Source organism: Tolypothrix sp. PCC 7601 (genome assembly GCF_025677855.1).
GTDB lineage: Bacteria > Cyanobacteriota > Cyanobacteriia > Cyanobacteriales > Nostocaceae > Aulosira > Aulosira diplosiphon.
This window is the reverse complement of the sequence record NZ_CP064879.1, coordinates 2,306,860-2,768,232: the sequence shown is the minus strand read 5'-3', so window position 1 is coordinate 2,768,232 and position 461,373 is coordinate 2,306,860. Positions and strand designations below refer to the sequence as shown.

Sequence of the window (461,373 nt, the reverse complement as noted above, 5' to 3'; positions counted from 1 at the left end):
TGTTCCTGGCGTGGAATGCAGTAATTTTGGGCAGCGTCAGCCCGGAGATACTTCAGAAGACTGTCGATGGTAGAACTATATTTGACCCTTTGCAAATTCTGCGTTCAGGTAGTGCTGGAGAGTGGCTGGGCGTACTAGTTTCAATTTTTTCAGAATTTGCGATCGCTACATCATTCATTGGATTTGTCTATGGCTTGCTAGATTTCTTCCAAGAAATTTTCTTCGTTACCCAAGTGCAATTTTCTAGCAGGTTACCGCTTTATTCGGTGATTCTTTTACCTGCTATGAGTTTAGGGGCAATTAATCCCAAAATTTTCTTTACAGCCTTGGATTATGTTGGCACGTTCAATATCTCGGTTTTAGCAGGTATTATTCCCGCGCTGATGACTTGGAAACAGCGTCACAGTTTAGAACAGTCAAATAAAATTCATCAACCACTCGTCCCTGGGGGGAAAGTGACACTAATAGCGATGATTGGCATTGCATTAGTTATTATTGGTAAGGAAATTTGGGCGCTGTAAAGTTCTGAGTTGTAGATACGCGATTAATCGCGTCTGTACAAGAGTGCTGAGTAAAAATGCTAGATTCTAGTTCTTGATGCTACTAAGCTTGCTACCACATCAGCCAAGTGTGTTGGCTCTAGGGGTTTAGGGATATGCATTTGATAGCCGGAAGCGATCGCTTTAATTTTATCTTCTTCACGGGCAAAGGCTGTCACTGCTATAGCTGGAATATGCACAGCTACCTCACTTTCCCAGTCTCGGACTTTGCGAATAAAATCGTAGCCGTCTTCTAATGGCATCCCGATATCACAAAGAATGATAGCGGGTTTCCAAGTGGATACTTTGTTGAGGGCTTGTGCAGCAGAGGCGCAAGTGCATACTTCTGCCCCCTGTTGCATGAGTATTGCGGAGACTAAATCGCGTGCGTCAGGTTCGTCATCCACCACTAGCACCCGCACATCCTTAAGTTTGTCAGAGTTTTTGTAAGTGCCATTTGTCGATGCGATCGGTGGAATGCTAATGCTTTCCTGACGAGCCATCACAGGAAGTTGAATCATGAAAGTTGCCCCCTTCCCCTCTCCATCACTATCAGCTTGAACTGTTCCACCATGAAGCTCGACTAGATGACGGACAATCGCCAAACCCAGGCCTAAACCACCATACTCCCTGGTGGTTGAGCCGTCTGCTTGGCGAAAACGCTCAAAGACGTATGGCAGAAATTCTGCTTTGATACCTACACCAGTGTCACGTACTCTCACCTCAACCAGTGAGTCAACTTGCTGAAGCTGCACTTCCACCCATCCACCTTGAGGCGTGAATTTAACCGCATTGGCGAGCAGGTTCCATACTACCTGCTGAAGTCGATTTTGGTCTCCTAAAACAGGTTCGACATTGGTAAGTTGTACTTGTAAATCGATGTCTTTGACTTCTGCCGCGTGACGCACCGAATCGATAGCACTAATAATCACAGTGGCTAAATTTAACGGCTGTGTTTCCAGGCGGAGTTTTCCCAGAATAATTCGCGATGTGTCGAGGAGATCATTGACTAATTGTGCTTGAGCTTTGGCATTTCGCTCGATAGTAGCGATCGCATTTTTTGTCTTTTCTTGATCAAGCTTCCCCCCACGTAGCAACTGGGCCCAGCCGAAAATGGCGTTGAGAGGGGTTCTCAGTTCATGAGAGACGGTAATAGGACTAACGCATTGACAGAATGATAAAATAATGCGTTAAGAAAAAAGTGTTGTCTACAAATAGGTATCGGACAATCAGAGAAATCAGTAAACTCTCAACAGCACAATGCAATCTGGAACATTACACTCTATTTTTGTTATCGGAACCGAAGCATGGAGGATGCAGTAGGTTAGCAGAAATATTGGGGAATGTTTCACATGATAGTGTGAACCGTTTTTTGTTGAGGGAGAGATACGCTCCCTATGATTTGTTCAGTACGGTAAAGACTATTATTAACTTGACAGGAGGGATTTTAAGTGTAGACGACACAGTCATAGAAAAACTGTACAGTAATCCAAAATATGCAGAATTAATCGGTTATTTTTGGTCAGGTAAATATCATAAAAGTATCAAAGGGATAAATTTAATTACGCTGTATTACAGCGACATACATGGAAGCTCAGTACCAATAAATTACAGAATATACGATAAAAAGGAGGGGAAAACGAAGAACGATTATTTCCAAGAGATGCTAATTGAAGTAATTGATTGGGGTGTAAAACCAAGGCTAGTAACAGGAGATAGTTGGTACTCAGGAGTAGAAAACTTAAAATTTTTAAGAAACCAGAAATTGGGTTTTCTATTTGGGGTTGAGAAAAATAGAACTGTCTCTAATGAACCAGGAAAGTATTGCCAAGTAAGTGGTTTAGAGATTCCTGATGAAGGGTTGGTAACTCATCTGAGAGAATTTGGATTTATCAAATTGTTTAGGAAAGTCTTCAAAAAAGAAGACTCTAGACATTATATATTGTATCTACCAGATGCTGAAGCTCTTCAGCAAATAACTCGCAGTGAATTTGTGACAATTCATGATACTCATTGGGGAATAGAAAGTTTTCACAGAGCAATAAAACAAGTATGTGGAATTTGTCGATTTATGGTGAGCCAGTGCGTTGGGCGGGTCTCCCGACTTGAAGCAACTGGCGAACCCGTAAGGGTTAGAGATAGCCATGCAATTAAAACACACATATTTTGCTCACTTCAAGCATTTGTTCGTTTAGAGCTAATGCGGTCTGAAAACATCATTTCTAATTGGTATGAATTACAAAGAAACTTGTTTACTTTAGTTGTGCGTGATTATATTGTGGACAATCTCACCAATACTTGTGCTGCCTAGTACACATCAATAATATTTTTTGTCAATGCGTAAGTCCTAGGTAATTAAGAACTCATCTTTGAGACGGTTAGCCGCTTCTGCTTCAGCTCGTGCTGCTTCCACCTGCGTCAAATATTCGTTCCGCTCACGTTCACGTTGCAACAGCAGGTTAGCTGAAAATTCTAAGGCTTCGCCTAACAAGGCCACTTCCTGAATGCTGGAGGGATTGATGCGAGGATATTCACCTTTAGCAAGCGCTTCTGCGGCACCAGCCGCCTCAGTGATGCCTTGAGAAATCCTCTGCGAGAGAACCAAAGCACCTACACCACTGACTAAGAGCAGCGCCAAACCAGAGCCAATTACTAGCCACATTGCACGACGAGCCGGACTTTCAATTATTTCCACGGGAACGACAACGGCTGTCGTCCAGTTCGAGAAATTTGCTCGACTGAAGGCAACATACACAGGCACTCCTTCCAAAGTAGTCTCGCGGTAAACACCCTCATTTGTTGCTGCGATTCGCTGGCGAAAAGACGGGGTACCTGGCTTGCCCACAAAGCGTTCAGGGTGAAGAGTCCGAGCCACAACAATTCCATGACCATCAATGACAGTACGTGTCCATTCCCCATCCACAGTTGTTTGGGTCTTGATAGTGTGAGTGAGCGATTCTGAGGAGATGAGAGCAGTCAGCACATATCGTAGTTTGCCGTTCCGTACTACTGGAACACGCACAGGAAATGCCCATTGCTGCTTGAAAGGTGCAAAGGCGAGGTAGCCCACTTTTGGCTGCTGTGTTTCCACAACACGCTGTACACTTTCAGGCTCATTTGTAAAAGGTAGTGCGCTGCCATAGGGACGGAAAGTATTCAATATCTGGCGTTTGTTTGGCGTGAGCAGGATCACACCCAACCAAGTTGGCTGCGTCTCCAATGTACGCTGCGCCTCGTTATAAAAGACTTTTAAGTCATTGTTGTCAAGTCGGTCAGAGGCAGCCAGTGCTTGTAGTGTTCTGGTTGTGCTAGAAACCTCACGCTCTACATTTTGAGTAAGATTGCGTGCTGCTAGAAGCAAGCGGCGCTCTGATGACGCACGCTCATTCAACGTGAGTTTTTGTACAATCGCAACAGCAAATAGGACAACAGGGAGTAAGACCCCTGCCACAAGTAATACCAGGTGCCATTTGAGAGCAAGTGTACGTCCACCGCAAGCATTCAAGCTGTAATTTCTACTTGTTGTACGCAAACTGACTCCCTGATGTGAAGGAAGTTTGGTTCGATTTGTTCTTGTCACGCTCTTTTACTGACAGCACACCAAGTGATTTATGCGTTGTCATCATTGGAATTATAACTACCTATGAATTTTGTCATCTTGGCAATCATAAAATATTTTCTCTTCAGGCATTTATTGCCGCTTAAATGTATGCTTAAGCGGCAATAAAAGTATATTAAACTCCGTATTCAGCACTTTACTCTATCGCTCTAGCTATTACTTTATTTGCGGCACTTTTAGCTCAAATAAGTTGCCGAAAATGTTGGACTATTTTGCGATAGTTTCAGCCAGCAATTTTAGTAAGGTAAATTATTACCTAAATCAGCTTTTTCAGTCAAAAATACTGATATTTACCTTGAAAATACTGTTAGTTTACCTCAACAGAAATCTTATTTTCCCCTTCCCCATTCCCCAGTCCCCAGCCCCCAGTCCCCAGTCCCCAGTCCCCAACCTATACAAAAGTTAACGCTTGACCGCGAACTTCTGTATTTAACTTGCCTTTGTCATAGACAATTTCACCACCCACAATAGTGGTAACAGCCCATCCAGTCAGATCCCAGCCTTCAAAAGGACTCCAACCGCACTTAGTTAATAGTTCTTCGCGGCGGACTGGGCGGTAGGTATTTAAATCTACCAAAACTAAATCAGCATCATACCCAGGCGCGATCGCACCTTTGTTGGGAATACCATAAGCTGCAGCCACAGCTTTTGACATCCACTGGACAACTTGGGCCACGGTACATTTCCCTTCCATCGCTGCGGTTAACATCACAGCTAGGGAAGTTTCCACCCCAGGCATACCAGAGGGGGTGTTGGGATATTCCTGGGCTTTTTCTGCTAAGGTGTGGGGTGCGTGGTCTGTAGCGATAAAATCAATCACACCATCGCGTAAAGCTTGCCACAGAACTTCATTATCGTGGGGCGATCGCAAAGGTGGATTCATCTGTGCTAAAGTGCCAATCTTTGCATAAGCGCTGGTATTTAACACTAAATGCTGTGGTGTTACCTCTGCAGTCACCCAAGTTGGTTTTTCTTGACGCAGCAAATCGGCTTCTTCGGCAGTGGACATATGCAGAATATGCAGCCGCCGTTGGTATTTTTTAGAAAGTTTTAATGCCAGCTTCGTTGCTAATAATGCGGCTTCATTATCTTGAATTTGCGAGTGAATTGCTGGGTCGTGAATCCCCGCAAATTCTTGCCGTCGTTGGTTAATTCTAGCTTGGTCTTCAGCATGAACAGCAATTAAGCGAGCCTGCTTCGCAGGAGCTTCGCTAACGCCCTGAGCAAAAATTCCCTCTAGGGCAGCTTCTTGGTCAACTAATAACTGACCATGCATTGATCCCATAAAAATTTTAATTCCTGGTGTCGGCTTGGCAGTCAGTAAATCGGGCAAATTCTCTGCCGTTGCCCCAATAAAAAAGCCATAATTAACTAAGCACTTAGTGGAGGCACGTTGTAACTTATCGTCTAAAGCTGCTTGATTAGTTGTGAGAGGACGTGTGTTCGGCATTTCTAAAAAGGAAGTTACTCCCCCTTTAGCGCAAGCACAACTAGCGGTGAACAAGTCTTCCTTGTGTTCCAGTCCTGGTTCACGGAAATGTACTTGCGGATCTATGACTCCTGGCAACAAAGTTAACCCAGCTGCGTCAATTTCTGTAGTGGGTGTGGGTGTAGATATTTCTGGTGCAACTTCGACAATTTGGCGATCGCGCGTCAGCACATCCCCAACCATCAATTCACCATTAGGTAGAATGATACGGGCGCGGCGAATCAGTAAACTTTTGGGAGATGACATGGAGTTAACAATATTAAGACAGAGGACTATACATAACAGAGAACTATCTTTTTAGGTTAAACTTGGTTGCACTCTTAAGAGTCAATTTTTGCTGCGGGTGAGAAAAAAGTTTATTTTTACCTATGTATCTGATTGTAAATATGGCAACATAACTACAATATCAAAGTTCTCCTGTTAAGATTCAAAAATATAGTTCCCCTTGGCGAGTTAAGTAGCTGCATCTTTTTTAACTTCAGTAATTTCATGCAAAATCAAGTGTCTGATAAAAATTCTAGTCAACAACCCGATCATTCTTGGATTGCAGAGCTAGGTAGAACAGTAGTATTAAGTATAGTTCTAGCCTTAGGTATTCGTACTTTTGTTGCCGAAGCTCGCTGGATTCCTTCTGGTTCAATGGAACCCACGCTGCATGGGACTCCAAATCAGTGGGAAGCAGACAAGATCATTGTGGATAAATTGAAGTACAAGTTTTCCGAGCCGCAGCGAGGGGACATTGTGGTCTTTTCACCCACAGATGAGTTACAAAAAGAACAATACCACGATGCTTTTATTAAACGTGTAATTGGCTTGCCTGGAGAAAAAGTAGAACTGAAAAATGGCAAAGTCTTTATTAACAATAAACCCCTGCCAGAAGCAAATTACCTGAGTTCCCAACAACGCACCGTAATTGACGTTTGTACATCTGGACAGCAGCCACCATTTTTAGCACAGCCTCAGACAATACCCCAAAACTCATACTTAGTGCTGGGCGATAACCGTAACAGTAGCTACGATAGCCGTTGCTGGGGTGTGGTTCCTCGCCAAAATATCATCGGTCGTGCTGTGTTGCGTTTTTGGCCTTTAAATCACGTCGGCGGTATCGATAAATCACCACTATATCCATAATTGCCTAGTACCCTTATTTCCAAATTTATGTAACCTTAGTGCTAGCAAATCTGTGCTCAAAGCCCGATGATTAAGTTGCTAGCAGCGCCAACCTAGTACCACGAGACAAAATTCAAAATCTCAAATCAACACAGCATCAGCTTTTTTTGATTCAGAATAAATGATTTATTTACGCCTTGTTGTACTAGGTTTATTGAGAATGTTTTCGCATATTACAGCTTATTTCAGGTAAATAAAATACCTCCTGAGGGGCACAATCAATACAGTTCTGATAAAACAAATAAATTGACGTTTACATCTTGTAGAGACGCGATTAATCGCGTCTTTCCAACCTTCATCAAATCGTATTAGGGGCACAATATATTGTGCCCCTAAAATTTATATACCTTACAAGCTGTATCTGTCGCAAACATTATTTGAATTGCTATCACAAACCCTTATTACATCCGGCTGATTCCGCAACTAACCCAACACAACGCGAAACCCAACATTGATGTATTTATTATCTCTGGCGTTACAATTGCGGACTGCTGAACGACAATTCCAGGGATTGATATTCCATGAACCACCACGCAGCAGACGAGTATGATTATCGCTCATCCACACACTGCCATCTGCTGGTGCTCCTTTATAATTTTTATGCCAGCTATCTTGGCACCATTCCCATGTATTACCATGCATATCATATAAACCAAAGGGGTTGGCGGGAAATGTGCCCACATCAGTGGTTTGCCCACGGTATTCGCCCTTTGGCCCAGCACCATAACAGTATTTACCGTTGTAATTAGCTAAATCAGTTGTAATAGTTTCACCAAAACAAAACGGTGTAGTTGTTCCTGCACGACAGGCATATTCCCATTCTGCCTCAGTTGGTAAACGATAGGGTTTTCCGGTTTCTTGAGCAAGTCGGGCACAAAACTCCATCGCCTCATCCCAAGATACTTGCTCAACAGGTCGATTAGCCCCTTTAAAATGGGAAGCTTCGGGATTTAATTGAATATTTACCCTTTCCAGTGCAGCTACAGCTTTCCATTGGCTTTGGGTAACAGGATATTTCCCCATGAAAAAAGGTTGAATCGTCACTAAATGTTGGGGACTTTCAGAGTTATATCTTTCTATTTCATCCCTGGGGGAACCCATCATAAATTGACCCCCAGGAATGGCAACCATTTCTAAAACTAAGCCATTATTTAAGTTGTCTATAAAAAGCTTAGATACTCCACGAATACGGTTAATTTCCCAAGTTTTTGTAGTATCCAAAAATCCAGATTTGTAAGTTAAGGTAGCAAACTCAAACTCAAAAATCTCAGTTTGAATTTGCTCTTTTCTCTGCTGTGACTTTTGGGGAAATACCTTTAGTTCTATCGCTGCAATATCTTCTTGCCGTAATCCTAAATACTGCTGATAATCTTGTAAATCTTTTTGAGTAGTGGTGTTGAAGGGATATTGATGTTTAACGGCATCAATTAAAGCTTGTTCATACTCTTGTAATTTTTGCTGATATTCGCGATAGGGTTGGAGAACTTTTTCATGAATTTCTTCAGCTTCTTCCTGGGATAAACCCAACTCAATTTGCTTAGATTCTAATATTTTTAAAGCAAAAATTGAAAAAGTTCCTTGACCTTGTTGCGCGCGACTTCTAGCCTCTTGAAAATATATTTGCTTGGCTGAAGGATTCAGCAGAATTGTTGGTGGTAATCTTAAGGCTTCCAAAGCTTCTAATGCTTGGCTATAACGCAAACTGAAGTGACGGCGCACCATTTGAGTTAACACCTCAGCCAAATGGTCATTCACCTGTACTTTACTTCGCCAAATAATTTCACCTGTTAAAGGGTCTTCTTGCAATTGTGAAGGTACAACACCAGTTAAAGCTTGAATTACCGTCATCCCCACCGCATAGACATCGCTACCTAAGCAAGGTCTACCATTTTTTTGCTCCGACGGCATATACCCAGAAGTACCGATGACCACGCTGGTATATACTTCCCCTTGGGAATTCACTATCAAAGAACCAAGTTCTTTCACCGCCCCAAAATCAATGAGAAAAATCTGACCATCCCGATGTCGCCGCATCAAATTTTGGGGTTTAATATCGCGGTGAACCACTCCTTTACTATGTATAAAAGACAAAACTTCTAAAATATCTTGCAACAATTTAGTTGCATAATCTTCACTTAGTGGCTTCCCAGGAATGATTTCTTGGCTTAAGTCCTGTCCTTCGATAAATTCCTGAACTATGTAAAGATTTTCTCTTTCACTAAAATGTGCTAGTAATCGGGGTATTTGGGGATGTTGGCCCAGTTTTTCGAGAATAGCCGCTTCTTTTTCAAAAAATTCTACAACACGAGGATGGGTTTGGTTAGGGCGGAGTTGCTTAACTACACACAAAGGTCTGCTAGGTTGCAAATTGTCCCTAGCCAGAAATGTTACAGCGAAACCACCGCCGCCTAATTGCCGAATGATTTCGTAGCGTCCAGCCAGTGTGTTCAAGATTACTGCTAACCCCCAGAAACCTCATGAGTTTTAGTGTAATTGTTAATGATTGAATAGGACAAGTCAACTGAAATTATGGTAAATACAATTACTGCTATATAAGCACGGAGATAAAATTGTACCGATAGTTCAGACACACTGACCTTTTATTTTAAATTATGGTTCCGCAGTATTCAGGATTTGAGACTTAGCAGTAACGCGTCATCTATTTAGCGGTGTGTTGGGCGCAAGGATAGTTATTTCGTGAGAAATAATATTGAAAATAGTTGTAATTAATAAATAATCTTTGATTTATCTGTGCTGAGAAATCCGTTTTTTACATTTAGCTAAAATTAGGCATATTCAAACTAAATATGTAAATGTTGTTAGCAAAAAAGGAAAAGGTTTTTATCATTTATCCCTTTCCCTTTTTAATTAAGCTAAAGTTTCTGGTTCCACACCTAAAGCTCTTAATCTGTCTTCTAGTATTCGCGCTCTTTGTTCTGCTGCCAAACGCCTTTGTCCTTCAACATTCGCTCTTTCTTCCGCTTCTTCGATACATTCTTCTACTGTGAGCAACCTTTGCCCTTCTTCGTCATACCAATACAACCATTCCCGTGCAATTCCTTGATAAATTCCTCGATGTCTGCCAATTCCTAAACCAATTTCTGGTAACCAAACAGGACTTCCTGACATGAGTACATATTCGCCATCTACGAGGCGATAAACTTCTAAAGGAGATTTTTTCCGCCGCAGAGGATTATAGATAACGTAGTATAAAATCCCTAATTTTTTAGCATAAAGCTCTTTTTTAGTACTATATTCTCCCCGATGTATTTGCGAAACAACTTCTAATGCCAAAATTGGTAATTCTTTTTCTTCCCATAGCACATAACTCAAGCGTAAATATTCATCAACAAAGCGCTTCACTCCTAAACTCAGAAATCCATCAGGGACAAGGGCTGGATGATTTGGGTCATAATAAATACCCATATTCACACCAAAAAACCAATCCCAACGTTCTGACCAAATCATAGTCACGGTACTTTCAAGCAAGGCAGGGATGAGATGCTGTAATTGATTATCCACAGGGGTATCGTCAGAGTTGAGTAATTCTTCGGAAGATGGCAAACAATGCAACGGGTTGTAGTTTAACATGAGCGGTATGCTAAATACTGACTCTAGATAGATTGTAGGAAAAGAATGCCAGCCAGATGTCTAAATATTCCATCATCTTATTGCTGATATCCTCAGCAGAATTGAGGTTTTAGTTAAAATCAAGCTAGATAGTAGTAATATCTAAGTTTATAAAAATATTGTTAATCAGGAAAAACTTCCTGAGGTAGCAGGTGTCAATAGGATATATATAGGAATAGTAGAACGTGCTGAAAAAAACGTTAATAGTACTAACGGAATTGTTTGCACCCGTAAAAAATGCACAAATAACACTGATTGTAATTTTATTCCTAATTATCCTATTATTCAATTTCACCCTCAAACTGATAAACCTTGTCAACTTTGGTATGAAATTGAAGGTTGCCTTAATTTAGTTATATCTTTCCTAGAAAATATTTGATTTAATAACTTATCTAATTACTCACAAATTATGTTCTTCCTTACCTGTTATGCCAAATTATTAGTTAGATATCAAAATTTAGATTAAAATATCAACGTCCTATTCAATATCTAAAATGTTATTCAATAATGCCATTTTTCTTTGCTTAGTCATGGTTTCATGATTATTGTGAATGAGATTTAGCATAATTTGTAATGAAGAGCCACAAGTTATTACCTCAAGTATCTACTGCAAAACTATAGAATTTGTAGTATTGAATTATAATCTATATTTAGTTGTTCGTAATCTTCAATACTTTTAATATTGTAGTTTATAATAAATATTTCTTTACCTTTATATCTTGAACCTTTTTCTTTTTCTGTTTTTTTAGTTGTTTTTTTCTGGTCATCAGTTCTATTTATTGTATAATTCCATTCCATTTCATGGATACCTGTTGCCCAACTATAAAATTCTCTAATATCTTCTGTATTATCATAAGTAAGTAAAAACTTTATTCTTTTACTATTTTTCTTTAGTAAATTACAGAGTCTAACGTGGTCTTCTTTGCTAAAAGAATGAGTATAAAACTTATCTTGATCGGCATTATAATATGGTGGATCTATAAATATAAATGATCCATCATCTACTTCTGAAATTACTTTTTCAAAATCAGAGCAAGTAATATTAACACCTTGAAGTTTTTCAGAAGTGCGAAGTATATTACGAGACCAATTTTCAGGTCTCATACTATACTTTTCTCCATACCCCCAATAACAATTCACCATATTCATTATTCCTGAATATGAAGTTCTATTTAGGTAGTACCATCTAGTAGCCCTTTCTATATTGTTAGTTGCTTTATACTCTTTTTTATAATATGTGTGTCTTTCTTTAGTAGCTTTTTCATCTTTTAGACGCTCAATTAAAAGTTCGGGATTATCCCGAATTATCATATAACAATTAATTAATTCATCATCTATATCATTGAGCCAATTACCACTAACTTTATTTTTAGCAAAAAAGATTGAGCCCCCACCTGCAAAAGGTTCTACATAACTATTGTGGTTGGGTATAAAATCGAGTATTAACTTACGTGCATAAAATTTTCCACCTGCATACCTAAATGGTGAGTTGATTCCTTTATTCACTGTAATCACAAGCTCTTTTCGTGCCAAAGCTGACTATAGTATACAAAAACTGTAATTTCAATCTCTGTACCAACCTAATTTTTTATAAACATTGTTAATAGGGGTATATATTTCTACAATTAATGACAATCCGCAACTGACACAAGAAGCTCAATAAAAAAGAGCGAGTATATTACCCGCTCTAAAATTAATAGTCATATCAACTATCAATCTTGATTTTAGTTACCAATTTGTGGCGCAGCTAAAGAAACCTTTGGTAGTTCTTTTTGTTGTGCTAATGTTGGTACTGAATCGCGCAATCGTTCTGTTAGCTGCACTGTTGTAGAGTCATAAATTTGAGTTAGCAGCTTCGGATAAAAACCAATCCCAATTATTGGAACTAACAAACAAGCAATGATAAAGACTTCACGAGGTTCGGCATCAATCAATGCTTGGTGAGAAACTAACTCTTCGTTCTCTTGACCGTAGAAAATTTCGCGTAACATTGAGAGCAAATAAATTGGAGTTAAAATCACCCCAACTGCCATCAAGAATACCACGATGACTTTAAATGTGGAGCTATACGCATCGCTGGTAGCAAAGCCAACAAATATCATTAATTCTGCTACGAAACCGCTCATTCCTGGCAATGCTAAAGAAGCCATAGAACAGGTGGTAAACATGGCGAAAATCTTCCGCATTCTCTTACCTACACCACCCATTTCATCCAACATGAGGGTATGTGTGCGGTCATAAGTTGCACCGACGAGGAAGAATAAACTTGCCCCGATTAAACCATGAGAAACCATTTGCAATACTGCCCCACTCAATCCTAAATCTGTGAAAGAGGCAATACCAATGGTGACAAATCCCATATGCGAAATTGAAGAGTAGGCAATTTTTCGCTTCAGGTTACGTTGGGCAAATGATGTCAGGGCGGCGTAGATGATATTTACGACCCCCAAAATCACTAACACAGGTGCAAAATAAGCATGGGCATCAGGCAGCATTTGAGCATTCATGCGAATTAAGGCGTAACCACCCATTTTCAGCAGAATACCTGCCAGCAACATATGCACTGGCGCTGTCGCTTCACCGTGGGCATCTGGTAGCCAGGTGTGCAGAGGGATAATAGGCAATTTAACAGCGTAGGCAATTAAGAAGCCGCCATACAGTAAAAGTTGGAAATTGAGGGCGATGTCTTTTAAAGCGAGCGATCGCATGTCAAATGTGACTGTATCGCCATAAAAGGCCATTGTCAAAGCACCCAGTAAAATAAACAGCGAACCGCCGGCGGTATACAAAATAAATTTGGTCGCTGCATATTGCCGTTTTTTACCACCCCAAATCGCCAGCAGTAGGTAAACCGGAATCAATTCCAGTTCCCACACCAGGAAAAACAACAGCATATCCTGGACGGCGAACACGGCGATTTGACCGCCATACATCGCCAATAGCAAAAAGTAAAATAGCCTGGGTTTAAGTGTCACAGGCCAAGCTGCTAAGGTCGCCAGGGTGGTAATGAATCCAGTCAAAATAATCAGGGGCATAGATAAGCCATCAGCCCCGACTGACCATTTCAAATCCAATTGCGGTACCCAGGCGTAACTCTCCACCAACTGCAAATCGGGGTTGGAGAAGTCATAGCCTGTATAAAAAGCGTAAACAATCAGTGCAAAATCAATCAATCCCACAATTAAGGCATACCAGCGTATGGTTTTGCCGTCCTTATCTGGGATGATGGGAATCAGTAGCGACGCGGCTATCGGTAACAAGATAATCGTCGTCAGCCACGGGAAGTTAGCTGTATTCATCGCCGTTCGCCTGCAATCAAAATCATGTTTGGCAAAAAGTCACTAGCTATTAAGTAGCAGCTTTTTTGAGATTTAGTCTCCCTTGTTAGGTTGATTTAACAAAAATGAAGAAAGATGAAGGTAGGTCAATCGATTCACCCGCCTTCATCTCTATTAAACATACTATTTGGCTATTCACTAGAAACTCAGATAATGAATTGTCGAAGGAGTGCTGAATCTGAATTATTTTGTAACTTAAAACTCAGAAATCAGCACTCAGGATGGAACTTAGGTAATACCAAAGAAAATCACTAAACCCAATACTGCCCCAAAGATAATCAAGGCATAGAATTGTGCGCGTCCATTTTCCAAGTATTTCAACCCTTCACCACTGACAAGGGTGAAAAAGCCCGTAAGGTTAACAGCACCATCCACAACTCGGAAATCAACTTCCATGACTTGTCTAGCTACGCGACGCAAGCCCATAACGAAGACGCGATGGTAAATGTCATCAAAGTACCACTTGTTAAGGGAAAGCTCATACAGTGGTTTGATTTTCGCCGCGATCGCAGCTGGATCGATTTTACCGCGCAAATACATCAAGGAAGCCAAGGTAATCCCAATCAAGGAAATACCTACAGAGGCCCCTGCCATAATGTAAAATTCCGTCGGATTAAACTCGGCAGCTTTTTCCAAAACTTCGCTTAAAGTTTCGGTGGGTGGGAATATGAATTCCTCGAAGTAGTTGGCGTATGGTGTGCCTACCAAACCAATCAAAATCGAAGGTACGGCTAAAACTGCCAAAGGTAGGGTCATTGTCCAAGGCGACTCGTGGGGAGTATCACTGTGGTGACCGTGGGGGTCATGGTCGCCATGATGTCCACCAGTTGCAGCTAATTCACCTTTTTTCATTGCCCCAGGCCCAAAAGTCGGGGCTGGTTCGCCTGATTCTAATTCCAAGATAATGGTCGAAGCTTTTTTGAGCTTGTCTTTGATTTTCTCGTCAGTACCCCGGAATTTGCCTTCAAATGTCGAGAAATACATTCTAAACATATAAAAAGCGGTAATCCCAGCAGTTAGCCAGCCAATAAGCCATAAAAATGGGTTAGCTTCAAAAGCCTTGCCGAGAATTTCATCTTTTGACCAGAAACCAGCGAAGGGGGGAACACCAGAAATTGCCAAGCAACCAATTAAGAAGGTAATGCCGGTCACTGGCATATACTTACGCAATCCGCCCATTAAACGCATATCTTGAGCTAATGCGGGGTCATGACCTACGACTCCTTCCATACCGTGAATCACGGAACCGGAACCCAAGAACAGCATCGCCTTGAAATAAGCGTGGGTCATAAGGTGGAATAATCCGGCGCTGTAGGAACCTACTCCCATCGCCATCACCATATAACCCAACTGGGAGATGGTGGAGTAAGCTAAACCCTTTTTGATGTCATTTTGGGTAATAGCGATTGTCGCCCCTAAAAATGCCGTAAATGCCCCTGTAAAGGCAATGACGTTCATGGCTGCGGGCACATGTTCAAAAACGGGGTACATGCGCGCAACCAAGAACACCCCAGCCGCCACCATTGTGGCGGCATGGATTAAGGCGGAAATGGGGGTGGGGCCTTCCATCGCATCCGGTAGCCAGACATGGAGAGGAAATTGCGCTGATTTTGCCACCGGGCCGAGGAAAACTAAAATCGCAAACAGGACAGCCAGAAAATTGCTGATAGAACCTGATTGTACAAGTTCGCCTAGACGATCGCCCATGACACCAAAATCAAAGCTGCCTGTGGCCCAAAATAGCCCCAAAATACCAAGTAAGAGACCGAAGTCTCCCACACGGTTAGTTACAAATGCTTTTTGGGCTGCATCTGCTGCTGACTTGCGATCGTACCAAAAGCCGACCAACAAGTAAGAACACATCCCCACCAGTTCCCAGAATATATATACCTGTACAAGGTTGGAACTGACTACCAGTCCCAACATTGAGGAGCCAAATAAACTGAGATAGGAATAAAACCTGACATATCCTGGGTCATGAGCCATGTAGCCATCGGTATAAACCATGACTAAAAAAGCTACCGTGGTCACAATCACCAGCATCACAGCTGTTAGGTGGTCGATTGTGTAGCCCATACTCAGGTGAAAATTGCCTGCTGCTGCCCATTCTAGGGTACGGACATAAGTTGGATGTCCTTGAATTTGACTCCACAGCAAGGCAAACGACAGCCCCATAGCTGCTCCCATTAAGGAGATAATCACTACAGCGTTCAGCTGCCGCAGGCGGTTTGTCACCTGATTTAACGAAATTAATCCTAGACCGACCAGCATTGCCCCGAAAAGCGGCAATACAGGAATCAGCCAGGCATATTGATAGATTACTTCCATCACTGACGCGTACTTTTAGGATTCTTGACTAAGTTAAAACAGTGCTGCTGACGGTCTTCAGAGGACTAGAACAGAGAAAGAAGTTGAGAGACACTGCTGTGGCTTCCCCCAGGATGGGTCTGAACCGCAGGGACTTGTAGACATGATCCAGGGGGCTTCCCAAAGAGTAGCAAACAAGTTGCATTTTCCCAACCCAGGCAACTGCAGAGAGTGCTGGGTTTCTCGTAGTTTTCCGAATGGGTTGCTCTAGGTTAGGGTAAACATCTTAACTTTCAAGCAATCTCCGTTACGGTCAAATTTCCGTCCTCAGGTAACTGTCAGGTCGAACTGTTAATAATTGTGACATACACCCTTTAGCATAAAATACCCCACCGGTAGGGATTGCGGTGGGGTGTTAAGCTTGGTTTTAGATTTGCTCTATCAAATTAATCATTAAATAGTCAACAGTCAATTAACTTTGGATTTGGTATTTGGGATTTTCGATTGATTCCCGGAATTAATCCTGAGGCTTTTACCTCAGAAGTGAAAAATTTTGCATTAAAAAATTAGCGACTAGACTTAGCGACAACCTAAGTCTACAGTTGTGGGGCTATTGTAGTTTACAGAGCGATCGCTATAGCTCACTTTAATTTCTGCTAGCGCTCGACGTAAATCGTCTCTGCCACGAAAACCCTCAAGACGATGCTGGATGGTGCCATTTTCAATCAACAATAAAGTGGGCAGTGACTTTAAGCGATAAGTGGTAGAAAGTTTAAAATTTTGGTCAGCGTTCACACCAACTAATTTTATTTGCTCCTGGCATTCGTCTTGAAATTGCAATAACAAGGGGTGGATAATGCGGCACAAGCCACACCAGGGTGCTTCAAAATTTACTAAAACCGGAATTGGAGATTCTAAAACTTCTTGAGTAAATGTCCGCTCACTAACCGACAACACCATGATGCCTCTAGAATTATAGGGTTTTTAATCAAACTAATTATCAGCAGTAGTGGCATTGGCAAGCAAGTTACTGCCGATAGACGCTCTATTTGGATACAAAATAGTTAGACAGAATTGAGCGCGTTGATTGCGGCGCTGAGATCAAAGCCAGCGCGACATTCACGGTTACTTTTTTGGATTTTTAAGTCTTGATAGCCACTATTGTCTGGCAATTTAGACTAGAGATGCTATTCCTTTCCTAGCACAATTTATTTTTTAGCAACTACCAATTCCAAATCTCAAACCGACTCCATACACCCCCACTTGCAGCTATTTGAATTTATCGTACATTGATTTGGTAGCAATGGATAATTTGATATTCTCATCTATTTGAGCAGTATCTTCTGATATCGGGGATCATCTAAAGCTACCATGTTAACTTACTAGTTGCTGCCAATAACAGGGGGTGCGACCACCAAAGCAATGCGACAAAAATTGCTACTCCTAAATAGGCAGGACGGAGAAATTCTTGCAATTTCAGAGATTGGCGACCGTCAATAATTGCTAAAAAGGGAATAATTGAAGTCCGTTGTTTGACAATTTCAAAAGCTTCACCATAGCGGTGAGTGAGGCGGCGATCCCCGTGCCAAACACCAAATAAGTGATGCAGTACCAAACCAATTGAGGTAACTAGGGTAAATGTGGTACCTAACCAGAGGGTATGAGCAACACACCAAATTATTTGTCCTACCATTTGGGGATGACGGGAGATGCGAATAATTCCTGTTTCGTAAAGATGAACCTCAGGCTTTTGGATGGCGGCAATTTCTAGTAGATTGAAGGTAGCAGGATATAAAAATATAAAAGAAATCGCCGACAGCACCCAAACTAAAATTTGTACACCAGGTACATCTTGCACCTGCCAAAGTTGCAAACCATCATAACGGTGATTAAAAAAGTAAATAATTAATATTACAGCCAAAGGCAGGCTGACTAAGGCAAATAAAATCCGATAAAGCCTTGGCCCAATGTATTTTTCTGCCACAGGCCGTAAAGCAGCACCACCACTGTGCGCGATCGCAAAAACTAACTGTAACCCCAATATGACAAAATGACTGGGGGTTAACCAAGAAGTCAGCATCATAACTTATACGTAGGTGAAGTAAATTAAAGAAAACTTAGATCAGTACAACAAATACCACAAAGTATTCAAAAGGGGACTTTAGTCAAGATGTTGTGCTACTGTCTGTTTCGAGTCAATCTTCCCAGTTGAAGATGCAATTAATCACACTGACTTTGATCAGTGTGTAATGCTGATTTCTTGCTAAAGCCGCTCCTTTCTTGTTTGTAGGTTTAGCCTTATGTCTGACCTTCCTTTCACTTTAGATCAGTTACGTATTCTCAAAGCGATCGCCCTAGAAGGGAGCTTCAAGCGCGCCGCTGATAGTCTTTATGTCTCTCAACCTGCTGTCAGTTTACAAGTACAAAACTTAGAACGGCAGCTAGATGTACCTTTATTTGACCGTGGAGGACGACGTGCTCAATTAACAGAAGCTGGACATTTACTTCTCAGTTACGGGGAAAAAATCCTGAGCCTGTGTCAAGAAACCTGTCGCGCTATTGAAGATTTGCAAAATCTCCAGGGCGGTACTTTGATTGTCGGTGCTTCTCAAACCACTGGTACCTATCTGCTACCGAAGATGATTGGGATGTTTAGACAAAAATATCCTGATGTGGCGGTACAATTACACGTCCATTCAACGCGGCGCACGGCTTGGAGTGTCGCTAACGGACAGGTGGATTTAGCGATTATTGGCGGTGAAATTCCTGGAGAATTAGCCGAGTCTCTGGAAATTCTCCCTTACGCCGAAGATGAACTGGTGCTGATATTACCTGTGTTTCATCCCTTAACCAAACTGGAAACTATTCAAAAAGATGACCTTTATAAACTCCAATTCATTGCTCTAGATTCCCAATCCACTATCCGCAAAGTTATTGACCAAGTGCTAGCACGCTGTGAGATTGATACTAGGCGGTTTAAAATCGAAATGGAATTAAATTCCATAGAAGCCATTAAGAATGCCGTGCAATCGGGTTTAGGGGCTGCTTTTGTTTCTACCTCCGCCATTGCCAAAGAGTTACAAATGGGTGTATTGCACTGTGCCCCGATTGAAGGGGTGGTTGTCAAGCGCACACTTTGGCTGATTTTTAATCCCAATCGCTATCGCTCTAAGGCAGCAGAGGCATTTAGTCAAGAAATCTTGCCCCAGTTTGCTACCCCTGGATGGAACCACAATGTGTTAAAATTGACACAAAAAAATTTAATGGTCAATACATTGGATGCAGTAATACCAAACTCCACTGACGAAGACTAACCTCTGGTCATTAGTTATTAGTCATTAGTCATTAGTCATTAGTTAAAACGACTATTACCGCTGCCTAAGAAATCCAAAGAGCCAGTGCGTTAGCTCACTTGATGTGGAAAAACTGACACTCACAAAACTTTGATTCTAGGCTCTACCACTGTGTTGGAAATAACTTGATTTACGCACGCTGTACTATGGACTACTGACTATGGACTATTGACAAATAACTAAAATGGAAGTTTACTGCACTCGTCCACGCTGTCCACGTCCTCAAAACTATTTTGCGGATTTGGATGATCATACGACGCTCAAAACAGCACAACAAAAATACTGCACTGCTTGTGGAATGCCATTGATGCTAGATGGCCGCTATGTGCCCATCAAGTTGTTAGGCAGAGGCGGTTTCGGAGCAGCATTTTTGGCACTCGACCGCCGGATTCCTGGAATGCGTCAATGTGTAGTTAAGCAGTTTCAACCTACAGGGAATTTAACATCGACTCAACTGCATTTAGCACAACAGTTATTTGAAAGAGAAGCAGAAGTTTTAGCCCATATAGGCAACGAACACGACCAAATACCCGATTTATTTGCTTTTTTTCCAATTACAGTTCAAGGCTTGCAATCAGGACAGCAAGACCAGTTTTTTTATTTAGTACAAGAATATATTAATGGAGAGAATCTTGAAGAAGAATTAGTTAAAAAAGGTAGATTCTCTGAACAAGAAATTTTCGAGGTACTGCAAGAAATCCTCAAGGTACTGAAGTTTGTTCATGAACGAGGCATTATCCACAGAGATATTAAACCCTCTAACATTATGCGCCGTCGTGACGGCAAACTTTTTTTATTAGATTTTGGTGCAGTAAAGCAAGTAACTAATTCTCCAGCTGCTGCTTCCACAGGAATTTATTCTATGGGATTTGCACCACCTGAGCAGATGGCTGGAAATCAGGTTTTCCCCTCTACAGATTTATATGCTTTAGCTGTAACTGTTCTGACTTTGCTGACTGGTCAGGAAGCAACTAAGTTATTTGATGGCTATAGTAATCAGTGGATATGGCGCACGCTAGTCAATGTACAACCACGTCTAGCGGAGATTTTAGATAAGATGTTACTACCTGCTGCTAATCAACGCTTTCAGTCAGCGCAAGAAGTTTTAGATGCACTGGCTGGAATTAACACATCAAAGTTAACGCCACCAACACAAATTTCACCCAAATCGCGGACATTACCACCGCTCAAAAGTTCTCCTGCTGCTGTTTCACCATCGCTACCACCAGTAGCTACTTTTTCGACTTGGGAATTATTAGCAGGTGCAGCTTTTAGCGGATTTGAAGGTGCATTAATTGCGATCGCTGTTTTTAGTTTGTTAAATAACTTAATTACTACTCTCAGTATTTCTGCTTTGATTTTGGGGATACTAATTTTCGCCCAAACTAGAAGGTGGATTGAAAAATTAGATTTATTAATTATTCCCGGAATTACTTTTGCGATTATCTTTTTTCTGCCTTTATTACGCAGTGAACTTGGCATTCAGCAAGTAGTTGTATTAGCAGTTGCTGCTGCCTTAGTCAGTATTGCCTTAACAGCTTTATTTCGGTTGATTTACAAATTACTTTCCTTAATTCTGTAAACCATTAGCAGTCTGATGAAATTCATTTCAGAGGTTAGCTATTTTACAATTTATTACACTTTATTAAAGCAGCTTAATAAGCTGCAAATTATTGATTTTTTAATATTTACTGCAGCGAATAACAATCAAAGCTTAACCTTCTGTTAACCTCTAAATACCTTCAAAATGGGACATTGCCTGTATATGCACAAATCAAAACTACAACTATGTCGCCACGGAATGGAACAAATGAAACTGGTGTTTTGGTTTTAGCTTTGACCATCACACTAGGGTTAGTGGGTGTTGTATTTTGGTGGTTGGCTAATAACTCTGGTGTAATTGAGAGTTTTACTAATAATCCATCCCGCCAAGTTTTTCAGCCGCAGAATGACATTGCTCAAACAAAAAATCCTCTTCCTTCAGGATTATTTAGTTATGGAGGAAGTACTACTTGGGCCCCCATTCGCAAAGAAGTAGAACCAGAAATGCAAAAGCTATGGCCCAAGTTTCAATTACGTTACACAGATCCTACAACTGGTGCGCCTGGATCTGGTACGGGGATTAAAATGCTGTTGGATAACCAACTGGCTTTTTCTCAATCATCTCGCTCTTTAAAAGACGAGGAATATCAGAAGGCTCAACAAAGAGGGTTTAAACTCAAAGAAATTCCAGTAGCAATTGATGGGATTGCGATCGCAGTTCATCCGAGCCTCAAAATTCCTGGTTTAACTCTGGCACAGCTTAAGGATATATATACGGGCAAACTGACTAACTGGCGACAGGTGAATGGCCCTAATTTACCTATTACAGCTTACTCTCGCCGTTTAGAAGAGGGAGGCACTATCGAATTTTTCGATCAAAATATTATGGCAGGTGAAAAATTTGCTACCAATGTCAAGTTTATCGCCACTACAACTCAAGCTTTAAAAGAAGTCGCCAAGAATCCTGGCGCAATTTATTATGCTTCTGCTCCGGAAGTAGTTGGACAATGTAGCGTTCAACCTTTACCCCTGGGACGGACATCAGATCAACTCATTCCACCTTACAAAGAACCTTTTATTCCTCTAGAAAATTGTCCGCAAAAGCGTAACCAGATAAATGCAACTGGCTTTCAAAAAGCTGAATACCCGATTACTAGGCGGTTATTTGTAATTGTGAAACAAAATGGACAAAGCGATCAACAAGCTGGAGAAGCTTATGCTAATTGGCTGCTGACACCTCAAGGTCAAGAATTAATTGCTAAAGCCGGATTTGTCAGAATTCGCTAATAAAATATTTGTTATTGAAATTACACTCTCAAACAGCTAATCAATTTTGGGTATTATATTAACTCTCAGCTTTGTTCGAGCTTTTAAGCCCGAAATATTAAATTATATTTATGTGATTTCTCTAGTTAACACTGTAGTGGTTATCACTTTCGTGCCATAAAATCTGGCAAGCACAAGGAACTAGTACCTCTGCGCGGAATTCAAAATTCCAAATTCCAAACTAAGGCAAAGTAAGCGGTTCGTTGATTTTGTAGACATGGAGGGGCTTTCCGTCGCGTCTCCGTTAGGAGAAAGGTATTTTGAATTGGTATCACACTTGTATTTAATCGACATACAGGCTAATGTGCTATGTCTCAAAAAAATGAAACACCTATTCTGGTTTTATCTCTATTAATTACCGTTGGGTTAGTAGCTGGGGGTTTTTGGTGGTTTACCAGAAATAATAATTTTAAGCTTAATCAAAGTATTTCTAAAAATACAAATCAGCCCCAAGCGACAACAGAAAAACCTAGTGGCAAAACTTTTGCTACTGTTCAAGATGTCCCTACAGGATTATTTAACTATGGAGGCAGTACATCTTGGGCACCGATTCGGCTGACGGTTGACTCAGCAATTACAGCTACCAAACCTGAGTTTCGCTTGCGTTATGTAGAGCCTAGCAATGCAGCTCCTGGTTCTGGTACTGGTATACAGTCACTTATAGATGGTCAACTAGCTTTTGCTCAATCCTCTAGACCACTTCTAGATCAAGAGTTAAGCCGTGCCCAGCAACGTGGTTTTAGCCTCAATCAAATTCCCGTAGCTATTGATGGATTAGCTGTAGCAGTTAATGCCAACCTCAATATACCAGGTCTGACTTTAGACCAATTGAAATCTATTTACACAGGTAAGATTAACAATTGGAGCCAGGTTGGGGGGCCAAATCTTCCCATTAAGCCTTACTCTCGCCGCATCAATGATGGCGGGACAGTAGAGCTTTTTGTCCAAGACATCTTGGGTGGTCAATCTTTCGGATCGCAGGTGGAATTTATCTCCACAACCACCCAAGCCTTACAAAAATTGGCTGTTAGTCCTGGCGGTATCTATTACGCTTCTGCCCCAGAGGTGGTTACTCAATGCTCAATTAGACCCTTGCCGTTGGGGCGGACGCAAGGGGCATACGTTCCTCCTTACCAAGAACCATTTGTCCTCCCGACTGAATGTCCTGGTAAACGAAACAAATTGAACATTGAGGCTTTCCAATCCGGAAAATACCCGATTACACGCAATCTGTTTGTGGTGGTCAAACAGACTGGTCAAACCGAGCAGCAAGCAGGTGTTGCTTATGCCAACTTACTTCTAACTGAGCAGGGGCAGGAATTGATTACCCAAACGGGGTTTGTCAGAATTCGCTGACACCTGCTATTGATAGCAGATCTGAGCTTTAGCTAGCTCTGTTAATCGACTCTGCTGGTAAGCAAATCAAATTATCCCCTTGGGTCAGGATTAAGCCACGCTGACGTAATTTGCCCATCAACCGGGTAACGGTAACACGAGTTGAACCGATGGCACTACCAATTTGGGCATGGGTCAAGGGGAAAGGTAAACAATAGCCACGAATGACATCGGGGTCAGTTTCGCTCATTGCCGGCTCGCCGTATTCCTCAATTAACAAGGTGAGGAATCCTAAGAGTCGGTCAATTGTGCGGCGTTGTCCCAACGCACTCAGCCAGAGCAACTTACGTTGGTGCTGATAGCGGAAGGCATCCATAACTTCGCGACGGAAGTGGGGCCAGTTATCTAGGTCGTGCCAGTACATCCACAGCACCGCTGTTTGGTCTACATGAGCGTAAGCCTGGAGTGTGAATGGAGATTGAGCAACAATTTCAAACGGTTGTCCGGCTCCAACAAAACCCAAGAAAGCTTCTTCTGGGGTTCTGTTAATGCGTCGAGATGTTAACTGACTAGCAGTAGCACTGACTTGGGCGGTTCCTACCATGCGGATTGCACCCCTTTGCACCAAATATAGCAATCCAGGGCGAGCTGGAATGCGCTCATCTTTGCTGAAGGTGCGGCAGCGGTAGTGTTCTTGAGCCCAATCAAGAATTCGTTGCCAAGTCAAAAACGGACGTGAAGCCTCGGAAAAAGAGGATGGAGATTGCATAGGTAACAAAGAGCGTTCGGCTGAAGACAAAGACGACATAAAAAGGTGCAAGGAGTGTCTTTGTGTTGGCGAGTCCGGCTTAACGCCTAACAGCGCCAGCCATTCAAAGAATAGAAAGGAAATTACTCCCTACTCTTTTGTTATACTTCTTACTGTACAATGATGGTAGTAAAGTTTACCCTCTATTCATTGAATATTCATCAAATTTTATTCTACTCTCATTTTTCTTTATCTAGAAGAAACTTATAACTTTTGATAGATGACAGAAAATCGATACATTGGCGATAAAGCTGTCTTCATCGATAATTACGTGCATTTGAATTTACTAGTTAGCAAATACACAGCTATAAAACGGTTAATATACAGTCACCTACGGAAATCACTGAGTGTTTATACCTGTAACCCAGAATTAGAAAGCATAAGATATGCGAAATTTCCTCTATATAAAGGTAGAGATGATAAAAGAATTTTATATATTTCGGGTGTAGCACTCAAGTTAGAAAAATCTCAGAATCAAAAATCTTTAGATATAGCTCAGGCGATCGCTGCTAATTTATCAGAGTTGGATGGGGACGTTTTTCGTATCGAAATTGTTCCCCCTGGCTGGATTCATTTGGAATTGACTCACCCTGCTTTAGCGGCTTGGTTACAAAATATTGCTATAGGAATTTTTAGGGAACGGAAAATCGCCAGCAATGAAAATCCTCCCGTTAGCAATCCAAGACGCTTATTTGCTGTACAATATGCCCATGCACGCTGTTGTTCCCTGTTGCAACAGGCGCAGCGAGAAGGATTAATTAAACTGCAAGAAGTGCTTTTAGATACAGAAAAAAATATTGACCTGCAAAAAACATCACTCAGCAATTCAACATCAGCTGATTGGAGTGTTACCTTTCCCAGTCCTATACCTTGGCTAGATAGCGAAGAAAAACTTCGCCTCAATCACTCAGCTGAAGGTCGTCTGATTAATGAGTTAGTGCAAGTGGTAGATGATTTAGAGTGTCATGCTATTAACAGCACAGTTAACTGGGAACAAGCTGCACTGAATTTAAGCCAAGCCTGGGAAAACTTCTGGCGCGAGTGCCGCATTTGGGGCAAAGTCAAAACTACCTCACCAGAACTAGCTCAAGCCAGATTGGGATTATTGATGGTGACTCAATCTGTGTTCAAGTTATTACTAGAAGAAAAACTGGGGTTGTTTGCTCTCAGAGAATTATGAGAAAGTTTTCTTAATAAAATGTAAGGCAAAAATAAAGCTTAAAAAGCTCAAATACAAAGTTTTTCGTTGTTTATCAGGCACAAAGTTATTCAGAATAGGATTAAGATTTGAAAATGATCAATTGATGGATTTCTCAGTAAACCCACTAACGAAATCAATAAAAATTTACAAAGCAAATATTGACTCAATCAATGCCATCAGCTATATTATCTGGTGTGTGAGGAGCGAACCAGCAGGGGCACCGAGACGAAACACGGCCAGTCGTCGGTGTCCTTTCTGATTTTATATAGAGTTACGTTTTAAAGATTGGCTCTTAGGATAGTAAAAATTGTTCAATTGCTACAGCAGCGCCATCTTCCTCTACAGTAGGCGCTACCCATTGAGCGATCGCTTGCACTCCAGCAGGAGCATTGCCCATAGCCACACCAATACCCGCATACTCTAACATTTCCACATCATTGAAGTTATCTCCAATAGTCATAACGTTAGCAGCTTGTAATCCTAGTAATTCTTCAGCTAGGTAACGCACCGCAGTTCCCTTATTTACAGAGGCGTGAGCCGCCTCAAAGAAGGTTGCAACTGATGTTGTGAGATAAAGTTCAGCCGGGGTGTATTGGCTGCGTAAATTGCCTAATATGCTGTCTATGACATCGGTGTCATCACACAAAGCTAAGACCTTTGTTGGTTCATTTGTTAAAACTTGACGCAAATCACCTACAGGAATAGCGGTAATTCCAGAACGTTGAGCGTAGATTTTGGTTTCTCTAGTTAATTCACGGACATAAAGTTGGTCATTGATATAAAAATGCACAGACAACAGCGATCGCAACTCTGGCTGTTCAAAATAATCTAGTAGCTGGTGAGCAATTTCCCGAGAAACAGTTAAATGACGATGAATTTTTTGGGTAGCGGGGTCTTGAATCCAAGCACCCTGATAAGCTGCTAAGGGTAAGACAGAGCCAATAGTTTCGTGGAAGCGCAAAGCTGAACGATACATTCGACCAGTTGCGATCGCCACTTGAATTCCTTTTGCTTGTGCGGCGGCGATCGCTCGTTTTACAGGTTTACTGATAGTGTTAGACTTGCCAGAAATCGTACCATCGATATCTAAAACCAGTAGTTTAATTTCTGCTTGAGCTACAGCCTGATGATCACTAGACACAAAATTCTGAGCAGATGCTTTAGACATAAAAATCCCCAAGATTTGAAATTCTCGTCAGACATTTTGGCATTGTATTAAAATCTTCACCTAATTCTGCTCAATCTTTGGCATTTAATTTGTATGGAATTCTTCAAGATTAAATTTCTGGCAAGAATTTTTGATAACAAGAATTTAAAGCCTATCCCATACTACAAAGCCGAACTTGCACAGTAGATACAAAAATGTAAAAAGTCACAAACTGTTTAGTCAGCATAATCTGATGGAAGCAGGATCTCTATGACAGTTCAGTGTTTAATGACAGGCAATATTAATACTCTTACATCCTAAATAAGGAAATAAAAATATTTTACTTTGTAGTGATTTTGCTACGAAAACATAATTTTTTATATTCAAGATTATACTTTATGAAGTATTTGGAAAACCATAAAAATTAAGAATAATATTAACAATCCGTAATTAAGTTACAGATGGGGATTTAGACCTCACCTGTAACGGCACAACTTATAGAAGTCGGGGACTCTAACCCTCAGTTTAATTACGAATTACGAATTAGTAATTCGTAATTAGATTGAAAAGCTTAATGATAAAAACGGTAAAATTTATGAATTAGTCATATCAGAAGACGTTAAATTTTCAGTTTTTATAATTTTTGTTTTACTAGGAGCGCTGATACAATAATTGCTCCTGCTCAAAAAGAGCCATGTCTACGCCGCACTGTACTGAATTGTACAAGCAATCGTTTTGATGCTGAAGCTGCGTCGTCGGTACTTGGATGTGAGCTTCTAGCTAGAATAAGGCTATGTCTCAAACTTCTTCTACAACAACACGCCCCACATTTATCCTCGTAGATGGACACTCACTGGCGTTTCGTTCTTACTTTGCTTTTGCCAAAGGACGAGATGGCGGGTTACGTACAAAAACGGGGATTCCTACCAGTGTATGTTTTGGCTTTATCAAGTCCCTACTGGAAGTCATGACAACACAACAGCCACAAGCAATGGCGATCGCGTTTGATTTGGGCTTACCGACTTTCCGTCATGAAGCAGACGATACCTATAAAGCCGATCGCCCTGGGACACCAGAAGATTTTGTACCTGATTTGAAAAATTTACATGAGTTGCTTGCAGGCTTCAATCTGCCGATTTTCACGGCTCCTGGTTACGAAGCAGATGATGTGCTGGGAACTTTAGCACAGCTAGCCACTGCAGCTGGCTATAAAGTGAAAATTCTTACAGGCGATCGCGATTTATTTCAACTCATAGATTTAGAAAAACAAATTACCGTTTTAAATTTTAGTCCAGATGCCTGGAAGCGCTCTACAAATGGCATCACAGAATTTGGCCCAGAACAAGTTCAAGAAAAGCTGGGTGTTTTACCTACACAAATCGTTGATTTCAAAGCTCTTTGTGGTGATAAATCAGATAATATCCCTGGTGTAAAAGGAATTGGAGAAAAAACCGCAGTACAGCTACTTAGTACTTACGGTTCCTTAGAAAAAATTTATGCTGCATTGGATGAAATTAAAGGAGCAACTCATAAGAAACTCGTAGAAGGACAAGAAGATGCTCAAAAGTCTCACTATTTAGCCAAAATAGTTATAGATGTTCCTTTAGAAGTTAATTTAGAAGATTGCAAATTAACAGGATTTGATCAAAACGTCCTTGTGCCAATTTTAGAAAAATTAGAATTTAATCGCTTCCTAAAACAAATCAACGAACTTCAGCAAAAATTTGGCGGACAAGTTGTAAAAGTTGCAGAAATTTCAACACCAACAACACAAATCAAGAGTAATGATGAAGATGATAGTGATTTGTGGTTTTTTAGTGCTGCTGATACAGCAGCAGCTAAACAAAAGCCAGATTCCGCAATTCAAACACGCATTATTGATAGTGAAGCCAAACTTAGCGAATTAGTAAATCTCTTACAACAATTTACTAATCCAGAGACACCCGTTGCTTGGGATACTGAAACCACTGATTTAGAACCACGAGACGCTGCTTTAGTAGGAATTGGTTGTTGTTGGGGAAGCAACCAGGATGACATGGCGTATATTCCTGTTGGTCATAAAACAGGGAATAATTTAAATCTAGATAAAGTACTATCAGCACTACGTCCAATTCTCGAAAGTGTTGATTATCCGAAAGCTTTGCAAAATGCTAAATTTGACCGCTTAGTTATGCGGTGTCAAGGCATAAAATTGGCAGGAGTGGTTTTTGATACCATGTTAGCCAGTTACTTGCTAAATCCAGATGGTAGTCACAATTTGAGTGATTTAGCTTACAGATATTTAGGTTTAACTGCTAAAAGTTATGTAGATTTAGTTCCTAAAGGCAAAAATATTGCTGACTTAGATATTCCTACTGTGGCAGATTACTGCGGGATGGATGTCTATTCTACATTTGTATTAGTACCAAAATTACGTGAAGAACTCGAACAACTGCCAAATTTATATCAGTTATTACTAGAAGTAGAGCAGCCACTAGAAGCAGTTTTAGCGGAAATGGAATACACAGGTATTCGTATTGATTCTGCTTATCTCAAAGAACTTTCGCAGCAGTTAGAAACTGATTTGGCAAAGTTAGAAGCAACAGCAACAGAAATTGCTGGCGAAAAATTTAATTTAGGTTCACCTAAACAATTGAGTCATATATTGTTTGAAAAATTAGGATTAAGTACTAAGTATTCACGCAAAATTCAAACAGGTTACTCTACAGATGCAGCGACATTAGAGAAACTCCAAGAAATTGATAAAACTGGTTTTGTTGATGCCTTAATTGAGTATCGTACTTTATCTAAATTAAAGTCTACTTATGTAGATGCATTACCAGCATTGGTAAGCGAAAAGACTCAGAGAGTGCATACAGATTTTAACCAAGCAGCAACATCTACTGGTCGCTTATCTTCCTCTAACCCTAATTTACAAAATATTCCTATTCGGACAGCTTTTAGTCGGCGAATTCGCAAAGCATTTTTACCAGAGCCAGGCTGGTTAATGGTAGCTGCTGATTACTCGCAAATCGAATTAAGAATTTTGGCTCATTTAAGCCAAGAGCCAGTTTTAGTCCAAGCCTATCAGCAGAATGAAGATATTCATACTGTAACAGCGCGGTTAGTATTTGAAAAAGAAGATGTCACATCAGACGAACGCAGATTAGCAAAAACTATCAACTTCGGCGTAATTTATGGCATGGGTTCTTTAAAATTTGCGCGTTCAACTGGAGTAGATAAAGCCAACGCTAGCGAATTTATTAAGCGATTTAACGAACGCTATGCACAAGTATTTGCATATTTAGAGCGTGTCAAAAAAGAAGCGATCGCTCAAGGTTATGTAGAAACAATTCTTGGTCGTCGTCGTTATGTTGAGTTTACCAGCAATAATTTACGCAAATTAAAAGGTAGCAATCCAGAAGATATTGATTTGAGTAAATTAAAGAATTTGGGTGCTTATGATGCTGGGTTACTGCGCTCTGCTGCGAATGCGCCAATTCAAGGTTCTAGTGCCGATATTATCAAAATTGCTATGGTCAAACTCCATGAGATTTTAAGTAAATATCAAGCGCGATTGTTATTACAAGTTCATGATGAATTAGTGTTTGAAGTTCCACCCCAAGAATGGGCAGAATTACAACCACAAATTAAGTCAGCAATGGAAGGTGCAGTCAATTTGAGCGTGCCATTATTAGTAGATGTACGCGCAGGTGATAATTGGATGGAAACTAAATAGGAATATGGGAACTCAACACAATAAATTATTCCGCGAACCCTCAACTTTTTGATTTCATCAGAGTCATAAAAGAACAATAAAAAAGCTCTTGTTGAAAAACAAGAGCTTGAAATTATGTGATTGTCAGTGATGAAAGAAAGCTTGAGAACTAGTCAAGTTCTGTCATAGACATTGCTGGCTCATTCTCACGGTCAATACCTTTCTCAAAACCACCTGCTGCTGCTCTAGCGCGACCAGCGTGCCACAAGTGACCAATAAGGAAGAAGAAACCTAAAACGAAGTGAGAAGTTGCCAACCATGCACGAGGAGATACATAGTTGAAGGAGTTGATTTCTGTTGCTACACCACCTACAGAGTTCAAAGAACCCAGAGGAGCGTGGGTCATGTATTCAGCAGCACGACGAGCTTGCCAAGGCTGAATATCGTTCTTGATTTTGTTTAAGTCAAGACCGTTAGGGCCACGTAGAGGCTCTAACCAAGGGCCACGGAAATCCCAGAAGCGCATGGTTTCACCACCAAAGATGATTTCACCACTAGGAGAGCGCATCAGATATTTACCTAGACCAGTGGGGCCTTGAGCAGAACCGACGTTAGCACCTAAGCGTTGGTCACGAATCAAGAAGGTTAAAGCTTGAGCTTGTGAAGCTTCAGGGCCAGTAGGGCCGTAGAACTCGCTGGGGTACACGGTGTTGTTGTACCAAACCATACAGGAAGCAATGAAGCCCATCAAGGACAGAGCGCCCAAGCTGTAGGAGAGGTAAGCTTCACCAGACCAGATGGATGCACGACGTGACCAAGCGAAAGGCTTGGTGAAAATGTGCCAAATACCACCAGCAATACAGATGAAGGCAATCCAGATGTGACCACCAATAACATCTTCCATGTTATCGACGCTCACGATCCAGCCTTCACCACCAAAAGGAGACTTGATCAGATAACCAAAGATAATGGCTGGGTTCAGTGTAGGGTTAGTGATAACGCGAACATCACCACCACCAGGTGCCCAAGTGTCATAAACACCACCGAAGAACATTGCTTTCAGCACCAACAACAGCGCACCGCATCCTAAGATGATTAGGTGGAAGCCGATGATGTTGGTCATCTTGTTCTTATCTTTCCAGTCATAACCAAAGAAAGAAGAATATTCTTCTAAGGTTTCTGGGCCACGAACGGCGTGATAAATACCGCCAAAACCTAGTACTGCTGAGGAAATCAGGTGAAGTACACCAGCAACAAAGTATGGGAAGGTATCGATGACTTCGCCACCTGCACCAACGCCCCATCCTAAGGTAGCGAGGTGAGGTAACAAGATTAAGCCTTGCTCGTACATAGGCTTTTCAGGGATGAAGTGAGCGACTTCAAACAAAGTCATTGCTCCAGCCCAGAATACGATCAAACCAGCATGGGCAACGTGAGCACCAAGCAGTTTGCCAGATAGGTTAATTAAACGAGCGTTACCAGACCACCAGGCAAAACCTGTTGATTCTATGTCGCGTCCACCGCCCAGGACGGCCGATCTATTAGAGAGCGTTACCACGAGGTAATACCTCCTCAGGGAATACAAATTGTTCGTGGGGCTGATCTTGAGGAGCCATCCAAGCGCGGATACCCTCGTTCAGCAAAATGTTTTTGGTATAGAATGTTTCAAATTCTGGGTCTTCAGCCGCCCGCAATTCCTGTGATACGAAGTCGTAAGCCCGCAGGTTGAGAGCGATACCGACGATGCCCACTGCTGCCATCCACAGACCTGTGACTGGCACAAACAGCATGAAGAAGTGTAACCAGCGTTTGTTGGAGAAGGCAATCCCGAAAATCTGTGACCAGAAACGGTTTGCAGTCACCATTGAGTAGGTTTCTTCTGATTGGGTGGGGTTGAAAGCGCGGAAGGTGTTCGCAGCTTCACCGTCTTCAAACAGGGTATTTTCGACTGTCGCTCCGTGAATCGCACACAGCAATGCTCCACCCAACACACCTGCTACTCCCATCATGTGGAAGGGGTTGAGGGTGAAGTTATGGAATCCTTGTACAAACAGGATGAAGCGGAAAATTCCTGCTACTCCAAAGCTGGGTGCAAAGAACCAGCTTGATTGTCCCAAGGGGTACATCAAGAACACGCTGACAAACACTGCAATCGGTGCAGAGAATGCCAAGGCGTTATAGGGGCGGATTCCTACTAGACGGGCAATTTCAAACTGCCGTAACATGAAGCCAATTAAGCCAAAGGCTCCGTGTAGCGCCACGAATGTCCATAACCCCCCGAGTTGACACCAACGGGTGAAGTCTCCTTGTGCTTCTGGCCCCCACAGCAGTAACAGGGAATGTCCCAAACTATCGGCTGGGGTGGATACAGCTACTGTGATAAAGTTACAGCCTTCTAAATAAGAAGATGCTAAACCGTGGGTGTACCATGACGTGACAAAGGTTGTGCCTGTGAGCCAACCGCCTAATGCTAGGAAAGCGCAGGGGAATAACAATATCCCTGACCAACCTACGAATACAAAGCGATCGCGCTTCAACCAGTCGTCTAGAACGTCAAACCACCCTCTACTGGGGGCGCGCCCAACTGCGATGGTCATTGAACTAAAATCCTCTTTTTTACTAAAATTGCAACGTTTCTAAAGCAGTGCTGTAGGTGATTTTCCCTATTTAAAGCAACTACCGCGAGGAATTAACGTTTTTTTGACAAATTCTCGTAACTTGAAAGCTACTGAGATTCTGAGAAGTTACCGCCTAGTTCAGTCAGCGTTTCTCAGAGTTATGCCATTACCCGTACCATTGGCTAGTGTTCTAGTTGGTGGTAACTTAATGATTCTTAACTTATCACATCGGTTCGGGTTTGTGACCGATCCACGCAAGTGAATCAGGTGATTTAACACGAAGCTATATAAATATTATGAATATCAGAAATTTAACAATCTGACACAACTTTTCTCAGAAATCTACACAATTGGAAATGGGGAGTGGGGATTGGGGAACTCGGGGCCCCCTCTGGGGATAAGGGGTAATGGGGACTGGTGATTGGGGAGAAGAGGACAAGGGGAAATCATCAAACTGCGAAAAACTACAATACCGAACCCTACAGCAATTACCCCATTACCCATTCCCAATTTCCAATTACCCATTCCCTAAAATCAACTTGCAAGACATACTCCTCAAATGGCAGACTTTTAAAGAGAATATGTCACAGGCCAAGGTAGTTCCATGACGGCATCAACAATTAACAAAGGCAATTCGCCTAATGGCGATCGCTCGGCTACAAGTGTCCTGAAGCAAAACGTTCTCGGTTCTCGTCGGTTTAGCAACTACTGGTGGGCAACTATCGTTACCTTAGGAGCTACAGGCTTTGTATTAGCTGGAATATCCAGCTATCTAAAAGTTAATTTACTCATAGTTACCGATCCAACACAACTAGTTTTTGTGCCCCAAGGTTTAGTTATGGGGTTATACGGCGCTGCTGGTCTGCTTTTAGCCTTATACCTGTGGTTAGTAATTCTATGGGATGTAGGCGGTGGATATAACGAATTTAACCAGGAAACAGGCAAGATTAAAATTTTTCGCAATGGATTTCCTGGCAAAAACCGTCGTATTGAGCTTGAAAGCCCCTTACAAGACGCTCAATCTGTGCAAATATCCATCAAAGAAGGTTTGAATCCTCGTCGCGTCCTCTATCTACGTGTGAAAGGTCGCAGAGACATTCCTTTAACTAGAGTCGGTCAACCTTTATCTCTCACAGAGCTAGAAACTCAAGGCGCAGAGTTAGCCCGTTTCTTGGGTGTACCTCTAGAAGGTTTGTAAAGAATGTTGACAACGGTCAAGGGTCAAGGGTCAAAAGTCAAAAGTCAAATATTCCAGATATATTCCTTGTTCCCTTGTTCTCCTGACTGGAAGTGCTGAGTCACCGAAGTTCAGATCGGCGGAAGCCGCCGCTCCGACTTCTCTCTGAGTTCTGAGTAAAAATCTCCGCCTCGACTTTCATGTAAGACTGGTGAAATTTTTTATTGGGAGTGCTTACTCTGTCAACTCTCAAGCAGAAAAAACTGGGAAACTGAGTAGATAGCTCTCGATAAAATGTAAAAAATTGTAAATAAGAAATTTTGGATGAGTATTAAATCCCCACTCTAAAAGCTTGGGAAACGATAATATACTCTGGTTGAGTCAGTAATTAGTCATGCGGTTAAAATTTCCACAATTTTTGGTTGCTCTTTTGATTGTTGGGACGTTGATTTTGGGTGGATGTTCAACACAGCAAAATGCTTCTAATGCTTCTTCTACCTCAGCAGCTACCTCAACAGCAACTGAGACAAGCAGCAAGACAAGCACTGAAGCAACGTCTGTATCACAAACTACTAGCGAGAGTATTCCTGGAATGAATGATTTACCACGGCTCGAAGGTAAGGCTACTGTGGTGATGACGGTGAACGGCGCACCAATTACTATCGAAGTAGATGGCACTAATGCCCCAATTACAGCGGGTAACTTCGTAGATTTAGTGCAAAAGGGCGTGTATGATGGTTCAGTTTTCCATCGAGTGGTACGCGATCCCCAACCATTTGTCGTTCAAGGGGGCGATCCACAAAGTAAAGATCCAAGCGTTCCAGCAAATAGGCTAGGGACAGGTGGCTATATTGACCCCAAAACTAAGAATGAGCGCTATATACCCTTAGAAATTAAGCCCAAGGGTGCAGCAGAACCAATTTACGGTAAGACTATTACTCAGCCTCCTGCCTTGAATCATAAACAAGGTGCAGTGGCAATGGCCCGATCGCAGCAACCAAACTCTGCATCTTCCCAGTTTTACTTTGCCTTAGCAGATCTAGGCTTTTTAGATGGAAACTATGCTGTGTTTGGCAATGTAACCAGCGGCTTTGAGGTAGTAAATAAAATAAAGCAAGGCGATCGCATCGAATCTGCTAAAGTCACCCAAGGCGCAGAAAACTTAAAAACTCCTGGTTAAGATTGCAAAATTGGGTAATGGGTAATAGTTTTTCCTATTACCCATGACAAATTTCAAATCCCAAATCCCAAGTCCCAAATTGGTTAAGGTTGTTGTCACTGGTATTGGTCTAGTTTCTGCTTTAGGAGACAGCTTAGAGGCTAGTTGGCAGAATTTAATTGCAGGTAAATCTGGAATTAAATTACATCAACCTTTCCCAGAAATAGAAGCATTTCCTCTAGGGTTGATTGCTGAACAACCAGCACCATTAGAAAAGCTGACGCAGTCGGTTGTGGCTGCGGCTTTAAAAGATGCTGGGTTATCATCTCCTTTACCTGATTGTGCTGTCGTGATTGGTTCAAGTCGTGCTTATCAAGCGGCTTGGGAAAGACTGGCGCAGCAAATGTACGCAAGCGATCGCCTTTCATCTCCCTTACACACAAGGGAGATGGAAAATTGGTTAAATAGTTTACCGCACATGAATGCGATCGCCGCAGCTAGACAAATTGGTGCAACTGGGAGTGTTTTAGCACCAATGACTGCTTGTGCTACAGGAATCTGGGCGATCGCCCAAGCTACTATGCTATTGCAAACAGGACAATATCAAAGAGCGATCGCTGGAGCCGTGGAAGCACCGATTACACCTCTAACTTTGGCTGGGTTTCAGCAAATGGGCGCTTTAGCAAAAACTGGCGCTTATCCTTTTGATTTGCAACGTGAAGGCTTTGTTTTAGGAGAAGGCGCAGCGGTATTTGTGCTGGAATCAGCAGCATTAGCCAAGCAGCGACAAGCCAAAATTTATGGGGAAATCCTAGGTTTTAGCTTACTGAACGATGCATATCATGGTAATGCTCCAGAACCAGAAGCTAAAAGCGCGATCGCATCCATCAAGCAATGCTTAGAGCGTAGTTATCTCACACCAGCAGATATTGATTATATTCACGCTCATGGCACAGCAACACAGCTAAACGATCGCATGGAGAGCATCGCGATCGAGCGGGTGTTTCCCCAAAAAGTTGCGATGAGTTCAACTAAAGGAAGCACAGGCCACACTCTCGGCGCTTCTGGAGCCTTAGGTGTAGCTTTTTCACTCCTAGCTTTGCAAAACCAAATTTTGCCCCCTTGTGTCGGATTGCAGCAGCCAGAATTTAATTTAAATCTCGTAAAAACCGCTCGTCACCATCACATTCAGTCTGCCCTTTGTTTCAGTTTTGGCTTTGGCGGTCAAAATGCAGTAGTAGCTTTAGGGAAATAACTAAAAATTGGAGAGACGCGATTAATTGTGTCTGTAGTCAACAATCAAAAACTACTTACTCCGTTATTTCTCAATTACCTATTATCCATTACTTATATTATTTAATACCTGTAGTAATGTAGAGTGTAGTACTTTCTTCCGAAAATAAATTACTTTTAGTCAACTGCTCAATTACCTCCTATCAAAGGTTATTGAAGACTATATGAGGTAATGTTAAATTCTGCGTAGCTACCCCACCGAACGGGAACAATACTTCTGTGTTTTCGACTGTTGTCACAGTATAAAACCTATCACTAGGTCATACTATATTTTCACTTCCCAATGATGCAGTACTTGTAGAGTCTATTGATTACCCCTGTTGATTGCTGCCACAGTTTTGGTTTATCAACAACTAGGGGACTTTTATATTTACATAAATAGTTGAGAGGAAATTTAGGCATGAATTGGATCAAGCGGCCTCTACTTTTCGTAACCTGTTCCGTACCTTTTCTTTTGGAACTGGCTACTATTCCTAATTTAACCGCACAGGCACAAGCCCAAGTTAACCCAACTTTGCTAAGTCAGCAGCAAAAACAACCTTGGTTAATCAGTCAAGGTTTTAAATCACCTAAGCGGGGATTACCACCAGCTAGTGCGGGTGGTGCAACTCGGGGCCGATATTGTGTACAAAAAAATCAATCATTAACGCCCTTAATGCCAAAAGAGAATTTAGGGTTAACTTTTGCAGAACGTCCAACTTTTTTCTGGCATGTACCTGCATCTTCTGTCAAAACAGCCCAGTTTGTGATTTTAGCTGAGGCAAATCAGGATAATACTGATGATGATGATGTAGTATATGAAACTACTTTAAATGTACCGACTAAACCCGGCATTATGAAATTTACCCTACCTGCGAGTGCTACTCCTTTAAAAGTCGGTAAACGCTATCACTGGTATTTGACATTAGTTTGTGATGAGCAAAATCCTATCAGAAATCCGAATGTAGAAGGATGGGTTGAACGCGCACAACCCGAACCCACCCTGACGAAAGCTCTACAACAAGCAGATGCGCGTAAACGTCCAATACTTTATGCAGAAGCTGGTATTTGGCATGAAGCACTAAGCAGCTATGTTGATTTACGTTGTAGTGAACCGAACAATTTAAAGGTCAAATCTGATTGGGGGGTATTCTTACAATCAGTGGGTTTAAATGCATTTGCAGCAGACCCAATCATTGATTGTTGTACAAATAACAAATAGTTTTTGACAAAAACCTAACTGATTGTTGTTGTAGAGGCTGCTATCACTGCTATTCAGGGTGATGCCATGATTGTTTGCGATCGCTAATTTCCAACATTAGCATCAAAATTCGCCAGCGCTTTGGAAAGTCAACCTGACCTCGGCGACTGGCATTAGTTTGAATGTGTCTTAGATTTCTAAGGCTGTACTCAGCAACTCACGATGCATTAATGCCCGATCTACTAAAGACTGAATTTGCTCTGAGGATAATGGATTGCCATGAGCATAATGCTCTATCCAAACTTTACTAATAATATTGGGATCGTCCGGTAAATTCGCTAAATCCCATCCAGGCATAGATAAATCTTCCATCAGACGATTGACCTTCGGGTCGTAACTCAAAGCAAAACAGCGACAACCTTCAGCCGCAGCCATAATTAAACTGTGTAGGCGCATCCCGATTGTCATCTCTACATGGCGATACACACCTTTTAAAAGTTGTGGATCTTCTAAACACATAATCTGGCTAACATCTTTGAGGTGTGGTTGAATTACCTCAGCAATATTTAAATCTTCACTTTTTTGAAAAGGCAGTAACAAAATAAAAGTTTGTGTAGCTTTTTGAAACTCAACCAACGCCTGCGTTAAATTTGCCAAGCGAGTTTCGGTCAGTTGTGGATGCGATCGCAAAGTTACAGCAACTCTGTGAGCAGGTAAATCCGTAAGTCCAGGTACTGGTTTAGCTTCCAAAGCCCAAACTGGATCGGGAGCCAGGATACAAGGAATTTGCCACTCAGATAACAAAGCTGCGCTGGCGCGATCGCGTACACTCACTTTCGTACAAGCAGCAAAAGTTTTTCTTGCTAACCAACGAGTTTGGGGACGTTTCAGAGGCCCAATTCCCTGACCCCAAGCAACGGTTTTTAAGCCCATCATCTGAGCTAATGCCATCAATCCCCCATAATAAACAGGGCTAATGGTGCTGGTAACATCTTGGATTAGACTCCCACCACCCCAAATAAACGCATCACAAGAACGCAAAGCTTGCAGTACAGGTAAAAAAGCCATGCGATCGTAGCTCTCCACACCATAGCGATCGCGGGTTTCTTCAGGATTACCAGAAAGCACCACAGGCGTGACATGAGGCGGTAGCATCTGCAACAGCGTTGCTAATAAAGCTTCGTCACCACCATTCCCTTTTCCGTAATACCCAGATAATAAAGCCCGCATCGGTTTCATTTGAGATTTTTGATTTGAGATTTTAGCTGATCAAGTTTAATTGACCTTGATTATCTGCTACTTACCCAGATGTTAGGTGAAATGGCTGGCATACTTCGCGAAAAATCAGATTTTTCTTGTGGGAAGATGGGGGATGGGGCGATTGGGGACTGGGGGCTGGGAAAACAAGGAAGAAATACATTCTTGTGACCCTTGACTCTTGTACAGACGCGATTAATCGCGTCTCTCCAAATCTCGAACCCCACCCATTGACTTTTTAGCAACTTTATGCATGTGCTTTCAATTCCCACCTGGATTATTCATGTTTCTAGCGTCATTGAGTGGATTGCCGCTATTTGGTTAATCTGGACTTACGGCGAACTCACTGGTAACCGGACTTGGTGGGGATTGTCCTTCGCCATGTTACCCGCATTAGTTAGTGCTATGTGTGCTTGTACCTGGCACTATTTTGATAATCCCCAATCTTTGGAATGGCTGGTAACACTTCAAGCTACCATGACCTTAGTTGGTAATTTTACCCTTTGGGCAGCTGCGGTGTGGATTTGGCGTTCTGCCAAGCCTGCTCATCAGGGAATTAATTCTGTTGCAAACCAACCTATCAAATCAGAGCGATGATCTCTAAAGATGCCCTTTTTGCCCTTTCACTGTTTCCTTATTTGGGTTTCTTGTGGTTTATCAGCCGCAGTAAGCTAATGCCACGTTTAGCTTTGTATGGATTTTACGGCACTTTAGTTTTTGTGGGGATCACCATTCCGGCGGGAATTTATGCCAAAGTCCATTACAAAGAGGCTTTAGCAAATGTCGATTGGCTGCACGGTGGTGCAGAACTTTTCTTAACCCTTTCTAACATTTTGATTGTGCTAGGTTTCTGGAAAGCTGTAAAGCAGTTAAAAGCGAAAAATTCCCCAGAAAACACTCAAGCATAGGGTTTTTACTTTTAGTTAGTCAAGAGTTTAAAGTTTCTCCAGAGTAACTTTGACTCTTGACTTTTGACTGTTGACTATCTTGAAAAATAAATGTTTGGGATAGCCTAACATTTTTTTAATTACGAATTAGTAATTATTGATTGAGGATGAGGTAATGGATGTAATTCCAGCAATTGATTTATTAGCAGGCCGTTGTGTACGACTTTATCAGGGAGACTACGATCGCTCGCAAGTATTTAGTGAAAACCCAGCTGATGTAGCTCAACAGTGGGTTGATCAAGGTGCAGCTAGGCTCCATGTAGTAGATTTGGATGGTGCGAAAGCAGGTAAAGTTGTCAACTTGGAAGCTATCGAAGCGATCGCACAAGCGGTATCAGTACCAATTCAAGTCGGTGGGGGATTACGCGATCGCGCTAGCGTCCAGCAGTTATTTAATATTGGCGTACAACGAGCGATTCTGGGAACCGTTGCTGTTGAACAACCCCAACTAGTACAACAACTCTGTCAAGAATTTCCGGGACAAATTATTGTTGGGATTGATGCGCGGAACGGATTAGTAGCAACTCGCGGTTGGTTAGAAACTTCAGAAGTTTTGGCAACCCAATTAGCTGTACAAATGCAAGAATTGGGAGCAGCCGCAATTATTTACACTGATATTCACCGTGATGGTACTCTCTCAGGGCCAAACTTAGAAGCTTTGCGAGAACTCGCTGCTACAATTTCCATCCCCGTAATTGCTTCAGGTGGAGTGAGTTCTGTTACCGATTTGTTGAGCTTGTTGGTGTTGGAACCTCAAGGCGTAAATGGCGTAATTGTAGGGCGTGCCCTATATACTGGCGATATTGATTTAAAAGAAGCCTTGCGTGCGATCGGGCCTGGAAGGATTCAAGATATTCCCCCAAATCTGGATTTTACTAGCTTTGCTTAACATTAGCTCTCTTTTTGGAGAGTAAAAGTATCGGGATGAGAGCTAAAACACATCTAATTTGCAGATGATATTTTATCAGTCTTTTGTGGGCTGGGCATCTTGCCCGCCTAAATTCTGCAAATCAAATGTCAAATTAGCTGACAATTTTCCTCCCCATACTTTTATTACAACTGGGGATGATCTTTGAGCCGTAATATATATTTCGCTACCAGCTAGTAATTTTTTAGGATTTTCCGGATTCACAATTTATACGCTTGTAGTTCAATTTGTAGAGAGTTAACCAACAAGGATTGTATTGATTATGACTCGGAAAAAACCTCGCGATAATGGACATCCCCCAAAAACTGAAACTGGTGCTATCCAGTCTAATATCAATAAAAACAACCCTCAACAGCCAACTCAAAAACTGAATAAAACACGATAACGGCTGTTAGTAATTTGACTAGTATTTTAATTTCAAGTTTCAATCTTTAATTTTAATATCTAATTTTTATACATAATGGGTTTCCTCTTTTGTAGAGACGTAAAAATAACAACGTCTCTATTTTTTTATCTTGAAATATTTAAATTTTTAGGAAGATAAATAAATTTCTAGCCAAGATATAAAAAATCTGGACTCTAAGATGATCTGAACTAGATTGGAATATAAAGTATTTACCTATTTTCCGTAAATCCGGCTGCACATAATGTAAATTTAAAATATAGATAATTAATGTCTAGCAAGGTTTATCCTTATGTACAATCAAGAAGAAAATTCCAAGCAAGAATCAAACAAAAAAAATAAGTCCAACGAAACCAGCAGCCGGAAACAACCTCTAAATAAAGGTATTCCCAAAAAAAGAGAACATTAATTTTGCATGGAACCAGTAGAAATTTATAATTACACAATGTTATAGAGACGTAAATTTAATTACGCCTCTACATTAGTTATCAGGGTATAATCACTTTGCAGTCAGAAATTTAATTCTTAACTCTCAACATCCAAAGTAATTTTATTTATTTTTTACCTGACTTTTCGCCTGTTCTAAAGCTATTTCTTTAATTGCTTGATAGGAATTAACATTGGCGGTTCCTTCAATAGCTTTCACGGCTAAATCTTGCACTTGTTTGAGAGCCGATTCGAGTTGCTTAGTCAAGTTTTGTAAGCGCGTATCTTGATTATTAATAGTCTGTTCTAGAGATTGCAATCTCTGTTCATAAAAACGCTTCTGTCCTTCTACTTCCCTACTGTATAAATCTGACTTAATTTTAGCTTGGTAATGGGCAATACCTTTACCTTCTTCTGTAGCTTTTTTAATAGCAGCTTCCTTATCTTTAGGGAAGGCTTCTACTTTAATTTTTAACTCCTCAAACTGCTTTTCCCGTTCTGCGATCGCTTTCTCTTTTTCACTCCATTGTTTTTCTGTTTCTTGCTGAAATTCTTCTAGCTGTTGGTTTAATTCTTTTTGCTGCTGCTCATATTCATCTTTTTGCAATTTGCGCTGCAGTTCTAAACTATATTTGTATTCAGCTTCATCTCGTTGTCGAGTTTTTTTGAGATTTTCATCTCGTTCTTTAATTAATCTGTTACTGTCATCCTGTTCTTTTAACCAAGCTTTTCTCTGCTCATCTATTTCCTGTAATAAGACTTCTTTCCGTTCTGTAAACTCTTCTTGATAAGTCTTAGAATTATCCTCATAGCTCGTGATCAAAGTCTCTAAGATATCTTCCGAAATTTCTAAATTATGTAATTGCTTAAGTTCTGCTACTTCTTTTTCTACAGCTTCTCTAATTTCTGCCAATTTTGAAGCTTGCGTAGTTAGCTGTTCTGATAATTCATTCGCCGCACTACCAAAGCCTAACTGGATTTTAGCTAGGCTTTCAATTGTATAATTCATTCTTTGCTGAACAGTAGTTGGCGCATTCATAGCAGGTTTTGGCTCCACTTTTGGCTTTTCTTTAGTTACAGCTTGTGCTTCTTTTAAAGTTTGGGTAAGTTGTGATTTAACTGCTGCTGTCTCTTTGGCTAATTCTTCATAAGCTTGGAGAATTTCAGCTTTAGTATTTTTATCTGTTGGTTTTTTAGCTACCACAACAAACCTCCATCGAATCTAAAGATAATTTTCATGGCTAACACCCGAAGAGTGACTATTTACTATTGGAACTATCAAAAGCTCTCATCGCCAAATCTTGCGCTTGTTTTAATGCAGTTTGTAGTTGAGCCGAAATTCCTTCTATTTGCTCAGTTTGTTTCTTAATAGTCTCTTCTAAAGATTGGATTTTTAATTCATAACTTTGTTTGCTAGATTCCCAATCTTTTTCAAATAAATCTGCTTCTACTTTAGCCTTTTGGCTAGTTTCTTTAATTGCTTCTTCTCTAGCCTTTTTAATAGCTTCTTCCAACTCGTTAGGAAATGCTGCGGCTTTTTGCTGATATTCTGTAAATAAAGCCCGGCGTTCAGTCAGAATTTTTTCCCGTTCAGCCCAATTTTTATCTTTCTGTTGAGTAGTTTCTTGAATTTCTCGTTCTAGTTTGCGTTTATTTCCTTCATAAGCATCAGTAGTCAGTTTTCTGGTTGTTTCCAACTTATACTGATATTCTTCTGCTTCTGATGCACGTTGTTTAGCTACTAAATCATTGTATACTTGTACGGCTTCTTCGTATTCAGCTTGGTCTTTCTGCCATTCTTTACGTCTAATTGTAATTTCTTTTTCTAGCGCTTCTCGTTTACTAGCAATTTCTTGTTCAAGAACTCTTAATTTCTCTTGATGTTCTTGGGTTAAAATATCTAAAGCATCAGCAACCACTCTAATTTGCTGTAGGTCTTTTAACTGCTGAGTGGCAATTTCTATAGCTCTATTTAATTCATCTAATTTGGAATTTTCTTGCGCTAATTTATCTGATAGTGCAGTAACAATACTGCCAAACTCCAATTGTAAATCGGCTAAACCTTTAACAATACTATCAACAGTATATGTAGAAGCAGTTGCCAGAATTTCTTGGTTTTTAACCTTTTCAGCTTCTTCTTGTTTAGTAGCTATTTTTAAATCTAATTGTTTCCTTTCTGTGAGAATTTGCAGAAATGCTTGCACTATTTGTTGTTTGCTGTCTTTGACTGCAACTGTAGTCATTCTCCAACTCCTTAAACAAGCAATAATTTTTGTGTAGCAAGCCATACCCTGACTTACTCTATGCAGACATCAGAGTAGCCTAAAAATTAGGGTTTTTCACCCAGTGTAAATGCTGAAACAAGAATCAAAAGACACTTACAAATACCGGAGATCATCTTTAATTAGTGCCTTGATGATCTCAAGGTAAAATTTGGGAGTTTACAGTATATTTGTACTATAAACATAGTACTGAAAAAAAGCTGCTATTGTCAAGAAGTAAATGCAAGTATACAAAAATTTCAAGATATCAAGTTACTGCAAACACTCTTGCCAGCTTGTAGCCGCAGTGCTTTATAATATGTTGGTTTCTGTGATTTATATTACGTTTTACAAACTAGGGCGCAATGTCTAGGGTGTAAATTCACGGAAACTTAATAATTAATTGATTCAATCATCATCTTGATAGCTGCACAGACACAAAAATTTTGTGATATCTAATGTACACTAGCGAATCTACCAAGTTTCCTGCCAAGGCGGATATAGGGCAAACAAGCCGCATTCTAGTAGTAGAAGATGAAGAACTAATCCGAGAAATGCTGTTGGTAGCACTAGAGGGTGAAGGCTATGAAGTCGTAACTGCTACTGATGGGCGATCGGCTGTGGAATATATCAAGAATTTTGAACCGAATTCTGGGGAACTCTCCTTTGATTTGGTAATTTTAGATTTAATGCTACCGCAAATCAACGGATTAGATATCTGTCGCTTGCTACGTCATCAAGGTAACCCAGTGCCAATTTTGATGCTGAGTGCCAAAGGTAGTGAAACTGACCGCGTATTGGGTTTAGAAGTGGGAGCAGATGATTATCTGACCAAACCCTTTAGTATGCGGGAATTAGTAGCTCGTTGTCGCGCTTTACTTCGTCGTCAGCGCTTCAGTACTTTGCCGCAAATACCGATACTTAAGTACAAGGATGTGAGTTTAAATCCCCAAGAGTGTCGCGTACTGGTTCGTGGTCAAGAGGTGAGCCTATCACCAAAAGAGTTTCGTCTCTTAGAACTGTTTATGAGCTATGCTCGTCGAGTATGGTCGCGAGAACAGTTGCTAGATCAGGTTTGGGGGCCAGATTTTGTGGGCGATAGTAAGACTGTAGATGTCCACATTCGATGGTTACGGGAAAAATTAGAATTAGACCCCAGTCGTCCTGAATACATTGTGACTGTCAGAGGTTTTGGCTATAGATTTGGATAATTGCTCACGATAGTTGTTAGTTTTTAGTTGTGATCAAGCAACTAATGACTTAAATGTTTTTATTGGGATTTTCTCTGGGTTTAGCGGTAGGGATTGGATTTTGGATTTGGCAACAGGTTCAACTGAACCGCTATTTAGAGCGAGTAGTTAAACCTTTCAATTCTCCTTATTCCAAAGTATCGCTGCCTTTAATTCCTCGCTTACGCCAGGAAATTACAATGGTGAAGGAGGAACGGCAAGATTTACAGCAATCCCTAGAAAATTATCAAGAATTGCTGGATTTTGCACCATTGGGATATTTGCAGGTAGATGAAGAAAATCAACTACTGTGGTGCAATCAACAGGCTAGAGAAATATTATATTTGGAGCGTTGGCAACCAGGACAAATACGTTTGTTACTGGAGTTAGTGCGTTCTTATGAACTCGATCGCCTGATTGAGCAAACTCGCGATTGCCAGCAACCAAGGGTAAAAGAGTGGGTGTTTCACCCCCCTTGTGAGAACCCAGCAGCAATGTTAGAAATAAAATCTCTGGCTATACGGGCATCGAGTTTTCCCTTACCTAAGGGACAAGTGGGAGTATTTCTAGAAAATCGCCAACCTCTGTTGGATATGAATCAAGTAAGAGATCGTTCTTTTTCTGATTTAGCTCACGAACTCAGAACACCGCTGACTTCGATTCGTCTGGTTGTGGAAACTTTACAAAATCGTTTAGAACCACCTTTAGATCGTTGGATTACCCGCCTGATGCAAGAAGTTGATCGGTTGATTAACTTGGTACAAGGTTGGCTAGAACTGACTCAAATGGAAACAGATCCTAGTATTCAATTGCAGCCGGAAGCTGTAGAAGTGCGATCGCTCATTACATCTGTTTGGGAAACTTTAGAACCATTAGCACAAAAGCAGCATCTTCATCTTAAATATTCTGGAGCAGAGAACCTCTGGATTAAAGCAGATCGCTCGCGCATATACCAAGTTTTTCTCAACTTGCTAGATAACAGCATCAAATACAGTCCGCCTTGCACAACGATTGAAGTCCAAGCCGAAATCCTCTCAGCCAAAGATAGTCCCACCAAAAATTCTTCTTCCACAGCCTTAGCAATCAACATCATAGATTGCGGCGTTGGTTTTGCAGAAGTAGATTTACCCCATGTTTTTGAGCGTTTTTACCGGGGAGATCAATCACGAGCTCGCGATCCCATCCAAGAAAGTAATTCTAAAACAGCGATCGTTGGTAGTGGTTTGGGTTTAGCGATCGTACGACAAATTATCCTCGCTCACGGTGGTTCAATCAAAGCCATGAATCATCCAGACACAGGAGGTGCGTGGATACAACTACACTTCCCAGCGATGATGGCAAATACGCCAAGCCAAGACTATAGTTAAAAAAATATCTTCACGTTTGAAAATACAAGTGTGAAAGCTATCGTTTATCCTCCCAATCCCGATCCAACCCAGCTAGCACGCGCCATTAGGCGCTTAGAGCGTGATGTATTACGCATGGGTGCTTTGGTAGAACAATCGTTTCGCCTGAGCCACCAGGCGTTATTTGCGCGCAATTTAACAGCCGCAGAGGAACTTCCTCAATTAGATAAAAAAATTGATCGCTTTTATAGACAAATAGAGTCAGATTGTACAGCAATCATGACACTGCAAGCACCAACGGCACAGGATTTGCGCCACTTGAGTGCTTTTATGCAGCTAGTACGAGATTTAGAGCGGATTGGGGATTATGCTGAAGATTTAGCTGACATTGCCATTAAACTTTTTCCTTATCCGCCTCATCCTTCTATACCAGAGATTGCAGTCATGTCTCACCATGCTCAAGCTATGTTAGCAACTAGCTTGGTGGCTTTAGCCGATTTAGATGAAGCTGGTGGACGGAGTATCCAGCATTTAGATGATGCTGTTGATCATGCCTATGAACGTCTCTATAACACTTTAGCTTTCCAAAAGGATGTTCCTGGTGTAGTCGAACCTATAGTTCTTTTAGCTCTAGCAATTCGCTGTCTGGAACGCATGGCAGATCATGCCACTAACATTGGTCAACGAGTAGCATACATCGTTACGGGTCAACGTTATTAATCAAAACTACAAAATCATCACATTAGGGATTGGTTCTTCTCGTTGCTTACCAATCCCTAATTTTTTTGATGCAGCCTAGTAGTCTACCAACCCAAAAATTTTAGGTGGAGGTTGGGGAAAGGTTAAAGGGAAAAGGGTAAGGGACAAAAACCTTTCCCCTTTCCCCTTTCTCCTGCCAAGTTGCCTTGGTGTACTACTAGAATTTATAGGTTAAGAGGCCAATAAATCATCAAAATTAGCCAGCTAACATATATTTCACTAAAAGCTTACCTATTCTTAAACTTGTAACCTTAGAGTTAAGCAAAGATAGTAGTAAATAGTTACATAAATAACTCAGTAGTAATCTTGCTGTCATATATAAAACTGTTATAAAACACTAACTATAAAAACTCAAGCTCAATCTTCATGCATTAAAAATATGTATAAATTTTGATATAGCATAAATCCTGCTGCATCAAATGCAAGTCTTAATTTTTAGTTCTCTCTACAATGACTCTATTTACTTTTATCTATCTTCTGAATTGGCTAACCAAATAGATTACTTGCATGATGTGTAAATTTTGCTAACCAAAAAGCAGTAATATTAAATTTACTATGCTTTGAAAATATTTTAATAAAAATCGACTTATAACAATTATTTTTTATCGTAAAAATTTGATTTTATTAGCAACTTCTCATTTATACAATACTTTTTATGAGCAACCAATGATTCAGCTTACCAATAATTAAATTACTGCTTGTTTCCTAACTATCACAAGCAATTTTACTGTAGCAAAACCAACTTCTGAATGTATACCAAAAGTTCGATCCCACACTCTGCTGTTACATCCAATAATTCTGCTATCAATGAACAGTTACCCCAAAGGCTATTTGCACGTCGGCAAGTGATACCTCCACGCCACGAGGTCTTGTGGCGTATAGAGCGTGGAGCAGTTAGGACTTTAACTTGGAGTGAAGACGGAACATTTATCACTCTGGGTTATTGGGGGCCAGGTGATATAGTTGGTTATCCTTTGTCTAAAGTTAAACCTTACCAAATAGAATCTTTAACGAGTGTTGAAGTAAGTGTGGTGCCACCGCATATTTGGTATCAAGATATTGATGCGTTATTATCCCATATTCAACAAGCAGAAGAGCTATTAAGCATAGTGCATCGTAAACCAATGTCACTGCGCTTATGGCAATTTTTAGTATGGCTAAGTGAAAAATTTGGTTGTGATGTAGAAAAAGGCAAACTGCTTGATATTAATGTGACTCATCAAGAAATTGCAGAAGTTCTAAATACAACAAGAGTAACTGTAACACGACTTCTACAACAATTTGAAGAAGAAGGAAAACTTTTGCGTTCTAAACGTCAAATAATTCTGCGATTACCGAATCAATTTATGAGAAAATAAGGTAAAATAATTCTGCTTGGTTGGATAAAATCAATGCTGAATTAAGTAAGTAAATTCCCTAATATTAAAAATTTTAGGGAGCTTTACTAGGAGCTAAAGAGTTTTAGGTGTGAGTGCAAGTAAAACAATGACAAAAGCATTCTGGGGTCTTTTAAAGATTAGTCCATTGGTGATGGCGGCTACATTTGTGGCGGCTAATAGTACTTTGGCGGCTGAAGTTAATGAACCTGTAAATGGTGTTGCTCAACTGTCCCAAGATTCTATGGGTCAAGTTACATCAGTTTCACAGTTTTCTGATGTACAACCTACAGATTGGGCATTCCAAGCTTTACAATCTTTAGTTGAGCGCTATGGCTGTATTGCAGGTTATCCTAACGGTACTTATCGTGGTAACCGCGCGTTGACTCGTTATGAATTCGCCGCAGGTTTGAATGCTTGTTTAGATCGGGTGAATGAGTTGATTGCTACAGCTACTGCTGACTTGGTAACAAAACAAGACTTAGCTACATTACAGCGCTTACAAGAAGAATTTTCTGCGGAATTGGCTACTTTACGTGGTCGTGTAGATTCTTTAGAAGCACGCACTGCGGAACTAGAAGCAAATCAATTTTCCACAACAACTAAGCTAGTTGGAGAAGCTATTTTCAGCGTCTCTCAGCCTTTTGGGGATACAAGAGCTGATACTGACAATAATCCCAACAATAACCCAGATTTAGACAGCAACACTGCCTTCTCTGACCGGGTACGGTTGAATTTATACAGCAGCTTCACAGGCAAAGATCAGTTGCAAATCCGATTACAAGGTCGTAATACTGTACCTAATTCGGGTGTAACTGGTACCAACATGACCCGCTTGGGCTATGACGGTGGTACTAATAACAGTGTTGAAATTGATAAAGTTAACTACGCTTTCAACTTCAGCGATGCAGTACGTGTAAAGATTGATGCAACTGGTGCTGAGTTGAATGAAAACGTTTACAACTTCAACCCTGACTTTGCTAGTTCTGGGAAAGGTGCTTTATCCGCCTACGGACGATTTAGTCCCATCTATCGCCAAGCTGGTAATGGTGCGGGTATAACTGTTAATTTCAATCCTAAAGGCCCTTTGACCTTGAGTGCTGCTTACTTTGCTCAAGGAGTAAATACTCCGAATAATCCAGCCGATGGTAATGGGCTATTTAATGGTAGTAATACCTTCTTTGGGCAGATAGCTTTCAAACCAACCCAAGCTTTGAATGTTGGATTTAGCTATGCCCGTACATATCAAAGCAATCCCAGCCTCTTCCAAGGGATAGGAAGTGCTTTTGCGAATAATCCCTTTGCTGGTGCGCGGACTGAAGCTAACCACTATGGTGTACAAGCTACTTTCCAACTTAGCTCTCAATTAGCTTTGAGTGGTTGGGGCGGTTACACAACTGCTGATGCGGTAACTGGTGCTGCTAGAAGTGCAGATGCTTGGTATTGGGCTGGTTCACTAGCTGTCAGAGACTTTGGTCGTAAAGGTAACGTCTTGGGTGTGATTTTCGGTCAACCACCGAAAGTAACTGGTGGTGATAATATTGCTTCAGAATCTGGCACCTCTTATCATCTAGAGGGTCTATACAAGTTGAATGTATCTGACAATATTCAAGTTACCCCAGGTTTGTTGGTGATCTTTAATCCCGAAAACAACGACAATAACAACACCATTTACGTAGGTACTCTACGTACTACTTTCTCATTCTAAGATTGCCAATCTATTAGCAGTCAACTGTTGGGTGGGGATTTTTCCTACCCAATCAGAGATGGAAAAAATATTGTGGTCAAAATCAAAACGCTGCGGCTTATGGTTAAAACTGCCATTAACCTAATCCGCATCAAAATTATCCCGCCTTGAGGCGGGTTTTTATTGGAGCAAAATGACTATATAGGATTAATATCTTTTTGATTAGACAGATCTGTTGGTGGGCGATCGCTACTCCAAGCCCACCATGCATTACCACAATGACAATTGTAAAATTCCTGCCATTTGCGGCGATGGTCTTCTGTCATCACAGGCGATCGCCGATTCAACCAAACTTGTAATGCTTCTCGGCTACTAGACTTGCAGTTTGGACAGCAAAACTGATAAGCGTGAATTGCGTTATTCGTCCATTCAGGCGGGGTGGGGGCGAAAGCTTCCATGTAGTTAAAATTTAATTTTTCATGGTTATCCAAAACTTTCAAGTTTTGAACTTCTATGCCAACGGGTACCATAGAATCCCGCTACACTACACACTTACTTGATTGATGACTCTGATAACTGTGTTTGTTTGTTTAACAAATAACAATCTGCAGAGGGTCTCATGTGATTAACTATTACAAATCAAAGGTTAGCATGAAAAGTTAATTTTTTGCATAATTGAATACTATGCATATCATGGCTAATTATTAACTTTATGGAGCCAACCGCCGAAATTCGCCGCTTGTTAGATGTAATGCCTGCTTCTGCACGAATGCTGACCAAAATCGTCAGCAAGCCCCAACAAGCAAAGGTAATTGATGCGTCCTTTCCACTCCCTTGGAATCAAGAACGGCCAATCAATATTAATTTTGACTTATGGTTTCGTCTGGGGAAATCACAACGAGATTTGTTGTTGTTGCAGACGGTTAGCTGGTTAACAGGGGTGAAGTGGTTCAAACCCAATATTTATCAAGTTGTACTTGTCGCAGGGCTTATAGGTGGATTAGTCGAATCCACACAGTCTGATGTTGTAGGTGTTGTGATCGCAGTTGGCTTAAGTGCGATCGCAGGTTTTCGGATTTGGCGCACAAACCAATCTCCAGAGTTAGAGTTAGATGCTGATGCAGCAGCAATTCGCATTGCTGGGCGGCGAGGTTACTCAGAATCTGAAGCCGCAGAACATTTGTTATCTGCAATTGAAACAGTAGCTAAGATTGAGGGGCGTTCTGGCTTAAGTTTTAACGAATTGATTCGTTGTCAAAACTTACGGGCGATTGCAGGTTTATCTCCTGTGGGTTTACCAAAAAGTTATATGAAGTAGCACCAAGCTGAAAGTTGATGGCAATTAATTAGTCTTGTCATGCTCTGAAATTGAGCTATTTAACATCAGTGACTCGCCAGCTAAGTTTTAAGTTAACCCAGAAATTCCAAATTGTAGCAACTGCGATCGCAATTAAGTTGGCAATGTAGCGGTTAGGCAGGATGAAGTTAAATACTAGATTTAAAATCAGTACATTTAATACCAATCCCGCCAAGCAAATTACATTAAATTTCAAAAAGCGCTTCAACCGTTGTCGCCATTCTTGCTGCTGCATGGAAACATCAGCGAATGTCCAAGCATCATTCCACAAGAAGTTATTGAAAATGGCAATTTCTCCAGCAATGATTTTGCTCCGAGTTAGGGGTAAGGCTAAGGTTGTAGGATCACTGAGCAAATAAAGCACTGCCATATCGACAAACACGCCACTTAATCCTACCAATCCAAAGCGGAGAAATCGACCAATTGGGAAACCCATGTTTTGACTAAACTTGCTCACTTTTCCTAAATTTCCTGTGGAGAGACGCAATTTTAGCAGGTGGTGTAAGTAATCGACATATTGCTTCCATGTCACTTTGCTTTCGCCTTCTTTGCGTTCACAAAATACATAGCCTACTTCAGCAATTGCACCAACTCTTCCCCGCCCAATTACCTCTAAAAGAATTTTATATCCTACGGGGTTAAGTATTGCTCCTGCGATCGCATTCCGACGCACCATAAAATAACCACTCATGGGGTCGGAAACTCTTCCCAGTACACTTGGTAAAATAATCAATCCTAAAACTTGAGCGCCACGGGACAAGAAACGCCGGACAATACTCCAACTACTAACACCGCCTCCTTCTATATGACGGCTAGCTAGCGCTAAATCTGCTCCTTGCTCAATTTCAGTAACTAATTGCGTCAATACCTCTGGTGGATGTTGTAAATCTCCGTCAATTACCCCTAGAATCTTTCCTCTTGCTGCCTGCCAACCACGAATTACTGCTGAGGATAATCCTCGTTCTTGTTGTCGTCGCATGACTCGCAACTGTGGATAATCTCCCATGAGAGATTGTGCAACTTCCCAAGTGCGATCTGGACTATTGTCATCTACCACAATCAGTTCATAGCGTCCAGGAATGCACTCATCCAGTACTTGGCTCAAGATTTTGACAACATTTTTGATATTGTCACGTTCTTTATAAGTAGGAATGACTAAAGAAAGAAAAATATCTTCGCCATCTGTATCTGTAATCTTATCAGGTAATTCAGAGATTTGTAATTTACCAGTTGGTGCTGATAATAATGGATAATCTTGGCTTTGAGGCATGAGAGCAAAATCCAGTTAGTGCAAGAGAATATTAAAAACAGAGCATCTTGGCATTAATTCAATTTTATTCCTCATCTATAACACTGGGAATATTAATTCACCATATTTTCTAAAAAAAGTTGCATTCTTTACTAATTTAGGTAAATATCCCCAAGTTGGAGTTGATAGCAAATGTTATTTTTATAAAAAATAAACATAATAATATGCTTTTGCTTTTGCCTATAATATTTTGGCTAATTATTTTTAGTATTTCTATTAAATATTCTGAAAGTTGGCGTAAATCATTTATGTCAACTTCTATTGTTTGGGGCGTTGTGCTCACTTTTATTAGTGAAGTTTTAAGCCAATTTCATATACTTAATTTTTTAAGTATCCTAATAGCATGGTCATTATTGAACTGTTTAGCATTAATTTGCCAATATTTATTTTTAATTAAAAATGCCAAGCCGATAAATTTAAATACTGCAATCTCTGGCAAAATAAAAAAATATATTAAAATAGCACCTGCCATCAAAATATTATTGTTTGGTATATTTTTCGTGGTCGCTACTGTTGGTTTAATTGCTATTATAGCGCCACCAAATAATTGGGATTCAATGGACTATCACATGACTCGTGTTGTGCATTGGATGCAAAATAATAGTTTTGAACATTATCCCACAAGTTACACACCACAACTATATCAGAACCCTTGGTCAGAGTTTGTAATTCTGCATTTTCAAATTTTAAGCGGTACAGATTACTGTGCTAACTTAGTTCAATGGTTTAGTCTGCTTGGCTGCACGATAGGAGTCTCATTAATTGCACAACAACTAAGCGCAGACTTACGAGGTCAGGTTTTTGCTGCTGTGATTAGTGCTACGATTCCTATGGGGATATTGCAAGCATCAAGTACTCAAAATGATTATGTCTTGTCATTTTGGTTAGTCTGTCTCGCTTTTTATGTTCTGCTTTCGGTAAAAGAGCGAGCAAGAACTAGTTGGACTAATTTATGTCTAATTGGAAGTAGTGTAGGATTAGCAATTTTAACTAAAGGAACAGCTTACTTTTACGTACTGCCATTTTTAATTTGGCTAGGTATATCTGAAATAAAATATTTACGTTTTAAAGTATGGCAGTCTGGACTATTAGTAGGTAGTCTGGCTTTAAGTTTAAATTTTGCTCATTATTTACGTAATTACAATTTATTTGGCTCGCCATTAGGAGAACCTAGTACATATAAAAACGAAATATTTGGTATTAATATACTATTTTCCAACATATTAAGAAATTTAGCTTTGCACATAGGAACACCTATTGGTTTATGGAATGGTATAGCCAATAAATTAATTCAAATCATACATATATTTCTAGGGGTAGATGTTAACGATCCACGCATCACTTTTTCTAAAACATTTTTTGTCCCAGGAGGTTGGTCAACTCTAGGAGTTCCCGGAAACGAGAACAGTGCTGGCAATTTATTACATTTATGCATAATATTATTGTGTATAGTTATTTATATAGCTAAAAAAAGATATAAAAAAAGTGACTATATATTAAGTTATTTACTGAGTGCAATAAGTACATTTTTATTGTTTTGCTATTTAGTCAAATGGCAAGCATGGAATAGCCGTCTGCACCTACCATTTTTTGTATTATTAGCTCCTTTTTTGGGTGTGATATTATCCCAAATCAAAAAGCCAAAAATGGCGTTATCTTTAGTAATTATTTTATTAATATCATCATTTCCCTGGTTATTTTTTAATAAATATAGACCGATAATTGATAGTCATAATATTTTTCAGACTAACCGAATTGAGCAATATTTTAGCAATAGACCTTATCTCCAAGAACCTTATGTTGGAGCAGTGAATTTATTAAAGTCAAAAGACTGCTCAAACATTGGTTTGTCATTAGGTAACGATCCGTGGGAATATCCTTACTGGGAAATCTGGCGACAGACTAAGAAAGAAACAGTAACAATGCAACATGTAAATGTTACTAATATTTCTGCTAAACTCAGTAACCAATATCCCTATAAAGATTTTATACCTTGTGCAATTATTACTATGGAAACAAAAAGAAGCAAACAAGAAAAATCTCAAGAGATGACTGTCAATGACGCAACTTATATTCGAGCAGGTGATTTCCCTCCAGTAGGGGTTTTTCTTCCCAAGTAGGAGCATTGAAATAATTTCATCGCAAGTATTAAGATTTTACTGACAAAATTAATAAAGAAGTTTTTTAATACTTTCGAGATTGATTAATGTGGTAATCACTACTTTTGAAGCTATTCTTGACCGTGCTCTTAGCGGGGATGATATATCTCTTGCAGAGGGAGTGGTATTGTTAAAACAAACAGATCCAGAAGCGATCGCAGCTATTCACAACACAGCCGATCAACTCCGCAGTCTGCAAGCAGGTGATACAGTCACTTACGTAATTAACCGCAATATTAACTTTACTAACATTTGCGAACAGCACTGTAGTTTTTGTGCATTCCGGCGGGATGATGGTGATGATGGTGCTTACTGGTTAGATTGGGCACAAATTTTGGAAAAAGCTACAGATGGTGTGCGACGAGGTGCAACGGAAATCTGTATGCAGGGAGGGTTAAACCCCCAAGCTAAAATCAACGGTAAATCTCTGCCTTATTATCTCAAGTTGGTGTCAACTATCAAGCAGGAATTTCCCGATGTACATTTGCACGCTTTCTCGCCTCAAGAAGTGCAATTTATCGCCAGAGTGGATGGACTCAATTATGCTGATGTGATTGCGGCTTTGCGGGACGCTGGTGTAGGCTCAATGCCAGGAACTGCGGCTGAGGTGCTAGATGATGAAGTCCGGCGAGTACTTTGTCCAGAGAAGATTGATACAGCTACTTGGCTAGAAATTGTGAGTACAGCCCATCAATTAGGCTTGCACACTACCAGCACTATGCTTTCTGGACATATTGAAAGTGCAGAACAGCAAATAGGACACTTAGCAAAATTGCGATCGCTGCAAAAAACTGCGATTGATAATGGCTATCCTGCCAAAATCACAGAGTTTATTTTATTACCTTTTGTTGGGCAAGAAGCGCCCAAACCTTTACGCCGCCGTGTAGGACGCGATCAACCGATTTTACAGGATGCGTTGCTACTGGGTGCGGTGGCACGAATTTTCTTAGGAAATTGGATACCTAACCATCAACCTAGTTGGGTAAAACTGGGTTTAGCTGGCGCGATGTCAGCCTTAGTTGCTGGTTGCAACGATATCGGCGGTACATTGATGGAAGAACACATTACCACTATGGCAGGTGCTATGGGTGGTACATGTATGGAAGTAGAAACATTACAAAAAGCGATCGCTTCTTTAGGACGACCTTTTCAACAAAGAGATACTCTCTATCAGCCAGTATGCTGAATTCATGAGCAAAATTTCATCATTCATCCTTAAGCCTTCAGCCTTGCTCATGATCCCCAAGATACCAATCCAAGATAGTATTGACGTTGATTTATGAGTTGTTTTACTTAATGCTTATGAAGCGCTATTGGTCGCGTCTGCTTGCTCTGCTTTTGGTTGTAAGCATCAGCTTAATGGGCTGTTCTAGTCCTGATAGTTTAACAGGAGATTATCGTCAAGACACCTTAGCGGTAGTCGGGATTTTGAGAAATGTCCTAGAGTTATCAGAAGACTCACCAAATAAAGCAGCAGTTCAAACAGAAGCGCGTCAAAAAATAAACGATTTTTCAGCTCGTTACCAACGGTCTAACTCTGTTTCTACTTTGAGTTCTTTTACCACGATGCGAACAGCTTTAAACTCCTTAGCTGGACATTATAGCTCTTACCCAAATCGCCCCGTGCCACAAAAGCTCAAAGACCGTCTAGAACAAGAGTTTAATCAGGTAGAAGCAGCGCTGAAACGTGGTGCTTAACATCCTGACAAGCAGAGTCAAGAGTTTCTTATTAATTGAGACTCTTGGCAGCTTTGTTAAGTTTAGTTGAATCAGGTAAATCGCTTTTGCATTTTGCAAAAATTTGCTAACACAAAATTATTCTTAGCAGAGTTTTTCAAACAAATTTGATTTACTCGCATAACAAAATTCGGCAACTGAAATAGGGGTTTGGGAGTCTTTCACAATTAGGCTTCAAAACCCCTATTTTTTACCATAGATTTTTATCTATGTAAACCTAAGCTAGCCCCCAATACTACTCGGTTAAGAATTTTCAACTCGCAATTTGGTTTGGGTAAAAGGTGAAAGGGTAAGGGTTAAAGCTCACCATTCGCGTAATCCAAATCGGAAATAATTAATTCCCAAAAAACCATGAAATTCCTACTATATATAGCTTTGGTTTTGGTAATCAGAATAGAAAGCTTACACTTACCCGATTTCCCTCAAAGATTTCAGTAGGAATCTGAATGTATCGGTGCGATCGCACCGTCATCGCACTGTGAACTAACCACGCCTCTAAAGGGTATATGGATAAAAGTTTGATGCGATTAATCCTTTTGTTGTAAGCCTTTTAACCATTTTGATGAATTCTTTATTTTCAGAATCGATTACGCGAACGATGAGTTAAAGGTTTTTTCTTGTCCCTTTTCCCCTTAACCGACAACTATTGAGACAACCCCTGAGGGTTAATGATTATTTTGCTTGTACAAGTTGCTTTGCCAAGATTTAGAGAAACAATTATTAGAGAATGAATAATTTCATTTCTTTGATCAGTGACTTTACCTTTATCCTTGTCCAACTTATATAAGAAGTCTACCGTTTTGCTTTGCTACCTTGAAGTATGTCCAACCTTCCAGTGAAAGTCACCCAGTCAACCTTGTTTTTTCGCCGCCTGTTAGCTGCAGTTTTTAGTAGTAGTTTATTAATTCCTAACTTTGGTATTCAGCCAGCGCAGGCGCAACTGGGAGAATACTGCCATCTATCACCTACAGCAGCACAATCAAAAGAAAATTTACGTCTTTTAGCACTTAGAGGCAATCCAGATGCCCAAAAGCGCTACCAGCAGCTATTAAAACAACAGGCGAAGGAATTACAGGATTGCCGTAATCGTACCTGGCCGCAAATTCAAGCAGTTTGGTTGCGTTTGTATCCCTGTGATATGCAGCCGGGAATACTGGACAAAACTATGGATAGAATTGTCAACCTTGGCTATAACCAAGTTTATTTGGAAGTGTTTTATGATGGCCGGGTACTTTTACCAGCAGCTTCTAATCCTACAATTTGGCCTTCTGTGATCAACACTCCAGGTTCACAAAAAGTAGATCTACTAACAACTGCTATTAACAAAGCACGACAGCGAGGTTTAAAGGTTTACGCCTGGATGTATACCGTCAACTTTGGCTATAGCTATGCCCGTCGTCCAGACAGAGAAGGGGCGATCGCCCGTAATGGCAAAGGTCAAACTAGCTTATATGTTGTTGATAACGGCACTCAAGTATTTATTGACCCCTATAACCTACAGGCAAAACGCGACTATTACCAAATGGTGCAAGAAGTAGTGCGCCGTCGTCCAGATGGATTGCTATTTGATTATGTACGCTATCCCCGGCAAGCTGGTAGTGATTCTATCGCCACTAAAGTGACAGATTTATGGTTATTTACTACTGCTACCCAAGAAGCTTTATTTCGTCGTGCCCAAAATAATAAAGGTTTAGACTTAATTCGCCGCTTTTTAGGTAAAGGATATATTACGGCTGCAGATATTGCAGAGGTCGATCAACTATATCCTCAAGAACAAGAACCTTTATGGCAAGGTAGAACTTTATCCGCAACGCAAAAATCAATTATCAATCCCATCGATAAACAACCTCTGTTGCAATGGGATTTATGGCAGCTAGCTGTTGCCCACGCCATGCAAGGTATCTTAGATTTTGTTGCCTTAGCAAGTCATCCAGCACAGGAACAAGGTATTCCCTCGGGAGTGGTGTTTTTCCCTGAAGGTAACCAAACTTTAGGACAAGGCTATGATTCGCGGTTACAGCCTTGGGATCGCTTCCCTAGTACTATGCAATGGCATCCTATGGCTTATGCCAACTGTGGAGATGTCAGTTGTATTGTCTCCCAAGTACAACGGGTTGTGAGTATGGCAAAACCGGGTACACAAATCATTCCCGCCTTAGCAGGTAAATGGGGAGATTCGATTAGTAATCGTCCATCTTTGGAAGTACAGATGCAAGCACTCCGGCAATTTGCCCCCCAACTCAAGGGAGTGAGCCATTTCGCTTATTCTTGGCAGTACCCTGAACATGATGGCGATCGCAAATTCTGCCGCAATAATTAATGGCTGTTGGGATTTTTTTGTCATACCAAACTATGTCAAATTTTTTAGGGAAAAGGGGAAAGGTGAAAGGGTAAAGGTTGTCCTTTTTTCTCGTTACTTTTTCCCTTCTAAAAATATTTGGACATCATTCTTATTCTCAGCTAATTCTGAAATTCTTAACTTTGCCAATCACCTAGTTGAGTAGTCAAAAAATAACGGACATGGTCAACAAATGCTGGCCCCCATTGTCTAGTACCATGCCCCATTCCTGGGACAATATAACAAGCACCATCGGGGAATTTCTCAGCACAAGTACGAGTATCTCGAACCCGAACAATGGGATCGTTAGCACCAACTAAAAAGCGAACCCGACGCGGTAGCTTGACTTGCTCAACATAATTCATGGGGTTGCATTCCCAAGCATATTCATCATGATATTTAAGATTTTTGGCTAATTGTAAAAGCTTCACTACAGGTGTTAACTCAGGCTGTAATCTGGTTAACAGCCTTACGGCGAATCCACCCAAAGGTGAGGCGGCTAAATCAGGCAATAACCAATAGCCCCAACTGTTAGCAAAAGATTGCAGATCGGCATGACCAATAGCCCCCAATAGTCTGTCCCCCAAACCTTTTGCGGTAAACGCGTAGGCAGAAAGTAAAACTCCCATACTTACCCCAAACAAAGCCAGTCGGCGATCGCTGAGATGATAGCGATCGCCACAAAAGTTATGAATACTGGCAATGTTACTGGCAGTACTACGAAATATACTTAAAAGCAACGCCGTATCAAAGGAAATATTTTGAGCAATTAATGGCTGAATCTCATTTTGGATCGTAGCTGTGAAGGTGCGTACTAAGCTGCGTCCACCAGCAAAGGGGGTATCAAATAAAGCTACAGCAATACCCATTTGCGTTAGTGTAGGCACAATAAAAGCATTCCAACCATAAGGGGCACTCATACCCTGTAAACCAATCACCAGAGGTGTTTGCTGTAGCGGGCGATGTGGTGGTAAAAACACAGCTACGGGAAAGCTGCTTAAACGTTCATCGATATTAGCTATCCCAGTATAAGGATATGGCTCATAAAACCAATAGCGATCGCCATTCACACCTGCAAAATTAATTTGATCTGGCCCATAAATCGGCATACTAGAGGAGAGGAATTTAATAGTAGGAAAAAATATTTTTATGCTCTTGTTATAGGCGATCGCAATTGTCAAAAGTTCCAGCTGCAACCAGTTTATACTTAATACTTCAGCCTTCTCCTATCGAAGACGCTACACCAACAGCCTTTAGTTAAGATGTCGTTTAACTCAGTTAATGATATTTTAAGTGGTCTCGAACAACAAACTCAGTGGCAGGAACAACCTTTTCAACGCTTGCTGCAATGTTGGGCGGAGGTGGTTGGTACAGTGGTTGCTGCACATACTCGACCATTATCTATTCAACGCGATGTCCTGCGGGTGGCAACTTCTAGCGCGGCTTGGGCGCAAAATCTGACTTTTTCACGTCAAAAGCTAATTTTGAAGTTGAATGAAAAGTTGCCAACGCCTTTGGTAGATATCCGCTTTTCTACAGCTGGTTGGCAATCATCTCCAGAACCAGAGAAGCCGCAACTAACGGTTTCACCAAGCGAACATCCCAGTTATTTGGGTGATAAAAGTAATTCTGTTCAAGATACCAAGCCTCATACTACTAATCCCAATGCGGCTTTCGGGCATTGGGCAAAAGTTATGCAAATGCGATCGCATGGTTTACCGCTTTGTCCTCAATGTCAGTGTCCTACCCCACCTGGCGAACTTCAGCGTTGGCAGGTTTGTTCTCTGTGTGCGGCTAAACAGTTATGAACATTGTCTGAGTTGAGAACTAGAGCTACACACTTGTGAAATGATTGTAGTTAATCAGCTTGTTGATGGCTAAAAGAGCAGAATATTCCAAAGTCTTCCATCAAGCAGCACCCCTGTAGATGATGTTCAGCGAGGTATCGAGGTATTTATGAACTGGATTAAGGTTCTTCCCGAAAATGAACTGCCACTTAACGATCGCAAAGTGGTAAAAGTAGAACAACGCAATATCTTATTAGTTCACCACAATAACCAAATCTACGCCCTAGAAAATTCTTGCCCCCACATGAAGCTACCTTTGAAGAAGGGTAAAATCACAGATGATGGTGCGATCGTCTGTCCATTTCACCGTAGTGCTTTTGACCTTGCCACTGGCAACCCTACTGAATGGATTACCTTTCCGCCTGGTATTAACAAGTTGATGGGTATGGTTTCTAAAGAAAAATCAGTACCCGTATTTCCTACTCGTGTAGAAGAAGGAAATATTTGGGTAGGATTGTAATTAGGAAATATTAATTGGTAATTGGTAATTGGTAATTGGTAATTGGTAATTGTCGCTGTTGATTACGCCTTGTCTGCACGTAACTGCAAAAAAGCACTCTTTTTTTAGACAGAAAATTTTGACCACATCTATAACTGTGTTTAATTACGTAGACGCGTAGCAGCTACTCTCAATGAGACAGATTCAAGGCGAACCCACAGGATGCAATACTTGTTGGTTAAGGGCAAAAGGGGAAGGGGAAAAGTGGCACGAAAAAACCTTTAACCCTTACCCTTTAACCTTTTCCCCAAACCAAATTAAAAGTTGAAAATCCTTAACCGAGCAATATTGCCACAGGATGTTACGAATTATTAATTACGAATTACCTTATTCAAGATTTTTAATGTAGTTAATGTGTATAAATTCGTGCTGTTTCATGACCAATCAGTACAAAGTCCGCTAGGGGTGAAACCCGCAGGGGGGCTTGCCATACTAGCGTATCATCAACACATGGCATAAGATTATGCTTCCACAAATACCGATAACACCAGCGCCAGCTTTTACACCGTATTCACTGGCGCTTTTATTTTAGCTATTACGAGGGATGTTCAGCACGAGATGACGCTATCCAATGAACACGAGGGAGTGATTTTGAAGCTTTTATTCAGGCTACAGAAAAAAGTCTTCTGTGTTGGCTATATGTCAATACAGTTCAGATAAGTTCATTAGTGATTGATTTGTCAGTTGTGTAAAAAGCTAGCTCAATTGGGGGATTCTCCCCCAAACCCCCGATTGGGTGAAGTTTGTGGGGAAGGTTTCCTTCCACAAAACTTCGGACGGTTGCGTCCCCCAAACCCCCTCCAAAATTATTGTTGCGTTTTTTGTTGAGTAACTAGGGCTTGCAGAATAAACAAAAAACCTAGATAAATCAAGAGATTTGGGGGGACAAAAGAGAATAAAGTGCAAGGAAAAAGGATAAAGTAAGTAAAAACCCTTGTAGCAAGTTGCGTTGATATGTATCGAAAAGCGCAAAAGCAAGAAACAGCAGCAGAAGACTTTGAACTACCCTTTGGGGGAAACTAGCCTCAGATAACCGTTGGGTAATCATGGCGGAGATGATACCTTGGTCAGAATTTGAAGCAGAGTACGCAGCAATATTTTCAGCAGAAATGGGCGCGCCAGCCAAAACATTTAGGATGGCATTAGGGGCATTAATAATTAAAGAAAAACTAGGCATAAGTGATAGGGAGACAGTAGAGCAAATTAGGGAGAATCCCTATCTGCAATACTTTATAGGAATGTCTTGCTATAGCAATAATGCCCCATTTGATGCGTCAATGTTAGTTCACTTTAGAGAAAGAATAGATATAAAATTAGTTAACAAACTGAATCGAGAAATAGTCAAGCAAGTGTTAGAAAGTAAAGAGGAGGTAGAAGTAAAATCAAAAAAGTCAGAAACCGAGGATTTAAAAAATGAGCCGACCAATCGGGGAAAATTAATATTAGATGCGAGTTGTGCGCCAGCGGATATCAGTTATCCCACAGACTTAGGATTATTAAATCAAGCCAGAAAGCATACAGAAACAATTATAGATATTTTATATAACTCCCTCTTGTTAAAGAGTATCAAAAAACCGAGAACCTATAGAAATATAGCTAGAAAGAATTACTTATTGGTAGCCAAAAAAAGAAAACCGACCATTAAAGAAAGAAGGAAAGCCATTAAACGGCAACTACAATATATCAAAAGAAATTTAGTTCACATTCAGCAGCTAATGGAGTTAGGTGCGTCACTCTTCAACCTGAGTAATAGGCAATATAAGAAATTACTGGTAGTAGCAGAAATTTATCGTCAACAACTTTGGTTATATGAAAATAAAAAAATTAGTATAGAAGACCGTATTGTCAGTTTAAATCAACCACACATTCGTCCGATAGTCCGTGGTAAAGCTGGAAAAAAAGTAGAGTTTGGGGCAAAGCTTTCAGCTAGTTGCTATGATGGCTATGTATTTTTAGACCATATTAGTTGGGATAATTTTAACGAATCAGGCGACTTAAAATCACAAGTAGAAGCCTACAAAAACTACACCGGGTATTATCCTCAATCAGTTCATGTTGATAAAATTTATCGCACTAGAGACAACCGCTCTTGGTGTCAAGAAAGAGGAATTAGAATTAGTGGGCCACCTTTAGGGAGACCACCTAAAAATGTCAGTCCTGAAAAAAAGAAACAAGCACGAGAAGATGAGCTAATTCGTAACTCTATTGAGGGTAAATTCGGACAAGGTAAACGAAGATTTAGCTTGGGTAGAGTCATGGCTAAACTTCCTCATACCTCTGTCACTGCTATTGCTATTACTTTTTTAGTCATGAATCTTTCTACCCTTGTTTCACGGCTTTTTTGGGAATTTTTATGCCAATTTTTCAACATTACATCTTTTTTCACTTCTTTTATTAGCAAAAGTGATGTTCCGTTTGATTGCAGACAACAAAAACTTATATTTGCTCTTCCCTGACTACTGAGTCAATTTTTCTCTTGCCTTGGAATGACTTTTTCAGCAAGCCCTAACTAGTTTTTTGGTTTTGTTGTCAATTAATTTTCTTAAGAGTACTCCAAGTAAAAAAATGCTCAATTGTCATTGCGAATGGAGCGAAGCGGAATGTTCGCGTAGCGTTCCCGCAGGGTAGCAATCGCAAGGGCTGAGATTGCTTCTCTGCGAGACGCTACGCGAACGCTACACTCCGTTTCGCTCGCAATGACAGGTTTTGGATCGTTTATTTTTTGGAACACTCTAACTGAACTGTATTGGGCTATATGTTGAAGATTCAGTGCTTAGGTTGTCAAAAGTCAAGATTCAAAAACTGTTTGGACTCTTGACCCTGGACTATTATTTCTGCTTAAGATGCCTGTAGGCGATTTTGTCGGCGTTCGGGGCTACCTGTGGGAATTGCGGCGATTAAGTTTTGCGTATATTCTTCTTTGGGTTCGAGGTAGATACTTTGGGCTGTACCTTGTTCGACAATTTGACCGCGATTCATGACTAAAATGCGATCGCTCATAAATTTCACTACGCTTAAATCATGGGAAATGAAGATATAAGTTAGTTGAAAATCTTCTTGCAATTCTTTGAGGAGATTCAAGACTTGGGCTTGTACAGAGACATCCAGTGCAGATACCGATTCATCACAAATAATAAACTTGGGATTTAATGCCAAAGAACGGGCAATACAAATTCTCTGACGTTGACCTCCAGAAAACTGGTGAGGATAACGGTTGATTGCATCTGCACCCAATCCTACCCGTTCTAAAAGTTCAACTACACGTTCTTGGCGTTGTCGCTTTGTTTTCCCTACATAATGAATTACCAATGGTTCTGCGATCGCTTCTCCAACTTTCATTCTTGGATCAAGGGAACTAAAGGGATTTTGGAAGACTATTTGCATTTCCCGGCGGAGTTTTTGCAACGGTTCACCTTTGAGGGAGGTAATATCTTGTCCCTCGAACATGATTTGACCACTCATCGGTTCAATTAAGCGCAGTAATGTTCTGCCCAGAGTGGTTTTACCGCAACCAGATTCGCCTACTAATCCCACTGTTTCGCCTGGTTTTACTTCAAAGGAAACGTTATTTACGGCCATAGTGTAGCGTTTGATGCCGCCTAGCAAGCCTTTTACAGGGAAGCCAACTTTGAGGTTGCGAACTTCTAATAAGGGTTGCTTTTTATCGAGGTCTGCCAATCTTTTAACTATTTCTTCGCTGGTAACTTCTGGCGGTGGTGAAGGTGCTTTCGCTTGAATTACTAATTGACCTGTGGGACTATCTTCCACACTCATGTAGTCGGAAACAGTCAGGAGTTTTTGGGGATGGCGGGTGAGTGTAGGGCGGCAAGCGACTAAACCTTTAGTATATGGATGTTGAGGATTACTAAAAATTTCTGTGGCTGTATTATATTCAACAATTTTCCCTCTATACATTACCGCTACTTGATCAGCAATTTCCGCAATTAATCCCAAGTCATGGGTAATAAATATCATTGCCATGTCGCGACTTTGCTGCAATTCTCGCATCAATTCCAGAATTGTTGCTTGCACTGTGACATCTAGGGCTGTAGTTGGTTCGTCAGCAATCAATAACAATGGGTTACAAGAAATTGCCATTGCAATCATCACCCGTTGTAACTGACCCCCAGAAAGCTCGTGAGGGTAGCGTTCTAGCATCGATTCTTTATGCTGCTTCACCAAATCTGCCAGTTTTTGCCCTTCGGGTTTGGGTGATTTGGAGTTAGTTTGACTCCAAGTATCGAGATATTGCTGGGCTATTTGTTCATCGCTGGGGAGGAGTTTAACTTCTTGCAAACCCGCGATCGCAATTTGTCGCGCTTGTGATGGTGACACCTCTTGATGTCGCATAATCGCTTCTGTTAGCTGAAACCCAATGTTATAAACTGGGTTGAGCGAACTCATGGGTTCTTGGAAAATCATAGCTATGTCGCCGCCTCGGTATAGCTGCATTTGCTCAGGCGGTAACTCTGCTAAGTTGATGGGTGGGTTATTCTCTTGATGAGTAAACCAAATTTCCCCGCCAGTCACTCTACCGGGACTTTGCAACAAACCCATGACTGCAAGGGATGTGACTGATTTACCACTCCCGGACTCTCCCACTATTCCTAAAGTTTCGCCCCGATGGAGTTGAAATGAAATCCCATCAACGGCTTTGAGGGTATTGCCATCACTGGAAAATTCAACTTGGAGATTGCGAACCTCTAGGATAGTTTCTCTCATAGGAGTGTAGTTAAAAAGTTTTACTAATAGTTATTTGGAGTTTAACAGCGATTTTGAGTGCTGAGTTGGAGAGACGCGATTAATCGCGTCTGTACAAGAGTTCTGAGTTGGAGAGACGCGATTAATCGCGTCTGTACAAGAGTTCTGAGTTATGAATTTTAAGTGATAGCTTATGGCTAATAACAAAAGAGAATACATAAAATATAACGGATGTCGGGGATATTTGAGTTTTGTTTGTCACAAATCACTCATTCCTGACATCCGTTATTCATTAGACCTTTTGCAAGAGGTGGGGAAGGGAAAAAGACAAAACCTTTCCCCCTTCCCCCTTCTCCTTTTCCCAACTTCTATTGTGTGCGGTTGCTTAGAAGGGAATATCATCGATATTCGGTTCTTCGACTGCGGGATAAGTAGTCCGTTCAAAATTAGCAGGTTGGGGTATGGGTTCGGGATTCTTCACTCTGGGCGCAACGTTAGCTGTGCTAGTAGCTGGGGCTGGTGCTGGGCGAGGTGAATCATAACTAGCTGCTGGTTGAGGAGTCGGGGCGACAGGTGCTGCGGCTGGTGGTGAGTAAGTTTCTGTGACTACTGGCGGTGAACTGAGATTAAAACTACCGCCAACATTTTGGATTTGCTGTACAGTCAATTCCGCCCGTTTTTCCTTAAAACCTTCTGGGCGATCAATAGTATTCATCCCCAATCTTCCTACCAAAATGACGCGATCGCCTTGATGATAGTTTTGCTGAATTTCTGAGGCTAAATTCCCCCACCCTACAACTTTCAAAGTTGCTGGTGCATCTTCTGGACGCTGAGAATTAGGAAACTGCACCAGCATTTCCGTGACTGCTAAGTTATCTGATGTATAGCGTAGTTGCGGTTCCTGAATAATTTCCGCCATCAAAACACAGCTATTCATGAAAGTCCTCCTGATAATTAAACTTGCTAGTTAGAAAGTCGAGTTTTAGGGAACTCCAAAAAATAAATTATTTCGTTCAAGTTGTTGACTGTTGACTGTTGACTGTTGACTGTTGACGGTTCACAGTTAACAGTCAACGGTCAACAGTCAACAATAGCAATAAAATTTTTTTACTTGGAAGTTCTTTAATTATGTAGCTCTACTGATTAAGTAGATGATGACAAATAAACAGAACTATATCCGGAGGGGAAAAAGTTAATGGGAACAGGGAAATAACCCTTACCCCTTCACCCTTACCCTTTTTCCTCAAAAAATCTGACATATTTTGCTTTCAAGACACCAACCTACTCTATATATATTTTTAAGTTTTGCATTTTTGACAGACATTCTTCATTTTCAGTCAGTTTTAGCATAAAAGCCAAGCGATGGATGCTTTCGCAACCTTCGCCTGACTTAAGCAAGCATTGATTCTACAACTGAGTAGTATAATTGTACCATCATGTCTGTGGTTTCACACAGAAATTATCACGGGACAACAGAAGCAGGACGCAATTTTTGGTCAAAAGAGAATGTACTTTGAGCCATAAAGCCTAGTAGTTGAATCTTGAAGGCTGAAGTTTGAGCCTTTGAGCCTGAAAGTTGAGCCTTTGAGCTTGAAAGTTGCGCCTTTGAACCTGAAAGTTGAGCTTTTGAGCCTGGAAGTTGAGGCTTTGAACTTGGAAGTTGAGGCTTTGAGCCTGGAAGTTGAGCCTTTAAGCCTGGAAGTTGAGGCTTTAAGCCTGGAAGTTGAGGCTTTAAGCCTGGAAGTTGAGCCTTTGAGCTTGAAAGTTGAGGCTTTAAGCCTGGAAGTTGAGGCTTTAAGCCTGGAAGTTGAGCTTTTGAGCTTGAAAGTTGCACCTTTGAACCTGAAAGTTGAGGCTTTAGGGACTTCCAAATAAAAAAATATCCCAGTATGTATTGTGGGGTGGACATCTTGTCCGCCCAGTTTATGTGGCGGGCAAGATGCCCGCCCCACAAGATGGAATAATTTATTTCTTGGAAATCCCTTAAGCCTGAAAGCTGAACCTTTATGCCTGAAAGTTGCACCTTTGAAACCAAAATTTCCAGCCCATCTCTTAACTATTCTCTCTTCACCCATCCTCTATGCCCAATGCCCAATGCCCCATCCCCTATATATTTACATGAACAGGGAAAACGCCTAAGCCGATGAAACGTGCTGGAAAGTCACGCAAGATAGGTAAGCGCAGAAAAGCAGGCGGTTGGAAGGTTTGATCAGAGGTGAGAATGCGGGCAAATATCTGTTTTTGGATCAAGGTTTGAAATCCTTGAATGATTCTTGTGGGTAATTCTCGTTGACGCTGTACTTTTGCTAAGTCTTGAATGCTTAAATTCTGATTTTTTAGTGGTTTACTAATCGCATTGGCTGTGACGACAGCATCTTGAATAGCGTAGTTAATTCCAACGCCACCTACGGGAGACATAACATGAGCCGCATCACCTATCAGTAGCAATCCTTGACGATACCAGCGCTTGACGCGGCTGGATTCTACGGAAAGAAAAGCGACTTGTGACCAATCATGTAAATTAGAAATGCGATCGCTTAACTCTGGTACAACTTCCACAACAGATTTTTTTAATTCCTCTAAGCCAGCAGCACGTAGTTTTTGATAACCGTCTTTGGGAATTACATAAGCAATCTGCCATTCTTCACCCCGATCAAGCATGACGAGAATGTGTCCTTGGGAAATTCGCCCCATTCCGCCTTCTGCGTCTTCTGGCTGGCGGGGGAGGCGGAACCAGAGGACATCCATTGGTGGGGAAGTTTCTATTGATTCAAATTCACCCAGTTGTCTCAGTTTAGAATGGCGACCATCTGCACCAACAGTAAGTTTCGCGCGAATTTCATGCCAACCGCCGCCGCCGCGATAACGTACACCCTGAATTACCCCATCTTCTACAATTAATTCTTGGACATTTGCCCCCATTACTAACTGAAAATTAGGATATTTCTGCGCTTCTTGGGTGATAAATTCTAAGAATTTCACTTGGGGAAGCATTGTAATGTATGGGTAATTAGTTTTTAGGTGGCTAAAATCTGCCAAAGTGACACTATCTTGGGCAGTTTGAATCTGAAGTTGGCGAATTTTCGTATGGGGTAATTGCAGCAAGCGATCGCTTAACCCCAATTCCTCCATAATTTCCATGACTGAGGGGTGAATCGTATCACCCCGAAAGTCGCGATCAAAGTCTTTGTGTGCTTCTAATAGCATTACAGGAATGCCTTGACGTGCTAACAACAGTGCCAACACAGCCCCAGCCGGGCCACCACCAACAATGCAACAATCGGTGGTTTTTACGTCTACAATGTCATGAACAGGATTAACCGTTGGCTCTGGAGCAGGATTTTCGGATACAGAGTTTGTCATAATCTGACCTTCAGAAAGCCCTAAAATCAAGGTTAGTTTCCTTTGGATACGGAAAGCCAGTTTTTTAACTTTTCGTATTCAGGTGGAATGTGTAAAATCAGGGCTAACTGTCTTAGGACTTACGCAAGTGTCACATTTTTTTCGTTTAGGCTGTCCAGGGTCAAGGGTCAAAAAACCTAAATAAATTTTTGACACTTGACCCTTGACTATTGACTCTTAAACCAGAAGATGGGTGTACCAGTTGCGTCAGTTCTGTGTCTTTGTCTGTTGTCTTAGTCATTTGTTGTTTGTCTAGTGCCCAATGACTAATGACTGATAACCAATGAGAATCATTAATACTCGTGTCTCAAGTTATATTAGAAAACATTTATAAAAGTTTTCCCCCTCGCAAAGGGGAAGGTATCGCCTCGCCACCCCCATTGGCTTTAGATTCTGGCAAGAAAAGCGATGCACAGCCAGAACGTCCAGAAAATATCAGCGTTTTGCGGCGCATTAACCTGACGATCGCAGATGGGGAATTTATGGTGCTTGTGGGGCCTTCTGGTTGCGGTAAAAGTACCCTACTGCGGTTAATTGCTGGCTTAGAAACGATGACAGGCGGCAATATTTGGGTAGGCGATCGCTTAGTCAACGATCTACCACCCAAAGAACGAGACATTGCAATGGTGTTTCAAAATTACGCCCTTTATCCTCACATGTCGGTGTACGACAACATCGCCTTTGGACTCCGTCGCCGCTTTGAAACTCCACCAGACGAGCAAGTATTATCCCCCTCATCCCCCTCATCTTCCTCATCCCCCCACCTTCCCCCTTGGGTGGAACACCTGTTTGTAGGGATGACGCGCAATTTACCGAAAGGACTGCGTTACATTTCCGACAAAGAACGGGAAGTAGATCGTAAGGTGCGGAATGTGGCTCAATTATTGCAAATTGAAGCCTTGCTGAATCGCCTACCGAAACAGCTATCTGGGGGACAAAGACAGCGAGTTGCATTAGGAAGAGCGATCGCCCGCAATCCTCAAGTATTTTTAATGGATGAGCCGCTATCTAATTTAGATGCGAAACTGCGTGCAGAAACCCGCGCGCAAATTGTGAAATTACAGCGCCAGTTAGGGACAACCACAATTTACGTCACCCACGATCAAACAGAAGCGATGACGATGGGCGATCGCATTGCGATTATGAATCAAGGACAAATTCAGCAAGTGGCTTCTCCCTTGGAACTTTATAATCGCCCAGCTAATCGCTTTGTTGCCGAATTTATTGGTTCACCACCAATGAATTTTATTCCTGTAAAATTTCAGGCTCCCTTATTAATTACCCATTCCCAATTTCGTTTGACTTTACCAGAAATTTGGGGAGCAGCTTTGCAAAAATATGATGGACAAACTCTAATTTTAGGTGTGCGTCCCGAGCATTTTAACGTTAGCGTACCTGCTACAAAAAATCTCCCTGTGCAAGTAGATTTAGTAGAAAATCTCGGTAACGATAGTTTTCTCAGCGTCAGACTTACTGAATCTCCCACAGCTAACATAGGTGATTATCTACAAGTGCGAGTACCATCAGAAAGATTAGTCAGTATTGGCGATCAATTATGGTTATCGCTAATTCCAGATAAAATTCACTTTTTTGACCCTGAAACCGATTTAGCAGTGTTTGCATCACATTAATTACAACGCTGTTCACGCTGCTAAATACAATAACTTTGGTAGTAGCGTGACAAGGCTAAAATAGTGCATAAAAAACTCTTGTGGGATGGGTGTCTCACCCGTCCAGGGCGGACAAGATGTCCACCCCACAAGAAAAATTATTGCAACATTTTAGCTGTGTCAGTCCAGTAGGATGCGTTAGCGCTAGGGTAACGCATCTAAGATTTTTTCAGCAATCAAATCTGATTCCTATAGTGCCTATACAACGAAGTTATTTGTGGCAAACATTATTTGAATTGTTATAAGATTTCCACTTCTCCCATCCAATTGCGTTAATTGATGAAATATTAATTTGCTTTTATTAGTCAATTGAAACTTCATTCAATTTAAAAACTAGAGTTTTTTTTAAAATAAAAAGCTAATACTAATTTGAAAAAAGAATGCGACAGATTGTAGGGGCAAGGCAGTGCCCATTGGTGTCAACTTAAGGTGAAACCCGCTTGGCGACAACGTTCTGCCCTCACCCCCAGCCCCTCTCCCACCAGGAGAGGGGAGCAAGAGATTTAGTTCCCCTTCTCCAGGGGGAGAAGGGGTTAGGGGATGAGGGCAATATTATTGATGTGTCGCAAATATTATTTAATTTGGTATAGAGTATTGCAATTTTAAGTTCACGACTTAAGCCTAATATATTCGTAACTCTTGCAATGCTGTGACTGTAATATTTAGTTTTAAGTAATTTTATTTTTAATAATACAAATTTAAGCGTACTCATTATAAATAATAAACATATTTAATACGTTTAAATTAATTTAAAAACTTTTATTTGCGTTTTTGCACAACATTAAATGTCCGCGTAAAATCCAAAAATATTTATATAAATCTCTGATTTAAAATAAGGAATAGATTAACCTGGGAGTATAACAATTTAGTATTTCTTAACTCTTTACATAAATTTGTATAATCAAAAATTAGTAGGTGACGAAAATATCATAAAACTGCTATAAGAAGGATGTAATAAATATATTCACAGCAGCAATATATAGAAGTTAATTAATCATCCAACCTCGAAAATTCAATAATATGAGTGTTAGTGAACGTGTCTTAGAAATTCAAGAGTTTTTGCGAAAAACACAGATTTTTCAGAATGTTTTGGATGAGCAACTGCAAGCTTTAGCGAATATTGCGATCGTACAAACTTATAAAAGAGGAAAGACCATTTTTTTAGAAGGAGATGAATGTACAGGATTCTTTATCGTTAAATCTGGCAGAATTAAAGTCTTTAAAGTCGCAAAAGATGGCAAAGAGCAAATTCTGCATATATTTACAGCCGAAGAACATTTTGCCGAAGTACCTACCTTTGATGGCGGAAATTATCCAGCCTCAGCAGCAGCAATTGAGAATTCTGAGGTGGTATTTGTGCCACGAAAAGCATTCTTGATGGTAATCCAACAACATCCAGATTTAGCGATCGCAATTTTGGCAACCTTTGCACGCCACTTGCGAAAGTTAACCTATTTGGTTGATACCCTGTCGTTTCAGGAAGTCCCGGAACGCTTGGGAAACTATTTATTAAAATTAAGCGATCGCATCGGTAATGATGTCGTCGAACTCGATTTATCCAAACGACAACTCGCCGCACTTTTAGGAACGATTCCCGAAACCCTCTCCCGCGCCTTCTATAAACTCACTCAAGAAGGAATCATTGAGATGAACGGTTCCAGCATTCGATTGTGCGATCGCGATCGGCTGGTTCAGAAATGAGGGAGATGAGGGAGAAATTCCCATTACCCATTACCCATTACCCATTACCCATTACCCATTACCCATTACCAAACACCAATCCCCGCATAGCGTTTAATTATTCTCTTCCACTGGTTTCTCCGTTGACTTCTCCACCTTTGGCGAATTATCACTACTGGAATTTTGTTTCACTTCTTGAGTGGGAACCACCACAGCCGGAGGATCTGAACGTTTTGTGTCTGGTGCTGCGGGAGAAGGTGGTATAACTACAGGATTTGACTGCTTCTCTGTGCGAGGTGCAGCAGAATCTTTTTTAGTAGAAGGTGAATTATTAACTGCTGGTGCAGGGGAAGCTTTCCGAGATGATTGGTAAGCCCGTAATTTTTCTACTAAAGATGATGTAGCCGCAGGGCTAGGCGTAGGTGCGGGTTGTTCAGAACTACGGTTTGATGAAGTTTCTTCTTGAGATGTTTTATTAGTATTAGTTTGGGCAGATTCTTCTTGAGAAACGCGACGATAACGCCTGCGTCGTGAAGAGGTAGAAACTGGTCTGACCTCAGAGGATGTAGAGGTTTTAGTTTCTTCACTAGTAGGTGATGGCGTTGTATCTGCTACAGGCGTTTGCGGTGTTTGCTCTTGTGTGGGTTGCGAGAAAAGCGGCGGTGAAGATTCCTGCGGCTGGGGTTGAGATTTGGGCAACATACTAGTAATGCCAAACCCAGCAGTAGCGGCAATCACTGCTACACTAGTGCCAAGAAATACTTTAGATTTTGCTAGTTTTTGTGCTAGTTCTCTGGCATTTTTAAGGTTAGTTGGCACAGTAATTAGTTTTTTGCCAGTATTGCCAAATAAATTTTCTTGTTCTTGCAACGATAAATTAATAGTCGCCACTGTATGAGTCGGTGCGGAAGGTGTGGCTACGGTTCCCGTATTACCTGGGAGGAGTTTGATCCATTCCCCAACTGTGGCTGGACGGAAGCGAGATTCTACCGCCATTCCCCGCATCACCGCTTGATTAACAGCAGCACTCAGGTGTGGTTGTAGTTCCCGGGGAGATGGCATTTGTTCGCGATCGCGCAATAATGCCGGTATGGGTACTTGCCCAGTCAACAATGCATATAATGTCGCAGCCAAGCCATAAACATCTGTAGCGGGTGTGCGTGGCGCTTGGGTGAGATACTGTTCAATGGGAGAATAGCCTTCCGAAACCATGCCTGTGTGTGTTTGTTTGACACCACCGTTAAATTCTCTGGCGATGCCAAAATCAATCAGCACGACTTCTTGAGTGCCTTGGCGCAGGATGATATTATCTGGTTTGACATCGCGGTGCAGCAAACCATTGTTATGTACTACCTGTAAAGCGGCGGCAATTTGCCGGATGTAATGAATTGCGCTGGCTTCTGGTAACGGTATTCCTGGTAAGACAAATGCATCTCCTAAGGTGTCGCCGGGAATATATTCCATTACCATGTAAGGTAAACCAGCCTCGACAAAAAAGTCACTGACCCGCACAATATTAGGGTGGACACAAGTAGCTAATCTTCTGGCCTCATCTTGGAATTGGCGCTCGAACTTGGCAAAATCAGGATGTTGTCGCAGCCTTTCATTAATGGTTTTCATCACTACTTCCTGACCTAAGTAATGATGCGTAGCTTTAAACGTAATGCCAAAGCCACCACGTCCGATTTCTTGGTTAAGGGTATATTTTCCACCCTGTAAAGTTGTACCTGCTAACATAAAGATTTTTGATTCTGTGAGTTCTGAGTCCTAAGTCCTGAGTGAGCAGATAAGTACTGAATCCTGAGTCTTAAGGGATTTCTTGAGAAATCTTCTCTCCCCTCAGTGCTAAAACCTCCCTATTATCGCAACAGTTTTGTCTTTTTCATAATACATTGCTAAATGAAAGGATGAAGTATTCTGATCTCAAAGACTTCCAGATAAAAATATTCGATTTTGATTGTTGACTGTTGACTGTTGACTGTTGACTGTTGACTGTTGACTGTTGACTGTTGACTGTTGACTGTTGACTGTTGACTGTTGACTGTTGATTGTTGACTGTTGACTGTTGACTGTTGACTGTTGACTGTTGACTGTTGACTGTTAACCACTTTCATACTTTTTTTAAAAGCGTTGTCCGATACCGAAATGTACACGGCTTTCTCCTTGGTCGTTAATACCATAGTCAGCCCGAATTAAGCCCAAGGGCGAGTCGAAACGCACCCCTGCACCATAACCAAAACCAGTACCTGGCTTACCGCGTACACCGGCGGGATCTCCTATAACGCTACTACCAGAACCTAAATCGGAGGCAAAGTCAGCAAATAATACACCACCCACTGCTGAGACAAGCGGAAAGCGATATTCTGCGGAAGCTAGTACATAACTGCGACCATTTCCTACATCCCCAGTATTGTAACCGCGCACGGAATTAGAACCGCCTAAGTTAAAGCTTTCATAAGGTGGCAAATTCCCTAAAACTGTTCCAGCTTGCAGATTTACGGCAAATACTTGTGGTTGTTTGCTAGAAAATATCTGTAATGGTACATACTGGCTATAATTCGCTGTGACGCGATTCATCGATATATTCCCTTGACCGACGGGAATTGATTGTTCTGTGCTGAGTTTGAGAACAGAACCTTGAGTGGGATTGAGGGGGTTATTGCGTTGGTCTTTGGTGGCGGTAAAAGATACTGTTGTTAAGTCATCAATACCTGTACCACTGGCAGTTAAAGCATTTCCTTTGGCATCAGTTGGGGTGAGATTACCTTGGCGATCGCGGATACTAATTCGGTTATAGTTAAATCCTAAAGATGTATCCCAACCATCAATGGGGCGTTGCAGGCTCACACTACCACCAATTCGCCCTTCTCTAGCTCTGTCACCATTTGGTAATGGGACTTCATCATCAAATGTCGTTGAGAGTTCCCGACGGCGAAAGGCATTGATTGTATATCCTAGGGTATCAGGGCTAGTTTCGCGATAAGGACTTGTATATTTGGTATCAAATTGGAAGTCGCGCAACCCCACACCAACATTTAAACCCAAAGTATTATTCTTACCGCCAACATTCTGGTCTTGATAAGTTAATGTACCTAAAACTCCTTGGTCAGCGTTATAACTACCACCAACGTTAACTGCACGGGCCCCAGTTTCTTTGAGTTCGTAGACTAAATCTACCTTGTTGGCATCCCCTTCTAAAGCTACATTCACAGTTTCAAATAAGCCTGTGCGATATAGTTGTTGCACATCTTGCCTAACAGTATTTTCTTGGAAAATTTGACCAGGTTTGAGTTTGAGTTGTTGGCGAATAAAATCTGGTTTAGTACGCCCACTAACGGGATTACCTTTGCTATCAACGCTTTGACCATCATCGTTGAGAAAGCGAAACTTAATATCCCCTACCAAACCTTCGGCAACATTCACAGTCAGAATTCCTTCGCGGTTGGGTTTAATTGACATCACCCGCGCTAAGTTGTAACCGTTATCGGCATACCATTTATTAATTTGTTGTACTGCTTGCTGGAGTGCAGCCGGACTAATCACAGCACCAATTTGCGATTGGAATGGTGCTAAAGCAACTTGATAAGTCAGCACCTTCGCTCCAGAAAGCTGCAGCGATCGCACTACTATGGGTTGTACCTGATACACTACATTCAACCCGGCTGGTGTAGTGCGGCTACTGACATTAGCGCTAGTAAATAAACCTGTATTCAAAATTGCTGCTACATCTTTTTGCAGCTGGCTTTGACTAGTATCGCCGCCTTTTTGGGTCTTAATTACTTGGCGAACTATCTGTTGTAATTCCTGACTTGCACCTAATATCTGCACATCTGTGGCGGTGACAACTAAATTATTGTCAATTGCTGGGGGAGTCGCGGCTGGAGGCGTAACAACTGGCGTTACCTTTGGGGTGGAAGTGTTAGGAGTTGTTACTTTAGCATTCCCCTTTGTTCCTTGGTTAAGAGAAACAGGTGCAGCAGGCGTGCGAACAATCACAGGTGGAGTAGGAAGTACAACTGGTACATTCTTCTTATTACCCTGTTCCGGAGTTACCATAACTGCGGAGTTGTTATTCACCCCTCTTTGCACAACTACAGGATTTTGAGAAAATTGTTGGGCAACTACAGTCTCCGGTGCTGAAACCGCTTCTACCCGTGCTGGCGAGTCTTCAATCACCGGAACTATTAATTTAGTTGCTTTTTCAGTTTGAATAGAATTTTGGGCGGGTGCAGCCATTGCTTGTTGAGTGGCATTACTAGCTGCCAAGGTCGCTAAAGTAAAAATTGCTGCAGAAGAAACTCGCATAATATTTAGCTTAGTGTGTGGGGATTAGGGGTTGGGTGTTGGGGGTACAAGGAGGAGAAAGGAGGCAAATAAGGGAAGGCAGACAACAACAATCAGAGGACATCAGCAATGCCCAATGCCCAATGCCCCGTGCCCTCTTGCTAAACAAGACATTTATTAGTGAATTTTTGTTTCATATGAATGATGTATCGCCCTTATCTGTAGCGTCCCCAGCGCCATCTTCTAGTTCTCGTTTGCAGCTACTGGTATTAAGTAATGGACATGGCGAAGATGTAATTGCTATCCGGATTTTGCAAGCACTGCAACAACAATCAAACCCACCAGATATTTTTGCTTTACCTCTGGTGGGTGAAGGACACGCTTATCAACAGTTGAATGTTCCTGTGATTGGTTCGGTAAGGACTTTGCCTTCTGGCGGTTTTATTTATATGGATGGACGACAACTAGCCAAAGATGTCCGTGGTGGTTTAGTGCAATTAACCCTCAGCCAAATTAAAGCTGTGCGTCGTTGGGTGAAATCGCAAAAAAAACAAGGTAATAGAAAAGCAATTTTGGCTGTAGGCGATATTGTCCCACTTTTATTTGCTAAATTTAGCGGTGCTAACTATGCTTTTGTGGGCACGGCGAAATCAGAATATTATGTGCGCGATGAATCTGGTTTATTACCACGTAAAAATAAAGGCGCAAAATGGGAGAATTTTTCTGGTTCGATTTACCATCCTTGGGAACGCTGGTTGATGAGTCGTCGCCATTGTCGGGCGGTGTTCCCTAGAGATTCGCTAACCACAGAAATCTTAAAAAAATGGCCGATTCCCGCTTTTGATTTGGGTAATCCGATGATGGATGGATTGTCACCATCCTTTCCTACGCAAAGATTTTATAGCGGAGATATCCAGCAACAAGAAATCGCCCGCCCTCTGATTGTAACTCTGCTCCCTGGTTCTCGCGCACCAGAAGCATATAATAACTGGGAAACCATTACAGTTGCCGTGTCTGCATTACTTGCCAGTTTCCGGGAGCGCGATTCGGTTTTTCACACTTCTGGCACAATAATATTTTTAGGAGCGATCGCACCTAGTTTAGACTGTAACACTTTAACCAAAACTCTCACCATCCAAGGCTGGCGTTCTCAGCCAGAGTTACCCATCCAACTGAGCGACCCGAATGCATTGACATTTAAGCAAAAAAATGCTTATTTTATTCTGACGCAACAAGCCTATAACGATTGCTTGCATTTAGGAGATTTTGCGATCGCAATGGCAGGTACAGCCACAGAACAATTCGTAGGTTTAGGAAAACCTGCGATCGCCATTTCCGGTCAAGGGCCGCAATATAATCCTGGCTTTGCCGAAGCGCAAAGTCGCCTTCTGGGGCCATCTTTGATTTTAGTAGATCAGCCCAGCAAAGTTGCCAAAGAAGTGCAGTCTTTATTCCAGAATCCCGACAGGTTGCAAATAATTGCCGACAACGGTTTACTGCGGATGGGTCAACCAGGCGCAGCACAACGCATTGCTGAGTGTTTGCAATCAAGGTTGTGAGTACTGAATTACAAGTTACTCTTACTCATTACCCATTACTCATTACTCATTACCCCACCAACCCCGAACGCAAGGCGCGAACAGCAGCCTGTGTGCGATCATCAGCGCAGAGTTTGTTGAGGATGTTGCGAACGTGGGTTTTGACGGTACCAACTGTAATGTAGAGTTTTTCGGCAATTTGACCGTTGCTACAACCTGCAACAATCAATTCCAAAATTTCTAATTCCCGTTGTGTCAGGGGGTAGGTTTCTAAAACTTGTTCGTATTCTGATGCTAAAGCCTCAATTTTCACTGTTTTTGGCTTATCACTGGCTTGGGTATCTGCGGGTAAACCTTGCCGCATTTTCCGTAATACTACGTTAGCGATCGCGGGGTCAATCCATGAGTTACCAGTAAATGTGGCTTGAATGGCTTCAGTTAATCTGCTAATACTAGTTTCTTTCATGTAGTACGAGTCTGCACCGGCAGCAAATGCAGCTAGTACCGCATCCTCTGTATGATCCATTGTCAGGATGAGAATTTTGGTGGCTTGTCCGGTTTCTGCTTGCTGGCGTTTAAATTTACGGGTGAGTTCAATGCCATCCATGTCAGGTAAGCCAATATCTACCACTGCTACATCTGGCTTCGCTGTTTCTAAAAGTTTTAATCCTTGAGTGGCGTTGGCTGCTTCACCAATTACTTTCAGTCCACTCTGAGACTGTAATGCAGCTTTTAGACCCATCCGAGTTAAATCGTGATCCTCAATTAAAATAATGCTAATTTCACTCATTGCGACACTCACGTTCTGTGACTCCATCTGCTTAAATACTAAGTTTTGTAAGCTATTTATCTACTTTTACCAAACCAAAGATAGATGATTATTACACTTGCGTGCATCCACCGATAGAAATAAGAAATTTACGTTTTTTGGACTGGATAGATGTAAATATCTGGCCGCAGATGTATAGATATTTTACAAGAGAAAATGAAATATTTAGATAAACTGCCGCTTGCCCTATTCTTTCGTTTTTAGCTAGAGAGCGATCGCTCATAAAACTTCAGACTATAGTTGTGAGATTAAGATCTGGAAAATAAGCTAACAAAAATGCAAAGATATCAACAAACTAAAGCTGGCATAGAAGAAATTGAGCGACCAATGAGGGCAATATTTAACCAAAGTTTTGAATTTATTGCTCTGTTGGAGCCAGATGGCATTCTGATTGATATTAATCAGACAGCTTTAGATTTTGGCAGACTAACTAGTAATGATGTGCTTGGTTTGCCTTTATGGGAAGCTAGTTGGTGGCAGCTTACTAAGGCCAATCAGGTAAAAATCCGAGAAGCGATCGCCATTGCTGGTAGTGGCGAATTAGTACAAAATCGAGTTGAAATTCTGGGAACAGGTAATACAGTCGCTACTTTAGACTTTACGATTCGCCCAATTAAAAATCAAAGTGGGCGGATTATTTTGTTGATTTTCAAAGGTCGAGATTTAGGCGATCGCAAATTATTAACAGGCGAACACAGCGTTACAGCTAAGACAGAAAAGGCTAACAATCAATTGCCTTTTGATGCTGATATATTTCACAATATCCCCTTCGGTTTACAAATTTGGCATTTAGCCAAACCCAATAATATTAACTCTTTACAATTATTAGCAGCTAATCCGGTTGCCAGTGAGTTGATGGGGATAAATTTATCAGAATATGTCGGTAAATCAATTACAGAATTTTCTCCTGACCAATTGATATTAAATCAGGCAAATATCGAACTTTATGCCAAAGTAGCCCTTTCCGGTCAAGGCGAAGTTAAACAAATTGATTACTGCAATCAAAATACTCCCTATAGTTTTTTCAATGTCAGAGTATTTCCCTTACCAAATCGTTGTGTAGGTGTGGCTTTCGATCATATTGCTCATTGTCAGTTAACAGAACAAGCCTTACAAGAAAGCGAGCAAAGATTCCAAATCATGGCTAATAATGCACCGATAATGATTTGGATGTCGGGATTAGATAAACTGTGCAATTTCTTTAATCAAAACTGGCTGGAATTTACTGGCCGGACAATGGAACAAGAATTAGGTAATGGCTGGTCGCAGGGAGTGCATCCCGAGGATTTGCAATATTGTTTAGCAACTTATATTACAGCCTTTGACAATCGCCAAACATTTAGTATGGAGTTTCGCTTACGAAGGTTTGATGGCGAATATCGCTGGATATTAGATAACGGTACTCCCAGATTTACCACAGATGGTAATTTTGTGGGATATATCGGTTCATGTATTGATATTACCCATCACAAACAAACTGAACAGGCTTTACAACAACGAGCTGAAGAACTTTCACGCTCTAACCAAATTCTGGCGCAAACCACCACAATTTTGCAAAATCGCAATCAAGAACTCGACCAATTTGCTTATGTTGCTTCCCACGATTTAAAAGCACCTTTAAGGGCGATCGCTAGTCTTTCCGAATGGTTAGAAGAAGACCTCAAAGGACAACTTCCCCCAGAAAATCAACAGCAAATGCGTTTGCTACGTGGGAGAGTGCGGCGCATGGAATCACTAATTAACGGCTTGCTGGAATATTCCCGCATTGGACGCATTCAAACACCATCTTCTCAGGTAAATGTGGGTGTATTGCTCAAAGAAGTCATTGACTCTTTACAACCACCAGCAACTTTTCACATCGAAATTGCCCATAAAATGCCTACTTTGATTGCTAAACGCCTACCCCTGCAACAAGTATTTGCAAATTTAATAGGCAATGCTATTCAGCATCACTCCAGAATAGATGGTATGGTCAACATATCAGTTCAGGATAGAGGAAAATACTACGAATTCACCATTGCAGATGATGGGCCAGGCATCTCCTCTGAGTATCACGATAAAATATTTACGATCTTCCAAACTTTAGAATCACGCGATCGCAAAGAAAATACAGGTATTGGTTTGGCGATCGTCAAGAAAATTGTCGAAACAGAAGGAGGTACGATTAGCTTAGAATCTGCAGTCAATCAAGGAAGCATTTTTCGCTTTACCTGGCCCAAACAACCTGATGAGTAAAATTGCTCAGGCTTATGGTACATAATCTATTAGGAAGCAACTCAGACCAATGACTGAGGACGGGCCGGCACCTGCTCATTTACAATTGGGTTGAGCATGATAAGGTAATTTATTTTACTATTTATCAGCTACGTCTGCTTTCAGGGGCTAATAACCACCTGTTTGTTAATTGCTTGCTAATGATAACCACACTGAGGTGAATTAATTTAGCAGGAGAAATTTTTTTATGTTCTCCATTTCGGAATATATTAGCTCTGCTGTACTAGCTATTTTAAGCTCATACATTAGAGATTAACCAGATTGCTGAAAAAAAAGAATATATAAAAGCAGAAGATGACAGAAAGAGTAATTAACATTCTATTAGTGGAGGACGATGAAGTTGATATCATGAATGTCAAGCGGGCATTCAAGAAAGTTAATATCACTAACCCGATTTATTTAGCCAATAATGGGCTAGAAGCATTAAATATGCTTCGCGGTCATGATGACCAACCCCCTGTAATTCCTATAGAACGCCGCTTGATTCTCCTAGATTTAAATATGCCGAAAATGGGTGGCATAGAATTTCTGCAAGAATTACGTTCTGACCCAAGATTGAAGACAACTCCTGTGGTCGTCATGACGACATCAAATCAGGATCAAGACCGAGTAGAAGCCTATAACTTAAATGTTGCTGGCTATATCTTAAAGCCTGTCACATTCTCCAATTTTGTCGAGATGATGGCAACTCTTAACAGGTATTGGATACTGTGCGAAATGCCTTAATCAGCTCATACCTAGGGAGTAAAATACCGGATTTTTGATTGTACGTTGGGAATCAACAGCCCTAAAGATGAAGCATAGAAAGTAAGTATTACCCAATCTAATATCTAATATGATTAGTTAAATAGCTTGAAAATGGTAATGCTATAGATCAACCTGTATTTGACAGCGAAAATAAAAGCCGATGGAAGAGACGCTGAAAATTTTGGTTGTAGATGATGATGAAGTAGACCGAATGGCAGTACGACGTGCCCTGAAACAAGCAGGTGTGTCAATGGAACTGTCAGAAGTAGGTGTATGCAATGATGCGATCTCTACCCTCAAAACTACTACTTATGACTGCGTTTTTCTTGACTATCGCTTACCAGATGCTGATGGTTTGACCTTGATTCAAAAATTACGCGCTCTAGAAATTAAAGTACCTATCGTAGTGCTGACAGGTCAAGGAGATGACCAAATTGCTGTTGAGTTGATGAAAGCTGGTGCGACAGATTATTTATCCAAAGCTAAAGTTTCTGCAGAAATTTTGGCACAAGTTTTACGGAATGCTATTCGTGTTCATCGAGCAGAAATGCAAGCGGCTTTGGCTCATCAACAACTTAAAGAAAGTAACGAGCAACTGTTAAGAAAAAATCAAGAATTAGAAAGACAACGGCAACAAATTCATCTACAAAATTTAAGATTATTAGAAGCATCAAGATTAAAATCGCAGTTTTTGGCGACAATTTCCCATGAACTGCGAACTCCCATGAATGCCATTATTGGCTTTTCGCAAATCTTACTACGTCCTAAATTTGGGCAACTGACAAATCAGCAAAAGGATATGGTAGAACGTATCCTCAATAATGGTAAACATTTGCTGATGTTATTAAACGAAGTTCTCGATTTTTCTAAGTTAGAAGCTGGCAGGTTTGAGCTGAAGCCAGAATGGGTTGATTTGCCAAAAATAATTGATGCAACCGTCGCTGAAGTTAGTTCTTTAGCAGAAGTTAAGAATCTATCTTTATCTGTAAAAATAGATTTAGAAAATCCCTTAATATTTAATGACTCTAACCGTATCCAACAAATCTTAGTTAATTTACTTTCTAACGCCATTAAATTTACAGAGTCTGGGAATATTGGGGTTGAAGTCAGTGAACTCCCAACTGATAGTATTGCAATTACTGTGCGCGATACAGGAATTGGTATTGCATCTCGAGATTTTAAATTAATTTTTGAAGCCTTTCGGCAAGTCGATCAAAGTATTACTCGCAAATACCCAGGTACAGGTTTGGGTTTAGCAATTGTCGATTCCTTAGTCAAAATGATGAACGGCAAAATCATTCTCAAGAGCCTATTAGGTGTTGGCTCTATGTTTAGAATCGAATTGCCGCGTCAAATCGCATTATCAACTACAAAAGTTGATGCTAACGCGTTAAAATATGATAATGATTATATTATTTGCTCTGCTCAGAATCCCCATCAAAGTTATTCGGAATCGAGCCAGAATCCTCATAAATATCATTCAGAATCTCACAGAGTATCGATGGGTTCTCCTAACGTCAGATTCTAAAATTAATCCTCAAAAAGCTAAATTGATAGATCATGTCTGTTGCAGAAAATTCTAAAGTTTTTCGTATTCTGGCGGTTGATGATACTCAAGATAATCTCATATTAGTGCAAACAATTTTAGAAAGTGAAGGATATGAGATTGAACTAGTATCTGATGGTTTATCAGCTTTAAAAAAAGTTGAACAATCATCATTCGATTTAATTTTATTAGATGTGATGATGCCAGGGATGGATGGCTATGAAGTTACACGTCGCATCCGTGGAAACCCAGAGCTAAAGAAAATCTATATTCCCATTCTTCTCATTACCGCCTTTCATGAATCTAGCGTAGTGGAAGGTCTAGACGTTGGCGCTGACGACTTTATTCGCAAACCATTTGATACCGATGAACTACTAGCCAGAGTGCGATCGCTTTTACGCCTCAAAGAAAGTCTGGACGAACAAAGAAAAATGGCTCGTCAAAGAGAAGACTTTGTATCTCGCCTCACCCATGATTTGCGAACTCCATTAGTAGCAGCCGATCGGATGCTGTATTTATTTCAGGAAGAAGCTTTCTGTAAAATCTCCCCTGAAATGAAACAAGCAATCAGCGTCATGATTCGCAGTAACCAAAACTTGATGCAAATGGTCAATACCCTCTTAGAAGTTTCTCGCTTCGAGGCTGGTAAAAAAACCTTGAATTGGGAAAGTTGCGACCTCAAAGAAACAGCACAAGAAGTAGTTAGCGAACTGAACCCCCTAGCAATGGAGAAGCAGTTAACTCTAAAAGTAGACACTCATAAACTAGACTCACTAGGAGACAAAGCTGGTGTAGTTATGGGTGACAGCTTAGAACTAAGAAGAGTTTTGAGCAATTTAGTAGGAAACGCCATCAAGTTTACAGATACAGGCGGCGTAGAAATTCGCTTGCGTGAAGAACCTTACGGGCCGCAAAAACAAACTTATCTCACAATTGAAGTTGAAGATACAGGCTATGGGATTGCACCTGAAGACCAAGCAACAATTTTTGAGCGCTTTCGTCAAGGTAAAAATAAACGCTCCGGGAGTGGCTTAGGCTTGCACTTATCAAGCAGAATTGTAGAAGCACATGGCGGTAAAATTGAAGTTACCTCTGTGCTAGGTCAAGGAAGTAAATTTACAGTACACTTGCCAAAGAATACTGAGGAATAAGCAATTCAAAATTTCTCAATATCGCTTAAATTAAGTACATCTAATTTAAATTTGCTTGATGGTAAAGGAATAGCCTATAAATTTATCCTTTCCCAAACAGCAAATTATCAATAACAGGTTAATTACGAATTACGTAGCGCTTTGCGCTACTCTTCGAGAACGCTTTCAGCAAACCCGTAGGGTATTACGAATTACGAATTACGAACTACCAAAATTATTCTCTACATAACTCAAACCCTGATGTGGAATCAATTTTCCCACACAGCAGACGGCGGATCACACTTTCTAATTCCTCAATCATATAAGGTTTGCTGAGGTAGGCATTAAAACCAGCCTTCAGAATCCGTTCCTGATCTTCTCTGCTTGCTAAAGCTGTGACTGCTACTACAGGAATGTTGCAAGTGAGTGCATCTTGTTTTAAATAACGCACTACATCCATACCGCTAATAGTGGGTAATAAAATATCTAAAAGAATCAAATCTGGCTGGTACTCTTTAGCAACTAATACGGTATTAGTACTATCTTTTTGACAAATAAATCTACAACCAAGTGATTCAAGCGCATAACTCATCAACACGAGATTATCATCATGATCTTCTACTGCCAAAATTAAAGGCCGCGGAGAGTTTTGCTTCTTTTCATCACTCATGAATGAATGTGCTAACATTTCTTCTCCAGAATATTTAAATAAGACTAATTACCTATAGCGAAATCACAACTTTTGCACCATTAAGGATGAACTTGCATTTCGCTATCTGCAATTAAGAATCTTGATTCATGGTGTATGCGCTGAAGTTTATCAAGCTTAATCTGAAGCTATAGCAGTTACTCTTGTATTATATGCAAAATTAAAGAATGTTTTTAGGTTTATAACATAGAAACTTCAAATAGTCAGAAAAGTAGATATAACTTAATGACCAAACTATCATGCACTTTTATGTACATTATTGGCAGTTAAATATACAGGTATTTCTCAAATGAAAATACCAGTAATTACAGCAAATAACGCAAAAGTATAGCCTGCTAATTCAGGACTTTTCTCATCTCTCAAAGGTTATAAAACTAACTCATCCTATAAATGAATATAGCTTTCTGAAGCACTTATTGTAAGTGGTGATTACCCACAGCATCACAGCTAAAGTTTAAGCGTACATTAGGCAGGTAGTATCAATATAAACTTTACCAGTAGTCAAAAGAGAAATTAATAACATCTGCCAAGAGACATGATTTAATAATTAAATTTCTCTTGTCCTGTCTGATCTATATTTATTGACAATCATGCCAACCTCAGCAGAGTTGTCCGGACTTGACAGGTTGGGAATTTTTATACTACAATGTAATACAAAGGATACTCAACTATATAAATTTAGATGCCGTTCTATCTTCCTTCCATTTATACAGAAAGTAACCTGTCAAAAATTAACCACAGTTTTTTTGATTCTTGAAAATATAAAGTTTCGCCACCTTGAGATAAGTGTATATACTCTGGCTAGATAGCAATTTTTGTCAGGTGTGTACTGCCTCATCTTAGCTCAAATACTGATTTTTACGTTTTGGGTAGTACGCAGTGGATGGTTAATGTGTATTAGTAGCGGCAAATCGCCAGTAACTACTATCGCTACGCTAAATTAAAATTACCCTCAGATTTATCTATAAAAATTAAAATCGCAACTTCATGCATTACATAGCTTTGTGGAATGATATATTTCCTTCCAAGCTAAATGTACTAGATTATACTAGAAAAAACTTTTTGACCTTTTCTACGTCAACATCAATTAACTCCACTACCGCTACATCAGTAAAAATATGGTTTTTGATGATTTTAGAAATAACGATGGCAATTCCGCAAATAACAACCGTCAAAACCTTCTAAGTAGCGGTTGGCGGCCATTTCAGCGTGACTTTGATTTAGTGTATTTTGGGCAAGTTCTCTTTCATGATACCCAAGAGTTAACTCAAAAAACTATTAACTTAGCTAGTTATTATGCGGATGCGTTAGGTAGAAGAGATTACAGTTGGTGGGCAAATATATTAAATGTCGCTTCCGATTATACAAGGGGAGAACTCCAAAAATTTTGGAATTTCATTACCCCAGAGCCGCTAACACCAGATAACCGCTATAAGGAAGTTCTGAGTACAGAAACTCCCATTATGCAATTTGTCAGCCGCAATAGTATTCCTATTGATTATGTACTAAATCGGTTGCAAGAAATTACTGTATTGAGAGTATTAAAAATCTTAGAGCGACCGGATATTATTACTCAATATTATTCAGAACGTGATTTTTACTTTCCTGTTGAAAAATTTATCAATTGGGAAAGAATAGATGTAATTAATACTGTGTATGCGTACTGGTCTAAATACGATATTTGGCTGCAAATTGACCCTTACGATCGCGGACGGCGACAATATACTTTAATGGCCAAAGATATGGCTACCTTAATTAATAAAGCGACTTATGATTTAGCCGTGATGTTAAGCGGTTATCAAAGCCGTGTAGGTAAGGTGAACAGCCTATTTCCTATTCGTACATTTCCCGCAGATATTCAAAACTTCACAGACACAGTACAACAAGCAATTCTCAATCAAAATCAGTTAGCTGTGGTTGTACATGGCGAACCCGGTACAGGTAAAACTGCATGGACACAAGCAGTAGCCCAAGAAATTCTTGTACCTTTAGGCTTTGTGATTTTTATCTTAGATCATGATGCAATTACTAATTTTGTACCACCCACTTATCTAGAAAGAATTTGCATCATTATTAATGAAGCTGATAACTTAGCGCAAAATCGTGCTTATGAAGTAGCGCAATATAACAATAAAACCGAACATATTCTTAGTTTATTAGATGGTACTTTGTACCAAAGCGTAGTTGATGAATCTGGTATTCAGATGAAGCAGCGTTTAGTAGTATTGATGACTTGCAATACTACAGAAAGATTAGATCCAGCAATGTTACGCAAGGGAAGAGTAGATTTAATCTATGAATTTAATCAAAAATTTGTTTAATAATAAGTAGGGCGATGCAATTAAAGATAACTAGCAAAGGCTGTCATTTGTTATTTGTCATTTGTCATTTGTCCTTGGTCATTGGTAAGGGATTTCCAAGAAATAAATTATTCCATCTTGCCCGCCCCACAATAAATACTGGGATATTTTTTATTTGGAAGTCCCTAAGTCAGGCTTATTTATGTTGCGTGAACTACCTACACTGCCGCAAGCGGTCAGTGTAGGCTTCCCAAATCATTGGGAACTGCCTCAGACTTGGTGGATTTTTTACGTCCAGAAGTCTTTGGTCTTACATCCCCTCCTTGGGCAGAAGTGCTAGTTCCTAACACCAAAAGTCGCAAACCTTCATTTCTGATATTGACCGCAGCATTGATGTCCCTATCATGCTGCTTTTGGCAGTGTGGACAATCTACAAACCTAACTTTCAATGAATCATACCCATTCTGCAACATTGGGATTGGTAGTAGAGTCTCACTGCAAAGCTGAGATGAGGGGAAGAAACGATTAATTTCTTGATATTTATGCCCAAATTTCTCAGACTTATATTTCAACATAGTGAGAAACATTCCCCAACCTTGGTCGCTAATAGCTTTTGCTAAGTTAGGGTTTTTCACCATATTCTTAACTGCCAAATCTTCCACACAAATCACTTGATTTTCGTATGCTATTTTGCGAGATAGCTTGTGTAGAAAGTCTTCTCTTACTCTAGCTATTTTGCTAGAAACTTTAGCTACTAAGCGTTTAGCTTTTTGACGTTTTTTAGATGTCTTGTCTTTTTTCCTTGATAGTTGCTTCTGCTTACGCTTGCGATTCTTCTCTAACTTTGCTAACCGTTTTTTGGGTAGGTCATATTTTGAACCATCAGAAGTGGTTACAAAGTTTTTTAAGCCAAGGTCTACACCAATAGCTTCATTGATTGCAACTACTGGTATATCGTCTTGATTGAATAAAATAGAAGCGTAGTATCTACCATCTGCATTTTTAGATATGGTTACAGTTGTGAACTTAGCATTTGGTAGTTCTTTGTGAAACACGGCTTTAACCATCCCCAAATTACCAGGAAACTTAATCACAGAATCCTGTGGCATTAACTTCACATTTTGGGGATATTGAATTGATTGCTTGCCATGTTTAGATTTAAAGTTAGGGTATTTAGTACGTCCTTCAAAGAAATTGACAAACGCACTAGAAAGATTGAATGTTACCCTCTGCAATACTTGACTGTATGCGAGTCCCAACCATTCAAATTCTTTCTTTAATCCTGGCAGCAATTTATCCATTGCAACCTTAGAAAGACCAATCCGGGTTTCTTTGTACGCTGTAGTTGTGGCATTAAGCATATAATTCCACAACCATCTAGTATTACCAAAACATTGAGCCAGATAGGATTCTTGCTCATCAGTGGGATAAATTCTTAACTTGATTGCTCTATACATGGTTCGCCACTTGGCGGTGTCGGTTTCCGTCCCGCCAAAGTGGCGAACCCGTTCGCGAAGCGTTCCCGAAGGGTAGGGCATCGACCTTTACCGTGTTTCAAGGTTCATGATCATATAAAAACTCGTAGTGAGTCAATACATACAAAATGTTCGTTTCCTCCATGTCCTTCTCCCTGTTCTCCCTACGGGAGAATAGGGAGAAGGACTGTCGTCAACTCACGCGCAATTCATCTCACGCTCCCCTTCGGGTGAGACGTGAGCCTTCTTTCTGTTAAAGGTAATATAGTAGAGATGCGTTAGCGTAACGCATCTTACATGAATTTCAGCGGATTCCTAAATATATGCAAATTAGATGTGTTTTAGTAATTACGAATTACAAATTACGAATTACGAATTACTAAACATGTAAATATACTCACTTCTGCTATTTTTCTTGATAAGAATCAGATGTGAGTTATTTTTTATATGATTTTAGTATTTGTAGTTATTTCCTAATCAAGACTAATTAACATCAAGGTAGTTGCTAACCCTGCTAACTACTATATTTGGCTACTAACGCAATTCGTCGTATTCTGGTGTTTCTACACGTCTTGTTTCTGAACGAGGGGGTAAAAACTCCGCACGACGGACAGGAACTAAAGGAGGTGTAGGCCCTTGGTAGGGATGAATTACTTGTACAGTGCGGCCTGAACGCTGTTTTGGAGAAAATAAAGCCAATACCCCAGCGACGACAACACCACCACCAATGGTGAGAGTCATACCTCCCACAGCCCAAACTATAGGAGAAGACCACCAAGGAGTTTGTGGTTGTAAAGCGGCTCTTTGGTTATTTTGTTGAGCAAATAGCTGCTGCTGTTGCTGCTGCTGGTTGTAAGTTTGAAATTGCCACTGGAGTTGTTGATTTTGCGCTCTCAACTGCTCGTTGTCGCTTCTTAATTTCGCCATTTCCGACTTCACTGATTCCAATTCTGCTCGCTGATCGGAATTAGGGCCAGTTGGCGGTTGATTTGGATACATGGGCTGTCCAGAGTAATACTGTGGTGGCATTACCTGGGGTGGTTGTACTACAGTAGCTGGCATTTGCGGAGCTACAGCAGCAAAGTTAGGTTGTAGCGAATTACCACCTGCTCCTTTGAGCAATACGAGAGCTGCCAGCCCAGCTACAGCAACTCCGCCGATAAATGCCATACTTTCACTCATCGCCTCTGCCCCTTAACTGCGACTGAACTATATACATTTTTAATTTACTCACTCTCACACTCATACTTGCTCTTGTACTTCACATAATAATCACATATACAGCGATGATCTTAGCTGTTTATTCACAGCATGATATCTACTGAATAATATTCAAGATTATACCTGTTAAATTGTCTACCAGCTAAGGGCACAAAAAACTACACTGTTATATATTTTTAATCTACTTTTTCTGTCTGAGCAAGATGAGTATTTGTACTAATTGCTATTTGTCTTGATAGCTGCCTTGAGATTTTGGCAAAATTCTGCGATCGCACTCAATCCTTGGGTTGGTGTACCTTCTGCTAACCGTTTTACAAAAGCACTACCCACAATTACGGCATCGGCTCCCCAATCTTTTACCTGACGCGCTTGTTCTGCTTGGGAAATACCAAAGCCTACACCTATTGGTTTTTCAGTAACACTACGAATTTCCTTTAGCAAATCTGATACTCGTGATTCTATCTGGGAACGTATACCTGTAACACCAGTCACACTGACTAAATAGATAAATCCTTGGGAAGAACGAGCGATCGCTTCTATGCGTTCCGCAGAACTTGTTGGTGCTATTAACAAAGTTAAGTCAATTCCCATTTCACTGGCTGGTTGGAGTAACCCAGAAGCTTCTTCCATAGGTAAATCTGGTACTACCAAACCTGCTACTCCAGCCGCCGCAACTTGCTGGAGAAACTTGTCAATCCCTCTATGCAAAATGGGGTTGTAGTAAGAAAACAAAACAATTGGCGCTTTTAAATCGGGAGTCGTTGCTTGCAACATTTCCAGCACCCGATCCAATGTGGTTCCTTTTTCCAAAGCGCGGGTAGCAGCCGCTTGAATTACAGGCCCATCTGCTAAAGGATCAGAGTAGGGAACCCCTAGTTCAATGATATCCGCCCCACTGCGATCAAGAGTTCGCAATGCTGCCGCTGTTGTTTCTAAATCTGGATCGCCAGCCGTAATAAACGGAATCAAAGCAGTTTCTTTATTGCGTCCAAGAGTTTCAAAGCAGTGAGAAATGGCAGTCATTGGTCAAGATTCAAGAGTCAGTTGTCATATAGTATCAAACAACGGACAACGAACAAACGACCTATGAGAACTTTGAGCCAATCAGCAGCAATCAATGAATAACGATAAAAAGGCAAAGGGGAAAGAAAACCTTTCCCCTTTGCCCTACAAAGCTTGACATAGATGAGGTTAAAGCGCGCCTACTTACACCTGAGTTTGTTTTTCTTGTTCGATCTCAGCTTCTATTTTGGCTAATTCTTCGGGAGTTAATTCGTCCAGGCGCTTTTGGAAAAAGGCTTGTTCATAATCTTCCCGTTGTTGGTGGTAGGTCATTTTTTTACCCACCGCACGGAAAATATAGGTAGCTAACCAGCCCAGCAAGCCGCTGATTAGCAAGACTTGGCTCCATATACCAGCTTGTTGATTATCTAACCCTACTAGCTGCAAGCCGATATATGCTACACCTCCAGCAACAAAAAAGCCCAAGCCAATTCCTATAGCATCAATGCGTCGCATGAGATTTATGACCTACCAATATTGTTAAACTTCAATTTTGCGGGGCTGGGGTCGAATATTTACAAATGGTGATAGAACCAACAACCCTGGGAAGAAAAAGAACACCAAAAAGTACATAAAGGTGCGCTCTACAGAACTAGCCACGTACCAGCGCAGTTTTAAGTAAAATAAAACAGCTACTGGGAGCACTAACAAGTAAGCTCCAGCTAAAGTCAGATACAGCAGGGCTACAATCATAATTCTTTCTCTAAGATAGACAAGAACGTTCAGGACATCTATTTCTCATCATAGGCTGAATGGCGAAACTCAGGGAAGTGGGGATTGGGGATTGGGGATTGGGGATTGGGGATTGGGGATTGGGGATTGGGGACTGGGGATTGGGAAGATGAGGGAAAAATACCATACCTAAAAATAATTTAGGATTTTGGCTTGCAATTTTCTAGCAGAGAGTGTTAAACTAGGAAAGGCTTGTGGCAAAAGAATACTGAGTAACCCCAAATAAATAGGCGCTGCCTATTTAAAGAGAGGGTAACAAAAGTACTTCTCAAGCAAAAGAGCGATCGCATAATTTTATTGATGTTCATGCAATAAAATGTTTTGCGAAAGCAGCAAGCTGGTAAAATTGCTGATTGTGAACGAAATTTTTTGAAATTTTAGTTGCACAAAAACGCAATTAATGGTGGAATGTATGAGGAGGTTTTTTAATCCTCTGAAATACAAATAGCCCCTAGTAAAATAGGGGGGTGTGGCGGAATGGTAGACGCTACGGACTTAGCTAACTGAGCCTTGATAGAGAAATCTTTCAAGTGTCAGCTCTCAAACTCAGGGAAACCTACATCTTGTAAAAGACATGGCAATCCTGAGCCAAGCCCGAAAAATTGAGACATTTAAGTTTTGATTACACTTGAATCAAAATTTTAAAATCTCAAGTTACGGGAAGGTGCAGAGACTCGACGGGAGCTACCCTAACGTAAAGACGAGGGTAAAGGGAGAGTCCAATTCTCAAAACCAAGAGTTACAAAAACTCTTAGGCAGTAGCGAAAGCTGCGAGAGAATGAAAATCCGTTGATCGTAAAAGGTCGTGTGGGTTCAAGTCCCACCACCCCCATAAAAAATTTAAAATCTAAATTTGCTCTTGTTGTGACTCTACCTATACAGTTGTAGTAATTACTACTGACTAAGTAAACGAAGCAGCAGGAGCAAAACAAGTTTTATCAAAACTTAACAGTGTACCCTTAGGTATAGCCCGCCTTTAGCATCGCCTTGGTCGTTCACTTCAGATTCGGGCCAATGGCGGTTATCATGGTCAAGATTTCGCCCATTGGGTTTGAGATGAATTTGGAGAGTCTTTGCCAGTGAAGTTAGGACTGATAGTCATTTTGGTAGTGGTGATTGGGTTATCCCTAGTAATCGAGATAGGGTTGCGATCGCTGTTTGGTTTTGGTAATCCGCTGATTTATATTGGCGATCAAGAAATCGGTTATTTGTTAGCACCTAACCAACGCACCCGTCGTTTTGGAAATCGCATTGAGATTAACGAGTATTCCATGCGTAGCGGGCCGATTACACCAATACCTGCGCCTAAAACTCTGCGAGTCCTACTTCTGGGAGACTCCATCGCTAATGGCGGTTGGTGGACGGATCAAAAGAATACCATCTCTGAATTGATGATGCGTTCTTTAAGTGCCGCACACACTGAAAAATATCAACAAGTTGAAGTATTAAATGCATCAGCTAATTCCTGGGGGCCAAGAAATGAATTAGCTTATCTTCAAAAATTTGGTAATTTTCAAGCTCAGGTAGTCGTCTTATTAATAAATACCGATGACTTATTTGCTACTGCTCCTACATCCTTACCAGTGGGACGAGATCGCAACTATCCAGATCGTCAACCTCCCTTGGCTTTAGTGGAAGTTTGGCAACGCTATATCAGTAAGCAAAAGCCAATACCAGAAATTACAGCCTTGCAAAATGAACCAGGCGATCGCGTGGGGGTTAATTTAGATGCGATCGCTAAAATTAAAGCACTAACTCGCGAAAGAGACAGTCAATTTTTGCTGGTGATGACTCCCTTATTGCGAGAAATAGGCGATCCTGGCCCCCGCGATTACGAAATAGAAGCACGCCAGCGTTTAACTGACTTTACGCAAGCACAGCAGATTAAATATATAGACCTATTACCGATATTTAACTCAACTGCCAACGTCAAAGCGTTGTATCACGACCATATTCACCTTAATTTACAAGGTAATCAGTTAGTCAGCCAACTTATAGAGCGATCGCTGATTGAACTGATGAAAGAGAAGCTTCCTACTGTGCTTGATTAGTGTCTAACCAGTTAAACAAATCCTCAATAGCTGTGAAATCTAGCAACGCCTCACCCAGTTCTTCTAACTGATTGAGAGAAAGAGTTTGGATGCGTAAGCGAAGTGATTCGGGTAAATTTCCAAAGCGTTTTTGTAGTTGTCGGAGAACTAGAATTTGTTCACCTTCTTGTTTACCTTCTTCTCTTCCTCGCTCGTAGCCAATGCGCTCACCTGTGGTAATGTAGCTCATAACAAGCAAAATTCTTACTCTGATTGATGAGTATCTAACCAGTTAAACAAATCTTCAATAGCTGTGAAATCTAACAATGCCTCACCCAGTTCTTCTAACTGATTGAGAGAAAGGGTTTGGATACGTAAGCGAAGTTGTTCGGGTAAATTTCCAAACCGTTTTTGTAATAGTCGGAGAACCAGAATTTGTTCACCTTCTTGTCTACCTTCTTGCTTACCTTCTTGTTTGCCTTCTTGTTTACCTTCTTCTCTTCCTCGCTCGTAGCCAATGCGCTCACCTGTCGTAATGTAGCTCATAGTTCGCTCCTGTTCAAATTGTTTAAACTCTTCCCAAAACTCCACTTCTAATGCTTTTGGTAAAATCATAACCCAGTCAATGAAGCGATAAAGGTTACGAATATCTTTTTCTTGCCAACCTTGTTCATACAATCGTCGAATTAAACTAAATTTCCAAGTTTTGCGTTCTTGGAGTTTTTTAGTTGTTTGTTGTGTTTTTAAATGTGCCATTACTACCGTTGCAAAGGGATTATCGCTAGCTTCTAATTCTGTCCAGCGGGTTTGGTAATCCCAAAGCTTGATTGTTCCAAATTCAAAATTCAGCCTAGTATCAGGGTAATTATAACTATATTGGTTTGGTCGCCATGTTGAGTCCGAATCACACAAAATAGCCAGACTAATTGCTGGTTTGCCGAATCTGTCAAAAATTCGTAGATTGTATGAAAACATTCGTTCGGCAAAGTTTGATTCTGGTTTTGCCTGAATTTCTATATTTATCAATAGCCAAATTTCTTCGCCTTGGATTTGCCAAGCTTTGACTAATTTATCTGCATATCTTCTTCCCTGTTCAGCATCCCGCGCTATTTGTTGAAATTCCTTATCTAAAAATTCGTGGGGACGTTCCCAGTTAATTAATGCAGCTGTTTGCGGAAAGAAAAATTGCATTGCTTGTGGAAAGTAAGCTTCTAAAATTTCTTTCCAAGGGCTATCTTGATCGGCTCTTTCGCGTTCCTCTGTCATGAATTAATTGGTAGTATCAAAATTTGATATCGATGTATTACCGATACTCAACTCAAATGCAAATGTTAAAGCATTGTATCAAGACGACATTCATCTGAATTTACAAGTTAATCAGCTGGTATGGGAAACTCTGATGATCTAAAAATTAAGCGATCGCTCTTAATTTTATTAAAGCAATAAATTGGTTTCACTGTGAAGCTTAACGGAGGCAGGTCTATGAGTTGGGGTGCAGTGTTTGCCTGCTAGCAACTGCTACTATCTACGATTTTTCCAATATCCAGGTTCTCGGCTACAATGCATCACTGCCAGAATAAGAATGTAATCTTGCTCGATTGTATAGAGAATCCCATAAGGGAATTTGCGTGTCATACATCGCCGAACATCTTCATAAATAACTATGTAGCGAGTAGGGGATTCTCTAATTCGATAGACTGCATCTTCAATAGCATTAATGAACGCCTGCGCCACCTCAACCCGTTGTTGTAAATAGTATTGAACAGCCTCAGTATACTCTGTGAGAGCTTGAGGGTGAAAGACGTATCTCATTACTCAAGCAATCGCCTCACTTGAGCCAAAGCTTCTTCTCCTGGAATGGTCTGAACAGAACCGTTGCGAACTTGATCTCTTCGTTTTATCGCTTCAGTAGCCCAAGCAGCTTGAATGCTTGGATCGGTATCGAATTCCAAACTTTCAACTAGCTTGTCTGCTAAGAGTGCTCTAGATGCACTAGGGAGTGCTAAGAGTTCTTCTGTTAGTTGCTCAATTGAACGCATAGCGCCTCGCAAAATCTTACATTTTGCTTACATTTTAACTAGTAGCGGTAGGGTGCGTTATGGATATTCTAAAACCCCGATAAGTAGCTAAGAACTTTTTCCTGCCAAAAGTTGATCCGGTTTTCTCGTGTTGCTGGTTTACGCATTATTTTACGCCAAGTAGCATTTGCAGCACCACTTGGATGAGGAAACTCTAGGTGTTTGATATTTAAATTAATGTTTCTAACTGTACTGCTCGCTACATTGCCCCAAGTAACGACCGCAAGTGGCTCAAAAATTTCCAACTCTGTCTTCAGAATTTGAATGAATTGTGTGCGGTCTTTTTTACTCAAAGGAATACCGCGATCAGAATTAGCCTCACTGACCCAAATCTTGAAAATGTCCGTTAGGTAGACGCGATACCCTTCATCTAGTAGGACTTTTATCAAATCAAAATAACGTGACCTTTTACGACAATTCTGTAAGTGCAAAGCATAGGGTGTTGCAATCCCAATTTTTTCCAATCGTACTTTGCTTTTTCTTAAAGGATCTTGTCCGATAATAGCAATTGTTTTTTTGTTCAGAACGCTGTTGTTCTTTTCGAGGATGCTTGGAATATCTACTCCAATGACGAAAGATTCTTCATAGCGAGTTTTAAAACTTTCATCGAATGAATGAAAAATATTTCTAGTAAGTTTATGTTCGGGATAGCCTTCTACTTCAAACTCTTGCTGCATTACCGCATACAAATCTTGCAATTTAACTTGCGGAATATCAAAAACTTTAGATAATTCCCTGTGCAAAGCTTCAAACTCGTTATCTTTAAATTGAGAAAACAAATACTCTGGCATGGACTAAAAGCTCTTTATGACGCACTATCAATGTAGTTTGCCCATAACCATTAACAAGATCGCAAGTCAAAACAAAACTATCGATCCGGTTCTATTTATCAGATTGGACAGTTTCTAGGCGAAAACGCTTAAATGCTCTAGCTGCTTCTGGAATTAGTTCAATGTACCAATACCCATTTATCTCATCATTAAACCAACTAATTATTGCCAGTGCTGGTGGTCTAAATTCGTCATATTCTAGTCCCAAAAATTTGCAGAATTTTGCACCTAAAATACCAATTTGTCCAGAAGAGTCACCATCATATCCTGCAGATGCAGATAACTCCCAAGTACGTAATCTGTGATTGTCTATCATAAAGTAACTGTGCTGATACAGCTTATTCAAAATTGCTTTGTGTCCTGGTGTCAATCCTTCATAAATTGAGTGAAATGCTTCCAGATATTCTTCTTCTGAAGGAATATAACGTTCATCATCGTTCAGCACTCTATTCTTATCCTTGTGATTTAAGCTAATCGTCATTCATTTTTCCGGGATGAGTTGCTTGTGGTAAGCGGTTCAGCCTTGGGGTTATGCAACTTAAATGCTTATTAGCTTACTAGAATGTGATTATTAAGTAGTATTACTAGATAAAACCGTAATTAATACTACTTAAACACATAAAAATGAGATAGGCAAATTGCCTATCCCCATAAGAAATTAAGTTACTTTAGACAAACTTTTGACTGTACTTTTGTTTGTTAACTGGTGATTACCCAGCTAACGTTTTGCTAGAAGTTCTCGAAGTTAGCGATCGCAGTTTTCAATTTATCTAAAACCTCATCCACTGCAATAACACCCAATTCCCCAGAAGCGCGAGTACGAATACTCAGGCTGTTGGTTTCTACTTCCTTGGCTCCCACAACTGCCATTACGGGTATTTTTTCTTTCTCTGCATTACGGATTAATTTACCCAAGCGATCGCCACTTAGATCAACTTCGGCACGGATACCCAAAGCTTGCATCTTCGCGACGACTTCTTTTGTAAAATCAATTTGTGCTTCCCCAACTGGTAGCAATCTCACTTGTACTGGTGCTAACCACAAGGGGAAATCACCCGCATACTCTTCAATCAAAATCCCAATTAGCCGTTCCAGTGAACCAAAGGGCGCACGGTGAATCATTACCGGACGTTGACGGGAACCATCTTCAGCAACATACTCTAACTCAAAGCGTTCTGGTAAGTTGTAATCTACTTGTACAGTTCCTAATTGCCATTCTCTCTCTAGGGCATCACTAAAGATAAAGTCGAGTTTAGGGCCATAGAAAGCTGCTTCCCCAATTCCCTCAAAATGTTCCATCCCTAGCTGTTCTACAGCACGGCGAATTGCACCTTGGGCTTTTTCCCACGCTTCATCGGAACCAATATATTTATCACTAGCTGGATCGCGGAAACTCAGCCTGGCTTTAAAGTTCTTCAGTTGCAGTTTATTGAACACCGACAAAATCAAATCAACAACGTTCAAAAACTCACTGTCTAGCTGTTCGGGGGTGACAAAAAGGTGAGAATCATCCACAGTAAACCCGCGTACTCTCGTTAAACCGCCTAGTTCCCCTGATTGTTCGTAGCGGTAAACCGTACCAAATTCTGCCAAGCGCATTGGTAGTTCCCGATAGGAACGCAATTCACTCTTATATATTTGAATATGGAAAGGACAATTCATTGGCTTCATCACAAAGCCATTTTCTAAAGCCGCAGCTGCTTCATCCTCCGCCATTAAGGGGAACATATCTTCTTTATACTTCTGCCAATGTCCAGATATTTTAAATAAATCAACTTTGGCAATATGGGGAGTGACTACAGGTAAATAACCGCGTTTTAGCTGTTCCTTTTGCAAAAAGTCTTCTAACAGACTCCGCAACAAGGTACCTTTGGGAGTCCACAAAGGTAAACCCGGCCCCACAAGGTCAGAGAATATAAATAATCCGAGTTCTTTACCTAATTTGCGATGATCTCGGCGCTGTGCTTCTTCTTTGCGTCGCTTATATTCAGCTAATTGTTCGGGATTTTCCCAAGCAGTAGCGTAAATCCGTTGTAGTTGGGCTTTGGTTTCATCACCACGCCAATAAGCACCCGCAACGCTTTCTAATTCAATAGCTTTGGGGTTAATTTCACTGGTATTTTCTAAATGCGGCCCCGCACACAAATCCCACCATTCATTTCCCAAGTGGTAAATCGTGATAGGTTCTTCCTTAATATCTGCCAGAATTTCTAACTTGTAAGGTTCTTTAATTTCCTGAATCCGGCGTTCAGCTTCTTCCCGGCTGACTTCTTCCCGAACTACCGGAAGTTTGCGATTGATAATTTTCACCATCTCTTTTTGGATGGCTTTTAAATCCTTATCAGTGAATGGTTCTGGATTGTCAAAATCATAGTAAAAACCGTTATCAATCCAGGGGCCAATTGTTACTTGCGCCTTAGGAAACAGCTTTTGTACGGCCATAGCCATCACATGAGAAGCAGTGTGACGGATTTTTTTTAAGTTTTCCGATTCGCTGCTACGAGGTAAATACATTTTTGCAGGTTGTTCTGATTGATTGGGAACTTGATTAGGCGACATCGGCTGCTAAACCATTGGCGAAGTGATTGCTAAAGTGATTGATCAGTGAGTGTTCTGAAAAATCTACCCAAATATAACATGGGCAAATATGCCATCTTAACAGGCTTTTCCCTATGCTAGATCAACTCTTACAGCTTCAGCTGAAGTTGATGGAAATGGGGATTGGGGATTGGGGAAAGGAGATGAGGGAGATGAGGGAGATGAGGGAGATGAGGGAGATGAGGGAGATGAGGGAGATAAATACTTTTGTTTTGTACAGGCGCGATTAATCGCGTCTCTGCAACTCAGCACTCAGCACTCCCTACTCCTCGCATGGCTAAAAGCGCTGTCCCATAGGCTGCTTCTGTATTTTTGGATGAAACTACAGGGATTTTTAAATATCTTTCACGAATCGCAGTCCAAGTATGATTCGCTGCACCACCACCAGCAGTATAAACATGAGTTAGCTGGTCTGCGCCCATTTGCTGTAATAATTCATACCCACGCATTTCTATGCGGGCAATACTTTCTAATAATCCATGCAAAAATTCCACGGGATTATCTGGGCGGGGTTCTAAGCGTGGGGGTAAATTGGGGTCGTTAATTGGAAAGCGATCGCCTGGTTTCAATAAAGGATAATAATCTAATTGGCTGGCTGTGCTGGCATCAATCTCACTACTCAGGCTTTTTAACTCAGCATCAGTAAAAAATTGCCGCAATACTGCACCCCCAGTATTAGAAGCACCACCAGTCAGCCACAAGTCACCCAAGCGATGGCTGTAAATTCCACATCTTGCATCTTCAACGCGAGTCCGACTTAATAGTTTGAGTACTAATGTTGAACCTAAGGAAGTCACCGCTTCCCCAGGGGATTTAGCGCCACTCGCAAGAAAAGCTGCAATACTATCTGTAGTCCCAGCACATACGACGCAATCATGGCTTAGACCAAACTTAGCGGCAATTTCTGGGGTTAATTTGCCAATAGGTGTACCAGGAGGTAAAACTTCAGGTAGCTGGATAGGAATTTGCAAATTTTCTAGCCATTGGGGGTATTTTAACTCTTCAACGTCGTAACCCAGTTTTAAAGCGTTGTGGTAATCACTGATACCTAAGTGTCCATGCAGCAGAAATGCTAGCCAATCTGCTTGATGCAGGAAATATACAGCTTTGTTAAAGGTTGGTAACTGCGACATCCACAGCAGCTTTGCCAGGCTAGAAGTAGCGCTGACTACTGTATGATTTTCTGGGGCAATGCTTTTCAACTGTTCCAGCATCACCGCTCCCCGCGCATCGTTATAAAGTAGGGGCGCGTCTACAGGCTTCCCAGCCGCGTCTACCAGCAAGACAGTGGAAGAAGTCCCATTAATGGCGATCGCTTGAATTCCCTGCCTTAAAGCCTCTGGAATCGACGCTAAAAGCTTAAATAAAGCCTGCTGCCAAACATCTACCCAATCATCGCTAATTTCCCAAGGATACTTGATCTCTGTCTGGATGGTAGCTTCAGCGTCAATTACTATCGCCCTTGCGCCAGAGGTACCGAAGTCTATCCCCAGAAATAAATTCATAGATTTATATATTTTGTTTAAAAAGAATAAATAATAGATACTGATGGCAGACTGCTTTTGTTGCATCTTGTTACAAGATATTCCACAATTCTTGCAAAACAAGGAAAAGTAGTAAACGAACTATTCAAATAATCGATTGAGTTTAGGAGGTTTCCTATGTTCCTAGCCGTAACATCTCTCTCAGATTCTCAAGTTTACATCGCTTTAGTTGTAGCGCTGCTTCCAGGGCTTCTAGCTTGGCGTTTAGCTACAGAGCTTTACAAATAAAGCCAATCTGTGACACAGTTATTAGACTAAAATTCCTGGCATTAGTAAGTAAACTTGATCGACATTGATTGCTAAATGCAATCAACAGTTTGAGCAAGCATACGTACGTATGCCAGGTTTATTTTTTGGCATTGAATACACGTGTAGCATTTAGCGAAAAATGAAGTAATATGGCAGCTAACTCTGGCTGTAATCATTGGAAGTCAGCTTTTTAGGCTGTTCCCTGTCAATTTACAAGGTCTCTTTTCTCATCATGAACGCGATTCAACATTCTAGTCCTCCGCTACAACCGATACAAAAACGTCAAGTAATGCCTCGTCCCAAACGGCATCTTCGTCAAAGGTCTCATCAAGTTATGGCGATGGAAGTGACAGCCAAGATTGCAGTTAATATTGCAATCTCAACCGCAGCAGTTTCTGCCCTTGTGCAACTTTTGCCCTATCACTGGTTACAACAAGAGAAGTTACGAGAAATGCGGACTGAAGTTAAGCAGATGGAAAAACGTGTGGAGGTTTTGCAGGCTGAGTTTAGCCGCAACTTTGATCCGCATCAAGCAAAAAGCATTATGCAACAACAATCATACCGATTTGACCCTAACCAACGGCAAATCGTCCTGATGAATCCAGATGAAGCATCAGCATCGGGAAACTAGAGGCTAGGAGCTAGTATTTTTTACTCAGCACTCAGCACTCTTCCAAGGATATTGCTTGTTATAGTTATTGCCACTACGCTGCATTATCAATTATCTATTAGCTATTTAGTTATACAGGGTGACTATCTCCCAGAAAAATTTGAGATTTTTTCCTACTACAAGAATTCATCTAAGCACTAGGAGACTCAGGAGATAGCAGTTCGTTTAGCCAATTTTCTAGTTGGATACGCAAGCGCCAACCAATAACATTTTTTCTGCTATTGGGTAGTTGAGTCAGGGCCCGACGGTAGTCAGCGATCGCACAATTCCAATCTCCCCACAAATGATATGTTCTGCCTCTCTCTGCCCAGATATGACCTTCTAACCCTGTTTTGTCACTCTGGCAGTAGTATAATAAGGTAAAAATGCTAGAACCAAGACACAGAGCATGGTACAGCCCCGTCCAGCCGCACCAACAGTCAAATTTGTGGACGAATATTGCCAGTGGTATAAAAGTCTGTTTCCAGATGTTAGGAGTTTCGAGGCTTTTAAATATCTCCATGTAGGCTGCATTTCTGATCTAAAACGTAAAACATTGCCAGAAATAGCAAAAATCGTAGGATTAGATAACCAGCAAGGGTTGCATCATTTTCTAACTACATCACCTTGGGATATAGAAAAGTTAAGAACCTTAAGGTTAGAGTTAATTTTACAAGTGCTAAAAGGTAGACCAATCATTTTAATTATTGATGAGACAGGGGATAAAAAGAAAGGGAGCAAGACAGATTATGTGAAACGGCAGTATATAGGAAATTTGGGAAAAACAGATAATGGAATTGTGGCAGTGACAGTATATGGTGTTTTCTGTGGGATGACATTTCCATTACTGTTTGAAGTGTATAAACCCAGGGAAAGATTACAGGCAGGAGATAAGTACCGCACTAAACCAGAAATAGCAGCAATACTGATAAAAAAGCTACAATCAATGGGTTTTAAATTCAACTTAGTACTTGCAGATAGCTTATATGGAGAGAGTGGTAAGAATTTCATATCTGTATTAGATGAACTAAACTTGAACTATATAGTAGCGATTCGGTCAAATCATTATGTAGAAATACTTCCACGACAACATATTCAATATTTAAAGTGGCAGAAGTTTCAAAGGGTATTCTCTGACTTGAGTCGGGAAAATCGATTTATTAGAGAAATTATTCCGGGAAAACGTGGAGAACTTAGATATTGGCAAATTACTACAGATCCAGAAAATTTGCCTGATAACACTACTTGGTATGTGATGAGTAAATATCCAGACATTACGCCAAGAGAAGTTGGAAATTTTTACGGTTTAAGAACTTGGGTCGAGTACGGGTTAAAACAAAGTAAGAATGAATTAGGTTGGTCAGATTTTCGCCTGACTCACTACCCAGATATTGAGCGATGGTGGGAAATTATTTGCAGTGCTTATTTAATGGTTAGTCTGCATTCGGAGCAACTGTTTCAGTCTCCATCACAACGAGAGTCAAAATTTGTTTCACATCCTTGGTGGGATAATGGAAATGGCTGGAAGAACATTCTTAACAATCTTCGTTTGATTATTCAACCTTTTACTTTATTTAATCTGATATATCCCTGGTTAACGGTTTTTCCTATTCCTCAATTAGCTTTGGGTTTTTTTAAACTTCAATCTATTATTTATAGCCTCACCAGTTCAATTTTTATATCCCTGATTCACCCTGATTTCTACTTTTCCTCTGCCTAGAGTGACAAAAGAGGGCTAATTGCCCGAATAGTAGTGCAACATCAAAATTCTCAATTGCCTCCTCGTATTGCCCTAATTCGCGCCAGGTGATGCCACGATTAATTCTTGCCCGTACATGGCTAGGATTTAAATCGATGGCGCGATCGTAATCCGCGATCGCAGCTGCTAATTTGCCACAGGCGGCGTAATAATTGGCACGGTTATTATAGGCGCTAGCTAAACTCGGATTGATTTGGATTGCTGTGTTGTAGTCACAAAACGCTTTTTGCGCTTCTCCACTTTGAAAATAAACCAGTCCCCTGTTGTTATAATCAACTGCATTTTGGGGATGACGGCGAATGAGGTGGCTGAGTAATGCGATCGCCTTTGTGTAATCTCCTTGTTGAGCCGACTTTAAAGCACAAGAGCGTACATAACTATCTTCTATGACTAAATCTTGAGAATTAATTGTATTATTAGATACTAATTTATATAAGTTATTTTCCTTATCCCCAAAAGCTAAGTAGGAGTTATTAGTCATATTTTCCTGCCGCCTATACTCTTTTCGTGAATTAAAATATACTTTCTATGTTGTTGCTGGTTGATCCGATATGTCAGTTATTCAGGTGTCTATAATTACTCGACTATCCAAACCTTAATCAGTCGAAGACTTTACTTCACACAATGATCTAATCTGATCATGGATACCTCATCCTCAAGTTAAATTCCAGAAAAAGCAAATATCAATCTCAAAGACTAGTCAATCAATTTTGGATCTGAGATTTCAGATTGATCCTGGCTACGCTGGCTACTTAGACTCAAAAATTTCAAATTTTGCAACCACTGCATTGTGGAAATTTTGTCATTGTCACAAGGTATGTGATTTTGGATTTATCCCACCCTGACATGATGAAGCATTTAGCCTGCTGCTCTGTAGGATTACCAAAAAAATCTCAAATCGGCAATCTCAAATCGAAAATTTGTACGCTCAAATAGAGAGAGCAACAACTTGGTAGAATGCGAACAAGCCGTTCAAAATAGGGACGACGCAGAGAACACAGGAAAGTGGCGATGCAAAGAAGGCAAAAGCAACTTTTTAGCTTTGCCTTATACTACTCTGAAATTGCCCAACACGGATGAACTGTGCAAGGCATTAATGTTGCAGTGCTGTCTTAGTGTGTATACCTCTAGGCTCGCATCTTACGCTTCCTAGGTTCCAGTTTCTTAATCTGACTTTTAAGTTTTGAGAAAATTTTCTTATGACAATTGCAATTTCTTATCCCGACGCGCCGGATCTCACGGCTGATGATTACGTTGTTATCGGCTTGGCGACCTGCTTTGTCAAGGAAGATGGAGAAATTCATCAAATTGAAGTGATTGAACCTATTCCTTCTGCGGCTTTGGAAGCAGTGATGAAAGGTATTCCCACATCATACAAGTTGGCTTATGCGACAACTTTAGGTTCTGTATTCAACGGGGATCAACTTTTATTACCTACAGACTTCCCCGAATCATCTCAATTTGGGGATGAATTTGTACCTCGTTTATTTGCTGCATCTCGGACTTACAAGCGTCGTGAAAGTGCCAAGTCTCTGATTCCTTTAGGGACAACCTACACAGATTTGAAATATTCCACCGAACGCAAACGCATACTCAATGCTGCCAGAGTAGTTACTAAAGAAGATAACGTTAAGCAGCACTCCCATACACACAAGGTTTTGTAAGAAGAGGTTAAGGGTCAATCAATTTTGGATTTTGGATTTTAGATTAACCCAATGCACGCCACTTGCAAAAAGCGGGGTAACTCGTCCACCGCAGTGGCTTTAATTAAACATTTTGGATGCGTGGATTTATTCCACGAATTAATTTGCTTGATTGAGATCTGTTTAAATTTCAAATTTTGCATCTTCTCCTAGTGGAGAGGCTGCGCCAAAAATCCAAAATTTAAAATCTAAAATCTAAAATTCGTTCAAGGGTCAAATTGTCTGTTGTTTACCTTGTCCCCAATCCCCAATCCCCAATCCCCAATCCCTAACGCTATTCATCGGTAATTTGTAAATTGCAAAGCTACAGGTAAATCTTCTTGCTTTAAGCGTTGGATGACAGCTTGCAATTCATCTTTAGATTTTGCACTGACGCGAACTGCATCACCTTGAATCGAGGCTTGAATCTTTTTAAATTCGTCGCGAATTAGTTTAGAAATTTGTTTGGCAATGTCTTGGCTAATGCCTTTTTTGAGTTTAATTTCTTGACGTACACGATTACCGCTAGCTGATTCGACTTGGCCAAAATCAAAGATTTTCTGAGAGAGATTACGTTTAGCTGCTTTTTCCCGCAGAATGTTTTGCACTGCGTCTAAAGTAAACTCACTATCGGTATTCACATCAATACTTTGCTCACCTAACTCAACAGTAGTAGCAGTATCTTTAAGGTCATAACGGCCCTTAATTTCTCGTACAACTTGATCGACAGCGTTGACCAATTCTTGACGGTCAAAGTCACTCACAATGTCAAAAGAAAAAGTAGAAGCCATAAAAAATGTTGGGTTTAAGATGTTGAATTTGGGATAGATATTCGGGATGAGTCAATGGGGAATTGCTACCCCTTTCTTTACCCTTCCTCTGCGATCGCCACCTGAACGACAGCAGAAACAGGCGGTTGTCTGTCATCAACCCAATCAATAAGTAGCATTAATTTAAGGTTATGGGCAATAGAACCTATTACCCATTAACCATGAGTAGTTTCTTTTCTTGATAATTACGCCCACTGAAACTCTGCCTCACATTAGTCAAAGTAGAAAAGTGTTACCACTTTTCTCTGTTCTTCTGCATCTTTACAAGTTTGTAGCAGAGTGCGACTGTCGTGAAATGCAAAGCAAATGAGTTGCTGACAGCGGGAAATGATCTCCTTATTGCAAATGTAACTTGCTTCAGCAAGAGACAGATTATCGTTACTGGGATTTTCTACCAGGTGCATTACCTGCTCTAATTGCTGGCGTGATTCGTTGGGCTGGCGATCCAAGCTTTGGGGTAGAATCACCGTTAACAAGTTGGGGTCAGCGCGCATTGCGCCTTTAATGGCAGCTGAATTGGTACCTGTAGCCCCAGAAGTGATGACTCGATTGCCTGATAAAACCAAGGCATAAGTCATCATTTCAATGAGAGTTTGATGCGTAATGGGCACATGACGGGAACCCAGCAAAGCAATTCGTTTAGAACCTGTTTGCTGGATTGTCGCCAGTTCTTGCGCTAATGTATCGAGGTTAATGAGGTCTATTGACTGGCTCAAAGATGGACTAAATGAGATGAAACGACCCAGCTATTTTACCAAACAGAGGGTAAGTGCGAAGCCAACTTTAGTTAGATTTTGCTACAATTTCTGGATAATTTAAGGTCATTGGGTAATGGGTACTTCTCCCTCATCCCCCTTATCTTCCTCATCTCCCTAGTCCCCAGTCCCCAGTCCCCAGTCCCCAGTCCCCAGTCCCCAGTCCCCAGTCCCTAAGGTAAGGCTGCTGCTGGGCTTAACCCCAGTTTAGATAATAAGCGTTCTAAGTCAAAATGCTCGCTCATCAGTTGGCGGATGCAGTGAACTTTGAGCGGTTCGTGAACGCGTACTTGTCCAAAAGTGCGGTCAACAATTTCTACCGTGGTGAGTGTATCTAAGTCAACAGATAAAATGGGGATTTCTAGTTCTTCAGCACGACTGAGGATGAACGGGGGAGGAGGTAATTGTCCAGTGAGAATCAGACATTGGGTAGAAGTTTCCAATGCGGCTTGCTGAATTTCCACACGATCGCCGCCTGTAACTACTGCCATATTCCGACGTTTACGGAAATATTTCACTGCAGCGTTCACATTCATCGCGCCAATGGCTAGGCTTTCCACCATTAAATCTAGGCGATCGCTACCACAGAGAATGTCGGCCTTCAACTGCTTAACCAGTTCGCCAACGCTCACACTACGTAGCACATCATGTTTTGGTAGCATAGCCAATACAGGAATTCCCTGCTGTTCTAAAAACGGCCGCACAAGAGTAGTGACCGATTCTATTTGGTCGCTAGGGATATCATTGAGTACAACGCCAATTAAGCGATCGCCTATTCGCTGTTTTGCAGATAAAAGTGGCTCAACGGAAACCAGCGATTTATAGCGTGCTACCAATAACACAGCCGCATCTAAAACTTCCGCTACTTGCAGCAAAGATAAGTCAAATAACTTACCTTCTTCCAAATCACCAGGCCCCTCTAGCAACACCAAATCTCCTTTGGACATTTGCAAATATTGCTGTAATAGAGACTGCTGATAATTTGTTGTGTCTTCGCCACCTAAGCGTCTTTGCACGCTGGCTTCATCTAAAGCCAGTATTGGTGATGCAATACGATTTTCTGCCAAGTTAAGGCTATGAGCAATGAACTGGACATCTTCCTCAAATACATTACCAACAGATACATTCCAACAAGTACCTAATGGTTTGCCGTAGGAAATATCCAGTCCTGCTTGCTGTAGCTGATAAGACAAACCTAAAACTGTAGCAGATTTACCACTGTAAGTCTCAGTTGATCCAATCAGCAAATATTTCGCAGATTTTGGCACACATGCACTCCTATTTTCAAAAGGAAGTAGAAACCAGCTTGGTGTTTCCTAATTTTAGGTCGAACTTAGCCATCGCTGTTGTTACAAACCTTAGTTACAGAAGTGAATGCCTAAATGCTCAAAGGAATGAATTGTTCACAGAAAACCTTTTCCCTGTGATATTACTAGCAATATCTATTTATTAGATAATTTTTAGTGTTGATCCTAATTTATTCCTCAATCCGCAGCAGTTTGCGATAAAATGCTTGAGAAAAATCTGTGCTGCGATTGCGTTTATAGTTATCCATCAGTTCAATTAAATAAGTTATAAATTCCGAATTCACCATCATCACTTCATAACTCAGTTCAGCATCACCTTGAAACTGCATTCGACAACGCGTTAAGTCTGAAGGTAGGGTGACAACATTCCAGGTGGCAACAAAAGGAATTGCTTCACTAGCTTCGATTCTCCGGTTTCCTTCCAAAACGCCTTTTTGATAAAGACTGATGGCATAGGGTAAGAAAGTGCGCTTGTTACCTTGAATGTAGGGCAGATAAACACTTGCTTGTTGCGGGCTAGCTGGCTGGAGTTGCTCAATAGACATCGTTAAATGCTCCTCAAGTTATGTAAAAGTAACTAGGGATAAGAAATGGGGAAAAGAAGCTGAGTATCCAGATTTCTGCACCCCAGTCCCTAGTTATAGAGTGTCTGATAGGGCGGAAAACTCCGACCTTGGTGGATTTGCTAACTTCACAACTGTTGTTAGCTAGGGATATCAGTTGGTTTCAATACTCAGTATTCCCAAAAAAATTTCTTGATCGTGCAACTCTGTTTGCTATGCTCCTCGCATTGGCATATTTTTGCTGGAAAAATTCTTGATGTTGTCCTAGTTGAGCAGTCGGGATGGGATTATTTAAATTTATAAATACTTAAAAAAATTAATAAATACATTTCAAGCTGTTAATAGTTCCTTGACCTTCAGTTGTAGCTTGAATTTTGCCTAAATACTTAATTAAGAGCAAAGTTACTGTTAAGAAATGTATGAATGTCATGTACAATAGGGCCGCATTGGCTTTTATGGAAGCTGAGAGCAATAAGAGTCAAAAATCTCCTCTATCTAAAGGTAGATGCTGTGATTGCGATTGATCTCAACAACTAGCTGTTGCTACTTGGCGATCGCTGTGCCTAAACCAGATTTGCCATCAAGAGGCAATTCTCCTGGCTCATTTTGAGTGAGAAGCGGCGGAAAAGTCCTGCCAATCTTAGGCTAGCTCAACGTTGCTCAAGGTTGTACAGTTTGGTGTTATCTGATTCTCAGCTTCTTTATTGGCTTAGACAAATAGTGGTTTTGGAATCAAGTAACCTATGCCAGCGAATTTCTGGCCCGAAGACGATTCTAGCAACGAGCTGGCTCCGCTCAACTCTCTGTTGTCTGACCTCTCAGCAACCGAGGAGTCAATTGTAGAGACAGACCCTTTGTTTCTACCATTCCGGTTTCAAGGACGCAGACGCAAAGCAGCTCTAGTTTTGACTATAGTTTGGAGTAGCACGATCGCGCTGCATTTAGTTTCCTGGGGTTCTTTGTTCGTACTGGGACTGACCACTATTCTAGGTATTCACGCTCTGGAGGTGGTATTTACCAGACCCCGCCGTCACCCAAAAAAAATAGAAGGAGATTTACCTTCTGTATCTGTAATGGTGGCAGCGAAAAATGAGGAAGCAGTAATTAGTCGATTAGTCAAGAGTCTTTGCAGTCTTGACTATCCAGATGGCAAGTACGAACTCTGGGTCATTGACGATAACAGCAGCGATCGCACGCCCCAGTTATTAACAGAACTGGCAAAAGAATATAAACAACTGAAAACTTTCCGACGTTCAGCACAAGCAACTGGTGGTAAATCTGGGGCATTAAATCAAGTGCTACCACTAACTAAAGGCGAAATTATCGCCGTGTTTGATGCTGATGCTCAAGTCTCACCAGAGTTGTTACACCAAGTAGTACCTTTATTTCAAAAAGAACAGGTAGGGGCGGTGCAGGTACGAAAAGCGATCGCCAATGCCAAAGAGAATTTTTGGACTAAAGGTCAAATGGCAGAAATGGCTGTTGATACCTATTTTCAGCAACAGCGAACGGCGTTGGGTGGGATTGGTGAACTGCGCGGGAACGGTCAATTTGTCCGGCGCACAGCCTTAGAAAGTTGTGGTGGTTGGAATGAAGAAACCATCACTGATGATTTAGACTTGACGCTGCGCCTACATTTAGACAACTGGGATATTGATTGTGTCTTCTCGCCAGCCGTAGAGGAAGAAGGCGTGACCAATGCGATCGCACTTTGGCATCAGCGCAACCGTTGGGCAGAAGGTGGATATCAGCGCTATTTAGATTACTGGGATTTGCTGCTCAAGAATCGACTTGGAACCCGCAAAACCTGGGATTTATTGAGCTTTATGCTGATTATGTATATTTTACCGACAGCAGCGATACCAGATTTATTAATGGCGATCGCCCTTCATCGTCCCCCCATCTTCGGCCCAATTACTGGTTTGTCTGTATCTCTCTCAGTGATTGGTATGTTCACTGGTTTGCATCGGATACATCAAGGGCAAAAATTCCAGTTGTCTACATATTTAGTTTTACTGCTGCAAACCCTACGTGGCACCTTATATATGTTCCACTGGTTTGTTGTCATGAGCAGTACCACCGCCCGAATGTCATTCCGTCCCAAACGCCTAAAATGGGTGAAAACAGTACATACAGGGGTGGAATGAAAAATGGGCATGGGGCATTGGGCATGGGGCATTGGTAATTGGTATTTATTACCTTTTCCCCTTTTTTCCTTGTCCCTTTTCCCTGTATGCTTTCTTAATCATCAAAATCTGCTTCATCCATTAAGCCAGAATCAGTCATAGTACCGCCAAAATCTAAAGCATCATCTGACAAGCGGATTATTTGTCCTTGAAAAAATTCTGCTAATCGCTGTGCTGCGATCGCAACTTCATCCGTTTCCCATTCGCTAGGGGGTGGTGCTGGTGTAGGGGTTGGTGGTGGCAAAGTTTGTACACCACCTCTACCTGTAGAGGATGGCTCTGTTCTCGTTGGCGCAGGTATTGGTGGTGGTGCTGGTACAGGTGCTGCTTTCGGGGTTTCTGGTTGCGGTATCGGCGCTACTGTTGTGTTTTGGTTGTTGTACCTGGGAGTAGGTGGTTGTTGAACACGAGTAGAGTCTGCTGGTAAAGCGTTCCTTTTAACCGAAATCCTGGATGTAGAGGTTACTTGTTCCAGAGTTACTTCAACTTCACGCTGAAAAGTCTGCTGGAAAGCTCCCTTCATCATTGACAGATCAGATTTAAGTGTTTCATACCATTTTGCGCCTTTGACAGCAATACGGGCTACATTACCTTTAAACTCTACTAGTTGGCACATTTGCCCTAATAAAGCTTGCCTAGAAGGAGGAAAATTGGTACACACCTGTTGCCAAATTTTAGTTAAATCATATTGTGCTTCTTCAATAGCTTCTGCACTTACTGATTCAATTATTGCCGGTTCGACAGGAATAGATACAGGTTCTGGGCTACTTTGTGAAACTGAGTTAGCTGCTAAATTATGATTTGTTGTTGGTTCAGCAACTTGATGATTTTGGGCAACTGCTGGAGGGTTGTGATTTGTTTGTGAATAAACAGGAGATGGTGCAGAAACTTGCTGATTTTGCGGCGATGGGGCAGGAAGGCTAGGTGATATTTCTGTTTTTGGAACTCTGGGTGGTACACTGGCGGCTTGTACTGGAATGTTGGCAGTAGGTAATAATCCCAGCAATATCACCTCTAACCACAAACGTGGTTGGGTAGTGTTTTTGATTTGTACTTCTGCTTCGCGTAAATTTTTCTGTCCCGCTAAAATTGTGCTGGCTTCTAGCTTTTGAGCCAATGCAATTAAGGCTTGCCAGGTTTCCTGAGTACAAACAACTAAATCTTGACGGTTGGGTGCAGTCTTGGCAATTAGCAAATCACGGTAAGCAGCAGCGAGATTTTGCAGAATAGTTAATGGTTCTCGACCGCGATCCAAGATTTTGCGAGTGCAATCTAAAACTGCTTCGGCATTATCCTGAGCGATCGCACTTAACAATACTACTAAGTCCCGTTCGCTCACAGAACCAACTAAATCCCAGACTCTATCGGGCGTAACTTCACCAGATAATAGCGCTAATTGGTCGAGGAGACTTTCTGCATCTCGCAATCCCCCCTGAGCAATTTGGGCAACTAAAGTTACAGCATCTAGAGAAATATTAATATTTTCTTTTTGGGCGATCGCGCTTAAATGCTTGACCATCGCCTCTAAGTTAATACGTCTAAAATCAAACCTTTGACAGCGAGAGATAATTGTCGGCAATACTCGCTGGGGGTCGGTTGTTGCTAAGACGAATACTACATGTTTAGGTGGCTCTTCTAGTGTCTTTAATAACGCATTGAATGCCTGGGTACTCAGCATGTGGCAATTATGCACCAAAAGCCCATTAGCCACAAAGTTGTGATTATCTTCGACTTCAATGTCATAAACTGGCTCAACCCCAGCGAGGTGGACAGATTCTACCGTTGCCAAACTTGTATCCCATTGTCGGGATTGAGTTAGAGAGATTACCTTTAAATTGGTGTCCTGAGGCAAATCGACGGATGCGTCCATCCGTACCGAATTTGTAAATGAGGCTACCGCATCCACATTCACAGGCGATAGTATCTTCACTCCTTCTTTTACGTCCCTTGCTGCTATCCATCCCCGATCTGTCCTAATTAAATGATTGCCAGTACATCTAATTTCTCCATGAGTTGTCTTGATAACCAAGGTTTGACGTTTTCCTTGGTCTAACCACCGTACAACAGGCTTAAATTCCCAATTCCCTGATAATTCGTTGTAACTTAAAACTTTTTTGCCCTGAATAGTAGGGTCGTCAATTCTGACGAGTCCTTCATCAGTTAAGACTAAAGAGTCGCCAGTTAGACATTCGTCGATGACGTACACCTTGTAGCGACACTGCACAGGCGCAAACTGCGCTTTTTCAATAATTTCTCGGATATTATCGACACCAGTATTGCTGGCTGCGTCAATTTCAATCACATCCAAAGAGTAGCCTTGAGTAATTCCCTGACAGACATCACATTTGCCGCAAGGTTGAGCAGTGGGCTTACCACTCGCCAGACAATTGAGGGATTTGGCAAGAATACGCGCGCTGGAAGTTTTGCCTGTACCTCTAGGGCCAGTGAACAAATAGGCGGGGGCGATTTTAGCTGAGTTGATCGCATTTGTGAGGGTAGTAGCGATCGCCTCTTGTCCGACTAATTCCGCAAAACTCTTTGGGCGATACTTATGGTGCAGGGGTTCGTAAGACATAAGATGATAGCACCCAGTAGAGTTGAAGATTTTACTATTGTAGACTACCAGAACTGCACCATAGGTTGCTCTGGGATGGAACTTTGGCGTTTAACGATGAGTTCTAGAAAGTTTTGCAGATTAACGCTATAGTACAGTGCGATCGCCTAAACACTGAAGAAATCTGAACAAAAGATTAATTTACTCGATAGATACCCAGGTTTAGCCTAAATAGGGCTACTTTAAAAAAGTCATCACACCTAAAAGCACTTTATTGCTTTTAGCTCTGTGCATCAGTAGGGTGTTTAAAATGATGACGGATTCAGGCTAGGTAAGCCCAGTCCGCCACAATTACTGCAAATTAATTTACAAAGTGGATGGTTATAGTTATTTGCCATAGCCCCATTTTGCCCAGTCAACCAGTTACTAAATAAACACCGATCGCTAAAATTCTTAGGGTAATCAAACTCAAAAAAAGTCCAGAATCAAGCGGCGATGAATTCCGTCATCTAGGACTTTGCGGCACCAAGGGGAGGAGATACAATCATGCAGCAAATGCTCAGGAGGTTAGTTCAATGGCTGAAAAACTTGTTTCAGGGCTTGTTTGGGCGTAAAAAAACTCGCCCGCAAGTGCGTGCAGAGGTACCCAAACAACCACCACCAACACTCAGCGATACCGATTTAGAATTTCTGTTCAACGAATTGTTGGAAGGAGTCCACCAAGCACGCGGTCAAGCATGGGCACAAAAGTGGCTACATAATATTGAAAATCGCATACCCACAGAACGTTGGGTAGAGTGGTTGCGACGCTTGGGCGAAAGATTACTAGCAGCCCCTACACCTAATAATGAAATGGCAGCGCGGTTAGTGCAGTTGGGTGATTTAGGCGTTGGTGAGGTAGGAGATGTTGCCTATGATATCGGAATGCAATTGTTGACACGCAATCAAGGCGAACCAATTTGGGAATATGATGGGCCAGATGCTACCAACCCCTCACCACCTCCAGAAATTGACTCTGTAGCAACTGCAACAGCCACAGCCGAAAATAATTCAACAGAAGCCTACGAAACTGTTACTTTAGAACAGTTGTTTGTAATGATGCAGCAAGATGAAAATTTATGCCAGCAAGTTGCCCAACAACTGGGGCTGGAGACGACCGATCCACAAGTCATCATTCAAGAATTGATTAATCAATACCATGCTGCTAATCAAGCAGCTACAGAACAAGCAGCTACAGAACCAACAGAATCATGAATACTCAGATGAAAATATTGTTACCGCCGAGGATCATAAAGTTTTTGTAATTGTACTCATGAGTTTTTACGTAATTCATGATCTTTTTAACACAACGATGGCTACAATCTAGGTTAAATAAAAATCCAAGAGTGTGACAGATGCTCAGGCGTCTAATTGAATGGCTAAAAAACTTGTTCCAGCTTCCTTTTAGTAATCAAAAAGCTGGTTCTCGAAATACCGCAAGGGGATACGGGGTGGCAAAGTCACCACCGGAACTTACCAATGCGGATCTAGAACTGTTGTTTACCCAGCTGCTGGAAGGTGTGCATCAAGCCAGAGGACGTCAGTGGGCGCTGAAGTACCTGCAACGGATGGAACACCGGATTTCTGATGAACGCTGGATCGATTGGTTGCTGAATTTTGGTGAAAGATTGTTAAATTCCCCAGCACCTAACCAGCAAATAGCAGGGCGAATGATCCAACTGGGTGAACTTGGTGTTGGCAGAATCGGAGAACTTGCTTATGACATTGGTTTGACTTTGTTGAAGCGTAACTCCGCAAGTAGTTATGAAGCAATTGACGATTTTGATCGTCGTTTGGGCATGGAAAGCACTACCCCTGAAGATAATTTTCACAATACTCCAGGACAGGAATTGATCCGCAACTTGGGCGAAAGGTTATGGGATTATGAGGAGGAAGATACCGAATCCACAATTCCCATACCAGAGATGATGTCTGTGGAGGAAGCATGGACAGGCAATATTGGGGAAGTGTTATGGGAATATGACGGCGAAGATGCTGCCCCAAAAGCTGCTATCCTTAATCCTTCAGAAGATGATGCGATCGCCAATTTATTTGATTTGTTCTTAGAACCGCCTGATGATGAAGAAACAGACACAGAAATCATCACGCCGGTTACTGATTTAAATCCGCTTCCTGAAGAACCTCTGCACACTGCACCCCCAGCAGCAGAAGTAACTACTCCCACACCACCAGAGGTAGATACTAGCCTGGTTCCCCCAGCAGAAGAACAACCCACCGAAATTTCCCAAGCGCCGACATGGGATAAATCTTTAGCCAAATTAGAGCCTAACGTCGCTCAAGCTTTGGATGAGTTGTTAGTCAGGTTGGATCAAAGTACTTCCTTAGTCCAAGAACTGGCTTCGGAACTAGCCATTCAACGCCAAAGTTCGCAAATCATACCGCAACCCCAAATTGATCGGGCGCAAGCATGGTTTTATCAAGGGTTGCAACAAGCGAGAACAGGTGATTTATTAGGTGCGATCGCATCTTATGATGCAGCGATCGAACTGAAACCCCATGTTGATGAATACTGGTTTAATCGGGGTTTAACACTGTTTCATTTAGAACATTTTAATGAAGCGATCGCATCTTATGACAGAGCTATAGAACTACGTCCCGATTACTACAAAGCTTGGTATAACCGGGGGGGAATTCTCGGAGAATTAGGGCAATTTGATGATGCAATTGTCTCCTTTGAGCGAGTAATTGCCATCAAGCCCGATTTCTCGGAAGCTTGGGCTAGCAGAGGTTTAGCGTTGATGAAGTTAGGGCTGTTATGGGAAGCTATAGAAAGCTATGACCAAGCCTTAGCGTTGGAACCCCAAGACCCCGAAAACTGGTATTATCGCGGCATAGCACTGGGTATCAACGAACAACATGAAGAAGCGATCGCTTCTTACGATAAAGCGTTAGAAATTGACCCCGATTACTATGAAGTTTGGATTGATCGCGGCGTAGTCCTGTTTAATTTAAAACAATGGTCAGAAGCGATCGCCTCCTGGGACAAAGCCCTCTCGATTCACAACGATTTCTACTTAGCTTGGTATAACCGAGGTGTGGCTTTAGATAATTTAGGTAGACGCGAAGAAGCGATCAACTCCTACAAGAAAGCGATTGCCATCAACCCCGAATTCCATTTAGCCTGGTATAACCAAGCAGTCGCCTTGTTTTATTTAGGAAGCTATGCTGATGCGATCGCTTCCTATGATAGTGCTTTAGAAATCAAACAAGATTACTGGGAAGCTTGGATTGGGCGGGGAACGGCTGCGGGTAATTTAGTGAATGTTGATGCACTTTCCGGTTTATTCACGAAAATTACAGATACCAGTTCCGCCTTGAAGCAAACTGGCTATGAGGGTAAAGTAGCTAGCTACGAAGCCGGCTTAAAATATGTCCGCCCCGACACTCACCCCGAAGGTTGGGGTAGATTGCATTTAGCGATCGCCAATACTCATTACGATTACGGTAAGAAAAATGCAGCTAGCCGCACTCCTTGGCAAAAAGCGGTAGCAGAGTATAATCAGGCACTCTTAACTCTGACTAGCGAAGATTTTCCGCAGTTGCATTTGGAAGTGTTGCAATCTCTCATTAAAACCCTTGTCGGTTTGGGACAAACAGCACAAGCACAAGACTTACTGCAATACAGTACCGATTTATTAAGAGAATTACTCACTGATTCCACCCGTCCCGATGATAGTAAAAAGCAGTTAGCTTTAAGATTTGCTGGCTTGCGGCAATTAATTGTTGATTTAGCCGTAGAGTATGGTGATTTAGTAGAAGCTTGGGAAATTGCCGAACAAGCGAAAAATGCTTGTTTAACTTGGCAGCTTGATGGTTGGCAAGAAGAAATTGCATCCATCAGCTATTCTGAAGTTCAACTGCTATTAAATCCTCAAACAGCAATTATTTACTGGCATATTAGCCCAGCTTCTGTACACACCTTTGTACTCAAGGATCAAGCGCCTTCACCCATCCTCATATTTACACCTATGCAAGATACAGGTGTATTTAACTTAGGCAGAACCACATCACGTTTACAAGAATTACCTCTACCAGAAGGAGTCAGACGTTTAATTACCTTTGAAGATTGGTTAGAAGATTGGAATCAACAATATCAAGAATATAGTAGCCTTGCTGAAGATAAACAAAATCAAATCAACCATTCCTGGCGGATGGATATGGAGCAAAGGCTATCCGAGCTAAAAGATATTCTCAATATTCCTAGTATTATTCAGGAATTGGAAGGAATTACACATCTAATTTTAATTCCCCACCGTGATTTACAAAGATTGCCTCTCCATGCCCTATTTTCCGGCTCTAATCAACCAGAATATTTATCAAATTTAGAATCGAATTTCACAATTAGCTACTTACCCAGCGTCCAAATAGGTTTATCCATAAAACCAGAAACCATTGGTGATAAACATAATCAAGTACTACTTAGCGTTGAACATCCTCAAAGTACAGATTATCCGCCCTTAAAATTCGCTAAACTGCAATCTGAAATTGTTAATCATATATTCCCTAATTCCTATCGTATCCAAGGGTTACAAGCTGATAAACACATCGTTAAAAATGCCCTAACTGATGATTATCATATTCTACATTTTACAGGTCATATCATTAACAATTTCAGCGAACCGCAAAAATCAGAATTAGTTTTAGCGGGTGAAGATAAGTTGACTTTAGCAGAAATTAGTCAACCATCTTTAGTAAGTTACAACCTAGTTAACCTATCAGCTTGCGAAATTACAACTAATAATAATCATCCTATTACTAGTGAGTATGTAAGTTTAATTAATGCTTTCTTACATGTTGGAGTATCCCAGGTTTTAAGTACTTTATGGACTGTAGAATCAGTAGCTAATGATTTAGTAGTTTTAGAATTTTACCGACGGCTACAACCAGATCAACCAGCCGTCAATACATTAGCTGAAGTCACAGCTTGGTTGAGAGAACTAACTGCCAGAGACCTGACCAAATGGTATGAAGATTTACTCAATAATCTCCATCCTGAAGATTTAAGAATCAGGACTCATGTAGCAACACAAATGTACAGAAGCAGTAAACTTTCCCCAGAACAAAAACTATACAATCATCCCTATTATTGGGCAGCGTTTACAATCACGTATCGGGGGATTGGTGATTAGGGACTGGGGATTGGGAGATGAGGGAGATGAGGGAGATGAGGAAGGAGAAATACCAATTACCAATTACCCATTACCCATTACCCATTACCAATGACAAATGACAAATGACAAATGACAAATGACAAATGACAAATGACAAATGACAAATGACAAATGACAAATGACAAATGACAAATGACAAATGACAAATGACCAAATGAAAAATTATGGAAACTCAAGCAGAAAACTCTACCAGACTAACTTGTGAAGTAGAACTTACATTAGAGGTGATTGGTGGACGTTGGAAAGTTTTAATTATTAGAGAACTGATGTCAGGTGTAAAACGCTTTGGTGAGTTACAAAGGGCATTACATGGTATTACGCAAAAGATGCTTACCCAACAGCTAAGGGAAATGGAAGAGGATGGTATTATCCATCGTGAAGTTTATCCCCAAATTCCCCCGAAAGTAGAATATTCACTTACAGCTTTAGGTGAAAGCTTGCAACCCATTCTCAACGCCATGCATGAATGGGCTGTAAAACATTCTGCTCAAATCCGCCGCCAGCGAATCTGAATAAGGGCTGAAAATCAAAAGTCAAAGAGTCAACAGTCAACAGTCAACAGTCAACAGTCAACAGTCAACAGTCAACAGTCAACAGTCAACAGTTACTCTTCCTCATCTTCCCCAATCCCCAATCCCCATGTATAAACCTTTCATCACCTCTGCGAAAATTTGGGTATGTTTGGGGATTCTTATTTGGATATAAGTAGTACAATTGTTCTAGTAAGCAACTTTAATTCCCAACTTTCAGCAACTTGAGTGCGTAGCTGCATAGCAGCTTAACGTTAGACATCGCCTTCTAGTAATCACCCAAGGCGGTTGATTTGTTGTGCAATATTGGGGAGTTTTTAGGAGGTCAACATCATGATCGCACAAGTACAGCCTGTAATTCCCGCTCCGGTTGACTCTAAAGTAGTTAAAAAATCTGAGTTTGAGCAATACGCCCAAGAAAAAGCCAATGCTTTAAAAAATGCTAGTGGAGAAGGATTTTCGCTGCTTTCGCTAGCTGATGTTACTAAAACAATTTTACATCATGCCTTTTGGTTAGCGGAACAAAAACAACAGCTTTCATTGAGACAGTATAAACAGTTATTGGTTGAACAAGGCTGGAAAGGTGAAGAAAAAAAATATCTGAAGATTGCAGCTGTATTTGGTGAATTTTCGCCCCAGGATTTAGCACAAATTGAACCTTTGACTGTGTATCAGCTAGCAAATAACAATAATAAGTATAAGCCAGTAATAGATGCGCTTTTAGAATTGAGGGCGATTACTCAAGAAGCCGTACGTTCTCTAGTTAAAGAAAAACGTACCCCCAGAGAACCAAAACCAGAAAAACCTAGTATTTGGCGGCGTACAAAGAATGGTGGTAGATATTGCCAAATTCCAAGCATTCATGAGGAAGATGAGCACACAGGCGTGACTCTGCAAAACATGATTGACACAGAAGGTTTGAGCGCTCAACAAATAGTAGCAGAAGCGATCGCACTCCGAAAGGCATATAAGGAAGGACTGTTAGTTGTAGTAGAGGAAAACAAAAATTAACTCTGGCATAAATTTGAGCAAAATAACCATTATTTAGGGGGTGAAGGGACTAACAAGTATAGCCCTTTCACCCCCTTGGTAAATATCAAAAAATCAGAAATAAAAACTCCACCCACAAAGGCATGGAGCATGGGGAATAAGTTTCCAATGCCCCATGCCCATTGCCCAATGCCCTAAGCGGCGGGGCGGCTATTCTTATCCATACACAAAGTAATGAAGTTTCCCGCCGCTTTCTATTAAAAACAGCCAGCAATCATTCCACCCAATAAGATAAAACCAATCCAGACATTTTGACGGAACATCTTGCCATAAATAGGGTTGGGTAAATTTGGGTTACTTAACTTGATGGATTGCCAAACCCAGCCAATTGTGGCAATTACTAAGCTAATCCAAAATGCTAGGTGAAGGTGAATCACAACTCCTAAGTCAGCTAGTAAAGCTATTGTGCCGACAAAGAAAATCGCAATGGCTAAAGGTGCGTAATTCCCAAAAAATAGAGCGCTAGAATTAACACCAATTCGCCGATCATCTTCCTTGTCGCTCATCGCATATACAGTATCAAATCCTAATGTCCACAGTACAGTTGCACCCCAAAGTAACCAAGTCGGTTGGGAAATGTTTTGTGTAACTGCACTCCAGCTAATTAAGACAGCAAAACCCCAAGCAATTGACAGCACTAATTGCGGTACGGGAAACACTCGCTTCGCGCCTGGATATAGCAAAATGACGGGAACTGCTGCTGCTGATAACCAAAAAGTTAAAGGATTAAGATAAAACGCCAAAACTGCGGCACAAGCCAGCGCCACTAAGCCGACAACAATCCCAACTTTAATGGAAAGTGTACGGGCAGCTAGGGGGCGATCGCGAGTTCTTTCTACTTCCGGATCGATATCCCGATCCCACAAATCATTGACAACACATCCAGCTGCACTGGTGGCGAGAGTACCTAAAATAATTACGCCAACTAAAGGCAAAGGTGGTTTACCTGCGGCGGCTAAAAACACAGCCCACAGTGCAGGAATCATCAGGATTAATCGTCCTTCTGGTTTATGCCACCGCAAAAGCCGAATAATTATCAGCCACATCGGTTCGGAGTTGCTTTCTGGCGTTCTTAACATAGAAGTAAACAAAAAATCAAGTAATTACTTTAGCTAGATGAATTAACACATCTTTACATCTATAGAATATCTTTATTTGCTATTTGTAAAAACACAACCTAAACTTGCATCCTTAGATATATCTAAAAGGTCAATTTAGTTGTGAGCAGCAGAGTGAATATTTTTGATCAAGGTTGAGTCAATCTTCACTTAACCTTTATGACCCCGACACACCAGTTTTTACTATCCTTACTAACAGAGAGAAAACTAGATGCTAAGTTTAGTTTCGACTAACCACGTGAGCATTCCCACTCCGACATTTAAGCAAAATCGGATTATTGCTGCCATTGACCTAGGTACCAATTCTCTGCACATGGTAGTGGTAAAAATTGACGCTACCCTACCGGCTTTTAGCATTATTGCCAGAGAAAAAGAAACTGTGAGACTAGGCGATCGCGATCTGGCTACAGGTAATCTGAAACTAGAAGTAATGGACAGGGCGATCGCAGCTTTAGGACGCTTTCAAACAGTTGCCGAAACTTCCAATGCGGAAACTATCGTGGCTGTCGCAACTAGCGCTGTGCGCGAAGCACCCAATGGTAAAGATTTTTTACACAGAGTCTTCGTTGATTTAGGTTTAAGCGTTGACTTAATTTCTGGACAAGAGGAAGCGCGGCGTATCTATTTGGGTGTGCTGTCGGGGATGGAATTTCACAACCAACCGCACATGATTATTGATATTGGCGGTGGTTCTACAGAATTAATTTTGGGGGATAGTAATGAACCACGCACGCTCACAAGTACTAAAATTGGTGCAGTCCGCCTGACTGGTGAGTTAATCACCACAGATCCCATCAGCAACGCCGAGTTTCAATATCTCCAAGCCTATGCACGGGGGATGTTAGAACGTTCTGTAGAAGAGGTAATTGCAAACCTCAAATTTGGGGAATCGCCACGTTTAGTAGGTACCTCTGGCACGATTGAAACCTTAGCACTGATCGATGCCAGGGAAAAATTAGGTTATGAACCTTCCACACTCAATGGCTACCAATTAAGCTTAAAAGACTTAAGAGATTGGGTAAATCGCCTACGGAAACTGAGTAACGTTGAAAAAACTGCGATACCAGGTATGCCAGATAAGCGGTCGGAAGTTATACTGGCAGGCGCAGTAATATTACAGGAAGCTATGACCCTTTTGGGCGTTGAATCAATAACAACTTGTGAGCGTTCTTTGCGCGAAGGTGTAATCGTGGACTGGATGCTAGCCCACGGTTTAATCGAAGATAAACTGCGTTTCCAAAGCTCAATTCGGCAGCGTAGTGTACTCAAACAAGCTAATAAATACCAAATTAATTTAGAGCATAGCGATCGCGTCGCTGGATTTGCCCTTAGTATATTTGATCAAACTCAAAACAAATTACACTTTTGGGGTGAGGAAGAACGACAATTACTATGGGCTGCTGCGATATTACATAATTGCGGTCATCATGTCAGCCATTCATCTCACCACAAACATTCTTATTATCTAATTCGCAATAGTGAATTACTCGGTTATACCGAAAGCGAAATCGAAATCATTGCCAACATAGCGCGCTATCATCGCAAATCTGCGCCCAAGAAAAAGCATGAGAATTTTCGTAACTTGCTCACGAAACAACACCGCCAAATAGTTAGCCAATTAAGTACGCTTTTAAGATTAGCAGTGGCTTTAGATAGACGACAAATAGGCGCTATTGAAAAGGTACAGTGTGAATATCATCCACACACCATAAAATTTTACCTGCGAATTTTCCCATCCCATCCAGATGATGACTGTGCCTTAGAACTATGGAGTTTGGATTACAAAAAATCGGTATTTGAGGCAGAGTTTAACGTCCACTTAATCACAACTTTAGAACCTTATACGATGTCTATTAATTCATAGTTTACGCCGTTAATATTGCCACAGGCTAGCTATTTCTAATAACAATTGAAAGTATACAGCCCTTTTGGTGCGTGATTGCTTTAAACATCACGCACTACCAATGACATCAAAAACAACGCGTTAAGGAAAAGCCAAGCTATAAAATCTAAGGAAAATTGATCGCGTCATTACTTTGATTGCTATAGCAGATAACGTAATCAGAATTAATCCACCCTTCTTTATTTGCTAATTTTGGGTTTGATTCTGGGATAACGCGTACTTTAATCCAGGGTGTTGGAGTGGCATTTAAGGTTGATATGTCACGCATTAATAATGTGACGTTGTTACCATTATCTAAACCAGCTTCAACTTTTCCGCCTGGTGTACGTCGTAAACTTAACTGTCCTTTCACAAGTCCAGTTACTTCGCACATCGCTGGTTTGACTTCAGCGATTTTTGCGTTACATTTAAGGGCTGCTGAACTTACCCAACCTTCCAAAAATTTATCTTTCGGAGATTCAGAATCAATCACTTTTACATATAGCCAATTTTCAATACCTTTTGCAAGTACTTCCAACCTTGCATCTTCGTATAAATTGATGAATCCTGCACTCTCAAATTCTTGTTGTGGTTTTGCTAGGTAAAAAAATAAAGCTTCTTCATATCCCAGTTTCTTTGATTGACAAATAACTTTTTTTGTTTGTGCTTTGTTTGCTGTCGCTGCATTTGCAATCAGGCTAGGAGTAACATTAACTAACCCTAAGCTCAAAAACGCAAAAGCTATTTTTGATAACAATTTATACTTTTTAACAGGTGAGTTAAAAGCCGATAAATTGCGTTTAGACTTATCTGATAAAATATATAACGCCTTACTGTTATTCATAATTGCTAGATAAAGTATTCAAAAGCACTAAATATCTAACTTAGCTTTTTTACTTTTGAAACGCCTACCCAATGTCACTTAAATAATTTCTTGCAGTCAAAACCAGTATATTTACATATTTTGGCAAAATTTTAGTTGAGAATTTAAGCTTGTTAAGCCATCACACTTATACAATGCTGGAATTTAATTCTATTTCCACTATTTTTCAAGAGGATAGTAGGGATTAATAAGTGTCTAACGTCACAGCCAGATACTTTGACAAAAACTCTGAGGCTTCTGGAATTTATTAGTGCTACACTGTATTCAATATCAAACCTCTACAAATCGCTAGCGAGATAGCTGAAATGAAGTAGTAACAACCTCATGTTGCACTCCAGCAACAAATGTCAAAACATAATCACCACAAGCAGTTTGACAGGTTACTTCAAAAAATCATGTTCTAAAAATATTGTGATTTAGCCGTGAGCACATTCTCTGCGGCTTGGTTTGTTGTGTACCGAATCTACCCGGAATTGTTGTTAATCAACGGGTGGAAGTTGGGGAATTGAGGTTTGAGAAGAATGCAGAAAAAATCAATATTATTAGCTGAGAATTTAGCTTATCAACTTAGTTCAACCAGGACTTTATTTGAGAAAGTTCAGGTAAGTATTGCCCCAGGCGATCGCATCGCTTTAGTTGGTAGTAATGGTGTGGGTAAATCAACCCTTTTGAAGATACTTGCAGGAGAAATTACGCCTAGCAATGGTTCTGTATTGTGCAAACATAATATTTACTATTTGCCCCAAATCAGTACCATCAGGCAAGAAATTACTGCAGAAACAGTACTCGATTTCTTAAGTTCTAAATCTGATGAATGGTGGCAGATTGAGGAGATTTTACAGACACAATTCCACACCACCCTGGACTTATCATTATCCATGAGTAACTTGAGCGGTGGAGAACTCACAAAATTATTTCTCGCAATTGGCTTATCTCAAGCACCAAACATACTATTGCTAGACGAACCCACAAATCACATGGATCTGCTAGCGCTAGAAAATTTAAGGCAATTTCTAGTAAATTTCTCTGGTGCATATATCATTGTCTCTCACAAGCCTTTCTTCTTAGATCAGGTAACAGAAGTTACTTGGGAACTGACATCTGAAGGGGTGAAAGTATATGGAGGTAATTTTTCGGAATATCGCCAACAAAAAGAAATCGAGTTAGCAGCCGCAGTGCGATCGCATGAAGTCTCCAGAAAAGAACTCAAACGCGTCCAAACTACAGCTATGCAAGAACAGCAGCGCGCCGCGCAATCTCAGCGTCAAGGGCGTGCTAAGTTTCTCAATGGCAGTATTGATCGCGCCTCAGCCGGATTGATTAAAACCAAAGCCGAGGCTGCTTCTGGGAATGCCAAAAAGAAGCACGAGCTTGCAGTAGTAAAAGCTACGCTAAATGTGGCAGATACTAAAGTAAAAACCACAAAAGCAACCAGTATTCAATTAGCCGAAAAAGCTCAAAAACGCCGCAACTTGATTGATATTCAAGATGCCAATCTTTGGGTATCAGAGCGCTTATTGATACAAAACATCCAACTGCATATTACCTCAGGCGATCGCATAGCAATTGTCGGCGCAAATGGTTCAGGTAAATCGACTCTCGCCAAAGCCATTCTGCAAATGGAACAGCCAGCAGCAGTTTTGGCTGGGGGTGAAATTTTACTCGCACCAGCCATGAAAGCCGTATATCTCGATCAAACCTATGAACTAGTCAATCGCCAGCAGACGATTTTACAAAATATGCAAGCCGCGAACCCTAGCCTCAGCTATCAATTGCTACGTCAACAGCTAGGACACTTTTTATTTAAATATAATGACGTTCACAAAAGTACATCAGTATTGAGTGGAGGAGAATTAGCCAGATTAGCGATCGCAATGATCAGCATCTCAGAAATTGACCTGTTAATTCTCGATGAGCCGACTAATAACTTAGATATCGAAACCGTTGAGCAAATGATAGTAGGTATCAACGAGTATCAAGGCGCGCTGTGGGTAATTTCCCACGATTTAGATTTCCTCAACCGCATCAACATTACTCAAAGTTACAAGTTAAGTAACCAAGCCTTGCAATTCACCAGCTATTTACCCAGTACACCACAGCAGTATTATCAAGAACTGCTGGAATGTCATCAATTGGGTAATGGGTAATGGGTAATTGGTAATTGGTAATGGGTAATTGGTAATTGGTAACAATAATTTCCCTTTTTTCCTTTTCCCCTTTCCCCTTTTCCCCCTCATCCCCAGTCCCCAGTCCCCAATCCCCAGTCCCTAATCCCCAATCCCTAATCCAAAAGTAGAAGCCGCAAAGCGTGGGAGCAAGTTATAATTCTCTTGCGGAGAGACGTAACAAAAATTTATGAGTAACCCCCTTTTACAAGCTTTCTTTGTCGGGAGAGCAGTTGCTGAAGTAGTGAACGAACGCTTAGAAGTCGCTTTGACTGATGCTTTGAGCGAAATTGGCAAATTTGACGCTGAAGCGAGAGAACAGTTACGCCAGTTCACAGATGAGGTGCTAGAACGGGCAAATCGCGCAGCTGAGGCTGCTGGTACTGGTCAGTCTACTACAGTGCGTGGCCCCAGTGGCTCTGACCCTGTTGATTTGCAAGCGATGATTGATGAACTACGGGCAGAAATCGCTTTATTACGTACTGAATTACAAAAGTATCGTAGTAGTTCTGTGTAAAAGCTGCGAACAATCCACTAGGAAGCATATTTTAGTCATTGGTCATTAGTCATTAGTCATTAGTCATTAGTTATTAGTCACGAGACAAATGACACCTGACAACGGACAAATGACATTTGATCGCAAACATTTTAGGAATCAGAGTGTCTTTTCTTCCAAGTGATTCGGTGACAAACCAACGGTACGCAAACAATATGGAAAAAGGTTATTCGGATAAGGCATACCGTTGGAATCGTGAAAACTATTCTAGCCGACGGCGTTTTATTGATATTTGGTCGTTTGTTTTGACCTTAATGTTCAAGCTTTGGCGATACAACAAAGCTTGGAGTTATCCTGGTGGGATGACAGAGGCCAAGCAAGCTGCAAGGCGCAAAGCACAGGCAATTTGGATTCGTAACACCCTGCTAGATTTAGGGCCTACCTTTATTAAAGTAGGGCAATTATTTTCCACCCGTGCTGATATTTTCCCGGTCGAATATGTAGACGAACTAGCAAAGTTACAAGACAAAGTACCCGCCTTTAGTTATGAGCAAGTAGAGGCGATTATTGAGCGAGAACTAGGTAAGAAAATTCCGGAACTGTTCCAGAGTTTTGATCCGGTTCCGCTAGCGGCTGCTAGTTTGGGACAAGTACATAAAGCCATCTTATATACAGGCGAAGCAGTTGTTGTCAAAGTACAACGTCCAGGACTGAAAAAATTATTTGAAATAGATTTACAAATTCTTAAGGGAATTGCCCGTTATTTTCAAAACCATCCTAAATGGGGACGGGGGCGAGATTGGATTGGAATTTACGAAGAATGTTGTCGCATTCTTTGGGAAGAAATTGATTACCTCAATGAAGGGCGTAACGCTGATAGTTTTCGGCGTAACTTTCGCGGCTATGAGTGGGTGAAAGTACCGAGGGTACATTGGCGTTATACTTCGTCGCGAGTACTGACCTTGGAATATGTTCCTGGCATTAAAATTAGCCAATATGAAGCATTAGAAGCTGCGGGTTTAGACCGCAAGGTGATTGCCCGTCAAGGTGCCCAAGCATACCTAATTCAACTGCTCAATAATGGGTTTTTCCATGCCGATCCGCACCCAGGAAATATAGCTGTTGGCCCAAATGGCGACTTAATATTTTACGATTTCGGCATGATGGGGCGGATAAAATCTAACATCCGCGAAGGGCTAATGGAAACGCTGTTTGGGATTGCCCAAAAAGATGGCGATCGCGTTGTCCAATCCCTGATCGACTTAGGAGCGATCGCACCAACCGATGATATGGGGCCAGTGCGGCGTTCTGTCCAGTATATGCTGGATAATTTCATGGATAAGCCGTTTGAAAATCAATCAGTGGCGGCAATCAGTGACGACCTGTACGAAATAGCTTATAATCAACCATTTAGATTTCCAGCAACCTTCACTTTTGTGATGCGAGCTTTTTCTACTCTTGAGGGAGTCGGCAAGGGCTTAGATCCAGAATTTAATTTTATGGAAGTTGCTAAACCATATGCAATGCAGCTGATGACCGATATGAATGGTTCTGAGGGCAATAGCTTCCTCAATGAATTAAGCCGTCAAGCAGTTCAAGTTAGTACCACTGCTTTTGGGTTACCCCGGAGACTAGAAGATACACTAGAAAAGCTAGAGCGAGGTGACATGCGTATGCGAGTCCGTTCTCTAGAAACTGAACGCTTACTGAGGCGACAAAGTAATATTCAGATAGGTATTAGTTACGCTCTCCTCGTCAGTGGATTTACGCTTTCAGGTACGATTTTATTGGTGAATCATTATGTATTGTTAGCAGTATTAGCAGGCTTAATTGCAGCGGCGATCGCAGTACTACTTATCCGCTTACTTTTACGTCTCGAACGTTATGAACGTATGTATTAATGTTGCAGTAAAAATTTATGAAACTTAACTTCGCGGGTCTGAGCGATCCGGGACTGATTCGTTCTAATAACCAAGATTCCTACTATATCGACCCAGAGAAACGATTTTGTATCGTTGCTGATGGGATGGGTGGTCATGCAGGCGGAGAGGAAGCTAGTCGCATCGCTACGCAGGAAATTCAAGCTTATTTAGCAGAAAATTGGCAAACTTCTCAGTCGGCTCAAGAATTACTCGTACAAGCTTTGTGGCGCGCTAATGAGGCAATTTTGCAGGATCAGCAAAATGCTCCAGAACGCGCTGATATGGGGACAACGGCTGTAGTCGTGGTTTTCCGACAATCCGAGTCTCCTTGGTGCGCTCATGTTGGCGACTCCCGGCTTTATCGCTGGCGCGGCTCACATTTAGAACAAATTACAGAAGATCATACTTGGGTCGCCAGAGCAATTAAACTGGGCGATATTACTTTTGAAGAAGCACGGGTTCATCCCTTTCGCCATGTTTTATCAAGGTGTTTAGGGCGCGAGGACTTACATCAAATTGACGTGCAACCAGTAGACTTGATGGTAGGCGATCGCTTACTTTTATGCAGTGACGGTCTCACAGAAGAATTGGCAGATCAAAAAATTGCTGACTGTCTGCAAGACAACTCTGTCTTAGATAAGGCTGTTTACTCTCTAGTTGAGGCTGCTAAGGCTCACGGCGGACATGATAATATTACAGTCGCGCTCGTGGCAGTAGAGGAAAATTAACGAGATCAAAGTCAAACAATTTGGAATTTGAGGTGTGCGCTAGGGAAGCTTCAAAGGCTCTTGTCGCCAACAGAGATGCAAGCATCAGCTCGCTTAAAATTAGGATTGCTAGAGGCTACGCCAACGCCAAGAGTGAGTACTGAGCATTTTTGAGATTGGCTGTAATAGCCCAACAAAAAAATACAGCTTCGAGATTTTAGATTAGTTACCTCCACATTCCGGCTGAAACTAAAAATAATCTAAAATCTTCAATCGCTATGTTAAAATTCCGAATTTCCAATAGTAGGAGTTGTAGATGGGCAATAAGGGTGAATAGTTAAGGGTTAAAGGTTTTTCTTGTCCTCTTTCGCCTTTCCTATGTTCTCCTGACCATTTTTGGTAAATATACTCAGCAATTGTTCAGCCTGAGCATTTTTCCTATTTACTACTTGATAAAAATGTTTTTAAGCTTCCAACTGACCAGAAGGATGCTGAAGTTGCACAATTTGTCAAATTGACATCTTGCGCTTAATGCGGTATAGCGAATATAATTTACGCCAACTCCTTTCACTTCTCATTTAATCTTGTGTTAAGCGAGATAGTAGGAGAATTAAGGCGTTTAACCCAATAGGGTTTATCAACAGCCAAAACAGGCGAAAACTACCGAGGTAGACTTCGGTTCTATACCAGTAGACTTAGGTTGTATATCAGCCAACCAAAAACTAACCCATAAGTTAGTGGGCAAAATCAATCCATTAGGGGTGGGCAATTCGTCAAACAATTGTTATCTTTCTTAATATCAGAAGAACAAAAGTGTAACGAACTCCAGTCCCAAGGATTTTACTTTTACAGCTTCTGCAACCTAAACAAACATAACCTTTACGCGTTTCTTTTTGGAGTTAAATATGAGTAACCCAATCGAATTATCCTTAGAACAACAATTCAGCATCCGCTCTTTCGCTACTCAAGTACAGCACATGAGCCATGACCAAGCTAAAGACTTTTTAGTTAAGCTGTATGAGCAAATGGTAGTACGTGAAGCAACCTACCAAGAGTTACTTAAGCACCAATGGGGCTTAGATTCAGGCTCCACTTTGGCATAGATTCTTTTCTAATGTCGCAGTGGGCGACCTCCTTCTCTTGCTCGGTTCCAAGGAGGAAAGGAGCTGGGGATGCAGGGGCGTCAACTTCGATAGGCAATCTCTAAACTTGACAACACAAAGACAATTTATTGGAGCCTTGAGGCTAAATTCACTATGAACCTTAGCGCAGCTAATTTACTGTCAGCTACCAATAAGCATACTTATCTATACTTCTTGAGAATCCACTTCACTTTGTAAATACTACAATGTATTTTTTGTAGATATTCATACAAAATTCGATTCTCCAAGTCTTACCGTAGCCCATTATATTTTTTCTAAATACAACTTACAACTATATATAGATTTTTATTAACAAAAGTTAACATAATTATTTGCAGTACTTTTAATAATACATAAGTTATGTAAATTACAAATTATTTAGCTAGAAATGTCAAATCAGGAGCTAGTATTCATTCCTTCTAGCTTTGCCAGAATCATCGGCTTAATTTTTTCGTACTCGCGTTTAAGAAGCGTTTTACTCATTTGCGGTTCAGCCGAAGAAACCATAACTTGACTGCTGTTGACCCACTCCAGCAGCTTTTGGCATTGGGCTGGCGCTATAGTAGAAACTAGCATGTGAGAACAGCTACCTGGTAATTCCCTAGCAAAAAATAACAAGCGATAAGAACCTGTTTGCCCCATGAGATTGGCTATTTCTTGACCCAGATTAGTTTTGAGATCTAGGTAGTAAGGTAACCATTTAGCACCATGTTGACGATTGTAGAGTACTGTAATCCACAGAGCCATAGGATGGGGAACAGTAATAAATAAAAATTGATTGTAGCGTTTACAAACTAAGCGCTTTTGAATTTCCTCTTGCGGTAGCATCACCCATAGCGAAGGTACAACCCCAGCATTAGTGCGGATGGCTTGGGGGAACACAATATCGGCAATTGGTTTATTTTTAGGCCAAGAATAGATGGCAGGAATTTCACTAACTGCGCCAGATATTTGGGAATTACCTTTTGTTTGTAACTCAGACTCAGATTTAGCCGTCGTCACATCAGCCACCGCATCAGTTTGTGGTAAAGACAGACGCGTATGAAAATGGTGTTCAATATCTGATAAAATATTGAGGATTTCACTGATATTTTGCGGGCGATCGCTTGGTGCTTTAGCAAGGCAATTCTTGACTAAATCCTCCAGCACCTTCGGTAATTGTAAAGCTGGCGCTGCTTCTGCAAAAGCAATTGGCTCTTGATGACGATGCACTTTATACCATGCTCCAAATGAGGAAGTCGTTGGTACCAACGGCATTTTGCCTGTGAGCATTTCAAACATCATCACGCCCAAACTATAAATATCGGAGCGGTTGTCTAATTCTTTACCCTCCATTTGCTCTGGAGAAGAATAAGCCAAAGTACCTAAATAGTAGTTAGTAACATTACCATCTGATTGGAGTAACTTGGCAATCCCAAAATCGAGAACCTTCACCAATTCTCCAAAGCTAGCATCTTGAAGCACCAACATATTACTGGGCTTAATATCGCGATGGATAATTGGATAGATATGACCATCAACCAGAATGCCATCATGGGCGCATTGTAACCCCAAACAAATCTGACGCGCCATACTCAAAAATCTTGGTACAGACAGATTTTGTAGGCGAATAATATTGCTTAAACTTTCTCCTTGTAGATATTCCATGACATAGAACGGTGTGTTCTTGTCGTCTAAGCCATAATCCATCACTCGGACAATATGAATACTTTTTTGTCCTAGTAAGGCACAAGTTTTAGCTTCACGTTCAAAACGTTCTTGCAATCGCATTTTTTCATTTTGAATTGACAAAGCTAGGAACTTCACTGCTACAGGTACTCCTCCCAACAAAACATCCTTAGCACGATAAACTCGGCCCATTGCTCCAGTACCAATTAACTCTTGCAGCTGGTAGCGTTTGCTAAGTAGGCGACCAATGTTGGGATCTGGCATAGAAAATTTGGCTCCAATGTCCAAAAATCGTGGGTGATTACTGTTTAAGATACAGGTTGTAGGTTTTACGTTTTAAAATTTCAATTTATTCAACAAAATTGGTAGAGTTACCCTGATCTTTGTACGATTTTGCACTTTGCTGATGATTTAGTCTGCCCAATTTTGCTGGAACAAATAGCTGAAGATAAATATTGAATAAACCCTGGAAATTTACCACCTCAAAATGGAGGAAAGCAATAACCTACCTAGAGGTTATATAAATAGTGCAAATGTACTATATTAGAGCTTCCAGCTAGCTAGCGATCGCGCAAAGCTAGAAATTACTATTGAATACCCACCAAGAGCATTGTGGCTCCCTTTTCAAGGAGGGTTGGGGGAACCCATAAGTGCTTAAAATTACAGCCAATCACTTTTCAAACAACCTCTTAGCCTTAAAATGAGATAGTATAGCTTACCGTTAATATGAATTCAGCCAATAAACCCTTTGAAGTTGCTTGAGTTTTTCAACAAATAATTGTAGGCAAGTCTATAAATACTGATGGCAGAATAAGCTTTTTGAATTTAGCTCAAGGAAGACTTTCCATTCACAAACGATAGGCTAGCATAAGAATGCCCGATTCGGAAAGGAGAATCTCTCAATAAATACGGAGAAAAACAAACTTGGCAAAGGAGTTTTTCTCTTCCTGGCTGTGGACTATAACTATTATTGGGAGAATTACAGCAGATTAAAGTATAAGATTCTGCTTAGAGCTTTTGCTTCTAAGACTCGCAACAACATCTCATATTGGATTACATCTGTCATAGCAGGGTCTTTTCTCGATGAGTGTGCTATCTTGAACTTGACAAAATTTATTTATTTTTATTCTGATGATTTCTACATTGGTAATTATTGTTTGCCTTTGGGTAATCTTAAGTATTCCTCTAGCGCTATTTGTTGGTAGATTGCTATACGAAATTAATTTAAACTCGGAGAAACAAAGTAAAACTAATGAAGAAGAAAATCTTGCCAATCAACAAATTAAAGCCAAGATTAAGTGAAATTAAATAGTTATTTTGCTAATTTTATTATCAAGTTAGTCATACATAGAATGACTATCTATAAGAATCATATCTAAGATATAATTATTTTCGCCCGAGTAAAAGATAAGCGCTCATAAAACCTTTTCCTACAATTTCAATTTCACCCCGCTTTTCTAAAAAAAAGTCATTATATAAACGCTCATAAGTAATTTGTGATACTTGAATCTGCCCGGGTATTCCCTGTAATTCCATACAGCTAGAAAGCTGTACGGTTTCTCCCCAACGATGATAGTCGAATTTTTGTACCTGCATCATACTGACAATTAAGGGGCCGGTATGGATACCGATCCGGATGTTAAAGTTTTGGTGATGCTCGCTATTAAATAAGGCGATCGCAGTTTGCATATCCAAAGCCATATGTGCGATCGCTTGAGCATGATCTGTACGTTGCATTGGCAATCCAGCTATTACTATATAAGCATCATTAATCCCCTGAATCTTCTGAAGACTATAACGTTCACTCAGACTATCAAAAGCAGAAAAAATGGGATTGAGTAAGCTCACTAATTGCATTGCACTCATAGAAGTAGCAATTTCGCTTAAGCCAATGATATCTGCAAACAAAACTGTAACTTCAACAAAATCTTTTGAAATTACTCCTGTTTCTGGTCTGGGAATGGCAATGTCTACTGGTGATATATTACTTAATAAACGTTCAGTTTGTTCTTTTTGATTATAGAGTGCTTCTTGTGCTAATATCCTTTGAGTAATATTGCGGAAAATACCCCTAATTGCCACTGCCTTCCCTTCCACAAATTTACAGTTAATATTGCCTTCGAGAAATATTGTTTGACCATTCTTAGTAACAAATGCAGTTTGGACTTGTGCAAGCTTTTCTCCTGACATAACGCTATAAAATTTTTGACGGCTGCGTTGGTGGAAATCAGGATGAATAATATCAAACAAAGTCAGATTAGCAATTTCAGATTCGCTATAGCCTAGAGTTTTTTGCCAGGCTTTATTGACATACAAAAACCGACCATAGGCATTTACAGACTGAATTAAATCGGTAACATTTTCAAATAAATCTCGATATCTTTCTTCACTTTCTACTAAAGCGGCTTCAGTTTGTTTGCATTTAATAAAATGACCAATTTGGTTACCAATCGAAACCATCATTTGTAAGAAGTCTATATCTTTTTGCAGCACTTCTTTATTGAAAAAAACCATTACTCCTAAAATTTCATGGTCATCTACAATGGGAAAGCCAAACGCCGCATGCAATCCAGATTTAGCAGCTGGTTGCGATCGCAGCAAGTCATCATCATCTGCAATATCCTTAATCCAAATTGGAGAACGTCTGGCCCAAATTCGACCTGGTAAACCTACACCAGTTTTATAAGTAGTTTGCCAAGTAATCGCTTTAAATTCTCGTACAGAAACTACTCTACTTGACCAGATTTCTATACATCTCAGGACTATATCGTGATTACTATGCCGTTTGATAGATCTACTGATATATTGATTTGGTGTCCATAGTTCTCCTAAATCCCAGCCTATAGTTTGGCAAATAGCTTGCAATATTTTTGGCATTGCCTCCTTTATGCTTTGGGATTCTGAAAGTATCCTGGTAATAGCATACTGAGCGCATATCCGCTGCTCTCGACGCTGACGGGCAGTAATATCCCGACCAATATAGACAATATCTTCTAAGCTACTTATATGATTAGGAAAAACTGAACAAGAAAAGGCTATTAACAGCTTCTCTCTTTTTTTTGTTCTACAAACAACTTCGATATTTGAGGATTTATGGTGCGATAATGAATATTTTTTGATAACGTTTTGGAATAAAGCATAATCATCTATTATCAGAGAAATTGATTTTCCTATTAATTCTGCTTCAGTGAAACCAAATATTTTTTTTGTAGCTGTATTAATTTTTTTGATTTTACCCGAATTACTTGTTACTAGTAAGGCATCTGCCATTGAGCCAATAACTTGTTCCATGTAATTCTTGTATGCTATTAATGTACTTGATAGCAGACTCGCTTCATGATATTTCTGTGCTAACTTCTGTTCAAATGCTAATCTATCAGTAACTTCTTCAATCAGAATTAATAAACGATTTGCAGATTTAAAGTCGACTTGTTCGCTAATCACATATATATCTATATATATTTCATAATTATTATCCACGCAACGTCTAATTCCTGGTAATTCAAATAATTCTTGTTCTCCTTTAAGGATAGATACCAAAATATCTTCCATGCCTATAAATTCAGGGAAACTTAGCCGGATATCCTTTCCTTGAATCACCTCTTCTGGTCGCTCGGCAAACTTGTGTACTTGCTCAGAATTATCTAAAATCTGAAAATTATGATCGAGTTCCAAGCGTTCAAATTTACGTGGAAATGAAGGTTGATTAAAAATCCGCTCTAATACCTGGTATTTCATAGTGCTGTGGGAATAGGTATTCAAATTATGACTGCAGGATCAATCAGCAGAATTGAGGTAAATATAGAGAACAAACAAATTGGATCGTGATTACCATATAATCCCATTCCTCCATAAAAAACTCAGCACTGAACACTGAACATTTAGGTTTTACAATTTACAAATCAGCACCTCTAATTATTCTGTCAACTATTCTTCCCAAGATGTATCCAATATTTGTTATATATCAAAGTAATCGTGACATTATTTAGCACCTGATTTATCTTTTTTTTCAACATTTGTGATCGAGCAATCTGATTTGATTGTGAAAATTGGTATTGTCAGCATATGACTATTAATAGTATGAGAAAAATATCAAATCAGAGAATAAATACTTGTTGAAGTTGGCAAAAATCAAATTAAGAGTTGTAATATTTTGTATTTACCAGTATATGTATCAAACTTAATTGATACGTAAGAATAATGAAAGGCTGTAAGCTGTTAAGCATTTAAATTGTATATTTCGCACTCAGGTTGTCAAAATTCAAGAGTCTAAAGTCCAAACTAGCCTTTGACTCTGGACTCTTGACCCTTGACAGTCCTAACGCCAGAATATTTGATTTAGGTGCGTATCAGCTTAATACTTACTTGTAAAATAATGATTTTTCTCTCAGTATTTCTCACGAACAATTCAGGATTGCTATAGTTTAAGTAAATACATATAGCTAATGTTCAACTTACCATTCAGGTGTTTTAGCCCAGAACTCTGACTTTGACTGTAACTATGTAATTTTCAACCTAGATATATTAAACTAATTTTGAGTCGCTTTTTTCCTTCACAAATTATCTTTACCTGCCATCAGATGAATTTTACAAGCACAGCAAAGTAAGATAATTATGACTCCTTAAAAGTTCCTTATATTTTTAGACACGAGTATCAAGGATAAAGCATAAATAAGTATGAGGATGCAAATATGTTACAGAGCCATAGTAAATAAATATGTAATCTGCCGAAGTGAAATTTGAAAATCGCAAATCACGCAAATGAGCTTGGGGTATAAAAAGTCACTTGTTTGAAATTAGTTACCTTCTCAACATTTGCAGGCGATCACATCATAGTTTTTTATGATTGCTGAAGGCTGAAATTTGTCAGCTTCCCGACTTTACGTCGGGAATACGGCAATATTTTAAGATAATTCCATTTACCTTTACTTACTGCCTGCCAATTCATCTAGGAAAGAGACTTTGACGGCTAGGTTGATGATATCTTGATGAGTTCTGGTGTTTTTAATTTCAGCATTGTTGAGTGCCACAATATATGGTTGTCCATCAATCAAACCAATGATGGGCCCACCAGAGGAACCACCAGCTGTATCACAATCATGAAATAATACATCGTCCTCCTCCTTGACAATACTGCATCCGGCTTGAAATCCGGCAGTCCAGCCTTGACCAGCAGAGAGGAACTCATAACCTTTCTTCTGCGGGTTGGGAAAATCACCAGAGTAGCCGACAAAGAATAATTTTTCCTTATTTTTGATCAATGCGCTGGCTGGGAGAGATTTCCATCCTAAATAGCCGTACTTGCGGCCAAGAGGCTTATCAATTTTCATAATTGCCCAGTCATGAGTCTGATTTATCGTGCTATCACCAGTAAAGTCTGTGCCATAAATCACTTGCTCTACAGTGGCGATATCTCTTTCATTGCTGACTTCACCATTGATGACATTTGGTAGAAATAGAATTTTTTTACTGAGTTGATGAGTTTCTGGATCAATAACACAGTGGGAATTTGTCAACACTATGTCATCAGCAATTAAAGTACCCGTACAGTGGTAACTTTTGGCATCAGTGGTTGTTCCTTGTACCCGACCGATCGCAGACCAAGGATAATCTCGACTCAGCATCGGAATGCGATCGTCTACACCATCAGGAATTCCTCTTCTACCTCCAGTTGGTTTTTCTGACTGTCTCATTCTTGAAGGTTTGAATGGGTTGCCATTACCTTGTATTTTTAATTTGCCTGGTTGGAATTTTGTAAATTTAGGAGGAGAACTAGGCTGTGATTCTGTTTGCGCTTGCACAGATACCGAACCCCCTAAAGCCACTGCACTCAAAATTCCTGCAAAAAAAAGCGCGAAATATTGTTTGTAAATAGCTTTTGTAGTCATGAAATCATCTATCCTCACTTAAAAGTTAAAATTTTCTCCAAACAATATGCATTAAGCCTGAGTAGCCTCACCTGGAAGGGTGCAGCCAAATTAAATTTCCCATCTCAGACTGAAAATGCAGTAGTTATTGAGGCTGAACCTCGCGTTTATATGGGTGGGGGGTCTTGCCCCTAATTGACAGTATCCTACCAAGAGAGTAGACACTAAATGAGTTTTGTGTATAGATAACACCTAAATTTCTGAGGCTTTATGCATTGCAGGCTATTTTTGCTGGTAAATTTTCTGCCATCGCTTTTGAAATATGGAAGTTGACCAATAATTTTCAACTTGCTTGGTCATAAGTCGCAGTTAGTTTGTTGATTGAACGCTACAAGTTACTATATCTCTGGCGATTTGCAGCTTATGCAGGGGTGATAAGAAGACGCGATTCATCGCGTCTCTACAAGGGGGGAGATCGCCTCAATATCTACACCTAAATATTGGGGCTAAAGCTATGTACAGCAGCAATTAATACAAATGAACTAGGTGAAATTTGACGCAATCTTACTACCAAAGCACACAGATTGTGGCATAATAAGCCGACGCATACACTAGTCGGCTACAGTCGTGGAATATAACGAATCTATTAACGACATTGCTGCTGCTTTGCAACAGCCAGCGGATCTTGCCTTTGAACTACCCGATCCAGAAGACGAACAGATTCCAGAGTCAGATTTTCAACAGCAGCTAGATGTAGCTTGGCAGGTGTGCGATCGCTTTGATTTGCAAACCGAAATCTGGCGTGGGCGAATTTTGCGGGCGATTCGCGATCGCGAGAAAAAGGGCGGTGATGGTAGAGGGACTGGGTTCCTCAAATGGCTCAAAGAACGAGAAATTAGTAAAAGTCAAGCTTACGCCTGGATTCAGTTAGCCAATAGTGCTGATACACTCCTAGAAGAAGGCAAGCTTGACCCAGGTTCAGTAAATAATTTTAGTAAACGGGCATTTGTTGAAACCTCCAAAGCTTCGCCGGAAGTGCAACAAATGGTGAGTGAAGCCGCCCAAAAAGGCGATCGCATCACTCGGCGCGAAGTACGTCAACTCAGCGACGAATGGACAGCAATGTCCTCGGAATTGCTACCAGAACCAGTCAAGGTGAAAGCAGCCGATAACACTCTTCCCCCGCGCTACATCGCCCCCCTGGTGAAGGAATTAGAAAAACTGCCAGAACCGCATCAAAAATACTTACAAAAAGAAATTGCTGCCAACCCTGATGTTGATACCCTCAAACAGGTAACTACAGAAGCGCGTTATTTGGCAAAATACTTAAAATCTGCGGCTCAAGTGCAAGCTTTAACGCAAGCAGAAGTAGACATTGAAACAGCCTTAGAAGAAGCGCAACGTGTAGGCTGTTTAAGCATAGCGGCTGACTTAGTTAATCAAGCATCCCAAATGGAACAAACCATTGCCAAGTTATACATGACTTGGAAACGCATTAGCAACTTAGCAGATCGGTTGTATGTAGATACAGGTGCAAGTACACCAAATTTGCGATCGCTTCTCAGTAACTTAGAACCCCTTGGTGGCGAAATCATGGAATTGCAACTAAGTGGGACTGTTGAACATACTGTGCGTTTGCAAATTCAAGAAATCACTTAGCAACTGGGGAATGGGGCATTGGGGAGGCAGTGCGTTGCGCGGGTTCCCCGCGTTGTAGCAACTGCCGTCATTGGGCATTGGGTCATGGATAATTGGTAATTGGTAATAGAAATTTCTCCCTCATCCCCCTCATCACCCCTGCCCTCTGCCCCCTGCTTTTTCCCAATCCCTAGTCCCCAGTCCCCAGTCCCCTAATTCTTAATCCCCGTCGTCGCAATACCGCGAATAAACTGTCTTTGTCCGATGAGAAATATTACCATCACGGGTACAGTTGCAATTGTTACAGCCGCCATCATTAAGGGCCAATTATTGGTAAATTGCTCTTGAAATTCTGCTAAGGCTAGCTGCACTGTCCTTAATTCTGGTCTTGTGGTAAATACTAAGGGCTTGAATAAATCGTTCCATTCACCGATAAAGGTGAACAAAAACAACGTTACTAAAGCAGGGCGGGCTAAAGGCAACATTACTTGCCACAAAATTTGTAACCTGTTTGCCCCATCTATAGCCGCGGCTTCTTCCAACTCTACGGGTATTGTCTGGAAATACTGACGTAACAAGAAAATCCCAAAGCCGTTGACAGCCGTTGGCAAAATTAACGCGCCGTAGGTATTGATTAAATGTCCCCACTTCAATACCAAGAAGATGGGAATCACCAATAATTGAAAGGGTATTACCAAAGTTGCTAAGACAATCAATAACAGAGCTTGTCTGCCACGAAATTTCAAACGTGCTAGGGCATAACCTGCCAAAGCCGAAGTCACAATCTGAAATGCTGTGACTGCGATCGCTACTAAAGTAGAATTAGCAAAGGCCAACAAAAATTTACCACGCTGCCATGCATCGCGGTAATTAGCTACAGTCCAGCTATTTTTGGGTACAACTTCCGGTGTTGCTCCAGCAGGTGCAAAAGAGGTAAGGAAAACCACAAACAGGGGCAGCAAAACGATAAAAGCCCCCAGCAGTAATACTCCTAAGCTTAAAAAATCGGTAGACTTTAGATTCCAGCGTGGTTTGGACATGAGTTTTGCTCTGAAGCTTTTATGTTTCTATTTGTAGAGCATCGCCCCCAGTAACAGCTAATCTATAAACAAGTGACTTGTTAAGTTAAATTAAATCACAGTGACAGTTACCCTAAAATCATAGGGTAAATTTATTTTTGGTATCAAATGATTCACCTTTACAGAGGTAAAGATAACATGCAGCAGATAACAGAGCAACCTGAAATAGATTTTCAAAGCGAAAAATACAAAGATGCTTACAGCCGCATCAATGCGATCGTAATTGAAGGTGAACAAGAAGCCTATGAAAATTACATTCAACTGGCCCAACTGCTGCCGCAACATAAAGAAGACTTGATTCGTCTTTCCAAAATGGAAAGTCGCCATAAGAAAGGATTTGAAGCTTGTGGACGCAATTTACAGGTAGAGCCAGATCTACAATTTGCTAAGGAGTTTTTCTCGGGGCTACACGGTAATTTCCAAAAAGCAGCCGCAGAAGGAAAAGTAGTTACTTGCTTGCTAATTCAGTCTTTAATTATTGAATGTTTTGCTATAGCAGCATACAACATCTATATTCCTGTGGCAGATGATTTCGCACGTAAAATTACTGAGGGTGTAGTCAAAGATGAATACAGCCATCTCAATTTTGGCGAAGTTTGGTTAAAAGATAACTTTGAGGCATCTAAAACTGAGTTAGAAGAGGCAAATCGTCAAAACCTTCCTCTAGTTTGGAAAATGCTCAACCAAGTAGCAGATGATGCCCAAGTGTTAGCAATGGAAAAAGATGCCTTGGTTGAAGATTTCATGATTCAGTACGGTGAAGCATTAAGTAATATCGGCTTCACTACTCGTGACATCATGCGCTTATCAGCTTACGGACTTGTAGCCGCTTAAAAAGGATGGAAGGGTGAAGGATGAAGGATGAAATTCTCAACTTCATACTTCACACTTCATACTTTTAATGCTGCTTACGCTTTGTGTAGTATTTTTAAGAGTAAGTTATTCCCTCTTAACCCACCCATAACAATTTTGGATTTTAGATAGGAGATTTCACAGAAAAAGTCTTGGTAACAACGCTGTTCCAGAAATCTCGCATCATTCTATGTATCCAAAATTTGGTTATGATTCCACGTTTTCGACGCAGCACGCGCTTAAATATCAATACATGTTTGGTCTAATTGGACATCTGACTAGTTTGGAACACGCTCAAGCGGTAGCCAAAGAATTGGGATACCCAGAATATGCCGATCAAGGGCTAGATTTTTGGTGCAGTGCCCCACCGCAAATTGTTGATAAGATTACTGTCACTAGCGTCACGGGACAGAAAATAGAAGGGCAGTATGTAGAATCTTGCTTCTTGCCTGAGATGCTAGCAAATCGCCGGATTAAAGCCGCAACCCGCAAAGTACTTAATGCTATGGCCCATGCTCAAAAGCATGGCATTAATATCACAGCTTTAGGTGGGTTTTCTTCCATCATTTTTGAAAACTTTAACTTGGAGCAGTTTAGCCAAGTCCGGAATATTAAACTAGAGTTTGAACGCTTTACTACAGGCAATACGCATACTGCCTATATCATTTGTCGGCAGGTGGAACAGGCTTCAAAACAATTAGGAATTGAATTAAACAAAGCGACTGTAGCTGTCTGTGGCGCAACTGGTGATATTGGTAGCGCTGTTACTCGTTGGCTAGATGCGAAAACAGATGTCAAAGAACTACTGTTAATAGCCCGTAACCAAGAACGTCTCCATAATTTGCAAGGTGAACTGGGACGGGGAAAAATCTTGTCTTTAGAGGAAGCACTACCCCAAGCTGATATTGTGGTTTGGGTTGCTAGTATGCCTAAAGGCGTAGAAATAGACCCGACTGTATTGAAACAACCCTGTTTGTTGATTGATGGTGGTTATCCTAAAAATTTAGGGACAAAGATTCAGCATCCTGGCGTATATGTGCTAAATGGTGGGATTGTAGAGCATTCTCTCGACATTGACTGGAAAATTATGAAAATAGTCAATATGGAGGTGCCAGCACGTCAATTGTTTGCTTGTTTTGCGGAATCGATGCTGCTGGAATTTGAGAAGTTATACACGAACTTTTCTTGGGGGCGGAATCAGATTACCGTAGACAAAATGGAGCAGATTGGTCAGGTTTCAGTTAAGCATGGATTTAGACCACTGCTAGTTTAGTGATTGGGAACTGGGGGTTGGGGACTGGAAAGAGCATAACGAGGAGACAAGGGAAATTAGCCAGACCCCATCTCTCGTCTTGATGCCCCAATCTTCAGAACCTTGATATCAAAAATCCCCAATTTTCAATTCCCGATTTCTTATATCCATTATCCAGTTCCTAATCCCCAATTTTCAACCCCCCATATTCAATACCCTATACCCGATCCCTAATCCTAATCCCTAACTATGGCAACTACCGAGCGTAAACCGCTACTGTTAGATTTTGAAAAGCCGCTAGCAGAACTCGCAACCCGAATCGATCAAATTCGCCAACTCGCAGAAGAAAATGGTGTGGATGTTTCTGGTCAAATCCGCCAGCTAGAAGCACGCGCTATGCAACTGCGTGAGGAAATTTTTACTAGTCTATCGCCATCCCAGCGATTGCAAGTTGCTCGTCATCCCCGCCGCCCTAGTACTCTCGATTACATTCAAGCAATTAGTGATGAATGGATGGAGTTACATGGCGATCGCTGTGGCGGTGACGATCCGGCTTTGGTGGGTGGTGTTGGTCGTTTGGGCGGACAGCCTGTAGTGATGTTGGGCCATCAAAAAGGCCGGGATACCAAAGACAATATTGCTCGTAATTTTGGTATGCCCTACCCTGGCGGCTACCGCAAAGCACTGCGGTTGATGGAACACGCCAACAAATTTTCAATGCCGATTTTAACCTTCATCGATACACCGGGAGCTTGGTCTGGGGTAGAAGCCGAACATCAAGGGCAAGGAGAGGCGATCGCTTACAATTTACGCGAAATGTTCTGCTTGGACGTGCCTATTATCTGCACGGTAATTGGTGAGGGCGGTTCTGGCGGCGCACTTGGTATTGGTGTAGGCGATCGCTTAATGATGTTTGAACACTCTGTTTACACAGTTGCGACTCCGGAAGCCTGTGCTGCTATTTTGTGGAAAGATGCTACTAAAGCCCCACAAGCTGCTACTGCTCTCAAAATTATTTCCCATGACCTGAAAAACTTGGGTATTATTGACCAAATCTTGCCAGAACCAGTTGGTGGTGCTCACTCTGACCCCATAGAAGCCGCTACAACTCTCAAACAAGCTCTCTTGGAAAATCTCGACGAACTCAATCGTTTAACAGCTTCTGAACGCCGTCAATTGCGCTACGAAAAATTCCGCAAGATTGGCGTTTTCACTGAACTTGCCCAGTAACAACCTGAAGATGCTTGCCTAGCATAGCAGCAATGCTATAATTGCCTATGACGCTTAAAGATTTTTAACAATCTTCTCAGTCATAGGCGTTTGCTTTTGGGCAAATCAAATCTATTGGATGATTGGTTTGTCTAAAATTTAGTTATTTGGTAATAACATTGAGTGTGGAAATGGCAATTTCTAGATGAACATTTGCGGTCATCTAGGGACAAATATTTAACCAAAAAAACACCCATGTTGGCAACGAATATAACAGTTGTCACAAGCAATCATCGGCTTTTTTAGATTTTTTTAATCTATAAATTAGATTGCTTTAATCTATCCAAACCGAGAGATTTAAATAATGGGGTATGTAGAAGCTTGCAGAACCGCCAACAAATCTGGAGATAGCATGAGCGTTGAGCCGAAACGACGCGCCCTAATTACTGGGGCAAGTAGTGGAATTGGGAAAGCAACTGCTTTGGCATTTGCGAAGGCGGGAATAGATGTCGCCTTAGTCAGCCGTTCCCTAGAGAAATTGGAGGCGGTAGCATTAGCAGCAAAGCATACAGGCGTTGCCGCGAACAGTTATGCTGTCGATTTAGCTTGTGTTGGGCAAGTAAAAGAACAAATACAAGCGATCGCCCATGACTTTGGTGATATAGACATTTTGGTAAACAGTGCAGGGATAGCGTATACAGGAATGTTGAGCGAAACTTCCTTAGAAGACTGGCAGCAAGTGATTAATTTAAATCTCACCAGCATCTTCCAGTGTATTTTAGGGATTTTGCCAGGAATGCGCGATCGCCAAAGCGGCACAATTATCAACATTGTCTCGATTGCTGGCAAGCAAGCCTTTGCTAATTGGGGTGCATACAGCGTTAGTAAATTTGGTCTAATTGCCCTTTCTCAAGCTTTAGCACAAGAAGAACGCGCCCACGGAATTCGTGTCACAGCAATTTATCCTGGTGCTGTGAATACCGAACTTTGGGATACAGAAACAGTCAACGCCAACTTTGATCGCTCAAAAATGTTAACACCCGAAATTGTTGCCCAGTCGATTCTGCACACAGCTTTATTGCCACCACAAGCGGTCATTGATGAATTAACTCTCATGCCTAGTGCTGGCGTTCTCTAAATTAGTCCTTCGTTGATTTATCATTAGTCATTTGTTTTTGCTCATCACAAATGATTAATGACAAATGGCAAATGACAGACAATCAACCCTTACCAAACTTAAATCATGACTATCGCGAGTCCTAACGGTTCCAATCGCTCACAATCACCTTTAATTCCTGATTTAGCAGAAGCCATCACTCTCAGACCCGATCGCAATACCCACGACGGACATGAGCCTAATTTGCATTCTCCTCAAGAAGAAGAGATGGAGCAAATGACAGCAGCCGTGCGCCAAATACTATTAGGTGTGGGAGAAGACCCTGAACGTGAAGGTCTGCTGAAAACACCCAAACGGGTAGCAGAAGCAATGCGGTTTCTGACCAGTGGCTACAACCAATCGCTAGAAGAACTGGTTAATGGAGCCATCTTTAATGAAGGCCATAACGAAATGGTCTTAGTTCGGGATATTAATTTCTTTAGCTTGTGCGAACATCATATGTTACCTTTCATGGGAAAAGCGCACATTGCTTATATTCCTAACCAAAAAGTTGTGGGACTCAGCAAACTAGCGCGGATTGTTGAGATGTACTCCCGTCGTCTGCAAGTCCAAGAAAGACTTACTCGCCAAATTGCAGAAGCAGTTCAGACCATCCTCAACCCCCAAGGAGTTGCGGTAGTCATGGAAGCAACTCATATGTGCATGGTAATGCGCGGCGTGCAAAAACCAGGTTCTTGGACAGTCACCAGTGCGATGCTAGGTGTGTTCCAAGATGAACAAAAAACTCGCGAAGAATTCTTGAATTTGATTCGTCACCAAGCATCATTCTTTTAACGAATAAACTGTAAGGGATGAAGAATGAATAATTTCAATCTTCAGGCTTCATCCTTGAAAAATATGGCGCTTAGGGACTTCCAATTAAAAAATATTCCATCCCTGCGGGACGCTACGCGAACGCTATGTCGGCAGAGGAAGCAGAGGAGAAAGAATTTTTTCCTCTGAAAGTGGGATAATTTATTTTCTGGAAATCCCTTAGGCTAGATCCAGGATATTTTCAGGCGCGGATTGTGCGATCGCTCCCATAACTATTCAGCGTTAAAAATAATTTGGCGACTAAATCTAAATCTTTATCTCCCGGTTTTCTTTCCACACCGCTAGATAAATCTATACCATTGGGTTTTACTAGACTCAGGGCATCTAAAATATTATCTGGAGTTAATCCCCCAGCTAAAAACCACGGACAACCAGGGCTAAATTGTTGGAGCATAGTCCAGTCTAAGGTTTGACCTGTACCTCCAAGATGCTGCGGATGATAAGCATCTAGCAATAGCGTATCTATATAATTGGTATACTCAGTCACTTGCTGAAGATGCTCGTGGCTGCGAATTCTTAAGGCTTTGATAATTTCCACACCTGGCAAAGCTTGGCGTAACTGCTGGCAAAACTCTGGTGATTCGTTACCATGCAACTGCACGCTAGTTAAACCAGACTCGACAACTGTTTGAGTAATTTCTGGGATACTAGAGTTGGCAAACACTCCAATTTTGTCTATGTGGTGGGGTAGTGGCGCTACTGCTGCCTTGATTTGCTGTACATTAACATAGCGGGGTGAAGTTGGCACACAAATAAATCCTAGTGCCGTAGCACCAAGAGAAGCGATCGCGACAGACTGCTGAGGTTGAGTAATGCCACAAATTTTGATTCGCATAGATGTTTATCTATATTAGAAAAATACCTGTAAAAAGGTAGATATTTTTCCATTATTTTCTGGTTTTTTCCTAATCAATTTTATAATCTTGATGGTTTAAATTTATTTTCCTATTTTTAGGAGGCACAAAATTGATGTCATCCCTCTTATTAGCAGCAACATCCGTTCCTGAAACACCTGCATGGAATCCAACCGTGGCCATTATCATCAGTCTCAGCAGTGTCGTAGCACTTTTACTGTCTACCAGAATTGAATATCCTAATGTAGGGCCTAAATTACCCGGTCTTCCCGTTAGCGGTACAACCTTCCTTGCAGCAATGGCTTTTGGTCACATTATCGGTGTGGGTATTGTGTTGGGATTGACTAACATCGGTCGCCTGTAGTTTTGATTCATCAATGTTCTTAACTACATATCTCTTGTAAGTTCTGAGGCTGAAAATCTATTCAGCTTTATATTCACTTGAGTTAAACATCAATTTGTGTCTTTGTGCCTTTGTGTAAAAATCTTGCATCGCAAAGGTACGAAGACACAAGTCAGTAATTTGTCTTTCATCATTTTGTCCGCAGTTAATCCTGCTTACTTATTTAATTTTCTGAAAAAATTACAAATCAAATAAACTATTTGATATGAGAACCAGCGAATTGGCTTAATAATAAAAGTAAAGATAAAAACGTGAATTTTTTCTTTCCCTGGTTCGTAGCAGTAATATAAAATCATTAACAAGGGTAAAAAGAGCGCATATATTACAAAAGTCGGAATTAAGGAAATATTTTTGGCGATATTCCGCACTTGTATTTCACCGAGAGAAAGATTTGCCTTGTCTATCTCATCAATGCTTGCCATGTAAAAAACTGGTAAAAGCATACTGTTTATCCCAGGTAATCTAGTATTACTAACTCCAGTGTTAGACTCACCCTAACATAATCTAGGTTGTACAATAGTTCAGCTATGTACAAAGATAAATAATTTATATATAGCAATGCTTGCAGAAATTGTGAAATGACTCTTTAAGGTAGGGAATGGGAAATAAAAACAGACAACCTTTACTCTGGCTTTCAAAAATTAAATAATAACGGTATGTGCGCTTTTAATTTATTAGTGAGAGTAACAAACAACTAAAAAGCTATTAGATAAATACCGCATCCTAATTTAGGGTTTCCCTATTTGACACTAATTTATTTCACTTAATAAAATACTGCTTCAGTAATTTCAACATATTGTTTTAGAGACTTCCAGAAAATCAATTATGCAATGAATGAGAGGAAATATTATCATAAAATTATACCTCATCCACTCAAGGGAGCAATTGTATATTTTTTTCTAGTAGAAGTCCTTATCTTAGTTGTTTGTAAAACTGGCCACTACAAGGTTTATAGATAACTAATTTTGAAAACAGAAAAATACTCGCAGAAATAGACTTTTAAACTCTAATTTCGATTTAGAATAAATGCTTCTTTATGAACTTTATACAAGCGTTTAAAGAGCTTTCTTGCTTCATTTACACTAACTATTGCCATACAGGTATACTCAACGATTAAAGTTGCATTGCACCATATATATGATTAAGAAGCTTATAGATTGGAAATGAGAATTTTATTTTCTTTGCGTGATTAAATAAGATTAATTGTCTATTCTAGAAATTAGAGCATTGCCACAGTTATGGGGCACAAGGTTCGCCATAGGCACGCTTCATAGTATAAAAGAACACTTGAATTATTTATATCATCTACTACGGCAAAGATCTACTTTTAGGAAGATGTCATGCAAACAAATTGGAGAATTGGGTCTTTATTTGGGATTCCACTATTTTTAGATCCTCTGTGGTTCGTAATTTTAGGGTTAGCAACTCTCAACTTTGGGGTAGCTTACCAAGAATGGGGGAATACAGTAGCGTGGAGTGCGGGGATAGTCATGGCGCTGCTGTTATTTGGTTCGGTATTGTTACACGAATTAGGTCACAGCTTAGTAGCGCGATCGCAAGGGATTAAAGTAAATTCCATCACCTTATTTTTGTTTGGTGGGATTGCGGCGATTGAGGAAGAATCGAAAACCCCAGCTAAAGCATTTCAAGTTGCGATCGCAGGGCCTTTGGTAAGTATTGCTCTATTTTTTATCCTGCGTCTACTGGGTTCTGTGCTACCTGATACTACTCCTCTGGGTGAAATGGTCAATGATTTAGCCAGAATTAACTTAGTTGTGGCTTTATTTAACTTAATTCCCGGCTTACCCTTAGATGGAGGCCAAGTATTAAAAGCAGCACTATGGCAGTTTACAGGTAACCGCTTTCAAGCTGTACATTTAGCAGCTAGGGCGGGGCAGATTTTGGGTTATAGTGCGATCGCTCTGGGATTTGCTATAGACTTTTTTACCAGAGAACTGGCTTTAGGTTTGTGGATTGTATTGTTAGGTTGGTTTGGGATTCGCAACGCCAACAGCTATGACAGCGTCACCACATTACAAGAAACCTTGCTGAAACTCACAGCTGCTGATACGATGACGCGTGACTTCCGCGTAGTTGATGCTGATCAGACTTTACGTGCCTTTGCTGATGCATATTTATTAGATACTAATGCTCCAGAGGTTTATTTTGCTGCGGCTGATGGACGTTACCGGGGAATGGTTTCCATTGACGATTTACGCTTAGTAGAAAGAAGCCAATGGGAAACACAAACCCTACAAAGCATTGTGCTTCCATTAACAGAAATCCCGACTGTTGCAGAATCAACTCCTTTAGCGGAATTGATTAACAAAATGGAAACTGAAAAGTTACCTCGGATGACAGTCCTGTCTCCGGCTGGTGCTGTAGCTGGTGTAATTGATCGCGGAGATATTGTGCGAACTGTAGGACAAAAGTTAAACTTGCGAATTGGAGATGCTGAAATTCAACGCATTAAAGAAGATGGTAATTACCCATCAGGGATGCAATTGGGAGTAATTGCCAAATCAACTATCAGTTAATTGCTTACGCTGTAAAGACGCAGAGAATAACATCAAAATTCATTTTGCGTCTTTTCAGTGTTTTTAAATAGCTTAATTAAACAACTGTCTAATAAAAAATATATTTTTCTCGTATAGTTATATTCGCTATTAGGTATTTAGAGACCTCCACAAAAAGAAATGCCCAATTGTCATTGCGAATGTAGCGTTCGCGTAGCGTCCCGTTCGCGTAGCGTCTCCGTCAGGAGAAGGGAAGCGAAATGAAGCAACCGCAAAATATTGGGATTGCTTCACTACACTCCGTTTCGCTCGCAATGACAGCTTTTGGATCAATCATTCTGTGGAGTTCTCTTACAGTGTATTTTAGGTAAATCATATACACAGGTAGGGGCAAGGCACTACCCAGTGGTGTCAACTTAACGTGAAACCTGCTTGGTTGCAAGGTTTTTGCCCTCACCCCCAGCCCCTCTCCCACAGGGAGAAGGGAGCCAGAGATTTAGTTCCCCAACTCCAGGGGGAGAAGGGGTTAGGGGATGAGGGCGCGATTGTACAACGCCCGCCCTATAGAGCATTTAGCTTAAGTTGACACCAATGGGCAGTGCCCACCTGTGTCAACTTAACGTGAAACCTGCTTGGTTGCAAGGTTTTTGCCCTCACCCCCAGCCCCTCTCCCACAGGGAGAAGGGAGCCAGAGATTTAGTTCCCCAACTCCAGGGGGAGAAGGGGTTAGGGGATGAGGGCGCGATTGTACAACGCCCGCCCTATAGAGCATTTAGCTTAAGTTGACACCAATGGGCACTACCTTGCCCTCTAGGATATATTGATATATTGCAAACATGATTTGATTTAGTATAATTCTTTCTGCGCTTTTAAAAGTTGCTGGTTGATTAACTTTTTTGGTTGAATAGTTTGTCCTAAGGGTACATACGCGATCGCGAGATGGATGCTAATTTATGGTTGCACAAACTCCTCAATTCCAATCGCGACACAAACTATGACACTCAATTTATATTTACTGCGACATGGAGAAACTACTTTTAGTCAGAGTGGTAATTTCTGCGGTGAAACTGATGCGGAGTTGACTGCAGAAGGAATACAGATGGCGGAGAGTTTCGCCGATGTTTACCAAAAATTAAAGTGGGAAGCTGTTTATGCTAGCCCGATGAAGCGCACAATTGCAACTGCCAAGCCTTTTTGTAATGCTATTGGTATGGATATGCAGTTGCGTGACGGACTCAGAGAAGGTAGTTACGGTAAATGGGAAACTAATAGTAAATCTTTTGCTCAAGAGAAGTATGCTGAAAACTATGTCAAATGGTTGACAGAACCCGCTTGGAATGCACCCATAGGTGGAGAAACGGCGGTAGATATTGCTAACCGTGCTATGCCTGTAATTGCCGAGATTCAAGACAAACATCCCGAAGGTAATGTTTTAGTAGTTTCCCATAAAGCCACAATTCGGATTCTACTTTGCAGTTTACTCGGAATTGATTTAGGACGCTATCGCTACCGGGTGAATATTTTGGTTGCGTCGGTAAGTATGGTGAAATTTGATGTTAATGGGCCTTTGTTAGAAATATTAGGCGATCGCCATCATATACCCGATCATCTCCGCTCGCGCGCGGGAACATAAGGGAATTACTCAAAAATATACAATCCTAGATGTAGGGCAATACTTGTCGGTTAAGGGCAAAAGGCGAAGGGGAAAAGGGACAAGAAAAAACCTTTAACCCTTACCCTTTCACCTTTTCCCCAAACCAAATTAAGAGTTGAAAATCCTTAACCGAGCAGTATTGAGATGTAGGGTGTGTTACGGCGATATTGTCTATCGCCGTACGCTTGCCAGATTTTCAACTTTAATTTATTTGGGAGGTGGCGTACTACGTTTTTTCTTGTCCCTTTCCCTTTCGCCTTTTGCCCTTTAACCGACAAGTGGCCTTAGGATTGTATATTTTTGTGCAATTTCTGAGAAAACGAAGACAGTGCTTTAGTGATCGCTCGAGATTTAATAAACATTATCAATTTCACTCATTTTTACGGGACGGAGAATTGCGTAGAATCCGAATTGTGGTTTTATGGGAACTACCAAAACATTAGCCTTCGGGATGTTTAACTGGAATCTCGGTAATTGCGAGTCACGTATCGTTGTTTTCCTTTATGGGTATGAGCATATTTGCTTGAGCGTTCTCTTTCTTGAATTCGTCACGCACTGCATATCCATATTAATAGCATTACAAGCCAGGTTATCGGGCTATTTTCTCAATTTATTTTGTAACACCTGTTATCTGTAATTCACTGCAGAAGGGAATACAGATGGCGGAGAGTTTCGCCGATGTTTACCAAAAATTAAAGTGGGAAGCTGTTTATGCTAGCCCGATGAAGCGCACAATTGCAACTGCCAAGCCTTTTTGTAATGCTATTGGTATGGATATGCAGTTGCGTGACGGACTCAGAGAAGGTAGTTACGGTAAATGGGAAACTAATAGTAAATCTTTTGCTCAAGAGAAGTATGCTGAAAACTATGTCAAATGGTTGACAGAACCCGCTTGGAATGCACCCATAGGTGGAGAAACGGCGGTAGATATTGCTAACCGTGCTATGCCTGTAATTGCCGAGATTCAAGACAAACATCCCGAAGGTAATGTTTTAGTAGTTTCCCATAAAGCCACAATTCGGATTCTACTTTGCAGTTTACTCGGAATTGATTTAGGACGCTATCGCTACCGGGTGAATATTTTGGTTGCGTCGGTAAGTATGGTGAAATTTGATGTTAATGGGCCTTTGTTAGAAATATTAGGCGATCGCCATCATATACCCGATCATCTCCGCTCGCGCGCGGGAACATAAGGGAATTACTCAAAAAATATACAATCCTAGATGTAGGGCAATACTTGTCGGTTAAGGGCAAAAGGCGAAGGGGAAAAGGGACAAGAAAAAACCTTTAACCCTTACCCTTTCACCTTTTCCCCAAACCAAATTAAGAGTTGAAAATCCTTAACCGAGCAGTATTGAGATGTAGGGTGTGTTACGGCGATGGAAAGATTTGGGACTTAGAGACAATGAGATATCGCCGTAACGCACCATTGATGCTGTTCAATTACGAATTACGAATTACGAATTACGAATTCTTATTTATTAATAATCCTTTCCACTAAGATAGAAACATCTGGAAATGCTAGCGGTTGAATTATGCCAGCAGTTATTGTCAATTTTGTAGCATATTCTCCATCCAGAGGTTCTCTGAATACTACCAAATGTAGCTTTTTGAGATTGACAACCCAATACTCGATAATGCCAACTTCTGCGTAAACTTTGCTTTTAGTTTCTAAATCTTTTTCTAAACTGGAGTTAGAGTATTCAATCACCCAAAATATATTTTCTGGGTAGGGATGATGCTCTCGATATTCCCGTCCTAAACGTTGCACAATGGCAATATCCGGTTCTGGTTCCGAGTGGTTAGGTAGAGTAATGGGTTTGGCTTCACGAATTGTAGCGCGCTCTCCCAATAAATTTGCTAAATACTCAGCAGCTTCATCACTACAATAAGCGTGAGGTTCCCCTTCCGGCGACATTTCTACTATTTCTCCCTTGAGTAATTCCACCTTGCGATCGCTTAAAATGCCAGCGTCAATCATGCGATGATATTCGTCAATTGTCCACTTGGCAGTAATAACGCTCATGGCGATTGCTCTCTCCCAATTATTCTATTTATTTTGTCATATTCTTATACCAATTTAAATAATGGTTGCGGCCAATAAATTTCATGTAGGGGCACGGCACCAATAAGATAATTGAATATACCAAAATATTGTAGATGCCGTGCCCTTGCCATCTGCGACATTCTTTTTTAAAAAAATATCTGATGGTAAAGTATATGAATTTGTTGAAGGTGCGTTGCGCTACGCGACAACACACCCTACATTTCAATTATTATTCAATTACGAATGACAAATGATAAATGACAAATGACGAATTACTGTTGAAGGTGCGTTGCGCTACGCGACAACACACCCTACATTTCAATTATCATTCCATTCCCCATTCCCCCTTATTGCCAATTACCCACTAATACAAAAGGTGCCCAAAAATAGGGATGTTTAAACCGAGGATTTAATTCTCCTGAAAGTAGATATAATTGAGCATTACGCAACGCTTCGGCTTTTTTTTGATGGCGCGCTATCTCTTTATAAAATTGAATCATTAAAGCGGCTGTCGCTTCATCATTTACACTCCAAAGGGTTGCTAATGTACTGCGCGCTCCCGATTGCACTGCTATTCCAGCTATTCCTAAGGCGGCGCGGTTATCGCCAGCCGCAGTTTCACAAGCGCTGAGAATCAGTAAATCAATTACTCCTTGGTTGCTGTTTTCATGAGACTTCAACACAGAACTGAAATCTCTGACGTTGAGTCTGGTATTCCAAGTCAAAATGAAGGTATCTTCTACTTTGGAACTAAATTTACCATGAGTTGCTAGATGTAAAATGCCGCCAGAAAACGATTTAATTGCTTGTTCAATTGTTTGCGGGGTAAAATTTTGATCGATAAAGTTTCCTGAGGTGGAAAATATAGTTTTAATTTGCTCTAATTCATATTTCACACCTGGTAAGGCGGGAAATTCGTCACGCGCTTCACTCAGTCCCCCTACTAATGCTTGTAATTGTTTTTTGGCTAAAGGTTGGGGGGGTAATAGTTCTAAACCTGGTGTAATGGCAATGTTATATTGTTTCTGAATTAAATATTGCTTTTTCTGTCTATCGTAAAGTGCAGAGATGGGAATACTTTGTAAGGTTCCATCTAAGACAAATACGAGATTTTTCACACCACTATTTTGTAAATCTGTTTCGATAGGTCTAATCAACCAATCATATACCTGTTGGGATGTGCGGATAAATTCATGGAAGCTGACAGCAAAGATTTTTTTATGTAGTTCTTTAACTGTGGTTTCAAATGTATTTTTGGGGATGACAACGGTATGCAATTTCAGCGACTTGTTTTTTTGCTGATTTGGTAGGGAGACAATAATGGCGACGCGATCGCTTAAAATGACTGGGTAGATGACGGCTGTTTGGCGTTGCTGATCGATGTCATCTATCTGTACGGGTTTGCTGTCTAAACAAGCTTGGCGGAAAAAGTTATCTAGTTCTGCTAACTGTAAGGATTCGATGACTTTTCTGGCTTGATCGAGGTTATCGGCGCTGGGTTCTCCGGTTTTGGGCAAGAGCAAACTTACATACTCGCGGTACACTGGTTCTACTTCATCTCGGAAGGAAAATTGCGCGTCACGGTTGACGCTAACTAAATCACGCCGGATAGATTTTAAGTTCTTCACGGCTTGATCGTAAGCTGCGATCGCACCTGGTTGATTATTTTGAGGGTTACCAGTAGCGCTAAGAATTCTTCCTAATTGCCATTGCCAACGATAAGCAATATCTCTGGCTTGTATACCTAAAGCCAATTTTAGCGCTTGTTGGGTGAGGAGTTGCCCTTGGTGCCATTGCTGAGTATATTCGTATAAACTACCCAAAGTACCTAAAGCATAGGATTGCGATCGCACATCTGCTAAATTCTGCGCTTGCTGATATCCTGTAGCGACAATTTTGGCGGCGGTACAGAGGGAAGCTGCAGAGGTACAGTTATCTTGGCTAGTAATGTCACTCTTGGCTAATAATCCGCTTTTGGCTAGTTTTAGCAGGGTTTGAGCAAAGTTAATCCGCGCAAACACACTACTGCGGCTGGGGGGTAAAGTCTCCAGCTTTGCAGGTAAAGTATTTACCAAAGTGAGAATTTGCTGTTGAATTTCTGGTGTGGTTGGAGATTGGGTTAAGAGATTTAATTGATTTAATTGTGCTTGTAACTGGGTTGTTGGCTGCGGGGAAAGACTAGCAGCGCGTTGATAAAACTGTATGGCTTCTTGAGTGTTTTGCTGTGCTTGGGCTGTATTCCCCAAACTCAGGAGGATTTCTGCAAGCTTTTCTGATTCGGGGGTTGGCTGCGCTGGTGTAGGAGTTTGCGGAGTACAGAGATTTTCCGAGTGCGATCGCTTGGCTTGAATTTCACAACTTTGTGCTAATATCTGGCGAGATTGAGTCACATCTCCCACTACCCGCAGGGTATTACCCAGACTCAGCAAGCCTGTGACTTTTAACAGAGAATCTGGTTGTTTATTTAAACTCAGCTGAATTTCTTCTAAAGTAGTTGTAGCGCGACGGTAAAGCCCTAATGTTTGCAAAGCTTGGGCTTGATTAATCTTACTGCCAATTTTCCCTGGCTCATCGCCAATTTTATTGTAAGTAGCTGTGGCTATTTGCCAACTACTCAAGGCTTTTTCAGTTTCTCCCTTGGCTAATTGTAGTTGACCTTGAGTGTTGAGTGCTTGAGCCAGGATAGATAAATAATTTTGACTATCGCTTTTATTTTGTAATAATTGCAAACTCTCGGTGCTAGATTTCTCTGCAGCAGTTAAATTTCCCAACTGTTGATAAGTTAAAGACAGATAATTCAATACCAGCGCTTGATTAAGTTTCTCGCCCTTAGTTTGAAACGCCGCGTAAGCCTGTTGAAAAATCTGTAATGCTGGGGAATATTGCTCTTGTTGATATAAACTTAAACCTTGCTCTAATAATGATTGAGCAGTTGGCGGTTGATTGCTCAATACTGGGGAATTAATAATTGCGGCTATTGGTGTAACTTGCTGCAATAGATGAGGAGATTTATTCAGAGATAAAGCCGTTAACAATAAAAATATAGACATAATCAGGCTCTAAAATGGTTGCGTATAGATAATAGAAAAATAAAGTCCGTTTTCTTGCCAAGTATTTTTATTCGCAATATTAATTCCCAGAGGAATACCCCAATCTAAACGCGCAGTTAAATTACTTTGTTGCCATAATAACCCAATGCCAGTTGATGCTATAGTATCGGGATTTAGAGTAGTTCTCCCTGGTTGGTAAATATTCCAAGCTGTACCAAAATCTAAAAATGGCGTAACCTGTAATAATCCATTTACCTGTGGAACTCTCAGCACCGGATAGCGTAATTCCGCAGTGGCGACAAAGCCATTATCAGCTAATATTTGGTCTTGACGATAACCGCGCACAGTCGCAACCCCTCCCAAACCAATTTGTTCAGAAGCTAATAATGGCCTATCAGCTAATTGCAAATCTCCACGGATTAAAAATAGCGTTTCCGGTGCTAACAACCGCACCCATTGCGCCTGTCCTCTCCAGGTAAAAAATCGCCCATCTGGTGGATCTTCATTAATTGTCGTACCTAAAGCATCAATACCAAAACTAAATTGAGAACGCGCCGCAAATACTTGTTCACTACTACGCTGAGTCCAATCTTGAAATAATCTTAATATAGTTACTTTTGTCTGACCATTGGTATCAGCACCCGATGAGGGAAAAGGAAGCCTTTCGCCTAATTGTGACTCCAAAAAACCAACATCACTTTCTCGATGAGTTGCACTAATTCCAACTGCAAATTCAGTGCTGGGAGTTTGGATTAATGGTTGGCGGAAACTGATACCATACTCCTGGGAAGTTCCTTCAATATCTAAAAAATCAAAAGGGTCTTCAATGACATTACTAGATGCATAGCTATAATTAAACTGCAAAGTCCCATTGCGGGGATTAATCGGCAATTTATAACTCACATCTACACTATTACTACCATCAGTATTGGCATATCCAATACTTAACCCATCACCCAATCCCAAAAGATTGGCTTGATTAAGTTGAATTTGGCGCTGAAAACTCCCGATACCAGGAGTGCGGTTATTATCTAAACTAACTTGTGCGCTAAATGTTTTTGCTTCCGCGACTTTTACCGCTAACACCGAAGCACCAGGATTCACCCCATTCCCCAGTTCCGCAGAGACATTTTTAATTAGTGGATCTAACTGTAATAATTGCAAAGCTTGCAGCAACTTCTTTAAATTTAACGGCTTATTTGTTGCTAAAGCTAAACGACTGCTCACATAATTAGGATTCAGCCGTTTTGTCCCTTGAACATCAATACTTTCTAAACTACCTTCTACAACTTGAATTTTAACTACCCCACCCGCCGCTTTAAAAGTTTGGTCGGCGGGAATGTACGCACCAGAGTTAACATAACAAGGTAAATCGGTGTTTTTATATTCAGCTTGACAACCTTTAGTATAGAGTTGCGTAACTTTATCAGCTACCTCTAATAATTGAGCAAAGGTGATAGGTTTATTGATAAATTCTTGAGTAACTGCGTTTAATTCTTTTGGACTAAATACAGTACTCCCAACCACATCAAACCCCGTTACCAGAATTGTCCCCGCTAAATCTTGAGGAATCGTCTCCGGCGTGGTTATATTAGTAGATGGAGACTTTAATAATTCTTCAAAATTTGGTAGCTGTGGTAATGTTGGCGTTGTTGGCGTAGGTTGTTCTAATTGCCGGTCAATATCTTGTATAGGTGGTTCAGTAGCAGTTTGCGCTAATGATTTAGAAGCAAATAACCCGATAATTAAAAAGCTAAATATCAGCCAACCCCTACCCAAATTCCCAACTTTCTTTCTCTGTGGACTCTGCATCCTCCGTGGTGCGTTAATTTTTAAATCTCTTTTAATATTAGATAATCCATACATATAAATATTTAGCTTTTTAATTCATGCTTTTGACTAACTAGATAACACCAGAAATCATTTCACGCCGGGAACAAAGACTTAATTTGTGCTGGAAACAATTTGTTTTTAACAGCACATCTGGAGAAATGCAGACAGTACAGAGAAAACCCCAGTACATCAAAGACTAACAATACTTCGCTACTGACGCTAAATACCGCAGTAATTATAGAAATAATTAATACACCATGCCTTTTAAGCTTGGGTGAGATTGTAGTATAACTGCAACTCAGCTATTATGTCGTGTGAGGCAGTTGACAAATATCTTTACATAGTTAATTACTGCGTATAATTGCGTAATTTACCCACACCTACGCATAATAGAAAAGTCAATAATTAGTATTACTGGGTGCGATTTATACGGATATACTGCGTCTACACAGCCAATACAGTTCGGTTAAGGGGGAAAGGGAAAAGGGGAAAAGGAAAAGGGGAAAAGGATTGAATTCACCCTTACCCTTTTCCCATTACCCTTTTCCCAAATCACGAGGGAGATGCAAAATACTTATCCGAACCGTATTGGTTACACAGCTTGCGATCGCTCATCCATAGAGAACATTGGTTCCTTCACAACCAACCTGATCGGGTTGTCTATCAACGAGCGCTCATCCATAGAGAACATCGGTTCGTTCACAACCAACCTGATCGGGTTGTCTATCAACGAGCGCTCATCCATAGAGAACATCGGTTCGTTCACAACCAACCTGATCGGGTTGTCTATCAATGAGCGCTCCTTCGTTCACAACCAGATCTCCTTCACGCACAACCAGCTCTCCTTGGTAACCAACCTCGTCAATTTCTCCACTAACCAGCTCTCAATATATTGATGTTTGAGCCTTCCTAATGCATTAGCTGTGGTGCTAAGGTTGGATATATGGGCAGAAAATCAGCCCGCGACGATACTATTTTCTTGGCAGAATGCGCGGATGGGTAGGTGTCAAAAAGGCAATCTCACCAAAAACAGCTAAAACTATTTATACGTAAGGCTTCCACTGATTCATGGCTGTTCAATCACCCGCGCGCTTTACAGAGATTGACTTTCAGCCATTTTGCGTTTGCTGTTTCATTATTGCTTATGTTATTATGGCACTGTCCGCGAAACAGAACCTTGAAAACTATATATACATCGGCTTTGGGAGTTCCGCCGTTGAAATTTCTCTTAATCCCTATTAGGGATTGAAACATTATAAAATGAAACTTTACTGAAATTTCTAGCGGTTGAAATTTCTCTTAATCCCTATTAGGGATTGAAACGCAATGCAGATGTGCAATGAAATAATGAATGCTGTTGAAATTTCTCTTAATCCCTATTAGGGATTGAAACTAATTGCTGCTCAATTGGCTTTTTGCTATTTATCCAGGTTGAAATTTCTCTTAATCCCTATTAGGGATTGAAACCGTACTCATCACCAGGGAATGGGGCGGTATCGCCTGTTGAAATTTCTCTTAATCCCTATTAGGGATTGAAACAACATATCGCCCCCCATCAGCGGCCAATCTGCTAGTTGAAATTTCTCTTAATCCCTATTAGGGATTGAAACAGAACAATTTTATAAAATCTATGACCTCAAAGAAGTTGAAATTTCTCTTAATCCCTATTAGGGATTGAAACATTAATTCATGTCCATATCCCGACGACTCATAAAAGTTGAAATTTCTCTTAATCCCTATTACTCACCATTCGCGTAATCCAAATCGGAAATAATTAATTCCCAAAAAACCATGAAATTCCTACTATATATAGCTTTGGTTTTGGTAATCAGAATAGAAAGCTTACACTTACCCGATTTCCCTCAAAGATTTCAGTAGGAATCTGAATGTATCGGTGCGATCGCACCGTCATCGCACTGTGAACTAACCACGCCTCTAAAGGGTATATGGATAAAAGTTTGATGCGATTAATCCTTTTGTTGTAAGCCTTTTAACCATTTTGATGAATTCTTTATTTTCAGAATCGATTACGCGAACGATGAGCTATTAGGGATTGAAACGAACAAATGGAATTATCGCCAGTCAAACTGTATCGTTGAAATTTCTCTTAATCCCTATTAGGGATTGAAACCATCAGCCAAATAACTAAACTCGCTAGCATCCATGTTGAAATTTCTCTTAATCCCTATTAGGGATTGAAACAACCAGTCCGTCTACCAGGGAGGAATACTATAAAGAAGTTGAAATTTCTCTTAATCCCTATTAGGGATTGAAACTTATTGATAGCAGAAGGAGACCCCAATCTTCCATTTGTGGTTGAAATTTCTCTTAATCCCTATTAGGGATTGAAACAATAGTAATGCCGATAGGCAGGGGTTGACATTCTACAAGTTGAAATTTCTCTTAATCCCTATTAGGGATTGAAACATTACACCATCGGGAATGCTCCAGGTTCTCAGCAGTTGAAATTTCTCTTAATCCCTATTAGGGATTGAAACAAGCAATCGGGTAATGTACGGAGCGCCAACGGGAAGCGGCGTTGAAATTTCTCTTAATCCCTATTAGGGATTGAAACTTCAATACTCTAACTCTATCCCCCCAACAATTATGTTGAAATTTCTCTTAATCCCTATTAGGGATTGAAACAAGACTACGACGGATAAGCAGCAAGGTTAATACTGTTGAAATTTCTCTTAATCCCTATTAGGGATTGAAACAAGTATTAGCCGCATTAGCGGAAGTAGTAACGATAGTGGCAAGAGGTTGAAATTTCTCTTAATCCCTATTAGGGATTGAAACTGCCAAAATCGGAACGGGCATCAATAAAGTCTTTGTAGGGGCACGGCATCCACAATCTTTTGGTATATCAAATTATCTCTTACCCTTTCACCTTTTCCCCTAACTAAATTCCCAGTTGAAAATCCTTAACCGAGCAGTATTGCCTCGCGCCCTCATCCCCTAACCCCTTCTCCCGCAGGAGAAGGGGAACTAAATCTCTTGCTCCCATCTCCCCGTGGGAGAGGGGCTGGGGGTGAGGGCGAAACCTTGCACAAGAGCGGGTTTCACGTTAATTTGACACCACTGGGGCAATGCCTTGCCCCTACAATCTGTCGCCTTCTTTTGTCAAATTGGTATAAGATTTCTCTTCTCTATGCTTTGGCTTTGAGGGTAGATGATTTTATCAACTCATCTACTCACCCACTTTAAACCTTTGACTCAACTACTTGTTGCACTCCATTTAATTGCTGAGGCAAACTCCAGTCAGGACGCAAGTTAGCCGCATGACGTAAATATATGTGGTAAATTGGCGCGGAAGTTGGCAGGTAAACGTGGATTAAAAAGCGGATACAGCGCTGTAAACTGCCTTCAACGTGCATTTGTTGCACATCCAACATAGCGACACCATCCCAACCTGGACGTGTTCTTGCGATCGCAGCTGGAAAAATCGCATCCAAATCCCGCGTCACAGAAAACGTTACGCTAATCATATCCTTTGGCTGGAGATGATTCCGTTGTTCCAGTTCATCTAATAATTCTGTTACCGCTTCTCGAATCGCCTCAGTAGTATTTTCTGAAACCGTTATCGCTCCACGAATAGCCTTCATTTGCCACTCCACGCCCAATCCTCCTTAATTAGTCAGTTGTCAATTGTCATTGGGGAAGGGGGAAGGGGGAAGGGGTAATGAGTAATGAGTAATGAGTAATGAGTAATGAGTAATGGGGTGTTTGGTTTTGGTAATTTCTCCTCATCTCCCTCATCCTCCTCATCCCCCTCATCTCCCTCATCCCCCTCATCTCCCTCATCCCCCTCATCCCCCTCATCCTCCTCATCTCCCTCATCTCCCCAATCCCCAATCCCTACGGCCGATACAACCACAGGGGTAAACCACTGGTAGACATTTCAAATTCCAACCAGTCAATACCTGCGCCAATACTTGATGAAGCTTGGCGACTTCCTGGGAGTAAGCGACTCAGCAGGGGTTTACGTTCTTCTAGAGTGAAACATTGTGTTTTTTCTGGATCGAGTCCGACTAGTTCTGCTGTCCAACGACGTGCATCTTCCTCTGTTCCCAGACGATCTACTACACCTAACTCTAAGGCTTGCTGTCCGGTGAATATCCGCCCATCGGCAAAACTTCTCACAGTTTCTACCGCTAAAGAACGACCTTCAGCTACGGTTTGCACAAACTGCTGATAACTAACGTCAATCAATTCTTGTAGAATACCTTGTTCCGGTTCCGTCAGTTCCCGGTCAAATGCCAAAATATCTTTGTAAGGGCCGGATTTAATGACTTTAAAGGAAACACCGATTTTATCTAACAAGCGTTCTAAGTTATTGCCTCGCAAAATTACACCAATGCTACCCGTGATTGTACCCGGGTTAGCCATGATATACTCGGCTCCCATGCCAATGTAGACACCGCCAGAAGCCGAAATATTACCAAAACTGGCAACAATTTTTATCTTCTCCCGCAAACGTTTGAGGGCACTGTAAATTTCTTGAGAATCTCCCACAGTACCGCCAGGGCTATCAATCCGCAGCAGCAACGCCGGAAACTTTTTTTCCTCTACAGTTTTCAGTGCTTCCAGAACACGTTTACGAGTTCCACCAGAAATCGCACCATTAATTTCAATCCGCGCTATTTGTTTACTCAACCTGGGCTTAAAAGGCCAAACCATAATCAGTCATTAAATCTCGTAATACACCCAATATAGAATGCCCAGTGGTCAGACGACCCGCTTTTATCAGCATCAAACAATGCACAGGTACTATCCTTCACCAAACATTAAGGAAATTTTTAGATTGAAATAGCTATTTATCTGATATTTTCATCTTTATTCAGCTGGCAAAAACTAAGAATCTAAAAAATCAATAACCTAAATTGGGTGTGTAGCACAATTGCCACAAACACTTAACCTGGTTTTAACTTTAGTATAAATAAGAGTGCCTAAGTTGCAGAAACGTGATGATTCGCCCGGTTACAGAGACGCGATGAATCGCGTCTGTACAAGAGTCAAAAGTTATTCCCTCTGCCTCCTGCTTTTTGCCCCCTGCCTTCTGCCTTAATTAATAAAATTTCCAGAATGCCCATCCAGAGCTAGTTGAGGATAAGCATCCTCTAATTATGAAATATAAATACTTATAGATTGGTCAGCCAATCAAAACTTGAATATGCTGATGCACTCAACTTAGGAATCAATGCGGAGAATTTGACACCGATAATAAGCGTAGATGTCAAACAGCGCTCCCACAAAACTACAAGTTAAACTAATAACAAATAAGCCCCGCAGAGGAGTACCACTGCCAAAGGTAGCGAGAAAATGTATAATTTGTTGAGCGATCGCTTCATTGATGCCTTGTAACCCTGGGATATGACCCAACAGAGATACCACCAGCAAGAAGCCACCAACTAAAAGCATGGGTAGGGAAAAACTAAAGACAATCGTAAGTAGCAGGGAACGGAGAAAGTTAGTAAACACAGTCATTGAAACGACACTCCGCGGTTAGGGTAGACAATAGCGATAAAAGCTGCAATGTCATCTTCTACAATACGAGCGATCGCCCCTCAGCAACCAAGATGTCAAAAATCTTAAGTTTTCATTAAAAAAAAGTGCTATCTCACAGATGAGTTTGGTTCAGCGCAAATAGGCTATGAAGCGAGCAAAACCATTGTCATATATAGATTTTAGTTTATAGTTATCATCAAAACGCAATTCCAGCTTGCTCAAAAAGCCCTTAACTTTATGAGACGAGCTTTAAAGTAAGTTAATGTTTGGCATGGGGCATTGGGCATTGGGCATTGGGCATTGGGGAGATGAGGGAGATGAGGGAGATGAGGGAGATGAGGGAGATGAGGGAGATGAGGGAGATGAGGGAGATGAGGGAGATGAGGAGAAATTACCAACACCCAATTACTCATTACTCATTCCCCATGCCCCATGCCCCATGCCCCATGCCCCATCCCCAAACTTTTTCCATTTACCAATTCCCTCAAGGCGTTTAGTTTCGCTATTCTTAAGGCAGTTACCGAGTTAGCTACAAAACATTGAGTGAGACTACATCCAAATCCAGTCTAGGCGCGTGGGGTCAGCGGTTGCTGGCAGCGATTTTTTTGGGTGGACAAGTACTGGTTCACCTCCTACGAATCAGAATTCATTGGCGAAATACTAAAGAGCAAATGGCCTCAGTGGGGCCAGATTCGCTCTTTATTGCGCTGTTAACGGCGATTTTTGTGGGCGCGGTGTTTACCATTCAGGTAGCACGGGAGTTTATTAACTTTGGGGCGGGAAATTTTGTTGGCGGGGTGCTGGCGGTAGCCTTAACCAGAGAACTGTCGCCTGTATTGACAGCCGTAATTTTAGCGGGGCGAGTGGGTTCGGCTTTTGCGGCTGAAATTGGCACTATGCGAGTCACAGAGCAAATTGATGCTCTATTAATGCTCAGAACAGACCCTATTGATTATCTAGTTATTCCCCGTGTCTTAGCTTGTTGCATAATGTTGCCAATTTTAACTCTCTTGTCTTTGGTGACAGGGTTATTAGGGGGAATGTTAATTGCCACAAATTTATACAACATCGCTGATACCGTATTTCTCGACTCGGCGCGTAATCTGCTTGGTCTTTGGGATATTTTGAGCGCCATGATTAAGGCGTTTTGCTTTGGCATTTTAATTGCGGTAATTGGTTGTAGCTGGGGTTTAACAACAACCGGAGGCGCTAAGGGGGTAGGACAATCAACTACCACTGCTGTAGTCACAGCCTTGCTCATTATATTTGTCAGTAATTTCTTTCTTTCTTGGTTAATGTTTCAAGGCCCTGGTAGTGCATTGATCAAAGGGATGTAGCAAGACTTTTAGGCTAAGGGAGAAAGGTAAAAGGGAAAAGGTGTAAATTTAGCCATTACCCCTTTCCCTTTCACCTTTTACCAAACGACTGATCCAAAAAGTATTGGCAGATGTAGTTATACTCTCACTCTTAATCAGGGACTTCCTAATAAAAAAATATCCCAGTATTTATTGTGGGGTGGACATCTTGTCCGCCCAGTTTATGTGGCTGGCAAGATGCCCGCCCCACAAGATATAAGATAATTTATTTCGTGGAAGTCCCTAACGCGCCTCCTCAACCACGAAATTTTAAAATAGGAGAAGCAGATTTTGCATCTGTGGATCAAGGCTTACAGCCTCTAGTACAACACAAGCTAACATCTCAAACAATCACAAACCTTGATAGACAGCAGATTACAAGTTGATGAGGTACAGATAATTGTCAGGGCAAGGCACTGCCTAGTGGTGTCAAATTCAGCTAAAAGCGATCTAGGGTGGGCGGTACAAATACCTCGCGCCCTCATCCCCTAACCCCTTCTCCCGCAGGAGAAGGGGAACTAAATCTCTGGCTCCCTTCTCCCTGTGGGAGAGGGGCTGGGGGTGAGGGCGAAACCTTCCACAAGAGCGGGTTTCACGTTAAGTTGACACCAATGCCCCTACCTATGTACTTGATTTACCTGAAATATGCTGTATTGACCTTGCGGTGCTAGGCTTTTCTCTGAATATAAAATCACACCACTGGCGACAACGCTATTAACCCGCGCAACTCAGTGGCTCTAGAATCAAACATCTAATAATTAGTATGACTAGTTCATTTGCACCTAACTCTAACTCTACATCTACAGTTGAACTCAAACCTAGCTACAATATCCCTGTAGTTTTGCTAGTTGCTTCTATTCCACTGCTGCTAGTTCAACCCTTAGTAGGCGGTGTCATTGGCTTGCTGGGTTTGTTTCTCATGTTTCAAGCTGGTGTTATACGGTTGCAATTTACCGCCACTGACTTGGATTTGTACAGAGGCGACAAATTAATTAGGCGGTTTCCTTACCAAGAATGGCAAAATTGGCGGATATTTTGGCCCAGAGTTCCGATTCTGTTTTACTTTAAAGAAATTAACAGCATTCACTTTTTGCCCATTTTATTTGACCCAAACACCCTCAAAGCTTGTTTAGAACAACGCTGTCCGCGTATTTAGCGCTGAGTTCTGAGTATCAGCCTTTTCCCAATCCCCAGTCCCCAGTCCCCAGTCCCCAGTCCCCAGTCCCCAGTCCCCAGTCCCCAGTCCCCAGTCCCCAATCCCCAATCCCCAATCCCCAATCCCCAATCCCCAATCCCCAATCCCCAATCCCCAATCCCCAATCCCCAATCCCCAATCCCCAGTCCCCAATCCCCAGTCCCCAATCCCCAAGTAATATAAAATTCAGACTTAGGACTTTTAACACAGGTCAATTGTATATTTCTGAAAGCTATTTATTCGCGTCATAGGAATTACACTATTATTTATGAACCCAGAGGAATCTCAAACCCCAGAATCAATTGATGAGTGGTTGGCGCAAATAGAAGAGCCGAGCAAACCAGTTGCAGAGCCGGAAGACTCATCGGTTGACTCAGAGGCCCAAACAGAAACACAAAATTTATTGGTAGACTCACAGCCCGATGACGCAATGTCAGCACCAATTTCCCAAATAGAAGTAGAAGTTGCGACAGAGCCAACAGAGGATGCAGCTGAGTTACTTATACCATTATTACCAGTGGAAACTGTGGCAGTGCGATCGCCAAGAGAGTCAGAATCCGCAGATAATTCTCTATATGCACAAGCAGCACAACAAGTTGCTGAGTTAGAAACTACCAAAGAAGCTCTGAAAGCCGAAATAGCCAATCTGCAAGCGACTTACAAAACTCTGCAAGCACAAGTTGGGGAAACTCAACAGACACTAGGAAAAATTGTGCAAGAGTCGCTCTCGCAATTAGAACAACGCAAACAAACCCTGCAAATTTCTGTTGAACAGTTAGAACGCCGTCAAGAACGCATCCGTAATGAAATGCGTACTACATTTGCGGGCGCATCCCAAGACTTAGCAATTCGCGTCCAGGGTTTTAAAGATTACCTCACAGGCAGTTTACAAGATTTAGCCGCCGCCGCCGAGCAATTGCCCCTAGTACCGCCGCCAATAATTGAACGCGAAAAGCCTGTAGTTAAAGAGGTAAAGCCTGTTGAATCTCAGCCAGGTATCCCCCAATTTGCGCCCCAGCAGTTTCAAGATACTAGCAAGCAAATTCGCCGCCTGATTGACCAATATCGCAACAAACCAGATTATTATGGCCCAGCTTGGCAACTGCGCCGCACCTTTGAACCAGTCCACGCCGAGAGAGTTGCTAACTGGTTTTTCACCCAAGGCGGTAGAGGTGCTTTGCGGACAATGGGTAGTCGCTTGCAGAATATCTTGATTTCTTCAGCGGTGATTTCTATTCTCAACACCCTCTATGGCGATCGCCTCCGTGCCCTAATATTATCTAATACACCAGAACGTCTCGGTGAATGGCGGCGCGGCTTACAAGACTGTTTAGGCATCGGTCGTCCAGACTTTGGCCCAGATAGAGGAGTGGTATTATTTGAAACCCCCGAAGCTGTAGCACAGAAAGCAGAACGACTAGTTAAAGCCAATCAAATGCCTTTAATTATCATCGATGATTCCGAAGACCAAATTAGTCTGGGGTTACTGCAATTTCCTTTATGGTTAGCCTTTGCCCCAGACCCCAAAACAATGAGAAATTATGATGATGATTTTTAATTAGTCATTTGTCATTGGTCAAGTATTATGGCTTTGGACTCTTAACTTTTAAGTACAGACGCGATTAATCGCGTCTCTACAACTTTTGACTTTTGACTTTTGAATTGTTATGGCTATTTGGTTAACTTTGTGCGGAGCGGTTTTAGTTGTAGCCTACCTACTGGGTTCTTTCCCTACAGGCTACATTGCAGTGAAGCAGTTAAAAGGTATTGATATCCGGGAAGTTGGTTCTGGTTCCACTGGCGCAACTAATGTGCTGAGAACCTTGGGTAAAGGCCCTGGGGCATTTGTGTTATTAATTGATTGCTTGAAAGGTGTATTGGCGATCGCTTTAGTTTATCAGTTATTTCACCTGGCTCCAGTTTATAACTTCATTCCCACTACGGTAGATGCTAACCTTTGGCAACCCTGGTTAGTGACTTTAGCCGGATTATCAGTAGTTCTCGGACACAGTAAATCGATTTTTTTAGGCTTTAGCGGTGGTAAATCTGTCGCCACTGGTTTAGGGACTTTGTTAGCAATCAGCTGGCAAGTAGGTTTAGCCACAGCAGGTGTATTTGCCCTTGTCTTTGCCATATCGCGCATAGTCTCCTTGGGTTCCATTACAGGTGCGATCGCAGTGACAATTTTCATGGTAATTTTCCATCAACCCTTAGCTTGCATTCTCTATGCTTTTGTGGGTGGGTTGTATGTAATTATCCGCCACCGCAGCAATATAGAACGTCTGCTTGCAGGCACAGAACCAAAAATTGGGCAGGTAACGCCAGAACCTGAACAACCTGCTTAAAACAAATAAAACAACGAGGTTGACTATTCACCTATTCATAAATTAATTGCCTAATCCTAAATTTGACTTTCCTGAGCCTAGAAAAAGAAGATAAAAGCCCCACGGATGAATCCGTGGGGCTTTTAATTTTGAATTCCCTTAAGGGTAGCGGTAGCTTAATACTTGTCGGTTGAGGGGAAAAGGGGAAGGAGAAAAGGGGCAAGAACAAACCTGTAACCCTTACCCTTTCTCCTGCACAGACGCTACGCGTAGCTTGCTTAAGCGCAGGGGTATACCTTTTTCCCAAACCCAATTAAGAATTGAAAATCCTTAACCGAGCAGTATTGAGGGGTAGCTACTTTTTAGTTAAACTTTTCAAGTTGTTAAAATTTTGGAATTTTTCTATTGTGTAGTTTTCCTTCAGATTTTCCTCCATACCTTTAGAAGGTTTATATAAAAAAACATGATTAAATTTATCGGGGATGACAGGGATTTTAGCTTTTACTAAAAGTTGCATATTTACATCAGAATCAAGAATCCAAGCTAAGGGCATAATATTACCAATTTTACTATCACTAATAACTAGTGGATGGTCTACTGCATTAATGGTACGAGCTATCGGAGTCACTGAATAACTTTGGATTTTATTCCACCATCCTTCTGATTGCGAACTCCAAACACAAGAAATTATGCCGCTAGAAATTAATATAAATATGACTCCAGACCATAACCTTTGCCGCCAAATATATTGAGAAGCAAGCTTTTTACTAATCACATAAGCAATAGCAATTTCAATTCCTAGATATGAAGGAATTAAATATCTAGACATCCCGGAACGCTGCCATTTAAAAATTATATCGGGAATCATCAAAGACAAGGCTAATACTCCTATCAGTGTTAGCAGAAATAGCCATGTTTTAGCCGCAGACTGTTTACATAAGAAATAAAGGGAATAAATCATTAAAGCAGTCGCCAGGAGAATTACAACAATCTCCATATTTCCCAATTTATTATCTATATCTAAAAACAAGCGGCTGAGATTTAGACCCCATCTATATACCAAACTATCATGACCATTTGCGGGGAAAAATATCGGTAACCTCTGAGTTGACCAATCTGTAGTTTGATTAATTGTTTTATAATTAACAACTACAACTATTAACCAGGGTATAAAAGCTATAATAGCATTTATATATGAAAGCAGAGAATAAATCAATATTTTATTAATTCTAAATCCTGCCCTCACGACAACATATAGTAAATGACTAATCAAGATAAATACACTAAATAAAAAACTGTACAAACTTGTGATTAAAGATATGGTATATATAATCCAACTCAATCTAGTATTAAGACGAATTGCTCTTAATAAACTAGCACTTGCAAACAGAATTGTGGCAATCCATAAACTATACTCTCTCGCTTCTTGAGCATATAAAACATGAAAAGGAGAAATAGCAATGAGCGATGTTGCTATTTTAGCAGTCGCATGTGAATTAAAAATTTCTATACATAACCAATACATTAAAGGAAGTGTCAATAAGCTAAATAATACAGATAAACTTCTGAATACAGCAGTAGAACTGCCAAATAATTTTATCCATATATGCAAGATTAAAAAATATAGGGGAGGATGCTGTGAATCTTCTTTGGCAAGAGATGTAATCACATCAGTAAATCCTTTTGCCGCACTGGGTTTTAAATAATCCTTCACAGTATCAGAGCTAATCGCTTGCCCATTATAGAGCTGCTGAATTAATTCTGTTTCTGTATAACCAGCACTTCTAAATGATGTATATGTCTCATCAAACCAGTAAATTTTTTTGTCCAGATTATAAAATCTAAAAAATATCCCTAAAACTAATATAAAAACAAAAAATATCTGCACAAATGGCAAGTTTTTCTTTTTAATCATAACTAGTACAAACGGCTGGTATTACTCGATAAAGCGAATCAAAGAATATAACAATTTTTCTGCTTTGGGTGACTGCTAATCAAATAGGTTAGTCAATATGTTGATTACAAAGTTATTGCATCAATTCATCAGCTATTACGCCTTTAAATCATAGAATGGTTGCTAAAATTTATTGGCTGTTAACATTTAAAAATCAACAGCAACCCAACATAAATCTAATATTTCCCAGTGCATTGAAAAATGTTATAAAAACTGAAGCATCACAAATTTACTGGGTATTCTTTTTAAATAGCCTTAATAGCTAAACTTAATTGTTTATTCTTCCTAATAAAAAACAAACTAACTGTAGGTATAAAGAAAATTAGTATCGCTCTGGGCTTGAATTTGATAAATGGATGATTCTGTTAGTTGTGATGCTTCATTGTCTAATGAAAGTAGGTAAGTTAATCAGCATTTAAGATGCATCTATCCAAAGCTGAACCGCTTACTACAAGCGACTCATCCCGGAAAAATGAATGACGATTAGCTGATCTACCTGAGAGCGATCGCATAGCTTTTTAAGCTACTGAAATTATAAGTGTATAAAAATCATTAGGCAAGTCTCAGCTTAGTAGGATGCCTTAGTGCTGAGAGTATGGCACCCTTACCAAAACTTTTCCTGTGTTACAGCTTACGGCTAACGCAAAGCCCCTCAATAACAGCCTTCTAATATAAATCTGTGGAGAATTTGTAAAATATTACATCAAGCTTTGTTGACTATTGACAGTCAACAGTTAACAGCCACAACGTAGATTTTCACAACTGAAATAGGATTGCTATATCCTCTCTAGTAATACTTCTTGTCTACATGAAAAAGCTTATTTTCAATAAATTAATGCCATAGCTTTGCTATAAATTGTGATTTGAAAAACTAAATACAGTGTTTTATGACAAATTAACTAGAGGATTTTTGTCTCACACAGAGGCGCAAAGTCGCAAAGAAGAACGTGAGACTGGAATCTAAAAGTTGCTTGCTATGTTGACAAAATTTACTAAGGTAATCCCAGGTTTTCAAATAACTTAATTTCTAGAGAAAAGATATGTGTATAATAATGACTCATTGTTTGTTTTCCTAAGTGGAGAAACTAATGGGTCGCGCCAAAAAGGTTGTCCTGGCTTATTCTGGGGGAGTTGATACTTCAGTGTGCATTCCTTACCTCAAAGAAGAGTGGGGTGTGGAAGAGGTAATTACGTTAGCAGCAGATTTAGGTCAAGGAGATGAATTAGAACCAGTTCGAGAAAAAGCTTTAAAATCGGGTGCAAGTGAATCTCTAGTAGCGGATGTTAAAGACAGTTTCGTGAAAGATTACGCGTTTGCAGCGATTCAAGCTAACGCCCTCTATGAAAATCGTTATCCTCTAGGAACTGCGCTTGCCCGTCCACTCATTGCCAAAATATTAGTAGAAACAGCTGAAAAATATGGTGCAGATGCGATCGCTCACGGTTGCACTGGTAAAGGTAACGATCAGGTACGCTTTGATGTTTCCTGTGCGGCGCTGAATCCTAATCTCAAAATCCTTGCACCCGCACGGGAATGGGGGATGAGTCGGGAGCAAACCATCGCCTATGGTGAACGCTATGGTATTCCCGCACCTGTAAAAAAATCTTCTCCATACAGTATTGATAAAAATTTGCTCGGGCGCAGCATTGAAGCTGGGGTGCTGGAAGATCCAGCATTTGAACCACCAGAAGAAATTTATGAGATGACTAAAGCGATCGCAAATACTCCCGATCAGCCTGAATATATTGAAATTGGTTTCCAACATGGGATTCCTACAACTCTCAACGGAATTGCAAAAAACCCAGTTGCGTTGATTGAACAACTCAATCAACTAGCAGGAAATCACGGTATTGGGCGGATTGATATGATCGAAAACCGCTTGGTGGGTATTAAATCTCGAGAAATCTATGAATCCCCGGCAATGGTTGTGTTAATTCAGGCACACCGAGATTTAGAAAGCTTAACTTTAACAGCAGATGTCAGCCACTACAAGCGTGGTATTGAAGAGACTTATACGCAATTAGTCTACAACGGTCTGTGGTACAGTCCCTTAAAAGCAGCCCTAGATGGGTTTATTCAAAAGACACAAGAACGAGTTTCTGGTACTGTACGGGTGAAACTGTTCAAAGGTAATGCTACCTTAGTCGGGCGCTGGAGTGACAATTCTCTTTATACCCCTGACTTAGCAACCTACGGCGCTGACGACCAATTCGATCATAAAGCGGCTGAAGGCTTTATTTACGTTTGGGGCTTACCAACCCGGATTTGGGCACAGCAAAACAAGTAAATATTAAAGTAAAAGCAATACTACAAGGGATAGCGTTTTCAACTCAAAATTAGTTAAGGGTAAAAGGTTAAGGGTTAAAGGTTTTTTTCCCTTTTCCCATTCCCCTTTTTCCCCTTAACCGACAACTATTGAAAGCAAAAAGGCAAAAGCTCAAATAAATGAGAACTTTTGCCTTTTTACTTTTCACTTTTTACTTAAACTATTCTCCTGCTGCGCGCTTGACTTGGCGAGATTCTAACCACAGGGGTATAACAATCAAGGCTACTAAAATTAGTAAGGCCGCGATCGCAAAATGGCTTACCCAAGAAACTAATTGTTCTAGAGAAACCACTTTTCCTGCGAAGAAAGCTAATGTCACCATCACACCAGCCCACGCACTAGCCCCTGCTAAGTTATATACAAAGAATTTTCCGAAAGACATATCAGCTATCCCGGCTAGTGGAGCTGCAAAAATTCTTAGTAATGCAAAAAAGCGGCCAAAAAACACAGCTTTACCTGCATTTTCACTAAATTGCGCTTTAATATTTAGCAGTTTTTCTTCAGATATGCGGAATATCTTACCCATTTGAAGTAAGAAACTCCAACCTCCGAGCCTACCAATCCAATAGCCACAAGTGCCCCCCAGCACAGCACCGGCAACGGCGTTCCCAAGCACAAACCAGTAATTAAGTTCATTACTGCCAGCTAAAAACCCACCTACAAGAGTTAAGGTTTCGCCAGGAAGGGGAATGCCCAAATTTTCTAGCAAAATTCCCAAAAATATTGCCCAATAACCATAATGGTGGGCGAATTCCTGGATGTTTTCTAGTGAAATCAACTCAAGAGACATTCCGCACCGCCGTCTTTACAATTTTTTACTTGTATTATAATCTTGGCTCCTTTCTGGCTGGCCTGTCAATCAAGCCACTTATAGGGTTTTATAGTTTCTAGTCTATCTTAACTATTAACTAAAGGTGCTTGACTATTGGTAATTAATAGGTTATTAGCATAACCGTATAGTTACTGATGGTCAGTATAATCTTTTTATAAAAAATTTATTAAAGGGCTAGCAAATATAAAAATCTTGTAAAAGATATTTAGGATACTGCCATTCTTAGGGGTTTATGCCTATATTGATGAAAGTTAAGACAAATTATACGGCATGAATACTGAAAAAACTTGTCTCAACTGCTATGCTGTCATTAACCGCAGAGTTCGGTAATACTGTCATGGTTGTTGTCAAGCGAACACAGTGTTAATGCCCGTTTTTTGTTTTTGTTTGTTATAGTGTTGCAATTTATTCAGTGAAATTCATGACTCTAAAACAGAAACTTCAAGTGGTTTTGTTCAAACCTCAAGGCAGCATTGATTTAGAGGGTGGTATAGCTTTAAGTAATGAGATGCTTCAAGTGGTACCCCAACCTCATCAACTTTGGGTGATTGATTTAGCCGCAGTGGATTTTATGGATAGTTCTGGATTGGTCTCCCTAGTAAAAGTATTAACAGCTGCGCGCCAAAGTGGATGCCGCTTAGTTCTGTGTAATGTAAAAGCACCCGTGCGATTAGTGTTAGAACTTACTCAACTAGATTCAGTATTTGAAAGTTTTGATACCTATGAAGATGTTCTGTCTCTTGTCCACGATCGCAGACTGGCTCTAGCAAGTTGAATCTCCATTTCATCGGAAAATACATGGTGAGGTCAATTAATTTTATAAATTCTTAATAATTTCTCTGGTTACTATATCCTCACCATGATTAACCATCACAAACTAGTGCTCACACAAATTTATTTAAATTTTAACTATTCCAGAGAAAATCCCTAATTAAGCGTCGATAAAAAAACCTTAAGGGCAATTGCCCTTGGGGAATCTCAATAAACTTATATTTAAAAACTTGAAGCTTTGATTATAAAAAGTCAGGGAAAGCGCAGGGGCAAACAACTCAAAATTCAAAAGTCCATTTAACCTCCGACTTTTGACTTTTGATTCTTGACCCTTGACCCATGCTCAATAGCAAATCATTTATTGGCTATTAGTTACAGGCGAAATAGAAGTTTCTTCTGATGTTGGACGGGGAAAAGTTGGCAAATCAATGCCACTATGATTAGCATTACGGCTTTTTAGTGCTAATCGATAACTAACACTTTGTAATTCTGCTTGCAATTGCCGATTTTCGCGTTGGAGTATTGCTACTTTTTCTCTCACAGGAGCCATACGCTCCTCGAATTTGCGACGATAAATTTGGGGTAACTCTTGTACTACTTGCTCCAACATCCGACTGCGATCGGTCAATTCTTGCACATTTTGCCGTAACTGATAAATTTCGGTATCACGTGCCGTAATTTGCTCTTGGTAGAATGTCACCTGTTGTTCAATAGCTTGCAATTGTTCTTGCAAAGCCTGCAACTGCTTCGTATCTTGCTCTGGCTCTGGTGGCTTTGGGGGCATAAAGCTAGTATTGCCCTTCACCAGTCGGAAGAGTTCTTGCGATAGCTGTTGCACTAATTGATCGCGAAGCTGCAACTCTTGGCGCAGTTGCGATACTTCGGTAGAGAGAGCTTGGATATTGGATGTATCAGATTGGCTCACAGCGGCTTACAGCTCCCATTCAAAAAAATATGCGCTTTTAGGTAGAACTGCGGTCATACTTGCTCAAGCAAGTACTTGTTAATTTAGCATTACTAGCTAAGTTAGTCAGAAAAAAAAGCACATTTTTTTTGAGTTTTGTGTTACCCATTTTTAAGTGCTGAGAAGGTAAATCTCAGCACTTAACCTGCTTAAGCGCTTACAGCCACTTGAGCCGCTTTTTCCTCGTGAACATCCTGTTTAATAGTCAGGTAGCGAATTACTTCTTCGCTTAAGCGCATAGCCCTTTCTACAGGGGCGATCGCAGTTCCCGGGCCAGTATAGTTGAATTGAATGTAAATGCCATCCCGCTGCTTTTTAATTTCATAAGCTAGACGACGCTTGCCACGATTTTGAATTTGGATATCTTCTGCACCGTGTTCTTTGAGCAAGTTCTGATATTTAGTAATCGCTTGCTCTACTTGTTCGTCTCCTAAGTCAGGACGCAGGATGAACATTGTTTCATAAACTATGGACATGGTTTTTAGTCTCCTTATGGACAAAAAGGCTGCTACTGCTAATTTATACATGAACCTGCAGAAACAAGCTCAGTACTAATCAACATCTGAAGCAACAAGGAACTATAATCTTACCAGTTTTCAAATTGAATCTAGAGCCAAATTAGCCAAAGTTTTGAATCTCTTAGCTAACTAATGCTTGCTCTTGAGATCACAGCTTGTAATTGCATCCAAAAGGACATTAATCAAGGTTATGGCGCAACGCTATGTGCGAGTTCAAAATCAGGAAGGACAGATTTATTATGGGTTGTTACAACTCTCCCTAAATGTCCAGGTGCTAGACGCTCCGCCTTGGCTACAGGGACAACCTACGGATTTAATCTTGGAACCAGAAGAATATCAAATTCTGGCTCCTTGTGCTCCCTCAAAAATTGTTGCGGTGGGTAAGAATTATGCCGATCATGCTGCAGAAATGGGAACTCCTGTACCAAGTGAGCCACTCCTCTTTCTCAAGCCGCCCACATCAATTATTGCCTCTGAGACGGAAATCAAATATCCAGTGCTATCACAAAGAGTAGACTATGAAGGCGAATTGGCATTGATCATTGGCGATCGCACCAGTGAATGTACCCCAGAAGAGGCCCAAACTAAAATTTGGGGTTACACCATTGCCAATGATGTCACAGCCAGAGATTTGCAAAAAAAAGATGGACAATGGACGAGAGCCAAAGGTTTTGACACCTTTTGCCCCTTGGGCCCCTGGATTGTCCGAGAATTAAACCCAGGAGCGAGATTGCAGACTTTTTTAAACGACAATGTGAATCCAGTACAATCTAGCTGTATTGATCAAATGGTATTTCCACCAGATTTTTTAGTGTCTTATATCAGCCAAGTGATGACACTAATGCCCGGCGATGTAGTCCTTACAGGTACACCAGAGGGTGTGGGAGCTTTGCAACTAGGCGATCGCGTCCGTGTGGAAATTGAAGGCATTGGTCGCCTAGAAAACATCATTGTCTCTCGTTAATCGCTAACGTACTTGCATATAAACAGCATCCGAAACTGCGGGAATTTCTGCGTAGCGTCCCATCAAAGACTGGGCAACAGAATATACCACTGCTGCCACTAGACCAAGAAAGATTGTGCTAGCTACTGTTTGCACCGCAAAAGCTATCCCAGGGAGTGCAATCACCCGCAAAACTATACTGCCAAGAAACACAATAATGTCTAACAGAATTGCCTGCATAGTGTTGTAACGGATGAAATGATTTATTTTTTCATTTCTCACTACCAAAAAGAATAAGGCAAAGAAGACAATTAGTTGACCAAATTGTCCTAAACTACCATAAATGAGAACAACAGGCTGAAGAGGCACAAGTAGCACTTGCAGCGCCGGAAATTCTCTAAATAAAGACACATAACCAAACATTAGCCCATCAATTAAGGGCAGCAAATAAGGTAAGCAAGCAAAAATCCGGTCGGAAACCGTTGTAGACCCGCGCCAAGCCATTTTGCGTTCTCCTGTGCCAAAAAATCAACAGTTACTTGAGCCTAGGATAACGCAGTTACCTGCTCATGCTAGCAAATCTAATTATTCTATATTGGCAATGCGGAAACCCATCATACATTCATACTGTTCAGGCTGCTGTGCAGTGAGTTTGCTGACCTGGTGACCGCAACGCAGTTGACCTTGACTCCAACGGGGTTGACCACTCCTATCAGCTAATAAACAAGACTGGCAAACCTTCCCAGGAGCCAGGATTTGATCTTCCATTAAAATGACTAGCATCTCATCCCTCCTGTAAATCCTCACTGTGACCCAACATTTTACTGAGGAAAGGATCGGCCTTTCAGACGCTCAAGCCTTAGAATTACCAAATATTCCAGCTTTGCTCAGTCTAGACTGTGGGAAAAGTGGATTGTGATTCACATGGGCAATGAACGCCTAAAATTAACCTTTCAGGCTTTTCTGGGCAAAAATGTCAGCCAGAGCAACTCAAACACGATTGTCCAGTAGCCTCTAAATTTATTGTATGTTGTCTATATTTTGAGAGGGGCTTTTTTAGTTAAAAGTAATACAGGGGGTGGGGATTGGGTAATGGGTAATGGGTAATGGGAAAAAGCTGAAGAGTAGAGAACGAATAATCGATGCCCAATGCCCCATGCCCCATGCCCAATAATTTATTTTCAAAAGCCATTGAACTATAGCCTTTGAAATATGTAATCTTGACTGTGGACTGTTGCTAAAATGTGACACTCAGGCAAAATACACAGTTGGGCAAATCCCCTAAGGATAGCGGAAGTGACTAAGACAAACTCAGACATTCTTAACTCTAGCGATCCGGCGATCGCAGAGCTACTTAATCAAGAACTACAGCGTCAACGCGACCATTTAGAGTTGATTGCTAGTGAGAACTTTACCTCTGCAGCTGTACTAGCGGCTCAAGGTTCTGTACTAACAAATAAATATGCTGAAGGACTGCCTGGTAAACGCTACTATGGCGGTTGTGAATTTGTCGATAAAGTTGAGCAGCTAGCAATTGACCGTGCGAAAAAGCTTTTTGGTGCGGCTCATGCCAATGTTCAACCCCATTCCGGCGCACAAGCAAATTTTGCGGTGTTTTTAACACTGTTAGAACCAGGCGACACAATCATGGGCATGGATTTGTCTCATGGGGGACATCTGACCCACGGTTCACCCGTGAATGTGTCTGGTAAGTGGTTCAAAGTGAAGCACTACGGCGTTAGCCAGCAAACAGAACAACTCGACTATGACCAAATTCGTGAGCTGGCGCTGAGGGAGCGTCCTAAGCTACTAATTTGCGGTTATTCGGCTTATCCTCGCATTATTGATTTTGAAAGATTCCGCAGTATCGCCGATGAAGTTGGTGCTTACCTACTAGCTGATATTGCTCATATTGCTGGTTTAGTCGCCACTGGTCTGCATCCTAACCCAATTCCTCACTGCCATGTAGTGACTACAACCACCCATAAAACTCTACGCGGCCCTCGCGGTGGTTTGATTTTAACAGGCGACGCAGAATTGGGTAAAAAGCTGGATAAATCAGTTTTCCCCGGAACTCAAGGCGGGCCTTTAGAACATGTAATTGCGGCGAAAGCTGTGGCTTTTGGCGAAGCACTCAAGCCAGAATTTCAAACCTATTCTGCCCAAGTGATTGAGAATGCCCGTGCTTTGGCAAGTCAACTACAAAATCGTGGGTTAAAGATAGTATCCGATGGTACAGATAACCATCTCATGTTAGTAGATTTACGGTCTATTGGTATGACAGGTAAGCAAGCGGATCAGTTAGTGAGTGGTGTAAATATTACCGCTAACAAAAACACAGTTCCCTTCGATCCGCAATCACCATTTGTCACCAGTGGTCTGAGATTAGGTTCACCAGCCATGACCACCAGGGGCTTAGGTGTGGCAGAATTTACCGAGATAGGTAATATTATTGCCGATCGCCTATTATCTCCAGAATCAGAGGAAGTTGCAGCTGATTGTCGGCGCAGGGTAGCAGCATTATGCGATCGCTTCCCCCTCTACTCTCATCTAGAGATTCCTGTACCAGCTTTGGCATAGGGCATAGCGCATGGGGCATGGGGCATAGGGCATCGAGAATTTGTGATTTATTCTCCTCTCATCCTCCTCATCCCCATTACCAATTACCGATTACCCATTACCAATTCCTCAATCCCTAGACAATTTACTTATTGAAAATTACAGATGCCTCCTGAGATTTATCATCTGATTTCCTTCCTAGTTGCGGCTGTAGTCGTTCTTTGGACAACACCAGATATTAGGAAAATAGGTATAAAAAGTGGACGTGTAGATCAACCTGGTGAGCGAAAAGTTCATCAGCGCCCGATGGTACGCTTGGGAGGAGTTTCTATTTTCGCAGGGACTATTACCTCTCTACTCATTGTCTGGTGGTTAGGTGGATTTGGCAGCCTACCACCAGACAAAGAATGGCAAATTTGGGGTGTAACTTTAGGTGGTCTCGGCTTTTTCCTGATTGGGTTAGCTGACGATTTGCTGAACTTGTCACCCTTGTCGCGTCTGCTGATGCAAGTAATTGTGGCATCTGGTGCGTGGAAAGCAGGGGTAAGTATAGATTTCGTAACTATTCCCACAATGGGGATTGTCAATCTAGACTGGCTGAGTTTACCAATTACAGTGATTTGGCTAGTGGGTATGGTCAATGCCATTAATTGGATTGACGGTTTAGATGGATTAGCTGCGGGAGTCAGTGGAATTGCGGCTGTGGTGATGCTAGTTGTAGCACTATTTATGCACCAACCAGCCGCCGCCCTCATTGCCGCCGCCCTTGCAGGTGCAGCACTAGGATTTCTCCGCTACAATTTCAACCCCGCTCAAATCTTTATGGGAGATGGCGGGGCTTATTTTATGGGATTCACCCTAGCTTCTGTAGGTGTAATTGGTCTGGTCAAAATTCCTGCTTTCACAGCCGTATTATTGCCTTACTTGATTCTTGCTGTGCCGATTGTCGATATGTCAGCAGTAATTTTAGCGCGGCTAAGACGCGGTAAATCTCCGTTTACAGCCGATAAAAGCCATCTACACCATCGATTACTTAAAGCAGGTTTATCTCATCGCTGGACGGTTTTATTTATTTATTCTCTAACCCTATGGGTGGGCAGTTTAGCATTAGCTATTGCGGGGATACCCAGTGGTATTGCTTACGCCTGTGCTGGTACTTCGTTGCTGAGTTTTGCAGTTTGGCGAGTTTGGAAAATATCTCGATAAAATCAGGTATTTTAAATGTGTTAATTAAGTTTTTAGTAAGGAATTTAATTTTTACCTTGAAGCGTTAAAGCCCTGACTGAAAAAATATCAATAAACACTAACTAAATATTTACGAATAATCTAAATCTAAAATCCTATGAGTGCAGAAATTATTTGTGTTGGTACAGAAATGTTGCTGGGAGATATTCTCAACAGCAATGCCCAATTTCTAGCGAAACAATTAGCTCAACTAGGTATTCCCCATTATTATCAAACAGTAGTAGGAGATAACCCAGAACGGCTAAAACAAGTTATAGAAATTGCGATTTCTAGAGCGCAAATTTTGATTTTTACAGGTGGTCTTGGCCCCACACCAGATGACCTCACCTGTGAAACCATTGCTGATTTTTTTGGCGTTCCCTTGGTAGAACGTCCTGAAATCATTGAAGATATGGCTGAGAAATTTGCCCAGCGCGGTCGGGTGATGACTCCTAGTAACCGCAAACAAGCTTTGATTCCTGAAGGTGCAGACATTTTACCGAATCCTACGGGAACAGCACCAGGTATTATTTGGCAACCCCGACCCAATGTCACTATTTTGACTTTTCCTGGTGTACCCTCCGAAATGTATCGGATGTGGGAAGAAACCGCAGTACCCTATCTCAAAAGCCAAGGCTGGAGCAAAGAAATTATTTACAGCCGGAGTTTGAGGTTCTGGGGAATTGGTGAATCTGCTTTAGCGGAAAAAGTCCCTTCCTATTTTAATTTGCTGAACCCGACAGTTGCCCCTTATGCAGGTAACGGAGAAGTGCGGTTAAGAATTTCTGCTAAAGCCCCTTCTGAAGCAGCAGCAGAGGATTTAATCGTCCCGGTTGAGAAACAAATTAAAGAAATTGCTGGCTTAGATTTTTACGGTGTTGATCATGAAACTCTAGCTTCAGTAGTTGGTAAGTTGTTGCTACAGTCAGGTGAAACCTTATCGGTGGCAGAATCCTGCACAGGTGGCGGACTGGGGCAAATGCTGACGGAAATTTCTGGTAGTTCAGAATACTTTTGGGGTGGGGTAATTTCTTATGACAACTCTGTGAAAGTAGGACTACTGGGAGTTAACCCAGATGATTTAGCTAAAATGGGTGCTGTTAGTGCTACTGTTGCAGAGCAAATGGCAGTTGGGGTAAAAACTCGCCTTTCTACTACTTGGGGATTGAGTATCACTGGTATTGCAGGCCCTACTGGCGGGACAGATAACAAGCCTGTGGGTTTGGTTTACGTAGGTTTAGCAGGGCCTAAAGATGAAGTAGCTAGTTTTGAATATCGATTTGGACAAACGCGGACTCGTCCTTTTATTCGCCATGTCAGTGCTTGTACAGCGTTGGATGTACTGCGACGTAAGTTATTGACGAGGGAGTAGTAATAGTATTTCTGTATATTGATTTACTCTTGCTCAATAATAAATTTCATTGATAATTGCGGCAAACTCCATCTCTTTATAGATGGAGTGATTAATAAATCAGGCAGAAATAAGGAAAATTTAGTTTAACAGCTATTTTCTCTCAAATAATGCTATTAAAGGGTTATGAGATATTAAATATTGATTGAGATTATCGAGGGCTATTTGTTGATAAGAAACATGAGCATCAATGAATAAACCAATTGTTTCTGCTATCAAATTTCGCAGTTGCTCTTCAGGTTGAGTTGCTGGAAAATCTAACAAAGGTATAGCAGTGCTGGAATCAAAGGGATAGGCAATAGAAAAATGGTTGGCACCCTCTAAAAGAAGTAAATAATTATCTCCTCTATGACTAGAGATTGCTTCTTTGAAAGTTCTAACTATTGGAGTTGTTGGATCTTCCCAATTAACTCCATAACGATGGCTGCTTTGAAAAATTACGCCATCACAAGTGCCGCCAATTAACATTAGTGGTACAGCATTAGGCAAGGGTAAGATTGTGCCGGATGGATATCCTATCTGTACACCTGCTGCGGTATGAGCACCATAGGCAAAAGCCGCTACCACTTGGGGAAAAAACTGTGGATTTGCACTTTCGATTGCAACTCTACCCCCAGCAGAATGACCTCCTAAAATAATATGCTGTAAATCAAGTAATCCAGCTAGGACACCCTCTGATTGTAAACGCTCTAATTCGGCTAGTAATGTTGATAAAGCTGAGGCTGTTGGCCCTGAACCATAGGTGTTTGGAGTCAACATTTTAATATCAACACCTGGGGTTAAAGACACCATTCCCGGTAAATTTTGGGCAACCCATGAAAATGTCACAACTACAAGCCCACGTTCCGCCAATTTAACAGCAAGCCATTGATACATTTCAGGGACACAGTTGATGCCGTTAAAAAAAATCACTACTTTAAAGGGAGCCAGTTGAGAATCAGCAGGAACAATATCCATATCTTGTTCCTGATTACTACCTGACATTTGACCTGGATAGAAAACTTTCAAGTGAATGGTGTCATATGGGGGGAAAGCATCTTCAACTTTGGTAGCGTGGAAAAATGCTCGAACGCTCATACCCTAAAAATTTGAGTTATTTCGGTTTAGTTAATTTTAGCGAAATATGATCTCATGGTTTTTTAGCTTGAATTACTTGTAAACTTCCACCTGCATATAAAGTTGTTTTACTAACTTCAAAGCCAATTTCTGTTAACAATTTTGGTAAATCTGTCTTGATTAATTGCCAGGCTGTTTCTGTCTCAAACAATAGCAAAAACAGTGATACCCCAGGCCAAAATATGGGATTGGTGGGAGCGTGAAAATCTACCAATGTAAACACACCCCCTGGTTTCAAAACTCGATAAACCTCACTAATAATTTGTCGCAATTGCTGAGGTTCCATTTCGTGTAATGCCACACTTGTATGCACTACATCAAATTCACCATCTGCAAAGGGCATATTTTCTGCAAATGCTTCCACATAGGAGGCGCTAGGTACATTTTGCCTCGCCCGCTTCAAAGATAAGGGAGATGCATCCAGCCCCGTTACGTTTTGTGAAAGTTTCACTAAAAATTGTGTAGCTTGGCCACTACCGCAACATAAATCTAAACTCTTGCTGTCTGAGGAAATGGTTAAGCCTTGCAAAGCTAGTTGCCGAAACCGACTTTCACCGCCTACACTTAACGCCGCTAAACCAGATATGCCGTCATATAACCACTGATAACGATAACTCCAGTCTCTTAAAATTGTTGCCATGACATTATTGAGTCCTATTAACCTTTATATTTAATAAAGATATATTGTTAACATTAGTAAAAAAACTGAAAGGGTTAGGGGAAAGTAACTGCTATGGGTCGTGTAGGCGTTTTATTACTCAATCTCGGTGGGCCAGATAAGTTAGAAGATGTTGGGCCATTTTTGTTTAACCTGTTTTCTGATCCAGAAATTATTCGCCTACCATTTCGTTGGTTGCAAAAACCCCTAGCTTGGTTTATTGCTTCACGACGTACAAAAACATCACAAGAAAACTACAAGCACATTGGTGGTGGTTCGCCACTGCGACGCATTACAGAAGCGCAAGGAGAAGCGCTAAGAGAACAATTGAGAGAGTTAGGGCAAGAAGCCAAGATATATTTAGGAATGCGCTATTGGCATCCCTATACTGAAGAAGCGATCGCTCAACTAGCTCAAGATCAGATTGAACAGTTGGTTATCTTACCCCTATACCCACAATTTTCTATTAGTACCAGTGGTTCTAGCTTCCGACTCCTAGAAAAACTCTGGCAAGAAAATCCCAAAATTCAACCTCTGGAATACACTGTTATTCCTTCTTGGTATAAACGACAGGGCTATCTGCAAGCAATGGCAGAACTCATCGCCCAAGAACTCGATCAATATCCTAATCCTAATGATGTTCATATCTTCTTCAGCGCTCATGGCGTACCGAAAAGCTACGTTGAAGAAGCAGGTGATCCCTATCAGCAAGAAATTGAGGAATGTACTGTTCTGATTATGCGTACCCTCAATCGTCCTAATGCTCATACCTTAGCGTATCAAAGTCGTGTTGGCCCTGTAGAGTGGCTGCAACCCTACACTGAAGATGCGCTGAAAGAATTAGGAGAAAAAGGTGTTAAAGATTTAGTTGTCGTACCTATCAGTTTTGTCTCAGAACATATTGAGACATTGCAGGAAATTGATATTGAGTATCGCGAAATAGCTGAAGAGGCTGGAATTAACAACTTCCGGCGTGTACCTGCTCCTAATACCCATCCAGTTTTTATTAAAGCATTAGCAGATTTGGTGATTGATTCGCTAAAGCAGCCTAGCTTGAAGCTATCACAAGTCACCCAAATGAAGAAGAAGGTGAAAATGTATCCCCAAGAGCGTTGGGAATGGGGGATTACCACCAGCGCCGAAGTCTGGAATGGTCGAATTGCCATGCTTGGCTTTATTGCTCTGATTATTGAGCTAGTCACTGGTCGGGGATTGCTGCACATGATTGGCTTGTTGTAACTTCTACGCAGACTAACAACGGAACAGAGTGTTATTGAAAGAGTCGAGTCATTTATCAAGCTTGAGGTGCAAACCTAAAATGACTCTCAACCAAATTCCTGGGAAAGCACTCACAATATGGATTCTTATTTTAGTAACTACTGCTGTTTCCGGTTGCACTGCATTTAGTTCCAGAACTCAGGACTTAACTACCCAATCTGCGCCAAATAGTCAACCACTCCGCAAGCTCTCAACAGAGTCAGATTCGGGTTATTCGGTTGCTTATTCTCCAGAAGTATCTAGGGCGAAAAATCCTGTAGGTGCTGTTGTTGCTAGTGCTGGTGCTAAAACCGTTAAACTTTGGAATCCCAGCACGGGAAAACTCATCCGTACATTTAACGGACAGGCTTGGGCTGTTGAATTTAGCCCAGATGGTCAGATTCTTGCTAGTGGTAGTCAAAATGGAAATCTTAATCTCTGGAATGTTAGTACTGGGGAACTTACCCGTACTCTCAAGCATTCAGAACCTGTAATTGATGTAGCCTTTAGTCCCGATGGGCAGACACTAGCTAGTGGTCTTGACCAGGGCGCTAATATTAGGCTGTGGAACTGGCGCACTGGCAAAATTATTCCCATCCCTGAGGACTCGAACGCTTCTGCAAAGGGATTTGATAATTTCAAATCTGTACCTATAGCTTTTAGCCCAGATGGTCAGGAATTGTTTGCTCGAAGTGGTTCAGGTAGTACTAGTCAGTTGTGGAATATCAGTACTGGTAAAGTTATCCGCAGTTGTGATGCTAAATCATTGATTAATGATGTCGCTATCAGCCCAGATGGAAAAACCTTGGCTACTGGCGTTCGTGACAAAGCTATTAAGTTGTGGGATGTTAATTCTGGCAAACTCATCTACACTTTGACAGGTCATACAGCTGAAGTGAGATCCGTTGCTTTCAGTCCAGATGGAAAAAGTCTTGCTAGTGGTAGTCAAGACGGTACCATCAAGCTATGGAATATTAGCACAGGCAAACTGATCGGTACTTTAACTACCCAAAAAGAACAAGTTTGGTCTGTCGCTTTCAATCCTGATGGCAAAACTCTTGCTAGTGCCAGTCAGGATGGCATTATTAATATTTGGCAGTTATTACCAAAATAACCCTTAATACCTTGCTTCTGAACGTTGACGGCGATATTGCCAATACCAGTCATACCATTGCTTGGCGCTATGAATTGCAAACCAGAGCAGGGCAAAAGTAATTAATCCTCCAGGCCAAGGAGCATTAAAGGCAAATAGTACTAAAGCAACGCATAAAAAATCTTGTAGAAAGACTGCCCACAACGGTAAGCCACGCAAGCGATAAAACCAACCGACTTGCACCAGTTGAAATACCAAAGCCAACAAACCGCCAATACAAGCCATTAGCCAATTTGGGGCAGTTGTTGTGGAAGATACTGCTAACCCCATAATTGCGCCCACAATGGGGGACAATAATAACTCAAATATTTGTAGTACTCTCTGCCCCAAACGCTTTTTAGAAGCAAATAGCTCGAGCAAAGACCAAATGCTAAAGAAGCCTAGCAACACTGATGGCGAAATGTGAGCCAAAAGCGGAACTTTTGACCACAATTGACCTCCGTGCAACAATCCGATAATCAGTAAGGGTATACCAATTCTGATTCCTGCAGCCGCCGAAGCAGAAAGTGTGGCTAGGATATCAATCATTAGTGCATTCAAAGTACTACTAAATAGCTTGATAGTTATTAATTATACTTGTGAAAAAATTAATCAACAGTTAGAGATTAAATAATCTCAGTATACGGATTATATAATATTTTACAAAAAATTTATCCGTTTTGGGGACTGGGGGCAGGGGGCAGGGGAGATGAGGGAGATGAGGGAGATGAGGGAGACAATGCCAAATGAACAATAAACACCCAATTACCCATGCCCTATGCCCCATGCCCTATGCCCAATTCTTAAATCCCTAACCGTTGATAAACCTGTTCTAAATGACGCAGGTGTTGTTGGGGGTCAAAACAAAACTCAATTTCTGCTGGCGATAATTTTTGAGTTACACGTGGGTCTTTAGTAATTAAATCGTGGAAATTGCCTTCTGGTTTGTTCCAAGCTGTGTGGGCATTTTCTTGCACGATCGCATAGGCTTCTTCGCGGTTGGTTCCTTTTTCTACTAAAGCTAGTAGCACTTTTTGGCTAAATACTACACCTCCATAGCAGTTGAGATTGCGTTGCATATTCTCGGGATATACCAAGAGGTTAGTTACCAAATCGGTGATTTCTTTAATCATAAAGTGGGTCAAAATGCAAGCATCTGGCAAAATTACCCGTTCTACAGAACTGTGCGAAATATCTCGTTCATGCCAGAGGGCGATATCTTCTAAAGCAGCACCCGCATGACTTCTGACTAGTCTAGCCATCCCTGTTAGCCGTTCGGAACGGATGGGATTACGTTTGTGCGGCATAGCTGATGAACCTTTTTGCCCTTTGGCGAAAAATTCTTCAACTTCGAGAACATCTGTTTTTTGCAGATTACGAATTTCGACAGCAAAGCGTTCAATAGATGCGGCAACTAAAGCTAATTGCTGCACATAATCAGCGTGGATATCGCGGGAAATGACTTGTGTAGAAGCAGTATCAGGTTTCAGTCCCAGTTTTTGACAAGCGATCGCTTCTACACGTGGTTCAATATTGGCATAGGTTCCTACTGCACCAGAAATTTTACCCACAGCAATTGTTTTGCGGAGAGTTTGCAATCTTTCTTGGTGTCGCAATACTTCTGCTAACCACCCAGCTAACTTAAATCCAAAGGTGATGGGTTCAGCATGAATGCCATGAGAACGCCCAATCATCACAGTATTGCGATGTTCTTTTGCCTTTTTACGAATCGCCTGAATTAAATCTTCCAGGCGCTGTAAAATCACATCCAAACTTGCTATCAATTGCAATGCTAAAGCTGTATCTAGCACATCAGAACTAGTTAAACCCAGGTGAATATAACGCCCAGCATCACCAACATATTCATTGACATTTGTTAAAAAGGCGATGACATCGTGGCGGACTTCAGCTTCAATTTCTAGCACCCGCTTTGGGTCAAAATTCGCCTTTGCTTTAATCTCTTCAACTGCCTGAGATGGGATGTAACCAAGTTCAGCCTGTGCCTCACAAACAGCAATTTCTACTTGCAACCAAGTTTTTAGTTTATAGGCTTCACTCCAAATATTACCCATTTCGGGCAAAGTATAACGCTCAATCACAGTCCGCCACAGAATACAACCGTCATATTTTACATTTTTATTAGGGCAGATCGCTTTTTGTTTTAGATTCTTGGTTAGGAACAGAACTAATTTTAGATTCGGATGTAATGACACTAATGCTACCGTCGGCTTCCATATAAGCTAACTTGACATCAGTCAAAAATTCTACACTTTGTTGGCGTAACTTACTCATTAACTCGTCCTCTGTAATCAGTTCTCGTTCTAAATGCCGATGAATAATCCGACCATTTTTTACCAATAACAGTGGAGGGGGATTGAGAAAACGCTGAAACTCCGGAAGTTTGTAACCTAACCAGTTAAGTAAGTAGCTCCAAAAAATTACTGTTCCTACTAGGATAGCGCCCTCAGTAATAGACGTGTAATTACTGGCCATAGCATTTTGAGCAGCTTCCGCAAATAACACAACTACGAGTAAATCAGTAATTCCTAGAGTTCCCATTTGTCGGCTGGGAAGCAAGCGTAACACTGAGAATAATGCCAGGTAGACTAATGAGCCACGGATAATTAATTCCAAAATACTAATGCTTGGAACAAAGATTGCTTGCCAATCAACAAAAAAGAATTTTTCCATGATTGCTAATTTTCTTATAGTTTGATAGATGCAATACACTTGCGGGGCATTCAAAATTCAATATTAATTACCCTACAGGTTTGTATTAAAGCTGCGATTATGCTTGCCTCTAATAGGCGTGCCAACCTAAGTATTAAAGGATTTCACGTTTTTGCTAGTTACCTTATCTTTTGTAATATCAATAATAATTTTGAATATATTTATTAATGGTTTTACCAAAAATATCATTTACAAAATAAAAAATCTATCACTAGGTTTTAATAAGAAATACGATAAGAATCATATTTGATTTTTTTAAATTATTACAGTTTCGTTTCTTCTTCTCTGCTCGCTATTCCCTGTTATCTTACTACACAAATAATTTCATAAATCAAAGGGGATTCCTATATTATTATTGATAATTGATTGTCAGCGCTTGACTTAATATACAGTAATTCTAGATAGGTCATGAACCAAAAATTATAATAACGAAGTGTGTTAGAAGAGGCGATCGCAGGGAAGGATATTGCTGACACCTACACTAGCTAGACTTCAGCTAGCCATGCATAGGCTCTTGTAGACAGTAAACGCATGAGGTAGAGGGTAGTAGAAGTGTCAAGGTTTAGGAACACAAACATTCTCCTGAAAGCTTTTTATTTAATATCTTCGATGTAGTATATAAAAGCTTATCTATGCATAAACTGTAGCCTTTTAGTGAAAAGATAAGAATCTTTTTAATTGCAGATTACTTGTGTTAATAGAAGCCATTGGCGTGAGATTCTAGATAAAGTCAACACGTCACAGGAGTTTAAACAGACATGGAACAAAATCGGAAGTCAACGGTTGTGATTACGGGTGCTTCTTCCGGGGTTGGGTTATACACTGCAAAAGCGATGGCTAACAAAGGCTGGCACGTCGTGATGGCTTGTCGAAATTTAGCTAAGGCGGAAGAAGCTGCTCAATCGGTAGGAATACCTAGGGACAGCCACACCATTTTGCATCTCGACCTAGGTTCCTTGGACAGCGTCCGACAGTTTGTGAGCAACTTTAGGGCTACTGGCAAAACTCTAGACGCTTTGTTGTGCAATGCGGCAATTTATATGCCCCTCATCAAAGAACCGTTGTGGAGTCCCGAAGGTTATGAATTGACAATGACTACTAATCATCTTGGTCATTTTCTGCTGTGTAACCTCATGCTTGAGGATATGAAAAATTCACCATACCGCGATCGCAGATTGGTGATTTTGGGAACAGTAACACACAACCCTGACGAATTGGGTGGAAAAATTCCCCCACGTCCCGACTTAGGAAATCTGGAAGGCTTTTCAGCTGGGTTTAAAGCGCCAATCACAATGATTGACGGTAAGAAATTTGAACCCGTGAAAGCTTACAAAGACAGTAAAGTTTGCAACGTGTTAACCATGCGGGAACTGCATCGCCGTTATCACGAGTCAACTGGTATTACCTTCAGTTCTTTATATCCAGGATGTGTGGCAGAAACTCCACTGTTCCGTAACCATTACCCCTTGTTCCAAAAAATCTTCCCATTGTTCCAGAAGTACATTACTGGGGGATATGTATCTCAGGACTTGTCTGGGGAACGGGTAGCGGCGGTACTAGCCGATCCCGAATACAAGCAATCCGGTGCTTACTGGAGTTGGGGAAATCGTCAAAAGAAAGACGGTAAATCATTTGTACAAAGAGTTTCTCCCCAAGCCCGCGATGATGAAAAAGCAGAACGCCTGTGGGATTTAAGTGAGAAGTTAGTGGGATTAGCTTAATTACCCAGTCAGTAGTTCTGCAAAATTAAATTCATGCAGATAGGGAACAGGGGGGAGAAAAAAATAGCATTTAATAATTTTGTTTATTTACTTATTGGGCATGGGGCATAGGGCATAGGGCATGGTTGATTTAATAAGAATTTCTCTATTTGTATCCCTGCCCCCTGCTCCTTGTCCTCCTGCCCCTCTGCCTCACGAAAGGGGTTGTAGCAATTGAGCAACAGCTTGCACCAGTATCTCTGGTTGCACAGGTTTGGAGATATGCAGCTGAAATCCAGCGACTAGGGCTTGTTGTTGATTCATTTCTCCGGCGTAAGCAGTAAGCGCGATCGCGGGAATGGTTCCTCCTTGTTCTGGTGACCATTCTCTAATTTGCCGAATCAGGGAATAACCATCCATTTCTGGCATACCAATGTCGCACAGTAGTAAATCGGGGATAGACTGCTTTAACAGCGTCAAGGCTTGTAGTGCAGAAGCGGCGGTTGTTACTTGTGCCCCCGATTGTGTAAGGATAAATTCTGCTAAATCCCGCATATCTGCATCATCATCGACAACCAAGATGTTAATACCTGTGAGGTCGGTGAAACTTTCGGATGCACCATCATCATGAGATAGCTGCGGCTCGACAATATTTAACGGTAGTAGCACTGTGAATGTTGCGCCTAAATTCTGTCCGGGGCTGCTGGCTTGAACAGTACCACCATGCAGTTCGGTAAAATGGCGGACGATCGCTAATCCTAATCCTAGCCCACCAAATTGTCTTGTGGTTGTGCCATCTTCTTGGCGGAAATATTCAAATACAAAGGGTAAAAACTCGGTTTTGATGCCAATTCCTGTGTCTTTAACTTGAATTTGGGCATACATTCCCACTTGGTCTAGTTTTAATTCAATTTTTCCGCCGGCTGGGGTGAATTTCACCGCATTAGAAACCAAATTCCAGACAATTTGTTGTAGACGATTGGCATCGCCTGTAACGGTGTCTGCGACTGGGTTAATTGTGGTTTGAATTTCAATGCTTTTGGCTTGGGCTGCCAGTTGTACTGTTTCTAGGGCGGCTGTGATGGTGCTAGCTAAATTAACTGGCGCAACGTTTAAGGTCATTTTTCCTTGGAGGATGCGGGAGACATCCAACAAATCCTCAATTAATTGCGCTTGTAATTTAGCGTTGCGTTCGATGGTTTCTAAAGCTTGGTCAGCTTTTTTGCTATCTAGCCGCTGACTGCGGAGAATTCTTGTCCAGCCAAGAATGGGATTAAGGGGCGATCGCAATTCGTGGGAAAGTACAGCTAAAAATTCGTCTTTAATGCGGTTGGCGGCTTCGGCTTTGGCGCGATCGCTTTGCGCTAATTGATATAACTGAGCATTATCGATGGCTAGAGAAGCACGACGCGCTAATTCTTCTGCTAATTCTAAATCGCTTTGCGTATAGCGTCGCCCAGATTCGGCACTAACAAAAGAAATTACGCCTAAAATTCGAGCTTGGGTGCGTAATGGCACTGTCATTACCGATTTGAACCCGATCGAGCGCAGAATTTCTAAATGTTCTGAGTCATGGGCTGCTTGGACAATTAATTCATCGGGAATATTTGGCAAGATATCAGATTGTCCAGTTCGTAAAGTCAAGGCAGCACCACGAGGCCCATCTGAATCAAAAGGATATTTACTGCTAAGTTGCTGCGCCCATGCTAATTTTGCGGGGTCGCTGTGAGCTACGGCAATCTGCTCAATGGCACCATCTGCTGCAACGATGTGGACTGTACACCAATCTGCCAACTCGGGTGTTGCTAGCTGTGCTACTTGCTCTAAGGTGGTTTGATAATCGAGGGAAGAAGCTAAAACTGCACTGGCTTCTGCGAGAAATCTTTGGGCACGCTCTAAGCGGACTTGCTCTGTAACATCGATAACATAAGCTAGAACATCTTCTACCTGACCCTGTGAGTTGATTATGGGCAGATAGTAAAGATTGTAGTAACCGGGGGAGCGATCGCTACGGCTGGGAGCATTAACAGCAAAATTGTTGGCAACAAAGGGTTTGCCTGTTGTGTAAATTTCTGAGAAAAGTGTAACTATATTGGGATCTATTTCACCAAAAAGTTCAGTAACCGAACGCCCTAAGTGTTGTCCACGGGGTAAGCCGTTGATTTGGGCTAATGCTTCGTTGATGGCAACAAATCGTTGTTCAGCATCTAACAGTGCCATACCTACTGGAGCAGTATCAAAAATAGTTTCTAATTGGCGCTGAATCGCTTCAGCTTGAGTACGGGCAATGCGTTCTCGTGCTAGCAATTGTTCTCGTTCTTGTTCAGCTTGCTTGCGTTCTGTAATGTCAATGAGAACGCCAATCATCTGTATTGGTTGCCCTTGGGCGTTGTATAAAAATCTGCCCCTAGCTTCTGTCCAATGAATAGAGCCATTTTCCCACAGCGTGCGGTATTCATGATGATATTCAGTTTTATTGAGCATAGCTTGTTGCAGCGCTAATTCTGTGTGCCCTAAGTCCTCTGGGTGAACGCTGTTAGCCCAAAGTTCATAGCTGGGTGGGTACTCATTTGCTTGGAGTCCCATGATGTTGTAATGACTATCTGACCAGGTGAGGGTATTGATTTGCAAATCCCAGTCCCAGGTGCCCATACGTCCCACCATTAATGCTAATTGTAGGCGAGTTTTGCTATGTCGCAGTTCTTCTTCTGCCCGCGATCGCTCTACCGCTAGCCAGGTTTTTTGGGCAATTCGCTCCATGACTATGACATCGTCTTCTGTCCATTGGCGGGGGGTGACATGGTGTAAAACAAATAGGGCGACAAATCTTCCTTCCTTCACCAAGGGTACGCACAGAAAAGATTTGGTTTGGATGGCATCAAAAGCTGCATTCCCAGATCCAGCAGTCCGGGGATCTGTATCGACATTATTCACAAAGATGGTTTTGCCCTGTTTGAGTTCAGTAACAATTTCTACACCAAAGGAATTCATGTAGTGACTACCAGCGATGCTGATCACCCCATTGCAATAGTCGCGATCAATAATTACGTATTCTTGGGTAGCATCAATCTCACCGTAGGTACAACGGCTAACTTGGAAATGTTGCCCCGTAGTGCGAACTACTTCCCACATAATTTCTTTGGAGTCTTGAATGGCGCGAATCGTGTCATTCAATTCAATTAAGAATTGCTGCTGTTTTTCCTTGTGCTGCAACTCTTGTAGCAATTGTTCAATTTGTTGCCTTGCGCGTACTTGGGCTGTAACTTCAATTCCATGCAGCAACACCCCCTGAATTCTCCCTTCCGCATCCCGTAAAGCTGGAAAGACGCAGTTAAAGAATGCTTCTTCTAAGACACCATCACCGTTGTTATCCCAATAAACAGGTGACTCATCTTCAATGAAAGGTTCGCCAGTTTGGTAAACCCGATCAAGCTGTGCAAAATAAATCTGTCCTTCTGTTTCCGGCAAAACTTCCCGAACTGATTTACCGATAATATCCGGAGTGCGTCCAGTCAGTTGCAAATAGGTGGGATTAGCAAATTCAAATATATGTTCTGAACCACCCACGATCGCAATCATCGCTGGTAACTGCATGAGGATTTCATACAGACGTTTGCGCTCGGTTTCTGCTTCTAACCTGGAAGCTTGTTCTCTCTCAAACAAGCGATCGCGTTCGGCTTCAATTTGTTTGTGTTCTGTGATATCAACTGAAACACCAGTCATTCTGACTCTTTGCCCAGTTGCATTGAGATAAACTCGTCCTTGGCTTTTGAGCCAGTGCATCACACCATTGGGAGCAACTACTCGATAGTCTTGGTTATAGTCAAATTCTCCCGCGATCGCTCTTTGCACCGATTCTATTACCTGCTGGCGATCGTCTGGATGAATCAGATCAAAAAATTCGGCTGCTGTCCCTACTTGAATTCCCCAAACTGAGAGCGCATTAAAAGAACAAATGACTTGATTGGTGATTAAATCCATGTCCCAAGCCACCATTTGCGCTGAAGACAAAGCTAGCTGTAACCTTTCTTCCGTCTGCCACAAATTTTCTTCAATTTGCTTGCGTTGTGTGACATCTTGAAAGATCACAACAGCAGCAACTATTTGATTTTGCTGATTGAGAATAGGAGCAGAATTGACATTAATTAAAATTTGGCTGCCATCACTGTAATGCAAAGAGATTTCTTCATTAGCAATTACTTCACCCATGAGGAGCGATCGCATTAGTGGATAATCGTTAGCCCCGTAGCGTCTGCCATTACCGTTAAAGCCGATAAAAGGAGTAATAGATTCATATTGCTCAATTTCTAGCGATGGTTCGTAAGTATACCCAAGAATTTGCTTTGCTTGGTCGTTAGACAAAGCCAACTTCCCTGCAGCATCTGCTATGATTACCCCGGCTGGCATTTGCCGTAAAACTGCTTCCAATCGGCTGCGTTCAATTTCTAATTCGTTCAGCAACCTTTCACGCTCGGTTTCAGCTTGTTTGCGCTCTGTGATATCACGAAAATACACTGCCAAACCATGATCTGAAGGATAGGCATTCACTTCTATCCAACACTGAAGAGGCTCCCCAAATTCCTCCCATGAAATAGGGATTCGTTCTCTCATAGCTCTTTGTAGGTTTTGGTAAGCTATGCTACCTACAAGGCTAGGAAAGATTTCTGTCCAAACGTTCTTGCCAATCAATTCTGCTGGGGTTATGTGCAGAATTTTCACTGCTGCTCTATTTACGTAGCTATAGCACCAATTTTTATCAAATGCGACAAAGGCATCTGTAATACTTTCGAGGATGAGAGTCACTGAGCGCTCAGTAGCTTGGGGATCGGGAGCATTAGCTAGTTGATTTTCCAGCTCTTGCTGCTGACGTTGCAAAAGTGCGATCGCTTCTTGCTGCTCAACAATCTTGGCTTCCAACACAGCTTTCTCTGTAGAGCAGGGATTCTGCCCAAAACTGCGAGCCACTTGTTCAATTACTTCCGAGCGAGAAATTCCTTGCTTGTGAGCCTCTTCATCCAGCGATCGCCAAGCCGTACTGGTAAGAGATATGCTAAATCGTTGTTTCTTTTCTGAATCCCAATTACTAACAAACTTACCAGTAATATCGCGCTTCATGAATTATTAATCCGTATGCATACACGGTTTCTTATATTGAATCTGACTAATACCTTCATCAGGATCTCCCTTCAGACTGAGGTTTGATTGTCAAAAGTCAAGAGTCAAGAGTCAAGAGTCAAAAGTCAAAAGTCAAGAGTTAAAATTTAAAGCTGTTTCGATATTAGGCAATTGACGCTGAACAGCTTTTGATATGGTGAAGCTAGACAGTCAATGTGATAAATCGCACAAAAATGGCTTAACAATCTCTCTTCCCAGTCAACAGTCAACAGTCAGCAGTCAACACTCTTGAGAAGATGAACCAAGGAGAATATTGGAAAGTCCAGCATCGGTTTGTAGAAATGCGCTCAGATTGGCTAACTGTGATTGGCGAACATCTGCAAGACGATCGCGGACAAATTTTGGAATACTGGCGCGTAGAAAAAGCCGACTCTGTAGTCATTTTACCGATTCAATCCCATCAAATTATTCTGCCACCCCCAAGTTACAGACCAGGATTAGGTAAACTCACTTTCGATTTTCCTGGTGGACGTTTACCCCCTGGAAAATCCCCTGATGTTGCAGTATCAGCTATTCTGCAAAGAGAACTAGGAGTTGAAGCTACAGCCATCAGCCAACTCATAGCTTTAAATAGTGAAGGTTGGCCTGTGAATAGTTCTTTCTCTAATCAAAAACTTTACGGCTTTGTCGCCCATCTTGAACCTACTCCCCCAATTAAGGCTGATTATCTAGGCGCAACCTATCCCGCAACTTCCGCAGGTGTACATGATTTACTCCAAAGTCTCATCTGTCTTCAATGTCGTGCTGTGCTAATGCAGTGGTGGTTAGAGTTAGGGACTTCCAAGTAAATAACTATTCTATTACTTTTGAACTTTTGAGCTTTAAAGGTGCAACTTTCCAATTCAAAACCGCAATTTTCCGATTCAAAACCGCAATTTTCCGATTCAAAACCGCAACTTTCCGATTCAAAACCGCAACTTTCCGATTCAAAACCGCAACTTTCCGATTCAAAACCTCAACGTTCAGCTTCCAAACCTCAATCCCCAGCCTCAAAACCTCAACGTTCAGCTTCCAAACCTCAATCCCCAGCCTTAAAACCTCAACGTTCAGCTTCCAAACCTCAATCCCCAGCCTTAAAACCTCAACTTCCAGCTTCCAAACCTCAATCCCCAATCCCCATTACCCCTTATCCCCAGAGGGGGCCCCGAGTTCCCCAATCCCCAATCCTCAATCCCCAATCCCCAATCCCCAGTCCCCAATCCCCAGTCCCCAGTCCCCAGTCCCCAATCCCCAATCCCCAATCCCCAGTCCCCAATCCCCATCCCCAATCCCCAATCCCCAATACAATTTAAAATAAACGCGATCGCATCCACATCACAGACAATGCAAATTACCAACAGTCTTCATACCGCCATTCTCGTTACTGACTTAGAACGCTCGGAATTCTTTTATGGCAAAGTATTAGGACTAGCTAAAATTGATCGCTCTTTGAAATACCCTGGAGCATGGTATCAAGTCGGTAACTACCAAATTCACTTGATCGCCGCGCCATCTTCCCCCACAGATAACCAAAACGAAAAATGGGGACGCAACCCCCATGTGGCTTTTTCTGTCGCAGACTTAGAAATCGCCAAACAAGAATTACTCACTCACAATTACCCTATCCAAGCCAGCGCCTCTGGTCGTCCTGCTGTATTCACCCAAGATCCCGACGGAAATATTATCGAGTTGAGTCAGCAGTGAGGGAATGGGGAGATGAGGAGGATGAGGGAGATGAGGGAGATGAGGAGGATGAGGGAGATGAGGGAGATGAGGAGGATGAGGGAGATGAGGGAGATGAGGAAGCGGGGGACAAATGACAAATGACTAATGACTAATGACTAATGACTAATGACTAATGACTAATGACAAATGACTAATGACAAATGAAAATCATCGCCTACAGCTACACCGATCCTTTGTTAGAAAACCCTCCTGATATTGATAGTTGGGGATGGGAAGTGGATCGGGTTTATTATGATTTGGTAGGGCGAGATTCCTTTGGAAACGCTGCGCGAGCGCAATTACAAGAGTTAATCAAAGATTGTCAAACTCAACCTGGAAGTTATCTGCTGATTCGGCGTTTGGAAGAGTTGGGTGATACTGTTAAGGAAGTAAGCGATCGCCTCAATGAACTCGAAGCTATGGGGGTTGTGGTGATCGCTATTGAACAACCTTACACTTCCGAAAATGGTAATCTCCGCGCTCAATTGTTGACATTGTTACAGGAAATTCAACGTCAGCAACGTAGCCGTCGTATCCGCCAAGGACACGCTCGTAAGCGTTTGGATACTGCGCCTCCACCAGGAAAGCCTCCCTACGGTTACAAAAAAAGTAAGGATAAATACACGATTGATAGAAGCACTTCTCCAGTTGTTAAGGATTTTTTTGAACAATTTTTGCTCTATGGTTCTTTGCGGGGTGCAGTTCGCTATTTAGCTAAAAAATACGGTAAGAAAATCTCGGTAACTACAGGGAAACGCTGGTTAACTAATCCGGTTTATCGAGGGAATACAGCTTACCAAGATGGCGAAATTATCTCTAATACCCACGTTCCCGTTATTTCCCCAGAAGAAGCAGCTCAAATTGATCGGCTTTTACGTCGTAACAGTCGTTTACCATCTCGCACAGCTAGCGCGCCACGTTCTTTAGCAGGGTTGGTGATTTGCGGTGAATGTCAATCTCACATGACTGTGACTCGGGTTACCCAACGTCGCCAAAGTAAAGAGTATCTTTATTTACGTCCAATTAGCTGTCCTAAAAATCCTAAGTGTAAAGCTTTGGCTTATGATGCAGTTTTAGACAAGACGATTACCAAGGTTTGCCAAGAATTACCCCAAGCTGTAGCCGGGTTAAACTTTCCCCAGTTGGATGCCATTAAAAATAGTTTAGGAGATGCGATCGCTCGTCAACAAGAAATACTTACCCAGTTACCTGCTTTAGTAGAAACTGGAGTATTAGATACAGAAACAGCAAAGTTACGCGCCTACAAACTCCGCACCGAAATCTCTGCATTCCAAGCCAAACTAGCTACTCTTCCACCAGTAAACTTACGTTCAGTAGCTCAAGCTGTTTCCATTCCGCAATTTTGGTACGATTTATCGGAATCAGAACGCAGATTTTATTTACGAGAATTTATTAGCAGCATTGAACTGATTCGTCAAGAGTCAGAATGGACTTTGCAAATCATTCTGATTTTTTAAATATGAGATGTAAATTATGAATTATGAATTTAACTCTCAACGTAGTTTAAAACTTAATATACAGCATTATTCAGAGGTAGAAATTGGCTGGTTTTGAGGCAGGAGGCAGAGGACAGTAGGCAGGAGGTAAAAGAGGAATTTTGATATTTATACCAATTTAAATAATGTTTGCGACAAATAAAGTCTTTGTAGGGGCACGGCATCCACAATCTTTTGGTATCTCAAATTATCTTACTGGTGCCGTGCCCCTAACAACCCATCTGTCCCGTTCTTTTTTCAAAATGGTATTAATTCTCTGGTTGTGTACCTCACTAGTTTGCAAACTGCTGTATAAAATTCCTATTTAATTTGTGAAATATAAAGTACATTTGTACATCCTTCCTTCTTCCAAAGAGGATTTTTTTTACTTAACCCTTATTGGTTTAAAACCTTAAAAAATGCTGTTTTGGCGCTAGCATCTTCTCCAATTTAATAGAGTTGTAACCCTGACCAATTACCAATTACCAATTACCAACCTCGCCATTTACCTTTAATAGCAACAACCTACTTATCATGAATGACATTTTGACTTTGTAATTAACTTAGCTATTTGCGAGTCTTGGAAATTACAAGTCATCGGAGTTTAATTGACGCGCTTCCGTATCCAGTTACCTGATGAAACATTGTGGCTGGGATTAATTGAGAAATTACATCAATAAAAGGTGTAACCGCCATCAATATATATCACAGCTAAACAGGCTTTTAAGACAAAAATCCTTATATTTACTCAATGATATTAAAGGCAGTTAAGTCTGATATCACAGTATTAATTATATCTTTTAAGCAAAGAATATTTTAGAGAAATTCAACTTTCAAAAACTTAGGTGTTTTTGTCACAAAAAAAAATTCCGATTCTGATAAATTTGAGTTAATTTGGAATCTAGCAATTACCAAACACACAGTTGATTACCAGGTGGCAACATTAGAGATTCGCTCTAATCTCTATGTAATCAAACCAGCAAACAAGATGATTATCATAGAATATGCAAGAAAGAAGCTTTATTTGGGGTCATCTAGGACAACGGTACCGCACAGTTGAAACATTAATTGATGGGGTATGGATAATTGTCCTGCTGATAGCAGCAGTACTACTGTTTAGCATCAATCTTGGTGGCGCACCGCTACGAGATTGGGATGAAGGTACAGTGGCACAGATTGCGCGTGAAATAGTGCGTTCCCCAGCGGATTCTTTAAGTTGGCTTTACCCAAAGCTGGGAGGTGTACCTTATCCGCATAAGCCGCCTTTGATGCATTTGCTAGTTGCTTGGGCTTACCAACTAGGAGGCATTAATGAATGGACTACCCGCTTACCTGGAGCAATTTTAACAGCTTGTTCCGTACCTTTACTGTATTGTATTGGTCGAGAAGCCTTTCGCCAACGCTGGGCAGCAATTTATAGCGCCTTGATTTACCTGACAATGCTTCCTGTGGTGCGTCATGGTCGATTGGCAATGATTGATGGCGCGGTGGTAAGTTTTTTAATGGTGATGATCTGGTGCTTGTTGCGATCGCGCCGAGATTTGCGTTACTGTCTGGGTGTGGGTTTGGCTTTTGGCTTAATTTGCCTAACTCAAGGGATATATGGTGTATTGTTAGGTGCGATCGCCATTGTCTTTTTATATTGGGATACCCCCCGGTTACTCACTTGCTACTATCTGTGGATTGCCATTTTTTTAGGTATTTTACCTGTACTGGGTTGGTACGCTGCTCAACTATGGCACTATGGTCATACTTTCCTGCAAATGGCTTTTATCAATCCAGCCATTAACAAACTAGGAACAGGTGCGGCGGGTAATTCCAGAACATCTTGGTACTATCTTAAAGAAGTTTTGCTGTATGCTTGGCCTTGGCTGCTGTTTTTACCGCACAGTTTGCGTTTAGCCTGGGAAAATCGCAATCTTAGCTGGGCAAGACTTGTATTAGTGTGGAGTAGCGTTTATTTAGCAATTATTGCTTGCATGGGCAGTAAAATTCTCTGGTATTTATTCCCCATTTACCCCAGTTTAGCTTTAGCTTTGGGTGTACAACTCGCGGAAACTGAGAATTTACCATTGCTCTCATCCTATCCCCGTTCGTGGATAGCGGGCTTATCTATACTTGCATTAGCGGCTTCTGCAGGAAGCATTTTTTTTAGTTCTGGTGCAAACCCAAAAACAGATTTACAGGTAATTCTTGCCGCAGTTGCTTTAACAATGACTTTAGCAGCGATTTACGCAGAGCGTGGTGACGGACAATTTCTTAAAATTTTGTTTTGGGGAAGTTATGTTTCATTGCTGCTGTTGATGAAATCTAACTACTGGGTTTGGGAATTAAGCGATGCATATCCCGTCAAACCAGTAGCTAGCATGATAGTAAGAGCCAATCCAGCAGTCAAACAGATTTACACATCCTTTCCTTACAATCGTCCTTCCTTAGATTTTTATAGCGATCGCACAATTATTCCTGCAAGTATAGGGGAATTGCAATACTACTGGCGCTACAACGGACAACCCTATTTTTTGCTGAATGCATCTGCTTTTAAAAGTATCCACCTCGATTCCATAAAGCTGATTGATGAAGCTGAAGGCTGGAAACTGATTACTAAAGATACCAATCGCTTATAAGCATTCTCTGCGATCGCTCTCTAAAATCGTTAAAATATTAAGTAAGGTAAAGACATTTATGAGAAATCAACATCAAAATCAATGGGATTATTTGGATTTGGCAAGAAAACAGTAATACCTACCCGCGAGGAAGCTTTACCAGGAAGAGCAGCAACAATGCCGGTACCTGCTCATCATTATGTTAATGGTAATCCTCTCAAGCCACCTTTTGCCGATGGATTAGAAACAGCTTTATTTGGTTTAGGCTGTTTTTGGGGTGCAGAACGTAAATTCTGGCAGCTTAAAGGAGTTTACACCACAGCCGTTGGCTATGCGGCTGGATTCACACCCAACCCTACTTACCAAGAAGTATGTACCGGATTGACTGGTCATAACGAGGTAGTATTGGTTGTGTTTGACCCCAAAGTCATTAGTTATGGTGAACTGCTGAAAGTTTTTTGGGAAAGCCACAACCCTACCCAAGGGATGCGCCAAGGTAATGATGTTGGGACTCAATATCGTTCTGGAATTTACGTCTATTCGGAAACCCAAAAGCAGCTAGCAGAAGCATCACGCGACGCATATCAGCAAGCGCTCAAAGATGCAGGCTACGGCAAAATTACCACAGAAATTTTAGATGCGCCTGAATTCTACTACGCCGAAGAATACCATCAGCAGTACCTGGCTAAAAACCCCAATGGCTATTGCGGCTTAGGCGGGACAAATGTTTCTTGTCCTGTAGGAATTGCTGAATCACAACTGAGCAGTTAATTAGAGTGTTCCAAAAAATAAACGATCCAAAACCTGTCATTGCGAGCGAAACGGAGTGTAGCGTTCGCGTAGCGTCTCGCAGAGAAGCAATCTCAGCCCTTGCGATTGCTTCATTCCGCTTCGCTCCATTCGCAATGACAATTGAGCATTTTTTTACTTGGAGTACTCTTATTAAATCAGCGTAGTGGATTGACAAGACTAAAATAGTGCATGAAAAAAACTCTTGTGGGATGGGTGTCTCACCCGTCCGGGGCGGACAAGATGTCCACCCCACAATAAAAATTATTGCAACATTTTAGCCTTGCCACGCCAGTAGGATGCGTTACGCCAGCGTAACGCATCCTATTTAATCGGATAGATCATCAAAGTTTCCTGAAATTTGCCGGAAATTTAGGCTTTCAATTTTTATTTTTACAGATTAAATTCAGATAGAGTGTTGTAGGCGCACCAGGTTTTCACCAAAGTGTAGCGCTGAATAGCACACCCTACAGATTTAAGATTTAGTTTATAAATTAATTCGCAGAACTTAGGACTCAAGATGACTGAAGTCACAGCGCCTCGTTCCGACACCTTCATTCAAGAACGCTTACCGACCATACATTATCAGGTGGCAATGCCTCAACCAGAAACACATCTGTTTGAGGTAACTTTACATCTTGTTAACTATACATCACCAATTTTGGATCTCAAACTCCCAGTATGGACACCTGGCTCCTATTTGGTGCGAGAATACGCTAAAAATTTACAAGATTTTGCTGCTTTTGCTAACGATCAACCTTTACCTTGGTGGAAAAAAAGTAAAAATCATTGGCAAATAGATAAAAGTAATGTTTCTGAATTAACTATTCGTTACCGCATTTTTGCGAATGAGCTATCGGTAAGAACCAATCACTTAGATATCACTCACGGCTATTTTAATGGTGCTGCACTGTTTTTTAGATTACCAGGTTGGGATCAGCAACCAATCCGCGTCACCATTGTACCGCCATACCCAGAATGGCAGGTAACGAGTCCTTTACCTGCGGATGCTGAAGCCAGTAATACTTTTTATGCTGCTGATTTTGACACCTTAGTTGATAGTCCTTTTGAAATTGGTAGCCATCAAGTATATCAATTTATAGCCTTAGGAAAACCTCATGAATTAGCTATCTGGGGACAAGGAAATTTAGAACCAGAGCGAGCCATTGCTGATATCCAAAAAATCATTCAAGTAGAAGCAGATATATTTGGTGGTTTGCCATATCAAAGATATGTGTTTCTATTACATTTATTTCACCAAGCCTATGGAGGTTTAGAGCATAAAAATAGTTGCTCTTTAATCTATCAACGTTTTGGATTTCGCGCTCAAGACAAATATGAGCGGTTTATGCAATTGGTAGCACATGAATTTTTTCACTTGTGGAATGTCAAGCGCATTCGTCCCAAAGCTTTAGAGGTTTTTGATTACGATCAAGAAAACTATACGCCATCACTATGGTTCTGTGAAGGAACTACGAGTCATTATGATTTGCTAATTCCACTGTGGGCAGGAATTTATGATAGTAAATCATATTTAAACCATTTGAGTAAGGAAATTACTCGATTTCTGACTACTCCAGGAAGGAAAATACAACCGCTTTCGGAATCAAGTTTTGATGCTTGGATTAAACTTTATCGTCCAGATGCTAATAGTGGTAATTCACAAATCTCTTATTATTTGAAAGGGGCAATGGTTACCCTTTTATTAGATTTGTTAATTCGTGCTAAACATCGTAATCAACGTTCCCTTGATGATATAATGCGGCAAATGTGGCAACAATTTGGCCAAGCAGAAATTGGCTTTACTCCAGAACAGTTGCAAAGTGTAATTGAATCGGTAGCCGATATAGATTTAGGAGATTTCTTTAAACGGTATCTTGATGGGACAGAAGAGTTACCTTTTAACGAGTATTTAGAACCATTTGGTTTAAAATTAGCGGCAGAGCCAGAAGAAGAACCTTATTTAGGTATCAAGGTAAATAGTGAAAATGGCAAAGAGATAATTAAGTTTGTGGAGGCTGGTTCCCCAGCACAAAAAGCAGGAATCGATCCAGGTGATGAGCTACTAGCGATTAATGGTATTAAAGTAACAGCAAATAATTTAAGCGATCGCCTCAAAGATTTCCAAGCTCAAGATACCATTCAGGTGGCAGTTTTCCACCAAGACCTACTCCGTTCTGTTAATGTCACTTTAGCCGAGCCACGTCCTATCCGCTATCAGGTGATTTCCATACATAATCCCGATTCTGTTCAGCAAGAGAATTTGGCTGGATGGTTAGGGGTTAGGGTATAGGGATTGGGGAACTCGGGGCCCCCTCTGGGGATAAGGGGTAATGGGGACTGGGGACTGGGGATGAGGGAGAAATGTTTTCATAACTAGACTTCTTGCAAAAGTCGGGGAAAGAGGAAAGGGGGAAGGGGGAAGGGTTGTGTATTTTTTCTTTCCCCTTGAACCTTTTCTCTTGTTCCAACTCTTGACTCTTTTCATGGAAACTGGTGGACTCAAATTTTGACAAAGCAAATGGGGAACTCTAAATAAAGATCATTTTTAAAAAGAGTGCTATGAATTTGCAAACTAATGGTTCAGATTTACCACCAGTTTCCCATGATACAACTGCCCCAAAGGTAAGCCGCAAAGGGTGGTTGTCAGCGATAGTTAATGGTTTAAGTATTGGTAATAAAATTAAACTAGGTTATGCTCTGGCGCTGGGTGTGGGAATTTTCGGAACTACGGCTGGGTTAGTTTTGGGCGATCGCTATCAGCAACGAGCCTTGGAAAAACAAGAAAATGCCTTTAGGGAACTGAATATACTTTATCGCCTCCAGACAAGTGTTCTTCAAACTCGCACGCATCAACAACAACTAATCCCATTACTAGGAAATCCGGAATTATACAAAGAAGAATACAGCCATATTACTCATGTACATGGGCCACAGATTAAGCAGGTTTGGTCACAACTACAAACCTACACAAAAACATCGAATTATATAGACAACAATCATACCGAGCATATTCCTCACTTGCTCAAAACCTATGATGGTGTAGCACACACTTATTTACAGGAGCTTGATACACTAGTTCAGCAAATTAATTTATCGCCACTTACTCCAGAGAAAATTGTCATCGCGCAACAACAATTATTAAAATTTACTAATAGTGAATTAGCACTCAAATTGGATGGCATTTCTGATGAACTTGTCACCATTATTAATAATTCTTATGGAGAATTAAAAGCCGCAACTAGTGAATTTAATACAGCAGAAAAAATGCGGCTACACATCATAATTGGTAGTATTCTGTTATCAGTGGCGATCGCAGCGCTGTTAGCAGTGTTAACGAGTCGTACCATTACTCGCCCGGTTCAAGCCCTAACAAATATGGCACAGAGGGTTACCAAAGAATCCAACTTTGATTTGCAAATCCCTGTGACAGCAAACGATGAAATTGGAATATTGAGCGATAGTTTTAACCAAGTTTTACAAAAAGTCAAAAGCTTACTAGAAGAGCAACAAGCCGCAGCCCTCCGTCAGCAGCAACTACAAGAAGCCCAGTTAGTTCAAAGTGAGAAAATGTCTAGCTTAGGACGAATGGTAGCTGGTGTTGCTCACGAAATTAACAATCCAGTAAATTTTATCTATGGTAATTTAGAACCAGCTATTCATCATGTAGATGATTTATTAGAATTGTTGCGAATTTATGCCCAAGAAATTCCTCATCCGCCTCTAGCAGTGCAAGATTATGCTGATGAAATTGATGTGGAATTTGTGGAAGAAGATTTACCTAAAGTTTTGCAGTCAATGAAATTTGGTGCCGATCGCGTCCGTCAAATTGTATTGAGTTTGAAAAACTTTTCCCGTCTAGAAGAAGCACAAGCCCATACTGTAAATTTGCACGAATGTATTGATAGTACGCTACTTATTCTCAATAACCGCATCAAAAAAGGGATTACAGTTGAGCGTAACTATGGCGATATTCCTGAGATTGAAGGTTTTGCTGGTTCACTATATCAGGTATTCATGAATATCCTCAACAATGCGTTAGATGCATTAGACGAAAAAGATAATATTCAAGAACCACGAAAAATTGCGATCGCCACTGAACGCCAAGATAATAACTCTGTAGTTCTTCGCATTACAGATAATGCTTCTGGTATTCCCCTAGAAAATCAAGCAAAAATTTTTGAAACTTTCTTCACCACAAAACCCAGGGGTGTGGGTACGGGAATGGGACTTTCAATTAGTTATCAAATTGTCGTTGAGAAACACAGGGGACAATTAACCTGTCAATCAGAGGTAGGAAGCGGTACAGAATTTATGATTTGTCTTCCCATTCGCTTACAACCTCCTGAAGTATCATCTCTAAAGAGCAGTTCGAGTATATATCCCAGTTGTGAAATATCTCCTGTAAAAATTAGTTTTGGATAGATTACCAGGTTCAAAAAATTATGCGACCGATACATGAATTTCAGGCTCATATTTGCGCGCTTTGACGAATTATTCATGTGTTGCTGAGGGTGTAACTACTCAACTTTATTGATTTTTTCTATAATTATTCTTCTACTCAAATATAGTTTTGGTTGGTTATAACAGAACTGCAGGCTTTGGTAAGCAAGGCTACTGGCATGAATCAATAGCATAGAACAAATACTGAGATTAGATAGTTGCCAACAGCTTAATTAACCAATTCAGCCCTATTTTCTGTCAACAGGAGCATTTAGATGCCAACGGAAACGACATATCTAGAGCTTTCGGATGGTAAGTCACATAAGTTCTATGAAGTCACAATCAATGATGTAATTGTTTACCTACTACTTACACTTCCCTGCAGCAGTAGCACTTCCTGAAGCTGCTAAATCAACACCATCTATAAGGAATTCACAATTCAAAATTCAACTATTATGATGTTCGGATTTTTTCACTATCCCTCCCATGTAAACAGTTTCATTCCTCATGGGCATTGTTATCTCTGGAAAACAGGACTAGTGTGGCTCCACATTATTTCTGACGCGACAATTGCCTTGGCTTATTATTCTATTCCTCTGCTACTGCTTTACCTGATTTCTAAACGCAAAGATGTCCCTTTTAATGGAGTTTTTCTCTTATTTAGTGCTTTTATCCTTGCCTGTGGTACTGGACATTGGATGGAAATTTGGACGCTTTGGCATCCCGATTACTGGATTGCAGGGGTTCTAAAAGCTTTTACTGCCATTATTTCCATATATACAGCATTTACATTAATTCACCTCATCCCTCAAGCTCTCACACTACCGAGTCCGGCTCAGTTAAAAGCTATTAATAAAGACCTTTCACATGAAATTATTGAGCGCATCAAGACGGAACAAGCCTTATTACGCATTAGTAAGGCGGTGGAAAGCGTTAGTGATGCTATTGGAATAGCGGATGTTACAGGTAAGTCAATTTATCAAAATCCTGCCTTTATTAATTTGTTCGGTTATACAGTTGACGCACTGAATGCTGCTGGCGGGCCAGTCGCAGTTTACAACAACCCAGAGCAAGCACAAAGTGTCTTCACTGCTATTGGTAACGGTCAGTCTTGGCGCGGTGAAATTACTATGCAACAAGCTAGTGGTAAAACAATGCAAATCGATTTACGGGCAGATGCTATCAAAGACCGGACTGGTAAGATTATTGCTTTAGTTGGTGTTCATACAGATATTACTGAGCGTAAGCAAGCAGAAGCGCAACTACAAACTGCTCAACAATTTATGTGTTCTGTAATTCAAGCAATGCCTATAGCAGTCTTTGTTAAAGATGCTAGTGATCTGCGTTTTGTTTTATGCAATCGCGCCGCCCAAGAGTTGGTTGGTGCCAGCGCTGATGAAATATTAGGCAAGACTGATTATGATTTATTTCCTCAAGCAGAAGCTGATTTTTTTACCCAGCGAGATCAAGAAGCACTAACTAGCAAAAAAGTTATAGAAATTCCGGAAGAGATAGTTCACCCAAAAAGTGGCAATGGTAAAACCCGCATTTTGCATATTAGAAAAACTCCCATTATCGATTCTCAAGGTCAGCCCAAATATTTGCTAGTAATTCGAGAAGATATTACAGAGCAGAAACAAATTCAGGCTGCACTCACAGCCAGCGAAGCCAAGTTTCGTAGCTTGGTAGAAAATGCTAACGATGCAATTTATGCCATGACACTTGATGGCATATTTAGTTATCTTTCTCCTAACTTCACGCGTATGTTTGGATATGAAATATCAGAATTTCTGGGGCAATCTTTCATGCCGATGATTCATCCAGACGATGTGCCAAATTTTATGGAGTTTCTGCACAAAGTTGCCCAAACAAGCCAAAAACAAGCTGGACTTGAGGTAAGAGTTAAACGTAAAGATGGCACTTACGGCTGGATTACATCCAATACTTCCCCCGTAATTGATACTAATGAAGGGGTTGTCAGTTTTCAAGGTATCATTCGCGATATTACGGCTCGAAAACAAGCAGAAGCGCTACTCCAGCAGCAAGCAATAGAACTAGCGCAGACTCTCAAACAATTGCAAACTACTCAATCCCAACTCATCCAGAGTGAGAAAATGTCTTCTCTAGGTCAATTAGTAGCTGGAGTTGCCCACGAAATCAATAATCCAGTCAATTTTATTTATGGCAATCTAGCTCACGCTAACAGCTATACTCACCAACTGCTCAATCTAATTCAGCTTTACCAAAGCAACTACCCAAATCCTGTAGAAGAAATTCAACAAGAAATTGAAGCTCTTGACCTTGATTTTTTAATAGATGACTTACCAAAAATGTTTTCTTCTATGGAAGCAGGTGCCGGGCGTATCCGTCAAATTGTGGATTCTCTGCGGACTTTCTCGCGACTAGACGAAGCTGAATTGAAAGCAGTAGATATTCACAAAGGTATCGAAAGTACCTTGATGATTTTAGATCATCGCTTGAAACTAAAGCCCAACCAGCCACAAATTCAAGTAATTAAAGATTATGGCAATTTACCTTTAGTTGAGTGTTATGCTGGGCCGCTGAATCAAGTATTTTTAAATATTTTGGCAAATGCTTTAGATGCATTAGAAGATTCATTAATCCAAGGAAAACTTACACATAACCAGCCACAAATTAGCATTTGTACTCAACAGCTACCCAGCAAACAAATAGTTATCCGCATTATCGATAATGGCCCTGGTATTCCCGAGCAAGTTAGGCAAAAGTTATTTGACCCGTTTTTTACTACCAAAGCTGTAGGTAAAGGTACTGGTTTAGGTTTGTCTATTAGCTATCAAATTATTACTGAGCAACATGGTGGTTCGTTACAGTGTATTTCCTCACCCAACGAGGGAGCAGAATTTATCATTGAAATTCCAGTTGCACAGATGAATAAGTAATAAGTAGGGCGGTGCATTTAAAGATAATTAGTTAGGGCTGTCATTTGTCTTTCTCTGGATAAAAATATTACCTGCTATTCTCTTTGCTGAATTGAAAACCCATCTCTAGAGCGTTAAGCTATTAAAGCTCAATGCCTAACATGGTTATTAGTGTTTTTCTCATCATCAGGTGTTATGAATAATCCCCTTTTAGACTACAATCCCAGTGGCGTAGGTGAAATTAATGGTAACCTCTTAGGTTTACCCTTCGATTACGAATCGGCAAACCTGATTGTGTTTGCTGTACCTTGGGAAGTTACAGTTTCTTATGGCGCAGGAACCGCCAACGGCCCGCAGCAGATTTTGGATGCATCCATTCAATTAGATTTATTTGATTTTGATAACTCTGATGGTTGGAAACAAGGAATTTTCATGATGGAAATTCCCCAGGATATTTTAGAAAAAAATGAATATTATCGAGGTTTAGCTGCAAAAATTATCGAACGCCTCGCCCAAGGGAAAGCACTGACAGATGCGCCAGATTTAACACCTGTGCTTACGGAAATTAATCAGGCTTCGCAACAAGTAAATCAATGGTTGTTTGAGAATTGCCAAAAAGCAATTAATGATGGTAAGCGAGTCGCGGTGATTGGGGGCGATCACAGTTCGCCTTTAGGATATTTTCAAGCTTTAGCAGCTAAGTACCCTGATTATGGCATTTTACACTTAGATGCCCACGCAGATTTACGGGATGCATACGAGGGCTTTGAGTTTTCTCATGCGTCGATTATGTTTAACGCCATGAAAATACCGCAGATTAGCAAGTTAGTCCAGGTGGGTTTGCGGGATATTTGCCACGATGAAGTGCAAATAATTGACGAATCGGGCGATCGCATCATCGCTTATTACGACCCAGCTATCAAACAAAAACTCTATTCGGGAACAACTTGGATTAATTTGTGTCAAGAAATTGTCAGCCATTTACCGGAATGCGTTCACGTCAGCTTTGATGTTGATGGTTTAGATCCTAAACTCTGCCCAAGTACAGGGACTCCGGTTCCTGGTGGCTTGGAGTTAGAACAAGCGTTTTGCCTGTTCCGCGAATTAGTAAAGAGTGGCAGAAAAATTATTGGCTTTGATGTCTGCGAAGTCGGTGATGCTGAGTGGGATGGTAATGTCGGGGCGCGAATCGTTTACAAACTAGCGAATTTCATGGATTTATCGTGGCGATAAATCGGGCAATCGTGGGCTGAAAATCCCCGATTGCTTATCATGTGTACTGCTAAAAAACAACTGCCTTTAGACAGATGCATAAATATTCGTTGGTCTGTCAGATTAAAAACGTGAACTCAAATTACACTCACTGGAGATGAGTTTTTCGGTTCTACTCACCCAATTTGCCAAGTTCGCGGCAATGAAAGTGAAAGTCAATTGCAGATATCGAGGAAGAATTGTCTTCCCATATCTCAAATAAAGTCCAAGTGACAGGGGCTTTTGACTTCTGAACCCTATACAGCTATGAAAATCGCACAAATCGCACCCCTGTGGGAACAAGTTCCGCCTGTAACCTACGGTGGAACAGAGCTTGTAGTGAGCCGTTTGACCGATGAACTGGTACGCAGAGGTCATGAAGTGACACTATTTGCATCCGGTGATTCTCAAACTCTAGCTCGTTTAGAAGCTGGAAGTCCGCGTGCTTTGCGTTTGGATACTAGCATTAAAGAACCCATCATGTATGAACTCATGCATGTTGGGGAAGTGTTCCAACGCGCTGATGAGTTCGATATTATTCACTCCCATGTTGGCGTTTGGTCGTTACCTTTAGCGAGTGTTGTCTCCACCCCAACAGTGCATACCTTGCATGGTATTTTTACCAACGACAATACTAAAGTATTTCGACAATACAAAACGCAACCATTCATCAGCATTAGTGATGCTCAACGGTTGTTAAATCTTAATTATGCTGCCACTGTTTATAACGGTATCAGCGTCGAAAAATTCCCATTTTTTGCTGAACCCCAAGATCCACCATATTTAGCCTTCCTGGGACGCTTCTCACCGGAGAAAGGGCCACAACATGCGATCGCCATTGCCAAAAAGACAGGTTGGCGCTTGAAAATGGCTGGTAAGGTCGATGTAGTCGATAAAAAGTTTTTTGAAGAAGAAGTTGCTCCCCATATAGATGGTAAGCAAATAGAATTTTTAGGCGAAGTTAATCACGGACAAAAAGCTGAACTGTTGGGTAATGCAGCAATTACTCTGTTCCCTATCACCTGGTGCGAACCCTTTGGGTTGGTGATGGCTGAATCTATGGCGACTGGTACACCAGTGATCGCCATGAATATGGGTTCTGTGTCAGAAGTAATTGCTAATGGCGTGACTGGTTATGTTTGCCAAAGTTACGACGAAATGGCAGATATGATTCCTAAAGCGTTGAAACTCAGTCGCCAAAAATGCCGCGAACATGTCGAGACTAAATTTAGCGTCACCCAAATGGTTGATGGCTATGAAGCAGTCTACGAAAAAATCGTTGGCGATCGCAACTTCAGACATTGGTTCAATGCTGCGATCAGAAACTCTTTAGAATCTCTCACATCTTTAAAACGCTAGTCAGAAATTTCTGTCAGCAAATCTTCCTTAGCCTTCAAAAGCCTTCAAACTTGTACAAACTAAACAGTAAATAATCAATCTATATCTGCTCCCCTAATACGGGAGCTTTTATTTTTTCCGGAATAATCAACTACGTTATCTGTTAACAGTCAACAGTCAACAGTCAACAGTCAACAGTCAACAGTCAACAGTCAACAGTCAACAGTCAACAGTCAACAGTCAACAGTCAACAGTCAACAGTCAACAGTCAACAGTCAGCAGTCACCACACCCTCACAAGAGTATGGTTAAGCTAGATAAAGTCATATTAAGTATTAATAATGTCTAGTATTAAACAGCACGTAGGCACTTTCGCCAAAAAATTTGTTCCTTCTCATAGATTTCTGCGAACACAAGAATCTACGATTGACAGCATCCACGTTATTCAAACAGCGCTAGATGTGCAATCGATTAAAGTCCTGAACTGGAATATTGCCAAGAAAAATTATGACAAAACTTGGTTACAGGATTTTTTCAATATTCTTGAGGAATATCAACCAGACCTAATTTTCTTACAAGAATTCCGCCTAGATGTAGATGCAGAGAAAGTCGCAGAATTGATAAATATGAGTTGGAATTTTGCGCCTAACTTTATTGATGCTCATCATCAAACTTATGCGGGAATTTTCACGGCAGCTAAAATTAGTCCCTTAAAAAAGAGAGCTATCATCACAAAACATTATGAACCAATTATTAAGACTCCTAAAGTTTCTCTAATGACTGAATATCCTCTATCTCATCACCAAGATAGCCTTTTAACTATCAATAGCCATTTAATAAATTTTGTAAATATTAGTAAGTTTAAAACTCAACTACATGAATTAGAAACTGCCCTATCTACCCATCAAGGGCCAATAATCTTTGCCGGAGATTTTAACACTTGGAGTCGAAAACGAGCATTACTTTTATATAAAGTAGCTACTAGCTTGGGATTAATGCCAGTAGCTTTTGCGCCTCACCAAAGTAAAAAAATTAAACGCTTCTTGTTATCACCACCTTTAGACTATATATTTTACCGAGGACTCAATGAACAACAAGCCAGCGCCAAAGTACTAGAAAATATTAATTCATCAGATCACAAGCCATTATTGGCAGAATTTAGTTATATCAATAATTAAAATAATTAATATAAATTGGGAATGCTTATAGATACTGGTGCTATAACTTTTTTTAGTGCAGCTACAGTTGTGGTTCATGCTTTAGGAATCGCCCATGCAGCTCATGCCGTGATGAATGTTCGTTCTTCTCAAGGTGCGATCGCTTGGGGAATTTCTTTAGTTACCTTTCCTTGGCTAGCTATTCCCTTGTATTGGATTTTAGGTAGAACTAAATTTCATGGATATGGAGAAGCCTTGCGCTTAGTTTATGCACAGCACCATAAGCTAGCTCGTCAAACATACAATGATATTGCCAAATTTAAAGTCCCGCTATCAGACAAAATAGCGACTTTGCAGCCATTAGCCGAGACATTTACAGGGATTCCTTTTACATCAGGTAACGCAGCCGAATTGCTGATTGATGGTAAGAGAACTTATGAAGCTATGTTGAGTGCGATCGCCTTCGCCACCAATTATATTTTGCTGCAATCTTACATCGTTAATGATGACCAAGCCGGTCATAAGTTTAAAGAAGCATTAATTGCGAAAGCCCAGCAAGGAGTTAATATTTACTTTCTCTACGATGAAATAGGTTCTAACAAATTATCTCGTTCTTATCTTCAATCTCTCCGCAAATCTGGTATTCAAGTTAGTGCTTTTCACACCACCAAAGGTAAAGGTAATCGCTTCCAACTCAACTTTCGTAACCACCGTAAAATTTTAGTAGTAGATGGAGAAATAGCTTTTGTTGGTGGTTTAAATATTGGCGACGAATATTTAGGAAAAAATCCCCGCCTTAGCCCTTGGCGAGATACTCACATGAAACTTCAAGGGCCAACTGTCCAAAGCTTACAAGCATCTTTTCTGCAAGATTGGTATTGGGCGACTCGCCAATTACTTGATGTCAGTTGGCAGATTAAACCGAATCGCGAACTCAATCAAAGTGCATTTGTACTTCCCACAGGCCCCGCAGATCGTTTAAAAGCCTGTAATCTTTTCTTTGTCAATGCCATCAATGAAGCTCAAACTCGCCTATGGATTGCGACTCCTTATTTTGTCCCAGATGACGCTACTTTAACAGCATTGAAACTCGCTGCTATGCGCGGTGTAGATGTGCGAATCCTCTTACCAAATCGCCCCGATCATTTATTCGTTTATCTCTGTTCTTTTTCCTACTATAGCGAAATGGAAGCATTTGGAATCAAACTTTATCGCTACAAACATGGATTCATGCATCAAAAAATTATCCTTATTGATGATGATATGGCAGGGGTAGGAACGGTGAACTTAGATAATCGTTCATTCTTCCTCAACTTTGAAGTTATGGGTTTTGTGGCTGCACCCCAATTTGTAGCCAGTGTAGAGAAAATGTTAAAGGATGATTTAGCAGTTTCTGTTGCTGTTGATTTCTCAGAATATAAAAGAAAGCCTCTGTGGTTTAAGTTAGCTGTGCGAATATCTCGGTTACTGATGCCGTTGCTATGAAAGACAGAGCAAAACAGAATTAAAATAGTACAATTAAACTATATAAGGAAAGAAAATTTTTTATAGCCTTTTGTCTGAGAGAGTATCAAAGCTAGCTAATGATTTACCAGGTTGAAGGAGGTGCTTACAGTGCTGTCATGTTTTCAAGTAGCAGATTATTTTATCTGGTTAGCAAATGAAACAGGCGCTTTCATTAGTAATCTGAAGCTGCAAAAGCTTGTTTACTATGCTCAAGCTTGGCATCTTGCACTCCATGAAACTCCTCTATTCCCAGAAGATTTTCAAGCATGGGTACATGGCCCTGTGATTCCTTCTTTGTACCAAAAGTATAAGAATTAGGACTAACGCATTGACAAAAAATATTATTGATGTGTACTAGGCAGCACAAGTATTGGTGAGATTGTCCACAATATAATCACGCACAACTAAAGTAAACAAGTTTCTTTGTAATTCATACCAATTAGAAATGATGTTTTCAGACCGCATTAGCTCTAAACGAACAAATGCTTGAAGTGAGCAAAATATGTGTGTTTTAATTGCATGGCTATCTCTAACCCTTACGGGTTCGCCAGTTGCTTCAAGTCGGGAGACCCGCCCAACGCACTGGCTCACCATAAATCGACAAATTCCACATACTTGTTTTATTGCTCTGTGAAAACTTTCTATTCCCCAATGAGTATCATGAATTGTCACAAATTCACTGCGAGTTATTTGCTGAAGAGCTTCAGCATCTGGTAGATACAATATATAATGTCTAGAGTCTTCTTTTTTGAAGACTTTCCTAAACAATTTGATAAATCCAAATTCTCTCAGATGAGTTACCAACCCTTCATCAGGAATCTCTAAACCACTTACTTGGCAATACTTTCCTGGTTCATTAGAGACAGTTCTATTTTTCTCAACCCCAAATAGAAAACCCAATTTCTGGTTTCTTAAAAATTTTAAGTTTTCTACTCCTGAGTACCAACTATCTCCTGTTACTAGCCTTGGTTTTACACCCCAATCAATTACTTCAATTAGCATCTCTTGGAAATAATCGTTCTTCGTTTTCCCCTCCTTTTTTATCGTATATTCTGTAATTTATTGGTACTGAGCTTCCATGTATGTCGCTGTAATACAGCGTAATTAAATTTATCCCTTTGATACTTTTATGATATTTACCTGACCAAAAATAACCGATTAATTCTGCATATTTTGGATTACTGTACAGTTTTTCTATGACTGTGTCGTCTACACTTAAAATCCCTCCTGTCAAGTTAATAATAGTCTTTACCGTACTGAACAAATCATAGGGAGCGTATCTCTCCCTCAACAAAAAACGGTTCACACTATCATGTGAAACATTCCCCAATATTTCTGCTAACCTACTGCATCCTCCATGCTTCGGTTCCGATAACAAAAATAGAGTGTAATGTTCCAGATTGCATTGTGCTGTTGAGAGTTTACTGATTTCTCTGATTGTCCGATACCTATTTGTAGACAACACTTTTTTCTTAACGCATTATTTTATCATTCTGTCAATGCGTTAGTCCTAATAAATTAAAATTACATTAGCTGTAAACATTAATAAAAATCAATCCAAAATCTGTCTTCTCCCAAAGGGAGAGGCTACGCCAAGGAAAGTTTGCTCAACGGGGGGAACCCCCGCACGCAACTTTCCGCAAAATCCCAAATTAATTAACCCCCATTTCTCTCTACAGCTATGCGAGAGGATGGAGGTTAATTGATGTATTCAATAATGTCAAAATGCGACTTTAATAAAATATTAACTGTTTGTTTGAAAATAACAAACACAATAGCTTAAAATCTGAAAATTCCGACTTGCAAATGTCCTGAACACTTAATTAATAAATGACAGGTTAAATCAAAATAAAATTGAAAATCTAGAAACAGCGTACAAATTTGGTGTTGAGATTCATTTTTTACTTTTCATAATTCAGCCTTTTTGTACTAGTGCGTACATTTGAATTTTGAATTTTAAAGTTGAATCTTGCACTTCATCAGCCTGTTTGAACTTCCAGATTGCCGTTACGGATAGCCCATGCTAGGTCTAACAGTTGAGTCCAACGCTTTTGCAGTTGTTTGGGGGTACATTTAAGTGTTTTAGCGATCGCTTGGTCGCTATGTCTGGCTGTTTTTAACTGCAAAATTTGCTGTTGCTGTTCAGTCAGTAGACCTAAAAAGGTTTGCCACTGTTGAGCAGATAAGCCCAATCTATGCTCTAAACCAGCACCTAACCATTGATGTACCAATTGCCAATGATGTTGCTTGGCGAATTTTTCTACATGATATTTAAAGCGTTGTTGTAGATAATCGCGCTGACGGCTGGTGAGACCAAGAATTTGGTCAATTTCCGGTGCAGATAGGTCTTGTAATTTCAAGGTGAGGTAATCTACACAGTCAGATTGACCTTGAGATTCAAGATAATTAATTAACTCAGTAATAACGCGATCGCGTTCTGATTCTTCTGAGGGATCGAAGTTGGTTTGGGCGATCATCTGGGATCTCAGCTGTTGTACCGCCGAGTTACGCTGGTAGGCTTCGCCTTCTTCACTCTTAGCAGACTCTACCGCCATTTCAATATCTACGGTAGTTTCTTGGGGCTGGCGACGCGCAAAACCTTGGGCGCGTAAGATAATTAACTGCTGACTAGCGCTACCAGGTAAATTGATGCGGCGCTTGGCATACTGTTCTGTAAATGCCATGTATTCCGCTAATTGTAACTGAGTGCGTGGGGTGTAATCTTCAGCTAGTTCATTTTCCCGACGGAAAGCTTTGATAGCTTCGATATAAAAGGCTTGCAGAAAATCTTCAATCAGGTTGTAACGACCCTGAAATCCCATATCTGAGCCGGAAATAGTCACGTGACGGTAAACCATAGCACCGAGACTGCTATGTAATTCTACCCGACCTCTGCGCGATCCCAGTTGGTAGTAACGCAGACATTTTTGCAAACGATGTCTCGCTAAAGTTAGCTGCCAAGCTTGGATTTCTCCCGAGGTTTGGATGCGGGCGCTTTTATCACAAATGCGTTCCACTTCCTTTGCTATGCGTTTTGCTACCGCTTGCACACACCCAGGTGCAGCTTTTACTTGGGCTTGAATTTCTTCAACTAGCAGTTGCATCAAAGTATTAATATTACTGGCTATTACTTCGTCAGTTGCAGCTTGGAAGTCAAAAGCGGATGTAGAAGTTGGTAGATTAGCAAGGTTAGCTTTCATAACTTTTTCCAGGAAATGGTATTGCACCTTATAACAATGTCGTTTCAGCACCTGAGTTGTTTCTTGATTGGTGAACATTTTTGTATTCATCATCAAGACTCCCTGTGAGCACCGCTCACATATATGACTGTAGGCAATCTGAAAAGGTTACAGGGAAGGTATTGTGTCGGTTTTTTCAAAAGCAACCTCATGACTAGTAGCACAGGGGATTTATCATGATCTAAAATCAGCCAAAACTCTTGCTGCGCCGAACTTTGCCGTCAGCTGCTTCTAGCCGTTCTTCACCCTGTATTTAGGACAATTGTTAAACTGGAGCTTTTTTAATTAGATTTTCCGAAATCGACGAATTAGGTTGTGAATTATACTCTCTAAACCCATGCTGCTGCTGCTTCCCAACCTAAACCTTGTCGTGTAATCATTGGCTGATCTCCAGTTAGATCTAATATTGTTGACACTTCATATGTGGGTTCTTCGCCAGTGTCAACAATAATATCTACCAAGCTATCCAAACGGTCAAACAGTTCTACCTGAGACATATTAGAGTTGGCGCTAGCTTCAAATATCTCATCATCTTCCTCATCCTCATCTGGCGGCAAATGAGCGGAAGTAGAAATAATGGGATTGCCCAGTGCTGTCAGTAATGCTAAACATACAGTATGGTCTGGTACTCGTATGCCAGTAGTTTTGCGCTTGGGATTTTGCGCTAGACGTGGTACTAACTTTGTTGCAGGTAACAAAAATGTGTAGGGCCCTGGAATCAGGCGCTTCATAATTCGATAGCCTGTATCACTTACGAATGCATAAGTTGCCACATTTGACAGCGAAGGACATAAAAATGTCAGTGGTTTATCATTCGCTAGCTGCTTAATTTGCCGTACTCGTTCCACCGCCGATTTAGCATTTAAATCACAACCAATTGCATAGACTGTATCAGTAGGGTAGAGCATTACTGCGCCGCTAGAGAGTGCCGATTTTATTTCCTCTATTCGGCGGATTTGAGGATTATCAGGATGGACTGTGAAAATTTTTGCCATAAAAAGTTTAGGAAGGAAAATTGAGGGTTGTACATTGCCAGGAAAATATAAAATTGAATACTAGGATAGGCAGTAAAGATAACTATATTTAAAACTGCGAAAACATCCTCAAAAGTTATTCAGTTGTCAGTTGTGAGTTATCAGCTTTTGCAATTTGTACTGTTAACTGATTACTATGTACTGATGAGTAATTTTATATATGACCACACTTGTTTATCTTCAATGTCCATCGGGAATTTCCGGTGATATGTGTTTGGGGGCCTTGGTAAGTCTGGGTGTTCCCTTGGAGTATTTAAGTGAAAAACTCAACAAATTGGGAATTGCCAAGGAGTACGAATTAACAGCTCAATTAGTTCAGCATCATGATCATGGTCAGCAAGCAACTAAAGTCAATGTGGATTTAGTACATAATCACGCACACCATGATCACGAACATAGTCATCATCATGGACGAAATCTGCCAGAAATAGAACGCATGATTTTGCAAGCCGAATTGCCACAAAGAGCAGAAGCTTGGAGTTTAGCTGTATTTCGCCAACTAGCAGTTGCAGAAGGGGCTGTACACGGCATCGCCCCAGAGAAAGTTCATTTTCATGAGGTGGGTGCCGTGGATGCAATTGTGGACATTGTTGGCACTTGCTTGGGGTTAGATTGGTTAGGCGTTGGGAGCGATCGCGCAGGATGGCCTTTACTTTACTGTTCAGCGTTTCCCACAGGCGGAGGCACAGTGCGTGCAGCGCATGGACAAATGGCAGTACCAGTACCCGCTGTCTTGAAATTGTGGGAAATGCGGGGTTGTCCAGTTTATAGCAACGGAATTGAGCGAGAATTAGTAACACCTACGGGAGCTGCGATCGCCACTACTTTGGCAAGAGAATTCGGTTCACCACCACCAATCACCATCAAGCAGGTAGGATTGGGAGCAGGTTCGATAAATTTGCCCATCCCCAATATACTACGCATGTGGCTGGGTGAAAGCAGCAGTTTACAGGGAGATATCAGCAGTTATGACGATACTAGCCCTACTCTCGAAAGCATTTCGGTACTAGAAACTCAAATTGATGACTTAAATCCCCAAGCAATTGGCTATGTATTTGAAGCATTATTTGCCGCAGGTGCAGTGGATGTCTTCACTCAATCTATAGGGATGAAAAAATCTCGTCCCGGAATATTGCTCACTGTCATTTGTCATCCAGAAAATTTACTCAACTGTGAAGCAATTTTATTTCGGGAAACTACTACTTTAGGAGTTCGCCGCACAACTCAGCAACGGGCAATTTTACAAAGAGAAATTCAACAAGTAGAAACTGAATATGGCACAGTTCGCGTTAAGGTAGCTTGGCAATCTAAAGGTGTTCTAGCTAATGTCCAGCCAGAATACGAAGATTGTGCAGAATTAGCACGCAAACATCATATTCCTTGGCGCGAAATTCAACGGCTAGCGCTGCAAAGTTGGTATTTAAAAACAACCAGCTAAGTTGTTCAAGCAAAGGGGAAAGGGGGCAAAGGGTAAGGGTTAAGGGAAAAACCTTTAACCTTTTGCCTAAATTTAAGCAGTATTCTTGGATCTACTTATAGCGTTCCTATTTCAGTTGTGAAAAATATCGGTTTTGGCTGTTGACGGTTGACTGCTGACTGTCAACAGTTAACTGTTAACAACCCTTCAGAGCAGATTTCACAAATCATTTAGGATTGCTATATTGATTGCAAACATAAAAAATAGGGCAAGCATTTCGCCCACCCTGAATTTCTTTTAACCGATGAGTGATTTTGATGAACTTATCTCAATGTTTTATTTACAGCATCACCTGCATTTCTACCTAAGTCTTCAGCAGCATTTTGAGTGTTTTCTTTGATGTTTTCAAGACCGCGCTTGGTTCCTTTAGCAACACCTTCACCTACTTCTGCGGCAGAACTACCGATATCTTCACCCAAGTTTTTCACTCTTTGACCAAAGGGTGTGCCTTGCCGATAGTTTTCTACATATTGTCCTGTGCTATCAATGCTTTTTTCATCTATGTTTCTTTGAGAATTATCCCGCAAAGCTTTAGCTCTTGCTTCTGCTGCTTTTTCATCTCCACGGGCGCGGGGATCTATATCACTAAAGTTATTCATGCCACCTTGAGGAGAGGCGAGATCATAACTCTTTGTGGGATCATAGCGTTCAGCATTGGGTGGTTGAGAACCAGGTTGTGAAGGTTGTCCAGCTATTGTAGGACGGTTACAAGCTTGTGTGACTAATAGAAGGATTCCTGCTAAGAAAACTCCTACAATTTTCACCGGACGAAAGTTTTGTAGCCAAGCTGTGAATTTTTTCATGATGTTACTCCTTGCATTTTCTGACTAAATTATTGGACTGTAATTCCAATACTCAACTTCAGTAACCAAATAAATTTCTTATCTGCCTACTGCTGGATCTTTTTGTAATTCAGGTCTCGCACTTGCTTCATCTGCTTTCTCTTTTAAAAAGCCAGAAGCTTCTTTCACATTTTCTTTGACAGTATCAATACGGTCTTTAATGCGAGTGCCTACATTTGGTTCGCGCTGAATTAAACCACCTGCTTCAGGTTGTTGAAAATTCTTTTCGGTAATCAGGGGTAATTCACCTTCTTTTAACACTCTACCTGTTGGTGTTTCTGCACCAGGGTAAAGTATTTTGGATTCTTGATTAGTGGCAATTAACAGTCCTGAAATTGGTTCTAAGCTAGCTTGGTCACGTTCATTCCGGCTGCTAGAGTTAGTAACTTTAGGATCGGTGGACATTCTATAATTGGTATATTTATCTCCACCGTTTTTATATGGATTGTTTGCACCGCCAGCTTGTACAGCTGGATTTTGAGGATTTGCACCTTGTGCATTTGCTCCAGTACAAGCAGTACTAACTATCAAAAATAGACTGGCCACGCAGACAGTTAAAATTTGGCGCAGTCGTAGTTTTTTCCATAAAGCTGTCAAACGATTCACTAAATCCTCCTTGCAACTATCAGCAAGCCAATTGACGCTGAACATGATTTGTTTGTCAGCGAAATTTGCACTTGATTTAGTTGAGCAACGTTGTGTTCAACAATTATCAACAATAGAAAGTTTAAAAATGCTTTTCCTCTAGCGTAAGTCACATTCTGATAGCGACCAATACACTATTTTTATCTAACTATGGAGAGAGATTATCTAAGATAATTAGCTTGTAATCCTGATGGTACCTACTATTAAGCTACGCATCACAGTATATGCTCTTGATTGTAAATTTGATTTTTAATTTATACTTTCTAATAAAAGCTTGTTAAAGAATATTAAATATTCGAGTTATGATGAAGATAGTTAGTAAAATACTCTTTTATTTTTCCGGAAGTAGCTAGTAAGTGGGCGTTTAGTTAACTAAATTGAATGCAACTAAACTCAAATCATAAACTTGATGTTAGGTTTTGTTTATTAACCCAAGTTCTACAGTTTTCAGTTTTTCTCTCCCACTCAACCATAATATTAATCAGCTGATGTAACATAAAATTTGAGATGTTCAGCCTGAAGGTATTTAATCGTTAAATTGCTGGAATGTGGAAAAAAATTTTACGTTGGATAATTTTAGGCGGAACGCTGGTTTTTTTAGGCAAAGCCTTAAAAGATCATTGGCAAGAAGTAACAAACATCCAGATTGATACAGATGGATGGGCAATTTTAGCGATCGCAACTGGTGTGACTTTACTTGCACATACCTGGGCTGGCTGGATATGGACTTGGGTTCTCAAAGATTTAAATCAACCTGTAGTATCCATTCAATTAATTCAGGTATATCTCAAAACAAACATTGCTAAGTATTTACCAGGCAATATTTGGCATCACTACGGCAGAATTGTAGCGGCAAAAAATGCTACAGGTTCTACTGGGGCTGCGACTTTAAGTGTCGTACTAGAACCACTCCTGATGGCTGCGGCTGCTTTAATTATCGTACTTGTATTTGGTACGCAATTGACTGCTGCCAATACCAATATTTTGTTTTTAATATTGCAATTTCTGTGTTTGGCTGTGGTGCTTTGTGCGCTTCATCCCTGGTTTTTGAACCCAGTCATTCACTTTGTACATAAATTGAAAGAGAAAAAGCTGGATCGACAGGGTAGCGACTCCAGTAGCAATCTGCGTATTGAACGCTATCCTGTACGCCCTTTATTAGGAGAATTAGCCTTTTTAGGGTTGCGTGGGGCTGGGTTTATCTTAACTCTATTTGCCTTGGGGCCTTTGAATGCGGGTCAAATTCCTTTATTGCTAGGGGCGTTTAGTTTCGCCTGGCTACTGGGGTTTGTTGTTCCTGGCGCGCCTGGGGGATTGGGTGTATTTGAAGCCACTGCGATCGCACTTTTGCAAAATCATTTTCCTGCGGCTGTGGTGATTAGTGCGATCGCTCTCTATCGTTTAATTAGTATTGTCGCTGAAACTGCTGGTGCGGCTCTAGCTTGGCTTGATGAATACCTAGCTCAATAGTTTATTGTATTAGGACTTACGCAAAAGTTACGGAATTACGTCATTACCAGCGTAGTGACGTAATCGCCTAAAATTATGGGATTGCTTCCCTACAATACGTTCCGGTCGCAATGACAAATTTTGCTTGGGTAAGTCCTGTGTATTTTTTGCATGACAAAATTATTAATTCTCAGTCATCCATTTTTGATTGAGAAAATACTCGATAATCATCTATATTCTCTGAATTTAATGTTTCTACTTCTGTCACATGTTCGTTGATTTTTATCAATGTGTATTCTACATTTTCAGCATAAATTGCAAATGTAATATTAAAAAACTCTAAAAAATTAATAAACTTTTGGCATTCTTCTTCTGGCAAATTTTCATAGTATCTAATTAAGTGAGCAATTTTAATTTCTAAATGGCTACGTGCGTTTTCACAAATTAAAATAATTTTTAATAGTAAAATTATTAATGTTAGAGGATGTCTTTGAGAAATCAACAAACTAAATAATGCTGATGGTTCTGTGCCGTTCTCTATAGTTAAACAATCAATTAATCGATTACAAATTCTCAGGAATAAGTTAGGAGTAACAATCTTTTCATCAGCCTCTTTTTTCCAGGAAGATAGAGTTTCTGATAATTGCTGCATCACAGTGTCTGTACAACCTTGGGATGCTATAGTAAAAAATAAATAATTTTGCAGACTTTGTTTAAAATCTTTTAATTTCTGATTTTCTGTTTGTTTGATAAATATATTAGCAATATTTTCATAACTAAATCTACCTTTTTTAACCAAAATAATTTTAATTATTCTGATAATATTATCACCCAAAAGGCTAGGATTTTTGTAGCGAAATTTACTAGATGCGGAAGACTGAGAGCGAGCAATATACATCGCTAATTCAAATTTAAATTTGTCCTTCATCTGCCTAGAGAGCTTTCTTGCTACCTCTTGTTGCTCTCTGGGTTTCTTGTCGTCAAAAGCTTGTGCCGATAATAAATAAGAAGTATAGCGATTAGCCCAGTTACTTTTAGTTGCTGAATTATTTACTTGTTTTTTGTATTTTTCAGCCAATAATTTGATGTCTTTGTAATCTTGGCTATTAATAAAATTTTTTAACCAAATCTTGTGTATTATCTCGTCACGGCTATTAGTTTGGGTTTTATCTTGATAATCATCAAATAATTTAATTAATTCGTGGATATATTTATATCGTCTTTGAGCTTCCCAGTTATTTACTAATATATAAAAGCAACGTTTGATCGTATAGCTAAAATCTTTTTCTTTCTTCATGAAAGAAATTCTGTATAATCCAGTCGATTTAGCTAAATTAGGCGAATCCTTGAAATCTATAAATAAACTTTTAAACTCTTGCAACGTATCATCTGGTTGCCATTTTTGCACTATTCCTACAAGAAAGCTGTAAAGCCTTTCTTGTGCAATTTGCAGAGTCATTGGTTGAGACTTGCTTTTAACAATATCCTGCTCTTCCTGACTAATGTCTAAACCATTAATTGCCATACCTGTTTTCAAGAACCAAAGCGTTGCTGATCATATTGTTATCAGCTTAACCTCAGCAAACCAGAGTATCAATCAATAATTCATAAATTACGTAATTTTTTACCGAAATTTAGGTAAACATACCAACAAATTTCTTCGATGTAATTAGGACTTACGCAAAAGTCACGGAATTACGTCATTACGAGCGTAGCGACGTAATCCCCTAAAACTATGGGATTGCTTCCCTACACTACGTTCCGGTCGCAATGACAAATTTTGCTTGCGTAAGTCCTGTTACTCATCTAAGTTGTTTGAGCATAAATGAAATACTGTGAGCTTTCTTAGCTTTCAGACATCCTCTAAGCATATACAGCTTGCTTGTACATCTTTAGGCTGATTTATACTTATGCTGGCTAAATATTTTATTAAGTATTATTACAAAATAATTAGATTTATTAATGTATAAAAAATACTTGCAAATTTTGCGTTTAAAGCTTTTTAGTAGGTCGGCGCAATTCACAATTAAAGATAACTGTAGAGGTTGGTCATTGTTCATTGGTCAGAGTTTCAAGCTTATTTACAGTTCGTAACATAGTTCGGTTGAGTTCCACCGAGTTACTTATGTTTAAAAGCTGATTGAGGAGCATAAATTTTCCCGACTGCGCCTGATGCTTACAACCTACAAGCAAACTTAGAAAATGCTTCTTGCACTAATCCCCGATTTCTAGTATAAAATTTCCTCTAATTCCACAGGCAGATATAAATTTAGCTGAGTTATCGTTGCAAAGCTTAAACAAAATAATAATGATGAATTAGCACTATCTTTAAACAGAAGGACTACAATCAAAACGGACAAATTAGCACTGTAACCAAGGAGGCATACACCGCTATGTCCGACTTAAATCGTGGAATTATGAAATTTGAGGGCGCTGACTCTCCAAAAGTGGTCACTATCTCTACCGTGCTGCTTTTGGGGTCAATTGCCGCCCTAATTATTTGGGCCCTACAAGCTGCCTATGCGCTAAACTAAGTAACTAGCAGCTTAGTATTTGGTAGTTTAGCAGGACACTGGTAAAAGCTTCTGCCATAGCCAAGTGTCTCCTGCTCATCCTGATAAAAGCGCCCTTAGAAGCATCAATAAAATTTCCCACCGATTTTAGATTTGAGATTTGAGATGCAACGTGCAAAATGCAAAATAAATCTAAAATCCAAAATCCAAGATGTTTGAACTTTGGGGTGCCTTAACTATTTTAATTGTCTGCCCCCTATTGGGTGCTATACCGCTAATTGCCTGGATTACCTATGCCATCACTGGTAAAAACTTGGCAAGACTGGGGACAGGAAATATCAGTGTGTCAGCCGCTTTTTACCACGGTGGCAAACTGGTAGGGATTCTAGCAGTATTATCTGAAGCTTTTAAGGGTATTGCCGCAGTTCTCATTGCCCGCGCTTTCTTTGGTGAGGGGTCAACATGGGAATTAATTGCCATGATTGCCCTAGTATTGGGTAGATACTCGCTAGGTAGAGGGGCTGGTACAACCAACGTCGTCTGGGGATTTTTGGTACATGATCCACTTGTGGCGGGATTTATAGGTTTATTAGCAGCGATCGCCTTTTCAGTTTTTCAATCGAAAAAGCTAGTGAAATTTGGAGTTTTGTTGCTGTTACCTATATTTGAGATTGTACTGCACGCGGAAGACTTCTCCAGAGTGGTTGCAGCTGTAGCTCTAGCTGGCTTACTAGGCTGGATTTATACCAGAATTCCTGATGATTTGAAGTTACCCGTCCCAGGGGCGAAAAGTGAATCAAAGCCCATGCTGGAATTTTTGGGCGGGGATATCAAGCTTTTCTCTCTGAATGAAGACTTAGAGGAATCGATAGTTGGGCACAAAGCAGCAGCATTATCTCAAATTAAACGCTGGGGTTATCCAGTCCCCAAGGGATGGCTACTAACACCCAATGACGATGTAGACGCAGTTATCGATTTTTTTCAACCTTCGGAATTATCGCCTTTAGTGGTGCGTTCCTCAGCAATTGGCGAAGATTCAGAATCCGCCTCGGCTGCTGGACAGTATTTAACAGTATTGAACGTTACTAGCGAACAGGGGCTAAAAGAAGCGATCGCTCAAGTTAGAGCTTCTTACGATCATCCCACAGCTGTACAATATCGGCGCGATCGCGGTTTGCCTGACCAATCGATGTCTGTATTGGTGCAGCAACAAGTCCAGAGTGTCTATTCTGGTGTGGCCTTCAGTCGCGATCCCATCACTCAGCAAGGTGATGCCATTGTGATTGAAGCTTTACCAGGGAGCGCCAGTCAAGTTGTTTCTGGCAGAATTACACCCGAACAATATCGGGCTTTTGTGGTGGAAACTGAGAATTTCTCCTCTGTGCAATTGGAAGGTACAGGAAGAGTACCACAAGCCATTATTAAACAAGTAGCATTTTTAGCCCGTCGCCTGGAAAAGCGTTACTACGGCGTTCCCCAAGATATTGAGTGGAGTTATGATGGGCAAACTCTGTGGGTATTACAAGCTAGACCCATCACTACTTTATTACCTATTTGGACGAGGAAAATCGCTGCGGAAGTTATTCCCGGTGTGATTCACCCCTTAACTTGGTCGGTGAATCGTCCCTTAACTTGCGGTGTTTGGGGAGAAATTTTTACTATAGGTTTAGGCGATCGCGTCTTAGGATTAGACTTTGCCGAAACCGCTACACTTCATTATTCTAGAGCTTATTTTAATGCATCCCTCCTGGGAGATATTTTTCTCAGAATGGGTCTACCGCCAGAAAGTTTAGAATTTTTGACCAGAGGCGATAAATTAAGTAGACCACCCTTACTGGCTACATTACGAAGTATTCCCGGATTGTTGCGGTTAGTGCAGCGAGAAAGGGATTTAGAGCAAGACTTTAAGCGAGATTACCGGGAAAAATTTGTACCTGTATTGTCGCAGTTAGCTCATGAGTCCATCAGCAATTTAGAACCAGCGCTGATCTGGAGAAGAATTGAATTAATTTTAGATGTGCTGCGCCTGGGGACTTACTACAGTATTTTCGCTCCGATCAGTGCTGCTATCAGACAAAAGATATTCCGCATCAAAGAAGGGGAAATCGATCATAGCGTTGCGCCAGAGGTAGCAGTACTGCGAGCTTTGAGTAGTTTAGCGCAAACTGCCAAACAAATATTACCGGAATTTGAGCCTGAGAAAGTGTTTGAGCAGTTGGATGAAACACCTGAAGGCAAAAACCTGTTGTATGATTTCAACGAACTGCTGCAAGATTACGGCTATTTAAGTGAAGTTGGCACAGATATTTCTGTAGTCACCTGGAAAGAAAACCCGCAGTATGTACAGCAGTTATTTGTGCAGTTAATGCAGGGAAACGATCCCCAACCTGGGGGCGTAGATCCGATAAATCAGGTATTTTCTGGGAAACGGAAGCGGGGAAGCGCGCAAAGAAGAGTGGATCTTAAAGGTCGAGTTACCGAAGTTTATTCGCGACTCTTAGCCGAATTACGTTGGAGTTTTGTTGCTTTAGAAGAGATTTGGTTAAAATCCGGCTGGCTAAGTCAACCCGGCGATATCTTCTTTTTGGAATTTGAGGAAATTGGCAGTTTAATTGCCAATCCTGAGCTAGAAATTAGTACTCAGTTACATAAGTTAGTGCAAAAAAGGCGATCGCAATTTGTTCAAGACAGCGAAATCACTCAAATTCCCCTACTAGTTTACGGTCATACACCGCCTCATCCTCTACCGCCATCACCGCTATATTCTGACCAAGTCTTACATGGTATCCCCGCCAGCCACGGACAGGCGGAAGGCAAAGTTAAGGTGTTACGGAATTTACAAACAATACCCGAAATTGACAAAGAGACAATTCTCGTTGTACCTTATACCGATTCTGCCTGGGCACCTTTCCTAGTCAGGGCTGGAGGATTAATTGCCGAAGCAGGAGGTAGGCTTTCACACGGTGCGATCGTTGCCCGTGAATACCGTATTCCTGCTATTATGGATGTGCGTGGTGCTACATGGTTGCTGCAAGATGGGCAGCGAGTCCGCATAGATGGTTCTAGGGGTATTGTGGAATTATCCAATGATTTGAGACCCGAATGATTGCCGCTTCCTTGAACGATTTACCCGAAGAATCCGTTTCTCACAATCCGGAAATCAAGAAAAAAGTGATGCTGCGTCTGGGAGATTTACCTCACCTGACGAACTTTTCGCAAGCGCGTTTTACACCAGGACAAAGCGCATCAGCCCACGCCCATCAAGATATGTCAGAAGTGTTTTTTGTCGAAGCTGGTGAGGGGGTAATTCATGTTGATGGTGTGGAATACCCCCTACTTCCAGGTAACTGTATTGCCATAGAACCGGGTGAAGTTCACGAAGTTGTGAACACAGGTAAAGATGAACTCATACTTACCTATTTCGGTTTGCGCGTTGAAAAGCCAGCATCATGATTGATAGTGCTGAGTGCTGAGTGCTGAGTTAGGAGTTAAAAGTTATTCCCCTTGTCCCCCTGCGTCCCACAGCGATTGATTATTTTTTATATTTGGAAGTTCCTTACTGGAGTTTCAAGAACTTATCCAAAGCAGATATCATACTGGGAGGCCAACGGCGAATATTTGTTACCCAGTTGATATCTTTGTAGCGGGTATCAAGTCCTACGGCTGCAACCCAGTTACTTTCGGCTTCACCTTTTTGTCCAGTCACCCAATAGGCTGCTGTCAGTGCTGCGCGCATATCCGCAAATTTGGGATATTTACGGACTATATTCCGCATTTCGCGAATAGCTGGTTCGATTTGCCCAGTTTCATATAGTGCGAGAGCATAGTTAGCACGGGCAAAGGCGAAATTAGGAGCGATCACAAATGATTTTTGATAGTCTGCGATCGCATCTTGCCATTTTCCCAATCCGGCTTTAGCGTTACCGCGATTGTTATATGCCATTGCGTCTTTGGGATCTAACTCTAGGACATGGTTATAATCTGCGATCGCATCTTGCCATTTTCCCAATCCTTCCAAAGCTGTACCACGATTTAAATAAGGATCGGTAACTTGGGGAGCCAGTTCTATAGCTTTGTTATAATCCGTCAGCGCCGCTTCTAACTTATTCTGACTCACCCGAGAATTGCCGCGATTACTCCATGCACCAGCATTAGTCGGGAATTGCTCAATAATCTGTGTCCAGTAGGTTTCCGCCGTCGCAAAATCGCCTTGATTAGTAGCAGCAAAAGCTTTATTTGCCAACTCATCCCCTTGTTCTAACTGTTCTTGAGTCAGATTAGTAGTTTGGGAGAGTGCCATCACTGGTGTACCCCAGCCAAACACAAGTAAAAAACTGAGAAAAATACTAATTAATTGAATCATCTGGCTTTATCTGTGTCTATCTGTAATGGGGATTGGGGAACTCGGGGCCCCCTCTGGGGATAAGGGGTAATGGGGACTGGGGACTGGGGACTGGGGAACTCGGGGCCCCCTCTGGGGATAAGGGGTAATGGGGACTGGGTAATGGGAAAAATACCAAACTCAATGCCCAATGCCCAATGCCCAATGCCCAATGCCCAATGCCCAATGCCCCATGCCCCATGCCCCATGCCCTATCTAAAATCATTACAGCAAAGACATCTGTTCATTAGGTGGCTTAAAACCTAAATGCTTGTATGCTGCTGTGGTGGCGGTTCTACCACGGGGAGTGCGGCTTAAATAGCCAATTTGCATCAAGTAGGGTTCGTAAACTTCTTCAATGGTTTGGGTATCTTCTCCGGTGGCGGCGGCGATTGTTTCTAAGCCCACTGGCCCGCCATTAAATTGTTCAATGATTACACTTAACATCTTGCGGTCTGTCCAATCTAAACCGCATGGATCTACTTGGAATAGTTGCAGTGCTTCACCTGCAATACTTTGGTTAATTTCCCCAGATTTTTTAACTTCCGCATAATCACGTACTCGCTTGAGTAGCCTATTTGCTATTCGGGGCGTGCCCCGCGATCGCTTGGCAATTTCTGTAGCGCCATCTTCTGTAATCGGAGTTTGAAGTAGTTGAGCAGTTCGCAGTACAATCTTGCTCAGTTCATCAACTTCATAAAATCGCAGTTTTTGGACTAAACCAAAGCGATCGCGTAGTGGAGAAGTTAAAGCACCTACACGGGTTGTAGCTCCCACTAGAGTAAATTTGGACAAAGGTAAACTCCGGGTGCGCGCACTGGAGCCTTTACCAATGGTAATATCAAGGCGATAATCTTCCATTGCGGGATAGAGAATCTCTTCGGTCATCCGCGAGAGGCGATGAATTTCATCAACAAAGAGAATATCTCCTGGCTTTAAGTTCACTAGTAGCCCTACAATATCCCGTGGACGTTCTAGTGCTGGCGCACTTGTAATTTTGTAGTTTACCCCCATTTCCGATGCTAAAATCATTGCCATTGTGGTTTTACCCAGTCCCGGCGGCCCGTATAGTAGCAAATGATCCAGCACTTCACCTCTTGATTTGGCAGCTTTGATGGCAATATCTAGCACATCTTTTAGGTCTTTTTGCCCAATGTAATCGGCAAATCGCTGCGGGCGAATACTTTCTTCTTGTTTACCTTGTTCATCGATCGCAGCTTCGGCTTGCAAAAGTTCTTGGTGAGCAGAAGCTTTCGCTGACTCAGGACGCTGCGGTGGTTGTTCATTGGGTTCTTGAGGCTGTTTTTTAGAGGAGATAATCGCCATAATTTCAGCTATCAACGGTTAAGGAAGACTGTGTAAGCAGGATGTTGGCTACAAAACAACGCATAAACAAGGTATCCAAATATTTTCGCTTGAGAACACGCACGCCAATTTAAAATTTAAATTCCGGACAATTACCCAGGAGTACAAAAATTATTATGTTAGCTAAAAGAATCTTACCTTGCTTAGATGTGAAGGCGGGACGAGTTGTCAAAGGTGTTAACTTTGTTAACCTGCAAGATGCAGGCGATCCGGTAGAACTGGCAAAGGTTTACAACGAAGCCGGTGCTGATGAGTTAGTGTTTCTAGATATTACCGCCACTCATGAAGATAGAGATACAATTATAGATGTGGTGTACCGCACGGCAGAGCAGGTCTTTATTCCCTTAACCGTAGGCGGTGGGATTCAATCCTTAGAAAATGTTAAAGGTTTGTTACGAGCCGGGGCAGATAAGGTTAGTATTAATTCTGCGGCAGTACGTGAACCAGACTTGATTAATCGGGCAAGCGATCGCTTTGGTAATCAGTGCATAGTTGTTGCTATTGATGCTAGACGCAGAGTTGACCCAGAGAATCCAGGTTGGGATGTGTATGTGCGAGGTGGCAGAGAAAATACAGGCAAAGATGCTTTACTCTGGGCACAAGAAGTAGAAAAGCGCGGTGCTGGAGAACTATTGGTAACAAGTATGGATGCTGATGGAACTCAAGCTGGTTATGACTTGGAATTGACAAAATCTATCGCTAACGCTGTCCAAATTCCTGTGATTGCTTCGGGTGGTGCAGGAAACTGCGAACATATTCACGCTGCATTAACTGAGGGGAAAGCAGAAGCAGCGCTATTAGCATCGTTGTTACATTATGGACATCTAAGCGTAGCTCAAATCAAGAGTTATTTGCGCGATCGCTCCGTTCCAGTAAGAATGCTTAACTGAGCAAAAACTTATCCTTATAGGACATTTATCCCAGGTCAGAGACGCTTTCTTGAAACAGTGTTAATATAAATTAACTACTATGAATAAATATTAATAAATATGTTGATTCCTATTTTGTTATTCGATGTGGCGCTGGTGGCTTGGTCACTCCACTTAATGGAAAAAGCCTTTGAGCACAAGGAATTTTCTTTAATGTTGGCTGGAACCTTAGTGGCCCTAGCAGCTGCGGCTATGTTAGTAGTTTACTTTCTGATGGGACACTGTATCAGCTATTTGTTGCAAGTATCTTAGTTAAGTCCTAGGAGTAGAAATTCTCATTTACTCATCTTGACAAAGATAATATTATTCAGCCATAATTAGAAACGCGTATTCCGGGGTTATAGCTCAGTTGGTAGAGCACTTCAATGGCATTGAAGGGGTCAGCGGTTCGAATCCGCTTAGCTCCATCTGTACATTAAATATTTATTGTCAGGTTTAAAGAATTATTGTCCATTTTGACGTAGTTAAGGGACATAAGTAACCTGTTTTCTTGACTTTCAGTACTCAAACCAGTTTTAAATAATTATTGTCCAGAGTTGAAACCAGTTTTAAATAATTATTGTCCAAAATTAAGTTAAGTTTCTCGCTAGATACATTGACTCTAAATGTATCTAGAGATCTATGGGATCAACTGCACAGTTTTAGGCAATATGCCATTGAAGTGCTCCTTTCAAACCACCCTAATAAATAATTTTACAATAGAACACATAATAGTGAAATTGCTGAAAACATAGCGATAAAATCTTTCAACCCACTACCAGCCGTGAGGGTTATTGAAACCATAAGTTATTGGGGCAACTATACTTGGCAGAAGCCTTTCAACCCACCACCAGCCGTGAGGGTTATTGAAACATTTGGCGCTTACGCCGCAGGAGTGATACTACTATGAAACCTTTCAACCCACCACCAGCCGTGAGGGTTATTGAAACGGGAACGAAACCAACTCCGAATTCTCCATTAGGAAACTTTCAACCCACCACCAGCCGTGAGGGTTATTGAAACTCTATCAAACCTATAACCATATATTCAGCAGGAACTTTCAACCCACCACCAGCCGTGAGGGTTATTGAAACTCGGTGAAACTTAGCCCAATGCTTCTGAAATCTATTACTTTCAACCCACCACCAGCCGTGAGGGTTATTGAAACCATCACTAATAGATTTAGCTAGTTTGGAATTTTTCTTTCAACCCACCACCAGCCGTGAGGGTTATTGAAACTATCAAAACCTTGTGTAGCTACAGGATTAACTGAATCTTTCAACCCACCACCAGCCGTGAGGGTTATTGAAACCACATGGATGCTCAAGTGAAATGTTCTAAAGGCGGAGCTTTCAACCCACCACCAGCCGTGAGGGTTATTGAAACGCGTAAGATTCTTTTTCTATATGTACATCTTTAACTTTCAACCCACCACCAGCCGTGAGGGTTATTGAAACCCCGCACTTGTCAAACTCTTATCCTGACTATTTTCCAGAAGCGATTTTGGCAAGTCTACTTAAAAGCCTATTTTCTATCACTAACAAATAAACTTGCATTCGCATTGAAATGAATGAAATGCAGTCAAGACAATAGTTTTAGCCATTTGGCAGCACTCCAGGGATTTTGCTCCTGCTTTGACTTGCCAAAAATAAAAATTAGGGGGTGGTAGTTCGGTAGCCACCATGACGGTATACCCGTACCCTTACTTTGCTGTAAAGTAAGAGGTATTGATGTCCTCATACAACCAAAATCCCAGATTTCAGTCATATAGTCCGCTCTGTCACCTAACACCAAGGAAAAAGAGTTTGATGTCAAGAGCTAAGGTTCTGGGCTGTTTGGCACCCTAACACCTTATACTTCCCATGCGTCTCGGTGCGAGTCCTTTCTCATCTAACAGCAGCATTTGCTTACCCAAGCAATTACTGCTAACAAACGCTTAGATGAACGCACAGGTTGAGTTAGCAGCTACCAGGGTCAGAAAGAATACGCTTGTACAAGCGTTAAACTAACCCATTCCACAGTATCTATACAAAGGGGCTGACACTGTTGCATCATATAGTTAACTCTCGAAAGAGCATATATATATGACGGCACCGATTTAATATAAAAGACAATACAATATTTAGGTAGAAATTTTATCTACCAATAGTATTAATTCTGCATTGGTAAGCAGACAATGCTAGATTTATCGCTTGTTCTTGCAGATTGTCATAAGATGGCTGCATACCAAATTCAATACTAATTTTAAACTCGGCAGCTTTTGACTTTATGGATTCTTGAAGCCTGCCGTAGCTCCAATTGTGTATCTGGCGATTATACTCCTTCACATATATTTTTTGAGCATTTACATCACCAGGGAATTTGGCTTCCGCTTTTGCTTGAATGACACTGGTACGGATTTCCCTCGTGTCTTTTAATCTTGGTAAAACAATGCAGCTAGCCTTATATTCCTTAGTGACTTCTACTATTCTCTTGGCTAGCAATTTATCAACGTATTCTCCTAGTTGCGATTCGCCCATATTACAAGGAGAGTCTTTTTTCTGAGCTTTTTCTCTTTCTTTACGAAAATGCACTTGTTGTCGTCGTCTACGACTTAACAGAGAAAAAGCATCACCTAGTAACTGTTTGACTGTTTTGCAGATGATTTTTTCTTTAGTAATTATATCAACTACAACAAGTGTTGCTAATTCAACAGGATGGAAACTAACACCAACAATTATATTAGACTGACCTCGATAAATTGGCTTACTGGGACGAGCAAATGAATTATTAAGCCGAGACAATGAAGATATATTTCTATTCAGGTTTTTTTGTTCATCGCTATCGATATTTTCATTACCTTCTGCTTTAGTTACTTGTTTTTGTGTAGTATCAGTCTTTTCTTGTCTTACTTCTTCAGTACCCTCTGCTGTCAATAAACGAGCATCATAGGTACAATGCAAAGCTAATTTATTAACTTTCCACGGCTCACCAGCGCCTTCACCTTGTTGCCACAACAACTGTACAGAACGTAGTGTAACCAAGCTACCTGAAAGTTTTATTTCTCCTTTCTCACTTTCTTTAAGAGCTTTATAGTCTTCTAGAAAGCGTTTAAAGAAATGAAGTTGGCGTTTATTACAACAAATTTGAAAGTGAAATTTAGCCCAGCCATTGAAGTAAACACAAATTTTTCTTTGTTCATTTTTATACCAAGTTAAATCGCTATACAAATAATCGATAGGATACGGTAAATCTGAGACTTTATTTAATAAGCTAGCTATCCATTCTGCGAACTCTTCATTGTTTTGAGGTACTTGATTGATTAAATTATCAAATGCATGATTATATCTTTCTCCTGTTATATCTCTACCATTAGGTAATTTATTCTTCTGTATTTGTTCTTCTAGACGTTTAATCTGGACTTGTTTTTCAGTGCGACGCTTTTTAAGCTTTTTGATATCTTCCTCTAGATCACTAACTTGATTATGGTTTTTTATCAGGTAGGCGACGGCACACTGCGTTAGAATATCCTGAGTTATTTTATGGATTTTATATAAAATTTCAGTCAATGTTTCTGGGATATTTTTATCTACGTTTTCTTGGTAATCAGAATTTTCCCTTTGTTTGGAGGCGTTAATTTCATTACTACTGTTTTGAACTTTTTTCCTCGCTGACTTTGTTTGATTTAGAACGGCATCATGATTAGTAATCTGTTCTAGAAATTCTTTTGGCTGGCTCAGTATATCTTGTGCTTTACAACGGATTGTCTGTAAATCACAATTACTTTCTTGTACAAGTTCAACATCACTTTTGAGAATATTATTTAGAAAATATTCTTTACCTTCTTTCTGCTTTTTTATTTTTTGAGATAATGTAAGCCATGATGTATAAACCTCTGTTACTAAAGAGTCTGCTGATGAGCCAAGACGACCTGACTGTTGTTGAAGATCAGAATCGTTTGTTAGAGCTTTGCGTAATTTTGTGATTTCTTTTTTACTTATTGTTCCCTTCTCTTGATTGGTTTCAAATTCTGGTTGCTCACTTACACTCTTCAATAATTGAACAATCAGAGGAGTATTTTTTTGGGTCATTTCTTCCCATACTTTACGCAGTACATCTTCACTAGCATGGAGATGGCATCGTATAGTTCTATGGATTGGACTCGTGGATTTCTTCTGGCGATCGCGGCTCATAGTGTGAACCTCTCCATAAAATAAATAATTTCTTAGCTCGTTTAGTTAGAACTTGATTGCTTATTAGCCTTTATCAGCACGATCGCACTTGACGCGATCGCAATCCAAAAATTTCGTTGATGGTGCAATATCTGCAAAATATGCTGCCAACTTTGCAGATGATGGAAGTTGCCCAAAATCCCTACAAGTTAAGTAGCAAATATTACTTAAGTTAGGCATAGCTTGGACTTTCGAGATATAGAGATTTAACATTGCTGAACATTAAATTAATGTTCAGCAATGTTTTAAGTTTATCATTAAACATTGCCAAACATTGTTAAACATTATTTAGCCTTGTAACAAGGTAGTGGGGTTATGATGAACTGGCGATAAATGTTTTGAAAATTAATGAGCCAGAGCGATCGCGTACAAACTTCGATATATTTCCCCAAAGAGATCCATGAGGCTTTAGTCAGATGGGCGCAAGAAGAAGACCGTCCCATCAGTAATCTTGTTGTGCGGATTGTGAGTAAGGCGGTTGAAGAGCGAGAGAAGCAAAATCCGCCGCAATAATATGTAGCTGTTGTATCTGCGCCAATTTGAGCATTCCTGATATACGATATATCCTCAGCCACTACATGAGCTATGTTCTTGTGCGTGGTATGTTATTGGTTCTTTGCACGATGTCAAAACTTCAAGGCAAAGTGTCAGACGGGCTTAAGAACGTCTGGCAAAGTTGATTGGGGGAGGTCTTTTAAAGGCTATACAAAATGGCAATTAAGAAAAGTGAACTTTATAGTTCGTTATGGAAAAGCTGTGATGAACTGCGGGGTGGTATGGATGCCTCGCAGTATAAGGATTATGTACTGGTTTTATTGTTCGTTAAATATGTATCTGATAAATATGCTGGTGTAGCAGATGCGCTGATTGAAGTGCCTGAAGGCGGAGGCTTTCAGGATATTATTGCTCTCAAAGGACAGAAAGATATCGGGGATGGTATCAACAAAATTATTACCAAGTTAGCCGAGGCAAATGACTTAGTAGGGATCATTACCGTTGCTGATTTCAATGATGATGACAAGTTGGGCAAGGGTAAGGAAATGCAGGATAGGCTTTCCAACTTGGTAGCGATTTTTGAGAATCCAGCACTAAATTTTAGTAATAACCGTGCTGATGGTGATGATATTTTAGGCGATGCCTATGAGTATCTGATGCGTAACTTTGCGACGCAATCGGGTAAAAGTAAGGGACAATTTTATACTCCGGCGGAAGTGTCCCGTGTCATCTCTAAAGTTATTGGTGTTAATTCTGCCAAAAATCAGAGTCAAACGATTTATGATCCAACTTGTGGTAGTGGTTCTCTGTTAATTAAAGCTGCGGATGAAGCAGAACAGGGCTTAACCATCTACGGACAGGAGATGGACAACGCTACCTATGCGTTAGCTCACATGAACATGGTTATTCATGGACATCCTACTAGAGACATTCAACAAGGAAATACTCTCGCGAATCCTCTATTAAAAAATGAAGATGGTAGCCTGAAAATTTTTGATTTTGCTGTGGCTAATCCTCCGTTTTCCTCCAAAGCTTGGAGTAATGGACTTAATCCAGCCAAGGATGAGTTTCAACGGTTTGATGGCTATGGCATTCCTCCGGCTAAAAATGGGGACTATGCTTTTTTGCTGCACATGGTTCGCTCCCTGAAAAGTAATGGTAAAGGAGCGATTATTCTGCCGCATGGGGTGCTGTTTCGGGGGAATGCGGAGGCGGAAATTCGGAAAAATCTGATTAGCAAGGGCATTATCAAGGGGATTATTGGGCTACCGCCGAACCTGTTTTATGGGACGGGGATTCCTGCCTGCATTATTGTGTTAGACAAGGAAGATGCCGAGAATCGCCAAGGCATTTTTATGATTGATGCCAGCAAGGGGTTTGTTAAAGACGGCAATAAAAACCGTCTGCGAGAGCAGGACATTCATAAGATTGTTGATGTCTTCAACAAACAGCTTGAGGTGGCGAAATATTCGCGGATGGTTCCAGTTGAGGAAATTGCGGGGAATGAGTACAACCTGAATATTCCGCGTTATATTGACTCTCAGGAAGAGGAAGATATTCAGGATATTGAGGCGCATCTGTTGGGGGGGATACCCAAGCGAGATATTGAAGCTTTGAGCGATTACTGGCAGGTTTACCCGACGCTGCAACAGGAGTTATTTGAGGCGGCGGATCGCCCAGGATACCTGATGCTTAAAATTCCAGGATCAGAAGTCAAAGCTAGGACTTACGCATTGACAAAAAATATTATTGATGTGTACTAGGCAGCACAAGTATTGGTGAGATTGTCCACAATATAATCACGCACAACTAAAGTAAACAAGTTTCTTTGTAATTCATACCAATTAGAAATGATGTTTTCAGACCGCATTAGCTCTAAACGAACAAATGCTTGAAGTGAGCAAAATATGTGTGTTTTAATTGCATGGCTATCTCTAACCCTTACGGGTTCGCCAGTTGCTTCAAGTCGGGAGACCCGCCCAACGCACTGGCTCACCATAAATCGACAAATTCCACATACTTGTTTTATTGCTCTGTGAAAACTTTCTATTCCCCAATGAGTATCATGAATTGTCACAAATTCACTGCGAGTTATTTGCTGAAGAGCTTCAGCATCTGGTAGATACAATATATAATGTCTAGAGTCTTCTTTTTTGAAGACTTTCCTAAACAATTTGATAAATCCAAATTCTCTCAGATGAGTTACCAACCCTTCATCAGGAATCTCTAAACCACTTACTTGGCAATACTTTCCTGGTTCATTAGAGACAGTTCTATTTTTCTCAACCCCAAATAGAAAACCCAATTTCTGGTTTCTTAAAAATTTTAAGTTTTCTACTCCTGAGTACCAACTATCTCCTGTTACTAGCCTTGGTTTTACACCCCAATCAATTACTTCAATTAGCATCTCTTGGAAATAATCGTTCTTCGTTTTCCCCTCCTTTTTATCGTATATTCTGTAATTTATTGGTACTGAGCTTCCATGTATGTCGCTGTAATACAGCGTAATTAAATTTATCCCTTTGATACTTTTATGATATTTACCTGACCAAAAATAACCGATTAATTCTGCATATTTTGGATTACTGTACAGTTTTTCTATGACTGTGTCGTCTACACTTAAAATCCCTCCTGTCAAGTTAATAATAGTCTTTACCGTACTGAACAAATCATAGGGAGCGTATCTCTCCCTCAACAAAAAACGGTTCACACTATCATGTGAAACATTCCCCAATATTTCTGCTAACCTACTGCATCCTCCATGCTTCGGTTCCGATAACAAAAATAGAGTGTAATGTTCCAGATTGCATTGTGCTGTTGAGAGTTTACTGATTTCTCTGATTGTCCGATACCTATTTGTAGACAACACTTTTTTCTTAACGCATTATTTTATCATTCTGTCAATGCGTTAGTCCTAATTACGTATTGCAACTTTCATTAAACAAATATCTAGTTCACGTTCATCGAGAACTTCATGTTCTTCTAACAACCTTGATTTCCATCGCTCAATACGTTTTTGATTTTTCACCCTTGGATAATCATGACGATTGTAATGGTCTACAAAATATCTCACTAAGATTTTCTCTAGTTTATCAAGCGTCAGACAGGCAGTCCTTTCTGCTTCTGGCGGACGTTCCTCTACACTTGAACCCGTATATCCACCATATAAAGACAAAATGTAAGGATTCAGGTCTAAAATTGAGGAACTAGAGAAGGGCGAGACTGAGAATTAATAGAGTCAGCAATTAGTGCTTGTACAAAAAAATCAATAACAGACAGACTTTGACGACGACAGGTTTGAACCACCGTCAACAAATTGGCAGTATGTTGAAACCGCTCCATCGAACGGGAACCACCACTAACTTTACGTTTTGTCACAGCCAAACGCAGCGATCGCTCGGCTTGATTGTTATCAGGAGGAACTTCAGGGTTGTCAAGGAAATACCACCATTGGGAGGCTTTATCGCGCAAGGAACGTAAAAGGTTTCCTGCTGTAGCTCCGGCTAAGTTAATCCAGTCATCAAGTGTTTGTTGCAATTTAGATTTGAATTGATTGACCCAATCGTTATAACTGGCGCAGTCAAGAGTCTCAAACCATTGGGCATAATTTCCAAAAGCTTCATCAATTAAATCCACAAATGCTTCACCAATAGCTTGGTTGTGAAGACCTGGAAGTTGAATTAGTTTTTTGAAGTGACGGCGTAGATGAGCCAAACATTTCTGCTGCTCAGGCACCGCATAGCCATTGTAAACACTAAAATCATCGCTGCTGATTACCCCTGTATATTTAGCCCCTAAAATGGCTTCTAGTTCTGCTCTGGAACGAGTGTCAGCAGCAGTAAACAGGCAAAACTCAGAATTGGCAACTACCCACAACCATTCTTTAACTCCCTTGACAGACCAAGGTGTTTCATCCACATGAATGTTAGGTTGTGTCTGTTTTACCCAATTACTTAACTCAGTAATGCTTGGTTGAATCGCTGTTTGAATTCGTTCATTTGTGGTGACTAAAGTTCCCAGCCCAATTTCAATTTGACCTAACTCCCACAACATTTCTTGCTGTTTTTCATAGGGCATATGTGCATAATTATTTGCCCATCCTAAAAATGCCTGTAAAGAAATCCCTAAATCCTGTCCTGGGATGATATCTTGTGACCAGGAGGCTGTTTGTATATTGCCACAGTACTCACACTGGCACGTATGGCGTTGATACTCAACTATTTCAATGGGACGCTCCACTAGTTGCGCTACAGACTGTTTTTCTACTTTTACTGCCACAGCCGCAAACGCTTTTTGACCACAACAGACACAATCACTTGGACGTAAGATTTCACAACGATCTACTCTACCAAAACCCTTACGGGTCTTACCTTGATGCCCTGGTTGCCCACCTGGCTTTCTTTTGGGATGATTTGATTCTTCTTGCGGTGCTGCTTTTTTTGTTTTCACTCTTTTTGAGGATGTCCCCTGATGGCGGCTTAGATGAGGTTTTGCTGTCTAAATCTCTGCTGACTTTTAAACGTTCTATTTCTTGCTGTAGTTCTAATACTGTTTTCTGTAATTCACCTATTACCTTGCTCTGCTCAATGATTATCTCTACCAGTTCTTGTTTCGATAACTGGTTCAAGCTTTCCCGGTTTAAATCTTGAGGCAGGTTTTGGTTCATATCTGTGATACTCCTCCTCAAGCGATCCCTTTGTCAATACTCTGCCACCTGAATCCTTACGACAAAATTTCTTTATTAATCTTGTCAAATATTGATTCAATTAAACCACCTGCTTGAGGAAAAGCACGTAACCGCCGCGTAAAACCTAATTGTAGGGAAATTTGTTTTAAATGTGCCGATTTAAATTCCTTCGCACGATCTGTCATTATATATTCTGGAATTCCGCACACCTGCCATGTTTCTTGAAGCTCGTACTCGGTTTCGTAGTGCTTTGGTAAAATCGCATGACGCAGAGCTAAACCAACTTCATGTGAGCCAGCAGGTTCAAAACCTAGATAAAAACCTGTCACACACCCAGAATAGCTATCCATTACCAATGTGATATATGGACGACCAATAACTTTTTTATCTTCTTCGTCAATTAACAAAATATCTAGCTTAGTATGGTCTATCTGCCAAATCTGGTTGCTGTGGGTGATTTCTAAAATCCCTTCTGTTGTTTGAAGAATTTGTCCTTCAATTGGTGATCCAGGATGACGTAATGTCTTATTTTTTTCTTCTATATAGGCATTTATTACTTTATAAACAGTGACATGAGAAGGATGTTTGCCTGCTATTAAATCCTCTCTCACTTGAGAGTATCCCTTAAATTTTTCATCATGCTTCTTTTGTTCTAGCTTCTCTCCTTGGGAAGCTAAAGCTTTTAAATAGCCAAAAATCTGATTGTGGTTTATCCGAGAACCTTCTTTGTTACCCCATTTATGAAGGTTCACAATAAGATCATGCCACTGCTGGGAAATACGATATTGTCCCTTATCTTTACGTCCAACAGCTAGAGTTGCAACTCCTACCTGTTCAACTTTCTCCACCATGCGCTTAATAGTTCGGGTGCTTTTACCCAAAGCTTTCGCTGCATCTGCGATCGCATCCATACGAGCTGCTTTGTTAGGCGCTTGGCGGATGACATCTATTAATTCCACCTTTTTAAGATAGTCGGATGAATCTTCGTTAACTAGTAGGTGCTTTGTTTGCTCTTCTTCCTTATTTACTACTTCCTCAATCTCTAATCCTGGAAAGGCTTCGCTCGTAGGCTTCCTGGGCATCAGCTCATCTCCAAAAAATATGTCATCATTTACTTTAAAATTTTATATGATTTATGACATCATTTGATTTAAAAGTGGGAAAAAAATAATCTAAGAACAAAATAACTGAAACCTTTGCTATCAAAAGGTTTCAGCTATAAGCACTATAAATTTAAAATGGACAATAATTCTTTAAAATGGACAATAATTATTTAATGGACACCATCCGGAAGTTAAATAATCATTATTATTTTTCAAGATAACAATAGTATAAATTGAGTTTTGGAAAAACTATATTTTCATAATTAAACTTACAGCAATTTGCAAGCGAAAATCTCCTGAGTAAGATACTGGCATCATCACGAAGAACAGCTTGAGAAAAATGGTATCAACGGAGAAACAGCATTGCTGTAGAAATTCAGTTTAAAGGTTGGTTAAAAACGATGTCAAAGACAAGCCGCTACGCGTCTACGCTACATTGAGCTACTACCGTGTCCTCTCGAATATTGTTGATGCATCGCAAACACTATTTGACTTGGTAAAAGTCTGATTGATTGTCGATAGAAACTGATCATGACTCAAATCTTACTCCTCAAAACTCTTAAAAAATCCTCCTCCTCCCGGAGTTTCTATCACAAATACATCTCCAGGTTTCATTTCTACAGTTGCAGTGCTATCTAAAGTTTCTTGATTACCATCTTGACGTTGTACCCAGTTGCGTCCTACTTTTCCTGCTTCTCCACCATTTAATCCAAAGGGAGGGATACGCCGATGATTAGAAAGAATATTTGCTGTCATTGGTTCTAGAAACTTGATGCGGCGAATGACTCCATTACCACCAGAAAATTTGCCTTTACCGCCGCTATCGGGACGCAAACTAAAGCTTTCTACTTGTACAGGATAGCGAGTTTCTAAAACTTCAGGATCGGTTAAACGGGAGTTAGTCATGTGGGTATGAACTGCATCAGTACCATGAAAGTTAATCCCTGCACCAGCACCACCACAGATAGTTTCATAATATTGATAACGTTCATTCCCAAACGTCAAGTTATTCATGGTTCCCTGAGAAGCAGCCATGACACCTAAAGCACCATATAATGCATCAACAATTGTTTGAGATGTCTCCACATTACCTGCAACTACGGCTGCTGGATAAGTTGGGTTCAGCATACAGCCTTCAGGAATGATAATTTCCAAAGGTTTTAAACACCCTGCATTTAGGGGAATACTATCTTTTACTAAAGTACGAAAAACATATAATACTGCCGCCTGAGTAACAGCTTTAGGAGCATTAAAGTTACTATCTAATTGTTTAGATGTACCAGTAAAATCAATAGTAGCACTGCGATTCTTATGATTAATTTTTACTTCTACTTGAATTTTTGCCATGCTATCCATTTCATAGCAAAATGAACCATCTGTAAGAATATCAATTGCGCGTCTAACTGCCTCCTCTGCATGATTTTGCACAAATTTCATATAAGCTTGTACTGTTTGCAATTGATATTGATTAACCATCTTACGCAGTTCTTGCACGCCTCGTTCATTGGCGGCAATTTGTGCTTTAAAGTCTGCAATATTTTGGTCAGAATTACGAGCAGGATAACGATGATTTAAAAGTAAATCTCGTACTGACTGTTCTTGAAAGTTACCTTTTTCAACTAAGAGAAAATTATCAAATAAAACTCCTTCTTCCTCTACATTTTTACTATGGGGAGGCATAGAACCTGGGGTAATACCACCAATATCAGCTTGATGTCCGCGAGACGCAACATAGAAAAGAGGACTGTTAACTAAAATATTTTCACTACTATCGAGAAATACAGGAGTAATTGCAGTGACATCAGGAAGATGGGTGCCGCCATTATAAGGATTATTAGATAAATAGACATTTCCCGGTTTTATCGTATCGCCTTTATCGTTAATTAAACTGCGGACACTTTCGCTCATGGAACCTAAATGTACGGGAATATGAGGTGCATTAGCCACTAATAATCCAGAAGTATCAAAAATAGCGCAGGAAAAATCTAGACGTTCTTTGATATTCACAGATGCAGCTGTATTTTGCAGAACAATTCCCATTTGTTCAGCGATAAATTGATAGAGATTTTTAAATATTTCTAGACGAACAGGGTCAGGTTGAGATATTTCGGACATTTTCGCTCCTATTTTTGAAATATAGCAACTTCCGTAGTTTCATATCATTAGAATTAAATAGGTGCTTAGAGGTTATTTATAAAGTAAAAATAAAATTATTGTAGGCTGCATTAGGTGTGGTTTTCAATATGATTTGTCATGAAATAACTATACTAGCGCCTAACGCATTATCCATGCGGCGGGCGGTGCGTTACTTTATAAATAGTCTCTTAAAGCATACTTTTGCTTGTAAGGCGGCAATCATCTAATAGTTGGTTTAATTCTGCAATAACCTGACAAGGATTTCGACCTTTTAAAAAAGCAGCAATTGCAGCTTCATACGGATTCCTGCCAGTTTTTCTCACTGCTGATATCGCTGCTTGATTAGAAAATCCCCGCGCGCTAACTAGCCAAGCAGCTAAGATATGTCCTGTGCGTCCAATTCCCCCAGCACAGTGAACCACTACTTTTTCACTGGCTTGGTTTGCAAGTAACAAAAAAGGCAATATTTTCTGAGTGAGGGTTTCATTATTCACTAGTTGGAAATCCTCAATTGGTGCCCAACAAACTCGCTCAACTCCAAAGTTGTTTTGATAAATTTGCAGTAAATTTGAGTATCGATTTAGCTGAGTTTCATGAAGTAAACAGCAAACACGCTGAATATTTTGACTTTGCATAAACTCAATCCACTGATTGATTTTTTGGCTACTATATCCAGGCCTTGCAGCACCAAATACAATAGTTTCATTTTCAGAAGCTGCAGCAAATTTGTACATAATTTAATATCATTGATATTTTGATAATTAAAATTTATTAGTAAAAACAATGTTCATAAACCGCAGTATATTCAATTATTTATTTAGATTGTAATTGATATTTTAATATGTTTATAATCTTCTGAGCTTCATACTGAAAATTAATTGTTATTCCTACATACCACAAGATTGAAACAAAGGTTAGCCACATAATTAGCATAAATATCATAAATATTGATGAATGTGAGCCTTGTAAAGCTTGTTGCCATGAAAAAATAATGCCAGTGATTACAATAGATAACATCAACAACCACATGATCACCAATATCAATAATTCCCGGTTGGATGGTCGCATTTTTAAAGCTACAATCAATTCATTATTAATATTTTCCATAATATGTATCTGGGCTTGAGTTTCAATACAAAGTTTCTTGTAGGCGTAAGGGCCATTGATGCGGAAAGAATGATCATTTATTAATTTGACAAAATATCGCCTTTCGATGCTACCAAATAAGCCAGAACTTTTATCTGTAATTCCTGTATTGGATAAATCTGATAGGATTATTTGCAAGTTTTTTAAAGAAAGTATGATATGTAGATTACAACGTTTGATAGGGACAACAGATGACAATAACTTTCTCAATCTCAAAATAGCTTGTGTCATGGTAGGTTTTATGGCGATATCATCATCGTTTCTTAATAATTAGAATTTTAAATACTTAAACTTCAGTAAGCATTGTAGTATTTACGGTTAATACTCAATAGCATTGATAATTTGTTGATTATTTAGCAAAATTAATTAATCTTTACGATTTAAAATTAAGTGATTACGTTCAGTTAATTCTGCTTCCCAGTTAGGCTCAACTACAATTGTACTAATCTTTTCAACAATGATGGCAGGCCCATGAATAACATCTTCTGTCTGCAAATCTTCGCGACGATATACAGGTGTATTATGCCATTGTTCGCTAGTAAACATCCTCACTTGCTCAACAGCTTGAGGCTTTTCATCTAAAGAACGAGTGCGAGTAACTAAAGGTTCCTCAGGTGTGTCCATTTTTTGAATTAATTCAACTGAAGCAGATTCCACAATTAATTGCTTTTCTAGTTGGATGAAACCATAGCGAGATTTATGTTCAGCTTCAAAACTTGCTCGCATGGCTGAAACTTCAGGCTTAAAATCAATTATCAATATGGAGTTAGTACCTTCATATTTTAAATTTAGTTTAGCAACTATTTCCTGCTGCTGAGTATTATAATCATTACTAATTTCACTGGCTGCTTGAGTAGCTAAATTAGCAATTAAATTTTGTAATTGGGAAATTAATGCTGATGTTAAAGGCTGTTCTACTCCCTTTTCTCTAATGGCTCGAATATCAGCTAATCCCATACCATAAGCAGATAAAACGCCAGCGTAAGGGTGAAGAAATATCTGTTTCATGCCTAAAGTATCGGCAATTAAACAAGCAACTTGTGCGCCAGCACCGCCAAAACAACAAAGTACATATTGCGTGACATCATAACCCCTCTGGAGACTGATTTTTTTAATGGCATTCGCCATATTCTCTACTGCGATCGCAATAAATCCTGCAGCTACTTGTTCCGGGGTACGATTGTTACCTGTTGCTGTTTTGATATCTTCTGCTAACTGGGTAAATTTAGCTGTGACAATCTCTTGATATAATGGTAAATTGCCCTCAATTCCAAAAACAGCTGGAAAATATTGTGGGTGAATTTTACCTAACATGACATTAGCATCAGTTACTGCTAAAGGGCCGCCACGTCGATAACAAGCAGGGCCAGGATTTGATCCAGACGATTCTGGCCCTACACGATAACTAGAACCATCAAACAATAAAATTGAACCGCCACCAGCCGCAATTGTATTAATTGCTAATACTGGAACTCGCATCCTCGCACCAGCAATTTCAGATTCTAATTGGCGTTCGTATTCTCCTTTAAAATGGGCAACATCAGTACTAGTTCCACCCATATCAAAGGTAATTACTAACTCAAAACCTGCTCTTTTACTAGTTTGAACTGCACCCACAATTCCCCCAGCCGGGCCACTTAAAATACTATCTTTACCTTGAAATTGTTGGGCTGTAACTAAACCGCCGTCAGATTTCATAAACATTAATTTGACTCCAGGTAACTGACTTGCTATCTGGTTCACATAGCGCCGTAAAATTGGTGTCAAATAAGCATCTACAACTGTGGTATCACCGCGACTAACTAACTTCATTAAAGGGCTAACCTGATGAGATACTGATATTTGTGTAAATCCAATTTCTTGAGCAATTTGATATACTTGTTGCTCGTGATTGTGATAGCGATCGCTGTGCATAAAAACAATGGCACAACTGCGAATTCCTGTGTTGTAAACTGCTTGTAAGTCTTGTTTCACTTGTGCAAGATTAACAGCTATTAATTTATTACCTTGAGCATCATAGCGTTCATCAACTTCAATTACCTGCTCATAAAGCATCGTTGGTAAAACTATATGAAGGGCAAAAATATCAGGGCGGTTTTGGTAGCCAATACGCAACGCATCTTTAAAGCCTTTGGTAATTAGCAGGACGACGCGATCGCCTTTTCTTTCTAACAGTGCATTAGTGGCTACTGTTGTCCCCATTTTTACTACTTCTATAGCTTCCGTAGGAATCGCCTCATCCTGAGAAATACCAATAATATCCCGAATTCCTTGGATAGCTGCATCTTGATATTGTTCAGGATTTTCTGAGAGTAATTTATAAACGATAATCCACTGCTGATTAGGCAGATTTACAATTAAAAATCGTTCCGGATGCTTTAATAATCTTTCTATAATTTTCTGATTATTTGTAACCGCAACTATATCGGTAAATGTTCCACCACGGTCAGCAAAGAATTTTAACATTTCTCTGTTTATTTAATGCTCTAGAAGTAGAATAACAAGACTTATTAGAGTATTTCTACTTCGACTGTAAAATATTTTGACTACGAGTATTGATTGGCAGGAATATTTATCATACAAATTGAGTATTTTTAGGTATATTTTATATTTTTTGGCTAATTTTCTGGTAAAATAATTTAATATAAATTAGTATTACATTTAATTTAAGTATATCGTGTCTGCAAAAGATATCTTCCATGATATTGTCAAAGCAGCTTTACAAAAAGATGGCTGGCTAGTTAACAAAGACCCATTATATTTGCGTCTAGGTGATGACCAAATACGGATTGACTTAGGTGCAGAACGTTTAATTGTTGCGGAACGGGAAAAAGAACAAATCGCTGTTGAAGTTAAGAGTTTCTTAGCACCTTCAGCACTCAACGAGTTTCACACTGCTTTAGGACAATTTCTCAACTATCGAGCTGTATTACAAATACAACAACCCCAAAGAAAGCTATATTTGGCAGTAACTACGGATGTTTACCGAAGTTTTTTCTTGCGAGATTTACCTCAATTAAGTATACAAGTCTATGAACTGAAAATAATTATTTTCGATCCAGTTAATGAGGTAATTGTGGAATGGATAAATTAAATAATTACCGTCAATTGATTCGCCAAATAATTAATGAATATGCCCAAATGAAGCCGAGTAATGGGGATATTCAAGTTTATACTTTTTGTGATGAGGTCAATGACCATTACCAAGTTTTTCATGCTGGATGGGATGGATATCAACGCATATTTGGTGCTTTAATTCATTTGGATTTAATTGAAGGGAAAATTTGGATACAGTATGACGGTACTGAAATAGGAGTGGCAAATGATTTAGTGGCATTGGGTGTAGCTAAAGAAGATATTGTTTTGGCATATCACTCACCTTTTATGCGTCAATTTGATGGTTTTGCAGTTGGGTAGTTATATAAAAAATTGAAGGTGCGTTAGCCTACGGCATAACACACCCTACTTCTTAATTACCTGTACCTACTGAATAATATAGGGGCATCATTGCCCCTACGAATCTTCTAGTTGACCGACGCGACGTATATTGAGAATGTCGCTCATTTTTTTAATTTGGGTAAACACTTGCTCTAGTTGTGGGCGATCGCGTATTTCTATACCTAAGTCCATTAATGCTGGTTGTCCGATCGCAGTTTTTACTTGAGCATGGCGAACGTTAATCCCCTGGTCGCTTAAACGTGACAAAATATCTTTTAATACTCCGACGCGATCCAGTGCTTCAATTTGCACGTTTACGGGGTAAGTATGGGGACGTGCAGTATGTTCTGGAGTATTGTTCCACCCTACTGGTACTAGCCGTTCATATTCCACACTTTCGAGATTATTACACCCTTGGCGATGAATAGAAATGCCGCGTCCACGGGTAACTACGCCAATAATCGGTTCTCCAGGAATGGGGGTACAACACCCAGCCAGGTGATACACCAAACCTTCTACCCCAACAATTGGCGAATCGCTGGCGCGGGAATGGGTTGCTGGTGCATCTCGCAAAGCTTTGGCGTTGCTGGGTGACTCTTTGGGTAAATATGGGGGTGCAACAACCATAGGTTGTTGTGCTTTTACCACTTCTCGCCAACGGTTGAGAACTAAATTCAGGGTGATTTCTCCGTAACCCAAACCTGCAAGTAAATCTTCAACGCTGTGGTAGTTACATTTTTCAGACACGCTGTGCATTGCGTCTGATTTTAAGAGACTTTCAAAACCAGTTTTACCCAGTTCTTTTTCTAATAATTCTCGACCTCGAGCCACATTTTCTTCCCGGCGCGATCGCTTATACCATTGTTTAATGCGATATTTAGCGGCGGAAGTTCTGACAAAATTTAACCAATCCAAGCTAGGATGGCTGTTCTTTTGCGTCATCACTTCCACAATATCGCCATTGTGCAACCGCGTTGACAGTGGTACCATGCGCCCATTGACTTTAGCTCCAGCACAGTGGTTACCTACTTCTGTATGAATGCGATAAGCAAAATCAACACTGGTAGAACCTGGACTTAAAGGAATTACATCACCTTTGGGGGTGAAAACATAGACATCATCTTCAAATAAATTATCTTTGACACTATCAAGATATTCTTGAGCATCCTTTAAGTCACTTTGCCATTCCAGCAGTTGCCGCAACCAAGTAAATTTCTCATCTGTAGCTGTTAAATGGCTATTATTAGAATTGCCTGTTTCTTTATATTTCCAGTGGGCAGCAATCCCATACTCAGCAATATGGTGCATTTCCATTGTCCGGATTTGCACTTCTAAGGGACGACCAGTCAGCCCAATTACGCCAGTATGTAATGACTGATAACGGTTTGGTTTTGGTAGCCCAATATAATCTTTAAATCTACCAGGAATTGGGCGAAAGGCATCATGCACTACCGCTAAAGCACGATAGCATTCTTCATTGGTCTCAACGATAATCCGCAGCGCTGCCAAATCATAGATTTCATGAAATTCTTTTTGCTGTCGCTGCATCTTCTGGTAAATACTATAAAGATGCTTAGGACGACCGCTAATATCAAGACATTTAATCCCAGTTTGTTGTAGGCGATCGCGTAAAGTTGCTGTAGCCTTCGCTAATTTCTCTTCTCGTGATGTCCGTTTTTCAGAAACGTGCTGTTGAATTTCGCGGAAAGCTTCTGGTTCTAAATATTTAAAAGATAAATCTTCTAGTTCCCATTTAAAGTGCCAGATCCCCAAACGATTAGCTAAGGGTGCAAAAATATCTCTGGTTTCTTGGGCAATGCGACGGCGTTTTTCCTCTGGCATAAATTGCAGAGTTCGCATATTATGCAGACGGTCAGCCAACTTCACCACAATAACGCGAATATCCTGTGCCATTGCTAAAAACATCCGCCGAAAATTTTCTGCTTGACTTTCGGTTTTGCTTTTGAAATTGATTTTAGAAAGTTTGGTGACACCTTCTACTAATTGCCGTACATCTGAACTAAATAGCTCTTCTATTTGTTCAATTGTAATATCTGTATCTTCAACTACATCATGGAGAAATCCAGCTGCTATCATATCAGCACTACCGCCTAAGTCACGCAGTAATCCTGCCACTGCAACGGGATGACAAATATATGGTTCTCCCGATTTTCGGTATTGTCCTTGATGCAGTTGATAAGCGAATTGGAATGCTCGAGCAATTAAAACTGTATCATTATGCCTTCGATCGTCTTCCGCTACGCCACCATTTCTGTATGACTCTTTTAAACATTTTTTGAGCCACTCCGGAAGAGGAACATCAATGGAAGAATTGAGAACTATGGTACTCATACAAAGAGAACTAAAGGTGATCTGTGGATAGGGTTTAGAGAGGAGCAAACTAACAGCATCGCCGCAGGAAAATGCTAATGCCAAAGGCCGGTACAAAAAACCTTGAGAAGATGATTAATAATTTTCAATGATAATCATCAAGTGAGAGCTTTAAGTTACATAATTCCTATATATTTCTGGCAAACGAAGCCTCAAAGCGTGACTTGAGGCTTCTTGTTCTAAAAAGAGCTGAAGAAAGATTATTGTAGAAAAATTACTTGACATTAATACTATCTTAACTACCACTGGATGTCTCTAAATCAAGAGAAATATCAGGACTTGGCAAATTTGTTAGAGCAATTCCGCTCCGATGCCAATAAGACCACACTAGATGCAAGCAAACTGCGAGAGCGTTTAGCCTCCTTAAATCAATTGTTTGGGCAGCAGATTCTACCTTTACCTGAACTGAATTCGCGAGAGCAGTCTTATCGGACAGAGATTGGCAAGCAGTTGCGCCTATTGGAAATTGACATAATGTTTTTCCAAGGAGCAAGGCAGGTATCAACTGCACAAGCCAGGCTGCAAACCATTAGCGATCGCTTGACAACTCTCATCCAATATTGTGATACTATCCTGCGACCAGAAGATACAGAGGAAAAATCATGATCAATTTCCTTGTGATCTAGTTTATTTATCATCCCACCTCTGACTTCCAGTTGACAGCTATTTTGACAACAAGTTGTAAACTCCGTAAATTTCACGATTGAGCATTGGTATTGGGGGAGTGGGGATCGGGGACTGGGGACTGGGGACAAGGAATTTTAGATTTTAGATTTTGCGGAAAGTTGCGTGCGGGGGTTCCCCCCGTTGAGCAAACTTTCCAAGACGGATTTTAGATTGAAAGCCAATCCAAAATTGCAAATCCAAAATCCAAAATTGAATTACCAATTACCCAATGCCCCATGCCCTATGCCCTATGCCCTATGCCTTGAAGCAACAGAGTTATAGTGCGATGCATATAGGTATCTACTGGCTCTGCTGTGGGTTTAAATATCAGTGCATAATAGAGTGACCCACTGACGAGGTCGGTGATGAGATCTACATCTGCATCTGGCTGAATTTCGCCTCTAGATTTGGCTCGTTGCAGAATTTGGGCAAAAGCCTCGCGGCGCGGCATTATGTATTTTGTCCAGTAGACTTGGGCAAATTGCGGATTGCTTGAGGCTGTACTGATAATTAAAGCAAGTGTCTGACGACCCAGAGGACTCAAGATTTTTTTCGCGGCATTATCAATCAGGATATCCATATCTCCCCAGAAGGTACCTGTATCTGGGATCGCTACATCTGCTCTTAAGCTTTCGATCGCATCTGCAACTAGTTCTTCTTTAGAAGTATAACGTCGATAGATAGTTGTCTTGCCAACTCCAGCACGAGATGCGATCGCTTCTATGCTCATGCTCTGATACCCTACTTCCGCCAGTAGGTCAAGAGTTGCCTGCAGAATCGCTTGATTAGCTTGAATGCTACGTGGTCGTCCAGATGGGCTATTAATTCGCTTACTCATACCAACATCTTGACTAAACCCGACCATCTTGGCAATTTTCAGCAAATTTCTTTACTTTCCGCCGCCTTGAGTAATCATATACGATACGCTACCGTAGCGTATATGATTGTGTTAGGGGTTTGGTGTTCCCATTACCCATTACCCAATACCAATGCTCAATCCCCAATATGGCTACCAATATTAAAAGTTCTAATTTTAACCAAGCTGGTTATGTTCAAGGGCCTCTGAAGTGGGCGATCGCCTTTTCTGCGTCTCTGGGTGCGATTCTAGAGGTGATTGACACCAGCATTGTCAATGTGGCGCTGACTTCCATGCAAGCCAGTTTAGGGGCTACGGTGAGCGAAATAGGCTGGGTAGTCACCGGATATGCGATCGCCAACGTTGTTTTAATTCCGTTATCTGCTTGGTTGGGTGATTATTTTGGTAAAAAAAGTTACTTTATATTTTCGTTGATTGGCTTTACTGTCGCCTCTGTTATTTGTGGGCTATCAGTAAATCTGCCCATGCTAATTGTCTCCCGCATTGCTCAAGGATTATTTGGTGGGGGATTATTAGCAAAAGCTCAAGCTATTTTATTTGAAACCTTTCCTCCCGCCGAACAAGGTTTAGCGCAAGCCGTGTTTGGGGTAGGAGTAATTTCTGGCCCAGCAATTGGCCCGACTTTGGGAGGCTACCTCACCGATGCTTTGGGTTGGCGTTGGATTTTCTTTATTAATATTCCCTTTGGGATTTTGGCAGTAGTGATGTCTTCAATGTTTTTACCGCAGGATAAAGGTAAAAGTGAAGCAAAAAACCAAGCCGTCGATTGGTTGGGGATCGGGTTGTTGGTGGTTGCGATTGGCTGTATGCAAACCTTTTTAGAAGAAGGGGAACAAGAGGATTGGTTTTCTTCCGGTTTTATTACCACCTTAGCTATTGCCAGCATTTTAGGATTGGTGCTGTTTATTTGGCGAGAACTGAAAACACCTCATCCGGCGGTGGATTTAAGAGTGCTGCGTCACCGTTCCTTAGCTGCGGGAAGCTTTCTATCTGCAATTGTGGGGATGGGGTTATATGGCGCATTATTTGCTGTACCAATTTTTGCCCAGAGTATCCTGCATTTTACCGCCACCCAAACGGGACTTTTACTAGCACCTGGGGCGTTAGCATCAGCAATTGTCATGGTGATGTTAGGTAAATTATCTACCAAAGTCGATGCCAGAATTTTAATTGCGATCGGTGGTGTGGGTACAGCTATGGTGATGTTTGATTTATCAAAGCTCACTTCCCAAACGGGAGCTGATGATTTATTTTGGCCCTTGGTATGGCGTGGAGCCTTTACAGTCTTAATGTTTCTCCCCTTAAGTTTGGCAACTTTAGGCTCACTTCCCAAAAAAGATATTTCTGCTGGTTCTGGCTTTTACAACCTCACCCGGCAGCTTGGTGGTAGCATCGGCATTGCTATACTCACCACCCTGCTAGATAAAAGAGAAGCGTTTCATCGCGCTATGCTTTTATCTCACCTTAGCCCTTACAGTCCAGAAACCAATCAACGCCTTGACTTGCTTACCGCAGCAATGCAAAACCAAGGTATGGATGCAACAACAGCCCATCAACAAGCATTGGCTTTACTAAGCCAAACAGTAGATATTCAAGCAGCGGTGTTGTCTTTTGCAGATATCTTTCGAGTTGTGGGAGTGGCGTTTCTTTGCTCATTGCCTTTATTACTCTTTTTAGGCAAAGGTGGCGCAGGAGCAAAAGCACCAGTACATTGAGCGCGAGTTGCTTTGAAAAATAGTAGATGAAGACAGCAGAGGGAGCAGAGAAAGCAGAGGAGGATGGAGAGGAAGAGCTGACACGTTGCATGGGGCATTAGAAACTTTTTCCCCATGCCCCATGCCCTATGCCCCATTCCCCATGCCCCATGCCCTATGCCCTATGCCCCATATCAATATAAACAAATCTTATAAGCACTATTACTTATTTATATAATTCATCTATTTCCTTGTTCAGGTTGAGAGTATATTTTGGATCTTATATGTCAAGGTTTCATGACATTTGAGAACAATTAAATTTTTTTAATCAATGAATTTCAATTTATTACTGCTCAAAATGCTGATTTAGAGCAAAAAATTTCAGTTCTTCAGATGGGAATTTTAGCTAATAACACTAATTTAAAATTCTATCTCTTGACAGAGTTTAGGTATTTTTTTAGCTAAGTTGCTGATCAAGATGAGCTTAGTCAGTAAATACAGGGAATTTTTTTGTTTTCAGGATTTTTAGTTGTAGTTGCTGTAGGAATTTATGAAAGGTTATTTACCCAAAGGACGGCTTTCTTCAACATATTTAAGCAGATTTAATTATGAATATGTTCAAGATAAATGGAAAAATTACTGCTTTAAAATACGTGGAACTAGACGTTCATATGCTTTAGATAGACCTCACCACAAACACATTTTTTGGAGTTGGTGCGGCAGTTTTATTGGCATAGCAGCAACAGCTTACCTTTCGATAAAAATGAATTCTCCTTTGTTGATGGCTCCCTTTGGTGCGACAAGCGTATTAATCTTTGGTATACCTGACAGTCCTTTAGCCCAACCTCGGAATGTAATTGGTGGTAATTTTGTAGCAGCATTAGTTAGTCTGACTATTCTGCATCTTTTCGGTTCAGAACCTTGGGCTATGGGAATGGCTGTAGCTACAGCTATTGGGATGATGCAACTTACTGCAACCTTACATCCGCCTTCTGGTGCAGTTGCATTAGTTGTGATGATGACGAAAGCATCCTGGCAATTTCTTTTAACTCCCGCCTTAGAAGGTTCGATAATTTTGGTTCTCTGCGCCGTGGTATTCAATAATTTGGCACATGAGCGAACATATCCTAAGTATTGGTTCTAAAAGTTGGCGTTGCTGTCTCTCCGTGAGTGGGATTCGGCAACGCCAAACTTTTTATGTGTAGATTAAAAGAGCGATCGCAATTAAAATTCAGTGTATTCAGCCTGTGATGCCATTAAGAAGCATTGCTGTCTGTAATTTGCTCTTTAGCTGAATCAACTTCTCCTGCTAACTCTTGGCGAGTTGAAGCTTTTAAGAAATAGCGGGAGACAAACCAGATGACATAGCTAAAGCCAATCAATTGAAAAAATGAAGCCAGGAATGGAATATCATCAATAGCATCTGTAATGGCTACTAACATTGTGAGGAAAATTACTGTCGCCACAAGTACAGCAAAGCTAATGACAAGAAAATTATATTCATTAACGAAATTAGCTACATTTTTCGGTAACCTTTCCAAAAATTCCGCAGTTTTTCTACCTATTTCTGTACCTTGTTTTTCAGATTGAGCCTCGCTAGCTACTGTTGACAAAGTTGCTGCTGAGGAATTGTAAATTGTTGTCTTATCGCTTGTATAAGGAGGCTCAACATATCTTGGTGGTTGTACTTGAGTTTGCATAGTTTTTTAGAGAAATTGTTCATTTTCGGATGTGATATTACCATTCCGGCAGTTTTTAGTCTGTTTTGCATCAACCAATGGAATATATTTTGCCCCTCAAAAGTTATAAAATTATTCTTTGCCGACTATGGCTAAATATGAGGTGTTATGCATTGAAATTAATACTTACGAGTCGTGATGCGTAAAGCCCCCAAGTATGAGGTACAAAACCAATAAGTTTTGTACCTCATACGTCTAGGCGTTAGTCCAACTCAAGGTAGCAGAGTCAAACTTCCTGGTATCGGATGGGTGAAAATGCAATTATCTCGACCTATCCCAGATGGGTTTGTTGCGAAACAAGCCCAAGTGGTGAAGAAAGCTTCAGGATGGTATGTAATGCTGACACTGCAAGCGGATGTTGATGTTAAGAGTTTTGCGCCACACGGTCAACCAGTTGGTATCGACTTGGGGCTAAAAAGTTTTTTAGCCACCTCTGCTGGTGAGCAAATCCCTAGACCAAGATTTTTTGTTGATCTCCAACGCCAGCTGCGATTGCTGCAACAAAGAGTTAGTCACAAGAAATTGGGGTCAAATAACTGGCGAAAGGCTCAACGGAAGGTGTCTCGACTGCATGAACACATTCACAACACTCGTAAAGATTTTCATTTCAAGTTGGCACATTATCTGTGTGACCAAGGTGGAATGATATTTGCAGAGGATTTGAATTTTCAAGCGTGGGCTAAAGGTATGTTTTCAAAACATACCTTAGATGCTGGTTTTGGTGAGTTTCTTTCAATCTTAGAGTGGGTGTGTTGGAAGCGCGGGGTGTACTTTGCCAAGGTCAATCCAGACGGTACAAGCCAAACCTGCCCCAATTGCAACCACCATACAGCTAAGAAAGACTTATCCGAGCGAGTACATCGCTGTGGTGAATGTGGATTTCAAACAGACCGCGACGTTGCCGCCGCTATGGTGGTGATGCAGCGTGGACTTGCAGCCGTAGGGCATACGGTCAAGATGCTTGGCGAGGGGTTAAGTAATAACTCCCTTGTGACCCAAGAATCCCCCGTTTTATAAACGGGGGAGTGTCAAGAGTCTACCTTAGGGTGATGCCTTGGTAGGCAAAAATTCCTTAGCCTAAATTCAGAGTTGAATAAAGGTATTAGGGAAAAATTTCTATGGCAGCGAATGTTTCTAGTGATATCAACAAGATTGATAATAAGTCGCTATTAACCGGCATTCTCTTGATTGTTTTAGGGGTAATTGCGATCGCAGTGCCTACTGTATCCACAATTTTTGCAGAAACTTGGGTAGCAATCATTTTGGCTTCTGCTGGATTTGCCAAACTGTTCTACGCATATAACACCCGCCAGTCAGGTGGCTTTCTTTGGAAACTACTGTTAGGCGTACTTTACATTGCAACAGGTATCATGCTGTTGATTTACCCTTCTACGGGTATTTTCACATTGACTCTATTGCTGGGTAGCTTCTTGTTAACTGAAGGTGTTTTCGAGTTAATTCTGGCATTTAAACTGCGTCCTCAACAAAATTGGACATGGGTTTTAGGTGACGGGATTATCACATTAGTATTAGGTGCCATGATTTGGTTCCAATGGCCATTTGATGCACCTTGGGTAATTGGAACACTGCTAGGTGTTAGCATTCTATTCACTGGCGTTTCCCGGCTGATGCTGTCTTGGAATCGTTCTAATTTAAATAACCCTGACCAAGCTGCAGGAGCGGCTTAAGCCTGTGATATCTTCTAGGGTGAGCATTGCGCGGAATTTCATACTCACCCACCAAAATCACTCAAATCAAGCGATCGCACTATTTGCATGATATTAATTGAAGTGAGTGCGATCGCTTTTGATTTTTCAGACTGGTAAATTGGCAACGGTGCCAATTTTATCGCGATTATGTGCTTTCAGTAGATATGCCATATCTGGGCCAGAAGGAATAATTCCACCAGGATTTAGTGGAAAGAGGTTCCCATAATAATCTTGTTTCACACTTTCCAAATTACAAGTATCAGCTACACCCGGAAGCTGATATATATCGCTTAAGTAAGTTCCTAAATTAGGATAATCTTGAATTCTGTGGCGGTTACACTTAAATAACCCATAGTAAGCAACATCAAAGCGGAATAAAGTAGTGAACAAGCGCACATCAGCCAGCGTGACTTGGTTTCCGCAGAGGTAACGACTTGTTTGTAGTGCTGCTTCAATTTCATCCAAAGTTGTAAATAATTCATCACAAGCTTGATTGTAAGCTGCTTGAGTTTGAGCAAAACCACAGCGATATACACCGTTATTTACACTTTGATAAATTTTCTCATTCCACCAATCAATTTTCTCTTTGAGATTTTCTGGATACAAATCTATAGTTGGATTCTTAGCGAACTCGTTCAATTCGGAGTTCAGCATCACAATAATTTCTGCACTCTCGTTATTAACGATAGTCTTAGTTTGTTTGTCCCATAATACAGGAACTGTAGCGCGTCCACTGTAGCCAGGTTGAGCAGCTGCATAAAATTGAGCCAAGCTAGCGCAACCTTGTTCCTCTTCATTAAACACCCAACCGCCTGCGATGGGGGAAGGATAAACGACAGTAACGGAAATAATATCTTCAAGTCCTTTGAGTGCGCGCACAATCAGGGTACGATGTGCCCAAGGACAACTCATTCCCACATAAAGATGATAACGTCCTGCTGCTGGTGGGTAGAGGCTATCTTTATCTGTGCTAATAAAATTTCTAAACTGACTATGAGGACGAATATACTCCCCCGATTTACTTCGAGGAGCAATCTTTGACATCATCGTATGCCACATTGTTGACCAAACAAACTTACCCAGCTTGATAATTAGCTTGGGTGGTAATGATTTTCCCTTCTTTTGAGTGCGAGGAAAATCGGTTGGGGGATTTTGTACATCAGTCATAGTTAATGATTAAGGTAACCTAAAGGGATTTTATAAAATACCAAGCTTTGGATTTTCCAGAGTCTACTTGGTTATTTCGGTATTGGTAATTTTTGCATTGCTGAATCACTATATCTATAGCATTGGATAGATTTCGCTCTGTCTATAGTCTTGTGTCGGATTGTATATATATTTAAAACTAATTTTATCACTTTAGCCAGAAGGCAATATCATAGGATTTTTTTAATATAAATGTAATTTGTTTTAATGATTTAAGTAAATAAATTTTAGGACAAATATTAATTTATTTTTGGCAATGATTAAAGAATATTCAATAATTTTAGATGCTCATAAATTAATACTATGAGTGTATTTAAACTTCAATAATATAGCAGGTTTTTACAAATATTTATTTACTGTGTACTTATCATCAATGTGAGGGTTTTCCTATATGAATATACTAAGTAAAGAGCATTCGGAACGCGATAGTAACGCCCAAAATACCCCACGTAGTTTGAAGTTTCAGGATGCACTACTACTATTTTCTTTAGTGTTGATAGCTGGAATGGTCAGATTCGGTAATGTTGATGAGCCTGATACTAATAATGTGAATCGTGTTACCCAAACATCAGAAGTACTTAATGATACAGATAAATTTGTGGGAAAAAATGTCACAATTAGAAGCCAACCAGTACAGCAAGTAGGTATAACCTCCTTCACCGTTAATGATCAGCCGGGAATTATTCAAGAACCGCTTTTAATAGTTAATGCTTCAGGGGTTCCTTTTGATTTACCTGCTAATCGCAATAGAAAAATTCAAGTTACAGGACAAGTTCGCAATTTTAAAATTCCTCAAATTGAGCGAGAGTTTAATTTAAATTTACAAGACAAATACTATACATCATATATAAATAGACCTGCGATAATCGCTCAGTCTATAAGAGTCGTGCAATAAGAGACTTCTAACTAAAAAATATATTATCGCTTTTTGGTAGGGAGCAGGCAGCAGGGAGGATAATGAAAATATTCTCGGAGTATATTTGATTATTCATTTTTTGGAAGCCCATAAGAGTCAAGACTTATGATGGTTGAACAATTCAAAATCAATCACCACATCTATCAATACGCTATTCAATTAGTTTTGATGTCAAGCAAACCTGCATATTAGGACTGCGGTTGCTTGGTTCAAGGCTGTCTCTGGATTTGAAATCTACTCTTATCGACAGCCTGATTGTTCAAAATCATCTACCAATAGATAGATCATAAAAAATCTTTAGTCTAGATATTCAAACTTTACCAGCTTTCTTCCGAATGATGACAGATTCTTCGCAAGAAAGTAATTTCATTGAAACAAACAATTCCTCTGACGGATAGACTGAAATCTTTCTCAAGCCTTACAATTTTCTTCAATAGCAGAGATAACCTGCCGAAAAGCAGATTTTAGTTACCTCTAATTACTGAAAATTAGAAAAAACCTGAGGCTTAATGATGGATACAATTCGTGTAGTTTTAATTGAAGACCATGATCTAACCCGTATGGGTATGCGTACTGCTTTAAAACAACAAGAAGGAATAGAAGTAATTGGTGAGGCTAAAAATGCAAATTCAGGTTTGAAGCTACTGAATTCTCTGCAACCAGATGTAGCAATAGTAGATGTAGGCTTACCAGATATGAGTGGAGTTGAATTAACGCAAATCTTCAAAGATTCTGAAGATGCGGATTCACCTCTGCCAACTAAAATTTTAATTTTAACAATGAATGATAGTGAGGATACTGTTTTAGCCGCTTTTGCAGCTGGTGCAGATTCTTATTATATGAAAGATGCCAGCATTGAAAAATTAGCTGATGCAATTCGAGTTACTCATGAAGGTAATTCTTGGATTGATCCTGCGATTGCTCGGATTGTTTTACAGCAAAGTAATAGTGCTTATGATGAACCAAACGCTGGCTCTAAATCTTCAACTGTGACGATTAACTCTTTATCACCAGAAGAAAGCGAATTTTTACTAGCTTATCCTTTAACTACACGGGAATTAGATGTATTAAGGTTAATTGTTGACGGTTGCAGTAATGCTCAAATTGCCGAGCAACTTTACATTACAGTAGGTACAGTTAAAACTCACGTTCGTAATATTTTAAACAAGCTTTCAGTGAGTGATAGAACTCAGGTTGCAGTTCGTGCATTGCGTGCAGGATTAGTTAGCTAGTTTTTACTTTGCAATATTCGCTACAAGTTGTTTAACAAAGTAAGTTTCCAAATCTGAGCCAATAAACCCCTCCTCTATCAGAACACAGTCAGCAAAAAGGGTAAAAGGAAAACACCTTTACCCTTTTTTCTTTGATGAATCAGTCCTGTCATCTAAAATTTAAGTTAGCGCTGATGCGTTACGCTGTCGCTAACGCATCCTACGTGAACTTCAAAAATAAAATATAAGTTCTATAGATGAATTCTCCTTGATTTTGGTGGTATAAATCTCATATTTGCATAGATAAAATTAGGATTAAAAGTAAATTATTATTGATTTTTATCTATTTTATCCGGTTACGAGCTTTGCAAAATAAAATTCATTTTCAATTTAATGTATTGTTTTGATTTACAATAATTCAAAAATTAATTATTTATTAAGTATATGTGATTACAATTAATTGTAAAGGTTAATTTATAATCAAGCTGAGAAACGCTATAATGCAGCGAAATTACCAATCAATCTACAGAGAATTGGGGGAAACTTATGAGCGCTAGAATTTTTGCTTTATTGGCAATAATGACAGCTTTTGCAAGCATAGGAAACCCGGCTCAAGCACAATCATCAGGAGCATCAAACCAAAATATCGACTCATATTCAATCACTGGTGATTCTTTAACCGGAATTAATAATCGAAATGCTCAACAAGACTTTAACAGTTTTTTTGAGCAACAAAATCCCGCAACTGTTTCCAATCAAAATCAAGTAAATAATAAACTCTCTGAAGGTTTGCAGCTTCAAGAAGCCTTATCAGCACCTAACAGTTCTGTTTTCTTCGTTCCTGTTCAGTCTTTTAACGGTAATGACGGAACGCAAGTACAGTTTGATTTTGGTAATAGCCAATAAGGAGAGTTAAGGGGTAGGGATCAAGGGATAAAATTCAAAAGTTGCAATAGACGCAATTAATCGCGTCTGTAATTAAAATTCAAAAGTTATTTTTCTATTTTCCTTTTACCCAATCCCCAGTCCCTAATCCCCAACTCCTCATACCTACTCTCGCAACGCCTCAACTAATTGGTCGATTTCTGATTCTAAAGTAAAGTAATGAACGCAAGCGCGTACACAGTTGGGGTCGGCAATTTTGCGGGTGAATATTTTTTGTGATTCTAAAAGTTGCACGACTTCTGAGGTAGTTTGAGATAGTTGATTAGCTAGTTGAAATGAAATTAAACCGCTTTCAGGTGATGAAGTTCGCAAACATTTGATATTGGGTAACGCTGATAACTTACGCCACAGATATTCGCTGTTATGGCAAATTTGTTGATAACGTTCTTCTGGTGTTCCCCATTGCTGATGAATGGCGATCGCTTCCTGTAAGGCAACGTACAATGGATAATCTGATGTTGCTACTTCGTAACGTTGTCCACTTTTCTCCCAATCTACAGGCTTACTGCGCTCATCAATCACAACGCTACGCCAGCCTACAAAGGTGGGTTGTAAATTGGCTTGAACTTCTGGACGCACATACAACCCACCCACACCAGCCGGGCCACATAACCACTTGTGACCTGTAAAAGCATAAAAATCTACTCCCAATTGGGTTAAATTTAAAGGCATAGCCCCAACAGACTGGGCAGCATCAACTAAAAGTAAGGAATTGTTATTTCTGCATAATTCAGCAATTTTGTCTAGGGGTAAAAGTTGACCCGTGTTCCAGAGGATGTGACTTAAAACTACAAGGCGGGTATTTGGGCGTAAATTTTGGGAGATAACTTCTACAGGGTCGCCTACGTTTAAAGTATCCATTAGAGGACAAGTGGTAACTTCCACATTAAATCTACGCCCAATTTCCTGGGCGATCGCAATTATCCCCTGATGTTCACAATCAGATAGTAATATATGGTCGCCAGTTTGCCACTCAATACCCCACATCGCAATATTGCAACCCACAGTGACATTTTCTGTAAGAGTGATGGTTGATGGTGGTACATTCAACTCAGATGCGATCGCAGCTTTTGTGGCTTGAATAATTTTGCCAATCCAGCGTCCCACCTCATTTCCAAAAGGGCCTAGCTGTTGGATGTGCATTTGATTTTCAGAAATCGCCTTGATTGCTGCAAGGGGCATTGGCCCTTGACCGCCATAATTGAAATAAGTCTTATTTGCTAAAGCCGGAAATTGTTCTCGATGGCGATGCAAACTTTGTTGTAGGTCAGAAAGACTCATAATCAAGATTTTGGATTAAACTAGCAAAAATAACTGCTTTATACTGGGAAGCAACAGATTAGCCTAAGATTTACATACATGATTAATCGTTGTGCATCATTGCACGCCACCCAAAGGAATTATAGTTATTTGACAGACTTACAGAAAATAGGAATTCTTGTTAGCTTAAAGGAATGTTAATTAATGCCGATCTGTTACTGCAATATCAACGCTGTAAGCGCCGCCCTTTTTTAGATAGTCACGGTGATAAAAGCCAGCGAGATACTCCCAATGAGTTGCTGCTAAAACTCCAACAAGACAAAATCGCTTATCAAAAGAATATCTTGGCTAACTTGGCTTATGAGCGGCCAGAATATCCTCAAGGAAATTTGAAAGCGGGGCAAGCGGCAACCTTAGAATTAATGCAGCGTGGTGTTGACTACATTCATCGAGGTATATTGTTAGTCAATTACGACCAGTGGGAAGATAGAGAACCCCACAATCAACAATATACCTTGCTCAGTCGCCCAGATTTACTTGTAAAGCATCCTGGAGAATCTCGTTTTGGAGATTGGATGTATGTTCCGGCGAGTATGGAAATGGGTAAACGCCCAAAGCAGGAATATCAAGTGGGAGTTGCATTTCATGCTCAAGTTTTGGCGATGGTGCAGGGAGTTGCACCCCCAATCGGGCTGCTAAAATTACGTACTAAAGAAACTACTTATCCAGTAGATTTACTGAAATGGTCGCCCCAAATGCAGTTGATTTTGGCGGAGTTAATTCAAGCGCTAGAGTCACAAGAAGGGCCAGAAGTATTCATCTCTCGCCAAAAATGCAATCTTTGCCACTGGCATAGTCAATGTTATGCGATCGCGCAATCAGAAAAACACCTGTCACTGTTACCAGGAGTTTCACCCCTACGCTATACTCAACTGCAATCACTTTCCCTGACTAGCTTAGAATCGCTGGCTAGTACTAGCCCCAGTGTCTTAGAAAATCTGCCTGGTTTTGACAATCAAGTTGCACACAAACTGGTAATTCAAGCGCAATCGGTAGTGCAAAATCGTCCGTTTATCTTACCTTATACCCTACCAATCGAAAATATTACCTTCACGGCTCCAATTGAAATTTACTTTGATATTGAGGCACAACCAGATTTAAATTTGGATTATTTATTAGGGGTATTGGTAGTTAATCGGCAAACTAACACAGAACAATTTTATTCTTTGTTAGCCACAAAACCAGAAGACGAAGGCTTAGTTTGGCAGCAGTTTTTAGATTTAGTTGGGCAATATCCCGAAGCACCAATTTATCATTTTTGCGCCTACGAATTTGATACAGTTAAGCGGCTAGCAAAACTGTACCAAACGCCTTATGCTTCAGTACGCCCGGTATTAAATCGGTTTGTGGATCTGTATGAGCAATTAACTCAAAGTGTAGCCTTACCAATTGAAAGCTATGCCCTAAAAGCAATTGCCCGTTGGTTAGGGTTTGAATGGCGTGATAAAGAAGCTAGCGGTGCTAAATGTATTTACTGGTACGATCAGTGGTTAGAAACAGGCGATCGCAATTTTTTGGAAATGATCCAACGCTATAACGAAGATGATTGCCGTGCTACCTATAATGTCAAAAACTGGCTCGTGAAATTCTTCCTAGAAGAATACTATTTGCGTCCAGCTTAAATTAAATAATTACTAATTCGTAATTCGTAATTCGTAATTAAAATTTTACTATTTCACCTAGATGATAATATCGCAGTCGTTTAACTAAAACCAATTTGAAAAAAGAATACGACAGATTGTAGGGGCAAGGCATTGCCCCTACGTGTCAACTTAACGTGAAACCCGCTCTTGTGCAAGGTTTCGCCCTCACCCCCAGCCCCTCTCCCACAGGGAGAAGGGAGCCAGAGATTTAGTTCCCCTTCTCCCCCTGGACTATCCATTAGTCACATCTTTCTTAATATTTAACCCTTACCCTTTCACCTTTTCTCCAAACCAAATTAAGAGTTGAAAATCCTTAACCGAGCAGTATTGCCACCTTATTTACCTCAAATAAGCTTGAGTTAGGTTGGTTTGCGATCGCACTATTTCACGACCGGGACATTGAGATAATAATTAAACCTGTCTCGGAGTTGATCAATTGTGAGATTTTGAGTCCAATACTCTACTAAAGCATGACCAAAAGCCCAGACATCGCTGGTATTTGTATTTTCCAACAGCAAGGGCCAAAGGGCTAGTAAATCAAAGCTGGGCTTGCCAGAGTTATCTGTATTCAAGAGTGAAAATAAATCATAAGCCATTTGCAGCTTACCAATGACAACAGGTAACTGTTCAACCGGAATTTTTTCTGCTAGCAAGTATGCCAGAGTGGGCGATCCAGTTGATAGGGTAGAAATGAACTGCAGAACCGGACTTTTGAGCAGCGATGTCAGTCCTTGAGTTGTCGCCATCTGGAAGGTGTAATTATCGATTATTTTGGCAGCAGCGACAGTACGGGCTTCTAAATTACGTAAAAAGCGCGCTAGACGCAGTTGTTTTGCAGGTGCGATCGCTTCTACTAATCCTAAAGATAAGGCTTCGATTCCCCAAGCTGCGCGATTGGTTTTGCGATCGCTAGTTACCACAGGTAAAACTAACTTAGAGAAATCCCCCAACAATTGCGCCCGATACTGTGTAGCTTCCCGAATCGAAATTTCCTTCGGGCGATCGCCCCATTCCCAATCATAGGGGGGTTGCCATTCGCGCATGGGACGCAGACGATCAACTTGGGTAACTATAGTAATTACAGGCAAATCTGCAACTTCCGCCTGCATATCCTTGAGAAAATCCACATCCATTTGCAAAGCTGGATCTAGCGCAGGGGTGACTAATAATAGTAAATCTGCCTTGGTTGCATAGTCCAAAACTAAGTCGCGAAAATCGCTGCGGTTGGCTTGTTCATAGCCTGGAGTATCCCAAAGTGTCAGGGTTTCTTTACTGTCAGTCTGCCATTGATAATTCTGAATTTGATCGGTACTAGGTAACACATCAACAGCAGCTAGTTCTGATTGAAATAAGGTGTTTATCAAGCTGCTTTTTCCCGAACCTGTGCGCCCTACCAGCAGAATATTCACAGGTTTTACCGCAACCGCGTCAGCTGGTTCTGCTTGAGAGAGGATTTCCCGGAGAGTTTGAGTTTTCGCCTTGGGTAATGCGGGGGTTGTAGTTGGGGCGGAAAATTCTGCAGTTGGTAAAGTACTACCACTATAAAGTGCGATCGCTTGTCTGCACAAATTCCGTAAAGCTGCTTCCCGCAGCATTTGGCTTAAATTCACCAGCAATTGCTGATTTGCTTGGCTGGTAGAACGCTGACTAGCTTTTTTAGCAAAAGCCGCCGCCGGATTTAATAGCCATTGCGCCCAATTCCAAGCTTGCCAGAGTTTACGGGCGGATGGTTCTAATTTGCGGTAAACTTCATAAGCTTGATAAGCTTGCCCAACTGTCACCTGATTTAAAGCAGGTGATAGCCTTTGTATCCATTGATCCAAATCATCAACTGTTCCCCGAATTAACCCGTAAGCTTGGGTAACGTAAATATTTAAGAGGGGATATTTAACCTCAGGATGGTAGATATGAGCGATCGCCACTACCAAATTTTGACATCGCATCCAGAAAGTTGACCAATCTTCCCAAATCGGGCGATCGCTTTGTGCGGCTTGTAAAATTTCCGTTAAAACTGCTTGGGCTTGAGTGGTAGCGTCATTTCCGGCTGGTAATTGGTTAGAATCTATTGTTGCGGCTAATTCCTCGTTAACTTCTGCCAATACCGCTTCTAATTGTTCCACCTCTGGACGAGTCCATTTAACTAGCAACCAACGCCAGCCCACAAATATCAGCGTAAACACAGCCCAAATCCAACTCAGCCCCCATGCATGAATTTGGGAACCAGCAGCTACTAGTAAGAAAGTCACAATCAAAGCGATTGGCGCTGCTAGGACTACCCATTGCCACAGTTTTAAACGCACCATGATCTAATATCTACCTGGAATACGACTCTTATAATGCTATTGTCGATCTAATAATATTGTTGTGGGTGATTGTCTTTAAAAGAACATCCATCATGGATACTAATATCATCAAATTATCAGAACGCCAAAAAGAATTTTCCAGGGAGATGAAAATCTGATCGAGGAGCATTTACGAGCATCTGCTGCTCAAATCCGAGCCACTTATATTAAGAAACCAATACTTCATCAGCCATTCTTAAAGATTACAAATAATGTAGCGGTTGCTGAAATATATATTCAAGGGAATGTAGTTTTTCAGAAAGGGGGAACATCTCACTATAAGAGTCCAATTCCCAAACCGAAGCCAAAGTCAGAAGGCGGTCAATTTGAGCCAGCAATTGACTCACGTACCAATCGCCTGATGGATACTGATGCTGAATACAAAGTCTTATCCGCAATTGCAGATGCTCTTGAGATGCACTACGATCTTCAAGTAGAGGGTGAATTATATCTTTATACGGAACGACAACCTTGTGAAAGTTGTAACAATGTTCTCAGGCAGTTTGAGGAAAAATTTCCCAATATCAAGATAACAGTATTTTGGGACTATCCATATTCTCCCTGAATCAATTTAAAACTCTTCTATAAGTATCTACATATGTAAATAGTTTGAAGTTATTGATTGATTTATTAAAGTATTAAAATTGAGAAACTCTCTAACTATGAAATTCCATTTACATAATTCTATACCTCAAGATTTACGTGTTTTATATAACAAAATAAAACACGAACATTACGAAGAGCTATATGAGTCAGAAACAGGGGAAACAGCTTCGCTTCAAGATACTTTAAATAAAGTTATACAAGCACTTCGCAGCAGCGATCAAACAGTTACTCACCTTCGCTATCTCTGGATGACGCTTATCTTAACTCTAGCAGTACAGCCGACATTAGAATATTATCAACCAGGAAATTCTTTACCAAAAAATATCATTGATTTATTGACTGTATCGCTACGTAATAATATTCAGGGCAAGATGAATATTCCTAAGAATATTATTGATAGATTAATTAATATTTTATTTAGAGAAAGCAATTTATATTCAGATAAAGAGGTAGAAAGTTCCCAAATAATTAGTGAAGCAATAGACGTTTTTTATCAGGCAATTCTGGTTATTAATTATGAGCAATCAGTAGAAGGAATTTTAGAAATATTATATGATTGCTTAGAAGGTTACGCAATTTTTCCAGGTTCTTATGGTAGGCGTGATTTGTTTGATTGGTGGCTATTAGATGTTGTAAGAGCAAGTTGCAACTTAATACCCCCTGAAAATGTTTATGTAGTAGAAAGTTTACAAAATCACAAAAAGATTCAATTTCGTCAGAATAGTTTAATTAAGAAAATCAGCAATGATCTGAGCTTTTCTCTAATAGAGGAAATTCAATTAATTAGTAAAGAAGCTAGAGGTATGCAAGGTATGACAGACCTCAGCAAGATAATTGCCAGTAACCCAGGAATTTGTGGTGGTCGCCCGCGAATTGCCGGACAAAGGATTACAGTTCATAATATTGCAATAGACTTTAATGCAGGTATGAAGCCGGAAGATATTGTTGCACAAAGACCACAGCTAACGTTAGCACAAGTTTATGCAGCCCTGACTTACTATTATTGTAATCAAGAACTCATCGACGCAGAAATTGCGGCAGACTTTGAATACTTTAACCATTTAGAAGCTAAATATCAGACACACTCCAGTGACATAAATGTACTTGAAACGGCTGCGAGTATAGACAAAAATAAAAGCGATCGCACCCAGTAAAAATGCGATCGCTAATTTTAAATCAAGGAGTGAAAGTTATTCAGCCGCAACAGGTTCTAACAATTTGATGTTAGAGAAGATAAATTCTTGAGTTGTGATTTCCCCTGCTGTCTCGGTTTTAATCTCCCGACGATTGAGGATAAAATATTTACCTACTTTTTCGTATTCATCAGTAAATTCACTTCTGCCTCCCTTTTGTTGTCCGCTTGCGGGGTCATGGTAAACAGAATCGTAGGTGTGAGACAAGTAACCCTCACCAGTTTGGTGACTGCTAAAGGTGTCAATTGTCACAAAAGTACCGTGAATGAGACGATGAACATGGCTCACCTCATTGTTGCGGACTTTGTATTTATCGCCCTCAGCTTTACCACCAACTAAAATCTCAACCGCGCCATTTTCCTCTGTACCGCCATAGCTAAAGCTATTTGCGCCGTGGGTATCTTCAAAGGAACGACGGACGCGGTGAATTGCTATTTCCCAAGCTTGATGGTGAATCGCTTGCTTGGCTTCTTCATTTTCTACATCTGATACTTCCGCCTTCAAGTTGGCGTTGACAATGACTTTAGCTGTAGTAACTTGCCCATCATGTTTAAAGGTGATGTCAGCAGTGTACCCAGGAAAATCCTTGTCCCAAGTGTAACGATTTTCATAAGCAGCCCGGAAAAGTTCCTGAGCAGAAATTTGTGTAACAGTCATGGTTTCACCTATAAACAGTAGTGATATTAGCGTTTTATCTTTGCTTGGTATTAGCATAGAGTTAATTGTTAAGCCCCGCATAGTCCCCAACTGGGTACACTTATGGCTAATTCTCTTCATGCTGCATTTGCTGCGATCGCCAATGTCCGTAATGAGCAAGAGCTAAAACTCGCACTCATGGATAAAATTGGTGAACATTTTGGCGTGCAACATTGGGGTATCAATCTCATAGATGACCAGTCACAGACTGAGATTGATGTTCCTGCTATTCCCACAGTTTGCCTACAAGGTAATCCCATCGGACGCTATGTAGTTGAGCGTCATGCACCTGCTCATGAGCAGTTAATCCTATCTCCAGAAGATTGGAAAGATATTTGCCCCCGCCACGATCACGAACACGTGATGACTGGCCCCATTATCTGCGATGGTCGTCTTGTAGGCACCCTCAACTTAGCTCGTGCTAAAGGTAGCCCAGCTTTTGACGGTAACGATTTAGCCGATTTAAGTGCCTTGTGTATTCACATTTCAGCAAAACTTGCTACCTTGCGGGCGAAACCAAAAACCATCAAATCCTCCGTACCTAATCCACTTACACCGCGCGAGTTAGAAATTGCCGAATTAGTTGCTCAAGGCTTAACCAATTCAGAAATCGCCGCTAGGCTTTGGATTACTCACAATTCTGTCAAGCAAGCTTTAAAAAGAATGTTCCGTAAGCTTGGGGTATCAGCACGCAGCGAGATGGTAGCGAAGCTGCATTCAACAATAGTTTCTAATTCGTAGTTCGTAATTCGTAATTCGTAATACCCTGCGGGAAGCCCTCCGGGTTCAGCAGTTGCTTCAAGTCGGGGAACCCGCCCAACGCACTGCTTCACCGCTACGCGTCTACGTAATTACACTAAACCAAGCAACTTAGTGGTTTCTTTTGTTTGTTCTAGGGATGCTGTAATTAGCTGTTCACCTAATTTCTGAACTTGCTGAACTAAAGCCTCACCAGCATTCTCTGGTGAGCCAACATTAAACGGTGGTGCGGGATTATACTCAAGCAATAATTGAATGAGTTTAGCTGTGTCTTCACCGCACAGATGAGCAGCAATTACCAATCCAAAATCAATCCCAGCCGTCACACCACCGCCTGTAATGCGGTTGCGGTCAATTACTACTCTTTCATTAACTACCTCAACCCCCAAAAGCGCTAACTGATCGCGAAACGCCCAATGCGAAGTAGCACGATAGCCTTGCAGCAATCCAGCCGCCGCCAAAATTAAGGAGCCAGTACAAACTGATGTAATATATTTTGCTGTTTTCCCTTGATTTTGCAGAAACTCTAACACTTCCGCATCTCTCATCATTTCCACCTGTCCCGGCCCGCCTGGTACACAGATAACATCCAATTGTGGAGAGTCAGCAAAAGTAGTATTTGGCAAAATCGTCAGATTATCGCTACTAGTGACTGGCTCTAGATTTTTCCATAAGCAATAAACTTTACTATTTGGCAAAAAACTAAAGACTTGTTGCGGCCCAGTGATATCTAATTGCGTCATGCCAGGATAAATCACTAGACCAATGTTGTACTCTGCTGCATTACTCATAATTCTAATTTCTCTATACTTTCGTGTTGGGATTCACTGCTAGAGTAAGATTGATTACTTAGCTGTGCCTAGTCCTCGATCGAGTACACTTTGTTGAGAGAAAATGGCTAATTTGCAAAGTTTATTTCATGCTATGGCTACCGCCAATGATGAACGTCAATTGCGGCTAGCTTTCATGGATAACGTTGGAGAGCATTTTGGCGTGCAGCGTTGGGGTATTTACCTTACCGATGAGCAATCTCGGCTAGCGAGTGTTGATGTTTCTGGTGTTCCTGAATCCTTAGTAGAGCGCTATGAGCAAGTAGGTAGAGCTGTAGATCCAGTTATGCGCTACGTTGTTGAGCGTCACGCACCAGCCCATGAAGAATTAGTCTTACCCCCAGGTGGTTGGAAGCAATGCGATTTGTACCAGAATTGTTGCGCCTACTACGACCACGAACACATCATGACAGGCCCTATTGTCGGTGCTGGTCAATTAATTGGCACAGTTCACTTTGCCCGTGTTGGTCATACACCTGCTTTTAGCAGCGATCATCTGGCTGATTTAAGTGCCTTATGTCTTCATCTATCAGCTTGTTTGGCAATGATAAAGCGATCGCCACAACAATTCAACTCACCGCTAGCGCATCGCCTCACCCCCCGCGAACGGCAAATAGTTGAATTAGTAGCACAGGGCTTAACTAACGCTGAAATTGGTGCAAAACTTTGGATTACAGAAAATTCCGTTAAGCAAGCTCTCAAAAGGATATTTCGCAAATTAGAAGTTGTTAACCGTGCCGAAATGGTAGCGCGCTCTCAAAATGTTTTGACTGCATAGAGGATTGTTTTTATGACCCGCCCTCGCATTCTGCAACCAGGTACAAGCTATACATTTAGTAAATATTTTGAATTGCCCTATGCCCCAGCTGACATCCTTGCAGAATTTAATTGTACTTATGAACGTAAGCGGCTGGAGTTACCAAAATATGCAGGTGAACTTAAGTGTTTAGATTTTTTGAGTCGTTACTTGCCAAGAAATTTAGCCTACGTTAACCCCATCAGCGAAATGGCAAGAAGAGAGGTATTAATTGCCCCTACATTATTAGAAATTTGTGCCGAAACTCAAACCCAATTAAATATTGAATATCCGATAAATATTAACGAGCAGCTAAAAGGTAGCTTTGATTATTACATAAATAGTAATAGCAGTAATAGCCATACAGGAATGCTAGTAGTTGAAGCTAAACAATCAGATTTAGGTCGGGGATTTACGCAATTAGCAGTAGAATTAATAGCCCTTGACCAGTGGATACAATCAGAAACACCCCTGCTTTACGGCGCTGTTACTACAGGAGAGGATTGGCGATTTGGGATATTTAACCGTCAACAAAAATTAATTTCTCAAGACTTAAAACTTTATCGCGTTCCTGAAGAATTAGAGGAATTATTACGCGTTATTATAGGAATTATTGTTACCCCTACTGAAGATAGGGCGTAGGGTATTTTGATATAATCCTACACCCAAGAGATAACAATAGAGAGGTATTAAGACCTTTGTGCTACACTCACGCCTTCAACTTTCGCAGGTATGATTATGCCATAGTAAATGGCTGCGATCGCAGCTAGAGCATTGACCCAAATATTATTACCAAAAAGTGGCATGAACCCAAATGAGGTTTTAGCAAATGGCAACAATCCCATGATTGCCAAGACAATATAAGCTATTGCAAAACCACGATTGAAAATCCGGGAACTGCTAGCACTGATAAAAGAAGCAATCCCCCATAAACCTACGGCACATCGCACTATGTTATGCAAGAAATTAGTAGGAAATAGTCCAAATATATAGCCAAATCCCGCAGAATACGCATTAGTAGATTCATTAAGTGGGATATAAGACATGTGAGTTCCTGGTATTGAAACTAAAGCTGGGATAAATCCAGCTAAACCTAACAGTAAATAGATAATTCCAATACCCAAAGCACAGTAACGCTCTGCCATTTTTGCCGCGTTGGTATTTTCCATATTCTCTTTTACCTCAAAATCCTGAAATTATTCACAGAATCTAATCCGCTAATGCAATATCACTCAGCTAACGGAATTGAGAAAATTAACTGTATTTCTATTAATACCGTTGCTTTGCAATATCTAACACTTACTATTCAACTTAAATTTTGTTAGCTTCACTCTATCGAAAGGAGGGATTAAAATTAGAGATTAGAGTATTTACTTGTTATCAATAGATATATAAAATCTAGCTGTTACTTAAATCATTATAATTGTGAATTAGCACTCGCATTCTTAAAGCTGAAATTCCTAAAATTTACTCTATCTAAGGAATTAAATATTTACAGACATCAACTTTAAAAAAGTAGTATTGTTTGAAATGTATGGAAATATTTGATAGTAAATATTGCTAATCTAAAATCCAAAATTAAATCCCCTCTCCTAAAATTAGAAGAGGGGATAAAGGTGAGATTATGCCGGATAAATCCTTAGGCGGCGATTTGGTTCCTCACCAAAACTATGAGACTTGAGTCGATAATGTTCTACCAACTCATGTTGCATTTTGCGGACTTGGGGAGAACGAGGTAGTAACTCCACTGGTTGTCCTTTGGGAATGACTATCTGCTCAACAGCGAGTCTAGCTTCTTCCAAAGCATCCATTTCGTCATCACTACCACTGTGCAATAACAGTTGCAGATCTCGATCATCAGCAATTTCTGGATCGTCAATGTTCAGCAACCGCCGTAAAGCACGGGTAATTTGGGGGATAGTGCTGGACTTAATCATGTGGATGGGCACATGACGCGCTTTTGCCATTTGCCTTAATTTGGCGTGATTTTTGACGTGCGATCGCAGTGCCAAAATTGCATCAGCACTATCGATATCTTTTGTCAATACCACTGGCAAAGTGAGTACGCTAATTACCTGCTCTAGTTGATGACGGCTAACACCATAGGGGTAAACGTGCAGTGGCAAATCTTCGCCGTTTGGCCCTGGTTGTCTGCTGCTAAGGTCAACAGCCTCGGAGTAATTAAACGATTCATCCAGCAAGCGGTCGAACTCACTGCGTCCTGTGACTCTTTCCCGTTCTACAGATATGGGTGGTAAGGCTACCATCTGTCCTGACGAACGCCAGCCATTAGAGGTGCGTGAGCTAGCAAAGGAGTCTTCCGCAGTTGCTTGCTGTCCGCCACGACCATTGACTACTGACAACTGGCGGGTAATTGCTACCTTGCCATTGTCGTCAACTGTTCTGGTTTGTGGACTAGGCTGGCGACCCCGCAGAAGAGTATCTACTGTATCAGCAACACTTTCGTGTACTACCCAGCGTTGCCGTTCTAACATTTCCACAGCAATCTCAAAGGTAGGAGGGGCTTTGCGTTCCAAAACAGTCTTTTGACTGCCCCTGCGTCTAGCTTCGTCATCTCCTAATGTCACCGCTTGGATACCCCCCACTAAATCAGAAAGGGTGGGGTTTTTAATCAGGTTTTCTATTTGGTTCCCATGAGCAGTACCTACCAGTTGTACACCTCGTTCCGCAATGGTACGAGCTGCCAAGGCTTCCAGTTCTGTGCCAATTTCATCAATGACGATGACTTCTGGCATATGGTTTTCTACTGCTTCAATCATGACTTGATGCTGAAGCTCTGGATGAGCTACTTGCATCCTTCTGGCGCGACCAATAGCAGGGTGGGCAACATCACCATCCCCAGCGATTTCATTGGAGGTGTCGATAATTACTACTCGTTTATTGAGTTCATCTGCCAAAACCCGGGCAATTTCCCGTAAGGCAGTTGTTTTACCGACCCCTGGTCGCCCCAGCATCAGAATCGATTTACCAGTTTCTACCAAATCGCGAATCATACCAATGGTGCCGAATACTGCTCGACCCACGCGACAGGTCAAGCCAATAATCTTGCCAGTACGATTGCGAATGGCGCTGATCCGGTGCAATGTTTGCTCGATTCCTGCCCGATTATCTCCGCCAAAGGTTCCAACTCGCTGAATGCAATCATCTATTTGTTCTTGAGTGACAGGCTTCTCGCTCAGATACTCAGCTTGATTAGGAAAGCGAGCCTCTGGGCGACGGCCCAGATCCAAGACCACTTCTACTAAAAAGTCTCGCTTGGGATGATTATCTAGTACTTGTCGCAGGTCTTGGGGCAAAATGTCTAACAACTTTTGGAGATCGTCTGTAATCGTCATGCTTTACTATGGTGACGTTTTTAGAGATAACGAACGAGCGATTAGCGCTCCTGTTGTGACTTGAGCTGGGAAACGAGAGAATGGGCAAGCTCTACAGCCTGCCAGAGTAGTACATCGTCCTCTTCCAGGCGGATAGTCGCCTTAACATTGGTTTTACTCACCTCCTTATTTTCTAACTGTTCCAAAATTGGTGACAGCAGTACACGGGCGTAGCTACCATAGGCCACCCCAGCAATTTTGGATTTTGGATTTCGGATTTTGGATTTTAAATTGGAATCTTCCAATCCAAAATCTAAAATCGGCAATCTAAAATCGTTTAGCAGTTCCATTGCTTTTAACTTGGCAACAGTGTAGCTATTAGTGCCACCTGCTAACTGCACATATCCTGGTAACTTAGCTGCCAAAACTTTTTGTCCTAATTTCACCGCTGCTAAAGTCGTACCATCTCCTATATCTCCACTCATCGGCCGACCATCAGTTTGCCAAATTAAGGCATGGGGTCGCGGGTGCATTAGGTCATATATTGCTTTTAGGTAATCAATCATGCCTTCGCCGTCGGGACAGCTGATCGCTACTAACTTTAATTGCGCTACCCAAGGTGAAATTGCTTGCCATAGACGTTGAAACTCGGCTAACCGCCCTACTTGTGTATGAATTTCTACGGCATCTACTCCTGTTGACATTACTAATGGTGCGATCGCCCCCGGCGTTGTCATATATGAGCTTGTATAAATTATATCATAAGGACAAATAGGGATGCAACGACCACAGCCGTAGCACTTTTGGGATACGACACCTGAGTAGTTATCTTTTATACCATTAAAAACAATTGCTTGTGCTGGACAAATGCTTTCACAAGGTCTATGGCAATCTTGGGGACACTTCAGAGGATTAAATTCTGCCTTACGAAAATGTGGGTCTTCACCATCATTTAGGCTGACCATCAAAAATGGTAAGTTTCCTTGGGATTTAAAACCCCGCTTTTGAGCTTCACCAGATAGGGTTTTGGCTACTTGCAGCGCTTCTTGTGCTGCAGCAATCACCGCTGGATCAGCTGCCACATCTATACAGTCAGCGCCCGCCAAAGTGTAGGCTAATGTTAAACTTCTGACCGCAGGCAGATGCTGGAAACTGGCTCCACAGATGAGCTTGAACCAGCGACCTTCTTTGAGAGATTGTAAAGGGGCAAACAGATCAGTCACATTTCTATTATGCTTTTACGGGACTAAAAAATGTAGTCCCTTATAGGTAAAAAGTCGCGATTTCTTTATATTTTCATTTGGGGACTGGGGATTGGGGATTGGGGACTGGGGATTAGGGACTTGAGACTGGGGACAAGGAAGTAGAGGAAGCACAGGAGTAATAAAAAATCCCCATTACCCATTACCCAATGACAAATGACAAACACCTTTACGAATATTCTGGTTGTTCTAAAGGAATTTCAATCACAAATTCTGCTCCTTCTCTTGGCGAGGAGAAACAAGCTATCTTGCCTCGATGCTTTTGCACGACAATCTGATAGCTAATTGATAACCCTAATCCACTGCCTTGGCCTACGGGTTTGGTGGTAAAAAATGGATTAAATAGACTCGATTGCAACGACTCTTCTATTCCTAAACCATTATCCGCGATCGCAATCTTGACTGTATTGGCCTGTGTTAATTCTGTACGAATGCGAATTTGGGGATTTTGAATTAACAAGGAGGCGTGAGGACAATGCTCATTTTCTTGACTATCTCTTGTTGGACTATGAATGGCTGACTGATCTAATGCATCGATGGCATTATTCAGCAAATGCATAAAGACTTGATTTAGCTCACTGGCATAGCAGGTAACTAATGGTAAGCTTTCATACTCTTTTAGTATAGCAATTGCCGGACGATGTGTTGTTTCCCGGAGTCGATGCTGTAGCATGACTAAAGCACTATCAATGCCTTCATGAATATTGACCTGCTTCATCAGCGCTTCGTCATGCCTGGAGAAGTTTTGTAGTGCGATCACTATTTCTCGGATACGATCTGCACCTCTGTACATAGCGCCCATCAAAGTTTGCAGATCCTTCGTGACAAAATTTAAATCTACTTCTTTAACTATTTTCTCTATCTTGGCTGTGGGTTGGGGATATTCTTGTTGATATGCAGCAATGATGTCTACTAAATCTTGTATATATTCTCCAGCATATTGGAGATTACCATAGATAAAACTAATGGGATTATTAACTTCATGGGCAATCCCAGCTACTAATTGCCCGAGTGCTACCATCTTTTCATTTTGAATTTGTTGGACTTGAGCAGCCTTTAAACTATCAAGCGCATCTTGCAATAAAATATTTTTTTCTTGAATTTGAATTTGAAACAATCTCAAATTAATTTGATTTTCTATTCGGGATATAACTTCTGCGCCGTGAAATGGTTTGGTGATGTAATCAACGCCTCCAACATCAAAAGCTTTGACTTTATCTAACACATCATCAAGGGCACTAATAAAAATTACTGGTACTTCAGCAGTCACGCTATCGCTTTTAAGTGCTTTACAAACTTGATATCCATCCATTTCCGGCATATTAATATCCAGGAGAATGACATCTGGTAAAACGACTCGACAAGCAGTTAGTGCCATTTTGCCATTTAAAGCTTTGCGGACTTCATATCCTTGTGATGTTAACATTGCTGATAAAAGCCGCAAGTTATTGGGGGTATCATCTACCACCAAAATGTTACCTTTATGATTGTTTTTGTTATTTAAATTCATCTAACTAAACTCTGTCTTAAAAATAGGGGCTAGTAACTAGGAGCTAGCTAAGAGAGATATTCATGCTTTAGCTTTAGGAAATGCCTTCTGGTACGTTCGTTTTGCCTTACTTTAGGAAATTTCAGAAATTGAATTATTCAATTTTGAGTGCAAAAACGATGATTCAGATTCCTCCTCTGGTTCACCTACCTAGACAGCGGGATATTTTTTAGTTAAAAGTCTTGAAGAGTAGATTTATAGTAGACTTTCCTCGAGAAAGACTAGATTATTGCCTACATTGATGCATGAATAACTAGGTTAAAAATCAAAGATGAAAATTGTAAATAACGTTTAATGTGAATTAAGCCTTGAAACCCTTAAAATTTCGTAAATAGTCCCGAAAAAATGATTTTGAATGAATTTTGAAACTCTTATGGGATCAGAGGCGTTTCTAATTCACATTAGGCGTAAATACTAAAATTTGGTAGTTAGCAGCAGTTTTTTAGGAGCAACTGCATAGGTGGCGTGCTACCTGCTATCAATGGAATTAACAAGTTCACTTCTCTGTTCCCTTTTCTCCTTGTCCTTTTGCCTGTTTTCTCTTGTTTTTTGAGGAAGAAGTTCAATCTCTTCGCAACCAAGTCAAGTAAATTCAACCTTCACCAAGGAACTTCAACTCAATTAGTAGCGTGACTAGGGGCATAGTATCATCACAAATTTGTTGCACATATTCATATTGAGTTTGGTAACTATCTAAAGATAGATAAATTATTAATTGGTCATAATAATTATAAGTAGATAACCGTTTTTAAGCTCATCACCAAGCTTAAAAAGCTAAAATTCCGTAGTCTCTACGCCAAAGTCATTGAATAGTGGGTAAGATCCCTTAACAATAGGGCTGAAAACTGCAAGGCAGAGAATTTCATAACCTCATTGACACAAAACGTAATCTCTGCTTGCAAGATGCCGTATTTTTCTTGAGCCTAGATAAAATTTCCATTTCATACCAGCTTTGAAGATAATAGATCAAGATAGTACCCTGATGGGTACTATGAAATTTGCAGTAGAATTTTCAAAATGATGTCGTACATCTTGCCTTTAGCCAAAACAAGGTGGCACAAATGTTGATGGGAATTAAAAAATGCTTATACTCCCACACAGTAACTCCTAGGCGGCGAAACTTATAGCGATAAAACTACGTCTGGATAGAGGTGAATTATCTTCGCTCCTCTTATCAGGTGCAAAATGTCAGCCTTTTTCAAATCCTACACAGCAAGAGTGTATCCGATTTGACCATAGCTGGGCAGGTTGCTTTCTTTGAGTCGCTAAGACATAAGGTTTACAAAAATTTAAAATTTCCAAATTGGAAATGAATGCCTTAAATAGTCGAGTTTATAAGACTTGCAGCTTAAAGGTTTAAACTAGCACCAGATAATTTTGCATAACTTGAGTCCTTCCAGACGTAAATAACAATGGAATCACTAAAATTTTTCATCACAAAGATGAAATTAGGGGCAGCTGCCAATACATTAAGTTAAGTGCGACAAATGGGGGTTGTGATGCAAACTTTAAAGCAGGGTTTTGAGGAGCGCAATCTCGCTATGGTAACGGAAGCAGAAAAACTAGCGCAATATTGGCGAACTCGTCTATTGGCGGATTGTCCAGAACAAAGCGCAGCCACCAGAGAAAGTATTGTTCTGTGGCTGTTAGGACGTGATTCTCAACGCTTAGATCTGCTCAACCCCAAGGAACTGGAGATTGCCAAGCAAGCAATGGAATATCGTTATCGCATTTTGCAGCAACGTTACTTGGGGGTAGGAAGAGAACGTGCTTATCGCAACCTCACAGCGCGGTTAGCTAGTTTAATGACACTGCGGAATAAAATTCAGACTTGGGTGTCTTTGAGCCGCGATCGCCAACGTAGCGTCATCGATGTATTACAAGAAGTACTTCAGGAATTGCTGCAAAGCGATACCTATATGCAAGAGCAAATGGCAACGATTGCGGAAATTACTAGCGATCGCAGGCTGCGAGATACGTTACTATTTGCCAGCATCGAAGAATATTGCTTGCGACCAGTACGCAATCAACCGCTATTAGTTTACCGTTTTGTCAACTACCTACGGCGGACTCAACGTGGTGGTTTAACTCAAGTACCTAGTAGTGACTTGATTAGGCTAGTTTCTGAAGAAATTCTCACCGATGACAATGATAACCGGGTGAACTTGGTGGATAGCCAGGCGATCGCAGAATATCAAGAAGCACAAGAACAAGAAGAACAACTTGTTTTGAGGCAAACAATACAGGAAGAATTTGAAGCCTATTTACAAGAAAATCTCGGGTCAGAAGCAGTAGAGTGGCTGCGGCTGTATTTGCAAGGTAAGCCTCAAGAAGAAATCGCCAAAAAACTAGGTAAGCAGATTAAGGAAGTTTACCGACTGCGAGAAAAAATCAGCTATCACGCTGTACGGGTTTTTGCTCTCAAAGGAAAACCAGAATTAGTGGATAATTGGTTAGGAATTTCTTTGCAGGAGCATAACTTGGGTTTAACGCAAAACCAATGGCAACAACTCTATGAACAATTGACCGAATTGGGGAGGCAAATTTTAGATTTACGCAAAGCGGGTAACTCCATTGAAGCGATAGCTACACAATTAAAACTCAAAACCCATCAAGTGATGGGTGAATGGGGCAAAGTCTATCTTGTAGCCCAGACTTTAAGAACTCAAGAGTAACAAATTTTAGACATAAGCTTGGTATATAGCCTTATGTACTAAAATTTATTACCTTAAAGAAGGTAGCTATATTTATACGAACTAAATGCCCTAATATTCAGGATGATCACAGTCAGCTTTAGGAGTTTTCAATATTGGATTTGGGATTTATCCCCAATCCAGAATCCTAGATATTTCTTTAAAAATATTAGTATTTAATTCAGCTTGCAATAAACTAACCATGTATTGTTCGTTACTACTAAATTAGAGGCACAATAGTACTAGTAATCCACTAATCACAGTTTAAAAGTCTGTCATAATTGTTTCAGTTAGTTTTCCAATTAATAAGTATTATCACTAAATTCCTGTATTTCAATATGGGAATCGTATTTGATTTTTGAAAAAAACTTGATATGGCTTTATTCCTTCTTCCTTGTTCCTTTACTCTGTGGGAACTTTTACCTGCTCCTTTCGGAAATGTGATGAGGAGCTTGCTTCGCCTTCAGGATAAGGGTTTTGCTTTGCAGTACAGCGAACAGGTAAATTCTCAGGTGACAGGGGTTTTTCCCATTGTCGCAACTGGCGTGGAAACCCCCTGATCTACTAAAGGCTAACCTCAACACGCAGTATCTTGCAAAAAAGACTGCACAGCTTCACCTGTTTCCTCTTAGGCTAGTATTTTCCCAAATGAAACTGGATTGCAATTTGATTTTGGTGTGTGAGCAGAAGATTGAAAACCCTCACTTTTGCGCCTTTATAGGCTTAACGATCAGTTTTTAGCTAGAAATAAGAATCTCTGTGAGTGTCACAGTTGCTTTGGTGGAATACTAAGAGCAAATACGAAGTAATTAAATGAGTAAGTAAACATATGTTGTCTTCAGAAGGCAAACTAACTGATAACGATGAAGTTGAACTGCATAGGCCAGTTACAATCCCACTTCCAGGGGAGCCAGAATCGGATACCTCAAGGGAACCACCTACCTCTCGTGAGCAAATATTCTCGCTAATCGATCGTTTTTTGTCGTTAGAAGCTTGCCTTCACCACCAAATTGTACCGTTAGGGTTAAAGGACAAAAAGCTGTTAGTGGGGATTGTGAATCCTCATGATCAAGAAGCCTTAAATTACGTTAGTCGTATTTTGGCTTATATTAATTGCACAATGGTGCCTAAGCCAATTGCTAGCACTATTCACCGGACTATCCTTTCAGCTTACCTCCGCGAAAAGAATACATCCCCATCAAATAGCGAACAAAAGCCTCAGCCAAAAGTAGACTCTACATCAGAAAAACAGGAAGTTAATATTGTGGATGATGAGAACTCCTCAGCAAAAACCTCGAGTGAATTTGACCAGGAAGTAACATTTGTTGAGGAGCAAGCAGATGTTTTACTAACTATTGATTCACAAACAGACTTATTACCCGTCCCCAATACTAATGATATGTCTGGGAACAATAATGCTATCTCTAATTTACAGGGCAAATTCAGGGATATTCCAAAGGGAAAACTTCCAAGCAGTTTAAATACTGCGTCAATGGAAATTCCAGATATATTAACTCCTCTGGATGTATTGGCAACATTAACACCAAGGAAATTATTAGAAGAATTATTAGCAAGAGTCTTAGTGGGAGGTATTGGCCGCTTGTATTTGGAAAGACAGCACGATCAAGGCAGAATACTCTGGAGTGATAATGGAGTCTTGCAATCTGTAATCGAAAATCTGCCTATCTCTGTTTTCCAAGAAGTGATCAATGAATTAAAGCTATTTGCTGATTTACCTGTGACCACACTTGCAGAACCCAAACAGGTAGAGAAAGAATTGCTATATCAACGTAATAGTTTGTTGTTACGCTTGCGAATCATGCCAGGACTTTATGGTGAAGAAGCAACATTACAAGTACTCAGAGGAGCCGCATTAAAGTTTTATCAACAACAACAGTTGAATTATTTGAGCCATGACACCTTGGTAATGACCCAACAATTAAAGTTAAAGTTGCGTGAGTTAGAACAAAGGCTGCTACTGAACACTAACCTTCAATCTGAGCAATTACAAGCTGTTGTGGCGTTGAGTCACTTGGTAGAAAATTTAGATAAACATCTCAACATCCTCAATAGTGATAACCAACCACCAAAAAATGTGAAGTAATCAGTCTGTCAGTAAAACTGCTGATTGCGATCGCATTCATAATTGTTATGTTGTACTAGAATCTCAAAGCTAAAACTCTGAAAATTCACCATTAATTTTGTAAAGATTTTGCTACCGTATGACTGCCAATAATTACGGTTTTAACAATTAATAATAGCTGATCTGATTTTTTACTCTTGAATTAATTATTTACAGATATTTCATGCAGACTGAGGTTTTTAGTGAACTTTTTCCATTACTGAGTACAGCCAATCCTCAGACCTTGGAGTGGCTGCTGAATGTTGCAATTGAACATGAGTATCCATCTGAACGAGCAGTATTAATGGAAGATGCTTGGGGTAATGCAGTTTATTTTGTGGTTTCTGGTTGGGTGAAAGTGCGGCGAACTTCTGGAGAGGATTTTGTAGCGCTAGCAATCTTAGGAAGAGGCGATTTTTTCGGAGAAATGGCAGTTTTAGATGAATCTCCTAGGTCAACTGATGTAATTGCGCTGTCGCCTGTAAAATTGCTGAGTGTTTCTCGAGAACGCTTTATTCAAATTTTGTTTAAAGACCCACATTTGCATCACCGAATGCTGCAATTGATGGTACGACGAGTCCGACAAATCAACCTGCGCCTACAAATGCGCTCTTCTCCGCCAGCTGTCAAATTAGCTCAGACTTTAGTTAGTTTGGGTGAAAGCTATGGGCAAAAATCAGATCAGGGAAGAGAAATTTTTAATATTCCCATCAAAGATTTGGCTGAGGTAACAGAAATCAGTGTTGACGAAGCTAGCAAAATTATGGAAAAGCTGAATGAAAAAGGCTGGATTGAAATTGACCCTACAAATAACGTTATTGATTTAGTCAATTTCAAACAGTTGATTAATTTAGCAAACAAAGTTTAATAAGTGGTCGGCGAAATTAAAGATAATTGGCTGAGGCTGTGATTCTTACAAAGTCTGAGCGGAGGAAACCTCCGCTCAACGCCACTTGCTTTCCGACGCAAGGCGACAGGAACGTAGTGGCTTGACTTTGCGCTTTGTCCTTGGTCATTTGTCATTGTTAGGGGGCACGGCATTGCCGTGCCTTTGCTTATCTGTCACATTCTTTCTGCATTGGTATTAGTTTAGTAGAATCAAGCTTACTTAACCTGATAGTATTTAAGGATGCGATCGCTCCACATTCGCGATAGTTTCAGAACTTGGTTTATAGATAAGAATTAAGATGGCGATTGACTATAAATCTGCAATGCAGTTCGCCAAACCATATAGCCTTGGGGACTCAAGTGTAAACCATCCGTAGTAAATTCGCGACGCATATTACCTTGCTGGTCGCTAAACAAAGAATATAAGTCTATATATTTAACGCCTTGTTTTTTGGCTATGGTTCGCAGTTGTTTGTTGAGATGATAAATGCGATCGTTAGCAATAGCTAAAAGTTTCTCTCGTCTTTCCCAAGTAGATTCTTCACCCCCATGCGGCAAAATTGACTGTACAAAAATTCGCGCTTTTGGATGCACTCGGCGCAAATAATTAATAATTTGCTGTTGATTTTCTAAAATTGTCTCATCGCTAGCTCCTCGAATTAAGTCATTAATACCAATCATCACGAAAATCTCTTTTGGCTGAGTGCGCTCAAATAAATCTAATCTTTTTAATAATCCTTCGCTAGTTTCTCCAGAAATTGCCTGATTGAGCCAATTTCGGTCTTCAGGTAACAAATCTGAGGGAAACCATAAACTCAAAGAATCTCCCGCTAAGATGGTGAGATGCTGAGGAGTTTTTTGTGCAGAAACTTGGGCTTCTTTTTTTAAGATGTCTAACCATTGTTGATAATTAAGTTGGTGACGCGGGCCTAAATCCGATTTCACAACCGGAGGTTCGCTGACTGTAGCCGCATTAGTCGCCCCAACAATATTGGTTAATCTCTGCTGTTGCAAAATGAGCAGCACTATCGCCAACATCAACAGGCCGTTGGTTACTAACGAGAAAAATGCCCAAAGAGGAAAGTTTTTTGCAGAAATGGTCACGGCTAGGGAATTTACCAATTATTTTGCATCAAACTGCAAACCACTCCCATCAACTATTTAGTCAATGAGAAATTTACTGTTTGCGTAATCATACTTACAGAGGCTTACACCCTTCATTCAAGTAATATTTTTACCCTGATTTTGGCTAGTGATTTCTCTGTAGTGCTTGGTATCATAACTCAGAGAAATCAAAGTGCGTATAGTTTTAAAAGAATTGGTTTTGGGTAATGGGTAATTGGTAATTGGTAATTGGTATTTTCCCCTTGTCCCAATCCCCAATCCCCAATCCCCAATCCCCTTGTCCCAATCCCCAGTCCCCAATCCCTAATCCAAAAGCAACCGCCCTCTGAATTTTGCCTGATATATGGGGCAAATCATCAAAGGGCGTATAGTAATTCGCTAACAGGTATTTAAATTTAGTGGTTTCGTTGTTCAATAGCCAAATGTCTATTGTTCCAACAAACTTTTGAAGCTATAACGCGTAGAGCTAATTCTTGAATTATTGAGAAACATTCATGCGATCGCTAAATTCGGAGTTGTAACCTTCTTCGCCGTGTTCGTTAATATCTAAACCTTGGTATTCTGCTTCTTCCTTGACGCGTAGACCAACGGTCGCCTCAATAATTTTCAGAATCACCCAAGTACCAACAGCAGCGATCACATAAGCAATCACAATGGCTGCTAGTTCAACTCCTAATTCACCAAAGTTACCACGCAGTACGCCGTCTTTACCACCACCGTTAACTTGGGTAGTAGCAAAGATTGCGGTTAAAATTGCCCCAACTGTACCACCAACACCATGTACTGGGTAGGTATCTAAAGCATCGTCAATTTGGACTTTATGCTTGAAACTAACAGCGTAGAAGCAGACAAAAGCGGTGATGAAGCCAATTAAAATTGCTGATAAGGGAGTTACAAACCCTGCAGCTGGCGTAATGCCTACTAAACCTGCAACTGCTCCTGTAGCAGCACCTACTGCGGTGGGTTTACCGCGTAAAACTGCTTCTAAAATCAGCCACATGAGGGCAGCAGCGGCTGCTGCTGTATTAGTAGCAACAAAGGCTGTGGTTGCTATATTGGTGACTATGTTACCCGAAGTTCCCCCAGCAACAGACAAAGCACTTCCGGCATTGAACCCGAACCAGCCAAACCACAGTAAGCCAGCACCCAACAAAATAAACGGCACGTTATGCGGTGGGCTGAGGCGATCGGGATGTTGTTTACGAGGGCCAAGGACGATCGCGGCGACGAGAGCTGAAACACCAGAACTGATGTGAACTACTGTCCCACCTGCAAAGTCTAAAGCACCTAAACCACCATACAATCCCAACAATCCACCTTTCGCCCATACCATGTGAGCAAGAGGTGTATAGACAAAGGTTGACCACAGCAGCACAAATAGAGCATAGGCGCGGAAGCTCATCCGTTCTGCGATCGCGCCAGAAATCAAAGCTGGAGTAATAATGGCAAACATGGCTTGGTAAATCATGAATGCCTGGTGGGGAATTGTTCCAGCATAGGAAACCACTTCTGGAGGGTTGGAACCTTTAAGATAATCAGTGACTTCTAAGCCCACACCATTCAAACCAAGCCATTGCAATCCCCCGATAAACGGTAAACCGGGTGCGAAGGAAAGGCTATAGCCCCACAGAATCCAGGTGACACCCACGATCGCCATCAACACAAAACTCATCATCAATGTGTTGAGGATATTTCGCGATCGCACAAATCCACCATAGAAGAATGCCAATCCTGGTGTCATTAGTAGCACTAATGCTGCTGAAATCAGCATAAATGCTGTGTCTCCAGTATCAGCAGTCGGAGGAGCAGCCGCAGCAGCTTGGGCAAAAGCATTGCCCATTAACGGCCCTCCCAACAGCAACAGGGTCATAGCCCCAATAATTACAACTTTCTTCAACACTTGTTTTTGTCCCCGAACACCAACATTGTTGTTTCACTTTTGACCAATATAGTATTGTTTTATACTTTATTTTGTCTAAATAAGTTACTCCAATTTAGTTGTTTAGAAAGGTTTATAAAAACATCATACTAATTGCAGATGCTAAATTTTGAATAATTTGTATAAAGATGCAATAATTACATTTTTATATTCTTGTAATGTATTATGTGTTAGCTATATTCAAAGCAAAATGTGTTGAAATATAACTCTTACAAATAATACCTAGAATTAGTTAGTAAGTATGAGCAAAATTCATACTAGATTCATCTGTGGAGTTACATATTTACCTAATTATTCTAGTTTCTATTTGATGAGCAAGTTGAAGTAACCTGTGTTTGTACAATTCAGTAAAAAAATTTTAAACTATATTCTTGGTGCGTACACAATCACAAAAACACTTAACAAAGCTAAACAAGCTCCGATTAAATCGTATTGGTCTGGATGGACACCATCTACCAACCAACCCCAAACCATTGCGATTGCAATAAAAATCCCGCCATAAGCAGCATAAACTCTGCCAAAATTTGCAGGTTGTAGAGTAGCTATTACTCCATACATAGCTAAAAAAATACCACCTAATAGCCCCCACCACATAGGCTTATTTTCACGCAACCATAACCATATTAAGTAACCACCTCCTATTTCAAACAAAGCAGCCCAGACAAAATAAAACAGAGACTTCATCATTAATTTATTAGTTTTTAAATGTGAAATAAAAATCCCACCACCTGTATGTGCATAAAAATTACAGGGGTGGGTTGTTATCAGTAAAATCAAGAAAAAAATCAAACGTTACAAGGTATTAGGTAAATCACGACCTTGTGGAACGTCTCCTGAACTGTAACCTTCAGAAAATCCATCGGAACTAGCTTCTGTAAGAAATCCACTGTAGGCTTCCATACCGTGTTCACCGATATCTAAACCTTCCAATTCCTCTTTACGAGTTACTCGGATACCCAAAGTAGCTTTCAATACCATCCAAAATATGCTACTGAGCAAGACTGTAATACCACCTACAGCCAAAATGCCTACTATTTGCGGAATTAGGGTGCCAAAGCCACCACCAAAGAACAGACCATGTGGGCCTACTGGTTTCCCAGCTAGGTCAACTAACCAAGGATAGCCACCAGGGCCGACAGCAAACAGACCTACTGCCAAAGTTCCCCAAACACCACAAACTAGGTGAACTGAGGTAGCGCCTACAGGGTCGTCAATACCGATGCGATCGAAGAAAGGAACAGAAAAGACGACTATTACACCAGCAACTAAACCAATAATTACAGAGCTGCCAATGTTGATGTAAGCACAAGATGCTGTGACACCAACCAAGCCAGCCAAAATACCATTGATAATCATTGACAGGTCTGGCTTGCCTAAGTACAACCAAGCTGTAATTGTTGCAGCAATTCCACCTACTGCACCCGCCATGTTAGTTGTTAAAGCAATGTGAGTAATTGCGTTGGGATCAGCAGCCATGACTGAACCGGGGTTAAATCCAAACCAGCCTAACCAGAGAATTAAACAGCCTAAGGTAGCAATACTCATGTTATGGCCAGGGAGAGCCACAACTTGTTTATCTTGATATTTTCCAATACGCGGGCCCAAGAATGCAGCCCCCATTAAAGCAGCCCAACCACCAACTGAGTGAACGACTGTAGAACCAGCAAAGTCCCAGAAGCCCATATCAGCCAACCAACCAGCACCCCAAATCCAATGTCCGGTAATGGGGTAGGCAATACCTACAAGTAAGATGCTGAAAATGAGGAAGTCAACAAACTTAATCCGTTCTGCAACTGCACCAGAAACAATTGTGGCGGCGGTTCCAGCAAATACTAATTGGAATAAAAATTTGGCAGCTAAAGGAACACCTGTCCAACTCAAGGCACTAAAAATACCTTTGTAAGCGTCTCCAGTTGCGGGACTGTTATCTGTGCCTCCTAGGAAAAATCCACTCAGCCCAATAAAATCATTCCCATCGCCAAACATTAAACCAAAACCGATTGCCCAAAAAGCTACTGTAGAGAGAGCAAAGACAATCAAGTTTTTAGCTAGAACGTTGACAGCATTTTTTTGGCGGCAGAAGCCGGTTTCTAACATACAAAAACCAGCGTTCATAAAGAACACTAAAAATGCTGCGATCGCTACCCATAAAGTGTCAATAGCAACTTTTAGTTCTGCTGTGGTTGGCCCTGCAGCGGGTGCTTGAGCAAATGCAGCATAACCCCATCCTAAAACTATTAAACTAGCTAAAGCTAGGCTAGCTTGCCAATTGGGGGAGAGCCGTTTAATTGTGCTAGCTAATCTGTCTATATTTGATTGAGATTTTGAACTTTTAAAGTGACTTTTTGCTGTTCTTTGCCTACTTTTGGCTTTTAATTTCTGTTTTTGCGTAAGTTTGAACATTTTACTCCCAACAATTTTTCCAGGAAATACAGGAAATAATATAGTTAAGCCAACCGAAGTAGCACTTGAATCTCATCAACTATTTGTTGATATTTGGCCGTTCAAGTAATTTGGATTGCAAATCAGAAACTCGAATATCCTAATAGGAGTGTAAAGAAAGATTGCTACTTTTGTAAATATTTTTTCCAAATTTCAAGTTGACTCAAGCAGGAATTATTAATTGTGAAAAAGTCAAGCCTGATTCACTAAATCTTTAATTTTTAATGATGAAGCTTAGAGATGTACTCCTTCATCTTTAATGAGAAACCACCACAACATTTTAGAGAGTGAAAATTCACCTCCATAACAAAATTTTGGATGCCATCTAAAATTAATTTACAGGAATCATACAAGTGATTTCCGTAGATAACTTTTATGCAGGCATTAATAAATTTGATTGATTGTCTATGTTACCAAAATGATAATTCTGTATCAGGAGATACGATTTATCTATAAGACCGCTTTCTTTGGCATTTCAATGTAAGAACACAACAAACTGAAATTCGATATTGTCAGGATTTTCCGACATCTCAATCAAAATATCTGTAAGAATATTAAATTTTTATAACAAAAATGAATAAACTTACTGTAAGTAAAAGATGTTTTAATATTTACATTGCATTATTAAATACAATAGTTAGCCGTATTGTTTCTAAGTAAAGGGTTAATAAAATAACATCAAAAATTACAATTAACCCTCATGTATGAATTTAAATTTATGGCAATTCCGTTTTGAGATATTCTTGATAGCCCAGTTGTTCTAGTTTAGCTTGCTTTGCCATTACTGATTCTGATAGAATTTGCCGATATTTTTGGACTTTTTCTAATAATGCTGGTTGATGGCTAGCAAGAATTTGCACCGCTAAAAGTCCGGCATTTTTAGCATTACCAATTGCTACTGTGGCTACAGGAATCCCACCAGGCATTTGTACAATTGAATACAAAGAATCAACACCTTGTAAATTACGAGTAGCAACAGGAACACCAATTACCGGGAGAGGAGTTAAAGCAGCAACCATTCCGGGAAGATGAGCCGCTCCACCAGCACCAGCAATAATCACTTTAATACCGCGTTGGTGTGCTGTTTGTGCATATTGCACCATGCGTTCTGGGGTACGATGAGCAGAAACGATCGCCACTTCAGCTTCTACACCAAACTCTTCACAAATTGCGATCGCATCTTTCATGGTGGGCAAGTCAGAATCGCTGCCCATGATAATACCGACAATGGGAGACATAAAATTTTAGATTTGGGATTTTGGATTATTGCCGACTATTACATCTAAAATCGGTTGAGGTTTAGTTATTTTCCCGTCAATGTGATGACTAAAGCAACACCAAGAGCGATCGCCAAGAATGTAGATATCATTAATGCCAGAGTCCCAGGGTATAAAAACTTGCAGATGCTCTTGATTAATGAGGCTGGAATTATCGAGCAAATTCTGCCGATGACTACTGTATTTAAGCGAGTTGCTGGGCCAGATTTGCAAGTTTTAGATATTGCGGGTGATTGGATTTCTTTAGGCGGTGTTGATTTACAGATTAATGGGGCTTTAGGTTTAGCATTTCCGGAATTAGAACCTAATAATGCTGAGTTATTGCCTAAAATATCGCAATTTTTATGGGATGCGGGCGTTGATGGTTTCTTGCCTACATTAGTAACAACTTCTGTGGAAAATATTCAGCGATCGCTAGCAATTATCGCTGATTTTATGCAAACTCAAACCACAGGTTCTCAAATTCTGGGTGTACATTTAGAAGGGCCATTTTTAAACTCTCAAAAGCGCGGCGCGCATCCTGCTGAATATCTCTTGCCTTTGACGCTAAATGAAGTGAAGCGGGTTTTGGGTGACTATGCCCATGTTGTGAAAGTTATCACCCTCGCACCAGAGTTAGATCCAACTGGGGAAGTCATTCCATATTTGCGTTCTTTGGGCATCACCATCAGTTTAGGGCATTCTCAGGCGACAGCCGCCCAAGCACAACAAGCCTTTGAATTAGGCGCAACAATGGTTACCCATGCTTTTAACGCTATGCCACCATTACATCACCGCGAACCAGGATTATTAGGCGCAGCAATTACCCATCCTCATGTGATGTCTGGTTTTATTGCCGATGGACAGCACGTTGTGCCCACAATGTTACAAATTCTCATTCGTGCGGCTTGTGGATTATTCCTCGTCAGCGATGCCTTGGCACCTTTGGGATTACCCGACGGCTTGTATCCTTGGGACAGTCGGCAAATAGAGGTTAAGCACGGTACAGCAAGACTACCTGATGGAACACTATCTGGAACAACTTTACCCTTGTTAGTTGGTGTGCAAAATTTAGTGAAGTGGGGCATTTGTGACATAGAGACAGCCATTATACTGGCTACTGATGCACCTAGACGCGCGATCGCACTCCCAGGCATTTCTCCCAGCCAACCCGCCAATTTATTGCGCTGGCATTGGCAGGAAGCTACACGAGAGTTGACTTGGCAGCGATTGTTCATGTAAATTTCTGTAAGCTTAAATTTCGATTATCATCTAATTATTTAACTTTTGTAAAATTTAAGGTTTTCTTTAGAATTAATAATTTAATATTTTATTTAGATTCTTCGCAGCACTTTTATGGATTTGCAGGAATCGGAGAGTTGTAATGAATGTATGCCTTGTGAACTCCAAGATTTTACGTCAACTGTGGTCTGTAGTTGAACAAACCCAAACCAGCACTCTGGTGGGATTGAATGATACAGACTTAGCCAAGCAGTTGTTAGGACAGGTTGATAGCAAAACAGCACTCAGCCGTGAAGAAAAGAATTCGTTAAGTGATTACATATTCTCTAGAACTCAACTCATACGTGATTTAGCTTTTGCACGGGCGGCATAAAACGTATTAAATATTACCGTGTTAGTTTTGCTTAATGTTTAAGTGAAGTTTATATTTTTAACTTCGGTATTGAAAACTCCCATCGTCATATGGATTCTCCCAGTTACCTCAGCTTCACAGTGCTGGGGTTTTTTATTGTAATTGGGCATGGGGCATGGGGCATTGGGCATTGGGCATGGGGCATTGGGCATTGGGCATCGGGCATTGGGCATTGGTGATTTTACTTCTATTACCCATTACCCCTTACCCCTTACCCATTACCCATTACCCCTTACCCATTACCCATTACCCATTCCCCATTCCCCAACTAATACCCAGGTTCTCCCAGCAATACAATTGAGCATTTCAATTCTCTAAGCACTTGGGTTGTGACGTGGCTGACGGCTAATCCGCCGGCGGTGCGATAACGGACGGAACGTAAGACGGCTAAATCAAATTTCTCAGCTTCGCGGATGATGACTCTAGCGACATCATCACCCTTAATGGTTTGAATGTTGGTATTTACCTGTAACTGACTTTTAGCAGCGATATCAGATAATTGAGCAGCAAATCTGTCTACTAAATGTGGGGGAGTTTTGCGATCGCTCACATGTAACAATACCACTTCTGCTTGATTGACATCAGCCAAAATTTGAGCAAACCTAATAGCGCCTATGGTTTGGCGTGTTAAGTCCCCCACTGGTACAAGAATTCTTTGAATAGTTGTGGGGCTACTTAAAAGGCGTGTTACAGCCACCGGACAGTGAGAAGACCAGAAGACACTATCAATCACACTACCAAATAACCTGGCCCGCAAACCTGTTGTCCGCGACCAACCCATAACAACCAAACTAGCGTTTTGTTCTCGACTAGTGCGGCTAATTCCTAAAGCTGCATCATCATCAATCCGAATTGCTGGTGAAACTTCTACGTCAAATTCTTGACTGATTTCTCGAGTTAAATTTAATCTTTGCTTACTTTCCTCCAGTGCTGTAACTAATTGCGGATCATCCATTTGGATATGAGCTTTAGTAATAGCTAATGGCACAATTCTTCCCGATTCATGACGACCAATCAGGGCTGCCATTTCTATCAGATAGCGTTGGGTTTGGGGATTGTATATCGGTACGATAATTGTAAAGGGATCGTGTTTATCTTCTACTAGTTGTTCCTGTGAATTATCCCACCAATTTGTCAGCTTATCTGTGGCAAAATCTGATTCAGAAACTTGTAATGCAGTTGCAACCCTGGCGGTGATTACTGGGCCAAGAATTGCGGTAACTAGCATTAGCACAATCACACTGTTTAATACACCTTCGCTAATTAACCTTTCACCTGCAGGATTGACAGTTTGATACGCAACCAATGTAGCTGCTAGAGTAGCTGCTACCTGTGGTAATGATAATGACCACATAGTTAGCATTTCTGCTGTGTTGTAGCGGTAAAGCAGTTTAGCTAAAAATGCTGCTATAAATTTACTACAAATTAAAGCTACTACAATTACTACAGTTAACCAAATAGAACTGAGAGTTTTGATAAAAGCCGGAATATCAATTAATAATCCCATGTCTACAAAGAAACAAGGGATAAACAAAACACTCCCAATAAACTCTACTTTTTCTTTGACTGGACTGCGTCCGAGAACATCGTTAACTGCTAAACCTGCTAAAAATGCACCTACAATTTTTTCAACTCCTATTATCTGCGCTCCTACAGAAGCTAAAAATAATGCTAATAATATAAATAAAAACTGATTACTTTGTTCATCTCCAGTGCGGCGAAAAAACTGTTTTCCTACCCAGTCAAAGCCAAATAGAACTACTATAGAGTAAATAGCTAAACCGCCTAATAAAGTTGCCAAGCTAATAGCTGAGAATTCCCCACCATGAATTCCCACACAAATTGCTAGTACTAATAAAGCACCTGTATCGGTAAAAATAGTAGCACCGATTGTCACAGTAACGGCTTCATTGGTAACTACTCCCAAACGGCTGACAATGGGGTAAGCCAAAAGAGTATGTGAGGCAAGTAAAGAACCAATTAAAACCGAAGCATTCCAACTAAAATTAAATAAACGCCCGGCAGCAATTCCTGCAATCAATGGTACTAAAAAAGTTAAAGCTCCAAAACCTATGGAGCGATTTTTAGTTTTACGGAACTGTTCTAAATCAATTTCTAACCCTGCTACGAACATCAAATAAATTTTGCCAATATCCGAGAGCAGTTTGATAGTATCAGACTCAGAATCTAACAACTTTAAGCCGTTTTGTCCTAAAACCACACCTGCTATTAGTAAACCCACTAATCCAGGTAATTTCAACCGTTCAAATATTGGAGGTACAGTAAAGATTACTGCCAAAAGAATTGTAAAGGCAATAATAGGAGTTTCTGCTAATGAGCTTAGATTCATTTTTAAACAAGAAAGGTATTTGGTAAAATTAAGCATTCTAAAATTAATTTTAGAATGCTTATAACATAACAATTTGATATTGTTATTTCACAAATTGTTATGTTTTCAGAAATAATATTTTATAGCTTAAAGGGTGTAGTAGTTTTTGTAATTCTACCTTGAGATAGTGTTTCTTATATCTATAGGAAGAAATAATCTATGCAAACTGAATATTTAGTTAAGTTTGATATAGCCAGATTATTTAAATATTTGATAATAGCAAAATCTTGCCAATAAATTATGATTATTATATCAAATTTAAAAAATAATGTGACAGATTGTAGGGGCAAGGCAATGCCTTGTCCTCTAGAATATCATTGATTTGTCGCAAACATTATTTGATGTGGTATTAGATAGCAGAAATATTTAATTTTTGAAGAAAGTAATACAATTCCCAAAGGCTTTTTCCAGCAACTTGTTGCCTAGCTACGCAAGTATTTTCCCATACAAGTAAAATATTAATCTAGAAAAATCTTTAAACTGAAGCGTTCTGCATGGTTCCTATCAATGATAATTTTAAGCATTGGGAGACCTTAGAAATGGAAGTTTATGAACGCAGCCGACGATAAAACGATTGTTCGTGAGTATTTTAATTCCACAGGGTTTGACCGATGGAAGCGGATTTATGGCGATGGCGAAGTTAACAAAGTCCAGCTAGACATCCGCAATGGACATCAACAAACAGTGGATACAGTAATCGGCTGGTTAAAAGCTGATAACAATTTAGCAACCTTGTCAATTTGCGATGCTGGGTGTGGTGTAGGTAGTCTCAGCATTCCTTTGGCAGCAGAAGGTGCTAAAGTCTACGCCAGTGATATCTCTGAAAAAATGGTAACAGAAGGCAAGGAGAGAGCCTTAGAAGCTTTGGGAAGTTCTGAAAATCCTACCTTCGCTGTGCAAGATTTAGAATCCTTAAGTGGTAGTTACCATACTGTGATTTGTTTGGATGTTCTCATTCATTATCCTCAAGATAAAGCCGATGAGATGATTTCTCATTTATGCTCATTAGCACAATCACGGTTAATTTTGAGCTTTGCACCTAAAACCTGTGCGTTGACTCTACTTAAGAAAATTGGTAGCTTCTTTCCCGGCCCCAGTAAGACAACTCGCGCCTATTTGCACCGCGAAGCTGATGTCATCAAAATTTTAGAAACTAACGGCTTTGCTGTACAGAGAAAATCCTTAACTAAGACTCGCTTTTACTTCTCACGTCTCTTAGAAGCGACACGTGTTTAAGGCACTTCCAAGAATACTACATTGTTAATTGTTGACTGTTGACTGTTAACTGTAAACAGTCAACAATTAGCAACTTTTACGCAGAATAAGTAAGTTGGTGGAAATAAAGCAAACTATGTTAAAAAACGTAAATAGGCTTGAAATCCTTACCAATGACCAATGACCAAGGACAAATGACAGCCTCAGCCAGATATCTTTAATTTCGCCAACCTACTTATTTGATTGTTAGGTGTTTTCTTCATTATTGTGAGCCATAGAAAGTTTTATACTTTCTTTACAAGATTCTTGCTAGCTTTGTGCAATTACTGGAACCTCAGCCAAAGTAAGGTTAGAATCGCAAGCAAGGTTCAACTCTGAGATGGAACTATGAAAACTGCTGAAAAATTAGCCGCAGGTTGGCTACTCACACTCGGATTTATGTTTTTAACCCTATCAGTCTCAGCAGGAATTGAGAAACATAATATGTTGAAGCCAATCCCATCAGCAATAGAGGAGGATGATGGGCCGAACTTTGTTAATAAGGAGGCGTTGTATCTACTAGATACTACTGCTAGGCAAGGTCTAATTTTCGGAGTTCCGACTTTAATTTTGGGGGGATGGCTCAGTTTAGGATTATATCGTCAAAGCAGGCAAGAGAAGAAAGCCATAAATCAACAAATGAACGATCGCCTGCAATCCATTTTCTATCAAATGCTACAAGAAAATAGGGGCAGAATGACCCTTGTCGGCTTTGCAATTAAATCAGACTTACCTGCGATCGCAGCTAGGCAGTATTTAGATGAGAAAGCTAAAGAATTCAATGCTAATTTTAAGGTAACCGAAGACGGCGGTATATCATATCATTTTGAGATTTAACTGAAATCTCTGTTAGCGGTTGACTGTGATTTACCGCTAGCCCATACCTTAATTTACAGCTAGGTCTAATGACGCAGATTTTTTTAAGCATAGCTGCCATTTTAGGCGGTTTATCTGTTGCCGGCGGAGCCTTTGGTGCCCATGCTTTAAGGGAAAAAATTAGTGAGCGATCGCTCGAAATTTTTGACACTGGCACTCGTTACCAAATGTACCACGCTCTAGCACTGTTAATAGTAGCGCTGCTACTGAGTCGTACCGAGTCACCGCCAGCCACTCTTGTAGCAAGTGGTTGGCTGTTTATTATTGGTATTGCTATTTTCTCAGGAAGTCTGTACGCCCTGAGCTTGACTGGTGTGAAATCTTTAGGCGCGATCGCACCTATCGGAGGCGCAGCTTTTATCGCTGGTTGGGGTGCATTAGCGATCGCTGCTTGGGGTTTGAAATTTTAGATTTTGAGACAATTAGGAGTTAGAAGTGAAAAGTGAAATTTTCTAACTCCTAATTCTTGAGCATTTTAGAAGTAGAAATATTCATCACAGAATTATCGAGCCAGATTAGGGCTACGAATAAAGACTTTCAGCTTTGCAATATATTTTATTTGGAGGTTGGTTAAAGTAATTTAACAGCGCTGGACATAGCCAACCTTGCATCTTTTTCTTACTCCAAGAATACCAGTGACCGTTATTTTCTACTCTTAACCAAAATAGTTCTACTTGATAACCAGGGAAAGGATAAGCAGAAAATACCAGTTTGAAACCTTCATCAACATGAGCTACATCTTGAACTAGAGTATCAACTATTTCAGGTGTACCACTGATAAATGGTTCTTGGGCTAATCCCATATATTCATCATCAAATACCCATGTTTGAGATATTCGATATGGATAAATCACCATTAATGAGTTTGCCATGATTTTAATTTGGTTGTAAGTGAATTTTTGACAGTAATTGCTAGCAATATATATTAGTTTTTTAGCTACAAAAATGCTTTTTTATTAATTAATGGTTGTTATAGAAGAGAATCTTTCATTTTTGCTAACACTACGTTTTGAAGTTAATTGAAAGTTCCAAATAGGGCTAGAGAACGACAAGCTGTAGATAACACTGATATAAGAAAAATCCAAAAAAGCCGCAGCTAGTCTTGGAAAGCTGGGGGATTAACTATCTAATCTCAAGATTGTAACAATGATATTTCATTAGTGACACTGTTATTTAAACTGAATTTGCAATAAAGCCAAAATTCTCGGTTTTACGTGAATTTTGTGCTAATTCAGTTTAATTACTGAGTATTAAATTAGAGATACATTAGTAAAGTTGACGAAAATAAAAAGTATAATTCCTAACGCTTAAGGACGTAGTTAATTTTGCAACAAGTATATTTAACTAATATAATTCAATAGTGTTTAAGGTTATAAGGAAATCTTCCGTAGGGTGTGTTACGGCTAAGAAAGGATTTGGAACACAGAAACAATGAAATTTAGCCGTAACGCACCATCCATGCAACGGTACGTTAGGCGATAAAATAGTTATTTCGTGACAAATCATATTGAAAATCAGCGCCCTTCAAAAGGGGGACTTTGATAAATGTTTTCTAGTTACCCCCTTTTTTCAAGGGGGGTTAGGGGGGATCTAATTCTATGCAGCCTCATAAATAATTGGTAAGTAGTTAAACATAATTAATTACACAATGTCATTGCGAATGGAGCAAAGCGGAATGAAGCAATCGCAAGGGCTGGGATTGCTTCGCTGCGCTCGCAATGACTGTAATTAATTTTGCGTGGTTACTTATTACTGCCCCACATCTAAAGTAAAGTAGAAACTCTTGTCAACAACTTTATTACTGCCATCATATTTAATAATAGGAATCATAGCTTGGTGCATTCCTGGTTCAACTTTCCAGCTTTGAGAGAAATTGCCGACTTTATGACAAACACCTGCGTTAATTGGGAACTGGCTAGGAGTTGATAGAAACTTTTGATAATTCTCAACTCCATTTTTGAAAAGAAAAGCTTTTGCCTCTAATTTATTCAGGCTGACTGCATTAGGTACGCAATAGTTGAGATTTAAAACCTTTAAATTGTCTCCTGCTTTGAGTGGAATCCGTTGATGCTTATTCACTTGTAGAGGTTCATCGCTATTAATCTGCACAGTCAGATTAGCAACACAAATTTTAGATTGATTGCATTCTGAATTAGTTTGCTGCAACGAGATTGTAGAAGTAGTAGCAAGAGGAGGTTTCATTTCTGGATTACTTTTGCTGATCAAAGCAACCAAAACAGCAGCACTAGCAGGAATAAGTGCAACGAGGATAGGAGTAATTAATTTTAAAGTTGTAACTCTCATATTTAGTAACTTCCACAAATTTATTTATGTTCAATTACTAGATTATTTGGATGTCTACAACTTGTCTGTATGTGAGAGTAGGAACTATAACTAATGCTATTTTTTAGGTAGGTAGGTCAAAGTAGGTTAATGTTGGATCAAAATAAACTATGCCAGCTTTATTAAAAAAGGTGAATTGCGCTATCACTAATGAAGCCTGCGTAGGCAGGCTACCCTGCGGGAAGCCGCTACGCGTCTATGTATGTATAGCTCCAGACTTATAGTCTGAGAGCGATTTTTGCAACTGCACCTTGATCATTGTAATTATTGCAATACAGCGTTTTTTATGCCAAAATACATCCCAGCTTAGGCTGGTATTATTAATTACTAACAGTTCTGATAACTCATGAACTCAGAAGACGCATTTGAATTTATGAATGGGCTAATTTTGGAAAAAACAAAAATTAGTCTGAATGAATGTGAACGGGATGTCTTTCTGGGAATATGGGCAAGCAAGACTTATGGGGAGATTAGTCAGGAGAAGAATAGAGATTATCAATATGTTAAAGAAACTGGCCCTAAATTATTTAAAAAAATTGGTACTATTTTTCAAATAAATCTGAATAAAAATAATTTTAAGCCAACAATAGAGCAATTATATAGACAGTATACTTTACGAAAAATCTCAGAAATTTCACAGCGCGACGATGTAATTACCAATCTCTCTATTGCACAGCAAGACAGACCTGTTTACACAGATAACCCATTTATTCCCCTGAATGACATCATCACCGAACAGCATCAATTGTTTGGTCGGGAAAGAGAAATTACAAGAGTATTTGAAACTTTAAATAGTGGGAGTAGCGTAGCGCTGATTGGTGAGAAAAAAATTGGCAAGTCTTCTTTACTTCAGGCTATTTACCAACAAGCACCAAATCGACTGCTAAAACCCCGCAAGGCAATTTATCTCAATTTAAGCCTTATTTTTAATGACGATGACTTTTATGATGAACTCTGTAATAAGGTGGAAATCCCTGTAAGCAAAGGTCGGCAATTAATTCGTGAGTTACAAAAACAGCAATTATTGCTTTTATTAGACGAAGTACAACAAATGACTTGGGATGGTTTTACAAGGGAATTTCGTCAACAACTACGCGGTCTGGCTGACGGACAAGCTAACCCACCTTTGCGCTTGGTAATAGCAGCTAGCGAACACTTGGATGTTCTGTTTCCTGATAGCCGAGATAATCCTTCACCTTTTCAAGGTGTTTGCATTGAAGAAGTTATTAAGCCTTGGGGCAAAAATATTGTGCGTGGGTTTATTGACAGTCGGTTAGGGAATACTCAGGTGAGTTTTACGGAAGAGGAAATCATTAAACTAATTCAAGGAAGTGGTGGACACCCGCAACGGCTTATGTATTTGTGTCATCGAACTTACTCACGGTATATGGAGGGTATCAAAACTGCGTTATGAGTCAACACCAGCCTGTACCGCGTTTAAATTTAGCGCCTAAATTACGCCGTCCTCTGTCGCTGTGGAATCCCTTGGATTATCTACGCCTGTTGTACTGGGTATTTTATTTTCCCCAAGCTTTGCTATGGTATGTAGATACTTTTGGGGGTGGGTATATACCTGAAAGTGCAATGAATTGGCAAAATTCCATACAGCGTCAGTTGCTTTTCCAAGGGTTAGTGTTAACAGTAGTTACACTACTAGTTGTCAGTATAATTTTTGAGACGATAGGCGTTCCTGTTGACTGGTTCAGCGTGGCGTTCGGCGTGGTGGTAGGTGCGTACGGCGTGGCGTTCGGCGTGGCAGTAGGCGAGCGGTTGGGCGTAGCAAGAGGCGTGGCGTTCGGCATGGCGCTAGGCGCTGCGCTAGGCGTGCCGCTAGGCGTAGCAAGAGGCGTGGCGTTCGGCATGGCGCTAGGCGTGGCGCTAGCTGTGACCCTAGGTGTGGCGAGAGGCGTGGCGGTTGGCGTGGCGCTAGGTGTGGTTGGTGTGGCGCTAGGCGTGGTGCTAGGCGCGTTAGGTGTGGTGCTAGGTGCGTTAGGCGTGGCGCTAGGCGTGCCGCTAGGCGTGGTGAGAGGCGTGGCGCTAGGCGTGCCACTAAGCGTGGCGAGAGGTGTGGCTGTCGGCGTGGCGGTTGGCGTGGTGCTAGGCGTGGTGCTAGGCGTGGTGCTGGGCGTGGTGCTAGGCGTGGCTAGAGGCATGGCGGTCGGCGTGGCGGTTGGCGTGGTGCTAGGCGTGTACGGCGTGGCTGTCGGCGTAGCGGTCGGCATAGCGGTCGGCGTGGCGGTTATGCGTCCAGAGAATTGGCTAGTTGGCTTACCTTTGAATTTACAAAAAATCCCAAATGGTAGTTTTTTACTTCCCCGTATTACTTCAATTCCCTTACTTAATCTTGATAAGCAGTTGCAGAATTGGTTGCAACAAGATTGGGAAACAGCTTTGCATAATACTAATGAATTGCTAGCTTATACTCTGCAATTTATTCCTGTTGTACAAGCAGTGAATAAAGTACTTGCCAAAATCCCATCAGAGGAAATTATTTGGCATATCTCTCGGCTAGTTGAAGCTCCTTTTGATTGGAACCTAGTACGTTTTGCCTCAACTTCTCTAGAAGAACAACTAAAATCAGACGCAGTCAAAGAGTTTTTTATTCTCCCTCGTTCTTGGAGGGAAAGGTTACAAGCTCGTTTGCTTACAGACCCCCGCTTAGATACTCCTGCTCGTGCTGCTGCTGCTGGTTTTTGGTATCTGCATGAAGGAGAACCAGCAAAAGCAACAGAGGCTTTTACTGTAGTGCGTTCTCTTCTCTATGGTGAGGAAATGTATACTCTTGCTCAAAATCTTGCAACATTTCACGTAGCTAAAGAACCAGGCTCTATTGCTGCTGTAAAATTATTTACTTTCCCGCCAGAACCCCTTTTACGTCCAGTTACTTGGCAAACAATTACTAGCCTGCGTCGAGTTGTTGAAGATGTCCAGTTTGTTAATCGCAGTGTATCTCGTTCAGCTAAGTCTTTGGCTCTCAATCGCGCTTTAGGAGAACTTACTAACATCCTCAATCAAGCTGATAATTTGCCGCAAGCAGAACGCGGATTAATTGTAGATATTGCCCAAACTTGGCAAGAAAGCTTGTTACAAATCGCTGGTGAGGTGGGGGAATTTACCATCACCAAGCCTGTGGTTAATCCTTATATAGTAGGCGACCCGGTTCAAGGTAATCTCTTTGTTGGGCGAGAAGATATCATCAGACAGTTAGAAGAACTCTGGGTGATGGGTCATCAACTCCAGTCTGTAGTTCTCTACGGTCACAGGCGTATGGGTAAAACTTCTATTTTAGTTAACGCCGCTAATTCTCTAGGTTCAGGGCTTCAGCTAGTTTATGTCAACCTGCTGCGGTTGGGTGATACTCCGCAAGGAGTTGGCGAAGTGCTAATGGCAATAACTGATGAAATTTCCCAAGCTGTTAATATTGCACCACCAGCCGATGCAGATTTGATCAACCTTCCCTACCGGACTTTTGAACGCTATTTCAAACAGGTAGAAGCACAGCTAGAAGGTGGATTAATCATCGCTTTAGATGAGTTCGAGAAAATTGAAGAACTAATAGAAGCGGGAAAAATCCCCCAAGATTTTATGGGATTTCTGCGAGGGTTGGTGCAAATGAGTTCTAAAGTTGCCTTTGCTTTTGCTGGGTTGCACACTTTGGAGGAAATGACAGCAGATTATTTTCAACCTTTCTTTGCTAGCGTCATCCCCATCCATGTAGGATTTTTGAAACGTGCAGCTACTAGGCAAATTCTAGCTAACCCAGGTGAAGACTTTCTTCTTGACTACACCTCAGAAGCGTTAGATGAGATTTATGCTTTAACATCTGGTCAACCTTATTTAGTGCAACTGCTGGGATTCCAGCTAGTGCGCGGCTACAATGACTTTGTGTTTGAACAGGGACGTTCTCGTAGTCCGGTTTTTAAGGTGGAAGATGTCGCCGCAGTTATCAACGATCCTGAGTTTTTTAAGCGGGGACGCTACTATTTTGATGGGGTTTGGGGTCAGGCGATGCGGGGTGCTGATGGTCAGCAGGCGATAATACAGGTACTTGCACCGCATCCTGAAGGGTTAAGTTTAGATGCTTTAGCTGAGTCTACGGCTATGGGTAGGGAACAGTTACAAGCTGCGCTTGGTGTTTTAATGCGTCATGATGTGGTTGCAGAAAATGAGGGAAGTTGGCGAATTATTGTAGAACTGTTTCGCCGTTGGGTTTTGCAAAAACATCATAGGTAATTGGTAATTCGTAGTTCGTAATTCGTAATTTGTAAGGTGAATTTAATGTGAAGTTGCACACATTTTGATCCCCCTAAATCCCCCTTCAAAAGGGGGACTTTGATAGATATTTTCTGGTTCCCCCCTTTTTTCAAGGGGGGTTAGGGGGGATCTAATTTTATGCAGCCTCATAAAGAATTGGCATGAGATGAATTTAAATAATGTTGGCGATAGGTACATTATCTGGAGGACAAGGCAGTGCCTTGCCCCTACGATTGATCAGATTTTGGTGTTCAAGTTGGTATAAGTAGTAGAATAAAAACTTTTAATTTTTAATTCTCGCAACAGTAATAGCTATTAGCAGTTAGCTAATTGCTATCAAATAAAAAAATACTAAATGAACAACTATAAAAACGTTGTTTCGCTACTTTCTAATTCTTCTTCTTCATTTTCAGATTCTTTAACTCTCCGAATGGGTAAGTTGGCAATCAAAGCTGTGGTTCTTTGGTTACTTTCTAAAGAAAACTCCAACCCCTCTGTATCAACTTCTACATAGCGACAGACAATCTCTAGGATTTCTTCTCGCATTTTTTCTAATTTCTGGGGGTCGATGTCGGCGCGATCGTGGGCTATCACCAATTGCAGGCGGCGTTTAACGTGGGTACGACTGGTATCTGGTGAACGAACAAAAAGTCTTTCTAGTAGTTCGAGAATCATTGCTAGTAGGTCTGCGGAGACGGGAAAATATGGTTAAGCAAGTTTTGTCCACAACAACTTTCTCAAACGAGTAAAAATGTTGTCGTGATGTGAGTCGAGTTCAAGAAAATCGACGGTTTCCCCTTCTAATCTCCGTGCAATGTTCTCGAAGGCGGTGGCAGCTATAGAGGGGTTTTCTGAGAGTACTAGAGGTTCGCCACGGTTGGTAGAAACAATCACACGCTCGTCGTCAGGGATGACTCCAATTAAAGGGATGGCAAGAAGTTCCTGAACATCTTGAACAGACATCATATCATTGGCTCGCACCATTGCGGGTCTGATGCGGTTGATTATTAGATGGATTCGCTTAATGCCTTGTGCTTCTAATAACCCAACTACACGGTCAGCATCACGAACAGCAGAAATTTCTGGAGTGGTGACAATCAGGGCTTCTTTTGCGGGTGCGATCGCATTTTTGAATCCCATTTCAATACCCGCCGGGCTATCGATGATCACGTACTGGTACTTTTGGGCCAGTGCGTTCACCAATAATTTCATTTGGTCGGGGGTAACTGATTCTTTGGTACGATTTTGGGCGGCTGGTAAGAGTACAAGATTTGTTTGCCGCTTATCTTTGACTAAGGCTTGTTCTAAGCGACATTCTCTAGCGAGAACTTCTACCGCCGTATACACAATGCGGTTTTCTAGTCCTAGCAGCAAGTCTAAATTTCTCAGTCCAAAATCCGCATCAACTAAGGCTACTTGACGACCAATTTTTGCGATCGCCATGCCTAAATTTGCTGAAACTGTGGTTTTACCCACTCCTCCTTTACCGGAGGTAATGACAATAATGCGAGTCATGATCGAAACACGCTCAATTAGGGTTTAGAAAATATAGTAATTACTTATGGCTCCAGATTCATCCTATTTAATTGACTTCGGGAAAAATCAATAGCCCTAGCGATGCGAATGCCTTGCGATGTCATGTGCGCTACTTCAGGTGAAAACTGTGTAGGCGACTTTTCTGGGGCCCTGGCTACAGCATCGGCAATCCGCAGTTGGGTTGGTTCCATTTGCAGGGACATAATCAAACACTCGCGATTGCCACTAGCACCAGCATGGGCGATGCCACGTAACCTTCCCCACACTAAAATATCTCCATCTGCAACTACGATACCACCTGGATTTAAATCTCCCAAGATAATGACGCTTCCGGCATGGCGAATTTCTACACCAGAACGTACTGTCATTTCTAAATAAAGTGCATCTGCCAAAGGAGTTGGTACAACTTTTGGTTCTGAACTTAAGGAAGTTTCTAGTGGTAACTGTTCTACAGAATAGCCAGAGGAAACAGCTGCGATCGCAGTTTGACGGCGACTGGTAGCCACAGATTTTAGCTGGAGTTGGATTTCATTTAAGACCTCTGCTAGTTCTTGCAGTTGTCTGCTATCTAACAAGCGGTCTTTTGCTAGTAGATGCACTGGTGTATTTGGTACGCGGAAGCGATCTGCTTGTAAGCGTTGGCGCATCTGTTGCCAAATTTCATACCAGTTAAATTCTGCAGCAGGTACTTGTGCTTCGGTCGGTAAAATTAATAATAGTCTTCCCTCCTCAGTTTTCCATTGGACTTGGAGATCATTTTTGGCTTTATTGTCTGGTGATGGTGACTCTAGGTCATCTAAATCCGACAGGGTAGAAATTGAGTCTAAATCTGACATAATAGCAGAATTTTCCGCTTTATCAGGATTTTCTGCATTGGCGATCGCTTCTGGAGTCACAGCATTGGTTTTCCCCTCAGAATTTTCTGAGTTGGCAATCGCTTCTGGAGTCACAGCATTGGTTTCCCTCTCAGGATTTTCTAAGTTGGCAATCGCTTCTGGAGTCACAGCATTAGTTTCCCCCTCAGAATTTTCTGAGTTGGTAATCGCTTCTGTAGATGGAGAATTTGCATCTCCATCCAGGGTTTCTAAATTCGCTACCTCATCAGCAGGTGCAGAATTTACCTCCTCATCAGGGTGTTCTAAATTTGATTCCACATTATTAGGTATAGAATTTACCTCATCCTCAGAGTTATGCAACTTTGAGGTAGCAGAATGTGTCTTTAAATACTGAAGAACAGAATTTAGTTCTGCGTCTGGAAGAATAGAATTTAACTCTATACGAGAGAGGTTAGATTGTGAATCTGCATCAGAAAGTGCAGAATTTGACTCTAAATCGGCAGAATCAGAAGTCATACAGCACCAGCCAAAAAACAAAGAACAAACTGAGCAACGATCAATAATAGATTAGTTGCAACGCGCAATAACATCCTCACCCCAGAAACTACTGAGTGCAGAGTATATCAGAAGAAGGATGAAGTATGAAGTATGAAATTAAAATATTCATCATCCCCAGCGCGCACTACCTCTACTTATAAAGAACCTACAAGTAGCTTGTAGTAGCGAAGATATACATATATTCTTCCCCCTTCCCCTTTCACCTTTCACCCTTCCCCCTTTCACCCTTCCCCCTTCTTCACCAATCTGCGATAACTTGTTGCCAAGGCATCAGCATCGCCAACATTACCAGGAAATAATACTACTGGCAAATTGGGAAATTGGGGATGGTCTGAGGGTGTTAGCACCATCGAACAACCAGCTAAAATTTGACCCATTAACCGGGCTGAAGTTAAAGCCAGTCCGGTACTTAAAACATCATTAGAGGTAATGCCGCCTTTGCTGATTAAGAATCCTATATCAGATGGTAAACCCCTAACAATATCCATTAACAAAGCAGAAACTCTTTTGCCAAACTCTAGCCTGGTATTAACATCCTCAAAGGTAAGTTCTTGACGGCTGGTATAAACTACTGGTGTTTTGCCAGCTTCATGTACCGTCTTGATACTTTCCAGGATTTCGGTTAGTAGTGTAGCAGATTGATTCTCGTCATCATTAAGTAATCGCGCCACATCGACTTCAATTCCCTCTGTGCCATCTGCTTGTAATAATGCTTCTAGCTGTTGCGTCGTTTTCTTGACGTGGGAACCAACAATTACTGCACCTGGTTTACCATCACGTACATACTCTGCCATATTTTCGGCAGCTATGGGTTGGGGAGGTAAGGCAGCCAAAGCAGTTAAGATACTGGCAGCACTGCGGAATAAAAAGCGTTTTCCCTGACTGGCGGCTGTTAGAATATCAGATGCAAAGGTGTTGAGGTCGGCTTGGGTTTCGCCATCAACAACAACGCACTGATTACCGCTAAGTTGTAACAACCTCTGCAAACTACCTGCACGGATATCATCTAGCAAGAACCTGGTGACAGACTCAGCCTTGATTTGTCCTTGAGTTTTTTCTTCTACATATTTCGGTAAATAACTGTGATGGTAGCTGAAGACTGAATCACGAGCAAACTCAGTTTCATGCACTGGCTTAGGTTTACCATCAATGATTAAATAGTGGATGCTATCGATAGTGATGCGTCCCCCTTCAAAAAATGCCGGGACGAGAAAATGAGCATCAAAAGGGCCGAGTTCTTGAGCGATCGCATCTGTTTCGATGGGATAATGTCCTCGTAAAGTCGAATCAGAACGGCTAACCACCAAAAAGTCAGTAATATTTTCGGCTTGTAACGCTACTTTTAAATTTTGGCAGACTTCTTTAGTTACAGATGCAGCTGATTCTGGTGGGAGCGATCGCGTATTTGTCAAAATAAAGAAAATTGGTGAATCATCTCGCAAACCCAGGCGTAAAGTCTCCACATCCCAATGCATCAGCAGCAAACAACTGTGGACTGTTTGGGAACCCGTAGGATCATCATCCAGGACAATAATTTTTGGTTTGTTTGTCATGTCAACGTCGGGGAGACTGTAATTTGCTAATTTCTGCTTGCACATCTAAAGCAATCTGCAATGATTGATTGAGAAATTCAGCGTAATCCCCAGCCTGACTACTTACTTGCAAGGCTTGGAGATTGGCTAAATTATTGACAAATAACTCTTGATTATTAGCAAGCAATTTTTTATTATCCCGTAAAATTCGTTCGGTTTTTAAAGCCCGAACTAAATCTTCGCGAATCAGTTGTAATGCGGAGATCACTTTATCTCTGTCATTGATGCTGTGGGTATTACCGGATGTTGCTAATTGGTCGTTAATATCGATAGCATTGATTACAGAATGATATTTATCGACTTCATCTAAAAGGATTGTCAACCCTTGGGGACAAGTGAATTTTCGCCAGAGCGATCGCCCAATGATCACTGCAATCGGCACTAAAATTAATAACAGAATGCCTAATTTAATCGAAGAACCAATAGTTGGCAGAATAATAAAAGCATAAATTCCCCCCACAATAATCGGCGTTAGCGCCAGCGCCACCAACCCCTCATTCATAAAAAACCCCAATCGCTTCTCGCGGTCTGCCATAATGGAAGGTCGGAAAACGTCTTCTGGATCGAATCCAGTCAAGCGTCTCAATTCTCCTTTACTAATTTCCAAACCTAATAAATCCGGCTGCACTGCTGGATACTCCTTAAGGAAGCGCGAGTTGCGTATATATTGTAGTCGGGTTTGGCGTAGATGATGGGATGAGAAACGTTGTTGATATTTATTTAAGAGTTTGCACCAATACGATCATTGCAATACTCCCCAATCTTCTAAACACACAGCAGGTTCAAAAGGATCGTCATAACGGTACGGTTCTTTACCACGCAAAGGATAAGGATTCGCTTTTTGGCTATGAGTGTGGCTTTCTAAAATGATAATTTCCACAGCTTCCCCAGCCTGAAATGGTAAGTCTTTGATGAGCAAAGTTCCGTCTTCAGTTAAGGTTGTTTCAATTCGATGTGCTTTCATTGTTACTCGGCTTGTTCTGAATCTAATTAGTGAGCAATCGGCTTCATCTGCCGTAAATTTTCTTCACATCATTTATCATCATTTTCTGCGTACAGATGAAGCTTGAGCTTAACCATTCGCAATTTCTCAGGACATCCCGTAATTGTCTTAAAAATGGGGACTAGGGACTGTTTGCAAACTTAAAACGTATTTTACTTCTGAGAATAAGATTGCGATCGCAGCAAGTCGAATGTCGATTGTATCGCTTGACAATGCCAATGCATCGGGTCGCATTACGATTGTATTGCCTGACAATGCCAATGTATCCGGTCGCATTACGATTGTATTGCCTGACAATGCCAATGCATCGGGTCGCATTACGATTGTATCGCCTGACAATGCCAATGCATCCGGTCACATTACGATTGCATCACCTGACAATGCCAATGCATCGGGTCGCATTACGATTGTATCGCCTGACAATGCCAATGCATCCGGTCACATTACGATTGCATCACCTGACAATGCCAATGTATCGAGTCACATTACGATTGCATCGCCTGATAATTTATGAGTGCATCGAGAATTAGATTTCCCATTCTCATCACATATAAAGCATTGTGATCGCTTTGTCTTTTAATTACGAATTACAAATTACGAATTACGAATTACTCCAAGTGGAACCGTTGGGAATCGAACCCAAAGCCTGCAGCTGTCCGTTTGTTGGTTTCAGAGCAGTCGAACACCAATCGCGGCCCCAATAATTTGATAGTGCAAAGAGAAATTGCCAAGATACAATCCCAAAAGTGATATCTGTATTGATTTCAAACCGGAAAGATTTTTTAGTATCTATATTACATTTGTAATACAAACCCTACATTGTGTCAATGGCATACTACAAATTTTTTTCGCAAGTGATTGTATCGCCAGCCAAAAATTGTAACTAAATCAGTCGGTAGAAATAAATCTAACTATGTTACACAACCGATATTAGACTTGAAACCCTTACCAATTACCAATTACCAATTACCAACTATCTGTAATTGCACCGCTCTACTTATTAAATTAGCTTTATTCAGTAATTAAATCTTCAAAAATACTACTCAGCGCTGTTAATCCTGCCGCTACACTTTGGATTTGCTCTTCTGGTAGATTAGCCAATACAGAAGCAATTCTCGCACTTGTCAACGCCCTAACCTGTTGCAGATGATACTTACCTGTCTCAGTTAAATTCAGGAGAACATGACGACGTTCTTGAGGATTCTCTACTCTACTAACCAAATTCTTCTGTACTAGACGGTCTGTCAAATTTGAGGCTGTAGCCCTAGTTACACCTAAATTTTCTGCAACTTGCGAAAGAGAAGCACCAGGATTGCGATCGAGGAAAGCAAGCGTCCGAAACTGCGGAATAGAAAGCGATTCTGGCAAGAATGAAGCATTCCGTCTCATTTCTGCGCGAAAGAACTTGATGATTGTGGGAATAGTTTCCATCATTTTGGCAGCGCATTGCTCTGGTGTGATTTCTGTAGCTAGTTTTTTGGTATTCATAATTTGCATCGTCCTCATGGACAGAAAGTACTGAGACAAATGGATGAGAACGCAAGAGATTAAAGAAGATTAGCAGACAATACTTTTTGGTTAAGGGTAAAAGGGGAAGGGGAAAAGGGGCAAGAAAAAACCTTTAACCCTTACCCTTTCACCTTTTCCCCAAACCAAATTCCGATTTGAAAATCCTTAACCGAGCAGTATTGGATTAGCAGATTCCTTATTAATTATGGGAATTTCCTGCTACCTCTTACAAATGACAAATGACAAATCCAAAAATATTCCTCAAGATAGATGTTACGCTAACAGTTAGCAAAGCTAATTAATTTTAGCTAATATTGTGTTTGTATTTTTCAAATATCTGTTAAACCTTTATTGAGAGGCTCAAAATTAATGCTGCTGCTAGTCAGGATGAGATATTTATCTCGTAATTTCAAGACTAGACTTTCTTTAAATACGCAAAAATATATGTTGCCAGGACTTTTACCATTAATACCAAAACAGATCGGTAGAAACATCTTGCTATTGAGCTTAATTGCTGTATGTGGTTGTACGGCTACCGAGGCACAGTCTAATAAGCAACAAGGCAAAAATCAGCAGCGCGCTGTACCTGTTGTAGTAGCGACAGTCACGCGTAAAACTATACCTGTTGAGTTACGACAAACCGGAACCGTCGTGGCGTATTCGACTGTAGGGGTAAAGTCACAAGTTGCTGGGCCACTCACAGGCGTTTATTTCCAAGAAGGGCAGAATGTTAAAAAAGGGCAACTATTATTCAAAATAGATTCTCGACCGCAAGAAGCGGCGTTAATGCAAGCGCAAGCCAATAAAGAAAAAGCGATCGCACAGGTAAAACAAGCGCAAGCTAACCTCTCAAAGGCTGTAGCGCAAGTTAATCAAGCTAAAGCAAATCTCCTCAAAGACCAAACCCAAGCCAAAAACGCCCAAGTTCAAGCACAACGATATGGTACGCTGTTGAGCCAAGGCGCAATTAGCAAAGAGCAAGCAGACCAATTTCGCACCGCATCGGATGCTCAAAAAGCCACAGTAATTGCAGATAACGAAGGTATTAGCAATGCCGTGGCCGCAGTAGATGCGGCAAAAGCCGATTTAAATAACGCTAAAGCCACAGTTACAGCCGCAGACGCAGCAATTGACAGCGCTAAAATCACCCTTTCCTATAGTTCGATTTATTCACCAATTACCGGACGTACAGGCAGCTTGAAAGTCAATCAGGGCAACTTAGTAAAAGATAATGACACCAATCCCTTAGTGACAATCAGCCAAATTAGCCCAATTTACGTGACAACTTCCCTACCGCAACGCTTACTGCCAGAACTCAACAAATATCGGGCACAGGGAAAAATACAAGTTGATGCCTACATCCCCAAGGATGAACAGCGTCCCGAACATGGCGAACTTTCCTTTATAGATAGTGGTGTAGATCCCACCACTGGAACGATTCAACTCAAAAGCAGCTTTACCAACAGCGACGGACGCTTATCGCCAGGTCAATTTGTGAATGTTGTTGTCAGACTCACCCAAGAACCCAACGCCATAGTTGTTCCAACCACAGCCATCCAGACAGGACAAAAAGGGCAGTTTGTCTATGTATTGAACCCTGCCGATCAAACTGTAGATATGCGTCCCGTCGTTGTGGGTAATGCTGTTGGCAATGAATCAGTCATTCAAGAAGGTTTAAAAGAAGGCGAACAAGTCGTTACAGACGGACAATTTAACCTTAGACCCAAAGCCAAAGTCCAAATTAAGCAAGCAGTAGGCACTGGACAAAGAACAGGAAGCGCCAACCAAGGAAATCAAAGCCCTTAATATAAGTTTTTTGTTGTAAATATTTATACTTTTATACTCAAGAGTCAAGGGTCAAAGAGACAAACAGACGCGATGAATCGCGTCTGTACAAGAGCCAAAATTTATTTTTCCCCTGCTCCCTCATCCCCCTCATCTTCCTCATCTCCCTCATCCCAATCCCCAATCCCCAATCCCCACCCCATGAACATCTCTGCGTTATTCATCCGCCGACCGATAATGACCACACTGGTGATGCTAGCCATCATGGTGTTTGGCCTAATGAGTTATCAATTGTTGCCAGTGAGTGACTTGCCTACGGTGGATTTTCCCACAATTCAGGTATCGGCTAGCTTACCAGGAGCTAGTCCTGAGACAGTAGCTTCGTCAGTCGCAACGCCATTAGAACAGCAATTTTCCAGTATTGCTGGTCTGGATTCGATGAACTCTACAAGTTCTCTGGGTTCGGCACAGATTACGCTGCAATTCAACTTGAGTCGGGATATAGATAGTGCGGCTCAAGATGTGCAATCTGCGATCGCCAAAGCAGCGCGCCAGTTACCAAGTAGTATGCCGAATCCGCCATCATACCGCAAAGTCAACCCGGCAGATTCACCTATTTTGTATGTAGCTTTAAGCTCATCAGCTTTGCCCTTATCGGAAGTTGATAAATACGGGGAAACGATACTAGCGCAGCGTCTATCAATGGTTGATGGAGTAGCGCAGGTACAGGTTTATGGTTCGCAAAAGTACGCGGTGCGAATTTACCTTGATCCTCAATCTTTAAGCGCGAAAGGTTTGGGGATTGATGAAGTAGCAACTGCTGTTTCTCAAGGGAATTCTAATTTACCGACTGGTAACCTTTACGGCAAAAATCAAAACTTCACTATTGAGTCAAATGGGCAATTGAACAATGCTGAAGCTTACCGTTCTTTAGTGGTTTCTTATCGCAACGGCGCGCCTGTTCAATTAGGAGAATTAGGTAAAGTATTTGATAGCGTAGAAAACGATAAAGTAGCTAGTTGGTTTAACGGCACACGAGCAATTGTCTTAGCAATTCAAAGGCAACCAGGAAGTAATACTGTAGCAGTTGTAGACGGAATTAAAAAGATTTTACCGAGCTTCCGTGAGCAAATTCCGGCGGCGGTAGATATGACAATTTTATATGACCGCTCCCAATCAATTCGCGAGTCAGTAAATGATGTCAAATTTACCTTATTCCTGACAATTTGCTTGGTAGTTTTGGTTATTTTTCTCTTTTTACGTAACATCTCAGCTACCATCATTCCCAGCTTGGCAGTACCTTTATCGCTAGTAGCAACTTTTGGGGTAATGCTATTACTAGGTTACTCTCTAGATAACCTGTCCTTAATGGCGCTTACTCTGGCTGTTGGCTTTGTGGTAGACGACGCAGTAGTAATGTTAGAAAACATTGTGCGTCACATGGAAATGGGCGAAAATCGCCTGGAAGCTGCCCTCAACGGTTCTAAAGAAATTGGATTTACCATTTTATCAATGACCATTTCTCTAGTAGCTGTATTTATTCCCATCATGTTTATGGGTGGAATTTTAGGAAGGCTATTCAGTGAGTTTGCTGTTACTATTAGCGTTTCAATTTTAGTATCTGGATTTATATCCCTTACCCTGACACCAATGCTTTGTAGTCGTTTTCTCAAGCATGAAGGTGAGCATCAACATTCAGAAAATGGACATCATCTAAATAATGGTCATACTATATCCAGCAATGGACCTCATGATTTAGAAAGTGATTATGTCATCTCTAATGATGGATTTAATCACACAGAAAATGGTCATACTTTATCCCCAGATGGATTTGATAATACAGGCAATGGCCATGTTACATCAAGCAATGGAAATCATCATGTAGAAAATGGTCACGCCATCTCCAATGATGGTAATGGACATCAAATAAATAAATCCCAAAAACAGAAAGCTAAAAATTGGAAACGTCGTCTTTATAATGCTTCTGAGTGGGTATTTGATACCATGCTACGCGCTTATGAAGCCACCCTGAAACTATCAATGAAATATCACCGTACAACGATGATACTTTCAGGCGCGATTTTAGTTGCAACCATATATTTATTTATTGTTGTTCCTAAAGGCTTTATTCCCAATGATGATACTGGACAGTTAAGTGTCAATACAGAAGCGGCTCAAGATATTTCCTTTGATGAGATGGTGAAACATCAACAAGTCATAGCAAATATTGTCCGCCGCAACCCTAATGTAGAAGCAATTAACTCTAGTGTAGGTGCGGGTGGAGCCAATTCCACATCTAATGCTGGACGTATTTTCGTAAAATTAAAACCCCATTCCCAACGCCACGAAAGTGCTGATAAAATAGCGAATGAACTACGTCCTAAACTAACAGGAATTCCCGGAATTAGAGCATTTGTTCAAAACCCGCCATCTATTCGTCTTGGTGGACAGCAAACAAAAGCGCTTTATCAATTTGGACTTTCTAGCCCGAATTTACAAGATTTATATCAATACGCGCCAGCTTTGGAAACAAAGTTGCGACAAATGCCAGAATTACAAGATGTGAATAGCGACTTGCAAATCAAAAATCCCCAAATTAACGTCCAAGTTAATCGCGAACAAGCCTCAACTTTGGGTTTAACAGCCAATCAAATTGAAAGCACTTTAAATAATGCTTATGGTACTCGCCAAGTTTCCACTATCTATGCATCTGATGGTCAATATCAAGTAATAATGGGAGTAGATCCCCAGTATCAGTTAAGTCCCAATGACCTTGATTTATTAACAGTTCGTTCGACTAGTGGTCAAGAAGTACCTTTAAATGCTGTAGCAACACTTAGTAAAGGTGTTGGGCCATTAACAGTTAACCATTACGGACAACTTTCTGCTGTGACTATTTCCTTTAACCTCAAACCTGAAGTTTCTTTAGGAAATGTTACCGGAAAGATTGAACAACTAGCTCGTGAAACATTACCACCAACTATTAGTACTAGCTTTCAAGGTACAGCACAGGTATTTCAATCTTCGCTTTCTAGCTTGGGATTTTTACTAATAATTGCAATTTTAGTAATTTACATTGTGTTGGGAATTCTCTACGAAGATTTTATCCACCCGATTACAATTCTTTCTAGCTTACCTTCAGCAGGATTTGGTGCATTAATCACCTTAATGGTATTTGGAGTTGATTTAAATATCTACGCTTTTGTCGGCATTATCATGCTAGTTGGTATCGTTAAGAAAAACGGCATTATGATGATTGACTTTGCAATGGATGCCCAGAAAAATCAAGGTAAAACGCCGTTTGATGCCATCTATGAAGCTTGTGTAGTCCGTTTCCGTCCCATTATGATGACCACAATGGCAGCATTAATGGGTACTCTACCAATTGCGCTTGGTTTAGGCGCAGGTGCAGAATCTCGCCGTCCTTTAGGTTTAGCAGTTGTTGGTGGTTTATTGTTCTCGCAATTACTAACGCTTTATATCACTCCAGTTTTCTACACATACATGGAGTCATTGCGGAAGCGGTTGAATAATAAAGGTAGAAAGCAGAAAGATAAAGTTAAACAAGAACAAGAAAAGGCAGAAGTATTATGATTAGAATCTAATTATGTTCATTTAAATTATTACAGATAATCACTTTAAATTTGTAAGAGGTTATTTATAAAGTAAAAATAAAATTACTGTAGGGTGTGTTAGGCGCTGACTTTCAATATAATTTGTCACGAAATAACTATCCTAGCGCCTAACGCACCATCTACGCGACGGTGCGTTACGGCTAAATATCATTGTCTCTGTGTCCGAAATCCTTTCATAGCCGTAACACACCCTACTTAAGATTTACTTTATAAATAGTCTCTAAGCAAATTTAGAGTGATTAGAAAATATGCCGTTTATTTACAATCCACAGTCTTCACAACGTAGTAAAATTAAATTTACTATAGATGATGTTATGCCAATGCTTTTAAAGCATGGTAAATGACCCTTTGGAGCTTTTATAGAAAAGTTTAGTTCTTCAAACCACACAGGGTTATCTTCAGAAAATAAATCAGCAAAAAATAATAATGTTTTCCTTAGTATTTTTCGTTTTAGCCATCCTACTTCATATCCAAAACGACACCAATCTTCTGTATCTGGCTCTTTTTTACCATTTATATTTAACCATATTTGCTTTTGTATACTTAAACCAAATTTGCTATCACTGTATTCAACCCAAAGCCTGTCGATGAATTGCAAATCCTGGCAAGAAAGTTCCTGAATATCATTTACATACAGCGAACCTTGTTTCTCTCGACCCGCTAGCTTTAATAGAATATCAAAAGTTTCTTCATTTGCATCTTCCCATCTACTAGATTTTAGTAAATTATCAAGTCTGCTATAATCCTCTTTTGCTAGTAAGTTGAGATGAGGGGTAACCCCAGAGACTTTAACATTATTGGCGTTTGAACCAAAAGATTGAGAATTATTAAGTTCTAATATTATTTTTTTATTTCCGGGTAATTTATGAATATTGATAGCTTCTATTAATTCCACAGCAGTTTGATACCTATTATTAATATAATCATGAATTAAAGTATCTAATATATTAGCGAAATCTTGACTAATTAAATTAGTTTCTAAGAGACTTTCTTTCCATATCCATTTTCCATTTAACGCATCATAAAGTTCATCATAACCGTCAGCTTTTGGAAAAGAGCCGGTTAATAACCTAATACAAGTTACACCCAAGCTGTAAAGGTCACTAGCAGGAAATACCTGACCACGCATTTGCTCTAATGGTGCATAGCCATGTGTACCAACAGTAGTTCCCACTTTACCAATAATTGTTCCGGTAGCTTGTTTAGAAACGCCAAAATCAATTAGCATTAACTGACCATCTTTATGGCGACGCATAATATTTTCTGGCTTGATATCTCGATGAATTACTCCTTGCTCATGGATAAATTGAAGAACTGGTAATAAATCCTTTAAAAGCTGTATTATCTTCGCTTCACTAAATGTTCCCTGCTGCTGTAATTCTTGTAGTAAATTGTGACCATCAATAAACTCTTGTACGAGATACAAACGCTGATCCTGTTCAAAATAAGCAATGAGGCGGGGAATTTGTGGATGTTCTCCCAAATCATACAAACGCTTCGCCTCTTGCTTAAACAATTCGGTTGCTTTCTCTAATGCTGCTGTTCCTTCCACTTGTGGAAAAAATTGCTTAATCACGCAAGGTTCATCCATCTTATCCACATCTCTGGCTTCATAAGTCTTACCAAATCCACCCTCACCCAAAAGTTTAATCACACGGAAACGATTACGGAATAGAGGTGTAAGAATTTGTCCACAGCGAAGACAAAACTTATTGCTATCAGGATTAAAGGGATTTGAGCAATTAGGATTAGGACAGTAAAGCATATCTGGGTAGATATTAGCAGAGTGTGTATATGTTAAGTTTTCCCATTTCTATTTGCTGGGTTGAGATACCACCAAAGTTTTTGGACAAATTTACTTCTAGTGACTGGGATTGTCTAAGGTAAATTTTGCTAGCGTGGTGATATAAGGTTTATTTTTCCTGAGCTATTCGCTAAGGGATACAGGGGTATAACATGGCTAATTTAAAACTGCGTCGCACCGAAAATGTCAACGGCGATTTTTATGTAGATTCTAGCTGTATTGATTGTGATACCTGTCGCTGGATGACTCCCGAAGTATTTTATCGTGCTGATGAACAGTCAGCAGTTTATCATCAACCTACAAATGAAAAAGAAAGATTAGCAGCGCTGCAAGCACTTTTAGCCTGTCCTACTAGCTCTATTGGTACAGTTGAAAAGCCACAAGATATTAAAAATGCTCAAGAAACTTTTCCGATTTTAGTTGAGAAAAATGTTTACCACTGTGGCTATCATTCAGAAAAATCTTATGCCGCAGCTAGTTATTTTATTCAACATCCTGAAGGCAATATTTTAGTAGATTCACCTAGATTCACACCGCCTTTGATCAAGCGTTTAGAAGAGATGGGCGGCATTCGTTATATGTATTTGACTCACAGAGATGATATTGCCGATCATCAAAAGTTTGCAGAGCATTTTCAATGTCAACGCATTCTGCACGCTGATGATATTTCGGCAGATACTCGCAATGTGGAAATACAATTAACTGGAGTAGAACCATTTACTTTGACTGAGGATATATTAATTATCCCAGTTCCTGGTCACTCAAAAGGGCATACAGTTCTACTCTATAAAAATAAGTTTATGTTTACTGGTGACCATCTTGCTTGGTCAGAAAACTTACATCAATTGAATGCATTTCGCGATTTCTGTTGGTATTCTTGGACAGAGCAAATTAAATCAATGCGGAAATTAGCTAATTACTCATTTGAATGGGTGTTACCAGGTCATGGAAGGAGATTTCACGCTGATGTTGAGACTATGCACCAGCAAATGCACAAATGTATTGAGTTGATGGAAGCAGTTAAATAAATAATTACTAATTCGTAATTCGTAGCTTTATCTCCATCTTTCGGTAATTAATAATAATCCAATTACCAATTACCAATTACCAATTACCAAATTTCTCGCCTTAATCTGTGATTTCGCTAGGAAGCCTTTCACAATTGTCTATTTGTATTGAATTTAGCCGAAAACCTCTCTAAATGAGGAGGATTTTACAGCTTGATTGCGAGACAGTGAGTGGAAATGTCATCCAAAACTAGTGCAAGGTAGATTATGAAAGCAACTGTGTATTACGGAGCAGGTGATGTGCGGGTGGAGAATGTTCCCGATCCGCAAATTCAACAGCCAACAGATGCGATCGTGCGGATTACTCATGCTTGTATCTGTGGATCGGATCTGTGGTTTTATCAAGGTAAAGACCAATGGCAACCAGGATGGCGTACTGGACATGAATGGATGGGGATTGTCGAAGAGGTGGGATCGGAGGTGCGAAATTTCAAGCGGGGCGATCGCGTTTTAGCTCCGTTTGCTTTTTCTGATGGTGCTTGTGAATTTTGCGGCAAAAACCTGCAAACTTCTTGTCTACAGGGCGGTTTTTGGGGTGGTAAAAATGATGGCGGACAAGCTGAAGCTGTTCGCGCCCAGTTTGCTGATGGTACGCTGGTAAAAATTCCTGATGCTGTGGAAAATGATGCTGCCATGCTCAAGAAGATTTTACCGCTAACGGATGTGATGTCCACAGGACACCATGCAGCAGTATCAGCAGGCGTAAAACCAGGAAGCACAGTCGCGGTCATTGGTGATGGAGCCGTGGGGCTGTGCGGGGTGTTAGCTGCTCACCGATTAGGAGCCGCAAGAATTATAATGCTTGGTCGGCATGAGAATCGGCTGGCGATCGCGCGTAAATTTGGCGCAACAGATTTTGTCAGCAGCCGGGACGAACAAGCTATTCAAGAAGTGCAAGAAATGACAAAAGGCGGTGCTGAATCAGTTCTCGAGTGTGTTGGTACAGAATCCTCAATGAAAACAGCGATCGGTATTTGTCGCCCAGGTGGAGCGATTGGCTATGTCGGGGTTCCTCATGGTAGCGAGACAATTAATTTGTCGAGGATGTTTCAGTCCAACATCACATTGCGAGGTGGTGTTGCTCCTGCACGTGCTTATATTCCAGAACTGTTGATTGATGTCCTGGCTGACAGAATCGATCCATCCCTAGTCCTAGACGTTACCGTCGATATCAATGGCGTTCCTGATGGCTATCAGGCGATGAACGATCGCCAAGCTATTAAAGTCATGGTGAGCGTTTAGCGATCGCTACTCAATACTTTTAGGTTAAGGGGAAAAAGGGGAATGGTTCAAGGGAAAGAAATAACCTTTAACCTTTTTCCCAAAAGCTATTTTGAGTTCAAAACGCTTAACTGAGTAGTATTGCAATACTTGTCGGGGAAGGGTAAAAGGGGAAGGGTAAAAGGGGCAAGAAAAAACCTTTAACCCTTACCCTTTCACCTTTTCCCCAAACCAAATTCCGAGTTGAAAATCCTTAACCGAGCAGTATTGAGTAGTATTGGATCGCTAATTTTCAGGGATTCCCAAAAAATAAATTCTCTTGGGCATGGGTGAACGAAAAAAGGTGTGGGGAAGAGCTTAGTTAGCGTACATCATACGCTAACTAAGCTCTGACTCATATAGATGTTAACTCTTATGAGAGTATGAATTATTTTTGAAATCTTGCCGCTTCTTCAACTAGGTCATTGAGTCCTAGTTCTAATGTATGAAGCACCTGGTTTAACGCTTCGATTTTTGTCCGATTTTTCATCATCTCAACTGCCTTTAAAAAAGCAGGACTACCTGCTTTACCAATATATTGATGACAACTTTTGCTACCATTTTTGGTAACAAAGATAGGTTCTCCTGATTGCCACTTGTAATACCAATAAGCGCCACCCTTACCTTTGGCGCGGTAACGAACAATCCAACAACTATTAGCAGCTACATCACTCTTAAGAAGAGTAGAGATTTCTTGGTTGATTTCTTCTCTTTTGGCTTGTAATTGTTCTATTCTATGTGCTAAATCTGAAAGATTCTGTTCTCTTGTTTTGACCACTATGTAAGTACTAACTTCAAAGGACAAGTTTTATCGTAAACTTTACGCTACCTGACTGTAATTGTAAGATTTGGATGACCAAAAATTTGACCATCGAGTTGAATTACTTAAATATGCTGCCCTTAATGCCATAACTCCTTCAGCTCCAAATAAAGACCAATGCATTCCCGCTTGTTTTAATCTTTGTGTAACCACACGCCGATTGGAGCTTTCAACCACTCCCGAACCAATCATTAAACCAGCTTTTAAATAAGAGTGATAATCAATCCGACTCTGATTATTAGTTAAATAACGCTCTAAATCGGTAATAGCTCCCTTTAAATCTTTCTTCTTTTTGGGGAATTGATGACAATTTTCAATTACTGTATTCCATTGTGATTTTTTTAGTAATTGTTGTTGAGTTTTTACCCAATCCAATTGATAGTCTTCGTTATTTGGATACGCTGCTTTCGCTACTGCCCACACATATTCCGAGAGATGAAAAAAGTCGAGAATTTCCACCGAACCTGGAAATTGTTCTGATGCCATCGACCAAATCCAATGTGCGCCATCACCAATTACTACGGTTTTTGTGGGTTTTGTACCTGCTACTTGATTATATAACTGGGATACTCTCTGAGTAAATTCTGGCCGAGATTTTAAAGTAGCTACATATTCCCGAGTACGTATAACACCTCTTTTTTTACCAACTTTTTGATGGTCTTTACTCCAGAAAATTACACCAACTTTTGCTTCTTTATATCCTTGTTTTTGATTCAAGGGAGTCATGACTCCATCAACTCCCACATATAATAAATCTGGTGGTTCCTGCTCTTGATTGGGAATTCCAAACTGTGAAGAAGTGTCTTGCTCACATCGAACCTGAAACTCTTGTGTTTGTAGTTGATTTCCTGTCTTTTCTACTTGATTAGCTAAGGTTTTTTGTGTCAAATCTAGTCTTGTCCATTTTTGAAACAAGGAGTGAGAATTTGGAAATTCACTACTAACTCCCAAGGCACAGGCTAATTCTAATACCATTGGTAGCCATTTATCTTTTGGTAGTCCTAACTCTTCATCAACTTTGACTTTAATACCATCTGTTGTCTCATAAGCTCTACGTACAACAACCATTTCACCTAATGGAGTGTAATATCTTTTTTCTCGTTTAGTTCTCGGATGTGAGTATTCGGCTTCTTTTTCTTCAATTAAGGCTTGGAATAAGCTTTGTTGCACAAAGTTCCCTAATTTTAGCCACATATTGTAAAATTCGCCCACAAATTCTTCTAAATGGTGACACTCCGGTAAGTCCTGGAGTGTGTCATTGATGTGAGACAGAATTGATTGGTGGTTGTTCATGGGAAGTTTGGTTTTATGGCATCTCAGATATGTTAGCGGAATTTGTCCGCTAACTCCTCTCCCACACTTTTTTTCGTTCACCCCTTGGGCATGAACAATTTCGGTATTTAAACGTCATTAGTTCAACCACTGAATTCAGTGATTGAATCATACGCTCTTAACTAATTTTAGTTTTTTATGGCTCAGGTCTGACTTGAACAGACGACCCCAGGCTTATGAGTCCCGTGCTCTAACCAACTGAGCTACTGAGCCTTACTTTATCCAATGATTTCTAAATATAGCAGAAAAACTTCACAATTTCTAGTCCAATTGCAAATTAATTTTCTGTTTGGGCTTGGTGAATTGCTGTAAAGCAAAAGAGGGAGGTTAATCTCCCTCTTTGAAAAAGGCAAGAATTGAATTCTAGACAGCCAGAAATTAGATCCGGTTTGCCAATAAAGTAATGGGGTTAACTGCGCCCTTACCTGTGGGATGAATTTCAAAATGGCTGTGTGGCCCAGTGCTAAAACCAGTACTACCCATAAGAGCAATTGTGTCTCCTTGTCGTACTTGCTGACCTGCCTGCACTAAAATCTTGCTGTTATGACCATAGCGAGTCATACTACCGTCACTATGGCGGATATCTACAAGATTACCGTAGCCACCGTTGTTCCAACCTGCTTTGACAACCACGCCATCAGCGGATGCGTAAATTGGTGTACCTGTGGAGTTGGCAACATCAATTCCTCTGTGCATTCTTCCCCAGCGCCAGCCATAGCCAGAGGTAAGAACACCTTTAGCTGGCCAAATGTAAGCTACAGATGAGGAGGATGGAGGAGGAATAGCCTCGTCCAAAGGTTTGGGTAGATATTGATCTACTGCTGACAAAGGTGGCAAACTTGGAGAAACGGTAGTTCCCCGCATCTTGCCTAAAGAATCGGAAGCATTAACGCCTCTGGGAGGTGTAGCAATCCGAGGTACAGATAGTTTGCGTCCAGGTGCTTGGTTGGAAAAGAACTCAGGATTTACTGGCTCGTTAGTTGGTTGAGTTGCACGGAACAGAGGCTTCATTGGTTGGACTGCATTAACCCTCGGTGAAGGTACAGGAATCTGTATTGCACTCCGTGGGAAAGTCGGGCTAGTCGCAAAGTTATTGCTATTAGCTACAGGAAGCACTGCTGCAGGCTGATTATTTTCGCTAACTACTGGTACAACAACTCCAGCTTGTTGAGCGCGATATTTCTCCCGCAATCTTTGGATTTCTGCTTGTAAGCTCTGAAGGCGCTCATTACTCTTAGCGCTTGCAAGCTTCTGTGGTTTTTGATTTTGCAATTCTGCAAATATTTTTGGTACCGGGGCATCACCACCCATACCATAAGAAATACCAGGAGTGGGGGCTGTTTCCGCAGCTGCAGTATTTGCAGGAATTTGATTGTTCGCTGTTGCTGGTGTCGGTACAGTGACACTGTTATTGTTAGCAACTGTTGGTAATTGTGGTGTTACAGGTAAAGTAACACTGTTATTGTTAGCAACGACTGGTAACTGTGGTGCCACAGGTACAGTTGGGCTAACAATAGCTGTATTCACAGGAGATGGTACTACTTTAGAGGTAGCTACTTCAGACTGTTCTACAGTGGGGTTAATTGCTAACTTGGATGGGTTATTAACTGCAATGCTGTTAAACTCAGTCGATGGCACAACCAATTTTTGACTGATTTGCAGTTGATTGGGATTGCTCAGATGGTTAACTTTGGCTAATTCTGAGACAGATGTACCATACTTACTAGCGATCGCAGCTAGTGTATCTCCTGGCTTAACTTCGTAAGCAGCATTATTTGATGGTGCAGCAGCTTTGAGTGTAGCTGGTACAGGTGTAGCTACGGGAGCCGTATTAGCTTTTGCCTGTTTTAGCTTTGCAATCAAGCTTGCTTGGCTAGCATTTGTGGTGGTTGGTGACTGTTCTGTTGTCAGGTTGCTGGCGTTGATTTGTGGAGCTTTTTCAACTGCAGCAGCTGTTGGTTCAGCCAACCCCTTGTTAGCTTGTGATAAATTCTGGGTCTCCTCAGACCGCAACTCCGCCAGACTTTCTTTTAAACGGTTCGATTTTTCTTGTAAGCGATTCAGCGCAAATTCTTGCTGTGCTTTCAGTTGAGCGGTAACTGCACTATCCACACCTTTAGTGTTTGTTACTGCTGTTAGGGATGTATTGGGTGAGCTAACTGCACTATTACCAATAGAAAGTTTTTGTACTTCAGGTAGCTTGTTGGTTGTTTGTAAACCATTTACTACTTGAGACTGCTGGTAGAGAGAAGTTTTATAAGTTGTTGTAGCTTTAGCAGTTGCTTCTGATGCTGGAACTGGCAAAGACATTCCACTGGCCGCAACCTGTAGTTTAGCTTCAAGCCCGGGCACTTGTGAAATTGCTGTTGGTTCCACAATCACAGGATTTTCCGGCACGCTCACGAGGGAGACGGTTTGGTTTTCCAGGGTTGTGGGAGCAAATTTCATCTCAGTGTCAGGAGCAGCTGGCATTGTTGAGGCTGCCTTTTGGCTGCCTACAGGAGCCGCTGCTTGGGCTTGATCGCTTTGCCGAGTCACCAAGAGGCTGGTTGCTCCCATTGACAGAGCCAACCCGATCATGGCGGCTTGTGTCCGCGCCCGGCGGTTAGCTACAGAATTTGCATTATTTGACGGTTCTATTGGGACACCATCACTGCTGGGAGTATTGTTCAGCACAGCTTTTACTCTCTTTTTCAATGCTCGTTTCAAAGACGACCTCCTAAATGTTCACTAGTGTTTAACTGACCTTGATTTTTTTTTCAGTCTGAGACTAGTCAATGATTTAGATCACATCCAAAGATTGATCAAGATCACACCCACCAGAGATACTTACGCAAGATTAACCTGCTTCTCTGATTTAGACAAGTTCACACCCATTAGCAAAACTTTAAAATTGCTGTGCTGACTTGTCCGCTCCGTTCCTCACACCTTTAGGATTTTTTGCTGTTTGCATCTGTCTGCGCTTGCTTTGCTAAATTAACCGGGGCTGGACAAACATATATACTGTGCCATTTCCACTGGTTGCGATCAGCAATTAATTCGCTACGACTTCTAGAAAAGCAAATCCCCTGTTGTAGATATCTTCAAGAGATTTCTATCCAATCCGTCTACCCAACACGAGACTTTACGTTGATTATTCCCTAAAAGACAACCGTATTATCTCGCAGCGACTTTTGCGCTTCTTTTTTATCTTGATTGAGCAAAAAACGTTTAAATGCCTCATAGGACTATCTTGTGACGTTTTTGTTCCCAAGATTAAGATAATTGAAGTTCATCAAAATCTATCATTCATTTGCGGAATCGTCGCTACTTTTCGATACAAATTTCTTATATAAGCTCACCTACATTCGTAAGTATTGTTTACCGAGCTTGCAAAAAGCTTTCAGAATCAAGTATATCCATTCACTTTATTGAAGCTGTAACAATGGATATATTTGGGGGAATTTGGGGGGATTGGGGACTGGGGAACTCGGGGCCCCCTCTGGGGATAAGGGGTAATGGGGATTGGGGAGATGAGGGAGATGAGGGGGATGAGGGGGATGAGGGAGTGAAGGGACAAGGAGATAAATACTATTACCATGCCCAATGCCCAATGCCCCATGCCCAATGCCCCATGCCCTATTGTAAATATCCCAATTGGCGGCGGGCTTCAAATAAGCTTACAGCAACACTTACAGACAGATTTAAGCTGCGAACATTGGGTTGCGCCATAGGAATATAGAGAGTGGCATCACAGGCTGACAAAGCTGTGGGCGGTAATCCTGTGGTTTCGCTACCAAATAGCAACCAGTCATTATCTTGAAACTGAAATTGAGCATAATTGGAACTGCCACGCACAGAGAAGCCCAAGCATCTGCCGCCACGTTCCTGATGTACGGTTTTAAAGTCTTCTAGCGTTTGGTGATAGTTGAGTTTGACATAGGGCCAGTAATCTAAACCTGCTCTTTTGAGGTAGCGATCGCTAATTTCAAACCCCAAAGGCCCTACCAAATGTAATTCTGTACCCGTAGCTGCACAAGTCCGGGCAATATTGCCTGTATTCGGCGGAATTTGGGGATTAACTAAAACTACCTGCGGCATTTTCTCAGTGGTAAAAATGTAGTAGAAACAACAATGTATCATCTCGACACATTTTACCAATGTATGTTGATTATCTATAGGTTTTCTTAATAATTATGAAGCTAATTCTATTGATTAGTTTTTTAAAACATAAAACAATAAACTCTTAAAAGGAAATCTAAGAGTATTCATAAGATAAAACAATCAATTATTAAATTTTTATGATCAACTAGTGCCATGACGCGAAAATCAACTTACTAAAATTTTGGCAGTCAGGCGCTAGTTGGTCGTGTTCCTGGGGTCTCCCAAGTATTCAAAAAAATCTACCATTTGTAACTGGGGAGGGGATGGGGTGTTACGCCATTGAGGGGGAACACAATTTATCTTCTAATTCAATTTCCCGTTCTTTAGCAGTAACAATTGCTTGGGTAATGACACGTTGAGCATCAACCCCAACTGCGTGCAATTGTAGCCACTGTTGAGCTTCATTACCTTCGCGCAAAATTTTCTGTAAAGGAGAAAGGAAGCAATTAAATCCTCTTTCTTTAGCGATCGCCCAAAGTTCTTCAGACATTTGAGCAATCCAATCTCTGGCAATAATAGTTTTGCCATCTTGCCAATGTGTCAATTGAGCATCCAAACTATTTGCTGCAGCTGCGGCTTCATTGCTAGCAGTGACAGCAATTAGTTCTTGGGGGGTAAAGGTGCTTTGGGTTAACGGATCGATGTGGGTGTTTTCTATTATCTGCAACAGACGAGCTTCCAGCAACGCGGTAATTGCGAGTAATGCAATGGGATCTGTGACTAAATCGCAAATTCGCAGTTCTAAGCGATTTAAATCATAAGGACGGCGATCGCCATTAGGACGCACTGATGTCCACAAATGACGAACATTTTGCATGGTTCCAGCAGCTAACTGTTGTTCTACCCATTGAATATGATCGGCATGGCTAGAAAATAGAGGTACATGGCTAGGAGTTTGGGGGAAGAGTCCCCAACGAGTCGAGTGATAGCCAGTCGCTTTGCCATCGATGAAGGGGGATGAGGCGCTGAGGGCGAGGAATAAAGGTGCTTCGGTACGAATAACGCGACAAGCCCGCATTAATGTTTCTGGATCGCTAATCCCTACATTAATATGTACGCTAGCGGTCACTACTTTTGTGCCGTAGGTGTTTTCTATATAGTCGTGATAGGGATTTTTAGGATCGGAACGGAAGAAGCGATCGCTCCTACCCAAAGACAGGGTACTACCAGGAATTAAGGTATAGTCACCCAATTGCTTGAGGTATTTTCTCAGTTCTTGGCGAGGACGTACTAGGGCACACAATAGCTGCTCAAAACTTTGTAAAGGTTTCGTGACATATTCAACGTTGCGGCTATCTGGCTCTCGCATAAAACTTGGCATAGCCTCAACTATTTTGTCAGAGAGACCGACGATTTCACCCTGAGGTGTGCCCGTATACATTTCAATTTCAAAGCCTTTTAATAACCTCACCTTTTTCTCCTCGGCTCTCCTAGCCTATAAATTGTATCGAACACGACGATTTTCTGCATGGATGTGGTAGTCCAGCTCAATTTAGATTTTTTTACCCAGAAACTAAGAAACACAAGCATTTCGCCTATTTGCCCAGAAAGCAGCAATACTAAAGGCATAAATAATTTATGTCCTTAGTATTAGTGATTCATAATAAATATTTCTTTGCGATCCATTCTGCCGATAGACCTCATGAGCAGCCTTTTGCATTAGGGACTAGGTAACAATTAAGCTTATGATTCCCGGGCGATCGCTTATATAGGATAAACACCAATTTTGTTTAAAGGCAAATAGTTACCCCATATTGATATATTCCCATAAAGTTAGTGCTGATTTGCATCAGAAAATAGTATTGTGAAAGCCCAATTCACGCAGAGGTTTTGGGCCTTTAACTTGTCATAAAGTTGTGAAATCTTGTATTTACTCCTTGACTTTTTTCCTCGTCTTCTTTTCTGTTGGTACTTTTTTTATTTTTGTTGCTGGTTCCTGTTTAGCAGGTTGCTGAGGGAAAGTCTGTTGCGAGATAAAATCATCGACTGAATCATTTTCTTGAGCAATATGAAGACGAAGCAACTCTGACCATACTTCATTATTGAGTAAATTGACAGCAGTGTCACGGTTCTGTGTGGCGATCGCATTAATAAATTGACGCAATCCCTGCTGCAATGAATCAATGAAGGGTGCTTCTGGTGCTACCTGACTCAGCAATGAAAGTGCTAAGTTCACACTTACTAAATCATCGGGTGAGTTTTGGGGATTTATTTTTGGCAAGAGAATATTTAGCCATACAGGAAGTAATTCTAGCCAGCTATTTTTTTCTATTTCTTTCAATGCTATATTTTCTATTCCCATAGCACCCCATAGATACAGAGAATCTTTAGCTAATTGAGTGTCACGATTTTCTAAAGCCTTTGTCCATAATTGTTGAACATGTTTATGGAAGCGCTGGTTGAGAAACTCATAAGCTTCATTAACTTGCTGGGGGATTGTCACTTGATAAACGGACTCACCTAATGGTATTTGTTCGCCGCTATATTCAAGCCATTGGTAGGAACTACAAATATAAATTTCTCTATCAATTATTACTTCTTTAATATGGGAATCGGCTAAATCGGCTAACTGTATATAAGGTAAGCCTTCGGGTGTTCTGATAGCTGGTATTTCGGTTGATATTGGTTGTTCTATTTGCGGCGATATTCCATAGCCAATTAAAATGGAAACTCCGCGTTTTGCTGCTTGTTCTAACACAGCTAAAATTTCGCTATTGGCAATTACATGATTTATCCAAGGTGAATAGATAATTATTTGAAATTTCGCGGCATTGATAATTTCTAAAAAAGTTTGATGAATTTGGCGATCGCTTAATTGTATTACATTACCAAAATCACCCGATTTTTTGCGTTTCGCGCTAGTTTTGCCCTTAATTTCTAAAGCTTGCTGGCGAATCTTGTTAAATCTAGATTCTATTTCGGCATTTTTATGATTTAGAGTCGCTTCTATCTCAAAATTGGTGGCTATGTTTGATGATTTGCACAATTCGGCTAAAGAGATTTTCCCTTCAGACAGCAATTTATCTAGCCATTTTGAACTAGAATCTAAAATTTCCTTTCCGCGCCGCAGTTGAATACTAATTTTATCTTCATTGGCATCATAAATTACAAACATTGATATTTTGCGCCAAATAATTTGCGGGTTTTGTAATACCCTAAAAGCTGTGACAATCTTCCCAGCTTCAGGTACATGAAGCGCTACATTTGAAGATTGTAGGCTCTTTTGTATATCCTCTAAACTTACGGAAGATATATCTTGATTTGGCAAATTGATATTTAAAAAATTTGCTAAATTAGGCAGATTGAGATTTATCTCGTTTAATGGTTCAGTCTGAAAGGTAATATTGTCACTTAAAACATCTGTAATTGCATAAATTTGTACAGCATAGGGTGGTTGGGGTACAGAACCTTTTTCATAAAATAAGCGCCCTTGTTCTGTCACTGTAATTGGCGATTTGGGTGCAAGAGTTTGTAACCTTTGCAAAGTTTTGATTGTACTTTCCACAAATATGCTATCAAGTCCCAGAATAGATCCTAATTCCTTGGCTGTTGGTGGCGGATCAAATTCTATTCCAGCACGAATGATGAATTCTTCTAGGACATTTAACGGACGAGGTTCTGTAATAGTTAATTCTACAGTTGTTTGCTGCAAACTATAGCGCAATTGACGAGCAGCTAAAACTGATAAGTGCGGATTTTGAGCGGGAATTTCTTCGACTAAATTCTTGAGGCTATCATCAATGGGTTTATTTGAGGATGCGAGAAACATCAACAAAACCTCCATGATGACTAACAACATTAGCAACTTCTGAGTACATATTTCCGACTTTACCAGGTTGCTTGGTAAATAAATCGTGACAGCCTACAATTACTAGCAATTCTTGGGCGCGAGAAAAAGCGACATTTACCCGTTCTGATTTTTTCGCAAATCCCACATCTCCTTTATTATTGTTGCGAACCATGCTCACAATCACTACAGGGCGTTCCATACCCTGAAATCTATCAACTGTACCAGTACGAATTTGCAGTGAGGGGAAAAGTTCTGATTGGAGGCGTTCATCAATTTTTCTGAGTTGAGCACCATAAAATGTAATTACAGCTATTTCTTTTTTCGGTTCACCACAGGCGACTTTTGCAGCCCAAGAATTTTCAAATTGCTGACACAAAGCTTCAATCACATCGATTTCCTGAAGGTTAAATAAAGAAGTACCTTCACGCTGTTCTTGAAATGCATCTTCTTTGGGCATTTTAACCCAAAGTAAATGGTGTTGAGGTTGAACTATTTCTCCAGCTAAATCATGGGCGCGTTTAATATCTGGCTGTGAAATTCCACATTCCAATTTACCCTCATAAAATTGATTGATTGCGCCCATAATATTGGGGTGCATTCGATATTGGGTAGTTAACATTTGTTTGATGCTTTGATCCGCATCTTCAAATTGGCTCTTGAAGAGAGATTCTTCTAAAAATTGCAATTCTTCTCTGCTACTGCCAATTTCTTGCACAACTTCTTCTAAAGTACTAGTATCTAGCATTGGTGGTAATTGTTTATGATCGCCTACCATGACTAATTTTTTACCTTTCAAAGCAGGAATCAGCAATTCTGGTGGCGTACACTTACTAACTTCATCAACTATCACCACATCAAAGCATTGAAATTCTTCCGAAAAATCACGATTTGCAGCTTGCACGCAGGTGATACCGACGACGTTAGCATTATCTAAATATACCTGTCTTAAATCGTGGCGATCGCGTTCTGAGGGGTTGCGTACTTTTTCAATCCAATCTTGAATAAAATTACCATAGCGATCGAGGTAAACTTCATCTTGAGTGAGTTGCTCTTGTAAAGCCTCAAATTGAGATTTGATGCTGCGTAAAAATTCTAAATTATATAAATCAGGGGTAGAACTGGGAATTTTAAATTTATCAGATATCCCTTGCCATTCTATCTGCCACCAGTTGCGCTCTAATAATAAAGTCTCTGATAATTCTGGTTGCGTCTGTTCAGATATTTTGTCTAACTTTAATTTTAAAGTCTCAAGCTGTTGTTGAACAATTGTTGTTTCTTCTTGTAAGATTGATAACTGCTCAATCAAAGAGAATTTGATATTTTCTAATACCGCAAATGGCTCTAGAGATGTAATTAAATTTTCTAACTGACTTAGCTGATTAATCCAAGCATGGACATGTTTAGAAAATTCCTGTGGATGCTCCCAAATTTTAGCTTGGGTTGTGAGATATTGGTCAACTAGTGTACGTAATTGTTGAGGAATGTTTGGCTGTTGGTTGAGTTCTTGCAAAGTATTAATTGCTCTTGCCAGTTTCACATTAGCATCTTGTCTGGCTGTTTCTATCTGATTTTGAATATTAAATATTTGCTGAGATGCAGTTTCATGATTGTGCAGTTCATTTAACTGTTGTTGTAGATGTTGTAAATGCTGTTCTATTTCAGTTTTAACTTTAAAAACGCATTGGCGCGCGTTGCTAAGGATGCTTTCTATGAGTTCTTGGGTAATTTGGTTGAGAGTCGCTTCAATATTTTTGGCTTCCCATAATGCGCCATAGGTTTGCTGAATCCTGTTCAACAAAATTTGGGCTGCATCAACTATAGTTTTTCGCTGATTTTGCGTTAAATATTGATAGTTATTAACCTGTTGAGCAATTTCTTGCCATTGAGTGCAATCGCTCGTTTTCAAAAATAAAGGAATTTTGCTAAAATTCTGCTGGAGAAAATAGCTAAAACTATGCTGTCTACCTTTTCTATCAGTATATTCTCCCTCGATTTCGTAAGCGATCGCCTTTGCTAATAAATCCCAGTCTGGTAGATTAACTGCATAATTGCTTGGCATTAATGATATTTTTAAAGAATTAGCCAACATCACCAATCCTGGCGGTAATTGTATTAGCTCTAAGGTTAAAGGTTGATTAGTCTGCCGAGCATTATTTAAAATTTCCGATAAACCTGTATTAGCTGTAGCCTTCCATTCCTTAACAGCAGCGATAACAGACTCAAGTTCCTGCTTGCGAGTTTCCCAATTTTGAATAGTTTGCTGTAAACTGTGCTGTTTGCTAAAAAATTGCTGATTATCTTTTTGTAATTGTTGTAAATTGCTGGAATGCTGTTTAAAAACCTGAACTGCGGCTGCAACTTCTAACATCGCTACAGTTGCACTTTGAGCATAAATTAATGCAGTTTTAAAATCAGGGATTCCCTTGGCGACAGTTTCACGTAACCACACAGCCAATCCAAAAGCACCACATTGAGGGCGAAGGACTTCAAGTTTATCAGTCAAGGTAACAGCTTTAGCGACATTTACCAAAAAGTCTTTAACTAAAGTATTACCTTCAGTATATGGGCGCAAATGCGGCAAAAAGTTGGTAATTTCTGGTGCTTCCCAATTAACTATTGATGGAGAATCTAAAAGATTTTCTAAACCAGAAATTAAGGTTTCAATTTCAGCTTTCTTAGCTAATGCATCCTGAAACAGTGCTTCTTGTTGTTGCAGATTAACTTGTAATTTAGCTTGTTTATGCGTTAATTCTTCCTGATTTACTTGGAATTCTTCTTCTGCTTGGATATAAGCTGTAAATCTTGGATAAAATGCCAATAATTGACGATAATTTTCTAAATTTTGGCGGCGATTACTGAGACGATTTTCGCAGTCACTAGCAGTATTATCTAACCATGTGCCAATAACTTGGTCTTCTAAAAACGGTTGTCCTTCTTCACCAACTTTCTCAGCACGTCCCTTACGTATCGCCCGAATTACAGGGTTATGAACTAATCTACTCAGGGCGTTATCTACTGCTAAATTCGCTTGGGAAGCAATCAAAGTCCGCCCACCTCGCAAAGCGACTTGATAGCAAATCTCAGCTATTACGGTTGTTTTACCTGTACCAGGTGGCCCCTGAATTAAAACTAAATCTTCGGAAGAAAGTACTGTTTCTACTGCTGCTTTTTGACCAGGATTAGCAGATGATAATAATAAATCTTCTATTGGTAATTGTACAGTTTGATGAATAGGTCGAGCTTGGGCAGCATCGAATAAGAAATTCCCTAAATAGGGATTTTGTGTGCGTCCATTATTTAAATCATCTAAAGCTTTTTTCTTGCGCTGAATTTGTTTAATATCGCCAACTGCTTCAAAACATAAAAACCCAGTATCAGGAAGTTGATAGCGTCCGCTTGTCATGTAATCAGCAAAATCGCGTTCCAGCCTAACACCAATGATGCGATTTTTGATATCAATTTCTTCAATGGAACCTAATAAGCGACTTTGCTGCCAATTTCTGCCATTGGGTGCAGTTTCAAATAATTTGATGTCTTCGTTTTTTGCTTTCCTTACCCGTTCCCAGAAGTTTTCAACATCCAACAGATTTTCAGGCGAACCATCGAGGGTAGCTGAGTTAACATCAATTTGAAAACTGATGCGTCTTTTAAAGTTATAGTTATGCTGACGGTAAGGTACACAAAACTGACGCGCTTGAGCAATCTTCTCTTCAATCTGCAAAAAGGCTTTCCATGCTTTCAGTTGTGCTTCTGTAGGTACAAAATCGCCACAAATTGGCGTATTTTTTAATTGTGTAAATACAGTTGAGGGGATACCGATATGATGCTCATGGTTAGGCAGAAGCCGCAAGCGGAAGGGTACAGCATAAGCATCATTATTGCCTCGTGAAATTGGCAGTAAATAAGCAGATAAAATTCTTAAACCTTCGTAGCCATTGGGATGTACTGCGGCTTTAAATCCAAGAGTTTTACCTAACTTTTGCAGTCTTAAAGGTAATTTACTATGCTCAGAATCAGTGGCAATTATTAATTCCCAAATTTCTTCTTTGGCTGCTCTTCCTGCACCTTTACGACGTAGATAAAATAGACAAGGATTTTGCCCGACACATTCCCACATTAATTCATGGGCATATTCTCGGCGTTCGCTAAAATCAGGATATTCGGCAACTGCATCCGCGCCTGCTAAATGACGGATTAAACTATCAATTGTTGAATTTACGAACATATAGCCCCAATCTTCTGAGGCCATTTTCATTTTCAAGGAACTAGTTTTGCGAGTGGTAGCAACTTTAGTAACTGCTGGTTTAGCAGCTTTGCGAACACGTTCTGCTTCAAATTCAGAAATGGTGCTGCTAGGACTTGTGGCGACAATGTTAAGTTGCTGGCATATGACTAATAGCTTTTTGCTATCTACATTTATTTCCTTTGAAAGTTCGTAGATTCTAACTTTTGATTTTTGCATCCAGTAATTTTCTGTAATATTTGATATTTATGAGAATAAAACTATTGCTAAAGCTAAAGATGATGTCCGCAAAATTTCTCTCAAACTCTTATTCTTTTGTTACTTTTGGATGATTTGCGGTGCGTTTTTGATAAAATGTGCGGAAGTTTAAGTATAAAAATTTCACGCAGAGGCGCAGAGGCGCAAAGAGAAAGATGGAGATTTTAAAGTTGTAGATTAGGGTGTGCGATTTTTCATCCTGGAGTTGAGGAATAACTATAAGTTTATAGTTTATATTGTCTGTACACTTCACTCGCAGCACGATGTACTAAAGAATGTCTCCAAACCAGCGATGACAAATCGTCGGCGTAACCCCCACCAATAACACAGGCGACGGGATAACCAGCACTGACACAAGTACTCAAAACCTGCATTTCGCGACGGAATATCCCAGTATCGGTTAAAGCTAATTTTCCCAGGCGATCGCCTATATGTGGATCGACACCTGCGTCATAGAAAACGATATCTGGCTTCACAGCCGATAATAAATCCGGTAGATACTTTGCTAAAGTTTGCAAGTAGGCATCATCTTCCATCCCTTCTGGTAAAGGGACATCCAAATCGCTGCTTTGCTTAGTACCCGGAAAATTCACTTCACAATGCATAGAAAATGTGAAAACGCTGTCATCATCTTGGAAGATAAAAGCCGTACCATCGCCTTGATGTACATCTAAATCCACTATTAAGATTTGTTGAGCTAGTCCGAGTTTTTGTAAAACGCGAGATGCGATCGCTAAATCATTGAAAATACAAAAACCAGATCCATAACTGGGAAAAGCATGATGAGTCCCGCCAGCCGTATTGCAAGCTAAACCCTGACTCAGCGCTAATTGGGCAGTCAGTATTGTACCACCGACCGCTACACAGGTACGATTTGCCAATGCCGGACTCCACGGCAAACCTATACGCCTCTGTGCTTTGGAGTCTAATGTTCCTTCACAATAAGCTCGAACATAGTTACCAGCGTGAACCAACTCAATCAATTCTGTTGACGGAAGCACAGGCGTATGAAATTGCTCAATTTGCGCCACCCCATCACTTATTAACAATTCGTATAACTGTCGAAACTTCCCCATTGGAAACCGATGTCCCTCTGGTAGCGGCGCAACGTAATCAGGATGATAAATAATTGGTAAATGCATTGTTGGTGTTTGGTAATTGGTAATGGGTAATTGGTAATTGGTGTTTGTTATTTCCCCTTGTCACCTCATCTCCCACCCTACGGGAAGCCCTTCGGGTTCAGCAGTTGCTTCAAGTCGGGGAACCCGCCCAACGCACTGCTTCACCGCTATCGCGTCTACATCTCCCTCATCTCCCTCATCTCCCTCATCTCCCCAGTCCCCAGTCCCCAATCCCCAATCCCCAGTCCCCAGTCCCCAGTCCCCAGTCCCCAGTCCCCAGTCCCCAATCCCCCACATTTGTCTACACTAAGAAGTGACAATGAAAACATAGTAAGGAAGCCTGCGTGCTTGATTTGTATCCGATGATGCAACTAAAAACTGTATGGCAATTAGGTAGCAATAATCCAGAAAATCAACATCACCTAGCTACTATTCGCCAATGCTGGGCAAGTCTCAATAGTAAAAAAGTTACTTGGCAACAGAGGATAATTACTGAGAATACTGAAGTCGATCAATTAGATTGGGAACCCAAGCGGTTTGATGAAGCCTTTGCGATCGCCAACCCAGATATTCGTGGTATTACACTGTATTGGCGTAAACCTGACTCTTCTGTTGAACGTAACACCACGCCACATCAATTAATACTTGATAGCCTCAACCAATATTTATATATTTTTCCTAAGTCACAAAAAGAACTAGTTATCCGTGTAGGTTTTCCATCGATTGTTTATGAAACAATTTCACTAACAAATCCCCAATATTTATATAATTCATCTGGTGAAAACTACATTCTCACTTTGCAGGATGCATCACAACAGCTAGAAGTCAAAGTTAGCATGAGTCCAGAAAATCTCAAACAGCTACTTCGACAACTCACAAGGTAAAATTAAGCCAACATACGTTACCCTGACTGAGTACCCTAATCTTAAATACTTCATTTCAAATTGATTATGATGCAATGGATTCTGCCAGTTGTATTTGTTCTTGCTGGCTTACTAGCAGGAATAATTGCGGAGAAATTTTTCTTCAAGAAGTTGAAAACATTTGTTCTTAAAACAAAACTTCCTGGAAGTGAACTTATATTTCTCTCATTGCATCGCATGACATTTATTTGGTTCGTGCTAGCAGGATTTTCTGCAGCAGTTCTTAGCGCTCCCATCAAACCAGATATTGCCACTGTCCTGCACAAAATAGTTACTATAGTTATACTTTACTCAGTCACAATAGTTGTAGCTAGATTGACTGCTGGTTTTATCAATTTATTTATTACTAGATCTGAAGGAGTTTCAGCATCACTCATTTCTAATATCGCTAAGACTGCTGTCTTTGTTCTAGGAACGCTAATTCTGTTGCAGACAGTGGGTGTAGAAATCACACCAATAATTACGACTTTAGGTATTAGCGGTTTAGCAGTAGGTTTAGCTCTCAAAGATACGCTAGAGAATTTATTTGCGGGCTTTTATCTGCTAATTTCTAAGCAAGTCAGAACTGGAGATTATGTCAAACTAGCAGATAGTCATGAAGGATATGTCATAGATATTTCTTGGCGTAATACAACTATTAGGGAACTTTCAAATAACGTCATCATTGTACCCAATTGTAAATTATCTTCAGCAATTTTTATTAACTACCATCTGCCAGTTAAAGAGATTACTCTCACACTTAATGTCGGAGTTGATTACGAGAGCGACTTAGAACAGGTAGAAAGGGTAACAGTGGAAGTTGCTAAAGAAGTGATGGCAGAAATAGCACCACAATTAATCGCCAATGAACCATATATCAGATTCCACAAGTTTGGAGATTTTAGTATAGATTTTACTCTTTATATGCGCGTCAATGAATTTTTTGACCAACGTATTGGCAGACATTTATTTATTAAAAAATTACATAAACGATATCAGAAAGAAGGAATTAAAATTCCTTTCCCAGCTAGAGAATTGTTTATACCCGAAAATGCTGCCAAACTTGGACAATAAACATTTTGCAATATTATTAGAGTTGTAATATTTTTTGTGTTCGTGCAGTATTTACAACAATATAATGTCTTGATTTCTACATTGAAACCTCGAATTTTTGAGATATCCTGAAAAATTCGAGGTTTTAGCATTTATAAAAGCAGACAAAATTTATAATAGATAAAGCATTTATCAAGTAAATCTTAGTTAGGACGTGTTACGGCTATGACAGGATTGGGGACTGAGAGTTAATGATATTTAGCCGTAACGCATCATCCATGCTATCAAAGGAGAATCAATAACCTTGAATACTCAACTAACCCTTAAAGAACAATTTCTAGTGCAGCTTGATAAAATTCAAAAGCATGGTGATAGTTCTCATGTCACCAATTTAGAGATAGACGAAAATACTGCCACAGAAATTGAGCAATTAACAACAGAACTCGAAAGTATTAATCCTAATCCCAAACCTCTGCTTAATGCTATTTCTCTGCTGAATGGAACTTGGTTATTGAAATACTCCACTGCTAGAGAAATTCGGGCTTTAGCTTCTCTACCATTGGGGTTAAAAGTAGGTAAAGTATACCAAGTAATTAATGTTGCAAATAAATCATTCTTCAATATAGCTTTTGTGCAACATCCTCTGAAAATCATATCAGGCTTCGTGAAAGTTGCAGCTAGCTTTGAGCCTATCCAAGAAGATTTATCGAATCTACTGGACAAACGTATCCAAGTCAATTTTGAAAAACGCTACTTATCAATTGAAAAAATTCTTGGCATTAATACCCCTCAACTCAACCCATTTAAAGTTGTTCCAGCTAGTAATCCTAAAGGACGAGTTCCTAGCCTAGATATTACTTATTTAGATGAAACTTTAAGGATAGGGCGTGGTGGAGATGGTAGTTTATTTATTCTGACTAAATCTCAAGATTTACCTGACAAATTTCGATAAATTTGAATGCGTAATTCTTACTCAAGGGTTAACCAACTAAAAACTTGCTCAACACTTAAAGATAAATCGAGATTACTAAGAACAGGTAGTGAATCTTTACCTGTTAGCATTTCAACTCTTTGATTTGGGAATATAGTTAAAATACTCGCTTCTTCTGGAAAAATTAGCCATCCTAGTTCTGTGCCATTTTGAGAACAGTGGAGTAAGTTACGCAGAACTTTGGCTTGACTTTGCTCTGGAGAAAGTATTTCTATTGCCCAGTTAGGATGAGTTTCAAAACGGTTAGCAATTCTGCCTGATGGTTCACGAGGAATGCGTTCCCAACGAAATACCGCAATATCAGGAACTATAGCCGCACCGCCAAAAATACAACGCAGTTCGGGAAAAGCTAGGGCAATTTTTTGAGGTTTAGCTATTTGGTTAATTCTTTCACAGAGTTCTACTTGTAGTAGGCTATGTTCTCCTTGAGGCATCACTTTTTGACTCACTTTTCCATTGATATACTCTGAAGCAGGTTTGGTTTCTGGCAATTGAAGAAATTCTTCTAATGTGATGGATTTGACTAGTGTACTCATCGTTTTTCTTGCCAAATTCTCTAACATTTATTTTTCGTAATTCTTAATAATCAATGAAATAATGTTGGCGACATATCAATATATTCTAGAGGGCAAGGCAGTGCCTAGCCCCTACAATTCGCATTCTTTTTTCAAATTGATGTAATTACAAAATATTGGCAACATCTAGATTGATAGGTTTGAATTACATTACTCAACTCAGCAATCTTGTACAGACGTGATTAATCGCGTCTGTTGCAACTCATTACTCAGCACTACAATGGCATAAAGTCATACCCAGTCGCAGATTTATTGCTAGGTTGAATTTTTACTAAAACTGCTGTGCCATTGCGATCGCCTGATGGTAAAAATTGGATTTTACCTGTAGCACCATTAGCAACTAGGCTGGGACTATGCAGCGCTTTTTCTAAGCCATCGCGGGTGCTATCTTGTTGTAAACCTTTAGCGATCGCAATTGTTGCATCATAAGCTGTAGCGGTTCGCCAATTTACATTTCCGCCCCAAAGTTTCACCGCATTTTGTGGAAAAGGATTGCTTGGAATTGCTTGGGGATGCCAAGGTATAGCTAAAACTAAGCCATTTACATCGCTTTTACCTACCTGTAGAGTTTGGAATGTATACAGCGTGGGGCTAGCAAACAATGTTAATTTACCGTTATTTGCAGCTGCTAAATCTAAAGCTTTGTTAATTCTATCGACATGAGGCGCTAAAACTAAGCTATCTGCACCACTGCTAATGAATTGGGAAATTAAGGCGCTGGGATTAAAATCAGCTGCAGCAACATCGCAATTTATAGGGTTAACTTTACCACCACCAGCAACTATACCTTTGATAAACTCATCCTTGAAAGATTGGGTATCAATTGATTTTGAGTCTGCACAAATAGCAATATTGTTTTTACGTGCTGTTTTAATAGTGTAATTAGCCAGGCTAGCAGCAAATGAGCCATTACTAGGAACAGTGCGAAATATATAATTACCAATACCAGAAAGATTTTGTGCGGTGCTGCTAGGAGAAATCATTACTAATCCCCCCTCTTGGTAAATTGGTGCAGCCGCAATCGAAGCATTACTAGAGTTATGTCCCACTACAGCCAGAATGCTGGTGTCTTGGACAAATTGCTTGGCAATCTGTTGAGCTTGGTTAGCCTCATTATCATCGTTAGCGATCGCCACCTGCAAAAGTTTACCATTGATACCACCGCTACGATTGACTTCATCTTGCGCCTGAGCTACACCCCGCAGAATTTCTTTTGCCACATCTAAATTCCCCCCGATAGGTACACTCACGGCAATTTTCAGGGCATTAGTATTTTTTGTTTGTGAATTATTTAAATAAATTAAGCTTTCTGGATCGTTGCGATGTTTTTGCAGTGATGATTTTAACTTAGTGCTAGCAGTAGCAAAATCGCCTTTCGCAAAAGCTTGTACTCCAGCTTCTTTATCAGCACTCGTATCAGCAGCCACTAAAATTTTCTCGCCTAAACTGATTCGCTGTGATTGAGAACCTCCGTTAACTGGTTGCGAACTATTACCAGGTATTAAGGAAGTCAAACTGTTACCGGAAAATTGATTCCACACCCACAAGCCCAAACCTAACACAGCCGTAGTACAAAGCAGAGATAAAATTAGCAGCTTAGTTTCTTTCTGAGAATTCATAAGTTATTGATATAGATTGCCCGGTAGAGTTGGTATTTTCTCTACTAACTACAATCAGAACGAAGAAAATAGGCAAACCCTGCAACTCAATAACAGCTTACCGCGATTGCGGGGGTTGGGGACTGGGGACTGGGGATTGGGGACTAGGGATGAGGAACAAACACCAATTACCGATTACCCAATGCCCAATGCCCCATGCCCAATGCCCCATGCCCCATGCCCCATGCCCCATGCCCCATGCCCAATGCCCAATGCCCAATGCCCAATGCCCAATGCCCAATGCCCCATGCCCAATGCCCCATTCCCAATTCCCCATTGTTACCAGTTCCAAAGTCTTCTACACTGACTGCATAGGTTTTAAGTCTTACAAGCTCCTCGTAATGGTCAACGATACTGAGTATATTAGGCAAACTGAAGCCACTCGTGTACAGGTACTTAGCGAAGCTCTGCCTTATATTCAACAGTTCACTGGACGTACTGTTGTTGTCAAATATGGCGGTGCGGCTATGAAAGATAGCACCCTCAAAGATCAGGTAATCCGCGATATTGTTTTCTTATCCTGCGTCGGCTTGCGCCCGATTTTAGTCCACGGTGGCGGCCCGGAAATTAACAGTTGGTTAGATAAGCTGGGAATTGAACCGCAATTTAAGAATGGTTTGCGAGTCACTGATGCGCCCACAATGGATGTTGTGGAAATGGTGTTGGTGGGTCGAGTTAATAAGGAAATTGTTGAGCTGATTAACCAAGCTGGTGGTTTGGCTGTGGGACTCTGCGGTAAGGATGGTAATCTCATCACAGCCCGCCCCCAAGGTCAAGAGGGTATCGGTTTTGTTGGGGAAGTCAGTAATGTCAATATCAAAATTTTAGAAACTCTAGCTAGTAATGGCTATATTCCAGTTGTGTCTAGTGTCGCCGCCGACGAGACAGGACAAGCTTATAACATCAATGCGGATACCATCGCTGGAGAAATCGCAGCCGCTTTAGGTGCAGAAAAGTTGATTTTACTGACTGACACCAGAGGTATTTTAAAAGATTACAAAGATCCTTCGACTTTGATCCCCAAAGTGGATATACCCGAAGCGAGAGATTTAATCGCCACGGGTGTAGTTAGCGGGGGGATGATTCCCAAAGTCAATTGTTGTGTGCGATCGCTTGCTCAAGGAGTCAAGGCTGCACATATCATTGATGGACGCATTCCCCACGCTTTGCTATTGGAAATCTTTACTGATGTTGGGATTGGAACTATGATTCTCGGTTCCCAATTTAGAGGCTGATTAGACCTGTTTTGTCACTCTCAAAAAAAAATAATCTCAGATTGATTCTGAGATTATTTTTTTCATCAATTTTTGAGGCTTTATTTTCTAACAGAAACTAAAATTTATAGATAAAACGTGGCAATTAAAGCCCTGTAAACTTTGGGGCAATTAGATTCCAATACAGTTCAGTTAAGAAAATTAATTGATAACAAAACTACAAAACTAGTTACTCAACAAAAAACCGAACAATAATTTTGGAGGGGGTTTGGGGGACGCAACCGTCCCCCAATCGGGGGCTTGGGGGAGAATCCCCCAATTGAGCTAGCTTTTTCTACAAGTCATAAATCAATCACCAATGATCTTATCTGACCTGCATTGAATTAGATTCTCCCCATCTGACAAAATAGGATTAGCTATTGGTTGGGCAGTTGGGCAGTTTACTCAACCATCAAATTACCAAGGATAAAGAATATTGACTTGCGATCGCCTTCTGAATGGTTGATTATATCCAGGATGACGGTCAAATACTGGATTTCTGATTGTTGAGTTGCGGAAGATGGGGTTAACTACAGAGGGTGTATTTAAACCCGGATAGATATTATTCTGACGATATTGAGGATAAGTGTAGATGGTAGTTGTGGGATAACGGTAATCAGTGCGTTGGCGATAGCGGTAATCATTATTCCAATGCGTTCTTCCTCTCACCGGATTTACACGTATATGATTATACCTCTGATTCCCATATCCGAATGAGTCATCTAAGTGTGTTTGCCTTCCACCGTTAATAATAATCACCGACTGAGCAGCAGCAGGGGCAATAGTAGCGCTGAGTAATACCAGAGTGAGGCTTGCACCCAGCCAATTCCGTTGTAAATCTTTAATCTTAGCCATATTTTGCTTCCCCAGTTTGATCGACTGAAATTTTCAGTAGCTGCTGATTGTTGGTATCTGAATGATTGGTTTACTAACTTTTTATGGATTTCTGATCAGTACTTCAGTGCTGACTAAGAAAATTATTTTTCCATCAATGTTAGTGTGCATTTTTTAACATACCTCAGTAGTGCATCTTTAGTACTGCTGCGGTGATTAAGAAATATTGAAAAAGCACAGGTAACTATTTTCATAAAAATTTTAGCTAGTCTCGTGAAATTCCACATCCATCTAAAGGTAGGGGTAGTTCATTTGTGCTATGTACCCCGAAAACATTTCCCAATGATTGCTGACATTGGCACAATAAATTTAAGAACTACTGATGTGTGTACAGAACGTGAATGCAGAAAGTTTAGAACTTGCCAGATCTCGCTACCAAGCTGGGCGAGTTGCTTTTGAAAATGGGCAATATCGAGAAGCTGTAGAGAATCTGGAAAAAGCCAGCGCCCTCTTGTCTGGTAATTCTCGCTTTGGGGGCGAAGTGCAAATTTGGTTGGTAACCGCTTATGAAGCTGCGGGGAGAACAGAGGATGCGATCGCCCTTTGCGAACAACTCAAACGCCATCCCTACTCAGAAACCAGTAAACAAGCCCGGCATTTACTCTACATCTTAAAAGCACCGAAGCTGAAAAGACCCAGCGAGTGGATGACAGAAATTCCCGATTTGGGCAAATTACCCGAAAATGAATCACAAGTGCGGATATCTGTCAAGCCACGCCCAGCTACTAGCACCAAAAAACCGGAACCGGAATTTGTTGATCTCAGCCAGGTCAATACCAAAGATAACCGCTTTATTTGGCTGGCATTAATTGTTATCGGGTTAATCTTGGGATACTTGGTTTGGCTGAATATTTAATTGTCAAAAGTCCAAAGTTTAAAACTTTTGGATGTGAATTTTCCACCTATATCTTTCAGGTGGGAAAATAGCGATAGGGCTGAAAAGGATGAAGGATGAAAGTTTTTCAATATTTATGCTCTATTCATTTATCTGTGGGTTAATTTCATACTTTAGCCCTGATACTTTATCCTTCATCCTTGAACATCTGATACTCGCGGAGACTAATTATTGATGAATTCGTCATATCTAGGAAAAGTTTTCCATTGGTTAATTAAACCGTTAAGTTTTGTTATAAAAACAAGAGAATTGTTAACAAAATTTTTTGGCTATAAATCAATTAACTCCATCTTTTCTTTCTCCCAAAAAAGCAGCAACGCCAAAACATCAAAACCGATTTTATGGGTAGTCATCTTAGCATCATTACTGTTAACTGGTTGTGTGCAGTATGACGTAGGCGTAAACTTTAGCAACTCCAATCATGGGGAATTAGTGCAGCATATTAAATTAGGAGAAAAGCTTACCAGTTTTAGTGGCGACTATGTTTATGAATGGTTAAACAGTATAGAACGTCGCGCCCGCAAACTGGAAGGGAAAGCAAAGCGAATTTCTCCAGAAGAAGTGATTGTGACGATTCCTTTCACTAATGGGCAAGAATTACAAGCAAAATTTAATGAGTTTTTTAGCTCCCACATCAATCAAAACACTGAGCCTGTAGCCGCTGAATCTGACTCAGAACTACCAAAAGTTGAATCTAACTTACTCATAGAGGAGAACAATTTTTTACTATTGGTACGCGATCGCGTAATTTATGATTTAGATTTGCGATCGCTCTCGCTAATTGCTAGTGATGGTAATGTTTTAGCCAACGCAGGTTCAATTCTCGATTTGAATTTTAGTTTGAAAACCCCATTGGGAGCGCAAAACATCCCCATTGGTGAAAATCCCATTGAGCCAGAAAAGATTAACAATCAACTAGTGTGGAAGCTAAGAACTGGGGAACTCAACCACATAGAAGTAGTTTTTTGGCTTCCTAGTCCCCTTGGTATTGGTGCATTGCTAATTGCTTTGTTTGTCTGGGGTGGAATCTATCTCAGATATACATTTATGCCCGATCCCAGATTGCAGTTTGCGCCAAAACCAGCAGTATCAGAATAGTGCTGAGTGCTGAGTGCTGAGTTCTGAGTGCTGAGTCTCCAGCGTTAGAGGCGACTAGCTTTACTAAGTCCAAGCGAGTTTTTAACTCTGAACTCTTGTACAGACGCGATTAATCGCGTCTCTCAGAGCACTTAGCACTTTCAACTCAGCACTTATTAAGGAGATAAACGCTCAATTTTCCAATCGCCATTATCTATACGAGTATAAAGCAAGCGATCGTGTAGGCGACTAGGACGACCTTGCCAAAACTCAATTTCTGTGGGAATGACACGCAAGCCTCCCCAATTCACAGGCCGAGGAATCTCCTGAGTTTCATATTTGTCCTGCAATTCTTGCAAGCGCTGCTCTAAAACTTCTCGGCTTTCTATCACCTCGCTTTGATTAGAAGCCCATGCACCCAAGCGACTATTTTCAGGACGGCTGTAAAAATATTGATCGGATTCCGCCTCCGAAACTTGCTCAACCTGTCCTGTTATGCGAACTTGGCGTTCTAATTCCGCCCACCAAAACACTAATGCAGCTTGAGGGTTTTCTGCTAGTTCTTGACCTTTACGGCTGTTATAGTTGGTAAAGAAGACAAAGCCTCGCTCATCAAAATTTTTCAGTAGTACCATTCTGGCCGAAGGTTTACCATCTGGCATGGCTGTAGCCAAAGTCATGGCATTAGGTTCGGGGAGTTGGGCTGCTAGTGCCTGATCGAACCATTGTCTAAATTGTATAAAAGGATTAGGATGAACCTCAGTTTCGCTCAAATCTTGTAAAGTATAGTCTTTGCGAAGGTCAGCTATGGTTTGATTCATGGTGATGTTCTCCCCTGGTATTTAGATCAGCTTTGTAGATATCTTTATTCAAAATATCTTTTATAGTCAGCACCAACACCTATTGAGCAATTTTTTTCGAGAAATCGGGAAAAAATATTGCATCTGATACCAAATTGGGATAAATAATATTGTCTGAGCTTGCCAGAGAAGCTTTTTGGTAAAGACTTTCAATCTAAAATCCAAAATTCAAAATCCAAAATTGATATGATCCGCCGTTCAGCCTCCCTTCAAAGTTTATTAATTTATGGTCTGAGCGGCCCGATTATCGCTCTTAATGTGTGGTTATTGTCGGTAGTATTTCACTATTTCCAGCATCCCATCACTATCCTCAGTTCTGCGGCAATTCTGGCTTTTTTATTAAATTATCCGGTACAGTTCTTTAAACGCGCGCGCATCACCCACACACAGGCGGTGATTATTGTTTTGCTGGTCACCTTTACATTAGTAGTGATTTTGGGTGTCACATTAGTACCCATGCTACTTGACCAAACAATTCAACTTTTAAATAAAATTCCTGATTGGTTAACTAGCAGTCAAAGAAATCTCGAACATGTTGAAGCTTTAGCAAAACAACGGCGGTTACCCATAAATCTGCAAATAGTGGCTAATCAAATTAATGCTAACATCCAAAATTTGGTGCAGCAGTTAGCTTCGGGTGCGGTGGGATTTGCCGGCACACTGCTCTCAGGAATACTCAATGTTGTACTCGTGGTCGTGCTAGCGTTTTATATGCTGATATATGGCGATCGCGTCTGGGCTGGTTTGGTCAGTCTGTTACCATCTAATATTAGAATTCCTTTAACAACATCCTTAAGATTAAACTTTCAGAACTTCTTTCTCAGTCAGTTGTTGTTAGGGCTATTTATGGTAGTGACTCTAACACCAATTTTTTTAGTTCTGAGGGTACCATTCGCCTTACTGTTTGCCATAGTTATTGGCATAGGCGAACTCATCCCCTTTGTGGGTGCAACTCTTGGCATTGGTTTAGTCACAATCCTAGTACTGCTCCAAAATTGGTGGTTAGCAGTGCAAGTTGCTTTATCGGCGATTCTCTTGCAGCAGGTTAAAGATAACTTATTAGCGCCTAAATTACTGGGTGACTTTATTGGACTAAATCCCATCTGGATTTTTGTAGCAATCTTAATGGGTTTTGAAATAGCAGGTTTACTAGGAACACTCGTTGCTGTTCCTATTGCTGGCACTATTAAAGGCACATTTGATGCTCTAAAAAGTGGTGAATCTGCTAACTTCGTATCACATTTTTCTATTAATAATTACACATCTGACTTTGATGAAGAAAGTAAAAGTTAGAAATGGGTAATGGGTAATGGGTAATGGGTAATGGGTAATGAGTAATGAGTAATGAGGAAACTTTCGACTGTGGAAACTATCGAAGAGATAAAATTTCAAATTATTTTAAAACGAAAAAAGCGCCATATTTACTGAAAAAACCCAAACGATAAAGTATTTTAAATTACGTTATTTACTTATTTCAAAGTGTAAAAACCTCATGTTATACTTCATCGATTATGGTGAGAATTATACTATTTGACTTTCCGGGTGCAATAAATGTATTATCCAAAATTCTGCAAAACTAAACTTGCACAATCTAAAGTTAGCATTCACAATGAGAATAAAAGTAATTGCCTGCTAGTTATTAAGTATCATTTATTACAAAATATTCTAATCGAATGAGATAGATAAGACCTGTGCTAATTTTTATCTACGATACTAGCAAGTAATTCTTGCCCAATAAATCCAGTGTTAAAGTTAGGCACTTTTTAACTTAATTACTCAAAATTAATTAATGGATGCGTCCGAGCTATTAGAAACAATTACACTTCTGATCAAGCAAGCTGAACAAGGAGAAATTGATCCTTGGGATGTTCAGGTAATTGAGGTAATTGACCGTTATTTAGAACTAATGGCACCGCAGGCCACAGCTAGAGGCTATGAAGCCGATTTATCTCAATCTGGACAAGCTTTTTTATCAGCATCAATGTTGGTGTTATTCAAAGCCAACACCTTGATGCAATTGCAATCAGCCGCAGATGAACAAGAACTGATACTTGATGACGCGCTGCTAGAAACCGAAAATGGGCTATTACACCCAGTTAATCGCCTGCCTTTAGAGCATCACTTGCGTCGTCGTCCAGCTGCAATGCCTCCGCCTAAACGTCGGGTAACTCTGCAAGAGTTAATTGACCAATTGCAGATCATGGCGAACCAGCTCAAACTTGTCCAAAAAACAAATAAACCAGTCCGTCCTCGCCGTCAGCCGACTGTGCAAAGTATGCGAGCCGCGCTAGAACTGGCACACCAAGAAAATTTGACGGAAGTAGCTGGAGAACTAGAGCAAGTATTACAGCTGTCGGCACAAAAATTACATTTGGAACAAAATTATTTGAATTTGGAACAGCTTGTGGAGTTATGGGTCGAGAGTAAACAGCCATACCAAAATGGCTCTGCTCATACATCACCACATAGCCACTTAGTTAGCGTATTCTGGGCACTGCTACTGCTATCAGCTCAATCCAAAGTAGAGCTATTGCAAGAGGAGTTTTACCAAGAAATTAAAATTCGTTTACTAATAGATTCCGCGAACACTCACAAACCCGTGGAGCAGCCTATGAACTGAGCAATATCTATCTACTTATTTAGATAATTTATAGACTACGGTGCCATCAAACCCAAAGTCTAGGTAAATTTAAAAAGTAAGCCATTGCTCGTTAAATGACGATGTCGATAGATGCAAAAATCAGCAAATTCCCCTAATCTGTGCTATCAGGGATGAATAAAAACAATAAACCAATGAAGTATAACTTGTTGAAAGTAAACTGGCTTGTGGTTGAGGAATAATCTTTATGAAGGCGATGATTCTTGCAGCGGGTAAAGGTACTCGAGTCCGTCCGATTACCTATACAATCCCCAAACCGATGATTCCTATACTGCAAAAACCAGTAATGGAATTTTTACTTGAACTGTTGCGTCAGCATGGCTTTGACCAAATTATGGTCAATGTGAGCCATTTAGCAGAGGAAATTGAAAACTATTTCCGTGATGGTCAGAGGTTTGGTGTACAAATTGCCTATTCCTTTGAAGGGCAAATTGTGGACGGTACACTGGTGGGGGAAGCAGTCGGATCTGCTGGCGGGATGCGGCGTATCCAAGACTTTTCACCGTTTTTCGATGATACTTTTGTGGTATTGTGCGGTGACGCTTTGATTGACTTAGATTTAACTGAAGCAGTCAAGTGGCATCGAGCTAAAGGGTCGATCGCTACAATTATTACGAAATCTGTTCCCAAGGAAGAGGTTTCTAGCTATGGTGTCGTCGTGACTGACGACGATGGGCGTGTGAAAGCTTTCCAAGAAAAACCCTCCACCGAAGAAGCCCTCAGCACCAACATCAACACCGGGATTTACATTTTTGAACCGGAAGTATTTAAATATATTCCTTCTGGCATTGAGTACGACATTGGTAGTCAGCTATTCCCCAAACTGGTAGAAATTGGCGCGCCTTTCCATGCGATCGCAATGGATTTTGAATGGGTAGATATTGGTAAAGTACCAGATTACTGGCGGGCGATTCGTGGTGTACTACTAGGTGAAATTAAAAACGTCCAAATCCCTGGACATGAGGTTGCACCTGGAATTTACACAGGCTTAAATGTTGCTGTCAATTGGGACAAAGTTGATATTACAGGCCCAGTTTACATTGGTGGCATGACCAGAATTGAAGACGGCGCGAAAATCGTCGGCCCGGCGATGATTGGCCCCAATTGCTGGATTTGTAGCGGGGCGACAGTAGAGAACAGCGTGATTTTTGAATGGTCACGCCTCGGCCCAGAAGTTCGCCTCATAGATAAATTAGTGTTTGGGCGTTATTGTGTCGATAAAACTGGAGCCACCATTGATGTCCAAGCAGCAGCCTTAGACTGGCTGATCACTGATGCACGTCAATCCCCACCATCTCATACTCCAGTAGAAAGACAAGCGATCGCAGAATTGCTCAATACGACTGCTATTTAGGGGATAGGGCATGGGGCATGGGGCATGGGGCATTGGTAATTGGTAATTGGGGTTTGTCATTTGTCATTCGTCATTCGTCATTTGCTGTTTGTTATTCCCCTTTTCCCTTTCCCCAATCCCCAATCCCTAGTCCCCAGTTCCCAACCCCTAACTATTCAAATACGTGTATCTTCTCAGACTTTGCTCGTAAGTTTGTAAGAGTCGCTGAGATTCTGCTAAGGTGATGCGCTTTTCCTCCAGGGCTTTTTCACAACGCTGGCGGATGTTTTCTACCATGTCTTCGGAATCGTACTGCACGTAGCTAACTACTTCGCTCATGGTATCGCCTTTGACGACATGTTCAATTTGGTAACCTTTGGGGGTCAATTGAATGTGAACTGCGTTAGTATCGCCAAATAGGTTGTGTAAATTACCCATGATTTCTTGGTAGGCTCCACTGAGGAACATTCCCAAATAATAGGGTTCGCCTGGTTTAAAGGTGTGCAGTTCTAAAACAGATTTGACATCACGCAAATCAATAAAGCGGTCAATTTTGCCATCGCTATCGCAGGTGAGGTCTGCCAAAATTCCCCGCCGAATTGGTTCTTCATCTAAACGGTGGATGGGCATAATCGGGAATAATTGATCAATCGCCCAGCAATCTGGTGCTGATTGAAACACCGATAAATTAGCGTAGTAGATGGAAGCCATGATTTTTTCTAGGTCTTCCAGTTCGTCTGGTACGTATTCCTGCTGTCTAGTGATGTTTAAAATTTTCTGACAACAAGCCCAGTAGAGACGTTCAGCTTTAGCCCGTTCTCTTAGGCGTAAAATACCCAAGTTGAAACGGCTGATAGCTTCTTCTTTAAATTGGGCTGCGTCGTGGTAAAACTCCTGATAATTTTCTTTGTTAATCGATTGGTAGGTTTCCCAGAGGTAATTAATAATTGGGGATTCGCCTTCTTGTGGCGGTTCTGGGGTATCGAGGGGGACATCGCTGGTACTGAGAACATCAAAAATCAATACCGATTGATGAGATGCGATCGCTCTACCACTTTCACTAATCAGGGTAGGTACGGGAATTTGCCGTTCAGCACAGGTATCTTTTAACTCTGCCACGATGTCGTTGGCATAGTTTTGCATATTATAGTTTTTCGAGGCGTAGAAGTTGGTTTGGGAGCCATCATAATCTACACCCAAGCCGCCACCGACATCGAGATATTTCATATCTGCCCCCAACATTGCCAACTCTACGTAAATGCGGCTGGCTTCTTGAATGGCATCTTTAATCACGTTAATGGCTGAAATCTGGGAGCCGATGTGGAAATGCATCAACTGCAAGGAATCGAGCAAATCAGCTTCGCGTAACTTGTCAACCGCCTCAATCACCTCAGGCATAGTTAGACCAAATTTAGCGCGATCGCCACTGGAACTACCCCAGCGTCCCATACCTTGGGTACTGAGTTTAGCTCTTACTCCTAAGATGGGTTTAATACCTAATTGACGGTTAGCGGCAATTACTAAATCGACCTCTTCAATTTGTTCTAGGACAATAATTGGCGTTTGACCTAGCCTTTGAGCCAACATTGCCGTTTCGATGTATTCTTGGTCTTTGTAGCCGTTGCAAATTAATAATGCTCCTGGGGTATCCAAGATAGCCAGAGCAATCATTAATTCTGGCTTAGAGCCAGCTTCTAAACCAAATTGATGTGGCTTACCAAATCTGACCAAATCCTCAATTAAATGGCGTTGCTGGTTACATTTAACAGGAAATACACCACGATAAACACCAGGATAGTTATAGCGAGCGATCGCCTTCGCAAAACAAGCATTTAAACGCTCAATCCGGTCTTCCAAAATGTCTGAAAAGCGAATCAACATCGGCAGGCCTAAATTGCGCTGCTTCAAAGCGTTGACCAATTCAAACAAATCCAAAGAACCACCGCGATCGCCTTTTGGGGAAACAGTGACATGACCAGCCGCGTTAATCGAAAAATAAGGTTGTCCCCAACCTTCAATTCGATATAGCGCTTCGCTGTCCTCAATTTTCCAAGCGCGAGGCGAATCATCAGTGATAGTACTAGGCGCTAACAGCTTTTTTGGCTTATGGTTTTTCACTTCTGGTTTGTGTCCATTAGACGGCAGCTTAACTATCTCTTCAGATGTAGCAGTTGACTCAACACCCATTTATTCCTGACCTCTGTGTTTCACCCACGAATTTTCAATTTAACGCATTCATTTGCGATCGCATATGCACCCAGAGATAATTTCTGAGATAAACTCTGATTGGTCAAGAGTCGTCTGTTACTTATCATTAGTCATTGGTCATTTGTCATTAGGGTCAAAATCCCTAAAGTATCAACAAATGACAAAGAACTAAGGACAAAGAACAAAAGATAATTGATCTTGAAAAATTTATTAAGTTTTCGGAGATAGCTTTGGAACGCACATTTTTGGCAATTAAACCCGACGGCGTACAACGCGGACTAGTCAGCGAAATTATCGGTCGCTTTGAAAAAAAAGGCTTTACCCTCGTGGGTTTAAAGCTGCTTCACCCCAGTCGGGAATTAGCTGAACAACATTATGACGTTCACCGCGAAAGACCCTTCTTTGCAGGATTAGTTGAATTTATCACCTCCGGCCCCGTAGTAGCGATGGTTTGGGAAGGTGAAGGCGTAATCGCCTCTGCAAGAAAGTTGATTGGTGCAACCAACCCCCTCAACGCCGAACCTGGAACCATTCGCGGCGATTTAGGGATCAACATTGGTCGCAACATCATCCACGGTTCCGATGCTCCGGAAACAGCTCAAAAAGAAGTTGCTCTGTGGTTTAAGGATGAAGAATTAGTTAACTGGAAACCAGAAGTAACTCCTTGGTTGCACGAGTAGGGAGTTAGGGATTGGGGATTGGGGATTGGGGATGAGGGGGAAAAGGGTAAAGGGGAAAGGGTAAAGGGGAAAGGGGAAAAGGAAAAAAAGGGAAATTATTATTACCCATTACCCATTACCCAATCCCCTACTTTGGTACTTCAGTTTTTTCAGACAATTCTTGGGGTACTTCTATATTTGTGCGTTTGGAAAAGCCCCAAGCTAGGATCAGACCGATCGCAGTAATCATTAACCATTCGGGCGGAACTAAGCTATCGTTTACCACCTTCAATAACAGACGCAAACCTACAAATGCGACAGTTATATAGCCTGCGTCTTCTAGGTTTTCAAATTCGTCTAGCCAACGGATAAATAATTCCGCCATGAAGCGCAGGGTAATGATCCCAATGGTTGCACCTGTTAATACCAACCACCTTTCTTGAGAAACTGCGATCGCAGTTGTCACGCTATCTAAAGAAAATGCCATATCAGTAAAAGCTATTACTGGTATCGCTTGCCACAAAGAATTAAAACGCGGCCCGTGATGGTGATTCTCTTCATCTGTTTCTTGGGATGTGAAGTGTTGGAATACTAGCCATAGTAGATAAGCCGCACCCAGAAGTTCAAATTGCCATAAATTTTGTACCCAGGTAGCTGTCAGAATTAATGTAATCCTGAGCACATAGGCAACAACTAATCCCAAGTTTAGCGCCTGTCGCTCAACTTTTTTATCTTCCAATCCTTGAGCGATCGCAGCGAGGGCGATCGCATTATCAGCAGATAGCACTGCTTCTAAAAACACCAGGATAAGCAGAACTATAGGAGCTTCAACGCTAAAGTGAAAATGAAGATAATCAAAAATTTTGTCTAGCATTCCAAGTATCTCAAGCAGCGTAAATTAAAAATTAACAACAGCAACGAATTTCATCCTCTAAAGTGCAAGCAATTGCTACTTTTATCCAGCTTAACTTGGCTGTGGTTGATTCTAAAAACTCTGGAATTGGCGCAATCACAGGGTAGTTAGAGTTTGTTGAGTGTAGCATGACACACCAGAAGTCTTAACATTCTCTTAAAAAAACTCTTGAGAAATCAAGTACGGAAATACCTAAATAAATTTCTATCACCCCACTTTTTGCAAAAAGCTAGGATCTAGGCAAGAAGTTTTTAGGACTTACGCAACTGATAGACTCATTTTCTGGTTTAAGAGTCAAGAGTCAAAGGTCAAGGGTCAAAAATTCAGGTTTTTTGGACTCTTGACAAACCTAAACGAAAAAAATATGACACTTGCGTAAGTCCTAGATATGACAAATCACAACCCGACACGCCGTCAAGATGACCGAAAGGGTTGAGAAATAGCATTTCTCTAAGATTGTGACTGGTGGGAGGTATTACTATAAAAACAATACTTTAGGAATCTTAATAATGAATTTAACTACCCAACAGTTACCTTCAGCCACTTTAGAAAAATTCCTTTGGACTTGGCGGGGCTATAAAATTCAGTACACTGTCATGGGTACAGGAGAACCCCTAGTACTAGTACATGGCTTTGGCGCTTCGATTGGACATTGGCGCAAAAATATTCCAGCTTTAGCAAAAGCAGGTTATCAAGTTTTCGCTGTAGATTTGTTGGGTTTTGGTGGTTCCGAAAAAGCACCAATTGATTACAGTTTGGAAATTTGGGTAGAACTGCTCAAAGATTTTTGGTATGCACACATCAATCAACCTGCCGTATTTATCGGTAACTCCATTGGTGCATTAATCAGCTTAATGGTACTGGCAGAACATCCAGAAATGGCCGCAGGTGGTGTTTTAATTAACTCTGCTGGTGGTTTAAGCCATCGTCCCCATGAATTGAACCCACCATTAAGGGTTGTGATGGCAGCATTTAATAAAGTAGTGCGATCGCCCCTCACAGGCAAGTTTGTCTTTAACCGCATCCGTCAAAAATCCCAAATTCGCCGCACACTTTATCAGGTTTATCGTAACCGGGAAGCTGTTACTGATGAATTAGTTGATTTACTTTATACTCCCGCTTGCGACCCTGGCGCGCAGAAAGTCTTTGCATCGATTCTTACAGCCCCTGCTGGGCCTACTCCTGGGGAACTTTTGCCTAAAGTTGAACGTCCTTTATTAGTAATTTGGGGTGCTGACGATCCTTGGACACCAATTACGGGGGCAAAGATTTACGAAGAAGCGCGTGAGAATGGTAAAGCCATCAAAGTTATCCCCATTCCCAACGCTGGTCATTGTCCTCATGATGAAGTTCCAGATATTGTCAATTCCCAAATTGTGGATTGGCTAGCGCAAAGGTGATGATTTCGCGCATGGGCATCTTTAGATGTCTATGCGCCTTTGTGACAAGGTGCTATTAACTTGTTAGCAATCCACATCACTTCAAGAAGTCTGGAGTGTAAAGGATAAAGGATGAAACAAAATGCAAGTTATACCAATTTGAAAAAAGAATGCGACAGATAGTAGGGGCAAGGCAATGCCTTGCCCTCTAGAATATATTGATGTGTCGCCAACATTATTTGAATTGGTATTACATCTATGACGATTCATAGTCATAGTAGAGGTAATTTCACACTTCATACCTCATACTTCATCCTTTAGCCTTCAGCCTTCATTTGACCAAATTAAATTGTGTGGTAATTGTCTATGGGGCTTGATGTGCAAAATGGATATCAAGGGAATGTTCCCGTCCATAAATATCCAGATTTTTCTCAGCAAGGCTATCAAGTTATCCGAGAACTAGGACGCAATCGACAAGCAGGACGTACTACGTATTTAGCTCATGCGCTTAAAACTGAGCAAAAAATCGTAATTAAAGAGTTCCGTTTTGCCCATGCGATTCCTGATTCGTCAGTCGTAAAAGCTTATGAAAGTGAAATTGCAATTCTGCAACAAATAAATCATGCACGCGTTCCCCGCTATGTTGATTCTTTTGCAACACCAGCGGGTTTTTATATGTTGCAGGAATATAAAAATGCCCCTTCTTTAGCATCACAATACAGCTTTCATCCAGAAGAAATCAAAAAAATTGCTATCTCAGTATTAGAAATTTTGGTTGATTTACAAAAGCGAGTTTCTCCAATTATCCATCGGGATATAAAACCAGAAAATTTGTTAGTTGATCAGCAATTTAATGCTTATTTAGTTGATTTCGGTTTGGCTCGCAACAAAGGTGCAAAAATGACTCTCAGCAGTTTTGCTGTTGGCACACCAGGTTTTATGCCACCAGAAGAACAATTTGGATATCCCTTAACGGAGGCATCCGATTTATATAGTTTAGGAGCTACATTGATTTGCTTATTGACTAATACTCGTTCCGTAAATATTAGTCATTTAATTGATGATAAATATCGCTTCAAGGTGCAAAAACTACTACCTCAAATCAACCCATACTTCAAGCGCTGGATAATGAAAATGGTAGAATATAAACGCCAGCATCGATATGCTAATGCAGCAGTTGCTTTAGAAGTATTAAAAACAATTCCAGTACTTGGTAATGCTACAGCTTGGGAAACTTTAGCAGCTACTATAAAGAGGAAAAAGAAAATTTTTGTGTTGGGATTAGCAACTATTGGTACAATCGCTACTGCTGGGAAAACCTTAATAATAGCTCAATCAGAAAATATTCATAAGCAAACACTAGAAACAAGAGAATGTCACGCATTTAATGCAATTGCTAGTTGTCTCAATAAACCTAACCATTAAGAGACCATTGATAAAGTGAAACTTCTGTAGGGTGTGTTAGGCGCTGATTTCCAATATGATTTATCAAGAGAGAACTATCCTAGCGCCTAACGCACCATCCACGCGGCGGTGCGTTACGGCTAAATTTCATTGTCTCTCAGCTCGAAATCATTTCATAGCCGTAACACACCCTACAGATAAATAGCACTTACTTTTAGTAAACATTGCTGCTCAGATCCCCGACTTTTTCAAAAAGTCGGGGATCTAAAACCTGTTAAAGTAAGCGACATTTCACCCTACAATATATAATTTACTTCAGGTCAATAATACGCTGTTATAGTAAACTGCCTTTAGCAAATCAACTTGCTTGCAGTAATTTTGACAGCGTTGTGAAGAAAATCCTGATTTTATCTGCTAATCCTACGAATACAGACAAACTACGCCTGGATGAAGAAGTGCGGGAAATTCAGGCTGGTTTGGAACGCGCCAGAAGCCGAGATCAGTTTGAAATTATCACGAAATGGGCAGTCAGAACTGATGATTTACGCCGTGCGCTTTTAGATTATGAACCGGAGATAGTTCACTTTTCTGGGCATGGGGCTGGAAATCAAGGTTTGGCGTTGGAAAATAATGCTGGAGAAATTCAGTTAGTAAGTACGGCTGCGCTGGCAAGATTATTTAAATTATTTAGAAATCAAGTTGAGTGTGTGTTGTTGAATGCTTGTTATAGCGAAGTACAAGCTGTAGCGATTCATCAACATATTGATTGTGTAGTGGGTATGAGTCAGGCAATTGGCGATCGCGCGGCGATTTAATTTGCTGTAGGCTTTTATGATGCACTGGGGGCCGATAGAACCTATGAGGAAGCTTATGAGTTTGGCTGTACTGCTATTGATTTAGAAAATATTCCTGAATCTGCAACTCCAGTATTAAAAACTAGGAATCATTTCCCAGGTAACTCAGAAACTAATGAAGGAATTTCTCAAAAATCAACACCGCAAGTAAAAGTCATCTCTCTAGAAAATCCTGAAGGACAAGTACCTCTAGATTCTGCTTTTTATGTTGAGCGTCCGCCAATCGAAACAGACTGTTATGAAACTATTCTCAAACCTGGGGCATTAATTAGGATTAAAGCGCCTCGACAGATGGGTAAAACTTCTTTGATGACGCGTATTCTTCATCATGCTCATCAACATGATTATCAAAATGCATCTGTAAATTTTCAATCAGCCGATGCAGAATTTCTGAGTAGTTTAGATTTATTTTTACAGTGGTTTTGTGCCAGTATTACTGATGAATTGAATATTCCAGTAAAGCTAGAGGATTATTGGAAAGGGGTTTTAGGTAGTAAGAATAAATGTACAAATTACTTCCAACGCTATTTATTACCTGCAATTAATACTCCTATTGCTTTGGGTTTGGATGAAGTAGATGAAGTTTTCAAACATCCGATAATTGCGGCAGATTTTTTTGGATTGCTGCGGGCTTGGCATGAACGGTCAAAAAATGAAATAGTTTGGAAAAATCTTAGATTGGTGATTGCTCATTCTAAAGAAGTTTATATTCCATTAAATATTAATCAGTCACCTTTTAATGTAGGTTTACCAATTGAATTACCAGATTTAAATTATTCACAAGTGCAAGATTTAGTCAAGCGTCACGGTATAAATTGGTCTGATTTACAGGTAGAGGAATTGAGAAAGTTGGTTGATGGTCATCCTTATTTAGTGAGGGTAGCACTTTATGAAATTGCTCGTTGTAGAATTACACTGCCGAAACTACAGCAAATTGCCGCAACAGAAGAAGGGCCTTATAGCGATCATTTGCGCCGCCATTGGCTAAATTTGCAAACAGACGCAGAATTATTAGCAGCAATTAAAGAAGTGGTGACAGCAGATGAGCCTGTAAATGTAGGCGTAGAAGCGGCGTTTAAACTTCGCAGTATGGGGTTAGTTAAATTTCAGGGGAATGATGTGATACCTTTGTGTGATTTATATAGGCAATATTTTTCTGCGCGCCTCGGTGTCAAGCCAGGAAATTCTCACAAATAAAACAGTAGGGTGCGTTAGGCGCAACGCACCGTCAAAAATTCAAGGTTTGTACTATTTATATTTCTCCATTCCAGTAAACAGGAATATATCTATGGTTCAGATTATTCAGGCAAAAGATGTCAGCCTCAATCAACTAATTGAGCAATTTAATTTACAACGTAATGATGATGAAAATTTCTTTGGTGAGTGGCGAGATAATTTACCAGAACTCAATGAGTTAGAAAAGCAAAATGTCGCAGAAATTAAAGCTGAATATCAGCATTTATCTCGATATCCCATTTTAGAACCTGTAGTCAAAATGGTGGTACTTTCCCCACTATTGCGTCTAGCAGGTTTTTATCAACCACCTTTTTACATTGCTGCTGAGGAAGAAGTGGAAATTTCTTCGGAAGATGAAGGCACAATCATTCGAGGACGCATTGATATATTGGTATTTCATCCACCATTATGGGTGCTGGTAATTAAGGCAAAAAGAGCGCAATATTCTTTAACTGTTGCCATTCCCCAAGCATTAGCTTATATGTTAGCTGATACCACTCCAGAAAAACCTGTTTTTGGCTTTGTCACTAATGGTAATGAATTTAGATTTATCAAACTGATCAAAGCTGAAACTCCTCAATACGCTCTATCCGATTTCTTCGCTTTAGATAGCCGGGATGACCTTTATACTGTCATCAAAATATTAAAACGCCTAGCTGATTTAATTCGTAATTCGTAGGCATAGCTGGGCTAACCTACATCATTTACCAGACAGTCAACAGTCAACCGTCAACCGTCAACCGTCAACCGTCAACCATCCCTTATGACAAAGTACCAGTATCAAGTCGGGGGGAGTTTGCCCCAAGATGCGCCAACTTATGTCAGACGACAAGCTGACGATGACATCTATGAAGGCTTGACCCAGGGTGAGTTTTGTTATGTCCTCAATTCCCGGCAGATGGGCAAGTCTAGTTTGCGGGTGCAGGTGATGCAACGGTTACAAAATGAAGGCTTTGCCTGTGCGGTGATTGATATTACTTCTATTGGCACAGCAGATATTACCCCAGAACAGTGGTATGCAGGGGTGATTGATACCCTAGTGGGGAGTTTGGATCTTTATAACAGCTTTGATTTAGATACTTGGTGGACAGAGAATGGCTTGCTTTCCCCTGTGCAGCATTTGAGTAAGTTTATCGAAACGGTTTTACTCAAAATAATTACTGAGAAGATAGTAATTTTTATTGACGAAATTGACAGCATTCTCAGTCTTTCGTTCAACTTAGATGATTTTTTTGCCGTGATTCGCGATTGCTATAACCGCAGGGCTACCCATGCAGATTATAATCGCCTGACTTTTGCTTTGATTGGGGTGTCTACCCCCTCAGACCTAATTCAAGATAAACGCCGCACTCCTTTTAATATTGGGCGGGCAATTGATTTAACTGGCTTTCAACTCCATGAGGCGGAACCTTTGGCGCGGGGGTTGGCGGCGGAGGGTGATTCTGGGGAGTTGATGCGGGTGGTGTTGGCGTGGACGGGGGGACAGCCGTTTTTGACGCAGAAGGTTTGTAAGTTGGTGGTGGGATTGGGGAAGGGGGAAGGGGGAAACGGGGAAAGGGAGAAAGGGGAAGAATCTAAAATCCAAAATCCAAAATCCAAAATTGAGGGGTTGGTTGAGGATTTGGTGAGGAGGCGGATTATTGAGAATTGGGAGGCGCAGGATGAGCCGGAGCATTTGAAGACGATCCGGGACAGGATTATGGCGGGGGGGGAAGAGAAGGCTGGAAGGTTGTTGGCGTTGTGTCAGCAGATTTCGCAGCAGGGAGAGATAGCGGCTGATGATAGTGCTGAACAAACTGAGTTGCGGTTAACGGGTTTGGTGGTGAAGCGGGATGGGAAGCTGCGAATTTATAACCGGATTTATGCTGAGGTGTTTAAGCCGGAATGGAGTGAAAAGCTTTTGGCAAAGCTGCGCCCATATTCTGATGCTTTTAATGCTTGGGTGGAGTCGCAACAACAAGATGAGTCGCGGTTGTTGCGGGGAAAGACTTTGCAAGATGCTCAAGAATGGGCGACGGGTAAAAGTTTAAGCGATTTGGATTATCGGTTTTTGGCTGCTAGTCAGGAATTAGAAAAGCGTGATGTGCAAAGGCGGTTGGAGGCGGAAGAACAGGCGAAGCAAGTTTTGGCAGAGGCGAACCGCAAAGCTAATCGACGGATTCAAGTTGGTGCTGTGGTGCTGGGGTTGGCAATGGTGGGGGCAGCAGCATCGTTAATGTTGGCTCAATATCAATTAGGGCAAGCACGATTAGCTAGGACAGAAACGGATAAGGCTCAAACAGAGCTAAAAAAAGCGCAAACAGAAACAGAAACCACTAAGCAAGAGAATCAGCGCATATCGGTAGAGAATAAAAATTTATCAGCGCAAGCAGCACAAGCACAACAAAATCTAAATAATGCAACTGCAAAGTTGAAAACTGCAAATGCCAAAGTGAATGAGGCACAGCAAAAAGTGACATTAGCGGAAAGCAAAGTGGAAGCAGCTAACGCCAAGGTTAGTCAAGCTGAGGGACAGGCAAAGGAAGCAGTTGAACAACGACAAGCAGCACAACAGCAGCGTGAAGAAGCTGTTGCAGGTTTAAATCGGGCTAGGGAAGAACAAAAGCAGGCGCAACAAGAATTACAAACTGCTAAAACTGCTCTGAATGCAGCCGTTAATGCCCGTGCAAAGGCAGATGAAGACCGAAAAATTGCTTTAAAAGCTACCCAATTAGAACAAGATGGAACAAATGCTTTGGGATTGTTTACATCTTCAAAGGAAATAGAGGGGCTACTGTTAGCAATGCAGACTGGAAAAGAACTAAAAACTCTGGTAAAGAATAAAAAATCTTTAGCAGATTATCCTGCTTATAGCCCTTTGTTTAGTTTACAAACCATTTTATTAAATATTCGCGAACAAAATCGCTTGGAAGGGCATAGCGATTATGTCAGAAGCGTCGTCTTCAGCCCCGATGGCAAAACTTTAGCTTCCGCCAGTCTTGACAAGACCATCAAATTGTGGAATCGGGACACAGGCAAAGAAATTTCTACCCTGACTGGGCATAGCGATTCGGTCATCAGCGTCGTCTTCAGCCCTGATGGTAAAACTATAGCTTCCGCCAGTGGTGACAAGACCATCAAATTGTGGAATCGGGACACAGGCAAAGAAATTTCCACCTTGACTGGGCATAGCAATTCGGTCATCAGCGTCGTCTTCAGCCCCGATGGCAAAACTTTAGCTTCCGCCAGTCTTGACAAGACCATCAAATTGTGGAATCGGGACACAGGCAAAGAAATTTCCACCCTGACTGGGCATAGCGATTCGGTCATCAGCGTCGTCTTCAGCCCCGATGGTAAAACTTTAGCTTCCGCCAGTACTGACAACACCATCAAATTGTGGAATCGGGACACAGGCAAAGAAATTTCTACCCTGACTGGGCATAGCGATTCGGTCATCAGCGTCGTCTTCAGCCCTGATGGTAAAACTATAGCTTCCGCCAGTGGTGACAAGACCATCAAATTGTGGAATCGGGACACAGGCAAAGAAATTTCCACCTTGACTGGGCATAGCAATTCGGTCATCAGCGTCGTCTTCAGCCCCGATGGCAAAACTTTAGCTTCCGCCAGTCTTGACAAGACCATCAAATTGTGGAATCGGGACACAGGCAAAGAAATTTCCACCCTGACTGGGCATAGCGATTCGGTCATCAGCGTCGTCTTCAGCCCCGATGGTAAAACTTTAGCTTCCGCCAGTACTGACAACACCATCAAATTGTGGAATCGGGACACAGGCAAAGAAATTTTCACCCTGACTGGGCATAGCGATTATGTCATCAGCGTCGTCTTCAGCCCCGATGGCAAAACTTTAGCTTCCGCCAGTTGGGACAACACCATCAAATTATGGAATCGGGGCACAGGCAAAGAAATTTCCACCCTGACTGGGCATAGCGATTATGTCAGAAGCGTCGTCTTCAGCCCCGATGGCAAAACTTTAGCTTCCGCCAGTGGTGACAACACCATCAAATTATGGAATCGGGGCACAGGCAAAGAAATTTCCACCCTGACTGGGCATAGCGATTATGTCATCAGCGTCGTCTTCAGCCCCGATGGCAAAACTTTAGCTTCCGCCAGTGGTGACAACACCATCAAATTGTGGAATCGGGACACAGGCAAAGAAATTTCCACCCTGACTGGGCATAGCTCATCGGTAAACAGCGTCGTCTTCAGCCTCAATGGCAAAACGTTAGCTTCCGCCAGTACTGATAACACCATCAAATTGTGGAATCGGGACACAGGCAAAGAAATTTCCACCCTGACTGGGCATAGCGATTCGGTCATCAGCGTCGTGTTCAGCCCCGATGGCAAAACTTTAGCTTCCGCTAGTGATGACAAGACCATCCAATTGTGGAATCGGGACACAGGTAAAGAAATTTTCACCCTGACTGGGCATAGCGATTCGGTCTTCAGGGTCGTGTTCAGCCCCGATGGCAAAACTTTAGCTTCCGCTAGTTGGGACAACACCATCAAATTGTGGAATTGGGAGACGGGCAAAGAAATTGCCACTCTCAATGGCCATAGCGATGGGGTCATGAGCATCGTCTTCAGCCCCGATGGCAAAACTTTAGCTTCCGCTAGTGATGACAACACCATCAAATTGTGGAATCGGGAGACGGGCAAAGAAATTTCCACCCTGACTGGGCATAGCAATTCGGTAAACAGCGTCGTGTTCAGCCCCGATGGTAAAACTTTAGCGTCCGCTAGTACTGACAAGACCATCAAATTGTGGAATCGGGAGATGGGCAAAGAAATTTCCACCCTGACTGGGCATAGCAATTCGGTAAACAGCGTCGTTTTTAGCCCCGATGGTAAAACTTTAGCTTCCGCCAGTGCTGACAAGACCATCAAATTGTGGAATCGGGAGATGGGCAAAGAAATTTCCACCCTGACTGGGCATAGCAATTCGGTAAACAGCGTCGTTTTTAGCCCCGATGGTAAAACTTTAGCTTCCGCCAGTGCTGACAAGACCATCAAATTGTGGAATCTGAGTCTTGATGATTTATTAGCCCAGGGTTGCAGTTGGCTGAAGGGTTATTTGGTTAGCCATCCTGATGAGGCGAAGGTGTGTAAGGGAAGGTAGGGGAAGGGGGAAGGGGGAAAGGGGAAGGGGGGAAGGGCGATCATGTTCTATGAAAATCAGTATAAATGTAGAGTAGAAGGGGAGTGATGAGTAATTTTAGGCTACGATTTGTGTTTTGAACGGGGAGTTTCTTGTTTGAAATGAGAATGTTCCTGTTTGGAAGGAGAATGTTCTTGTTTGGAATGAGAATGTTTCTGCTGGGAAGGAGAATGTTCTTGTTTGAAACGAGAATCTTTCTGTTTGGAATGAGAATGTTCTTGCTGGGAATGAGAGTGTTTCTGTTGTGAAGTCGGAGTTTCTTGTTTAGAAGGCGGAGTTTCCTGTTTTGAACGGAAATTTTGTCAGCGCGAAGCTATGGGGAACATCAAAGACGTGATGAATCGAAATTAGAGACGCGATGAATCGCGTCTCTACAAGGGGTGCTTGAACTAAAATTGGCCTAGCTCTAAGTTGTAATTAAGGCTGAAGAACCAACCATTAAAATCTATGTTGGGGGCGCTGGAACCGCCAAAGCTAACACCAGTCTGAAGGTTAAGATTGCTGTTTTTGGAGACTCGATAGGTTAAATGCCCAAATAAGCGGTGAAATTGGTCTTCGCGGGCATCGGGACGATTGGTAAAATTTGACAGGTTGAACTGATAGTTAACCCCAACTTGTAGGGGTTTTTGTACGTAGTAGCTTAAAGATAACCACAAAGAGTTAATGATCCGACTACGGCTTTCTGGATCAGCAAAACTGACACTTAATCCATAGAAGCTATCGAGAAATAATTTGGAACTTAGGGGATCTCGTCGCCCTATAGCTAACCGGATGGAGTTTTCACTTAAAAAGCGATCGCCTGAGCTGAAGGTATCACTGTTGTTGGCGTAGAACAACATCTGATTACTCCACGCAATTTCTCCATACATCCGCCGTGATAGTTGTCGGTACAAACTCACGTTGAATCGCAACTGATTGTAATCATAAAGCGATTGATCGAAATAATGAATCTGGGTACCGTCAATAGAACCACTGATATAAGTTCTCGAACCTAAAGGAAAATATGCAGAGGCTAATGTCAGCCCATAAAAAATTAAGCTGTCTGGGATAGGGTCAATAGTTGAAGAAAAAATGTTATCCGTATAAAAGTAGCCCACACGAGCTTCTAGAACACCTATAGGTTGAAACTGCGGTACTGGTTTTTCTATTGGTGTTGGTGGCTGTTGTTCTAATTGTGGTGGATCTTCTATTGTTCGTGGCTTCACCCGCAATCCCAACTCTAAATTGTTCGTTTCAGATGGCGATTGTGTTTGCTGTTGCAATCTCTGTCTCAGCCTTTCTAATCTTTGAGAATAATTAGGCTGGCGAGTTTCTAAGAGTTGTTCTATTTGCGCTGGGGAAGGACTGGGAACAGTATTAGGTTGTACTTCTAATGGTGGTGGATCGTTCGGTGGCGGATTATTTGGTGGTGGATCATTTGGTGGCGGACTGTTTGGCGGTGGATCGTTCGGCGGTGGATTGTTCGGCGGATTATTTGGTGGTGGGGGATTTGAGGTATTGGGTGGTTGTTGATTGACTTGGGCTGTTACTTGTCCTGGTGCAGTAGATTTGGGTAATTGTTGTGAATATAAAACTTTTAAGTTACTTGGCTGTTGACACCAGTTGTCTTGACAGTTGAAATTGGGTTTCGCAGTTTCTACAGCAGAGTCAAGCAAGGATAACTGCAAAGAGTTATCAGATTTCAGAAATTTTTCTAAACAACTACTACTTTGATTTAAGTTCTGAATGTCAATCTGCCCAGAGAAGGATATTTTATGCGTTGACTTTGGTAACTTGTGAATTTTATCTATTGTTGCTAACGCTGCTAGTTGATTGTTATTTGCATCTGGTTGCAGCAGTTCGCATTGCGGATTAGCAATTTGTGCGATCGCTAAAGATGTGACGTTTGATGCTACAGTTTTTGGCGGACTTAATTTACTCGCTAAGTTCCCATGAGAACTTGCAGCCGATGCTCTACCTACCCTGATGCAATAAAAGTTTGCACCACCAATAGCTAACAAAACCGCAAATACAAAATTTTTCCAGCCCTTGGATTGCATCTTTGATGGCGTTGATCGCGTTTTCCCAACGTAGATCCAGAAGCTATCTCGGAAATTCCTCATTATAAATATCAAATTTCCGATTAACTCGTCCCTGATGTTTACTTCTCGTACTGAAAAGTCTTAATCAATATTAGAAATTACTATATATGATATTTGTACTGCTTCAACCACTAAAGTAGAAACATTAAATTTTATTATGTATTTAAGTATTAATGTATTAAGTTTAAAATAAGGATGATAAAGTTTCCACGCATTTTATTAAAATACACTGACTAAGCTTCGCTGGATTGAATACTTTAATTGAAAAAGTATAAATAATAACCTCATAAATAGAATCTCAACCCAGAATTTATTTTTACCAATAACAGTATTAATTAATACTTCTGAGTCTCGAAACTATGCTGCAAAAATTTTTACCACTTTTAGTGATTGGTGTGTGGGGAGCGATCGCCTTGCCTTTGTCAGGGCGGGCCAATGCAACAATTCCTCTCACCAGAGCTGAGATTCAGGAATTGCGTAACTTAGTACAGCTAATTCCCCGAAATAGCCCTAAGAAGCGTCCAGCGCGCAAATCCGATGCGATGATTCCTGGTGATGGTTTATCCACTGGTAGAAAGTCCCTTGCAGATTTACGTTTCAATGATGGCTCTCTAGCAAGGATTGGAGAACAAGCAGTATTTCAGTTTTTACCGAAAACGCGCAATTTTCGACTCTCCAATGGCACAGTATTATTACTGATTCCACCTGGTAGGGGGCAAACACGGATACAAACACCCAATGCAGCAGCAGCAATTCGGGGTTCAGCATTATTTGTCCGTTATGACGAACAAACCGACACGACAATTGTCGGTGCGCTTACCAATAGCGGGATAGAAGTATCTAATAAAGCTTCTCAAAGTCAGGTGCTAGAAGCCGGGCAACTGATGGTAATTGTTAAAGGTAGATTTCAAGGTTTATACGATTTTGACCTGAGAAATTTTTATGAAACTAGTGATTTAGTTCGAGGGCTTGATTTAACTAGACAGAATCTTGCACCAACACCAGACCCTGCGATCGCCAGCGTTCAAGCTGAAACTGCAGCTGCTGTAGCTACACAGACACCACTTAAAGGCGAGGGAGTTGTCGAAAATCCCTCATTTTTACAGCTAACAGCTAGTTCTTCCAATTCTGCCAATCAAGATTCTGCCTCCGAAGATAGTAAAAGCGAAACTAGCAGCGCAACTAATAGCGAAACTGATAAAAAAGGGTCTTCATTAAACGGAAGCCAAGAAAGTCTGCCAGTAGAATCCATTGTGGACAATGGGCAAACTCAATCAGATGAGCAAGTACGTAATAATACTGATACTACTCAAAAACCACCAATTCCAGATAATGGTGGTAACCCCCCTGTAATTGATGATGGTGGCGGGAACCCACCGAAACCAGATGATGGCGGGAATCCACCTGTAATTGATGATGGCGGCGGGAACCCACCGAAACCAGATGATGGTGGGAATCCACCTGTAATTGATGATGGTGGCGGGAACCCACCGAAACCAGATGATGGCGGGAATCCACCTGTAATTGATGATGGCGGCGGGAACCCACCGAAACCAGATGATGGCGGGAACCCACCTGTAATTGATGATGGCGGCGGGAACCCACCGAAACCAGATGATGGCGGGAATCCACCTGTAATTGATGATGGCGGCGGGAACCCACCGAAACCAGATGATGGCGGGAATCCACCTGTAATTGATGATGGCGGCGGAAATCCACCGAAACCAGATGATGGCGGGAACCCACCTGTAATTGATGATGGTGGCGGGAACCCACCAAAACCAGATGATGGCGGGAACCCACCGAAACCAGATGATGGCGGAAATCCACCGAAACCAGATGATGGCGGGAATCCACCTGTAATTGATGATGGCGGCGGGAACCCACCGAAACCAGATGATGGCGGGAATCCACCTGTAATTGATGATGGCGGCGGAAATCCACCGAAACCAGATGATGGCGGCAATAGACCACCCCATAATGGCGGCAATAGACCTCCTCATGATGGCGGTAATAGACCTCCCCATGATGGCGGCAATAGACCTCCTCATGATGGCGGTAATAAACCACCTAATGATGGCGGAGTCAAACCACCCAATACTGGCGGCGGTAATAAACCACCCAATACTGGCGGTAATAAACCGCCTAATGATGGTGGTAATAAACCACCCAATACGGGTGGTTATAAACCACCCACACCTAGTGGCGGCACAACACCTCCCAATACTGGCGGCACAACACCTCCCAATACTGGCGGCACAACACCTCCCAATGCTGGCGGCACAACACCTCCCAATACTGGCGGCACAACACCTCCCAATACTGGCGGCACAACACCTCCCAATACTGGCGGCACAACACCTCCCAATACTGGCGGCACAACACCTCCCAATACTGGCGGCACAACACCTCCCAATACTGGCGGCACAACACCTCCCAATACTGGCGGCACAACACCTCCCAATACTGGTGGCACAACACCTCCCAATACTGGTGGCACAACACCTCCCAATACTGGTGGCACAACACCTCCCAATACTGGTGGCACAACACCTCCCAATACTGGTGGCACAACACCTCCCAATGCTGGCGGCACAACACCTCCTAATACTGGCGGGATAACACCGCCCAATACTGGCGGGATAACACCTCCCAATGCTGGCGGCACAACACCTCCTAATACTGGCGGGATAACACCTCCCAATGCTGGTGGGATAACACCACCTAATACAGGTGGCACAACACCACCTAATACAGGTGGGATAACACCGCCCAATACTGGCGGGATAACACCGCCCAATACTGGTGAAGGTATAACACTGCCCACACCTAGTAGCGGGATAACATCACCTAATGATGGAGCAGTCAAACCACCCACACCTGGTGAAGGTATAACACCACCTACACCTAGTGGCGGGACAACACCACCTACACCTAGTGGCGGGACAACGCTACCTACACCTGGTGAAGGTATAACACCACCTACACCTAGTGGCGGGACAACACCACCTACACCTGATGGCGGGACAACGCCACCTACACCTGATGGCGGGACAACGCCAACCCCCCAATGATGGTGTAAATACTCCACCAAAAACCGATGGTAAACCTTCCAAATCACCAGCAATCACAAATACTTAAAAATATGAAGTTGCCTACATAACAAAGCAACTTGAGTTAATTAACTGAGTAAAATCTAGGGAAAGCCATCTTTATATCCGGCTTTCCCTAGATTTTTTTGGCATTAATTTAAATGTATATTTCAATACAAAAATTGCTGCAAATAGTTATAAACAGTACTGCTATCAAAAACTAGGTATTGTTGCTAGTGATAGTTAACGAATTTTGGATTTTAGATTTTGGATTTTAGATTTTGGATTTTGGATTGACCCCGACCACAAGGGTGCAGGGCTTAAGGATTTTAAATTTTGGCTTTTGGATTTTGGATTTGTTCCGCCACGCCACTTCTCTCAAGTCGGGAAACCCGCCCACGAGAGTGGCTCCACTAGGAACGGGGCATGAACCAAAAAATCTAAAATCGGCAATCTAAAATCTAAAATTGGCACGGTTAAGCATCTGCTAGCGCTAGATTAAATCAAGTACAGGACTTACATGGGTTAGCTTAATATCTTTTTTAGTTAAATTTAATCTGCCGTGTAAGTTTTTGGAAGTTTAATTGTTGCAACAGAGATAAATAAATTTATGACTTTTGATTACGATCTATTTGTCATTGGTGCTGGTTCTGGAGGTTTAGCAGCTTCTAAACGAGCAGCTAGCTACGGCGCAAAAGTAGCGATCGCAGAACATGATTTAGTCGGCGGAACTTGTGTGATTCGCGGTTGCGTTCCCAAAAAGCTCATGGTCTACGGTTCTCATTTTCCCGCACTGTTCAGTGATGCGGCTGGCTATGGCTGGAAAGTCGGTGATGCTCAATTAGACTGGGAACATTTCATTACTTCTATAGATAAGGAAGTCAAGCGGCTATCTCAACTTCATATCAGCTTTTTAGAAAAAGCTGGTGTCACACTAATTCCTGGTCGAGCTAGTTTCGTAGACACCCATACTGTAGAAGTTGGCGATCGCAAAATTACAGCAGACAAAATTTTAATTGCTGTGGGTGGAAAGCCTCTCAAACCAGATGTACCAGGGATAGAATACGCGATTACCTCTAACGAAATTTTTCTCCTCAAAGAACAACCAAAGCATATAGCAATTATTGGTGGTGGTTACATCGGTACGGAATTTGCTGCGATTATGCGGGGTTTAGGTTGCCAAGTTACACAAATTAATCGCCAAAACCAGATTTTGGCAGGTTTTGATGAAGATATCCGTACTAGTATTCAAGAAGGAATGAGCAACCACGGCATTCGCATGATTCCGAATACCTTGGTAACAGCCGTTGAGCCTGTACCAGAAGGATTAAAGTTGTCTTTATCTGGCGAAAATCAAGAACCAGTGATTGCTGATGTATTTTTAGCCGCAACTGGTCGAGTTCCGAATGTAGATGGACTGAGTTTAGAACATGCTGGAATTGAAATTGTCGCCAGTGCTGAAGAAGGACATGGATATGGAACAGCAAAGGCGATCGCAGTTAATAAATATAGTCAAACTAGTCAACCCAATATTTTTGCGGTTGGCGATGTCACAGATAGGTTAAATTTAACACCAGTTGCTATTGGAGAAGGCCGGGCTTTTGCGGATAGTGAATTTGGCAATAACCGCCGCGAGTTTAGTCATCACAATGTACCTACAGCTATATTTTCCAATCCGGAAGCGGCTACTGTGGGGTTAACGGAAGCTGAGGCTAAGGCAAAACTCGGTGATGATGGCGTGACAATTTTTCGTAGCCGTTTCCGCCCTATGTACTACAGTTTAACGGGTGCCCAAGAAAGAACCATGATGAAGCTGGTAGTCGATGCCAAAACTGACCAAGTTCTAGGCGCTCACATGGTGGGAGACTATGCAGCAGAAATCATTCAAGGTATAGCGATCGCTGTCAAAATGGGCGCAACGAAAAAAGACTTTGATGCTACCGTGGGGATACATCCCTCCGCCGCCGAAGAATTTGTCACAATGCGATAAGTTTGATACAGGCGCGATCGCGTCTGTATTGAAAATCCTGGCTGAGTTGAATTTTGAATCACTTTATTTACTTACATGGTTTTGCTTCTAGCCCTCATTCTGCCAAAGCCAAAGATATTAGCGATCGCTTTGCTCAAATCGGTATCAAACTTACAATTCCCGATTTGAATGCAGGCGATTTTTCTCACCTGACAATTACTCGTCAGATCAATCAAGTTGCAGCAGAATTTCCAACTGATTCTGCACCAGTAACGCTGATTGGTTCGAGTTTGGGTGGTTTAACTGCTGCTCATTTAGGGCAAAAATATTCCCAAGTGCAAAGTTTGGTTTTATTAGCACCAGCTTTCGGTTTTTTATCTCACTGGTTACCCAAGCTAGGAGATGAACAGGTACAGCGTTGGCAACAAGAAAAATATCTCATGGTTGATCATTATGGGGAAAAGCGATCGCTACCTTTAAGTTACGAGTTCGTTACAGATGCCCAGCAATATCAAGAAGCGGTTTTACAACGCCCCATTCCTACCCTCATTTTGCATGGCACAAATGATGAAGTCATTCCCATCACAGCCAGCCGTGAATTTGCAATATCTCGTCCTTGGGTGAATTTAGTAGAACTGGACAGCGATCATGCTCTAGGAAACGTCATGGCAGAAATATGGCAAGCAATTCACCTCTTCTGCCAGTTACCCGGCAGCTGTAAAATATGAACTTCTCACATTAATTTAATTAATATCATTAGTCATTTCTCCTGAGTCTTTTACTAATGACTAATGACTAATGACTAATGACCAATGACTCTTGACTACAAACTATGCTTCCCTTCATCCGTTCAGATTTAGCGCAATTCACCGCTTACAAACCCCATCCCAGCAGCGATAACGCCGAAGCAGTCGAGACAAAATTTGATCGACTAGATACTAATGAAAGTCCTGACGATTTGCCGCCAGAGTTAAAAGAAAAGCTAGCTTGGACTTATCAGCAAGTAATTGAAACAAATCGTTACCCAGATGGGGGACATGAAACACTCAAACAAGCGATCGCGCAATATGTGAATGAGTCTGCAGCCCTTTCATCATCGCCAATTACCTCTGGCAATATTTCTGTAGGTAATGGTTCTGATGAATTAATTCGTTCTTTATTAATCGCTACTTGTTTGGGTGGAGAAGGAAGTATTTTAGTTGCCAATCCCACGTTCTCGATGTACGCGATTTTGGCAAAAACTTTGGGTATTCCTGTTGTAGAAGTGGGTAGGAATGACAATAATTTTGAAATAGATTTACCAGTCGCACAAGCCGCGATCGCTCAAACTCAAAACCCACCAATTCGGGTGGTGTTTGTAGTACATCCCAATTCCCCAACTGCTAATTGTTTGACTGCGGCAGAGTTAGCATGGTTAAGAAGTCTCAGCACAGATATTTTAGTAGTAATTGATGAGGCTTACTTTGAATTTAGCCAGACTAGTTTGGTGGGAGAATTAGCACAACGTCCTAACTGGGTGATACTGCGGACTTTTTCCAAGGCTTTTCGGTTAGCAGCTTTGCGTGTGGGTTATTGTGTCGCTCATCCAGAGGCGATCGCTATTTTAGAAAAAGTCCGCTTACCCTACAATCTTCCCAGTTTTTCTATCGCCGCCGCATTACTAGCTTTGCAAAACCGCCAGCTTTTACTCAATTCAATTGCCCAAACCTTGACTGAACGCGATCAACTGATCGCAGCTTTAAAACAATATCCCAATTTACAAGTTACAGCCAGTGACGCTAACTTTATTTACCTGCGTGTGACTTCAAATGACAGCAATTCCCAAGCGACTGCTTTAAACAGTATTCATCAGCAATTGCGTAACTCTGGCACACTTGTACGGCTGTTAAACGGAGGATTACGAATTACTATCGGCTCAAAAGCAGAAAACGCCCGTACCCTCAATCGGCTACAGGCTGCTGTGGCAAATCTTCATTTTTAAACAATAATGTACTTAGTAATTAAATCTACTGTCTAATTCACTGCCCAAACGTCTTACTACTCCTACAGTTTGTGGGAGTACACCTACTAAAAGGGCAAAGGTAACATCTGGTATTTGAGCTACTGTTTCCGGTGGAAAGTACTGTTCAAATTGATCGAGAATCTTTTGAACTCTTTGTTGTGGAACTGGGTTTTCTGTAATTTGTTTAATTAAGCGAATCCATTGCCGCCTAATTAAATAAGCTTTCTGACGTTCCTCATAAGATTCAGCAGTTAATAAAGATAAATTTCCAATTGGTAGTACGCTTTGGCAATCACAATCATATTCTCCTCCAACAGCTGCCCCAGGCCCAGCAAACTCTGCATGGTAGCGCTTATAGAGAATTAAACCATTTCGTTTCCGACTGTTGACTATGAAAACTTTTCCAGTACGTAGCAGGGTGAGGATATCCGAGCCTTGCGATTGCTCAGTTCCATCAGGCATGACAATATGGTCAAGGACACTGGTGTCAGGAGAATAGGTTGATACCATAGCAATCTGATAGCGTCGGCGTTGTTCGCTATCCATGTTTTCTCAGATTTGCGAATAATTGAGTAGTAGTATGCACTGAAAACACGAACTTGCTGTTAAAGCAAAGTTAATTTTTGATTTTTCTTATTATCAAGAATTTTATGGTCAATTTGGCTAAGATAGCAATAATTAGATCGGTCTGAGCAATTAATTACTCATATTTTATGAGATTTAACTGGATTTGTCTCTCACTAAAGTGTATTTTTTTTTAAAGTTTTTATAAAGATCAATCTCTTAAATACAAAGTTATTATGAGGAATTAATGATTTAATATAGTGTCTTTTATGGAAAAAAATATCGTTTTTGTTATGTATATATTTGAAAATATTTATTGTTATTTTTAGATAAAAAGTAAATTAAAAAATTGATATATTAGCCAATATTAATGTTTTTAAATTTGAATAAATTAGTTGGAATAATAAATATTGATAAAATTTTATTGGGTTGATTAATTGTAAATCTAGCAATTTTGCATCGGCCATGAGACTGATTACATATAGTAACACAGCATTGTGGATGTCTGAACTGTTAATCTCACTCAGCCAAGAAGGTTAAATATTTAAAATTTACAAGCAAAGACAATTTCAAATTACAGATATACAAATCTAGAAAATTGTTTGGGAAGATTATTTAGGTTAGAAATGACATCCTTTAATTAATAATTTAGATGCATGATTTACAGCATAAAATTATTTTTTAGATGCTTGTGCAATAATATTTGACTTGAGTATTTAGGAAAGAATAGATTCCAGTGAGATTCAACTTTATGTACCTGATACCCTAGCTTTAAATAAAGCTGTCTTGCTTGATGATTTCGTTCCAGAACATGGAGATATAAATCCTGAAACCCCCACTCCTGGCAGACTTTTTCACAGTTGGTTAGTAGGCTAGAGGCTACACCATGCCTACGGTATTGTGGGCTAACAGCTAAATTTGACAGGTAAGGAAAACTTTTCCCCGTTTGCGTCCATGCATCACTAAAACGTACAGCGAGTTCTACTGTTCCTACAAGATTATTAACACCTTTAGTAGTATCAATAGCAACTAAACAAACGTGATGAGGTAAAGGAGAAGCTAGGCGCTGCTTCAAGTCTTCATAAATTCCCAGACGTATTAATGGAAACGCCCATCCCCAAAAACCATTTTGAGAGTGAAAGCTTTCAGTAATAATTTGAGCAACACTATAGAGATCGGCAGATGTTGCAGCACGGATTTGGAATTGTCGCTCAGACTGATCGGCGACAACCGTTACAGGCTCTTGGTGATATGAGTGGAAAAACCAGGATGTCAAGGCTAGTTTAGTATTTATGGGATTCAACGAAAATTTTTTCAAGTATCCTAATACACCGTACAAAATTTGTGAACAACATTCAGATACTCAGATCATCAAGCAACAAACAGCAAAGTCTTGTTGAGAAACAGACAGAGAGTCCTATTGCTTTAATTAATTGTTGTACACCTTGATATAGATGATATAGAGTACTTGGGTGATTTTTCAAGCTGAGAAAGTAGTTGGCTAGGTTTTGGGTAATCTATTGACAGGTTAAACTATTTCTCCCAATGATGACTACTGATAATTTCCTCCTTCTGCCCATCTGTATTTTGTTTTTTTCTCAAGCTACAAGCAACGAAGCAGACATTTATTGAGATGAGAGACAACAACCAAATTCTTGGTTATGAGAATGGATAAGTTTGGCAGAGCAGCCTTTGCGAATGTTGGGAAAAGCAATGGGTCTTGGGAGTGCTATGAGTGGAATAGTCTTAAAGATTGCCTTTGTGGTTAGTGCAAGTCGCTCAATTGATTCCCAACATCCGATTTATCTGTGGGTTTGCGCCCTCAGCTACCTTTAAGCTTGTGACTCACACAACATTTCTGCGATGGGTGTCAGACTATACAGGTATTCAGCTAGAAGATGAACTAGTTCAGATAATCTCCTCAGTTGAGGTTTCTCAATCATAACTATGGAAGATTATTGGTGTAACAGATTACATTAGAAGAAATTGTTTGTCTAATTGTATACTTAGCGGTTACGTCTGAATTGTTGCCATAGTTTTTGACTCTAGCATGATTAGCATAAATAAAATTTACTGACAAGTGTTAGTGTCACTGCTGCAACGGGAAAACTTAATATGCAGCTACAGATGGATTTTTGAGCCAGCCTTGAGCGCTGTATGTGTTTAGTATTTTCACAGTTCTCGCCGGAGGTGAGGGAAGATTTGGCAGCTATCAATTCTGTAAGACCAAAACTAAATATCAAAGTAATTATCTTGCTTGAGAGCAAATCGCAATCTTTACAAGCCATTGAGGTCAATTACAGTGAGTAAATACTTTCACAATCAGCACTCATGTAGCCAAATAGCCTTATTGGTCACAATGCTCTGCTCTTACCTGACTCAGAAACATCCCTGTCTGATCAGATTATTCTTTATCCAACTGCCGTTGCAGCAGGAAAGCGGTGCATGAAATCCCAACAAGCAAACAGTAAGCCGAAAATATTGGTTGTCGATGATGAGCCAGACAACCTTGACTTGCTTTACCGCACCTTTTATCGCGAATACAAGGTGCTAAGGGCAACTTCTGGTCCTGCCGCTTTGGATCTACTGGCACAAGAAGGAGAGGTCTCTGTGATCATCTCCGATCAGCGAATGCCAATCATGAGCGGTACAGAATTTTTAAGCCTGACAGCCACTCAATATCCAGATATTATCCGGATAATCTTAACTGGCTACACTGATGTCGAAGACTTAGTGGAAGCCATCAATGCTGGTAAAGTCTTCAAATATGTCACTAAACCCTGGGAAGCGGAAGAACTTAAAGGCGTGGTACGCCAGGCCTTGGATACTCACAATGTTCTCAAAGCCCGTACCCGCGAACTGACGCGTACACTCCGTCAAGAATCACTGCTGAACACTGTCACGAATACAATTCGTAGTGCTTTAGACTATCGGCAAATTTTACAAACAATTGTCGATACAGTGGGCCATATGTTGGAAGTGGATGTGTGTCTGTTACGTCCTTTCCAAGATGGGCAGTTGGTAGATGAAGGATTTATTTACCAGAAAGCGGCTCAAGAAGAAGCAAGCGAAGCAGAGAAAGAACAGGAAGAGCAATCGAATGAAATAGTAAAATCTTCCTCATCTTCTTTTCCTTCGTCATCTCTGTTGGCGGAGACAGTCTGGGAAACCCGCGAAGTTCAAGTTATTCATAATGTAGAAGATGATGAACGAATTCAGGGCAATACTCCTGAACTGGAACAACGTAGTGCAGCTTTTTTAGCAGCTAATATCTGCTCTAGTTTAGTTGTGCCGTTGATTTGCCAACAAGAACTCATGGCAGTGCTAGCCCTGCACCAATGCTCTCAGTCTCGGATTTGGAGAGAAGAGGAAGTGCAGTTGGTGTTGATGGTAGCGGATCAGGCAGCATTGGCTTTATCTCAAGCTTATACCTATGAACAAGTACGCGCTCTGGCTAAACGAGAGTCCCTAATTAATACAATTACTACGGCAATTCGCTCTAGCTTAGATCCTCAAGATATCTTTGCGGCTATTACCGAACAATTAGGACAGGCTTTACAAGTCAATGGCTGTATTTTATCTTTATGGACTGAAGAAGATGAATTTGTTGAATGCGTAGGACTGTATGACAGTTCTCAATATTTAGAACATACTCTGAAATCAGCCCAGGAAACAGCCTTAAATCATAATCATCACCGTATAAATCAGGAATTACCTCATTCTCAAGCGCCAATTAAGCATAATCCCATCCTCCAAGAGATTTTGCGGACACAAGAGCCAGTGGTAATTACTGATATGAGCAACTGTGCTGATGAAATTAAGGGCTTTGATTTGCCGTTGAAAAAGCCAGCGCGATCGCTAATGATTGTTCCCTTATTAGCGGATGGTAAGTGTATTGGTAGTATTACGCTGCGTGAAGGTAGCAAAACCCGCCGATGGTTATCTTCGGAAATCCAGCTAGCCAAAGCGGTGGCTGCTCAAGCAGCGATCGCAGTGCAACAATCGCGTCTCTATCAAAAGACACGTGACCAAGCAGAGCGCTTATTACAATTAGATAAACAAAAAACTGAATTTTTCCAAAATATTTCCCATGAGTTCCGCACTCCCATTACCTTAATTCAAGGGCCTTTAGAATCAGCCGTAAATAATGGTGATGGATTATCTTACGCCCAAAGTGCGATCGCTTTGCGTAACTCGCGGCGATTGCTAAGACTAGTAAATCAACTACTAGATCTGCAACGCTTAGATGCAGGGAGGATGCAGCCAAGTTTCCGTCCTTGTGATTTGGTCGATTTCGTCAACCAAATAGTAGAATCTTTTCGCCCTTACTGTGAGAAAAAGGGACTGCATCTAGTCTCGGAATTGGGTCAATGTTCTCAAGTTTACTTAGATATAGAAAAATTTGATAAGGTCGTTTACAACCTACTATCAAATGCCATGAAGTTTACTCCCGAAGGCGGGACGATTACCATCAGGCTCATATCTCAAGATGATAGTTGCATATTACAAGTACAAGATACTGGAATTGGTATAGTTAAAGAACAAATTCCCCATCTGTTTGAGCGCTTCCGCCAAGCTGAAGGCTCAGAAAACCGTTCCTATGAAGGTAGTGGTTTAGGTTTAGCTTTGGTCAAAGAATTGGTCGAATTGCATGGGGGGCAAATAACTGTAGAATCTGTGTACGGTCAAGGTACAACCTTTACACTATGGCTGTTAACTGGTAATAGTCACTTACCTACACAGCAAATACAGGAAACCCCAGCAGAACTGAATACTAGCCGCGCCACTGTGGAATTGGCTGATTTAGAATTAGTCGAGCCAACCCCAGAAAGTATTGAAAGCTTGCCGAAAGAATTAGTACCTACCCCTGATAACCCAGAGTCTCAAGGGTATAAGGATAGTAGTCTGTTGAATAGCAGTCACTCAATTTTAGTTGTTGATGACAATCCAGATTTACGAACCTACGTATCTGAAATTATTCGCAGTAATGGCTACCAAGTACATACAGCCCGTAATGGTGCCGAAGGATTTAAAATAGCCCAAAAAATTGCACCCAGCTTAATCATTACGGACTTAATGATGCCTTTGGTGACAGGATTACAGATGATTCAGATGATCCGCAGTGAGGAGAATTTGAAAGGAACACCGATCATTCTGCTCACCGCCAAAGTAGATGAAGAAACCCGGATTGCGGGGACAGAACATGGTGCAGATGCTTATTTAGCTAAACCATTTAATGACAGGGAACTTCTGGCAGAAGTCAGGAACCTCTTAGCATTGAAAGAAAATGAGCGCCGGGTTATGGAGTTAAATACCTACCTGACGGAGTCAGTACTCAAGCGCTTTTTGCCGCCTGTTTTGGTGAAAAAAGCTGCTATGGGAGATTTAACCTTGGATTTACGTCCAGAACCACGCTTAATTACAGTGTTATTTAGCGACATAGTAGGTTTTACTCAGCTAGCAAATACTCTCAGATCTCGAAGAGTAGCAGAGTTGCTAAATGAATATTTGGAAGCCATGACCAAGACTGTGTTTGACAATGGTGGCACTGTGGATAAATTTATGGGAGATGCCATCTTAGCTTTATATGGAGCGCCAGAAGAATTAACTCCTAATGAACAAGTACGTCGTGCCATTAATACAGCCAGAGCAATGCATAGCTCATTAGATGAGTTGAATCGGCGCTGGCAAGAACAAGGCATATTTGATGCTAACGGACATACTGGTGTCAAATTCCGTTGTGGTATTCACCAAGGTACTGCGGTTGTGGGTATGTTTGGCAGTGCCGAACGTGCTGACTATACTGCTATTGGGCCCAGTGTGAATATTGCTGCTAGATTGCAAGCTGCTGCTATTCCCGGTACTATTTTAGTCTCTGCTGCTGTGGCAGATTATTTAAAAGATGAAGAAATTACTAAAGTCAGCCCCTTAGAACTTAAAGGAGTAGACGAAACCGTTCTGACTTTTGCTGTTAGATCGGAAATTATGGCTAATCGCTGAGAGTAGACTGGATTTTAAAGCGTTAATTTAGTAAAGAGTAAGAGCGCCCTATCAAATCCAGTTTAAAATTTCCTATGACACCATCGGTTGCAGATAAAACTTCATCTTCAGTCAAGGTATGGAGACGACATACAGACCCACCTAGTTTTTGGGTTGCAGTCGTCATAGGTTCCTTGAGCCTACATTTGCTAGCCTTCTGGCTGATTCGCTCCTACCAGTCTAGTTTATTGTGGCGGCAGCAAAGCAAAGCTGCAATTCCCGTTGAGGTGATAGAAATTGCTTCGCAGCCGAAATCAAAAGCAAAAACTACAACAAGAATAAAAGCTGTTAATTCTCAAACAAAACCAGTATCTACAAATCAAAAATTACAACCAAAAAATTCTTCCAAACCAGTAGTAGTTCAAGCCAATAGGTTAGCCAAAAACTCAAGTCCTACTGTCCCAGATCAAAATGCTGTAGCTTTTGCTGAACAACAGCAACGCGAACTCGCTGAACAGCGTCAACGCCTATTAGCCGAGCAACAGCAGCGTGAACTCGCTGAACAACGCCAACGTCAATTAGCTGAACAACAGCAGCGTGAACTCGCTGAACAACGCCAACGTCAATTAGCTGAACAACAGCAACGCGAACTCGCTGAACAACGTCAACGCCAATTAGCTGAACAACAGCAACGCGAACTCGCTGAACAACGTCAACGCCAATTAGCTGAACAGCAGCAACGCGAACTCGCCGAACAACAGCAACGTGAGAACTTAGGTAGTCCTAATAACCCCGAATCACCTTCTACCCCCTCTAATACAGCAGGTGGAAGTTTAGTTGCAAGTGTAATTGGAGAACCTCAACAGGAAGATAGAGGTATAATTGCTCACCCTGCTAAAATTAAACCTAGCAACCAGCCATTTAGAAAAGGTCTGGAATACGTAAAGTACATAGAAAAAAAAATTGGCGAGCCTGTAGAAGTGACAGCGCTATTAACAATTTCAGAGAAGGGTAAACTGGAGATGGTTACTGTCAAAGATACAAGCATTTCCGCAGAAGAGAAAAGCTACTATGAAGACTTTTTAGCCAGTCAAGTATTAAATAACTGGGAATTTGAACCTGCTTATGACAACGATCCCAACGATCCCAAGCCTAGTAATCTGATAGTACGTATCCGACTACAGCCGCTACCTTAATTTATTAAGGCTTGAATTGTGAATACTGCTGTGCTATAATATTAAAGTTGGAAATTTGCGGGCGTAGTTTAGTGGTAAAACTATAGCCTTCCAAGCTATTAATGCGGGTTCGATTCCCGCCGCCCGCTTTAAAGGTAAGATTCTTGTACAGCTTTCAGGCTTTGCATAGTTTGGCAAATTTTGAACCGCATAGGTCAACTAAAAGGCTCTTACTATTCGCGCAGCGTCTCCACAGCAGAAGGAGAAGGAGAAAGCTACGCACAGTGAGAGCATTACCAAAGCGTATTTGCTAATAACTTATGCAATTATGTCTCAGTTATTGTGAGAAACTGGAGTTTTTAAGACGCTGGGTATAGCTGCAATGACTCTCTCAGCGATTTGTTCTGGTGTTTCACCTTCATTAATAGTGATTTGCAAATCTGCTTGGGAATAAAGTGGTTGTCGTTGTTCGAGAAGCGATCGCAATTTTGCTCTGGGGTCAACATCATGCAACAATGGCCTTGTATCATCGGCTTGCAATCGGCTGTAAAGTAAATCTACTGGCGCATCTAGCCAAACAATCAAACCGTGGTGCAGGTAACTCCAGTTTTCTTGGCGCGTAACTATACCGCCACCAGTTGCGATCGCTAATTTTGTAAAAGAACACACTTGTGATAAGACATCGCTTTCCAACTGACGAAAGGCTGCTTCTCCTGACTCAGCAAATAGTTGATTAATAGATTTTCCCCCTACTTGAACAATGACATCGTCAGTATCTACAAATCCATAACCTAGATGCTTGGCTAATAAGCGTCCTACTGTCGTCTTCCCACTACCCATCATCCCAATTAAATACAGGTTAACCCCTTGTAATAAACTACTCACTAGTTGCTGCGCTCCAATTATCAGTTATGAGTTGTCTTAACTCCTCACTTTATCAGGAGATTGGGGGTTGGGGATGGGGACTGGGGACTGGGGACTGGGGACTGGGGATGGTGACTGGGGACTGAGAAAAAGCAGGGTAGCAGGGGGAAAAATAACAAACACTAATTACCAATTACTCATTACCAAATGACAAATACCAAATCCCGAATCACAAATTTAAATCTCCATTGAGGCAATTATCTCTGATAAAATTTTTTAAGTTTTCTGTCAAAATTGTCTGACTCATACTTAAGTAGCTATCTTTGCCGCGAGTTAAATTTAAGTTTTCCTCAATTAATCGTTCAACTAGATACTCAATTAAAACTGGACTCAGGGAAAAGCGAGATGCTTGTTTTTCGATGAGCGATCGCTTCTGTAATAATTCCATTGCCTCTAAGATTAATCTTTGGGAAGTCAGAGGTGATAATCCTGGTAATACTGTATCTTTTTGTAACTGTCTGATAGATACAAAGCTGGGGTGGAGAGATAGCCAGTACAACAGGTATTTTTCTATTTGCGATAAGCGGTGGAATTGTTGATCTAAAATAGCTCGTATTTCCCCAAAAATTACTGTTTCCTGGGCTAGAAACTCAGATATATTGCCAGCAAATAATTCTTGAATAGTGGTTGCTGCTAATTTAATAAATAATGGATTTCCTGCATACCGTTCTAGTAATGCACTACATTCATCTGATGTAGATTTATGAGTTAAGCCTTTGGCTTTGAGTATTAATATACTTTCTTGCTGAGTCAAACCACTTAATTTAACAGAACGAATTGGTAATCTTTCCCCTTCTATGGCAGCAATTTCTTGAGGCTTTTCTCTACTATTCAAGACCACACAACTTTGATGTTCTATATCTCCTAATCTTTTAATTAACTCTCCATAACCTTGATATTCCTGACGATATCGAATTTGAGATATCTGGGAATTATGATTATTTTTTATACCTGCACTACTTGCTAAAATCGCATCCCAATTATCGAATACAATCAGACATCGACAAGCGCGTAAAGCATCTAAGAATTGCCAAATTTTACTTTCTAGGGTTTCTGGAATATTTTGATGAGAATTTGGTGAGATAACTTGAATTAGCTGTTCCAAGAGTACCTCTACAGGAGGAGCAAAATTGAGCGATCGCCAAATTACATATTCAAATTTCTCCTGAATGTCTTCTACTAGTTTGACGGAAAACGCAGTTTTACCAATTCCACCCATACCCAATATGGTGACTAACCGACAGCGGTCATGCAAAATCCATGCTGGAACTTGCGTTAGTTCTTGCGTTCTTCCGTGGAACATAGTAGTATTTATGACTGCATCACTATGTTGTGTCAGTGTAGATTTATCTGCTGATAAATCGAAATCTCTGTCTCTATTTGTTTTTATAGAACTAATTACTGGTTGTAAGTGAAACCAACCTTTTTTATAACCAGCTTTTTCTAGCAACTGAGTCACCCGACTCCAGGTTTTAACTTTGACAGAATCACCCGCCTGGTTACTCAGCATTTCTTCTATATATTTATATAATCCGTTAGATAGATAAACTCTAACAGTACTGCTACTTCCACTTTGGTAAACTACTTTGGCAATTTCTGCTGGACTACAACCACAAAGCAAACCTCGTAGAAATTTCTTCTCTACAGGTGTCAAAGCTTTTCCTTTAGCTGATGCCAAATCTACGTATAATTTTTCTAACTCCCAATAATTTTTAGCTTCGATAAAATCGTCTTCCATTCGAGCAGAACCATCGGTTGCCATTAGCGTTATTTATGTAATTTATGTAACTAAGGCAATATACTAACGATTCTTCTATGAAATCGGATTAAATTAACGATAAATTTATAACGAATTTAATAACATTCGTTAGGTGACTTAGCGGTTCTTGCTTGGTTATCTTTAGGCTTAACTGAAATTTAATAAAGATTGTTTGAAACTTTAAGCGCACAAATACTGTCAAACTAAATAGCTAAGAATGTCTTTCGTGGAGCGATTTTATTTAACCATAATACTGTGTTTTTAGTAGCACAGCGTAAGCATTCTCAGATTGAGTTCTTACAAGCTTTCTTCTCTCAATTTAGCAGACAAAGGTGTAAATGATGACTTACTTTCCAAAAAAAATTATACAAAAAACTTTTGCCAACTTAATACTTTAGTCACAAAAACTACTGTAAAGCTCATCTGAGTCAGTCCAGAGAAATCAAAGTGGTATGTATGAGGTGCGAACCATGACTCGAATTCGTGACGTTGTGCAAAAAGCTTTAGCAAGTGGTTATTTAACTGTAGAGGCAGAAAATCAATTAAGACATCTGTTGACCACTCGGTATGATTTGGAAGATTTTAACGCTTTCATGACTTTGCAGGAAGCCGCTATGAATGGAAATGTCAAGCAGGAGTCCCGTGAGCGTTGCGGTATTAAGTAGTAGTCAGCAATTAGGAAATTTGTCTTGGGTGTTGGGTGTTTGGTAATGGGTAATTGGTAATTGGTAAGAAAAATTTCTTCTTCATCTCCCTTATCCCCAGTCCCCAGTCCCCTATCCCTACTTCCGGGGACGCTCATTCTCATCTTGGAAATCATCTTCGTCCTCAAAGAAGCTCCAATCATCGTCATCATCATTCGCTTGATTAGTAGTCGGAGGTTGATAGGGGGGAATGATGACTCGGTAATCCGCATCGTAAATCGATTCAGTCTTTCCTACTGACGTATTTTTGGGGTCGCGGTAGTTGTAGGAATACACTGAACCAGATTGAGAAGAACTTTGCGGTTGTTGCGGACGTTCGTAGGTTTTATAGTCGTCATCATCTTGAGCTTGCTGTCTTGTTTGAGATGCTTCCCTCGGGTTCTGCTCAAAATTCCAGTCATCATTTTGATTATTTGTATTCCAGTCGTCAAATTCATCGCTGGAAGTATTTGCGGTTTTGCTAGCTGGCGGTGGCGTACTAGCTGGGGGAGGAGTAGGTTCTTTTCTAAAGGTAGTTTTATTACGCGCTGAGGTAGTAGCTGATTTAAAGCGTGTTTGACGTGGTTGTCTGACAAAATAATTTGATATTTTAAACAAACTGGTAATGAATACAGATGTTAAAGCTCCGGCTGCAGTGGCGAACAACATCCACATCGCCAGTGGTAATGCTTGAGTCCGCATACCCAAAAATACTAACGATATAGCAGGTGTCCAATTTTGGGTTAACAACAGCGTTAGTCCCCCCAAGATAGCCACTAGCAGAATTAAGCGAATTACATTCATAGAAATTTAGTAAAGGATTAAAGATAAAGGATGAAGGATAAAGCAGAAGAATTACTTCATACTTCATACTTCATACTTCATACTTTAACGGTGGCCTTGCCATCGCTGAATGGGAATGCAGTCAATATCAAGCTGATCTAAAACACGGGCTACGACAAAATCAACTAAATCTTCAATGGTTTGGGGTTGATGATACCAAGCAGGAATGGCTGGAACAACTCTGACTCCAGCTTCAGCCAAAGTGGTTAAGTTACGCAGGTGAATCAAACTAAAAGGAGTTTCCCGGGGCACAATTACCAACTTTCGACCTTCTTTGAGCTGGACATCAGCTGCCCGTTCTAGTAAATCGGAACTCAAGCCGACTGCGAGTTTAGCTACGGTACTCATGCTACATGGCATCACAATCATGCCCAAAGTCCGAAAGGAACCGCTAGCAATTCCAGCCCCCACATCGCTCCAAGGATGGCAGTAGAGTTGACCAGAGTTGCTTACACCAGCTTGCTCGCGCCAGAATTTTTCTTGAGCAGCTGGTTCTGCCGGCATCCGAATATCCTGTTCAGATTGCCAAACCATGTAAGTAGATTTAGAAGCCACCAGTTCAATTTGATAGTTTGCTGCTAGCAGATATTTCAAAGCACGAACGGCGTAAATCAGACCGGATGCGCCTGATACGCCTAAAATCAAAGGATAAGTATTATTAGACACTTTGGCTTAAAATTATTTACTCATCCTCTCCGTAAGGGTCTAAGTCATCGGGATCGAGATGGTTTGATAAATAAATGTCTGATAAATCCTCATTTGGAACACTGACATCTAAGCCTTTGGCTACACCATCACTACCAACTGTGACTAAATCAATTTGCTGACGGTAATAATCGACACTCTTGACTTGTACAGAGACGCGATCGCCTAATCTGTAAGAAGCACGATTTTTGCGTCCAAACAAAGCTTGTTGTCTGGCGCGGTATTCGTACCAGTCGTCTTTGAGGGAACTAACATGTACTAATCCCTCAACGCGCAGTGGTATACCTAAATGACCGCTAGCTGCAACTTCCGCTGCGGGAACTTCGATTTCTACAAAGAAACCGTAAGACTGCACACCAGTAATTACGCCCTGAAAAACTTGACCGATGCGTTGTTTCATCAGTTGGGCTTTTTGCAGTCCAGCTAAATCTGCTTCGGCTTCTTGAACTTCTTTTTCTCTGTCGTTAATTTGGATAATGACCCGCGTTAAATCGCTTTGCAGTTCTTGTTGTAATTCTGGGGGTAAAACATTCCAATTAATTTCTATATGAGAAGAAGAGTGACGCAGGTTGATACGTTCTTTCACCCGAGTATTGCGGCGATCGCGCCCGTGTTCCAGCAACGAATAATACACTCGCTGTAACAGCAAATCGGGGTATCGTCGCAAGGGGGCTGTAAAGTGGAGATATTGCGGTAAAGCCAAGCCAAAGTGGGGCCCTTTGGTAGTAGTGTAACTCGATGGCTTCAGGGTATCTTGCAACAAGTAGGTCAAAACTTGCTCCGATGCAGATTCCACAAAAGCCCTAGTTAAATGTTGATAATCTAGGGGCTGGATATCTACTTCTGGTTCTAGCGCCAGTTCCACACCCAAATTAATCGCCAATTTCAGCATTTCTTGGACATCTTCAGCATCCGGTGTACCTTGGACGCGCCAAATCGCGGGTACTCCCAGGGCGCTAAAGTGAGTAGCTGTTAGTTGATTGACCAACAGTACCAACTCGGTTAACAGCGAATGTACAGGTAAATCATTGACTACCACAGCACCCAAAATTCCCTCATCGTAGTAGGGATTTTGATTAGGCGGCAAATTTAACTGTAAGCTACCGCGAGCCAAACGCACCTGTTTCACCGCTTTCCGTAACGCTTCTAGGTCTTGTAGAGTTTGGACAACCTGCTCAGATTGCTTGTGAGAATCACCATTGAGAACGGCTTCGGCTTGTTGTTTATTCAGGGCGGTATCTACCTGAATCACGCTGGGTTGAATTTCCCAGTCTATGACTTCGCCGGATTTGGGGTCGATATTAATTAAAAATGATAGGGTTAAGCGATCGCTTCCCGCGACTAAAGAACAGCGATCAGCCACCGCATCTGGGAACATCGGTAGTACTAATTCTCCCAGATACACAGACCGCCCGCGCCTCAGGGCTTCCCGGTCGAGTGCTTCATCTGGCTGAACATAGTGAGATACATCGCTAATATGTACCCCCAAACGCCAAGCACCATTAGCGGTTTTTTCCAAACTAAAGGCATTTTCTACGACTTTGGGATCTCCATTAGCGCCTGCGATCGTCAGGGTAAACAAACTGCGTAAATCTAGCCGATTTTTCAAGTCGGCTTTTAATAGTCTTTTTGGTAACTTGGTAGCAGCTTCGGCTACTGTCTCAGAGAAATTACGGGCTAAATCATGTTTACAAGTAACCAAATCGATATCAGCCGCCGCTTCTGCATCACTTCCCAAGATTTGCACCACCCGACCCAGTGGCGGATATTGTGCTAAGGGGTAACGTAGTACTTCTACATGGGCTAGGTGATCGAGGGCCTCTTCTAATTTCATGCCGTTTGTTTGCAGTTTCAATTCAAACAGCAAGCGATCATCAAGAGGAACTGCGCGAAAGCCGCTTTCTACTTGCTTAATCCGGGCCAGTAAAGTGTGATTTGAGCGTTCGAGAATCAGCTTCACCTCGCCTTCTGGGGAGCGACGACGGCTACCTTCTTTGAGGACTCTGACCAAAACGCGATCGCCATTCCACGCATTACTGAGATGGCTTTCACGAATGTAAATATCCTCAGCGCCTTCTACATCTTGAATTGCGAAGCAAAAACCCTTACTAGAACAGCGGAGTTTGGCTTCAATCAACCCTTCTTCAGTCACCCGGCGATATTTGCCCCGTTCTTTGACTAAAATTCCGATTTTTTCTAAGATGTCTAGAGCAATGTGAAGTTTTTGTAAACTATTTTCATCCTCGCAGCCAAGTTTCTTTTCCAAAACTTTACGAGCTACCAATTTATCATCGGTGAAATTGGCAAGGAGTGTAGCGATTGAAAATTCCATGCAGTGAACCGACCTTTGGTCAAAACATCATTTTTCTTTTAATCTGTTGTTTCCTGTATACCCTCACGGACTACAGATACGAGCTAGAAACTAAATACCCGCAAGCAGGGATTCTGAAGTTCCAAGGGAAGGAGCCGACTCACCCTGCGAAAAGGCGCAGAAGTGACTACATTCTCACTGCACGACAATCTCAGAATTCGTCTGCGGTTGAGTTCCTTCATCCAGCCCAACGGACAAAGCACGCCTGATCGGATTTTGCCCCATGAGGTAGTTACGCGACCGGTTTTTGAGATGCTTGGTTGTGAGAACTCTCCATGCTGCTCAAAAACGCTATGCAGGGGAACAGGTGTTTAATTGTCTAGACTGAAGGTACTTTTACAGCATGAGAATCTGATTTTTACCTAGGAGAAACTGCCGATAAACCCAATTTTCCCACATGTAGAATCGGTAACAATTAGGTAAGCAGCTTAAGATACAGTGAGGGCGAACCTTATCTTCATTATTGTAGATTTAGAGCGCACTTCCAGAAAATAGTTCTGCATATCGAATTGGGTAATTAGTATAGCATTGAAGGCGATCCTACTCAGATTTTGCTATCAGTAGCTTAAAATTTTCTCGCAAAAGAGCTACTGCGACAATCAAGGCCCAGGAGTCAGGTGCCAATACTACTTTGATCCATAAGCATATGGCAAAGTACGCGATCGCCAGCTTTTCACTCCAGACTAATGAGTTGATAAGTTTTGTGGAAAGAAGATGTCGATTTGCGATCGCTCAGTACGTAGTCAGCACTTAAGCCTGAGATATTTCTCATCGACTAACTACATATTTCTGAAGATTTTTTGAGTGCAATACTAGTACAGTAGCCAGAAATAAAGCTACTATTCAAAATAGGCAAAAGCTTATTTAATCAGCTTTTTGACTTTTTAATGCCTAATAGTGACACTAGTACATTACTGGAGAAATCAACAGAGCATCTGACAAAGTCTCATCAATTCAAAATACAATTCTTGTGACTTTTACTCACTCTTTAGCGGTACTAGCTTGTATACATAGGTAGTATCAACCCCCTTTATTCAACAGTCTTAAAATTGGTGGCATTATGATGTTGGCTCAATTCCAGAGCTTGTATCCCAAAGGTAGTATTATTTCTGAGTTAGTGCAAATTTTTCAAGGAAAATATATTGTCCGTGTTAGTGTCCAAATCGAAGGCGTAACCCGCACGACTGGTTTAGCCGCAGCAGAAACCATCGAAGCCGCCGAAGATAATGCCAGAAATCGGGCATTAATGGTTTTAGGGACAGAAAACGCGCCTCAGGAAACGGTGGTAACTGCTCCACCTCCCGCATCGCCGTTGCCAGATCATCCTGACTTGAACAAAGCTAGTAAGTTTAATGAGTCGCCTTATTCTCCTAGCAAAGAACCAGACTTTGGCAGTAGTCAGTGGTCAGTACCCAGTAGCAAAGAAGTATCAATACTGGCTGATCATGGACAGCATAACCAACCAGATAAACTTACCACTGACATTCGCAGCGCTAGTAAATCCGATACTTACAGCCCAGAATTCGGTCAACCTTTACCGATAAATACTGAGTTAGAAGCCCAGTTTGATACCCCAGGCGATTTAGACATTACATCTAGCAACGAGCCAGAAATTTTACCTTTACCAGACATTACCCCTAGTAATGTGAAACCCTTTACCCCTCGCAGTTACAGTTCCTCTGAAGATGTGGGAACGCCGACAGTAACAACAGGGAAGAAAAGGAAGAAAAGTGAACCCGTAGATTTATCTGATGTGATTGCCAAAACTGATGTCGAACTTCAGCGCTTAGGCTGGACACCAGAACAAGGAAGGGAGCATTTAATTAAAACCTATGGTAAGCGCGGGCGGACTTTGCTGACTGAAGATGAATTGCACGGATTTCTCCAATACTTAGAATCTCAACCCACACCAAAAGATCCGTTAATGGGATTTTGATGGGTTTGTCATTTGTCTTTTGTCCTTTGTTATTAATAAATACCCCCCTTAACTTTCCTTCCTGAGTGGTGAAGAGGTTTGAAGGGGGGTTTTGATTAATGGGATCACCGAAGGTACATCACCACTAGTCAATTACAACAAATGACTAATGACCAATGATCAATGACTAAACAACAGCCATTGGACGGCTACCTGCGGAATGACGGTCAATAACCTGGTCAATTAAACCATAGTCTCTCGCTTCCTCTGGGGACATAAAGAAGTCGCGTTCAGTATCTTCCGCAATGCGCTCAAGTGGTTGACCTGTATGTTCGGCTAAATAATCGTTTAGCCGTCGCTTGTGATATAAAATTTCCCGCGCTTGAATTTCAATATCAGTTGCTTGACCCTGCGCGCCACCTAAAGGTTGATGAATCATAATCCGAGAATGGGGTAGACTCATCCGCTTACCCTTAGTACCTGCACTGAGCAGAAAAGCGCCCATGCTGGCAGCTAATCCGGTACAAATGGTACAGACATCAGGGCGAATATGCTTCATAGTATCAAAAATGCCCATACCAGCAGTTACCGAACCGCCTGGAGAGTTGATGTACAAATAAATATCTTTCTCCGGGTCTTCAGCATCTAAAAACAGTAGTTGGGCAACAATCAAGTTCGCTATGGAGTTATCAACCTGTTGTCCTAAAAAGATAATCCGTTCACGCAATAGACGTGAGTAGATATCAAAGGCGCGTTCGCCGCGACCCGATTGTTCAATGACTATAGGAATCATGCAGCCTACTTGTAGCTATTTAAATCCATTTTATCGAGCGCAACGGCTAATTGTTGGGATTTGGGGTTTGTCATTTGTCATTTGTTATTTGTCATTTGGTAATTGGTAATTGGTAATTGGTAATAGGGGTTTGTCATTTGTCATTTGTACCCCTCATCTCCCAGTCCCCAATCCCTAATCCCCAGCCCCCAATCCCTAGTCCCTTCTACCGGGCACTTTTTTTCACGGTATGAGTCTGAATACTTATCCCGTAATCACGCTCACCAACCCTAAAATATCAGGGTGTGCTGCAAAACCTTTGTAGCATGGTGTTCGCAGTCATCAACACTTCCACCTAGTTGGTGGTTTTTTGTCAGGTGTTGGTAACATTTTCAACTTTTTTTAATATTGCTATCGGCAATTATCCGGAATATTTACTAAATTCCGGTAATGCAATAGTACGGGGTGTAGTTAGAGTAACTAATTCTGTCGAGAAACGGATGCTGTTGGCGAAATATAACTTAATACTTTAAAGCCCCAAAAAACCTAATTTTTTCGTAGGTAAGTTTGGCAAAGGGAAACCCAAGATCTTTAGAAACGACGGGTTTCTCGTTAATTGCAGTGTTAAGAAATAATTCGCCAACAGTATCAGAAACGCTGTCCACCGAAAGGGAGACCTGCCATGCTGGAAAAACTTGTGCAAGCCGCCATTATCACTTTCATACTCCACCTAATAGCAGGAATTAACCCAAATACTAGAGTTGAGACAAAAGCAGCCATGCCTATGTCGGAAACACCAGCTTCAATTGTCAGCTTACTGTTTCCCTCTGGGCGCTAAGAAGATTTTGTGAATTACTACGTACTGGTTTCGCATTCTCTACACTTTTTGCTTCTTGACTTCAGTCACTACTATTACTGCTATGAAGTTACCCCTTTAACCAATCTCGCTAATGCTGGATATTGTTAAAGGGGTAATTTGTCTTTATCCATAATTTTTGGCTTTCGAGTGTAAGAGTGTTTTCCGATACAATTTCGCAATCATAATTCATAGAGCGATCGCACTACAATCCGCTTGCGCGATTTTGAGGATGAATGTTGCCCCTAGCTCGTAGAATTTTCTGGTTTCGGCACGATTACCTCGGCTGACATACTAAAATCACTAAAGCTATTATGAATCGGCTGCTATTATTCTCAGATTTATGTTTAAATCATAGTAAATCCCGTGTCCCGCATATAGAAAATCTATGGTTTCTATATACAATATTCTGTAAACAAGAAGCTTGATTTGCATTGACAAGACAGCAGGGCCAAATGGAACTAAATAAACTTTTTTCCAGGGTTTCGATTTAAGTTTTTTAGCAACTCCAATTAGTATTTGATTAAACTCTTTTTCCACAATTTCTTTAGAACTAAAATCAATATTTCCTCTAGAAGCCACATAAACTTCACCATGATTATGGTCAGGTGAATTGGGATGCACACCTTCATTAACTATAATTGTCAAAACATCTTGCTCTTCATTTTTATTAATAAGATTTACAATCTCTTTTTTGAAATTTTCATTTCCCAACTTTTGCAGACAATCTTTAACTAATTTCTCAATTTGTTCATCCATAATTGGATTTACTGACACTATTTTCGCTTTACCATTTTTTCAAAATAGATTTCACCGTAAGCATCGCGCTCTTTCTCTGTATAGTAATAACCCCTTTGTTCTTTATCAACTTTATCATCATCAATCTTTATATCTAGCCTTGTTACTCCATAATGTCTACTGATTACTCCTTGTGGTGATCTGTATTCAGAAAGATACTCATAGTTTAGATGAAAACAAGCAGGATCGACCATTTCAAATGCAGCCATAAGAGAAATGCTTTTAGCGTGTGGAGTTTCTAGTCGAATGCGAATATTAGAATAAGTTTGATATATCGTGATTGTAGCTGGAATTTTTTGTTGCGGTTGTTTAGAGCTAATAATATATCCATTCCATTTCCCACTCAAGTTAGGTATCTTAATGATTCCAGTTTTGTAAAATAGGCTCCATTTCCAAAGGAAGTGATCAAAAAGTAGGAAAAGTAAACCAAATATGGCTAAACTTGATGGTGCAATTAAGGGAATACTTATTAAATTTGATGCTTGGCTAACCCAACCTACAAGAACTGGACTTAAACCTCCACTCAAAAATGCTAGAGAGTAATAAATCTTTTTTCTGTCATGACTAATGACTGTATATTCGTGCATACCTATATCTAGAAATCAAACTGCCCAAACTTATAAAATCTGTGTGATTATTCTAACTTCTACTCTAGGTCGTCGGTATTGATAAACTCTGATTATGCTCAACCCCCTATTAATGTTGTTTTTTCACTCAGGCTTTGGAACGATAGACTGAGCAAAGAAGGCAACTCACTCCCATCTGCTCATGACTAATCGTCTTGTTGAAGCTAAGAGTCTCTATCTCCGCAAACACGCTGAGAACCCTATCGATTGGTGGCCTTGGTGTGATGACGCACTAGCAACTGCCAAGGAAAAGAATCTACCTATCTTTCTTTCAATTGGCTACTCTAGTTGTCACTGGTGTACTGTCATGGAAGGTGAGGCTTTTTCTGACCTAGCTATTGCTGAATATATGAATGCTAATTTCCTCCCCATCAAAGTAGATAGGGAAGAAAGACCGGATATCGACAGCATTTATATGCAAGCTTTGCAAATGATGAGTGGTCAGGGAGGATGGCCATTAAATGCATTTCTCTCTCCCGATGATTTGGTGCCGTTTTATGCTGGTACTTATTTTCCTTTAGAACCGCGTTATGGTCGTCCGGGGTTTTTGCAAGTTTTACAAGCAATTCGGCGCTACTACGATACAGAAAAAAATGATTTACAGCAACGCAAAGCTGTAATTACCGAAGCCCTCCTGACTTCGGCTGTGTTGCAAGATGGTACAGGTGGGGATGTTGCAGAAAATGAATTACTCCGCAAAGGTTGGGAAACTTGCACTGCAATAATTAGCCCTAACCCATCAGGGAATAGTTTCCCGATGATTCCCTATGGCGAATTAGCATTACGTTTAAATCGGTTAAATTTTCCATCGCGCTATGATGGCGCACAAGTTGTTACTCAGCGTGGGCTAGATTTATCGTTAGGCGGGATTTTTGACCATGTGGCTGGTGGTTTCCACCGTTATACTGTTGACCCTACATGGACAGTACCGCATTTTGAAAAGATGCTCTACGACAATGGTCAAATTGTGGAGTATTTAGCGAATTTATGGAGTGCAGGAGTAGAAGAACCAGCATTTGAGAGAGCGATCGCCAAAACTGTACAATGGCTCTCTAGGGAAATGACTGCTGCTGAAGGTTATTTCTACGCCGCCCAAGATGCTGATAGTTTCACCAACTCCACAGCAGTAGAGCCAGAGGAAGGCGCATTTTACGTTTGGAGTTACAGGGAACTAGAAGAACTACTTACAGATGAGGAACTCGCAGAATTACAACAAGAATTTACAGTTAGCGCTAATGGTAACTTTGAAGGGCAGATTGTGTTGCAAAGGCGACATCCAGGGAAACTGAGTGATACCTTAGAAATCTCTCTACATAAGTTATTTACTGCTAGATACGGCGTAAATGCTGAATCATTAGATACTTTCCCCCCTGCACGCAATAACCAAGAAGCCAAAACCACAAATTGGCCGGGACGCATTCCCTCAGTCACAGATACAAAGATGATTGTGGCTTGGAATAGCTTAATGATTTCTGGTTTAGCAAGGGCTGCGGGAGTATTTCAACAAGCATCATATTTGGAAATAGCAGCAAAAGCGGCAAACTTCATTCTGGTGCATCAGTTCGTTGATGGGCGTTTTCACCGACTGAATTATGACAATCAACCCCATCTGCTAGCGCAGTCTGAAGATTACGCGTTTTTTATTAAAGCGCTACTAGATTTACACCAAGCTTCTTTGGGGATGGGAAATGTATCTTCCCCCGCATTTTGGTTAGAAAAAGCGATCGCACTGCAAGATGAATTCAACGAATTTCTCTGGAGTGTAGAATTAGGCGGCTTCTACAACGCCGCAATTGATGCGAGTCAAGATTTAATTGTCCGCGAACGCAGTTATGCAGATAATGCTACACCCTCAGCCAACGGTATTGCGATCGCTAATCTTGTCCGTCTCACTTTACTTACTGATAATCTGGACTATCTAAATTTAGCCGAACAAGGTTTAAAAGCCTTTCGGAGTGTGATGAGTAGTGCTACTCAAGCTTGTCCCAGTTTATTTACAGCTTTAGATTGGTATCGAAATTCGACTTTGATTCGCACTACCAATACTGAACATATCAAGTCTTTAATTCCCAAGCATTTGCCTACAGTGGTGTTTGCAGCAGCATCAAATTTGCCAGACAACAGCATTGCCTTAGTTTGCCAAGGTTTGAAATGCCTTGCACCAGCAGAAAGCGTAGAACAAATGTGGCAACAAGTGCAGCAGAGTCAGAGTAGGGGATAGGGATTGGGGACTGGGGACTGGGGACTGGGGACTGGGGACTGGGGACTGGGGATGAGGGAGATGAGGGAGATGAGGGAGATGAGGGAGATGAGGGAGATGAGGGAGATGAGGGAGATGAGGGAGATGAGGGGGATGAGGGAGAGATAATAAATGTCTAATACAAAAAACCAAACAACAAACACCAATGCCCCATGCCCCATGCCCAAACACCAACTTAACAGCAATTGTGCTTGCGGGTGGTCAAAGTGCGCGGATGGGTGAAGATAAAGCTTTGCTCAAAATTCAAGGAATACCTTTGTTAGAGCGTGTTTGTACCATTGCTCAAGCTTGTGCTGATACCGTTTATATAGTTACTCCCTGGCCAGAACGCTATCAAAACTTGCTTCTCCCTGATTGTAAATTCATCCAAGAATCCCCCTCATCCCCAGTACCCAGTCCCCAGTACCCAGTCCCCAGTACCCAATCTCCAATCCCCAGTCCCCAGTCCCCAATCCCCAACCCTCAACCCCACGGCCCCTTAATCGGATTTGCTCAAGGACTAGCGCAGGTGCACACAGATTGGGTGTTGCTGCTGGCTTGCGATTTGCCCAGGTTAAGGGTTGAGGTGCTGCAAGAGTGGATAGCTAGATTAGATACTGTGGGGGATGATGCGATCGCAGCTTTGGCTCATCATGCTAAAGGATGGGAACCTCTTTGTGGTTTTTATCGCCAAAGATGTTTACCGCAACTCTTAGAGTTTATCAATCAAGGCGGGCGTTCATTTCAACAGTGGTTGAAGCAAAATTCTGTGCAAGTTTTGCCTTTGCTGGAACCAGAAATGCTGTTTAACTGTAATACTCCAGAAGATTTGTGGAAAGTTAACTAAATTACCATGTGCGTGATAGCTGCTTCTTTGTTCCCACACTCTTGATGAATGTGAAGTATAAAGTATAAAAATCTCTACCTTCTATAGCAGAAATCAAGACTTGATGAAGTATTTTTTTAAGTAAAATAATTTACTATAAACTATCTATGATTTCTAAATATTTGTTCTTGTATGAACAATATTTTAACTACTAATTAACCTATATTAAATATAGTATTTCTCAATAAACCTTGTATAGTTACTGGCGAGTAGCACTGTCACACCTGATTCAGGATTTTTGGCTAGTGTTATTACTCGTCTTTTTTTATTTAAACTAAAATGTATAATACATTACAGAAATCTTGATAAGATATTGCTTCCATCTATCTTAATTTATAAGATATATAATTTGCATCTATAGATTTAATTGAATTTTGCATAGTAAATGTAAAATTATTTACTAAGAATATAATTCTCATTAATTTAGGACTGACTCATACCAATTTGAAAAAAGAATGCGACAGATTGTAGGGGCTAGGCATTGCCTTGCCCTCTAGAATATTATTGATTGATCGCAAAGATTATTTGATTTGGTATAAGTTATTTAAACCCCAATATAATTACTCAGGATTCATAATGCTTCGTCGTTGGATATTATCTACTTTAGCAATTTTACTAAGTATCTTTTTGTTTGCTTGTAACTCTGCAAATATTCAGCAGCCATTGGATAAATCAACTGCTAACTCTAATTCTCAAGCGTTAGCAAAAGTATCAGCAAAAAGGGTTGTGGCGCTATCTTCATTATCTGCTGATATTATTTATCAACTTGATAAAACTAAATTAGTAGGTATTACTGGTAGCAAATTATTTAAAGATGACCCCAATTTTGCTAATATTCCCCGTGTGAGTGAAGGTCAAACTCCTCCTAATTTGGAAAAAATTATTGCCTTGCAACCAGATTTAGTAATTGGTGCAGAAGGATTTTCTAATCAGCCAATTGAGAAACTCAAGCAACTAGGAATTTCTACTATTCTTACTCAAGTTAATAGTTGGGAATCTCTAGAAAAATTGACACAGAAACTTGCTGAGTTAATTGATGTAGATTCTCAGCCTTTATTAAATCGCTACAAAAGCTTTTTAGCAGATAAACCAACTCATAATCCTTCAACTTTAGTGCTTGTTAGCCGTCAACCAATTTTAGCTCCAAATAAAAATAGTTGGGCTGGAGATTTACTTGCCAAATTTGATGCCAAAAACTTAGTTGCAGACTTTCAGGGTAAAAGTCCCATTGGCGGGTATGTGACGCTTTCGGCTGAAAAAGTATTGGAAGCAAATCCAGATGTTTTAATTGTTGTGAATAGTACAGACCCTCAGCTTTTAGAGTCTTTAAAAAAAGAAGCTTTTTGGCAGCAATTACAAGCCACTAAAAATAATCGAGTTTATAGTTTTGATTATTATGGTTTGGTGAATCCTGGGAGTATAGATGCAATTCAAAAGGCTTGTCAGAAACTCACACAAGTTTTATCTTCATCATGAATTATTGATGGTGCGTTACAAGTAGCGCTAACGCACCCGACTTTTTATTGTACAGAGCGCAAATTCTTAGTAGCTGGAGCAGAAGAATTACCTGTGATACTGCGGAAGTAAAGACCACCAACTGTCAACAAAAATGTTAAATAGCCTACTGCTTGCACAAGATAGAGATTGTCTCTATAGCCAAACAAAGACTTGAGAATAATGCCGGGGAATTGTTCATCGGGCAAGATTTTAGAAGTATTTAAAACCATTGGCCCTAAAATGCAAGAGTGAATTTTAGTAAAGCGTTCGTAATAAAAACAAAGGCTTTCTGTAGCGCGACTGCTGAGTGCTAAATTAGCAATGCCATCGTCAAAATGTTTCAATGCAGAAACTACTAATCCAGCAACTATCAAAACTAATAAAACGCCCATAACTTGGAAAAATTGGCGAATATTAATTTTGACACCCCATTTAAACAAGAGTACGCCAATCACTACTGCTGATAATAAGCCACCAAGGGCACCCAAGGCAGGCATAAATCCTTGTTGAAAATTAGCAGCAATAAATAAAACAGTTTCAAAACCTTCGCGAATTACAGCCACCAAAATTAATGTAAAAACACCCCAACCTGCATTTGAGTTTTGTGTTAGTGCTTCAGTAACAGCACCCTCAACGGTAGCTTTCATAAATCTGGCTTGTTTCGTCATCCAGATGAGCATCCAACTGAGCATGACTATTGCCAAAACACTAAAGGTGCCTTCCATTATTGGCTCAACTACCGAAGTATATTGAGGATTAATTGCGCCTAATATTTGAATTAACCAAGTAAAAATTACACCTATAAGCGCGCTTAAAACAACACCAACACCAACACCCGCATATACCCAAGAATTGAGTCGAGATTGTTTAGCTTTTTTCAACAAAGCCAGCACAATTCCCACTACGAGAGCAGCTTCTACTCCTTCTCTGAGCGTAATTACAAAAGTAGGTAAAGCAGTACTAAAATTCATTGTTTGTCCTTTGTCCTCTCTTACAAAGTTCTGATTGGAGGAAACCTCCGCTCAGACTTCGCGCTTTGTCATTAGTCCTTAGTAATACTAATGACTAATGACTAACGATAATTAACTGAAATCGCGTAACATTTTCTTCAATTCAAGATTATGCATCTCTTCTTGACCAATCATGCCACGGGCAAACTCTTCTAAATAAATGCTGGCATTTGTGACAGTATCTAAAAGAGCCTTATATAAATCTAGCGCTTTCTTTTCGTGGGATAAGCTTTCTGCCAAGATATCTTTGACTGAATGCTTGTAGGTTTCTTCCATTGGGGCGATTTTCAATGAAGGATGTCCATCTAAACCCGTCAGAATTTCTCCTACTTGTTGAGCATGAAGTAACGATTCACTAGCTTGTGCTTTGAAAAAAGCCACGATTGGTAAGCGATTAGGGCCAGTTACCATCAGGGAATAATGTGTATAACGCACTACTCCTGCTAGTTCAAATTCCATGATGGCATTGAGTAGATCAATGGTCTTTTTTTGGTCAAGTTCTTGCATCAGTTGTTAATTTCAGCAAAGGTTACGAATGTAGAGTAATGAGAAATAAGTTAGAAGTTATACTCTTCTGAAGTGTTAAAAGTTGAAACGAGCTTCACTTTTAACTTCTAAATATTTCCTCACTATTCACTCATTTTAAACTCGTCTATCTACATCTGTGATCCGGCAGAATTGCTATTGTTGTGCTTGGGTGCTAGTTTTGTCAATCACTATTTGCGAGTTTTGCTCAATGGTTTTGATTAGCTTGGTGACATCTTCCGGCGTTTTCACTGGGGTTGCTGGTGGGATGGCTGCGGGCCAAACTTTGACTAAGTCAGCAAAACTTGCTTCTATTGCCTTATTGGCTTCTGGGCTGGTTTGGGCTACCTGGCTAGCAATGCTTTTGTACAAGTCATCGGCGTAGACGACAAAGCCACGAGAATCTTGATATTCAATGGCTGCGGCTATTTTACCATTGGCGATCGCAGCTCCATATTCTGAGTTGGCTGCATCCAATAAGCCGTTAATTACCTGGAGTACGAATCCTGGCTTGGAACGTTGCGCTTCTGGTAAAGTTGCGATCGCGCCATCTACGGCTTGCACAGAAGTAGTAAAATCTGTTTTCAGTTTGGGATTCTTGGGATTAGATTTGACTAAATCTTGTAAACTCACCAAAGTAGTCTTAAATTCTTTAACCTTGCGTTCGTTTAATTGCTCTTCCACATCAACATAAATTTCCTCAACTGGATGTCCAATATGAGGTTCCGCCTGTTTGGGTTGATTTTGATCTAAAAGTTCTTTTGCTACTAACAGATGTCCCTTCATTAACCCTAATTTGGTCATGTAATCAACATCTTTCGGCTCACCTGTGAGTACGACTTCTTGCACAGTTACCATATCTTTGATTTGGTCAAACTGTTCTTGATTAATTACCTTTTTACTTACCAAATCCTCTGGAGTTGCATAGGGACGGCTGGCTTGAATTTTGTTTGATAACGCCGACACACCTAGCTTGGCTTCAAATTTATCTAACTCCGACAAGATAGCAGTGTTGATATTAATTTTTGCTTTACTACCATGATTGCTATGGCTTCCTGTTTCCGTCACTTGGGTAGTGGAGCTAGTTGCAACTGCTGCAGGTGCATTACTAGCAGTTGGCGTAGTATTATTACAAGAACTGAGAGAAACAATAGCACAAGCGGCAACGGCCAAACAGACATAGCGCAATTTAATCATTTTGGCTCCTAAAAAGTTTTTCAACCAATGATTTCATGAGTTCCAGGTATGATTAGGAACTATTGATATTCTTTGTTATTAGGTATGATTTTTATTCAATATTCCAAAACCCTGATGCCATCATTCAAGATTACTAAATCACTTCAAATACACCCATACAACCGTTTTCTGCGATCGCATCTTGATGGGGATGGAACATATACTTCCCTGGATAGCGAAATGCAAATTCTAAGATGTGCCTTTCCGCTACACCCATCGTGATCACATCAGCTTTCTCGCTAGGAGTCATCGTCATGCCAGTACGATAGACATTAAAGAAGTTGGCATGAAGATGAAATGTCACGGCTGGATCGTATTCAATGATGTTGAGGACATAAAGCCGAATTAACTGATCTTTGTAAATTCGGATGGGATTGTCCATGTAGTGGTGAGGCAAACCATTGAAAGCGTAATATTCATTCCGGCTATCATCATTAATGTCATACCCAGCCATGACCAACACAATTTCATCGGCTGGCGGACGGGGTTTTGGGGGATCGATGATAAACATCCCATATAATCCCTTAGCAATGTGACGAGTAACAGGCTCAATATGGCAGTGATATAAATGAACGCCGTAGGGTTCAGCATCAAATTCATAAATTGTCGCACTCCCATTACTCACAGGGCGAATACCATCCATATCTGATGAATGAACCCCATGAAAGTGTAAAGAGTGGGAATGTCCTGCCTTATTGAGAAATAATATCCGTACTCGTTCGCCTTGTTTGGCTCTTAGTGTTGGCCCTGGTATGTGACCGTTTAAATCCCAGATGTTATAGGAAACAGCACTATTAAGCTGAATGACAGAAGTACCTGCAGTTAACTGAAACTCTCGGATAGTGCGTCCATTTTCTTTTTTCAACGTCCCATAATCGAAATTTCTTAGCATCTTCATGGGCTGAGTAACGCCTTCAGATGCAGCAATTTCCAGGGGTGGCACTTTGACGATTGACTGACTATTGACACTCGTTGCGTGCCATAACGCTGCTGCTCCCGCCACACAAGTGCCACCTAAACCCAGCTTCAGTAACTGACGACGGCTCCAAAGTTGTTCTTTTGCCAAAGCTAAGTTGTTGGGCATGACATTAAATAACGGTTAGCGCTAGAATAGAATGTTGCAAAAGATTTGCAATTACTCTTGGTATATTAGAGTGATTAAGAATTATTGTCAATAAATTTATAAATATTTCCTGAGTGAGAATTGCCTCCACTTTTTGTGTGGATGTCAAGATTTTTTGACTTTTAGCTATAGATAAATAGGCGGTAGCAAAAACGCAAAATAGTTTGTGTCATACCAGTGAATTGCTATGCAGCACTCAATTAGCCAACATTAATAAGTTAAATTTTATTAATAAAAATCAAAATATATTTAGAAAATTATTTTTATAATTCCCCATGATTTTTAACTGATTAACTTCTCAAAAATTTGCTCACTAGGTATTATTAAATACTATGGCTGCGAAAAGTAGCAAATTTAGTGATGAGACAGAATTAAATCTCACTAATTTGTCTTATGAGAATTCTGGGCTATAAAGATAAATTTATTTTTAGCCTTCGGTTTTTCCCGTAGATAGATATCAAATTAATTTGCGTCTAAAAATAGATAAATATGAATATTCGTCAATTTACTAAAAGCCTAAACACTAGTCCTAGCAGCTAGTAACATTGCATTTTCGCTAATTTTACTATGTAATCTAAAAATAAAATTAATAAAAGTTGATATATTAAAAAATAAGTATATTATTTAACGCATATTTTATTGTCAATCTGTCGAAAGTATCAGGATAAAATCCCCCAATAGGGCATTGTAAAAAGGGTAAGTTTTCTGCTTTTTATTAATTTAATGCCGCAATTACATTAAGTAATTTGTGTGAATCAAAACATCATACACGGGGCAAATCATGCACATTCCTGATGGATTTGTTTCTATACCCGTAGCAGGGGCTACTGGTGTAGCGAGTGCGGCAGCACTCTTGATTGCATTGAGGCGATCGCAAGACGCTTTTGGGGTTCGCCGCGCTCCAGTACTGGGTTTAACTACAGCTTTTATTTTTGCTGCCCAGATGATTAACTTCCCTGTCGCCGGGGGGACTAGTGGACATTTATTAGGAGGAACCTTAGCAGCAGTTATTTTAGGTAGTCCTTGGGCTGGGGCATTATGCATCGCGACGGTCTTAATTATCCAAGCGGTGTTGTTTGCCGATGGCGGAATTACAGCCTTAGGTGCAAATATTTTGAATATGGCCTTTATTGGCGTTTGGGTGGGTTGGGGGTTAACTCAAACTTTGCAAAGACTTTTAGGAGGGTCGAGACAACGCTTACCTTTAGCAGCTGGGATTGCAGCCGGTGTGAGCGTAGTAGTAGCAGCTATAGCTTGTGCCTTGGAGTTAGCTATTTCTGGAACTGCACCGGTAGCTATAGTTTTACCAGCCATGACAGGTACTCATATTCTGATTGGCATTGGTGAAGGGCTAATTACTGGTAGCGTGTTAGTTTACCTCGCTAGACAGAGACCGGATTTATTACCTGGGGAACAGCAGCAATTTCGAGGTTGGTCAATACCAGTTGTTACTATTTTTTTAGTAGCCGGTGTACTATCACTTTTTGCCTCAGCTTGGCCAGATGGCTTAGAAAGAGTTGCCGAGAACTTAGGCTTTATCAATTTATCCGACAAAGTACGGGTAATTGTGCCTACACCTTTAGCTGATTACGGTATCCAGGGTTTGGGAACCATTGGCACCAGTATTGCGGGACTTGTGGGAGCTGCTGTTTGCTTTGCTGTCGCCTTTGGCATAGCCAAGGTGGTGAGACCGAATAATGCTTAACATCTCCCTACCATTACGTCTGCAACTGTCGCTGATAATTGTCATCGGCGCAGCCTTATTAAAGCATCATGCTTGGCCTTACTTGGCTGTGTATGGTGCGATCGCATTTTTTTGGGCCTGGTTGTTGCGCGTACATCTTCCTCATCTGGGAAAGTTACTCGGTACGGAATTGCTGTTTTTATCCTTGCTGGCTTTACCTTTAGGGTGGGAACGGGCAAGCTTTTTGCTGGTTCGTTCTGTAATCTGTTTAATTGCTATGAATAGTTTCTTGTTAACTTTACCTGCTCATAGCTTTGGCATTGCCCTAAAAAGTTTACCGTTACCATTACCTTTAAAGGAGAATTTGCTATTAGCTGGACAATACCTAGAAATTTTATTGTCAGAAGTCACAAGAATGCAGCGTAGCGCTCAACTACGCGGTCTCAATGGTTCTGCTGGCTGGCTGCGCTACGCCAGTGCGTCCATGATTGGAGCCTTATATCTCCGGAGCTTAGAACGGGCAGAACGAGTTTACACCGCAATGATCGCTCGTGGTTACAACGGTCAGTTACCAATAGACTCAACATTAAGACCAAAAGAGCGTGTTGCTTTATTAGCAGCTTGTGCGATCGCGGCTTGTTTAACCATTAGTTCCTACCAGTTAACAGTCAACAGTTAACAGTTAACTATTAACTGTTAGTAACAGCGCAGTTGTGAATTTCGAGTTGTGAATTTTGAAATCTTTAACATCTAATCCCCAATCTCCAACCCATCACCCTCACCCAGCTGCGGTAGAGGTGGAAAACTTGGTATATGCCTATCCCAATCAAGAACCAGTATTGCGCGATATTTCTTTTACATTAAAAGCAGGCGATCGCGTGGCTTTGATGGGAGCCACTGGTTCAGGAAAAAGCACTTTGCTAGAGAATCTTATCGGCTTAAAACAACTACAAAGCGGGAGAATTTGCATCAATGGCATTCCCGTAGAACCTAAAACTCTATCCCAAGTGCGTCGTCAAATCGGCTTTGCTTTTCAAGATGCCAACGACCAATTATTTATGCCCACCATCTTAGAAGATATTACGTTTGGGCCGCGTAATTATGGTGTTTCCCCAGCATTAGCAATTGATCGGGCGCGCCAGCTGTTAGCCGATTTTGGCTTAGAAGCCTATGCCAACCGTTCCGCTCATCAACTTTCTGGCGGACAAAGACGCTTGGCGGCTCTCGCCGCAATTTTAGCTCTAGAGCCGGCAATTTTGATTTTAGATGAACCTACTAACGGTCTCGATCCAGCATGGCGGCGGCATTTAGCACAGGTGTTATTAAAATTGCCAGTAAAGGTAATATTAATTGCCTCCCATGACCTCCATTGGTTGGGTAAAGTTACTCAGCGCGCTTTGGTACTGGCTGGAGGTCAGATTCCCATAGACAGGGAGATTCAGCCACTTTTAAAAGATGGGGATACCTTAGATCGGTTAGGTTTACCAGTAGATTGGTAATTCACTAATTAAAGCGGGATGTAGTTATTCCCGCTTTTTGTTGTTAAGTCTAATTGAGGATTGGAAAACAGTCCCTAGCCCTTAGCCCCTAGTCCAGTAACGTAGTGAATTGACACTCCCACGGCTTGAAGCCGTGGGATTCTTGGTTCACTGAGCCAACTTATCTGAACCTGTTACCAGATCCAAACAGAGGTCGTTCTCTCCCCAAGCGTTAGATCCGACGTGTCCCGTCGTACTTAATCCCTTAGCCAAAATATTCAGTGCTGCATTTTCGTCTCGGTCTAAAACAGTTCCACAGTGGGGACATTCATGGGTTCTGGTTGACAAAGTTTTGACAACAGTTTCTCCACAATTAGAACAGTTTTGACTTGTCCAATGTGGTGGTACAGCAACAGTTATCTTGCCGTATACCTTGCCAAAATATTCAAGCCAACACCGGAACTGATACCACGACGCATCACTAATACTTTTGGCTAATTTGTGGTTTTTAACCATGTTCCGCACCTGCAAGTCTTCATAGACAACCACGTCGTTAGACTGGATTACGCACCTTGCTAACTTCACAGCAAAGTCTTTGCGCTGTCTACTAACTTTCAAGTGTTTTCTTGCTAGTTTATTTCTAGCTTTTTTGTAGTTATTGGATTGGGGATTACCTTTCTTAAACTTTTTAGAAACCCGTTTTTGCAGGCGTTTTAATGCTTTTTCGGATCTCCTCAAAAATCTAGGATTTTCTACTTTATCTCCATTGGAATCGGTGTAGAAGTGGTTTAAACCAACATCTAGTCCAATAACTTTTTTGCTTGGTTCTACTTTAATTTCTCGGTCAACAGCAATACAAAATTGGGCGTAGTAACCATCTGCACGTTTCACCAATCGGACACGTTTAATATCTTTGATTTGATAAAAATGTAGGTCATGAGTTCCAACTAATTTGAGTTTTCCAATTTCAAAACCGTCAGTCAGAGTGAGATGTTTTCTATCTTCTGACAACTTCCATCCTGTGGTTTTGTACTCCACGGAATGTCCGCGTTTTTTGAAGTTCGGGAAACCCTTCTTGCCTGGAACTTTTTTCTTGCAGTTGCTATAAAACCGAGAAATTGCAGCCCAAGCCCTATCTGCTGATGCCTGCCTTGCCATTGAGTTGAGCTTGTTTGCCCATTCAAAGTTAGCGGCTAGTTCTTTACAGAATGCGCTTAAATCGTACTTGCCAACTTTTGGGTTATCCATCCAGTAGCGAACACAAGAATTACGGACAAACAAAGCAGTCCTGATTGCTTCATCAATCAGATTGAACTGCTGCTGTTTGCCCTTTAACTTGAACTCGTATACTAGCAATCGATAACCTCTTACGCTACAATATCAGCATAACATATTTCAGAGGATTAAATATGGGTTGGTTTTCTTGGGGCGGAACTAGCAACGAAATGGGCGAGTATTTGCCAGATGATGAAGCCACCTTGCAGGAAGGTAGCGAGATTATCGAGGCTAAAAACAAGGAGTCGGCAAGAGAAGAATGCAAGGATGTAGCGTCGCAGTATGACGCGGTTTCTTCAGATGTAGAAGAAACCGACCAGGATAATACATGGAATTGCAAATTTAAGTTTTGGGGTTAAACCGATGATGAATCCTGTAGTCAAGGACTCATGGAAAGGAGATCCACCAAGGCTTTATGTGATAGCTGAACCGTTACCAAATGCTCCTCATGTCCGCCTTTCCGGTGGTGGCGTAGCCGATATGCCACTAGATGAATATTTAAATACCCTGCAAAAAAATTATGATAACCAATCAGGTAAATTTTTTGCTTACGTCAAGGGTGGAAACAAAGAAGAGGCGGATACATTCACCTTACAAGCTTGGGATGTATACACCTCTCCTACTTCATGCTATGAAGCACTAATCCATCTTTATTATGCGCCAATCAATGAGTATCTTTGCCTCAAAAAACATTTAGGCGAAAAGTGGGCGCAAAAATATTTAGATGAGTCCGAGAAAAGGGAAGCGGCTATCAACGCCCTAACCACAGCTTTACACTGAAAAACGACACTGCACCTTTAGGTGCTTCTCTTCGAGACGCTCCGCGAACGCATTCATCCCACCCCTGAAGGACATAAAACCCTGAAAATCCAAAAAATTTTCAGGGTTTTATTGGTGGGCTTTCTGCTCTAATACCTGTAACCGATTTAAGTCACAACAAGATTGTGGCAATATTGGGTACTATTATTGGGATTTTACTGCTAGTGGTGGGTTAATGTTTATTTTACGTAAATATACTGTTATTGTTCCTGTTAGCTTGACTATTGCGTTGTTGATGGCTGGATGCAATGAGAATAAAGCTTCTCAATGCCAGCGACTAATTCAAGCAGTCAATGAAGGTAATTCTCTGATTGATAAGAAAAAAGGACAGCAAGTAATTACCAGCGTGCAACTATCTAAAGATTTACAAGCTGTCACTAAATCTATAGAAGACTTAAACTTAAAAGATCCCAAGTTACAAGAATTTCAAGGCAAATTTGCTCAGGTGTTCCGGAATTTAAGTCAAGCGATCGCCAAAGCAGCTCAAGCGCTTGGTTCAGCTAAAAATGCCGAAGCCTCAGAAGCTGGTAGAGAAAAGCTGCAAAAAGCCAGAACACAAATTGACACAGCGTTAACAGCCGCAGCTAAAACTGCTGGTAAGGAATCTGATAAGTTAGTAGGCGACCTGAATAAATACTGTAGTCAGCCCGAGTAATTAATTTTTCATTTTTCACGTAACAGCTTACCTTGGTAGAGGCGTACATTTGTACGCCTCTACAGTCATTTTATGTGTGGCATTTATTTTGCACAATGTTATGAGGGCTACAACTGTGCGCCATGATAATAGTCTCTAAATCTTTTTGGCGTAGCCTTTCGTAAATAAGGTGGAATCTGCTGTATCTAGAAATAGAAGCTTTTTAATATGTATTTATTCTTAAAAAAATGTGCTTTTTATAACTACTGGTTTTGATAAATACTTCAGATTTGCCACTCATGTTTTTCTGGTTATACTAGTGGACTAGTCCAATTAATAACTAAATGAGACGTTAGTGGCACTGGCAACACCTCATATCTAAGTTAAAATTACTCTGTAATTTCTTCATTCAATACCCTGTATTTATTTATTACAAAGAAAATTACCTTGTTTGGGGTTTCAATAAATAGATTTCATGAGGCTGGGGCATAAAACCCTTTTCATCTTGAGAATAGTGACAATCACTCAATTAATTTATCAGTATAGAAACAAATCCAAGTTAATTAAACGATTGCGAGATAGTACTTATGAAAACAGAATTAGTTGAATTGCTCATCAAACTAGTGCATGTCTTACGAATTAACATGAAATGGATGACCTGGAATCTCTTTCTAGCTTTCATCCCATTGGCTTTGAGCGTTTGGCTATTTCGCAGAAATCGCGGTAGAAGTTGGGTTTGGTGGCTAGGATTTCTAGTTTTCTATGCTTTTCTACCAAATGCGCCCTATTTATTAACAGATGTCATTCACTTGATAGATGATATCCGCACCATTCAATCAGTGTGGATGATTACTTTAGTATTAATTCCGCTCTATATTTTAGTAATTTTCGCTGGATTTGAAGCTTACGTCCTATCTTTAATTAATTTAGGCTACTATTTACACCGAATTGGCAAAAGCCAGTGGATTTTATGGGTTGAGTTGATTACCCATGCACTATCTGCTGTTGGTATTTACTGGGGAAGGTTCCTGCGTTTCAATAGTTGGGATTTTATTACACAGCCAGATGCATTACTTACCAAAGGTGCAGAGGAAATTTTAGGTAAACAGCCCTTAGTCATTATTGCCATCACTTTTGTAATCCTGATAGGTTTGTACGCCATCATGAAACGAGTAACTTTAGGCTGGGTTCAACAACGGAATATCCCTATACCCATGAATTCGCAACAGACTAAAAATGGATGAGGAAGATGAGGGAGATGAGGGAGATGAGGGAGCAGAGGAGGAATTCCCATTACTCATTACCCATTACTCATTACTCATTACTCATTACTCATTACCCAGTCCCCAATCCCCAATCCCCATTACCCCTTATCCCCAGAGGGGGCCCCGAGTTCCCCAATCCCCCATAAAATATACTCCCCCTGTAAGTCCACAGAAAGATGAAACTTTACCCTCCTTGACGTGAAATAAGTCCAGATTCAAGGATTGTGGCTGCAAAGGCTGCATCAAAAAAAAGATGAAATCAGTGGTAAAGGATTCCTCGCCGCCTACCTAGCAGATAAATATATGCTCGGTCAAGGACAACAAGGCTGGCAACAAGTACAGCAAGCTTACAAAAAAAGCGATCGCAACCAATTTTTCACAGAATTACGCAAGTTTTTACGTGAGACAGGGTATATAAAATAGGGCATGGGGCATTGGGCATTGGGCATTGGGGATGGGGTAATGGGTAATTGGTAATTGGTAATGGGAATTCCTTCCTCATCTCCCTCATCTCCCTCATCTCCCTCATCTCCCTCATCTCCCTCATCTCCCTCATCTCCCTCATCTCCCCCTGCCCTCTTGCCTCATTCCGTCAACTGCCGGCGTGCGGCTTCTAAAATCAGGCGGTGTTCTGCACGGGCGATCGCGTCGTAGGTGCGGCTTACTGCTTCTGGTTCTACGGAAATGGCTGTGATGCCCCAGCGCACTAGATGATCGATGATTTCTGGATAAGTCACTGGGGCTTGACCGCAGATGGCACAAGGAATTCCGGCATTTTTCGCCATTTCTATGAGTTGAGCGATCGCATTCATCACTGCGGGTTGGAGTTCGTTAAATACTCGCGCTAGCTGTTGTTGCTCTCGATCTACTCCGAGTAGCAGTTGCGTGAGGTCATTTGTGCCAATGGAAATACCATTTACTCCCGCTTTCACATATTCTGGTAGTAAAAATAGTACGCTGGGTACTTCTGCCATCATCCACAATTGAAACTGCGGCTGTTGGGTTAATCCGGCTTGCTCTACTTTGTGGCGACAAAAGGTAAATTCTTCTACACTCCGAACAAAGGGCAACAAAAGGTTAATGTTGTTGTAACCAGCTTTTTGCACTGTTGCTAAAGCATTCAGTTCTAATTCAAAGACTGCAGGATTGAGTAAATAGCTAAATATTCCGCGTTCGCCCAAAATTGATTTTGGTGAAGATTGCTGCTGATTGGGGAAGGATGGTAATTCGTGCGATCGCCAATCTAAAGAGCGGTAAAATACTGGCCGCGGCGCAAAGCCACGAGCAAATTGCATAATCTGCTCAGTCCATAATTCTAATAATTCTGCCTGTCGCTGATCTGCTAGCCAGCTACTAGGATGCTCGCCTGAGAGGATATTAAGTATCATCAATTCTGAGCGTAATAACCCTACTCCATCTACAGGCAAATTTTGCACTTGCTCTATGAGGTTAGGCTGGCTGAGATTGAGTAATAACTGAGTAGCAATTAGCGGTTTGGCTGACGCAAAACCAGAATCAGGAGATTCCCAGGAATTGGTATTGGTAGGCGAGGACATGGAAGAATGCAGGTAATTGAGTTCTAAAGCCTCTGCTGAACCCCATTTTGACTGAACTTCTTCTAGGGCTACATCTGCTTTGACGCGATAAACTTCTGCGCGATCGCCATCTAATATCAGTTTTTCACCGTTTTGGATTAAAGCGGTGACATCTGTAGCACTGACAACTGCGGGGATACCCAATTCCCTAGCTAGGATTGCGGCATGGCTCGTCAATCCTCCTTGCTCCGTGATAATACCTTTAATTTGTTGCAATAAAGGTAACCAATTAGGCTTGATAGAGCGAGCAACTAAAATCGCTCCTTGGGGTAGTTTTTCTGGTTGAAATTGGGAATTAGCAACGACATAGGCAGTTGCAGTGACACGTCCCCTCGCTGCCCCTAATCCTTTGATGATGTGTACATTAGGGATGGCAGATTGGGGGGATTTAACTTGTGTTAAGTAAAGCTTAGGGGTGGGATTTGCCTGCAAAATCGTCCATTTCACAGAAAAATGTTTACCGAATTCACCCACAAGTTGACTGGCTAAATCTATCACTTGTGGCAGGTATTCTTTTGGTAAGGCGTATTGTTTTTGTTGGTTTTCTGCCAGTAAATAGGTGTTTAAAGCTGTATCATCCGCGATTAGGACAGAATCTGGTAATGCTTGCCATTCATCTGTACTACCTGGTGCGTCAACACCATAAGCCAAAATTTTATTGCCGAGGTGTTTCTCGAGCAGTTTGCCTGTATCTGGTTGAATATAGTAGACATCTGGCTGAACTTCACCATTAGCGATCGCTACTTCTAATCCACAAGTAGCAGTGATTTCCCACGCAGATGTATTCGCATTAATTGAACCACTGGCAATGGCATTGCGAACTGGTTGCACTAAAACTGCTAAATTAACTTGTTGCAGGTTAATTCCTGCTTGCTGCCAATATAGTAGACTTCTGGCTCGAAATAACTGACTCCAAGTTTGCTTTAATGCTTTGGCGATCGCATCTTGATCGGATTGGCAAAAAATTGACTCTAGCAACCCAGAAATCTTACCAACTTGCTTGTTATTATTTGGCACCGTTAGGCTAGGGCGCAAAATTAGATAGCCACTTTCCCATTCTCTTGCAGCTTTGAAAAGCTTACTCATCCATGACGATGGTACAGTGGCAGCAATAATTTCCTGACGCAAACGCCCTGCTACCTGCTGGAGTTGTCGCCAATTACCAACATCTAGGTGCAAAGAAGAATATGGCAAATCAGCGACTAATGACTCTGAACTATTGAGAGTTTCTAAGAATTCTCGCAAAACTTCTGCCCCAATGACAAAACCCGGTACTACCGGGTAGCCACGCTGCATAATTCTGCTCAAGTAAAACGCTTTGTCACCTACTTTGGCGCGGTCTTGGAGTTTAATTTGGTCAAGCCAGTAGAGTTTGTCCACTCAATTTTTTGTACTCAGTTGTCATTCAATTGCTTAGGTCACCGTAATGACCATTTATACAAACTTAAGCTCGAATCCTCTCTGGTACTTAACGCCAAATTCCTCTATTTTCTCTGATTCTACGTCTTCTAAATTTTAGAGTAGTTACTCTGCTGGAATTTTTGGTTTTTGCAAAGGCGTAAATGAGAATGGGTAATGTCGTCACCAGGGATGAGTTTATTGGGGAAATTACGCCGTTGAATACTAGCAATATCACCTGCTTGTGAACCGCTGGTTAACTCACCGATGCGCTTCTAGTTTTTTGTATCTATTTTTAGCACAACTTGATTTTAGAAAATCAGAAGTAAAGCCGAAAACTTTACCAGAATTAGCTGATGACTGAAAATTAACAATTAATAACACTAATTATTAGTGCTTAAATTGTCAGATATAAGGAATTCATAATTTTTGAATTCATAATATTTCCGCTCTCCAAAAGTGTTATCTCATTTAATTATTGAGTGTATGGTTAAATTTAGCAATTTGTAGTGCATTGTGCAGATTAAACTATTTTACATAACTAAATATCGATATAATAAGCTTTAAATTTAGAAATTTTTATCTCTAAGATAAAAATTCCTATGAATTGATATTGACATAATATGTATCCAGCCTAAGGTAGAAATTTGCTGATCAATCAGCCGAAATTAGGAATTTTTTGCAAAAAGAGTCCAGAATAAAAACGTTAATAAGTGCAAAACTTTCAGATAGGTCTAGAATATCTTCTCAAGCTACGTGAGAAAATATGGACAAGGATGATAAACAGTTAGCAATTTTTATCCTTCACACTTATTGATCAACGCTGAACTTAGCTCAGTATTATTAAACACTTATCATATTGATACTTAATGACCAACGATTGGCTAAATATTATCTTTAGACTATGTATTGCATTGGTAAGTGGGGGGATTATTGGCTGGGAACGCCAACTGCGACACAAGCCAGCAGGTTTAAGAACTCATATGTTAGTCAGTCTTGGTTCTGCTCTGTTTACCCTCATACCTTTGCATACAGTTGGGTTGCAAGCTAACGCTGATGCACTTAGTCGCGTGATTCAAGGTATTGCTGCTGGGATAGGATTTCTGGGTGCTGGTGAGATTTTGCGCGAATCTTCCAACGATTCGCAGCGTCCTGAAATTCATGGATTAACATCAGCTGCGGCTGTTTGGGTATCAGCCGCTTTAGGAATTGCTGCGGGATGTAACTTGTGGCAATTAAGTTTAATTGGCGCTTTCCTCACTTTTTTAGTTCTCAATATTTTTAAAAAATTAGAAAGATGGAATTAAGAGATGATTTATAAAGTCGCCTAACGCACCACCCACGCGACGGCGCGTTACGGCTAAATTTTAATGTCTCTAGGCCCCAAAACCTTTCATAGCCGTAACACACCCTACATTTAGTTTAGAAATTGTTCCTTAAACAATCAATTTCTAACTTAAGAATAAAGAATTTAGCTAATTGAATAATTTCAGAGCCTTAGCAAAGATAGCTTCTTCTGCTCTAGTCTGGAGAATCATTTTTACTGAAGTAATTAAATCTAAATTAGGCTGTATATCATTCTCAATTGTTTTACTAGCTGCATAAAAGCTGACATCGTTGCAATTAAGTTCATTAGTGGTACCAGTTTGTAATTGCCCTTTTTGATAGTCCCAAGAAACTGATTTACCACGTAAAGTAAATTGAAACCATAATATTTCATCATCTTTTAATTCAAAGAAAACATCTAAATAAGGTTCTTCTCCTTGGAACCACATTCTTGTTATTCCTGGTTGTTGACATTTTTTGAGTATCTTTGGCTCAATTTCTCGTAAAGATGCGCCTAATGCAACAATCTCATCTTTATTTAATAAATAATTTTTTTGCATCATATCTAAAACTTAATGTAAGATGATCGCGTTATTATTTCCTTAAATAGGAGGCTTTAAAATAGTTGAAAAAAGCAACTCAAATTTAATTTCAGTAATGCTAAAAAGCTTGATAAAAATTTATGGAAAAGCCAAGATTTTATCAATAAAAATTATTTATTAAAAATTTCCATTGATAGCCTGAAATAATATTAAGCAAAATTTGTCATTTTGCTGGCAAACACCTTAATCTCTATTCTGACAAGTTTGGAAAGCTGGTGAAGCTTCACATTTTATTATGTTGGCTTAGTCAAGCGGATTTGGCAATGATATTTCTCCGGCTTTTACCAAGAGAATTTGGGATGAATTCAACCACTGTGAGTCAAAAGAACCAAGATGAGTTGTGGTGATTAAAGTTTGAAACCTGTCTTGAATAGCATCAAGTAACTGATTTTGGCGATATAAGTCTAGCTCTGCTAAAACATCATCCAGTAATAGCAGTGGTGGTTCGCCAACGACTTCTTCAATTAATTGTAATTCGGCTAATTTCAACGCTAGTACTAGGGTGCGCTGCTGACCTTGAGAACCGTATTGACGCGCTGGTGTTTGGTTAATAATTAATTCTATTTCATCGCGATGAGGGCCTACTAGGGTAGTTCCTTGGCGCAACTCCGCGATCGCTCGCTGCTGAATTTTTTCTAAAAAAGCTTGTTGTACTTCTTGGGGATAATTTTCTCCCAAGGGAACGTTGGGTGCATATTTAATTTGCAGTTCTTCCGTACTACCACTGATGCTAGCGTGCCAATTAGTTGCAATTGGTGCTAGCCTTTGTAGCGCTCGTTCACGTCGTCTAATAACGCGTGTACCTGTGGTAGCTAACTGAGTATCCCATACAGCCAATTGTTCTGATTGCTGGCTACTGAGTGCTGAATCTTGAGTTTGTTTTAAAAATGCATTGCGTTGTCGCAAAACCTGATTGTATTGCTGCAAAATGTGAGCATATACAGGTTCGAGTTGAATTAATAAAGTATCTAGCCAGCTACGACGACCTTCTGGGCCACCTCGTACCAAGTCTAAATCTAAGCTAGAAAACTCAACGGCATTCAAAACACCAAGAAAATCCATTTGGCGACGCACAATTTCACTATTGAGCGCCACTGTACGTCGCCCATTGCGACGTAGGGTTAAAGTCAAGTCACTAATACTAGATTTGCGCTCTAAGGAAGCATTAATTTGGGCGATCGCTTCTCCTTCTTGCACTAAATCGCGATCGCGGGCCATACGATGCGATCGCAATGTGGCTAATAACTCCACCGCCTCCAATAAATTTGATTTTCCCTGAGCATTATTACCCACCAAAATTGTCTTGGCAGCGGTAAACTCAACCTTTTGGTCTTGGTAATTACGAAATTGTCTCAGGTGAATCGATTTGAGAAACATAGCAAGGAGATGAGAGAACAGGGGGAGTAAGGGGAGCGAGGGGAGTACAAGGAGATAAGGGAGCATTTTGTCATCCCCCTCATCCCCCTCATCCCCCTCATCCCCCTCATCTCCCTCATCTCCCTCATCTTCCTCATCCCTAATTAAACGGTCTTTTTACCCATTAAGCGGAAGAATATCTTCTCCAATTCCACCCAGACAAACATTAAGGCGCTAAAGCCAATACAAATAGCTAACTCTTGTGGTGGTAACCAATGGGTACCAAAGAAATCTCGCAGGGGTGGAACGTAAACTAGCATCAACTGCAAAATTGTTGTCACAACCACAGCACCCAAAACAAACGGATTTGATAAGGGATTCATTTCTATGGTGAGTTGGTTATTCGAGCGGATAGCTATAGCATGACCCATTTGGGCAATACATAGGGAGGTGAATACCATTGTCTTCCATCTTTCTGGGTCAAGTCCCGGCCCGACTACGGCTTTGGAATGGAAGTATGCCCATTCCATGAGAATAATCGTGATGATCGCAAAGACAATCCCAATGCGAACCATATAAGAACCCAATCCTCTAGCAAAGATACTTTCCCGGGGGCTAAAGGGTGGACGCTTCATCACATCTGGTTCTGGGGGTTCTACCGCTAAGGCTAAGGCTGGTAAACCATCTGTAACTAAGTTCATCCAGAGAATTTGTAGGGGAGTCAGGGGAACGCCTCCCAAGCCTAAAATTGGTGCAGCGGCAATTGTTAGCACTTCACCGATGTTACTGCCCAGAATGTATTTAATAAAGCGGCGGATGTTGGTGTAAACTACTCTACCTTCCTTAGTAGCGGAAACAATGGTGGCAAAGTTGTCATCTAGCAGCACCATGTCGCTAGCTTCTTTACTGACATCTGTACCAGTAATGCCCATCGCAATCCCGATATCGGCTTGCTTTAAGGCGGGAGCATCGTTGACACCATCACCCGTCATCGCCACAAATCTACCACGGCGTTGCAGAGCTTTGACGATTCGTAGTTTGTGTTCTGGGGAAACCCGGGCATAAATGCTGACTAAATCGACATTTTGCTCCAGTTCCTCGTCACTCATGCGCTGTAATTCTTGCCCTGTGAGTACACGAGAGCCTTCTTCTGCTATGCCTAAGTCAGCTGCGATCGCTCTGGCTGTTAATTGGTGATCGCCAGTAATCATGACTGGGCGAATCCCGGCTTCCCGACATTCTTGCACGGCGGCTCTCACTTCTGGGCGTGGTGCATCTAGCATCCCCACTAACCCCAGCCATACTAACTCTTGCTCTGAGGCTTCATCTGAACCTTCTGGGGGAATTTCTGCCCAAGGTTTGTAAGCAAAACCTAGTACCCGCAAACCCTTACTCGCCATTTGGTCGTTTTCTGCCAGAACTTTTTGGCGTTGTTCTTCTGTTAAGGGGGCTGAGTGTCTACCCAAATAAATTTGGCTGCAACGCGCCAAAATTAACTCGGGGGAACCTTTGGTAAACATTAAATAATTTTCGGATTGCAGAAAACCTGCGATCGCCGGGTCAATTCCTGTACCGGAAGCATCCCCAGTAGCAATCTCCTGTACCTGAGCAATCACGCTCATGCGCTTACGTTCTGAAGAAAACGGAAATTCTCCTACCCGAGGTAATTTACTTTCCCATTGGTCTTTTTCAATACCTGCTTTCCCCGCCAAGGTCATTAATGCGCCTTCAGTGGGGTCTCCTAAAATCGCCCATTCGCCTTGTTCTTTTTGCAGGACGGAATCGTTACAAACAGCACAAGCAACTAGCAAAGCAGAGATTTCCGGATATTCATCTACAGAAATTTTCTGTCCGTTTAATTGAAAATCCCCGGTGGGGGCGTAACCTTCGCCTGTAACCCTAAAATTAGAATTATTTGTATAAACTGATTGCACCACCATTTTGTTCTGAGTCAGTGTGCCAGTTTTATCAGAACAAATTGTGGTAACTGAACCCAAGGTTTCCACGGCTGGAAGTTTACGAATCAAGGCATTTTGCTTGACCATTCGCTGGGTTCCCAATGCCAAGGTAACGGTAATTACGGCGGGTAACCCTTCAGGAACCACAGCCACCGCCATACTCAAAGAAACTTCTAAGAGTTCTTGTAAATTGCTAAAACCTCTAGCCTGGATGATACCGCCAATCACAACAATGGCTACCAGAATTAAAGAACCGCTGACTAGGACATTACCTAGTTGCGTCATCCGCTGTTGCAGAGGCGTTGGTTCACTTTCCACTGACTGTAACAAAGTAGCAATTTTGCCTAACTCTGTTTTCATCCCAGTGCTAGTAACTAGAACCTTGCCTCGTCCTTGAACAACTTCTGTACCTTGATAGACAACATTAATGCGATCGCCTAATCCTGTGTCTTCAGGTAATTGTAATGTGGCTTGTTTATTAACAGCTTCCGCTTCACCAGTGAGCGCCGATTCTCGCACTTGTAAATTAGATTGTTCAACTAAGCGTCCATCTGCGGCTATCTGTACCCCAGCTTCCAGCAGCATTACATCCCCAGGAACGATCTCCTTAGCAGCGACATCCAAAAGTTTGCGATCGCGGATGACTCGCACTAAGGGAGAGGAGAGTTTTTTGAGGGCTGCGAGGGCTTTTTCGGCACGGCTTTCTTGCACATAGCCGAGGATACCATTGAGGATGACAATCGCCATAATCGCGATCGTATCCTTGAATGGCACTTCCCCTGGTTTGAGATTACCTCCTTGCCAAGCGACGAGGTCTAAAACCCCAGAGATGATAGCTACAGCAATCAGCATCAACAACATAATGTTCTTGAACTGATCTAGCAGAATCTCCCAAGCGCTACGGCCACCATGTTCTTCAAGTTCATTGGGGCCATATTTGTGCAACCGTTGCTCCACTTCTTGGGGTGTCAAGCCACTGTCTGCATTACTATCAAGCAGTTCGAGCGCTTTTTCAACTTCTAAACTATGCCAAACGGCGGCACTTTCAGGCAGAGAATTAGCAGACATCACTTAAGTTACAGGAAAAGGTTACAAAATTCGATCATAATTTAGTGATGGTCAGAAAACCATCCACTAAAGTTACATAAAGGCTCTCGCCAGTTTGTATCAGTTCAGTTTAGATGTGATTCCTGACATTTGTCATCTGAAGGATTAATCCTTCATGGGTATTTTTATGTGTTATTTCCTAGGTCAGAGTTTTTTTGGAACACATTGCACTGATAATTGTAAGCAGCACCACTCTGAAAACTTGGTCACATTGGATGTACCACAATTTATTCTAGGCGTGCTAAACGGTTAAATGAATATGCTTAATATGAGTTTTGCACTCCCCAGTATGACCGTTAGCCAGATGTTTGGTCAAAGAACGATTCGACCGCTAACTGCTGCCGCACTAGGTGGCATTGCTTTTATTCAAGATAGACTAATCGCCATTGATACGATTAAGGGACATCTGCTGGAGATTGACCCAATATCTGACAACAGTAAAATACTGAATCCTCATCAAGTTAAGGAATTTACTGATGTCACAGGTATCGCAGTCTGGGAAGATACCCTGTGGGTGACTCGTGGTAATAGTGTTTATCGCTGCCAGATGAATGCTTTAGGACTAGAGCATTTTGTGACATTGCCTTATCCGGCTGAGGGTATTGCTGTATGGGAATCCACAGTCTATATCAGTTGCCAAAAGTTAGGCTATATCTTGATTTATGAATCCGATAGCCGTAAAGAAATTACTAGATTTTATGCCCCAGGAGTGGGACAAGAGAATTTAACAGTCAGTCAAGATACTCTGTGGGTGAGCGATCGCACAGAGCAAACAGTTTATTCTGTGGATCGGGCGACAGGGGAAATTCAATTTAGCGTACTCACCCCCTTTGACTCTCCCACAGGTATTGCGGTACATAAAGATAGCGAAACAGGCAAAGAAAGTCTTTATATCGCCTACGCCTCAGAAGAACCTTACATTCGAGATAATCCCAATGCCGATCCAAATCACGAACTAACATACCGCGATCGCACTTTTATTCATCCCCTCTATTATCATTACGAGCCAGAGAAACGTTACGCCCTCTCTAATGGCTACCTGATTGAAATGTCCTACGCTGAGGAAATTGCCCCCTTAGAAGAGGTATATCTAACGGACTTAGAATGGCGAATTGCTTTACCCTCAGAAACCGAACGCCAAAAAGTTAAACAAGTCGAACCGATTGGACTACCCTTTACAGAAGAAGTTATTGATGGGCAAAGAATAGCAGTATTTAAATTTGATACTCTTACTCCTGGAGAACGCCATATATTTGGCTGGAAAGCGACTTTAGAAGTGCGCGGCATTAAGTATCGTATTACACCCAAAGATGTGGAAGATATTCCCCCAGTTACTCCAGAATTTGCTAGCCGCTATCTGGTTGATGATGATGAGTTAGCAATGGAGACTAGCATTGTCCGCCGGGCTGCACGCGATGCAGTTGGTTCAGAAACCAATTTGCTGCGGAAGATGTATAGTATCCGTAATTATGTTTACGATGAATTGTCATATGGTATTAAACCATACATTGATACGCCAGATGTGGTTTTAGAACGGGGTGTAGGTTCCTGTGGCGAATATGTAGGCGTATTGCTGGCTTTGTGCCGTTTGAATGGTATTCCCTGCCGCACAGTCGGTAGATACAAATGTCCACCCAACGGAGAATTGCAAGGCATACCCCTGCAACCAGACTTTAACCATGTGTGGTTAGAATTCTACATTCCCAATTACGGTTGGTTGCCAATGGAATCTAACCCTGATGATATCGGTAATGCAGGCCCCTATCCCACCCGCTTTTTCATGGGCTTATGCTGGTATCACATCGAAATTGGCAAAGGAGTTTCTTTTGAAACCATCAGCAGCCAAGGCGTACGTCTCACCAAAGAAGATATCCCCCTTGGCGACCTAGCAATTAATCACATCCGGTTTACAATTCTTAAAGAATTACCACCTTTCTAAACCTTGTAGAGACGCGATTCATCGCGTCTGTAATTTATCCCCCAATCCCCAATCACCCATTCACCCTTAAAATCGGCATAGATTGAGACTTTAGCTTGGGATTATCAGCAAAATCGCAGATAGAACGAAATGGACAGTATCGACAGTGCGAACCAGGATTTGGGGGAAAAATTTTGCTGAAATCTTGGGTTTGTTGGTGATATTTTTGCAAATCTTGCTGATGCTTACGGGCAATATGCGCCAATTCAAATTCTAAGGATAGTAATTCTTGATGGGTGATGTGAATTAAGTCAGATTTTTTACAAAGCTCTAAATTATAAAATGAGGCAACAGCTTCTTGTTCTGGGTAAAGATAACGCGCAGCCAGGAGATAAACTAAAGCTTGCCGCTGGTCAAAAGCAGCTTTGCCAGTTTTAAAATCTAAAATATGTAAAGTGCGATCGCTATCAATAAATACACAATCCATCGCAGCGTATAACCGGAAGCAATAATCATCTTGGTCAATTAAAATCGGTTTGGGAAAACCTTCATCGCCCGGTGTTAATTGGATGATGCGTTTATTCAACAGCAACGGCTCATTGTGATATTTTTTCAAAATTTGCAGCACCCGCTGTTGCACTTCTTCCGAGGAATGGCTTAATTTCAGTAGTTGAGCAACTTTTTCTACACCGTCTGTTTGGCTTAATAGGTGTCGATGATGATGAAATTCATAAACCCCTTTTTGGGCAAGTATGCCAATCCTTTGGGGTGCAGTCGCCGTGGCTAACAGCGCTTTCACTTTCGGTTCATGCTGACGTGCTTTAACAAACCCCCGTCTCATCTGGCAATGCCAACGTTCTTGTCCCGTAGCTGGGGCAACTAAAGACCAAAGGTGGTAACTGGCAAAAGGGCGATCGGGGATTGACATTGCAAACAAGCAGTGAGAAAAATAACGATGGGGATAGTTGCGGCTACACAAGCTTTGCGCGAAGCTTCCCATAGTACATAAGTTACAAGGGAAACTGTGGCAAACATGAGTGCTAGTAGCAAATCCAGCAAAATTCAATTTGGCACCGATGGTTGGCGAGGAATTATTGCTGATGACTTTACTTTTCCCAATGTGAGGAAAGTCACAAGAGCGATCGCTAGCTATCTGGAAACGGCCTATAGCAAAAATAGACCAGTTCTTGTTGCCTACGATACTCGATTTTTAGCTGACCAGTTTGCCCAGACAGCCGCCCAAGTCTTAGCTGACTTGGGTTGGAAGGTAAAAGTCACAAATCGGGATTGCCCCACACCAGTAATTGCCTACAACGCCCGTCACCTAAATTCGGCGGGGGCGTTGATGTTTACTGCTAGCCATAATCCTGCACCATACTGTGGGATAAAATATATCCCAGACTATGCTGGCCCTGCCACTCCAGAGATTACTGATACTATTGTGGCAAATATAAAAAGTGCATCAGATGCACCGGCTAGTAGTAATCCATCGGGTTCTATTTCTATTTTCGATCCGAAACCTAATTATCTGCAATTTATCTATACCTTAATTGATGTAAAAAAAATCAAAAGTGCCCAGTTAAAGGTAAAATACGATGCTTTGTATTCTACCTCTCGCGGTTATTTAGATGAAGTTTTGCAACAAAGTGGTGTAGAGTTAGAAAGTTTCCACACTTGGCGTGATGTACTGTTTGGTGGTGGAATGCCAGAACCCAAAGGCGAACAATTAGGTGAATTGGTAGCAGCAGTACGCGCCGATCAAGCCGATTTGGGTTTAGCAACAGATGGCGATAGCGATCGCTTTGGGATTGTTGATGAACAAGGTAATGTTCTGACTCCTAACACTGTGCTGTTAGTTTTAGCCAGTCATTTAATCAAAAATAAAGGTAAAAGCGGCGCTATTGTCCGCACTGTCGCCACAACTCATTTATTGGATAACTTCGCAGCTAAACACGGGCTACCAATTTATGAAACTCCTGTAGGCTTTAAATATATTGGAGAAAAAATGCGGGAAACCACCGTATTAATTGGTGGTGAAGAATCTGGTGGTTTAAGCATCATCGGACATATTCCCGAAAAAGATGGCATTTTAGCCAATATGCTAGTTGCAGAAGCGATCGCCTATGAAGGTAAGCCCCTCAGTCAGTTAGTTAAAGAAGCGATCGCCGCAGCTGACGGCCCGTTGTACAATCATCGCCTAGACTTACACCTTACCGAGTCTCACAAAACGGCTGTTATTGATTCCTTTACCAGAAATCCACCTGCAGAGGTAGCAGGAATTAAAGTTAAAGAAGTTGGTCGTAAAGACGGAATTAAGCTGTATTTAGAAGAAGATAGCTGGATATTGCTGCGTCCCTCCGGTACAGAACCCCTGGTGCGCGTTTATTTAGAAACCAACTCACCAGAGAAAGTTACCCAAATCGCTCAAGCAATGGAAAGGGCGATCGCTAAACTAGAATAAGAGTTTCAACCACCTTAAACCCAGAGGAATGCTGATCATTATCTGTGTTCGTCTGTGTTTAGCTTTGGTTTTATTAAATTTGTTATGAAAAGTATTGCTAATTTGCTGATATCTGTAGTTATAGCTGTGTGGGTAATGGCGATCGCTATTCTCTCAGTGCAAAACGCTACTTTAGTATCTTTAAAGTTTTTGAGTTTCCGATCCATTCAAATACCAGTTGGTTTAGTGCTGGCTTTTTGCGTTTGTATCGGCTTAGTTGGGATAGCTGTACTGCAACCTTTGTGGGGATTAGCTGATGGGCGCGGTAATTCTCGGTTAGATGAGGATGCTGAGTTTTTTGTTGATGACGAAGATTTTTGAAGTCCGCAGGCTTTCAACCTAGAGCTATCTATAAGAACTTAACCTGTTTTATATTTTTAAATCAACTTTGTCCAAATGCAGTTTGAATGGAATCCAGACAAAGCATCTCGAAATTTGCAAAAACATGGTGTTTCGTTTCAGGAAGCGGCTACAGTATTTGGCGATCCTTTATCTACAACCTTTCCCGATCCTGACCACTCTATTAGAGAGAGCCGATACGTTACTATCGGTTTATCTCGGTTTAGTCGGTTACTGATTGTAGCTCATACCGACCGAGGCGATCGCATTCGGATTATCAGCGCGCGGGAAACTACACGTCAAGAGCGAGGATTTTATGAAGAAGGAAACTAAACAAGAACCAGAAGATGAGTTACGTTCTGAATATGACTTTTCCCAACTCAAAGGCGGTATTCGAGGAAAATATGCAGAACGATACCAAGCAGGAACTAACTTGGTATTGTTAGATCCTGATGTTGCTCAAGCTTTTCCTAATGCTGAAGCAGTTAATGAAGCATTGCGTTTGTTAATACAAATTGCCCAACGGCAACAAACTAAATAATATATAAAAAGCCCTCAGACCAGAAGCCTGGGGCTATTAGAACAAAAGCTGCCGAACCATGCTATTGGAGTTTTTAGAAAAAGCGATCGCACTGCTATAAAATCAAAATGTCCATTCGTGGTTGGGATCATCAAGGGCAGCGCGGACAGAAGCTAAGTTAGCAAGGTCTTTGAATGGGCTTGATTTAGCGATTTCTGTGATTGTATTTAAGGTAAGCGCTAGTTGTTCATTATTACCGGATGCGATCGCACTATCAACCACAGCAAATAAAGCTCGAAAGTTTTCAGCACGTTCATCAAAAGAGCGATCAAGATACGCCATCAGCAAGTCGCGCTGGGCATTAATTTTGGTGATTGCTTCTTTTTCCCAAGCATCAATCTCACGTCTTTTTGTTTGTTCTTGTGCGGCAATTATCTTATATTCAGCATAATTGGAAGCAACTGCGTTAACACATTGTGTTTTTTCCAAAGCTGCTATCTCATGCCTTTTAGTTCGTTCTAACTCTCCTATTTGCTTGTAAGTAGAAATAATGCTTACTAAAGATTTTGTGGCGTTAACCGCAGTACATATTGTACCGATACTTGGTAAAACCATTACTAAATACCTCCCAGAGTTTTGTATTTAGCTTGAATAGTTAAAGTTGCAGGGTTTAATAGTCCTTCACTATCAAAAATAGAAATTTTCATAATTTCTGCCAGTGCTTTAATTAAAAGCGCTACCTCTTGAAATTTTCTAGCATCACGGCTGCGATCAAAAGGTTTGGCTTCAAGCTCTTGAAGTACCGCTTTAGCACTGTTGTTTAAATTACACACTAAATTAGCCAGTTCCACTATTCGCCGTTTAACCTGTAATAGAAAATCTTGAGCTGCTTCAATATTGGCAATCTCTACGTTGGGCTTGCAGAATAAACAAAAAACCTAGATAAATCAAGAGATTTGGGGGGACAAAAGAGAATAAAGTGCAAGGAAAAAGGATAAAGTAAGTAAAAACCCTTGTAGCAAGTTGCGTTGATATGTATCGAAAAGCGCAAAAGCAAGAAACAGCAGCAGAAGACTTTGAACTACCCTTTGGGGGAAAACTAGCCTCAGATAACCGTTGGGTAATCATGGCGGAGATGATACCTTGGTCAGAATTTGAAGCAGAGTACGCAGCAATATTTTCAGCAGAAATGGGCGCGCCAGCCAAAACATTTAGGATGGCATTAGGGGCATTAATAATTAAAGAAAAACTAGGCATAAGTGATAGGGAGACAGTAGAGCAAATTAGGGAGAATCCCTATCTGCAATACTTTATAGGAATGTCTTGCTATAGCAATAATGCCCCATTTGATGCGTCAATGTTAGTTCACTTTAGAGAAAGAATAGATATAAAATTAGTTAACAAACTGAATCGAGAAATAGTCAAGCAAGTGTTAGAAAGTAAAGAGGAGGTAGAAGTAAAATCAAAAAAGTCAGAAACCGAGGATTTAAAAAATGAGCCGACCAATCGGGGAAAATTAATATTAGATGCGAGTTGTGCGCCAGCGGATATCAGTTATCCCACAGACTTAGGATTATTAAATCAAGCCAGAAAGCATACAGAAACAATTATAGATATTTTATATAACTCCCTCTTGTTAAAGAGTATCAAAAAACCGAGAACCTATAGAAATATAGCTAGAAAGAATTACTTATTGGTAGCCAAAAAAAGAAAACCGACCATTAAAGAAAGAAGGAAAGCCATTAAACGGCAACTACAATATATCAAAAGAAATTTAGTTCACATTCAGCAGCTAATGGAGTTAGGTGCGTCACTCTTCAACCTGAGTAATAGGCAATATAAGAAATTACTGGTAGTAGCAGAAATTTATCGTCAACAACTTTGGTTATATGAAAATAAAAAAATTAGTATAGAAGACCGTATTGTCAGTTTAAATCAACCACACATTCGTCCGATAGTCCGTGGTAAAGCTGGAAAAAAAGTAGAGTTTGGGGCAAAGCTTTCAGCTAGTTGCTATGATGGCTATGTATTTTTAGACCATATTAGTTGGGATAATTTTAACGAATCAGGCGACTTAAAATCACAAGTAGAAGCCTACAAAAAACTACACCGGGTATTATCCTCAATCAGTTCATGTTGATAAAATTTATCGCACTAGAGACAACCGCTCTTGGTGTCAAGAAAGAGGAATTAGAATTAGTGGGCCACCTTTAGGGAGACCACCTAAAAATGTCAGTCCTGAAAAAAAGAAACAAGCACGAGAAGATGAGCTAATTCGTAACTCTATTGAGGGTAAATTCGGACAAGGTAAACGAAGATTTAGCTTGGGTAGAGTCATGGCTAAACTTCCTCATACCTCTGTCACTGCTATTGCTATTACTTTTTTAGTCATGAATCTTTCTACCCTTGTTTCACGGCTTTTTTGGGAATTTTTATGCCAATTTTTCAACATTACATCTTTTTTCACTTCTTTTATTAGCAAAAGTGATGTTCCGTTTGATTGCAGACAACAAAAACTTATATTTGCTCTTCCCTGACTACTGAGTCAATTTTTCTCTTGCCTTGGAATGACTTTTTCAGCAAGCCCTACGTTGACATTAGCTTCATATTCCCGCGCTTTAGTCAAAGCTTCCTCACCCTTACCAGCCAGTTGAAAACCCCCAACCATTAATGCTGGGCCGAGTGTAATACCTCCCAACACAGCACCACCAACCGCCATACTAGTACCACCACCTAACCAAGTTAGGGTTCCAGTCCAAGCCGCAGCACCACCAAGTTGTGAGATACCAACTTCAGTAGCCCATAATCCAAAGAACCTGGAAACAGTCACTGTACCTACACTTCTTGCTAAGGTAACTGCACTTGCACCTGCACCTGCTGCTGCAACAGCAGTTGAGACACCACCTTTTACCCACTCTTCAGCTTTGATAACTTCTGTTTTGTACTCTTGAATTTGCTGAGTAGAGATGTCTAATCCAGTGAGAATATCCAGGTTGTTTTGAGATGCTCGCTGACCAATTCTCTCAATAAAAGCTATAAAGTTTGAAATTGTACCCTGTTTGATCCGAAGCTGCATTTGTCCATAAACTTCTGCTGACTGGTTAGTAATTTCCCAAGCTGCTTTCAAGTTTTGCAAGCTATTTTCGTATTTTTGTTGAGCCTGTTCACCAATTTTCTCTGACTGCTTCATATTGCCAATACCTTCAGCACTTTTTACTGCTCCTATAGCTCCAGTAGCCAAAGCAGCAGCACCCAAGATAATTGGAATCATTTAACTCACCATTCGCGTAATCCAAATCGGAAATAATTAATTCCCAAAAAACCATGAAATTCCTACTATATATAGCTTTGGTTTTGGTAATCAGAATAGAAAGCTTACACTTACCCGATTTCCCTCAAAGATTTCAGTAGGAATCTGAATGTATCGGTGCGATCGCACCGTCATCGCACTGTGAACTAACCACGCCTCTAAAGGGTATATGGATAAAAGTTTGATGCGATTAATCCTTTTGTTGTAAGCCTTTTAACCATTTTGATGAATTCTTTATTTTCAGAATCGATTACGCGAACGATGAGATTTAATACTCCTGAAATTTGCTTTGAACAATGTTTATCCAGAAATTTTGCAGGCTAATGATGAATAGCCCTATAAATAGATTTCCCTTAATTAACAGCTATTAGCTGTTTCAAAATCCTATAAGTGTGAAGTTTCGGTAAAATTTTTATAAGATGATTCTGGAAATACAAATATGTATGATTTTAGTCAAGGTAAGCGAGGCGCGATAGAATCTACACCACCGGGAAAAACTAGAATTACAATTCGCTTAGATGATGAAATATTGGTATGGTTTCGTGAACAAGTTAACGCAGCAGGCGGAGGAAATTACCAAAGTTTGATTAACGACGCATTGCATGAGTATATTCAGCAGCGTCGTGAACCTCTAGAAGAAATATTACGGCGAGTTTTACGAGAGGAACTTGAGCGAATTGGGAAATGAGATAGCGATCACCCATACATTATCAGCGAACTCAAAAAGAGCGATCGCTCTTTTTTGGTAATACTTGATACGCTAAAATATCCGCAGTAAAACAGCTTGTATGATAGATTGAGTCCATGCAGTTTGAGTGGGATGAGCTAAAAAATCAAAGCAATATCACAAAGCATGGTTTCAACTTTGCTGATGCTTCACGCATCTTTAATTTACCGATGCTTGTGTACCTTGATGATCGAGAAGATTATGGTGAGGATCGGTGTATCGGTATCGGGCTACTTGATGGACGAGTGGTAGTAGTAGTTTACACTGAGCCTGAAGAGGAAACAGTTCGGATTATCTCATTAAGAAAGGCACTGTCTTATGAAAGAAAACGCTATGAACAATACCTCAAAAACTGATTGGGATAGAATTGATGCGATGAGTGATGAAGACATCGATACCTCAGATATTCCACCTTTGTCAGATGAGTTCTTTGCTAAAGCACAATTGCGAATGCCAAAGTCATCTGTAAAAATTACAGTTCAGGTAGATCCTGAAACTTTTGCTTGGTTCCAAGCACAGGGAGAAGCTGCTGAACAGCAGATGGCTGTAGCATTAAAAATTTATGCAGAAGCACATAAAAGCTACAATTTTTTGTGATGCTGAGGATGCTAAGTGACTGAGTTAATAGTCTGCGAGCGTCATTTTGAATTTTAAATTGTTAGTATTACTCTTGCAATATCTGCCAATTCAGTGGCGTATTTTTGCACCTATTCATACAGAATTTGTATGAGATTTGTCTCAATATCTCCTCTGCTTCTTGTGGGAGAAAAGGGAATAATTCTTCAGTAGCGATCGCAAACCGAATCGGTACAGGTGCATAGCTATAAAAGTCTGGTGCTAGTTTGATGAGTTTTTGCTGCACAAAATCGTTAATCCACAACACTAAAGGAAAGGGAAAATTGTGCAGAAAATCATCTCGTAAGCGATTTAGAGAAACTAAAAAATCATCGACATTCTGCAGTGATTCTATCCCAAATACAATGACAGCATTGGGATGTGGAGAACCAATTGTGGCTGTCATCGTAGAATAAAGACTATGGGATGAAGTTCGTAGGTTAATAGCTAAAATTTCTAACCCAGAACGCTGTCTTAGTTCTGCTAATATTTGTTCTTGTAAACTTGCATAATTGCAGCGTACTAAAATTAAAGTGAATCGTCCTTGGGCATGGGTAATTGCCCTACTCAGAGTAGTAAGCGATCGCTCATGTTGGACAATCACATCATCTTGGTGGTTTGGCTTATTCATAACGGCGATTGTTTCGCTGCCCTGAGAACAGGTAGAATCAACCATTGCCATTGTTGACCATGACATTCAAATGCGAACAAACTCATTGTTAAAGTTTGGTAGTTTGCTTCGCTACTACCGCTTTGTTTATATACCACTGTTCGTTATCGATTTTTTAAGCCTCTGTAATTTATAATACTCAAGCTTTACTTAACTGCCTAGAGTGAGGCTGCTTAAGATCTGTATCAAAAAATAATTGTGAATGAAGAAGCAAGCGGATAACAACTTGATACCTGAGAATTGATTGAGACACCAACATTTGTGTGATGCACCACTAGGGCGCTTTAGAGATTTCTTAACGAAAATCAAAATACTTATGAGTAATTGCAGTACAGAATAGTTTTCAGTCGCAATTTAATTACAGATATGTCCCAACCGACCATAGAATCAATCCTACAAGAAAACCGCTTATTTCATCCGAGTGCTGAATTTTCACAAAAAGCGCAGATCAAAAGTCTGGCAGATTATCAAATTCTTTACGATCAAGCTCAAGCCGATCCGCAAAAATTTTGGGCAGAATTGGCAGAAAGTGAGTTGCATTGGTTCCAAAAATGGGACACAGTCTTAGATTGGCAAGCACCTTTTGCTAAATGGTTTGTTGGTGGTAAGACTAATATTTCTTACAACTGTCTTGACAGACACCTCACTACTTGGCGTAAAAATAAAGCCGCACTGATTTGGGAAGGAGAACCAGGAGATTCGCGGACTCTTACCTATGCCCAATTACACCGGGAGGTTTGCCAGTTTGCTAATGTACTAAAGCAACTAGGAATCCAAAAAGGCGATCGCGTGGGGATTTATATGCCCATGATTCCAGAAGCGGCGATCGCAATGTTGGCTTGTGCGAGAATTGGCGCACCCCACAGTGTTGTGTTTGGTGGTTTCAGTGCTGAGGCTTTGCGCGATCGCTTAATTGATGCGGAAGCTAAGTTAGTAGTCACGGCTGATGGTGGTTGGCGCAAAGACGCGATCGTTCCTCTCAAGGAACAAGTAGACAAGGCGATCGCCAATAACGCTGTCCCCAATGTGAAAAATGTGCTTGTAGTGCAACGTACAGCGCAACAAACTCACATGGAGCCAGGACGTGACCATTGGTGGCATGATTTACAAAAGGGTGTATCAGCCGATTGTCCAGCTGAACCAATGGATAGCGAAGATTTGCTGTTCATTCTCTACACTTCTGGTAGCACTGGCAAACCTAAAGGCGTTGTTCACACTACAGCTGGATACAACTTATATACCCACATCACCACCAAATGGATCTTTGATTTACAAGATACAGATGTATATTGGTGTACTGCCGATGTCGGTTGGATTACGGGGCATAGTTACATTGTTTATGGGCCGCTTTCCAACGGTGCCACAACTCTAATGTATGAAGGCGCGCCTCGTGCTTCTAATCCTGGCTGTTTCTGGGATGTAATTGAAAAGTATGGTGTCAATATTTTTTATACTGCACCTACAGCCATTCGCGCCTTTATTAAAATGGGCGAACATCATCCCAAATCACGCAACCTCTCTTCCTTGCGCTTGTTGGGAACCGTAGGCGAACCAATTAACCCAGAAGCTTGGATGTGGTATCACAAAGTCATTGGTGGCGAACGTTGCCCAATTGTCGATACCTGGTGGCAAACTGAAACTGGCGGGGTTATGATTACAGCCCTACCAGGTGCAATTCCCACCAAACCAGGTTCTGCAACCCTGCCTTTCCCCGGAATTCTTGCAGATATCGTAGATTTAGATGGTAATTCTGTGGGAGAAAATCAAGGTGGTTATTTAGCAGTGCGTCACCCCTGGCCGGGAATGATGCGAACAGTTTACGGCGATCCCGATCGCTTCCGCCGTACCTACTGGGAACATATACCCCCCAAAGATGGCCAGTTTACATATTTTGCGGGTGATGGAGCCAGAAGAGATGAAGATGGTTACTTCTGGGTAATGGGACGGGTAGACGACGTATTAAACGTATCAGGACACCGCCTCGGCACAATGGAAGTCGAATCAGCCTTAGTTTCCCACCCAGCAGTTGCAGAAGCGGCGGTTGTTGGCAAGCCAGATGAACTCAAAGGTGAAGAAGTCGTGGCTTTTGTAACTCTGGAAGGGACTTTCCAACCCAGCGATGATTTGAGTAAAGAACTCAAGCAACACGTCGTCAAAGAAATTGGTGCGATCGCTCGTCCTGGTGAAATCCGCTTTACTGACGCTTTGCCAAAAACGCGATCGGGTAAAATTATGCGGCGCTTACTGCGAAATCTCGCTGCAGGGCAAGAAGTATCAGGTGATACCTCAACTTTAGAAGACCGCAGCGTGTTGGATAAGTTGCGGGAAGGGGCGTAAATAAGTCAAAAGTCTGGTGAATGGGGAAGGGGGAAGGGGAAAAACCTTTACCCTTTAACCTTTTACCCTTTCCCCCTTCAAAATCTCCTACTCAATTAACGATCGCGGTGAGAGTTTGGAAGAAACTCGGATAAGAAATCGCGGCTGCTTCGGCGCGGTGGATGGTAGTTACGCCATTGGCGACTAAGGCGGCGATCGCTAAACTCATGGCAATGCGATGATCGGTATGGCTATCGACATCTGTACCAACTAAGGGAGTACCACCAGTAATTTCCATCCCATCGGGTAGTTCACTGACTTTAGCTCCCATTTTATTGAGTTGTTGAGCCATGACAGTAATGCGATCGCTTTCTTTGACCCTTAACTCGGCTGCGTCGCGAATAATTGTGGTTCCTTCGGCGAATACGGCTGCTACTGCCAAAATGGGAATTTCATCAATCATTCTGGGAATGATATCCCCAGCGATGGTGCAGCTTTTTAAATTGCTGGAACGTACCCTGATATCGGCTACTGGTTCACCTGCGACTTCTCGCTGATTTTCCAGTTGAATATCTGCTCCCATCAGCTCTAAAGCTTCTAAAATACCTGTGCGGGTGGGATTTACACCAACGTTTTCTACTACTAGTTCTGAACCTGGGACAATTGCACCAGCTACCAACCAAAAGGCTGCGGAACTAATATCACCGGGGACAATTACCTTTTGTCCAAACAATTGCGCTGGCCCAGTAACGGTAACACTATTGGTTTCGGGATCAACGCTGAGTTCTGCGCCAAACGCCCGTAACATCCTTTCACTATGGTCACGGGAAAGGGCGGGTTCGGTAACGGTGGTTTTTCCTTCTGTGGCTAAACCAGCGAGGAGGATACAGGATTTAACTTGCGCTGAGGCGATGGGGGAATGATAGTGAATTGGTTTGAGGGCTTGTCCAGCAATTGCGAGGGGTGCTAAAGAATTTCCCTTGCGTCCCCAAATTTGCGCCCCCATTTGTTGCAATGGTTGAACTACGCGGGACATAGGACGCGATCGCAAAGAATTATCACCTGTGACAGTAAAAAAACGCCCTGCATGGGAAGCTAACAATCCCAACATCAAACGCAACGTAGTACCAGAATTTCCTGCATTTAATACATCAATTGGTTCTTGCAAATTTCCCAAACCAATACCCTTCACCCGCACCAACTCTGTATTGAGTTCCGAAATTTCCGCCCCCATTGCTTGAAAACAACTAGCAGTACTGCGGGGATCTTCACCTAAGAGAAGACCTTGAATTTCCGTTTCACCTTGGGCGATCGCACCCAACATCAAAGCACGGTGGGAAATAGATTTATCACCTGGAATGCGGATACGACCTTGCAAGGATAGCCCAAAAGGAGGTCGTTGAATAATTAACTGATCTGAAAGGTCTTTTTGCTTTTCTACGGTTATAACAGCAGCCGACATTAGGATACACTGGCTTTTGAATACATTGAAAGTACATGAGCGACTGCATATGCCGCTACTGTGAACTTCTTCCCTAGTATCGTATCGTCTTTTGCTTGCTCAAACTTAATCAAATCTTCCAAAATCAGTAAAGTTAGATGTGCAGTTGTAAAAAAGTTTAAATGTATTGGATTTTTGACTTTTGATTTTGCACAACCTTAATCAGGGACTTCCAACTAAAACAATATGCCATTGCTGTGTATACAGAGGAAGCTATCCCAATGAAATAAGTTTCACTACCAAGTATGAAAGTCGAGACGGGCATTTTTACTCAGCAACGCCACTTGCGCGATTGCCGGAAAACCCTTCCAACGCAGTGGTTCTTCAGCACTTTCAAGCTAGTCCAAGCATAATTACTCATTTGGGTTGTCAACTCTTAAAAGACAAGGTTAATCTGGAATTTGGACTGCCAAACGTGAAGAAATGAACAATTTTATTCGCGCATTCACTTGCCATACTAGCTCTTATAAAAGCAAAGAAAATCGTTCTTCTTGTGTTTTAGCGAATAATCCAGCTATATTAATTCCGGAATCTAAAGATTATTTACAAAATATTCCGTAACTTTACTTTTAAATCACCTTTCCGGAGAAAAATCGCAATTTTTGCTTTTTAAATTAGCACCCTAACTGTTTGCATTTTTGTTGATCTGGCTTACCGAATTAGCAGATTCAGTTAATATCTAAGCATGTTTTACTATTAGTTTTTGGCCTGAGACTGATAGAGACCTTGGTGTTGATTTCATTTTGTTCACTAGCTTTTAGCCCTTATCGCTCCCATGCTGACCCATCACCGCAAGCCCGTGTGCTTATCACTCATTTCCACTGACCTGCCAGTTTGGTCTGTCGTGGAAACTGCCGGGACATTGTATCAAAAAGATACTAATCGTTTTCATTTACTATTGACTGCACCGCCTTTAATTACCTGCGAAGTAGCGGGTTCCCTAAATCCTGAAGATAAACTTCCGCACAAGAAAAACAATGTACCCACCAGTCCTAGAGTTTTGTGGTTAGAGATTTCGCCTTACCGAGTCATCATGACCATGCAAGGTAATGCCGAAGTCAGTTATCGCCATTTCTGGGAACAGGGTGTTTATGGTATTAGTCGCTATTGGTTGCCAACTGAGACATGGCAAACCAATGAGCCAATTCGCCTCCGTAACTTTACTAATGTTATGGCGCTTACTGGTCATCCATTGCCTGAACATTTACGGATAGAATACGAATTATGGGCAGACAAAGTCCAGTTGGGGCGCTACATCCTCAATTTGGAAATTAAGCACTAATCCCTAATTGTCAATTCGACAGTTTGAGATAAATCGAACCACATTTCCTGACTCATTTTTCGACTTTGGATGAAAATCTAAGTATTTATGGTGCAACAGGTGCATTTACCATCCCCTTTGCTGTGACAGCATTGGGGAATATTTTTGAATTTTAAATTTTGAATTCTGGATTTTGGATTTTAGTAACGCACCTTTGGCAAAGCTTTGATGCGTTACAGCTTACGCGTCACACATCCTACTAAATATTAACTATAATTTGGTGTATTTCCAGCTTTCCACTTGATATTGCATCCAATACTGGGCTTTTGTTCATCTTGTATAGGTTTACCTGCTAGTACAGCCTCAATTGCAGTACGTAAATCTGCACCTGTTACAGGCTTACCATTGCTGGGTCGGCTATCATCTAATTGCCCGCGATAAACGAGTTGGCGATTGCTATCAAATACAAAAAAATCAGGTGTACAAGCTGCGGTATAAGCTTTCGCTGTCTCTTGAGTTTCGTCGTAGCATAACGGAAATTTAAACCCCAATTCTGTAGCCATTTTCTTTAATAAATCTGGCGCATCATTTGGGTAATTTTCAACATCATTGGCGCTAATTGCAACAATTCCTAAATCACTTTCAAAGTAGTCTTTGCCTATTAGCGCTAGTTGTGATTGCACGTGCTTTACAAATGGGCAATGCCGACAAATAAACATTACCAAGATAGCTTTTTTATCAGCAAAACTAGCTAAAGAAATTATCTCTTGAGATACTACTTCTGGTAGCTGAAAATCTGGAGCAACCGTACCTAAAGGCAGCATTGTAGATGCAGTTAAAGCCATAGTTATCACCTGGGGAAATAATTACTAATTTGTAGTACCCTACGGGAAGCGCAAAGCGCTACGTAATTCGTAATCAAAGGTAAGCCATCACTAATTATAACTACGAAATTATCCTTCGTTCCCAGCAGATTATCCCTTCCGCACGACTACCACCTGATTAAATCCTTGGGGATTAAAATCGCCAAAGGAATAGGTAGAGAAGAAGAAATCACCTGTTAAAGGATCAATGGCTGCACCGATGGGGCCGTCTATCCCAGTTAAAAATTCTTGGCGAGTGGTAGGAATGGGATCGCCATTAGCATCGATATTATAGGCGCTGACTGTATCTGTATCTTGCTCTGCAACTAAAATGCGTTCGCTAGTAAATTGTGGCATAGAAGCAGATACATAGATAAAAGCATCTGGCCCCCCAGTGATTTGCACTGATTTTGTTGCAGGTGCAATATTCCAAGTACCTGTACCATCGGCGGACACAGTTGTGTCATAAAAATTGCCAGTATCGTAGGAGGTAATTTTTAGCCTTCCTGCACCAGGGAATCCCTGAGGAACGAAACTTATACCACCGACTGAAGGCTGATATCCTAGGGTATTTAACTCTACTTGTTTGTCAGGATTAGAACTTCCAGGTTTGATTTGCCCAACTGTGTTGTCATTCCAAGTTGTATAAAACAAAACGTTATTGGGGCCAAAGGTCAAGCCAGCATCATTCAAACCGCCGTTCATTCCTGGTGCGGAGGAGAGCAACTTTGCCGAGCCTGTAAATCCTACAATGTGATTATTAGCATCGCGTTTGAGTGCGATCGCAAAAATTTCGCCTTTTTCTCCTTGGGGTGTTGAACCGATATATAAAGTATTGGGATCGTCAGCTTTAAACGCTAATCCTACGTAGGGAGTTGGTAATCCTGGTAATTCACCCAAACTGGCGACAGTGTAAGAACTGCTAAAAGGAGTAGATATAGTCAAAAATTGGCTGACTTGTTTAGCGTATTCGATTAATTCTTTCCCTGATTGGGTATTGCGCCACTCTTGTTTTGACTGAATAAATGTCTCTAGGGGAGCAGTTTTTCCGGTAGCGCCTTTAATTTGAAAGATGAAGTCGTTGTAATCCCAATCTGAACCTTGGCTAGCCAACTGATCTTCTACACCAAAAGTCCCGCCTTTCGTTGTTCCTTGTCCTAACTGAGCAAAATGTACAGAACCGTCTGAATTAGCTGAGGCGATGGAGAATAGCGGATTTTTATCCTTGGCTGAATTGGGATTATCTAACAATTCCTTAATTTTTCCATCCGGTACCAGTAAAAACGCAAACTGATCGCCAGCAGTCATGGCAAAGTTTTTCTCTCCTAAAAATTTGCCATCATTTCTTTCACTTTCTCCTAAATCACCGCTAAATTTTGCTCCCTCAGTTGCATCAGAAATTGCCAGGTAGCCAGAATTAGAATTGCTGAGAACACGACGCGCAGATTCTTGGATAAATTCCAAGGAACCTGGCTGTAAATTTTCCATTCCCTGCAAACTAAAAATTCCCAGGTCGCTATGATAACTGCCAGCATCAGCTAAAAACTCAAGGCTAAATTTACCATCCGCGCCGACGGTAAATGTACCAGAGTCTAAAGCAGATTGCTCTACTAAAATGCTTTTGCCATTTAAATTTAATATTGCGCTATCATCTTCAGCTTGTAAAGCTAACAGTTCTTCACCTTGTGGAGGTTGGTTTAACACAAGTTTGGCAAAGATTGACCCTTCATCTCCAGGGGAATCTTGAACATTCAAATGTGAATCAAGATAATGTCCAAGTTCTTCTAATAGAACTGCAACCAATGCTTCTGATTTTGCTGAATTACCGAATAATTCTTGCGCTAAATAAATGCTATCTCCGGCATAAGCTCCTTTAGCTCGTAATGACTCAATAGGCAAAATATCAATTTGAGGTATAGACTCGCCATTAACTATCCCCACTATCAAATTTGTTGCCTGTTGAGGCTCCCAGGCTTTACCAAAAGCCAGTTGCATCTGATTAAGAAAATCTGGTTGCTGAAGAAAATTGTCTAGCTTGCTGCCTACTTCCAAGAGGACAGGAGATAGTTCTAACATCATCTTCCCAGAATATTTAGATTCCCCTAAAAAATCAGTAATGCTACAGAAAATTGTTGGTAGAATAGAATTTTCTAGAGGATTAAAATAACTTCTATCCGTTGTTGATACAATAGATAAATCCATGATTGACAAACTTTAGATATTTGGTATTTGGTTAGAATAAATTTATGTCATACAATCATTAATTTGCCAATCAGTATATTTTGTTTGAATTGTTAAGTAATAAGCTGGGTTACAAATACTTTTGTATTCTTAATATGAAGAATATAGACTGAGTGATAGTGAATACTCAACTTATCATGGATAGATGAATACTTATGAGGCTAACAAAATTATCGCTAGAACATAAATGTCTAAATTACTTATTTAGTTATTTACTACTAATTCTTTACTTAAATAATTTCGGTAATCTCTTAAGTAAGCTTACTTATTCAATAAAGCGTTGTAGATGATTTACTAGATGAAATAGCAAATTTTGAATATTTGCATCAAGTTTTATACAAAAAAATGTAGAGGCAAGATAAATATTGCCTCTACATTTTGTCAAATTTGTAATATTAAAAATTAAAATTAGATTTTATAGATTTGCTAACAAACCAAAAATACCATGTCCTGTGACAACTTCTAATGCAATGAGGGAGACGAAACCAATCATTGCTAAACGACCATTGAGGAGTTCTGCATAGGTTGTAAATCCAGTGCGATCGCCTTGCTCATCTACATATACTTTAGGCTCGATCGCAAAGTTATTCATTAAACCTTGGTCGTCAACGATAGAAGCATTTGTACGCATAAGATTTTCCCGTTTTTATTCACTATGTAACGAAGTGTAACGTAGTTATTAATTTTTGTAAAGTAAATGAGTATCTTGAAGATGAAGCCCAAGGCAGAGATATGATAATGAATCGTTCTCATGGAGATGTCTCACGAACAGGCTAAACAACTGATTAGTAGGCACTCCCAGCCACCAATCAAGTTTTAACTAGCAGATCATGGATCGATTCAGGGTAGAGGTTATTGCTAAAACACCAAATCCTCAGCAGGTGATTTACGCCGCCATGCACCAGGACTACACTGAGGCGTTCGTGTATGACGAACGGGACTCATGGCCCTCGGAGTCTCAATGTGGTGAAGTTATTGTGAAGCGACTTTTAGCAGGGGAGAGAGGACATTACGGGCCTCTAGAACATCCCCAGATTGTTTTTAACTGTGGCTACTTTCCCCACAGTGTGATGCAACAGGCTCGTACCCACAGGATTAGTGTATCCTTCGATGTCCAATGTCTATCTGCTGATACTGAAATTACTTTTGTGAACTGTGAAGGCGACAGTAACCAGAAATTGAAAAAAACTATTGGAGAGTTATACGAACTTTGGACTAACGGAGAAAAAGCAATCCGTACAAGGTCAATTAAAGGTAGGAATGGAGAACCACCTGGTGAATATCGGCGTGATTGTAAACAACGGATTCGCAAAATGCGCCTGCGAATTCTCAACGAAGAGACTGGCTTATTTGAGGTTGGACATATTAAAGATGTCATGTGCAGTGGTCTTCAGCCAGTTTACAGAGTAACTTTAGAGGATGGAAAAACTTTAGATTGCACTGTCAATCATCGCTTATTTACATCAGATGGTTGGCAAACAATGGGTGATGCAGTTGGTTTAATTACTAACCCTGATGGCAGTGTATTTCAAACTACTAAGCCTTGCCATGTAATGTGTAATGGTATGGCAGTAGTAGGCAATGGTCTTTATAGAAATCGAGAATGGCTTGAATCTCAAATTCAAAAAGGATTATCTACATTAGAGATTGCCCAACTATCTGAATGCTCTATAAATACTGTAAGAAATTGGGCTGATAAATACGAACTACATTTAAATCACAATGATAGTAAATTTGCTAAAGAACATCAGCCTTGGAACTATAACCCTAATGCACTTTATCGAGACAAAATTTGGTTAGAAGAGCAAATCGCTAAAGGACTTTATGTTGATGAAATGGCAGCCTTAGCTAACTGCTCAATAGAAGCAATAAAAAAATGGGTTTATGCTTACGGGTTGTCGTTAAATAAGAGATCAAGGGGTTCTAGAAACCCTTGGAATAAGGGTCAAACTGGTTACCACTTAAACCTTTCCCCAGCAAGTCGTCAAAAACGTAGAGAAAACGCGAAGCTTTATACAAAAAGAGGAGAAGAATCTAATTTTTGGAAAGGAGGAACATCTACAGAACGGGAACTAATAGGTGCCTGGACAAGGGATATTGCCCCGGCAGTACATGAGAAGTTTAATTATATTTGTCAAAGATGTAGGGTTAGGGGTGGTAGCCTTCATGCTCATCATTTAATCCCAGTATATGCTGATGAATCTTTGGCTTATGACTTCGATAATTTAGTAACTTTATGCAAAGAGTGTCACGAATATATTCACCAAAATCATCAAGAAGCTGATTTTGCTCGCTCTTTTAATCCAATAATAGATACTGAAAATTGGCAACCTAAACCAAAGGCAATAGGTAGAAAATTACAAGCTCATCCAGTTAAAGTGAAAACTGTGGAGTACATTGGACAACAAATGACTTATGACCTAGAAGTGGAAGGCTCTTGGCATAATTTTGTCGCTAATGGCATTGTAGTTCACAACTCATTTCGTTACACCGGAAACCAGTTTATTGATGTAGTCAACGGTAAGAAAGATATTGAAGATGTTTTCTATCTGCGTCCTGTTGGTTATTACACTGATAGACAAGGTAAAAAATATTATTATTCCCCAGAGCAAAGAGCCTCAGATTTACAGTGGTGTTTAGAAGCAGCTAAACGATACAAAGCTGACTTTGAAGGTGGTATGTCTGAAGAACACGCCAGAGGTAAAATGCCCTTTGATTATCGCCAACATTTTGTAGTCAGTTTCAATTTAAGGTCTTTCTTACATTTCTGTGATTTGAGAAATAAGAAAGACGCTCAACTTGAAATTCAAAAGCTATGTGAAATGATGTGGCCCCATTTTGCTGAGTGGGTACCTGCGATCGCAGAATGGTATGAAAAGTCTCGTTTAGGTAAAGCGAGATTAGCACCTTAGTACGGCTGCGCGGTGTTTACACTTTAGCCAAAGTTACCATCTCAGCTTGATCCTGGTATTTACCCTGTCTTGCTTCGTAACTGATAGCGCAGGGTTCACCTGCTAAAAATAGCAATTGCACTACGCCTTCATTAGCGTAGATGCGACAATCAGCGCTGGAAGAATTGGAAAATTCTAAGGTTAAGTGTCCTCGCCAAGCAGCCTCTGCAGGTGTTAAATTCGCTATAATTCCACAACGCGCGTATGTGGATTTACCTATACAAATTACAGTTATATAGTCTGGAACAGCTAGCTTTTCTAAAGCAACGCCCAAGCCATAGGAATGAGCAGGTAGGATAAAATAACTACCATTTTCATCTGTATGTAATGGGGTTGATTCCAAATTTTGGGGATTAAAGTTTTTGGGATCAATGACAGTGCCAGGAATGTGGCGAAAAATGCGGAATTCTGCAGGAGACAGGCGAATATCGTAGCCATAGGAAGATAAACCATAGCTGATTACAGGACGAACCGCTACATCTGCCTGTGGTTGTACTTTTCTCACTAAACTTGGCTCAAAGGGGGAAATCATGCCCTTTTGAGCCATTTCTGTAATCCAGATATCGTTTTTAATCACAAGTTCAGGGCTAATTTAAATCGAGTTACTAGGATATCGCGAAGTTGAGCATTCTTCATGGGCTATGACTGCGCCGGATCTCTGTAATTTGATCTGCTACATCTAACAGAGATTTCGGCATTTCTGGCCCGGTGAGGATGATATCAATATGGGAAGGGCGTTGTGCTAAAAACGCTAAAACTTCGTTTTCTGGAATTAAACCAAAGTTAATCGCTAAACTTAACTCATCTAAGACAACGAGAGAATACTTACCCTCGAATACTACCTGCTGTGTATGTTGCCACAGCTTTTGTAAAGCCTCGTTTTCCGTATCATCTAGTTGGGGTGTGTCAATGCAACGAGGTAAATCGCAACGAATCCAATCTAAATTTTGCCCTAGCTGCATGGGTCGCTCATGCCCTTGACGAATACCACCTTTGAGAAATTGCACGACTAACACTGAAGTACCTTGACCGGCAATTCTCAGTGCTTGAGCCATGACGTTAGTAAAAAAGTTACGGTGACTACTAGTAAAAACTTGTACTAGCCCGGCAATGGGAGATGCTACACTGAGGGTCGAATTGACACTGGGGGTATCTAACTGGGCAACCATATAGCTGAGTTTAAAATATTACAAATTATCAAAGAGATATTGCTGAGGTGAGCGATCGCAAATCTAGCTGTATAATCAATCTGAATTTTACAAGTGTATTGTAGTTTGCAAGTTGCATTCTTAGTCAACCACTAGCTTTATGTTCAAGTCAAGAGTTAATGATATTGACATGAATAGCTGGTAAAAGCAAGTGGCTGTAAAAATAAGAACGCAGTAATAATAGTAAGATTCTAAAAAAAAGTTGGGTGCAAGGGCTGAAAATCGTAGATGTTAGATTTCCCATTGGTTTGGGCACAACAGGGTTGGCAAGTAGTAAATTTGACAGGTGAGGAGTGAATTGTTGTGAGATTAGTGATTCTGGGAGGTTCAGGATCGGGGAAAAGCACTCAAGCACAAAGCCTTTGTAGACACTTTGAGATCCCAAAGATTTCTACAGGTGAAATTTTACGAGAAGCAATGTCTGGTGACAAGTCACTAGCTTTACGAGAAGATGCTTCGCGGCTGTACGTTAACGCTAATTTCGGTGATTTGGGACAATACGCACAGCCATTCGTAGAAAAAGGGGAGCTAGTCCCGGATGAAAGGATGATTGACTTGATTCGGATGCAGCTAACACAGCTGAATATCCCATCGGGTTGGCTATTGGAAGGCTATCCGCGTACAGCGTTCCAAGCTGAGGAATTAGATTTTTTATTGGAATATTTAGGACAAAAATTAGATTGGGCAATTTATTTACAAGTACCAGAAGCGACGATGGTAAATCGCTGTTTGGGGCGATCGCTTCCCGATGAGCAGCCAGAAATTGTGCAGCGTCGCATAGAGTTATTCTATGATCGCACTATCCCGATTTTGGAATATTATGACCGTCGTCGCCGTTTATTGACGATTAATGGCGACCAGCTACCAGACGCAGTACATCAAAGTATTCTCAACCTGCTTGCCGTTTCTTAAATAAATATTTAATTTAACTACCAAGTTTCACTACCTGAGTTTTGTGCTGACTCAATTGTTAGGGGTCTAGAGAGATTGCGACACTAAGGTAACCTTAATGGATATTCTCTTATGAAAACGTTGAGGAAACTCCAATGGCTTGGCAGCGTCCAGATAATCGGCAACCCTATCAACTCCGTCCCATCAACTTTGACAGTGGCTTTACCCGTTATGCGCCCGGTTCTGTGCTGACAAAATGTGGTGATACTCAAGTACTTTGTACTGTTAGCGTTACCGAGGGAGTCCCAAAATTTTTAGCTGGAAGTGGCAAGGGGTGGTTAACTGCTGAATATCGGATGCTGCCAAGCGCCACTCAACAACGGCACGAAAGAGAATTGATGAAATTATCTGGACGAACACAAGAAATTCAACGCTTGATTGGGCGTAGCTTAAGAGCAGCATTAGATTTTGAAGTATTAGGCGAACGCACTTTAACTGTAGATGCTGACGTATTGCAAGCCGATGCGGGAACGAGGACAACCGCAATTACAGGTTCTTTTGTAGCGTTAGCGAATGCGATTTCCCGATTATTGCACCAAGGTGTCTTAACGCGATCGCCCCTGTGCGGACAAATAGCAGCCGTCTCGGTAGGTTTATTAGAAGGAGAAGGATTTTTAGATCTCAACTACATTGAAGACGTAGCCGCCACAGTAGATTTCAACGTGGTGATGAATCAAGATTTGGGAATCATCGAAGTGCAGGGCACAGCAGAAGAAGGAAGCTATACCCGCAGCCAGTTGAATCAGTTATTAGATTTAGCAGAAACCGGAATTCAAGAATTATTAATCGCCCAGCGAGAAGCGATTACCGATTGGGATGCGATATTTGCGGGGGGTTAGGGGTTGGGGATGAGGGGGATGAGGGGGATGAGGGAGATGAGGGAGATGAGGGAGATGAGGCGACAAGGGGACAAGGAGAAATCTCAATTACTCATTACCAAATGACAAATGACAAATGACAAATGACAAATGACAAATACCCAATGCCCAATGCCCAATGCCCCATCCCCTATGAATGTTGTTAAAAGTTTCAAAAGTTAAAAAGGAGAACAGCTATAAGTTAGGTATGGTATTGCTGGAAGCAGGCAAAGTGATGATCGAGCCATGAATAAAAAGGTCGAAGTTCTACCAGATCAGTCGGCGCTAGTTGGAAGAGCGCTAGAGTTGATTCTGTCTAAGATAGACACTGCTATTAAAGAGCGAGGGCGGTTTACTATTGCCTTGTCTGGTGGCAGTACGCCTAAGCCATTGTATGAGGCGATCGCTCAACAAAAACTTCCTTGGGATAAAATTCATGTGTTCTGGGGTGATGAACGATATGTACCACCAGATCATCCTGATAGCAATGAGCTGATGGCGCGTCGTGCGTGGTTAGACCGCGTTGATCTGCCAGTTGCGAATATTCACGCCATCCCTACCTTGGAAGCTGATCCCGCAGTTGCAGCAGTTAAGTACGACAAGCATCTGCAAAACTTTTTTAATACTGCATCTGGAGAGTTTCCTGCTTTAGATGTAGTCTTGCTAGGAATGGGTGATGATGCACATACTGCATCTTTGTTTCCCCACACTCAAGCATTGCAAGTGAGCGATCGCTTAATTACTGTGGGTAATAAAGATAGCAGCATCCGCATTACTTTTACTTACCCATTCATCAATGCAGCTCGCAGCGTTATGTTTGTAGTTGCAGGTGCTAATAAACGGCCAGCATTAGCTCAAGTATTTGCACCCAAAGCTGATGAGTTGACTTATCCCTCGCGTCTCATTCAACCCCAAGGTGAGCTTTGGTGGTTGCTAGATGCGGCGGCGGGTGCGGAACTCCAAACCTAAGTATCTTACCTATCAGGGGTAATTGTTAGAATCGAAAGCTAGGTGTTTCTTATACCTACTTTCGATACCTGTTTTGAAAAGTTCACGGCGGAAACCCCGCTCTGACTTTTCGCTGCGGCAAGCCCGGGCGCGTCTACAACAGTTCGCTATTATACCAACTCTTCAAAATTCAGTAACAAATGTAAATTTCCTCATCCTTGGGAAATCTAGCTTTCTGAATTGGGAATTGGTATTCAGCCTTCCTGAAGGGTAGCCGCCACTGGGAGTTTTCTCTGCTTGCCAGTACCATTTTTTGATGAGCTTGAACAAAGGCTTAAATCCATGATCGTCTGCCCTAATTGCAATCATCCCAATCCAGACGGCGCTGTCCAGTGTGAAGCCTGTTATACGCCGTTACCAGCGACTAATAACTGTCCCAGCTGTGGGGCAACTGTGCAGGCAGATGCCGCTTTCTGTGGTCAGTGTGGTTTTAATCTGCGCGCTAATGCCGCAGCAGCGCCGCCAACAGCGGTAGCAGCTACAGTTGCTCCCGATGTGCCCTTAGAAGTACCCCCGTTGGTGGCTCCCGATCCACTTGTAGAACTGATACAACCAGATCCTTTAGCCGCAGTTAATCCTCCGGCTTCAACTTTACCGCCAACAGAGGTGGCAGTTCCTCCAGAAGTACCACCAGTTGCACCGCCACCTGCTGCAGTAGAAATTACTCCTGCGCCACCACCAGAGCCGGAACCAGTGGTAGCAGCACCAGAGCCGGAACCAATTGCACCACCGCCAGCACCAGAACCGGAACCAATGGCACCACCAGAACCGGAACCAGTTGCAGCAGCACCAGCGCCCGCAGTTAGTCCGGCGAGAACGCAATTACAACAGGTAACAGCCAGCCTATTCCACGTTCAAAGCAACGCGAATCTGGAATTACCGCAAACTTTGTCTGTAATTCATATCGGCAAGCCTAATGACCGGATTCCCCCAGATATAGATGTTTCTGGATTTCCCAATTCAGAAATTGTCTCGCGGATTCATGCAGATATTCGCGTTGAGGGAGACGCTCATTATATAGAAGATGTTGGTAGTTCTAATGGCACCTACATCAACAATTTGCCGCTTTTACCGGGGAATAGACACCGCCTGCGCCCAGGCGATCGCATCAGTTTGGGTAAAGGCGATATGGTAACATTCCTCTTCCAACTCGCTTAGATAAATTTTGTAGTCAGTAACTTTAGTTCTTCAAATCAGGGCTAAAGTTCTGACTACAAATATTAAATTGAAATTTTGTAATCTTTGCGTTTCAACAAAAATACAGCCAGGATAATCCCTATAACTGATAGTCCTATCGTGACATTAAAGAACGGTAAATAATTACCAAAAATATCGCGGATATTACCAACAATTAAAGTTCCTAGTAACGCACCCATGCCAAAGGCGGTAAAGACTACGCCGTAGTTTTTGGCATAATCTTGGCTACGAAACAGAATTAAAGTAGATGTCGGCCCAATTGCTAACCAACCACCAAGAGCGAGATAAATCAAACTAAAAGCTACTAAGTAAGTGGCGATCGCTCCCTTAGTGGCACTGAGCATCATAATTGAGGCAACAATAATCAATACATATGAAATGATTGCCGCATTTTTGGGTTTATATTTATCGGCAAGCCAACCAAATAACGGTCTACCTAAACCATTAAATACTGCAAATAATGACACCGCACTAGCGGCTGTATTTTTATCTAAACCAATAATTTCTGTACCCACTGGACTAGCAATCCCAATAGCAGCTAACCCGGCAAAAGTACCAATGGTAAAGCATAACCACAAGCCGTAAAAGCTGAGGGATTTTAATAAAGGTGTACTGCTGTTGCTTGCAGATTCACTCAGTTTAATAGGTGGTGTCCAGCCTGCAGGTTGCCATCCATTGGGCGGATATTTCATCACAGGGGCGATCGCTAAAATTATCAGGGTAAAAACGATACCAAAAATGATTAATGTTGGTTGCCAACCCTTATCACCATTAGCAGCAATTAAATTCTTAGCTAAAGGTGCAGTTACAAGGGGTGATAAACCAAAGCCAATCACTGTTGCACCTACAGCTAAACCCTTTTTATCAGGGAACCATTTCGCATTTACGGCGAGTGGTACACCGTAAACAATGCCTACGCCAGCACCAGCAATGATACCGTAAGTAATAGTTAATAAAGGGATATTATTTACTAGACCTGAAGCGGCGTAACCAATCCCCATGACAATTGCCCCCACCGCAGTTACTAGGCGCGGGCCAATTTTCTCAATATAAAACCCAGTAATGGGCATCAAAATTGAAAATACAACCAATAAAATTGTGAAAGGTAGTAAGCTTTCTGTTGCTCCTACCGCGAGAGATTTTTCAATCGTATTCCGAAAAATACTCCAAGAATAAGCAGTTCCTAAACAAAGTAGAACAAGTACACCCAAGGGAATTAGTAGCCATCGTCCTTTTTCCGCAGGTAAGCCAAATAGTTTTATTTCATTAAACGAAGAATTATCAAAATTTTGATTGATATTCATTTTTTAAAATGGTCGCAACTAATCTACAATCTACCATTAGATAGATGCCGCTTAATCATATAACAATTGGATTTATCAATGCTCTGAGTAATCAACTATTACAAATTTAAATTGCATAACTCATCAGGATTGTCCAGAGTCAAAGGTCAAAAATCCAAAGTTTATAACATTTTGAAAAAATAACACGACAGATAAGTAGGGTGGAATGTTACTTACTGTAGCGATATTTAGATCCCCGACTTTTTTAAAAAGTCGGGGATCTGGTAAGCAATGTTTACTTATAGGGCTTTCTATATTGGTGAGGTAACTCAATCAAAAATTAACCGCCGTTCGCGTAGCGTTCCGCAGGAATGAGAGAGGATAAACGCAGATAAACGCCGATAAATTTGTAGTTCTCTAGACTAATAAATGGAATAATTGGTAATGTTTAAACATTACCGATAACCTAACAAACGTTAAGTAAATCGTTGTAGGCTGATTGGAAAAACAACAAAGCTAAAATTAGTTTTGCTTTCCCGTTGAAACCTAAACAAGTAGATTAGCATGGAAGAAAATACAGCCTTGGAAGTAATTACGTTAAGGAAAGTGATCCATGCGGGAACCAGGAAAGAATTTTGAAAACTTGCTCCCCCAAGAAGCGCCAAAAGAAGTAGAACGAATGGGGTTAACCTGGCTAATTGCGGCTGCGATCGCCACGGTTGTGTTGTGGCAAGTGCCAGCAGGCGATTATATTTTATACCCCTTTACTATCCTGGCTACTTGGTTTCATGAAATGGCTCACGGCTTAATGGCGCTGATTTTAGGGGGACAGTTTGATAAATTACAGATTTTTGGCAATGGTTCTGGTGTTGCAACTTACCGCATTGCTAGATCATTAGGGCCAATTGGGCCAGCATTAGTTGCAGCCGCCGGGCCGATGGGGCCGCCAATTGCTGGTGCAGCCTTAATTTTGGCTTCCCGTAGTTTTAAAGTTGCTTCCCTGAGTTTGAAAATATTAGGCGGCTTTTTGCTGCTATCTACATTAGTGTGGGTACGTTCTTTATTTGGATTTGTGGCAATTCCCTTGCTGGGTTTAATTATCTTAGGTATTGCTTTCAAAGCACCGCGCTGGGTACAGGGTTTTGCAATTCAATTCTTAGGTGTACAAGCTTGTATCAGTACATACCATCAAGTGAATTATTTATTTAGCTATAGTGCAGGCCCTTTAGGACTTTCGGATACAGCACAAATGGAAAGGTATCTGTTTTTACCTTATTGGTTTTGGGGCGGATTAATGGCGATCGCATCTTTGGTGATTTTAGTCCGTAGTCTCCAAGTTGCTTATCGTTAAGCGTGATGGGTAAAAAGCATCACAAAAAAGCAATTGATTCCTTAACTCAAAGGATTATCGAACATCGGGAAAAGATTAGACTGGAATTAGGGAAGGATTTTCCAGACGAAGGTTTAATTCGACATTGGGAAAAAGAGATTCGTGCTTTTGAAAAGGCAATCGAACAAGCGCGTAAAAGATTGGGAGAATGAATATGCAGATTAGCGATCGCCCTTTGACAGTCACGAATTCAACTCTCAGTACCCTAATTGCTGAATTAGGTGCAGAATGCAGTAGAGTACAAGCCTTAATTCATCAATTACAGTTACCAAGTTTAACTCCTAATCAGCAAGCAGAAATTCTGGGAGAACTACTCGCGGCTACTGTTCATCTCTATACACACTGCGATATGGATTTTCAAAATCTCTTAGCTGATGAAATGGAAAAATTGCCTGATGAACAAGAATGATGATGTAGTGTCGGCTTAACTCTCCCACAGGGTATTTTGAATTTTAAATTCGGAGTGCAGCGACGTGACCAGCCCAGCAGCAGAAATTACTGTAGAGTGTCCACAGTGTGGTCAATACTACGATACATGGTACAGACCATCACTTAATTTTATGCTGGAGGATTTTGATGATGAATATATTGAACGAGTATCTACTAGTATTTGTCCCCATTGTGGTTGTAAAGCTTCCCTGGGGGTGCTGATTGTCAATAAAACAGGAGATTTTAACTTTCAGCTACCGCAGGCAAATTTTAGGCGCAAGGATGAGGCGGCTATGTGTACTATTAAGATTGAAAGTTTTGACTCCTCAAAGCGCCTAGATGTAATGAAGGTTTTACGAGAAATTACTGGTTTAGGTTTGATAGAAGTTAAGAGCTTACTTGATAATATCCCCGAAATTATTATGAGGGATATAGAACAAAGAAAGGCAGAGTTATTCAAGAGAGATTTAGAAGCAGCTGGTGCAGAAATATCTCTCAAATGTTTTTAGTCAGGTTCAAGCAATACCATAACCTGTATATTCTCTTGCATAAACAGGCTGTAAGCCCAATACAATATCCTGCTTAGGTACACCCATTGCTACTAATTCATTAGCGAGCAATTTATCAGTCTGATTACGCTGAATCCAGATTTTGCCATCTTTAATATCTAAATGCATCACGCAATTGTAGATGCGGCGATGTTTATCCCAGCCTACATTCAGAATTTGATAATGTTCGTTTTCCGTATCAAAAATTCTTTGTACTTCAATATCTTCATTGATTGGCGGTACTTTACTGTATTCGGTCAATAGTTCTTGAATACATTGACGATAAAATGTTAATTTATCCATTCCACTATTACCTCATCTACCGGGTCGTACACAATGAGCTTGACTTGATATTGTCTTACTGATGCTTGTGGTAAATCACGTTGAAAGAACGATTCATAAATCGCAATTGGGATGGCGAGATATAAAGTTCGCTCTTTTTCTCTTGTTTCTAAAACTAAACGATAATTCAAAAATTGACCCAATGCCAAATGAAAATCAAACAGTGCTGAGTCACTTAAAAAACTTTTAATTTCTACAGCTATCTTCTTTCCAGCTTTTTCTGCTGCTACTAACTGTTCTGCACCTAAATCAATTCTAACTTCATCTTTTTCACCAAACTCAATTCTTAAAGGGTCGTGTGTAATTACCCACTGCTCTTTCTGAAGGCTAGTTTTAACTGCTTCATGAAATCGGTCTTTGGCTGACATTGATCCTCATACAATATGTAACTTGATTTTAAATGGCTGGCGTGTTCAAGAAATACCTAACTACAGATGATTTTGCCAAGTACTGCAAAGGACGCTTTGTAGCAAATCGCAAAAACTGCAACACTTATACACAGACCTAATGTAAAACTTAGGCTACGATATCCCCTATTCCTCTTGGTTCGTTACGTGGGGAGTAGTCCAGGTTAAATATGAGCATCATAGAAGATATCAAAACCCAAAGTACAGACAATCTAGTTTCTATTGCTGAACAATTCGCGCTTCAGGGTGAGGTGACAAGTGTTCAGGCTTTTGGTAGCGGTAATATTAATGACACTTTTTTAGTAACTAAAAATTCCTTAGAAAATCAGAATTTTGTTCTCCAACGTATTAATACACAAGTATTCCGCCAGCCACAACTGATTATGCGTAATATGTGTATTTTTACTGAGCATATTCGTCAAAGGTTAGAGCAAAAACCACTTAACCGCCGTTGGGAAGTACCAAGTGTACTATTAACTAAAGATACACAAGACCATTGGCGGGATGCAGATGGTTCATTTTGGCGGGCGATTAGTTTTATTGCAGGTTCGCAGTCTTTTGATACGATGGGCGATCGCTCTCAAGCTCCCGAAGTCGGCTATGCTTTGGGGATGTTCCATAATCTGATCAGCGATTTACCACCAGAAAAACTCGCTGATACTTTAGAAGGCTTCCACATTACACCCCGCTACCTGCAACATTACAACGAGGTTTTGCCGAAAACCACTGTGAAGCCAACCCCAGAGGTAAATTATTGCTTGCAATTTGTGAGCGATCGCCAACTTTTTGCCAGTACTCTGGAAGATGCAAAAGCTGCGGGTAAGTTACCACTGCGGCTAATGCATGGCGATCCGAAAATTAATAATGTGATGTTTGACACCGCAACTGGGCTTGCTGTCAGTGTCATTGATTTAGATACCGTCAAGCCGGGTTTAGTACATTACGATATTGGCGACTGTTTGCGTTCTGGTTGCAATCCCGTTGGGGAAGAAACAGAAGATTGGGAAAGCGTGACTTTTGATACTGAGACTTGCCAAGGTATATTGCAAGGTTATCTTGCTGTTGCTAAGGCGTTTATGACAGAAAATGACTATGCCTATATATATGATGCAATTCGTTTGATTGCTTTTGAATTAGGGTTGAGATTTTTTGCTGATTATTTAGCTGGGAATGTCTATTTTAAAGTGAAGTATCCAGAACATAATTTAGCGCGGGCGCTGGTGCAATTTGCGCTGACAAAAAGTATTGAATCTCAAGAAACAGCAATTCGCGCCATAATTGGGGATGTGAAATGAATCATCAGTCATTTTCTCTGCAAACTTTTCCGGGTACTGAAAAATTTCCCGATGTTAAAATTGCAGGTGATATCGCCCGTAATGGTAATAAATTGACTATTCAATATAGGCTGTTGGGGGATATTAAAAAAATTGCCATTACCCCACCCTCAGCCACACCATTACGAAAGCACGGATTATGGCAAAATACTTGTTTTGAGTTCTTTATTGGTATTAATAATTCTCCCCAATATTGGGAATTTAACCTGTCACCTAGTGGTGATTGGAATATTTACCGCTTTGATGATTATCGTCAAGGAATGGAAGAGGAAGCCGCTTTTTCCACACTTCCATTTATTGTGCAACAGCAAACGGAGAGTGTAGAAATAAATTTAGATTTGGATTTGGATAAAATTATTGCCACAGAACAAGCCCTAGAAGTTGCAATTACCACTGTGATTAAAACCCAAGATGGTGATGTAACTTATTGGGCTTTAACTCATCGAGGTGCTGAGGCTGATTTTCACCTGCGAGATAGTTTTATTTTGGAATTACCTGCGGCAAATTAAGCTGTAGGATGCGTTACAACGCATCCTACTTTAATTGCACTGCTCTACTTATAACAATTTAAATAATGTTTGCTACACATTAATATATTCTAGAGGGCAAGGTAATGCCTATTGGTGTCAACTTAACGTGAAACTCGCTCTTGTGCAAGGTTTCGCCCTCACCCCCAGCCCCTCTCCCGCAGGGAGAAGGGAGCAAGAGATTTAGTTCTCCTTCTCCTGGGGGAGAAGGGGTTAGGGACTTCCAAATAAAAAAATATCCCAGTATTTATTGTGGGGTGGACATCTTGTCCGCCCAGTTTATGTGGCGGGCAAGATGCCCGCCCCACAAGATGGAATAATTTATTTCTTGAAAATCCCTTAGGGGATGAGGGCACGAGGTATTTGTACAACGCCCGTCCTATATAGCTTTTAGCTTAAGTTGACACGTATGGGTAATGCCTTGCCCCTACAATTTGTTGCATTCTTTTTTCAAATTGGTATTACAACAATTGTTCCGTTACCAATGACAAATGATAGTAGGATGCGTTACAACGCATCCTACAAATCACAACAATCCGCGATAGCGAATAAATACCAAAATCGCCGCCCAAGAACCCAAAGCTACTTTAATCGCAACTAGGATATTGAGAATAGGTATAATTCCGCCGCTAAAAAGTGCGCCCATTTCTCCGTGAGGTAATTCATAACCTGACAAAGTGATTACCGCCAGCACAATGAAAATTAGCACTGAAACTTTTTCCCATATAGCAGCGTGCCAGCGTTGGTAAATTGCTTGCATCCACTCTGGGGATGAGGTAATTGCTATAAGTCCGATCGCAGTTCCTCCGGCTACACCAGCTGCAAAACCACCACCTGGTGTCAAATGTCCGCGAATGGCTAACTCGATGCTTACTAGTGAGGTAATTGTGGCACCTAAACGCGCTAGCACAATTGAGGGTTTATCAGTGAAATTATAAATGGCGCAGGATGGTCTTTCGTTCGCCAACAGATAATAAGCGCCCATGATGGCGATTGTAAATACTATGACCTCGAAAATCGTGTCATAAAGCCGATTGCGGAGAATAATGACTGTTACCGCATTGGGGATACCACCATCTTTAACAATCGATTCCACAATTGAGAAATCTGGAAGTTGTGGTGCAGGATTGGGTAAGACAATCATTTTGATATACAGCGCTACCCCGGCGGCGATGTAAATCCATTTCATCATGATTTATGTTCCTCCCCTAACTCTGGTGTATTTACATAGGTGAGGCTGGTTGTTGGTGATGAAAGTTCGCTTTGCATGATGTCATAAACTCGTTTTACCCTCACAGCAGTGTGATAGGCCAAGTTTTCATCATTTTGTTCGAGTTTGCTACAGCTAGCATGAACTTCTTTATCTAGCAGCGCCCGTTCTAAAGCTTGTTGGTTTGGGTAGGGAACGAGTTCTAGGCGCATGTGGCGTTTGCTAAAAATTCTGCGTAACTCGTCCGTAATTTGCCCAAAATGGCTGTCTGGTAAAGCATCGCCATCTTGGATGATACCGAGACGCATGACTAGGGATGAACGGACGGCGATCGCATACAGTGTAATCGCCAGCATTGTACCTACTAATGCTTCAGTTAAAGCTACATCGGCAGCGCCTAAAAGCACATATAATAATGCTGCTATGGCTCCTAGTATTCCTCGCATTACTAAGGCACTGTAGGGATTGACTTGCATGATCAGCATACAAGCAGACATGGGCAGCAAGGCAGTGATGAAATAGATAAACAAATCGTATTTAGTCATCATTACCTCCACTTGTAGAACAGTAAGCCAACACGTAACCCAGCATTGTGTTCCAGATTGCCAAGCAAATAATGCCAAGAATCAGCAAAGGCCATTCCCTGGGTATTTTCAGCAGCAAACCAAAGACGATACTCATCGAACCCAGGGTGTCGGAAACTGAAAGAGTATGCAGCTTGAATAAAAGCGATCGCTTTCCCAAAAGAAATGATGTTCCCCAAAACCAGAAGCAAATACCGATAATTATGCAGGTATAACTTAGAACTGTAATCATACATCACCCATGCGTTTTAGTACATTTGCTAGCAGCATTAACGCCGCATTCCCCACACTCAGGATGATCACCCCAACAATGCCAATCATCCAGTCATCACGTAAGACTGAGGCAACCAAAATCATCACGGAAGCTTTAGAGGAGATACTGGCAAATGCCAACATTTTTTGCCAAACGTGATCGTTTCTCCATGCTTCGTAGATGGGTATAAGTAAAGCCAAAATCATGGCAATTACTATCAGGTTCATCAGGCTTTCCTCCGTTGAATCCGGTGGACTTCATACCAGCCATCTTCGTGATATTTCACGACAATGGTTTTGGGTGTAAAGGTAATAATGAAAATATCTAAAAAGATGAGTCCGGGTGTTCTTCTGGCGGGAACACGTTCCATGACAATTTCTTCTTCTGTATGGGGTTGGAAAATGATTTGCAATGCTTCGATATAGGCGGTGGGTATTGCTTTTAATCCTTGCCACAAAGCCCGCAGCCAATCTTTTAATTTTTCTCGTGATTGGTGATTGTGTGGCAATAACAGGGCAATACTGACACCGATGATGATATTTGCCACAGTAAAATTAGCGGTGAGCAGGAACCAAATAGCCAGCCGCAATAATATATTTAGATATCCAGTCATACAATTTTGGATTTTAGATTTTGGATTTTGGATTGAGTTAAGAGATGAATTTGGGTGTTTGTAATCAGAAATTGTTAAATTCAAAAAACTTGTTTTCTATGCTTGAATTTTGCATTAAAAATGCACAAAAATTATGGAAATACCATCCAGAAAAGTAGTACTAACATCAGACTCATAAAACCGATGAGATGCTCAAATTGCTCAAGTAACCGGGGTAGCTTGACTGATAATCTTTGCACTATGAAAAAATAGACAAGCCAGCCAATAGCGATGGTTACAAGTGGTTTGATGATATTCGCAACTGTATAAGCATCATAATAGGCAACATTGGCGACAATTAGCCCAACAATTAACAGGATTACCCCAGGCCAAAAACCGGGTTTGACTTCTCCTGTACCACCTCGGGGTAAAAAGATGAATTTGGCAAAAGATATTGCAGTTCCCAAAGCTGCGACATTCATGGCGATAACTTGCCAAGGTGCGAGATTTTTCATTGTCAAAACTTTTGCCCCAAACCCAGATAATAAGGGAAAGCCGGATATTGAGAAGCTAGCAATAACAAGGGCAATCCAAATAGCAGTATTGATGGGCTTGTGTTGCAGTTCTTTGAAGTTGCGGCTGGGTAAAGCACCTGCAATCAAAAACAGTGCGGATTTGACTAAGCCATGTGTCAGCGCATAAAAACCCCCAACTGCTGGTGCAGCTAAGATGAAACCTAACTGGGAAATAGTGTGAAACGCCAGCATCCGCTTAGTATCTTTCTCAAACATGGCGTAGAAAACTCCTAAAAGTGCTGTTCCTACACCAAAAATTCTGATGATGGGGTCAATTTCATCTAAAGCCAGCGCACACCTGACTAGAGGATAAACTCCGGTTTTAACAACGACTCCTGAAAGTAAGGCTGAGACTGGAGTTTCTGATTCCGAGTGTGTCAGGGGTAGCCATAACCCCGATACAAACACCCCGCCTTTGACTAGTAATCCCAAACCAATCAAAGCAAAAGCTTCTGGTGGCGAACCAAGTAAAGCCGAGAAAGCAAAGGAATGATTTGTTTGATAAGCCAGTACCGCACCGACCAAGTAAAATAACATGGCGACATTGCTAATAAACAAATAGCGCAAAGCCACCCAAATTGACCTATCAGTGCGGGGATAAGCTATTAAGAGAAAGGCAGCAATGCCACTGACCTCTAACGCCACATATAAACTGATAAAATCTGCACAGGCAAAAGCAGCATTAACGCTACCATGTAACATCAAGGTTTGAGCGTAAAAAAAAGCTGTCTTATCGCTTTGCCAACAGTAAAGAATGACCGCAGTTGTTACTAGGGCATTTGTTAGGATAAAGTAAGCTGTCAATTCATCCAGTGTTAAAGTCACACCGAAGTTATCCAGCAATTTTAATTCTAGTGGCGATCGCTGCCAAAATAACTGCGCTGCATATCCAGCCGAAGCTAAACCCATAGCTAACGCCAGGTATTTGTCCAGCTTGGGTAGTAAATAAATGACGAACCCCACCAAAAATGGTAGTGTAATCCAGGCGAGTGTAATGGTAGTCAAGTCGCTTCGCTCCAATTCAAAATTAAAAATTCGTCTTGAAAAGTTTGCTCAAGTCGGGAAACCCGCCCACGCAACTTTTGTCTTCGACACGCTACGCGAACGCAAAATTCAAAATTAAAGACAATTAGCGGGGGCTTGAAACCCAAAATTAATTAATTCAAAATTATTTTTATTATTTATTTTGAATTTTGCACTTTGCATTTTGAATTCAAAAAAGGTCATGGCGTATTGTTCTTCTCGATTTCACTGCTTTCCAAGGTGGGATTATCCCGTGACAATTTCATGACACCGACTAGCATTAAAGCTTGAATCGAAAAGCCGATGACAATCGCCGTCAAGATGACAGCCTGGGGAACTGGATCGGCAAAAGCGCCTTTGTTAACAGTTGATAAAATTGGCGTAAATAAGCCTTCCCGTGACGCAATAAGCACGTAATAGGCAATCACTCCCGTACTCATGACATCCATTGAGACGATTTTCATCACCAGATTTTTCTTGAGAATAATGCCAAAAAATCCGCATAATATAGTGGCGAATACACTTGCTTCTAATACAGGAATCATCTGTAAGGGAACTCCAAAAAATAAATTATTCCGTTTAAATCGTTGACTGTTGACTGTTGACTGTTGACTGTTGACGGTTCACAGTTAACAGTCAACGGTCAACCGTGAACAATAACAATGGAATGTTTTTTTACTTGGAAGTCCCTAAAGTAAGGGTTAACCTTGATTAATTTTGCAGAAATATGCTGATAAGTAGAAAAGCAAAATATAGAAGACAATTACAGTCTTTTACTCAAGAAAAAACTTCAAGAGTTTTAGCACGTTAGAGATACTAACGCTTCATTTGCCAGGAAATCTTGTTTTTGATTTTGCTTGACTACTTACTATGAAAAAAAGCTTTAACCATAATCAGGACATGCAAATTCTAGGACATCCTTGATATCAGGTAATTTCCCCAACCTCTGATGACAAGAAACGGAGTTCTTGTTTTTCTTTGGGATTGAACAAATTTGGAGAATGTTCTGAACACACCCATGATTTTTGACACTAGGCTTTAGTGTTTTTAATAATTTGACACGGTTATTAACTCAACAATATGTCGTTTGTGGTACTCAAAGCAAGAATTTGGCATCAGTAGTCCTTATGGACTGCATACATTAAGACAATGATTCGCTATGAGGAATACTTGTCGGTTAAGGGAAAAAGGGGAATGGGGAATGGGGAATGGGGAATGGGGAATGGGGAATGGGGAATGGGGAATGGGGAATGGGGAATGGGGAATGGGGAATGGGAAATAAAAAACCTTGAACCCCTAACCTTGAACCTTTTACCCTTGAAGCGGCTGGGAACGTAAAAGCGTAGGATGCGTTAGGGACTTCCAAGAAATAAATTATTCCATCTTGTGGGGCGGGCATCTTGCCCGCCACATAAACTGGGCGGACAAGATGTCCACCCCACAATAAATACTGGGATATTTTTTTATTTGGAAGTCCCTTATACCATTTTGAAAAAAGAACGCGACAGATGGGTAGGATGCGTTACAACGCATCCTACAGCAATTTAATTGCTAATTGAATTACTCTAATATTAGTAATATTTAAAGTATATTTAAAAGCTATGAAAAAAATTACTACACTTTTTACTGAAGAACGCAACCAACTACAGATAGATATTGAAAGTGCCAAGAGTATTGATGCTGTAGTTAAGCTAGTTCAAAATCGATTAGATAATTTAGAAAGAGTTTACATTAGTGAACTAAATTTAACACAAGTGCGCTTGGCAGCATTTTTTCTAGATATGCTGAGACAATCTATCAGCAATCTAGCAGCAGCAAATTTTCAGCCCGTTACTACAAAAGAAGCAGAGCAAATTATTAACCCAATTAGCAAAGTTTCCGCCAACAGATTAATTATCAAATTGCTCAAAGTGCTGCTTTATTTGGGAATTGTAGGTTGGTTATTTTATTTAAGTAAAACTACACCCGGCGCTTGGATGGGGATTTTATTAACTGCTGTGCTTTTGGGTTTAGAAGTAGTGCTACAACTCGATAAAAGTAATGCAGAAGAAAATTCAACATCGCTAGAAACCTGGAAATTATCTCAACCTACCTTGCGGGTTGATAGCAAAATTTTGTTAGATAACCTAGCTGATGCACTCAACACCATCGACTTAGCAGTTGCTAGATTTGCAGAAGGAAACAAATCAACGGGTGAAACTGGGATAGAAGAACTTCCAGAGTTGTTGGGTTTTTTGCAAAAGCTGATGGGTGCATCATTTTTGGATAAACCCCAAATGGCGATCGCACTGACGCAACTCCTCCCCCAAATTTTAATGGAACAGGGAATCCGCGCCCAAATTTATAAAGCCAACGACACTACAAGCGATCGCAATTATTTCGATTTTGAGCCGAGTATCGACCCTGAAACCCAAGATTACGTTACTTTAACACCAGCACTGCTAAAAGGCGATCGCTTGCTGCGACGGGGTAGAGTCATTGAACCAGCGTATTCTCAGGCTAGAGAATCATAAGCAAAAAAATTAAATTGTCCTTTGTTATTTGTTATTAGTCATTTGCATTGACAAAGGACAAAGCGCAAAGTCTGAGCGGAGGAAACCTCCGATCAGAACTTTGTAAGAGAGGACTAATGACAAATGACATTCTTATTAAGAGTATGGAAATTTTAGAAACAGTCGGTTTTGATTTGGGACATGGTGAAACAGCTGTAGCCAAAGCTATAGTCGAGAGTATTGAACCTCCACAAATGCTGGAGGTGAATAATAAGAAAAATCAAATTACAGCCCTTGGTTGGCATCCTAAATTGGGTTATCTTGTGGGAGAACAAGCTTTAATTCAAGCTGGCGTTACTCGACTAGAAATTTCCTTTAAAGAAAAACCTAAAAATGATGCTAAATATCGCGAAACTATTAGCACATTTGTGGCAAATTACTACCGCTTATTAAAAGAAAGTAAACAAATTGAAGGCGGGGA

373 protein-coding genes, 3 tRNA genes, 7 pseudogenes and 3 CRISPR repeat arrays (2 of these 386 cut by a window edge) are annotated in these 461,373 nt (G+C 41.0%); of the genes and pseudogenes, 201 read left to right on the top strand and 182 right to left on the bottom strand.

Translation table 11 applies throughout. The features are described from left to right. On the top strand, positions 1–521 hold the 3' end of the coding sequence (locus tag HG267_RS11545) for an amino acid permease (protein WP_081583941.1). The gene continues 784 nt to the left of window position 1, outside the view; 521 of the gene's 1,305 nt are visible here — the last part of the coding sequence; the start codon falls outside the window, past its left edge; the stop codon is at positions 519–521. Between the two features lie 59 nt (positions 522–580). Here HG267_RS11545 and HG267_RS11540 read toward each other — a convergent pair whose 3' ends face one another. After that, positions 581–1,693 (bottom strand): ATP-binding protein, encoded by a 1,113-nt coding sequence (locus HG267_RS11540; RefSeq protein WP_255325180.1) that lies wholly within the window; start codon positions 1,691–1,693, stop codon positions 581–583. A gap of 134 nt (positions 1,694–1,827) precedes the next feature. Between HG267_RS11540 and HG267_RS11535 the strand changes: the two genes are divergently transcribed. Next, positions 1,828–2,850, top strand: coding sequence for a transposase (locus HG267_RS11535; protein ID WP_081583864.1), 1,023 nt, complete (start codon positions 1,828–1,830; stop codon positions 2,848–2,850). Positions 2,851–2,886: 36 nt separating this feature from the next. Here HG267_RS11535 and HG267_RS11530 read toward each other — a convergent pair whose 3' ends face one another. Both HG267_RS11530 and HG267_RS11525 read right to left on the bottom strand, forming a co-directional pair. Continuing rightward, positions 2,887–4,119, bottom strand: a complete 1,233-nt coding sequence (locus HG267_RS11530) for a cache domain-containing protein (protein ID WP_052335117.1) — start codon at positions 4,117–4,119, stop codon at positions 2,887–2,889. Positions 4,120–4,549: 430 nt separating this feature from the next. Continuing rightward, entirely contained in the window at positions 4,550–5,893 is a 1,344-nt protein-coding gene (locus tag HG267_RS11525) for a dihydroorotase (protein ID WP_045869099.1), read from the bottom strand. A 243-nt stretch (positions 5,894–6,136) separates the two neighbouring features. Here HG267_RS11525 and lepB point away from each other — a divergent pair, with 243 nt between their 5' ends. Next, positions 6,137–6,778 carry a signal peptidase I gene (gene lepB, locus HG267_RS11520; RefSeq protein ID WP_045869098.1) on the top strand — a complete coding sequence of 214 codons (642 nt, stop codon included), beginning with the start codon at positions 6,137–6,139 and terminating at the stop codon, positions 6,776–6,778. A 462-nt stretch (positions 6,779–7,240) separates the two neighbouring features. Here lepB and HG267_RS11515 read toward each other — a convergent pair whose 3' ends face one another. The 7 genes from HG267_RS11515 to HG267_RS11485 all read right to left on the bottom strand — a co-directional run bounded on the left by HG267_RS11515 (position 7,241) and on the right by HG267_RS11485 (position 18,175). Beyond that, positions 7,241–9,268, bottom strand: a complete 2,028-nt coding sequence (locus HG267_RS11515) for a bifunctional serine/threonine-protein kinase/formylglycine-generating enzyme family protein (RefSeq protein ID WP_045869097.1) — start codon at positions 9,266–9,268, stop codon at positions 7,241–7,243. 417 nt (positions 9,269–9,685) lie between these two features. Continuing rightward, positions 9,686–10,408 (bottom strand): Uma2 family endonuclease, encoded by a 723-nt coding sequence (locus HG267_RS11510; protein ID WP_194007828.1) that lies wholly within the window; start codon positions 10,406–10,408, stop codon positions 9,686–9,688. A 654-nt stretch (positions 10,409–11,062) separates the two neighbouring features. After that, positions 11,063–11,980 (bottom strand): DNA adenine methylase, encoded by a 918-nt coding sequence (locus HG267_RS11505; protein WP_228045511.1) that lies wholly within the window; start codon positions 11,978–11,980, stop codon positions 11,063–11,065. 191 nt (positions 11,981–12,171) lie between these two features. Continuing rightward, complete coding sequence (gene ndhD1, locus HG267_RS11500; RefSeq protein ID WP_045869094.1) at positions 12,172–13,746, bottom strand: photosynthetic/respiratory NAD(P)H-quinone oxidoreductase subunit D1; 1,575 nt, start codon at positions 13,744–13,746, stop codon at positions 12,172–12,174. 267 nt (positions 13,747–14,013) lie between these two features. Further along, on the bottom strand, positions 14,014–16,113 hold the full coding sequence (locus tag HG267_RS11495) for an NAD(P)H-quinone oxidoreductase subunit 5 (protein WP_045869093.1): 2,100 nt from the start codon (positions 16,111–16,113) through the stop codon (positions 14,014–14,016). A 558-nt stretch (positions 16,114–16,671) separates the two neighbouring features. After that, the gene (locus tag HG267_RS11490) at positions 16,672–17,052 is read right to left on the bottom strand and encodes a thioredoxin family protein (protein WP_045869092.1); all 381 of its coding nucleotides are present in this window, start codon (positions 17,050–17,052) and stop codon (positions 16,672–16,674) included. Positions 17,053–17,458: 406 nt separating this feature from the next. After that, on the bottom strand, positions 17,459–18,175 hold the full coding sequence (locus tag HG267_RS11485; RefSeq protein ID WP_194007827.1) for an NnrU family protein: 717 nt from the start codon (positions 18,173–18,175) through the stop codon (positions 17,459–17,461). Positions 18,176–18,392: 217 nt separating this feature from the next. On the opposite strand from HG267_RS11485, the gene HG267_RS11480 reads away from it, so the two are divergent. From HG267_RS11480 to HG267_RS11465, 4 genes are all read left to right on the top strand, one after another. Further along, positions 18,393–19,406 (top strand): LysR family transcriptional regulator, encoded by a 1,014-nt coding sequence (locus HG267_RS11480; RefSeq protein ID WP_045869091.1) that lies wholly within the window; start codon positions 18,393–18,395, stop codon positions 19,404–19,406. 223 nt (positions 19,407–19,629) lie between these two features. Beyond that, positions 19,630–21,027: a serine/threonine-protein kinase gene (locus HG267_RS11475; RefSeq protein WP_045869090.1), complete on the top strand. Its 1,398-nt coding sequence runs from the start codon at positions 19,630–19,632 to the stop codon at positions 21,025–21,027. Between the two features lie 206 nt (positions 21,028–21,233). Next, positions 21,234–22,274 (top strand): PstS family phosphate ABC transporter substrate-binding protein, encoded by a 1,041-nt coding sequence (locus tag HG267_RS11470; RefSeq protein WP_045869089.1) that lies wholly within the window; start codon positions 21,234–21,236, stop codon positions 22,272–22,274. 348 nt (positions 22,275–22,622) lie between these two features. Next, positions 22,623–23,669, top strand: coding sequence for a PstS family phosphate ABC transporter substrate-binding protein (locus HG267_RS11465; RefSeq protein WP_045869088.1), 1,047 nt, complete (start codon positions 22,623–22,625; stop codon positions 23,667–23,669). 28 nt (positions 23,670–23,697) lie between these two features. Here the strand turns inward: HG267_RS11465 and HG267_RS11460 are convergent, their stop codons facing one another. Further along, a complete protein-coding gene (locus HG267_RS11460) occupies positions 23,698–24,456 on the bottom strand; it encodes a Crp/Fnr family transcriptional regulator (protein WP_015137174.1) in 759 nt (252 codons plus the stop codon). A gap of 220 nt (positions 24,457–24,676) precedes the next feature. Between HG267_RS11460 and HG267_RS11455 the strand changes: the two genes are divergently transcribed. Beyond that, on the top strand, positions 24,677–25,636 hold the full coding sequence (locus HG267_RS11455; RefSeq protein ID WP_155539082.1) for a DALR anticodon-binding domain-containing protein: 960 nt from the start codon (positions 24,677–24,679) through the stop codon (positions 25,634–25,636). Positions 25,637–25,949: 313 nt separating this feature from the next. Here the strand turns inward: HG267_RS11455 and HG267_RS11450 are convergent, their stop codons facing one another. Continuing rightward, on the bottom strand, positions 25,950–26,825 hold the full coding sequence (locus HG267_RS11450; protein WP_045869087.1) for a Cof-type HAD-IIB family hydrolase: 876 nt from the start codon (positions 26,823–26,825) through the stop codon (positions 25,950–25,952). Positions 26,826–27,597: 772 nt separating this feature from the next. Between HG267_RS11450 and polA the strand changes: the two genes are divergently transcribed. Further along, the gene (gene polA, locus HG267_RS11445; protein WP_045869086.1) at positions 27,598–30,522 is read left to right on the top strand and encodes a DNA polymerase I; all 2,925 of its coding nucleotides are present in this window, start codon (positions 27,598–27,600) and stop codon (positions 30,520–30,522) included. Positions 30,523–30,670: 148 nt separating this feature from the next. Here polA and psbC read toward each other — a convergent pair whose 3' ends face one another. After that, complete coding sequence (gene psbC, locus HG267_RS11440; protein WP_045869085.1) at positions 30,671–32,059, bottom strand: photosystem II reaction center protein CP43; 1,389 nt, start codon at positions 32,057–32,059, stop codon at positions 30,671–30,673. After that, complete coding sequence (gene psbD, locus HG267_RS11435; RefSeq protein WP_045869084.1) at positions 32,043–33,098, bottom strand: photosystem II D2 protein (photosystem q(a) protein); 1,056 nt, start codon at positions 33,096–33,098, stop codon at positions 32,043–32,045. Before psbD ends, psbC begins: the two co-directional genes overlap by 17 nt. Positions 33,099–33,201: 103 nt before the next feature. Here psbD and HG267_RS11430 point away from each other — a divergent pair, with 103 nt between their 5' ends. The 5 genes from HG267_RS11430 to HG267_RS11410 all read left to right on the top strand — a co-directional run bounded on the left by HG267_RS11430 (position 33,202) and on the right by HG267_RS11410 (position 37,949). Next, complete coding sequence (locus tag HG267_RS11430; protein ID WP_155539079.1) at positions 33,202–33,381, top strand: hypothetical protein; 180 nt, start codon at positions 33,202–33,204, stop codon at positions 33,379–33,381. Positions 33,382–33,723: 342 nt separating this feature from the next. Continuing rightward, positions 33,724–34,317 (top strand): photosystem I assembly protein Ycf4, encoded by a 594-nt coding sequence (locus HG267_RS11425; RefSeq protein ID WP_045869082.1) that lies wholly within the window; start codon positions 33,724–33,726, stop codon positions 34,315–34,317. Between the two features lie 373 nt (positions 34,318–34,690). After that, the gene (locus HG267_RS11420; protein ID WP_045869081.1) at positions 34,691–35,476 is read left to right on the top strand and encodes a peptidylprolyl isomerase; all 786 of its coding nucleotides are present in this window, start codon (positions 34,691–34,693) and stop codon (positions 35,474–35,476) included. 79 nt (positions 35,477–35,555) lie between these two features. After that, on the top strand, positions 35,556–36,710 hold the full coding sequence (locus tag HG267_RS11415) for a beta-ketoacyl-ACP synthase (protein WP_263420045.1): 1,155 nt from the start codon (positions 35,556–35,558) through the stop codon (positions 36,708–36,710). A 438-nt stretch (positions 36,711–37,148) separates the two neighbouring features. Beyond that, complete coding sequence (locus HG267_RS11410) at positions 37,149–37,949, top strand: DUF928 domain-containing protein (protein ID WP_045869079.1); 801 nt, start codon at positions 37,149–37,151, stop codon at positions 37,947–37,949. 168 nt (positions 37,950–38,117) lie between these two features. Here HG267_RS11410 and csaB read toward each other — a convergent pair whose 3' ends face one another. After that, positions 38,118–39,158 (bottom strand): polysaccharide pyruvyl transferase CsaB, encoded by a 1,041-nt coding sequence (csaB, locus tag HG267_RS11405; RefSeq protein ID WP_045869627.1) that lies wholly within the window; start codon positions 39,156–39,158, stop codon positions 38,118–38,120. Between the two features lie 276 nt (positions 39,159–39,434). Between csaB and HG267_RS11400 the strand changes: the two genes are divergently transcribed. From HG267_RS11400 to hisA, 3 genes are all read left to right on the top strand, one after another. Further along, positions 39,435–39,782: a DUF2499 domain-containing protein gene (locus HG267_RS11400; RefSeq protein ID WP_045869078.1), complete on the top strand. Its 348-nt coding sequence runs from the start codon at positions 39,435–39,437 to the stop codon at positions 39,780–39,782. Further along, entirely contained in the window at positions 39,779–40,093 is a 315-nt protein-coding gene (locus HG267_RS11395) for a DUF3593 domain-containing protein (RefSeq protein WP_045869077.1), read from the top strand. The genes HG267_RS11400 and HG267_RS11395 overlap by 4 nt, the downstream gene beginning before the upstream one ends. Positions 40,094–40,247: 154 nt before the next feature. Beyond that, complete coding sequence (hisA, locus tag HG267_RS11390; RefSeq protein WP_045869076.1) at positions 40,248–41,021, top strand: 1-(5-phosphoribosyl)-5-[(5-phosphoribosylamino)methylideneamino]imidazole-4-carboxamide isomerase; 774 nt, start codon at positions 40,248–40,250, stop codon at positions 41,019–41,021. 992 nt (positions 41,022–42,013) lie between these two features. On the opposite strand, the gene HG267_RS11385 is transcribed toward hisA, so the two are convergent. Together HG267_RS11385 and HG267_RS11380 are read right to left on the bottom strand one after the other, a co-directional pair. Continuing rightward, entirely contained in the window at positions 42,014–43,093 is a 1,080-nt protein-coding gene (locus HG267_RS11385; RefSeq protein WP_045869075.1) for a hypothetical protein, read from the bottom strand. Between the two features lie 55 nt (positions 43,094–43,148). Beyond that, entirely contained in the window at positions 43,149–44,132 is a 984-nt protein-coding gene (locus tag HG267_RS11380) for a hypothetical protein (RefSeq protein ID WP_045869074.1), read from the bottom strand. 476 nt (positions 44,133–44,608) lie between these two features. Between HG267_RS11380 and HG267_RS11375 the strand changes: the two genes are divergently transcribed. The 5 genes from HG267_RS11375 (at position 44,609) to HG267_RS11355 (ending at position 50,568) form a co-directional block, all read left to right on the top strand. Next, complete coding sequence (locus HG267_RS11375) at positions 44,609–45,361, top strand: winged helix-turn-helix domain-containing protein (protein ID WP_045869073.1); 753 nt, start codon at positions 44,609–44,611, stop codon at positions 45,359–45,361. 53 nt (positions 45,362–45,414) lie between these two features. Further along, entirely contained in the window at positions 45,415–46,746 is a 1,332-nt protein-coding gene (locus HG267_RS11370) for a sensor histidine kinase (protein WP_045869072.1), read from the top strand. A gap of 30 nt (positions 46,747–46,776) precedes the next feature. Further along, entirely contained in the window at positions 46,777–47,445 is a 669-nt protein-coding gene (gene phoU, locus HG267_RS11365) for a phosphate signaling complex protein PhoU (RefSeq protein ID WP_045869071.1), read from the top strand. Positions 47,446–48,233: 788 nt separating this feature from the next. Continuing rightward, positions 48,234–48,842, top strand: coding sequence for a Crp/Fnr family transcriptional regulator (locus HG267_RS11360; RefSeq protein WP_045869070.1), 609 nt, complete (start codon positions 48,234–48,236; stop codon positions 48,840–48,842). Positions 48,843–48,969: 127 nt separating this feature from the next. Next, positions 48,970–50,568 carry an iron uptake porin gene (locus HG267_RS11355; protein ID WP_045869069.1) on the top strand — a complete coding sequence of 533 codons (1,599 nt, stop codon included), beginning with the start codon at positions 48,970–48,972 and terminating at the stop codon, positions 50,566–50,568. Between the two features lie 176 nt (positions 50,569–50,744). On the opposite strand, the gene HG267_RS11350 is transcribed toward HG267_RS11355, so the two are convergent. Beyond that, the gene (locus HG267_RS11350; RefSeq protein WP_045869626.1) at positions 50,745–51,005 is read right to left on the bottom strand and encodes a hypothetical protein; all 261 of its coding nucleotides are present in this window, start codon (positions 51,003–51,005) and stop codon (positions 50,745–50,747) included. A gap of 254 nt (positions 51,006–51,259) precedes the next feature. Between HG267_RS11350 and HG267_RS11345 the strand changes: the two genes are divergently transcribed. Beyond that, the gene (locus tag HG267_RS11345) at positions 51,260–51,865 is read left to right on the top strand and encodes a DUF3318 domain-containing protein (protein ID WP_045869068.1); all 606 of its coding nucleotides are present in this window, start codon (positions 51,260–51,262) and stop codon (positions 51,863–51,865) included. A gap of 55 nt (positions 51,866–51,920) precedes the next feature. On the opposite strand, the gene HG267_RS11340 is transcribed toward HG267_RS11345, so the two are convergent. After that, a complete protein-coding gene (locus HG267_RS11340; RefSeq protein WP_045869067.1) occupies positions 51,921–53,174 on the bottom strand; it encodes a glycosyltransferase in 1,254 nt (417 codons plus the stop codon). A gap of 161 nt (positions 53,175–53,335) precedes the next feature. Between HG267_RS11340 and HG267_RS11335 the strand changes: the two genes are divergently transcribed. The 4 genes from HG267_RS11335 to HG267_RS11320 all read left to right on the top strand — a co-directional run bounded on the left by HG267_RS11335 (position 53,336) and on the right by HG267_RS11320 (position 59,429). Continuing rightward, the gene (locus HG267_RS11335) at positions 53,336–55,333 is read left to right on the top strand and encodes an ArnT family glycosyltransferase (RefSeq protein ID WP_228045590.1); all 1,998 of its coding nucleotides are present in this window, start codon (positions 53,336–53,338) and stop codon (positions 55,331–55,333) included. Between the two features lie 88 nt (positions 55,334–55,421). Then, a complete protein-coding gene (gene cofH, locus HG267_RS11330) occupies positions 55,422–56,558 on the top strand; it encodes a 7,8-didemethyl-8-hydroxy-5-deazariboflavin synthase subunit CofH (RefSeq protein WP_045869065.1) in 1,137 nt (378 codons plus the stop codon). Between the two features lie 116 nt (positions 56,559–56,674). Further along, complete coding sequence (psb27, locus tag HG267_RS11325; RefSeq protein WP_045869064.1) at positions 56,675–57,070, top strand: photosystem II protein Psb27; 396 nt, start codon at positions 56,675–56,677, stop codon at positions 57,068–57,070. An 859-nt stretch (positions 57,071–57,929) separates the two neighbouring features. Continuing rightward, positions 57,930–59,429, top strand: coding sequence for a family 10 glycosylhydrolase (locus HG267_RS11320; RefSeq protein ID WP_096622049.1), 1,500 nt, complete (start codon positions 57,930–57,932; stop codon positions 59,427–59,429). Between the two features lie 155 nt (positions 59,430–59,584). On the opposite strand, the gene HG267_RS11315 is transcribed toward HG267_RS11320, so the two are convergent. Next, positions 59,585–60,556: a hypothetical protein gene (locus HG267_RS11315; RefSeq protein ID WP_045869062.1), complete on the bottom strand. Its 972-nt coding sequence runs from the start codon at positions 60,554–60,556 to the stop codon at positions 59,585–59,587. Positions 60,557–60,709: 153 nt separating this feature from the next. Between HG267_RS11315 and HG267_RS11310 the strand changes: the two genes are divergently transcribed. From HG267_RS11310 to HG267_RS11300, 3 genes are all read left to right on the top strand, one after another. Further along, a complete protein-coding gene (locus tag HG267_RS11310; protein ID WP_045869061.1) occupies positions 60,710–61,255 on the top strand; it encodes a DUF721 domain-containing protein in 546 nt (181 codons plus the stop codon). Between the two features lie 148 nt (positions 61,256–61,403). Continuing rightward, the gene (locus tag HG267_RS11305; RefSeq protein WP_045869060.1) at positions 61,404–61,754 is read left to right on the top strand and encodes a Rieske (2Fe-2S) protein; all 351 of its coding nucleotides are present in this window, start codon (positions 61,404–61,406) and stop codon (positions 61,752–61,754) included. A gap of 993 nt (positions 61,755–62,747) precedes the next feature. Further along, a protein-coding gene (locus HG267_RS11300) for an IS5 family transposase (RefSeq protein WP_045869909.1) occupies positions 62,748–64,249 on the top strand; the annotation gives its coding sequence in 2 pieces (ribosomal slippage) (positions 62,748–62,805 and positions 62,805–64,249; 1,503 coding nt in all). A 382-nt stretch (positions 64,250–64,631) separates the two neighbouring features. Here the strand turns inward: HG267_RS11300 and HG267_RS11295 are convergent. Further along, the gene (locus tag HG267_RS11295; RefSeq protein WP_045869059.1) at positions 64,632–66,515 is read right to left on the bottom strand and encodes an ABC transporter ATP-binding protein; all 1,884 of its coding nucleotides are present in this window, start codon (positions 66,513–66,515) and stop codon (positions 64,632–64,634) included. A gap of 364 nt (positions 66,516–66,879) precedes the next feature. Further along, positions 66,880–67,431: a single-stranded DNA-binding protein gene (locus HG267_RS11290; RefSeq protein WP_045869058.1), complete on the bottom strand. Its 552-nt coding sequence runs from the start codon at positions 67,429–67,431 to the stop codon at positions 66,880–66,882. A 626-nt stretch (positions 67,432–68,057) separates the two neighbouring features. Here HG267_RS11290 and HG267_RS11285 point away from each other — a divergent pair. Beyond that, a complete protein-coding gene (locus HG267_RS11285; RefSeq protein WP_045869057.1) occupies positions 68,058–68,369 on the top strand; it encodes a hypothetical protein in 312 nt (103 codons plus the stop codon). 231 nt (positions 68,370–68,600) lie between these two features. Here HG267_RS11285 and HG267_RS11280 read toward each other — a convergent pair whose 3' ends face one another. Then, complete coding sequence (locus tag HG267_RS11280; RefSeq protein WP_045869624.1) at positions 68,601–69,857, bottom strand: FAD-dependent oxidoreductase; 1,257 nt, start codon at positions 69,855–69,857, stop codon at positions 68,601–68,603. A 341-nt stretch (positions 69,858–70,198) separates the two neighbouring features. Here HG267_RS11280 and HG267_RS11275 point away from each other — a divergent pair, with 341 nt between their 5' ends. After that, positions 70,199–71,527, top strand: a complete 1,329-nt coding sequence (locus HG267_RS11275) for an ABC transporter ATP-binding protein (protein WP_045869056.1) — start codon at positions 70,199–70,201, stop codon at positions 71,525–71,527. A 1,059-nt stretch (positions 71,528–72,586) separates the two neighbouring features. Beyond that, positions 72,587–73,267 (top strand): Crp/Fnr family transcriptional regulator, encoded by a 681-nt coding sequence (locus HG267_RS11270; protein WP_045869055.1) that lies wholly within the window; start codon positions 72,587–72,589, stop codon positions 73,265–73,267. Between the two features lie 93 nt (positions 73,268–73,360). On the opposite strand, the gene HG267_RS11265 is transcribed toward HG267_RS11270, so the two are convergent. The 3 genes from HG267_RS11265 to HG267_RS11255 form a co-directional block, all read right to left on the bottom strand. After that, complete coding sequence (locus HG267_RS11265; protein ID WP_045869054.1) at positions 73,361–74,983, bottom strand: serine/threonine protein kinase; 1,623 nt, start codon at positions 74,981–74,983, stop codon at positions 73,361–73,363. A 158-nt stretch (positions 74,984–75,141) separates the two neighbouring features. Next, positions 75,142–75,360 (bottom strand): hypothetical protein, encoded by a 219-nt coding sequence (locus tag HG267_RS11260; RefSeq protein ID WP_045869053.1) that lies wholly within the window; start codon positions 75,358–75,360, stop codon positions 75,142–75,144. Between the two features lie 7 nt (positions 75,361–75,367). Continuing rightward, a complete protein-coding gene (locus tag HG267_RS11255; RefSeq protein ID WP_045869052.1) occupies positions 75,368–77,551 on the bottom strand; it encodes an outer membrane protein assembly factor in 2,184 nt (727 codons plus the stop codon). 176 nt (positions 77,552–77,727) lie between these two features. On the opposite strand from HG267_RS11255, the gene HG267_RS11250 reads away from it, so the two are divergent. Further along, complete coding sequence (locus HG267_RS11250; protein ID WP_045869623.1) at positions 77,728–79,089, top strand: lipid-A-disaccharide synthase-related protein; 1,362 nt, start codon at positions 77,728–77,730, stop codon at positions 79,087–79,089. Between the two features lie 49 nt (positions 79,090–79,138). On the opposite strand, the gene HG267_RS11245 is transcribed toward HG267_RS11250, so the two are convergent. Beyond that, a complete protein-coding gene (locus tag HG267_RS11245; RefSeq protein WP_045869051.1) occupies positions 79,139–79,858 on the bottom strand; it encodes a response regulator in 720 nt (239 codons plus the stop codon). A 315-nt stretch (positions 79,859–80,173) separates the two neighbouring features. On the opposite strand from HG267_RS11245, the gene HG267_RS11240 reads away from it, so the two are divergent. From HG267_RS11240 to HG267_RS11225, 4 genes are all read left to right on the top strand, one after another. Then, the gene (locus tag HG267_RS11240; RefSeq protein ID WP_081583940.1) at positions 80,174–82,132 is read left to right on the top strand and encodes a PAS domain S-box protein; all 1,959 of its coding nucleotides are present in this window, start codon (positions 80,174–80,176) and stop codon (positions 82,130–82,132) included. Positions 82,133–82,465: 333 nt separating this feature from the next. Then, entirely contained in the window at positions 82,466–82,897 is a 432-nt protein-coding gene (locus HG267_RS11235) for a response regulator (protein WP_045869050.1), read from the top strand. 181 nt (positions 82,898–83,078) lie between these two features. Next, positions 83,079–84,446 carry a hybrid sensor histidine kinase/response regulator gene (locus HG267_RS11230; protein ID WP_045869049.1) on the top strand — a complete coding sequence of 456 codons (1,368 nt, stop codon included), beginning with the start codon at positions 83,079–83,081 and terminating at the stop codon, positions 84,444–84,446. Positions 84,447–84,478: 32 nt separating this feature from the next. Continuing rightward, positions 84,479–85,615, top strand: a complete 1,137-nt coding sequence (locus tag HG267_RS11225; RefSeq protein ID WP_045869048.1) for a hybrid sensor histidine kinase/response regulator — start codon at positions 84,479–84,481, stop codon at positions 85,613–85,615. Positions 85,616–85,829: 214 nt separating this feature from the next. Here HG267_RS11225 and HG267_RS11220 read toward each other — a convergent pair whose 3' ends face one another. Next, positions 85,830–86,282 (bottom strand): response regulator, encoded by a 453-nt coding sequence (locus HG267_RS11220; RefSeq protein ID WP_228045603.1) that lies wholly within the window; start codon positions 86,280–86,282, stop codon positions 85,830–85,832. A gap of 1,139 nt (positions 86,283–87,421) precedes the next feature. Here HG267_RS11220 and HG267_RS11215 point away from each other — a divergent pair. Then, positions 87,422–88,624: an AAA family ATPase gene (locus HG267_RS11215; RefSeq protein ID WP_045869046.1), complete on the top strand. Its 1,203-nt coding sequence runs from the start codon at positions 87,422–87,424 to the stop codon at positions 88,622–88,624. Between the two features lie 215 nt (positions 88,625–88,839). Here the strand turns inward: HG267_RS11215 and HG267_RS11210 are convergent, their stop codons facing one another. The 5 genes from HG267_RS11210 to ndhL form a co-directional block, all read right to left on the bottom strand. Next, on the bottom strand, positions 88,840–90,060 hold the full coding sequence (locus HG267_RS11210) for an RNA-guided endonuclease InsQ/TnpB family protein (protein ID WP_045869045.1): 1,221 nt from the start codon (positions 90,058–90,060) through the stop codon (positions 88,840–88,842). 552 nt (positions 90,061–90,612) lie between these two features. Further along, positions 90,613–91,260, bottom strand: a complete 648-nt coding sequence (locus HG267_RS11205; RefSeq protein WP_045869044.1) for a hypothetical protein — start codon at positions 91,258–91,260, stop codon at positions 90,613–90,615. Between the two features lie 255 nt (positions 91,261–91,515). After that, positions 91,516–92,322 (bottom strand): tryptophan synthase subunit alpha, encoded by an 807-nt coding sequence (trpA, locus tag HG267_RS11200; RefSeq protein ID WP_096622054.1) that lies wholly within the window; start codon positions 92,320–92,322, stop codon positions 91,516–91,518. A 183-nt stretch (positions 92,323–92,505) separates the two neighbouring features. Further along, complete coding sequence (locus HG267_RS11195; protein WP_045869042.1) at positions 92,506–92,817, bottom strand: DUF3007 family protein; 312 nt, start codon at positions 92,815–92,817, stop codon at positions 92,506–92,508. A gap of 24 nt (positions 92,818–92,841) precedes the next feature. After that, entirely contained in the window at positions 92,842–93,057 is a 216-nt protein-coding gene (ndhL, locus tag HG267_RS11190; RefSeq protein WP_369792174.1) for an NAD(P)H-quinone oxidoreductase subunit L, read from the bottom strand. A 1,115-nt stretch (positions 93,058–94,172) separates the two neighbouring features. Here ndhL and HG267_RS11185 point away from each other — a divergent pair. Then, the gene (locus tag HG267_RS11185) at positions 94,173–95,144 is read left to right on the top strand and encodes an SGNH/GDSL hydrolase family protein (protein ID WP_045869040.1); all 972 of its coding nucleotides are present in this window, start codon (positions 94,173–94,175) and stop codon (positions 95,142–95,144) included. Here the strand turns inward: HG267_RS11185 and HG267_RS11180 are convergent. The 8 genes from HG267_RS11180 to HG267_RS11145 all read right to left on the bottom strand — a co-directional run bounded on the left by HG267_RS11180 (position 95,128) and on the right by HG267_RS11145 (position 102,134). Further along, the gene (locus HG267_RS11180; RefSeq protein ID WP_045869039.1) at positions 95,128–95,373 is read right to left on the bottom strand and encodes a DUF4351 domain-containing protein; all 246 of its coding nucleotides are present in this window, start codon (positions 95,371–95,373) and stop codon (positions 95,128–95,130) included. The genes HG267_RS11185 and HG267_RS11180 overlap by 17 nt on opposite strands. Before the next feature lie 14 nt (positions 95,374–95,387). Then, positions 95,388–96,389, bottom strand: a complete 1,002-nt coding sequence (locus HG267_RS11175; RefSeq protein ID WP_045869038.1) for a DUF4351 domain-containing protein — start codon at positions 96,387–96,389, stop codon at positions 95,388–95,390. A 255-nt stretch (positions 96,390–96,644) separates the two neighbouring features. After that, positions 96,645–96,935 carry a type II toxin-antitoxin system RelE/ParE family toxin gene (locus HG267_RS11170; protein WP_045869037.1) on the bottom strand — a complete coding sequence of 97 codons (291 nt, stop codon included), beginning with the start codon at positions 96,933–96,935 and terminating at the stop codon, positions 96,645–96,647. Further along, on the bottom strand, positions 96,935–97,162 hold the full coding sequence (locus tag HG267_RS11165) for an addiction module protein (RefSeq protein WP_045869036.1): 228 nt from the start codon (positions 97,160–97,162) through the stop codon (positions 96,935–96,937). Before HG267_RS11165 ends, HG267_RS11170 begins: the two co-directional genes overlap by 1 nt. Positions 97,163–97,230: 68 nt before the next feature. Then, positions 97,231–97,992: a uracil-DNA glycosylase gene (locus HG267_RS11160; RefSeq protein ID WP_045869035.1), complete on the bottom strand. Its 762-nt coding sequence runs from the start codon at positions 97,990–97,992 to the stop codon at positions 97,231–97,233. Between the two features lie 91 nt (positions 97,993–98,083). Continuing rightward, positions 98,084–98,512 carry a hypothetical protein gene (locus HG267_RS11155; protein ID WP_045869034.1) on the bottom strand — a complete coding sequence of 143 codons (429 nt, stop codon included), beginning with the start codon at positions 98,510–98,512 and terminating at the stop codon, positions 98,084–98,086. Positions 98,513–98,760: 248 nt separating this feature from the next. Further along, on the bottom strand, positions 98,761–100,590 hold the full coding sequence (gene thrS, locus HG267_RS11150; RefSeq protein ID WP_045869033.1) for a threonine--tRNA ligase: 1,830 nt from the start codon (positions 100,588–100,590) through the stop codon (positions 98,761–98,763). A gap of 284 nt (positions 100,591–100,874) precedes the next feature. After that, positions 100,875–102,134 carry an FGGY-family carbohydrate kinase gene (locus HG267_RS11145; protein WP_045869621.1) on the bottom strand — a complete coding sequence of 420 codons (1,260 nt, stop codon included), beginning with the start codon at positions 102,132–102,134 and terminating at the stop codon, positions 100,875–100,877. Between the two features lie 156 nt (positions 102,135–102,290). On the opposite strand from HG267_RS11145, the gene psaM reads away from it, so the two are divergent. Both psaM and HG267_RS11135 read left to right on the top strand, forming a co-directional pair. Then, the gene (psaM, locus tag HG267_RS11140) at positions 102,291–102,401 is read left to right on the top strand and encodes a photosystem I reaction center subunit XII (protein WP_071989363.1); all 111 of its coding nucleotides are present in this window, start codon (positions 102,291–102,293) and stop codon (positions 102,399–102,401) included. Positions 102,402–102,654: 253 nt separating this feature from the next. Further along, complete coding sequence (locus tag HG267_RS11135; RefSeq protein ID WP_045869032.1) at positions 102,655–103,053, top strand: hypothetical protein; 399 nt, start codon at positions 102,655–102,657, stop codon at positions 103,051–103,053. A 169-nt stretch (positions 103,054–103,222) separates the two neighbouring features. Here HG267_RS11135 and HG267_RS11130 read toward each other — a convergent pair. After that, positions 103,223–103,417 (bottom strand): annotated as a pseudogene (locus HG267_RS11130) (tetratricopeptide repeat protein); the annotation flags it as partial. A gap of 63 nt (positions 103,418–103,480) precedes the next feature. Between HG267_RS11130 and HG267_RS11125 the strand changes: the two are divergent. Further along, complete coding sequence (locus HG267_RS11125; RefSeq protein ID WP_096621593.1) at positions 103,481–104,791, top strand: IS701 family transposase; 1,311 nt, start codon at positions 103,481–103,483, stop codon at positions 104,789–104,791. Here the strand turns inward: HG267_RS11125 and HG267_RS11120 are convergent. Then, a complete protein-coding gene (locus HG267_RS11120; protein WP_411863269.1) occupies positions 104,748–105,311 on the bottom strand; it encodes a tetratricopeptide repeat protein in 564 nt (187 codons plus the stop codon). The genes HG267_RS11125 and HG267_RS11120 overlap by 44 nt on opposite strands. Before the next feature lie 718 nt (positions 105,312–106,029). Between HG267_RS11120 and HG267_RS11115 the strand changes: the two genes are divergently transcribed. Next, positions 106,030–106,494 (top strand): hypothetical protein, encoded by a 465-nt coding sequence (locus HG267_RS11115; RefSeq protein ID WP_045869030.1) that lies wholly within the window; start codon positions 106,030–106,032, stop codon positions 106,492–106,494. A gap of 317 nt (positions 106,495–106,811) precedes the next feature. On the opposite strand, the gene HG267_RS11110 is transcribed toward HG267_RS11115, so the two are convergent. The 4 genes from HG267_RS11110 to ebsA all read right to left on the bottom strand — a co-directional run bounded on the left by HG267_RS11110 (position 106,812) and on the right by ebsA (position 109,949). Next, positions 106,812–107,303, bottom strand: coding sequence for a YajQ family cyclic di-GMP-binding protein (locus tag HG267_RS11110; RefSeq protein ID WP_045869029.1), 492 nt, complete (start codon positions 107,301–107,303; stop codon positions 106,812–106,814). Positions 107,304–107,554: 251 nt separating this feature from the next. Then, positions 107,555–108,058, bottom strand: a complete 504-nt coding sequence (locus HG267_RS11105) for a DNA recombination-mediator protein A (RefSeq protein WP_045869028.1) — start codon at positions 108,056–108,058, stop codon at positions 107,555–107,557. A gap of 212 nt (positions 108,059–108,270) precedes the next feature. Beyond that, positions 108,271–109,365: a phosphotransacetylase family protein gene (locus tag HG267_RS11100; protein ID WP_045869027.1), complete on the bottom strand. Its 1,095-nt coding sequence runs from the start codon at positions 109,363–109,365 to the stop codon at positions 108,271–108,273. 209 nt (positions 109,366–109,574) lie between these two features. Further along, positions 109,575–109,949 (bottom strand): type IV pilus biogenesis protein EbsA, encoded by a 375-nt coding sequence (ebsA, locus tag HG267_RS11095; protein WP_045869026.1) that lies wholly within the window; start codon positions 109,947–109,949, stop codon positions 109,575–109,577. A gap of 761 nt (positions 109,950–110,710) precedes the next feature. Between ebsA and HG267_RS11090 the strand changes: the two genes are divergently transcribed. Next, positions 110,711–112,114 carry a glycosyltransferase gene (locus tag HG267_RS11090; protein ID WP_045869025.1) on the top strand — a complete coding sequence of 468 codons (1,404 nt, stop codon included), beginning with the start codon at positions 110,711–110,713 and terminating at the stop codon, positions 112,112–112,114. 94 nt (positions 112,115–112,208) lie between these two features. Here HG267_RS11090 and dnaX read toward each other — a convergent pair whose 3' ends face one another. Then, entirely contained in the window at positions 112,209–114,728 is a 2,520-nt protein-coding gene (gene dnaX, locus HG267_RS11085; protein WP_045869024.1) for a DNA polymerase III subunit gamma/tau, read from the bottom strand. 534 nt (positions 114,729–115,262) lie between these two features. Here dnaX and HG267_RS11080 point away from each other — a divergent pair. From HG267_RS11080 to HG267_RS11065, 4 genes are all read left to right on the top strand, one after another. Next, the gene (locus tag HG267_RS11080) at positions 115,263–115,961 is read left to right on the top strand and encodes a hypothetical protein (RefSeq protein WP_045869620.1); all 699 of its coding nucleotides are present in this window, start codon (positions 115,263–115,265) and stop codon (positions 115,959–115,961) included. 140 nt (positions 115,962–116,101) lie between these two features. Beyond that, complete coding sequence (locus tag HG267_RS11075) at positions 116,102–119,896, top strand: tetratricopeptide repeat protein (protein WP_045869023.1); 3,795 nt, start codon at positions 116,102–116,104, stop codon at positions 119,894–119,896. A 206-nt stretch (positions 119,897–120,102) separates the two neighbouring features. After that, positions 120,103–120,450, top strand: a complete 348-nt coding sequence (locus HG267_RS11070) for a winged helix-turn-helix transcriptional regulator (RefSeq protein ID WP_045869022.1) — start codon at positions 120,103–120,105, stop codon at positions 120,448–120,450. A 351-nt stretch (positions 120,451–120,801) separates the two neighbouring features. Then, a complete protein-coding gene (locus tag HG267_RS11065) occupies positions 120,802–121,479 on the top strand; it encodes a hypothetical protein (protein WP_045869021.1) in 678 nt (225 codons plus the stop codon). 236 nt (positions 121,480–121,715) lie between these two features. Here HG267_RS11065 and HG267_RS11060 read toward each other — a convergent pair whose 3' ends face one another. Continuing rightward, positions 121,716–122,597: a 4-hydroxybenzoate solanesyltransferase gene (locus tag HG267_RS11060; protein ID WP_045869020.1), complete on the bottom strand. Its 882-nt coding sequence runs from the start codon at positions 122,595–122,597 to the stop codon at positions 121,716–121,718. 250 nt (positions 122,598–122,847) lie between these two features. Between HG267_RS11060 and HG267_RS11055 the strand changes: the two genes are divergently transcribed. After that, positions 122,848–124,500: a Ppx/GppA phosphatase family protein gene (locus HG267_RS11055; protein WP_045869019.1), complete on the top strand. Its 1,653-nt coding sequence runs from the start codon at positions 122,848–122,850 to the stop codon at positions 124,498–124,500. Between the two features lie 145 nt (positions 124,501–124,645). Here HG267_RS11055 and HG267_RS11050 read toward each other — a convergent pair whose 3' ends face one another. After that, on the bottom strand, positions 124,646–125,362 hold the full coding sequence (locus HG267_RS11050) for a hypothetical protein (protein WP_052335116.1): 717 nt from the start codon (positions 125,360–125,362) through the stop codon (positions 124,646–124,648). A gap of 560 nt (positions 125,363–125,922) precedes the next feature. On the opposite strand from HG267_RS11050, the gene abc-f reads away from it, so the two are divergent. The 5 genes from abc-f to HG267_RS11025 all read left to right on the top strand — a co-directional run bounded on the left by abc-f (position 125,923) and on the right by HG267_RS11025 (position 131,794). Next, complete coding sequence (gene abc-f / locus HG267_RS11045; RefSeq protein WP_071989362.1) at positions 125,923–127,548, top strand: ribosomal protection-like ABC-F family protein; 1,626 nt, start codon at positions 125,923–125,925, stop codon at positions 127,546–127,548. 208 nt (positions 127,549–127,756) lie between these two features. Further along, positions 127,757–128,083: a DUF6825 family protein gene (locus HG267_RS11040; RefSeq protein ID WP_045869018.1), complete on the top strand. Its 327-nt coding sequence runs from the start codon at positions 127,757–127,759 to the stop codon at positions 128,081–128,083. A gap of 194 nt (positions 128,084–128,277) precedes the next feature. Further along, positions 128,278–129,963 (top strand): ABC1 kinase family protein, encoded by a 1,686-nt coding sequence (locus tag HG267_RS11035; protein WP_045869017.1) that lies wholly within the window; start codon positions 128,278–128,280, stop codon positions 129,961–129,963. 17 nt (positions 129,964–129,980) lie between these two features. Beyond that, on the top strand, positions 129,981–130,712 hold the full coding sequence (locus HG267_RS11030) for a Stp1/IreP family PP2C-type Ser/Thr phosphatase (protein WP_045869016.1): 732 nt from the start codon (positions 129,981–129,983) through the stop codon (positions 130,710–130,712). Positions 130,713–131,596: 884 nt separating this feature from the next. Beyond that, positions 131,597–131,794, top strand: coding sequence for an NblA/ycf18 family protein (locus tag HG267_RS11025; RefSeq protein ID WP_045869015.1), 198 nt, complete (start codon positions 131,597–131,599; stop codon positions 131,792–131,794). A gap of 435 nt (positions 131,795–132,229) precedes the next feature. Here HG267_RS11025 and HG267_RS11020 read toward each other — a convergent pair whose 3' ends face one another. The 3 genes from HG267_RS11020 to HG267_RS11010 all read right to left on the bottom strand — a co-directional run bounded on the left by HG267_RS11020 (position 132,230) and on the right by HG267_RS11010 (position 139,389). Then, on the bottom strand, positions 132,230–133,765 hold the full coding sequence (locus HG267_RS11020; RefSeq protein WP_045869014.1) for a serine/threonine protein kinase: 1,536 nt from the start codon (positions 133,763–133,765) through the stop codon (positions 132,230–132,232). Positions 133,766–134,887: 1,122 nt separating this feature from the next. After that, positions 134,888–137,239, bottom strand: a complete 2,352-nt coding sequence (locus HG267_RS11015) for an adenylate/guanylate cyclase domain-containing protein (protein ID WP_045869013.1) — start codon at positions 137,237–137,239, stop codon at positions 134,888–134,890. Positions 137,240–138,426: 1,187 nt separating this feature from the next. After that, positions 138,427–139,389, bottom strand: coding sequence for a trypsin-like serine peptidase (locus HG267_RS11010; protein WP_045869012.1), 963 nt, complete (start codon positions 139,387–139,389; stop codon positions 138,427–138,429). A gap of 606 nt (positions 139,390–139,995) precedes the next feature. On the opposite strand from HG267_RS11010, the gene HG267_RS11005 reads away from it, so the two are divergent. Continuing rightward, positions 139,996–141,027, top strand: coding sequence for a hypothetical protein (locus HG267_RS11005; RefSeq protein WP_045869011.1), 1,032 nt, complete (start codon positions 139,996–139,998; stop codon positions 141,025–141,027). Positions 141,028–141,218: 191 nt separating this feature from the next. Here HG267_RS11005 and HG267_RS11000 read toward each other — a convergent pair whose 3' ends face one another. After that, the gene (locus HG267_RS11000; protein ID WP_045869010.1) at positions 141,219–142,046 is read right to left on the bottom strand and encodes a carbohydrate ABC transporter permease; all 828 of its coding nucleotides are present in this window, start codon (positions 142,044–142,046) and stop codon (positions 141,219–141,221) included. A 177-nt stretch (positions 142,047–142,223) separates the two neighbouring features. Between HG267_RS11000 and HG267_RS10995 the strand changes: the two genes are divergently transcribed. The 5 genes from HG267_RS10995 to folE all read left to right on the top strand — a co-directional run bounded on the left by HG267_RS10995 (position 142,224) and on the right by folE (position 147,349). Beyond that, entirely contained in the window at positions 142,224–142,919 is a 696-nt protein-coding gene (locus tag HG267_RS10995; RefSeq protein ID WP_045869009.1) for an aldehyde oxygenase (deformylating), read from the top strand. A gap of 271 nt (positions 142,920–143,190) precedes the next feature. Continuing rightward, positions 143,191–144,210 (top strand): long-chain acyl-[acyl-carrier-protein] reductase, encoded by a 1,020-nt coding sequence (locus HG267_RS10990; RefSeq protein WP_045869008.1) that lies wholly within the window; start codon positions 143,191–143,193, stop codon positions 144,208–144,210. A 228-nt stretch (positions 144,211–144,438) separates the two neighbouring features. Then, positions 144,439–145,419, top strand: coding sequence for an acetyl-CoA carboxylase carboxyltransferase subunit alpha (locus HG267_RS10985; protein WP_045869007.1), 981 nt, complete (start codon positions 144,439–144,441; stop codon positions 145,417–145,419). Positions 145,420–145,810: 391 nt separating this feature from the next. Continuing rightward, positions 145,811–146,536 carry an SDR family oxidoreductase gene (locus HG267_RS10980; RefSeq protein ID WP_045869617.1) on the top strand — a complete coding sequence of 242 codons (726 nt, stop codon included), beginning with the start codon at positions 145,811–145,813 and terminating at the stop codon, positions 146,534–146,536. 105 nt (positions 146,537–146,641) lie between these two features. Further along, positions 146,642–147,349, top strand: a complete 708-nt coding sequence (gene folE / locus HG267_RS10975) for a GTP cyclohydrolase I FolE (protein ID WP_045869006.1) — start codon at positions 146,642–146,644, stop codon at positions 147,347–147,349. A 220-nt stretch (positions 147,350–147,569) separates the two neighbouring features. Here the strand turns inward: folE and HG267_RS10970 are convergent, their stop codons facing one another. Beyond that, on the bottom strand, positions 147,570–148,223 hold the full coding sequence (locus tag HG267_RS10970) for a phosphoribosylanthranilate isomerase (protein WP_045869005.1): 654 nt from the start codon (positions 148,221–148,223) through the stop codon (positions 147,570–147,572). Positions 148,224–148,357: 134 nt separating this feature from the next. On the opposite strand from HG267_RS10970, the gene psaK reads away from it, so the two are divergent. From psaK to HG267_RS10950, 4 genes are all read left to right on the top strand, one after another. Next, positions 148,358–148,606 carry a photosystem I reaction center subunit PsaK gene (psaK, locus tag HG267_RS10965; protein WP_045869004.1) on the top strand — a complete coding sequence of 83 codons (249 nt, stop codon included), beginning with the start codon at positions 148,358–148,360 and terminating at the stop codon, positions 148,604–148,606. A gap of 1,379 nt (positions 148,607–149,985) precedes the next feature. Continuing rightward, positions 149,986–151,182, top strand: coding sequence for a site-2 protease family protein (locus HG267_RS10960; protein WP_045869002.1), 1,197 nt, complete (start codon positions 149,986–149,988; stop codon positions 151,180–151,182). A 973-nt stretch (positions 151,183–152,155) separates the two neighbouring features. Further along, positions 152,156–152,794 carry a histidine phosphatase family protein gene (locus HG267_RS10955; RefSeq protein ID WP_045869616.1) on the top strand — a complete coding sequence of 213 codons (639 nt, stop codon included), beginning with the start codon at positions 152,156–152,158 and terminating at the stop codon, positions 152,792–152,794. Positions 152,795–153,414: 620 nt separating this feature from the next. Beyond that, entirely contained in the window at positions 153,415–154,008 is a 594-nt protein-coding gene (locus HG267_RS10950) for a histidine phosphatase family protein (RefSeq protein WP_411863272.1), read from the top strand. A 281-nt stretch (positions 154,009–154,289) separates the two neighbouring features. Here the strand turns inward: HG267_RS10950 and HG267_RS10945 are convergent, their stop codons facing one another. From HG267_RS10945 to HG267_RS10935, 3 genes are all read right to left on the bottom strand, one after another. Continuing rightward, positions 154,290–154,841 carry a Uma2 family endonuclease gene (locus HG267_RS10945; protein WP_045869001.1) on the bottom strand — a complete coding sequence of 184 codons (552 nt, stop codon included), beginning with the start codon at positions 154,839–154,841 and terminating at the stop codon, positions 154,290–154,292. Positions 154,842–155,209: 368 nt separating this feature from the next. Next, complete coding sequence (locus tag HG267_RS10940) at positions 155,210–157,912, bottom strand: CHAT domain-containing protein (RefSeq protein WP_045869000.1); 2,703 nt, start codon at positions 157,910–157,912, stop codon at positions 155,210–155,212. Positions 157,913–157,921: 9 nt separating this feature from the next. Beyond that, on the bottom strand, positions 157,922–159,724 hold the full coding sequence (locus HG267_RS10935; RefSeq protein WP_045869615.1) for a ShlB/FhaC/HecB family hemolysin secretion/activation protein: 1,803 nt from the start codon (positions 159,722–159,724) through the stop codon (positions 157,922–157,924). A 584-nt stretch (positions 159,725–160,308) separates the two neighbouring features. Between HG267_RS10935 and HG267_RS10930 the strand changes: the two genes are divergently transcribed. After that, positions 160,309–160,641 (top strand): hypothetical protein, encoded by a 333-nt coding sequence (locus tag HG267_RS10930; protein ID WP_155539075.1) that lies wholly within the window; start codon positions 160,309–160,311, stop codon positions 160,639–160,641. Positions 160,642–160,960: 319 nt separating this feature from the next. After that, positions 160,961–161,426: a CRISPR direct-repeat array (repeat unit 37 nt; unit sequence GTTGAAATTTCTCTTAATCCCTATTAGGGATTGAAAC). A 412-nt stretch (positions 161,427–161,838) separates the two neighbouring features. After that, positions 161,839–162,544: a CRISPR direct-repeat array (repeat unit 37 nt; unit sequence GTTGAAATTTCTCTTAATCCCTATTAGGGATTGAAAC). A gap of 404 nt (positions 162,545–162,948) precedes the next feature. On the opposite strand, the gene aroH is transcribed toward HG267_RS10930, so the two are convergent. The 4 genes from aroH to HG267_RS10910 all read right to left on the bottom strand — a co-directional run bounded on the left by aroH (position 162,949) and on the right by HG267_RS10910 (position 165,232). Next, positions 162,949–163,350: a chorismate mutase gene (gene aroH / locus HG267_RS10925; protein ID WP_228045515.1), complete on the bottom strand. Its 402-nt coding sequence runs from the start codon at positions 163,348–163,350 to the stop codon at positions 162,949–162,951. A 32-nt stretch (positions 163,351–163,382) separates the two neighbouring features. Then, entirely contained in the window at positions 163,383–163,622 is a 240-nt protein-coding gene (locus HG267_RS10920) for a hypothetical protein (RefSeq protein ID WP_045869611.1), read from the bottom strand. Continuing rightward, positions 163,604–164,425 (bottom strand): signal peptide peptidase SppA, encoded by an 822-nt coding sequence (gene sppA, locus HG267_RS10915; RefSeq protein WP_045869610.1) that lies wholly within the window; start codon positions 164,423–164,425, stop codon positions 163,604–163,606. The genes HG267_RS10920 and sppA overlap by 19 nt, the downstream gene beginning before the upstream one ends. A 510-nt stretch (positions 164,426–164,935) precedes the next feature. After that, positions 164,936–165,232, bottom strand: coding sequence for a hypothetical protein (locus HG267_RS10910; RefSeq protein ID WP_045869609.1), 297 nt, complete (start codon positions 165,230–165,232; stop codon positions 164,936–164,938). Positions 165,233–165,524: 292 nt separating this feature from the next. On the opposite strand from HG267_RS10910, the gene HG267_RS10905 reads away from it, so the two are divergent. From HG267_RS10905 to HG267_RS10895, 3 genes are all read left to right on the top strand, one after another. Next, a complete protein-coding gene (locus HG267_RS10905) occupies positions 165,525–165,782 on the top strand; it encodes a hypothetical protein (protein WP_168160947.1) in 258 nt (85 codons plus the stop codon). A gap of 10 nt (positions 165,783–165,792) precedes the next feature. Next, positions 165,793–166,590: an MlaE family lipid ABC transporter permease subunit gene (locus HG267_RS10900; RefSeq protein ID WP_045869608.1), complete on the top strand. Its 798-nt coding sequence runs from the start codon at positions 165,793–165,795 to the stop codon at positions 166,588–166,590. 781 nt (positions 166,591–167,371) lie between these two features. Then, positions 167,372–167,764 (top strand): DUF3119 family protein, encoded by a 393-nt coding sequence (locus tag HG267_RS10895; RefSeq protein ID WP_045869606.1) that lies wholly within the window; start codon positions 167,372–167,374, stop codon positions 167,762–167,764. On the opposite strand, the gene HG267_RS10890 is transcribed toward HG267_RS10895, so the two are convergent. Then, positions 167,761–167,970 (bottom strand): hypothetical protein, encoded by a 210-nt coding sequence (locus HG267_RS10890; protein WP_155539133.1) that lies wholly within the window; start codon positions 167,968–167,970, stop codon positions 167,761–167,763. The genes HG267_RS10895 and HG267_RS10890 overlap by 4 nt on opposite strands. Positions 167,971–168,071: 101 nt before the next feature. Between HG267_RS10890 and HG267_RS10885 the strand changes: the two genes are divergently transcribed. Together HG267_RS10885 and plsY are read left to right on the top strand one after the other, a co-directional pair. Next, a complete protein-coding gene (locus HG267_RS10885; protein WP_045869605.1) occupies positions 168,072–169,361 on the top strand; it encodes a DUF3086 domain-containing protein in 1,290 nt (429 codons plus the stop codon). Positions 169,362–169,470: 109 nt separating this feature from the next. Continuing rightward, positions 169,471–170,148, top strand: a complete 678-nt coding sequence (gene plsY / locus HG267_RS10880) for a glycerol-3-phosphate 1-O-acyltransferase PlsY (protein WP_045869604.1) — start codon at positions 169,471–169,473, stop codon at positions 170,146–170,148. 334 nt (positions 170,149–170,482) lie between these two features. Here the strand turns inward: plsY and HG267_RS10875 are convergent, their stop codons facing one another. Continuing rightward, complete coding sequence (locus HG267_RS10875; protein ID WP_045869603.1) at positions 170,483–172,042, bottom strand: glycosyltransferase family 39 protein; 1,560 nt, start codon at positions 172,040–172,042, stop codon at positions 170,483–170,485. Positions 172,043–173,169: 1,127 nt separating this feature from the next. Here HG267_RS10875 and HG267_RS10870 point away from each other — a divergent pair. Further along, entirely contained in the window at positions 173,170–174,369 is a 1,200-nt protein-coding gene (locus HG267_RS10870) for an argininosuccinate synthase (protein WP_045869602.1), read from the top strand. 199 nt (positions 174,370–174,568) lie between these two features. Here HG267_RS10870 and HG267_RS10865 read toward each other — a convergent pair whose 3' ends face one another. After that, entirely contained in the window at positions 174,569–175,198 is a 630-nt protein-coding gene (locus tag HG267_RS10865) for a DedA family protein (RefSeq protein WP_045869601.1), read from the bottom strand. Positions 175,199–175,661: 463 nt separating this feature from the next. Between HG267_RS10865 and HG267_RS10860 the strand changes: the two genes are divergently transcribed. Then, a complete protein-coding gene (locus HG267_RS10860; protein ID WP_045869600.1) occupies positions 175,662–176,015 on the top strand; it encodes an STAS domain-containing protein in 354 nt (117 codons plus the stop codon). Between the two features lie 354 nt (positions 176,016–176,369). Here the strand turns inward: HG267_RS10860 and HG267_RS10855 are convergent, their stop codons facing one another. Together HG267_RS10855 and rpsF are read right to left on the bottom strand one after the other, a co-directional pair. Further along, positions 176,370–176,936: an Npun_F5560 family protein gene (locus tag HG267_RS10855; protein WP_045869599.1), complete on the bottom strand. Its 567-nt coding sequence runs from the start codon at positions 176,934–176,936 to the stop codon at positions 176,370–176,372. Between the two features lie 188 nt (positions 176,937–177,124). Next, positions 177,125–177,451 carry a 30S ribosomal protein S6 gene (gene rpsF, locus HG267_RS10850; RefSeq protein WP_045869598.1) on the bottom strand — a complete coding sequence of 109 codons (327 nt, stop codon included), beginning with the start codon at positions 177,449–177,451 and terminating at the stop codon, positions 177,125–177,127. 232 nt (positions 177,452–177,683) lie between these two features. Here rpsF and HG267_RS10845 point away from each other — a divergent pair, with 232 nt between their 5' ends. Further along, a complete protein-coding gene (locus HG267_RS10845; protein ID WP_045869597.1) occupies positions 177,684–178,457 on the top strand; it encodes a fumarylacetoacetate hydrolase family protein in 774 nt (257 codons plus the stop codon). Positions 178,458–178,460: 3 nt separating this feature from the next. Here HG267_RS10845 and HG267_RS10840 read toward each other — a convergent pair whose 3' ends face one another. Then, complete coding sequence (locus HG267_RS10840) at positions 178,461–178,940, bottom strand: Tic20 family protein (protein WP_045869596.1); 480 nt, start codon at positions 178,938–178,940, stop codon at positions 178,461–178,463. An 81-nt stretch (positions 178,941–179,021) separates the two neighbouring features. Next, a complete protein-coding gene (locus tag HG267_RS10835; RefSeq protein ID WP_045869595.1) occupies positions 179,022–179,219 on the bottom strand; it encodes a hypothetical protein in 198 nt (65 codons plus the stop codon). 513 nt (positions 179,220–179,732) lie between these two features. Here HG267_RS10835 and glyA point away from each other — a divergent pair. The 3 genes from glyA to HG267_RS10820 all read left to right on the top strand — a co-directional run bounded on the left by glyA (position 179,733) and on the right by HG267_RS10820 (position 183,591). After that, positions 179,733–181,016, top strand: a complete 1,284-nt coding sequence (gene glyA / locus HG267_RS10830; protein ID WP_096622059.1) for a serine hydroxymethyltransferase — start codon at positions 179,733–179,735, stop codon at positions 181,014–181,016. Between the two features lie 144 nt (positions 181,017–181,160). Next, positions 181,161–182,201, top strand: coding sequence for a glycosyltransferase family 4 protein (locus tag HG267_RS10825; protein WP_045869593.1), 1,041 nt, complete (start codon positions 181,161–181,163; stop codon positions 182,199–182,201). Between the two features lie 136 nt (positions 182,202–182,337). After that, positions 182,338–183,591 carry a competence/damage-inducible protein A gene (locus tag HG267_RS10820; RefSeq protein ID WP_045869592.1) on the top strand — a complete coding sequence of 418 codons (1,254 nt, stop codon included), beginning with the start codon at positions 182,338–182,340 and terminating at the stop codon, positions 183,589–183,591. A gap of 132 nt (positions 183,592–183,723) precedes the next feature. On the opposite strand, the gene HG267_RS10815 is transcribed toward HG267_RS10820, so the two are convergent. Further along, positions 183,724–184,707, bottom strand: coding sequence for an alpha/beta hydrolase family protein (locus tag HG267_RS10815; RefSeq protein ID WP_045869591.1), 984 nt, complete (start codon positions 184,705–184,707; stop codon positions 183,724–183,726). A gap of 52 nt (positions 184,708–184,759) precedes the next feature. Then, positions 184,760–185,386: a class I SAM-dependent methyltransferase gene (locus tag HG267_RS10810; RefSeq protein WP_045869590.1), complete on the bottom strand. Its 627-nt coding sequence runs from the start codon at positions 185,384–185,386 to the stop codon at positions 184,760–184,762. A 93-nt stretch (positions 185,387–185,479) separates the two neighbouring features. Between HG267_RS10810 and hemH the strand changes: the two genes are divergently transcribed. Both hemH and HG267_RS10800 read left to right on the top strand, forming a co-directional pair. After that, a complete protein-coding gene (gene hemH / locus HG267_RS10805) occupies positions 185,480–186,643 on the top strand; it encodes a ferrochelatase (RefSeq protein WP_045869589.1) in 1,164 nt (387 codons plus the stop codon). Between the two features lie 79 nt (positions 186,644–186,722). Next, positions 186,723–187,775, top strand: coding sequence for a WD40 repeat domain-containing protein (locus HG267_RS10800; RefSeq protein ID WP_045869588.1), 1,053 nt, complete (start codon positions 186,723–186,725; stop codon positions 187,773–187,775). 3 nt (positions 187,776–187,778) lie between these two features. On the opposite strand, the gene HG267_RS10795 is transcribed toward HG267_RS10800, so the two are convergent. The 3 genes from HG267_RS10795 to HG267_RS10785 all read right to left on the bottom strand — a co-directional run bounded on the left by HG267_RS10795 (position 187,779) and on the right by HG267_RS10785 (position 190,484). Beyond that, positions 187,779–188,342 carry a DUF4126 domain-containing protein gene (locus HG267_RS10795; RefSeq protein WP_045869587.1) on the bottom strand — a complete coding sequence of 188 codons (564 nt, stop codon included), beginning with the start codon at positions 188,340–188,342 and terminating at the stop codon, positions 187,779–187,781. A 254-nt stretch (positions 188,343–188,596) separates the two neighbouring features. Beyond that, the gene (purB, locus tag HG267_RS10790) at positions 188,597–189,892 is read right to left on the bottom strand and encodes an adenylosuccinate lyase (RefSeq protein ID WP_045869586.1); all 1,296 of its coding nucleotides are present in this window, start codon (positions 189,890–189,892) and stop codon (positions 188,597–188,599) included. Positions 189,893–189,932: 40 nt separating this feature from the next. Further along, entirely contained in the window at positions 189,933–190,484 is a 552-nt protein-coding gene (locus HG267_RS10785; protein ID WP_045869585.1) for a DUF421 domain-containing protein, read from the bottom strand. A gap of 797 nt (positions 190,485–191,281) precedes the next feature. Between HG267_RS10785 and HG267_RS10780 the strand changes: the two genes are divergently transcribed. Continuing rightward, the gene (locus tag HG267_RS10780) at positions 191,282–192,244 is read left to right on the top strand and encodes a protochlorophyllide reductase (RefSeq protein ID WP_045869584.1); all 963 of its coding nucleotides are present in this window, start codon (positions 191,282–191,284) and stop codon (positions 192,242–192,244) included. 192 nt (positions 192,245–192,436) lie between these two features. On the opposite strand, the gene HG267_RS10775 is transcribed toward HG267_RS10780, so the two are convergent. Further along, the gene (locus HG267_RS10775; RefSeq protein WP_045869583.1) at positions 192,437–197,338 is read right to left on the bottom strand and encodes a PAS domain-containing protein; all 4,902 of its coding nucleotides are present in this window, start codon (positions 197,336–197,338) and stop codon (positions 192,437–192,439) included. Between the two features lie 296 nt (positions 197,339–197,634). On the opposite strand from HG267_RS10775, the gene HG267_RS10770 reads away from it, so the two are divergent. Beyond that, entirely contained in the window at positions 197,635–198,186 is a 552-nt protein-coding gene (locus HG267_RS10770) for an NUDIX hydrolase (protein WP_045869582.1), read from the top strand. Positions 198,187–198,190: 4 nt separating this feature from the next. Here HG267_RS10770 and HG267_RS10765 read toward each other — a convergent pair whose 3' ends face one another. After that, entirely contained in the window at positions 198,191–198,511 is a 321-nt protein-coding gene (locus tag HG267_RS10765; protein WP_071989374.1) for a hypothetical protein, read from the bottom strand. Between the two features lie 210 nt (positions 198,512–198,721). On the opposite strand from HG267_RS10765, the gene HG267_RS10760 reads away from it, so the two are divergent. The 12 genes from HG267_RS10760 (at position 198,722) to HG267_RS10705 (ending at position 216,902) form a co-directional block, all read left to right on the top strand. Then, on the top strand, positions 198,722–199,081 hold the full coding sequence (locus tag HG267_RS10760) for a VOC family protein (RefSeq protein ID WP_045869581.1): 360 nt from the start codon (positions 198,722–198,724) through the stop codon (positions 199,079–199,081). A gap of 182 nt (positions 199,082–199,263) precedes the next feature. Further along, the gene (locus HG267_RS10755; RefSeq protein WP_045869580.1) at positions 199,264–200,580 is read left to right on the top strand and encodes a recombinase family protein; all 1,317 of its coding nucleotides are present in this window, start codon (positions 199,264–199,266) and stop codon (positions 200,578–200,580) included. A gap of 1,022 nt (positions 200,581–201,602) precedes the next feature. Continuing rightward, a complete protein-coding gene (locus tag HG267_RS10750; protein ID WP_045869579.1) occupies positions 201,603–203,222 on the top strand; it encodes an ArnT family glycosyltransferase in 1,620 nt (539 codons plus the stop codon). An 81-nt stretch (positions 203,223–203,303) separates the two neighbouring features. Then, a complete protein-coding gene (msrA, locus tag HG267_RS10745; RefSeq protein ID WP_045869578.1) occupies positions 203,304–203,972 on the top strand; it encodes a peptide-methionine (S)-S-oxide reductase MsrA in 669 nt (222 codons plus the stop codon). A gap of 538 nt (positions 203,973–204,510) precedes the next feature. Beyond that, positions 204,511–206,283, top strand: coding sequence for a M61 family metallopeptidase (locus HG267_RS10740; RefSeq protein WP_045869577.1), 1,773 nt, complete (start codon positions 204,511–204,513; stop codon positions 206,281–206,283). A 269-nt stretch (positions 206,284–206,552) separates the two neighbouring features. After that, positions 206,553–208,415 (top strand): ATP-binding protein, encoded by a 1,863-nt coding sequence (locus tag HG267_RS10735; protein ID WP_081583967.1) that lies wholly within the window; start codon positions 206,553–206,555, stop codon positions 208,413–208,415. Positions 208,416–208,972: 557 nt separating this feature from the next. Continuing rightward, positions 208,973–211,354, top strand: coding sequence for a PAS domain S-box protein (locus HG267_RS10730; RefSeq protein ID WP_052335140.1), 2,382 nt, complete (start codon positions 208,973–208,975; stop codon positions 211,352–211,354). A 174-nt stretch (positions 211,355–211,528) separates the two neighbouring features. Further along, positions 211,529–212,566, top strand: coding sequence for an agmatinase SpeB (speB, locus tag HG267_RS10725; RefSeq protein WP_045869576.1), 1,038 nt, complete (start codon positions 211,529–211,531; stop codon positions 212,564–212,566). A 285-nt stretch (positions 212,567–212,851) separates the two neighbouring features. Then, complete coding sequence (locus HG267_RS10720; protein WP_045869575.1) at positions 212,852–213,943, top strand: glycosyltransferase family 4 protein; 1,092 nt, start codon at positions 212,852–212,854, stop codon at positions 213,941–213,943. 319 nt (positions 213,944–214,262) lie between these two features. Further along, positions 214,263–215,099, top strand: coding sequence for an endonuclease/exonuclease/phosphatase family protein (locus HG267_RS10715; RefSeq protein WP_052335139.1), 837 nt, complete (start codon positions 214,263–214,265; stop codon positions 215,097–215,099). 21 nt (positions 215,100–215,120) lie between these two features. After that, positions 215,121–216,563, top strand: coding sequence for a cardiolipin synthase (gene cls, locus HG267_RS10710; protein WP_045869574.1), 1,443 nt, complete (start codon positions 215,121–215,123; stop codon positions 216,561–216,563). Positions 216,564–216,692: 129 nt separating this feature from the next. Further along, positions 216,693–216,902: a Panacea domain-containing protein gene (locus HG267_RS10705; protein WP_235623030.1), complete on the top strand. Its 210-nt coding sequence runs from the start codon at positions 216,693–216,695 to the stop codon at positions 216,900–216,902. Between the two features lie 36 nt (positions 216,903–216,938). Here the strand turns inward: HG267_RS10705 and HG267_RS10700 are convergent. The 3 genes and pseudogenes from HG267_RS10700 to HG267_RS10690 form a co-directional block, all read right to left on the bottom strand. Next, a pseudogene (locus tag HG267_RS10700) lies at positions 216,939–217,962 on the bottom strand (transposase). Between the two features lie 601 nt (positions 217,963–218,563). Beyond that, a complete protein-coding gene (locus HG267_RS10695) occupies positions 218,564–219,784 on the bottom strand; it encodes a HetZ-related protein (RefSeq protein ID WP_045869711.1) in 1,221 nt (406 codons plus the stop codon). A 368-nt stretch (positions 219,785–220,152) separates the two neighbouring features. Then, a complete protein-coding gene (locus HG267_RS10690) occupies positions 220,153–220,818 on the bottom strand; it encodes an L-threonylcarbamoyladenylate synthase (protein ID WP_045869573.1) in 666 nt (221 codons plus the stop codon). Positions 220,819–221,017: 199 nt separating this feature from the next. On the opposite strand from HG267_RS10690, the gene larC reads away from it, so the two are divergent. Beyond that, entirely contained in the window at positions 221,018–222,295 is a 1,278-nt protein-coding gene (gene larC / locus HG267_RS10685; RefSeq protein ID WP_045869572.1) for a nickel pincer cofactor biosynthesis protein LarC, read from the top strand. Positions 222,296–222,597: 302 nt separating this feature from the next. Here larC and HG267_RS10680 read toward each other — a convergent pair whose 3' ends face one another. Both HG267_RS10680 and HG267_RS10675 read right to left on the bottom strand, forming a co-directional pair. Then, positions 222,598–223,137 carry a hypothetical protein gene (locus HG267_RS10680; protein ID WP_045869571.1) on the bottom strand — a complete coding sequence of 180 codons (540 nt, stop codon included), beginning with the start codon at positions 223,135–223,137 and terminating at the stop codon, positions 222,598–222,600. Positions 223,138–223,215: 78 nt separating this feature from the next. Then, positions 223,216–223,782 (bottom strand): DUF6658 family protein, encoded by a 567-nt coding sequence (locus tag HG267_RS10675; protein WP_045869710.1) that lies wholly within the window; start codon positions 223,780–223,782, stop codon positions 223,216–223,218. A gap of 585 nt (positions 223,783–224,367) precedes the next feature. Between HG267_RS10675 and HG267_RS10670 the strand changes: the two genes are divergently transcribed. Further along, on the top strand, positions 224,368–225,291 hold the full coding sequence (locus HG267_RS10670) for a YbhN family protein (RefSeq protein ID WP_045869570.1): 924 nt from the start codon (positions 224,368–224,370) through the stop codon (positions 225,289–225,291). A gap of 169 nt (positions 225,292–225,460) precedes the next feature. On the opposite strand, the gene HG267_RS10665 is transcribed toward HG267_RS10670, so the two are convergent. Beyond that, positions 225,461–226,795 (bottom strand): hypothetical protein, encoded by a 1,335-nt coding sequence (locus HG267_RS10665; RefSeq protein ID WP_045869569.1) that lies wholly within the window; start codon positions 226,793–226,795, stop codon positions 225,461–225,463. Positions 226,796–227,994: 1,199 nt separating this feature from the next. On the opposite strand from HG267_RS10665, the gene HG267_RS10660 reads away from it, so the two are divergent. Together HG267_RS10660 and HG267_RS10655 are read left to right on the top strand one after the other, a co-directional pair. Beyond that, entirely contained in the window at positions 227,995–230,889 is a 2,895-nt protein-coding gene (locus HG267_RS10660) for a glycerol-3-phosphate acyltransferase (protein ID WP_045869568.1), read from the top strand. Beyond that, the gene (locus tag HG267_RS10655; protein WP_045869567.1) at positions 230,886–231,236 is read left to right on the top strand and encodes a cupin domain-containing protein; all 351 of its coding nucleotides are present in this window, start codon (positions 230,886–230,888) and stop codon (positions 231,234–231,236) included. Before HG267_RS10660 ends, HG267_RS10655 begins: the two co-directional genes overlap by 4 nt. A 103-nt stretch (positions 231,237–231,339) precedes the next feature. On the opposite strand, the gene HG267_RS10650 is transcribed toward HG267_RS10655, so the two are convergent. Together HG267_RS10650 and ruvB are read right to left on the bottom strand one after the other, a co-directional pair. Next, a complete protein-coding gene (locus tag HG267_RS10650; protein ID WP_045869566.1) occupies positions 231,340–232,146 on the bottom strand; it encodes a tetratricopeptide repeat protein in 807 nt (268 codons plus the stop codon). Positions 232,147–232,389: 243 nt separating this feature from the next. Beyond that, positions 232,390–233,490, bottom strand: a complete 1,101-nt coding sequence (gene ruvB / locus HG267_RS10645) for a Holliday junction branch migration DNA helicase RuvB (protein ID WP_045869564.1) — start codon at positions 233,488–233,490, stop codon at positions 232,390–232,392. 155 nt (positions 233,491–233,645) lie between these two features. On the opposite strand from ruvB, the gene hisF reads away from it, so the two are divergent. The 3 genes from hisF (at position 233,646) to HG267_RS10630 (ending at position 234,865) form a co-directional block, all read left to right on the top strand. Beyond that, the gene (gene hisF, locus HG267_RS10640; RefSeq protein ID WP_045869563.1) at positions 233,646–234,419 is read left to right on the top strand and encodes an imidazole glycerol phosphate synthase subunit HisF; all 774 of its coding nucleotides are present in this window, start codon (positions 233,646–233,648) and stop codon (positions 234,417–234,419) included. 99 nt (positions 234,420–234,518) lie between these two features. Further along, the gene (locus tag HG267_RS10635; RefSeq protein ID WP_045869562.1) at positions 234,519–234,710 is read left to right on the top strand and encodes a hypothetical protein; all 192 of its coding nucleotides are present in this window, start codon (positions 234,519–234,521) and stop codon (positions 234,708–234,710) included. Positions 234,711–234,792: 82 nt separating this feature from the next. Continuing rightward, positions 234,793–234,865: transfer RNA gene (locus tag HG267_RS10630), tRNA-Ala, on the top strand. A 336-nt stretch (positions 234,866–235,201) separates the two neighbouring features. Continuing rightward, positions 235,202–235,894: direct repeats of the CRISPR family, unit length 37 nt; unit sequence CTTTCAACCCACCACCAGCCGTGAGGGTTATTGAAAC. Positions 235,895–236,572: 678 nt separating this feature from the next. Here the strand turns inward: HG267_RS10630 and cas12k are convergent. Further along, positions 236,573–238,609, bottom strand: coding sequence for a type V CRISPR-associated protein Cas12k (gene cas12k, locus HG267_RS10625; RefSeq protein ID WP_045869560.1), 2,037 nt, complete (start codon positions 238,607–238,609; stop codon positions 236,573–236,575). A gap of 63 nt (positions 238,610–238,672) precedes the next feature. Beyond that, complete coding sequence (locus tag HG267_RS10620) at positions 238,673–238,828, bottom strand: hypothetical protein (RefSeq protein WP_155539131.1); 156 nt, start codon at positions 238,826–238,828, stop codon at positions 238,673–238,675. A 168-nt stretch (positions 238,829–238,996) separates the two neighbouring features. Here HG267_RS10620 and HG267_RS10615 point away from each other — a divergent pair, with 168 nt between their 5' ends. Then, a complete protein-coding gene (locus HG267_RS10615; RefSeq protein WP_081583965.1) occupies positions 238,997–239,161 on the top strand; it encodes a ribbon-helix-helix domain-containing protein in 165 nt (54 codons plus the stop codon). A gap of 197 nt (positions 239,162–239,358) precedes the next feature. Beyond that, on the top strand, positions 239,359–240,906 hold the full coding sequence (locus HG267_RS10610; protein WP_081583964.1) for a type I restriction-modification system subunit M: 1,548 nt from the start codon (positions 239,359–239,361) through the stop codon (positions 240,904–240,906). On the opposite strand, the gene HG267_RS10605 is transcribed toward HG267_RS10610, so the two are convergent. The 8 genes and pseudogenes from HG267_RS10605 to HG267_RS10570 form a co-directional block, all read right to left on the bottom strand. Further along, the gene (locus tag HG267_RS10605) at positions 240,903–241,925 is read right to left on the bottom strand and encodes a transposase (protein ID WP_081583864.1); all 1,023 of its coding nucleotides are present in this window, start codon (positions 241,923–241,925) and stop codon (positions 240,903–240,905) included. The genes HG267_RS10610 and HG267_RS10605 overlap by 4 nt on opposite strands. 132 nt (positions 241,926–242,057) lie before the next feature. Beyond that, on the bottom strand, positions 242,058–242,216 hold the full coding sequence (locus HG267_RS10600) for a hypothetical protein (RefSeq protein WP_263420044.1): 159 nt from the start codon (positions 242,214–242,216) through the stop codon (positions 242,058–242,060). A 119-nt stretch (positions 242,217–242,335) separates the two neighbouring features. Further along, positions 242,336–243,809, bottom strand: a pseudogene (gene tnpC, locus HG267_RS10595) (IS66 family transposase). A gap of 56 nt (positions 243,810–243,865) precedes the next feature. Further along, entirely contained in the window at positions 243,866–244,912 is a 1,047-nt protein-coding gene (locus HG267_RS10590) for an integrase catalytic domain-containing protein (RefSeq protein ID WP_052335137.1), read from the bottom strand. A 564-nt stretch (positions 244,913–245,476) separates the two neighbouring features. Beyond that, positions 245,477–247,048 carry a hydantoinase B/oxoprolinase family protein gene (locus HG267_RS10585; protein ID WP_045869559.1) on the bottom strand — a complete coding sequence of 524 codons (1,572 nt, stop codon included), beginning with the start codon at positions 247,046–247,048 and terminating at the stop codon, positions 245,477–245,479. A gap of 209 nt (positions 247,049–247,257) precedes the next feature. Next, the gene (locus HG267_RS10580) at positions 247,258–247,803 is read right to left on the bottom strand and encodes a dual specificity protein phosphatase family protein (RefSeq protein WP_045869558.1); all 546 of its coding nucleotides are present in this window, start codon (positions 247,801–247,803) and stop codon (positions 247,258–247,260) included. 79 nt (positions 247,804–247,882) lie between these two features. Then, on the bottom strand, positions 247,883–248,446 hold the full coding sequence (locus HG267_RS10575; protein WP_045869557.1) for a hypothetical protein: 564 nt from the start codon (positions 248,444–248,446) through the stop codon (positions 247,883–247,885). 135 nt (positions 248,447–248,581) lie between these two features. Next, the gene (locus HG267_RS10570) at positions 248,582–250,681 is read right to left on the bottom strand and encodes a hydantoinase/oxoprolinase family protein (RefSeq protein ID WP_045869556.1); all 2,100 of its coding nucleotides are present in this window, start codon (positions 250,679–250,681) and stop codon (positions 248,582–248,584) included. Positions 250,682–250,892: 211 nt separating this feature from the next. On the opposite strand from HG267_RS10570, the gene HG267_RS10565 reads away from it, so the two are divergent. Together HG267_RS10565 and HG267_RS10560 are read left to right on the top strand one after the other, a co-directional pair. Beyond that, entirely contained in the window at positions 250,893–251,309 is a 417-nt protein-coding gene (locus tag HG267_RS10565; RefSeq protein WP_045869555.1) for a XisH family protein, read from the top strand. Further along, positions 251,297–251,632 (top strand): XisI protein, encoded by a 336-nt coding sequence (locus tag HG267_RS10560; RefSeq protein ID WP_045869554.1) that lies wholly within the window; start codon positions 251,297–251,299, stop codon positions 251,630–251,632. The genes HG267_RS10565 and HG267_RS10560 overlap by 13 nt, the downstream gene beginning before the upstream one ends. Positions 251,633–251,728: 96 nt before the next feature. On the opposite strand, the gene HG267_RS10555 is transcribed toward HG267_RS10560, so the two are convergent. After that, entirely contained in the window at positions 251,729–254,005 is a 2,277-nt protein-coding gene (locus HG267_RS10555; protein ID WP_045869553.1) for a RelA/SpoT family protein, read from the bottom strand. A gap of 288 nt (positions 254,006–254,293) precedes the next feature. On the opposite strand from HG267_RS10555, the gene patD reads away from it, so the two are divergent. Continuing rightward, entirely contained in the window at positions 254,294–254,650 is a 357-nt protein-coding gene (gene patD, locus HG267_RS10550) for a heterocyst frequency control protein PatD (RefSeq protein ID WP_045869552.1), read from the top strand. Positions 254,651–254,951: 301 nt separating this feature from the next. On the opposite strand, the gene HG267_RS10545 is transcribed toward patD, so the two are convergent. Beyond that, positions 254,952–255,575 carry a TetR/AcrR family transcriptional regulator gene (locus tag HG267_RS10545; protein ID WP_317891624.1) on the bottom strand — a complete coding sequence of 208 codons (624 nt, stop codon included), beginning with the start codon at positions 255,573–255,575 and terminating at the stop codon, positions 254,952–254,954. A gap of 140 nt (positions 255,576–255,715) precedes the next feature. Here HG267_RS10545 and HG267_RS10540 point away from each other — a divergent pair, with 140 nt between their 5' ends. Together HG267_RS10540 and HG267_RS10535 are read left to right on the top strand one after the other, a co-directional pair. Further along, positions 255,716–257,302 (top strand): DHA2 family efflux MFS transporter permease subunit, encoded by a 1,587-nt coding sequence (locus HG267_RS10540; RefSeq protein ID WP_045869551.1) that lies wholly within the window; start codon positions 255,716–255,718, stop codon positions 257,300–257,302. Between the two features lie 529 nt (positions 257,303–257,831). Further along, on the top strand, positions 257,832–258,425 hold the full coding sequence (locus tag HG267_RS10535) for an HPP family protein (protein WP_045869550.1): 594 nt from the start codon (positions 257,832–257,834) through the stop codon (positions 258,423–258,425). Positions 258,426–258,537: 112 nt separating this feature from the next. Here HG267_RS10535 and HG267_RS10530 read toward each other — a convergent pair whose 3' ends face one another. After that, positions 258,538–258,981, bottom strand: a complete 444-nt coding sequence (locus HG267_RS10530) for a CAAD domain-containing protein (RefSeq protein ID WP_045869549.1) — start codon at positions 258,979–258,981, stop codon at positions 258,538–258,540. Between the two features lie 219 nt (positions 258,982–259,200). Here HG267_RS10530 and HG267_RS10525 point away from each other — a divergent pair, with 219 nt between their 5' ends. Next, the gene (locus tag HG267_RS10525) at positions 259,201–260,037 is read left to right on the top strand and encodes an RNA-guided endonuclease InsQ/TnpB family protein (RefSeq protein ID WP_228045605.1); all 837 of its coding nucleotides are present in this window, start codon (positions 259,201–259,203) and stop codon (positions 260,035–260,037) included. A 101-nt stretch (positions 260,038–260,138) separates the two neighbouring features. Beyond that, the gene (locus HG267_RS10520) at positions 260,139–260,708 is read left to right on the top strand and encodes an HdeD family acid-resistance protein (protein WP_045869548.1); all 570 of its coding nucleotides are present in this window, start codon (positions 260,139–260,141) and stop codon (positions 260,706–260,708) included. Between the two features lie 126 nt (positions 260,709–260,834). Here the strand turns inward: HG267_RS10520 and HG267_RS10515 are convergent, their stop codons facing one another. Then, a complete protein-coding gene (locus HG267_RS10515; protein ID WP_045869547.1) occupies positions 260,835–261,896 on the bottom strand; it encodes a glutathione S-transferase family protein in 1,062 nt (353 codons plus the stop codon). A gap of 430 nt (positions 261,897–262,326) precedes the next feature. On the opposite strand from HG267_RS10515, the gene HG267_RS10510 reads away from it, so the two are divergent. From HG267_RS10510 to HG267_RS10500, 3 genes are all read left to right on the top strand, one after another. After that, on the top strand, positions 262,327–262,830 hold the full coding sequence (locus HG267_RS10510; RefSeq protein ID WP_096622064.1) for a hypothetical protein: 504 nt from the start codon (positions 262,327–262,329) through the stop codon (positions 262,828–262,830). 533 nt (positions 262,831–263,363) lie between these two features. After that, positions 263,364–264,083, top strand: coding sequence for a response regulator (locus HG267_RS10505; protein WP_045869546.1), 720 nt, complete (start codon positions 263,364–263,366; stop codon positions 264,081–264,083). 525 nt (positions 264,084–264,608) lie between these two features. Continuing rightward, positions 264,609–264,968, top strand: a complete 360-nt coding sequence (locus HG267_RS10500; RefSeq protein WP_045869545.1) for a hypothetical protein — start codon at positions 264,609–264,611, stop codon at positions 264,966–264,968. Positions 264,969–265,112: 144 nt separating this feature from the next. Here HG267_RS10500 and HG267_RS10495 read toward each other — a convergent pair whose 3' ends face one another. Further along, positions 265,113–266,288: an aminotransferase class V-fold PLP-dependent enzyme gene (locus HG267_RS10495; protein WP_045869544.1), complete on the bottom strand. Its 1,176-nt coding sequence runs from the start codon at positions 266,286–266,288 to the stop codon at positions 265,113–265,115. A gap of 173 nt (positions 266,289–266,461) precedes the next feature. Between HG267_RS10495 and HG267_RS10490 the strand changes: the two genes are divergently transcribed. Beyond that, the gene (locus HG267_RS10490) at positions 266,462–267,949 is read left to right on the top strand and encodes a TM0106 family RecB-like putative nuclease (RefSeq protein ID WP_045869543.1); all 1,488 of its coding nucleotides are present in this window, start codon (positions 266,462–266,464) and stop codon (positions 267,947–267,949) included. Between the two features lie 401 nt (positions 267,950–268,350). Here the strand turns inward: HG267_RS10490 and HG267_RS10485 are convergent, their stop codons facing one another. After that, a complete protein-coding gene (locus tag HG267_RS10485) occupies positions 268,351–270,273 on the bottom strand; it encodes a GTPase family protein (protein WP_045869542.1) in 1,923 nt (640 codons plus the stop codon). A gap of 400 nt (positions 270,274–270,673) precedes the next feature. On the opposite strand from HG267_RS10485, the gene HG267_RS10480 reads away from it, so the two are divergent. Together HG267_RS10480 and HG267_RS10475 are read left to right on the top strand one after the other, a co-directional pair. After that, positions 270,674–270,877, top strand: a complete 204-nt coding sequence (locus tag HG267_RS10480) for a deaminase domain-containing protein (protein ID WP_228045604.1) — start codon at positions 270,674–270,676, stop codon at positions 270,875–270,877. Positions 270,878–270,974: 97 nt separating this feature from the next. Beyond that, positions 270,975–272,072 (top strand): DUF433 domain-containing protein, encoded by a 1,098-nt coding sequence (locus tag HG267_RS10475; protein ID WP_063749819.1) that lies wholly within the window; start codon positions 270,975–270,977, stop codon positions 272,070–272,072. A 36-nt stretch (positions 272,073–272,108) separates the two neighbouring features. Here HG267_RS10475 and HG267_RS10470 read toward each other — a convergent pair whose 3' ends face one another. Continuing rightward, positions 272,109–272,768 carry a DUF3386 domain-containing protein gene (locus tag HG267_RS10470; RefSeq protein ID WP_045869701.1) on the bottom strand — a complete coding sequence of 220 codons (660 nt, stop codon included), beginning with the start codon at positions 272,766–272,768 and terminating at the stop codon, positions 272,109–272,111. A gap of 102 nt (positions 272,769–272,870) precedes the next feature. Here HG267_RS10470 and HG267_RS10465 point away from each other — a divergent pair, with 102 nt between their 5' ends. Next, positions 272,871–273,548, top strand: coding sequence for a LuxR C-terminal-related transcriptional regulator (locus tag HG267_RS10465; RefSeq protein ID WP_045869540.1), 678 nt, complete (start codon positions 272,871–272,873; stop codon positions 273,546–273,548). 110 nt (positions 273,549–273,658) lie between these two features. Here HG267_RS10465 and HG267_RS10460 read toward each other — a convergent pair whose 3' ends face one another. After that, positions 273,659–274,357, bottom strand: a complete 699-nt coding sequence (locus HG267_RS10460) for a DJ-1/PfpI family protein (RefSeq protein ID WP_045869539.1) — start codon at positions 274,355–274,357, stop codon at positions 273,659–273,661. Positions 274,358–274,460: 103 nt separating this feature from the next. Here HG267_RS10460 and HG267_RS10455 point away from each other — a divergent pair, with 103 nt between their 5' ends. After that, positions 274,461–275,174 (top strand): LuxR C-terminal-related transcriptional regulator, encoded by a 714-nt coding sequence (locus tag HG267_RS10455; protein WP_045869538.1) that lies wholly within the window; start codon positions 274,461–274,463, stop codon positions 275,172–275,174. A 12-nt stretch (positions 275,175–275,186) separates the two neighbouring features. After that, positions 275,187–275,834 carry a hypothetical protein gene (locus tag HG267_RS10450; RefSeq protein ID WP_045869537.1) on the top strand — a complete coding sequence of 216 codons (648 nt, stop codon included), beginning with the start codon at positions 275,187–275,189 and terminating at the stop codon, positions 275,832–275,834. Between the two features lie 47 nt (positions 275,835–275,881). Here HG267_RS10450 and HG267_RS10445 read toward each other — a convergent pair whose 3' ends face one another. The 4 genes from HG267_RS10445 to HG267_RS10430 all read right to left on the bottom strand — a co-directional run bounded on the left by HG267_RS10445 (position 275,882) and on the right by HG267_RS10430 (position 281,299). Next, entirely contained in the window at positions 275,882–276,361 is a 480-nt protein-coding gene (locus HG267_RS10445; protein ID WP_045869536.1) for a DUF4383 domain-containing protein, read from the bottom strand. A 453-nt stretch (positions 276,362–276,814) separates the two neighbouring features. Continuing rightward, positions 276,815–278,548: a R3H domain-containing nucleic acid-binding protein gene (locus tag HG267_RS10440; protein ID WP_045869535.1), complete on the bottom strand. Its 1,734-nt coding sequence runs from the start codon at positions 278,546–278,548 to the stop codon at positions 276,815–276,817. Positions 278,549–278,589: 41 nt separating this feature from the next. Next, the gene (gene ldpA / locus HG267_RS10435) at positions 278,590–279,750 is read right to left on the bottom strand and encodes a circadian clock protein LdpA (RefSeq protein ID WP_045869534.1); all 1,161 of its coding nucleotides are present in this window, start codon (positions 279,748–279,750) and stop codon (positions 278,590–278,592) included. Between the two features lie 208 nt (positions 279,751–279,958). Continuing rightward, complete coding sequence (locus HG267_RS10430) at positions 279,959–281,299, bottom strand: hybrid sensor histidine kinase/response regulator (protein ID WP_045869533.1); 1,341 nt, start codon at positions 281,297–281,299, stop codon at positions 279,959–279,961. Between the two features lie 1,526 nt (positions 281,300–282,825). Between HG267_RS10430 and HG267_RS10425 the strand changes: the two genes are divergently transcribed. From HG267_RS10425 to HG267_RS10410, 4 genes are all read left to right on the top strand, one after another. Continuing rightward, positions 282,826–284,013, top strand: a complete 1,188-nt coding sequence (locus HG267_RS10425; RefSeq protein WP_045869532.1) for a HetZ-related protein 2 — start codon at positions 282,826–282,828, stop codon at positions 284,011–284,013. A gap of 392 nt (positions 284,014–284,405) precedes the next feature. Then, complete coding sequence (locus HG267_RS10420; protein ID WP_045869531.1) at positions 284,406–284,591, top strand: hypothetical protein; 186 nt, start codon at positions 284,406–284,408, stop codon at positions 284,589–284,591. Positions 284,592–284,860: 269 nt separating this feature from the next. After that, entirely contained in the window at positions 284,861–286,135 is a 1,275-nt protein-coding gene (locus HG267_RS10415) for a hypothetical protein (RefSeq protein WP_045869530.1), read from the top strand. Between the two features lie 202 nt (positions 286,136–286,337). Further along, positions 286,338–287,021, top strand: coding sequence for a Crp/Fnr family transcriptional regulator (locus HG267_RS10410; RefSeq protein WP_045869529.1), 684 nt, complete (start codon positions 286,338–286,340; stop codon positions 287,019–287,021). A gap of 314 nt (positions 287,022–287,335) precedes the next feature. On the opposite strand, the gene HG267_RS10405 is transcribed toward HG267_RS10410, so the two are convergent. The 6 genes from HG267_RS10405 to purE form a co-directional block, all read right to left on the bottom strand. Beyond that, positions 287,336–288,145 (bottom strand): SGNH/GDSL hydrolase family protein, encoded by an 810-nt coding sequence (locus tag HG267_RS10405; RefSeq protein WP_071989372.1) that lies wholly within the window; start codon positions 288,143–288,145, stop codon positions 287,336–287,338. Positions 288,146–288,262: 117 nt separating this feature from the next. Beyond that, entirely contained in the window at positions 288,263–288,466 is a 204-nt protein-coding gene (locus tag HG267_RS10400) for a hypothetical protein (RefSeq protein WP_155539127.1), read from the bottom strand. A gap of 178 nt (positions 288,467–288,644) precedes the next feature. Then, entirely contained in the window at positions 288,645–290,036 is a 1,392-nt protein-coding gene (locus HG267_RS10395) for an ammonium transporter (RefSeq protein ID WP_304941078.1), read from the bottom strand. Between the two features lie 432 nt (positions 290,037–290,468). After that, the gene (locus HG267_RS10390; RefSeq protein WP_045869700.1) at positions 290,469–290,792 is read right to left on the bottom strand and encodes a YnfA family protein; all 324 of its coding nucleotides are present in this window, start codon (positions 290,790–290,792) and stop codon (positions 290,469–290,471) included. Between the two features lie 105 nt (positions 290,793–290,897). After that, positions 290,898–292,508, bottom strand: a complete 1,611-nt coding sequence (locus HG267_RS10385; RefSeq protein ID WP_045869525.1) for an ammonium transporter — start codon at positions 292,506–292,508, stop codon at positions 290,898–290,900. A gap of 755 nt (positions 292,509–293,263) precedes the next feature. Next, a complete protein-coding gene (gene purE / locus HG267_RS10380) occupies positions 293,264–293,785 on the bottom strand; it encodes a 5-(carboxyamino)imidazole ribonucleotide mutase (RefSeq protein WP_045869524.1) in 522 nt (173 codons plus the stop codon). Between the two features lie 84 nt (positions 293,786–293,869). Here purE and nagA point away from each other — a divergent pair, with 84 nt between their 5' ends. Together nagA and HG267_RS10370 are read left to right on the top strand one after the other, a co-directional pair. Further along, a complete protein-coding gene (gene nagA, locus HG267_RS10375; RefSeq protein WP_045869523.1) occupies positions 293,870–295,045 on the top strand; it encodes an N-acetylglucosamine-6-phosphate deacetylase in 1,176 nt (391 codons plus the stop codon). A 142-nt stretch (positions 295,046–295,187) separates the two neighbouring features. Continuing rightward, positions 295,188–295,418 (top strand): hypothetical protein, encoded by a 231-nt coding sequence (locus HG267_RS10370; RefSeq protein WP_045869522.1) that lies wholly within the window; start codon positions 295,188–295,190, stop codon positions 295,416–295,418. A gap of 307 nt (positions 295,419–295,725) precedes the next feature. Here the strand turns inward: HG267_RS10370 and HG267_RS10365 are convergent, their stop codons facing one another. Beyond that, positions 295,726–297,807: a cation:proton antiporter gene (locus HG267_RS10365; protein ID WP_045869520.1), complete on the bottom strand. Its 2,082-nt coding sequence runs from the start codon at positions 297,805–297,807 to the stop codon at positions 295,726–295,728. A gap of 588 nt (positions 297,808–298,395) precedes the next feature. Here HG267_RS10365 and bchM point away from each other — a divergent pair. The 3 genes from bchM (at position 298,396) to HG267_RS10350 (ending at position 300,386) form a co-directional block, all read left to right on the top strand. Next, positions 298,396–299,082, top strand: coding sequence for a magnesium protoporphyrin IX methyltransferase (gene bchM, locus HG267_RS10360; RefSeq protein WP_045869519.1), 687 nt, complete (start codon positions 298,396–298,398; stop codon positions 299,080–299,082). A gap of 366 nt (positions 299,083–299,448) precedes the next feature. Next, positions 299,449–299,937, top strand: coding sequence for a hypothetical protein (locus HG267_RS10355; protein WP_045869518.1), 489 nt, complete (start codon positions 299,449–299,451; stop codon positions 299,935–299,937). Between the two features lie 68 nt (positions 299,938–300,005). Continuing rightward, positions 300,006–300,386, top strand: a complete 381-nt coding sequence (locus HG267_RS10350) for a DUF423 domain-containing protein (protein ID WP_045869517.1) — start codon at positions 300,006–300,008, stop codon at positions 300,384–300,386. A gap of 111 nt (positions 300,387–300,497) precedes the next feature. Here HG267_RS10350 and HG267_RS10345 read toward each other — a convergent pair whose 3' ends face one another. Together HG267_RS10345 and HG267_RS10340 are read right to left on the bottom strand one after the other, a co-directional pair. Continuing rightward, a complete protein-coding gene (locus HG267_RS10345; protein WP_045869516.1) occupies positions 300,498–300,848 on the bottom strand; it encodes a DUF6717 family protein in 351 nt (116 codons plus the stop codon). Positions 300,849–301,725: 877 nt separating this feature from the next. Beyond that, the gene (locus HG267_RS10340; RefSeq protein ID WP_045869515.1) at positions 301,726–302,280 is read right to left on the bottom strand and encodes a hypothetical protein; all 555 of its coding nucleotides are present in this window, start codon (positions 302,278–302,280) and stop codon (positions 301,726–301,728) included. A gap of 385 nt (positions 302,281–302,665) precedes the next feature. On the opposite strand from HG267_RS10340, the gene HG267_RS10335 reads away from it, so the two are divergent. Then, positions 302,666–303,733, top strand: a complete 1,068-nt coding sequence (locus HG267_RS10335; RefSeq protein ID WP_052335135.1) for an ATP-binding protein — start codon at positions 302,666–302,668, stop codon at positions 303,731–303,733. Further along, positions 303,730–306,552 carry an AAA family ATPase gene (locus tag HG267_RS10330; RefSeq protein WP_045869514.1) on the top strand — a complete coding sequence of 941 codons (2,823 nt, stop codon included), beginning with the start codon at positions 303,730–303,732 and terminating at the stop codon, positions 306,550–306,552. Before HG267_RS10335 ends, HG267_RS10330 begins: the two co-directional genes overlap by 4 nt. Before the next feature lie 384 nt (positions 306,553–306,936). Here HG267_RS10330 and minE read toward each other — a convergent pair whose 3' ends face one another. The 6 genes from minE to HG267_RS10300 form a co-directional block, all read right to left on the bottom strand. Beyond that, positions 306,937–307,248 (bottom strand): cell division topological specificity factor MinE, encoded by a 312-nt coding sequence (gene minE / locus HG267_RS10325; RefSeq protein ID WP_045869513.1) that lies wholly within the window; start codon positions 307,246–307,248, stop codon positions 306,937–306,939. A 33-nt stretch (positions 307,249–307,281) separates the two neighbouring features. Then, entirely contained in the window at positions 307,282–308,088 is an 807-nt protein-coding gene (gene minD, locus HG267_RS10320) for a septum site-determining protein MinD (RefSeq protein ID WP_045869512.1), read from the bottom strand. A gap of 44 nt (positions 308,089–308,132) precedes the next feature. Further along, positions 308,133–308,945: a septum site-determining protein MinC gene (minC, locus tag HG267_RS10315; RefSeq protein ID WP_045869698.1), complete on the bottom strand. Its 813-nt coding sequence runs from the start codon at positions 308,943–308,945 to the stop codon at positions 308,133–308,135. Between the two features lie 779 nt (positions 308,946–309,724). Continuing rightward, positions 309,725–311,056, bottom strand: a complete 1,332-nt coding sequence (locus HG267_RS10310; protein ID WP_045869511.1) for a four-carbon acid sugar kinase family protein — start codon at positions 311,054–311,056, stop codon at positions 309,725–309,727. Between the two features lies 1 nt (position 311,057). Further along, positions 311,058–311,723, bottom strand: a complete 666-nt coding sequence (locus HG267_RS10305) for a hypothetical protein (RefSeq protein ID WP_045869510.1) — start codon at positions 311,721–311,723, stop codon at positions 311,058–311,060. A 114-nt stretch (positions 311,724–311,837) separates the two neighbouring features. Continuing rightward, positions 311,838–312,059, bottom strand: coding sequence for a hypothetical protein (locus HG267_RS10300; protein WP_045869509.1), 222 nt, complete (start codon positions 312,057–312,059; stop codon positions 311,838–311,840). 229 nt (positions 312,060–312,288) lie between these two features. On the opposite strand from HG267_RS10300, the gene HG267_RS10295 reads away from it, so the two are divergent. After that, the gene (locus HG267_RS10295; protein WP_045869508.1) at positions 312,289–312,612 is read left to right on the top strand and encodes a hypothetical protein; all 324 of its coding nucleotides are present in this window, start codon (positions 312,289–312,291) and stop codon (positions 312,610–312,612) included. Between the two features lie 497 nt (positions 312,613–313,109). Here HG267_RS10295 and HG267_RS10290 read toward each other — a convergent pair whose 3' ends face one another. After that, complete coding sequence (locus HG267_RS10290) at positions 313,110–313,586, bottom strand: MarR family winged helix-turn-helix transcriptional regulator (protein ID WP_045869507.1); 477 nt, start codon at positions 313,584–313,586, stop codon at positions 313,110–313,112. A 465-nt stretch (positions 313,587–314,051) separates the two neighbouring features. Here HG267_RS10290 and HG267_RS10285 point away from each other — a divergent pair, with 465 nt between their 5' ends. Then, complete coding sequence (locus HG267_RS10285; protein ID WP_081583962.1) at positions 314,052–315,413, top strand: efflux RND transporter periplasmic adaptor subunit; 1,362 nt, start codon at positions 314,052–314,054, stop codon at positions 315,411–315,413. 101 nt (positions 315,414–315,514) lie between these two features. Here the strand turns inward: HG267_RS10285 and HG267_RS10280 are convergent, their stop codons facing one another. Continuing rightward, a complete protein-coding gene (locus HG267_RS10280) occupies positions 315,515–315,658 on the bottom strand; it encodes a hypothetical protein (RefSeq protein ID WP_168160946.1) in 144 nt (47 codons plus the stop codon). Between HG267_RS10280 and HG267_RS10275 the strand changes: the two genes are divergently transcribed. Beyond that, positions 315,594–318,986: an efflux RND transporter permease subunit gene (locus HG267_RS10275; RefSeq protein ID WP_045869506.1), complete on the top strand. Its 3,393-nt coding sequence runs from the start codon at positions 315,594–315,596 to the stop codon at positions 318,984–318,986. The genes HG267_RS10280 and HG267_RS10275 overlap by 65 nt on opposite strands. A 300-nt stretch (positions 318,987–319,286) precedes the next feature. On the opposite strand, the gene HG267_RS10270 is transcribed toward HG267_RS10275, so the two are convergent. Then, positions 319,287–320,792 (bottom strand): serine/threonine-protein kinase, encoded by a 1,506-nt coding sequence (locus tag HG267_RS10270; protein WP_045869505.1) that lies wholly within the window; start codon positions 320,790–320,792, stop codon positions 319,287–319,289. 191 nt (positions 320,793–320,983) lie between these two features. On the opposite strand from HG267_RS10270, the gene HG267_RS10265 reads away from it, so the two are divergent. Both HG267_RS10265 and HG267_RS10260 read left to right on the top strand, forming a co-directional pair. Then, positions 320,984–321,859 (top strand): MBL fold metallo-hydrolase, encoded by an 876-nt coding sequence (locus HG267_RS10265; protein ID WP_045869504.1) that lies wholly within the window; start codon positions 320,984–320,986, stop codon positions 321,857–321,859. A gap of 246 nt (positions 321,860–322,105) precedes the next feature. Next, positions 322,106–323,140 carry a zinc-dependent alcohol dehydrogenase family protein gene (locus HG267_RS10260; RefSeq protein ID WP_045869503.1) on the top strand — a complete coding sequence of 345 codons (1,035 nt, stop codon included), beginning with the start codon at positions 322,106–322,108 and terminating at the stop codon, positions 323,138–323,140. A 406-nt stretch (positions 323,141–323,546) separates the two neighbouring features. On the opposite strand, the gene HG267_RS10255 is transcribed toward HG267_RS10260, so the two are convergent. From HG267_RS10255 to HG267_RS10210, 10 genes are all read right to left on the bottom strand, one after another. Next, positions 323,547–323,936, bottom strand: a complete 390-nt coding sequence (locus HG267_RS10255) for a hypothetical protein (RefSeq protein WP_045868481.1) — start codon at positions 323,934–323,936, stop codon at positions 323,547–323,549. Positions 323,937–323,978: 42 nt separating this feature from the next. Further along, positions 323,979–325,271 (bottom strand): ISKra4 family transposase, encoded by a 1,293-nt coding sequence (locus HG267_RS10250; protein ID WP_081583904.1) that lies wholly within the window; start codon positions 325,269–325,271, stop codon positions 323,979–323,981. Positions 325,272–325,449: 178 nt separating this feature from the next. Further along, a tRNA-Met gene (locus HG267_RS10245) sits at positions 325,450–325,523 on the bottom strand. 165 nt (positions 325,524–325,688) lie between these two features. Next, a complete protein-coding gene (locus tag HG267_RS10240) occupies positions 325,689–327,986 on the bottom strand; it encodes a peptidoglycan DD-metalloendopeptidase family protein (RefSeq protein WP_235623028.1) in 2,298 nt (765 codons plus the stop codon). A 942-nt stretch (positions 327,987–328,928) separates the two neighbouring features. Beyond that, positions 328,929–329,390, bottom strand: a complete 462-nt coding sequence (locus tag HG267_RS10235; protein WP_045869501.1) for a tRNA (cytidine(34)-2'-O)-methyltransferase — start codon at positions 329,388–329,390, stop codon at positions 328,929–328,931. A 334-nt stretch (positions 329,391–329,724) separates the two neighbouring features. Beyond that, the gene (gene gshA / locus HG267_RS10230; protein ID WP_045869500.1) at positions 329,725–330,864 is read right to left on the bottom strand and encodes a glutamate--cysteine ligase; all 1,140 of its coding nucleotides are present in this window, start codon (positions 330,862–330,864) and stop codon (positions 329,725–329,727) included. 459 nt (positions 330,865–331,323) lie between these two features. Beyond that, positions 331,324–333,252 (bottom strand): hypothetical protein, encoded by a 1,929-nt coding sequence (locus tag HG267_RS10225; protein ID WP_228045746.1) that lies wholly within the window; start codon positions 333,250–333,252, stop codon positions 331,324–331,326. Beyond that, positions 333,200–337,705 carry a translation initiation factor IF-2 N-terminal domain-containing protein gene (locus HG267_RS10220; RefSeq protein WP_071989371.1) on the bottom strand — a complete coding sequence of 1,502 codons (4,506 nt, stop codon included), beginning with the start codon at positions 337,703–337,705 and terminating at the stop codon, positions 333,200–333,202. The genes HG267_RS10225 and HG267_RS10220 overlap by 53 nt, the downstream gene beginning before the upstream one ends. A gap of 263 nt (positions 337,706–337,968) precedes the next feature. Next, positions 337,969–338,886: a histone deacetylase gene (locus HG267_RS10215; protein ID WP_045869498.1), complete on the bottom strand. Its 918-nt coding sequence runs from the start codon at positions 338,884–338,886 to the stop codon at positions 337,969–337,971. Positions 338,887–338,946: 60 nt separating this feature from the next. After that, positions 338,947–339,162 carry a hypothetical protein gene (locus HG267_RS10210; RefSeq protein WP_045869497.1) on the bottom strand — a complete coding sequence of 72 codons (216 nt, stop codon included), beginning with the start codon at positions 339,160–339,162 and terminating at the stop codon, positions 338,947–338,949. A gap of 47 nt (positions 339,163–339,209) precedes the next feature. On the opposite strand from HG267_RS10210, the gene HG267_RS10205 reads away from it, so the two are divergent. From HG267_RS10205 to HG267_RS10195, 3 genes are all read left to right on the top strand, one after another. Continuing rightward, a complete protein-coding gene (locus HG267_RS10205; protein ID WP_210403079.1) occupies positions 339,210–339,749 on the top strand; it encodes a hypothetical protein in 540 nt (179 codons plus the stop codon). A 66-nt stretch (positions 339,750–339,815) separates the two neighbouring features. Continuing rightward, entirely contained in the window at positions 339,816–340,841 is a 1,026-nt protein-coding gene (locus tag HG267_RS10200; RefSeq protein ID WP_045869495.1) for a mechanosensitive ion channel family protein, read from the top strand. Positions 340,842–341,124: 283 nt separating this feature from the next. Continuing rightward, positions 341,125–341,772, top strand: a complete 648-nt coding sequence (locus tag HG267_RS10195; protein WP_081583961.1) for a PAP/fibrillin family protein — start codon at positions 341,125–341,127, stop codon at positions 341,770–341,772. 17 nt (positions 341,773–341,789) lie between these two features. Here HG267_RS10195 and HG267_RS10190 read toward each other — a convergent pair whose 3' ends face one another. Both HG267_RS10190 and HG267_RS10185 read right to left on the bottom strand, forming a co-directional pair. After that, positions 341,790–342,347 (bottom strand): Uma2 family endonuclease, encoded by a 558-nt coding sequence (locus tag HG267_RS10190; protein ID WP_045869493.1) that lies wholly within the window; start codon positions 342,345–342,347, stop codon positions 341,790–341,792. A gap of 254 nt (positions 342,348–342,601) precedes the next feature. Further along, complete coding sequence (locus HG267_RS10185; protein WP_045869492.1) at positions 342,602–344,005, bottom strand: ABC transporter substrate-binding protein; 1,404 nt, start codon at positions 344,003–344,005, stop codon at positions 342,602–342,604. A gap of 380 nt (positions 344,006–344,385) precedes the next feature. Here HG267_RS10185 and argB point away from each other — a divergent pair, with 380 nt between their 5' ends. After that, a complete protein-coding gene (argB, locus tag HG267_RS10180) occupies positions 344,386–345,279 on the top strand; it encodes an acetylglutamate kinase (RefSeq protein WP_045869490.1) in 894 nt (297 codons plus the stop codon). Positions 345,280–345,714: 435 nt separating this feature from the next. Here argB and HG267_RS10175 read toward each other — a convergent pair whose 3' ends face one another. Next, positions 345,715–346,152, bottom strand: a complete 438-nt coding sequence (locus HG267_RS10175; protein WP_045869489.1) for a hypothetical protein — start codon at positions 346,150–346,152, stop codon at positions 345,715–345,717. Between the two features lie 361 nt (positions 346,153–346,513). Between HG267_RS10175 and HG267_RS10170 the strand changes: the two genes are divergently transcribed. Continuing rightward, a complete protein-coding gene (locus tag HG267_RS10170) occupies positions 346,514–347,047 on the top strand; it encodes a tetratricopeptide repeat protein (protein ID WP_194007876.1) in 534 nt (177 codons plus the stop codon). Positions 347,048–347,260: 213 nt separating this feature from the next. Beyond that, entirely contained in the window at positions 347,261–348,184 is a 924-nt protein-coding gene (locus tag HG267_RS10165; protein ID WP_045869488.1) for a DUF3153 domain-containing protein, read from the top strand. 155 nt (positions 348,185–348,339) lie between these two features. Here the strand turns inward: HG267_RS10165 and pdxH are convergent, their stop codons facing one another. Next, entirely contained in the window at positions 348,340–348,984 is a 645-nt protein-coding gene (gene pdxH, locus HG267_RS10160) for a pyridoxamine 5'-phosphate oxidase (RefSeq protein ID WP_045869487.1), read from the bottom strand. A 228-nt stretch (positions 348,985–349,212) separates the two neighbouring features. On the opposite strand from pdxH, the gene HG267_RS10155 reads away from it, so the two are divergent. The 3 genes from HG267_RS10155 (at position 349,213) to HG267_RS10145 (ending at position 353,036) form a co-directional block, all read left to right on the top strand. Then, the gene (locus HG267_RS10155) at positions 349,213–350,316 is read left to right on the top strand and encodes an AI-2E family transporter (RefSeq protein ID WP_045869694.1); all 1,104 of its coding nucleotides are present in this window, start codon (positions 349,213–349,215) and stop codon (positions 350,314–350,316) included. Between the two features lie 496 nt (positions 350,317–350,812). Then, the gene (locus HG267_RS10150; RefSeq protein ID WP_045869486.1) at positions 350,813–351,643 is read left to right on the top strand and encodes a segregation/condensation protein A; all 831 of its coding nucleotides are present in this window, start codon (positions 350,813–350,815) and stop codon (positions 351,641–351,643) included. A 226-nt stretch (positions 351,644–351,869) separates the two neighbouring features. Beyond that, positions 351,870–353,036: a sugar phosphate nucleotidyltransferase gene (locus HG267_RS10145; protein WP_045869485.1), complete on the top strand. Its 1,167-nt coding sequence runs from the start codon at positions 351,870–351,872 to the stop codon at positions 353,034–353,036. A gap of 147 nt (positions 353,037–353,183) precedes the next feature. Here the strand turns inward: HG267_RS10145 and speA are convergent, their stop codons facing one another. Continuing rightward, on the bottom strand, positions 353,184–355,202 hold the full coding sequence (gene speA, locus HG267_RS10140; protein ID WP_045869484.1) for a biosynthetic arginine decarboxylase: 2,019 nt from the start codon (positions 355,200–355,202) through the stop codon (positions 353,184–353,186). 251 nt (positions 355,203–355,453) lie between these two features. On the opposite strand from speA, the gene ndk reads away from it, so the two are divergent. Further along, positions 355,454–355,903, top strand: a complete 450-nt coding sequence (gene ndk / locus HG267_RS10135) for a nucleoside-diphosphate kinase (RefSeq protein WP_045869483.1) — start codon at positions 355,454–355,456, stop codon at positions 355,901–355,903. Positions 355,904–356,030: 127 nt separating this feature from the next. Here ndk and HG267_RS10130 read toward each other — a convergent pair whose 3' ends face one another. Beyond that, positions 356,031–356,756: a TerC family protein gene (locus tag HG267_RS10130; RefSeq protein ID WP_045869482.1), complete on the bottom strand. Its 726-nt coding sequence runs from the start codon at positions 356,754–356,756 to the stop codon at positions 356,031–356,033. Between the two features lie 31 nt (positions 356,757–356,787). After that, the gene (locus HG267_RS10125) at positions 356,788–356,925 is read right to left on the bottom strand and encodes a hypothetical protein (RefSeq protein ID WP_155539125.1); all 138 of its coding nucleotides are present in this window, start codon (positions 356,923–356,925) and stop codon (positions 356,788–356,790) included. Positions 356,926–357,304: 379 nt separating this feature from the next. Here HG267_RS10125 and HG267_RS10120 point away from each other — a divergent pair, with 379 nt between their 5' ends. The 5 genes and pseudogenes from HG267_RS10120 (at position 357,305) to HG267_RS10100 (ending at position 366,784) form a co-directional block, all read left to right on the top strand. Continuing rightward, positions 357,305–358,195, top strand: a complete 891-nt coding sequence (locus HG267_RS10120; protein ID WP_045869481.1) for an alpha/beta fold hydrolase — start codon at positions 357,305–357,307, stop codon at positions 358,193–358,195. Positions 358,196–358,540: 345 nt separating this feature from the next. After that, positions 358,541–359,599: a serine/threonine protein kinase gene (locus tag HG267_RS10115; protein WP_045869480.1), complete on the top strand. Its 1,059-nt coding sequence runs from the start codon at positions 358,541–358,543 to the stop codon at positions 359,597–359,599. A gap of 368 nt (positions 359,600–359,967) precedes the next feature. Continuing rightward, a pseudogene (locus tag HG267_RS10110) lies at positions 359,968–361,629 on the top strand (AAA-like domain-containing protein). Between the two features lie 91 nt (positions 361,630–361,720). Then, a complete protein-coding gene (locus tag HG267_RS10105) occupies positions 361,721–362,347 on the top strand; it encodes a type I restriction endonuclease (RefSeq protein WP_045869479.1) in 627 nt (208 codons plus the stop codon). 84 nt (positions 362,348–362,431) lie between these two features. Continuing rightward, positions 362,432–366,784 carry an AAA-like domain-containing protein gene (locus tag HG267_RS10100; protein WP_045869478.1) on the top strand — a complete coding sequence of 1,451 codons (4,353 nt, stop codon included), beginning with the start codon at positions 362,432–362,434 and terminating at the stop codon, positions 366,782–366,784. A 428-nt stretch (positions 366,785–367,212) separates the two neighbouring features. On the opposite strand, the gene HG267_RS10095 is transcribed toward HG267_RS10100, so the two are convergent. Further along, on the bottom strand, positions 367,213–368,862 hold the full coding sequence (locus HG267_RS10095; RefSeq protein ID WP_045869477.1) for a hypothetical protein: 1,650 nt from the start codon (positions 368,860–368,862) through the stop codon (positions 367,213–367,215). A gap of 401 nt (positions 368,863–369,263) precedes the next feature. On the opposite strand from HG267_RS10095, the gene HG267_RS41900 reads away from it, so the two are divergent. The 4 genes from HG267_RS41900 to HG267_RS10075 all read left to right on the top strand — a co-directional run bounded on the left by HG267_RS41900 (position 369,264) and on the right by HG267_RS10075 (position 375,946). After that, positions 369,264–371,978, top strand: a complete 2,715-nt coding sequence (locus tag HG267_RS41900) for a FecR domain-containing protein (RefSeq protein WP_411863268.1) — start codon at positions 369,264–369,266, stop codon at positions 371,976–371,978. 628 nt (positions 371,979–372,606) lie between these two features. Next, a complete protein-coding gene (gor, locus tag HG267_RS10085) occupies positions 372,607–373,986 on the top strand; it encodes a glutathione-disulfide reductase (protein ID WP_045869476.1) in 1,380 nt (459 codons plus the stop codon). A gap of 53 nt (positions 373,987–374,039) precedes the next feature. Then, entirely contained in the window at positions 374,040–374,693 is a 654-nt protein-coding gene (locus tag HG267_RS10080) for a YqiA/YcfP family alpha/beta fold hydrolase (RefSeq protein WP_228045677.1), read from the top strand. 104 nt (positions 374,694–374,797) lie between these two features. Beyond that, the gene (locus HG267_RS10075) at positions 374,798–375,946 is read left to right on the top strand and encodes a histidinol-phosphate transaminase (protein WP_045869474.1); all 1,149 of its coding nucleotides are present in this window, start codon (positions 374,798–374,800) and stop codon (positions 375,944–375,946) included. Between the two features lie 12 nt (positions 375,947–375,958). Here the strand turns inward: HG267_RS10075 and HG267_RS10070 are convergent, their stop codons facing one another. Both HG267_RS10070 and HG267_RS10065 read right to left on the bottom strand, forming a co-directional pair. Beyond that, entirely contained in the window at positions 375,959–376,513 is a 555-nt protein-coding gene (locus HG267_RS10070; protein ID WP_045869473.1) for a hypothetical protein, read from the bottom strand. Between the two features lie 679 nt (positions 376,514–377,192). Continuing rightward, on the bottom strand, positions 377,193–377,834 hold the full coding sequence (locus tag HG267_RS10065; RefSeq protein ID WP_263420043.1) for a GNAT family N-acetyltransferase: 642 nt from the start codon (positions 377,832–377,834) through the stop codon (positions 377,193–377,195). 1,142 nt (positions 377,835–378,976) lie between these two features. Here HG267_RS10065 and HG267_RS10060 point away from each other — a divergent pair. The 3 genes from HG267_RS10060 (at position 378,977) to HG267_RS10050 (ending at position 383,834) form a co-directional block, all read left to right on the top strand. Then, the gene (locus HG267_RS10060; protein WP_045869472.1) at positions 378,977–382,531 is read left to right on the top strand and encodes a response regulator; all 3,555 of its coding nucleotides are present in this window, start codon (positions 378,977–378,979) and stop codon (positions 382,529–382,531) included. A gap of 74 nt (positions 382,532–382,605) precedes the next feature. Then, positions 382,606–383,706: a hypothetical protein gene (locus HG267_RS10055; protein WP_096622070.1), complete on the top strand. Its 1,101-nt coding sequence runs from the start codon at positions 382,606–382,608 to the stop codon at positions 383,704–383,706. Between the two features lie 57 nt (positions 383,707–383,763). Next, positions 383,764–383,834, top strand: a tRNA-Gly gene (locus tag HG267_RS10050). A 184-nt stretch (positions 383,835–384,018) separates the two neighbouring features. Here HG267_RS10050 and HG267_RS10045 read toward each other — a convergent pair. Both HG267_RS10045 and HG267_RS10040 read right to left on the bottom strand, forming a co-directional pair. Continuing rightward, a complete protein-coding gene (locus tag HG267_RS10045; RefSeq protein WP_045869471.1) occupies positions 384,019–384,570 on the bottom strand; it encodes a shikimate kinase in 552 nt (183 codons plus the stop codon). Between the two features lie 208 nt (positions 384,571–384,778). Further along, positions 384,779–386,371, bottom strand: coding sequence for an NB-ARC domain-containing protein (locus HG267_RS10040; protein WP_045869470.1), 1,593 nt, complete (start codon positions 386,369–386,371; stop codon positions 384,779–384,781). Between the two features lie 467 nt (positions 386,372–386,838). On the opposite strand from HG267_RS10040, the gene HG267_RS10035 reads away from it, so the two are divergent. Continuing rightward, positions 386,839–387,033: a hypothetical protein gene (locus HG267_RS10035; protein WP_045869469.1), complete on the top strand. Its 195-nt coding sequence runs from the start codon at positions 386,839–386,841 to the stop codon at positions 387,031–387,033. A 117-nt stretch (positions 387,034–387,150) separates the two neighbouring features. On the opposite strand, the gene HG267_RS10030 is transcribed toward HG267_RS10035, so the two are convergent. From HG267_RS10030 to HG267_RS10020, 3 genes are all read right to left on the bottom strand, one after another. Then, complete coding sequence (locus tag HG267_RS10030; protein ID WP_045869468.1) at positions 387,151–387,855, bottom strand: hypothetical protein; 705 nt, start codon at positions 387,853–387,855, stop codon at positions 387,151–387,153. An 84-nt stretch (positions 387,856–387,939) separates the two neighbouring features. Beyond that, positions 387,940–388,560, bottom strand: coding sequence for a flavin prenyltransferase UbiX (locus HG267_RS10025; protein WP_045869467.1), 621 nt, complete (start codon positions 388,558–388,560; stop codon positions 387,940–387,942). Between the two features lie 16 nt (positions 388,561–388,576). Further along, positions 388,577–390,931: a ribonuclease R family protein gene (locus HG267_RS10020; RefSeq protein WP_045869466.1), complete on the bottom strand. Its 2,355-nt coding sequence runs from the start codon at positions 390,929–390,931 to the stop codon at positions 388,577–388,579. A gap of 1,102 nt (positions 390,932–392,033) precedes the next feature. Here HG267_RS10020 and HG267_RS10015 point away from each other — a divergent pair. Further along, a complete protein-coding gene (locus tag HG267_RS10015; protein ID WP_045869465.1) occupies positions 392,034–392,906 on the top strand; it encodes a hypothetical protein in 873 nt (290 codons plus the stop codon). Positions 392,907–393,072: 166 nt separating this feature from the next. On the opposite strand, the gene clpP is transcribed toward HG267_RS10015, so the two are convergent. After that, positions 393,073–393,678 (bottom strand): ATP-dependent Clp endopeptidase proteolytic subunit ClpP, encoded by a 606-nt coding sequence (gene clpP, locus HG267_RS10010; RefSeq protein WP_045869464.1) that lies wholly within the window; start codon positions 393,676–393,678, stop codon positions 393,073–393,075. A gap of 661 nt (positions 393,679–394,339) precedes the next feature. On the opposite strand from clpP, the gene HG267_RS10005 reads away from it, so the two are divergent. After that, the gene (locus HG267_RS10005) at positions 394,340–394,495 is read left to right on the top strand and encodes a hypothetical protein (protein WP_168160956.1); all 156 of its coding nucleotides are present in this window, start codon (positions 394,340–394,342) and stop codon (positions 394,493–394,495) included. A 330-nt stretch (positions 394,496–394,825) separates the two neighbouring features. On the opposite strand, the gene HG267_RS10000 is transcribed toward HG267_RS10005, so the two are convergent. After that, entirely contained in the window at positions 394,826–395,272 is a 447-nt protein-coding gene (locus HG267_RS10000) for a hypothetical protein (RefSeq protein WP_045869463.1), read from the bottom strand. A 17-nt stretch (positions 395,273–395,289) separates the two neighbouring features. Then, complete coding sequence (locus HG267_RS09995) at positions 395,290–395,898, bottom strand: hypothetical protein (protein ID WP_045869462.1); 609 nt, start codon at positions 395,896–395,898, stop codon at positions 395,290–395,292. A gap of 181 nt (positions 395,899–396,079) precedes the next feature. Between HG267_RS09995 and HG267_RS09990 the strand changes: the two genes are divergently transcribed. From HG267_RS09990 to HG267_RS09975, 4 genes are all read left to right on the top strand, one after another. Then, complete coding sequence (locus HG267_RS09990; protein WP_045869461.1) at positions 396,080–398,158, top strand: thioredoxin domain-containing protein; 2,079 nt, start codon at positions 396,080–396,082, stop codon at positions 398,156–398,158. A 3-nt stretch (positions 398,159–398,161) separates the two neighbouring features. Then, entirely contained in the window at positions 398,162–398,305 is a 144-nt protein-coding gene (locus HG267_RS09985; RefSeq protein ID WP_210403078.1) for a hypothetical protein, read from the top strand. A 37-nt stretch (positions 398,306–398,342) separates the two neighbouring features. Then, on the top strand, positions 398,343–399,023 hold the full coding sequence (locus HG267_RS09980; protein WP_045869460.1) for a molybdenum cofactor guanylyltransferase: 681 nt from the start codon (positions 398,343–398,345) through the stop codon (positions 399,021–399,023). A gap of 615 nt (positions 399,024–399,638) precedes the next feature. Next, the gene (locus tag HG267_RS09975) at positions 399,639–400,538 is read left to right on the top strand and encodes an ABC transporter substrate-binding protein (RefSeq protein WP_045869691.1); all 900 of its coding nucleotides are present in this window, start codon (positions 399,639–399,641) and stop codon (positions 400,536–400,538) included. A 44-nt stretch (positions 400,539–400,582) separates the two neighbouring features. On the opposite strand, the gene HG267_RS09970 is transcribed toward HG267_RS09975, so the two are convergent. The 4 genes from HG267_RS09970 to HG267_RS09955 form a co-directional block, all read right to left on the bottom strand. Further along, positions 400,583–401,530 carry an FTR1 family protein gene (locus HG267_RS09970; RefSeq protein ID WP_045869459.1) on the bottom strand — a complete coding sequence of 316 codons (948 nt, stop codon included), beginning with the start codon at positions 401,528–401,530 and terminating at the stop codon, positions 400,583–400,585. A gap of 111 nt (positions 401,531–401,641) precedes the next feature. Continuing rightward, positions 401,642–402,076, bottom strand: a complete 435-nt coding sequence (locus HG267_RS09965; RefSeq protein WP_045869458.1) for a bacterioferritin — start codon at positions 402,074–402,076, stop codon at positions 401,642–401,644. A gap of 174 nt (positions 402,077–402,250) precedes the next feature. Then, the gene (locus HG267_RS09960; RefSeq protein WP_045869457.1) at positions 402,251–403,291 is read right to left on the bottom strand and encodes a ComEA family DNA-binding protein; all 1,041 of its coding nucleotides are present in this window, start codon (positions 403,289–403,291) and stop codon (positions 402,251–402,253) included. A 133-nt stretch (positions 403,292–403,424) separates the two neighbouring features. Beyond that, positions 403,425–404,414, bottom strand: coding sequence for a multicopper oxidase domain-containing protein (locus tag HG267_RS09955; RefSeq protein WP_045869456.1), 990 nt, complete (start codon positions 404,412–404,414; stop codon positions 403,425–403,427). 820 nt (positions 404,415–405,234) lie between these two features. Between HG267_RS09955 and HG267_RS09950 the strand changes: the two genes are divergently transcribed. The 3 genes from HG267_RS09950 to HG267_RS09940 are packed head-to-tail and all read left to right on the top strand — an operon-like array spanning position 405,235 to position 407,636. Continuing rightward, positions 405,235–406,158 carry an energy-coupling factor ABC transporter permease gene (locus tag HG267_RS09950; protein WP_045869455.1) on the top strand — a complete coding sequence of 308 codons (924 nt, stop codon included), beginning with the start codon at positions 405,235–405,237 and terminating at the stop codon, positions 406,156–406,158. Next, positions 406,151–406,816, top strand: a complete 666-nt coding sequence (locus tag HG267_RS09945) for an energy-coupling factor transporter transmembrane component T family protein (protein ID WP_045869454.1) — start codon at positions 406,151–406,153, stop codon at positions 406,814–406,816. Before HG267_RS09950 ends, HG267_RS09945 begins: the two co-directional genes overlap by 8 nt. Positions 406,817–406,871: 55 nt before the next feature. After that, on the top strand, positions 406,872–407,636 hold the full coding sequence (locus HG267_RS09940) for an energy-coupling factor ABC transporter ATP-binding protein (protein WP_045869453.1): 765 nt from the start codon (positions 406,872–406,874) through the stop codon (positions 407,634–407,636). Positions 407,637–407,783: 147 nt separating this feature from the next. Here HG267_RS09940 and HG267_RS09935 read toward each other — a convergent pair whose 3' ends face one another. Beyond that, positions 407,784–408,971 (bottom strand): RNA-guided endonuclease InsQ/TnpB family protein, encoded by a 1,188-nt coding sequence (locus HG267_RS09935; RefSeq protein WP_045869452.1) that lies wholly within the window; start codon positions 408,969–408,971, stop codon positions 407,784–407,786. A 53-nt stretch (positions 408,972–409,024) separates the two neighbouring features. Between HG267_RS09935 and HG267_RS09930 the strand changes: the two genes are divergently transcribed. The 6 genes from HG267_RS09930 to HG267_RS09905 all read left to right on the top strand — a co-directional run bounded on the left by HG267_RS09930 (position 409,025) and on the right by HG267_RS09905 (position 412,031). Beyond that, a complete protein-coding gene (locus tag HG267_RS09930; protein WP_045869451.1) occupies positions 409,025–409,249 on the top strand; it encodes a hypothetical protein in 225 nt (74 codons plus the stop codon). Positions 409,250–409,253: 4 nt separating this feature from the next. After that, positions 409,254–409,670: a hypothetical protein gene (locus tag HG267_RS09925; protein WP_045869450.1), complete on the top strand. Its 417-nt coding sequence runs from the start codon at positions 409,254–409,256 to the stop codon at positions 409,668–409,670. 214 nt (positions 409,671–409,884) lie between these two features. Beyond that, the gene (locus tag HG267_RS09920) at positions 409,885–410,364 is read left to right on the top strand and encodes a hypothetical protein (protein ID WP_045869449.1); all 480 of its coding nucleotides are present in this window, start codon (positions 409,885–409,887) and stop codon (positions 410,362–410,364) included. Between the two features lie 566 nt (positions 410,365–410,930). Then, positions 410,931–411,587: a DUF1361 domain-containing protein gene (locus HG267_RS09915; RefSeq protein WP_045869448.1), complete on the top strand. Its 657-nt coding sequence runs from the start codon at positions 410,931–410,933 to the stop codon at positions 411,585–411,587. Further along, positions 411,580–411,810, top strand: coding sequence for a hypothetical protein (locus HG267_RS09910; RefSeq protein ID WP_045869447.1), 231 nt, complete (start codon positions 411,580–411,582; stop codon positions 411,808–411,810). The genes HG267_RS09915 and HG267_RS09910 overlap by 8 nt, the downstream gene beginning before the upstream one ends. 20 nt (positions 411,811–411,830) lie before the next feature. After that, positions 411,831–412,031: a hypothetical protein gene (locus tag HG267_RS09905; RefSeq protein ID WP_045869446.1), complete on the top strand. Its 201-nt coding sequence runs from the start codon at positions 411,831–411,833 to the stop codon at positions 412,029–412,031. Between the two features lie 161 nt (positions 412,032–412,192). Here HG267_RS09905 and HG267_RS09900 read toward each other — a convergent pair whose 3' ends face one another. After that, on the bottom strand, positions 412,193–414,583 hold the full coding sequence (locus tag HG267_RS09900) for a putative PEP-binding protein (RefSeq protein WP_045869445.1): 2,391 nt from the start codon (positions 414,581–414,583) through the stop codon (positions 412,193–412,195). A gap of 887 nt (positions 414,584–415,470) precedes the next feature. On the opposite strand from HG267_RS09900, the gene HG267_RS09895 reads away from it, so the two are divergent. Continuing rightward, on the top strand, positions 415,471–415,908 hold the full coding sequence (locus HG267_RS09895; protein ID WP_045869444.1) for an MgtC/SapB family protein: 438 nt from the start codon (positions 415,471–415,473) through the stop codon (positions 415,906–415,908). A 168-nt stretch (positions 415,909–416,076) separates the two neighbouring features. Here HG267_RS09895 and HG267_RS09890 read toward each other — a convergent pair whose 3' ends face one another. The 3 genes from HG267_RS09890 to HG267_RS09880 form a co-directional block, all read right to left on the bottom strand. Further along, on the bottom strand, positions 416,077–416,490 hold the full coding sequence (locus tag HG267_RS09890) for a hypothetical protein (protein ID WP_045869443.1): 414 nt from the start codon (positions 416,488–416,490) through the stop codon (positions 416,077–416,079). A 282-nt stretch (positions 416,491–416,772) separates the two neighbouring features. Further along, on the bottom strand, positions 416,773–417,906 hold the full coding sequence (gene recF / locus HG267_RS09885; RefSeq protein WP_045869442.1) for a DNA replication/repair protein RecF: 1,134 nt from the start codon (positions 417,904–417,906) through the stop codon (positions 416,773–416,775). A gap of 143 nt (positions 417,907–418,049) precedes the next feature. Next, positions 418,050–420,911: a cation-translocating P-type ATPase gene (locus HG267_RS09880; protein WP_045869441.1), complete on the bottom strand. Its 2,862-nt coding sequence runs from the start codon at positions 420,909–420,911 to the stop codon at positions 418,050–418,052. A 307-nt stretch (positions 420,912–421,218) separates the two neighbouring features. Between HG267_RS09880 and HG267_RS09875 the strand changes: the two genes are divergently transcribed. After that, positions 421,219–422,889 (top strand): transglutaminase domain-containing protein, encoded by a 1,671-nt coding sequence (locus HG267_RS09875; protein ID WP_045869440.1) that lies wholly within the window; start codon positions 421,219–421,221, stop codon positions 422,887–422,889. 52 nt (positions 422,890–422,941) lie between these two features. On the opposite strand, the gene HG267_RS09870 is transcribed toward HG267_RS09875, so the two are convergent. Beyond that, the gene (locus HG267_RS09870; protein ID WP_045869690.1) at positions 422,942–423,796 is read right to left on the bottom strand and encodes a PD-(D/E)XK nuclease family protein; all 855 of its coding nucleotides are present in this window, start codon (positions 423,794–423,796) and stop codon (positions 422,942–422,944) included. A gap of 105 nt (positions 423,797–423,901) precedes the next feature. Between HG267_RS09870 and HG267_RS09865 the strand changes: the two genes are divergently transcribed. From HG267_RS09865 to HG267_RS09850, 4 genes are all read left to right on the top strand, one after another. Next, positions 423,902–425,329, top strand: coding sequence for a phosphoglucomutase/phosphomannomutase family protein (locus HG267_RS09865; RefSeq protein ID WP_045869439.1), 1,428 nt, complete (start codon positions 423,902–423,904; stop codon positions 425,327–425,329). An 84-nt stretch (positions 425,330–425,413) separates the two neighbouring features. Next, entirely contained in the window at positions 425,414–425,689 is a 276-nt protein-coding gene (locus tag HG267_RS09860; protein WP_045869689.1) for a lipopolysaccharide assembly protein LapA domain-containing protein, read from the top strand. A 75-nt stretch (positions 425,690–425,764) separates the two neighbouring features. Then, entirely contained in the window at positions 425,765–426,040 is a 276-nt protein-coding gene (locus HG267_RS09855) for a BrnT family toxin (protein ID WP_045869438.1), read from the top strand. After that, on the top strand, positions 426,024–426,248 hold the full coding sequence (locus HG267_RS09850) for a hypothetical protein (RefSeq protein WP_045869437.1): 225 nt from the start codon (positions 426,024–426,026) through the stop codon (positions 426,246–426,248). The genes HG267_RS09855 and HG267_RS09850 overlap by 17 nt, the downstream gene beginning before the upstream one ends. 102 nt (positions 426,249–426,350) lie before the next feature. Here the strand turns inward: HG267_RS09850 and HG267_RS09845 are convergent, their stop codons facing one another. Next, positions 426,351–426,842, bottom strand: a complete 492-nt coding sequence (locus HG267_RS09845; RefSeq protein WP_228045765.1) for a hypothetical protein — start codon at positions 426,840–426,842, stop codon at positions 426,351–426,353. A gap of 2 nt (positions 426,843–426,844) precedes the next feature. Next, the gene (locus tag HG267_RS09840) at positions 426,845–427,078 is read right to left on the bottom strand and encodes a hypothetical protein (protein WP_045869436.1); all 234 of its coding nucleotides are present in this window, start codon (positions 427,076–427,078) and stop codon (positions 426,845–426,847) included. Positions 427,079–427,260: 182 nt separating this feature from the next. On the opposite strand from HG267_RS09840, the gene HG267_RS09835 reads away from it, so the two are divergent. Further along, positions 427,261–428,764, top strand: a protein-coding gene (locus HG267_RS09835) for an IS5 family transposase (RefSeq protein ID WP_411863267.1) whose coding sequence is annotated in 2 segments (ribosomal slippage) — positions 427,261–428,337 and positions 428,339–428,764 — 1,503 coding nt in all. Because the reading frame shifts where the segments join, the coding sequence is not laid out codon by codon here. Positions 428,765–428,772: 8 nt separating this feature from the next. Here the strand turns inward: HG267_RS09835 and HG267_RS09830 are convergent. Next, positions 428,773–429,498, bottom strand: coding sequence for a hypothetical protein (locus HG267_RS09830; RefSeq protein ID WP_052335158.1), 726 nt, complete (start codon positions 429,496–429,498; stop codon positions 428,773–428,775). A gap of 478 nt (positions 429,499–429,976) precedes the next feature. Here HG267_RS09830 and HG267_RS09825 point away from each other — a divergent pair, with 478 nt between their 5' ends. The 3 genes from HG267_RS09825 (at position 429,977) to HG267_RS09815 (ending at position 430,861) form a co-directional block, all read left to right on the top strand. Continuing rightward, positions 429,977–430,225 carry a BrnA antitoxin family protein gene (locus tag HG267_RS09825; protein ID WP_045869908.1) on the top strand — a complete coding sequence of 83 codons (249 nt, stop codon included), beginning with the start codon at positions 429,977–429,979 and terminating at the stop codon, positions 430,223–430,225. Between the two features lie 116 nt (positions 430,226–430,341). Further along, a complete protein-coding gene (locus HG267_RS09820; protein WP_045869907.1) occupies positions 430,342–430,620 on the top strand; it encodes a BrnT family toxin in 279 nt (92 codons plus the stop codon). Further along, entirely contained in the window at positions 430,598–430,861 is a 264-nt protein-coding gene (locus tag HG267_RS09815; protein ID WP_194007886.1) for a hypothetical protein, read from the top strand. Before HG267_RS09820 ends, HG267_RS09815 begins: the two co-directional genes overlap by 23 nt. Positions 430,862–430,928: 67 nt before the next feature. On the opposite strand, the gene HG267_RS09810 is transcribed toward HG267_RS09815, so the two are convergent. Continuing rightward, entirely contained in the window at positions 430,929–431,510 is a 582-nt protein-coding gene (locus HG267_RS09810) for a hypothetical protein (protein ID WP_168160964.1), read from the bottom strand. Between the two features lie 405 nt (positions 431,511–431,915). Here HG267_RS09810 and acs point away from each other — a divergent pair, with 405 nt between their 5' ends. Further along, complete coding sequence (gene acs / locus HG267_RS09805; protein ID WP_045869904.1) at positions 431,916–433,886, top strand: acetate--CoA ligase; 1,971 nt, start codon at positions 431,916–431,918, stop codon at positions 433,884–433,886. Positions 433,887–433,977: 91 nt separating this feature from the next. Here the strand turns inward: acs and aroA are convergent, their stop codons facing one another. Further along, positions 433,978–435,327 (bottom strand): 3-phosphoshikimate 1-carboxyvinyltransferase, encoded by a 1,350-nt coding sequence (gene aroA / locus HG267_RS09800; protein ID WP_045869903.1) that lies wholly within the window; start codon positions 435,325–435,327, stop codon positions 433,978–433,980. 814 nt (positions 435,328–436,141) lie between these two features. On the opposite strand from aroA, the gene HG267_RS09795 reads away from it, so the two are divergent. Then, the gene (locus HG267_RS09795) at positions 436,142–436,648 is read left to right on the top strand and encodes a hypothetical protein (protein ID WP_045869902.1); all 507 of its coding nucleotides are present in this window, start codon (positions 436,142–436,144) and stop codon (positions 436,646–436,648) included. Positions 436,649–436,893: 245 nt separating this feature from the next. Here the strand turns inward: HG267_RS09795 and HG267_RS09790 are convergent, their stop codons facing one another. From HG267_RS09790 to HG267_RS09780, 3 genes are all read right to left on the bottom strand, one after another. Next, entirely contained in the window at positions 436,894–437,472 is a 579-nt protein-coding gene (locus HG267_RS09790; protein WP_045869901.1) for a thioredoxin family protein, read from the bottom strand. 129 nt (positions 437,473–437,601) lie between these two features. Beyond that, a complete protein-coding gene (locus HG267_RS09785) occupies positions 437,602–439,692 on the bottom strand; it encodes a DUF4114 domain-containing protein (RefSeq protein WP_052335157.1) in 2,091 nt (696 codons plus the stop codon). A 454-nt stretch (positions 439,693–440,146) separates the two neighbouring features. Continuing rightward, entirely contained in the window at positions 440,147–440,362 is a 216-nt protein-coding gene (locus tag HG267_RS09780; RefSeq protein WP_045869900.1) for a chlorophyll a/b-binding protein, read from the bottom strand. A gap of 199 nt (positions 440,363–440,561) precedes the next feature. On the opposite strand from HG267_RS09780, the pseudogene HG267_RS41725 reads away from it, so the two are divergent. The 3 pseudogenes from HG267_RS41725 to thyX all read left to right on the top strand — a co-directional run. Continuing rightward, positions 440,562–440,849, top strand: a pseudogene (locus HG267_RS41725) (FAD-dependent thymidylate synthase); the annotation flags it as partial. Positions 440,850–440,879: 30 nt separating this feature from the next. Beyond that, positions 440,880–442,205 (top strand): annotated as a pseudogene (locus HG267_RS41720) (HNH endonuclease); the annotation flags it as partial. Positions 442,206–442,208: 3 nt separating this feature from the next. Beyond that, a pseudogene (gene thyX / locus HG267_RS41715) lies at positions 442,209–442,643 on the top strand (FAD-dependent thymidylate synthase); the annotation flags it as partial. A 16-nt stretch (positions 442,644–442,659) separates the two neighbouring features. Here thyX and dcd read toward each other — a convergent pair. Further along, on the bottom strand, positions 442,660–443,259 hold the full coding sequence (gene dcd, locus HG267_RS09770; protein WP_071989379.1) for a dCTP deaminase: 600 nt from the start codon (positions 443,257–443,259) through the stop codon (positions 442,660–442,662). Between the two features lie 55 nt (positions 443,260–443,314). Further along, complete coding sequence (locus HG267_RS09765; protein WP_045869898.1) at positions 443,315–443,851, bottom strand: P-loop NTPase family protein; 537 nt, start codon at positions 443,849–443,851, stop codon at positions 443,315–443,317. A 342-nt stretch (positions 443,852–444,193) separates the two neighbouring features. Between HG267_RS09765 and HG267_RS09760 the strand changes: the two genes are divergently transcribed. The 5 genes from HG267_RS09760 to HG267_RS09740 all read left to right on the top strand — a co-directional run bounded on the left by HG267_RS09760 (position 444,194) and on the right by HG267_RS09740 (position 447,864). Continuing rightward, positions 444,194–444,802 (top strand): adenylate kinase family protein, encoded by a 609-nt coding sequence (locus tag HG267_RS09760; protein ID WP_045869897.1) that lies wholly within the window; start codon positions 444,194–444,196, stop codon positions 444,800–444,802. Positions 444,803–444,936: 134 nt separating this feature from the next. Then, positions 444,937–445,680 carry a ribonuclease PH gene (gene rph, locus HG267_RS09755; protein ID WP_045869896.1) on the top strand — a complete coding sequence of 248 codons (744 nt, stop codon included), beginning with the start codon at positions 444,937–444,939 and terminating at the stop codon, positions 445,678–445,680. Further along, complete coding sequence (locus HG267_RS09750; protein ID WP_155539173.1) at positions 445,653–445,799, top strand: hypothetical protein; 147 nt, start codon at positions 445,653–445,655, stop codon at positions 445,797–445,799. Before rph ends, HG267_RS09750 begins: the two co-directional genes overlap by 28 nt. A 145-nt stretch (positions 445,800–445,944) precedes the next feature. Next, complete coding sequence (gene pgl, locus HG267_RS09745) at positions 445,945–446,667, top strand: 6-phosphogluconolactonase (protein WP_045869894.1); 723 nt, start codon at positions 445,945–445,947, stop codon at positions 446,665–446,667. 321 nt (positions 446,668–446,988) lie between these two features. Further along, complete coding sequence (locus HG267_RS09740; RefSeq protein ID WP_045869893.1) at positions 446,989–447,864, top strand: FHA domain-containing protein; 876 nt, start codon at positions 446,989–446,991, stop codon at positions 447,862–447,864. Positions 447,865–447,926: 62 nt separating this feature from the next. On the opposite strand, the gene HG267_RS09735 is transcribed toward HG267_RS09740, so the two are convergent. Then, positions 447,927–449,207 (bottom strand): OFA family MFS transporter, encoded by a 1,281-nt coding sequence (locus tag HG267_RS09735; protein WP_045869892.1) that lies wholly within the window; start codon positions 449,205–449,207, stop codon positions 447,927–447,929. Between the two features lie 592 nt (positions 449,208–449,799). On the opposite strand from HG267_RS09735, the gene HG267_RS09730 reads away from it, so the two are divergent. The 4 genes from HG267_RS09730 to HG267_RS09715 all read left to right on the top strand — a co-directional run bounded on the left by HG267_RS09730 (position 449,800) and on the right by HG267_RS09715 (position 451,514). Continuing rightward, complete coding sequence (locus HG267_RS09730) at positions 449,800–450,537, top strand: M50 family metallopeptidase (protein WP_045869891.1); 738 nt, start codon at positions 449,800–449,802, stop codon at positions 450,535–450,537. A gap of 5 nt (positions 450,538–450,542) precedes the next feature. After that, positions 450,543–450,728, top strand: a complete 186-nt coding sequence (locus tag HG267_RS09725) for a hypothetical protein (RefSeq protein WP_045869890.1) — start codon at positions 450,543–450,545, stop codon at positions 450,726–450,728. Continuing rightward, positions 450,725–450,985, top strand: coding sequence for a hypothetical protein (locus tag HG267_RS09720; protein ID WP_228045714.1), 261 nt, complete (start codon positions 450,725–450,727; stop codon positions 450,983–450,985). Before HG267_RS09725 ends, HG267_RS09720 begins: the two co-directional genes overlap by 4 nt. A 64-nt stretch (positions 450,986–451,049) precedes the next feature. After that, a complete protein-coding gene (locus HG267_RS09715) occupies positions 451,050–451,514 on the top strand; it encodes a ribosomal protein L7/L12 (RefSeq protein ID WP_052335156.1) in 465 nt (154 codons plus the stop codon). A gap of 6 nt (positions 451,515–451,520) precedes the next feature. Here HG267_RS09715 and HG267_RS09710 read toward each other — a convergent pair whose 3' ends face one another. Continuing rightward, on the bottom strand, positions 451,521–451,856 hold the full coding sequence (locus HG267_RS09710) for a XisI protein (protein WP_045869888.1): 336 nt from the start codon (positions 451,854–451,856) through the stop codon (positions 451,521–451,523). Continuing rightward, positions 451,844–452,263: a XisH family protein gene (locus HG267_RS09705; RefSeq protein WP_045869887.1), complete on the bottom strand. Its 420-nt coding sequence runs from the start codon at positions 452,261–452,263 to the stop codon at positions 451,844–451,846. The genes HG267_RS09710 and HG267_RS09705 overlap by 13 nt, the downstream gene beginning before the upstream one ends. Before the next feature lie 209 nt (positions 452,264–452,472). On the opposite strand from HG267_RS09705, the gene HG267_RS09700 reads away from it, so the two are divergent. Next, positions 452,473–453,597: a phosphotransferase enzyme family protein gene (locus HG267_RS09700; RefSeq protein ID WP_045869886.1), complete on the top strand. Its 1,125-nt coding sequence runs from the start codon at positions 452,473–452,475 to the stop codon at positions 453,595–453,597. Further along, positions 453,594–454,145, top strand: a complete 552-nt coding sequence (locus HG267_RS09695) for a DOMON-like domain-containing protein (RefSeq protein WP_045869885.1) — start codon at positions 453,594–453,596, stop codon at positions 454,143–454,145. The genes HG267_RS09700 and HG267_RS09695 overlap by 4 nt, the downstream gene beginning before the upstream one ends. Before the next feature lie 544 nt (positions 454,146–454,689). Here HG267_RS09695 and HG267_RS09690 read toward each other — a convergent pair. The 7 genes from HG267_RS09690 to HG267_RS09660 all read right to left on the bottom strand — a co-directional run bounded on the left by HG267_RS09690 (position 454,690) and on the right by HG267_RS09660 (position 458,945). After that, positions 454,690–455,352, bottom strand: coding sequence for a Na(+)/H(+) antiporter subunit B (locus HG267_RS09690; protein WP_045869884.1), 663 nt, complete (start codon positions 455,350–455,352; stop codon positions 454,690–454,692). Then, entirely contained in the window at positions 455,352–455,918 is a 567-nt protein-coding gene (locus tag HG267_RS09685) for a DUF4040 domain-containing protein (protein ID WP_045869883.1), read from the bottom strand. The genes HG267_RS09690 and HG267_RS09685 overlap by 1 nt, the downstream gene beginning before the upstream one ends. Then, positions 455,911–456,189 (bottom strand): monovalent cation/H(+) antiporter subunit G, encoded by a 279-nt coding sequence (locus HG267_RS09680; protein ID WP_071989378.1) that lies wholly within the window; start codon positions 456,187–456,189, stop codon positions 455,911–455,913. Before HG267_RS09680 ends, HG267_RS09685 begins: the two co-directional genes overlap by 8 nt. Next, the gene (locus HG267_RS09675) at positions 456,186–456,437 is read right to left on the bottom strand and encodes a hypothetical protein (RefSeq protein WP_045869881.1); all 252 of its coding nucleotides are present in this window, start codon (positions 456,435–456,437) and stop codon (positions 456,186–456,188) included. Before HG267_RS09675 ends, HG267_RS09680 begins: the two co-directional genes overlap by 4 nt. Next, positions 456,437–456,823, bottom strand: a complete 387-nt coding sequence (locus HG267_RS09670) for a Na+/H+ antiporter subunit E (RefSeq protein WP_045869880.1) — start codon at positions 456,821–456,823, stop codon at positions 456,437–456,439. Before HG267_RS09670 ends, HG267_RS09675 begins: the two co-directional genes overlap by 1 nt. 131 nt (positions 456,824–456,954) lie before the next feature. Then, on the bottom strand, positions 456,955–458,382 hold the full coding sequence (locus HG267_RS09665) for a cation:proton antiporter (RefSeq protein WP_045869879.1): 1,428 nt from the start codon (positions 458,380–458,382) through the stop codon (positions 456,955–456,957). Positions 458,383–458,600: 218 nt separating this feature from the next. Further along, the gene (locus tag HG267_RS09660) at positions 458,601–458,945 is read right to left on the bottom strand and encodes a cation:proton antiporter subunit C (RefSeq protein WP_045869878.1); all 345 of its coding nucleotides are present in this window, start codon (positions 458,943–458,945) and stop codon (positions 458,601–458,603) included. 649 nt (positions 458,946–459,594) lie between these two features. Here HG267_RS09660 and HG267_RS09655 point away from each other — a divergent pair. The 3 genes from HG267_RS09655 to HG267_RS09645 all read left to right on the top strand — a co-directional run. Continuing rightward, positions 459,595–459,738, top strand: a complete 144-nt coding sequence (locus HG267_RS09655; RefSeq protein ID WP_155539171.1) for a hypothetical protein — start codon at positions 459,595–459,597, stop codon at positions 459,736–459,738. Positions 459,739–460,001: 263 nt separating this feature from the next. Beyond that, complete coding sequence (locus HG267_RS09650) at positions 460,002–460,913, top strand: hypothetical protein (protein ID WP_045869876.1); 912 nt, start codon at positions 460,002–460,004, stop codon at positions 460,911–460,913. 143 nt (positions 460,914–461,056) lie between these two features. Then, positions 461,057–461,373, top strand: the 5' end (the start) of a protein-coding gene (locus HG267_RS09645; RefSeq protein WP_045870117.1) for an Hsp70 family protein. Its footprint extends 1,606 nt past the window's final position; only the first 317 of its 1,923 coding nucleotides appear in the window; it begins with the start codon at positions 461,057–461,059; its stop codon lies off the right edge, out of view.

What these genes read in the sequence shown, in the direction of transcription:
- HG267_RS11070 (WP_045869022.1), top strand. Translation starts at nt 120,103, where the DNA reads ATGGAAACTCAAGCAGAAAACTCTACCAGACTAACTTGTGAAGTAGAA.
- HG267_RS09705 (WP_045869887.1), bottom strand. Translation starts at nt 452,263, where the DNA reads ATGTCAGCCAAAGACCGATTTCATGAAGCAGTTAAAACTAGCCTTCAG.
- HG267_RS11170 (WP_045869037.1), bottom strand. Translation starts at nt 96,935, where the DNA reads ATGAGATACGTCTTTCACCCTCAAGCTCTCACAGAGTATACTGAGGCT.
- HG267_RS10385 (WP_045869525.1), bottom strand. Translation starts at nt 292,508, where the DNA reads ATGTTCAAACTTACGCAAAAACAGAAATTAAAAGCCAAAAGTAGGCAA.
- HG267_RS10715 (WP_052335139.1), top strand. Translation starts at nt 214,263, where the DNA reads ATGTCTAGTATTAAACAGCACGTAGGCACTTTCGCCAAAAAATTTGTT.
- HG267_RS10865 (WP_045869601.1), bottom strand. Translation starts at nt 175,198, where the DNA reads ATGTCTCTTGAGTTGATTTCACTAGAAAACATCCAGGAATTCGCCCAC.
- HG267_RS10235 (WP_045869501.1), bottom strand. Translation starts at nt 329,390, where the DNA reads ATGCCGCAGGTAGTTTTAGTTAATCCCCAAATTCCGCCGAATACAGGC.
- HG267_RS09660 (WP_045869878.1), bottom strand. Translation starts at nt 458,945, where the DNA reads ATGATTCCTGTATTAGAAGCAAGTGTATTCGCCACTATATTATGCGGA.
- HG267_RS10875 (WP_045869603.1), bottom strand. Translation starts at nt 172,042, where the DNA reads ATGATTAAAAAGAAAAACTTGCCATTTGTGCAGATATTTTTTGTTTTT.
- HG267_RS10350 (WP_045869517.1), top strand. Translation starts at nt 300,006, where the DNA reads ATGACGCAGATTTTTTTAAGCATAGCTGCCATTTTAGGCGGTTTATCT.
- HG267_RS10190 (WP_045869493.1), bottom strand. Translation starts at nt 342,347, where the DNA reads ATGAGTACACTAGTCAAATCCATCACATTAGAAGAATTTCTTCAATTG.
- HG267_RS10665 (WP_045869569.1), bottom strand. Translation starts at nt 226,795, where the DNA reads ATGGCAATTAATGGTTTAGACATTAGTCAGGAAGAGCAGGATATTGTT.
- trpA (WP_096622054.1), bottom strand. Translation starts at nt 92,322, where the DNA reads ATGACTGCCATTTCTCACTGCTTTGAAACTCTTGGACGCAATAAAGAA.
- rpsF (WP_045869598.1), bottom strand. Translation starts at nt 177,451, where the DNA reads ATGTCCATAGTTTATGAAACAATGTTCATCCTGCGTCCTGACTTAGGA.
- HG267_RS10310 (WP_045869511.1), bottom strand. Translation starts at nt 311,056, where the DNA reads ATGACAAACAAACCAAAAATTATTGTCCTGGATGATGATCCTACGGGT.
- HG267_RS11165 (WP_045869036.1), bottom strand. Translation starts at nt 97,162, where the DNA reads ATGCGTTCAATTGAGCAACTAACAGAAGAACTCTTAGCACTCCCTAGT.
- HG267_RS10995 (WP_045869009.1), top strand. Translation starts at nt 142,224, where the DNA reads ATGCAGCAGATAACAGAGCAACCTGAAATAGATTTTCAAAGCGAAAAA.
- HG267_RS10120 (WP_045869481.1), top strand. Translation starts at nt 357,305, where the DNA reads ATGAATTTAACTACCCAACAGTTACCTTCAGCCACTTTAGAAAAATTC.
- HG267_RS10660 (WP_045869568.1), top strand. Translation starts at nt 227,995, where the DNA reads ATGTTTGAACTTTGGGGTGCCTTAACTATTTTAATTGTCTGCCCCCTA.
- HG267_RS10945 (WP_045869001.1), bottom strand. Translation starts at nt 154,841, where the DNA reads ATGAGCGTTATTACTGCCAAGTGGACAATTGACGAATATCATCGCATG.
- HG267_RS10520 (WP_045869548.1), top strand. Translation starts at nt 260,139, where the DNA reads ATGGCAGCGAATGTTTCTAGTGATATCAACAAGATTGATAATAAGTCG.
- HG267_RS09945 (WP_045869454.1), top strand. Translation starts at nt 406,151, where the DNA reads ATGCTTAACATCTCCCTACCATTACGTCTGCAACTGTCGCTGATAATT.
- HG267_RS09815 (WP_194007886.1), top strand. Translation starts at nt 430,598, where the DNA reads ATGAACAATACCTCAAAAACTGATTGGGATAGAATTGATGCGATGAGT.
- HG267_RS09980 (WP_045869460.1), top strand. Translation starts at nt 398,343, where the DNA reads ATGCCCCATGCCCCATGCCCAAACACCAACTTAACAGCAATTGTGCTT.
- HG267_RS10355 (WP_045869518.1), top strand. Translation starts at nt 299,449, where the DNA reads ATGAAAACTGCTGAAAAATTAGCCGCAGGTTGGCTACTCACACTCGGA.
- HG267_RS10825 (WP_045869593.1), top strand. Translation starts at nt 181,161, where the DNA reads ATGCCTCCTGAGATTTATCATCTGATTTCCTTCCTAGTTGCGGCTGTA.
- acs (WP_045869904.1), top strand. Translation starts at nt 431,916, where the DNA reads ATGTCCCAACCGACCATAGAATCAATCCTACAAGAAAACCGCTTATTT.
- HG267_RS09785 (WP_052335157.1), bottom strand. Translation starts at nt 439,692, where the DNA reads ATGGATTTATCTATTGTATCAACAACGGATAGAAGTTATTTTAATCCT.
- HG267_RS09855 (WP_045869438.1), top strand. Translation starts at nt 425,765, where the DNA reads ATGCAGTTTGAATGGAATCCAGACAAAGCATCTCGAAATTTGCAAAAA.
- HG267_RS10130 (WP_045869482.1), bottom strand. Translation starts at nt 356,756, where the DNA reads ATGCTAGACAAAATTTTTGATTATCTTCATTTTCACTTTAGCGTTGAA.
- HG267_RS10165 (WP_045869488.1), top strand. Translation starts at nt 347,261, where the DNA reads ATGAATTCGTCATATCTAGGAAAAGTTTTCCATTGGTTAATTAAACCG.
- HG267_RS10695 (WP_045869711.1), bottom strand. Translation starts at nt 219,784, where the DNA reads ATGAAAGCTAACCTTGCTAATCTACCAACTTCTACATCCGCTTTTGAC.
- sppA (WP_045869610.1), bottom strand. Translation starts at nt 164,425, where the DNA reads ATGGTTTGGCCTTTTAAGCCCAGGTTGAGTAAACAAATAGCGCGGATT.
- HG267_RS10770 (WP_045869582.1), top strand. Translation starts at nt 197,635, where the DNA reads ATGAACCAAGGAGAATATTGGAAAGTCCAGCATCGGTTTGTAGAAATG.
- nagA (WP_045869523.1), top strand. Translation starts at nt 293,870, where the DNA reads ATGACTAAAGCAACACCAAGAGCGATCGCCAAGAATGTAGATATCATT.
- folE (WP_045869006.1), top strand. Translation starts at nt 146,642, where the DNA reads ATGACTATCGCGAGTCCTAACGGTTCCAATCGCTCACAATCACCTTTA.
- speA (WP_045869484.1), bottom strand. Translation starts at nt 355,202, where the DNA reads ATGGGTGTTGAGTCAACTGCTACATCTGAAGAGATAGTTAAGCTGCCG.
- HG267_RS10615 (WP_081583965.1), top strand. Translation starts at nt 238,997, where the DNA reads ATGAGCCAGAGCGATCGCGTACAAACTTCGATATATTTCCCCAAAGAG.
- HG267_RS09875 (WP_045869440.1), top strand. Translation starts at nt 421,219, where the DNA reads ATGAGTTTTGCACTCCCCAGTATGACCGTTAGCCAGATGTTTGGTCAA.
- HG267_RS11480 (WP_045869091.1), top strand. Translation starts at nt 18,393, where the DNA reads ATGTCTGACCTTCCTTTCACTTTAGATCAGTTACGTATTCTCAAAGCG.
- lepB (WP_045869098.1), top strand. Translation starts at nt 6,137, where the DNA reads ATGCAAAATCAAGTGTCTGATAAAAATTCTAGTCAACAACCCGATCAT.
- HG267_RS11210 (WP_045869045.1), bottom strand. Translation starts at nt 90,060, where the DNA reads ATGTATAGAGCAATCAAGTTAAGAATTTATCCCACTGATGAGCAAGAA.
- HG267_RS10300 (WP_045869509.1), bottom strand. Translation starts at nt 312,059, where the DNA reads ATGAAAGCACATCGAATTGAAACAACCTTAACTGAAGACGGAACTTTG.
- patD (WP_045869552.1), top strand. Translation starts at nt 254,294, where the DNA reads ATGTCTCTAAATCAAGAGAAATATCAGGACTTGGCAAATTTGTTAGAG.
- HG267_RS11040 (WP_045869018.1), top strand. Translation starts at nt 127,757, where the DNA reads ATGAGTAACCCCCTTTTACAAGCTTTCTTTGTCGGGAGAGCAGTTGCT.
- HG267_RS09730 (WP_045869891.1), top strand. Translation starts at nt 449,800, where the DNA reads ATGCGGGAACCAGGAAAGAATTTTGAAAACTTGCTCCCCCAAGAAGCG.
- HG267_RS10980 (WP_045869617.1), top strand. Translation starts at nt 145,811, where the DNA reads ATGAGCGTTGAGCCGAAACGACGCGCCCTAATTACTGGGGCAAGTAGT.
- HG267_RS11395 (WP_045869077.1), top strand. Translation starts at nt 39,779, where the DNA reads ATGATCTCTAAAGATGCCCTTTTTGCCCTTTCACTGTTTCCTTATTTG.
- HG267_RS11230 (WP_045869049.1), top strand. Translation starts at nt 83,079, where the DNA reads ATGGAAGAGACGCTGAAAATTTTGGTTGTAGATGATGATGAAGTAGAC.
- hemH (WP_045869589.1), top strand. Translation starts at nt 185,480, where the DNA reads ATGGGTCGTGTAGGCGTTTTATTACTCAATCTCGGTGGGCCAGATAAG.
- HG267_RS11525 (WP_045869099.1), bottom strand. Translation starts at nt 5,893, where the DNA reads ATGTCATCTCCCAAAAGTTTACTGATTCGCCGCGCCCGTATCATTCTA.
- HG267_RS10475 (WP_063749819.1), top strand. Translation starts at nt 270,975, where the DNA reads ATGAAATTCCATTTACATAATTCTATACCTCAAGATTTACGTGTTTTA.
- HG267_RS09795 (WP_045869902.1), top strand. Translation starts at nt 436,142, where the DNA reads ATGCTGACCCATCACCGCAAGCCCGTGTGCTTATCACTCATTTCCACT.
- HG267_RS09690 (WP_045869884.1), bottom strand. Translation starts at nt 455,352, where the DNA reads ATGAAATGGATTTACATCGCCGCCGGGGTAGCGCTGTATATCAAAATG.
- HG267_RS10795 (WP_045869587.1), bottom strand. Translation starts at nt 188,342, where the DNA reads ATGATTGATATCCTAGCCACACTTTCTGCTTCGGCGGCTGCAGGAATC.
- HG267_RS10910 (WP_045869609.1), bottom strand. Translation starts at nt 165,232, where the DNA reads ATGACTGTGTTTACTAACTTTCTCCGTTCCCTGCTACTTACGATTGTC.
- minC (WP_045869698.1), bottom strand. Translation starts at nt 308,945, where the DNA reads ATGTCAGATTTAGACTCAATTTCTACCCTGTCGGATTTAGATGACCTA.
- HG267_RS09895 (WP_045869444.1), top strand. Translation starts at nt 415,471, where the DNA reads ATGACCAACGATTGGCTAAATATTATCTTTAGACTATGTATTGCATTG.
- HG267_RS41900 (WP_411863268.1), top strand. Translation starts at nt 369,264, where the DNA reads ATGCTGCAAAAATTTTTACCACTTTTAGTGATTGGTGTGTGGGGAGCG.
- HG267_RS09965 (WP_045869458.1), bottom strand. Translation starts at nt 402,076, where the DNA reads ATGCAAGAACTTGACCAAAAAAAGACCATTGATCTACTCAATGCCATC.
- HG267_RS10620 (WP_155539131.1), bottom strand. Translation starts at nt 238,828, where the DNA reads ATGCCTAACTTAAGTAATATTTGCTACTTAACTTGTAGGGATTTTGGG.
- HG267_RS09845 (WP_228045765.1), bottom strand. Translation starts at nt 426,842, where the DNA reads ATGGTTTTACCAAGTATCGGTACAATATGTACTGCGGTTAACGCCACA.
- HG267_RS10930 (WP_155539075.1), top strand. Translation starts at nt 160,309, where the DNA reads ATGCAAAATACTTATCCGAACCGTATTGGTTACACAGCTTGCGATCGC.
- HG267_RS11350 (WP_045869626.1), bottom strand. Translation starts at nt 51,005, where the DNA reads ATGGAAGCTTTCGCCCCCACCCCGCCTGAATGGACGAATAACGCAATT.
- HG267_RS11080 (WP_045869620.1), top strand. Translation starts at nt 115,263, where the DNA reads ATGCTCAGGAGGTTAGTTCAATGGCTGAAAAACTTGTTTCAGGGCTTG.
- HG267_RS10575 (WP_045869557.1), bottom strand. Translation starts at nt 248,446, where the DNA reads ATGACACAAGCTATTTTGAGATTGAGAAAGTTATTGTCATCTGTTGTC.
- HG267_RS10055 (WP_096622070.1), top strand. Translation starts at nt 382,606, where the DNA reads ATGACACCATCGGTTGCAGATAAAACTTCATCTTCAGTCAAGGTATGG.
- HG267_RS10485 (WP_045869542.1), bottom strand. Translation starts at nt 270,273, where the DNA reads ATGGTGCGTTTAAAACTGTGGCAATGGGTAGTCCTAGCAGCGCCAATC.
- HG267_RS10775 (WP_045869583.1), bottom strand. Translation starts at nt 197,338, where the DNA reads ATGAAGCGCGATATTACTGGTAAGTTTGTTAGTAATTGGGATTCAGAA.
- ebsA (WP_045869026.1), bottom strand. Translation starts at nt 109,949, where the DNA reads ATGTCTATTGAGCAACTCCAGCCAGCTAGCCCGCAACAAGCAAGTGTT.
- HG267_RS09735 (WP_045869892.1), bottom strand. Translation starts at nt 449,207, where the DNA reads ATGAATATCAATCAAAATTTTGATAATTCTTCGTTTAATGAAATAAAA.
- HG267_RS10210 (WP_045869497.1), bottom strand. Translation starts at nt 339,162, where the DNA reads ATGTGGGGGATTGGGGACTGGGGACTGGGGACTGGGGACTGGGGACTG.
- HG267_RS09725 (WP_045869890.1), top strand. Translation starts at nt 450,543, where the DNA reads ATGGGTAAAAAGCATCACAAAAAAGCAATTGATTCCTTAACTCAAAGG.
- HG267_RS10070 (WP_045869473.1), bottom strand. Translation starts at nt 376,513, where the DNA reads ATGGATAGCGAACAACGCCGACGCTATCAGATTGCTATGGTATCAACC.
- HG267_RS11315 (WP_045869062.1), bottom strand. Translation starts at nt 60,556, where the DNA reads ATGCCGATTTATGGGCCAGATCAAATTAATTTTGCAGGTGTGAATGGC.
- HG267_RS09740 (WP_045869893.1), top strand. Translation starts at nt 446,989, where the DNA reads ATGATCGTCTGCCCTAATTGCAATCATCCCAATCCAGACGGCGCTGTC.
- HG267_RS11065 (WP_045869021.1), top strand. Translation starts at nt 120,802, where the DNA reads ATGATCGCACAAGTACAGCCTGTAATTCCCGCTCCGGTTGACTCTAAA.
- HG267_RS10840 (WP_045869596.1), bottom strand. Translation starts at nt 178,940, where the DNA reads ATGGCTTGGCGCGGGTCTACAACGGTTTCCGACCGGATTTTTGCTTGC.
- HG267_RS11245 (WP_045869051.1), bottom strand. Translation starts at nt 79,858, where the DNA reads ATGAGTGAAATTAGCATTATTTTAATTGAGGATCACGATTTAACTCGG.
- HG267_RS10905 (WP_168160947.1), top strand. Translation starts at nt 165,525, where the DNA reads ATGGGGCATTGGGCATTGGGCATTGGGCATTGGGGAGATGAGGGAGAT.
- ndhD1 (WP_045869094.1), bottom strand. Translation starts at nt 13,746, where the DNA reads ATGAATACAGCTAACTTCCCGTGGCTGACGACGATTATCTTGTTACCG.
- HG267_RS10365 (WP_045869520.1), bottom strand. Translation starts at nt 297,807, where the DNA reads ATGAATCTAAGCTCATTAGCAGAAACTCCTATTATTGCCTTTACAATT.
- HG267_RS10495 (WP_045869544.1), bottom strand. Translation starts at nt 266,288, where the DNA reads ATGAGTCTTTCTGACCTACAACAAAGTTTGCATCGCCATCGAGAACAA.
- HG267_RS09710 (WP_045869888.1), bottom strand. Translation starts at nt 451,856, where the DNA reads ATGGATAAATTAACATTTTATCGTCAATGTATTCAAGAACTATTGACC.
- psaK (WP_045869004.1), top strand. Translation starts at nt 148,358, where the DNA reads ATGTCATCCCTCTTATTAGCAGCAACATCCGTTCCTGAAACACCTGCA.
- HG267_RS10390 (WP_045869700.1), bottom strand. Translation starts at nt 290,792, where the DNA reads ATGATGAAGTCTCTGTTTTATTTTGTCTGGGCTGCTTTGTTTGAAATA.
- msrA (WP_045869578.1), top strand. Translation starts at nt 203,304, where the DNA reads ATGGGATTATTTGGATTTGGCAAGAAAACAGTAATACCTACCCGCGAG.
- HG267_RS09685 (WP_045869883.1), bottom strand. Translation starts at nt 455,918, where the DNA reads ATGACTAAATACGATTTGTTTATCTATTTCATCACTGCCTTGCTGCCC.
- HG267_RS11240 (WP_081583940.1), top strand. Translation starts at nt 80,174, where the DNA reads ATGCAAAGATATCAACAAACTAAAGCTGGCATAGAAGAAATTGAGCGA.
- HG267_RS10785 (WP_045869585.1), bottom strand. Translation starts at nt 190,484, where the DNA reads ATGGAAAAATTCTTTTTTGTTGATTGGCAAGCAATCTTTGTTCCAAGC.
- pgl (WP_045869894.1), top strand. Translation starts at nt 445,945, where the DNA reads ATGAATAAAAAGGTCGAAGTTCTACCAGATCAGTCGGCGCTAGTTGGA.
- HG267_RS10265 (WP_045869504.1), top strand. Translation starts at nt 320,984, where the DNA reads ATGGCTAATTTAAAACTGCGTCGCACCGAAAATGTCAACGGCGATTTT.
- HG267_RS10370 (WP_045869522.1), top strand. Translation starts at nt 295,188, where the DNA reads ATGAATGTATGCCTTGTGAACTCCAAGATTTTACGTCAACTGTGGTCT.
- HG267_RS10755 (WP_045869580.1), top strand. Translation starts at nt 199,264, where the DNA reads ATGAAAATCATCGCCTACAGCTACACCGATCCTTTGTTAGAAAACCCT.
- HG267_RS10270 (WP_045869505.1), bottom strand. Translation starts at nt 320,792, where the DNA reads ATGCTTTACTGTCCTAATCCTAATTGCTCAAATCCCTTTAATCCTGAT.
- HG267_RS10690 (WP_045869573.1), bottom strand. Translation starts at nt 220,818, where the DNA reads ATGGCAAAAATTTTCACAGTCCATCCTGATAATCCTCAAATCCGCCGA.
- HG267_RS10935 (WP_045869615.1), bottom strand. Translation starts at nt 159,724, where the DNA reads ATGCAGAGTCCACAGAGAAAGAAAGTTGGGAATTTGGGTAGGGGTTGG.
- HG267_RS11485 (WP_194007827.1), bottom strand. Translation starts at nt 18,175, where the DNA reads ATGATGCTGACTTCTTGGTTAACCCCCAGTCATTTTGTCATATTGGGG.
- cas12k (WP_045869560.1), bottom strand. Translation starts at nt 238,609, where the DNA reads ATGAGCCGCGATCGCCAGAAGAAATCCACGAGTCCAATCCATAGAACT.
- HG267_RS10990 (WP_045869008.1), top strand. Translation starts at nt 143,191, where the DNA reads ATGTTTGGTCTAATTGGACATCTGACTAGTTTGGAACACGCTCAAGCG.
- HG267_RS10295 (WP_045869508.1), top strand. Translation starts at nt 312,289, where the DNA reads ATGTCGATTGTATCGCTTGACAATGCCAATGCATCGGGTCGCATTACG.
- HG267_RS11375 (WP_045869073.1), top strand. Translation starts at nt 44,609, where the DNA reads ATGTACACTAGCGAATCTACCAAGTTTCCTGCCAAGGCGGATATAGGG.
- HG267_RS11000 (WP_045869010.1), bottom strand. Translation starts at nt 142,046, where the DNA reads ATGTCCAAACCACGCTGGAATCTAAAGTCTACCGATTTTTTAAGCTTA.
- HG267_RS10545 (WP_317891624.1), bottom strand. Translation starts at nt 255,575, where the DNA reads ATGGTCGGGTTTAGTCAAGATGTTGGTATGAGTAAGCGAATTAATAGC.
- dnaX (WP_045869024.1), bottom strand. Translation starts at nt 114,728, where the DNA reads ATGTCTTACGAACCCCTGCACCATAAGTATCGCCCAAAGAGTTTTGCG.
- HG267_RS11155 (WP_045869034.1), bottom strand. Translation starts at nt 98,512, where the DNA reads ATGACGATTAGCTTAAATCACAAGGATAAGAATAGAGTGCTGAACGAT.
- HG267_RS09850 (WP_045869437.1), top strand. Translation starts at nt 426,024, where the DNA reads ATGAAGAAGGAAACTAAACAAGAACCAGAAGATGAGTTACGTTCTGAA.
- HG267_RS11025 (WP_045869015.1), top strand. Translation starts at nt 131,597, where the DNA reads ATGAGTAACCCAATCGAATTATCCTTAGAACAACAATTCAGCATCCGC.
- HG267_RS10760 (WP_045869581.1), top strand. Translation starts at nt 198,722, where the DNA reads ATGCAAATTACCAACAGTCTTCATACCGCCATTCTCGTTACTGACTTA.
- HG267_RS10095 (WP_045869477.1), bottom strand. Translation starts at nt 368,862, where the DNA reads ATGCAATCCAAGGGCTGGAAAAATTTTGTATTTGCGGTTTTGTTAGCT.
- HG267_RS09955 (WP_045869456.1), bottom strand. Translation starts at nt 404,414, where the DNA reads ATGCCCAACAACTTAGCTTTGGCAAAAGAACAACTTTGGAGCCGTCGT.
- HG267_RS09670 (WP_045869880.1), bottom strand. Translation starts at nt 456,823, where the DNA reads ATGACTGGATATCTAAATATATTATTGCGGCTGGCTATTTGGTTCCTG.
- HG267_RS10720 (WP_045869575.1), top strand. Translation starts at nt 212,852, where the DNA reads ATGAAAATCGCACAAATCGCACCCCTGTGGGAACAAGTTCCGCCTGTA.
- HG267_RS11490 (WP_045869092.1), bottom strand. Translation starts at nt 17,052, where the DNA reads ATGGTGTTGTCGGTTAGTGAGCGGACATTTACTCAAGAAGTTTTAGAA.
- HG267_RS10570 (WP_045869556.1), bottom strand. Translation starts at nt 250,681, where the DNA reads ATGTTAAAATTCTTTGCTGACCGTGGTGGAACATTTACCGATATAGTT.
- HG267_RS10125 (WP_155539125.1), bottom strand. Translation starts at nt 356,925, where the DNA reads ATGCTACACTCAACAAACTCTAACTACCCTGTGATTGCGCCAATTCCA.
- HG267_RS09830 (WP_052335158.1), bottom strand. Translation starts at nt 429,498, where the DNA reads ATGATTCCAATTATCTTGGGTGCTGCTGCTTTGGCTACTGGAGCTATA.
- HG267_RS09820 (WP_045869907.1), top strand. Translation starts at nt 430,342, where the DNA reads ATGCAGTTTGAGTGGGATGAGCTAAAAAATCAAAGCAATATCACAAAG.
- HG267_RS11420 (WP_045869081.1), top strand. Translation starts at nt 34,691, where the DNA reads ATGCGGTTAAAATTTCCACAATTTTTGGTTGCTCTTTTGATTGTTGGG.
- HG267_RS10345 (WP_045869516.1), bottom strand. Translation starts at nt 300,848, where the DNA reads ATGGCAAACTCATTAATGGTGATTTATCCATATCGAATATCTCAAACA.
- HG267_RS10670 (WP_045869570.1), top strand. Translation starts at nt 224,368, where the DNA reads ATGTGGAAAAAAATTTTACGTTGGATAATTTTAGGCGGAACGCTGGTT.
- ruvB (WP_045869564.1), bottom strand. Translation starts at nt 233,490, where the DNA reads ATGGCGATTATCTCCTCTAAAAAACAGCCTCAAGAACCCAATGAACAA.
- HG267_RS10015 (WP_045869465.1), top strand. Translation starts at nt 392,034, where the DNA reads ATGTTGGCTCAATTCCAGAGCTTGTATCCCAAAGGTAGTATTATTTCT.
- HG267_RS10185 (WP_045869492.1), bottom strand. Translation starts at nt 344,005, where the DNA reads ATGAATTCTCAGAAAGAAACTAAGCTGCTAATTTTATCTCTGCTTTGT.
- HG267_RS11250 (WP_045869623.1), top strand. Translation starts at nt 77,728, where the DNA reads ATGAATGATGTATCGCCCTTATCTGTAGCGTCCCCAGCGCCATCTTCT.
- HG267_RS10005 (WP_168160956.1), top strand. Translation starts at nt 394,340, where the DNA reads ATGCTGGAAAAACTTGTGCAAGCCGCCATTATCACTTTCATACTCCAC.
- HG267_RS11205 (WP_045869044.1), bottom strand. Translation starts at nt 91,260, where the DNA reads ATGAGTGAAAGTATGGCATTTATCGGCGGAGTTGCTGTAGCTGGGCTG.
- HG267_RS10285 (WP_081583962.1), top strand. Translation starts at nt 314,052, where the DNA reads ATGTTGCCAGGACTTTTACCATTAATACCAAAACAGATCGGTAGAAAC.
- HG267_RS09650 (WP_045869876.1), top strand. Translation starts at nt 460,002, where the DNA reads ATGAAAAAAATTACTACACTTTTTACTGAAGAACGCAACCAACTACAG.
- HG267_RS10225 (WP_228045746.1), bottom strand. Translation starts at nt 333,252, where the DNA reads ATGTTGTTAGTCATCATGGAGGTTTTGTTGATGTTTCTCGCATCCTCA.
- HG267_RS10465 (WP_045869540.1), top strand. Translation starts at nt 272,871, where the DNA reads ATGGCTAATTCTCTTCATGCTGCATTTGCTGCGATCGCCAATGTCCGT.
- HG267_RS11260 (WP_045869053.1), bottom strand. Translation starts at nt 75,360, where the DNA reads ATGAAAGTGGTTAACAGTCAACAGTCAACAGTCAACAGTCAACAGTCA.
- HG267_RS09675 (WP_045869881.1), bottom strand. Translation starts at nt 456,437, where the DNA reads ATGAACCTGATAGTAATTGCCATGATTTTGGCTTTACTTATACCCATC.
- HG267_RS10655 (WP_045869567.1), top strand. Translation starts at nt 230,886, where the DNA reads ATGATTGCCGCTTCCTTGAACGATTTACCCGAAGAATCCGTTTCTCAC.
- HG267_RS10440 (WP_045869535.1), bottom strand. Translation starts at nt 278,548, where the DNA reads ATGACGATTACAGACGATCTCCAAAAGTTGTTAGACATTTTGCCCCAA.
- recF (WP_045869442.1), bottom strand. Translation starts at nt 417,906, where the DNA reads ATGTTTCTCAAATCGATTCACCTGAGACAATTTCGTAATTACCAAGAC.
- HG267_RS10260 (WP_045869503.1), top strand. Translation starts at nt 322,106, where the DNA reads ATGAAAGCAACTGTGTATTACGGAGCAGGTGATGTGCGGGTGGAGAAT.
- aroH (WP_228045515.1), bottom strand. Translation starts at nt 163,350, where the DNA reads ATGAAGGCTATTCGTGGAGCGATAACGGTTTCAGAAAATACTACTGAG.
- HG267_RS11235 (WP_045869050.1), top strand. Translation starts at nt 82,466, where the DNA reads ATGACAGAAAGAGTAATTAACATTCTATTAGTGGAGGACGATGAAGTT.
- HG267_RS11055 (WP_045869019.1), top strand. Translation starts at nt 122,848, where the DNA reads ATGCTAAGTTTAGTTTCGACTAACCACGTGAGCATTCCCACTCCGACA.
- HG267_RS11090 (WP_045869025.1), top strand. Translation starts at nt 110,711, where the DNA reads ATGCCAGCGAATTTCTGGCCCGAAGACGATTCTAGCAACGAGCTGGCT.
- HG267_RS10395 (WP_304941078.1), bottom strand. Translation starts at nt 290,036, where the DNA reads ATGACCCTGTTGCTGTTGGGAGGGCCGTTAATGGGCAATGCTTTTGCC.
- HG267_RS11145 (WP_045869621.1), bottom strand. Translation starts at nt 102,134, where the DNA reads ATGAATTTATTTCTGGGGATAGACTTCGGTACCTCTGGCGCAAGGGCG.
- HG267_RS11015 (WP_045869013.1), bottom strand. Translation starts at nt 137,239, where the DNA reads ATGAAATACCAGGTATTAGAGCGGATTTTTAATCAACCTTCATTTCCA.
- HG267_RS09765 (WP_045869898.1), bottom strand. Translation starts at nt 443,851, where the DNA reads ATGGTTGCCCAGTTAGATACCCCCAGTGTCAATTCGACCCTCAGTGTA.
- HG267_RS11270 (WP_045869055.1), top strand. Translation starts at nt 72,587, where the DNA reads ATGAGTGTTAGTGAACGTGTCTTAGAAATTCAAGAGTTTTTGCGAAAA.
- HG267_RS10585 (WP_045869559.1), bottom strand. Translation starts at nt 247,048, where the DNA reads ATGTCCGAAATATCTCAACCTGACCCTGTTCGTCTAGAAATATTTAAA.
- HG267_RS11345 (WP_045869068.1), top strand. Translation starts at nt 51,260, where the DNA reads ATGGAGCCAACCGCCGAAATTCGCCGCTTGTTAGATGTAATGCCTGCT.
- HG267_RS11455 (WP_155539082.1), top strand. Translation starts at nt 24,677, where the DNA reads ATGACAGAAAATCGATACATTGGCGATAAAGCTGTCTTCATCGATAAT.
- HG267_RS10455 (WP_045869538.1), top strand. Translation starts at nt 274,461, where the DNA reads ATGGCTAATTTGCAAAGTTTATTTCATGCTATGGCTACCGCCAATGAT.
- HG267_RS10960 (WP_045869002.1), top strand. Translation starts at nt 149,986, where the DNA reads ATGCAAACAAATTGGAGAATTGGGTCTTTATTTGGGATTCCACTATTT.
- HG267_RS10680 (WP_045869571.1), bottom strand. Translation starts at nt 223,137, where the DNA reads ATGAAAAAATTCACAGCTTGGCTACAAAACTTTCGTCCGGTGAAAATT.
- argB (WP_045869490.1), top strand. Translation starts at nt 344,386, where the DNA reads ATGGTCAACGATACTGAGTATATTAGGCAAACTGAAGCCACTCGTGTA.
- speB (WP_045869576.1), top strand. Translation starts at nt 211,529, where the DNA reads ATGAATAATCCCCTTTTAGACTACAATCCCAGTGGCGTAGGTGAAATT.
- HG267_RS10490 (WP_045869543.1), top strand. Translation starts at nt 266,462, where the DNA reads ATGTTAATTAATGCCGATCTGTTACTGCAATATCAACGCTGTAAGCGC.
- HG267_RS10220 (WP_071989371.1), bottom strand. Translation starts at nt 337,705, where the DNA reads ATGCAAAAATCAAAAGTTAGAATCTACGAACTTTCAAAGGAAATAAAT.
- HG267_RS11110 (WP_045869029.1), bottom strand. Translation starts at nt 107,303, where the DNA reads ATGGCTTCTACTTTTTCTTTTGACATTGTGAGTGACTTTGACCGTCAA.
- HG267_RS10290 (WP_045869507.1), bottom strand. Translation starts at nt 313,586, where the DNA reads ATGAATACCAAAAAACTAGCTACAGAAATCACACCAGAGCAATGCGCT.
- HG267_RS11265 (WP_045869054.1), bottom strand. Translation starts at nt 74,983, where the DNA reads ATGTTAGCAGGTACAACTTTACAGGGTGGAAAATATACCCTTAACCAA.
- HG267_RS10580 (WP_045869558.1), bottom strand. Translation starts at nt 247,803, where the DNA reads ATGTACAAATTTGCTGCAGCTTCTGAAAATGAAACTATTGTATTTGGT.
- HG267_RS10800 (WP_045869588.1), top strand. Translation starts at nt 186,723, where the DNA reads ATGACTCTCAACCAAATTCCTGGGAAAGCACTCACAATATGGATTCTT.
- HG267_RS10450 (WP_045869537.1), top strand. Translation starts at nt 275,187, where the DNA reads ATGACCCGCCCTCGCATTCTGCAACCAGGTACAAGCTATACATTTAGT.
- HG267_RS10415 (WP_045869530.1), top strand. Translation starts at nt 284,861, where the DNA reads ATGTTGTCTTCAGAAGGCAAACTAACTGATAACGATGAAGTTGAACTG.
- HG267_RS11465 (WP_045869088.1), top strand. Translation starts at nt 22,623, where the DNA reads ATGTCTCAAAAAAATGAAACACCTATTCTGGTTTTATCTCTATTAATT.
- HG267_RS10150 (WP_045869486.1), top strand. Translation starts at nt 350,813, where the DNA reads ATGGATGCGTCCGAGCTATTAGAAACAATTACACTTCTGATCAAGCAA.
- HG267_RS09910 (WP_045869447.1), top strand. Translation starts at nt 411,580, where the DNA reads ATGGATGAGGAAGATGAGGGAGATGAGGGAGATGAGGGAGCAGAGGAG.
- HG267_RS09950 (WP_045869455.1), top strand. Translation starts at nt 405,235, where the DNA reads ATGCACATTCCTGATGGATTTGTTTCTATACCCGTAGCAGGGGCTACT.
- HG267_RS10810 (WP_045869590.1), bottom strand. Translation starts at nt 185,386, where the DNA reads ATGGCAACAATTTTAAGAGACTGGAGTTATCGTTATCAGTGGTTATAT.
- HG267_RS11115 (WP_045869030.1), top strand. Translation starts at nt 106,030, where the DNA reads ATGACAATTGCAATTTCTTATCCCGACGCGCCGGATCTCACGGCTGAT.
- HG267_RS11135 (WP_045869032.1), top strand. Translation starts at nt 102,655, where the DNA reads ATGAACGCGATTCAACATTCTAGTCCTCCGCTACAACCGATACAAAAA.
- HG267_RS11035 (WP_045869017.1), top strand. Translation starts at nt 128,278, where the DNA reads ATGGAAAAAGGTTATTCGGATAAGGCATACCGTTGGAATCGTGAAAAC.
- HG267_RS11120 (WP_411863269.1), bottom strand. Translation starts at nt 105,311, where the DNA reads ATGACTAATAACTCCTACTTAGCTTTTGGGGATAAGGAAAATAACTTA.
- HG267_RS09655 (WP_155539171.1), top strand. Translation starts at nt 459,595, where the DNA reads ATGGGGAATGGGGAATGGGGAATGGGGAATGGGGAATGGGGAATGGGG.
- HG267_RS10430 (WP_045869533.1), bottom strand. Translation starts at nt 281,299, where the DNA reads ATGAATTTAAATAACAAAAACAATCATAAAGGTAACATTTTGGTGGTA.
- HG267_RS11425 (WP_045869082.1), top strand. Translation starts at nt 33,724, where the DNA reads ATGACGGCATCAACAATTAACAAAGGCAATTCGCCTAATGGCGATCGC.
- HG267_RS10145 (WP_045869485.1), top strand. Translation starts at nt 351,870, where the DNA reads ATGAAGGCGATGATTCTTGCAGCGGGTAAAGGTACTCGAGTCCGTCCG.
- HG267_RS11075 (WP_045869023.1), top strand. Translation starts at nt 116,102, where the DNA reads ATGCTCAGGCGTCTAATTGAATGGCTAAAAAACTTGTTCCAGCTTCCT.
- HG267_RS11125 (WP_096621593.1), top strand. Translation starts at nt 103,481, where the DNA reads ATGGTACAGCCCCGTCCAGCCGCACCAACAGTCAAATTTGTGGACGAA.
- gor (WP_045869476.1), top strand. Translation starts at nt 372,607, where the DNA reads ATGACTTTTGATTACGATCTATTTGTCATTGGTGCTGGTTCTGGAGGT.
- HG267_RS10100 (WP_045869478.1), top strand. Translation starts at nt 362,432, where the DNA reads ATGACAAAGTACCAGTATCAAGTCGGGGGGAGTTTGCCCCAAGATGCG.
- HG267_RS10530 (WP_045869549.1), bottom strand. Translation starts at nt 258,981, where the DNA reads ATGCAAACTCAAGTACAACCACCAAGATATGTTGAGCCTCCTTATACA.
- rph (WP_045869896.1), top strand. Translation starts at nt 444,937, where the DNA reads ATGGCTTGGCAGCGTCCAGATAATCGGCAACCCTATCAACTCCGTCCC.
- HG267_RS09870 (WP_045869690.1), bottom strand. Translation starts at nt 423,796, where the DNA reads ATGTCAATCCCCGATCGCCCTTTTGCCAGTTACCACCTTTGGTCTTTA.
- HG267_RS10940 (WP_045869000.1), bottom strand. Translation starts at nt 157,912, where the DNA reads ATGTCTATATTTTTATTGTTAACGGCTTTATCTCTGAATAAATCTCCT.
- minD (WP_045869512.1), bottom strand. Translation starts at nt 308,088, where the DNA reads ATGACTCGCATTATTGTCATTACCTCCGGTAAAGGAGGAGTGGGTAAA.
- HG267_RS11175 (WP_045869038.1), bottom strand. Translation starts at nt 96,389, where the DNA reads ATGACAGAGGAACGCGAAAGAGCCGATCAAGATAGCCCTTGGAAAGAA.
- HG267_RS10175 (WP_045869489.1), bottom strand. Translation starts at nt 346,152, where the DNA reads ATGGCTAAGATTAAAGATTTACAACGGAATTGGCTGGGTGCAAGCCTC.
- HG267_RS09880 (WP_045869441.1), bottom strand. Translation starts at nt 420,911, where the DNA reads ATGTCTGCTAATTCTCTGCCTGAAAGTGCCGCCGTTTGGCATAGTTTA.
- HG267_RS11355 (WP_045869069.1), top strand. Translation starts at nt 48,970, where the DNA reads ATGACAAAAGCATTCTGGGGTCTTTTAAAGATTAGTCCATTGGTGATG.
- HG267_RS11180 (WP_045869039.1), bottom strand. Translation starts at nt 95,373, where the DNA reads ATGAGCTACATTACCACAGGTGAGCGCATTGGCTACGAGCGAGGAAGA.
- thrS (WP_045869033.1), bottom strand. Translation starts at nt 100,590, where the DNA reads ATGTCGCCTAATCAAGTTCCCAATCAATCAGAACAACCTGCAAAAATG.
- HG267_RS11305 (WP_045869060.1), top strand. Translation starts at nt 61,404, where the DNA reads ATGAACTGGATTAAGGTTCTTCCCGAAAATGAACTGCCACTTAACGAT.
- HG267_RS10970 (WP_045869005.1), bottom strand. Translation starts at nt 148,223, where the DNA reads ATGCGAATCAAAATTTGTGGCATTACTCAACCTCAGCAGTCTGTCGCG.
- HG267_RS11255 (WP_045869052.1), bottom strand. Translation starts at nt 77,551, where the DNA reads ATGCGAGTTTCTTCTGCAGCAATTTTTACTTTAGCGACCTTGGCAGCT.
- cls (WP_045869574.1), top strand. Translation starts at nt 215,121, where the DNA reads ATGCTTATAGATACTGGTGCTATAACTTTTTTTAGTGCAGCTACAGTT.
- HG267_RS09920 (WP_045869449.1), top strand. Translation starts at nt 409,885, where the DNA reads ATGTTTATTTTACGTAAATATACTGTTATTGTTCCTGTTAGCTTGACT.
- HG267_RS10330 (WP_045869514.1), top strand. Translation starts at nt 303,730, where the DNA reads ATGAGTCAACACCAGCCTGTACCGCGTTTAAATTTAGCGCCTAAATTA.
- HG267_RS10590 (WP_052335137.1), bottom strand. Translation starts at nt 244,912, where the DNA reads ATGCCCAGGAAGCCTACGAGCGAAGCCTTTCCAGGATTAGAGATTGAG.
- HG267_RS10735 (WP_081583967.1), top strand. Translation starts at nt 206,553, where the DNA reads ATGAATTTGCAAACTAATGGTTCAGATTTACCACCAGTTTCCCATGAT.
- HG267_RS10035 (WP_045869469.1), top strand. Translation starts at nt 386,839, where the DNA reads ATGACTCGAATTCGTGACGTTGTGCAAAAAGCTTTAGCAAGTGGTTAT.
- HG267_RS11290 (WP_045869058.1), bottom strand. Translation starts at nt 67,431, where the DNA reads ATGAATAGCTGTGTTTTGATGGCGGAAATTATTCAGGAACCGCAACTA.
- HG267_RS10555 (WP_045869553.1), bottom strand. Translation starts at nt 254,005, where the DNA reads ATGAGTACCATAGTTCTCAATTCTTCCATTGATGTTCCTCTTCCGGAG.
- HG267_RS10000 (WP_045869463.1), bottom strand. Translation starts at nt 395,272, where the DNA reads ATGGATGAACAAATTGAGAAATTAGTTAAAGATTGTCTGCAAAAGTTG.
- hisA (WP_045869076.1), top strand. Translation starts at nt 40,248, where the DNA reads ATGGATGTAATTCCAGCAATTGATTTATTAGCAGGCCGTTGTGTACGA.
- HG267_RS10170 (WP_194007876.1), top strand. Translation starts at nt 346,514, where the DNA reads ATGTGTGTACAGAACGTGAATGCAGAAAGTTTAGAACTTGCCAGATCT.
- bchM (WP_045869519.1), top strand. Translation starts at nt 298,396, where the DNA reads ATGAACGCAGCCGACGATAAAACGATTGTTCGTGAGTATTTTAATTCC.
- HG267_RS10750 (WP_045869579.1), top strand. Translation starts at nt 201,603, where the DNA reads ATGCAAGAAAGAAGCTTTATTTGGGGTCATCTAGGACAACGGTACCGC.
- HG267_RS10885 (WP_045869605.1), top strand. Translation starts at nt 168,072, where the DNA reads ATGAACCCAGAGGAATCTCAAACCCCAGAATCAATTGATGAGTGGTTG.
- HG267_RS10275 (WP_045869506.1), top strand. Translation starts at nt 315,594, where the DNA reads ATGAACATCTCTGCGTTATTCATCCGCCGACCGATAATGACCACACTG.
- HG267_RS11050 (WP_052335116.1), bottom strand. Translation starts at nt 125,362, where the DNA reads ATGAATAACAGTAAGGCGTTATATATTTTATCAGATAAGTCTAAACGC.
- larC (WP_045869572.1), top strand. Translation starts at nt 221,018, where the DNA reads ATGACCACACTTGTTTATCTTCAATGTCCATCGGGAATTTCCGGTGAT.
- HG267_RS10340 (WP_045869515.1), bottom strand. Translation starts at nt 302,280, where the DNA reads ATGAGAGTTACAACTTTAAAATTAATTACTCCTATCCTCGTTGCACTT.
- HG267_RS10820 (WP_045869592.1), top strand. Translation starts at nt 182,338, where the DNA reads ATGAGTGCAGAAATTATTTGTGTTGGTACAGAAATGTTGCTGGGAGAT.
- HG267_RS11400 (WP_045869078.1), top strand. Translation starts at nt 39,435, where the DNA reads ATGCATGTGCTTTCAATTCCCACCTGGATTATTCATGTTTCTAGCGTC.
- clpP (WP_045869464.1), bottom strand. Translation starts at nt 393,678, where the DNA reads ATGATTCCTATAGTCATTGAACAATCGGGTCGCGGCGAACGCGCCTTT.
- HG267_RS10535 (WP_045869550.1), top strand. Translation starts at nt 257,832, where the DNA reads ATGAAAGGTTATTTACCCAAAGGACGGCTTTCTTCAACATATTTAAGC.
- HG267_RS09865 (WP_045869439.1), top strand. Translation starts at nt 423,902, where the DNA reads ATGAGTGCTAGTAGCAAATCCAGCAAAATTCAATTTGGCACCGATGGT.
- HG267_RS09860 (WP_045869689.1), top strand. Translation starts at nt 425,414, where the DNA reads ATGAAAAGTATTGCTAATTTGCTGATATCTGTAGTTATAGCTGTGTGG.
- HG267_RS10635 (WP_045869562.1), top strand. Translation starts at nt 234,519, where the DNA reads ATGTTGATTCCTATTTTGTTATTCGATGTGGCGCTGGTGGCTTGGTCA.
- HG267_RS10870 (WP_045869602.1), top strand. Translation starts at nt 173,170, where the DNA reads ATGGGTCGCGCCAAAAAGGTTGTCCTGGCTTATTCTGGGGGAGTTGAT.
- HG267_RS11280 (WP_045869624.1), bottom strand. Translation starts at nt 69,857, where the DNA reads ATGACAAACTCTGTATCCGAAAATCCTGCTCCAGAGCCAACGGTTAAT.
- HG267_RS11340 (WP_045869067.1), bottom strand. Translation starts at nt 53,174, where the DNA reads ATGCCTCAAAGCCAAGATTATCCATTATTATCAGCACCAACTGGTAAA.
- psaM (WP_071989363.1), top strand. Translation starts at nt 102,291, where the DNA reads ATGTTCCTAGCCGTAACATCTCTCTCAGATTCTCAAGTTTACATCGCT.
- HG267_RS11195 (WP_045869042.1), bottom strand. Translation starts at nt 92,817, where the DNA reads ATGCGACGCATTGATGCTATAGGAATTGGCTTGGGCTTTTTTGTTGCT.
- HG267_RS09825 (WP_045869908.1), top strand. Translation starts at nt 429,977, where the DNA reads ATGTATGATTTTAGTCAAGGTAAGCGAGGCGCGATAGAATCTACACCA.
- HG267_RS10835 (WP_045869595.1), bottom strand. Translation starts at nt 179,219, where the DNA reads ATGCTAGTCATTTTAATGGAAGATCAAATCCTGGCTCCTGGGAAGGTT.
- HG267_RS09970 (WP_045869459.1), bottom strand. Translation starts at nt 401,530, where the DNA reads ATGAATTTTAGTACTGCTTTACCTACTTTTGTAATTACGCTCAGAGAA.
- polA (WP_045869086.1), top strand. Translation starts at nt 27,598, where the DNA reads ATGTCTCAAACTTCTTCTACAACAACACGCCCCACATTTATCCTCGTA.
- minE (WP_045869513.1), bottom strand. Translation starts at nt 307,248, where the DNA reads ATGATTCTCGAACTACTAGAAAGACTTTTTGTTCGTTCACCAGATACC.
- psb27 (WP_045869064.1), top strand. Translation starts at nt 56,675, where the DNA reads ATGAAGCGCTATTGGTCGCGTCTGCTTGCTCTGCTTTTGGTTGTAAGC.
- HG267_RS11030 (WP_045869016.1), top strand. Translation starts at nt 129,981, where the DNA reads ATGAAACTTAACTTCGCGGGTCTGAGCGATCCGGGACTGATTCGTTCT.
- HG267_RS09700 (WP_045869886.1), top strand. Translation starts at nt 452,473, where the DNA reads ATGAGCATCATAGAAGATATCAAAACCCAAAGTACAGACAATCTAGTT.
- HG267_RS11010 (WP_045869012.1), bottom strand. Translation starts at nt 139,389, where the DNA reads ATGACTACAAAAGCTATTTACAAACAATATTTCGCGCTTTTTTTTGCA.
- HG267_RS10420 (WP_045869531.1), top strand. Translation starts at nt 284,406, where the DNA reads ATGGCTTTATTCCTTCTTCCTTGTTCCTTTACTCTGTGGGAACTTTTA.
- HG267_RS10540 (WP_045869551.1), top strand. Translation starts at nt 255,716, where the DNA reads ATGGCTACCAATATTAAAAGTTCTAATTTTAACCAAGCTGGTTATGTT.
- HG267_RS10780 (WP_045869584.1), top strand. Translation starts at nt 191,282, where the DNA reads ATGGAACAAAATCGGAAGTCAACGGTTGTGATTACGGGTGCTTCTTCC.
- HG267_RS10470 (WP_045869701.1), bottom strand. Translation starts at nt 272,768, where the DNA reads ATGACTGTTACACAAATTTCTGCTCAGGAACTTTTCCGGGCTGCTTAT.
- HG267_RS09930 (WP_045869451.1), top strand. Translation starts at nt 409,025, where the DNA reads ATGGGTTGGTTTTCTTGGGGCGGAACTAGCAACGAAATGGGCGAGTAT.
- HG267_RS10985 (WP_045869007.1), top strand. Translation starts at nt 144,439, where the DNA reads ATGGCAACTACCGAGCGTAAACCGCTACTGTTAGATTTTGAAAAGCCG.
- plsY (WP_045869604.1), top strand. Translation starts at nt 169,471, where the DNA reads ATGGCTATTTGGTTAACTTTGTGCGGAGCGGTTTTAGTTGTAGCCTAC.
- HG267_RS09960 (WP_045869457.1), bottom strand. Translation starts at nt 403,291, where the DNA reads ATGATTAAATTGCGCTATGTCTGTTTGGCCGTTGCCGCTTGTGCTATT.
- HG267_RS10425 (WP_045869532.1), top strand. Translation starts at nt 282,826, where the DNA reads ATGGGGGTTGTGATGCAAACTTTAAAGCAGGGTTTTGAGGAGCGCAAT.
- HG267_RS10460 (WP_045869539.1), bottom strand. Translation starts at nt 274,357, where the DNA reads ATGAGTAATGCAGCAGAGTACAACATTGGTCTAGTGATTTATCCTGGC.
- HG267_RS10505 (WP_045869546.1), top strand. Translation starts at nt 263,364, where the DNA reads ATGGATACAATTCGTGTAGTTTTAATTGAAGACCATGATCTAACCCGT.
- HG267_RS10740 (WP_045869577.1), top strand. Translation starts at nt 204,511, where the DNA reads ATGACTGAAGTCACAGCGCCTCGTTCCGACACCTTCATTCAAGAACGC.
- HG267_RS11310 (WP_045869061.1), top strand. Translation starts at nt 60,710, where the DNA reads ATGTCGTTTAACTCAGTTAATGATATTTTAAGTGGTCTCGAACAACAA.
- HG267_RS11370 (WP_045869072.1), top strand. Translation starts at nt 45,415, where the DNA reads ATGTTTTTATTGGGATTTTCTCTGGGTTTAGCGGTAGGGATTGGATTT.
- HG267_RS10650 (WP_045869566.1), bottom strand. Translation starts at nt 232,146, where the DNA reads ATGATTCAATTAATTAGTATTTTTCTCAGTTTTTTACTTGTGTTTGGC.
- aroA (WP_045869903.1), bottom strand. Translation starts at nt 435,327, where the DNA reads ATGTCGGCTGCTGTTATAACCGTAGAAAAGCAAAAAGACCTTTCAGAT.
- HG267_RS10250 (WP_081583904.1), bottom strand. Translation starts at nt 325,271, where the DNA reads ATGAACAACCACCAATCAATTCTGTCTCACATCAATGACACACTCCAG.
- hisF (WP_045869563.1), top strand. Translation starts at nt 233,646, where the DNA reads ATGTTAGCTAAAAGAATCTTACCTTGCTTAGATGTGAAGGCGGGACGA.
- HG267_RS10480 (WP_228045604.1), top strand. Translation starts at nt 270,674, where the DNA reads ATGGATACTGATGCTGAATACAAAGTCTTATCCGCAATTGCAGATGCT.
- HG267_RS11460 (WP_015137174.1), bottom strand. Translation starts at nt 24,456, where the DNA reads ATGTCGTCTTTGTCTTCAGCCGAACGCTCTTTGTTACCTATGCAATCT.
- HG267_RS10215 (WP_045869498.1), bottom strand. Translation starts at nt 338,886, where the DNA reads ATGCATTTACCAATTATTTATCATCCTGATTACGTTGCGCCGCTACCA.
- HG267_RS10280 (WP_168160946.1), bottom strand. Translation starts at nt 315,658, where the DNA reads ATGATGGCTAGCATCACCAGTGTGGTCATTATCGGTCGGCGGATGAAT.
- HG267_RS10030 (WP_045869468.1), bottom strand. Translation starts at nt 387,855, where the DNA reads ATGAATGTAATTCGCTTAATTCTGCTAGTGGCTATCTTGGGGGGACTA.
- HG267_RS10075 (WP_045869474.1), top strand. Translation starts at nt 374,798, where the DNA reads ATGCTTCCCTTCATCCGTTCAGATTTAGCGCAATTCACCGCTTACAAA.
- HG267_RS10410 (WP_045869529.1), top strand. Translation starts at nt 286,338, where the DNA reads ATGCAGACTGAGGTTTTTAGTGAACTTTTTCCATTACTGAGTACAGCC.
- HG267_RS10845 (WP_045869597.1), top strand. Translation starts at nt 177,684, where the DNA reads ATGGCGCAACGCTATGTGCGAGTTCAAAATCAGGAAGGACAGATTTAT.
- HG267_RS11510 (WP_194007828.1), bottom strand. Translation starts at nt 10,408, where the DNA reads ATGTTAAACTACAACCCGTTGCATTGTTTGCCATCTTCCGAAGAATTA.
- HG267_RS09680 (WP_071989378.1), bottom strand. Translation starts at nt 456,189, where the DNA reads ATGATTACAGTTCTAAGTTATACCTGCATAATTATCGGTATTTGCTTC.
- HG267_RS10560 (WP_045869554.1), top strand. Translation starts at nt 251,297, where the DNA reads ATGGATAAATTAAATAATTACCGTCAATTGATTCGCCAAATAATTAAT.
- HG267_RS11410 (WP_045869079.1), top strand. Translation starts at nt 37,149, where the DNA reads ATGAATTGGATCAAGCGGCCTCTACTTTTCGTAACCTGTTCCGTACCT.
- HG267_RS10445 (WP_045869536.1), bottom strand. Translation starts at nt 276,361, where the DNA reads ATGGAAAATACCAACGCGGCAAAAATGGCAGAGCGTTACTGTGCTTTG.
- HG267_RS10955 (WP_045869616.1), top strand. Translation starts at nt 152,156, where the DNA reads ATGACACTCAATTTATATTTACTGCGACATGGAGAAACTACTTTTAGT.
- HG267_RS09695 (WP_045869885.1), top strand. Translation starts at nt 453,594, where the DNA reads ATGAATCATCAGTCATTTTCTCTGCAAACTTTTCCGGGTACTGAAAAA.
- csaB (WP_045869627.1), bottom strand. Translation starts at nt 39,158, where the DNA reads ATGCGGGCTTTATTATCTGGGTATTACGGAAAAGGGAATGGTGGTGAC.
- pdxH (WP_045869487.1), bottom strand. Translation starts at nt 348,984, where the DNA reads ATGAATCAAACCATAGCTGACCTTCGCAAAGACTATACTTTACAAGAT.
- HG267_RS10335 (WP_052335135.1), top strand. Translation starts at nt 302,666, where the DNA reads ATGAACTCAGAAGACGCATTTGAATTTATGAATGGGCTAATTTTGGAA.
- HG267_RS11160 (WP_045869035.1), bottom strand. Translation starts at nt 97,992, where the DNA reads ATGCCAGAGTATTTGTTTTCTCAATTTAAAGATAACGAGTTTGAAGCT.
- HG267_RS11475 (WP_045869090.1), top strand. Translation starts at nt 19,630, where the DNA reads ATGGAAGTTTACTGCACTCGTCCACGCTGTCCACGTCCTCAAAACTAT.
- HG267_RS11470 (WP_045869089.1), top strand. Translation starts at nt 21,234, where the DNA reads ATGTCGCCACGGAATGGAACAAATGAAACTGGTGTTTTGGTTTTAGCT.
- HG267_RS09720 (WP_228045714.1), top strand. Translation starts at nt 450,725, where the DNA reads ATGAATATGCAGATTAGCGATCGCCCTTTGACAGTCACGAATTCAACT.
- psbD (WP_045869084.1), bottom strand. Translation starts at nt 33,098, where the DNA reads ATGACCATCGCAGTTGGGCGCGCCCCCAGTAGAGGGTGGTTTGACGTT.
- purE (WP_045869524.1), bottom strand. Translation starts at nt 293,785, where the DNA reads ATGTCTCCCATTGTCGGTATTATCATGGGCAGCGATTCTGACTTGCCC.
- HG267_RS11225 (WP_045869048.1), top strand. Translation starts at nt 84,479, where the DNA reads ATGTCTGTTGCAGAAAATTCTAAAGTTTTTCGTATTCTGGCGGTTGAT.
- HG267_RS09990 (WP_045869461.1), top strand. Translation starts at nt 396,080, where the DNA reads ATGACTAATCGTCTTGTTGAAGCTAAGAGTCTCTATCTCCGCAAACAC.
- HG267_RS10115 (WP_045869480.1), top strand. Translation starts at nt 358,541, where the DNA reads ATGGGGCTTGATGTGCAAAATGGATATCAAGGGAATGTTCCCGTCCAT.
- HG267_RS10815 (WP_045869591.1), bottom strand. Translation starts at nt 184,707, where the DNA reads ATGAGCGTTCGAGCATTTTTCCACGCTACCAAAGTTGAAGATGCTTTC.
- HG267_RS10200 (WP_045869495.1), top strand. Translation starts at nt 339,816, where the DNA reads ATGATGCAATGGATTCTGCCAGTTGTATTTGTTCTTGCTGGCTTACTA.
- HG267_RS09975 (WP_045869691.1), top strand. Translation starts at nt 399,639, where the DNA reads ATGCTTCGTCGTTGGATATTATCTACTTTAGCAATTTTACTAAGTATC.
- HG267_RS10040 (WP_045869470.1), bottom strand. Translation starts at nt 386,371, where the DNA reads ATGGCAACCGATGGTTCTGCTCGAATGGAAGACGATTTTATCGAAGCT.
- HG267_RS09780 (WP_045869900.1), bottom strand. Translation starts at nt 440,362, where the DNA reads ATGCGTACAAATGCTTCTATCGTTGACGACCAAGGTTTAATGAATAAC.
- HG267_RS11020 (WP_045869014.1), bottom strand. Translation starts at nt 133,765, where the DNA reads ATGCCAGATCCCAACATTGGTCGCCTACTTAGCAAACGCTACCAGCTG.
- HG267_RS11320 (WP_096622049.1), top strand. Translation starts at nt 57,930, where the DNA reads ATGTCCAACCTTCCAGTGAAAGTCACCCAGTCAACCTTGTTTTTTCGC.
- HG267_RS10020 (WP_045869466.1), bottom strand. Translation starts at nt 390,931, where the DNA reads ATGGAATTTTCAATCGCTACACTCCTTGCCAATTTCACCGATGATAAA.
- HG267_RS11495 (WP_045869093.1), bottom strand. Translation starts at nt 16,113, where the DNA reads ATGGAAGTAATCTATCAATATGCCTGGCTGATTCCTGTATTGCCGCTT.
- HG267_RS09890 (WP_045869443.1), bottom strand. Translation starts at nt 416,490, where the DNA reads ATGATGCAAAAAAATTATTTATTAAATAAAGATGAGATTGTTGCATTA.
- HG267_RS11295 (WP_045869059.1), bottom strand. Translation starts at nt 66,515, where the DNA reads ATGAGAGAAACTATCCTAGAGGTTCGCAATCTCCAAGTTGAATTTTCC.
- HG267_RS10060 (WP_045869472.1), top strand. Translation starts at nt 378,977, where the DNA reads ATGAAATCCCAACAAGCAAACAGTAAGCCGAAAATATTGGTTGTCGAT.
- HG267_RS09995 (WP_045869462.1), bottom strand. Translation starts at nt 395,898, where the DNA reads ATGCACGAATATACAGTCATTAGTCATGACAGAAAAAAGATTTATTAC.
- HG267_RS10610 (WP_081583964.1), top strand. Translation starts at nt 239,359, where the DNA reads ATGGCAATTAAGAAAAGTGAACTTTATAGTTCGTTATGGAAAAGCTGT.
- abc-f (WP_071989362.1), top strand. Translation starts at nt 125,923, where the DNA reads ATGCAGAAAAAATCAATATTATTAGCTGAGAATTTAGCTTATCAACTT.
- HG267_RS11215 (WP_045869046.1), top strand. Translation starts at nt 87,422, where the DNA reads ATGGTTTTTGATGATTTTAGAAATAACGATGGCAATTCCGCAAATAAC.
- HG267_RS10515 (WP_045869547.1), bottom strand. Translation starts at nt 261,896, where the DNA reads ATGACTGATGTACAAAATCCCCCAACCGATTTTCCTCGCACTCAAAAG.
- HG267_RS11220 (WP_228045603.1), bottom strand. Translation starts at nt 86,282, where the DNA reads ATGTTAGCACATTCATTCATGAGTGATGAAAAGAAGCAAAACTCTCCG.
- HG267_RS09925 (WP_045869450.1), top strand. Translation starts at nt 409,254, where the DNA reads ATGATGAATCCTGTAGTCAAGGACTCATGGAAAGGAGATCCACCAAGG.
- HG267_RS10105 (WP_045869479.1), top strand. Translation starts at nt 361,721, where the DNA reads ATGGTTCAGATTATTCAGGCAAAAGATGTCAGCCTCAATCAACTAATT.
- HG267_RS10860 (WP_045869600.1), top strand. Translation starts at nt 175,662, where the DNA reads ATGACTCTAAAACAGAAACTTCAAGTGGTTTTGTTCAAACCTCAAGGC.
- HG267_RS11380 (WP_045869074.1), bottom strand. Translation starts at nt 44,132, where the DNA reads ATGACTACAGTTGCAGTCAAAGACAGCAAACAACAAATAGTGCAAGCA.
- HG267_RS10510 (WP_096622064.1), top strand. Translation starts at nt 262,327, where the DNA reads ATGAATATACTAAGTAAAGAGCATTCGGAACGCGATAGTAACGCCCAA.
- HG267_RS09810 (WP_168160964.1), bottom strand. Translation starts at nt 431,510, where the DNA reads ATGAATAAGCCAAACCACCAAGATGATGTGATTGTCCAACATGAGCGA.
- HG267_RS10895 (WP_045869606.1), top strand. Translation starts at nt 167,372, where the DNA reads ATGACTAGTTCATTTGCACCTAACTCTAACTCTACATCTACAGTTGAA.
- HG267_RS11360 (WP_045869070.1), top strand. Translation starts at nt 48,234, where the DNA reads ATGTATACCAAAAGTTCGATCCCACACTCTGCTGTTACATCCAATAAT.
- HG267_RS11450 (WP_045869087.1), bottom strand. Translation starts at nt 26,825, where the DNA reads ATGTCTAAAGCATCTGCTCAGAATTTTGTGTCTAGTGATCATCAGGCT.
- HG267_RS10500 (WP_045869545.1), top strand. Translation starts at nt 264,609, where the DNA reads ATGAGCGCTAGAATTTTTGCTTTATTGGCAATAATGACAGCTTTTGCA.
- HG267_RS11060 (WP_045869020.1), bottom strand. Translation starts at nt 122,597, where the DNA reads ATGTTAAGAACGCCAGAAAGCAACTCCGAACCGATGTGGCTGATAATT.
- HG267_RS09915 (WP_045869448.1), top strand. Translation starts at nt 410,931, where the DNA reads ATGAAAACAGAATTAGTTGAATTGCTCATCAAACTAGTGCATGTCTTA.
- HG267_RS09790 (WP_045869901.1), bottom strand. Translation starts at nt 437,472, where the DNA reads ATGGCTTTAACTGCATCTACAATGCTGCCTTTAGGTACGGTTGCTCCA.